We start from the raw sequence: 404,558 nt of genomic DNA on the forward strand, positions 1-404,558 counted from the left end.
GATGCGGGCCATATAGGCCTGCTTGACGAGGTCGGTGAAGGCGATCTCCTGGTTGCCGATGCGCACCCGGTTGGGCAGGAAAAGCACCTGCTCGCGCGGCACCTGGTATTTTTCGGCGGCGAAGTCGGTCAGCCGTTCCTTGATCTGGCGGGCGCCGTTCTGCGCCGCCATGCCGTTGAGGTCGGTGCCGGACGACGCCGCGGTGGCCGAAGTGTTGGGCACCTTGCCGGTGGTCGTCGCGGTGATCTTGACTTGGTCGAGGTCGATCTGGAACTCTTCCGCCACCACCTGCGCCACCTTGACGTAGAGGCCTTGCCCCATCTCGGTGCCGCCGTGATTCAGATGCACCGAACCGTCGGTATAGACATGCACCAGCGCGCCGGCCTGGTTGTAGTGGGTGGCCGTGAAAGAGATGCCGAATTTGACCGGCGTCAGCGCCAGGCCGCGCTTGATGAAGCGGCTGTTGGCGTTGAAGGCCTGGATGATGCGGCGGCGCCCCGCATAGTCGGCGCTCGCCTCCAGCTCGGCGACGATGCGGTGGATGATGTTGTCCTCGACCGTCTGGTGATACGGGGTGACGTTGCGGCCCCCGTCTTTATCACCACTGGTGCCATAAAAATTCTGCTTGCGGATTTCGAGCGGGTCCTTGCCGACGGCAAAGGCAACCTCGTCGATGACGCGTTCGGCGCCGACCATGCCTTGCGGGCCGCCGAAGCCGCGAAACGCCGTGTTCGACACGGTGTTGGTGTAAAGCGGCGCCGATTGCGCATGCACCGCCGGCCAGAAATAGGTGTTGTCGCAATGGAACAGCGCGCGGTCGGTGACCGGGCCGGACAGGTCCGATGAAAAGCCGCAACGCGCCGCGAACATGAAGTCGACGCCAAGAATGTTGCCGGCGTCGTCGAAACCTACTTCGTAGTCGACGAGGAAGTCATGGCGCTTGCCGGTGGCAATCATGTCGTCGTCACGGTCGGGCCGGATCTTGACCGCGCGATGGTGTTTCTTGGCGGCGATCGCAGCCAATGCCGCAAACTGGTTGCCTTGCGTCTCCTTCCCGCCGAAGCCGCCACCCATGCGGCGGATTTCCACTGTGATGGCGTTGCTCGGCACGCCCAGCGCATGGCTGACCATATGCTGCACTTCGCTCGGATGCTGGGTCGAGGAATAGATGGTGACGTCCTGGTCCTCGCCGGGAATGGCCACGGCGATATGGCCTTCCAGATAGAAATGCTCCTGGCCGCCAATGCGCATCTTGCCCTTCAGCCGGCGCGGCGCCGCCTTGATCGCGGCGGCGGCATCGCCGCGCTTCAAGGTCAGTGGCGGCGTGACCAGCTTGTCCTTGCGGGGGTCGAGGTCGCCAATGTCGGTGACGAAAGGCAATGGACTGTATTCTATCTTGGCCAGCCGGGTGGCGCGGCGCGCCTGTTCGCGCGTCTTGGCAATGACGCAGAAGATCGGCTGACCATAAAACTGCACCTTGTCGTCGGCCAGCACCGGCTCGTCGTGTCGACCGGTCGGCGAAATGTCATTTTCGCCCGGAACGTCCTTGGCCGTCAGCACATCGACGACGCCCGGCGCCGCGCGCACCGCCGACAGATCCATTTTGCTGATCGTCGCATGCGTCGCCGTGGACAGGCCGAGGCAGCCATGCAGCATGCCCGCCGGTTCCGGCATATCGTCGATATAGACCGCGCTGCCGCTGACATGCTTGTGCGCGGAATCGTGGCGCTGGTCGGCGGCGACGCCACCGGAAATCTTCTGCGCCTTGAGATCTGGAGAGGCGTGCTTGTTCATCAGGCCGCCTCGTTGCGTGACACCTGGAACGGCGCCTTGCTGCCGCTGGTTTCGGCAAAAAAGCGCAGCAGCAGGTTCCTGGCCGCCAGCGCCCGGTACTCGGCCGATGCCCGCATATCGGTCAGCGGGGTGAAATCGCCGGCATATTCAGCCATGGCCGCTTCCACCGTTGTCTCCGTCCACGGCTTGCCGAGCAGCGCTTTTTCGACACCGAAAGCCCGCTTCGGGGTGGCCGCCATGCCGCCATAGGCGATGCATATATCGGACACGGTTCCGTCCTTGGCCAAGTCGAGGAAAAAGGCGCCAAGGGCTGCGGTGATGTCCTCGTCGCGGCGCTTGGTGATCTTGTAGACGGCAAACTTCGTGCCCTTGGCCGGCACGGGAACGTGCACGGCCTCGACGAATTCGCCTGGCTGCCGGTCCTGCTTGCCATAGGCGATGAAGAAATCCTCGAGCGCGATGGTGCGCCGCTTCTTGCCGCGGCGCAGCGTCAGTTGCGCACCAAGCGCGATAAGGGGCGGCGGCGTGTCGCCGATCGGCGAGCCATTGGCGATGTTGCCGCCAATGGTGCCCATGTTTCGTACCTGTTCGCCGCCGATGCGGTCGAACAATGGCCCGAGCGCGGGGATGCGCTTGGCCAGTGTCGCGAAGGCGTCGGTGTAGGTAACGCCGGCGCCGATGGTGATGACGTCATTGTCTTCGGAGATCGCGCACAGCCCCTCGAGATTGCCGATGAAGACTACCGGTGAGATGTCGCGCATGTGCTTGGTGACCCACAGGCCGACGTCGGTCGAGCCGGCGACAACAGTGGCGTCGGGTTCCTTATCCAGTACAGCGGCGAAATCATCGGCGTTGGCCGGGACGATCAACCTCAGCTTGCCGGCGCCGATTTCGACGCGGGCACCGTCATGCATAGCCTCGAGCCTGGCGGTGATCGCCTTGCGCTCGGCCGCCAGCGGATCCTTCGCCGCCTTGCCGTAGCTGGAGATGGCACGCGCGGCGCGCATGATTGCCTCATAGCCGGTGCAGCGGCAAAGATTGCCTTGCAAGGCCTTCTCGATCGCCGCATTCGACGGGTCCGGCGACTTCATCCACAAGCCGTAGAGCGACATGACGAAGCCCGGCGTGCAGAAGCCGCATTGCGAAGCGTGGAAATCGACCATCGCCTGCTGCACCGGATGCAATTGGCCAGGCGCGCCGCGCAGATGCTCGACGGTGACGACATGGGTGCCGTCGAGCGAACCGAGGAAACGGATGCAGGCGTTGACGCTTTCATAAACCAGCTTGCCGGCGGACAATTTTCCGACCAGGACCGTGCAGGCGCCGCAATCGCCCTCGGCGCAGCCTTCCTTGGTGCCGCGCAGCGAGCGGTCGAGCCGCAGCCAGTCGAGCAAGGTCGCGTCGGGCGCCACCGACGACAGCGCGACATCCCTGCCATTGAGGATGAAGCGGATCTCGTTGCGTATGGTGATCTTGGCCATGCGTCAGCTCCCCCTGTAGGTCGAGTAGCCATAAGGAGAGATAAGCAACGGCACGTGATAATGCACGGATTCCGCCATGCCGAAGCGGATCGGCACACTGTCGAGGAAGGCCGGTTCCGGCAGTTTGGTGCCCTGGCCGCGTAGATAGTCACCGGCGGCGAACACCAGTTCGTATTCTCCAAGGCGGAATTCCGCTCCTGCCAGCAGCGGCGCATCGCAGCGGCCGTCGGCATTTGTGACGACGGTCTTCAAATGTATCCGCGCGTCGCTCTCAAGATGATAAAGCGCGATCGACAGGCCCGCCGCCGGCTTGCCGGTCGCGGTGTCGAGCACATGCGTCGTCAGACGTCCGCCATCGGCTTTCGACGTTTCTGCCACTGGCGCCTCCCATTTCCGATACAGCCGAACAAAGCAGTGAATTGTGCGCCAATTAAAGGCGATGCATAAGTCCCGGTCGAGCGGAGTGGCACAAAAACACTTTCAAAAATTTCGGGGGAATGCGCGAGCAACCCTTTCGACTATCCTGATCATAACTTCCGGCAGCGTCCGGCGGGGAGGGGCAATGCGTTACTCTAGAGACATGCGCGGCTACGGAGCCAATCCGCCGGATCCGAAATGGCCGGGCGGTGCGCATGTGGCCGTCCAATTCGTCGTCAACTACGAGGAAGGCGGCGAGAACTGCGTGCTGCACGGCGACAAGGCCTCGGAAGCCTTTCTGTCGGAAATCGTCGGCGCCGCGCCCTGGGTCGGCCAGCGCCACTGGAACATGGAATCGATCTACGAATATGGCGCGCGGGCAGGCTTCTGGCGGCTGCTGCGCCTGTTCAGCGAGGCGCAAGTGCCGGTGACCTGCTACGGGGTCGCCTCAGCATTAGCCCGGTCGCCCGACCAGGTGGCGGCGATGCAGGAGGCCGGCTGGGAAATGGCCTCGCACGGGCTGAAATGGATCGACTACCGCGACCACAGCGCCGAGGACGAGCGCCGCGACCTCGAAGCGGCGATCAAGCTGCACTACGAGGTGACAGGCCAACGGCCGACCGGCTGGTACACCGGCCGCACCTCGGTCAATACGGTGCGGTTGGTGGCCGAAGAGGGCGGCTTCGACTATGTGTCGGACACTTATGACGACGAACTGCCCTACTGGTTCGAGCACGGCGGCGGCGCGCAACTCGTCATCCCCTACACGCTCGATGCCAACGACATGCGTTTCGCCACGCCGCAGGGATTCAATTCCGGCGACCAGTTCTTCGCCTATTTGAAGGACAGTTTCGACACGCTCTATGCCGAGGGCAAAGCGGGCCGGCCGCGGATGATGAATATCGGCCTGCATTGCCGCCTCGTCGGACGTCCCGGGCGGGTGGCGGCGCTGAAGCGCTTCGTCGACTATGTCAGATCGCACGACAAGGTCTGGCTGGCACGGCGCATCGATATCGCCAGGCACTGGCAGGAGAACCACCCCTACCAGCCGGCGGCGCTCAAGCCGTCGAAGATGGCGTTCGAGACCTTCGTCGACACTTTCGGCGGCGTGTTCGAACATTCGCCCTGGATCGCCGAACGTGCCTATGAGCTGGAGCTTGGGCCGGCGCATGACAGCGCCGGCGGCCTGCACAATGCGCTCTGCCGCGTCTTCCGCGCCGCCAGCGAAACCGAGCGGATCGGTGTCCTCAACGCCCATCCCGATCTCGCTGGCAAACTGGCCGAAGCGAGACGCCTCACTGCGGAATCCACACGCGAGCAGGCCTCCGCCGGCCTCGACGCGCTGACCGACAAGGAGCGCGAGCTGTTTTCCAAGCTCAACGCCGCTTACGTCACCACCTTCGGCTTTCCCTTCATCATCGCGGTGCGGGGCAAGACCAAGGAGGAGATCCTCGCCGAGTTCGAGGCGCGCATCGGCAACAGCCGTGGCGTAGAACTCGATACCGCCTGCAAACAGGTCGAGCGCATCGCGCTGCTCCGCCTGAAAGACATGCTCCCGCTCTAATGAAATGACTGAGGGGTCAGGACCCAATGGATATGATCAAGACTGACCAGAAAACCTATTATGCACCGCATGGCGGCCATCCCGGCCAAAATGAGCTTTTGACCGGCCGCGCCGTCTTCACCGAGGCCTATGCCGTCATACCGAAGGGAGTGATGCAGGACATCGTCACCAGCCCACTGCCGTTCTGGGACGAGACCAGGGCCTGGATCATCGCCAGGCCGCTTTCGGGTTTCGCCGAGACATTTTCGCAGTACATCGTCGAGGTCCTGCCCGGCGGCGGCAGCGACCGGCCCGAGCCGGACGCCGGCGCCGAGGGCGTGCTGTTCGTGGTTGAGGGCGAGTTGACCGTTTCGCTGGCCGGCAAGAAGCACGTGCTGCAAGCCGGCGGTTTTGCCTTCCTGCCGCCGGACAGCGGCTGGACGGTGCGCAACGAAGGTCGCGACGCCGTACGCTTCCACTGGATCAGGAAGGCCTATGAGGCCGCCGACGGCATCGACGCGCCGGAAGTCCTGTTCAGCAGTGACCAGCAAATGACGCCGACGCCGATGCCCGGCACCGAGGGTCGCTGGGCGACGACCCGTTTCGTCGATCCAGCCGACATGCGCCACGACATGCATGTCACCATCGTTACGCTCGAGCCTGGCGCCGTCATCCCGTTTGCCGAGACGCATGTCATGGAGCACGGGCTCTATGTCTTGGAAGGCAAGGCGGTCTACCGCCTCAACCAGGACTGGGTCGAGGTCGAGGCCGGCGACTTCATGTGGCTGCGCGCCTTCTGCCCGCAGGCCTGCTACGCGGGCGGCCCAGGCAAATTCCGCTATCTCCTTTACAAGGACGTCAACCGGCACGCCAAGCTCGGCGGGGCGGGCATTGGCGGTCGCGCGCGGTGACCCGCATCACAGCGCGGCCGCTGACCCGCGAAAGCTTTGCCGGCTTCGGCGATGTCATCGACATGGGCGGCGGCAATCACTATCCGATCAATGGCGGCAAGACCGAGCGCTACCACAATCTCGCCACCGCTGAAGCCGCGGGACCGAATGCCTGCGTGCTGATCTCGATGGCGCGCGGCACGCCTTACGACCTGCCGCTGAAGCTGACCATGGTCGAGCGCCATCCCTTAGGCAGCCAGGCGTTCATCCCGCTGTCACCGCGGCCTTTCCTGGTCGTCGTCTGCCATGACGGCAAGGACGGTCCGCGCGAGCCGCATGCCTTCATCACCGCACCCGGGCAAGGCGTCAACTATCCGCGCAATCTCTGGCACGGCGTGCTGACACCACTCGGTGAAGCGCAGGATTTCGTCATCGTCGACCGCGGCGGTGACGGCTCCAACCTCGAAGAGTTCCATTTCTCGCACCCCTACGAAATCCATCTCCCCAACGAGACCTGAGAAATGACCGACATATCGCTGATCGACCGCCTGCTCGATGTCATCGAGCACGACATCGTGCCGAAAACGGCAGAGGGCGTGGCCCATGGGAACAAGCTGTTCGGCGCCGCCATCCTGCGGAAGGGCGACCGCTCGCTGGTGCTGGCCGAAACCAACAACGAGATGGAAAATCCGCTCTGGCATGGCGAGGTGCACTGCCTGAAGCGTTTCTATGAAATGCCGAAAGCCGAGCGCGTCGACACCAAGGACGCCATCTTCATCGCCACGCATGAGCCCTGCTCGCTCTGCCTGTCGGCGATCACCTGGACCGGCTTCGACAATTTCTACTACCTCTTCAGCCACGAGGATTCACGCGACAGCTTTGCGATCCCGCACGATCTGAAAATCCTGAAAGAGGTCTTCACTCTTGATCCCGGCGGCTACAATGCCGAGAACACTTATTGGAAGAGTTTTTCCATTCGCAGGCTGGTGCGGGCGCTGCCCGAGGCCGAGCGCGGCCGGCTTGAGGCAAGGATCGGCAATATTTCCACCCGCTACGACGAACTGTCCGGCGCTTATCAGGCGCGCAAGTCCGAAAACGACATTCCGCTGAACTGACGCGGATTGCCTAGCCTACCTTCGCGTTTTTCAGCACCTCGTTGATCCTGGCCTGCCAGCCCTTGCCGGTCGCCTTGAATTTACTGATGACATCCTGATCCAGACGGATGGACACGACTTGCTTAGGCTTCTCCACGGCTGGCCGGCCACGAGCACGCCTTATGCTCTCGAAAAGTTCTGGAAACACTTCCGCGAAAGGCCTGGCTTGCGCCAACTGTTCGTCTGTCGTCTCCGCATCGTCGGGATCATCAACAATTTGTCTTTGAATTTCCCCTTCCTCCGCATCGGTAAGCGGTCGAACACGCGATTTAGGATTGTTCATATACTGACCTTTCCTTTCGGCTGGCACGGCGCATCGAGATCACCGAAATCGCCTCCGAACCAAGCGGCTTGAAAATCACGGCCAGGATGATCTCTCCGAATTCGCCAATCGCCTTGAACCGGTCGGCCTTGGCTGGAAGGACGGTTGAAGTCGCAAAAAAACTCAATATCGAGTTCGGCAAAATCGAGACCCCGGCTGTCCAGGTTCGTCACGCGCTTTGGCTCATCCCAAACGATTTTCAGGCGAAATCCTCATCACGTTGGGTTCAGTTAATAAATGTAATACATTAATTATAATCCTGCAACATCAGGGCAAAACAATCGGGCTACATATCGTGGCGTCGTCGCGGCGACACCGGCCGTCGCCCGTTTGACTTCATGACATGCCCGCTCCATGCGTCACTGACATCCTGGAGCATCGCATGAAAACCATCACCGAATTTCCCCGCAAGGTCGTCGAATTCCCCGATATGGGCATCGTCATGCCGGATGGTTGCCGGCTGTCGGCGCGGGTTTGGATGCCGGAGGACGCCAGCAGCGATCCGGTGCCGGCGATCCTCGAGCACCTGCCCTACCGCAAGCGCGACGGCACCATCTTTCGCGATCAGCTGACGCATCCCTATTTTGCCGGCCACGGCTACGCCTCGATCCGCGTCGACATGCGCGGCAATGGCGATTCCGAAGGTCTGATGGACGACGAATATTCCGAGCAGGAATTGCAGGACGCCTGCGATGTGATTGCCTGGGCGGCAGCACAGCCCTGGTGCAACGGCAGTGTCGGCATGATGGGCATTTCCTGGGGTGGCTTCAACTGCCTGCAGGTGGCGGCCAAGCAGCCGACGGCGCTGAAGGCGGTGATCAGCCTGTGCTCGACCGTCGACCGCTACGCCGATGACATCCACTACAAGGGCGGCTGCCTTTTGACGGAAAATTTCGGCTGGGCCTCGACCATGTTGTCCTATTCGTCGCGACCGCCGGATCCGCTGATTGCGGGCGACAACCGCTGGCGCGACCTCTGGCTGACGCGGCTGGAGAACCAGTCTTTCCTTCTGCCGCTCTGGCTCAGCCATCAGCATCGCGACGCCTATTGGAAACGCGGTTCGATCTGCGAGGATTTCTCCGCGGTCAAAGCCGCCGTGCTGTCGATCGGCGGCTGGCATGACGGCTACCGCAACACGATTTCGCATCTGGTCACCAACATCCAGGCGCCGGTGAAGGGCATTGTCGGGCCATGGATCCACAAATACCCGCATTATGCCGAACCCAAACCCCCCATCGGCTTCCTGCAGGAGGCGTTGCGCTGGTGGGACAGCTGGTTGAAGGGCGTCGACACCGGCGTCGAGGCCGACCCGGACTACCGCGCCTATGTCATGGACAGTGTGCGGCCGGCGCGCTGGCACCCGGAGCGGCCGGGCCGTTGGGTGGCCGAACAGGAATGGCCGTCTCCCAACATCAAGGTCGGGGCGATCGAACTCATTGCTGACGGCGTCAGGCCGGCGATCGTGGCGACCCCGCAAAGCTGCGGGCTCGCCGGCGGCGAATATTTTCCCTTCACCTTTGGCCCGGAACTGCCGGGCGACCAGCGCCCGGACGATGCGCTGTCCGTCTGCTTCGATCAGCCTGTGCTTGCCGAGACACTCGACATCGTCGGCGCGCCGGAGCTTCTCATCCGGGTGTCGTCCGATCGCCCGCAGGCGAACATCGCGGTTCGACTGTGCGACGTGCACCCCGACGGCGCCTCGGAACTGATCTCCTACGGCGTGCTCAACCTGACGCATCGTTCTTCGCACGAACAGCCGCAAGCGCTGGTGCCGGGCGAAACGGTTTCGGCGCGCGTTATTCTCGACCAGTGCGCCTACCGCGTGCCGGCCGGACACCGCCTGCGCATCGCGGTTTCCAATGCTTACTGGCCGATGATCTGGCCGTCGCCGGAGCCGGTGCGGCTCGACCTTTCAGCGGCGACGCTGAGGCTGCCGCTGCGCCCGCTCGCAAAAGCCGACGAGACCTCGTTCCAGTCTCCCGAAGGCGCAACACCCTGGGCAACCGCGACAGTTCGTGCAGCGAATTCCGAGCGTCACGTCGATCGCGATGAGAAGACCGGCATCGTCACGCTGTCGATCACGGATGATTTCGGAGAAGTGCGCGATCTCGCGCATGGACTGGCCAATGGCAGCATTGCCCGCGAGAGCTGGACGATCCACCCCGACGACCCGCTGTCTGCCTCGGGCCGCACGCACTGGACGCAGACCTTGTCGCGAAACGGATGGTCGGTGCGCACCGAGACGTCGGCTGAAATGCGCTGCGATGCGCAAAACTTCATCGTCAGCGCCAGAATCGAAGCCTATGAGGGCGAAACGCTGGTTTTCGAACGCGATTTCGAAGAGACGATCCCGCGCGACCTGCTCTGAGCGTCGACCCGACTGGTCCAGTTGCGACGCACGATTTACGCCACGGCATGTCGCATTCCGTCTTGCTTACGGCTTTGCCTTCCGGTCAATATCCCTTTGGTAACAACAAGCAAAAAACGACCATAAGGTCGAACCAACAGAGTGAGGAACTCAAATGTCCAACGAACTCGAATATCTGAGCCGGCGCGTTGCGTCCGGCAAGCTGAGCCGTCGTGATTTCCTCGGCCGCGCCGCAGCACTCGGCGTCACAGCGCCCTTCGCCAATATGCTGCTTTCCAGTGCGGCTCGCGCGGAAGGCCCGGTCAAGGGCGGCACGCTGAAGGCCGGCCTCGTCGGCGGCGAATCCACGAACAGCCTGGACCCGGCTTTGTTCATGACGCAAGTGCCGTTCGCTTTTGGCAAGATGTGGGGCGAGCTGATCGTCGAGCTGTCCCCGGAAGGCAAACTCGAGAACCGCATCGCCGAAGAGATCGGCTCGTCGGACGACGCCAAGGTGTGGACGCTGAAAATCCGCGACGGCGTCGAATTCCACAACGGCAAGACGGTGACCGCTGAGGATGTGGCGGCAACCCTCGAGCGCCATTCCGATGAAAAATCGAAGTCCGGCGCGCTGGGCTACATGAAAGGCATCGACAGCATCAAGGCCAGTGGCAAGGAAGTCGTCCTGACGCTGAAGGAGGCCAACGCCGACCTTCCCTATCTCCTCAGCGACTACCACCTCATCGTCCAGCCCAACGGCGGCAAGGACAAGGCGGATGCCGGCATCTCGGCAGGACCCTACAAGGTCACTACCAACGAGCCCGGCGTGCGCCATGGCGGCGAGCGCTTCGCCAATTACTGGCAGGCCGACAAGATGGGCCATGCCGACCAGATCGAGATCATCGTCATCAACGACGCGACCGCGCGCACGGCGGCCCTGCAGGGCGGCCAGGTCAACATGATCAACCGCGTCGAGCCGAAGATCGTCGACCTCATCAAGCGCGTACCGGGCGTCACCATCCGCAACCATGCCGGCCCCGGCCACTACGTCTTCATCATGCATTGCAACACCGCGCCCTTCGACAACAGCGACCTGCGCATGGCGCTGAAGCTCGCGATCGACCGCGAAGAGATGCTGAACAAGGTGCTGCGCGGCTACGGCTCGCTCGGCAACGACTTCCCGATCAATTCGTCCTATCCGCTGTTTTCCGAGATCGAGCAGCGCAAATATGATCCCGACAAGGCCAAGTTCCACTATAAGAAGTCGGGCCATGACGGCACCGTGCTGCTGCGCACCTCCGACGTCGCCTTCCCGGGCGCGGTCGACGCCTCGCAGCTCTTCCAGCAGAGCGCGGCCAAGGCCGGCATCAAGATCGAGCTCAAGCGCGAGCCCGGCGACGGCTACTGGAACGAGGTCTGGAACAAGCAGCCCTTCTGCGCCTCCTATTGGGGCGGCCGCTCGACCCAGGACCAGATGTACTCGACCGCCTATCTGTCGACCGCCGACTGGAACGACACCCGTTTCAAGCGTCCGGACTTCGACAAGCTGGTGCTGGCCGCACGCGCCGAACTCGACGAGACCAAGCGCAAGCAGATGTACCACGACATGGCCGTGCTGGTGCGCGACGAGGGCGGCCTGATCCTGCCGATGTTCAATCAGTTCATCGATGCGACAGGCGCCAAGGTCGGCGGCTGGGTAGACGATCCGCATCAGGAGCTGATGAACGGCTACGCGCTGGCGAAGTGCTGGCTCGAAGCCTGAGCCCGGCTTTGCGGATATGTCCTCACCCGTCGTGAAACTTGTGGCCCAGCGCGTTGCGCTGGGCATCGTCCTCTTGCTGGCCGTTTCGGTCCTGATCTTCGCCGGCACCCAGATCCTGCCCGGCGACGTCGCGCAAGCCATTCTCGGACAGTCGGCGACGCCGGAATCGCTCGCCAATCTGCGCGAGCAGCTCGGCCTGAATCAGCCGGCTTACATCAGGTATTTCCATTGGCTAGGCGGTGTGCTCACCGGCGATCTTGGCACGGCGATGTCGAGCGGCCAGGATATTGCCACATCGATCAAGGGGCGGCTGTGGAACACGCTGTTCCTCGCCTTCTGGGCTGCGATCGTGGCCGTGCCGCTGGCCATCATCCTCGGCCTGATCGCCGTGCGTTACCGCAATGGCTGGGTCGACAAGCTGATCTCCGGCCTGGCGCTCGCCTCGACATCTTTCCCGGAATTCTTCATCGGCTATGTGCTCGTCTATTTCTTTGCCGTGAAGTATCAATGGTTCCCGGCCATTTCCACGGTCTATGACGGCATGCCGTTCGGTGAGCGCATGCAGGCGATCGCGTTGCCGGCCACCGCGCTGACGCTGGTTGTGCTGGCGCATATGATGCGCATGACCCGCGCGGCCATCCTCAACGTCATGCAGTCGGCCTATGTCGAGACGGCAGAACTGAAAGGCCTGTCGGCCTTCAACGTCATCCGCAAGCATGCTTTCCCCAATGCCATAGCGCCGATCATCAACGTCGTCATGCTCAACCTCGCCTACCTCATCGTCGGCGTCGTCGTGGTCGAGGTGATCTTCGTCTATCCCGGCATGGGACAATATCTGGTCGACCACGTCACCAAGCGCGACGTGCCGGTGGTGCAGGCGGTCGGCCTGGTCTTCGCCGCCGTCTATATCAGCCTGAACATCATTGCGGACATCGGGGCGATTGTCGCCAATCCGCGCCTCAGACATCCGAAATAGGCGGCGGGCATGCTCGACATCAAACGCATCCCCATCCCCGCACTGATCGGCATCGTGCTGACAGCTATGTTCGTGCTGGCGGCAGTTTTCGCACCGTTGATCGCACCGTACGGCAATGCCGAAATCGTCGGCGATGTCTGGGAACCGATGACGGCGGCACATTTGCTGGGCACCGACAATCTCGGTCGCGATCTTCTGTCGCGCATGATCTACGGCGCTCGCATCACGCTGTTCATTGCGGTGCTGGCCACCGCGCTGTCATTCTCGCTCGGCGCCATCCTCGGCTTTTCGGCGGCGGTGTTCGGCGGCTGGTTCGACACGCTGCTGTCGCGCCTTGTCGATCTGCTGATGTCGATCCCGACCTTGATCATGGCGCTCGTCGTGCTTTCGGTGCTGCCGACCAACCTGGTGACGCTGATCCTGGTGATGGGCGTCCTCGACTCGACCCGCGTCTACCGGCTGTCGCGCGCGGTGGCCGTCGACATCAACGTCATGGATTATGTCGAGGCCGCCAAGCTGCGGGGCGAAGGCAGCGGCTGGATCATCTTCCGCGAGATCCTGCCCAACGCGCTTTCGCCGCTGGTCTCGGAACTTGGCCTGCGCTTCATCTACGCGGTGCTGTTCTTGTCGACGCTGTCCTTTCTCGGGCTTGGCGTGCAACCGCCGGATGCCGACTGGGGCGGCATGGTCAAGGAGAACAAGGACGGCATCGTCTTCGGTATCGGGGCGGCACTCATTCCCGCCGCGGCGATCGCAGCACTGGCGATTTCGGTCAATCTGGTCGCCGACTGGGTGCTCAACCGCACGACAAGCCTGAAGGGAGGACGCGGGTGATGGCTGACACAAAAGCAAAGCCCGGCCTGCTGCTCGATATCCGCAATCTGCGCATCGAAGCGACAGTGTTTCCGCCCGGCGAGGCGCCGAAGAACATCGTTTTGGTCCACGATGTCTCGCTGACGCTGGAAAAGGGCAAGGTGCTCGGCCTGATCGGCGAGTCCGGCGCCGGCAAGTCGACCATCGGCCTGTCGTCGATGGGCTATGGCCGTGGCGGCGTGCGCATCACCGGCGGAGAGGTGCTGCTCAACGGCCGCGATATCCTCAAGGGCGGCAAGGAAGGTTTCCGCAAATTGCGCGGCCGCGAGGTCTGCTATGTCGCGCAGTCGGCGGCCGCCGCCTTCAACCCGGCGCACAAGCTGATGGACCAGGTGGTGGAAGCAACGCTGCTGCACGGCACGGCGACACGCGCCGAGGCAGAGAAACGTGCCGTGGCGTTGTTCAAGAAGCTCAGCCTGCCAAACCCCGAAATCATCGGCGAACGCTTCCCGCACCAGGTCTCCGGCGGCCAGTTGCAGCGCGTGATGACGGCGATGGCGCTGTGTTCGGAACCCGACCTGATCGTCTTCGACGAGCCGACCACGGCGCTCGACGTGACGACGCAGATCGACGTTCTGGCGGCGATCAAGGACGCCATCCGCGACACCCATGTCGCGGCGCTCTACATCACCCACGATCTTGCCGTCGTCGCCCAGGTCTCGGACGAGATCATGGTGCTGCGCCATGGCAGGTTGGTCGAATGGGGCGGCACTCGCCAGATCATCAAGGAGCCGCGCCAGGAATACACCAATGCGCTGGTCTCGGTGCATGAGATCGAGCATGCCGAGCAGAAGCCCGGCGCCGCGCCGTTCCTGTCGGTCAAGAACGTCACCGCCGCTTACGGCGGCAGCCACGTCAAGGTGCTGAAGAACGTCTCGGTCGACATCTATCCGGGACAGACGCTGGCGGTCGTCGGTGAATCCGGCTCTGGCAAGTCGACGCTGGCGCGCGCCATCACCGGGCTGTTGCCGCCCGAGGAAGGCACCGTCACCTTCGATGGCAGGCCGCTCGCCAACCGGCTTGCCGACCGGCCGAAGGAGGATCTGCGCCAGTTGCAGATGATCTATCAGATGGCCGACGTGGCGATGAACCCGCGCCAGACCGTCGGCACCATCATCGGCCGGCCGCTGGAATTCTACTTCGGCATACGCGGCCGCGAGCGCGACAAGCGCGTCGCCGAACTGCTCGACGAGATCGAGATGGGCAAGGGCTTTCTCGATCGTTATCCGGCCGAACTCTCCGGAGGCCAGAAACAGCGCGTCTGTATCGCCCGCTCGCTCGCCGCCAAGCCCAAGCTGATCATCTGCGACGAGGTGACATCGGCGCTCGACCCGCTGGTGGCCAACGGCATTCTCAAGCTGCTGCTCAACCTGCAGCAGCACGAGAAGGTCGCCTACCTCTTTATCACTCACGATCTGGCGACGGTGAAGTCGATCGCCGATTCGATCGCGGTGATGTACCGCGGCGAGGTGGTGCGCTACGGCGCCAAGAGCAAGGTGCTGACGCCGCCCTTCGACGCCTATACCGACCTGCTGCTGTCGTCCGTTCCCGAGATGGAGATCGGCTGGCTGGAAAAGGCGATCAAGGGACGGCGCATGGCGAGCGCGGGGAATTAGTAGGGAATTCGCGGCCTTTGTCGCGAAAACTTCCTTCAACGGCAAAAGCTTTCCGGAGCCGCCCATGGCGCTCAAGACCAAACTGCTGCTCATCATTCTCGATGGCGTGCCCTACCGGAACTGGCGCCGGCTGATGGGCAATCTCGAGGGCTGGGTGCAGTCGGGCGAGGCGCAGGTGTGGAAGATGCGCTCGGTGCTGCCGTCGACCTCGGCCTGCTGCTATGCCTCGATCCACACCGGGGTTTCGCCGCAGGAGCACGGCATCCTATCCAACGAGAACCGTTTTCTCGTCAACAAGCCGGATATTTTCTCCGAGGTCAGCAAGGCCGGCGGCAAGACCGGCGCAGTGACGCATTCCTACTGGTCCGAATTCTTCCGTTCCTATCCGTTCGATCTGGTCGAGGACATGGAGTATGACGAGCCCAACGGACCGATCGCGCATGGCCGCTTCCACACCATGACCGGCTACAATGCCCGCAACCAGATGACGCCGAGCGATGTCGACCTGTTTGCGACGCTGACCATGCTGACCCGGCGCCATGCCATCGACTACGGTATCCTGCACACCTGCACTCTGGATTCGATGGGCCACCGCTTCGGCCATGACTGCCACGAAATGGACCATGCCTGCTATGCGATGGACGGCATGCTGGCAGCCTTCCTGCCGGGCTGGCGGCAGGCCGGTTACGAGGTGATCGTAACCGCCGACCACGGCCAGACAGACCGCGGCCATCATGGCGGCCGTGACGATGAAATGCAGGATTTCGCGCTGTATTATTTCGGAGCCGGCAAAGGGCCGGATCCGGACACGCTGCTTGATCAACTGCAACTGGCGCCGACGGTGCTGAAGCGGCTGGGTGTGCCGGTGCCGGAGACCATGAAGGCTAAGCCGTTTTTGGGGTGACGGAGGTCGTCGCTGAGCCGCCGTTCGCTACCCCCTCTCCCCGTCACTATACGGGGAGAGGGTAAGGGTGAGGGGCAGCGCTAACATCAAAATAAATACCCCAACGCCGGCGCCGCCCCTCATCCGCCTGCCGCTGTCCAGCCGATAGATGGGTAACACTTTGAACCGGATACATAGGTGACACTTCTCTCCCCCTATGCGTCCGCCGCAGCGCCAAGCGGATTGGTTGGCGCGGCGCTGCGGCGGACAAGCTTCATGTGCCGTGTGTCGATGATGCCGAGCGGGTGGGCATGGAATGAGAGTGTCCATTGTCCGTCTTCGGTCTCCAACGCAGCGACCGGTTCGCCCGCCAGCGCTTGCGAGACATATATGAAGCCGCCATTCCATCGGATCTCGCCATTGTGGCGCACGCGGCGGACCGAGGCCTCGGCCGGATAGACGGGCTCGGGTGGTGTCCTGGGCATGGCGCGCTGTGAGGACCGGTAGTGCTGGGCGGGCGTATCCATGCCCAGCGCCTCATGGGGACGTTCCTCATTGTAGCTGTGGCGGAAGGTCTCGAAGGCCTGGCCCTGTGCCGTTCGGTCGGCTTCCGGTGCCTCGGCCATCGGCAGCATGGTCAGGTGAAAGCGCTCGTGACGTCCGTTCTGCTGTGGCCTGCCGGGTGCGATCCGCTCCAGGGTGATGCCGAGCTTGATGAAGCGCACGACAAGCGGCGTCAGCCCGGTGACGCCGGCCGATGCGAAGGGCGGGCCATTGTCGCTTCTGAAGCGATCCGGCAGGCCATGCTCTTCAAACAGCCGCTCAAACACCGGCCAGGCTTCGCTATCGGCCGTCGACCCCGTCGCTTCGAGCGCCAGAAGATAGCGGCTCGACGCATCCATCACCGTCAAGGGTTCGCAACGCCAGCCGTCGCGGGTCCGGAACCAGCCCTTGTGATCGCCAGTCCACACCGCGTTCGGTTCTTGCGGCTGTGGCCAGGGTCCATTGCCGCAGGCCCGCAGGCGGGGTCGCTTGCGGGCGCGGACAAGCCCATGCCGCGCAAGGATCGCGCCGACCGTCGAGGCTGAAGGCCACATGAACTCGGGAGCCGTGCGCCTGAGCCGTGCCACGATCTTCTTTGGACCCCAAAGCGGATGCAGCTCCTTGGCCGCCACAATCCGCTCAACCAGATCCTGAGCTGTCGCCCGGCCATGATTGAGCGGGGCTCGCGGCAGGTCGTGCAAACCCTCAGGCCCAAACGTCCGATAGCGTCCTAGCCATTTGTAGCCGTTCTTGCGTGAGATCCCGTAGGCCGAAGCGCAACCATCGTCTCATCCCCAGAAAGACACTCCACAACAAACCGTAGCCGCTCGTCCATGATGCCAGTCTCTCGCCAAACCATCGCCGGTCCTCCGGCGGACAAGAAAACTGTCACCCATGCTATCGGTCCATTCTGTTACCTATCTATCCGGTTCGGACACCGCCACCTTCTCCCCGTATAGTGACGGGGAGAAGGGAGACGCTCTGGCAACACTCCCTCTCTTCGGTTAGCTTCGCCAAAATTCCTTGGCGGAAGGATGAACCTTTTTGAACCTATCGGCGACAGAGCAGACAGGAGCCAGGCGGCTCGACCGGCCATGACGGCAGCGACCGAGACTGATCGCGCGCTTGTCGACCGGGTCGCGAAGGGCGACCGTGCCGCTGTTCGGCTGCTGTTCATGCGTCACCACGCGCGGGTCTACCGCTTCGTGGTGCGCCAGACGGGATCGGAAATGATGGCCGACGACATCGCAAACGAGGTCTTTCTCGAGCTGTGGCGCCAGGCGCCCGGTTTCGAAGGGCGCTCGGAAGTCTCGACATGGCTGCTCGGCATCGCCCGGTTCAAGGCGCTGTCGATGCTTCGCAAGAAAAAAGAAGACTGGATCGATGACGATGATGCGGCGCAGGTTCCCGACGGCGCCGACACGCCGGAAGTCGCCACCATGAAGGAAGACAAGGGCGCCGCTTTGCGGCGCTTCGTCGATGCCTTGCCGGAGGAACACCGCTCGGTGATCGACCTTGCCTATTACCACGGACAGTCGGTGACGGAGATCGGCGATGTGCTCGGCATCCCGGTCGCCACCGTCAAGACCCGAATGTTCTACGCCCGCAAGAAACTCGGCGAAGCCCTCAAGGCCGCCGGTTACGACAGGGGATGGCCATGAGCAATCCTGAAGATATGAGCGCCGCTGAAAAGATGTCGCGCCGTGACGAAATGGAAACGCTGCTGCCGTTCTACCTGAACGGCTCGCTGGAAGGCTCGGACCTCGAAGCCGTCGAGGAATGGCTGGCGAACGATCCGGCGGCGATGGCGGCGCTTGTCGAGGCTGAGGCGGAATTCTCGGGCGCCACCGCCGCCAACGAGGCGATCCGGCCGCCGGCCGATGCGCTCAGCCGCTTTGCCAGGGCGCTCGACGCCGAAGCCGGACCGGTCCGCGCTCCCGCGGGCCGTTCCTGGCTGGCGCAGGCACTCGGCCGTTTCATGGCGGTGCCGGTCGGTGTCGCCTGGGCGGCAGCGGCGGTGCTGCTGGCGTTGGTCGTGGTGCAGTCCTACGTGCAGACCGGCGGCAAGAGCCATGATTTCGAGATTGCCGGCGCCGAGGATGATCTGGCGAAACTGCCGTTCGCGCTGGTCAAGTTCAAGCCGGATGCGAAGATGTCCGACATCGCCGTCTTCCTCGACCAGAACGCGCTGAAGATCGCCGGCGGGCCGACCGCCTCGGGCGTCTTCCGCATTGCCATCCCGGTCAAGACCGGAGCAGACTACACCAGGCTCGTCGGCCTTATTGCCGCCCAGCCGTTCGCGGAGACTGTGATCGAGGGAAGGAAACCGGTTGATGGCAGCTAGGGCGGTCGTTCGATTTGCGGCGATCCTGGTGGCGGCGATGGAAATCGTCGCAGTGCCGGCGTCGGCGCAGACCAATGATCCCAATGCCGGCTGGGCCGACTGCACCGACGCAGCCGGAGCGGCGGCTGCCGACTGCCCGAAAGATGGCAATGAGGCCAACGTCGGCGGCGAACCAGGCGCAGTTACCCTTCCGGCCCTGATTGTCGACCTGTTTCCCAACCCACCGGCTCCCGAAGCGCCCGTGCCGACGCCACGGCCGTCAGCGCCGCCTGCCGACACGCAGGCCGGGCCACCCGCCGGCGGGGCGATCGTTTCGCCGACCGATCTTGTCGCGACCGCGCCGCGGCGTGCCATCGCCGGCGAGTTCGTGCCGGACGAGGTGCTGGTGACCGTCGGCGGCGATGCCGGCGCCGTCCAGCAGATCGCCGCCTCCTTCGGCCTTGAAGTGCGCTCGCAGCGCCTGTCGCGGCTGCTCGGCACCACACTGGTGCGCTTCGGCATTCCCGACGGCCGCCCGGTCGGCGCCGTGCTGGCGCAGCTGGCCGCCGATGGCCGCACCCTGCGGCGCGAGCCAAACCATATCTATTCGCTGCAGCAGGCGGCCGGCATCGTCAACTATGCCTTCGAGCGCATTCAGCTCGACAACAAGCAAGCCAGTGGCGAAAACGTGCGCATCGCCGTCATCGACACCGGCATAGACGACACCAATCCGGCGCTGTCCGGCGTCATTGCCGACCAGTTCGACGCCATGCCCAACGTGCCGGTCGAAAAGCGTGACCACGGTACCTCGGTCGACGGACTGATCGCCGGCGTCGGCGCGCTCGAAGGCATGGCGCCCGGCGCCAGGATCTATCACGCCCGCGCCTTCGAGGACGGCAGGTCGACCATGGATGTCATCCTGTCGGCGCTCGACTGGGCGGCGGACCAGAATGTCAGCATCATCAATATGAGTTTCGTCGGCCCCAAGAACGATCTGCTCGCCACCGCCTGCCGCAATGCGCGCGGGCTCGGCATCATCCTGGTCGCTGCTGCCGGCAACAACGGGCCGAAAGCGCCCTATGGCTACCCCGCCGCCTATGACGGCGTGATCGCGGTCACCGCCACCGACGCCAAGGACGGGCTGATGCAGCAGGCCAATCGCGGCGCTTATGTCTTCATCTCGGCGCCCGGCGTCGAGATGGTGGCGCCGAGCGGCGCCGGCTCGGACGTCGTCACCGGCACTTCGTTTGCCGCCGCGATTGTCTCCGGCGCCATCGCCAACCTGATCCACGCCTCGCCCGAGCGCTCGGCTGACGACATCGAAAAGGCGCTTGCCGCCACCGCCAGGGATCTTGGCCCGAAAGGCCGCGACAAGGATTTCGGCTATGGCCTGCTGGATACGAAGGCGGCGGCTGCGGCCCAGAAGTGAGCCTGAGAATTCAGAGCGCCGGACCTAACCGGACAGGGCTGCCATCATGGAAGCGTGACAGGCGGAAGCGGCTGAGGTCGTGTCCGGTCTCGTTTCCCTGAATCATGTCCGCAACGACGCGGCCTATGCCAGGCCCGATGCCGAAGCCGTGACCGCTCATCCCCGTCGCGACGAAAAGGCCGCCGACTGCCTCTACCCGATCCACGACGGGGACGACGTCGGGCATGGCATCGATCATGCCACCCCAGCTTGCCTTCAGGCGAACCGTCTCGAACTGCGGAAAGAGGTGCTTGAACTTGCGTTCTATCGAACGCAGACGGGCCGGTTCCGGGGCCGGGTCGAGCACCCGCATTCTCTCGAAAGGGCTGTGCGAATCCGGCGCCCAATCGCGCGGCGTCGACCAGGCATCGGGGTAACCTGACGGCGCGAACGGAAAGTAGCGTGTCCCCAGCGGATTGTCCCTCAGCGCAGGAAGGTATTTGGAGGCGTGCCGGAATGCATCAGGTCCCAGGTAATGCAGATGGCTGCCGCCCGCGGCGAGCGTGTAGCCGCCATCCTGCCGGCGCCGGAAAGCGATGTGTTCGTCAGTCGCCGCGCCTGCATAGATTTCAGCCAGGGGCTCGGTTGCGGCGACGGTTACCCTGACACTGAGCTGGGGGATGGAGACGCCGTGTCTTCTCAGGAACAGGGATGACCAGGCGCCTCCGGCGACCAATACGCTGGAGGCCTCGATATACCCCGCCTCGGTCCACACGCCCTTGACCTTGCCGCCTGAGATTTCGAGGGTTCGCGCCGCGCAGTTCTCCACGATTTTGACGCCTTTTCGCACGGCGAGCCGGGCAAGTGCAGGCACCGCCAGCCAAGGCTCCGCACGCATGTCGGAGGGCGTCGTCATCGCGCCCTTGAATTTGCGCGACATGCCTTTGATGAGTGTCGCGGTTTCGTTTCCGTCCAGGAGACGGGTGTCGAGCGCATGCATCGCGGCGATCTTCATGAACGCTTCGAAGCCGGCCATGTCCTTGTCGGTGTTCGCCAGGTAGGTCACACCTGTTTGGGTCAGGCCGATGTCTTCGCCGCATTCCTCAGCCAGTTGCCGCCACAGGCGAATAGCCTCGATGACGATGGGCAACTCGTCGGCGTCGCGTCCTTGCTTTCGAATCCAGCCCCAATTCCGGGACGACTGTTCAGCCGCTACACGCCCTTTTTCCAGCAGCGTCACCGGAATGTTGCGCTGCGCCAGGAAAAGCGCTGTCGTCACGCCGATAACGCCGCCGCCAACGATCACCACCTCCGAACTCTTCGGGGGTGGGCCAGAATGTTGGATTGTATCCGCTTCGGAAAACGGGAATGGGGGCAAGTGGCATACCTGTGGGCTGGTCGATGGCGCTGGCTAGGTGGTTGCCACCCTCCAGAAACCAAAGCAAGGGCAGGTGCAAGCAGACCGTTGTTCCACAAGACTTCAATCAATCTAGTCAACGTTCGCAAGGGTTCGAACTCGGCCCACGAAGTGACTGGATTGATCCCTACACCGGCGCGCCTGCCACCGAGCCCCTGACCACAAGGTCGACCGGCCAGACCTCGCCTCGCGCCCCTTCTTCCAAGCCTGATATCCGCGCCGCCAGGCGTTCGGCGACGCGGGCGCCGGCGAGGCGGATCGATGAGCGCGTCGTCGACAGCGGCACGGAAAAATTCTCCGGCTTCAGCCATGGAAAGACGTCGTCATGGGCAATCAACGACAGGTCGCCGGGAATGGTCAGGCCAAGGTCGCGCACCGCGCGCACGACGCCGAGCGACATGATCAGGCTGGAGCAGGCGATCGCCGTCGGCCGCTCGCTCTGTTCGAGCAGGCGCCTGGCGGCGCGGTAGCCGTTCTCCTCGGTCATGGTGAGTGAACAGACATGGCGCTCGCCGAGCGTCAGGCCGCTCGCGGCCAGCGCCCTGCGCATGCCGCGCTCGCGGTGGATGGCGAAGGTCTCGCGGTCGTCGCCATTGATCAGCGCCAGCCGCCGGTGGCCGAGCTGAACCAGCAGCCGGGCGGCGTCGTGGAAGCCGCCCTCATTGTCGATGTCGGTGAAGGGGTAGTCGAAATCGAAGCCTTCGCTGCGGCCATGGACGATGAAGGGAATGCCGAGCGTGTTGACCAGCGCCACCCGCCGGTCGGCCGGGCGCGGCGAGGAGATGTAGACGGCGTCGACCTGGCGGTTGGCGACGATGCGGCGATAGGTGGTTTCCTGGTCGTCGGCATCGGCCGGCGACAGCACCAGGTCGAGCTCGTGCGAGCGGGCATAGTCGCCGAGACCCGACAGGAACTCGACGAAATGCGGGTCGATGTCGACGGAGGCGCCCGTCGGCAGCACATACCCGATCATGCCCGTCTTGCCGGTCGCCAGCCGGCGCGCGCTCGGGTTGGGCCGGTAGCCGTGGCGCTTGGCGGCATCCACCACACGCCGGCGGGTTTCCTCGTTGACCTCGGGATAGCCGTTCAGCGCACGGCTTACCGTTGTCTGCGACAGGGCCAGCATATGAGAGAGCTGCTTCAGGTTCACTGGGAGGCCTCCAAGCCTCAAAGCGCTTTTAATTTGGAAGCCACGCGGCGCCACAACGGGCGCGGCCAAGCTGGTCGACCATACGCACTGGTCCGGCCAGTTTGAAGCTTAATACGCTGCTGCACCGCCGTAAAACTGTGCTGCAGTGCACTTACCAAGTCTTCCAGCTCGAAATTAAATCGATTAGCCCACCGCCCTCTTGACTTCCAGCCGATTCAATGGCGAGATCAAAAAGACCAAAGCGCTTTGGAAGACTCTTCGAAAGGTTGCGGTTCCTTTCTGAACGAGTCACAGTCCTGCAGCGTCGGCGGGCGGAATGGAGGTTCCGTCTGGGTGTATGTGTCCACACTGGGAGGAATACCGATGAAGAAGATGCTTCTGCTTGGCGCAGCGTTTGCCACGCTCGCCTTGTCCCTGCCGGCGCAAGCCGAACTGAAGTTCAAGCCCGGGGAAGACAAGCGCTTCAACTGGGCCAATTACGAAGAGCTGAAGAAGGTCGATCTCAAGGGCGAGACGCTGACCATCTTCGGGCCCTGGCGCGGCGAGGACGAAGGCCTCATCCGCACTGTTCTCGAATATTTTCAGGAAGCCACCGGCGCCGAGATCAAATACTCCTCGTCGGAAAATTACGAACAGCAGATCGTCATCGATACCCAGGCCGGCAGCCCGCCCAATATCGCCGTACTGCCGCAGCCGGGCCTGATCCAGGATCTGGCGTCCAAGGGCCTTTTGACGCCGCTGGGCGACGACACCGCCAAATGGATCAAGGACAATTACGGCGCCGGCCAGTCATGGGTCGATCTCGGCACCTTCAAGGACAAGGACGGCAAGCCGGGCTTCTTCGCCTTCCCCTACAAGGCCGACGTGAAATCGCTGGTCTGGTATTCGCCCGACAATTTCGAGGAAGCCGGCTACAAGGTTCCCAAGACCCAGGAAGAGCTCGCCGACCTCGAGAAGAAGATCATCGCCGACGGCGGCACGCCGTGGTGCATCGGCCTCGGCTCAGGCGGCGCTACCGGCTGGCCGGCGACCGACTGGGTCGAAGACATCATGCTGCGCACCCAGGCGCCCGACGTGTATGACAAGTGGGTAAAGAACGAGATCCCGTTCAACGATCCGGCGGTGGTCAACGCCATCGACATTTTCGGCAAGATCGCGACCGACGACAAGATGGTCGACGGTGGGGCCAAGGCGGTTGCCGCGACCGACTTCCGCGACAGCCCGAAGGGCCTCTTCTCGGTGCCGCCGAAATGCTACCTGCACCATCAGGCATCGTTCATCCCGACCTTCTTCCCGGAAGGCACAAAGGTTGGACAGGACGCCGACTTCTTCTACTTCCCGCCCTATGCATCCAAGCCCGAGCTGGGCACGCCTGTGCTCGGCGCCGGCACGCTGGCCATGATCACCAAGGATTCGAAGGGTGCACGCGCGTTCATCGAATTCCTGAAAATGCCGCTGGCACATGAAATCTGGATGGCCCAGGGCGGCTTCGTCACGCCGCTCAAGTCGGTCAACAAGGATGCCTATGCCAGCGACGCGCTGAAGAAGCAGGGCGATATCCTCGCCAATGCCTCGACCTTCCGCTTCGACGGTTCGGACCTGATGCCGGGCAAGATCGGCGCCGGCGCCTTCTGGACCGGCATGATCGATCTGGTCGGCGGCAAGTCGGCGCAGGATGTCGCCACCGACATCCAGAAGAGCTGGGACGCTATCAAGTAGTCAGCTGGCAAGTAACCACTGCCAAGTAATCAGCCGCTTTGGCGGCAAATCAGGACTTCCTCCACAGACTGGGTCCGGGCCGCTATGGCCCGGATCCGACCGGCGCCTTACGCCGGACCGATTTGCGTTCGTTCGTTTCAGAATAACTTAAATCGGCGCAGAGCCACATCGCCAGGGCTGTTCAAGGCCCGGCCGATCATGCGCAGGGAAGAGGGACCCATGGCTGCTCAGATCTTATCGGCCATTTTTGTCATCATCATCGGCGTCGGCGGCTGCGTCGCCTATTTCTGGGGCGCCAACAAGCTGGTCGACCTGATATTCCCGTCGCGCGGCGTGGCCGGGGCTGCGGCCATCGACAATCTGCGCCGGCAAGGACTGGTCCGTCCGTGGCTGTTCGTCGGCCCGGCGATGATCATCCTCACCGTCTACCTGATCTATCCGGTGGTGGCGACGCTCTGGCTGTCCTTCCTCGACCGCGGCGGCCAGCATTTTGTCGGCTTCGCCAACTATGAATGGGCGTTCGGCGACCGCGAGTTCCGCAACTCGATCCTGAATAACATCATCTGGCTGGCGGTGGTGCCCGCCGCCTGCACCTTTCTAGGGCTGATAATCGCCGTGCTCACTGACAAGATCTGGTGGGGCACGATCGCCAAGAGCCTGATCTTCCTGCCGCTGGCGATCTCCTTCGTCGGCGCCAGCGTGATCTGGAAATTCATCTACGAATATCGCGGCGAGGGCCAGACGCAGATCGGTCTGCTCAACGCCATCATCCAGTATTTCGGGGGTCAGCCGCAGGTCTGGATATCGCTGCCGTTCTGGAACAATTTCTTCCTGATGATCATCCTGATCTGGATCCAGACCGGCTTTGCCATGGTCATCCTGTCTTCGGCGTTGCGCGGCATCCCCGAAGAGACGCTTGAAGCCGCGGTCATCGACGGCGCCAATCCGTTCCAGATCTTCTGGAAGATCATGGTGCCGCAGATCTGGGGCACCATCGCCGTGGTCTGGACGACGATCACCATCCTGGTGCTGAAAGTGTTCGACATCGTGCTGACCATGACCAATGGCCAGTGGAACAGCCAGGTGCTGGCCAATCTGATGTTCGACTGGATGTTCCGCGGCGGCGGCGATTTCGGCCGCGGCGCCACCATCGCCATCATCATCATGATCGCGGTCATCCCGATCATGGTCTGGAACATCCGCCAGGCGAACAAAGAGACGGGAGGACATTGAGATGGCCGTCGCGACCGGGAAGTCCTTTGCCAGCCGCTTCGGCGTCCACATCGCCGTGCTCCTCTTCGTCGCCATCTGGACCGTGCCGACGCTCGGCATCCTGGTCTCGTCACTGCGCGACAAGGACCAGATCATCGCCTCGGGCTGGTGGAACTCATTCTCCAGCTCCAGCCAGACTGAAGCCGGCCGCCTGCCGCCGGCCTCGGCGCAGGTCGAGAAGGACGGCAAGTTCGTGCTTGCCGGCAACATCTTCGGCGACGGCGCTGCGCGCAACATCAGCGCCTTCGGCGTCAAGTCGGCGGCACCGACGCAATATCCGGCCGGCACCACTGCCGATCTCGGCGACGGCGTGACCTTGCAGCTCAATGCCGACGGCACGTTCGTCATGAGTTCGCCCAAGGCTTTCGAAGGCGACCGTGGCCAGCGCGTCTATTACGCCTCGTCGGCGCCACCGAAATTCACCACCGACAATTACAAGACCGTGCTGTTTTCGGAGGGCATCGGCCGCTCGTTCATAAACTCGCTGACCGTTACCATCCCGGCGACGGTCATCCCGATCCTGATCGCCGCCTTCGCCGCCTATGCATTGGCCTGGATGCGTTTTCCCGGCCGCGCCTTGCTGATCGCCACCATCATCGGCCTGCTGGTCGTGCCGCTGCAGATGTCCTTGATCCCGCTTTTGAAAATCTACAACGGCGTCGGCATCTTCTTCGGTGTGCCGTCGAAAACCTATCTCGGCATCTGGCTGGCGCATACCGGCTTCGGCCTGCCCTTCGCCATTTATCTCCTGCGCAGCTATATTGCCGGCCTGCCGCGCGAGATCATGGAATCGGCGCGCATCGACGGCGCCAGCGATTTCGAAATCTTCGTCAAGATCGTGCTGCCGCTGTCCTTCCCGGTGCTGGCGTCCTTTGCGATCTTCCAGTTCCTGTGGGTGTGGAACGACTTATTGGTGGCAATGGTTTTCCTCGGTACCGAAGGGGATCAGATCGTGCTGACCGCGAAGCTCAACGCACTGCTCGGCTCGCGCGGCGGCGACTGGGAAATCCTGACGACATCGGCCTTCGTCACCATTATCGTGCCGCTGATCGTGTTCTTCTCGCTGCAGCGCTATTTCGTCCGCGGGCTGCTGGCCGGCTCGGTCAAAGGAGGTTGAGACTTATGCAAGCCGCTTTGAAGGCGACCTCGAAGCCCGATCTCGCCGTCGGTCGCGACTGGTGGCGGGGCGCGGTGATCTACCAGATATATCCGCGCTCCTATCAGGACTCCAATGGCGACGGCATCGGCGACCTCAAGGGCATCATCCGCAGGCTGCCCTACATCGCCTCGCTCGGCGTCGACGCCATCTGGATTTCGCCCTTCTTCAAGTCGCCGATGAAGGATTTCGGCTACGATGTGTCGGACTATTGCGACGTCGACCCGATGTTCGGGACGCTCGCCGATTTCGACGCGCTGGTTGCGGAAGCCCATCACCTCGGCCTCAAGGTGATGATCGACGAGGTGCTGTCGCACACCGCCGACAACCATCCATGGTTCAAGGAGAGCCGCGCCAGCCGCGGCAATCCGAAGGCCGACTGGTATGTCTGGGCCGACGCCAGGCCGGACGGCACGCCGCCCAACAACTGGCTGTCGATCTTCGGCGGCTCGGCCTGGCAGTGGGACACCAGCCGCCAGCAATATTACCTGCATAATTTCCTGTCCGAGCAGCCCGATCTCAACTTCCACAATCTGGAAGTCCAGGACGCGCTGCTCGACGTCACCCGCTTCTGGCTGGAGCGCGGCGTCGACGGCTTCCGCCTCGACACCATCAATTTCTACTTCCACAGCCAGGGGCTGGAGAACAATCCGCCGCTGCCGCCCGAAGAGCGCAACGACCAGACAGCACCTGCGGTCAATCCCTACAACTACCAGGACCATATCTACGACAAGAGCCGGCCGGAAAACCTTGCCTTCCTCGAACGGTTCCGGGCGCTGCTCGACGAATATCCGGCAACCGCCGCAGTCGGCGAAGTCGGCGATTCGCAACGCGGGCTGGAAGTGGTCGCCGCCTACACCGCCGGCGGCAAACGCGTCCACATGTGCTATTCCTTCGATTTCCTGGCGCCGGAAAAGATCAGCGCCGCCAAGGTGCGCGAGGTGCTGGAAGCCTTCGGCAAAGTCGCCAGTGACGGCTGGTCGTGCTGGGCCTTTTCCAACCACGACGTGATGCGTCCGGCCTCGCGCTGGGCCGCCGACGAGGCCGACCCGGCCGCCTATCTGAAGGTTATCTCGGCGCTGCTGATGTCGCTGCGCGGTTCGGTCTGCCTCTATCAGGGAGAGGAGCTTGGGCTTGGCGAAGCCGAGTTGCAGTTCGAGGATCTGCAGGACCCCTACGGCATTCGCTTCTGGCCCGAATTCAAGGGCCGCGACGGCTGCCGCACGCCGATGGTGTGGGATGCAACCGCCAGCAATGCCGGCTTTTCGACGGCCAAGCCCTGGCTGCCGGTGCCGGGCAAGCATTTGTCACAAGCGGTCAATGTTCAGCAGGGCGACGCGGCCTCGCTGCTCGAGCACTACCGGCGCTTTCTCGGTTTCCGCCGCCAGCATCCGGCCCTGGCCAAAGGCGACATCGAGTTCATCGAAAGCGAGGGCGACACCGTCGCCTTCACCCGCCGTGAGGGCAATGAGCAGATCGTCTGCGTCTTCAATCTGGCCAGCAAGCCGGCCGAGGTCGATCTCGGTGGTCAGGCGCTGCTGCCCTTGGCCGGGCACGGTTTTTCGGGACAATCCGGCACAGGCTCCATCCGCCTCGGCGGCTACGGCGCCTGGTTCGGGCGCATCGACTGAGTTTTTGACGAAACTGGATTTTTTGAGAAAATCCAGTTTCTCTAGGGAAATCACTGGGAGGAAATTATGGCCGATGTCACGCTGAGACAAGTGAAGAAATCATACGGCAATCTGCACATTCTCCACGGCATCGACCTCGACATAAAGTCGGGCGAGTTCATCGTCTTCGTCGGCCCGTCGGGTTGCGGCAAGTCGACCTTGCTGCGGTCCATCGCCGGGCTTGAGGAGATCACCTCCGGCGAGCTGAAGATCGCCGGCGAGGTGGTGAACGACGTGCCGCCTTCCAAGCGCGGCATCGCCATGGTGTTCCAGTCCTATGCGCTCTATCCGCACATGACCGTCTACGACAACATGGCCTTCTCGATGAAGATCGGCAAGGAAAGCAAGGCCGAGATCGACAAGCGGGTGCGGCAGGCAGCGGAGATCCTGCAGCTGACCAAATATCTCGACCGTCTGCCCAAGGCCATGTCGGGCGGCCAGCGCCAGCGCGTCGCCATCGGCCGGGCCATCGTGCGCAACCCGAAAGTGTTCCTGTTCGACGAGCCGCTGTCGAACCTCGACGCGGCGCTGCGCGTCGCGACCCGCATCGAGATCGCCAAGCTCAAGGAATCGATGCCTGCCACGACCATGATCTACGTCACCCACGATCAGGTCGAAGCGATGACGCTCGCCGACCGCATCGTCGTGCTGAAGGATGGCCATATCGAGCAGGTCGGCACGCCGATGGACCTCTACAAGAAGCCCGGCAATCTGTTCGTTGCCCAGTTCATCGGCTCGCCGGCCATGAACATCCTGCCGGCGACAATCGACAGGACGGGCAACCCGACAATCGTCAGCCATGTCGGCGGCCGCAAGGCAACGGTGCCGATCGCAACGCCGGCGTCAGCAAAGGGTGCGGCAGTCAGCTTCGGCGTGCGGCCGGAGGATCTGTCGGCCGCCACCGGCGCGGAATATCTTTTCGAGGGCGTGGTGGACTATGTCGAGCAACTCGGCGAGGTGCAGCTTGTCTATGTCGATATCGGCCGCGCTGACCTGCCGTTGGTGACCAAGCTGCCCGGCAATGTCGAGGTCAAGCGCGGGGCAAAGCTGCGACTGACCGCGGATGCCGGGGACCTGCACATCTTCGACGCCGATGGGCACTCCTTCTCGCTCAAGCCGGTGGAAGTGAAGGCGGCTTGAGATAGCTGCGTCGTACAGGCATGAAAAAAGAGCGGCGGGCCAGGCCCGCCGCTCTTTTTTTTAAGCTTCGGCTGTTAGTTGTTGCCGAACCGATCCCTGTCGCTGCTCTGAGGAACGAACTTCTGTTGGTCGTTCGACGAGTTCAGCAGCTTGTAGACCGCCGAGTTGGTGCCGGTCGACGAAGTGCGGGTGGTGTCGACGGCAGCGGCCGGCTGGTTGGCGCCATTGGAGCCATAATTGTCGCTGCCGGCAAAGGCAGCGCTCGAAACAGCCAGAAGGGCTGCGGTGGCAAGAACGATCTTCTTCATTTTAGTCTCCTGAATTTTTCTGATGTCGCCAGCTGCAGCGGATAAGCCCGCCGCGTGCTGGGAAACCGGCTTTTAACGGCCGAAAAGGTTACGGTCGGCACCGTGGGCAGGCGCCTGCTCGGCTGGAGCCGACTTCTCAACCGAAGCGGTGTGGCCGCTGTCGGTCGGCGTAACCGCTGGCTGGTTGGCGCCGTTGGAACCGTAGTTGTCGCTGCCGGCGAAAGCGCTGCCGGAGATGGCCAAAACGGCGGCGGCAGCAAGGATGAGCTTTTTCATTTTCAAACACTCCTGAATTTTTTGGGATCCCGAGAGCGACGGGTTAGTCGCCCTTCTTTGGTCGGGATCAGCGATTGCCGTAGAGGTCGCGGTCGGCGCCCTGAACGACAGGCTGCTTGTCAGCGTGCGCCGGCTTCTGAATGGAAGCCGTATACGAGCTGTCGACCGAGACGGCTGGCTGGTTCGCACCATTGGAACCGTAATTGTCGCTACCGGCGAAGGCGCTGCCGGTGATCGCCAAAACGGCTGCGGCAGTGAGGAAGATCTTTTTCATTTTTAGTACTCCAGTTTGTCTGTCCGTCTAGCGGCGTGTCTTGGGAGGAATTCGCGTCGTTCGGACAGCCCCGATGTGGGAAAGCCATAGGCTGGTTTCCAATCACGAAGTTGTTCCGTGTGGACCACGGTCCTGCACCTTGAAATTGTGCCAGGAAGTTCCTCTATGGTCATTTATCGCATTGTTTTCAGTTGCTTATGTCGAACCGAGTGGTTCGCTCCGGTGTCGGTTTCCGGGCCGTCGTTCACACCGTCCTGCACGCATTGTCAACAGAAACGAACCGTTCGGTTCGATTAGAGATTGCTAATAGTAACTTTTCGATACCGTTGAGCCCTTTTTGCCCCCGATCGAACTGGATCCGCAGCGATTCGAAACGGCGATGATGGCGTCGCAAGAAACGTCTCAGCTCTTTGACCGGCGGCGGGGGGCGTATGCCGCGCGTGTCGCGCCGCATGGATATGATGTCGCTTTCATGCCGACGTCGCGATCGCTGCCGTGATTAGATGATCGCATCTCAGGTGCCGCTTCGTGACGACGCAGCGGAGAATTGGGAAGCCGGTCAGAATCCGGCGCTGCCCCCGCAACGGTGGTGGAGTTCAAGTCGCAACGGGAGACCACTGGGCAAGAGCCTGGGAAGGTGTCGCGATGGTCCGCAAGGACAACTCCAGAGCCCGGAAACCAGCCCGAGATGCCTAGACTCGACTGATCGCGGTGGGCGGTCAAGAGGTGGATAGTGCATGTCCGGAGCCGCGCCGGCCTGCGTCCGATCCTTCCTCCATCACCACCAAGTTCAGTCCTTAAACCACGAGGACAGAACTATGGATACGCGCAACGACATGCTGAGGCTCCTGAACGGCCGCAAGCAAGGCTTTTCGCTGGAACAGCCCTTCTACACCGACCCGGACTATTTCAAGCTCGACATGGAGCTCATCTGGTATCGCGACTGGCTGTTCATCGGCCATGATTGCGAACTGCCGAAGCCCGGCAGCTATATCACCGTGCAGATCGGCGATTATCCGGTGGTGCTGGTCCGCGACCAGAAGGGCAACATCAACGCCTTTCACAATTCCTGCCGCCATCGCGGCAGCCGTGTCTGCAACACTGAGAAGGGCATGGCGGCAAAGCTTGTCTGCCCCTATCACCAGTGGACCTACGAGCTTGACGGCCGGCTGCTGTTTGCCCGCCAGATGGCAGACGGTTTCGACAAGAGCCAGTTCGGCCTGAAGCCCGTCGCCTGCGAGAGCGTCGGCGGTTACATCTTCATCTGCCTGGCGAAAGAACCTGCCGACTTTGCGCCGATGCGCGCCATGATAGAGCCCTACCTCAAGCCGCACCAGCTGAATGAAGCCAAGGTCGCCTTCGAGAGCACCATCATCGAGAAGGGCAACTGGAAGCTGGTCTGGGAAAACAACCGCGAATGCTATCACTGCGCCGGCAATCATCCGGAGCTGTGCAAGACATTCCCCGAAGCGCCGACGGTGACCGGCGTGCAGGGCGCCGACAGCGATCCGGAGATGCTGGCGCACTGGGCGAAATGCGAGGCGGCGGGCCTGCCGAGCAAGTTCCGCATCGATCCGGCCGGGCAATACCGCGCCACCCGCGCGCCGCTGCTGCGCGATGCCGTCAGCTACACGATGTCCGGAAAGCGCGCGGTGACGAAGAACCTGTCCGACACTGTTGCCGCCGACCGCATCGGCACCTTGATGCACTACCACTATCCGACGACCTGGAACCACATCCTGATCGACCATGCGGTCACCTTCCGGGTGCTGCCGATCAGCGCCACGCAAACCGTGGTGACGACCAAGTGGCTGGTGCACAAGGATGCGGTCGAGGGGGTCGACTACAACCTTGAGGAGCTCACCCATGTCTGGACCGAGACCAACGACCAGGACCGCCGCATCGTCGAGGAAAACGCCTTTGGCATCCTGTCTCCGGCCTATGAGCCCGGCCCCTATTCGGAGCTGCACGAGGGCGGCGTGATCCAGTTCGTCGAATGGTACGCGGCCTTCATCGGCCCGCGCCTTGCCGAAGGCGGCCGGCCGGCGCTGCGCAGCGTCGCGTGAGCTGGAGCAGGCGAAGAGGGACCAGAGGATGAATGCGATGACGGATCTTGGGCTCTATCGCCATCTCGACCAGATGGCGCCGTGGAACGATAGGCTGCAGGTGCTGGAAGTGATCGGCGTCAGCGACGAGGCGCCCGACGTCAAGACCTTCACCTTCCGCTCCGACAACCAGACCTGGTTCCGCTACAAGCCGGGCCAGTTCCTGACGCTGGAACTGCCGACACCGGACGGGCCGCTGATGCGCACCTACACGCTGTCGTCGTCGCCATCGCGGCCGTTTTCGATCGCGGTGACGATCAAGGCGCAGGCCGGCAGCATCGGCACGCGCTGGATGTTCGACCATCTGGCACCCGGCTCGCACGTCAAGGCCTATGGACCGGCGGGCGACTTCTCGTTGCACAGCCACCCGGCGGCCAAATACCTGTTCATTTCGGCTGGCTCCGGCGTGACGCCGATGATGTCGATGCTGCGCTGGCTGAACGACTGCGCGCCATGGACCGATGTCGGTTTCGTCAACTGCGCGCGGCGTGCCGAAGAGATCATCTTCCGCAAGGAACTCGAACTGCTCGGCGGCCATATGCCCGGCCTGTCGCTCGGCTTCATGATCGAGGAACGTTCCAGCCGCGAGGGCTGGTACGGTCATATGGGGCGCATCGACGCGATCCGGCTGCCCCTGCTGGCTCCGGATTTCCGCGAGCGCGAAATCTTCTGCTGCGGCCCCGATCCGTTCATGCGCGCCGTGCGCGGCATGCTGGATGCCGCCGGCTTCGACATGACGAAATACCATCAGGAGAGCTTTGCCGCGCCTGTGGTGGAGGAAATTCCGGCGCCGTTTGCCTCCCCGGTCGAGGACGGCATCGCTGCACCTGTCGAAGCCGTGACGCCGATCCGCTTCTCGCTTTCGGAGGTCGATGCCGGCTGCGTCGCCGGCCAGACCGTGCTGCAGACCGCGCGCAGCTCGGGCGTGCGGATTCCCGCCGCCTGCGAGTTCGGCCTGTGCGGCACCTGCAAGGTGAAGAAGGTCTCCGGCGAAGTCGAGATGAGCCACAATGGCGGCATCCTCGACCACGAGATCGATCACGGTTTCATCCTTGCCTGCTGCTCGAAACCGTTGTCGGCGCTCGAAATCGAGGCTTGAGCCGGTCGACTTCGCCGCAACGGTCGCCGACGCAGGCGTTGTGTTCGCGGGTCTTTGTCTTGCCAAGCATAGGCCGAGTGATTTAGACGCACTTAGGAAGGGCTGGGCAGACCGTGAAACCGGCGCATCCCTTCAGGGCGCATGGAACGGGGGACAGAGCGATGCAACAGCGGGTCTACGCGGTCGCAAGCAAGGACATCGTTTTCGAATCATTCGATGGCGAAGCCGTCGTTCTCGATCTTTCGAACGGTAAGTATTTCGGCTTTTCCGATTCCGGCAGCCGGGTCTGGCAGGCTTTGTCGTCCGGCGTCGCCACTGAAGCGCTGGTCGGAGCTGCCGCAGGCGCCGCAAAAATAAGCCTGGCCGACCTCGAAAGCTTCGTTGCCCGACTGCTCGATTTCGGGTTGCTTGCGCCAGCCGAAACACCGGCACAACCGCTTTCGGGCGAGCTGTCGGCTGCGCTTGCTGCCAGCAATGAGCCGCTCAAGGTCGATGTCCATGACGACCTTGCCGATCTCATCATTGTCGACCCGATCCATGAGGTTGAGGAACCTCTCGGCTGGCCGGCGGTGAAACAGGCATAATCGTTTCCCTAAAGCGCGTCGCGTTTGAACGGACTCAGGCGACGCGGTTTAGATCTTTGATTTTATGCATGTCGTCGTCTCAAAACGGGGGCCACCCCGAGCGACATGCATCAGGCGACCCGGCGCAATTCTGGACGCTGAACAACCAACACATGCCTTTGATCACGCTGCAAACCCTGCCGGATTATGCCCGCCATGTGCTGGCGGCCGCGGAAAGCGCCGCCGCCTTCTATCCCGTTACCACCAGCGTGCGGTTGCCGGGACTGGAGCTGAGTGTCCACCTCGACCATGGCACGCTGGCGGAAGCCATGAGCCATGCCTTCATACCGGCCCCGGAAAATCCGTCTGCATCTGACGGCTGCCGCATTTTCGTCGCCCACCCGGGCATCGATGGCGTCCTCGCCCCGGCCACCTGGGGCCGAGGCGATTACAACCATCATGCCTTTGCCAACCGGCTGGAAGAGGCCGGATTGCGCGGCAGCTACTATCATGACCTCGATTTCTGGCAGTTCCATGATCCGCAACGCCATGTCGGGGCGCAGCTGATGATGGCGGCCGAGGCCTTTCCGCCATGGGAACAGGCGGCGCCGCTGCGCGCCTTCCTGCATTGGGAATATGCGGCGCGCGGCATGCGGCTTACCCATGCCGGCACGCTGGGCATCGATGGCAAGGGCGTGTTGCTGGCGGGCTCCGGGGGAGCCGGAAAATCGGGAACGGTCGTCGCCGGCCTGCTCAATGGGCTCGATAGCGTCGGCGACGACTATGTGCTGATCGACCGGACCGGGGGGGTGACGGCCTATCCGCTGTTTGCCACGCTCAAGCAGGATCCGGAGGGCTTCAAGCGGCTGAAGCTGGAGGAGCGGCTAAAGTCGTACCAACCGCTGAACTGGCAAGTCAAGCATGCCTTTCACATCAACGAGATCGCGCCTCGACCAACTCCTGCAAGTCTGGACATTATTGCTTTGATAGTGCCCCATATCAGGGTAGGTGCGAGAAGCTCGGTCATGCCCATATCGCGCAAGGATGCCATGATCGCCTTGGCCCCGTCAGGAATCGTGCAGATGCCGGGCGAGCGGGAAGCGGGCTTTCGCTTTTTCAGCGAGCTTACCCGCGATCTGCCATGCTACCGGCTGTCGCTGGGGACCGAGCCGCGCGAGATCGCCGGCACGATTGCGGATTTCGTCCTTCGGGGCTCCGCATGAAGTTGAGCGTCATCGTGCCGGTCTACAATCGGGAGATCTATGTCGTTTCGACGTTGCGGTCCCTGCTCAGGCAACGCGACGATGCCGATCTCGATATCATCGTTGTCGACGATGGCTCGACGGACAGCTCCGTTGAAGCAGTCCGCGCCATCATGCGGGAAGCGTCGCGCATCCGCCTGTTCCAGCAGGCCAACCAGGGCGTGGCCAACGCGCGCAACACAGGGCTGAAGCAGTTGCTGCCGCAAACCGAACTGGTGTCGTTCCTGGATTCGGACGACGTCTCGCCGGCTGGACGATTCAAGGCTGGCCTACCCCTGTTCGCGGCCGACCCTGCGCTCGAGCTGACCTACTCGCTGATGACGCGCGTCAATCTCATGGATGACGAAGCCCTGCAGCCGGCGCCGGGCGGCGCAGGTCCTACCGTGCGCGGCGTCAGCCTTAGCGCCGGGATATTCCGCAGGGCACTCATCGACCGTACCGGTGCTTTCGACGAGGAGTTCCGGCAGGGCGAAGACGCCGACTATCTGCTGCGCATTTTCGAAACCAGCCCGAAGCACATTTTTCCCGACACCGTCGCGGTATACTACCGGCGCCACCCCGGCAATTTGACCAAGCAAAGGGATGTGGCGGTGCGCGAATATCTGCGTGTGATTCAGAAATCCTTGCGGCGGCGCAAGGCCGATCCGTCGCGGCGCCCGGTCGAGGGGCTTTTCGAGATCAAGCGCCCGGCAGAGTGGTGAGAGAATGAACAGATCACAGCCTGGAATGCGTGCTTGAAGCTGAGCGTGATCATGCCGGTCTACAACCGCGAACGCCATGTCGGTTCGGCGCTGCGCTCGCTGCTGAGGCAGCGCGACGCCGCCGATCTCGACATCATCGTTATCGATGACGGTTCGACCGACAGTTCGGCGGCGGTCGTGCGCTCGCTGATCGCGGAGGCGCCGAGCATTCGCCTTTTCCAGCAGGAGAATGCGGGGGTGACGCGGGCGCGCAACGCGGGCTTGCGGCAATTGCTGCCGCAGACCGGGCTGGTATCGTTTCTCGATTCGGACGACATTTCCCCGCCGGGCCGCTTCAAGGCGGATCTGGCCTGTTTCGACGCAGACCCCACCCTCGAGCTCACCTATTCGCGCATGACGTTGGTCGACGACATAGATGACGATACGCTGGAGCCGACAGCCGACAGCCACTCGGTGACGGTTCGCGGCATTCACCTGTCTCCCGCTATCTTCGTCCGGCGGTTGGTCGAACGCATCGGCAGCTTCGACGAGGATTTCCACCAGGCCGAGGACACCGACTATCTGCTGCGCACTTTCGAAAGCGGGCCGAAATTCACGATGCCCGACACTGTTGCGCTCTATTACCGGCGCCATCCCGGCAACATGACCAGGCAGGCCGATGTTCCTTTTCGCGAATTCATGCGCGCCGTCTACAAGTCGATGAAACGGCGCGAGGCCGACCGCTCCTTGCACCCTGTCGACGGCATCTTCGATTTCAAGGAACTTGCGAATTGGCGTTTCCTGTGATGGCCAGCTACGGCGTCGTCATTCCGGCCTTCAACGCGACCGCCACCATCGCCGAGACGCTGCGATCGGTCGCGGCCCAGACGGTCCAGCCCGACGCTATAATCGTCGTCGATGACGGCTCGACCGACGATACGGTCGCGGTGGTCAATGCGCTGGGCATGCCGGTGCGGGTGTTGCGCCAGGACAATGCCGGACCAGGCAGCGCCACCACCAGGGGCATCGCCGCGCTGGCGACGCCCTTCGTCGCCACGCTCGATGCGGACGATCTGTGGCTGCCGACCAAGATCGAAAGGCAGCTGGAGCATTTCGAGCGGTTTCCCGCGACGGCAGGCGTCTTTGCCCACTGGCGGACGTTTCGCGATGACAAGCCCGATGTGCAAAAGGACGTGGCGGTGGCGGGCTGGTCGCGCACGACGATGATGATCCGCCGGGAGGTGGCCGAGGCCGTCGGTCCGATCATCGACCCGCAAGGCGGTCGCGGCGACATGGTCGACTGGATCGCCCGTGCCCGTGAGGCGGGCTTTGCGCTTGCCATGCTCGACGATGTCCTGACCTTGCGCCGCATCCGGCCCGACAGCATGTCCTATGGACGCGACCCCGTGCGCGACCGCGGTTATGTCGAAGTCGTAAGGCTGGCCATGCAAAGGCGAGCAGCGAAAAAGGCGAGCGCCGACTGATGGCCAATGCCATGCGCCGTATCGGCCGCCGCTTTCCGGACTATGGCTGGTCGTGGCCTACCGGCGGCCTCGACCAGTTGCTGAAGGCCGCATTGCTCCCCGATGAAGAGGCGGCCGGGGGCTATGCGGCGCGCTGGCTCGACGAGAACGATATCGACCATGCTGCTTTCCGCGAGCATCGGCTGCTGGCCGCGATCTCCGACAGGTTCGGCCGCAAGCTCGCTGGGCATCCGGCCTATCCACGTCTTGTCGGCCTGCAAAAGATGCTGTGGACCAAATCGCGACTGGCTGCGCGCGAGGCCGAGCCGGCGCTACAGGCCATGATCGACGCCGGCTGCGCGGTGATGCTTATCAAAGGCGCCAGCCGCATCGCCGTCAACGCGTCGGCGCAGCGCGGCCGGGTGGCGCATGACATCGACATACTGGTGCGCCCGCAGGACATGATTGCCGCCTTCGAGGTGCTTAGCGAACGCGACTGGCAGATCGCCACCGGCGTCAGTCCGCAATATCTGCGCACCAGGCTGGCGTCCTTGCGTTCGATGAATTTCTTCAAGGGCAGTTTCGGCGACATCGACCTGCACCAGCTCGCTTATGACGGGTCGCAGCAAAGCGCGAAAGATGATCTGGCGATCTGGCAGCGGGCGCTGTCAGCCGACTTCAATGGCGTCCGCGTGCTTGTTCCCTCTCCGGCCGACCGCATGGCGCTTGCCATCGCACATGGCGGCCTCGATGCCCACACCCACAGCGACTGGCTGGTCGACTGTGCGGTCGCCATCGAGAGTGGCGCAGTCGACTGGGGCGTGTTCGCCGACATCGTCGCCAGGCGCCACCTGGCCGTAGCCGCGGCGGTGGCGCTCTCCTATCTCTGCCTGGAGATCGGCATTGCGGTGCCGGAGGCTGAACTTGCAAAGACGATTGAGTTGGCCGACCGCGCCGGCCTGTCGCGCTGGTCCTCGGTGCTGCAGGCCAAGCCGCGCACCGATTTCGGCGGCCTCGTTTGGCTGTCGCGCGGCTTTGCCAAGCAGTTGCGCCTCAAACGCAAAAAGGGCCGCCTGCAGCAGCCGACGCCCGCCGTCTGGCGCGGCAGGCCGACATTGCGCAAGGCAAGAGCGACGTCGGCGCCGTTTGCACTTTCCCAGCCCCTGCCGCGTCCGGACAGGACTGGAGCGATGGTGCTGGACGTCACCGTCAGGATCGTCGTTCCACCAATCCGGCGCCGCATTGAGATGGAAATCAATGCCGGCGGCGGCCATGTCGCCCGCCTGCGTTCGATGGTGATCAGCCGCGCCGGCGGCGGACGTGTGCTGCGCTTTCGCGGCAAGGTAACGGTGGACGACACCGGCCGGCCTCTGGTGATCGAGGCACGGCCATCGCGCCAGTTCCGCAACTGGGACAATGAGGCCGAAGTCGCCGCCTATGGCGCGCTGCCGTTCCAATTGCTGTCGGCAAGGTTTTCACCCGCCTGAGAGCGGGTCGCTGTTTCCATGAAACATTGAACCACTGTGGCCCTCTCAGACGCCATAGCGCTCGGTGCGGATGATTTCCGCTGATATGCCGGCGTCGATCAGCGACCGGGCAGCCGCCGAGACGAAGGCGTTCGACCCGCAGACGAAGGCGAGCGCCGGCGGCCGCGGCAGCCGCGTGAGCGCCTGCATAACCATTGCCGTGTCGATGCGCCTCGAATAGGCGGACGGGCGCCGTACGGCCTCGCGCGTCAGCGTCAGCACCAGCTCGAACCCGTCGCGGCGGTCACCGAGACCGATCAGCTCGTCGCGGAAGATCACCTCGTCCCAGACCCGCACCGAAAACATCAGCGCCACCGGCACCGCCGATTTGCGCAAGGTCCGGTGACGCACCATCGCCATCAGCGGCACGACGCCGGAGCCGCCGCCGACCAGAAGCAGCGGACCGCCATCCCCATCGGACCAGACGAAATGGCCGCCGAGCGGCCCGCGCAGTTCGATCTCGTCACCCACCGCGGCGATGTCGTGGAAGAAGGGCGAGACTTCACCGTCGTCGAACTTCTCGATCGCCAGCTCGATCGTGGCGCCGCTCTCCGGCGCCGAGGCGATGGAATAGGAGCGGCGTGCCTGGTAGCCGTCAGGCGCAGTCAGCCTGACATCGACATGCTGTCCGGCGCGATAGGCGAATGGCCGTGACAGCGCGAAAAAGAAACTGGCAACGCGTGCCGTCCGCTTTTCGATCCGGGTGATTTTCGCCGTCTGCCAGGGAGATTGCGGCGCTTCGCTCATGGATCGCCGCTATAGCGCTGCTCGCGCCACGGGTCGCCATAGATGTGATAGCCGCGCAATTCCCAGAAGCCCGGCTCGTCGCGCTCGGTGAACTGCAGCCCGTTCAGCCATTTGGCCGATTTCCAGAAATAGAGATGCGGCACCAGGAGCCGCGCCGGGCCGCCATGGTCGGCAGTGATCGGCTTGCCTTCATAAAGGAGCGCCACCATCGCCTTCCCCGCTGTGAGATCCTTGGCCGGCACGTTGGTGGTGTAGCCGTCATAGCCATGCGCCAGCAGGAAGCCGGTCGGCGCTTCGATACCGGCATCGGCAAGGATGTCGTCGACCAGCACGCCTTGCCAGGCGGTATCGAACTTGGTCCAGGCGGTAACGCAATGGATGTCGCGCGTCATCTTGGTCAAGGGCAGCGCGTTGAACTCGGCCCAGTTCCACTTCTTGATCGGGCGTGGCCCGTGCCTGAGCGTGAACGACCAGTCCTCGGTGCGCACGCGCGGCGTCGGCCCCGCCGACAGCACCGGAAAGCCCTGTTCGAGATACTGACCGGGCGGAATGCGCGCATCGGTCTCCGTCGGAGGCTTTCGACCGGAGGAAAAACCGCGAGTGACCATTTGACTGTCCGTTTTTAGCAGGCCATTGCCGGCCTGCCGTAATGTTCTCGAAGATGTCGCGGCGGGCAACAGGAATTTCGGCGGCCGTGCGGCAGGCCTGTCGGTGGTCCGGCGAGCCTGCCATGATGTCTCAACCGGCGGCGAAGGATACGGCGACGAGGATTTGCGCGTCGCCGCGATCGATCAAAAGCAGCACCGACTTCCGGCCCGATCTGCCGGCCTCGGCGATCGCCTGGTTGGCTTGCCGCGCATTCCGCACCGGCGACTGGTCGACGGCGACGATGACGTCGCCCGGCTGCAGGCCGGCATTGGCGGCTGCCTTGTCCGGACGCTCGACCACGGCGCCACGCTGGTTCCGATCACAATGTCGTCAGCGGCCTTCGGTGCGCCTGAGATAGGTTGTGGCGATCTCGCGCATCCGGTTGCCGTCGAAGCTCGGCCCATGGCCGCCATGGCCGAGACGGACAGGCAGATCGAGGAGCCGCTGCATGGTACGGCGATAATCAGGCCGGCAGGAATCCGGCAGGTCGTCGATCAGCATGGAATCGTAGATGGCGTCGCCGGCAAAGAACAACCCGTCCGTCTCTTCGAACAAAGCGATCGAATCCGGCGAATGTCCGGGCAGATGCAGGACGCGGAACTGCCGGTCGCCGAGGTCGACGATGTCGCCCTCGTCCAGCGTGCGCGTCAGCGGCGCCGGCGGGATCTTGTAGTCGGCCGCCGTCCAGCCCGGCGCCGGCAATTTCGAAACGGCGCCGTCGAGATTGTTGAACATGTAGGCGTAGGTCACCTGATCGTTCATGGTCTCGAAATGCTCGGCACTGTGCCGCGGCCCGGCGCGCAGCGGAAACTCGTGCAGCGAGCCGACATGGTCGAGATGGATGTGGGTGGCGACAACGATGAGCGGCTTGCCCTCGGGCGTGTCGATTTCAGGCGCCAGCGGGCAGATGCCCATGCCGGTGTCGACCAGCAGGTCGGCGTCGCGTCCCCTGAAATGCCAGATGTTGGCGCGCACGAAATCATGCACGAACGGCTCGGTCAGCATCGTCGTGCGGTCGTCGATGATCGTCTTGCCGAACCAGTCGCCGACAACGCGCTCGCCACCAAAACGGGTGCCGCCAAAACGGCCGCCCATCAGACGAAGGGCTTTCCCACCTTGTATTTTTCCGGCACCAGCCGCTTCAGGTAAGCCATGCCCGCTTCCGACAGCTGGTTGACATCGGGCTTCATGAAATCGTCGGGCATATGGCGCGTCTTGCCGGCGACGTTCTTCAGCGGCACCTTCTTCAGCACGGTTTTCGTGCCGTCATATTGCAGCGCCACCGAGCCACCGCCTTCGCCGGCAACGGCAACCGCGAAGGCGCCGGCGTCGAAAGCCTCCCGCGCGTCGACGGCGCTGATCGCGCCGACATAGCCGCGCGGCATGTAGCCAAGCGCATCGACGCGGGCGCGCTTGCCCGGCAGGCCTTCGGCGAGCGCACGTTCCAGAGCTGACGGCAGGTCGCTGCCCGACAGTTTGACGTTGCCATGCGCGTCGCGCTCGAGCTTGTCCGGCGGCACCAGGCTTTCGACCAGCGCCTTGCCGTCGGCGGTGCTGACTCCTTCGGAGACGGCGACGATGCAACGCTTGTGGCGGTCGAGCGTGGCGCGCACGTCGTCGATGAAACCGGCGGCGGAGAACGGCCGTTCCGGCACGTAGACCAGATGCGGGCCGCTGTCGGGATCGAGCTGCCAGGCTGCAGCCGCCGCGGTGAGGAAGCCGGCATGCCGACCCATTACGATGCCGACATAGATGCCGGGCAATGCGCGGAAATCGAGATCGACGGACAGGAAGGCGCCGGCGACGAATTCGGCCGCCGAGATGAAGCCCGGCGTGTGGTCGTTTTCCTCGAGGTCGTTGTCGATGGTTTTTGGCGCATGGACGAAAGCAATGCTGCCGCCGGCGGCGTCGGTCAGAATCTGCTGCGTGCCCGACGTGTCGTTGCCACCGATGTAGATGAAAGCGTCGGCGCCGGCCTTCTTCAACCCGTTGAGGATGACTTCGCAATAGGCAGCGTCGGGCTTGTCGCGTGTCGAGCCGAGCGCGGCACTCGGCGTGCCGGCGATCAGCCGCAGCCGGTCCTCTGGGATGGCGGAGAGGTCGACATAGTTGCCGTCACGAATGCCGCGCACGCCGTGGAGCGAGCCCAGCACCTTGGCGCCGGGATGGCGCTTGCGGACTTCCAGCGTGGCCCCGACAACCGTCTGGTTGATGACGGCGGTCGGGCCGCCGCCCTGTGCGATGACAAACGTTCCAGCCATGCTCGATCTCTCCCGGCGCTGTGGTTTTCAAGGCACCTTGGCCTAGCTTGCCGCATCGCGCAACGGGAGTTTCCAGCGGCGCCAAACCGCCGCACAGGATCAGACGACCACGACCGGGTTCTTCTTGGAAACGCGGCTGTAGAGGTCGATGATATCCTGGTTGATCAGGCGCACGCAGCCCGACGACATCGCCTGGCCAATGCTCGCCCATTCCGGCGAACCGTGTATGCGGTAGCCGGTGTCCTTGCCGTCCTGGTAGATGTAGAGGGCGCGTGCGCCGAGCGGGTTGGTGAGGCCACCGGGCTGGCCGTTTTGCCATTTCACCAGTTCCGGCTTGCGCTGGATCATCTCCGGCGGCGGCGTCCAGGTCGGCCATTCCTTGCCGTACTGGATGTTGGCGCGGCCGGACCAGCGGAAGCCGTCCTTGCCGATGCCGACGCCGTAGCGGATGGCGTCGCCGCCCTCCTGCACCAGATAGAGCTTTCGCTCCTGCAGATGCACGACAATGGTGCCGGGCGCCTCGCCGGTCTCGTTGACGACGATCTGGCGGCGGAACTCCGGCTTGACCTTCTGATAGGGCACCGCCGGCACTTCGAAGCCGCCATCGTTGAGCGAGGCGTACATGACATCAGGGCCGGTGACGTTCTTGTCGACGCTGATCGCCGGACGGATCGGCCGCACCGAGCCGGTGACCGTGTCATCCAGCTGGAATTGCGGCAGCTCGAGCGTCGAAGTGCTGCAGCCGGCCATGCCGAGCAGCGTCATGGCGCCGGCCCCTGACAGGACGAAGCGGCGGGAATAGAGATGTTCGGTCTCGTTTGCGTCGCCATTTGCTGGCGGCGTCACATTCTGCGGCAACTCACGCATGCACCCAAACCCTACGCTGTCGGCGGGAAACACGGTCCGGCCGGATGGCAGGCAGTTTCGCCAAACATGGTTGAAAAAGGGTGAAGGCCCAACGACCGGTCTTAAGCCTGTGCCGCCAATAGCCGCAGCGATCTGGCGAAATGGTCCGCCGTGCATTTTTGGGAGAGGGCTCTTTACATTCCTCCGCACACGAGGATTTATCCTTTTCTTTGCGCTCAAGGAGACAAAGATGTCGTTCGAAAACTGGGCCGCCTTCGCCGCCGCCTCCACCGTTCTGCTCATCATTCCCGGCCCGACCATTCTTCTGGTCGTGTCCTATGCGCTGGGCCAGGGCTGGCGCACCGCCTTGCCGATGGCCGTCGGCGTGGCGCTGGGCGACTTCACCGCCATGACCCTGTCGATGCTGGGCATCGGCGCGCTGCTGGCCGCGTCGGCGACCGTGTTCACCATTCTGAAGCTGATCGGCGCCTGCTATCTGATCTATCTCGGGGTAAAACTGTTTCGCGCCGGCGGCGCGCTCAAAGCCGAACCACGCACAGATGCCGTCTCGGCCGCCAAGATGATGGCGCACGCCTGGCTGGTCACCGCACTCAACCCGAAGAGCATCACCTTCTTCGTCGCCTTCCTGCCGCAGTTCCTCAACCGGGAAGCCGATTTCTGGACACAGATGCTGATCTTCGAAGCGACCTTCCTGGCGCTCGCCTTCGCCAATGCCTTCGGCTACGCGCTGGTTGCGGCGCGCGCCCGCAACGTCGTACGCAACCCCAAGGCGATCCGCATCTTCAACCGCACCGGCGGCACGCTGCTGGTCGGCGCCGGGATCGCCACGGTGGCGATGCGCTCGGGCAATTAGGAACTGCGGAGCATCAGGGCCGATATGGCAGTAAGAGATCCATTCGGCCTAATGTTTTCGGGCGCGACCGAGGCCGGGTTTTCACCCTACAGCCAGGCCGTTCATGAATTGCAATGCTTCGTCGGCGACCCGGTCGGCTCCGTTGACCGCGCCATATCGGCGGATCCCGGTTTCGTCATGGCGCATGTCTTCAAGGGGTATCTGTTCGGCCTCGCCACCGAACGCGAGGCAATGGCGGTCACCCAGGCATGCCATGCTGCGGCACTGCCGCTTGCCGCGACGCCGCGCGAACAGGCGCATGTGGCGGCCCTTGGCCACCTTGCCGAGGGACGCTGGCATGACGCCGCGCGCCTGCTCGAAGATATCGCCATCGACAACCCGCTCGACGCGGTGGCGTTGCAGGTCGGCCACCAGATCGACTTCTTCACCGGCAATGCCCGCATGCTGCGCGACCGTATCAGCCGCGCGCTGCCGTCCTGGCAGAGCGGCATGCCAGGTTACCACGCCATTCTCGGTATGCAGGCCTTCGGTCTCGAGGAGATGGGCGACTATATCAGAGCCGAAAGTTTCGGCCGACAGGCGATCGAGATCGAGCCGCGAGACGGCTGGGCGCAGCATGCGGTCGCCCATGTCATGGAGATGCAGAGCCGGCAACGGGACGGCATCGCCTGGATGCGCGCCAACCCCGGGGCGTGGACGAAGGAAAGCTTCCTGCAGGTGCATAATTGGTGGCATCTGGCGCTGTTCCACTACGATCTCGGCGAGACCGACGAGGTGCTCAAGCTCTATGACGGGCCGATCTATGGCGAGCGTTCGACGCTGGCGCTGAACATGGTCGACGCCTCTGCGATCCTGTGGCGGCTTTATCTCGGCGGTGTCGATGTCGGCGACCGCTGGGCAGCGCTCGCTGCCAACTGGGCGCCGAAGGCTGGAGCCGGCAATTACGCCTTCAACGATGCGCATGCGATGATGGCATTCGTCGGCGCCGGTCTCGAAGCGCCGGTCAAGATCTTGCTCGAAGCCCAGCACGAGGCGATGCGCGGCAGCGACGACAACGCCGCCTTTACCCGGGATGTCGGCCAGCCACTGACGGAAGGCATCAAGGCATTCGGCGAGGGCAATTACAGCGAAGCGGTGCGCCTGATCCGACCGGTCCGCGCCATTGCCCATCGCTTTGGCGGCAGCCACGCCCAGCGCGATGTGATTGATCTCACGCTGATCGAGGCGGCGTTGCGCGCCGGCGACACGGCGCTTGCCTGGGCGTTGACGGCCGAGCGCGCACTGGTCCGGCCGGACAGTCCGCTGTCGGCGCTGTTTTCGCAACGCGCCGCCAATTTGTCAGAGAATTGACCCGCGGCGGATCTTGTTTTAAAAACTGGCAAGCCAGATTTTTTCGAGACCCGAAAAAATTAATGGCAATGGGAGGAATGCATGTATCTCGGCCTCGATCTCGGCACGTCGGGCGTCAAGGCGCTGTTGATCGATGCCGGGCAGAAGATCATCGGCTCCGGCCATGCTTCGCTTGACGTATCGCGGCCGCATCCCGGCTGGTCCGAACAAAACCCCGCCGACTGGATCCGCGCCTGCGAGACGGCCATCGCCGAGCTGAAAACGTCGCACCCGAAAGAGCTTGCCGCGGTCAAGGGCATCGGCCTTTCCGGCCATATGCATGGCGCCACCTTGCTCGATGCCGGCGACCAGGTGCTGCGCCCCTGCATCCTGTGGAACGATACGCGCAGCCACGCTGAGGCCGCCGCGCTGGATGCCGACCCGCGCTTTCGCCAACTCACCGGGAATATCGTCTTCCCCGGCTTCACGGCGCCGAAACTCGCCTGGGTGAAGAACAATGAGCCCTCCGTCTTCGCCAAAGTGGCGAAGGTGCTTTTGCCGAAGGATTTCCTGCGGCTGTGGCTGACCGGCGAGCATATCTCAGAAATGTCCGACTCGGCCGGCACCTCCTGGCTCGATGTCGGCAAACGGCGCTGGTCCCCCGAGTTGCTTGCGGCGACATCGCTCGACGAAAGGCAGATGCCGTCGCTGGTCGAAGGCACGGAGAAGGCCGGAGCCTTGCGCGCCGAACTGGCCGCCAGCTGGGGCATAGCATCGGGCACCCCGGTTGCCGGCGGCGCCGGCGACAATGCTGCTTCGGCCTGCGGCATGGGCACGGTCGGCGCCGGCCACGCTTTTGTGTCGCTGGGCACATCTGGCGTGCTGTTTGCTGCCAACGCTTCCTACCTGCCCAATCCGGCAAGCGCGGTGCACACCTTCTGCCATGCCCTGCCCAACACCTGGCACCAGATGGGGGTCATCCTGTCTGCGACCGATTCGCTGAACTGGCTGTCGGAGATTTCAGGCAAGAAGGCCGGTGAATTGACCGCCGAACTTGGCGATGTGCTGAAAGCGCCGAGCGGGGTGTCGTTCCTGCCCTATCTCTCGGGCGAGCGCACGCCGCACAATGATTCCGCCATTCGTGGGTCCTTCACCGGACTGGCGCATGAGTCGAGCCGCGCGGTGCTGACGCAGGCCGTGCTTGAAGGCGTCGCCTTCGCATTCCGCGACAGTCTCGAAGCCTTGAAGACCGCCGGCACGGATTTGACGCGGGTGACGGCAATCGGCGGCGGCTCGCGCTCGCGCTACTGGCTGAAGGCGATCGCTACGGCGCTGCAGGTGCCCGTGGACATTCCGGCCGACGGCGATTTCGGTGCTGCCTTTGGCGCGGCGAGGCTTGGTCTGATCGCGGCGACAGGGGCTGATCCGCTGGCGGTGTGCACGGCGCCGAGGACGGATGCGACGATCGAGCCGGATGCTGCGCTTGGCGGGGCGTATGCCGATGCGTACCAGCGCTACCGGGCGCTATACCCGGCGATCAAAGGCATGACCGCGTGAGTCGGCGCGAGGCACCCCCCTCTGCCCTGCCGGGCATCTCCCCCGCAAGGGGGGAGATCGGCAGCGTCGGCGGGTATGCCAGTCTTGTAAGGTGGGTGATTAGCGAAGGCGTGGATGCCAGCCAATCTCCCCCCTTGCGGGGGAGATGCCCGGCAGGGCAGAGGGGGGTGTCTCGCGCCACCCTTAATCGATCACTGCGCCGGCACCTTGTCCAGAAACCCGGTGACGCTCTTCAGGCGCCCATTTTCGACAACACCGATATCGGTGCCTTCGATAACCGACGGCACGCCTTCCGGCCCAAGATTCCACGAGAAGCGGATGCGGTCGCCAAACCCGTCCGGCGTACCCTTCAGCGAGAACCGGAAGCCGGCGAAGCGCTGCTGTACGCCGTCGATCAGCCCAGCAACGCCGGCGTGGCCGTCGCCCTGCATGAGCGGATCGCGGTAGCTGACGTCTTCGGTGAAGGTGGCCTTGAGCAGTTCGGCACGGCGATCCGCATCGGCCTCGTTCCAGGCGGTGATGTAGTTCTGGGCGATCGTATTGAGGTCGGTCATGGTCTGTCTCCTTCGTTGAGTGGCTTTGACACGAGGCTTTTCACCCCAAGCGAGAGCGAAACCAATTACGCCTGAGGTAATCAGGGTGAACTATTCGAGAGAGGACAGAAATCATGAGCAGCGGATTTTTCGGCGACATCAAAGCGATCAAGTATGAGGGGCCGGATTCCACCAATCCGCTGGCCTACCGCTTCTACAATCCCGACGAGGTGGTGGCCGGCAAACGGCTGGAAGACCATCTGCGCTTCGCCGTCGCCTACTGGCATTCTTTCGCCTGGCCGGGCGGCGATCCCTTTGGCGGCCAGACCTTCGACCGGCCCTGGTTTCCCAAGGCTGGCGGCGTCGACACGATGGAACTGGCCAAGCTGAAAGCCGACGTCGCCTTCGAGATGTTCTCGCTGCTCGGCGCGCCCTATTTCTGCTTCCACGACGCCGACGTGCGGCCGGAAGGCAAGGATTTCTCCGAAAGTGCCGCGCGGCTCGACGAGATCGCCGACTATTTTGCCGCCAAGATGAAGAAGACCGGCGTCAAACTGCTCTGGGGCACGGCCAACCTGTTCTCCAACCGCCGCTTCATGTCGGGCGCCGCCACCAATCCCGATCCGGATGTCTTCGCCTATGCGGCGGCGACGGTGAAAAGCTGCATCGACGTCACGAAGCGGCTGAAGGGCGAGAATTATGTACTGTGGGGCGGGCGCGAGGGCTATGAAACGCTGCTCAACACTGATCTTGCTCGCGAGCAGGAGCAGGCCGGGCGCTTCCTCAGTCTCGTCGTCGACTACAAGCACAAGATCGGCTTCAAAGGCACGATCCTGATCGAGCCGAAGCCGCAGGAGCCGACCAAGCATCAGTACGACTACGACGTTGCCACGGTCTACGGTTTCCTCAAGCGCTTCGGGCTGGAGAAGGAAGTGAAGCTGAACATCGAGCAGGGCCACGCGATTCTTGCCGGCCATTCCTTCGAGCACGAGCTGGCGCTGGCCAATGCGCTCGGCGTCTTCGGCTCGATCGACATGAACCGCAACGACTACCAGTCGGGCTGGGACACCGACCAGTTCCCCAACAATGTGCCGGAGATGGCGCTGGCCTATTACCAGGTGTTGCAGGCCGGCGGCTTCAAGACCGGCGGCACCAATTTCGACGCCAAGCTGCGCCGCCAGTCGCTCGACCCGCAGGACCTGCTGATCGGCCATATCGGCGGCATGGATTCCTGCGCACGAGGTCTCAAGGCAGCCGCCAAGATGGTCGAGGACAAGGCGCTGTCGGGTCCGCTGGCCGAGCGCTATGCCGGTTGGAACACGGCCGAGGGCAAGGCGATGCTGTCGGGCAAGCGCTCGCTGGAAGACATCGCCGAGCGCGTGGTGAAGAAGAAGATCGAGCCGCAGCCACGCTCCGGCCGCCAGGAGTTGCTGGAAAACATCGTCAACCGCTACGTCTGAGGGCGGAAAGCCGATTCGTTGTGCTCAAGGGTGGCTGGATAACATTCCGGCCGCCCCGGAATGGGGTTTGCGCAAGACCCTATCCGACGACAAGGGTTTGCCCTTTGGCGCCCCTCAATGACCTCGCTCTTGCCTTCAAACTGCCGTCACGTATCTCGTATAAGGATGCGGTTGTGGCGGGTGAAAAGGAAGGAGGCGAACCGATATGCAGCATGAACGCGAAATCAACGCCCTGCTCTCATCCGGCGAGACCGGATCGATCATCGACCGGCTGATGGCGCTGCCGCGGCCGACCGACAGCGTGAAAAACGAATGGGATCGTGCTGTCAGCAGCCGATTTGAAGTCCGTCTGGCGAGGCAGATGCGCTCGCAGATGGACGCCGGCAGCGATCGACAGAACGCAGCCTGATCTCCCTTTGTCTGTGCATGTCGTAATCCCAAAACCGCGACACACTTTTGGGCGACATGCATCAACCTCGGCGCAGCCTGACCGGGGCTTGGCCGAACGCTCTTGAAAACGCTCTGGAAAATGCCGCGGCGGACGAGAACCCCGTCCGCCCGGCAATATCCGCCATGGCGATCCGCGTGTCGACCACCAGCCGCCGCGCCGCGCCCAGCCGAAGCCTGAGATAATATGCGCCCGGCGTCTCGCCGATCGACTTGCGAAAAATGCTCTCCAATGTCCGCGCCGTCACCCCGGCGCGTTTTGCCACCGCGTCGATGGTCAGCGGCTGGTCGACATGCGATTCCATCAGCCGGATAGCCTGCGCCAGACGCGGGTCGTAGCCGTCGAGCCGGCCGAGCGAGACCAGCGGCTGCGCGTCGGTCGCGGCGCGCGCCTGGTCGTAGATGAAGACGCTGGCGACATCGAGCGCGACGGCCATGCCGAGCCGGGTGCGGATCAGATGCAGCATCAGGTCGAAGGTCGGCGACGCCCCGCCCGAGGTGAACACCGGTCCGTCGATGACGTAGCGGTCCGGACGCACGTCGACGCCGGGAAAGGCGGAGGAAAAATCCTCCATGTCTTCCCAATGGGTGGTGGCGCTGCGGCCTTCGAGGAGGCCGGCGCGCGCCACCAGCCATGTGCCGGCCTCGACGCCGCCGCAGGCGCGAGCCGCGCGGGCCGCTCGCCGTAATCCGGAAAGCAGAGCCGATGTCGCGTAATTCTGGGTGCCGAAGCCGGCGACGACGACAAGCACGTCGGTCGGCTCGGCCGCATCGAAGCGGCCCCTGACCGCCACCGGCAGGCCGCATGTGGTGACCGGCGCCTCGCCGGTGACCGAGACCAGTTTGAAATCGAACAGCGTCTCGCCTGAGATGCGGTTGGCGGCGCGCAGCGGGTCGACGGTCGACGCCACGCACATGATGGACGAGCCTGAAAACACCAGCAGCGTCACCTTGAGCGGCGATCGCTCAGCGCGAAAGATGGTCGGTTTTTCGCTTTTGATCACGAGAGCTTCGTAAATTGCAAAACAGTTTCCGGCAAGTCGGTCATTGTTAGGGTCTGTTTCTATGGGGAGGAGATGTCCATGCCGCTCGCGATGAACCGTGAGGTTTTCATTACCTGTGCCGTGACCGGGTCCGGCGGCTCGCAGGACCGCTCCCCGCATGTGCCACGCTCGCCCAAGCAGATCGCCGATTCGGCGATCGATGCGGCCAAGGCCGGTGCCGCCATCGTCCACTGCCATGTCCGCGACCCCGAGACCGGCAAGCCGCGCCGCGATGTCCATCTCTACCGCGAAGTGACGGACCGCATCCGCGCGGCAGAAGTCGATGTGATCCTGAACCTGACCGCCGGGATGGGCGGCGACATGGTGTTCGGCTCACCGGAAGCGCCGCTGCCGCTCAATGAAAAAGGCACCGACATGGGCGGCGCCACCAACCGCATGGAACATGTGCGCCAGTGCCTGCCGGAAATCTGCACGCTGGATTGCGGCACCATGAACTTCGCCGAGGCCGATTATGTCATGACCAACACGCCCGGCATGCTGCGCGCAATGGGCGGCATGATGACGGCGCTCGGCGTCAAGCCGGAGATCGAAGCCTTCGATACCGGCCACCTCTGGTTCGCCAAGCAGCTGGTCGAAGAAAAGGTCTTGAATCCCGACGCGCTGGTGCAGCTCTGCATGGGTGTGCCGTGGGGGGCGCCGGACGACCTCAACACCTTCATGGCCATGGTTAACAACGTGCCGTCGACCTGGAACTGGTCGGCCTTCGCCATCGGCCGCAACCAGATGGCCTATGCAGCCGCTGCAGTGCTCGCCGGCGGCAATGTCCGCGTCGGTCTCGAAGACAATCTCTGGCTCGACAAGGGCGTGCTGGCCACCAATGCGCAGCTCGTCGAGCGCGCGGCCAGCATCGTTACCAATCTCGGCGCCAGGATTTTGGGGCCGGAGGAAGTGCGCAGGAAGCTCAACCTCACCAAGCGGGCGCCGATCGCAGCGGCTGCTTAAGACGGGAGCGGATCATGGCTACCGTCAAATTCACTGCGATGAAGGATGGCGACAGGCAAGACTATGAGTTCCTGACCGCCCATGAGATCGACTATGCCGCCAGGACCGGCGAGCGGCTGCTCGACGCACTGGTGCAACTCGACGAAGGCCTGTCGGGCTACAAGATCACCAGGCTCGGCCATTCGCTGCAAGCGGCGACGCGGGCCTGGCGCGACGGCGCCGACACCGACTGGATCGCCTGCGCGCTGCTGCACGACATCGGCGACATCTACGCACCGTACAATCACGACGAATACGCCGCCTCGATCCTGAAACCTTTCGTGCGCGAGCAATGCACCTGGGTGGTGGAAAAGCATGGCGACTTCCAGCGGCTCTATTACGCGCATCATCTCGGCGGCAACCGCCATGCTCGCGACCGCTTCGCCGGCCATGCCTATTTCGACGATTGCGACCAGTTTTGCGAACGCTGGGACCAGTCGAGCTTCGACCCGGACTACGACACGCTGCCGATCGAATTCTTCCGGCCCTTCGTGCTCGAAGTCTTCGCCCGCAAGGCCTACGACCCCTCCGTGATCCGCGTTGGCGAGCGCGTGCCTCTCATCGACCCTCAAACCGCCAAGACAAAAACCGGAGCCTGACCATGAGCATCATCAACAAGGCAGCCGCCATTGGCGGCGGTGTCATCGGCGCCGGTTGGGTGGCGCGGTTGCTGCTCAACGGCATCGATGTGTCGATCTTCGATCCGGACCTGGAAGCGTCGCGCAAGGTCTCGGAAGTGATGAAGGGCGCGCGCCGCGCCTACAGGCAGATGGTTCCCGGCGGCCTGCCCAAGGAAGGCAGACTGACCTTTGCCAAGACCATCGCCGAGGCGGTGGCCGATGCCGATTTCATCCAGGAGAGCGTGCCGGAGCGGCTCGACCTCAAACACCGCGTACTGGCCGAGATCGATCTCTACGCGCCGGCCAACGCCATTGTCGGCTCGTCCACCTCGGGCATCAAGCCGACCGACATGCAGGTGGCGATGAAGAAGCATCCGGAGCGTCTGGTTGTCGGACATCCCTTCAACCCGGTCTACCTGCTGCCGCTGGTCGAGATCGTCGGCGGCGAGCAGACGTTCCCCGAAGCGATCGAGGTTGCCAAGGAAATCTATGCCTCGATCGGCATGAAGCCGGTGGTGATCCGCAAGGAGATCGAGGCCTTTGTCGGCGACCGCCTGCTGGAGGCGGCCTGGCGCGAGGCGCTGTGGCTGATCAAGGACGGCATCTGCACGGTCGAGGAACTCGACGACATCATGCGCTATGGCTTCGGCCTGCGCTGGGCGCAGATGGGCATGTTCCAGGTCTACCGCGTCGCCGGCGGCGAGGCAGGCATGCGCCACTTTATGGCGCAGTTCGGGCCGTGCCTGAAATGGCCGTGGACCAAGCTGATGGACGTGCCGGAGTTCAACGACGAGCTGGTCGATCTGATCGCCACCCAGTCGGACGACCAGGCGCATGGCCTGTCGATCCGTGAGCTGGAAAAGATCCGCGACGACAATCTGGTCGCGATCATGGATGCTCTGTCGAAACAGAACAAAGGCAAGGGCTGGGGCGCCGGCGCCTTGCACAAGGACTATACCAAGCAGTTGGCCAAGCTGGCGGCGAAGAAGCCGGCCGCATCCAGGGCCGCAGAAAAGGCCAAGGCATCGAAGCCGGTGAAGAAGGCGGAAAAGCCGAAGAAAAAGAAGAAGGGCTGAGGACCATGGATTTCGGTCTTTCGGAGGAACAGAAGCTCATTGTCGAGACGACGCGCGCGTTCGTCGAGAATGAGCTTTACCCGCATGAACGCGAGGTCGAGCGCACCGGCGTGCTGCGCCGCGAGTTGATCGAGGAGATCAAGGTCAAGGCAATCGAAGCCGGGCTCTATGCGGCCAACATGCCGGCCGATGTCGGTGGCGCCGGCCTCGATACGGTGACTTGGTTGCTCTACGAGAAGGAACTCGGCCGCGCCAACTATGCGCTGCACTGGACCTGCGTCGCGCGCCCCTCCAACATCCTGCTCGCCGGCACACCCGAGCAGCGCGAAAAATACCTGTTCCCGTGTATTCGTGGCGAGAAGTGGGACTGCCTGGCGATGACCGAGCCCGGCGCCGGCTCCGATTTGCGCGGCATGAAGGCGTCAGCCGTGCAGGACGGCGACGACTGGGTGCTCAATGGCACCAAGCATTTCATCAGCCACGCCGATCTTGCCGATTTCGCAATTAGTTTCATGGCTTCGGGCGAGGAAGAAACGCCGCGCGGCAAGCGCAAGAAGATCACCGCCTTCTTCGTCGACAAGGGCACCAAGGGGTTCACCGTGCGCGACGGCTACCGCAACGTCTCGCATCGCGGCTACACCAACGCCATCCTCGAATTCGACGATTGCCGCCTGCCGGCAAGCCAGGTGCTGGGTGAGGTCCACAAGGGCTTCGACGTCGCCAATTCCTGGCTCGGCGCCACGCGCCTGCAGGTCGGCGCCACCTGTCTCGGCCGCGCCGAGCGGGCACTCGGCCACGCCATCGAATACTCGGCGCAACGCCAGCAGTTCGGCCAGCAGATCGGCAAGTTCCAGGGCGTGTCGTTCAAGCTCGCCGACATGGCGACGGAACTGAAGGCGGCGGACCTGATGGTGTTCGAAGCCGGCTGGAAGTACGATCAGGGCACCGTCACCGATCAGGACATGGCCATGGCGAAGCTGAAGGCTACCGAAATGCTCGCCTTTGTTGCCGACGAAGCAATCCAGATCCATGGCGGCATGGGGCTGATGGATGACCTGCCGCTGGAGCGCATCTGGCGCGACGCCCGTGTCGAGCGCATCTGGGAAGGGACGTCGGAAATCCAGCGCCACATCATTTCGCGGGCGCTGCTGCGCCCGTTCGGGGCATAACCCATGCACAAGCTTGAGCGTCTGTTGCGCCCAAAATCCATCGCGGTGTTCGGCGGGGCCCAGGCCGCCGCCGTCGTCGCCCAATCGATCAAGATGGGCTTTGTCGGCGAAATCTGGCCGGTGCATCCGAACAAGGACGAGGTCGCCGGCCGCAAGGCCTATCGCTCGGTCGCCGAATTGCCCGGGGCGCCCGACGCCGCCTTTGTCGGCGTAAACCGGCATCTCACCATCGAGGTGATCAAGGCGCTGGCCAAGCGTGGCGCCGGCGGCGCCGTCTGTTTTGCCGCGGGCTTTCTTGAGACCGAGGCCTATGACGATGACGGCGAGCGGCTGCAGGCCGAACTGGTGGCTGCCGCGGGCCAGATGCCGATCATCGGGCCGAACTGCTACGGCCTGATCAACTATGCCGATGGCGCGCTGCTATGGCCCGACCAGCATGGCGGCATCAGGCTGCCCGAAGGCGCCAAGGGCGTCGCCATCATCACCCAGTCCTCCAACATCGCCATCAACATGACGATGCAGAAGCGCGGCCTGCCGATCGCCTTCCTGATGACCGCCGGCAACCAGGCGCAGACCGGCCTCTCCGAAATGGCGCTCGGCCTGATCGAGGACGAGCGCGTCACCTCGCTCGGCCTGCACATCGAAGCCTTCGATTCGGTAGCCGGCTTCGAGAAGCTGGCGGCGCGGGCGCGCGAACTGAAGAAGCCGATCATCGCCATGAAGGTCGGCCGGTCCGAACAGGCCAGGCAGGCGACCGTCTCGCACACAGCTTCGCTCGCCGGTTCGGATGCCGCTTCGGGCGCTTTCCTGCGGCGGCTCGGCATTGCGCGCGTCGATTCCATCCCCGCCTTTATCGAGGCGCTGAAGCTTCTGCACGTCACAGGACCACTGCCCGGCTATAGACTGTCATCGATGAGTTGCTCGGGCGGCGAAGCCTCTGTCATGGCCGACAGCGCCGAAGGCCGCTGGGTCAATTTCCCGGAGCTCACCAGCAAACACCGCGCCCATGTCAAATCGACGCTCGGGCCGCTGGTCGCGGTCGCCAACCCGTTGGACTATCACACCTTCATCTGGAACAATGAACCGGCGATGACCGCCACCTTCACCGCCATGGTGTCGGGCGGTTTCGACCTCAACATGCTGGTGCTCGATTTCCCGCGCCCCGACCGCTGCTCGGTCACCGACTGGTGGGCGACGCTGCGCGCCTTCGAGGCGGCGCTGAAGACCAACAAGGCGCATGGCGCGATTGTCTCGTCGCTGCCGGAGAACCTGCCGGAGGAATACACCGCCGAGCTGATGGCGCGCGGCATGGTGCCGTTGTTCGGCATTTCCGAGGCCATTGATGCCGCAGGCGCGGCGGCCTTCATCGGCTGGGCCTGGGCCGAGCCGCAGGCGCAGCCGATCGACACGTCGGCTGCAGGTGCTGCCGGCGGCGATCATGTCACCCCTGACGAGGCCGAAGCCAAGGCGCGGCTGATCGAGGCCGGCTTGCCGGTGCCGAAGGCCGAACGCGCCGCCAATGCCGTCGAAGCGGTGATTTCGTCGATGGCGCTCGGCTTCCCGGTGGCGTTGAAGGCGCTTGGCGTCACCCACAAGTCGGAAGTCGGCGCTGTCAGGCTTAACCTCAAGGACGCCGAATCCGTCAGCACCGCGGCGCACGATCTCTTGCCGCTCGGCACCGGGCTCTATGTCGAGCGCATGGTGCGCGACGGCGTTGCCGAACTGATTGTCGGCTTTACCCGCGACCCGATGTTCGGCGCCGTCATGACGCTGGGAACTGGCGGCGTGCTGGTCGAGCTGTTGCGCGACAGCGTGACCTTGATGCTGCCGGCAACGCGCGACGATATCGAGGCGGCGCTACGCGGCCTGAAACTGTTCCCTCTGCTTGAGGGCTATCGCGGCCGGCCGAAGGCCGATGTCGCCGCGGCCATCGACGCCATCGCGGGCATTGCCGGCTTCGTGCAGACGAATGCCGGAGAGATCGAGGAACTCGACATCAACCCGCTGATCGTCTGCGCCGAGGGCAAGGGCGCCTGGATCGCCGACGCGCTGCTGGTGCTGGGAGAGAAGAAGAATGTCTGACGTCATTTCAACTCGCCGCGAAGGCACCATCCTCGAGGTCACGCTCGACCGGCCCAAGGCCAACGCCATCGACCTGAAAACGTCGCGGCTGATGGGCGAGACCTTCAAGGCGTTCCGCGACGATCCGGAACTGCGCGTCGCCATCGTCAAGACCGCCGGCGACAAGTTCTTCTGCGCCGGCTGGGATTTGAAGGCAGCAGCCGGTGGCGATGCGGTCGACGGCGACTATGGCGTCGGCGGCTTTGCCGGCCTGCAGGAGCTGCGCGACATGAACAAGCCGGTGATCGCCTGCGTCAACGGCATGGCGGTGGGCGGCGGCTTCGAATTGGCGCTGTCCTGCGACCTCATCTTCGCCTCCGACCATTCCTCCTTCGCCCTGCCCGAAATCCGCGCCGGCACGCTGGCGGATGCCGCGACGATCAAGTTGCCGAAGCGCATTCCCTATCATGTCGCCATGGACCTCTTGCTCACCGGCCGCTGGATGGATGTGGCGGAAGCGCATCGCTGGGGCCTGGTCAACGAAGTGCTGCCCAAGGACAAGCTCGAGGAGCGCGTCTGGGAGATCGCAAGGCTGCTCGCCAGCGGCCCGCCGCTGGTGTTCGCCGCGATCAAGGAGACGGCGCGGGTGGCGGAGGCGCTGACCTTCCAGGATGCCATGAACCGCGTCACGCGCCGGCAACTGGCGACGGTCGATGCGCTGTATGGCTCGGAGGACAATATGGAAGGGTTCCGGGCGTTTGCGGAGAAGCGCGACCCGGTGTGGAAGGGGAAGTAGCCTCTTTACCCTCCCCTCGATGGGGAGGGTCGGACCGAAGGTCCGCGGTGGGGTGATGCGCCACCACCCCCACCCGCCGCTTCGCGGCGACCTCCCCCATCAAGGGGGAGGTAAAGGAGCTGCATGACCGACTACAAAACCCTCATCGATGCCGAGACCTGGGCCTTCATCGAGCGGACCAATTCCTATTACCCGCCCGATACGATCGACTACACCATCGCCCAGCAGCGTGCGATTTATGACCGGATGTGCCGCGAGTTCTTTGCCGGCTATCCCAATGGTGTGACGGCGGAAACGACTTTCATTGCCAACCGATCACACGACATCCCGATCCGCATCTATCGCAGCGCTACCCCGAACACGGCGGCGATGGTGCTCTACATCCATGGCGGGGGTTTCATCCTCGGCGGCCTAGACAGCCATGACGATGTCTGCGCCGAGCTCTGCGCCCGCACCGGTTACGAGGTGGGTTCCATCGATTACCGGCTGGCGCCGGAGCATCTGCACCCGGCCGCCTTCGACGATGCGCTGCATGCCTTTGAATGGGCGGCCTCAAACTACGACTGCCCTATTTTGCTCTGCGGCGACAGCGCCGGCGGCAATCTCTGCGCGGCTCTCGCCCACGCGACGCGCAGCCATGCCAAAAAGTCGATCGGCCAGGTGCTGATCTATCCCGGCCTCGGCGGCGACCGTTCGCAAGGCTCCTATTTGACGCATGCGGAAGCGCCGATGCTGACGGTGCGCGATCTCGACTTCTACAAGGATATCCGCACCGGCGGCCTCAATGGGACCGGCGACATCACTTTGTATCCACTGGCCGACGCAGATTTCATCGGCCTGCCACCGACAGTGCTGATCACCGCGCAATGCGACCCGCTGTCGTCGGACGGCGAGGCCTATCGCGACCGCGTCCTCGCTGCCGGCGGCCATGCCGCCTGGTTCGAGGAGCCGGGACTGGTGCACGGCTATCTCCGGGCCAGGCACACGGTCGGCCGGGCCCGCGCCAGCTTCAACCGTATCGTCGAAGCGGTGTCGGTGCTGGGCAAGGGCGACTGGATCTGGTGATCCGGCTCAACCGCGGACAAAGGCGATCAGTTCCTCAGCCATGCGATCGTTGAATTCCTGACGAAAGCGATTCTTCTTCAGCCATTCAGGGTTTGAGCCGACGGTCTTGTTGGCATCCACGACAGCGCCTTTGCCATCGACAATGAAATAGTCGATGGCGCCGAAGTCCAGGTTGAGCCGCTGCCGCACCGCCAGCACTTCCGGTGGCACGGCGCCGCCCACCTCATTGCTCAGGATTTTTGAGCCGGCGCACAACACATCGTCGTAGACCTGCCGCATGTTGACCTCGGCACCGAGCAGGAACATGTAGCGGTGCTTGACGATGGGCAGGTCGAGCGTATCGAAAGCGAACTTTTCCACCATCAGGCGATTGTTGCGCCATACATCCCGCGGAACCTCGCCGATCGTCTGGTAGACCTTATAGGGCGGGCACAGGCGGTCCTTGTAGCCGGGTTCGAAGAGCTTGCGGATGGCATGCGCGCTCCTGGTCAGGCCGTTGCGATGCTGCCACCAGCGCTGCTCTGGTCGGCCCCTGGAGTTGAGGACCGTCTTGACGACAACCGGCCCCTCGTGGCTGTCGCCTGCCTCCAGCTTCAGTGTCGAATAAAGGTGCCGGTGGATGGACAGCGCGCGGCCATTGATGGTGCGGTCGTAGAGGTGGCCGAGCCCGCGGTACGTTGGCGGCACGACTGTCAGGTCGACATGCAGAAAGGCCACCGGCGCCCGATCTCGGCCGGCTGGCCGGTCGAGCAGGCGCACTTTCAATCCAGCCTGTTCCAGGTAAGGCAGCAACTGCGCGATGCTATAGCTCCGCACCAGTCGGAAATTGCGCAGGCTCTCTACATAGACATCGAGATCGGCGGCAGACACCGAACGCTATTCCTTGATATCGACGCCCGAGAAATCGTGGTGATCAAAGGGGTCCATGACATAGCCCGTCACCTGTTCGCGCATCGGGATCGAGACCACGGAGTGGGCGATAGCGACCCACGGCATCTGCTCCCTGAAGATCGTTTGCGCCTGCGAATAGAGTTTTGCGCGGGCAGCGGGATCGACGATCCCGGCTGCCTGCTTGAGCAGATCGTCGAAGGCCGGAAAACACCAGTTGGCACGATTGGTGGTGCCGACGCCGGCACAGCCAAGCGGCACCGACAGGAAGTTATCGGGGTCGCCATTGTCGCCGGTGAAACCGAACAGCATGGCGCCGTCGCGATCGCGTGACTTCGAGCGGGCAAGGTATTCTGTCCACTCATACGTCACGATTTCCACGGTGACACCGATCTTTGCCAGGTCGGACTGGATCATTTCGGCCATGCGCTGCGCATTCGGGTTGTACGGACGCTGCACCGGCATCGCCCAGATCTTCATGTGCAGGTCCTTGATGCCTGCATCGGCGAGCCCCTGCCTGCCGGCAGCGGGATCGAAGACATGATCGGGGCTCGTCTTGTCATAGGCCCAGGACGTCGGCGGCAGCGGATTGCGTGCGACTTCACCGGTGCCGCGGAACACGACGTCGACCAGCGCCTGGGTGTCGATGGCCATGGCGATCGCCTTCCTCACCTTTGGATCGTCGAAGGGCTTCTGCAAAGTGTTGAAGGCGAGGTATCCTGTATTGAGGCCCTCCTGCCGCATGACCTTGATGCCGGGTGTCGCCTTGATCGCCTCCAGGTCGGCCGGATTTGGATAGGGCATCAGGTCGCATTCGCCGGCGCGCAGCTTTTCCATGCGAATGCTGGCATCGGCGGTGATGGCGAAGACGAGATCGTCGATCTTCGGCTTGCCGCGCCAGTAGTCCGGATTGGCCTTGTAACGGATGACCGCATCCTGCTGGTAGTCGACAAGCTGGAACGGACCCGTCCCGACCGGCTTCAGCGCCAGGTCGAGCAGCCGCTTCTCGGCGACGAGCTTATCGGCATATTCCCTGGAAACGACCGAAGCGAAATCCATCGCCAGGTCGGCAAGCATCGGCGAATGCGGCGCCTTCAGCGTCATCACGACGGTATGGTCGTCAAGCTTGCGCCAGCCGGCGACAAGATCCGGCATGCCGATGCCGTCGAAGTAAATGTACTGGCGTTTGGCATAATTGTTGAACGGGTTCTGAGCGTTGGCCTGACGGTCGAAGGTGAACAGCACGTCGTCGGCGTCGAAGTCGCGGCTCGGCGTAAAGCCCTCGACGCTGTGGAATTTCACACCGTGCCGCAGGTGGAATGTGTAGGTGAGGCCGTCGTCGGAAATCTCCCAGCTTTCGGCAAGGCCGGGGCGTACCTTCGTGGTGCCGGGCTCGAACTCGACCATGCGGTTGTAGAGAGCGGTGGCCGAGGCGTCGCGGGCGCCGGAGGCGAGTGCGGGATCAAACGTGTCCGGACTGACCTCGGTGCAGTAGATCAAGGTCTTGGCCACGGATTGATGGACCGGCAACGCACATGGAAAAAGCGCCGCCAGGAACAGAACGAAGTGCCTGCGTGTCATGATCCCCCCAGGGTTGGGAAGACGCTAGCAGAAGCCGGCACTGACGGTAAGTAAGCCGGCCGGTCTTTCGCGCGCCAAGACTGTTTTCCACCTGAGTTGACACAAGGAATTAGCCGCGCCTCTGTGAAATGGCGGACAGACCCGGCCGCCGTTTTGCATGAACCTTTCTGCTCCAGCCGGCGACTGACGACCAGGCGCCGCATGGTGCGGGCCGGAAAGGATGCCCCATGACCAGGACCCCAGAGGCTCCACGGTCTCCGGGACCAACGCAAGCTCAGCGCGACCACCGCCTTCGGGATGGAGTCGATGCGCTGGGCTTTCGGCTGATTCCGTTGACCCTGCGCAGGAGCAGGCGTATCGTGAAGATGAGGAAAGCAGACAATTCGATCAGGGACGAACGTGCCGGAACGCCGCGCCTTGCCCTGTTTCGCGCGGCCGGACCGGATGTTCCTCCCGAAAACTTCGGGGGGAGTTTTATGTCCTGCGATCGCGGCGCGTCCATGTCGTTTCCAAGCGGTTTCCGCCGTTCGCTCCATCTGGGCGGCGGTTTGCTTGCCCTGGCGCTGAGCGCCACCCTCTGGTTGGGCACAGCCGCCCAAGCGCAGGAAACCCAGATCGTCTATCCCGGCTCGATGGCGGTCACCGGATTTTCCGGCACCGTCATTCCCAATTTCGACTCTGCCGATTCCGAAAGGGGGGGGCTGCCGCCCGGCGTCGACCCGGTCGACGAAACCTTCATCGACACGACGCGCGCCACCTTGCGCGTCTTCGACGTTTCGGCGCTCGGCGGACCGGCTTCCGGCCAGCTCGTCTACACGCCGCCGCCTTTCGAGGTGACGGCCGAACAGATCGGCCAGGTGTTCGCCATCACCTATGATGACGGTGTGCGCGACGGCGTTCCCACGGGCGTCCCCAACCTCTATGCCGGCGCGACCTCGCTGCACGGCATCCGTATCGTCACCCCGGACGAAGATGCCGACGGTCGGCCCGAGCGACAGCGCCGCGGAACCGCAGGCGCCGTCTTCATGGACGGCCAGTTCGGCACCGAAAGCGGTGGCGGTCCGGGCACGATCTGGAAGATCGACGGCATCACCGGCGCGGTCTCCAAATTCGCCGACATTGACACCAACAGCGGTTCCGGCATCGGCGACATCAGCTTCGACAGCAATCACCGCGAGTTCTTCGCCAGCGACCTCGACACGGGCTTCATCCACCGCCTCGACGCCAACGGCACGCTGATCGACACATTCGATCATGGCGTTGCCGGGCGGCCGGCGCATGGGCTGGCTCCCGTCGCCGATGACGGTGCGGTGATGGACATACAGGGTGCTGCCTTCGACTCGGAAGACCCCGACACATGGGGCTACACGCAGGACGAACGCCGCGTCTGGTCCGTCGCCTATCATGGCGGCCGGCTCTATTATTCGGTCGGCGAAAAGGCCGAGATCTGGTCGGTTGGCATTGCCCGCGATGGCAGCTTTGCCGGTGATCCGCGCTGGGAGCTGACGGTCAAGGCCGACAAGGACTACGCCGTCACCGACATCGCCTTCGACAACCAGGGCTTCATGTATCTGGCGCAGCGCGGCCCGGTCGAGAATCGCTACGATTACAGCCAGTTCGCCGATTCCGGCAAGGGCGAGGTCATCCGCTACTGGCGCGAAAACCCGGACGATCCGGCGACGGAATCGGTCTGGGTGGAAGAGCCGCAGGAATATGCAGTCGGCTTCCCGCAAGGCAACCGGCAGTCGGCCGGTGGGCTCGACCTGCAATATGGCTATGACGCCGACGGCAATCTCGACACCGGCGTGTGCACCGACACGCTGGTCAACACCGGCGACAAGCTGCGCGACAACCCGACACTTGCCGACCAGCTCGCCGCCGGCGGGCCGCTTGCCGTGCACGGCGTGCAGATCACGCCGACGCCGTTGGTCAAGCCGGCCAACGTGCCGCCTTTCGGCTCGTGGTTCGTCGACTTCGACGGCTATTTCGAAGACCCAGAAGTGGAAGGCCATGTCGGCGACGTCGAGGTCTGGCACCCCTGCGACGGCCGTGCCGGCTATTATGAAGAGATCCCAGGCGGTTATCTGCCGCCGTTCTATCCGCCGGGCTTCCCACCGCCCGGCGATCTGCCTCCGTGCATCGATGTCGAGGATGTTCAGTTCTACTGCACGCCTCGCGGCCTCCAGGCCGACCTCTATCTCCATGACCATGCCGGCTTTGGCGGCGATTCGATCAAGGTCCAGTCCATGACACCAGGCGTCGGGGTGACATCACCCCAGTCGCATGCTCCCGGTAAGCCTTACACGGTCGACATCACCGGCCATTCTCCGGGCGACAGAGTCGATGTTGGACTTTGCTTCTACAGGCAGTCCGACAAGGACAAGGGTGGCTACTACCCTTGCTGCAAGATGACTTTGCCGCTCAGAACCCCAGCCGTCAGCTGCGAACGTTGAGGAGGGGAAGATGAAAAATCTCGCACTTTCCCCGACCGCGAAGAGCAGTCAATCCACCGGCAAGCAGCCAACCGTCATGGAGACCATCATGAAACCCCCGTCATATGCCAGGCGCGGCGCGCGCTGGCTGATGGCGGCCGGTATCGCGGTCGCCATGTTCACCCCTGTGGCAAGCCACGCCGAAGATGCAGTCCCGATCACTCCGGAACTGCGGCTCGACCTGGACAATTCAAAAATCGTCAATCCGAGGCCGGAACGGATCGTGCCGTTCTTCACCAAAACAGGCACACAGAGGAGCTGCGACTACGTCGTCTACTCTCTGAGCTTTGGCCTGCGCGGCGACCCGCAAGGCTTTGCCGACCCAAGCTTTTCGGCCAGGCTGAAGAAACTCCAACTCGACTTCAAGGATCAGCTTCCGCACGGTCTTGCGATCGTCAACGTCAACGTGTCCGGCGACGGCACGGATGCGTCCGGCGGACCGCTGCCGGGTGCGACAATCAGCACCTCGGCTAATCCGAACGATACGGCGACGGTTTCCGATTTCCGGATTTCCGCCACCGATCTCGACGGCGCTGGGGCTGGCAATGAACGCGTCATCAATTTCAAGATCACCGCCAAGATCGACCATGCGGCGTTTCCTTCGCCGACCATCGTCGACAACCAGGGCATGATCAAGGTGACGCCGGGCGTCGGCACGGGGGCCATCATCCCGTCGCAGGATCCGGGCAAGCCCGACGATGGAGACTACAAGACCGGGGCCAAGACCTCGATCAAGATCGACCTCACCAACTGTGACAAGCGGCCTCCGCCTCCCGACCGGGAATGTTTCAAGGTGGAGCGCGGCACGGTCGATTGCGTGCAAGGCGGCGGCGCGTTCATCTACCACATGCCTGTCGGCCCGGAGATGGGCGGCAAATGGGTGCAGGTATCGACGACGACCCCAGGCATCACCATCATCCCCGACACGCAATTGGTGCCGGCGGGCGGCGGTGTGCTGAACTGGAAGATCGTCGGTGCATCGCCCGGCGACGTCATCCACCTCATCGTCACCGGCATCGAGACCTATGCCGGCCCGAAGGAGGGTTGGGGACTATGCTGCACGCAGACCATCGACATCGTCATCCCGCGTGACTTGAGATGTCCTCCCAAGGACAAGGAACCGGACCTCAAGGTCGAGAAACGCGCCGACGTGACGCGTTGCACGATGGGGGGCGGCTGCGACTTCACCATCAAGGTCACCAATGTCGGCGACGGGCCGTATCACGGCAAGATCGTGCTCGACGAGGTGACGCTGCCGGCCGGCTCGACTCTGGATTCAGGGCCCAACCCGCCCTGGGTCTGCGTGCCCGGCGTGACCCCGATGACGTGCACCTATCCGGTGACCACGCTCAATCCGGGGGCCTCCATCAACCTCAAGCTCGGCTTCAAGCCGGCGGGTGGTTGGCAAGGCAGCGCGCTGCGCAACTGCGCCACCTATAATTACGGCGCCAGCGGCAAGCCGCTGTTCGGCAGCCAGCAGAACGATCGCGGCTGTGCCTCGATCCCGATCTGCCGGCGTGGCGACCGCGACCGCGATTGCCGGCCCCCGGTCGACAAGAAGGTCGACCTGATCTTGAAGAAGCGTGCCCGCATCCCGGTCTGCACGCCCGACGGCATCTGCTACTTCGTGATCGACATCATCAACAATGGCAGCGTCCCCTATAATGGGCCGCTGACGGTTGTCGACAATTACCCGGGCGGCGCGCCGGCCTCTTCGACCTTCGGCCCGTCTCCGCCTTGGACATGCGGACCGAACGGTCCCGGCCAGTTCCGCTGCGACAATGCCGGCATCGTGCTGATGCCGGGCGCATCGACGCCGATCGTCGTCAAGGCGGTCATGCCGGCCGGCTACCAGTCGGATTCGGTCGAGAACTGCGCGGCGCTGAAGCCCGTCCCCGGTGAGGTCGACCTCACCAACAACAAGGCCTGCGCCAAGGAACGCTTCCGTCATCCCAATGGCGGCAAGCCGACCCTACGCATCACCAAGGTCTGCAACGGCTCGCTCGCCGGTGCGGCGGTGGTTTCCTGCCGCATCACCGTCATCAGCCTTGGCACCTCTGCCCCCACCGGTCCGGTGCGGGTCAACGATGCTGCCACGCTGATATCGGGTGGCGCGCCGGTCCAGATCCAGACCGTCACACCCGACGGCGCGGAATGGGCCTGCGGAGCGGTTCCGGCCAATGCGCTGTCGTGCCAGATTCCCGGCGCCGTGATGACTCCCGGAACATCGAGGCACTTCGACGTGACGGTCTCGGCCAATGGCGCGTTCGAGAACTGCGCACGCGGCTCGTATGGCCCGGCCCCTGGAGACGATATCGTCTACCCTATCGGCCAGGCCTGCGCCAAGGGCGGCGGCACGTCCACCATCAGCGTCAAGAAGACCGGCGATGCCGAGTGCCAGCCCGGGCAACCCTGCTCGTTCGAGATCACCATCACCAATGATGGCCAGACCGCCTTCTCCGGTCCGGTCCGCATCGGCGATGCGATCGGGGTGGACGGGCTGGGGCGGCTGCAAGGCGTCGCGATCACCTCGATCGAGCCGCCCTTCGGCTGCTCGCCCGAACCGACGACCTTGCCGTTGACCTGCATTGCCAACCTGACGCTCGGCGCCGGGGAAAGCCATGTGCACAAGGTCACCGTGGTCCTTCCCGACGCTCCCCTGGCCAATCTGCGGGGCAACGTTAGCGGCCAGAACTGCGTCGGGGTCTTGTCTCCCGACACCAGGGTGCAAGGCGGCGGCGACGTACTGCCCGGCGACCTGACCAATATCCAGGGCGATCGCGGCAAGGCCTATGCCTGCCATCCCTTCACCATCAAGCGCGAGGTGAAGAAGGAATGCTCGCCGGGGTTCGTCATGAACGATGCCGGTCGGTGCGTGTGTCCGGAAGGCACGACGTTCCGCAACGGCCAGTGCTCGCCCGACGGCGGCGTCATCATCCAGCCAAAGGATCCAAGGCCCTGCGTGCTGCTCAAGGGCCAGATCCGCACCGAGGATGGACGCTGTGTCTGCCCCCGCGGAACCGAGCTTGAGAACGGCGCTTGCATCAAGACCGACAAGCCTGGCTGCACCATCCCCGGTTCGGTCCCGACGTCGGACGGCAATGGCTGCTACTGCCCGGAAGGTACGCATCTCGACCGACAGGCAAATGCCTGCGTGCGCGACAAGCAGAAGCCCGAGGAGTGCGGCATACGCGGCCAGGTTCATGACGCCGATGGCGATTGTGTCTGCCCGCGTGGGACAGAGGTGCGCAATGGAGCCTGCCGGCCGATCCGGCCAAAGCCTGAACAATGCTCGATCCGTGGTCAGATCCAAAACGCCAATGGCGATTGCGTCTGCCCGGACGGCACAGAAGTCAGGGGCAAGGTCTGCCGGCCGATCCGGCCGAAGCCCGAGCAGTGCTCGATCCGCGGCCAGGTCCACGACGCCAACGGCAATTGTGTCTGCCCGCGGGGTACCGAGGTGCAAGGCAATGCCTGCCGGCAGAAGAAGCCTGTGCTGGAACAGTGCGACATACGCGGCCAGGTGCACAACAAGCGCGGCGAGTGTGTTTGCCCGCGCGGCACCCAGGTGATCGACGGCGCATGCCGCAAGCCGAGGCCGCAGGTGGGAGACTGCGCCCCGGGCTCGCAGATGGTCGGCGGCCAGTGCGTGCCGATCATCAAGCGGCGCTGCCCCGAAGGCACGGTTGGTCGGTTCCCGAACTGCAGGGCGATCCGGCAGCAGCCGTCGCTCGATCCGACCCTGTTGCTCAATCCAGGTGTCCTTCAGCAGTTCATACCGAAGCGCACGCCGCAGACGCAGGTACAGCCGCAAAGGGATCCGGCGGCCAACTTCAAGCCATAGGATCTGGATACGAGTCAAAATTCAGAACCCCGCCGGAGCGATCCGGCGGGGTTTTTCCTTGGGCGCGCTGCGGCGATCGGGCGGCCAGGTATTCGCCGAACCCGCTGCCGGGCGCAGCATATACCGACTTTCCCTTTCCGGGATCATGGTCTAGAGCAGTTCATCGTTTGGTGGAAAAGCCGAACCGCTCTATCTCTTTGTTTTCACGCAATTCCGGACGGAAAGCCGTTCCCACTTTTCTTGGAATTGCTCTAGCAGTCGTCAAGGCCGCGCCCGCAAACAGGGCGCCCAAAGGGGCCGCATCATGAGCAGGAAGACCCTGATCGCGCCATCGGTGCTGGCGTCGAATTTCTCGAAGCTCGGCGACGAGGTCGAGGCGGTGACGGCGGCCGGCGCCGACTGGATCCATCTCGACGTGATGGACGGGCATTTCGTGCCCAACATCACCTTCGGCCCGCCGGTGATCAAGGCCATCCGCAACCGCACCAAGGCCTTTTTCGACTGCCATTTGATGATTGCGCCGGCCGATCCTTATCTGGCCGCCTTTGCCGATGCCGGCTGCGACGGCATGACCGTGCATGCCGAGGCCGGACCGCATCTCGACCGCTCGCTTCAGACCATCAAGGGTCTCGGCAAGAAGGCCGGCGTATCGCTCAATCCGGCGACGCCGGAAAGTGCGATCGAATATGTGCTCGACCGGCTCGACCTGATCCTGATCATGACCGTCAATCCGGGCTTTGGCGGCCAGGCCTTCATCCCGGCCATGGTCGACAAGGTCAAGCGGGTGAAAGCGCTGATCGGCAACCGGCCGATTCGCATCGAGGTCGACGGCGGCGTGTCGCCGGAAACCGCCCCCCTGGTCACATCAGCCGGCGCCGATGTGCTGGTGGCAGGCGCCGCCATCTTCAAGGGCGGCAGCGTCGAAGCCTACCGGGCCAATATAGAAGCCATCCGAACCGCGGCCGACCGGGCTGCCGGCTGACATCAGTTCCAGGGCAAGTTCCCGGCTGGTAGGTTCTCCTCGGCCTGATCTCCCTGCCTGATCCTTCGATCTCCCAAAAAGCCGTCAACGGGTGGCAGCCGCAAGGGCATCGCGGCAAGCGACAGGATCGCGGCATCCGGCACTAGTTTTGGCCCATAAATCTAGTGGATAACTGCCGAAGGGATCTGCATGCGGGGAGAGGTCAATCCGGCGGCATCACGCGCGTTAAGAAAAAATTATCCGTATTCGGGATCTCGAAGCTGTTTCTCGAGGGCACCTGCCATGCTGGCAGACAAACTTTCTTCAGAAGAACAAGTTTTTCACGTTTTTAGTTACTTCCGGCGGATAAGATGCGGTCAACCTTCCTCTTTAAGTCGAATATCGTGATCTTTCGCTTGAGGGGCGGATGCCTTAGGAGTTACAGTAAATTTACAGGGGAAATCGTTTGCTTCGCGAACGGGCTAGCGGAGCATGGGAGAGCTACAGGAGTCGTATTGACCTACGGATCTGCCGATGTGAGCGAAGGCGCGGGACCCAAGAGCACACTCGCTAGTACGGTCTATCAACAGCTTCGCGACGATCTCCTGCGCGGCGTGTTTGAAAGTGAAAGCAAGCTTCGTGTCGAATGGGTGGTTTCCCGTTACGGCGCCGGCGCCTCACCGGTTCGCGAGGCCCTCAACCGACTTGCTTCGGAAGGCCTGCTCGGCCGCCACGACCAGCGCGGTTTCTTCATCATGCCGGTCAGTGCCCCAGAACTCGAGGAATTGACGCGCACCCGCTGCTGGCTGGAAGAGCGGGCGCTGCGTGAATCCATTGCCAACCGCACCGGCGAATGGGAAGAGCAGCTCGTGCTGGCCTTGCATCGCCTGGCGCGTGCCCCGCGCCGCTTGCCGGAGGATCCGTCCTCGAACAATCCGGAATGGGAAAAGCTGCACCGCGCCTTCCATCGGGCACTGATCGCAGGCTGCCGCTCGCATTGGTTGACCGGCTTTTGCGAACAGCTTTCGGATCAGGCCTCCCGTTACCGGCTGATCTCCCAGGACGGCAGCGAGCGCGACGAAATCAGTGAACATCGGCTGATTGCGGAGCGCACGGTGGATGGCGATGCCGACGGCGCCGTTGAAGCCCTCCTCAACCATTACCGTCTGACGGCAGCCATGTGCATGGAGCGCTTCAACGACAGCGGCGATCCACGCGTGAGCGCCACCAAGGCGCTGCGCAGCCGCAGATAGAAGCGCTTCCGGTCCGCTATCCAAAATCCGCCAGCTATCCAAGTCCGCTTGCCTTCATCTGATCGGCGGCAAACCCGATTTCACGTTTTTGCCGGACGGAGGCGAAATCGTTTCCTTTGTTCCAAGGCCATGCGCTGGAGCCGGATGATTTCAGGCCGAATCGACCTGAAATCATCCGGCTAAATCAAAGGGTAGAGCATGTCCTCCGAAAACCGCTTCACACTTTTCGGCATCATCTCTAGGGAATGCGCATGACCAATCACCTGTTCGACGCGTTCCGCAGCCGGATTTCAGCCTCCGAGCGCATCCTGATGGCGACCGATGACGGACGCGCGATCGCCTATGGCGACATGCTGGCGCAATCGGCACAGCTGGCACATGCGCTGAGGCATTTCGGCGTCGAGCCGGGCGACCGCGTTGCCGTGCAGGTCGAAAAAAGCCCTGAATGCATTTTCCTTTACCTCGCCTGCCTGCGCGCCGGCGCGGTCTTCCTGCCTCTCAACACCGCCTACACGCTGGCCGAACTCGGCTATTTCTTCGGTGATGCCGAGCCGCGGCTGGTCGTCTGCGACCCGGCCCGCGCCGGCGCTATCGCGCCGTTGGCGCAGGCGTCGGGTGCTGCCACCTTCACGCTTGGCAGCAATGGTGAGGGCTCGCTGACCGAACTGGCGGCACAACAGCCCACGGATTTCGACGCCGTGGCGCGCGGGCCGGACGATCTGGCCGCAATCCTTTACACATCGGGCACCACCGGACGCTCCAAGGGCGCCATGCTCAGCCACGAAAACCTGGCCTCCAATGCGCGCGTGCTGGTCGAGCAATGGCGTTTCACCGGGGATGACGTGCTGATCCATGCCCTGCCGATCTTCCACACGCATGGCCTGTTCGTCGCCACCAACGTCACCCTGATGGCCGGCGCCTCGATGCTGTTCGAGCAGAAATTCGACGCCGGCCGCATCGTCTCGCTCTTGCCCCGCGCGACAGTGCTGATGGGGGTGCCGACCTTCTATACCAGGCTCCTGCAGCAGGACGGGCTGGATGCCCAGGCGGCGAAGAACATCCGCCTGTTCGTTTCCGGCTCGGCGCCGCTGCTCGCCGAAACGCACAAGGCCTGGCGCGAGCGCACCGGCCACGCCATTCTCGAGCGCTACGGCATGACCGAGACCAACATGAACACGTCGAACCCCTATGAGGGCGAGCGTCGGGCCGGCACGGTCGGCTTCCCGCTGCCCGGCGTTTCGCTGCGCATCGCCGACCCTGACAGCGGCGATGCGCTTGGCCAGGGTGAAGTCGGCATGATCGAGGTCAAAGGTCCGAATGTCTTTTCCGGCTATTGGCGCATGCCGGAAAAAACCAAGGCGGAGTTTCGCAAGGACGGCTTCTTCATCACCGGCGACCTCGGCATCATCGACGCGGACGGCTACGTCCACATCGTCGGCCGCGGCAAGGATCTCATTATCTCCGGCGGCTACAACATCTATCCCAAGGAGATCGAGAGCGAGATCGACGCCGTTGCCGGCGTCTTGGAAAGTGCCGTCATCGGAATTGCCCATCCCGATTTCGGCGAAGGCGTCACCGCTGTCGTGGTGCGGGCGCCGGCATCGCAGATCACCGGGGCCGAGATCGTTGGCGCCATTGCCGGCCAGCTGGCCAAATACAAGCACCCGAAGCAGGTGATCTTCGTCGATGAGCTGCCGCGCAACACGATGGGCAAGGTGCAGAAGAACCTGCTGCGCGAGACCTACAAGGGTCTCTACGGCTAATCCATAGCCGGCTAATGTCTTTGCCCAAGCGCTTCGCCTGGACATCTGTTCGCGGTTCGGCAGTGGCGCCTTTTACCTGCGCGGCTTTTTCACCCGAGTGCTGGAACCCCACAAAGCGCGGTTCAGCAGGCTGCGTTTGCGCTTGCGCGGGATGAGGTCGACGTCGCTGACGAGCTTGGCGCCGCCCTCCCGCCGCTCCAGGGTGATCTTGCGGCTGTGGAAGGCTTCGAGCTCCGCACGATGCGCCACGCTGATGATGGTGACGTCAGGCAGTTCGCGGATCACCGTCAACATCATCGTGTCCTGGCTCTTCTCGTCGAGCGCCGAAGTCGCTTCATCCAGCACCACGATATCGGGGCGATGCAGCAGCAGGCGCGCGAAGGCGAGGCGTTGCTTTTCGCCGCCCGACAGCGTCTGGTCCCATGGCGCCTCTTCCTTGATCCTGCCGGTGAGATAGCCAAGCCCCACCTTGTCGAGGGCAGCCTTGATTTGCTTGATGGTCCACTTGTCCGCCGCCGCGGGATAGGCGACCGCGCGGCGAAGCGTTCCGGAAGGGATGTAGGGGCGTTGCGGCAGCATGAACAGGCGCCTGTCGGTGTGGAAATTGACGCTGCCGCCGCCCCATGGCCACAGGCCCGCGACGGCCCGCACCAGCGTCGACTTGCCTGAACCGGATTCGCCTGAAACCAGCACCCGCTCGCCCGGCTCGATCACGACCTCGGTTTCCTTGACCACGGAGGTGCCGTCGTCGAGTGTCACGGAAAGATTGTCGAGGCTGAGGATGGCGCCGTCTTCCGCTTCGCCCCGGTTGATGCGTCCGAGCGCATCGCTCTGCTCGGCGCGCTCGAGCCCGTCGAGCGACATCATCAGCGAGGCAATGCGCCGCGCGGAGGCGTTCCAGTCGGCGAGGCGCGGATAGTTGTCGACCAGCCAGCCGAACGCGCCTTGCACGATGCCAAAGGCAGACGCCGCCTGCATCACCTCGCCAAGCGTCATCGAGCCTTCGAGGAATTTTGGCGCGCACAAAAGGATCGGCACGACCGGCGCAAACAGGCTCGATCCCTGCGACACCGCCGCCGTGCGCATGTGCTGTCCGGTCAGCAGAGCCCATTGCCTCAGCACGTGGCCGAAATTTCTGTCGATGCCGCTGCGCTCCTCGTCCTCGCCTCCCAGCAAGGCGATGCTCTCGCCGTTTTCGCGCACGCGCGTCAGCGTGTAACGCAGTTCGGCCTCCGCCTGGTTCTTCCGCTCGGAGAGCTGGACGAAATCGCGGCCGATGACCACCATCGAGGTCGAGGTGATGGCGGCATAGATGATCGCGGTGATGACCAGAAAGCCGGGAATGGTGATGCTCTCGCCGCCGATCGGCAGGGTGAGCGCGCCGCCGATGGTCCACAGCACGACGATAAAGGTAGAGGCCGACAGGAATGCGTTGAGGACGCCGGCAGTGAAATCGACCGGCGACTCGGTGGCGATGCGCAGATCCTCGGTCATGCGTGCCTCGGGGTTCTGGTGATCGCCGCCCACGAGGTTCAGCTGGTAGTAGCGGCCGTTTGCCAGCCAGCGCGCGACGACCCCGGTGGTCAGCCAGGAACGCCAGCGGCGCTGGATCGTCATGCGCAGATAGACCTGCGCGACGACAAGGCTGCCGCTGCAGATCACCAGCGGCACGAATACGGCGCTGAGGAGATAGACCGTGCTGGCGTTGCGCTGCTCGAGGGCATCGAACATCGAGCGGTTCCAGACGTTGATGCCATACTGGAAACCGATGTTGATGCAGATCAGCAGCAGCACTCCGATCGTCAAAGGCCAGGCGAGCTTGTCGCCATGCCTCCCCCAATAGCCGCGCCCGCTGATCCAGAAACGCCGCAGCAGATATTTTTTGCGCGCCTGCTCGGCCTGCTCGGGCGTCAGCTTGGGATCGGGTTCGACGGCATCCGGCGGCGGCGCAGCCTCGCCAACGGGCTCGGACGCGGCTTCGGCGGCCGATGCTTTTTTCTCGCGCGGCGTGTCCTCGCGCGGTCCATCTCCGCGCGTTTGCCGTGACGGCTTTTCCCGACGCGACTTCGGGGCATCGCGCGCTTCGATGCCGTCGGCCGGTTCCGATTTGGGTTTTGCCTCGGACATATGCCCCGACAACGACCTCCATATCAAAAGGTTTCATGGTATGCGCCTGCCCGACGTTTCAGGAACGCCCGTCATTGCGGATATAAAAGCCCAACGACATGTTCTGCGATGGCGAGGCTGGCGGTAAGGCCAGGGCTCTCGATGCCGAACAGATTGACGATCTGACCGCCCCCGTGGTCAGCCGGTCCCTGGATGACGAAGTCGGCGGGCGGCTGGCCCGGACCGGACAGTTTCGGCCTGACGCCGGCATAGGCCGGTTGCAGGGCGCCGTCCGCCAGGCCGGACCAGTAGCGCCTGATTTCGTCGTAGAAGGCAGCGCCTCGTGCGGGATCGACGGTATAGTCGACGCGATCGATCCATTCGACATCCGGGCCAAAGCGCGCGCTCCCCGACATGTCGAGGGTCAGATGCACGCCGAGGCCGCCATGGACCGGCACCGGATAGATCAGCCGCGAAAAGGGCGAGCGGCCGGAAAGCGCGAAATAATTGCCGCGCGCCAGCCACAGCGGCGGAACACGGTCTTGCGGGAGGCCTTCGATGCGGCCGGCGAGCGCCTGCGCGTCGAGGCCGGCGGCGTTGATGAAGGCGCCGGTCTTCAAGGTGAAACCCTCGCCATCGGCGTCGCGCGTGTCGATCCGGATGCCGTCGGCTTCGATGCTCGCGCCTGAGACAACGGTGAGCAAGGCGAAAGATGCGCCGGCCGCTTCCGCGTCTCCACGCAATGACAGCATCAGCGCCTGGCTGTCGACGATGCCGGTTGACGGCGACAGCAGCGCGCCGGCGCAGCTCAGCGCCGGTTCCAGGCTTTCGGCCTCTGCGCGCGTCAAAAGCTTGAGGTCACCGACTCCGCATTGCGCCGCGTTGATCTGGATCGCCTGCAGTTTGTCCAACTGGTCGGGTTCGACGGCAACGATCAGTTTGCCGGTGCGATGATGGGCGACGTCGTGCTCGCGGCAATAGGCATAGAGACGCTCGCGGCCGTTGACGCAGAGACGGGCCTTCAGGCTGCCCGGCGTATAATGAAGCCCGGCATGGATGACTTCCGAATTGCGCGAACTGGTGCCCGTGCCGATGGCTGCGGCCTTCTCGACCACCAGCACCTCGCGGCCCGACAGCGCCAGCGCGCGGGCAATGGCGAGGCCGACAACACCGGCTCCGGCGACAACGCAGTCGACATCATGCATGGGTGGACTTTAGCGCGGACTGTCCGCGCCTGCAAAAACCTTGTCGCCGCCGATCCAGACGCCGTTGACGTCGAGGGCGTCCGACAGAGCGACGATATCGGCAGCCGTGCCATTGGCGAAGCGGCCGAGCCGGTGGGCCTGGCCGACCGCCTGCGCCGGATAGAGCGAGGCCATGCGCAACGCTTCCGACAGGTCCAGCCCGACGATCCTGTGCATGTAGCGGACGGCCGAGATCATATCGAGATCGGCGCCGGCCAGCGTGCCGTCGGCCAGCCGCAGACTGCCATCCTTGCGATAGATGATGCGGCCGTTAAGGGTGAACGACGTCATGTCGGTGCCGATCGTCGCCATGGCGTCGGTGACCAGCACGATCCTGCCCGGCCCCTGCTTGGCGCGCAGCGCGATTGCCATGTTGGCGGGATCGACATGGATGCCGTCGGCAATGATCCCGGCCGACAGACTGCCTATGTCGATGGCCGCACCCGCCAGCCCCGGCTCACGGTTGCCGATCTGGCTCATGGCGTTGAACAGATGTGTGACCACGCTGGCGCCCGCGTCGGCAAAGGCTCTGGCCGTGGCATAGCCGGTATCGGAATGGCCGAGGCTGACGACGATGCCGGCCTTGGCCAAAGCCGCAACACGGGCGGGCTCGACGGATTCGGGCGCGATCGTCGTCAGCAGCACCGGCAGGTTTTTGCGTGCCGCGACCAGCGCCGCTTCATCCGCATCCGTCATCGGCCGGATCAGAGCCGGGTCATGCGCCCCCTTGCGGGCGACCGAGAGATGCGGTCCCTCGAGATGCAGGCCGAGAAACCCCGGCAGTTTTTGCCGTGCCGCCTCGGTGCCGGCGGCAATGGCCGCGCCGGTGATGTCAGGCGTATCTGTGATTAGCGTCGGCAGCAGTGCGGTCGTGCCGAACGGCGCATGCGCCCGGCAGATTGTTGCCAGCGAGGCGACATCGGGATGGTCGTTGAGCATGACGCCGCCGCCGCCATTGACCTGCAGGTCGACAAAACCCGGCACCAGCATGCCGCCCCCGGCGTCGATGCGGGCAACGCCCGACGGAATGGCGCCGACGGGATGAATGCCTTCGACCACATCGCCGTGCACGACAAGGGCGGCGTTATCATGCCAGTCGTCGCCATCGAAAATTCGGGCGCCAGTCAGGGCAAAACGGCCGCTCATACGGTTTCCGTCACCTTGCGCAGATTGCGCGGTACGTCCGGATCGAGGCCGCGATGGCGGGCGAAGGCTTCGACGAAGCCGTAGAAGGAGACGATCAGCATCAGCGGGTCGGTCAAGGGATGACCGGTGGCGACATGCGGCAGCCGCGCCGCGCTCTTGGCTTTGTCCGAGGTTACAAAAACTGCTGCACCCTTGCCGGCAAGGTTGTCGGCAGCCTCTGCCACGGACGGCTCGGAGGCATCGCGGGCGGCGAGCGCCAGCACCGGGAAGCCTGGCCCGACCAGCGCCAGCGGGCCGTGCATGACTTCGGCTGCACTGTAGGCCTCGGCATGCATGCCGCAGGTCTCCTTGAATTTCAGCGCCGCCTCGTCGGCCATCGCTGCCGACGGGCCACGGCCGAGGATGAACAGCGATTGCGGCGTCTCCAATGCGCCGGCCAGCGCCATCCAGTCGCAGGCGATCGCCTTGCTGAAATGCTCGGGCAGGCGGGCAAGGGCGGCCAGCAGTCTGTCGTCGCCGGTGCAATGCGCCATCAGCGCCAGGCCGGCGACCGCCGAATTGACGAATGTCTTGGTCGCCGCGACGCTGCGCTCGGGGCCGGCCAGAATGTCGATGGCAAAATCCGAAGCCCGCGCCAGCGGCGAATCGGCGGTGTTGGTGATGGCGACGGTGAGCGCACCGCCGGCCCGTGCCGTCTCGGCCATGGTGACGATGTCAGGGCTCTTGCCGGATTGCGAGATGGCGAGGCAAGCGGAACCGGCGAGCTTGAGCTTGGCGCCGTAGATCGAGGCGATCGACGGACCGACCGATGCCACGGCCAGGCCGGCGGTCAGTTCGACGGCATATTTCATGAAGGTGGCGGCATGGTCGGACGAACCGCGCGCGACGGTAACGACGAAGCTCGGATCGCGCTCGCGAATGCCGCGTCCGGCCTCGGTCAGCACCGCCGCCGAGCCATCGAGCAGACGCGCGACGGCTTGCGGAATTTCGTCGATCTCGCGCCGCATATGGGTGGTCTTGGGGATCATGGTCGGCCCTCTTCGCTCGGCCCTGTCAGGCGCAGTTCGGCGACGAAATCATAGGCGTCGCCGCGGTAGATGGAGCGGGTGAACTCGATCACCTTGCCGCTCGCGAGATAGGAAATGCGTTCGATGTGCAGGCCGGCAATGCCGGATGGCACTTCGAGCAGACGCGCATCGGCGTCGCCGAGATTGGCGGCGGAAATGCGCTGCACCGCCCGCACCGGCCGGTTGCCGGTCAGTTGCAGCGCCGCATAGAGTGACGAGCCTATCCCGGCCGGATCCGGCAGCACGCTGGCCGACAACGAGGCGCGCTCGATGGCCAGCGGCGTGTCGTTTGCGATGCGCAGGCGCGCCACGCGCGCCACCAGCTCGTTCGACGACAGGCCGAGCACCATCATCTCGTCGGGCGAGGGCGCGTAGAGGCCGCGATCGAGCCAGGCTGAACGCACCGCCATGCCGCGCCTTGCCATGTCTTCGGTGAATGAAGTGAGCCTGGACAGCGACTGCTCGACGCGCTCCATGCGCGGCGCGACGAAGGTGCCGGAGCCGTGGCGCTGCACGAGGATGCCGCCCTTGACTAGGTCCTGCACCGCCTTGCGGACGGTGACGCGCGAAATGTCGGCCTTGGTGGCGATGTCGCGCTCGGAAGGCAGCGCATCGCCCGGCCCGATCAGGCCGCGATTGACGGCGTCCTCGATGCTTTTCCTGAGCTGCAGGTAGAGCGGGGCGCCGCTCTGCGACGACTGCCTCAGCGTGGCGAAGATCTGGTCGGCGGCATCGCTCATCGCGTCGCCTCCGCTTTGACGAAGATGCGGGCCGCCATCTGCACGGCGCCGCCCAGGGCATCGTCGAGCGGCGCTTTCAGCAGCGCCTGGTAGCGCTGGGAAAGGCGCGGCCCATAGAGCGGCGCCAGCCCGCCGAGCAGGCAGAGCGGGGCGTCATCAGAGAGGTCGAGCGCGTGGAGCGACGCCTCGACATCGGCAACCGACTTGTCCACGATCCAGTTGGCGACGCTGTCGCCCTTCTCGGCATGCTCGAAAACCTTGGGCGCGAAGCCGCCGAAATCGCCGGGCTTGGCATTGGTGGTGAACTCGACCACGTCTTCGGGATTGTTGCGGAAAATGGCCATCATGCTGTCGGTCAGGGCTGAGCGCGGCCGGACGCCGTCATGGGCGAGCAGCGTCTGCTCCAGCAGGTCGCGGCCGATCCGGGCGCCGCTGCCTTGATCACCGACCTGAAAGCCCCAGCCGCCGATGGCGCGCGACGTGCCGCCCTTGCGCGCCATATAGGCGGTGCCGGTGCCGAGGATGGCCATGGCGCCGTCACCAGAGCCGACTGCCCCTTCGAGCGCGATCTCGGCGTCCGTCTCGACGCGGCTGATGCTGAACGGCAGGATTGCTTCAAGCTGCTGGCGGTAGGTGCCGACATTGGCGCCGGCAAGGCCGAGAATGGCTGGTGTCTGCGGGATCAGGTCCGGATCTTGCCCGGCGGCGATGAAGGCCTGACGAGCAGCCTCGACGATGTGGGTGCGAGCGCCGGTGAGATCGGTGCGGATGTTGGCGGCGCCGCTTTTGGCACGGCCAATGACAACGCCATCGCCTGTCGCAAGGGCTGCCCTGCAGCTGGTGCCGCCGCCGTCGATACCGAGCACGAATTTCACGCGATGTCTCCTCCGGGCGGATAATACCAATAAAATACCAATAGCCAAGGGATTAATTTCCGTTTCAAAAAGATTAAGGCGTATCAGGTTGAAAAACCCGGGAATTTTGCCGGCTCAACGCTTTCCAGTTCGCAATTTCGTTAATGCGTGTGGACAAGTGGTATTTTTTTGGTATTGTTCTTCCATCGGAGGGACAGGGATGGCCGAACCGCGCACCGAAGCGCTTCACAGCAATGCCGAGGGACTGGACATCCAGGCCCCGGACGCCATCCTTTCTTCTTTGGTCAATGCGCAGATCGAGGCCGCCAAGGCTGTGCGCGACGCCATTCCCGCCATCGCCGCCGCAGCCGAAATCATCGCCGGGCGGCTGAACGGCGGCGGCAAGCTCGCCTATGCTGCGGCCGGCAGCTCCGGCCTGATGGCGCTGGCCGACGCGCTGGAGTTGCCCGGCACCTTCGGCATCAAGCGCGAACGCATCGCCATCCTCATCGCCGGTGGCGACGACGCTTTCAAGACCCTGGCCGGCGGACCGGAAGACGACACCGACGAAGCCTCGACGGCAATTGCCGGCGCCGGCATCGGCAAGGGCGACTGCCTGATCACGATTTCGGCCAGCGGCTCGACGCCCTATGCGGTGCAGGCGCTGAAGGATGCGCGCAGCCGGGGCGCGGCAACCATCGCCATTGCCAACAACAAGGACACGCCCCTGCTCAGGCTGGCCGACGTCGCCATCCTGCTCGAGACGCCACCGGAGGTGATTGCCGGCTCGACGCGCATGGGCGCCGGCACTGCCCAGAAGATCGCGCTCAACATGCTGTCGACGCTTACCGCCATTCATCTCGGCCATGTCCATGACGGCTACATGGTCAATCTCACCGCCGACAACATCAAGCTGCGCGACCGCGCGGCTCGCATCGTCGCCGCTATCAGCGGCCGCGACCGGCAAGACGCCGTGCGGCTGCTCGAAGCGAGCGGCGGCGTCGTCAAGACAGCCATTCTGCTCGCCGCCGGCGCTGCCAACGCCGTTGCGGCCGAGAAGATACTGGAAGGGACCGGCCAGAAGCTGCGGCCAGCCCTTTCCGCGATCGAGGGGAACAAGGGCGCGAAGGCCCCTGTTCTCAAAACCGAACCTGAAAAAGGTCAACAGGGAGACTAGCATGACAACGAAATTACTGACGGCACTGCTTCTCGGCACCAGCATTCTCGGCACCGCCGGGTTGGCTCACGCCGATGACGTAACGCTCAATATCGAAAGCTGGCGCGGCGACGACCTTGCCATCTGGAAGGACAAGCTGATCCCGGCTTTTGAGGCCAAGAACCCGGGCATCAAAGTGGTGTTCGCACCGTCGGCGCCGACCGAGTATGACGCCGCACTCGGCGCCAAGCTCGCCGCCGGCTCGGCTGGCGACCTGATCACCTGCCGCCCGTTCGACAAGTCGCTCGAACTGTTCAAGAAGGGCAACCTTGCCGACCTGTCGGCGCTGCCCGGCATGGAAAACTTTTCGCCCGTTGCCAAGGCCGCCTGGCAGACCGACGACGGCAAGGCGAGCTTCTGCGTGCCGATGGCCTCGGTCATTCACGGCTTCATCTACAACAAGGACGCCTTCGACAAGCTCGGCCTCAAGGTGCCGACGACGCGTGACGAGTTCTTCGCCGCGCTCGACAAGATCAAGGCCGACGGCACCTACATCCCGATGGCCATGGGCACCAAGGACCTCTGGGAAGCCGCGACCATGGGCTATCAGAACATCGGTCCGAACTACTGGAAGGGCGAAGAGGGCCGCGCAGCGTTGATCAAGGGCGACCAGAAGCTGACCGACAAGGACTGGGTTGCTCCCTATGAGGAACTGGCCAAGTGGAAGCCTTATCTCGGCGACGGCTTCGAGGCCCAGACCTATCCGGACAGCCAGAACCTGTTCACGCTTGGCCGCGCCGCCATCTACCCGGCGGGATCGTGGGAGATCGGCCTGTTCAACACCCAGGCGCAGTTCAAGATGGGCGCCTTCCCGCCGCCGGTCGAGAAGGCCGGCGACACCTGCTACATCTCCGACCATACCGATATCGGCATGGGCCTGAATGCGGCGTCGAAGAATGCCGACGCGGCCAAGACCTTCCTGTCCTGGGTCGCCTCGCCGGACTTCGCCACCATCTACGCCAACGCACTGCCGGGCTTCTTCAGCCTAAATTCCACCCCGGTGAAGATGGAAGACCCGCTGGCGCAGGAATTCGTCTCCTGGCGCGACAAGTGCAAGTCGACGATCCGCTCGACCTACCAGATCCTGTCGCGCGGCACGCCGAACCTCGAGAACGAAACCTGGGTTGAATCGGCCAACGTGATCAATGGCACCGACACGCCGGAAGCTGCCGCCAAGAAGCTGCAGGACGGCCTCGACAGCTGGTACAAGCCGGGCAAATAAGAGCTCAGACAACAGACAGGGCCCCAAGTGGACGGCCCTGCGTTTTTCGACAGCATCATCGACTGCGAACGACGGCGCCGCCCCTCATCCGCCTGCCGGCACCTTCTCCCCGTATAGTGACGGGAGAAGGATTAGCCGAAACGCAGGCGCCCCCTCTCCCCGTCCTTCCCGGGGAGAGGGTAAGGGTGAGGGGGCAGCGCTGCCGTCGAAGGCATTGCTAAACCTGATCGGCGGGGACCGCACTCATGGCCGCACAAACACGACCGAAACGACCGTTCCGCTGGCATATCGGCGTCTTTCTGGCGCCGGCGCTGCTGGTCTATACGGCGATCATGATCCTGCCGCTGGCCGGCACGCTGCAGCTGTCGCTGTTCCGCAATGTCGATCAGCATCAGGTGTTCGTCGGTTTCACTAATTTCCGTACGTTGTTCGGCGACCCCAACTGGTCGGTCGGCTTCTGGAACGCGCTGCGGAACAATACCTGGTTCTTCATCATCCACATGGTGGTGCAGAACCCGATCGGTGTCATGCTGGCGGCATTGCTGTCCAGCCCGAGGCTGAGATTCGCCGCCTTCTATCGCACCGCGATCTTCGTGCCGACCATCCTCTCCTTCGTCATCGTCGGTTTCGCCTGGAAACTGATCCTGTCGCCGTTGTGGGGCGTGGCGCCGCATCTGATGGATCTGGTCGGCCTGAAAAGCCTGTTCACGCCGTGGCTCGGCAAAGAACGATATGCCCTGACCGCGCTCAGCCTGATCTCGGTCTGGCAGTTCGTCGGCATTCCGATGATGCTGATCTATGCGGCGCTGCTGTCGATCCCCGAAGAGGTGATCGAGGCGGCCGAGTGTGACGGCATCACCGGCATGTCGCAGTTCTGGAAGATCAAGCTGCCGCTGATCCTGCCCTCGATCGGCATCATCTCGATCCTGACCTTCGTTGGCAATTTCAACGCCTTCGACCTGATCTACACCGCGCAAGGGGCGCTGGCCGGCCCGAACTATTCGACCGATATTCTGGGCACTTTCCTCTACCGCGCCTTCTTCGGCTTCCAGCTGCAGACCGGCGATCCCAATATGGGTGCGGCGATCGCCACGATGATGTTCCTGATCATCCTCGGCGGCGTCTGCGTCTACCTGTTCCTCGTCCAGACGCGCCTGCGTCGCTACCAGTTTTAGAGGGGCAGACATGTTACGGCTAAACACCCCCCTCTGGCCTGCCGGCCATCTCCCCCTCAAGGGGGGAGATTGAATGGCACCATTGGCTTCGCAAATCTCCAGCGTTGGAGAAGAGGCGCCGAGCCTCAAGCTGCCAATCTTCCCCCTTGAGGGGGAGATGTCCGGCAGGACAGAGGGGGGTGCCTTGGTGCCGACCTCAACAGTCATCGCTCGTCAGGAGACCTTCCAATGAGCACCGCCACCCGTTCGCTGCCCCGCACCATCGGCGCCCACGCGATCCTTCTGACCTATACGGCGATCGCGCTGTTTCCGGTGATCCTGGTCATCATGAATTCGTTCAAGTCACGCGCCGGCATCTTCAGCGAACCGCTGACGCCGCCGACGCCAAAAACCTTCGACCTGATCGGCTATACCACCGTGATCGGGCAGGGCGACTTCATCCACTATTTCCAGAACAGCCTTGTCGTCACCGTCGCCTCGCTGTTCTTCGTGCTTCTGCTCGGCGCGATGGCGGCGTTCGCGCTCTCGGAATACCGCTTCCGCGGCAACACGCTAATGGGGCTTTACCTCGCGCTCGGCATCATGATCCCGATCCGGCTCGGCACCGTCGCCATCCTGCAATTGATGGTGGCGAGCGGGCTGGTCAACACGCTGACGGCGCTGATCCTGGTCTACACCGCGCAGGGGCTGCCGCTGGCCGTCTTCATCCTGTCGGAATTCATGAAGCAGGTGTCCGACGATCTGAAGAATGCCGGCCGCATCGACGGCCTGTCGGAATACACCATCTTCTTCCGGCTGGTGCTGCCGCTGGTGCGGCCCTCGATGGCGACGGTCGCCGTCTTCACCATGATCCCGATCTGGAACGATCTGTGGTTCCCACTGATCCTGGCGCCGTCGGAAGAGACCAAGACGGTGACGCTCGGCGCGCAGCTTTTCCTCGGCCAGTTCGTCACCAACTGGAACGCCATCCTGGCGGCACTCTCGCTGGCGATCATGCCTGTGCTGACCCTCTACGTCATCTTCTCGCGGCAGCTGATCCGCGGCATCACATCCGGAGCCGTCAAGTGAGCGGAGCCCTACAAATCTCTGCTGGAGCCTTCACCCCACCCGGCGCTGCGCGCCGACCTCCCCATCAAGGGGAGGTAAAAGGTCGTGGCTTCATTCACGACCGCCAATGGGCGACTTTCGGAGAAGCTTCTTTGGCAGCGAGGGTGTTCGCAACAAAGTCCTACCTCCCCTCGATGGGGAGGTCGGCGCGAAGCGCCGGGTGGGGTGACACCCTCTCAGAAGGAACAACTGGAACATCTGGAGTAGTTAGGTGACCTCTAAATCGCCCCTTAGCGTCGTCGTCGCAGGCCTCGGCAATATGGGCCGCAGCCATGCGCTGGCCTATCATAACAATCCGGGCTTCGAGATCGCAGCACTCATCAACCGCTCCGACGTGCCATTGCCGGAAGGACTGTCGGGCTATGACATCCGTCGTTCCTTCGACGATGCATTGCGCGATGAAAAGCCCGACGTTGCCTGCATCGCCACCTATTCCGACAGCCATGCCGACTATGCGGTGAAGGCATTCGAGGCCGGCTGCCACGTCTTCGTCGAGAAGCCGCTCGCAACGACGGTGGCGGACGCCAAGCGCGTCGTCGCCGCGGCCAAGGCCAACGGCCGAAAATTGGTGATCGGCTACATCCTGCGCCACCACCCCTCCTGGGTCAGGCTGATCGCCGAGGCGCGCAAGCTCGGCGGCCCTTACGTGTTTCGCATGAACCTCAACCAGCAATCGTCAGGCCCGACCTGGCAGACGCATAAGCAACTGATGCAGACGACCTCGCCAATCGTCGATTGCGGCGTGCACTATCTTGACGTCATGCTGCAGATCACCGACGCCAAGCCGGTTGAGGTGCGCGGCATGGGGCTGCGGCTGACCGAGGAAATCGCGCCGACCATGTACAATTACGGCCATCTGCAGGTGCTGTTCGACGACGGTTCGGTCGGCTGGTACGAAGCTGCCTGGGGACCGATGATCTCGGAAACAGCCTTCTTCGTGAAGGACGTGATTTCGCCCAATGGCTGCGTGTCGATTGTCATGAAGGAAGGTGTGAAGTCCGACGACATCGACACCCACACCAAGACCTCGACCATCCGCCTGCATAGCGCGGCGACCGGGGCGGACGGCAAATTCGCCAGGCCGGACGAGATGCTGTCGATGGAAGGCGAACCCGGCCACCAGGATCTCTGCGACCTCGAACAGGCCTTCGTGCTGAAGGCGATCCGCGAGGACATCGACCTGACCCGCCACATGGACGACGCAGTGAAATCGCTCGCCGTCTGCCTTGCCGCCGACGAGAGCGTCCGCAGCGGAAAGGCGGTGCGCCTGTGACATTGTCTTCTAGGGTCGCGGCCGGCACTGCCCCCCTCTGGCCTGCCGGCCATCTCCCCCTCCAGGGGGGAGATCAGCTGTCGCGTCTGCTTTCGCCAATCACCGACTTTGCAGGAAGAATGCCTTGGTCGAAGCCGCCAATCTCCCCCCTTGAGGGGGAGATGGCCGGCAGGCCAGAGGGGGGTGCCTTGGCGCCCACTCATCAATTTGGAGGACTGCCGTGGGCTCGCTGGTAATCGAGAATGTGAAGAAGGCTTTCGGGCCGGTCGAGGTGCTGAAGGGCATCAACCTCGAAGTGACCGACGGCGAATTCGTCGTCTTCGTCGGCCCGTCGGGCTGCGGCAAGTCGACCTTGCTCAGGGTCATTGCCGGACTGGAGGATTCGACCTCGGGCCGGGTGGTGATCGACGGCGCCGATGTTTCGGCGACGCCGCCGGCAAAACGCGGCATCGCCATGGTGTTCCAGACCTACGCGCTCTACCCGCATCTGACGGTAAAGAACAATATGGGCCTTGGCCTCAAGCAGGCCGGTACACCGGCGGCCGAGATAGACCGCCGGATCGGCGTCGCCTCGTCGATGCTGTCGCTGGAGCCTTATCTCGAGCGGCGGCCGGCCGAACTCTCCGGCGGCCAGCGCCAGCGCGTCGCCATCGGCCGCGCCGTGGTGCGCGAGCCAAAACTGTTCCTCTTCGATGAGCCCTTGTCGAACCTCGACGCAGCGCTTCGCGTCAACACGCGGCTGGAGATCGCGCAGCTGCATCGCCGGCTGAAGGCGACGATGATCTACGTCACCCACGACCAGGTCGAGGCGATGACGCTGGCCGACAAGATCGTCGTGCTCAACGCCGGCCAGATCGAGCAGATCGGCGGCCCGATGGAGCTCTACAATTCGCCGGCAAACGAGTTCGTCGCCGGCTTTATCGGCTCGCCGAAGATGAATTTCATCGACGGCGCCAGATTGGGCGAGACGGCCAAGACGATCGGCGTGCGGCCGGAGCATCTGACCGTGGATCCAAGGTCCGGCGCGTGGAAGGGAACGGTGGTGCATGCCGAACATCTCGGCGCCGACACCAACCTCTATCTCGACTGCGAAAAGGCCGGGCTGATCACGGTCCGCATTTTCGGTGTCTACGACGCCGAGCCAGGTGCGACGCTGTATGCAACGCCGGAGCCGGGTAAGACATACCGGTTTGGGGCGGACGGGAAGACGATCAAGTAATCCTTCGCCGACAGCAACCACGGCGATCACACCGCGCCGAGCAGCACCGCGCCATGGATCGCCGCCTGCCAGCCCAGGGCCGCCCAGCGTATGTCCAGAGGCTCTACAACAAGCGAATGCGGCAGGCTGTCCGCGATGCGCTGCTTGAGCGCCTGGCGGGGATAGGACTTCATGTCGACAATGCCGCCACCGATCAGGATCGTCTGCGGGGAAAACAAAGCGGCTGCCGTTGCGATGGTCACCGCCTGCTGCCAGACGATCTCATCGAGCCATTCGCGCAGCGACGGCGGCTGCCCGGTCGCCGAAAACAGCTCGGCAACCGGGATATCGTAGTCTGTCGCGAGTTCGACAAGCGTTGCCCCTGAGGCGTAGGTCTCGACGCGGTTTGGCGGTCCGCTTTCGTCAGGCCGGTAGATCGGCATATGGCCGATTTCCAGCGCCCAGCCGCCGCCCCTGAAAATGCCGTCCTTGCCGAGATAGGCCGCACCGATGCCGGTGCCGAGATAGACCGCCAGCACCTCCTTTTGCCGCTTCACCGCGCCGGCAACGCTTTCGCCCAGCAATTGCAGCACGACGTCGCGTTCGAGCCGCACGGGAACGCGGAGCCGCGATGCCAGTTCCGTACCCAGCCGGATGCCGTTCAGTTCGGGAATGTTGGCCGTGTGCAGCACCGTGTCGAAGTCGCGGTCGATGAACCCAGGCACCGTCGCAACGACCCGTGCAGGTTTGAGCCCGGCATCGCGGCAGGCTGCGGTGACCGCATCGGCCAACCCCGCCACCGGCGCGCCCTTGCGCAGTTGCGCGGTCGGGTAGGTGCGGGCAAAATCCACCGGGATGCCGTGGTCGGCAAAGCCAACCTTGACCGACGTGCCGCCGATCTCGACCACGGCGATCGTGTCGTCCATCGTTTGATGCGTCATGCCAGCGCTTCCAGGAACTCCGAAAGACAGGCGCGGAATTCCCGCCGGTAGGCGGCGCGATCCTGCGATTTGGCTGTGATGGTGCAAAGCCGGGCCGACGGGATGAGCCCGGCCAGCGTCTGTGCGTCGTCCAGTCGATGGACGAGGTCATGGTCATGGCCGATGACAAAGGTCGGAACCGCGATAGCGCGGATGTCCGCCTCGCTCACGCCGGGACCGTCGCCGGCGATCGCCGAAAGCAGCCTACCGAACAGAACCGGGTCCGGGCGATTGAAGAAGCCTTGCAGGCTGGCGAGATTGTCCGGCGCCAGCCTCGCTAGCTCTGCGGCAACTGCGCTGTCATCGAACAGACGCCTGGCGTCAGGCGAATGGCGCATCAGGAGATCGCCGACCACGGCATAGGGCCTCATATTGGCCGGTGCAGCCTGGGATACCCACGCAGGCCGGGCGAGCACCAGCGCCCGCACCCGCGCCGGCCTGTGCACCGCCAGGCGAAGCGCCAGCGCCGCGCCCATCGAGATGCCGCCGACGACGGCCGGGCCGAGGCCGAGATCGTCGGCCAGTGCATCGACGTCCTCGGCAAACGTCGCGATCGAAAGCTGCTCGACAGGCCCGTAGCCGGATCCGCCCTGGCCACGGCATTCGAGCGTCACGCGCCGCGTCACCGGCAGATCGGGAAACACGTCGGCCACCTGCGCCTCATCGCCGCCCAGTCCATGCTGGAAGATGACGGGAAGGCCCGTGCCGACCTCCCGGTAGGCAAGGTCGACGCCATCTCGGCTGAAGGTCTTTTTCACGTGTCGTCGCTCGCTTCCAGGACATTGCGCAGGAACGCGCCGACGCCGGGCGCCTCGGCCTCTGTCAGGCCATGCGTGATCAGGGGGCCGTCGAACCCGGCGGCTCTTAGGCAGCCGATGAAATGCGGGAAATCGACGACGCCCTGTCCGGCGGCGGCAAAACTGCCATCGGCATTGCGGTCCTTGGCATGGGCCATGCCGATCTCCGCAGCCAGCAGATCGACGGCCTCGTCGATCAGGCGGTGACGCTCCGCGCTGTCCGCCACTTCGAATAGATTGGCCGGGTCGAGCACAATGCGCAGCCGCGCGCTGTTCATCTCGTCGAGCAGCCGGCGAGCGGCCCGCGCGCTGGAGACGACATTGGCCAGTTCCGGTTCGATGCCGAGCTCGATGTCGAAGCGCTCGGCAATCGCGATCGCCGCTTCCATCTCCGTCCGCAGATCGCTCCATGCCGCCTCGCTTGCATTGTCGGGATGCCAGCGCCACGGATCCTGTGCATCCCTTGTGCCGGTGCACAGCGTGATCAGGCGCGTGCCCATGTCAGCGCATGACGCAGCCAGCACCTCCAGCCGAGCAAGACCTGACACACGAACCGAGCGATCCGGGTGGATCATATTGTAGGTTCCAGACACGGCCGCGATCGAAACGCCGGCCTCGCCGCTCGCCTTAGCGACGGACCGGGCCGCATCCGGCTCGATGCTGTCCGGCATCGACGGCAGTCCAAGGCACGCCATGTTGAACTGCGCCGCCGTGTAGCCGCCGTCCGCGACCGCGCGCAGCACCGGCAAGGCGCCGGTGGTGGCGAAGGTCTTGGCGAAAATCCCAAGCTGCATCACACGACCCCGTCGACATCGGCCAGACGGACGGCGCGGCCGCCGGCAGCGGCCGAGCGGGCTATGGCCGCCATGCCCCTGACCGAGGCGATGCCGTCCTCGATGCCGGCGCCGATCATCGGCGCGCCATTCAGCACGACATCGGCAAAGCCTTCGAGCTGCCGGCGATAGAAGTGGCCATCCGCGCCAAGCGTCCGGTGCCAACTGCCATCGGCCTCGCGGAAAATGTCGACCTCGCTGCTCTTGTAGTACCAGGGGTTATAGGTCTTCGCGAGAACGCTGCCGTTCTGGCCATAGATCTGGAACCCTTCGTGCCAGTCCATGCGCACGGCGACCGTCAGGTCGAGATGGCCGATCGTGCCGTCGGCGAAGATGGTGGTGACGAACCAGCAATAGGCACCATAGCGCTCGGTCAGCCGGGCCTCCACCGCTTCGATCGGCCTGTGCAGATGGCGCGCCGTATCGAGGAGATGGCTGCCATGCGCCAGCATGTAGTATTGGCGCAGATCCGCCTTGGGATTGACGGCAGGCTTGCGCGCCTTGGCGCTGGTGATGATCAGCGGTTGCACCGCATCGGTCATCGGGTAGCGGTGGGTGCTGTCGCAGTACCAGCCTTTGAACGCCAGCCGCTCGCCCATTTCGTCGTCGACGAAAGCCTTTGCCGCCTGGATGCCGGGATCGAAGCGCTTCATATGGCCGACCTGGAGCACCTTGCCGCTCTTGTCGAGCGTGGCCCGCAAGCCTTCGACCTCCTCGACCGAAACGCCCAGCGGCTTTTCGCAAAGCACATGCTTGCCGGCATCGAGCGCCAGTTCCGCGGCCTTGACGTGAAAAATGTCCGATGTCGCGATGATGACGGCATCGAGATCGGGATCGGCCAGCATCAGGCCGTAGTCGGCATAGGATTTTTCAGGCGCGTAGGTCGCCGCCATCCTGTCGCGCAGATCGTCGGCGACATCGCAGATGGCATAGAGATCGGTATTGCGTGCCTTGGTGCAGGATTCGAAATGCGCCGCCTGGGCAATCGGACCGCAGCCGAGCACGCCGACACGCAGCCGCTTTTCGTCTTTGCGAGGCATGGAATCTCTCCTGATTAGCGCGCGGCGAGGCCGCGAAGTTGAAATTGCGGATCGCCCGACAAAGCTGCCTGATGCAGCAGACAGGCAGCGCCCAATGCCGGACCGTCGGCCCCGACGCGCGACAGTTCGACCGTAGGAACGGGGTAACCTTCAGCCAGGAACTCCAGCAAAAAAGCTTCCACCTGCTCGGCGACAAAGGGATAGACAGCATTGACGGAGCCGGAGAGGATGATGCGCTCCGGCTGCAAGGTGCAGGCAAGTGTCGCCAGCCCGCGACCGAACCAGAGCGCCCAGTCGCGCGCCGTGGCAACGGCTGGCGGCTCGCCGTCGGCCAATGCCGCCACAAACTCATGCAGGCCGGCGCGCAGTCCGCTTATGTGCAAATAGCGAGCCAGCAACGCATCCTTGCCGACATAGGATTCCAGCCGCCCCGGGCGCTTCGCGTCGAAGACAAAACCTTCGTCGCCAATGCGAAGATGACCGATTTCGCCGGCGCCGCCGAGCCGGCCGCGATGCAGCCTGCCGGCATTGATGATGCCGCCGCCAACGCCGTTCTCGATCAGGATGACCAGAGCATCCTCGTCGTCTTTTCCTGGCCGCGACCGGTATGTCTCGGCCACCGCCACGGCATTGGCATCGTTTTCCAAGAGGATTGGAAAGTCCGCGCCAAAGGCAGTGCGCAAAAGCTCCGCCAGATTGACCCCGTGCCAGCCAAGAATGGTGGCATGGTATGAAATCCCGTCGGCGGCGGGGAAGCCGGGCACGGCGACATTGAGCCCGTAGGGGCGCGTGCCCGCAGGCAATTGCGAGCGGATCTCGGCGACGAGTTCCCCGATGATGGCAACCGCGGCTTCAGGCGTGCTGCCCGGGCCGGCAAATGCCCTAGAGGCGCTCGCACGCCGCGCGCCGGCAAGGTCGACAGCCACGGCTGCGATCCAGTTGACGCCGATATAAGCGCCAAGGAAGAAGCCGCCATTGCCTTCGATCTCGACCAGGATACCGGGACGGCCGACCCGACCCTCGCTATCCTGCTCGTCATCCGTTCCATCCGACCGCTCGCGCGCCAGACCGGCTTCGGTCAGCCCCAGCACCAGGGCGCCGGTGGTCGACCGGGTCAGGCCGAGATCGCGTGCGAGCGCCGCTCGGCTCAACGCGCCGGCACGAAACAGCGCCGCAAGTGCCCTCGTTTCGTTCGGCCGAAGATCGGTCGACACCAGCACGTCGTTCTCCACAATTTGTTTGATTTGCATACTAATAGAATTCTAGGCGGTTTGAAAGACCCAAAGTTGGGTGCATCGCAACAAAACATTCAGCATCCCCAAGCCCATTGACCCAAGTTTCAAACGATGATTTGTATCAGAAACTTACAAATTGGCATGGGAGGATGCGATGCCGGTTCTAGCGCGTCTCGAACATATCGTGAAGGATTTCGGTGCCGTCCGCGCGCTGGACAATGTCTCGCTCGACATCAATGAGGGCGAGGTTCTCGGCCTGATGGGCGACAATGGTGCCGGCAAATCGACGCTGGTCAAAACCATCGCCGGAAATTTCCAGCCGACGTCAGGCGCCTCCCAAGCCTGTCCTCCGGCCGCATCGGCCGGGGGACATCTCCTCGAAAGAAGGCTTGTCAGTTGCCCGCTTCGCAATCAGAGACTGCTTGCGTCTCTCCAGCAGGCGATCAGATGACCGTCGCCGGCCTGCCTGACGGGTGGTTGCGCCTTTCGGCAATCGGGCAGCGCGACAGGACAGCGGGCGGCAAAGGAGCATCCGGAGGTCTCGGCATCGTGTGCCGCGACGTGGAGCTGAGCCGGAGCCCTCGGCGCCGTCTCATCCGAGGACGCGGCCAGAAGCAGCTTCGTGTAGGGGTGGTTGAGGCCACGGAAAATCTGCTCGGATGATCCCGTCTCGACCAGCCGGCCGCGATAGAGCACGCCGATCCTGTCGGCCATATAGCGCACCACCCTGAGGTCGTGGCTGATGAACAGATAGGTGGTGTCCTTGTCGCGCTGCAGGTCGTTGAGCAAATTGAGCACGGTCGCCTGCACGGAAACGTCGAGCGCAGAGGTCGGCTCGTCCAACACCACGAGCTTCGGCACGCCGGCAAAGGCGCGCGCAATCGCCGCCCGTTGGCGCTGGCCACCAGACAGCGATCTCGGCTTCTGGTCGACGGTCGTAGCGGCAAGACGAACCGAGGCCAGGAGATCGCCGACACGCTGCTTCACCTCGCTGCGGCTAAAGCCGGCGAGCCGCCGCAGCGGACGGCCGAGGATCCTGCCGATCCGCTGGCGCGGATTGAGCGTGCGGTCGGGTGACTGGAACACCATCTGCACGTCGCGTCGTTCGCTCAGGCTTCTTTTCTCGACGCGCGGCGCGACAGTGCTGCCGAACAGCTCGACCGACCCAGCGTCCGGCGTCTGGAGGCCAGTCACGATCCTTGCCAATGTCGACTTGCCGGAGCCGGATTCGCCGATCAGCCCGAACGTCTCGCCCTGGGCTATCTCCAGGTCGATATCGTGCAGGACGGCCTGGGAGCCGAAGGCGCGGCTGATGCCTTTGCAGGCGACGGCGATCGGACGTGCGGCTTCCGGTTGATCGCTGCGGACAGGCTTCGACGGGCCGGTTGTGTGCATCTCGGCCAGCCTGCCGTCGCGCTTGGTGAAGTTGAGCGCCGGGATCGAGGCGATCAGCGCCTTGGTGTAGGCGTGAACAGGGTTCTCGAAGACATCGTTGGCGATGCCGCTTTCGACCACCGTCCCCGACTGCATCACGGCCACCCGATCGCAGGCCCGGCGGACCATGTTGATGTCATGGCTGATCAGCAGAACGCTGGTTTGGTGATCGCGGCGCAAGTCCTGCAGGATGGCGACGATCTCGGACTGGACGCTGGCGTCAAGCGCCGTCGTCGGCTCATCCAGCACCAGCAGCGACGGGTCGAGCGCAATGGCAATCGCGATGTTGGCGCGCTGCTGCATGCCGCCCGACAATTCGTGCGGATAGAGATCGAGCACCCGCTCCGGATTGCTCACCCTGACGCGGCCGAGCAGCTCGGCGGCGCGGGTGCGTGCTTCGTCCTGCCGAACCGGGCGATGCCGCATGATCGTCTCGGTGATCTGCCGGCCAATCGTCATGGCCGGATTGAGCGCCGCACCCGGATGCTGGTAGACGGCCGCGATGCGATCGCCCCTTAGCCGGCGCAGCTGTTCGCCGGAGAGATTGCGGATCTCGCGGCCCTGGAACTCGAGCGCCGACGCGGCGATCCGGGCGTTATTCGGCAGATAGCGCAGAATAGCGAGTGCCACCGAGCTTTTGCCCGAGCCGGACTCGCCGACAAGGCCGAGCGCTTCGCCTTCGCCGATGGTGAGCGACACGCCGTTGACGGCCGGATGCGATCCCCGGCGTTCATCATAGGCGACGGTGAGCTGCTCGACGTTCAGAACCGATGACGACATGTCTTGCTGAAACCACTTTCTTTCGGCGCGGTCTTCGAGGGCAATCGCTTCCGCTTTCGCGCCGCACAATCTCTATAAAATTACTCGAATTAAGCTGGAGCGCAATCTACCTTTCACCGCTCAGGAGAGATTGTCGCAGCCGGTCGAGGCATCGCGACGGTCGCCTGAAGCAGTTCTGCAAGGAGACCGGCATGGCACGCGACCACATGATCCTCAGCGCGTTTTTCTTCAATCCGCAGGGCGATCATCGCATGTCGTGGCGCCATCCGCGCGCGCCGGGCCGCGAAGTGCTCGACTTCGACTTCTACCGCGATCTCGTCCAGTCTGCCGAGCGCGCCAGGATCGATACGATCTTCGTCGCCGACCATGTCGCGATCTGGGATTCCGTACAGAGCGGCGTAGCCCATTACGCCAATGCCCGCCTGGAACCGCTGACGCTGTTGTCGGCGCTTGCCGGCGTGACCAGGCATATCGGCCTCATCACCACCGCCTCGAGCTCCTACAGCGAGCCCTATAATGTCGCCCGCATGTTTGCCTCGCTCGACCATATCAGCAAGGGCAGGGCGTCTTGGAATGTGGTGACGTCGGCCATGGACGAGGAGGCCCGCAATTTCGGCCGCGACGGCAATATCGAGCACGCCTTTCGCTATGAGCGCGCCACCGAATTCCTCGATATCGTCAAGGCACTGTGGGACAGCTGGGAAGACGAAGCCCTGCTTATCGACAAGGCATCGGGCTATTTCGCCGATCCCGACAAGGTCCATGCGATCAACCACAAGGGCCCGCACTTCAAGGTGCGCGGACCGCTCAATGTCTCGCGCCCGCCGCAGGGCCATCCGCTGATCGTCCAGGCCGGCTCGTCCGAAGACGGCAAGAATTTCGCTACCGCGCATGCCGATGCGCACTTTGCCATCTACAGCACCAAGGAAGACGGCATCAAATATAGGCAGGACATCAACGAGCGCCTCGCCCGTTACGGCCGCAAGCCCGAGAGCTTCAAGATCCTGCCGGGCATCCTGCCGATCGTCGCAGCTTCCGAAGCGGAGGGACGCGAGCGGCAGGAGTATCTGCAGAGCTTGCTTCCCGATCGGGTCGGCATCGACCTTCTCTCTAGCTGGAGCGGCGTCGATCTCTCCGTATATCCGCCGGACGGCCAGCTGCCGCCGCTGCCGGACGAGAGCACCTTCAATGGCGGCCGCACCTCGCTCAATCGAGTCAAGGAATGGTCGAAGCAGAACCTCACTCTGCGCGAGATCGCTCGCAAGCTCGCCAACAGCGGTTCGGTGCCGACCGTCGTCGGCACACCGAACCAGATCGCCGATCAGCTGCAGGACTGGTTCGAGGCAGGTGCCGCCGACGGCTTCAACCTGATGTTCCCGCTGCTGCCGGAGGATTGGGTGAATTTTGCCGAGCAGGTCGTGCCGGAACTGCAGCGCCGCGGCGTATTCCCCACCGAATATGCGCCGGGGACGCTGCGGGACCGTTTCGGCCTGGCGCGGCCGGCCAACCGCTTCACCGAACAGCGCGACAATGTGCGCGCCGTATCCTGACTTGGGGCAACTGATATGACCGCAGCGCCAAAACTTCAGCCCCGCGAAGCCACGGCTCCGCAGCTCATCAATGTTCTGCACAGCCCCAAGCGCATTCGGGTCAAATTCGCCGGCCGCACCATCGCCGACAGCCGCAACGTCCTGGTGCTGCGCTCCAACCATTTTCTGCCGATCTATTTCTTCCCGGCCTCCTCGGTGGACCGCTCGCTCTTGAAGCCGTCCGAGCATCGCCAGCCGCATCCAGTCGGCGGCGAAACCACCTATTGGGACCTGGAGACGGGATCGAAAGCTTCTCCCAATGCGGCCTGGTCGTTTGTCGCGCCGCCGGATGAAAGCCTGTCGCCACTGGCCGGCCGCATCGCCTTCACCTGGAAAGCGGTCGACCAATGGTTCGAGGAGGAAGAAGAAGTCTTCGTCCACGCCCGCGATCCATACGCACGCATCGATGTGCTGCAGAGTTCAAGTCACGTCCAGATCTGGTGCGACGGCGAACTGATCGCCGACAGCCATCGCCCGGTGCTGCTGTTCGAAACGCATCTACCGACGCGTTTCTACCTGCACCCGGACGATGTCAGGCTCGACCGGCTGACCGCTTCGGACAGCACGACGCGCTGTCCCTACAAGGGCATCGCCTCCTACTGGTCGGGCCGGCGCGCCGACGGCTCGGTAAGCCCCGATGTCGCCTGGAGCTACCGCGATCCCATTGCCGAAATGCCCAAGATCAGGGGCCTCATCGCCTTTTACCCGCAAGCCGTCGACCGCATCCATCTCGACGGCGAACCAGTCGCTTAAGCCATTCAACAGTCATTTCAGACAGGGGTTTCAAAATGACCAAACGCAACGACATCGATACGCTTCGCAATCTGTCCGGCGACATCTGGAACGTCGCCGTCGATGAGCACCAGGCCGGCTTCCTCAAGCGCCGCGATCTGCTGAAATACGCAGCCTTGATCGGCCTCACCGGCTTTGCCGCCTCGCAGGGACTTGCTGGTTTCGGCACGGCGCGCGCTGCCGGCGCCGGCGGCACGGTCCGCGTTGGGCTCGGACAGCCGACCAAGGCGATCGATCCCGTCTCGATCACCGATCCGGCCAGCATCGGCGTCATCAGCCAGGTCGGCGAATATCTCATCCTCGACGATCCCAAGGACGGTCTGCAGCCGAAGCTCGCTCTGTCCTGGGAGGCCGACGAGACGGCCAGCCGCTGGACCTTCAAATTGCGGCCGGGCGTGAAATTCCACGACGGCCGCACCGTCACAGCCAAGGATGTTGTGGCGAGCTTCGAGCGGCTGGTCGATCCGGCCAGCGGTTCGTCCGCTTTGTCTGCCTATAAGGGCATCCTGTCCAAGGGCGGCGCCAAGGTCGTCGACGACCAGACAGTCGCCTTTGATCTCGAGGGCCCCAACAGCAACTTCCCCTTCTATGTCTCCTCCGACGTCTACAACGCCGTAATACTGCCGGCCGACTATGCCGGCGATTTCGAGAAGAATTTCAACGGCACCGGCCCGTTCAAGCTCGAATCCTTCCGCCCCAAGCAGGGCGCCAGCTTCGTGCGCAACCCAGACTATTGGGGCGACAAGGCGCTGCCCGACCGCGTCGAGATCAAGTTCTTCGACGACGAGCAGGCGCAGGTGCTGGCGCTGCAGGCCGGCCAGCTCGACGTCATCCCGAGCACGACCCGGCTGGAATTGGCGATCGAGGGCAATCCCAACTTCAAGCTGCTCAGCGTGCAGGCAAGTTCGCATGACGAGGTGCATCTGCGGACCGACCAGGCGCCGTTCACCGACAAGCGCATTCGCCGCGCCTTGGCGCTCACCATCGACCGCGAGGCGGTGGTCAAGGGCTTGCTCAAGGGCCGCGCCATCGTCGGCAACGACACCCCGTTCGCGCCGATCTTCCCCTCGGCCGATCCGTCGGTGCCGCAGCGCAAGCAGGACATCGCCGAGGCCAAGCGCCTGCTTGGCGAAGCCGGCGTGCCGAACGGCTTCCCGGTGACGCTGACCACCGAGCGCGCCTATGACATTCCCGATTATGCCGTGCTGATCCAGAATTTTGCCAAGAAGGCCGGCATCGACATCAAGCTCAACGTGCTGCCGCAGGACGCCTATTATGGCTCGGCGAAGTTCGGCTCGTCGCCATGGCTCGATTCCAATCTCGGCATTACCGACTTTGGCCATCGCGGCACGCCCGACATCTTCCTCAATGCCACGCTGAAGAGCTCGGGCGCCTGGAACGCCGCGCATTTCAACAACCCGGCCTATGACGGGCTGCTGCTCGAATATGGCAAGGCCCGCGACCTTCAGGCGCAACGCCTTGCCGCGGGCAACATCCAGACCTTGCTGCTGGACGAGACGCCGCTGATCATCAGCTACTTCTCGCAATACAGCCGCATCGTCTCGTCCAAGGTCGAGGGCGTCCGCTTCACGGCAATCTCGCATCTGCTGCTCGATCGCGTGACGTTCGCCCAGGCATGATTGCGAGACGTCCAGCCACTCCGGGCACTAAAATCCGATGCTGACCGGCCGCACTGTGTCGGTGCGGGCAGCCTCGCTTCTGCTCACGCTGTGGCTGGTCAGCATGCTGGTGTTCTTCGCCGGGCAGGTTCTGCCCGGCGATGTCGGTCGCCTCATGCTCGGGCCGTTCGCCGATGCCGAGGCCGTCGCGGCGCTGAACAGGCAGCTCGGCGCCGACCAGCCGGTGCTCGTGCAATACTGGCACTGGTTCAGCAGCGTGCTGTCAGGCGACTTCGGCACCTCCCTGTCGCTGCGTTTGCCGGTGGCGCCCTTCGTTCTGGAAAGCCTCAAGCGCTCGGCGGCCCTTGCCGGAATTATCCTCGTCTTTCTGCTGCCGCTGGGCATCGGCGCCGGCATCGTCGCCGGTCTCAACCAGGGCCGCTTTATCGACCGCCTGATCGTACTCGCCGGCGTGTCCTTCGGCATCGTCCCGGACTTCGTCTCCGGCCTGCTGTTGCTCATCGTCTTCGGCCTGTGGCTGAACTGGTTCCCGATCACCGGCGCTGCTCCCGATGGCGCCGGGCTGTGGGTCAGTGGCTATTATCTGATCCTGCCGGCGCTGCCGCTGGTGCTGAACCTCGCCGGCTACATCGCCCGCATGACGCGGGCCGGCGTGATCGAGGCGCTGGCCGCCGACTATACGCGCACCGCCGTCCTGAAAGGCCTTGAGCGTCGCGAGATACTCATCCGGCACGTGCTGCGCAATGCGCTGACGCCGACCATCGCCGTGCTCGCGACCCAGACCGGTTACATGCTGGGTGGTCTGGTGGTCATCGAAGCCCTGTTCGGCATACAGGGCCTCGGCAACCTTGTCCTCAACGCCGCCAAGGCGCGAGATTTCCCGATGCTCGAAGCCGGCGTGCTGGTCATGGCGACCATCTTCGTGCTGTCGGCCGCGGCAGGCGATCTCGTGAATGCCTTGCTCGATCCGCGGCAGCGCCGCCGTGTCTCGCCATGATGGAACTGATGGAATTGCCGGAGCGCCGTACGCTGCGCTGGCGGGCAGCAAGTCGCATCCGCGAGACTGTTTCGCAGCTGCCGCCCTCGGTCATCATCGGCTCGCTGATCCTGCTGTTCTGGGTCGGCTGTGCCGTGTTCGGCAGCCTGTTTGTGCCCTACGATCCCTATGCCGAGGATTTCCTCGTCATGCTGGCGCCGCCCGACGCGGCGCACTGGTTCGGCACCGACCAACTTGGCCGCGACGTGCTGTCGCGCATCGCCGTCGGCTCGCGTGACATCCTGCTGGTCGCGCCGGCAGCAACACTGCTCGGCGTTGCCGCCGGCAGCGTGCTTGGCCTCGTGCTCGGCTATTTCGACGGGCTGATCGACGCCATCGGCGCCAGGCTGCTCGACACGCTGATGGCCTTTCCCTTCATCGTCCTCGTCACCATGGCGCTGGTCGCGCTTGGGCCATCGAACCTCACCGTCATCCTTGTGATCGGCATCGCCTATGCCCCGCTGGTGGCACGGACGGTGCGTGCCGCCGTGCGCGAGCAGCGCGAACGCGACTATGTCAGCGCCGCTCGTCTCGGCGGCGAGAGCGCTCTTTCCATCATGTTCCTCGAGATCCTGCCTAATGTCAGGGAAACCATCCTCATCGAGCTGGTCACAAGGCTTGGCTACGCCTTCTTTTCGATCGCCACGCTGAGCTTCCTCGGCCTCGGCATCCAGCCTCCCTCAGCCGATTGGGGACTGGCGGTCGCCGACGGCTACGGCTTCCTGACCGGCGGCAAATGGTGGGTGGTGATCTTCAACTCGGCGGCCATCGTCTCGCTGGTCATGGCCACTAATCTGATCGCGCAAGGCATGGGCGCCTTCGAAAACAGCGACCGGTGAAGATCGGCGCTCACCAAAGCTGACGCGCAATTCAGGACCGTGCGCTAAAATCGCTCCTTGTGATTCGGCCCGGATAGGGCATCAGAACAAGGAACGGCATGAGCAAGGCTCTCTCCACATTCGCACTGGTCGCGGTGTTCACCGCATTGCTCATGGCGCTCAGCCTGGCGGTTGCCCGGCACGGCTATCCCTATGGCGCGATCGGGGTCCGGCGGCTGGACGGCATCGCCGATGCTGGCTCGTTCCTGCCGCTCGCCGCCGTCTATTTCTTCAGCGCCATGCTGATGATGATCCTGCCGATCCGCGCCGCCGGCATCGTGCTCACCCATGCGGCGGACGCGCTGTTCTGGGCGGTAATCGCCTTGTTCGCGACCATTGTCGGCTGCCTCGTCGCCCGCTGGGCCTTCGGCCAGAGCAGTGTGTTATGGGCGCTGCTCAACTGGCGCTTTCTGTTTGCCGCGGCAATCGTCGGCTGTCATTTCACCATGAACGAGCTGCGCCGTAACATCCTGCTCAGAAGCCTGTTCTTCGTCATCTTCGCCGCGGCAACGCTGGCTTGCCTGTTCTGGACTTTTCCGAGCTGACAGCGGCCTGCTTCATATCGTCCGTTTTGAGGTCGCGGCTTTCACAGCAGCGCGCCATCGGCTATCCAGTCCGCAGCTAGACTTCAGGCCTCACAGTGTCGTCATTTGTCTGATAAATGATTCAGGCATACGGCACCGCCAGCGAACCATTACAAGGAAGACTGCGACATGACCCTGTTTCGTAAAAATCTGATCGACGGCGAGTGGGTGGGCGAAGCCGGCTCGCGCAACATCAATCCCTCGAACACGGGGGATGTCGTTGGCGAATATGCCTCGGCCGGTGCCGAACAGGCCAAGCAGGCCATCGCGGCGGCCAAGGCTGCTTTCCCGGCCTGGTCGCGTTCGGCGCCGCTGGTTCGCCATGCCGTGCTGAAAAAGGCGTCGGACGAGATCATGGCGCGCAAGGAAGAGATCGGCCGCGCCCTGTCGCGCGAAGAGGGCAAGACGCTGGCCGAGGGCATTGGCGAGACCATCCGCGCCGCCCAGATCTTCGACTTCTTCGCCGGCGAGACGCTGCGCCTGTCGGGTGAATTGGTGCCCAGCGTGCGCCCGGGCGTCGGCGTCGAGATCACCCGCGAAGCCGTCGGCGTGGTAGGCATCATCACCCCGTGGAATTTCCCGATCGCCATCCCCACCTGGAAGATCGCGCCGGCGTTGGCCCACGGCAACACCATCGTCTTCAAGCCGGCCGAATTGGTGCCGGAGAGCGCCTGGACCATTGTCGACATCCTGCACCGCGCCGGCCTGCCGAAAGGCGTGCTCAATTTGGTCATGGGCAAGGGCTCGGTGGTCGGCCAGGCCATGCTTGACAGCCCCGACCTCAACGCCATCACCTTCACCGGCTCGGTCGGCACCGGCAAACGCGTCGCCGCCGCAAGCGTCGAGCATATGCGCAAGTTCCAGCTCGAAATGGGCGGCAAGAACCCGATGGTCGTGCTTGATGACGCCGACCTCGCCACGGCGGTCGAATGCGCCATCAACGGCGCCTATTTCTCGACCGGCCAGCGTTGCACGGCCTCTTCTCGCCTGGTGGTGACCGAGGGCATTCACGACCGCTTCGTCGCCGCGCTCAAGGAGCGCCTGGAAAAGCTCGTCATCGGCGATGCGCTCGACACCAAGACCCAGATAGGACCGGTCGTCGATGCGAGCCAGCTCAAGCAGGACGAGGACTACATCGCCATCGGCAGCAAGGAAGGCGCCAACCTCGCTTTCGGCGGCGAGCGGCTCGATCGCGAAACGCCCGGCTTCTACCTCAGGCCGGCACTGTTCACCGAGAGCACCAACGCCATGCGCATTTCGCGCGAAGAAATCTTCGGGCCGGTCGCCAATGTCATCCGTGTCAAGGATTATGACGAGGCGCTGGCGGTTGCCAACGACACGCCCTTCGGCCTGACGTCCGGCATCTGCACCTCGAGCCTCAAGCATGCCACGCATTTCCGGCGCAACTCCGAAGCCGGCATGGTGATGGTCAATCTGCCGACGGCGGGCGTCGATTTCCACGTCCCGTTCGGTGGTCGCAAGGGATCGAGCTACGGCCCGCGCGAGCAGGGCCGCTATGCCGCGGAGTTCTACACCACGGTAAAGACAGCCTATACATTTGCCGGCTGATCGCGGGGGAACCGATGACGGCGGCGAAAGAGGACCTGACCTGGCTCAACCCACCGACGCATCATGTTGTCGGCGACGACACGGTGCATGTGCGCACCGGCAAGGAAACCGACTTCTGGCGCGAGACCTTCTACGGCTTCTGGCGTGACAATGGCCACTTCCTCTACCGGCCGGTCGAGGGTGATTTCAGCGCCGAGGTCACCGTCAAGGGCGACTACAAGGTGCTCTACGACCAGGCCGGGCTGATGCTGCGGCTGAGCGAAACGCACTGGATCAAGGCAGGCATCGAATACACCGACGGGCTGGCGCACTTTTCCGTCGTCGTCACCAACGACACCTCGGACTGGTCGCTGCTTAGCATCCCCAACGGCCCCGACGGCGTCCGCATCCGCCTGACTCGCCACGCGGAGGCGATCCGCATCCAGTATCTGGACTCCACGGATAGCCATTGGAAGCCGGTGCGGCTGGCCTATTTCCCGATCTCGAAATCCGTCGATGTCGGAATGATGTGCTGCTCGCCACAGCGCGAAGGGTTTGAGGTAACATTCTCCGGCTTTACTGTCGGCCCGCCGATTTCCAGGCAATTGCACGACTGACGACGATATCGATGGCGGACTAACCGTCTGCCCGATGCTGGAAGAACTGCAAAAACAGCTCCCGTTCGGTGGTGATGTCGAGCTTCTCGTAGATGCGGCGGCGGTGGTTCTTCACCGTGCCGACGGCGATGCCGAGCCGTTCCGCGATGTTGGCGGTCGGATGTCCCGCCAGGATCAACTGCACCAATTCCCGCTCGCGCAGCGACAGCTCCGGCCACAGGCTCGCAGGAATGGTCGGCTCCTGCCGGGGCGAGGCGCCGGGGCCGGTCGGCGCCGATGTGCGGGAGAATTCCGTCCCCCGCGCCTTGATGTCGAGTGCATGCAGCGCCTCGAACACCGGCAGCCGCTCGTCCAGCAGGGCGATCTCGCTGTCCTTGAAGGTGGAGGTCGAGCGGTCGAGGAAGATGCCGAGGCACCAGTCGCCGCCATCGGCCAGCATGATACCGACCTCGTCGCAGATTTCCGACTGCGCCAGGAAGCCCGCTATGTACTGGCCGCGTTTGGCTTCGTCGTCGGCAAGCCGCTTCAGCGACGTGATGCCCAGCCTCTGCTCACGCCGCCACGAGGCATAAAACGGGTCGAAGACATAGTAATTGTCGAGATAGCGCCGGACCATCTCGTCGGAGAAGCGCCGGTGCTTGATGAATTCCGGCGTCTGCGTCGCCGAATATCGGGTCACGGTGACGAGATCGTGCTCGATATCGGCGCCGATCAGGTCAATCAGGCAGTCGACATGCCTGTCCGTACCGTTGGCGGCAATCGCCCTGGCGAGCGGCCCCCAGATATTGCCCATGCGCATGCCCTTTTCTCGGCAATCCCGACGCGGCGGTCATTGTGTCTTTTGGCATATGGCGCCAGGCCGCCCAAGGAATCTAGCTTGAGCCATCCTAGAGCAAGCCTGAGGCGACCGTGACACAACCCAACCTCACCAGTCCCATTGTCGGCAATCCAATCGTCATCGGCATCGACGCCGGCGGCACCATGACCGACACGATCCTTGTCGACCAGGACGGCCACTTCAAGATCGGCAAGTCGGCAACCACGCCCAAGAACGAAGCCGAAGGCTTCCTTGCATCGGCCGAAGACGCGGCCGACGCCTGGGGTATCTCGCTGGAGCAGCTGTTCTCCGGCGTCAACGTCGTGCTCTATTCCGGCACCGGCATGCTCAACACACTGTTGTCGCGTACCGGGCGCCGGCTTGGCCTGATCACCACCAAGGGTCTGGAAGACATGATCCTGATGGGTCGCGGCCTGCAGGCCTGGGCCGACTATTCCTATGCCGACCGGCTGCATGCGGTGACCCACCATCATCCCGATCCGCTGGTGCCGCGCCGTCGCACCCATGGCGTCACCGAGCGCATCGACCAGTTCGGCGACATCGTGCTGCCGCTCTACGAGCATGAGGTCGCGACTGCAGCCAGGAAGCTGATCGCCGACAAGGTCGAGGCGATCTGCATCATGACCATCTTCTCGCACGTCAATCCGGTGCACGAAAAGCGCATCGCCGAGATATGCCGCGAGGAGGTGCTGAAAGCCGGCGCCGACATCCTCATCTACACCAGCCACGAGGTCCGCCCGGTCATCCGCGAACAGTCGCGGCTGAACTCGGTGCTGATCGAAGCCTACGCGACGTCGCGCGGCCGCAAGCAGCTTAGGGGTATCGAGGACGTTTCGAAAAAATACGGCTTCAAATACGGCGTGCAGACGCTGCTGTCCTTTGGCGGCCTGACCTCAATCAACCATCCGCGCCTGCACGAAACCATGATTTCCGGCCCGATCGGCGGTATTCTCGGCGCGGCCTATGTCGGCAAGCTCATCGGCAACGACTCCCTGATCTGCTCGGACATGGGCGGCACCTCCTTCGACATGGGCGTCATTTCGCGCGGCCAGACGCGGATCGAGAACGAGCCGCTGATGGACCGTTTCAAGCTCAACGTGCCGACGCTGCATCTCGACACGATCGGCGCCGGCGCCGGCATGATCCTCAAGGTCGACCCGCTGACCAAGAAAGTCTCGCTCGGGCCGGAAAGCGCCGGTTCCGACCCCGGCCCCATCTGCTTCGCCAAGGGCGGCACTGAACCCACCATCGCCGATTGCGACGCCATACTAGGCCGCCTCAACCCGTATTATTTCCTCGGCGGCAAGGTCGTCTTGCAGGTCGAGAAGGCGCGCAAAGCGTTTGAGGAAAAATGCTCCAGCATCCTTGGCGTCGGTGTCGAGGAGGCTGCCGAAGGCATGATCGACATGCTGGAAGCCGATGCCAACAACGCGCTGCGCCGGGTCATCTCCGGCCAGGGCATCCATCCCTCGGAATTCACGCTGCTGTCCTATGGCGGCTCGGGTCCGCTGCATCTGGCCGGCTGCTCCAGGGGCATCGGCTTCAAGGACATCATCACCTTCCAGTTTGCCGCCGCCTTCTCGGCCTTCGGCTGCACCACCGCCGATTTCATGCGTCGGCATTCGGTCTCGACGCAGCACGACATCGGCGCCCGCGCAAGCGATGACGAGCTGCTCGCTTTCGGCAAGAAGGTCACCGACGTCTGGAATGATCTCACCAAGGCGGCGGTCGACGAGATGATCAGCGACGGCCATATCAGAGACAAGATCAAGACCGTGCCGTTCCTGATGATGCGCTACACCGGCCAGCTCGAGGATGTCGAGGTCATGGCACCGCTTGCCGAGGTCAATTCGGCTGACGACATGCGTAGGGTCATCGACGAGTTCGAGGCGGTCTACGCCAAGGTCAACCATCGCGTTTCGCGCTATGGCGAAGCCGGCTTCACCATCACCGAGCTCGGATTGATCGCCACCGCCGACAAGGTCAAGCCGGTGCTCTTGAAGCGCCCGCTCGGCAAGTCGGCCCCGGCAGCAGCGCACAAGGGCGTGCGCGAGGCCTATATCGGGGGACGCTGGCACAAGGCCAATCTCTACGAGATGGACCTACTGCAGCCCGGCCATGAGGTGATCGGTCCGGCCATCATCGAACATCCCGCCACCACGCTCGTTGTTCATCCGCAGGACCGTGTCCACGTCGATGAGTGGACGCTGCTGCATTACACCCATTCTTGAAAGGGCACCGCCATGTTGGACAGACCTGCCTCGGCCCTGCGCCTTCGCGAACGGCTGCTCGATTCAGAACGGCTGATGGAAGAGACCGGCTGCTATGACGGCATCACCGAGCTCACGCTACGCAACCAGGACCCGCTGAAATTCGAGACGCTGCACACCAAGCTGCGCGCCTATTGCGTCTCGGCCCGCGAAATGGCCCGCCGCATCTCGGCCTCGCCCGGCGTGCGCGAAGTCGGCGAAATGGTGGTGGCGATCTATACGCCCGAGGGCGATGCGATCGCGCTGTCCAACGGCATCATGGTCCACGTCCACACGATGAGCCGCTTCATCAAATGGATGATCAAGAACAATTACGAGGAAAACCCGAAGATCCGCGAAGGCGACATCTTTGCCAACAACGATGCCTTCATCGGCACCGTGCAGGTGCCCGACGTCATGGACGTGGTGCCGATCTTCCATGAAGGCACGCTGGTCGGCTGGGCCGGTGCGGTCTGCCACGAGCTCGAAGCCGGCGGCATCACGCCCGGCGGCGACGTCTGCCTGGCGCAGGAGCGCTTCACCGAAGGCCTGTTCGTCTGCGCCGAGAAGATCGGCGAGAATGACGAGATCCGCCGCGACTACGTCATCCGCTGCGAGCGCAATCTACGCATGCCGATCTACTGGGTGCTCGACGAGAAGGCCAAGGTCGCCTCCTGCATCGACATGCGCGAAAGCGTCAAGCAGCTGATCTCCGAGATCGGCCTCGACTACTGGATGAAGGTGTCGAAGGAGTTCATCGAGGAGGGCCGTCGCGCCCAGCTCGCCCGCACCCGCCAGCTCACCGTGCCCGGCATTTATCGTGGCCACACCTTCTACGGCCATGTCACGACGGGCAAGCCCGGCTTCCAGCTGCTTGGCGATCCCGACTGGCTCTACAACATCCCGATCGAGATGGAGATCACCACCGACGGCAAGATCACCATGGACTTCGAGGGCACGCAGCCCTGGGGCTACCATTCGATGAACTGCACGCCGGCCGGCATGGATGGCGGCATGTTCGTCACCTTGACCCAGCACATGAATTTCGAGGGCCTGGTCAATGACGGCGCCTGGATGGCGACCGAGCTGAAGCTGCCGCACGGCACCTGGACCAACCCCGACAATGAGATGGTGGCGACCGCCACATCCTGGGCGCTGCTGCTGCCGGCCTATGGCGTGTTCCAGCGCCTTTTGTCGCGCGGCTTCGTCGCGCGCGGCTTCGTCGAGGAAGCCTTCGTTGGCCAGGTCAACAGCCCGATGATCGAGATGGGCGGCGAAAGCCAGTACGGTACGCCGTTCGGCATGGCGCATTTCGAATGCGCCGCCGCCGGCTCCGGCGCGCTGGCCATCGCCGACGGCCTCGACACCGCCTATGTCGGCTGGAATCCGGAATCCGACATGGGCAACATCGAGGTCTGGGAACAATCGATGCCGATGGTCTATATCGGCCGCTCGATCGTCCCCAATTCAGGGGGCGCCGGCAAATATCGCGGCGGCTGTTCCTTCGTCTCGACCTGGCTGATCAACAAGACCTCGCACCTGCGACTGCACACCTCGGAACACTCCTCGCGGGTATTCGACAATGGCGGCATGTGCGGCGGTTATCCCGCGCCGACCTGCCAGAAGCATCGCGCGGTGCGCAACTCCAACATCCACGAACTGGCGGCAAAAGGCGAACCGCTCGCGCATGCCCCAGGTATCGATCCGCATGTCTCCGACTACGAGAAGAACATCGGCGGCGACCATGCCGTGGTCGAAGGCCCCTACATCACCTCGCCGCACAAGTCGGGGGACATCTTCAGCCATTCCTACAATGGTGGCGGCGGCTACGGCGACGTGCTGGAGCGCGATCCGGTCAAGACCGCCTGGGATGCCGAGAACGGTTTTCTCACCCGCCAGGCGGCGATCCAGATTTTCGGCATCGTGCTGAAGGACGACGCCGAGGGTTATCCGGTTGCCGATATCGACGCCACCGTCGAACGTCGTGCCGCCATGCGCAGAGAGCGTCTGGCCAAGGCGATCCCGGTTTCGGACTGGATCGCTGCCGAACGCGGCCGTGTCGAGAAGGCCGACTTCGCGCCCGAGGTGAAGAAAATGTATGCCAGCGCGATCAAGCTATCGTCGCGCTTCACCAGGGATTTCAGTGATTTCTGGACCGTCGACGCCAGATCGATCTTCATGCCGGGAGCAAAGCCATGACCTCATACAGCAAGGAAGTCCTCGGCGATCTCTCAGCCGGCAAGCTGCCCTGGCCGCAGACAAAGCGCATCATGAGCGCCTACAAGGACGACGACCGCTTCTTCAAGATGCTCGCCGTCTATCAGGACCGTGTCGCATGGAAGGACCCGATCCTGCTGCCGGTCTCGGATCACCTCTTCATCTGCCAAAGCGGCGATGAACGGATCACCCGCTGCGAATGCGGCCACTCCTTCGGCGACTACCGCAAGAACTGGAAGCTCAAGGCTGCGATCAACGTGCGAAACACCGAGGAAGCGCTGCGCGAGATCTATCCCAACAGCGATATCCCCGATCCGCAATGGATGGAAATTCGCGAATTCATCTGTCCACAATGCGGCACCATGCACGAAGTGGAAGCGGCGGCGCCGGGCTACCCGATCGTCCATGATTTCGAGCCAGATCTCGAAGGCTTCTACCGCGAGTGGCTGGGCAAACCGCTTTAGCGAAACTCGATGTTACGGCCGCGTTGCCGGCAAGGTAGCGCTCCTAGCCGGCGACGGACTATGAATAAACGCATCGTACGTCGCATCGGAGACTGCCCACCATGACAGACCTTTCCGGCCGCAGCGCCATCGTCACCGGCGGGTTTTCCGGCATGGGTTTCGCCATTGCTACGGCCCTGGCGCAAGCCGGCGCCAATGTCGCCGTCGGCTCCTACATCGCGCCCGCCGGCGCCGACAGATCCGACGCCGCCTACTATCCCGGCGCCGATGAACTCGAGGGCGTGCGGTTGGCCCTGTCGGCACACGGCACCAGGGTTTGTGCCGCCCATCTCGATGTCCGCGACAGCGAGGTGACCAACCGGTTTGCAGCCGACGTGCAGGCCGCCATCGGCCCGGCCGACATACTGGTCAATGCCGCGGGCACCACCGCCGAACAGCCGGTCTGCGGCCATTCCGACGCGCTGTGGGACAAGATCGTCGACACCAATCTCAGCGGAGCGTTCCGCGTCACGCGAGCTGTGCTGCCCGGCATGATCGAGCGCGGCTGGGGCCGTATCGTCAACATCGGCTCGACGGCGGCTTCCGTCGGCTGGAAGGACAACCCGGCCTACTGCGCCTCGAAGGCCGGGCTGCTCGGCCTTACCCGCTGCGTGGCGCTGGAAGGCGCCGCGCACGGTGTCACCTGCGTCATGATCAGCCCGACCTGGGTCGAGACCGAACTGATGCGCCGCAACGTGGCGCAGGTCGTCGAGCGTGAGGGCAAGGGCAGAACCGCCGAGGAAGCGATGGCCGAGATCGCCAAGGGCAATCCCCAGCGGCGCATGCTGCAGCCGCAGGAAATCGCGGCTCTAGCCGTGTTCCTGTGCTCGGATCTGGCCAAGGGCATCACCATGGAAAACATCCAGATCACCGGCGGGGCGCTGTGGTAGCGGCCACAGTTTGAATTTTCGAACGAGCGAGCCGCATTAACGCCATTTGTCGGTTGCATGGTCGTTTTGGCCCTGCCTGCAGCAACTTTACCCCTCGCGGCAAATTTACCATTGAGTGACAGGCGATAGAGGTTATATTGTGCACTGCACAATGGATGCCCGCTGATCGGGGTCCGGCAAGGGCAGGTTCCGGCGATCGCGCATGACGCAGAAAAGCCGACCATGGGCGCTTCAGCCCAGCCGAAAGGCGGCAGCATGAGAAATCCGGTACGGATATGAAGATCCCGAAATCCATTCTGATCGATCCGGACAACAACAAGGCCTATGCCGCCTTCGCCGTTGCGGTGTCGGTCTTTGCCTTCGCCTACTCCACCAATTTCGGCCAGATCCTGATCCTCGCCTACTATCTGGTATGGCTGCCGCTGCTGTTCGTCGATTACCGGCGTTTCGCCCGCGATCTCTCCAGCGCCTGGCTGCCGCTGCTGTTTGCGGCCTATGTCTGCCTGTCGCTGTTCTGGTCGCAAGCGGCCGGCACCAGCGCGCGGGCGGGGCTGCAATATTTCTCCCACATGCTGTGCGCCTACATCGCGGCGCGCACCATCAGCACGCGCACGCTGGTGCTGGGCTCGCTGATCGGCATCTTCATCGTGCTGCTGTATTCGCTGAAGGTTGGCGCCTATGCGCTCGACACTATCGACGGCACCACCAATTTCGTCGGCGCCTTCGGCTCCAAGAACCAGATCGGCTTCTTCGCCTCGCTCGGCATCTTCTTCTGCTTCGCTTTTCTGGCCTTCTACCGGCGCAACTGGATGAGCTTCGTCTGGACCGCGCCGATCATCCTGCTGTCGGTCTATATGCTGGCGATCGCCCACTCGGCGACGTCAGTCGCTTCGCTTCCGGCGGTGATCGGTGTCGTTGCCTTGCTTGCCATGAGCAAGGTTCTGTCACGCCGCTACCGCCGCGTGCTGTTCGTCGTCGGCGCTACGGCGCTGGTCGGCGGTGTGATGGCTGCGCTGAACCTTGGCCTGCTCGATGTCGTGCTCGGCATCTTCGGCAAGGATTCGACGCTGACCGGCCGCACCTATCTCTGGGAACAGGGCTGGGCCGCCGCGCAGCAGCGTCCGGTGCTCGGTTATGGCTATGCCGCCTACTGGATCCAGGGTTTTGCCGATCCGGAACGGCTCTGGGCCGAGTTCTACATCTCCACCCGCACCGGCTTCCATTTCCACAACACCTATATCGAGACGCTGGTCGAGCTCGGCTTCATAGGCGTGACGATGCTGGCGCTGATCATCCTGCGCTCCTTCTGGGGCCATGTTTCGAAGGTGGTGTTCGGTGACTGGAGCGCCGATTCGGTGGTGCTCGCCGGCGCGGTCGGCATGATGCTGATCCGCTCCTTCTTCGAGGTCGAGATCCTCGGCCCCTATTTTATGGCCTCGTTCATCGTCTATTACGGCCTGTTCAAGCTGCGCCCGGTGCCGCTCGCCAGGGCAAGGCGGGCCTATGTTCCGGTGCCGGACGAGAACACCGCCAACGGCCGCATGCCGGCGCGCGTCTGACTTGCTTATCTCAGGCGACGGCGCGCTTGCGCAGCATCAGCCGCTGCAGGAAGCGGCGCAACGGCTCGTCATAGAGGCGCGTGGCGATGTCGGCGATGACGATGACGGAAACCGCCATGACGATGCCGAACCAGGGATGATGCGCGAACGGGTCGATCGCTGCGGCCTTGCCCGCCCCGGCGATGATCATCAGCAGCGGCGTGTGGATGATGTAGATCGGGTAGGAAATCCGCCCCAGCCAGCCATAGAGGCCTGACAGGCGCGGCGCCGTCTGCGCAATAGTGCCGACCACCACCAGCGCCGGGAAAACAAAGACGACGCAGGCGAGATCGTAGGCGACGCGCGCGCCGCCGGCCGGCGCGATGGCAAAGACGATGAGCGTCAGCGCGATCGCACCCTCGACCCACCAGCCGCGCCGCAGGAAGCCGAGCCCGCTTTGATAGCGTGTCATGGACCGGCAAAGCAGCACGCCCAGGAAGAACGAGAAACAGACGCGCGGCAGGCCGCTGATGATGGTCGAGCCGGTCATGCCGAAGTCGAGCGTGCCGGCAATGATAGAGACGACCACCAGCAACACCAGGCTGACGGCGATGAGCGTGCTCAGCACGCGTTTCGTCAGCAGGAAGAAGACGGCGACATAGGCTATGTTGACGATCAGCTCGAAGAACAGCGACCACGACGCGGGGTTGAGCGGAAAGATCGTGTGATAGGCATCGCTGACCAGCGGGATGAAGAACATGCCGGTCGTCAGCATGGTTCCGATCTCGGAGATCGGCATGTATTCCGCCGGAATCAGCCGGTTCTTGACGACGAGATAGAAGAAACCGAGCAGCGTGCCGGCGAGGTAGAGCGGGTAGAGGCGTATCAGGCGGATCGCCACGAAGGTGCCGACGCCCATGCCGTTTTCGATCTTGCGGTCATAGGCATGCGCGATGACGAAGCCGCTGAGCAGGAAGAACAGGTCGACGGCCAAATAGCTCGACGGCAGCACCTTGCCGGCGGCCAGGAACGGCGAGAAGTGGTAGAGCATGACGCTGATCGCCGCGACGCCGCGGATGGCATCGAGATTGAGGTAGACGTGGCGCGGTGCGGCGGGCTGCATGGAATGCCTTCAAGCGGTCGAAAAACGGAAGTTCCCGCCCGCACCCTGGCGCGAACGAGCCGAACTGGTTCCTCCCGCCTCCATCGCGCGGGCCTCGCCGAGCGAGCCCGAGCGCTAGAGCAATTCCGGGAAAAGTGGGAAACGGTTTTCCGTCCGGAATTGCTCCAAACAAACAGGTTACTGGCTGGCCGTCGGCGCCAGCTTCACCTTGATGACGTCGCCCGGCAGCACCGGCGTATCTTCCTTGGCGTCGATCTCGCTGGTCTTGCCGTCCGTCACGCGCACCAGCGAATAGATGAGCGCCGGCTCTTCATTGTGGTTTGTGATGGCGGCGGTCGTGGCCGGGTCCGATGCCTGGGCCATCAGGCCCTGTTGCATGTTGACCCTGAGTGCGGCTTCGTTGAGGTCTGCTTCGACCTGCTGCCGGTCGGCGGCAAGTCTCGAGTTCAACGTGTTCTGGGCATCGATGGCATCCTGCGTCGCCTTGCTGACCGACTGCTTGGCGGTGAGGATCGCCGTCTCATAGTCCAGGATCTTGCCCTGCAGATCGGTGACCGACTGTTGCGAGGAAAGCAGGCGTGCGTTGGCGACCAAGCCCTTTTGCGCCAGCGGACCGATACTGTCCGCCTGCTGCTGCGCCAGGTCGACCTGCTTTTGCTGGTTGACGATCTTTTTCTGCAGCGCCTCGATTTCGGACTGCAGGACCCCTTTCAGATCGTCAAGCGCCTGCAGCTTCAGCTTCAACGCTTTCTGGTCGGAGATCAGGATCTGCATTTCGTCGGCGACGATTGTCGCCAGGCGCGGGTCGCCCTCGACTTCCTTAGGCGCCTCGAAACTCTCCTTGCCGGCGAGATCGGCATCGATGCGGGCACGCTTGACGATCAATCGCACGCGCTGGTCGTCATAAATGTCGAAATTGCCCTTGGCGGTGATCAGATCCTTGCCGAGCTGGGTGCCGAAATCGGCGTTGCGCCGGATGCCGCCGGCGATGCTGATCGCCTTGAGCACGGTCAGCTCCGGCACATAGGGAAACTGGCCAGGCGTCTGGATCTCGCCCGAGATGTAGAACGGCCGGAACTGCACCATTTCCACCGAGGCTTCCGGCTTGTCCGACAAGGCAAGCTTGCGCTGCAGGGCGACGCTGATCGCGGTCGCAACCTCCGACGTGGTCTTGCCGGCGGCCGGCAGTTCGCCGACGAACGGCACCGACAAATTGCCGGCTGGACCGACCGAATATTCGCCGTTTACCGCCGACCAGTCACGGAACGTGCCTTCCACCGTCTGCCACTCGGCGACGCGGATGTTGAGCTTGTCTTGCGAGCCGAGCCGGTACTCGTCGGCCATGGCCGGAACCGCGAGCGACAGAGCGAGGCACGTGGCGACGAGCCGTGCCGGCCGCATCGGGCCGGCAAGGCGAAAATACGCTGATATGTCTGTTTTCAACTGAACGTTTCCGATCCGTTTTGGCCCCATCCGCCCGATAGGCCTGCTGCCGAGTGCCTCCTTCGGAACATGGCAGAATACTATGGCTGCAATGCGAGACCGGCCCATCGCCGAATAGCTTTGGACCGGATTGGCTTCGGGCCGTACCGGCCCGATTGCTGACCAGTTGCGGTCGGTCAGTAGGAACCGCGCGACATCCACACCGCAGGCACGGTCTTGAGGATGATGCGAACGTCTTCGAACAGCGACCAGTTCTCGACATAGTGACGGTCGAACGCGACGCGACTGTCATAGGAGACATCGTTGCGTCCGCTGACCTGCCAGAGCCCGGTCAGGCCCGGCCGCGACTTCAAATAATAGACCGCGGCGCTGCCGTAGATCTCAAGCTCGTCGCGCACCACCGGGCGAGGCCCGACAAGGCTCATGTCGCCCTGCAGGATGTTGATGATCTGCGGCAGCTCGTCGAGGCTGAGCTTGCGCAGAACGGCGCCGACGCGGGTGACGCGCGGATCGTTCTTCAGCTTGCGGGTCGCGATCCATTCGGCGTTGGCTTCCGGATTGGCCGCGAGATAGGCGGCCAGCACACGTTCGCCGTCTTCGACCATGGTGCGGAACTTGAGGCAGGGGAAAATCCGCCCACCGCGTCCGATGCGCTTGTGGCCGTAGAAGATCGAGCCGCCGTCGGAAAGCTTGACCAGAAGGGCCACCATCAGGAACAGCGGGCTAAGCGCCACCAGGCCGACAAGTGAACCGAAAATATCGAAACTGCGCTTCAGCAGCCCGCCGATGGGTGGCGGAAAATCTACGCCGACATGCGAAAATGCCGCATTAGCCGACTTGGCAACGTCCCTCATGCAAAAGCTCCATACGTTGAACGGATGGTTTATGCCACGATACCAAAAAAATGCTGCAGCGCAACACACAATTTCCCATATGGCGGAAATAGTCACGTCAGGAATTGACTAAATAATAAACCCTCCTTGCCCAAATTTTGCCCTTTATGGCGGGTTTGTGACGAATAATTAGCAACCGTAGGAAATGTAATGCCTTTTTTCGGCGGGTTTTGGGCAAATCGTCCTTTGCCGCAGAGGGAACGGCTTTAACTGATTTTCGAATCACTGGCTTTGCTAAATTAATCAAGTAAAATACTAATCAACATTGCAGATTCTACTGTAGTATAAAGCGCATGACGAGTTAGGCCACCACCCCTGCGTGTGCATCGCAGCATGGCGGAGTCCAAGCCGCCGCCAAGCCGAAAATTATTGCTGGTTGCCCTTGCCGTCAGTTTCGCGCCTTAATAGAGTCGCAAATTATTCCTGATAGAGTCTGGATGGGTTGGGAAGGCCGGAAGCAACCGGCCGAAAAAGAGCAGCTAAATAAGCTCGCATGGCGAATGGGGAGATACTCGGGTGGGTAAGTCGTCGCTTTTGCATGCTCGGGCCGGTTGACGGGCCGCCGAACATGTCATTACCAAAATTCGTCATTGGAATGGTTTTCGCCCTCGCGATCGTGGTCGCGTGGTCCTATGTCGACGGCGCGACGGTCACCACAACGGTGCTTCGCGTCATCGGCTGCGCTGTCCTCATCCAAATCGGTTATTTCCTGCTGGTGTATGTGATGATCGCCAGGAGCGCGCCGACATCGGCCGACAGGGCTCGCGACGCCGAAAGAAGCCTCGGCGCCGACAAGGCGGTTGAAGGCGAGAAGCTCTCGGCGAGGCGCAGCGTGCATTGAACAGTCTGAAGCCGCAAGGTCGGCCTCGGATCATCTTGCAGCCGGACTCAGCCTGCTTCGGCCGGCTCGGGTTCCGATTGCTCGCCTGAAAGCATTTTCGACAGGCGGCTGCCGGCCTTCGCTTTCAACCTCTGATATTGCCCGACTTCGACGATTCGTCCGTTTTCGACTGCAACCACCCAGTCGGCGAAGGCGATCATCGATGGCCTGTGCGCAATGGTCAGGATCGTCATCGATCCGCGCAAGCCGTCGATCGATTTGGCGATCAGGGACTGGTTCTGCCAGTCGAGCGCGCTGGTCGCCTCGTCGAGAATGAGCAGCGAAGGTTTGCGCAGCAGCGCGCGCGCCAGCGCGATGCGCTGGCGTTCGCCGCCCGAGAGCCGGACGCCGCGGTCGCCGACCACCGTGTCGAGCCGCAACTCCAGCCGCTCGACGAAGTCGGCGCCATGCGCAGCGCGCAGTGCAGTCCACAGCTCCGCGTCACTGGCTTGCGGCGCGGCAAGGCGCAGATTGGCGGCGATCGTATCGTGCAGCAGGAACACGTCTTGCGGCACATACGCCACCTGGTCGCGCCAGCGCCGGCGGTTGGCGGCGCCGATCTCGACGCCATCGGCCAGGATTTTGCCCTCGCTCGGTTCGAGCAGGCCAAGCAGCATGTCGGCAAGCGTGCTCTTGCCCGAGCCTGACGGACCGATCAGCGCCGTTACCTTGCCGGCGGGAAGGCCAAACGTCACATCGCTCACCACCGGCTTGCCGCCGGCCTCATAGGCAAAGGAGACGTTGCGGATGTTGAGCCCGACATCGAGCGACAGCTTGGCATCCGGTTCGAGGTTTGCCGGCTCGCTTTCGGCATCGAAACGCGCCTGCATGTCGCGCATCGAGGCATAGGCCGGCAGATTGATCAGCACCTGCTGCGCCTGCATCTGCATGTCCATGAAGCGCGGCGCGATGCGCATGAACACCAGAAGCAAGACTACGATCTCGGCCAGTGAGAGGTTGAAGCGGACCAGGGCGACATAGATGAACAGGCTCAGACCAATGACGCTGGCGACCTGGAACAGCGCGGTGCCGATGGTGCTGTTGCGCACATAGTTGATGTTGTCGGCCTTCATCTTCTCCAGCGTCGCGCGAAGCTGCGCGTAATAGGTCGCCTCGACATTCAGGCTCTTGGCCACCTTGATGCCGCCGAGGAACTCCGAGACCGTTCGGTACTGCTCCTGGCGATTGCTGGTCAAGACCCGGCCGAAGGCGCTGGCTCGTGCCCGAAACGGCTGCAGTGCCAGGAAGGTGACGATGCCGACGACAATGGCAAACGCCGTCATCACTGGCGAAATGAACAGCGAGACAACGAGATAACCCGCCAGAAGCACGGCGATCTGCACCAGCATCAGCAGCGAGAACGCCGCCGACTGCACGCGGTCGATATCGCCGGTCAGCGCATGGTCGAGATCGGAGCTGCGCATGCGCGCGAATATCCCCCACCGCGCCTTGCCGATGCTCTCGAACAGGTTCATGCGCAGGCGATTGATGAAGTCGAGCAGCAGTCGCGCCATGTAGACGGATTTATAGCGGTTGAACGCTGCCTGCAGCGCGACAAGCCCGACCAGCAGGCAAAGCACCGTGGTCAATTGCAGCGTTCCGTCCGGAGCCAGCCAGCGCACCCAGTCGCGGTCAGGCAACCTGACCGCGAAATTCTGCTCGGGTCGCCCGACCAGATGCAGCAGCGGCACCAGAAGCAGGATCGAGATGCCTTCGGTCAGGCTTCCCAGGATCAGGAACAGCAATGCCGTGAAGGTCCTGCGCCCGCCGATCCGGGCCATGGCGGCGCCGAAGCCGGCGACATCGCGGTAAAACGAAAAGCGCAGGATCTGCGATGCGGACATGTCAGTCACCGCGGCCCTTTGTCGGCCGCCAGATCGTTTTCGATCAGGGCGACGGCTTCGCCGATACGGTCGAGCCCGGTGGGCACTTCGAGGCGACAGACGCCGATCTGGCTGGCCAGGGCCGCGCATTGGCGAAGATGTGTCGTGGCAAAATCGCCGACCAGGGCTGGACGGCCGAAACGCGTCACATAGGAAAATTTGATGATGGCCGGCAGGGCGCCGATGCCTGGCAGCGGCGTGATCGCTGCCTTGTCGCCGCGCTCGAGGATATAGATCCGGGTCGCCGGCACCGCGTCTGCCGCAAATCCGGCGTGCAGGCGATGCTGCATCTTGTCGATCGCCGCATGCACCTGCGGGCGTATTTCTGCCTGGCGGATGGGAAACGCGGCGGCGGCATCGGCGGCGAGCTTCAACTGCGGAAAACCCGGAACGATCATCGGCCGGTCCGTGAGATCGAGCGCCACGACATCGTCGGTCAGCAATCGATGCCCGGCACGGATCATCGCGCTCGCCGTCGTCGATTTGCCGGCGCCCTTGTCGCCCATGAAGACAGCGCTCTTGCCGCCGACCGCAATGGCGCTGGCGTGCAGGATGAGCAGGCCGCGCTGGTGCAGGAGCAGTGCCATGACCGGACCGAGCAGCGGAAACGCCAGCAGCGCATCGTCGACATCGGGCGCCGGCTCCACCTCGATCCGGCAGGCATCGGTGATCAGGAAGGCGCCGACCGTCTGCCATGCCAAATATTGCTGCCGCGGCTCGAAACGGAAAGCGGTTCCGGTCTCGGGCGAGGGTTTTGGCAGGTCGATCGGGCCGACCGTGATCAGCACATCGACGCAAGCTGGTTCGCTCGGCTCTAGGTCAGGCAGTTCGACCTGCGAAGCGATCGTCAGCCCATAGGCTTTGTACAAGTGCTGTGCGCGAGCAGCAATTGCATGGCGGTCATCAGCGGCAAGAGGCATGTTGGCCGGCATCATCAGTGGCTCCCGCGCTGTTGCACCTGCCGCAGCCACAACGATAGCGAAATCGAACGCCATACATACTGGACATCGGGCAAGGTCGCGGCGTCGGGTTGGCTGGAAATGCGGCCATAGGCGGCGGTCACCTCAGGCAGGTTGACGTAAGGGGCAATCCGCGCCGCATCTTTCACCAGCACCTTGTCCAGGAGATCGCGGTGGTTGCCCAGCATGCCTTTGACCAAATTGGAGGTGAAATCGATCTTGTCGCGCCGCCACTGCACCGCCGGGGGCAAAATTCCTTCCATGGCACGGCGCAACACCGAGCGGCCAAAGCCCTGGTTCAGCTTTTCCGCGCCGGGCAGTGCCAGGCAGAACTCGACCAGAGGCTTGTCCCAGAAGGGGTAGCGCGGCTCGACGCCGAAATTCGCCGCCGCCTTGTCGAGTACCTCGAAGGCGTGCGGCACCATGCCGTTCGACAGCAGCCAGCGATGGGTCAAGGTCTCGCTGGCGCTGACCGCGGGCGACATGTAGCCGGCCCTGCGGAACCGTTCGACGAGGTCGGTACGCATCGCCAGGTCCGGATTGATCAGGGCGCGCCAGCTCGTCGCCGGCCGCCCAGTGGGATGGCGCCGCAATTTGCCAAGCACGCGGTTCGCGAACCGCTTGATTCTCGCGATGCGCCAGGCCGGCCCGTAAAGGGTAAGGAACTGGTAGTAGAGGCCGAGCATGCCATCGCCATAGGTGTTGGAGGCGCTGCGCAGCTCGCGCCACAGCTCCATCCATTTGCCGGCATAGGCGAGTTCGTGCAGATGGCCGTGGCCCTGCGAAACCACCTCGTCGCCGCCATGGCCGTCCAGCAGCACCCTCATGCCCTTGGCGCCGGCGGTCCTGTAGATGTCGCGGGTCAGCGACAGGCCGGGCGCAAGAAACGTTTCTTCCTGCTCCTCCAGAATGTGTTCGAATTCGGCGAAGGGCGCATAGTTGCCGACGGAAATCAAAGTGCCGTCGACCTTCTCCTGTCCAAGCACTGCCTCGATGAAAGGCCGCTCGTCCATCGGCGAACCCTTTTCGAACACCAGCGAGAAGGTCGGCAGCCTCGGCTTTCGCTGCGCGGCATTCTGCAGGCCCGCCACGCAGGCGATCGACGAGGAATCGAGCCCTCCGCTCAGCATTGCGCCGACCGCAGGCGTGCCGCGCATACGGTTGCGGACCGATTGCGAAAACAGATGCCGGAATTCCTCGGCCGTATCCGATCGCATCGGCCTTGGCGAGGGTTCGATCTGCCAGTAGCGGCGCAGCACCACCTGGTTGCCGGTCACTGTCAGACTGTGGCGCGCCGGCAGGCGGAAGATATCGGCATAGGCTGTCGACTGCGGATCGTCGGGCAGCCCGGCCAGGAATCCCGAAATCTGGTGTTCGCTGATGCGCATGTCGACGCCGCCGGCATCGAGGATCGGCCCGATCTCCGAGGCAAAGACGAAGCGCCGGTCGCTCGAATGATAGTAGAACGGTTTGACGCCGAAATGGTCGCGCACGCAAAACAGCTGCCGGCGCTCGCCATCCCAGATGGCAAAGGCGAAGTCGCCTTGCAGATGCTCGGGGCAGGCTTCGCCCCAGCGCAGATAGGCGCGCATCAACAGCACGGCGTCGGCAACCGAACTGTCCCTGATGCCAAGCCTGGCCAGCAATTCGTCGCGATTGTCCAGCCGGCAGTCCGCGGTGATCGCGAGCTTGCCGCCGGCCATGGTCAGCGGGCCGGGGCCGGCTTCATCGGTGGTGTTGAGCCAGGCGTGGCCAAGAACGACGCCCTCGTCCATCCACCACGAACTGCCGTCAGGCGCGCGATGTTGCATGCGGGTAAGCATGCGCTGGATGTCGGCCGCGGCGGCCTGCCTGCCTTCCTGCCTAAGCAGAATTCCGGCGACGCCGCTCATCGCTCACTGGCCGTGGTCGACGAGATGGTTAAACCTGCCAAGCGAGCCGCCGAGCACGATATGGTCGCCGCTGACCAGCCAGGCATGCGCCTTCAACTCGGTGCCGGTGTCGCGCTCGATGCCGATGCGGATTTTTGAGGCGTTGCCCTGGCGAGCAAGCAAATACTGGCCGGAAAGCGCTTGGGTCAGACAGCTTGCGCCAGGCACCAGGCGGGCAGCCGCAGCCACGCCCCAGGCGACACGCCTGAGATCGCCGATGTCGGCTGGTTCGCGCGCGTCGAGCCGGGTCACCATGCGGCGCACTTTGTTGTAGGAAAGCAGCGTCAGCCCCAGCCGCACCGCCACGACCACCGCAAGGCAGTGGGCGAGAAAGAGCATCTCCGGCCCGCTCAGTGAGAAAGCTCTAGACAAGTTCCTCATCATGGAGCCTCGCAAGCCCGGCGTCCGCCAAGCCCTTCAACAATCCATCGACATCGGCCTTGCAGCGTTCCGGATCGACATTGTAGCGATCCAGCACGGCGCTGCGGATTTCGGAAATCGGCCGCGGCTCCTGGATCAGCTCCCAGATATAGGCGCCGACGCTGTTCAGGCTGTAATAGATGTTGGACCTCATATCGAGCAGCGCCAGGCCGTTGCCGAATTCGCAGGCCACGGCATCCTTGCTCGCGCTCATCCGATCATGGTCCGTGGGGTTCCAGTCCATCCTAAACCTCGCTCACAACCAACGCTTCGACAATTCCGGACAAAGACGCGAGAGCCGGGGTTTGACCCCCGACTCTCCTTAGTGCGCTCTGTTTGCAGAGTCCGGACTTTGTCACCCCAACGAGAGAATACTCAGGAGAAGGTGAGTTCGCCGACCGGCGTATGTGCCGGAAACGAGGCGTCGAGTGCCGTAGTACCGCTACCGCCTTGCGTGATGGTCTCGATCGAGCCGTGGACCGTCAGGCTAGGGGTTTCGTACTCATGCTTTTCAACATTCTGTTCCAATTTACTCTCCACTTGTGGACTGGAAGCGGCCTGTCGATTGCCGGCAGCGAGCTATTGCTGCACCGCAATAGCTGCATGGCAGCATTTATGAGTCAAGCCTGATTTACCAGCCGTTAATCAATTCTCGGTTGCGACTCCCTTCAATGGTGATCAAAGCGCTTTGCATTTTCACATCCAGGAGAATTCAGCAGAGTGTCCGAGGCCATGAACTAAGTATCTGATTTAGTTACGTTAAATTTTCCTTCGAATGCTCCTCACTTGGGCGCTGGCGCATTCCCACAAAATTGTTGCTGACGTACCCGCCAAAAGCCCCGATCAGGCGGCGCCTTGCATCTCGTTGTAGGACTGTGTTGCGAAACGTTCAGGTTGCAGGAAAATTGGCGCCAAAGGAAAAACTGGACGCGGCGCATGAATTTGGCGATGCTTTGCTTCGCAGTTGCAATATAACGCGCCTGGCGAATTTTTTGCGGAGATGCTGCAGCAGATGGCCTTGCAGGAAGGGACCTTCGAAAGGTTGCGCGCCGCTGGCTGCGCCGACGAAGTGGCCTATGTGCAGGCGTGCCTGCGGCTGTTCTTCGCCTCCGGGGCGAGCCCCAGCACCGCGCCTGCACCGGCCATCTCCGTTGCCGATGTTTGCGACATCGCCAGGCTGAACAAGGTCGCCACCTTCATGCTGAAGGCGCTGTCGCGCCCACCGGCGGGCGAGACGCCGCCGGGATTGCTCGAGTGGCTCGACACTTATCGCCGGCGCACGATTGCGATGAACTCGTCCGGCATCATGGATTCGATGGCCATCGACAAGGCGCTGCGCTGCAGCGGCATCGATTTCGTGTTCCTGAAGGGGCCCCTCCAGCAGCAACTGCTCTATGGCGACCATTTCATGAAGCCGTCCGGAGATGTCGACATATTGGTGTCGCCGGCCGGCTTCTTTAGAGCTCGCGATGCGCTGCGCTCGATCGGCTACGAGGTCGCCGGCAAGTCCCGCTCCGTCTGGTGGGTGCGCTTTCTGGGCGAGCAGCACATGGTTCGCAGCCAGGGTCGGAAATTGTCCACAGTCGATCTCCATTACCGGCTCCAGCAGCCGGGATCGCCCAGCCCGCGCGATACGGAAGGGTTCCTGCGCCGCAAGCGCGCGCTTGCGATCGCCGGCTCCAGCGTGCCGTTCATCTCGGCCTCCGACACTTTGCTTCTGTCCTGCATCAGTGTCGCAAAGGCGCTGTTCAACCGCGAGCCATGCGCGGGCTATGTCTGCGATATCCGGGCCGCTGCCAGTCGGCTGAGCGAGGCCGAGCAGCAGACTGTGCTCGACTACGCGGCCGAGCAGGGGCTGGCTGACACCCTGCTGCTGGGCCTGCGCGCCGCCGATGTGCTGCTTGGTGGCGCCGGCACGCTGCTGTCGGATCGGGCCACCAGGATCCTGTCACGCATCGGCAATGAAGACCTGTTCCACATGGTCATCGCGCCGTGGGTGTCGTCGCTCAGATGGCCGCAACGGCGCACCGTTTTGTGGGAATTGTGCGGCCGCGAACCTGTCCGCTATCTGACCGAGGCCGGCTGGGCCGCGTCAGCCGACCTCAGCCGGCGGATTTTCGAGCGGGAAAGCCGGTGACGATGAGGGTCGTCATGCAGCAGGCAGATAACGTTCCGTCCCGATCCGCTGGGGATGGATCGGGGGATGGATCGGGGTCCGGCGCCGCGCGCCGGGAGGGCGAGGGGCCTCGCGACACTTTATGCAATCGAAAGGCCACCCTATGTCCATGACAGAATCCCGGGTCTGCGTGATCATCGCCGCGCGCAACGCGGCCCGGACCATTCCCGCAGCCATCGCCTCGGCGCTGCGCGAGCCGGAGGTGGCGGAAGTCGTCGTCGTCGACGACGCCTCCACCGATGACACCGCAAAGGTGGCCAGCGCTGCCGATGATGGCAGCGGCCGGCTTTCGGTCATCCGGCTCGACGCCAATCGCGGCCCGTCCTTCGCCCGCAATACCGCCATTGCCGGGTCGAAATCACCTTTCATCAGCATTCTCGACGCCGACGATTTCTTCCTTCAGGGACGGTTTCGCCAGCTGTTTGCCAGCGCCGACTGGGATTTCGCCGCCGACAACATCATGCTGATCCGTGACGATACGGCGACCGATGTCTCGAAGATCGTCGCCCCGTCCTTTTCGGCGGACCCGGAATTCCTCGACTTCGAGCGGTTCATCGAGGGCAACATCTCCAGACGGCGTGTCCAGCGCGGCGAACTCGGCTTTCTCAAGCCGGTGATATCAAGAGCTTTCCTCGACAGGCATGGGCTGCGTTACGACGAGAACCTGCGTCTCGGCGAAGATTACGAACTCTACGCCCGCGCCTTTGCCCTTGGCGCACGCTTCAAGGTCATCCGTTCCTGCGGCTATGGCGCGATCGTGCGCGCCGATTCGCTGAGCGGGCGCCACAAGACACAGGATCTGAAGCGCCTCGCCGATGCGGATCTGGCACTGCTCGAGATCGACAGCCTGCCGGAAGGCTCCAAGGCCCTGCTGCGCAAGCACGAGCGGCATGTGCGTGACAAATACCGGCTGCGCAATTTCCTCGATGTGAAGGCCGAGCGCGGCATGGCGTCTGCCGCCGCCTATGCGCTGGCCAGCCAATCGAACCTCATTCCCATCGTTGTCGGCGTGGCCGCCGACAAGCTCGATGCGTTGTTTCGCCACGCCGGTCTGTCCCCGCGGCAGCAGCCGGTGCCGCCCTTGCGCTTCCTCATGGCCGCTACCAACACGGCGGCGCAAAAGTAGGCTCCGCCAAGTCCGGGACGGCGGCCGCAAGGCTGAAAAAATTGCCTTTCTGAAACTCGGAGGTTGCCTACACGCCCCGACGATGGCACTGTATGTTGCGGTGCAGCAATTTTGGAAGGCCAACCGGATGGCTTCAATTTTCGGCTTCAGGTCCAGGGACCCAGCGCGCGACAAGCAGACCGATCTGGCGCGTTTCGACCGTCTGGCAAAGCTGTTGGATCAGATCACGGCCGAGATTGCGGCCGAGAAGACCGGGTTGGAGGCCCGCTACCGGTCGAAGTCCACCAACGCGGCCTTCCTGGTCGAGTCGATGGAGAACGGCTCGGCGTCGGCACGCAAGCTGTCGGAAGTCGGCGAGCTGACGAAGTCCATCCTGAACTGCGAACAGCGCATCGCCGAGCTGGTGCGCCAGACGAGCCGGATGAAGGAACTGCGTCATTCACTCGACGCGATCGTCGGCGAGGATGGCCAGAGTTCTGATTCGCACGGGGAATATGTCAAACCCGCAGGTCGCTTCGGCTGAACACGGTCACACGAGACACAGAAGAGAAAGTTCGGGGACGGAGGATCGGGATCGGCCCGTTAGCAATGTGGGCCAATCGGTGACTTTGGGTTGGGGCGGAACAGCACAAAGGTGAATTGATATGAACGCAGATCCGAAGACGACGCCCATGGCGGCAATCGATGCCATGATTTCGACGCGGCCAAATCGGCCAATGCGTCTTGTAAACCCAACGCGTCTTCTATCCGTTGGTGCGCTTCTGTTGGCGGCAGCCGCAGCTCTGCTCGGCGCCGCCCACCCCTCCCGCGCCCAGGACGCCTCCCCGGAGATGCAAAGCGCACCGTCCTTCGTCGACGATTTCAAGAGTTTCGATCGTTCGCGCTGGTATGTCTCCGACGGTTGGTCGAACGGCAATCACCAGAACTGCACCTGGTCGAAAAGCCTGGTAAAATTTTCCGACAACATGCTGACGCTCGGGTTCGAAAAGCGCAAACTGAAGGACCGCGAGTTCGCCTGCGCCGAGATCCAGACCAAGCAGCGCTTCGGCTATGGGACCTATGAAGCACGGATGAAGACCGACACCGGATCCGGTCTCAACGCCGCTTTCTTCACCTATATCGGCCCTGCCGACAAACAGCCCTGGTATGAGATCGACTTCGAGGTGCTGACCAAGGATACATCCAAGGTGCAGGTCAACAGCTACATCGCCGGCAAGCCCAAGAACGAGAAGCTGGCCGAGGTCGAAGGCGGCGCCGACAAGGGCTTCAACGACTATGCCTTTATCTGGGAAAAGGACCGGCTGCGCTGGTACGTCAACGGCAAGCTGGTCCAGGAAGTGACCAATCCCGAGCAATTGCCGACCCACTCGCAGAAGATATTCTTCAGCCTCTGGGGCAGCGACACGCTGAAAAACTGGATGGGCGCCTTTTCGGACCCCGGCCGCCAGGTGACGATGCAGGTGCAGCGCGTCGCCTTCACCGCGCTCGGCCAGCCGTGCCAGTTTCCGGAATCGCTGGCATGCAGTGTAAGCAGCATAAAGTAGATCTGAACCGGCCCGGCTATATAAGGCCAAAGGGCGTGAACAGGAATTAACCCGAATGAATTTGACGGTCTTTGGAATTGGCTATGTCGGTCTCGTGCAGGCCGCGGTGCTGGCGGAGGTCGGGCACCAGGTGGTGTGCGTCGATGTCGATGAAAAGAAGGTCGAGCGGCTCAACCAGGGCCTGGTGCCGATTTTCGAACCGGGACTGGAGGCCCTGGTCAAGGAGAACCACGCCGCCGGCCGCATCAAGTTCACCACCGATGCCGCCTGCGGCGTCAAGCATGGCGAGATCCAGATGATTGCGGTCGGCACGCCACCCGGCGAAGATGGTTCGGCCGACCTCAAATATGTGCTGGCGGTGGCCGAGACCATCGGCCGCGAAATGGACGGTCCCAAGATCGTCGTCGGCAAGTCGACCGTGCCGGTCGGCACCTGCGAAAAGGTGAAGGCCAAAATCGCCGCGACGCTGAAGGCGCGCGGGCGCCAGGACCTGGCTTTCGACGTCGCTTCCAATCCTGAGTTCCTCAAGGAGGGTTCCGCCGTCGCCGACTGCATGAAGCCTGACCGCATCATTGTCGGCACCAACAGCGAGGGCACCGAGGCGGTGATGCGGGAGCTCTACGCGCCGTTCAACCGCAACCACGAGAAGATGATCGTGATGGACGTGCGCAGCGCCGAATTCACGAAGTACGCCGCCAACTGCATGCTGGCGACCAAGATCTCCTTCATGAACGAAATGGCCAATCTGGCCGAGCAGCTCGGCGCCGACATCGAGGAGGTACGCAAGGGCATCGGCTCGGATCCGCGCATCGGCTACCACTTCATCTATCCCGGCCTCGGCTATGGCGGTTCGTGCTTTCCCAAGGATGTCCGCGCGCTGATCAAGACCGCCGAAGGTGTCAAGTTCGACGCCAAGCTGCTGCGCGCCGTGGAGGAGCGCAACAATGCCCAGAAGTCGGTGCTGTTCGACAAGGTGCACCGTTATTTCAAGGGCAGTCTCAAGGGCAAGACCTTCGCGCTCTGGGGCCTCGCCTTCAAGCCCAACACCGACGACATGCGCGAGGCGCCGGCGCGCGTCCTGATGGAGGCGCTGTGGCAGGCCGGCGCCAATGTGCAGGCCTACGACCCCGAGGCGATGCAGGAATGCCAGGCCATCTACGGCCTGCGCGACGACCTTTTGTTGTGCGGCACCAAGGAGGCGGCACTGCGCGGCGCCGACGCGTTGCTGATCGCCACCGAATGGAAGAGTTTCCGCGCCCCGTCCTTCGACGCGGTGAAGGATGCCCTGACCACGCCGGTCATCTTCGATGGCCGTAACCTCTATGATCCCAAGGTCATCGCCCGTCACGGCATCGAGTATTTCTCGATCGGCAGGATGGCGGCGTGAAGGCAGGGCGGCACAACGCGGAGCCAGGTTCATGAAAGTTCTGTTTGCAGGCGGCACCGGCTACACGCCGCAATTCAGCGGGGGCGTCCAGTCGAGCACCCACCACCTGGTCGAGCAATTGCGCGAAAACGGTCACGAGGCATCCGTTCTGGCAGCCCTGTTCGGCGACGGCATGTTCGGCTTCAGGGCGCGCGCCAAGATGAAGCTCCTTCGTCAGCGCGCGGTCATCGACAATTTCCCGGGCTATCCGGTTGTACGGGCGTGGTTCCCCTGGGAAGCGGCCGACTTCGCCGTCAAAAAGTTGAGGCCGGATGTCGCGGTCGTGCAGTGCCACAATTCGGTGCCGATCGGCAGAGAGCTGCAGAGGCTTGGCGTGCCGCTGACCGTCTATCTGAGGAATGTCGAATTCGACGAATTGGCCGGCGATCTGCGTGAGCTCCATTCGGCGGTCTATATCGCCAACTCCGAGTTCACCGCGCGCGCCTATAAGGCAAAATTCGATATCGATTCGACGGTTATTCCGCCGACCATCAATCCCGCGTTCTACAGCACACCGACGACCGGTGAATTTGTCACGCTCATCAATCCATATGAGGAAAAAGGCTTCGATCTTGCGGTGCGCATTGCCGCCGCCTGTCCCGAGATCCCGTTCCTGTTCGTCGAAAGCTGGAAGCTCGACGACGATCATCGAGCCCGGATCGAAGCAACAATCTCTCCCCTCCAGAACGTCAAGCTGGAAAGCCGCACCAGCGACATGAAGACGGTCTACGGCCGCACGAAAATCCTGCTTGCGCCCAGCAAATGGGAAGAAGCCTGGGGCCGGGTGGCCTCGGAAGCGCATTGTAGTGGCATTCCCGTGGTCGGCTCGCGGCGCGGCGGTCTGCCGGAAGCGATCGGCGCCGGCGGCGTGGTACTGGACTACGACGCCCCGCTCGCCGACTGGGTCGCAACGATCAGGCGGCTGTGGAGCGATGAGGCCGAGTACAAGCGGCTGTCAGCGACAGCACGTCAGTTTTCGGAGCGGCGGCAAATGAACCCCGACAGCCAGTTCGCAACGTTCATGGGCGTTCTCGACCGCGCAAGACGTGTCGGTTTGGAGCGCGCAGCCTAAACGCGTCGTGTTGCATTTCAGCTGAGACGCTGCACGACCGTGGTCGCGCAAAGTTCCCGTTAGCCAGGTCCAGGCGTCGTGCGCCCGTCCGGATCACTTTTAATTGCTGCAGTGCAATATTTTGTGGCACTGCAGCAATCAACGTGTATTCTGCCTGTCTACATTAGGGCTTGTGCGATATGGACCGCTTGGTCCGAGCAAGCCCCAACCTTATGGGCGGGTCATGCGCGTGGGCTTTGTCGTCGGCGAATTCCCTCTGCTTTCGGAAACCTTCGTCGTGGACCAGATGGCTGGGCTGCTGGCGCGGGGCTTTCAGGTCGAAGTGGTCTGCGAAAAGATGCAAGGTGACCACCGAATTGACCGGCAAAGCGAGCCGATGGCGACGCTGCTCGCCAGAACCCGACATTGGTGGCGATGGGCCGCTGTAATCAGCAAATTTGTACAGCGTCTGCCGCCGCGTCTGCGATACAAGGCCTCGACCGTTCTCGACATCGCCTTTGCACGCCGCCTGAACCGCTGCGACGTGATTGTCGCCCACTTCGGACAGAACGGCGAGAGAGCAGCCGCACTGAAGAAATGGAAGGTGCTCAAACCACCGATCATAACCATCTTTCACGGCGCGGACGTGGCGATCCCGGCGCGGCAGGCAGTGCTCGCGACACAATATGCCGGGCTGACCAAGCATGGGACCCTGAACCTGCCCGTCAACGATTACTTCCGCACGATGCTGCTGGAAGCCGGCCTGTCCCAGGCGAGCACGACGGTCCACCATATGGGAATTGACACCCGCGAAATCGGCTATCGCTGGGAATCGTGGGAAGGCACCCAACTGGTCGTGACGACGGTTTGCCGCCTGGTCGAAAAGAAAGGCGTCGAGTTCGCCTTGCGAGCCCTGGCCTCCCTCAAGGCCTCCCAGCCGCAGCTAGACTGGCGTTACGACATTGTTGGCGACGGTCCTCTGCGGATGAATCTGGAGAAGCTGGCCGTAGAGCTGGGCTTGGCTGGTCGCGTAACATTCCTCGGCAGCCTCCCTCACGCAGAGGTGAAAAGACGGCTTCGCATGGCGCATCTCTTTTTGCTGCCAAGTATCACTGCCAGCGACGGGGATATGGAAGGCATTCCGGTCGCGCTCATGGAGGCCATGGCCGCCGGATTGATTGCGGTCAGCACGTATCATTCGGGAATCCCGGAGCTCATCAAGGATGGGGAGACGGGGTTGCTTGCGCCCGAGCGAGATATTTCAGCGCTTGCCGGCAAGCTTACCTGGGCCGCGGAGCACCCGACCGAATGCGAGCGTATCGCGCTTGCCGCACGCCGCAAAGTCGAGGAGGACTTCAACGCAGATGTTCTGAATGAACGTTTTGCGCAGATCGTTACCCAACTGGCCACATCGAGCCCTGCGCATGCACCCACCGGTCATGTCGGCGTTTCCGAGGGCTTGGTGGATCCTTCATCTGCCGGCTGACACTGCTCCTCTGCGTTTGATCGGCAGGCACGCCAAGCTGAGGGAAATCTTGCTACACTGCACCAAAAATGTTGCAGTGCAGCAAGACCTGTACTAACGTTCCTGCGGGTGGGCCAACAGCGGTAGAGTTCCATGCTGCATGTCTTGTGCTTCCGCCACCCTGTCTTCGGCCCGGCTTTTGTCAAAGGGACACCGGCTCCCCGGACGAGCGCATCCTGCCGATGAAGATCTGCTTTGTAGTCGACAAGTTTCCCTCATTGTCCGAAACCTTTGTTCTCGACCAGATAGCCGGATGCCTTGAGCGCGGCATGGAAGTCGGCGTCGTCTGCAACGAGACGTCCTTCGGCAGGGACAGCAACATCGATGATCCGCGCTGGCAGGCGTTGCCAGGAAAGGTCGTATGCTGGTGGGGTGGCCTGGGTCGCTATCGCCCGCTGCTCAGGAAGTGGTCCGGCAGGTTCTGGGACAAGCTCTCGACCGCCATCGACATTGCTCATGCGCGAAAACTGCAGGGCGCCGACGTCATCGTTGCCCATTTCGGCAACAACGGCATGCGCGTGGCCCGCGCGATCAAGCGCGGGAGGATTTCCGCTCCCCTGGTGACGATATTTCACGGCCGTGATGTCGGCGAACCGCTGCATGACAATACGCTCGCGCGCTACAAGATTGTGTTCGAAAAGGGCGTTCTTCAACTGCCGGTGAATGCGTTTTTCCGCGATGCCTTGATTGAGGTCGGTGCATCGCCGGAGCAGGTTGTGGTTCACCATATGGGGGTGCGGCCGAGTGAGATCGACTATCGGTGGCGTTCATGGGAGCAGGCTACGCTCTCCTTCATCTCGGTCTGCCGCCTGACTGAAAAGAAGGGCATCGAATATGCGCTTCGCGCGCTTGCTGGCCTGCCGCGGCGAGACTGGATCTACTCGGTGATCGGCGGCGGAGAACTTCTCGAGCAGCTGAAGGGGATCGCCGCAGAGCTTGGCATTGCCGACAGGGTGAATTTTCTTGGGCCCCGGCCGCACAGCGAAGTCAAACAGCGTCTGCGCGATGCGCATGTGTTCCTGCTGCCCAGCGTCGGCGCCCGCGATGGCGATCTGGAAGGCATTCCGGTTTCCCTGATGGAAGCGATGGCCGCCGGCCTGACGGTGGTCAGCACATATCATTCCGGGATCCCTGAACTGATCGATGATCACAAGACGGGTTTTCTCGTGGCTGAGCGGGACGTTGCGGCGCTGACCGGAAAGCTTGCCTGGATCGCCGAGAATCCGAAGCCGTGTGAAGAGATCGCTCTCGCAGCGCGCAAGAAGATCGAGGCCGAGTTCAACTCCGATCTGCTGAACCAACATTTCGTGGAAATCGCCATGCGGCTTGGCGAAACGAGGTCGCTTGCATGAACGCCAATCCGCCCCCCCAGTTCGGTCGTGTCGCCCTGCGCGGCGGGCTGGTAACCATCGGCGCCCAGGGCTTCAAGATGGCGATCCAGTTTCTCTCCGTCATCGTGCTGGCCCGTCTGCTCGTCCCCGAGGATTTCGGTCTGGTGGCTTCCGTCGGGCCGATCGTCGCCTTCGTCGGGCTGCTTCAGAATCTGGGCCTGCAGCAGGCTGTGGTTCAGCGCAAGGACATCAGCAACCAGCAGCTCAACCAGGTGTTCTGGATCAGCGCGCTCGTCGGGCTGGGTAGTGCCGTGGTAGTGGCCGGCCTGGCGCCTGCCATCGCCGCGTTCTATGGCGATCAACGTATGTCCGGCATTACCCTTGGCTCCGCCCTGCCGCTGCTTCTCGGCAGTCTCGCCGCAGTGCCGCTGGCGTTGATGAACCGGCACCTGCAGTTCGGCCAGCTCGCACTGAACGACGTGATAAGCGCCGCCGCCGGACTTCTGGCCGCCGCGATCGCGGCCTATGCGGGGTTGGGCTACTGGTCGCTGGTCATCGGCCCGGCGGTTTCGGCAGCTATCGCCCTGGCTGCCGCCTGGCTGGTGGCGCGTTGGACGCCTTTGCGGCCGGACCTGAAGGTCGATGCCGATATATTGTCGTTCGGCGCCAACCTGACCGGCTTCAACCTCGCCAACTTCTTCTCGCGCAATCTCGACAACATTCTCATCGGAAAATATTCCGGGGCGATCGAACTCGGCTATTACGACCGCGCCTACAAGCTCCTGTTGTTCCCGCTTCAGAACATCAACCAGCCGCTTACACGGGTCATGGTGCCGCTGCTCAGCCGCATCCACGATGACAAGGCCCGCTTTCGCGATATCTATGTGCGCACCAACTGGATGCTGGCGGCCGTTACCATGCCGGGCATCGCGGCGCTGACGCTGACCTCCAATCAGATCGTCGGACTTCTCTTCGGCGCGGGCTGGGCACCGGTCGCACCGATCTTTGCCTGGCTGGGCATCGCCAGCCTGGTCCAGTCCGTTTCAAGCACGACGGGATGGATATTCATCTGTCAGGGCAAGACGAAGACCATGTTCCATTGGGGCATCTATTCGTCGCTGACGACCGTCGCTGCCTTCGTCGTTGGCCTGCACTGGGGCGCCGTCGGCGTTGCCGCGGCCTATGCCATCAGCGGTTACGTGCTGCGCGTTCCCGTGCTGGCGCTACTGGTCCATCGCGTCGGTCCGGTGACCGCCGCCGACTTCCTGCTCATGCAGGGGCTTTTCATCGCCTCGTCCCTGCTTGCCTGGTTCCTGTACCTGTGGTTGCCGGCGTCTCTAACGGGCCAGTCAGACCTGCTCGCGGTCTTTTTGGCGCTTGCCCTCAACTACGGCATCGGTCTCGTTTTCATGCTTGCCGTCCCGCAGTCGCGACGCGCTTTGTTCACCACCCTGTCCAACGCCGCGCGCAATATCCGCTGAGCGGCCGGCGATCAGCGGCGCCAGCAGGTTTGTGGCCGACATTGCCGAAGCATGTTCTTCGAGCACGGCCTGAAGGCTTGTCTTGCGATAGCGGTCGAGATTTCCCGCAAATCGGCCGAGCTTTTCGCGCGCCTCTTCGGGCGTCACGGTGTCGATGTCGAGCAGCACATCGTCGACACCGATTCGCTTGGCCACTTCCTTGGTTTTGAACTCGTAGGCGATCGGCAGCACCGGCGTGCCGACGCAAAGCGACATGATCATCATATGCATGCGCGTCGCGACGACGAAGTCGAAGCCCTTCACCAGCGCCATCAACTGGTCCGGCGTGTGGAACGAAGCGTCCACTGTCACGTGGCTGGCGATCTCAGGATCGAGCTCGGCAACGATGGCCTGTGCGGTCTTGGAATCGTCATGGGCATATTCCGGCACGCCCTGACACGTGGAGACGAAGGTCACCTCCTTGCCAAGGTCCCTGACAAGAATTGTAGCGATCTCGCGGACCGAATCCAGATAGCGGCGCATGCCGCCCTCACCGTCGCTGACGTAGTTCCAGTGGCGGACCGAAATAGCGACGCGGCCCGTCGACGCCGGCGGCTGGCTGGAAGCGAGACGCTTGCGGATCCTGTCGGTATCGGCCAAGGCGAATACGGCATCGGCCACCACGTGGCACTTGCCGAGATCCTTCACCAAGTCCCGGATATGGGTCCGCGACCGTTCGTCGCGCAACAGGATGAGCGGACTGCGGTCAAAGATCGGGCCAAGCTCCTGGCGGTTGTAACTTTTGTCGAACGGACCGAGGGATTGCGTGAAGAAGACCGGATCTTTGCCAAATACGGCATCGAGCCTGAACTGATTGAGGCGTCGTTCGAGATTGTAGTTCTCGACGAGATAGGTTCCCCCTGTGGTGACCACCATGTCCGCGTCGGCGTAGATATCGAGACCGCGCCGGTCGCAATGGCTGAAAAAATTGCCTAGCGCGCTGCTGCCAAACCAGCGCAGGGCCTGGAGAACGAGCCGATTGTAGATCGGCTTGAACCGGTCCCTCAGCCCGCTGCCATTCTTGTATCGGAACAGGGATTCCGACAGCAGCTTATGGAATTCGAGGTCGGGATAATCCGTCTTCGGATAGAGTCGTTCCGCAACCTCGGGCTGGCTGTCGAAGACGGCAAACCGCACGTCGCCTTGCACGATCGTCTTGAGAATGTGGCGGATCGCCAGCAGAATCGCCGCATCCCCGGTATTCAGGCAGACTGTGTTTTCAACGACGATCTTCATGGGATACCTCATTTCGTCAGCAGATTCCGCGGCGTGGCCTGCGGTGCCTAGGACGGGCATGGTGACCGAAAATACCCACGCCAGGACGATCCCGATGCGGCTCGCGTCACAATCCATCGCTGCATCGGGCTGGGTGACCAGCCAGAGCGGCGCTCAAGCCCGACGGAGGGTAACGCATCAATTTTGCAGTGCAACAAAAAACGTGCACTTATGCTACGGCGCACCAAAAATGTTGCGATGCAGCAAAAGCTGGGTTAGCATTCCCGCGGGTGGGCCAACAGCGGTCGAGTTTTCATGCTGCATGTCTTGTACCTTGTGCACGATGTTTCCGACCCGGCGGTGCGCCGGCGGATCATAATGCTCAAGGCAGGCGGCGCGCGGGTCACGTTGGCCGGCTTCCGTCGGACCACAAATGCTGTTCCCGACGTCGAGGGGCTGCAGCCGGTCGACCTCGGCGCGACGCGTGACGGCCGATTCGGCCAGCGTCTGGCGGCGGTCGCCAAGGCGGCGCTGTCGATAGGCTCGAAGCTTGCGGCGATGCCGAAGCCCGACCTCATCATCGCGCGCAATCTGGAAATGCTGGCGCTGGCCAGGCGCGCCAAGGCCGCCTTTCGCGGCGGCGTGCCGATCGTCTACGAATGCCTCGACATCCATCGCCTGGTGCTGCGCAATGACATGCTGGGCAAAGCACTGCGCACAGCGGAGCGTTATCTCGCCCGCGACGTGAAGCTTCTGGTGACGAGCTCACCGGCCTTCATCGCCAATTATTTCAAGCCGTTCGGGCAGGTCGCCGCACCGGTGGAACTGGTCGAAAACAAATACTTCGAAACCGCGCCGATCGCCTTGGATGACAGGTCAAAGGCCGAAAACCCTGCAGCACCCCCGTGGCGCATCGGCTGGTTCGGCGCGCTGCGCTGCCGCCGCTCGCTGGAGCTGCTGGCCGACTTCACGCGCCGTCAGGGCGGGCGCTTCGAGGTCGTCCTCCGGGGCCGTCCGGCACTCTCGGAATTCCCGGATTTCCATGCTTTTGTCGAGGCCGAACCCTATCTCTCCTTTCGTGGCCCCTACCGCAACCCGGAAGACATGGCCGCGATCTACGGCGAAGTGCATTTTTCCTGGGCGATCGATTTCTTCGAGGAAGGGCAGAATTCGGAATGGTTGCTGCCCAACCGCCTCTATGAGGGCTGCCGCTTCGGCGCCGTACCGATCTCGATGGGCACTACCGAGACCGGGCGCTTTCTCAACCAGCAGGACATTGGCATCCTGCTTTCTGCTGCCACGCCCGAAATCCTGGAAACCGCGCTCGGCCGCATGGACCAGGAGCACTTCGGCAAGGCCAAGGCGCGTGTGCTGGCCCGCAACCCACGAACCTGGAGTTACGACCGCAGCGACTGCCGCGCCTTTGTCGACAGGCTGCGCGGCCTTGCGGTTGCCCCTGGTTCGTTCGCCACCGAGGCACTGGCCTGAAGGATGACCAATGACAAAAGTGCAGTTCATGGAAAGGCGCCGATGACGCAGACCGAAGCGCTGCCGCCAAGCCTGATCGTCATTCCGTGCCTGAATGAGGCAGCCCATATCGGCGCGTTGCTCGAGCAGCTCAGGCCGGCAGCGCTAAGGCTCGGCGCCCGCATCGTCGTTGCCGATGGCGGCAGCACCGATGGTACTTTGGCCATTGTCGAAGAGGTTGCGGCCAAGGACCCTCAGGTCGTCCTCCTGCACAACCCAAAACGTATCCAGAGCGCGGCGATCAATCTCGCCGTCGCCAGCCTCGGTGACGGCGCCGAATACCTGATCCGCATCGATGCCCATGGCGGCTATCCCGCCGATTATTGCGACCGGCTGGTCGAGGAGGCGCTCGCCACTTCAGCCGATTCGGTCGTCGTCTCGATGCTGACCAGCGGCAGCGGCGCGGTGCAGAAAGCGGTCGCGGCGGCGCAGAATTCCAAGCTCGGCACCGGCGGCTCCAAGCACCGGCACCTTTCCGCCGGCGAATGGGTGGACCATGGCCATCACGCGCTGATCCGGATCTCGGCCTTCACCGCGGTCGGCGGCTATGACGAGACCTTCAGCCACAATGAGGATGCCGAACTCGACTACCGCCTGCGCCGGGCAGGCTACCGCATCTGGATGAGCGGCAAGACGCAGATGGTCTACTATCCGCGTTCGTCGCTGAAGGGCCTGTATTTCCAATATCTCGGCTATGGCCGCGGCCGCGCCAAGAATGTGCTCAAGCACCGCATGATCCCGAAAGTTCGGCAGATGATCCCGCTGCTGGTGGCGCCGGTCGTCCTTCTCGCGGTATTTTCCTTTATCCACTGGCTGGCGGCGGTGCCGCTGCTGGTCTGGGCTTCGGTCTGTCTGGGCTACGGCGCTGTGACCGCCATCAGCCAGCGCAATCCCAACAATGTGCTGGCGGGCATTTCGGCGATGGTCATGCATTTCGGCTGGTCGCTCGGGTTTTGGCTGCAACTGCTCGGCTCGCGATCGCAGCGCGGGGTGGCATGATGGTCGCCGACAGCCGCCGAATCGACATCTGCGTCTGCACGTTCCGGCGGCCGGAACTGGCCGACACGCTGCGGTCGCTCGCTGCCATGGATATGCCTGCCGGTTTCGGCATCGGCGTCATCGTCGCCGACAATGACGACGAGCCGACCGCCGAGCCGCTGGTGACCGCGCTGGCGAGCGAATTGAAGCTCGTGGTCCGCTACCGGCACGCCCCGGCGCGCAACATCTCGGTCGCCCGCAACGCCTGTCTTGATGCCAGCACGGCCGATTTTCTCGCCTTCATCGACGACGATGAAACCGCTTCCCGGCAATGGCTGGCCGAACTGATTGCTATCGCGGAGACAAGCGGCGCCGAGGCCGTGCTCGGTCCGGTGCGGGCGCTCTACCGCCCGGATGCGCCGGACTGGATGCGCAAGGGCGATTTCCATTCGACCTTGCCGGTCTGGGTGCAGGGCGAAATCCGCACCGGCTACACCTGCAACGTCCTTTTGAGGATGAGCGCCGACAGCTTGCGCGACCGTCGTTTCAGCCTGGCGCGCGGCCAGAGCGGCGGCGAAGACACCGAATTCTTCGACCGCATGGTCAAGGCAGGCGGTCGCATCGCCTTTGCGCCGGAGGCGTTGGTCGAGGAAGTCGTGCCGCGTTCGCGAGCCGCTTTCGACTGGCTGCGCCGCCGCCGCTTCCGCTTCGGTCAGACGCATGGCCACCTTGTTGGCCACAATGCGGGCGCAGTCCGTCGGGCGAAGGAGGTCGGCCTCGCCTCGGCCAAGGCCGCCTATTGCTTCGGCATGGCGGCGTTGACTGCGATTAGCCCGGTCCGCCGCAACCGCAGCGTGCTGCGCGGCATCATGCATGTCGGCGTCGTCAGCGGCCTGGTCGGTATCAGCGAAATTCGCCAATACGGACTGTCTTCCCCGCAGCAAGGAGGCAAGCGTGCAGCCTGACGTCTCCTTTGTCATCGCAGCCCACAATGCCGCGGCCACGCTCGACCGGGCGATCGCAAGCGCCATGGCCCAGCGCGATGTCAGCGTCGAAATCATCGTCGCCGATGACCAGTCGCGCGACAACACGCTCGACGTCGCAAGAGCCTATCCAAAAGATGTCGTCAAAGTGGTTGCGCTGCCGGTAAATCGTGGCCCTGGCGGCGCCAGGAATGCCGGCCTCGACCTCGCCACAGGCCGCTGGGTCGCGGTGCTCGATTCCGACGATGCCGTCCTGCCCGGGCGGCTCGCCGCCATGATCGCGCTAGCCGAAAGTGCGGGCGCTGTAATCGCCGTCGACAACCTCCAGGTGGTGCGCGAGGACGGCATTGCCGAAGCGACGATGTTTCCCGCCAAATATCTGGAGGGCCTGCGTGAAATCACGCTCGCCGACTACATCGCTGGCAACATCGTTTTCGAATCCACGTTCAACCTTGGCTATCTCAAGCCGATCTTCCAGCGCCGTTTCCTGATCGAAAACGGGCTTCGCTATGATGAAAGTCTGAGCATAGGCGAGGATTACATCCTGCTCGCCAACGCGCTGGCCAAGAGCGGAAAATGCGTCGTCGAGCCGACGACCGGCTATATCTACCACATCCGCACGGGCTCGATCTCGCGCGTGCTCGAGCTTCACCATATCGAGGCGATGCGCAAGGCCGACGCGGTCTTCGCCGAGACCAATTCCATGGACGCTGCTGCTGCGGCCGCCTTCGCCAAACGCGCCCGCAGCCTGCGCAAGGCGGCATCGTTCCTGTCGCTGGTCCAGCACATCAAGGCGCGTTCGCCGTTGAAAGCGATACGCACCGCGCTAAGTGATCCGGCGGCTGTCAGGCACATGTCGATGCCGATCGCCGTCCGCCTCAAAAGGGTGGCGGCGCAGTTTGCCGTCGGCGCGGAGAGGTAAGGAGGGCGAGTACATGAAGACGTTTGTTCGTGGCCTGCAACAGGCTGAAATCGATCTGCTCAGAAGGAATTTGCGATGAAGAAAATCAGGAAGGCAGTCATCCCTGTGGCGGGGCTTGGAACACGGTTCCTGCCGGCAACCAAGTCGATTCCGAAGGAGATGCTGCCCGTGGTCGACCGGCCGGTCGTCCAATATGCGGTGGACGAGGCCTTCGAAGCCGGCATCGAGCACATCGTGTTCGTCACCGGCCGCAACAAGGCTGTCATCGAGGACTACTTCGACCTGCACCCCGAACTGATTGGAACGCTCGAACAAACCGGCAAGAAGACCCAGCTGGAGGCGCTCGAAAGCATGCTGCCCGTGGCCGGCGCCACCAGCTTCATCCGCCAGCAGTCGCCACATGGTCTCGGCCATGCGGTGTGGTGCGCACGCGAAGTCATCGGCGACGAGCCCTTCGCGCTGCTGCTCCCCGACATGGTGTCGTTCGGCCGCCGAGGTTGCCTGGCTGAAACAGTCGATCTCTATCAGCAGACCGGCGGCAACGTGATCGCCGTCGAGCGCTGTGATCCCAGCGAGACCAGCAAATACGGCATCGTCGGGCGCGGCGCCGAGACAGGCAGCGGCTTCGAGGTGACGGCCATGGTCGAAAAGCCGGCGCCGGCCGATGCTCCGTCGAACTATTACATCAACGGCCGCTACATCCTGCAGCCCGAGATCTTCTCGCTGCTGGGCAACCAGCAACGCGGCGCCGGCAACGAAATCCAGCTTACCGATGCCATGGTGCGGCTGGCGAAAAGCCAGTCTTTCTTTGCCCAGCCTTTCAATGGCCGCATGTTCGACTGCGGCTCCAAGGAAGGCTTCATAGAGGCCACCATCGCCTTCGCGCTGGCGCGCGACGACATGAAGGGACCTGTGCTGGAAATGCTGCGGGCGTTCGTGCGGTCGCATGAGCGTCAGGAAGTGGCCGCATAATGCCCATCTTTCGAGGGCATATGCGTTTGGACGATGGCGCGGCTCATGCCTGCACGCCTGGCCGCTCAGGCCCGGCGCCGGATGGCATGAAGCTTGCGTTGCATATCTTGCCCCCGATCTCCGCAGCTTCGGACGAGGTGGGGCCTGACCCGTCTCGCTCCGGCGCCTGTAACCTAGAATTGGATCGAAGATGAATTATGCCAGCTTTCCTCTCGACAAGAGGATGCCGTTGCCCAACCCCGATCAGGAAAAGGGTGAAGACTTCATCGACGTCGAGCGCCTGCTTGGCATGGCGGCGCGTCAGGTCAAGGTGGTGGCGGTCTGCGCCATCATCGGCCTGTTCCTGGGGTTGCTCTATCTGCAGACCACGCCCAAGCAATACATGTCGGTCGCCAGCGTGCTGATCGACGAAGGCCTGAACAAGGTCATCGACGACATCTCGGCTGCATCCGTCACCATGCAGACCGACGCCGCCCTGCTCAGCCAGATCGAAATCATCACCTCGGCGCGGCTGGCCTCGGTGGTGGTCGACAAGCTGAAACTCGACCAGAACGCAGAGTTCATGAACCCGCCGCAATCGGCGCTGGTCAAGGGCATCGGCTTCGTGCGCGGCGTGATCGGCTATTTCCGCTCAAGTTCCGCCGAGCAGATTCCCGGCATGGAAAACGTCGATGAGGCGACACGCCAGGCCATGATGCAGACGGCGCGCCACGACTATGCCGTGCTGAAGCTGCAGAGCGAGGTGCTGGCGCAGCGCAACGGCCGCTCCTATGTGCTCGCCATCGGTTACCAGTCGACCAATCCGGCGCTCGCCACCGCCATCACCAAGGCCTATGCCGACGCCTATCTCGCCGACCAGCTCAACGCCAGTTTCGACGCCACCGAACGCGCTGCGGTCTGGCTGCAGGGCCGGCTGACCGAGCTTCGTCAGAACTCACAGGCGGCCGCTATGGCGGTCGAGAAATTCAGGGCCGAGCATGGTCTGGCCGCCAACAGCGACGGCCAGCTGATCAGCGACAAGCAGATTGCCGATCTCACCGCGCAACTGATCGTCGCGCAGGCCGATACGGCGCGCGCCAGCGCCCGCTATCAGCAATACAAGACCATCGTCGAAAGCGGCTCGGACAATGCCTTCAACGATTCCGCCATCTCAAGCGATCAGCCGGCAAGCTCCGTCATTGCAACGCTCAAGACCCGCTATCTCGCAGTGGCCAAGCGGCTGCAGGATGTGACGGCCAATTTCGGCGCCGACCATCCGCAGGCGGTGGCGCTGGCCAAGGAGAAGGCCGACCTGTCGACCCAGATTTTCGGCGAGTTGAAGCAGCTGACCGAAAGCTATCGCAATGAATATGAAGTCGCGCTTTCACGCGAGACCTCACTGAGGCAGAAGATCGCCGACGCGGCCGGCAAGAGCTCCATCGACAACCAGAGCCAGGTCAAACTGCGCGAACTCGACCAGCAGGCGCAGGCGCTGACCACGCTCTACCAGACCTTCCTTAGCCGCTACGAGGAGGCCTCGCAGCAGCAATCCTTCCCGGTCGGCAAGGTCCGCATCATCTCGGATGCCTCAACGCCGCTTTCCGCCTCAAGCCCGCGCACCTCCAGGGTGCTGGCGCTGTCGCTGGTGCTTGGCGTGCTGCTTGGCGCCGGCTTCGGTGGCCTGAATGAGTTCAACGAGCGCTTCTTCAGGACCGGCGAGGACATTCGCGATCGCGTCGGCCTCAAATTCCTCGGCTATTTGCCGATGATCGGCGGCAGGCTCGGCAAGGACGCCGACGGCGGTGCGGCGGATGCCAAAGGCGCCAACACATTGTCGGCGGCCGAGAAACGGGCGCGCATGCGGGTCAGCGTCGATGCGCCGGCATCGATGTTCTCCGAAACGCTGCGCAACGCCAAGATCGCCTTCGACGTCGTCATGGAAGGGCAAGGCAGCCGGGTCATAGGCGTGGTCTCGGTCCTGCCCGGCGAGGGCAAGTCTACGGTCGCCGCCAATCTCGCCGGATTGCTGGCCGCCAACGGCTCGAAGACGCTTTTGATCGACGCCGATCTGCGCAATCCTGGCCTCAGCCGCAACCTCGGCATGGAGGCCGAGCAGGGGCTGATGGAGGCCGTGGTCAACGGCCAGACCTGGCAGTCGGTCGGCAAGGTCGACCGCCAGACCAAGCTGGCGATCATCCCGGCCGTGCTGCGTGGCCAGTTCTCGCATACCAGCGAGCTGCTCTCGTCGGCCGGCATGCGGCGCTTCATCGACAACGCCAGGGAGACGTTCGAGTACATCGTCGTCGACCTGCCGCCGCTCGGCCCCGTGGTCGACGCCAAAGCGTTTGCGCCGCTGGTCGACGGCTTCGTGCTGGTTGCCGAATGGGGCCGCACGCCGCGCGCCATGGTGCGCTCGCTGCTGGAGCAGGAACCCTACGTCGCAAGCAAGGTCGTCGGCGCCGTGCTCAACAAGGTCGATCTGAAGAAGCTGCCGAAATACGGCTCGCTCGGCGGCTCGGAAAAGTTCTTCGACCGCTATTCGACCTACTATCTGGAGAAATCGGACGTGCGGGCCAAGACCGCCGCCTGAACGGAGCGCGATCCTGAAAAGGAGCGTGATCCGGAAAAGCAGATCCGGTTTTCGGAAAGGATCACGCTCAAACGAAGAAGCACGGCAGGTCAGGAAAAGATCAGCTTGCCGAATTTACCGGCGATCCTGAGCGCTGTCAGCCGGCCGCTTTGAAAGGCGCCGGTGTCGATGCCGAGCCTTCGCCCGTCAATCCTGGGGATATCGACCGGCGTGTGCCCATGCACCACAAAGCGGTCGAGCAGATAGGCGGCGTTGAAGAACTCGTCGCGGATGTTGAGCAGATCCTGCTCATCCTGTGCGACCAGGTCGATGCCCGGCCTGATGCCGGCATGGACGAAAACGAATTTATCCGAACAGAGCAGCACCGGCAGGCTGCGCAGGAAGTCGATATGGCTGGCCGGAATGACTTCCTTCACGCGCCGGTCGACCGCGTCGCTTGAGGCATAGAGGCTGGCAAGCCGCGCCGGATCGACCCCATAGGAAAACAGCGTCTCGAGGCCGCCGACCGCCAGCCAGCGGTCCCGCGACAGATAGCCGTCGAGATAGTTCAGCATCGCCACTTCGTGGTTTCCCGCCAGGCAGACGCGCAGGAACCCTGTTGGCGGCAGAGCCAAGAGGTGGTCGAGCACGCGCGCCGATTGCGGCCCGCGATCGATATAGTCGCCGAGCATGACGATAATCTTGCGGCCGCGAAATTGCAGCGCGTCGAGCTGGATCTTCTGCTCCAGCGACAGCAATTCCTTGTAGCAGCCATGCACGTCGCCGATCGCGTAGACGACGGTGTCGTCCATATCCATTTCCAGGCGCTCGCGCGGCGCCGGCCGGGGAGGTCTGGACCGCTGAAACAACGCCACTGGGGCCGTCAGACCCCGATGCCGCGGGCTTTGAGCGCCGCGGTGATCTCGTCAAGAATGGCGGGATCGTCGATGGTCGCCGGCATCGTCCATTCTTCCTTGTCGGCGATCTTCTGCATGGTGCCGCGCAGGATCTTGCCGGAGCGCGTCTTGGGCAGGCGCTTGATCGTCACCACGGTCTTGAAGGCCGCGACCGGGCCGATCCGTTCGCGCACCAGCCCCACCACTTCGCCTTCGATGGCAGCGGTATCGCGCGACACACCGGCATTGAGCACGACGAAGCCGAGCGGAACTTGGCCCTTCATCACATCGGCGACGCCGATGACGGCGCATTCGGCAACATCGGGATGCGCTGAAAGCACCTCCTCCATGGCCCCGGTCGACAGCCGGTGTCCGGCGACATTGATGATGTCGTCTGTGCGCGCCATGACATAGAGGTAGCCGTCCTCGTCGATCATGCCGGCATCGGCCGTCTTGTAGAAGCCGGGAAATTCCTCGAGATAGGCTTGCCGGAAACGCTCGTCGGCATTCCACAGCGTCGGCAGGCAGCCGGCCGGCAGCGGCAGTTTCACCACCACATTGCCAAGTGTGCCGCGCGGCACTTCATTGCCGGCATCGTCGAGCACGCGAATGTCGTAGCCCGGCATCGGCACGCCGGGCGAGCCGTATTTCACCGGCAGCAGGCCGAGGCCCGCCGGGTTGATGGTCATCGGCGAGCCGGTCTCGGTCTGCCACCAATGATCGACCACCGGCACGTTGAGTTTCTGCTCCGCCCATTTGATGGTTTCCGGGTCTGCGCGTTCACCGGCCAGGAACAGAGTGCGGAATTTCGACAGATCGTATTTCGGCACGAATTCGCCCTTGGGGTCCTGCCCCTTGATGGCGCGGAAGGCTGTCGGCGCGGTGAACAGCGCGACCACGCCGTGTTCGGCGATCACCCGCCAATAGGTGCCGGCGTCGGGTGTGCCGATCGGCTTGCCCTCGAACAGCACGCTTGTCGCACCATGCAGCAGCGGTCCGTAAACGATGTAGGAATGGCCGACCACCCAGCCGACATCGGAGGCCGCCCAGAACACTTCGCCCGGTCTGACGCCGAACTCGTTTTCCATCGTCCATTTGAGCGCGACCATGTGGCCGCCATTGTCGCGCACGATGCCCTTAGGCTGGCCGGTCGTGCCGGAGGTGTAGATGATGTAGAGCGGGTCGGTGGCGAGCACCGGAACGCAATCGACGTTGGCGCCCGCGGCGCGCTCGCGGGCAACGGCGTCGGCAAAATCGATATCGTAATGCTCCCTCAGATCGCAGCGCAGCTGGTCGCGCTGCAGGATCAGGCAGGCGTCCGGCTTGTGGCGGGACATTTCGATCGCCTTGTCGAGCAGCGGCTTGTAGGCCACGACACGTCCAGGCTCCAGGCCGCAGGACGCGGAGATGACCAGCTTCGGCTTGGCGTCGTCGATGCGGGTGGCGAGCTCGTGCGAGGCAAAGCCGCCGAACACCACCGAATGCACCGCGCCGATGCGGGCACAGGCAAGCATCGCGACCGCCGCTTCGGCCACCATCGGCATGTAGATGATGACGCGGTCGCCTTTGTGAATGCCGCGGTTCTTGAGCACCGAAGTCAGCGCTACCACTTCGCGCTTCAATTCGGCATAGGTGAATTTCTTGACCGTGCCGGTGATCGCGCTGTCGTAGATAAGTGCGATCTGGTCGGCGCGGCCGCTTGCGACATGGCGATCGAGAGCGTTGAAGCAGGTGTTGCAGCTGGCGCCGTTGAACCAGCGCCCGTAAACGCCCGCCTTGGCATCGAAGACGCTGGTCCACGGCGAATACCAGTCGATCGCCTCGGCGGCAGCGGCCCAGAATTGTTCCGGGTCGCGTTTCCAGCCGTCATAGACCTCGTGGTAGCGTGACGCCATTCATCCCTCCTCGGGAAAACTCTCTATCTTGCAATAGCCTATGCGGGTTTTCCCGGCCACGTCTTTCCCCAAATGCCATGTCTTTCCCGAAATTTGGGGCTTGGCCGATCTCGCCTTGGCCATAAATTGCAGGCACCATGGCCGGGTTTGAAATCGGGGCAGGGCGCGCAATGACGGTACGATACGGGGTTGGATCTGCCGTTGGAGCAGCGCTGCTGTTGACGATCGTTTCCGCCGCCCAGGCTGGCGATGCCGCCGCGCGGCGCATCATCGGCTTTTCCCCCGACGGCAAATATTTCGCCTTCGAGCAATATGGCGAGCTCGACGCTGCCGTTTCCGGCTGGTCGCAGATCGACATCATCGACACAAGCACAGACGAGTTCGTCGGCGGCAAGCCGATCCTTGTCCTCGATGAATCGGAAGAGGCGACCACGACGGTGGAGCAGGCACGGGCGCAGGCCGCAAAGCAGGCCGCGCCAATCCTGGCCAAATACGGCATCGCCGAGCGCGGCACGCGCACGGCCTCCGACAGGTTCACCTTCCCGGACGACACGGTCGAGTACAACGACATCCCCCGCCTCGAGCAGGCCGCGCAGAAATGGCTGTCGCCGTTCTATGGCGAAACACAGATTTCGACCATCCATCTCGATGAGATTTTGGCCGACAGCAAGACGGACTGCTCGGCAAGCTTTGATGACGCCAAGCCAAGCGACCAGGCTCTTCCGAGCGACAAGACACTTCAGGGCGAAAAGAAACTTCAAGGCACCAAGACGGGCAAGGCGCGCGGCTTCCGCCGGTCGCTGCAGGGGCAGGACGGCAAGCCGTTCAAGGTGCTGCACGAGGACAAGGCCGTGCCGGGCTCGCGCAACTGCCCGACTTCCTACAGCCTGTCGGAATCCTACGAATACACCCCGCCCGGCAGGCCGGCGGTAGTGGCGGTGCTGGTGCAGCGCTTCAGCCAGGGCTTCGAAGGACGCGACCGCCGCTTCATCGCCGTAACCGGCCATGCACGCTAAGCCGCGGCCCGTCTTGTGGCAGGCAGAAAAAGCTCATGCGCCCGGAGAAAGCAGGGCGTTCGTGTCGGATATCAGGTCTTAAAGCGGCAAGGCCGCCAGCATCAGCCCGACGCCACCCGCGATCAATATGGCGGCTGCCAATGCTTTTCGATGACGTTCGAACGCGGTCGGAGCCCGCTCCCAATTGTAACGCATACCCAATGCTCTCCCAAAACCCCGCGACTCCATAGCTTACTTTAGGTAAGAAAAGCAAGACCTTGACCCTGCGAGATAGCTGGCTTGACCGTTTGCGGCGGTGATTCCCAGCTGCAATCACCGACTATTTCTGGGGTGCTTCCCTGTTCTCAGGCTCTGAATGATGTGGAAGTTACCACAATCTGAAATTGGATGTCTCCATTAGGCTTCGGTTGCCTGTGTCGTGAGGATGGTGGCGTTGCCGGATTGCCACAGAACGGTCAGGCCGGCCTGTTCTCCCTCTCGTCCGCGCAATGGACAGACCCGCATCGCCGCGCTATCTGCTCTCCAGGAAAATGGTGGAGGGGCTCCATGGCCCAAATCGGTTCTGAAATGGTTCTGCGGCTGGCGGACGACGCCTCGGTCCAGCATGTCGGCGATGGCGCCGTCGTGCTCTTGGCGCGCAGCGGCCAGCTTTACACCTGCAACGGCACCACCGAAGCCTTTCTCGACAAGGTGGACGGCGCCCGCAGCCTTGACCAGATCGTCGTCCTGTTGTCTGACGAGTTCGAGGTCGACAAGGGCACGCTCGACCAGGACATGGCGGCGCTGGCCGCCGAACTGGTGAGCGAAGGCATTCTCGCCGACCCGGCTCCCTGATGGTGGACGGCGTTCTCCTGCGCGCTTTGTTTCGTGTCCATTTATGGGCAAGCGCGCGGCTGATGCCGATCCTGGTCGGCCGCCGCAGCTTCGAATCGGTGCTGAAATGGGCGCCGCTCAGCGCACCCACCCCTTATCGCGGCCTGTCGTCAGCCTACATTGTCGCTGCCGTCAACCGGACCGTTCGGCACCCCTGGCTGATGCGCGACCGCAGATGCCTGCGCGAGGGCCTGCTCGCCCACCGCTTCCTGCGCTTTGCCGGCTTCGATCCGGATCTGCGCTTCGGCGTCGATCCGAAGTCGATGCAGGCGCCGCGTATGTCTGCCCATTGCTGGGTCTGTCTCGATGGCCGCCCGGTGGTCTCGGACAGCCTCCCCGGCATGGTGCAGATCTATCGCCATCACGCCGATGCCGGAAAGGCGCACGCTGCTTGACCGGTCCGGCGACCACCTTCTGCTATGATCTCCAGGGCCAGGTCATCAGCATATCGGCCTCGCGGGCCGATCTCTGGCCGAGCTTCGACCTCTTGCTCGGCACGTTGCGCGTGAGCGGGCCGGTCGAGCCCGATTTCCGCGTCGACATCGTCGAGACGCGGGAGTTACCGGAATCGCCTGCCGGAAAACTCGCTTTCGACGGCGAGGTGCCGGAGGACGGCCATTGCCGGCTGATCGACGGTGGCGGCACCGTTCATCTGGTCTTTCCCGGCCTGCAGACCGTCTCGATCAATGCCGATGGAGGCTGGGCCGAGATACGAGTTCATCCCGATGCCAAGGTCAAATGGACGGTGCTGATGATGGTGCTGGATGCAGCACTTGATGCCGGCGACCAGCACATGCTGCACACCGCCGGCCTGACATTGCCCGGCCGCGAGGCGCTCGTGCTGATCTATGCGCCGAGCGGCACCGGCAAGTCGACGACGTCGCTGGCGCTGGCGTCGCAAGGTTTCGGCCTGTGCTCGGATGACGCCATGATCCTCAAGGTTTTGGCCGGTGGCGGCATCACGGCCTGGGGCTTGCCGCGCAAGGTGAAGGTCCACCGCCACACCGCGGCAATGCTGCCCTTCGTGGCCCCTTGCCTTGGCGACAAATGGGACGCCAATGGCGAGCAGGCCGTCTCGCTGGAACGTCTCGCCGAGATCATCCGCATCGAGGAAACTGTCGGCAGACCGGTTGCGGCACTGCTTCATCTCGCCCGCTCGGCGGACGCGCAAAGCCGGCTCGTCCCCATGACCAGGACAGACGCCATGGTGGCGCTTGCCACCGACAATGTCAGGACCGGCATGACCGGCCTTTTGCCGGCGCAGAAGCGCCGCATGGCAACCATCGCAACGCTGGTCAAAGCCGTCCCGACATTTACCCTGGAAGTCGGCGCGAACCCGGCCGAGGCGGCCCCGCTGATCCGCTCGGCGCTGGCGGCGCGGGACTAAAGCACACTTCAGGCAGAATGCGGCTTTGGCCTGGCGAGGCGCTGGATCCAGCGGAAGGCGTCGCGGCGCAGGCGCGAATGCATCTTGTCCCTGGAATTGACGCCGAGCAGCGTATCGCCGGTGATCAGCCATTTGGCCAAAAATATCGAGAGGTCGGGCTTGATGCGGTCGGCCAGTTCGATCGCGCGCGGTGCATCAAACAGCCGCCCCGTCACATTGAGAACCGTCGCCAGTTCGAGCTCGATGCCGCTGATGCGCGCCGCCTCGAAAAGCCGGTCTTCATCCGCGGGCGACCGCAGCGCGCGCACGCCCTGCAGCACATCGACGCAAAGCTGCAGCCGGTGGAACTTGTGCCCGCCGGCGGCGTGGACAATGGCGATGGTCAGCAGCGCGGCCGGCGTGTCGGCCTCGCTGCCGTCGATGATCTGCAATTCGCGAAAGCCCAGCGACAGCCGCCGCCGCATGCCGGAATCATGCACCAGGTTGCCGTGCAGTTCGATCAGCAGGCTGGTATTCTCCTTCTCCAGCCACTTGAACTCCTGCAGATCCTGCGACTGCGCCTCGCCGCTCCAGAGCTCGAAGCCGCATCCGGCAATCACCGTGTTGGCTTCAATGATGCTGGCCGGCTCGACCAGAATGTCGATGTCGGTGAACGGCCGGTCAGCGGCGTGGCGGTAAAGTTTGCGTGCGAAGACCGGACCCTTGACGATGCGGGCCGGAACATTTTTCGCCGCCAATGCCTTCATGATGCGGTCGCCATGATATTGCAGCAGCATCGATTGGCCGGTCGCCAGCGTCGAGCGATCACGCAGTTCCGACAGCTTTTGCCGCAAGGCTGCGTCCGCAGGCAGTTGGGCGTCGCCGATCTCGCTGAGCTTGCGCAGCATGATCGGCAGCACGCCGTGGAACTCGGCATTGGCGAGCAGTGCCAGCAAGATTTCGGCAGCAACGTCACGGCCAATGGCAACCGTCGCCTCCGGGTCGGCGAAGGTCAGCAGCAGTTTTTCATCGGCAGGCGCAAGAGATGGCAGCATCAAACCCGGATTGCGTTCGCCCACATCAGCAATTCCCGTCCGGAATTGCGTCAAACAACCAACTCAGAGGAGCGTATGTTGCAGAAAAGCATGCATGAAGCCAGCGTGTGGTGGCAGAACCAGCTCATGAATTGACTTTCCACGGTTTCGGTCCATTCTTTTGCACTTGACTGAAAAGGGTGTTTGGAATGGCCAAGAAAAAGTATGAAGCGCCCGTGCTGCGCAAGGCAGGAAAGTTGTCCAGCGTGGTGGCCGGGCCGTCGCTGCCGATACCGCGATAAGACTTCTACGGCTTCGGTTTGGATGAAGCCGGAGCGGTCGGCCGCAAGGCAAGCCGCGCTGCAGGCGGGCAATCTGTCGGCGTGACTGCGGGTAACGGTCCGTCCGGTCCCGCAGGCTAAGGCAAGTTCATAAGCCGCCTGTTCGGGATATGGGCAAGGCCCCTCCGTTACAGTCCCCAGCGCAGCGCGGCTGTGTGCACCGGCGCGTCCCACATTGACGTTGCCTCGTCATCCAGCATGGTCAGCGTGATCGAGCAGCCGGCCATGTCGAGCGATGTCACGTAGGACCCGACCAGCGAGCGGGTCACCGTCACGCCCTGTTTTTCGAAGATGTTTCGGGCGCTGTTGTACATCAGATAGAGCTCCATCAGCGGCGTGCCGCCAAAGCCGTTGATGAACAACAGTGCCGGGCCTTTCGCCCTGTCGCCGAGATCGCCCAGGATCGCGGCGCAAATCTCTTCGGCGATCGCATCGGCGCTTTTCAACGTGTCGCGACGCCGGCCGGGCTCGCCATGAATGCCGACGCCGAATTCCATCTCGCCATCACCAATCTCGAAGGTCGGCCTGCCGGCCGCCGGCACCGTGCAACTGGTCAGCGCCACGCCCATCGAACGCGTCGCGCTGTTGATGCGACCGCCGAGCGCCTTGAGATCCGCCAGCGCCATGCCTTGCTCGGCGGCGGCGCCGACGATCTTCTCCACCACCAGCGTGCCGGCGACGCCGCGCCGGCCGGTCGTAAAGGACGAATTCTCGACGGCGACGTCATCATTGATCACCACCTGCAGGACGCCGTCGGCCATTTCGCCGGCCATGTCGAAATTCATCACGTCGCCTTCATAGTTCTTGACGATGAACAGGCAGCCGGCGCCGGTATCGACGGCGGCGGCCGCCGCCAGTATCTGGTCCGGCGTTGGCGAGGTGAAGACCTGGCCGGGGCAGGCGGCGTCCAGCATGCCGTGACCGACAAAGCCGGCATGCAACGGCTCGTGGCCGGAACCGCCGCCCGAGATCAGCGCCACCTTCCCCGGCTTCATCACCTTGCGGCGAATGAATTTGTGCTCCTCGCCCAGCACCAGGATGTCGGCATGAGCTGCAACGAAGCCGTTGAGGCTTTCGGTCAGCACCGTGTCGACGGAATTCATAAACTTCTTCATGTGTCCTCCCGACACAACACGATCAGCCGCCACTCCTGCCGGTGATGCTGGTGATCTTCTGGATGAATTCGTTGATCGCCTTGTCGAGCGCTGCATTCTGCTTGTCGTCGCCGAAATCGGGCACGATCAGCGAGACATGCCGGGTCTTGCGCATGCCTGCCGCAACCGACATCTTGCCGGGATGCGCCAGATGATAGGCAGCCAGAAACTGATCGCGCTCGGCCGGACTGAAATGGCAGACCGAAAAAATAGCCGGCAGATGTTTTGACGGGATCGGGGTCGAATAGGCCGCGCTGGAAATCTGGGTGACGAAGCTGCGGTGCTTGCCAAGCGCGTCGGCAAGGCGTTGTCGCATACCCGACGGTCGCTGGTCGATGACCTGCGACAGGATCGTCTTGTAGGCGCGGATCGCCTCTTCCGAGCCGGCTTCTGGTGTCTTGTCGGCCATCTCAGTCATCCTAGACCGATGCATCCGAGATGGCCGCCTTGGCCATGGCGAGTTGGGCGGGAGCCACCGAGAGATCCCGCAGGCCGGCCTCGAGCAGTGCCGGGATCGATGCCGGATCGCCGCCGGCATCGCCGCACAGGCTGACTGGGATTTTCGCGCGCAGGCCAAAAGCGGCAACCGAGCCGATCAGCCGCAACACGGCGGGATGGCGGACAGAATTAAGGAGCGCCACGGCTGCGTTATCGCGGGCAGCCGCCATTACATATTGGGTCAGATCGTTCGAACCGATCGAGAAGAAGGCGACATCGGCGAACGCCTCCGGCGCGATCGCCACCGAAGGCACCTCGACCATGATGCCGAGCGGCGGCATTTTTTGCGCGATGCCGCGCGCGGCAAGCCCGGCCTGCTCCTCCACGAACAGAGCGGCGGCGCGTTGGTATTCCTCCGCGACGGCGATCATCGGAAACATCACCTTCAGATTGCCGTGCACCGCCGCGCGCAGCAGCGCCCGGATCTGTACGCGAAACACCTCCGGCCTTGCCAGCGACAGCCTGATGCCACGCAGCCCGAGGAACGGGTTGCTCTCCTCGACGGTGAAGCCCGGCACCGGCTTGTCGCCGCCGGCGTCGACGGTACGGATGGTCACCGGCTTGTCGCCTGCCCATTCCAGCACCTTGCGATAGGCCTGGTATTGCGTCTCCTCGTCCGGCGGCGCCTTGCCGAACAGGAATTCGGTGCGCATCAGCCCGACCCCGTCGCAGGTCGAAATGTCGATGCCGTCGACCTCGGACGGATCGGCGATGTTGACCTGCACGCGCACTGTCGTCCCGGCCCGGGTTACCGCCGGTTTCGCGAGATAGACTCCGGCCTTGTCTCGATGTGCCACAAACGAGGACGAGGACCGGTGGAACGCTTCGATCTCGGTCGTGGTCGGCGAAAGCACGACACCGCCATGCTCCGCATCGAGCAGAGCCAGACCGACGGGGTTAGCCGGCGAAGCGCCAAGCCCCACCACCATCGGCACGCCGCGCGAGCGCGCCAGCATGGCGACGTGGCTGGCGGCGCTGCCGGCCCTCAGCGCGATGCCGCCGCCGGTGCTCCAGTCGGTCTCGAGAAAGCGCGTCGGCGCGATGTCCTCGCCATAGAGAATGGCGCCCGCTGGTGGAGCGCTCTCCTGCTCCTCGGTAAGGGCGCGCAGCACGCGGTCGCGGATATCGCTGATATCGGCGGCGCGAGCCCGGAAATAGTCCTGGTCTGACGTTTCGTAGCCGGAGATCTCGGCGTCCAGCGCCTGTCGCCAGGCCATGTCAGCCGGCATGCCGGACGCGATCGCGGCAAAAGCCGGGCCGGTCAGTGCCTCGTCCCCAAGCATGGCGAGCTGGAATTCGAGAATGCCGGCGGCCTCGTCATCGGCGGTTTCGATCAGGGTCGCGAGCCGGTCCGTCGCGCTGGCGATAGCTGCTTCCAATGCGGCCTTCTCGTCCGCGGCGCTCGCCTTGCCCGTGTAGTGCGCGGTGCCGTTGTCGAGGTTGAACAACGGCCCCTCGGCATAGCCGGCCGAGGCCGAAATGCCTTGCAGCCTAAGCGGTTCGGGCATGGCCCGCATCCTCGTCGAAACCGCGTCGCACCAGCTCGGCCAGCGCTCTCACGGCATCATCGGCGCCGTCGCCTGTGGCCCGGATGTGCAGCATGGTGCCTTTCGGCGCCCTGGCCGCCATCACCTTGACGATGCTCTTGGCGTCGAACCATGGGCCGTTGGCGGCAAGCGCAATCTCCACCTCGGCGGCAAAGCTCTTGGCAAGCTTGGTGAACTTCACCGAAGGGCGCGCGTGCAGACCTACCTCGTGGGTGATCAGGACGGTGGCCTCGGCAAATGCGGACATCAGGTCAAAATTCCCGTTCGCTCACGACGGCGACAATTCATGCGCCGTCGCCACCACTTCCTTCAGCGAGGCCCCGCCGGACGCCTCCGTTGCAGCCATCACCGCGCCTTCGACGATCGGCGCGTTGCAGACGACGATCTTCTGCGCCCGCGGCTCGCCGATCATTTCCACCGCCATTTCCGAATTGGTCTCGGCGCCGCCGAGATCGACCAGTATGGCGACGCCCGCCTCCGACCACGCCTTGTCGATGGCGCCCATGATCGCTTCGACGCTGGTGCCGAGCCCGCCATGGCCGTTTCCGCCGCACCATGCAAGCGGCACTTCGTCGCCCACCATCTGCCGCACCATGTCGGCCGTGCCTTCGGCAACCAGCGGCGAATGCGAGACGATGACGATGCCGACATTGCTCATGCTTGGCCCTCGACGGTTTCGGCGACGGTCCGCACCAGCAGCGCCACAGAGCGTCCGCCGGCATCCATATGACCGATTGAGCGGTCGCCGAGGAATGAGGCGCGACCGCGTGTTGCCTTCATCGGCACGGTCGCTTCGGCAGCCGCGTCGGCAATATCAGCGATTTCCGAGCCTGTCTTTCCATTCGCGAGCGCGTCATGCACCGGATACAGCACATCCAGCATCGTCTTCTGGCCGACCTGCGATTTGCCTCTGGCGGCCACCGCCTCGATTGCCTTGCCGAAAGCAGCCGTCAGCTTGGGGCGATCCGGCTCTCCTGAAATCTCCTTGCCCAGCGCCAGGAACAATGTGCCGAACAGCGGCCCGGACGCGCCGCCGACCGTCATCACCAGCTTGGTGCCGATCGCCTTCAGCGCCTCGGGCAGCGGCTTTGCAGCGAACGCCCCGGCATCGGCGCGCACAGCCTCGAAGCCGCGCTTCATGTTCAGCCCATGGTCACCGTCGCCGATCGCCTGGTCGAGCGCGGTCAACTCTTCCGAGTGAGCGGCGATCGTGTCCGCGGCGGCGGTGATCAGCCTGGCAAGGTCGAACGCTGCCATGTCCAGATTCCCGGTTTCGATCCTGCCGGCAGTATCGCAAGAGTTTTCATTCGACAATCGAAGCATGCCGTCAGGCCGCTGCATGCAGCGCGGCGGCGGCCGCGAACACTTCGGCCACGGCATGGGCGCCAGGGTCGACTACGCCTTGCAATTTGGCGCCAACATAGGCGGAGCGTCCGGCCTTCGCCTTCTCCATGGCAGCGGTCGCCTCGGCGCCGTGCCGTGCCGCTGTAGCCGCGGCATCCAGCCCCTTGGCATCGAGCGCCTTCAGCGCCGGCTCCAAGGCATCGACCATGGTGCGGTCGCCGACCCTGGCGCCACCGTAAAAAGTAATGCGGTCAAGCCCGGCAAGCAGCGCCTTGGACAGGGTTGCTCCGCCGTTCGAAGCCTGAGCCGCTGCCGTGAAGAAGATCGACAGCAAGACGCCTGAGGAGCCGCCCATTGCGACGCCCAGACTATCGCCTATAGCCGCGAGCGTGGCGGCAGGGTCGGCCAGCGGCAGTGTATCGAGCTTCTCCAGCACGCTGCGCGCGCCGGTCGCCACCGTCGAACCGGTATCGCCGTCGCCCGCCTTGGCGTCGAGCCCGTTCAGTGTCTCTTCGAGCTCGATCAGCCGTTCGCAGACAGTGACGATCAAACGCCTGGTACCGGGATCCTGACTGGCCTTTTGGGCTGCGCTGTTTCCAGCCGCTTTCGCCATAGGCACGATAGCCGGCGCGACGACGGTTTTGGCCGGCATCCAGGCATGTGGGCCGACAGGCGCCAGCAAGGCTGCCTCGCGCGTCGCATCGAGCTTGATCAGCGACAGCGAAAAGCCGTTCATGTTGAGCGCCGTCATCAGCGGTCCGGGGCCGATCGCAAGTTTGACGGTTTTGGCCAGCGGCGAGGCCAGCACGGCATTGGCGACCAGCGACATCTCAAGCGGCGGCACCGAGCCGAGGTTGTTGATGAGCAACGCGTGGCTGGCGTTCGGGTCGAGCCGCGCGGCCAGCCGCTCCGCCATGATCGCCACCAGCTTGTCGGCGCTTTGCACCGCGATGCGCTCGACGCCCGGCTCGCCATGGATGCCGAGGCCGAGTTCGCCGTCATTTTCGCCGAACCGCTCTTCATGTGGCTGGCCGGGGATCGAGCAGGACGACAGCGACATGCCGAGCGAGACGATGTCCTTCGGCGCCGCGCGAGCGGCTGTAGCAACGGCTGCCAAGTCCTGACCGGTCTCCGACAAATGGCCGGCGATCTTGTGCACGAACAAGGTGCCGGCGACGCCGCGCGGCTGGTTGATACCCGGCAGGGCGATGTCGTCGGCAACGATCGCCATCTCGACGCGAAACCCCTCGGCGCGCGCCTTCTCGGCCGCCAGGCCGAAATTGAGCCGGTCGCCGGTGTAGTTCTTGACGATCAGCAGGCAGCCGGCGGGGCCGGTCACCGCGCGGATGGCCGCCAGCACCGCCTCGACGCTGGGCGAGGCAAAGATCTCGCCCGAAACCGCCGCCGTCAGCATGCCCTTGCCGACAAAGCCGGCATGGGACGGTTCGTGTCCGGCGCCGCCACCGGAGACGACGGCAACTTTCGCCTTGTCCCAGTCGGCGCGCAGCACGACCTTGATCTCGGGGTAACCGTCGAGGCGCGCGAGATCGCCGGAACCGATAGTCCGCAACAGCCCGTCCAGCGCCTCGGTGACGATCGTTTCCCTGCGGTTGAAAAAGTGCTTCATCGAATTCGTCCTGTATTCGTCAATCAGAAGCCGGTGCCGTGCCCTTGGCGAGACACCGAAAACCTCACATCAGTCTTTGTCCGTCGGCGCCGAAATAAAGTGGCCAGCGGTAGCGGATCACCACTTTGTCGCCCTCGGCCAGATCCGTATCGGGGTCGGTGAGCGTCACCAGTTTCTTCGGGCCGACCGTAACATGCAGATGGTTCTGGTCCCCGAGATGTTCGACCCAGTCGACGACGCCGTCGGCATGGCCGTTTGCGGTCTTCTCGATCGACAGATGCTCGGTGCGCGCGCCGATGGTCTTGGTTCCGGTCGGCGCCCCACCATCAGGCAGCAGTCCCGCTGGCAGCAGATTGATCGCCGGCTGGCCGAGCCGTGCGGCGACATGAAGGTTTGCCGGCTCGGAATAGATGGTGCGCGGCGTGCCGATCTGCACCAGCACGCCGTCATTGAGGATGCCGATGCGATCGGCCATGGTCATCGCCTCGATCTGGTCGTGCGTGACATAGAGCATGGTGGCGCCGAGTTCGGCCTGGATGCGCTTGAGTTCGAGCCTGAGATCGGCGCGCAATTTGGCATCCAGCGACGACAGCGGTTCGTCCATCAGATAGATCGACGGTTTGCGCACCAACGCTCGGCCGATGGCGACGCGCTGCATCTCGCCGCCCGACAGCTTGGTCGAGCGGTTGGCGAGCTTGTGGTGGATGCGCACCATCTTTGCCACCTCTTCGACGCGGCGGCGAATCTGGTCCTCCGGTACTTTCCGCGCCGGCGAGCGCAGCGGGAAGGCGAGGTTGTCGTAGACTGACAGATGCGGGTAGAGCGAATATTGCTGGAAGACGAAAGCGGTGTCGCGCTCGGCCGGCGACAGCGTCGTCGCATCGTGGCCGCCAATATCGATCCTGCCGCCATCCGGCCGCTCCAGTCCGGCGATCAATCTCAGCGTCGTCGTCTTGCCGGCGCCGGTCGGGCCGAGCAGCACGACGAATTCGCCATCGGCGATGTTGAGGTCGAGGCCATTGACGGCGACATGATCGCCAAAGCTTTTGGTCACGCCCTTGATGTGCACGTCAGCCATGCTGCGCTCTCCCTTGAGAGGCGGTATCGTGGATCGCGGTGCGCACCGCCCGACCCGAGCCCTTGTCGAACAGCGACAGCCGCGCGCTGTTCAACGTCAGCCCGACATGATCGCCGGCAGCGAGCCGGATTTCGGCCGGCACCCGCGCCTTGATGATGCCGTCCGCCGTCTCCACCGCCACGATCTGCGTCGTGCCGAGATATTCGGTGCCGTAGATGGTGCCGCGCAGTTTCGACGCATCGTCGAAACGGATGTGCTCGGGACGGATGCCGAGCGCCATGTCGGCGGGCGCAATTTCCTCGCGCACTTCCGGCACCGCCACCTTGGCGCCCTGGACGACGATTTCCTTCGCCCCCTTCGCCAGCCCGCCACCGAAGCCCAGGAAATTCATCGGCGGCGAGCCGATGAAGTCGGCGACGAACATGGTTGCCGGGCGGTCGTAGATTTCGCGCGGGCTGCCGAACTGTTCGATGACGCCATGGTTCATCACGGCAATCTTGTCGGCCATCGACATCGCTTCCATCTGGTCGTGCGTGACATAGACGGTGGTGGCGTGGATGCGGTTGTGCAGCTCGCGCAGCTCATGCACCATCAGATCGCGGAATTCGGTGTCGAGCGTGCCGAGCGGCTCGTCCATCAGGAAGCATTTTGGCCGTCGCACGATGGCGCGACCGAGCGCCACGCGCTGGCGGTCACCGCCGGCAAGGCCCGAGACCGATTTGTTGAGCAGATGGTCGATGCGCAGCAGCTTCGCCGTTTCCTCGACACGGCTTCGAATCTCGGCCGAGGGCATGCCTTGCGCGAGAAGCGGGAAGCCAATGTTCTTGCGCACATTCATATGCGGATAGAGCGCGAACAGCTGGAACACGAAGGCGATGTCCCGCTCCCGCGCCCGGCGCATGGTGACATCCTCGCCGCCGAGCAGGATCTGGCCGCCCGTAGGCAGTTCCAGCCCGGCGATCATGCGCAGCGTCGTGGTCTTGCCGCAGCCCGACGGGCCAAGCATGACGAAGAACTCGCCATCCTCGACGATGAAGCTGGAATCCTGCACGGCGACGAAATCGCCGAAGGCCTTTCTCAAATGTTGGACGCGGATTTCGGCCATGATTATTCCGGGAATTTCGAGACGATGATGAACATCACCGTGCCGGCGAGCATGGTGATGAAGGAATAGGTGTAGAGCGCCAGCGCGAAAGGCTGGAACAGCATCAGGAAGCCGACGGCGATGAGCGCCGTCGCAATGTTTTCCATGAGGCCGCGTCGAGCCCAGCGCGGCCAAGATGACTTTTTGGAGATGGCTGGGCGCGTCATGCGTAGCTCCCTTCCTTCTGCCCGGCAACGGGGCGAGACGGTTGCCAGGTGGTTCCCCCACTCCGTCGCTGCTTCGCAGCGCCACCTCTCCCCCCTCCGGAGGGAGAGGAAGGCAGCCTGCCTGAATGAAGTTCGCGTCCTTCCTCTACCCCGTCGATCGGGGGAGAGGTGTCGAGCGAAGCTCGACGGGGGGGGGGGGGCCTTGACACACCAATCATTTGCGTACCGCGCCGAAGGTGATGCCGCGCAGCAATTGTTTGCGAAGCAGGATGGTGAAGACCAGGATCGGCACCAGGAAGATCGTCGTGCCGGCCGCCACCGCCGGCCAGTCCTGGCCGCCTTCGCCGATGATAGTCGGGATGAAGGGCGGTGCGGTTTGCGCCGTGCCGGAGGTGAGTAGTGCCGCGAAGGCATATTCGTTCCAGGCGAAGATCAGGCAGAAGATGGCGGTCGCGGCGATGCCGGTGGTGGCTTGCGGCAGCACGGTGCGCCAGAAGGCCTGCAGCCTGGTGTAGCCGTCAATCATCGCCGCTTCCTCATACTCGCGCGGGATCTCGTCGATGAAGCCTTTCAGCAGCCACACCGCCAGCGACACGTTTACCGCCGTGTAGAGCAGGATCATGCCCAGCGCGGTGTCGGACAGGCCGAGCTCGCGGTACATCAGGTAGATGGGAATCGCGACCGCGATCGGCGGCATGAAGCGCGTCGACAGGATGAAGAACAGAAGGTCATCGGCCAGCGGCACCTTGAAGCGCGAGAAACCATAGGCAGACAGCGTGCCGAGGAAGACCGCGCAGAAGGTCGAGCCGAAGGCGATTATCAGCGAATTGACGAAGCGCGGCAGGAAATTGGACGGGCCGGCAATCACCATGTTGCGCTTGCGCGAGGTCTCGTCGCAGAAACCGGTCGCGGGTCCGAGCGAGTTGATGTAGTCGGGCGTTTGCCTGGTGCGCGTCGTGAACAGGTTGCAATAGCCCTCGATGCTCGGCTGGAACAGAATCTTGGGCGGATAGGCGATCGAATCCGGCGGCGTCTTGAAGCTGGTGGCGAAGATCCACAGCAGCGGCACGATCGAGATCAGCGCGTAGAGCACGATGATCGTGCCGGCGATCCGCTTCGAATTGGCCGAGGGGGCGACGACGGAGTGGGCGGTGGTCAGGCTCATCTCTGCTTCACCTTGTTCAGCGCCTTGACGTAGATGTTGGCCAGCCCAAACACCGCGACGAACAGGATGATGGCGAAGGCCGAGGAATATCCGGTGCGCCAGCTCTCGAAGGCCTGCCGCTTCAGCGTGATCGAGGCGACCTCGGTGGTCGAGCCCGGCCCGCCACCCGTCAGCAGGTTGACCATGTCGAACATCTTGAAGTTCTCGATGCCGCGAAACAGCACCGCCAGCATGATGAAGGGCAGCGCCATGGGCAGCGTGATCGACCAGAACTGCCGCCAGTTGGACGCGCGGTCGACCTCGGCGGCTTCATAGATGTATTCGGGGATGGAGCGCAGGCCGGCGAGACAGATCAGCATGACATAGGGCGTCCACATCCAGGTGTCGACGATGATGATCGACCACGGCGCCAGCGACACGTTGGACAGCATCTGGATGTCGGTCGGTGGTATCCGGGTGACGAACGAGATGGCGTAGGCGAACAGGCCGATCTGCGGCTCGTAGAGGAAACGCCAGAAATTGCCGACCACCGCCGGCGACAGCATCATCGGCACCAGGATGATGGTCGTCCAGAAGGCGTGGCCGCGAAACTTCCTGTCGATCAGCCATGCCAGCGTGAAACCGATCAGCGTCTGCAGCAGGATCGTCCAGAACACGAAATGCGCCGTCGTCTGCATGGCGATCCAGATGTCCTGGTCGCCGAGGATGCGCTGGTAGTTGGCGAAGCCGAGGTTTTTCACCACCTCGTTCGGGCGGTTCGCGCGGAAGTTGGTGAAGGACAGGTAGATCGCCCAGAACAGCGGGAAGATGTTGATGGCCAAGAGCAACAGGATCGTCGGCGAGATGAACAGCCAGGCGAGGCCCTTGTCGCTGATCCCCCGGACCTTGCGGGCCAACGGCTCCGGGGTCGCCCGGGCAACGTTCTCCGCAGTCCGATTGAGCATGGTGAGTCCTGCTTCGGTCACGTCAAGTCTCGACACTGGAATTTATCTGAACTGCGTCCCGTGCCAAGGGCAGCACGGGACCAAGAGCATGATGCCGAAAAGTGTGAAGCGGTTTTCGGACGACATCATGCTCTCTCTCTTTTTAGCCCTGAGGCGGATGATTTCTGATCGATTCGGCCTGAAAATCATCCGCCTCTGGGGTCAGGCTCGGGAGGAGCCGTTGGTCCGGTTACATCTTGCCGTCGTCCTGGAACACTTGCGTCCAGTCCTTGACCAGGCCGTCAAGCGCGTCCTTGGCCGAACCCTGGCCGGCAACGACATAGTCGTGGAAGCGCTTCTGCGACGCCTGCAGCAGCGGTGCGTAGCTCGGCTCGGCCCAGAAGTCCTTCACGATCGCCATCGAGTCGAGGAAGGTCTGTGCATAGGGCTGGCTGGACGGGAAGGCCGGGTCCTTGACCACCGCGTTCAGGCAGGAATAGCCGCCGAGCGACCACCATTTGGCCTGCACATCCTTGTTGGCGAACCACTTGATGTATTTCAGCGCCGATTCCTGCTTGTCTGAATAGGACACGACCGAAATGCCCTGGCCGCCAAGCTGCGCAAACTGGGCGCCGCCGGGACCCTTCGGATTGACGAAGTAGCCGATCTTGTCGCCGCCGACATTCTCGTCCTTCTGCAGGCCGGGCCAGGTGAAGGCGAAGTTCATGTGCATGGCCACCTGACCGGATTTGAAGGCGTCGACGCCTTCGCCCATATAGCTGTTCGAGGCACCCGGAGGCGTGCAGCAATCGTAGAGCGACTTGTAGAACTCCAGGCCTTTGACCGCGTCTGGCGAATTGACGAAGCCTTCCATCTCGTAGGGCTTCTTGGGGTTTTCATACTGGAAGCCGTAGCTGTAGAGCACGTCCATGGCGCCCATGGTGATGCCTTCCGAGCCACGCTCGGTGTAGATCGAAGCGCCATAGACGGTCTTGCCGTCGATCTCGCGCTTCTGGAAGAATTCGGCGACCTGCTTCAGTTGGTCGAAGGTGGTCGGCGGGCCGAGATCCCAGCCATATTTTTCCTTGAATTCCTTTTGCAGCTCCGGCTTGGAGAACCAATCCTTGCGGTAGGTCCAGCCGACGACGTCGCCCATGGCCGGCAGCGCCCAGTAATTCGGCGTGTTCTTCGGCCATTCGGAATAGCCGACGACTGTTGCCGGCACAAAGTCGTCCATGCTGATCTTCGCCTTGTCGAAGAAGTCGTTCAGCTTGACGTAGTGGCCGTTCTCGGCCGAGCCGCCGATCCACTGGCTGTCGCCGATGATCAGGTCGCACAGTTTGCCGTGCGAGTTGAGCTCGTTGAGGAAGCGGTCGGCATAGTTGGTCCACGGCACGAATTCGAATTTCATGCCGATGCCGGTTTCCTTGGTAAAATCCTTGGACAGTTCGACCAGCGCGTTTGCCGGATCCCAGGCGGCCCAGCAAAGCGTCAGGTCTTCAGCGTGCGCAACGTTCGAGACGGCTGTCGACGCGGTAATCGCCGAGGTCAGTCCGAACGCCAGTTTCAAGCTCGATTTCATGCCTTCCTCCCATTTGCGAAACGCGCCCGGATGGCCGTTTCAAGAACCCCTCAACCCTCGCTCCTCCGAGGGGCTAAACACGGCGCGCTATGCGTCGCCAGGGCGGCGCGGTGCGCCGCAGATGTTTAGTAATTTGTTTAGTGATGCAATTTTTACTAAACAAGGCAAGCGAATTCGTCGCTGCGCCGCAACATGGCGAAACGGCGATTGAAATCGTTGGGAAATGATTGCCGGACGGCTCGCCCGGAAGTTGCTTAGCCGGGGTCGCCTATAATTTTCGTCTGCGGCGTCACCGGCCGAACAGGGGGCGCGGGCGGCAGCAGCGCGCGGATATCGGCGAAGGGAAATGTCGGCTCGAATCGGAAGGCCTCGGCCAGGGAGCCGGGAACGCTGTTGCATTGCCCGGCGCGAAACTCATTCTGGACGCGCGCTCTGTCGACATACTGCTCCGGCCACTGCGACTGGTGCGCGCGGATCGCCTGCGTCTTGATATCGCCGTAGGCGGAAATGTCGACATAATGCGTCGGCGCAAAGCCGGTGCCGCCCATTGTGTCGGCATGCAGCACGGGGACGCCGAACGAGGCCGCGATGCGCACGCCGTCCGACAAAGCGCGATGGTCGGCGTGATAGTCGTTGGGGGCATGCGTGATCACCAGATCCGCCGCTGTCTCGCGTATCAGCGCTTTCAGCGAAGCGATCAGCGCCGCATCGGCCACCAGTTCGCTGTCGGGGAAGTCGAGAAAGCGAAGGGTTGCGCCGAGCAACGCCGCAGCGGTCGCCGCCTCGTCGCGGCGGACACGAGCCAGAACGCTCGGGTCGCCCATGCCGCCCCTGGCGCCATCCGTGGCCACGGCAAAAGTCAGTTCTGCGCCTTGCGTGGCATAGGCAGCCAGCGTACCGAACATGAATATCTCGATGTCGTCGGGATGCGCGCCGAGCGCCAATACCTTCACTGCACTCTCCCCGGAAATGGAAAAACGTGACGAACGGAATCCTGCTCGCCCTCATCGCCTATGCAAGCTATTCGTGCAGCGATGCCGTTATCAAGAGCCTTGGCGGACAGTTCACCGTCTTCGAGATCGGCTTCTTCATCACGCTGTTTGCCGGCTGCTTCCTGTTTTTCAGCCGCCCAGTCGATGAGCGCTGGCGCGACTTCTGGCCCACCGGGCGGCCATGGGCGGTGCAGGCCCGCGCCTGGGCCGGCATCGCCTCGGGCGTGCTCAGCGTCTACGCCTTCACCACCATTCCGCTGGCCGAGACCTATGCACTGATCTTCCTGGCGCCGCTTTGCGTTACCATTCTCTCGACCGTCATCCTGAAAGAAAAGGTCGGTCCATGGCGCTGGCTGGCGGTGGTTGCCGGCTTTGCAGGCGTCATGCTGGTGGTGCGGCCAGGTTTTCGCGAGTTGCATCTCGGACACCTTGCCGCGTTCACGGTGGCCTTCCTTGCCGCGGCCAGCGTCATCCTGATGCGGTCGCTCGCCCAGCAGGAAAAGCGCACCACCATGCTCGGCGTGCTCATCGGTTACGGGCTGCTGTTCAACGGGGCCGGCACCATCGCCACATCGTTCACCCTCCCCAACGCCATGCAACTGCTGTGGCTGGTGCTGGGCGGCGCCTTTACCGCCGGCGGCCAATTGCTGCAGCTGCTGGCCGCCAAATACGCACCGGCCAACCGCATCGCGCCGACGCATTATTCGCAGATCGTCTGGGCGGTGATCCTCGGTGCGTTGTTCTTCCAGGAGTATCCGGACTGGATATCGCTGGTCGGCTTGGCCGTCGTTGGCGCGTCCGGCCTGCTCACCATGGTGCGCGAGGAGGTGCGGCTGGGCACGGTGCGCTGGAACCCGTTTGCGCGCACGAGGCTTTGAACTGGCCGCAACGCGCGAGGTTGCGCGGCGGCATCCGCGGCTGATATGCGGTCACCTGGCTGCATACCGTTGAGACGATGAGCAAAAGAACCCTGCCGGAGCTTCCTGTTACCGCCGTGCTGCCGGCGCTTGGCGAAGCGCTGACTAGGCAGAACAGCGCCGTCCTGGTGGCGCCGCCCGGCGCCGGCAAGACGACGCTGGTGCCGCTGGCGCTGCTCGATGCGCCCTGGCTGGTCGCCGGCAAGATCGTCCTGCTCGAACCGCGCCGGCTCGCCGCCCGCGCCGCCGCCCGCCGCATGGCCGAATTGCTTGATGAAGAGCCCGGCGCCACTGTCGGCTATGCCATGCGCATGGAAAACCGCACATCGGCCCGGACAAAAATCCTGGTCGTCACCGAAGGCGTCCTGGCGCGCATGATCCTAGACGATCCCGAGCTGCCCGGCGTCTCGGCGGTGATTTTCGACGAATTCCACGAGCGCTCGCTCGACGGCGATTTCGGCCTGGCGCTGGCGCTCGACGTGCAGGGCGCGCTGCGGCCGGATTTGCGGCTGCTGGTGATGTCGGCAACGCTCGATGGCGCGCGCGTCGCGAAACTCCTGTCCGGCGCCCCGGTGATCGAAAGCCAAGGCCGTGCGTTCCCAGTAGATGTCAGATACGACGAGCGGCCAGCCGGCGTTCCCATCGAAGACGCCATGGCCAAGGCGATCCGCTCCGCTCTTGCCGGCGAGAGCGGCAGCGTGCTCGCCTTCCTGCCGGGACAGCGCGAGATCGAGCGCACCGCCGAGCGGCTGCAGGGCCGGCTCGGCGCCGACACCGACATCGTGCCGCTCTACGGCCAGCTCGACAACAGGGCGCAGGATGCCGCCATCAAACCGGCGCCGCCCGGCCGCCGCAAGGTGGTGCTTGCGACGTCGATCGCCGAGACCTCGATCACCATCGACGGCGTGCGCGTCGTCATCGATTCCGGCCTGTCGCGGCTGCCGCGCTACGAACCGGCGAGCGGCCTGACCCGGCTGGAGACGGTGCGCGTTTCCAGGGCGTCCGCCGACCAGCGCGCCGGCCGCGCCGGGCGCACGCAGCCAGGCGTCACCATCCGCCTCTGGCGGGCCGAGCAGACGGCGGCCCTTCCCGCGTTCACCCCGCCCGAGATTCTGGAAGCCGACCTGTCCGGCCTGCTGCTCGATTGCGCCGCCTTCGGCGTCGCCGATCCCGCAAGTCTCTCCTTCCTCGATCCGCCGCCCATTCCCGCGCTTAACGAGGCGCGGGCGCTGCTCACGGCGCTGCACGCCATCGACGCGGCCGGACGGCTGACGGAGGCAGGCGGCGCGATGCACAAGCTGGCGCTGCCCGTGCGGCTCGCACACATGGTCGCTGAAGCCGCTGGCGGCGGCCACGCGCTCGAAGCTGCGATGCTAGCCGTCCTGCTCACCGAGCGTGGCCTTGGCGGCGACCGCGCCGACCTCGAACGGCGCCTGATGCGCTTCCGCACGGAAAAGTCACCGCGCGCCGTTGCGGCAAGGCAGCTTGCCGGGCGATTGGCGAAGCAGGCGGGCGGCGCCAAGAGCAGCGAAACCGCTTCTGCCGGTCTTCTCCTCATCCACGCCTGGCCGGACCGTGTCGCCAGAGCGCGCGGCGAGCGCGGGCGTTTCGTGCTCGCCAACGGCTCCGGCGCCATGCTCGACGCCGCCGATCCGCTGGCCGGTGAGACCTGGCTGGTCGTCGCCGATCTGCAAGGCAAGGCGCAAAACGCCCGTATAACCGCCGCGGCCGCGGTCCACGAGACCGACATCCGTGCCGCTCTCGCCGACAGGATCGAGACGCGCCGCGAGACAAGCTTCGACCGCGAGCGGCGCGCGGTGCGCGTGCGCGAGACCGCTAGGCTCGGCGCCATCACTTTGTCGGAGCGCATGCTGCCCGCACCAACTGGAACAGACGCCGACCGCGCCATCCTGGATGCCTTGCGCGAGCACGGCCTGTCGCTGCTGGAATGGAGCAAGGACGGCGAGACGCTGCGCCAACGGCTTGGCTGGCTGCATCGCGGCCTAGGCGCGCCTTGGCCCGATGTTTCGGAAGCCGCCCTGCTCGAACGCCTCGACGACTGGCTGCTGCCGTTCCTGTCGGGCAAGGCGTCCTTCGCCGCCATCGACCCCGGCACGCTGTCGTCGGGCCTGATGGCGCTGGTGCCGCATGATTTGCAGCGCAAGATCGGCACACTGGCGCCGACCCATTTCGACGCGCCGTCCGGCAGCCATGTGCCGATCCGCTATGACGGCGAATGGCCGGTGCTGGCGATCCGCGTGCAGGAACTATTCGGCCTTGACCGCCATCCGGCAATCGCCAACGGCACCGTGCCGCTGACGCTCGAGCTGTTGTCGCCGGCGCACCGGCTGATCCAGACGACGCGCGACCTGCCCGGCTTCTGGCGCGGCTCCTGGGCCGATGTGCGCACCGACATGCGCGGCCGCTATCCCCGCCATGTCTGGCCCGAAAATCCGCTGCTCGCTGCAGCCACCGCCCGCGCCAAACCGCGAGGGACCTAGCGCTCGTCCTTTCCCGGCTATAATCCTTGGCCATGATCAACATCGTGCACGCGCCAGACTTCCAGCAAAGCCAGCGGCTGCGCCTCAACACGCTGATCCGGCTGCGCTGGCTGGCCATCGTGGGCCAGAGCCTGGCGGTGCTGGTCGTCGCCTATGGGCTCAAATTCCCGCTGCCGGTCAGCCTCTGCTTCGCGCTGGTCGCCTGCTCGGCCTGGCTTAACCTGGTGCTGACCTTCCGCTATCCGGCAGCGCACCGGCTGACCCCGTTCTCAGCCTTTTTCATCCTGACCTTCGACAGCCTGCAGCTTGCCGGCCTGCTCTTTTTGACTGGCGGCCTCACCAACCCGTTCTCGGTGCTGATGACCGTGCCCGTCGTCATCTCGGCGGCGTCGCTGCCGCTGCGGCTAACTGCGGTGCTCGGCGCGCTGGTCATGGCGGCGGCCACGTTGCTGGTCTTCTTCCACCAGCCGCTGCCATGGTATGAGGGCGCGCCGCTGCCCATGCCATTCATCTATGTCGCCGGCATATGGATGGCGGTGTTTTCCTCGATCGCCTTCACCGCCATCTATGCCTTCCGCGTCGCCGAGGAAGCCCGCCTGCTCGCCAATGCGCTTGCCGCCACCGAACTGGTGTTGCAGCGCGAGCAGCATCTGTCGGCTCTGGATGGGCTTGCCGCCGCCGCCGCGCACGAACTCGGCACGCCGCTCGCCACCATCGCCCTTGTCTCCAAGGAGATGGAAAAGGCACTTGGCGACGACCCAAAATACGGTGAGGACGTCAAACTTCTGCGGTCGCAGAGCGAGCGCTGCCGCGAGATCCTGAAGCGGCTGACCAGCCTGTCCTCCGAGGGCGAGGCGCATCTGTCGCGTCTGCCGCTGACCTCGCTGGTCGAGGAGGTGACCGCGCCGCACCGCGATTTCGGCATCTCGATCAAGCTTCGGCCGGGCGAGCGCGTCGGCCCCGAACCGGTGGGACGGCGCAACCCCGGCGTCATCTACGGCCTCGGCAATCTGGTCGAGAACGCCGTCGACTTCGCCCGCAACAGTGTGACGGTGCGATGGAGCTGGGACGAACTCGACGTCACCTTCTCGATCATCGATGACGGGCCGGGCTTTCCCCCCGAAATCATCGATCGCATCGGCGAGCCCTATATGTCGACACGCCAGGGCAACGAGGCTGGCGGTGGCCTGGGTCTCGGGCTGTTCATCGCCAAGACCTTGCTCGAACGCTCCGGCGCCACGCTCGATTTCCGCAATTCGAGCGGACTGGGCGAAGGCGCGATCGTGCAGATATCGTGGCCGCGCACGGTCTTCCTCAACCCGGAATCGGTGGGGATCTCGATGTTCGACACCGCGTAAAAGCCTTGGCGGAGGCGGCAAAATTGGACAATGGCGTTCAGGAACTATATCTGCGTAAAATTAAGGCAGCAGGATTTTTTGAGATAATGACTGGCGAAGAAGCAATTGGCGCAATGGTCGAAGGCGAGGACACCTCGCTGCTCATCGTCGACGACGACAAGCCGTTCCTGACGCGGCTGGCCCGCGCCATGGAAACCAGGGGTTTCGTGGTCGAGACGGCCGAGAGCGTCGAGGAGGCAGTGGCCAAGGCGCGCGCCCACCCGCCGGCCTATGCGGTGGTCGACATGCGGCTTGGCGACGGCAACGGCCTCGACGTCGTCGCCGCCATCCGCGAGAAGCGCGACGATGCCCGCACCGTCATCCTCACCGGCTACGGCAACATCGCCACCGCGGTGACCGCGGTGAAGCTCGGCGCCATCGACTATCTGTCGAAGCCGGCTGACGCCGACGACGTGTTTGCAGCGCTCACCCGCACCGCCGGCGAGCGCGCCGCCCCCCCGGAAAATCCGATGTCGGCCGACCGCGTGCGCTGGGAACACATCCAGCGCGTCTACGAAATGTGCGACCGCAACGTGTCGGAAACCGCGCGCCGGCTCAACATGCATCGCCGCACGCTGCAGCGCATACTCGCCAAGCGCGCACCACGCTGACGTTCACGCGCCGGTGGCGCCGGCCGCCAATTGCCGAACCTCAGCGCTGCCCCTCACCTGCCTGCCGGCATCCTCTCCCCGTATAGAGACGGGGGAGAGGGGCGCTCTCATCGCCGGTTTCGCCAATCGCCGGCGTTGCAGGAGACGACGGCGAGGCTGAAGCTGCCTCTTTCTCCCCGTCGCTATGTGGGGAGTTGAGGAATGGTCCGCGAAGTGGACGAAAAGCCAACTGCTTGGCTTTTCGAATGACGAACGTCCGGCAGGACAATGAGGGGCGGCGCCAACGCTGGAAACAGTTGCGGTTGCCGTGCCATCGACCTTTGCCCATCATCGGCAATAACGCCGCCGGAAAACCCGGCAACGGAGCACAGATGCGCGACAAGCAGCCGAAATCCATCCTTCGCGAATTCCTCGATGGCGAGGCGGCGGGCGGCATCATCCTGATGGTTGCGGCAGCCCTTGCGCTGATCGTCGCCAATTCACCATTGGCCGAAACCTATTTCGCCGCTCTCCACGCCTATCTCGGCCCGCTCAGCGTGTCGCACTGGATCAATGATGGGCTGATGGCGGTGTTCTTCCTGCTGGTCGGCCTCGAGATCAAGCGCGAGATGCTCGACGGTCAGCTCTCGACCTGGCCGCGCCGCGTGCTGCCGGGCGTCGCCGCCGCCGGCGGCATGCTGGTTCCCGCGCTGGTCTATGTCGCCATCAACCGCAACAACGCCGCCGCGCTCTCCGGCTGGGCGATCCCGACCGCCACCGATATCGCCTTTGCGCTCGGCGTACTGTCGCTGCTCGGCAACCGCGTGCCGGCGTCGCTCAAGATATTTCTCACCGCGCTCGCCATCATCGACGATCTCGGCGCCGTCATCATCATCGCCATCTTCTACACAAGCAGCCTGTCGCTGGCCTATCTCGGTGCGGCCTTCGCCGTCATCGCGGTGCTCATCGTGCTCAACCGCATGCGGGTGACGAGGCTGAAGCCTTACCTCGTGCTCGGCGCCGTGCTGTGGGTGCTCGTGCTGAAATCGGGTGTGCATGCGACGCTGGCCGGCGTGGCGCTGGCGCTCACCATTCCGCTGAAAACTTCTCCCGGCAGCGGGCACGATCTCGACCATTCGCCGCTGCACCGGTTGGAGCACGGCCTGCACAAGATCGTGCCGTTCTTCGTCATCCCGATTTTCGGCTTTGCCAATGCCGGCGTGTCGCTGGCCGGCCTCAGCGCCTCTGCCCTGGTCGAGCCGCTGACGCTCGGCGTTGCCGCCGGCCTGGTGCTGGGCAAGCTGGCCGGCGTCTTCGGCTCCTCGGCGCTGGCGATCCGGCTCGGCTTCGCCGACCTGCCGGTCAATGCCGGCTGGCTGCACATGATCGGCATTTCGCTGCTCTGCGGCATCGGCTTCACCATGAGCCTGTTCATCGGCCTGCTCGCCTTCGCCAACGACATGGCGCTGCAGGACGCCGTCAAGGTCGGCATCCTGGCGGGGTCCTTCGTTGCAGCGCTGCTGGGTGCCGCCGTGCTCCTGATGGCGTCGGCGGCAGGGGTGGAGGAGGTGGTGGAGTAGGTGTTCTTGGGTTCCTCGCCCCCGCAAAGCGGGGCGAGGAACTTGAGCTTCGTCTACTCGCTCTCTCCCGCCAGCGCCGGCACCGCCACACCCGCCAGTTCCGCCGCCAGCAGCCGCGCCGCACCCGCCCGTGCGATGCGCAGCATCAGCGCCTTGCGCGTTGCTGCGGCCATCCGGTGCTCGGGCGCATCGCGCAGAATCTCGGCGCCGTAGCCGTCGGAGAGGATGAAGCCGCATTCCTCGGGGAAGATCTCCGATGGCACGCCCGGATGGGTGGCGAAGAAGAAGCGGTCGGAGTGCAGCCGGTAGTCAGGCCATTTGCGGTCGACGCGGAAATCCTCGATCGAGGATTTGACCTCGATGATCCAGATATCGCCCTGCCGGGTCAGCGCCACAAGGTCGGCGCGCCGCCCGGTGGCCAGCGACAGTTCGGGCAGCACATGCATGCCCATTTGCATCAACAGCCTTTGCACGCCGCGCCGCACCAGCATGGCGCGTTCGGACTGGCGGCCGTCGATGAGGGGATTGAGGGGAATCGGCGAAATGATCGGCATGGCACCCACCATGCCAGATTTTGTTCACGGTTTGAACCCATGTTGGGCAAAATCCGATTGACAAATTCGGCCAGATAGGAATATAATCCTACTACGGTTGATGATCCGAGAGGCATGTCACGTCATGGGCCAGGCGCTACGGGAAGTACTGCGGACAATACTGCGTTGGATCGAATCTCTGATCGGTGTCATCTCCGCGTTTGTGAGAAGCGGGATGGCCGAAAAGGTCCTGAAGTCTCGGATGAGCGAGGTCCGGCCGCTTATGTCACTGCCCGAAGCGGCCTTGTCTTCGCCCGGCCTAAGCCCGCCATATCATCAAAAATCGAGGCAGTCAGGGCCTGTTATCGCCGCGGCAAGCGTGGGCCAGTTATGCAGAGGGCCCATGTCCCGCAACAGCCGTTGCACGCCACGCCGCACCAGCATAGCGCGTTCCGACTCGCGGCTATCAGGGCGGATGCATACGAAACCTTGTAAATGACCAAGCCCTATACGAAACGACGACTCGTAAGCGTTAGGCGGAATTTGGTTCCGAAATTGGTAACTTCCCTACGGCTGGGTAGCTCCTAGAGCCATTTGATGGCTCCCAGGATCAGCACGACAATAACTGCCATCACTAATTCCAGACCAGGCCTGACCTGCGCACGAAGTTGCGGTGAAAACCGGCATGCCAGCAGGACGCCAAGCCCGCCACCGAGCGGCGTTAGAACCTTGTCGATAAACTCAACGGCATTCATGTCTTGACCCCCAAACCCAAGCGCGAGACTAGCAGAGCCAAGGTCGTGAGCAATGGGTTTGTCAACCATACAATCGCCTTTCGCAGGGCGACTATATACTTTACAACGCGCCCTGCGGATTGATCCCCGCTATGCTTGAGATAAGCTACCGGGAGGCAAAGCATATGAAGCGTAGAACCGCACTCACCGCGCTGCTCGTATCGTTGGGCACGATAGGCCTAATCTTGCTGGGGATTGGCCTTCTTGCTAGCGCGGGAATCGTAGCTGAGAAGGGTACTTGGCCGCATATTGTCGGTGGCTTCACTGCGGTATTGATGATGCCGATAGCTTTTGTGGCGTTTCTGTCCTGTATGTTTTCAGTTCTGACCACCCTTCTTTTTGCGGCTCTGCCGCGAGAGAAGCTGATCCCCTATCTCAGAGCGTGGCCATTCAAGTTTTTGCTCTGGAAGGAAGTCAGAGAAGAGTTTGAACCTATCTCAAGCTAGGTCTGCTTCTTACTCGTTCGGTCTGAAGGTGGCGGTCGCTTTCGGATTTTGACCCCAGCATCCGCGCACCTCATCAGACGATTATTCGGTTGACAAACCTGGGTGACGGCTTGGTCCGAGCGTCTTCCGCGATCGCACCATATTCGTCTGGGTGCAGTCTGGTATTGATCCGCAGCGGCCCTATGTCGTGCCGATCGACTTCCGTTCTTAGCTATAAATCGGCCGGACTAAAGTCATACGTCGTGAGCGAAAAGGTCTGATGTAACCGCTTTGGTTCCGTTCTTGTCCATTGGACGTTCCGTAATTTTAGCCAAATGAGATATAGACCTTTGGAGGTTTTTCTTGCGCATCCGGCGCCCAGTCTATCCCGGCGCCCGTGCTTCAAACCGTGGCCCGCCTGTCTGCGGCCTGCGCAGCCCCCGCAATATCATCCAAAATCGGGCAATCCGGCCGGTCGTCACCATGGCAGGCCTGGATCAGCGTCTGCAAGGTCGTGCGCATCGACTGCAGCTCGCGCACTTTTTCGTCGATGGCGCTGACATGGGCGGCGGCGATCTCGCGCACATCGTGGCTGGCGCGGCTGCGGTCCCGGTAGAGCGCCATCAGCTGGCGGCAATCGTCGATTGAAAAGCCGAGGTTGCGGGCACGGCGCAGGAAGGCCAGCCGATGGATGTCGTCGCTGGAATAATCGCGATAGCCATTGCCGGCGCGCGCCGGCGCGATCAGGCCGATCTCTTCATAGTAGCGGATGGTCTTGGCCGGCAGGCCGGACCGCGCCGCGGCATCGCCTACATTCATTGTGATTCCTCGATGTGGTTCCCTGATTCTAGGCTATCCGACAGGGCCGCCCATTGTTTTTCCTTCACAATCCCGTGAGTCCTGTTGCCGAAATGCCATAGTTGACGGCTTACCGGCACGTAAGCTCCTGCATATAGGCATCGCGCGCTTGGCAAGCAAAGCAAATGCCAGCATGAATGATTTCAGGAAAAGCGGCCGTAACGTGTCGCGACATCTTGGCGGGGCATCGGACCATTTCATGCGCATGAAGTCATTTGCAATCGTCGCCGCACTTGCGTTGTCGGCCGCGATCTCGGGTTGCAGCACGATCGGCTCGCAACTGTTCACCAACAACTACGGTTCGGTGAACGATGCAGGCTACCAACTGCCGCGCATCCCGATCGAGAGGGTGCCGCTGAAGTACCACCGGCAAGAGGTGAACTACGACACATCGGAAAAGCCGGGCACCATCGTCGTCGATACCCAGAACAAGTTTCTCTACTTCGTCGAAGGCGACGGCCGGGCGATCCGCTACGGCATCGGCGTCGGCCGCGAAGGCTTTGAATGGCACGGCACCGCCCATATCGCGCTGAAGCGCGAATGGCCGACCTGGACGCCGCCGCGGCAGATGATCCAGCGCCAGCCGGAGCTAGCGAAGTTCGCGAGCGGCATGGAGCCGGGCTTGAAGAACCCGCTCGGCGCGCGCGCCATGTATCTGTTCAACAAGGGCGGTGATATGGGCTACCGCCTGCACGGCAGTCCGGAATGGAATTCGATCGGCAAGGCGATGTCGTCAGGCTGCATCCGGCTGATGAACCAGGACATCATCGACCTCTACGACCGCACGTCGGTCGGCGCCAAGGTCATCGTGATGTAGGACCATGATCCGGAACCGAGGTCCACGAAAGCGAAAAGTGGAACCGGTTTTCGGGAAGATCATGGTCAAAGTAGGCGTTACCCTTCGTACGCGGACCGTCTAGGCAACAACGGACGTCCAAAACAGAAAACCGGGCAATCTGGCCCGGTTTTTTGTTGCTCGCTCGAATGCGTGAAGGGGTCTTAGGAGACCTGCTCGACCTGCTGTACTTCCGGCACGAAGTGGCGGAGCAGGTTCTGGATGCCGTGCTTCAGCGTCGCCGTCGAGGACGGGCAGCCGGCGCAGGCGCCCTTCATGTGCAGGAACACGGTGCCGTTCTCGAAGCCGCGGAAGGTGATGTCGCCGCCATCCTGGGCAACCGCCGGGCGCACCCTGGTGTCGAGCAATTCCTTGATGGTGATGACCAGTTGCTCATCGGCCTTGTCGTAGAATTCGCCGGTCTGGCTGGTCTCGGCGGCGGGGCCGGCATTGACCATGACGGGCGCGCCCGACATGAAATGCTCCATGATGGCGCCCAGGATCGCCGGCTTCAGGTGCTGCCAGTCCGGGCCGTCCTTGGTCACGGTGATGAAGTCATAGCCGAAGAAGACGCCGGTCACGCCGGGGATCTCGAACAGCCGGCCGGCCAGCGGCGAGGCGCTGGCTGCACTGTCGGCGTCGCGGAAATCGGCGGTGCCTTCAACAAGGACTTCCTTGCCGGGCAGGAACTTCAGCGTTGCCGGGTTCGGCGTCGATTCGGTCTGGATGAACATGGCCGTCTCCGTGCCCCAGTCGGGCAGCTAGTTTGGAATAGTTCTAAATAGGCTCAATCGGCTGGACATTCAAGCGAAACGCGTCGCTCAAAACGGCTGGCTGGCGGAATGTTTTTGCTGGCTGGGAATGAATCCCGCGCGGGCTATAAATCCAGGATCGTGATGTTATCCAAAACCGCTTCCACACTTCCGGCATCACTCTCCTATGCGAGGCTGTCGATCTCCTCGTCAGACAGGTTCTGCGGCACCACTGTGACCGGAATAGGGAAGGCGGCGCCCTTGCCGGCAACAGCCCCGACCAGCGGCCCGGGTCCTTCCTTGCCGGCACCTGCCGCCAGCACCAGGATGGCGATGTCCTGGTCTTCCTCGATCAGCTTGTGGATCTCCTCGGTCGGCTTGCCTTCGCGCACCACCATCTCGGGCTCGATGCCGAGCTTCTGGCGCACCTTGTTGGCGTAGCCGTCGAGTGCCGCGCGTGCCGTGGCATTGGCTTCCTCGCGCATGATCTTCTCGACGCCCAGCCAGTGCTGAAAGTCGTCCGGGGTGATGATGTAGAGCAGCACCAGCGTGCCGCTGGTGCTCTGCGCCCGCTTGGAGGCGTAGGCGACGGCGCGCTCGCACTCCGGCGTGTCGTCGATGATCGTCAGGAATTTCCTGCGATGGCCGGCTTCGCGACTGAGGCGTTTGGAGACCATGTCTATCTACTCGATGTTTCGGCCGCAATCTGCCACCGCGACAGACCGGCGGCAAGCCGCCGGCCTTGGGCCAGAATGGTGCGGTGCACTGACGGTAGGATCAGCCCTGCAACAGGCCGATAATGTCGCGCACCGTCTTCATGGTGGTCCCAGCCAGCGCGCCGGCGCGTTCGCCGCCGTCTCTCAGCACCGCGTCGACATAGGCGCGGTCTCCCTCGATACGGCGCATCTCGCCGGCGATCGGCGCCAGTTTTTCCACGGCAAGGTCGGCGAGCGCCGGCTTGAACACGGAAAACTGCTGGCCGCCGAATTCCTTCAGCACGTCCGCCTTCGACATCTCGGCCAGCCCGGCATAGATGCCGACCAGGTTTTCCGCTTCCGGGCGGCTTTCCAGGCCGTCGGCTTCGCTTGGCAACGCTTCCGGGTCGGTCTTGGCCTTGCGGATCTTCTTCGAGATGGTGTCGGCATCGTCGGTCAAATTGATGCGCGACAGGTCGGACGGGTCCGACTTCGACATTTTCTTCGAACCGTCGCGCAGGCTCATGATGCGCGCCGCCGGCCCGCCGATCACCGGTTCGGTTATCGGGAAGAACCCGTTTACCGTCTCTTCGCCAACCTGCATCTCGACTCCGACGCCAAGACTGGCGATGCGGCTCGAAAAATCATTATTGAACTTTTGCGCGATGTCGCGAGTCAGCTCCAGATGCTGCTTTTGGTCCTCGCCCACCGGCACATGGGTCGCGCGGTAGAGCAGGATGTCGGCCGCCATCAGCGAGGGATAGGCAAGCAGGCCCAGCGAGGCGTTCTCGCGGTCCTTGCCGGCCTTGTCCTTGAACTGCGTCATCTTGTTCATCCAGCCGATGCGCGCCACGCAATTGAAGATCCAGGCAAGCTCGGCATGCTGCATCACCCGCGACTGGTTGAAGACGATGTGCTTCTTCGGGTCGATGCCCGAGGCGAGGAAGGCGGCGGTGATCGAGCGGGTCTGGTCTGCGAGGTCATCATGGACGAGTTGTGCCGTCAGCGAATGCAGGTCGACGACGCAATAGATGCAGTCTGACGTGTCCTGAAGCGCAACGAATTTCTTGATGGCGCCGAGATAGTTGCCGAGATGCAGATTGCCGGTCGGCTGTACCCCGGAAAAGACGAGCTGTTTGAAGGCGGTCATGGGTTCCTCATGGCTTGTGGAGGGCCGTATTAAGCGTGTTTCCGAAAAGTTGCAGACCTTTCGGAGCCAATCACGCGGCTGGAAACCACGCGCGGCGAAAGTCTTGCGACGGCGCGCTTATGGACGAAGGGGCGGAGAGGATCAAGACCGGTGTTGCTGTTAGCTCGCCCGGACTATTCGTCCAGATCGGCGTTTGGCGCTGGCGCCGCTGCCTTGCCCGAGCCGCGTTTCACATTGCGCCGGATCATTCCGAAATCGGCGCCGCCGGTGGCGAAAGCCGTGACGAAGTAGAGCAGCGCCCCGCCGGCCACCAATGAGAGAAGCGTCACGGCCTTGATCACCAGTGGCGAGCCGGGGCCGAGCCTGACGGCCAGCCAGTGCTCGGCGAAATAGAGCGCCACCGCCATCACCGCAGCCGACAGCACCAGGCGCGGAATGCGCTTCAGCAATGGCACGTCGCGGCCCCAATGGCCGCGTCGGATCAGCACGGCAAGCAGCATCACAGCGTTGACCCAGCCGGCCACGGCCGAGGCCACCGCAATGCCGGGCGCGCCCATGCTCGGGAACAGCGTCAGTGCCGTGATCACGTTCACGCCGACCGAAATGGCGGCGAACATCATCGGCGTGCGCGTGTCCTCGCGGGCGAAATAGCCGGGGGTGAAGGCCTTGATCAGCACGAAGGCCGGCAGGCCGAGGCCAAAGATCGCCAGGATCGCCGCCACCGTCGGCGTCGAGCCGGTGGCGGCGAAGGCGCCGCGCTCATAGACCAGCCGCACGATCGGCTCCGCCATTACCCAAAGGGCCGCCGCCGCCGGCAAGGTCATGAACAGCGTGAACTCGACCGAGCGGTTCTGCAGATTGGCCGCCTCGACCAGATTGCCCGATTTCAGCGCCCGCGACAGCTCCGGCAACAGCACGATGGCCACCGCGACGCCGACGACGCCGAGCGGCAGCTGGTAGATGCGGTCGGCGTAAGCAAGCGAGGACACGGCGCTGTCCTGCGCCGACGCGATCGCCGTGCCGATCAGCTGGTTGATCTGGGTGATGCCGCCGGTGATCGCCGCCGGCAGCGCCAGGATCAGCAGGCGCTTGACGTTGGGCGTCATCTTCGGCCGGCGAAAGCCGATGGCGATGCCGGCATTGCGCACCGCCACCCAGACGATGGCAAGCTGCACCAGCCCCGCCGCCAGCACGCCCCAGGACAGGCTGAAACCGACCTCACGGGCATCCATGCCGTGGTACCAGGCGTAGCCGAGCACGCTGATCAGGATGATGTTGAGGAAAGCCGGCGCCACGGCAGCCGCGAAATAGCGGCGCAGCGAATTCAGCATGCCGGCCATCATCGCTGCGAGCGACATGCAAATGAGATACGGGAACATGATCGTCGCCAGCAGGACGGTCGTCTCGAACTTGCCCGGCGTGTCGGCAAAGCCCGGCGCCACGAGATAGCGCACGATCAGCGGCATCGCCAATTCCATGACGATGGTCAGCGCCAGAAGTGCGGTGAACAGGACGCCGAACACTTCCTCCGAAAAGCGCTTGGCGCCGTCGGTGCCGTGGGTCTCGATCTCCTTGGCAAACAGCGGCACGAAGGCGGCGTTGAAGGCGCCTTCGGCAAACAGCCGGCGAAACGTGTTTGGAAACTGGAAGGCGGCGTTGAAGGCGTCCGCCACCGGCCCGGTGCCGAGTGCGGCAGCCATCAGCATCTCGCGGCCAAAGCCAAGGGCGCGGCTCATCAGCGTGCCGGACGCAACCGTGGCGAATTTCTTGACGAGGCTCATGCGCGGGGAGATTGCCTGGATGATTGGGACAAAGGGGATGATTGGGACAAAGGGGGTGATTGGGACAAAGTGATGGTCACTCGGCCGCCGCCTTGGCCTTGCCGCCGCGCTCTGGGACAACGCCTTCAAGCGCCGCGATCAGCCTGGCGTGGATGGTGGCGGTGCGTGCCGGGTTGTCGATCTTCTGCCCCGTAAGGTCGGTGACATAGAAAGTGTCGATCACCTTCTCGCCGAAGGTGGTGATGTGAGCCGAGGCGATGTCGAGCGAGAGATCGGACAACGCACTGGTGATTTCCGACAACAGCCCAGGCCGGTCCAGGCCCTCGACCTCGATCACCGAAAACCGGTTCGACAGCGTGTTGCGGATTTCGGCGCGCGGCGGAATCTTGAACACCTTGGCGCCGCGCCGCGGCCGGGTGCGCTTCTCGATCATCTCCGGCAGCCAGCTCTTGCCCGACAGCACGTCCTCGATCAGCCGGCCGACGCGCTGGGCGCGACGGCGCTCATCCTCATCGCGGTCGAATTCCCGTGAGATCAGGATGATGTCCAGCGCGCGGCCGTCGGACGTGGTGAAGATCTGCGCGTCGACGATGTTGCCGCCGGCGCCGGCACAGGCGCCGGCAATAACCGAAAGCAGGCGCGGATGATCCTGCGCCAGCACGGTGATCTCGGTCACCGCCTCGAATTGGTGCGTCCTGACCACGGTGGCGAGCTTCTTGCCTGCCGCGTCGGCTTCGCGGATGAATTCGGCATGACGCAGCTGATCGGGGAGGTCGACCGTCAGCAGATAGTTCTCGTAATGCAGGCCGACATAGCGCTTGCGGGCCTTGTCCGGCCAATCGGCTAGCGCCTCGGCTAGCCGCTCGCGCGCCGCCGCCGTCCGCTTGGCGCGCGACACTTCCGAGAAGCCGCCGGTCAAAAGCAGTTCGGTCTCGTAGTAGAGCGTGCGCAGGAGCTGGCCCTTCCAGCCGTTCCACACGCCCGGCCCGACACCCCTGATGTCGCAGACGGTCAGGATCAACAGCATTTTCAGCCGCTCGACCGATTGCACGATCGAGGCGAAATCCTCGATCGTCTTGCGGTCGTTGAGGTCGCGCGTCTGCGCCGTCATCGACATCACGAGATGGTTCTCGACCAGCCAGGCGACTGTCTCGGTGTCGGCCGCCGACAGCCCCATATGCGGGCAGATGCGGCGCGCGATCCGGGCGCCGGCCTCTGAGTGATCCTCCGGCCGGCCCTTGGCGATGTCGTGCAGCAGCACCGCGACATAGAGCGCCTCGCGGCTCTTCTCTAGCCCCGGCATCAGCGTGTGCGAGAGCGGATGCACCTTTTCGCCGTCGCCGCGCTCGATCTCGGCCAAGACGCCGATGCAGCGGATCAGGTGCTCGTCCACCGTATAGTGGTGGTACATCGAGAACTGCATCATGGCGACTATTCTGCCGAAATCGGGGATCAGCCTGCCGAGCAGGCCGGCCTCGTTCATGCGCCGCAAATTAAGCTCGGCATTGCGGTCCGAGGTCAGGATGTCGAGGAACAGCCGGTTGGCCTCCTCGTCGCGCCGCAGCGACTTGTTGACCAGACCGAGCGAGCGGGTGAGCAGCTTCAGCGCATCGGGATGGAACTCCAGCCCGTGCTTGTCGGCGAACCAGAACAGCCTGAGCAGATTGACCGGGTCGCGCTCGAACACGCTGTCGTCGGCGACGTTGATGCGGTGATTGTCGACAATGAAGTCCGACGTGCCTGCCAGCTTGCGCTTGCGGCGCTGGAAGGTGAGGAAGATGCGGTTGAAGCCGGGCACATGCTTGGCCTGCTCTTCCTCGAGCGCGGCGCAGAAGATGCGGGTGAGGTCGCCGACATCCTTGGCGACGAGGAAGTAATGCTTCATGAAGCGCTCGACCGCCGACAGACCGGGATGGGTGGTGTAGCCGAGACGTTCGGCAATCTCGCGCTGGATGTCGAAATGCAGCCGTTCCTCGGCCTTGCCGGTGAGGAAATGCATGTGGCAGCGCACCGCCCAGAGGAAATCCTCGGCCTTGAGGAATTCCCGGTATTCGGCCTCGGTGAACACAGCCTTGTCGACCAATTCCTCGCCGGTGCGCACGCGATAAAAATACTTGGCGATCCAGAACAGCGTCTGCAAATCGCGCAGGCCGCCCTTGCCGTCCTTGACGTTGGGCTCGACCAGATAGCGGCTTTCGCCGGCCTTGGCATGGCGATCGTCGCGTTCGGCGAGCTTGGCCTGCACATATTCCGGTCCGGTGGTGCGCACCACTTCATGGTCGAAGCGGGTGAGCAATTCGTCGAAGAGCTTCTGTTCGCCCCACAGGAACCGCGCTTCCAGGATCGTGGTGCGGATGGTGATATCGCTGCGCGACAGCCTGAGACACTCGTCGATGTTGCGGGTGGCGTGGCCAACCTTCAACCCGAGGTCCCACAGCATATAGAGCATATATTCGACGATCTGTTCGCCCCACGGCGTCTGCTTGTAGGGCAGCAGGAACAACAGGTCGGTGTCGGAGCCCGGCGCCAGCGTGCCGCGGCCATAGCCGCCGACGGCAACGACCGCCATGCGCTCTGCGGTCGAGGGGCTTTTCACCCGGTAGACGTGGGTCGCGGCGAACTCGTAGAGGGCGCGGATGATCTCGTCCATCAGATGCGACAGCCGGGCGGCGCAGGCCGTGCCGCTGCCATCGTCCATCAGCATGCGCTCGGCAACCTTGCGGCCCTCGGTCAGCCGATCCTTCAGCAGCCGGAGCGCACCGACGCGCGCGCCGGGCTCGATGCCGCTGGCCGCCGAGATCAGCGCCGTCATGTCGCGGCGCAAAGCCTCGCTGTCGATCAGCGCGTCGAGCTTGAGGGAGATTTTTGCCATGGATTGCCGGTGGGCCTCGCCTTTGCGCGGCGTCTATAGCGCGTTTTCACGGCGCTGTGTATGGGGCGGACGGACGCGTCGGCCGCGATACCAGAAAGGGATGATCATCTCGCGCCGAAGCCGGAAGAGATCGGCGATCTGCCGCGTCAACCGCCTGGCCTCGATCCTTACCTTGGCGGTGATTGGCTTCTGGCGGTGTTTACCTATCCCGCTTGCCACCCATTCCTCTGTTCGGTCCTGCTTGAGCAGGCTTGGCAATCTCACCGGACTGTCGCCGAGGAATTGTGCCTGCAGGCACAATGCCGGGACGAGTTGGTAAATGACCTTGTCGGATGAGGTCGCAAAACGCGGATTGAAGATGAGGTGATCGACGGGAATGCTGATCTCATTCGTTGCCGCAAGAAGGTCCTGCGCGGCCTGTCTGGACAGGATGTATCCCGCCGTACCGATATGGAGCCCGTGCAGTCTGCTCGCAGAAAAACCGTGGCCGCAGGCGACTTGCTTGCGTGAAATTACGGTCCGGTTGAAGAACGTTTCCAACTTGACGATGTCCGCATCGGCGGGAATCCAGCCCGCATCGGCAAGCAAAGCACCGGCTTTGTCCGGGAAAACGACATCGTCCTCGAAAATCGCCGCGTAAGCATCCTCACCTGTCGCGATCATCGACCAACACTGTTGGTGGCTGAGCAGGCAGGCAATCTCGGCGTCGGCCAGACGCAAATGCTTCTTGCCCTGCGGCATTTCGGCCAGATCCGGCCGATCTCGCGCATCGATGGCGGCGACCCGCTCGAAGGCGGTGCCGATGCGCGCGAACTCCGCCGTTACATGGGCGAGGCGATCGCGGGACCGATCGAGATTGATAATCAGGCATTTCATTTGGGTGGGATCGATGCAGTGGGACGCGCGTCCATAGCATGGGAACAAAGTCGCGTAAGCGATTTTCCCTTTGATGTGCGCGATGACGGCCATGATCGAAAAGTCGAAATCGCCCCTTGACCTTCCAGTTACTGGAAGCACTACCTCCTCACCCAGACAGATATAAGGCATTTTTCGATGGCGCATTCCGAGCATCACCACCACGCGGCCGATGGCAGCTGTTGTGCGGCAAAGGCTGCTGAGCCGGCCGCCGAAGCCGTGGTGCGCGATCCGGTGTGCGGCATGAGCGTCGATCCGGCCGCGGGCAAGCCGACGGCCGAGCATGGCGGCCGTCTCTTTCACTTCTGCAGCGAGGGTTGCCGTACGAAATTCGTCGCCGGGCCCGAAAAATACCTGACCGCCACCGACCCCGTCTGTGGCATGAGTGTCGACCGCGCTACCGCCAGGCATTTTTTCCGCCACGAAGGCCAGGGTTTCTATTTCTGCTCGGCCGGCTGCCGGGCGAAGTTCGAGGCCGAGCCGCAAAACTATCTCGGCGATAGGCCGACGCCGTCGCCAGTGCCGAAAGGCACTCAATACACCTGCCCGATGCACCCCGAAGTGATAAGAGACAAGCCCGGCTCCTGCCCGATCTGCGGCATGGCGCTTGAGCCGATGGGCGTTCCCACTGGCGATGAGGGCCCGAACCCCGAACTGGTAGACTTCACCAGACGGTTCTGGGTCAGCGCGGTGCTGTCCCTGCCGCTGCTGATCGTTGCCATGGCGCCGATGCTCGGCCTGACGTTCCAGGCGTTTGTCGACGGGCGAACGATGGTCTGGCTGGAATTGGCGCTGGCCAGCCCGGTGGTGCTGTGGGCGGCCTTCCCCTTCTTCCACCGCGGCTGGGAGTCGCTGGTCAACCGCAGCCCCAACATGTGGACGCTGATTTCGCTGGGTGTGGGTGCGGCCTACCTCTACAGCGTCGTCGCCGCACTGTTTCCGGACATCTTTCCGCATCAGTTCCGCGGTCATGGCGGCACAGTGCCGGTCTATTTCGAGGCAGCCGCCGTTATCGTCGCGCTGGTATTCCTCGGTCAGGTCCTCGAATTGCGGGCGCGCGAGAAGACCGGCTCGGCCATCCGTGCGCTGCTCGACCTGGCGCCGAAGACGGCACGGCTGATCGGGGAGGACGGCTCCGAGACCGACGTGCCGCTCGATGCGGTCAAGACCGGCGACCACCTGCGCCTCCGTCCGGGCGACGCCGTGCCGGTCGACGGCATTGTAACGGAAGGCCGTTCCTCCATCGACGAATCGATGATCTCGGGCGAGCCGCTGCCGGTCGAAAAAACGAAAGGCGATGCCTTGACCGGCGGCACGCTCAACAAGAACGGTTCGCTGATCATGCGCGCCGAAAAGGTCGGCTCCGAAACGACCCTTTCGCGCATCGTCGAGCTGGTCGCAAAGGCGCAGCGTTCGCGCGCGCCGATTCAAGGTCTGGCCGATCGCGTCTCCTTCTACTTCGTGCCGGCCGTCGTGCTGGTCGCGCTCGCGGCCTTTGCCGCCTGGGCGATCCTCGGTCCCGAACCCAGCTTGATCTTTGCCATCGTCTCGGCGGTCTCGGTGCTGATCATCGCCTGCCCCTGCGCGCTCGGCCTGGCGACGCCGATGTCGATCATGACCGCCACCGGGCGCGGGGCGCACGCGGGCGTGCTGATCAAGGACGCGGCCGCGCTCGAGCGCTTCGCTTCGGTCGACACGTTGATCGTCGACAAGACCGGCACCTTGACCGAAGGCAAGCCTCGCTTGACCGATGTCGTCGCTGCCGAAGGCCTGTCCGAGAATGAATTGCTGGCGCTCGCCGCCGGCCTGGAAAAAGGCTCGGAGCATCCGCTGGCCGAGGCCATTGTCGGCGGCGCCGACGTACGCGGCCTGACGCTCGTCGAGGCCAGCGGCTTCGACGCCGTCACCGGCAAGGGCGTATCCGGCACGGTGTCTGGCAGGAAGGTTTCGCTCGGCAACGCCGCCATGATGGCCGATGTCGGCATCGACACCGCTTCCCTGTCGGCCAGGGCCGAGGCGCTGCAGGCAGAAGGCAAGACGGCGATGTTCGTTGCGGTGGACAAAAAACTGGCCGGCATTGTCGCGGTCGCCGATCCGGTCAAGGCAACGACAGCCGAGGCGATCAGGGCGCTGCACGACAGAGGCTTGCGGATCATCATGGCGACCGGCGACAACGAGCGCACGGCGCGCGCCATCGCCAAAAGCCTTGGTATCGACGAGGTGCGCGCCGGCCTGCTGCCGGAACAAAAGGCAGCCCTTGTCGAGGAGTTGCGTGCGAAAGCCGGAATCGCCATGGCCGGCGACGGCGTCAACGATGCGCCGGCCCTGGCCAGCGCCGATGTCGGCATCGCCATGGGCACCGGCGCCGATGTCGCTGTCGAGAGCGCCGGCATTACGCTGGTCAAGGGCGATCTCAACGGCATCGTCAGGGCGCGAACGCTCGCGCAGGGGACGATCCGCAACATCCGCCAGAATCTGTTTTTCGCCTTCCTCTACAATGTGCTTGGCGTGCCGGTTGCTGCCGGCGTGCTATATCCGCTCACCGGCACGCTTTTGTCGCCGATGCTGGCGGCGGCGGCCATGAGCCTGTCTTCGGTTTCGGTGATCGCCAACGCATTGCGGCTGCGGACGTTGAAACTCTGAGCAAAGCCCCCAGATACGAATTTCAATCAACAGGAGATCATGGATGACCTTGGCTAAGAAAATCGTGCTTTTGATGATGGCGGCGGGAATGCTGCTTGCCGTTTTCCTCGAAAGCGTCCCGGCGCAATCCGAAGAGATGAAACACGACATGGGCGCGATGGGCGCGCAAGGTCCTTCGACCGACGGCTACAAGGCGGCGATGGACAAGATGCACACCGACATGATGATCGAATATTCCGGCAATGCCGATGTCGATTTCGTGCGCGGCATGATCCCGCATCATCGGGGCGCGATCGACATGGCCAAGGTGGAACTCGCCAATGGCAAGGATCCCGAAATCCGCAAGCTGGCCGAAGATGTCATCGCCGCGCAGGAAGCCGAGATCGCCAAGATGCAGGCCTGGCTCGCCGCCCATCCGGCGAAGTAAGGCAGCAACGGCCATGCCGGAGAGATCCATTCTGGATTTCTCTCCGTGGTTGTGATGCCATTCACATCGATTACACGGCGCCAGGAGCCCACATGCCATCGACGATAAGAGCCACCACGCTGCCTTCGGGCGAGGCCGTCCAGGTGCTGGGACAGGGCACATGGAAGATGGGCGAAGATTCCCGCCGCCGCGCCGGGGAGGTCAATGCCCTGAAGCTCGGGCTGGACCTCGGCATGACGTTGATCGACACCGCTGAAATGTATGCCAGCGGCGGCGCCGAGGAGGTGGTGGCGGAAGCCATTGCCGGGCGCCGCGACGAACTCTTTCTTGTCTCCAAGGTATTGCCGTCCAATGCCTCGCGCACCGGCGTGGCGCGGGCCTGCGAAAACAGCTTGAAGCGCCTGCGCACCGACCGCATCGATCTCTATCTCCTACATTGGCCGGGCAGTGTGCCTCTAGGCGAAACGGTCGACGCTTTCGAGGCGTTGAAGAAGGCCGGCAAGATCCGTCACTGGGGCGTCAGCAATTTCGACACCGACGAAATGGAGGAACTGACCGGTCTGTCGTCTGGCGATCATGTCCAGACCAACCAGGTACTCTACAATCTGTCGCGGCGCGGCCCCGAATTCGATCTCGTACCGTGGAGCCGGCAGCGCGGCATCCCGCTGATGGCCTATTCGCCGGTCGAGCAGGGCGCGCTGGCGCGCAATTCTAGGCTGGAAACCATCGCCGCCCGCCACAACGCCACGGCAGCACAGATCGCGCTCGCCTGGGTGATGGCGCAGCCCGGTGTCATCGCCATCCCGAAGGCCAGCAGCCAGGAGCACGTCCGCCAGAATGTCGCCGCGCACGATATCAGGCTGACGGCCGAAGACCTCGCCGAACTCGACCGCGCCTTTCCACCGCCGACGCGCAAGCGCGGGCTGGAGATGATCTGAATTGATTGCGGTTGGTCAGACTGGCCGTCTACTTGCTGCCCAGTCGTAGGTTTTCGATCTCGCGCGCTGCGTTTCGCACATCGCGGACACCGACAAAGCTCACTGTGGTTGTGGTTGGTTCGTCGCCCGTATCAACCGTTTCCCGGCGAAAGGTAATCGATCCTCTACCGTTCGAGCGTTCGTTTCGCTCAATGGTGTTTATGGCATTAGGGGCCACGGCAAGGACATGCCGCCACCACAAATCGCTGATGATAAGGATTCGACGGTCGGTCACGGCGTAGACCGTTCGCCATACAGCCAAAGTATTCCAGACGGCATTGCCGAGCAGGCATAGTCCAAAGCCAATAGCGACAAACCACGTGATCAGCGAGAGTGAATTCCACCCAATGTGCTTAAGGAATGGTTCGCTTAGAGCGCTGAGGAGGAGTGGAGTACAGAAACAGGTCAAGGCGATGGCAAAAATAATCGGAAATAACTGGGTCCGAAGCATACCCATAAAGGATGGAGATCCAGTCCAGCGCACGGTTTCTCCAGGTTGCAATTCAGTCTTGACGACCTCGTGCGGAGTCCAAATCATGTGGGGCAGTATCCTCACGGCAATGCTTCATGAGATCGCGCCATTTGCCTTCCCAATTTCGTTATGGATGGGCCTAGGAGGTGGCAATGAACAACTCGCATTCTGAATGCCAGACGCCCATGCAATTGGCTAGGTGGTTTCCAGCGCCGCCCGCGCTCGTTGCAGGGCGCGGGAAAACACTGCCGTGTCGTCGAAGGCGCGTGCCAGCGTGAGCGCGCCCTGGATGGCGCCGACCGCTTCTTCGGCGAGTTCGTCCGCCCTGCCAGCGCTGTGCCCGCTTCGGGTCAGCGCTTCGGCAAGATGCGCCACCCAGCGGCCGAAATAGCTTTTGATCGCAATGGCGAAGAGGTCGCGGGATTCGTCCAGCGCGAAGGCGCCGATCAGGCACACCCGGCGTCCCGAGCGGAAATAGCTGTCGGTCGCTTCGAACATCCGATCGATGCCCGTGCGAGGGTAGGCCCTGTCCTGCAACGGCACGAAGACATTCTCCTCGAACCAGCCATCTATATGGGCAATGACAGCCGCCGCCATCTCTTCCTTGCCGCCGGGGAAGAAGTGGTAAAGGCTGCCTTTGCCTAGGCCGGTCGCCGCACCGATCCGCGCCAGGCTCGCCCCTTCATAGCCGTGTTCGCGGAAAACCTCGCCGATGATGGAGAGCAAATCGGCGCGATCGGGCGCGATCCTGCGCATGCGCTAGTTTTTCCGCTTGAGCATGATCTTTGCCGAAAACCGCAACACAGCTCTAGGGATCATATTCTAAAATCCGAGTTCGGACAGGCCGGGATGGTCGTCCGGCCGGCGGCCGAGCGGCCAGTGATATTTGCGCTCACCCTCGGCGATCGGCAGGTCGTTGATGCTGGCGACGCGCCTACGCATCAGCCCGGCCGCGTCGAATTCCCAATTCTCATTGCCGTAGGAGCGGAACCAGTGGCCACTGTCGTCGCGCCATTCATAGGCAAAGCGCACCGCGATGCGGTTGTCGTTCCAGGTCCAGACCTCCTTGATCAGGCGGTAGTCGAGCTCGCGAGCCCATTTGCGCGTGAGGAAGGAGACGATCTCATTTCTGCCCGAGACGAACTCGGCGCGGTTGCGCCAGGTGCTGTCTTGTGTATAGGCGAGCGAAACCCGTTCGGGATCGCGGCTGTTCCAGGCGTCTTCGGCCATGCGCGCCTTCTGCGCGGCGGTCTCGGCGGTGAAGGGCGGCAGCGGCGGACGGCTCATGTCACTCTCCCATCGGCAAAGGCGATGGCGAGCATTGTACCAAACGGTACAATTGGTCAAGGCTGAAATCGGACTAGGTTTTCCCCGCCAGCCCCTTCAGCCGGTAGAGCGCTTCCAGCGCCTCGCGCGGCGTCATCTCGTCTGGATTGATCTCACCCAGCGCTGCGCCCAATGCGTCGCTCTTCGCAGGCTTTGCCGCTTCCCGCTTCATTGCCACCGAAAACAGCGGCAGATCGTCGACCAGCCGGTTGGCCTTGCCGGAGACATCGCCTTCCTCGAGCTGATGCAGCACCTCTTTGGCCCGGCCGACCACCGCTTCCGGCAGACCGGCAAGGCGAGCGACCTGAACGCCATAGGAGCGATCGGCGGCACCCTTGCCGACCTCGTGCAGGAAGACCACTTCGCCTTCCCACTCCTTAACCCGCATCGTGACATTGTGCAGTCGCGGCAGCTTGCCGGAGAGTGCCGTCATTTCGTGGAAATGAGTGGCGAAGATCGCCCGGCAGCGGTTCTTCTCGTGCAGATACTCGACTGCCGCCCAGGCGATCGACAGGCCATCGAACGTGGCGGTGCCGCGACCGATCTCGTCCAGGATCACCAGCGCCCGCTCGCCGGCCTGGTTGAGGATCGCCGCCGTCTCTACCATCTCGACCATGAAGGTCGAACGGCCGCGCGCCAGATCGTCCGAGGCGCCGACCCGCGAGAACAGCCGGTCGACAACGCCGATATGGGCCGACGTCGCCGGCACGAAGGAACCGGTTTGGGCGAGGATGGCGATCAGTGCGTTTTGCCGCAGGAAGGTCGACTTACCGCCCATATTCGGACCGGTGAGCAGCCAGATCGCGCCGGCCTTGGCACCGTCTTGCGGCGACAGATCGCAATCATTGGCGACGAACGGCCCTTCGCCCGAGCGCCGCAGCGCCTGTTCCACCACCGGATGGCGTCCGCCCGAGATATCGAAGGCGAGGCTGGAATCGACCAGCGGCCGACACCAGGCTTCACTCTCCGACAACAGCGCGAGCGCCGCCGACACGTCAAGTACGGCAAGCGCATCGGCGCCGGCGCGAATTTTTTGCGCCTCGGCGACCGCCTCTGTCGTCAGCGTGTCGAAAGCGGCAAGCTCGATGCTCAGCGCCCGGTCGGCGGCATTGGCGATTTTGGTCTCGAGTTCGGCAAGTTCGGTCGTGGTGAAACGCATGGCGTTGGCCATGGTCTGGCGGTGGATGAAGCGCGCCTTGGCGCCGTCGCTTCCGGTCATGATCGAATGATGGTTGGCGGTCACCTCGATGTAATAGCCCAGCACATTGTTGTGGCGGATCTTCAGCGAGCGGATGCCAGTCTCCTCGATCAGCGAGCGCTCCAGCCCGGCGATCACCTTGCGAGACTCATCGCGCAGCGCCCGCATCTCGTCGAGCTCGGCATGGTAGCCGCCGCGCACGAAGCCGCCGTCGCGCCTCAGCAGCGGCAGTTCCTCGCCAAGAGCCTGGGTCAGATGCCCGGCCAGCGCGCGCGGCAGCGCCTTTATCGCGGCAAGTGCCGCTGTCAGCTCCGCGGGCAGGACGGCCGTTCCGAACAGTTCGGCAATGGTGGCCGCCGCTTCGAAGCCGGCACGCAGCGCGCCGAGATCGCGCGGGCCGCCGCGGTTGAGCGCCAGCCGCGACAGCGCCCGCGGCATGTCGGCGACGCTCTTCAGGCCTGACCGCACCGCCTGGCAAAGCTGCGTCTCCGCACGGAAGAACGACACAGAATCGAGCCTGGCGCCGATCGCCGCCGGGTCAGTCAGCGGCGCCATCAGCCGGTCGGCGAGCAGCCTGGCGCCGCCGCCGGTGACCGTGCGGTCTATAGCCTTGAACAGCGAGCCGTCGCGGCTGCCCGACAGCGTGCGCAACAGTTCCAGATTGCCGCGTGTCGCAGGATCGATGAACAGCGTCGAGCCCTGCTCCTCGCGTTCGGGACGCGACAAAGGCGGCCGCTCGGCCTTCTGCGTCTTTTCGACATAGGCGATGGCGCCCGAGATCGCCGACAATTCGGCGCGCGAGAAGGCGCCGAAACTGTCCGGCGTCGCCACTTCGAAGAAACGCGCGATCCGCCCCGCTGCCGAAGCCGAATCGAAAAGCGACGGCGGCTGCGGGCTGGCAACGCGGCCAATGACGTCGAACACCGGCTTCAACTCGGGATCGTAAAACACCGGCTCGGCGACGATCAGCTCGCGCGGGTCGACGCGGAAGACATCGGCCAGCAGGCGGTCGGTCGTGGTTTCGGCGACGCGGAAGACGCCGGTCGAGATCTCGATCCAGGCCAGGGCGAAGGCGTCACCGCTGTTGCCGCCCTTCACCCGCCCTAGCGCCATCAGGAAGCTCGATTCCGACGGCGCCAGCAATTTATCCTCGGTGATGGTGCCTGGCGTCACCAGGCGCACCACGTCACGGCGTACGACCGATTTGCCGCCGCGCTTCCTGGCTTCCGCCGGGTCCTCGATCTGCTCGCAGACGGCAACGCGAAAACCTTGGCCGATCAGCTTTTGCAGATAGTCGTCGGCCGCATGCACCGGCACGCCGCACATCGGAATGTCGTTACCCTGGTGCTTGCCGCGCTTGGTCAGGACGATGCCCAGCGCCTTGCTCGCCTTTTCGGCGTCGTCGAAGAACAGCTCGTAAAAATCGCCCATGCGGTAGAACAGCAGAGAATCCGGGTTCGCCGCCTTGATCTCGATATATTGCTCCATCATCGGCGTGACGCTGCCGACGGGCGCAGGCGGTGTCACCTCGGGGGCGTCGGTTTCTGCTGAAGTGTGCATGTTCATGCCCGCACGCTAGCAGATGTGGGTGCGGGGTTTAATGCCGGCGGCCCGAAAAGCAGGGGACGACCGGCCTCGACGGCGGCTTGTGCTCCCTCTACGCCGGGTGAAGCCGTTGGTTGCTTCGGGCGCCAACCAGACCCTATGATCGCCATGGCGGGGATAAGCGGCATGGATCAGGACAAACAGGAGGCGTTCGAAGAGCTGGTCGGTCCGGCTGGATCGGCGCTTGAGCGCCTGCTGCTGTTGGCGGCGCGGCGCGTCCACCGCACCAAAGGCAAGCTCAGGGGGACACTGCGCAAGCGCGTCCCCTTCCTCCTGCCGACACGCGGGCCGCTGTCCGATGTCGATGGCGGCATCGACATGTCGCTGCATGTGCTCAGCCGCGACCCGCTGGTGCTCTATGTCCCGATTGGCGGGTCGCGGCCGCTCTATCCGCTGGCAGCGCTCGGCCGGCGCCTGGCGGCGCGCCGCGTCACCTTCCTGACGATGCAGACCTGGACCATGGAGCGGCCGGCTGTCATCGCCCGGATGGGCCGCGATCTCGCCTGGTATGCCGGCCGGTTTCCGCTGCACGAAATCATCTTCCTGTGCAACACCGAGGAAGAGCGCCGTCTCATCGCAGCTGCGGGCGGCAATGCCATCTTCTCCAACCACAATCTGATGGTGTCGGAGGATATATTCCGGCCACTGCCGGACGTGCCGGTCGAATTCGACGCGGTCTACAATGGCCGCATCTCGCCGATCAAACGCCATCACCTGGCCTTCGACATAGAGCGGCTGGCCCACATCACCTATTCGATCGGCGAATTGCCGCCGGTTGCCGCCCGCGCCTTTGTTCGGCGACTGCAGGCGCGTTCGCCGCTCCACCAGATCGCCAATCCGCTCGTCGACGGCTGGCCGGGCAAGCTGACGGCGCAACAGGTCAACCACGTCTACAACCAGGCCGCCGTCGGGCTGTGCCTGTCGGCCGTGGAAGGAGCGATGTACTCCTCGATGGAATATCTGATGGCCGGCCTGCCGATCGTCAGTACGCCGAGCCTTGGCGGTCGCGACGTCTATTTCGATCCGGATTATTGCATCGTCGCCGATCCGGAACCGGCTGCCATTCGCCGCGCCGTCGAGACGCTGCGAGATCGTGCCATACCGCGTCAGCACATCCGCCGCCGCACGCTGGAGAAGGTTCACGCCCAGCGCATCGAACTCATGGCGTTCCTGACTGCATTGCTGCGGCGCAAGGGAAGCCGTGCGCCACCCATCGAGACGTGGCCTTTCCCCGGCACAGACGGCATGATGCGTCGGGGAACGGTGCGCGAAATCGCTGCCTTCGTCAGCGAGCCAGAGCCGACGTGACGCCGTTCGACCTTGGGGGATTTCGCTGCGGGCGTGAAGATCGCTTGGCGGTTTACAGCGGTGGCGTGTAGCCTTAATTCGGAAGTTTCAAAAACACGCACCCGTCTCAAGGGGGCGACACCGGCGAGGAAATCAAAAGCATCATGGCCAAGAAAACCGAAAATAGCGGCCCCTCCGTCAGCGCCGAGGAGGCGCTGGAATTCCACGCCATGGGCCGCCCCGGCAAGCTGGAGATCGTCGCCACCAAGCCGATGGCGACGCAGCGCGATCTGAGCCTCGCCTATTCGCCGGGTGTCGCGGTTCCTGTGCTGGCCATTGCCGAAGACCCCAGCCGCGCTTTCGACTACACGACGCGCGGCAACATGGTCGCCGTCATCTCCAACGGCACCGCCATTCTCGGCCTCGGCAATCTCGGCGCGTTGGCCTCCAAGCCGGTGATGGAAGGCAAGGCGGTGCTGTTCAAGCGCTTCGCCGATGTCGATTCCATCGATCTCGAGGTCGACACCGAGGATGCCGACGAATTCATCAATTGCGTGCGCTTTCTCGGCCCGTCCTTCGGCGGCATCAACCTGGAAGACATCAAGGCGCCGGAATGCTTCATCATCGAGCAGCGGCTGCGCGAACTGATGGACATCCCGGTCTTCCATGACGACCAGCACGGCACCGCCATCATCTCGGCCGCCGGGCTGATCAACGCGCTGGAGATCACCGGCCGCGACATGAAGACCACGAAAATGGTCTGCAACGGCGCCGGCGCCGCCGGCATTGCCTGCATCGAACTGATGAAGGCGATGGGTTTCGCCCCGGAAAACATCATCTTGTGCGACACCAAGGGTGTCGTCTACCAGGGCCGCACCGAAGGCATGAACCAGTGGAAGTCGGCGCATGCGGTCAAGACCGCCACGCGCAGCCTGGCCGAGGCGCTGGATGGCGCCGACGTCTTCCTCGGCCTGTCGGCCAAGGGCGCATTGACCACCAGGATGGTGCAATCGATGGCCAAGAACCCGATCATCTTCGCCATGGCCAATCCCGACCCGGAGATCACGCCGGAGGAAGTGGCCGAAATCCGCACCGACGCCATCATGGCCACCGGGCGTTCCGACTACCCCAACCAGGTCAACAATGTGCTGGGCTTTCCCTACATCTTCCGCGGTGCGCTGGATGTCAGGGCCACCACCATCAATGACGACATGAAGATCGCCGCAGCGAGAGCGCTGGCCGACCTGGCGCGCAAGGACGTGCCCGACGATGTCGCCGCCGCCTATCAGGGCAACCGGCCGAAATTCGGCCCGAACTACATCATCCCGGTGCCGTTCGATCCGCGCCTGATCTCGGCCATCCCGCTCGCGGTGGCCAAGGCGGCGATGGAGTCGGGCGTCGCCCGCAAGCCTATCCTCGACCTCGACCGCTACGCGCAGGAGCTGTCGGCCCGCCGCGACCCGATCGCTTCGACCTTGCAGCGCATCTACGATCGCGTCCGCCGCCAGCCCAAGCGCATCGTCTTTGCCGAGGGCGAGGAAGAACAGGTGATGCGCGCCGCCGTCTCCTATGTGAACCAGAAGCTCGGCACCGCGATCCTGCTCGGCCGCGACGATGTAATCAAGGAAAACGCCAGGCACGCCGGCATCGACTTGAACAAGCAAGGCATCGAGATCATCAATGCCCGGCTGTCGCGCCGCAACGGCATCTACACCGACTTTCTCTACGAGCGCATGCAGCGCAAAGGCTTCCTGTTCCGCGACTGCCAGCGGCTGATCAACAACGACCGCAACCATTTCGCTGCCTGCATGGTGGCGCTGGGCGATGCCGACGGCATCGTCACCGGCGTCACCCGCAACTATTCCACGGCGCTTGACGATATCCGCCGCGTCATCGACGCCAAGCCCGGACACCGCGTCATCGGCGTCTCCATCGTGCTCGCGCGGGGCAAAACAGTCCTCGTCGCCGATACCGCCGTGCACGACATGCCCAATGCCGAACAGATCGCCGACATCGCCGAAGAGGCGGCGGGATTTGCCCGCCGCATGGGCTACGAGCCGAGGCTCGCCATGCTTGCCTATTCGACCTTCGGCCACCCGCAGGGCGAACGCTCCGAGCGGGTGCAGGAAGCGGTGCGTATCCTCGACAAGCGCCGCGTCGATTTCGAATATGACGGCGAGATGGCCGCCGACGTTGCGTTGAACGCCCGTGCCATGGCGCAGTATCCGTTCATCCGGCTGACCGGCCCGGCCAACGTGCTGATCATGCCGGCGTTCCACTCGGCCTCGATCTCGACCAAGATGCTGCAGGAACTCGGCGGCTCCACCGTCATCGGCCCGCTGCTGGTCGGCTTGAACAAACCGGTCCAGATCGTCTCGCTCAACGCCAAGGATTCGGACATCGTCAACATGGCTGCGATCGCGGCCTATAGCGCGGGAGCCTGATTGGCGGCAAAATCGCCAACGCATAAGAGATTGATAATATTCGGCTGCTATAGGGAACGTTCTCGCCCCCTATGGCCTTATGGCATTGGCGGCGCGCTCAGACCGCCAAAACGGGGGTGCGGCCATGAAGCATGACACGGCATCTGTGGTCGGCCAGGGGGGCTATCACGACGAGCGCCTGGATGCGCTGCTGAGCATCACCGGCCGCATGGACGGTTATCTCTACCGTTGCCGCAACGATGCGTCCTACACCATGCTCTACATCAGCGACGGCATTTTAACCGTCAGCGGTTATCGGCCGAGCGACTTCATTCAAAATGCCGTGCGCGACTATGTCTCGGCGATCCACCCGGATGATCTCGCTGCGGTCTATGCCGCCGTCGATACCGCGCTCGAGGCGCGCTGCAACTGGAACGTCGACTACCGCATCGTGCCACAGGTCGGCGAGCCGCTCTGGGTGCGCGAGATCGGAGGCGGGGTCTGGAATGGTGCCGGCGAACTCGAATTCCTCGAAGGTTTCGTCGTCGACATTAGCGACCGTAAGGTAGTCGAGGATCTCAATGCCGAACTGCTGCTCGAACTCAAGGCCGCCAATGAGGAACTCTCCGTACAAAAGCGCGAGATCGAGCTGGCCAAGCAGCGGAGCGATCATTCGGCCAACCACGATGCATTGACCGGCCTGCCCAACCGGCGCGCCTTTCACAACGAGCTGAGGTCGGTGATCGACCGCTGCGACAGCACCGGCCAGGCGGCCGGCCTGCTGTTCATCGACCTCGATAGGTTCAAGAAGGTCAACGACACGCTCGGCCACGAGGCCGGCGACGCGCTGCTGCAGGAGGTGGCGGGTCAGCTTCGCACCATCCTGCGCAGCGCTGATTTCGTGGCGCGGCTCGGTGGAGACGAGTTCGCATTCCTGTTTTCAGGAGAGGCTAGCCGGGCCCGACAGAAGGCCATGGGCGTCGCCGAACGTATCCTGGAAAAGCTGCGGATCAAGGTGCCGACGCCGAATGGAGCCATCCATGTTGGTTGCACCGTTGGCGTCGCCATCTACCCGGCGGAAGCGTCCGATTCGGAGGCGCTGATAACGCTCGCCGACCGACTGATGTACATCGGCAAAAAGAGCGGCCGCAACCGGCTGGTCACCGCCGGGGCTTTGGAACCCGGGCCTACGTCCGACGACCTTCGCCGCACCGCCTGAGCGGAGCGCCGGACAGCCTGATCCGGCGGGAACCCCTCATCTGGCTCGGCGCTGCGCGCCGAAAGACGGCCCTACAGCAACCCCGCCAATTGGGCCGCGCTGCGCAGGTTTTGCCGCGGCCGTGGCCCGAGCTGCTGGATCACCAGCCCGGCGGCCAGCGAGCCGAGATCGCCGCAATCCTTCAGGCTGCGCCCCGAGGTGTAGCCGTAGAGGAAACCGGCGGCATAGAGGTCGCCGGCGCCGGTGGTGTCGACCAGTTCGCGGATCGTCGTCGCCTGAATGGTGACGGTCTCGTCGCCGCGCACGATCACTGAGCCTTTTTCGGAGCGGGTGACGGCGGCAATCTTGCAGTCTTTGCGGATAGCCGCCAGCGCCTCGTCGAAGGATTTTGTCTGGTAGAGCGACTTGATCTCGTGGCTGTTGGCAAAGACGATGTCGACAGTGCCCGAGCGCATCAGCTCGAGGAACTCGTCCCGGTAGCGGTCGACGCAGAACGAATCCGACAACGTCATCGACACTTCGCGCCCGGCCTCGTGTGCGAGCTTCGCCGTCTGCCGGATCGCCTCCTTGGCGCGCGGCGGATCCCACAGATAGCCCTCGAAATAGGTAACCTTGGCGCCGGATGCCTTGTCGGCCTCGACGTCTTCCGGGCCGAGTTCGACGCAGGCGCCGAGATAGGTGTTCATCGAACGCTCGCCATCGGGGGTGACGAATATCATCGAGCGCGCCGTCGGCGGCTGTCCCTCAAGCGGCCTGGTGTCGAAGGCAACGCCCTGGGCATGGATGTCATGGGCGTAGATTTCGCCGAGCGGATCGTTCGACACCTTGCCGAAGAAGGCGGCGCGGCCGCCGAAGCTGGCGACGCCCGCCGCCGTGTTGCCGGCGCTGCCGCCCGAGGCCTCGATCGCCGGCCCCATGCGGCTGTAGAGCAGCTCGGCGCGCTTGGTGTCGATGAGGTTCATCGCACCCTTGATGATGCCGTTGGTCTCGAGAAAAGCGTCGTCGCACTGGGCGATGATGTCGACAATGGCATTGCCGATGCAAAGCACGTCAAAATCCGGCATCAATGTCTCCGCCTCGGAACCTGCCGGCTTTCTGCCGCGCCCGGGCGGGTCTACAGCATCACCCCGAAAAATGGCAACCGATTTCCATCCTTTGCCGGCCCAAGCCGGCGCGCGCGCCTGGGACGAGGCTCCATCACAGTTCGACCGTGGCCGAAGCATCTGACCGCCGGGTCGCCTACAAGCTTGGCCTCAAATCAAGCGCTGGAAGCACCCGCATGCAAGCAAAGACCGACATGACCACCGAACTGGCGCTGCTTGGCGTGCTGGCCGCCCTGTGGGGCGCGTCCTATACCTTCATCAAGATCGGTGTCGAGACGATCCCGCCGATATCCTTCATCGCTGCCCGCACCTTGATTGCCGGCGCCATCCTGCTCGCGCTGATCCGCTGGCGCGGCCTCGCCATGCCCAAGGACAGCGCGACCTTGTGGCGGTTCATGGTCCAGGCCTGCCTCAACAGCGTCGTGCCGTTCACGCTGATCGCCGCCGCCGAGCGCTCCATCGACGCCGGTCTGGCCACCATTCTCAACGCGACCTCGCCGATCTTCACCTTCCTGCTGACCGCGCTTATCACCCGCCATGAATCCGTGACCGCACGCAAGCTGTTCGGTGTCGGTGCCGGCATTGCCGGCATTTGCCTGATCGTCGGCACCCAGGCGCTTGGCGGGCTCGGCCATCAATTGTGGGCGCAGCTTGCCGTCATTGCCGCCACGGTCTGCTATGCCGGCGCCGCCATTTTCGGCCGCGGCTTTAGGGGACTCGACCCGATGCTGCCGGCCGCCGGCTCGATGCTGTGCGGCGCGGTCATCCTCGTCCCCTTGAGCCTGGCCTTCGACCGCCCGTGGACCCTGTCGCCTTCAATGGCGTCGATACTGGCCTTGTTGGCATTGTCGGTGTTCTCCACGGCGCTGGCCTTCTGCATCTTTTTCCGCCTCATCCACACGCTTGGTTCGGTCGGCACGACGTCGCAGGCCTATCTGCGCGTGCCGATCGGCGTCGGCATCGGCGTCGTGTTCCTCGGCGAGAGCCTTGGGCCGACAGCTTTCTGGGGCATGGGCTGCGTCGTCGCCGGCGTTGCGGCAATGACCATCCCAGCCCGCTCCCGGGCGCTGGCGCGCTAGATCGTGATGAGATTTGGTTGAAATCTCATCATGATCTAACCCTTTGTTGGAGCATGATCTTTTCCAAAAACCGGTACCCACTTTTTGGGATCATGCTCTAGTTCCCGTCCGGAATTGCGCCCGCTCCAGCAGGCTTGCGGCTGACAGGGTCTCAGCCTATGTCGGAGATATCCGTTCGTTCCTGGGGGTGAAACGCCGTGATCTTCAACGCTGCCCGCGCCGCCTTCAGCCGGCTGTTTTCTCCCGAATTCCGCGCGGTTTTCCTGAAGACGCTGGGCTTGACCGTCCTGGCGCTGGTCGCGTTGTGGTTCGTCTTGACCGGGCTTGTCGATTGGCTGGCCCTGCCATGGGTTCACTCCTTGCTGCCCGGCCTGCCGTCCTGGGCCGGATGGCTGAGCGGCATCATCGCTGCCATCGCGCTTGCCTTCGGGATGGCGCTGCTGATCGCGCCGGTGACGGCAATCGTGGCGGGCCTGTTTCTCGAAGACATCGCCGAAGTGGTCGAGCGCACCGACTATCCGGCCGATCCCGTCGGACGCGCCATGCCGGCGCTGCGCTCGCTCGTGTTGTCGGTGAAATTCTTCGGCGTTGTCATCCTGGGCAACATCGTCGCCCTGCTGCTTCTGTTGGTTCCGGGCGTCAACATCGCCGCCTTCTTCATCGTCAACGGCTATCTGCTGGGACGTGAATTCTTCGAATTCGCCGCCATGCGCTTCCGCCCGGAAGACGAGGCGAGGGCGTTGCGCCGGAAACATGCCGGCACCGTGTTTCTGGCCGGGCTGCTCATTGCCGCCTTTCTCGCCGTGCCCCTGCTCAACCTGCTGACGCCGCTCTTTGCCGCCGCCATGATGGTGCATCTGCACAAGGCGGTCGGCGCGCGGGAGAGCGCCGGGCGATAGGCCTATCAACGCAGAAGAAAACCGCGTCCCAATTCGTCATCCGGCTCGACGGTGAATTCCGCCCGGCCCGAATAGCAGGCGTGGCCGCCGACGCGGGCGATGATCGCATCATGCGGGCCGGCCATGGTCGTGCGCGCCACCGCTCCGGAAAAGCGCGAGCCGGCGATGCTTTCGAAGGACCGCTCCTGACCAGGGTTGATCTCACCCTTGGCATGCATTGCCGCCAGCCGCGCGGTGACGCCGGAGCCGGTCGGCGAGCGGTCGACCTCGGCATCGGCAAAGACGCAGATGTTTTTTGTTGCCTCGCCGGAGAACGCATCGTGTCCATCGGTGAGGATGGTGCCGTAGAGGAAAGCGAGATCGGCATGGTCGGGATGCGATAGAGGGAACGCCGCCTTCAGCCGTTCGGTCAGCGCGGTTGCCGCGTCGACGAAATCGCGCACCCGGCTGCGGCCGAACTCCAGGCCGAATTGATGGCAGTCGGCCAGCGCGTAGAAGGCGCCGCCATAGGCGATGTCGAACGCAATCTTGCCGTATCCCCCCAATTCGATTTGTTGGTCATGGGCAAACAGAAAGGCCGGCACGCTTTCGAACGACACCGATCCCGCTTTGCCGTCCCTGACCTCGACCGAGGCGACGACCATGCCGCACGGCGCCTCGATGTTGACGGTGGTGATTGGCTCCTGCTTGACCACCAGCCCTTCGTCGACGGCGTAGCGGCCAAGCGCAATGATGGCGTGGCCGCACATCGTCGAATAGCCCTCGTTGTGCATAAACAGCACGGCCAGCTCGGCGCCGGGCAGGTCGGGCTCCACCAGCAGCGCGCCATACATGTCGTAGTGGCCGCGCGGCTCGAAGATCAGCAGCTTGCGCAAATGGTCGAGGTGGTCGCGCACATAGGCACGCTTTTCCAGGATCGTGCCTTTGGGAATGTCTGGATAGCCGTCCGTGACGATCCTGAGCGGCTCACCGCCGGTGTGCATGTCGACGACGGTGAGCGTCATGCGCCGGGACCCCTACCCTGAGGATTTGGAAAACAGCGCCTGCAATTTGCCGAACGGCATGGCGGCGCGGGTGAAGCCGAACGTGCCGTCCTGCTGGATCTCTCGCGCCGCGGTTTCCAGCATGCCGAAGGCGAAATTGGTCAGCCACGGCCCAAGCGAGATGCGCTTGACCCCGGCCATGGCGAGGTCGGCGATGGTGAAGGCCGGGAGTGCCATGACATTGACCGGCCTGCTCACTGCCGAGCAGACGTTCCGGATGGTCTCGACATCTTTGAGGCCCGGCGCATAGAGCACGTCGGCGCCGGCCTTTTCGAAGGCCTGCAGCCGCTTGATCGTGTCGTCGAGATCCGGTTTGCCCCAAAGGAAATTCTCGGCCCGCGCGGTGAAGACGAAATCATGCTTGAGCGCCCGTGCGGCTTCAGCAGCAGCTGCAACGCGCTCGACGGCGTGTGAAAACTCATAGATGGGCTTGTCGGGATCGCCGGTATGGTCCTCGATCGAGCAGCCGGCGAGACCTGCCGCTTCGGCCGCAAAAACCGTCTCGGCGGCACTCGTCGCGCTGTCGCCCTTGCCTTTCTCGAGATCGGCCGACACCGGCAGGCTGGTTGCCGCCGTCAGCTCGCGGCAATGGTGGATCATCGCCTCGAAGGTCACTGCGCCATCGGGCAGGCCGCGCGAGAAGGCAAAACCGGCGCTGGTGGTCGCCAGCGCCTTGAAACCGAAGGACGCCAGGAGCTTGGTCGTGCCGACATCCCAGGGGTTGGGCATGACGAAGGTCGAGGCGTGCAGGTCGCGAAAGATCTTGCCCTTGTCCATGAGTGCTCCCTTCAGATGCGGAATATCGGCAGATTCTATCGTGCAGAAATGCACCGGGCAAACGAATGCGGTTGGCTCAGAAGCGTTTGGCGTTCTCTCCTGCCAATCTGTCCAGCGCGTCGGAATCCTTGACGTAGTGCAACGTCTTCTTGTCCCAATGATAGGTAACGGAAATTGCGTGGGCTTCAGGCTTGGGCGGCTGGCCGTCGCAGCTCTCGCCGTTGAGCACCGTGGCGTCGGTCACCGTCACTTTGACTGCGGCATAAGGCTGCCCGTCAGCGATCGTCTGGAAAGCAACGTCCTGCTTGCGGCTGTAGGCGCACAGGTTCTCATCGAAGGTGAAGATCATGTCGATCAATTGTAATTTGTCGTCGCGCACCATGATCAGCGGCGTGATCGCGTAGTTTTGGCTTGAATTGAAATGCGCGCTCATGGTGATCACGATGTCGTCGTTCGGCCCAACGGAAAGCTTGCCCGGTTCACGGAAATAGGTGCCGCGGTCGAGCGCGACATTGACGGCGTCGAGCAGCTTCGGCTTGTCTGTGATGTCGTAGAGCGCCAGCACGGCATAGCCTTCGGCGCTGTCGGGAGAGTCGCCGAGGTCGTAGAGCATCGCCAGCCGGTCCTTGCCCCCGGCCTTGATGGCGAGCACGCCGGCGTTGGAGAGGCCCGATGTCTCAGGCGGCGAACCGCCGCCATCCGGTCCCTCGATGTGGCGCATCTCGATCGGCAATCCACCCCGGTAGAAACCGTTGCTGTCACCTGCGAGGCCGGGAATGACCATCCTTGCGAGGTCCAGATAGGTCACATCCATGTGGCCGGGGATGGCGCTGCCGAATTCCGGGAAGCTGACGGCTTGCGCGCCGGCTGCGGTCCAAAGCCACGGCAGCAGCACAAGCGCTAGAGCAATTTCAGGAAAAGTGTGTGCGGTTTTCCGGCCGGAAATTGCAACAAAACAAAAAGATAGAGCGGTTCGCCGTTTCCATGAAACGGTGAAACGCTTTAGGATGGAGCGAAGCAGGTTCGTTGGCATGGGCGCCTCAGGCTGGCCGCGCGGAACCTAACACAGCTTCAGTGGATCGGCACCAGCCCGGCAAGTTCGCGCATGTCGTCGAACAGGACGCCGCCGGCGCTGGCCAGGCCATCGCGGTCGGAATAGGGATCGCCATGATAGGCATAGACACGCATGCCGGCGGCAATGCCGGCCTGCGTGCCGGCAACGCTGTCCTCGATGACGATGCAGTCGGCCGGCGCAAAACCCATGGTCTTTGCCGCATGCAGGAACAGGTCCGGGAACGGCTTGCCGCGGCTGACCATGGTCGAAGAGAACATGGCATGCTCGAACAGCGGCAGCAGCCCGGTCTGGCCGAGCGTGATGTGCATCTTCGAGATACGCGCAGAAGTGGCGACGCAATAGGGAATGCCGGCCGCGCGAACCGCCTCGATGAAGTCGCGCACATAGGGGATCGCCTCGACGCCATGCGCAAACAGATCGGGCAGGCCGGCATTCCAGCGATCGACGAAATCGGCGCCGAGCCGCACCGTGGTCGTCTCTTCGATTTCCTTCTGCACCGAAGCCATGCTGCGGCCGGAAAAATATTTGCGGCAATATTCGAATGTGGTGGGATAACCGGCGGCAACAAACCACTCGGCAAGCCGCCGGTTGGCAAGGTTCTCGGTGTCGACCAGGATTCCGTCGCAGTCGAAGATGACCAGTTTCGGTATGCTCATTCAGGCGGTGCCGGTCGATCCGAACCCGCCCGCGCCGCGCGTCGTGGCGCCGGCCAGCGAGCGCTCCTCAACCGTCACCTGCGTCACCGCGGCAAAGACGATCTGGGCAATGCGCATGCCGCGCGTCACCGCGAAATCCTCGTCGCCGAGGTTGACCAGCAGCACCTTAACCTCGCCGCGATAGTCGCTGTCGACCGTGCCTGGTGAATTGAGGACGGTCAGCCCATGCTTGAAGGCAAGGCCGGAGCGCGGCCGCACCTGGCCTTCCATTCCTTCGGGAATTTCCAGGATCAGACCGGTCGGCACCAAGGCGCGCTTGCCAGGCAGGATCAGCAGCGGCCGGTCTTCCGGCACCGCGGCGCGCAGATCCATGCCGGCGGCGCCGGTGCTTTCGTAAGCGGGAAGGGGAAGTCCATCGCCATGCGGCAACCTGACGAAGCCGACGGTTGGACCGATGACGGAGGAATTGTGGAGGGCTGCGCGCATAAAATCGATCCTATCGGCGCGAACGGCGATTCGGTCAACTCGTCCGCAGGCCTATCAACGGCTTTCTTTCGGGCGTCAGTGTGACCTAGCGCAATTCCACCGGAACGACCGTCGTCTCCTTGATCTCCTCCATGACGAAGGAGGCCGAAACGTCCGACAGCGCCACCTTGGCGATCAGCCGCTGATAGAGCCGGTCATAGGCCTTCATGTCAGCGACGCGGGCGCGCAGCACGTAGTCGAGATCGCCGGACATGCGATAGACTCCGGTGATCTCGGGAAAACCGGTCACCGCCGCCCGAAACTTCTGCAGCCAGTCCGGGTCATGATTGGACGTGCGGATCAGGATGAACACCGAAAGCCCGAGCCCGAGCTTGTCGGCATCGACCAGCGCCACCCGCCCGGTGATGGCGCCGTCCTCTTCCAGCCGCTTGACCCGGCGCCAGCAGGCGTTGCGCGACAGCGACACTTTTTCGGAGAGCTGATCGACCGACAGTGTGCCGTCGCGTTGCAGCTCGGCCAGCAATCTTCGGTCGATTTCATCAAATTCAAGCGCCATGTTGGGATGAATGTCCCGAACCACGGCGTTAGACAAGGACAAATTGAGACCGATGAACCTTTACCCCGTGGCAGGATACCCACATCGGGGCTTATCCCGGCAGGAGGGATCACCATGACGACGCTGTTTTCGAAGCTGTTCACCTCTCACCCGGCCAAGGTGGGCGAGACCTATTTCAGCCATATGGCCTTTGCCGCCTGGTTCTGCTCGCGCCTCCTGATGGCCGCTGGTGCGGCACTCGTTCACGCTTTCTTGCCGTTTCTCTTCGAAACTACGGCAAGCCGAATCGTTCGCGAACTCTATGAACGGACGCACAACAGAGGCTCGCACGCGGTCAAGGAGCCCCAGGCTCTCTTGGATCGCGCCTAGGATTGGTTAGAAGCGATGTGCCGATGGGCGGCCTATCTGGGTGAAGCGGTCTTCCTCGAAGACGTCGTCACCGCGCCTTGCCACTCGCTGATTGCCCAGAGCCATTGCGCCCAGGAAGCCAAGTCGCCGACCAATGGAGACGGTTTCGGCCTTGCCTGGTATGGCGACCGGCCCGAGCCCGGCCTCTACCGCGACATCCTGCCGGCCTGGTCGGATCCCAATCTGAAAAGCCTGTGCCGGCAGATCAAATCCGGCCTGTTCCTCGCCCATGTCAGGGCGTCGACCGGCGGCGCCACCAGCCGCATGAACTGCCATCCCTTCATCTCCGGCAGCTGGTCGTTCATGCACAATGGCCAGATCGGCGGCTTCGAAAAGATCCGCCGCGCGCTGGAGAACTCGCTCTGCGACGCCGTCTTCGACCAGCGTGAAGGCACCACCGATTCCGAGCTGCTTTTCCTGCTGATGATCGACGAGGGTCTTGCTGGCGACCCGCAAGGGGCAGTATCGCGCGCCACCACTCGGGTTCTAGAGGCGTCACGCCACGCCGGTCTGGAGCCAGCCTTGAAACTCACTGCGGCCCTTTCCGATGGGCGCGCGCTCTATGCCGTGCGCTACGCAAGCGATGCCCACGCACCGACGCTGTACACGTCGCTCCGCAACGGCGGTCGTTGCATCGTGTCCGAACCCTTCGACCGCGAAGGCGGCGACTGGCAGGCGATCCCGCCGGCGAGTTTTGTCACGATCACTGGCGATGGGATGAGCATTCGGCCGTTCGTGCCGGCTGTGGCAAGGCTGGCACTGGTCGTCTAGGCCCTAGTCTAAGCCGCATTCCTTCGCGCCCCCCTCTGTCCTGCCCTCCCCACGAGGGGGGAGATTGGAGGTCACGGCGGCCTTCGCCAATTTTCAACGCAGGAAAAGGGGCGCCGAAGCCAAAGCTGCCAATCTCCCCCCAAAGTGGGGGAGATGTCCGGCAGGACAGAGGGGGGCGCCGTAGAGCGCCAACCTCAACCGACCGGCAAGCGCAATTTTGATCAAGCGCCGATGATCTCCGAATGCTGAACTTGGTTTTAAACCGCGATACGTTTGGCAGCAGCCGGAGCAATCATGGACCTCGCCTTTTCCTCGACCATCGATCTCGCCGCCGCAATCGCGGCGCGAAAGATCTCCGCCGTCGAAGCTCTGGACGCCCATCTGGTCCAAATCGACCGACACAACGAGGCCGTCAACGCGGTCGTCAATCTCGAGCGGGAAGGCGCCCGCGAGCGCGCGAAACAGGCCGACGCGGTGCAGGCGCGCGGCGATGGGCTCGGACCGCTGCATGGCGTGCCTTTCACGTTGAAGGACATGCACCAAACCGCTGATATGAAGACCACGGTTGGTTTCGCACCATTCGCCGACTATGTGGCAAAGGCAGACAGTCCGGTCGTCGCCCGATTGAAAGCCGCAGGCGGCATCCTGATTGGAAAGACCAATGTCGCGACGATGCTGGGCGACTGGCAATCGGACAATCCGCTGTTCGGTCGCACCAGCAATCCGTGGAACCGCTCGCGCACGTCAGGCGGGTCCAGCGGTGGCGCAGCGGCAGCGGTGGCGGCCGGCATGACGCCGTTCGATGTCGGCACCGACATGCAGGATTCGATCCGCCTGCCGTCGGCTTTTTGCGGCGTCTACGGGTTGAAACCGACCGAGCACCGCGTGTCCCTGGCCGGCGCCTTCCCCGATCCGAACGGCGCGGCGCGTAGCGTGCGGCTGATGTCCTGCCTCGGCCCGCTGGCGCGCAGCGTGGAGGATCTTGCGCTGATCTACAAAATCATCGCCGGCCCGGACGGAGCAGACACGGACCTCGCGCCGGTGCCCGTAGAGGCCATGCTCAGGCTAGACCTCAAGACATTGCGCATCGCCGTGGCGCCGTCCATCACCGGCTTTCCGGTGGCTGGCGAAATCGCTGTCGCCGCCGAAAGCCTGGCCAAGCGGTTGCAATCAGCAGGGGTGATTGTGGAAGAAGCGAACTTGCCTGAGATCGATCTGCATCACGATCTGGGGCAGGGCGGCGATCTGATCGGCATGATGCTGGAGGCAGCGCAGCCCGAACCGCCGGAGCAGCCAACGCCGATCACCAATTGGTTCGAGGCGCTCGCTCGCCGCGACCGCTCGATCCTGGCCTGGGACAGGTTCTTCGAAACCTGCGATGCCTTGCTGTGCCCGGTCGCCATGACCACGGCCTTCGCGCATTGTGAGCCCGGCACGCCGATCGAAGTCGACGGCAAGGAGCAAAGCTATTGGATGCTACCGGCCTATGGCGCGGTCTTCAATTATTCCGGCCATCCGGCACTCTCGCTGCCCTGCGGGCAAGACCGCGACGGCCTGCCTATCGGCCTGCAACTGGTCGGCAAGCGCTGGTCGGAATCGCGGCTGCTCGGCATCGCCAAGGCGATCGAAGCGCTGACCGGCGGCTTCAAGCGTCCGCCGGGCTACTGAGCAAACCGACCCAACCAATAAGGCGTCAGCAGCGGATCACGCTCGCCGTCGAGAATTTCGCGCGTGGCGAACAGCCCGACCGCCGGCGCCAGCGTTATGCCGGAATGCATGACGGCGACATAGAGACCTTCCGTGCCCTCGGCGCGGCCGATGATCGGAAAGCCGTCGATCGGCGTCGGCCGGTAGCCAACCGTGTGGAAATCAAATTCCAGTTCGTCGGCGCCGCGCAAAGCCGCCTTCATTGCTGCAAACAGCTCGCGCGCCGTGGCGTCGGGATTCTCACCGGGATCGCTCCCCGCGAAATCCGAGCCGGCGATGATGCGGCCCTCCGCCGTCTGGCGCATATGCAGCTTTTCGGCATGCACCAGCCCGTTGAGGAGCTTCTTGTAGGGCTGCGAGTGGACGATCAGACCGGGCGGCGTCTCGATCGGCAGCTTGATGCCGACGGTAGCGGCAATATCGGGCGCCCCGACACCGGCTGCGATCACCACCTCTTCGGCTGGCATCAGCCCATGCGATGTATCGACACCGGCAATCCTGCCATCGGTCTGGACAAGTGCGGTTACAGAACTGGAGAGAACGCGCGCACCTTGCCGTTCTGCGTCGGCCAGCAGCGCCTTGGCCGCTGCGACCGGTTCGGCCACGCCTTCTTCCGCGACATAGACAGCGAATTCCGGCGGCTCGACGAGATTGGGCTCGATTTGCGCTGCGCGCCCGGCGTCGACGCGTTCGATGCCGTAACCCCAGGAAGCGTGCTCAGCCGCGTAGGCTTCGAGCCTGTCGGCCGGCAGATCCCAGCACAGCCCGCCGCACCAGGCGAGCGGCAGGCCGGGCAGCTCGTTTGCCAGCCGCTTCCATTCGGCCATCGCACGGATGCGCAGCCGGAAATAGATTTCGGGATTGCCCCAGCTGGCGTTGATCCAGGCAAAGGAGTTTGGCGTGGCGACGCCGCCGGCACCACTATCGGAAATCACAGTCACCCGCGCCCCGGCCTTGGTCAGGTGCCAGGCGATGGACGCCCCGATAATGCCGGCGCCGATGACGATGACTTCTTTAGCGCTGCTCATACCGGACCTCTCAGAATGGGCTCCTCTGATGCCACCGTAACGATTCAAGCTCAAGTGTGGTCGGCCTGCCGGCCCGAAACTGTCGACAGGCTGGCAATGCGCTGCTAGAAGCCCGCGCCACAGACAGGATTCCAGAAATTGGCTGAAGACATCGAACAGGCGGTATCGCGCCGCCGCACTTTCGCGATCATCGCCCACCCAGACGCCGGCAAGACGACGCTCACCGAAAAGCTGCTGCTGTTCGGCGGCGCCATCCAGCTTGCGGGCGAGGTCAAGGCCAAGAAGGACCGCATCCAGACGCGGTCCGACTGGATGAAGATCGAGCGCGAGCGCGGCATTTCGGTCGTCACCTCGGTGATGACCTTCGAATACGAGGACAATGTCTTCAACCTGCTCGATACGCCCGGCCACGAGGATTTTGCCGACGACACCTACCGCACGCTGTCGGCGGTGGACTCGGCCGTCATGGTCATCGACGCCGCCAAGGGCATCGAGCCGCGCACGCTGAAGCTGTTCGAGGTCTGCCGGCTGCGCGATATCCCCATCATCACCTTCATCAACAAGATGGACCGCGAAAGCCGCGACCCCTTCGAGATTTTGGACGAGATCGAGCAGAAGCTGGCGCTGGACACTGCCCCCATCACCTGGCCGATCGGCCGCGGCAAGACTTTTGCCGGCACCTACCACCTGGCGCTCAACGCTGTGCGCAGGGGCGATGCAGAGAAAGACCGCACGCCGGTCAACGGCCCCGACTCCAACCGCGTCGCCGGCCTGCTGCCGGAAAACGAGCGCGAAGCCTTCATCGAGGAGCTGGAACTCGCGCGCGAGGCCTGCCGACCTCTTGATATTGACGCGTTCCGTGAGGGCCATCTGACGCCGGTCTATTTCGGCTCGGCGCTGCGCAATTACGGCGTGCGCGACCTGATCGAGGCGCTCGGTGCCTTCGGCCCGCCGCCGCGTGCGCAGGACGCAGACACCCGCAAGGTCGAGGCGACGGAGGAGAAGATGACGTCCTTCGTGTTCAAGATCCAGGCCAATATGGACCCCAACCATCGCGACCGCATCGCCTTCGTGCGCGTCTGTTCGGGCAAGCTCGAGCGCGGCATGAAGGCGAAATTGGTGCGCACCGGCAAGCCGATGAGCCTGTCGGCGCCGCAATTCTTCTTTGCCCGCACCCGCGTCACCGCCGACGAAGCGTTTGCCGGCGATGTCGTCGGCATCCCCAACCACGGCACGCTGCGCATTGGCGACACGCTGACCGAAGGCGAGGAGATACTGTTCCGCGGCGTACCTAACTTCGCGCCGGAAATCCTGCGCCGTGTGCGCCTCGGCGACGCGATGAAGGCGAAAAAACTCAAGGAAGCGCTGCACCAGATGGCCGAGGAAGGCGTCGTGCAGCTGTTTTCGCCGGAAGACGGCTCGCCGGCCATCGTCGGCGTCGTCGGCGCGCTGCAGCTCGATGTGCTGAAGGAACGGCTGAACTTCGAATACACGCTGCCGGTCGAATTCGAGATGTCGCGCTTTTCAGTCTGCCGCTGGATCTCCGCCGACGACAAGGCCGAGACGCTTCGCTTCATTGAGGCGCATCGCGGCGATATCGCCCGCGACCTCGACAACGATCCGGTGTTTCTGGCCCAGCACGCCTTCTCGCTGAACTACGAAGCCGAACGCTGGAAGGCGATCCGCTTCGCTACCATCAAGGACTACCAGGTCCGCGACAAGGCGGCGTAAGGCGCCCCTTTTCCTTCTGCCCGTTTACGCGGAGAAGGTGCCCGAAGGGCGGATGAGGGGCAGCGCCGACGTTGAAGGGTCAATTGGCTCCAACGCGCGCCGGCCGTTCGCATGGCTCAGGGCGTTCGAAGCTCGAAAAGCCAAGCAATTGGCTTTTCGTCCGCTACGCGGCCGCTTCTCACCCCTTCGCAGCTTCCTCGATCTTGGCAATATCGATCTTGCTCATCTGCATCATCGCCGACATCACCCGCCCGGCCTTGGCCCGGTCCGGATCCAGAAGCAGGCGCGGCAGCTGCTCCGGCACGACTTGCCAGGAGACGCCGAACTTGTCCTTCAGCCAGCTGCATTGCGACGGTTCGCCGCCGCCTTCGATGAGCTTGTCCCAGAAATAATCGACCTCTTCCTGGGTCTTGCAGTCGATCGACTGTGACATCGCCTCGTTGAACTTGAATTGCGGTCCGCCGTTGAGTGCCTGGAACTGCACGCCGTCGAGTTCGAACGTGGTCACCAGCGCCTTGCCGGCATCGGCATGGCCTTCGGGCCAACGCAGCACGCTCAGCACCTTCGAATTCTTGAAGATGGAGACGTAGAAATTCATCGCCTCTTCGGCCTGGCCATCGAACCACAGGCAGGTGGTGATCTTTTGCATGTCATGCTCCTCGGGTGTTTGGTTGCGGTTACAGGTGAAGCTGCTGACTTATAGAAATGGTGCCATTCCCTTGCCGTCGTCCAAGGACGGATGCCGGGCTAGCGATCCGACACTGGCCGGCAATCTTTTTCGAAACCCTGATTTTCAGCGAGACTCTGGCGCATTGCAAAAAAGTGGCCAGACCATACTTGCCGGTCTATAAACCCTGCGATTCAAGTTCCGCGCCGCCACGCTCCGCACCGGGCGCAGCCAGCCAGCCAAGGAAAATTCATGCCTGCCTATCGCTCCCGCACCACCACCCACGGCCGCAACATGGCCGGCGCCCGCGGCCTGTGGCGCGCCACCGGCATGAAGGATTCGGATTTCGGCAAGCCGATCATCGCGGTGGTCAATTCCTTCACCCAGTTCGTGCCGGGTCATGTCCATCTGAAAGACCTTGGCCAGCTGGTGGCGCGCGAGATCGAGAAGGCCGGCGGCGTCGCCAAGGAATTCAACACCATCGCCGTCGATGACGGCATCGCCATGGGCCATGACGGCATGCTCTATTCGCTGCCGTCGCGCGAGCTGATCGCGGACTCGGTCGAATATATGGTCAACGCGCATTGCGCCGATGCCATGGTCTGCATCTCCAATTGCGACAAGATCACGCCCGGCATGCTGATGGCCTCCTTGCGCCTCAATATCCCAAGCGTCTTCGTCTCCGGGGGGCCGATGGAAGCCGGCAAGGTGGTGCTCGCCGGCAAGACACAAGCGCTCGACCTGGTCGACGCCATGGTTGCCGCCGCCGACGACAAGATCTCCGACGAGGACGTCAAGGTCATCGAACGCTCGGCCTGCCCGACCTGCGGCTCGTGCTCCGGCATGTTCACCGCCAATTCGATGAATTGCCTGACCGAGGCGCTCGGCCTGTCGCTACCCGGCAACGGCTCGACGCTGGCAACCCACGCCGACCGCAAGCGGCTGTTCGTCGAGGCGGGTCACCTTATCGTCGATCTCGCCCAGCGCTACTACGAGCAGGATGATGAGTCGGCGCTGCCGCGCAGCATCGCCTCGAAGGGCGCCTTCGAGAACGCCATGACGCTCGACATCGCCATGGGCGGCTCGACCAATACCGTGCTGCACATCCTTGCCGCCGCGCACGAGGGAGAAGTCGACTTCACCATGGAAGACATCGACCGGCTGTCACGGCGGGTTCCGGTGCTATGCAAGGTCGCACCGGCCAAGTCCGACGTGCATATGGAAGACGTCCACCGCGCCGGCGGCATCATGGCGATCCTCGGCCAGCTCGACAATGCCGGGCTGCTCAACCGCAACCTGCCCACGGTGCATACGGCGAGCCTCGGCGAAGCGCTCGACCATTGGGACATCTCCCGCACCTCGAGCCAGAGCGTCCGCGACTTCTTTCTCGCCGCTCCGGGTGGCGTGCCGACACAGGTCGCCTTCAGCCAGGACCGCCGCTGGGACGAGCTCGACCTCGACCGCGAGAAGGGCGTCATCCGCTCAGCCGAGACGCCGTTCTCGAAAGACGGCGGCCTTGCCGTGCTGAAAGGCAATCTGGCGCTCGACGGCTGCATCGTGAAGACGGCCGGCGTCGACGAGTCGATCCTGAAGTTCACCGGCCCGGCCCGCGTGTTCGAAAGCCAGGACGCTTCCGTGAAGGCGATCCTGTCCAACGAAATCAAGGCCGGCGATGTCGTCGTCATCCGCTATGAAGGACCGCGCGGCGGTCCCGGCATGCAGGAAATGCTCTACCCCACGAGCTATCTAAAGTCGAAAGGCCTCGGCAAGGCCTGCGCGCTGGTCACCGACGGCCGCTTCTCCGGCGGCACATCAGGCCTGTCGATCGGCCATGCCTCGCCCGAAGCAGCGGAAGGCGGCACGATCGGACTGGTGCAGGAAGGCGATACGATCGAGATCGACATCCCCAACCGCACGATCCGGCTTGCTGTCAGCGACGCTGAACTCGACGCGCGCCGCGCGGCCATGGAGGCGAAGGGCGCCATGGCCTGGAAGCCCGAGGAAAAGCGCAAGCGCAAGGTGACGACCGCGCTGCGCGCTTACGCCGCCTTCGCCACCAGCGCCGACAAGGGCGCGGTGCGGCACGTGCCGGAGTGAGGGTGCGGCGCCGACCCCCACCCCGCTGCTGCGCAGCGACCCTCCCCACAAGGGGGAGGGTAAAGCTCACGGCATCAGCTGATATTCGTAAAGCTTCTGATACAGCCCGCCCTGGTTGAGCAGCGTGCGATGCGCGCCGCTTTCCACCACCTTGCCGGCCTCCAGCACCACGATCGTGTCGGCCTGGTGCACGGTCGACAGGCGGTGGGCAATGACGATGGTGGTGCGCCCGACCGTCAGCTGCTGCAGCGCGTCGCGGAACAGCGCCTCGGATTCGGCGTCGAGTGCGCTGGTCGCCTCGTCCAGAAGCAGGATTTCGGCATTGCGTAGCATGGCGCGTGCGATCGAGATGCGCTGGCGCTGGCCGCCTGACAGCAGCGCGCCATTCTCGCCGACATCCGTGTCGTAGCCTTTCGCCTGGGCGCTGATGAAGTCATGTGCATTGGCGGCCCTTGCGGCGGCCATCACTTCCTCGTCCGTGGCGCCCTCGCGCCCGAGCCTGATGTTGTGCATGATCGTGCCGGCAAACAGGAACGTGTCCTGGCTGACATAGGCGATCTTTTCCCTGACCGAGGTGAGCGTGGCACAAGAAATGTCCTGCCCGTCGAACATCACCCTGCCGCTCTGCGGGTCGTACATGCGCATGATCAGGTTGAGGATGGTCGACTTGCCGCTGCCCGAGGGTCCGACCAGCGCCGTCATCTTGCCGGCGGCAAGCGTCAGGTCCAGTCCCTCGAACACCGGCGCGCTTTCGGGGTAGGCGAAGCTGACATTGTCGAAATGGATCTCGCCCGGCCCGGCCCGCAGCGGCTTTGCATCCGGCTTTTCGGCCAGCGTCAGCGGCCGGTCGGCGAGCTGGAACATCATGCGCACGCCGACAATGCCGGTTTCAAGCGAGATGCGTACGCGGGCCAGGCGCTTGGCCGGCTCATAGGCCAACAGCAGCGCCGCGATGAAGGCCATGATGTTGCCCGGCATCTGACCGCCGCCGCCCAGAACCAGGAAGCCGCTGACAAAAACGGCGCCAGCGATGGCCAGCCCCGCAAGCGTTTCCATCACCGGGCTGGTGGCGGCCTCCAGCGTGGCGATGTTGTTGGCGCGGCTCTCCACGTCCGACACGGCCTTGTACATGCGCTTGCGCATGGCGCCTTCGAGGCCGAAGGATTTGACGACGCGCACGCCGATCGCAGTTTCCTGCATCACCTGCACGATCTGGCCGAGCGAACGGAATTCTTGCGAGGCAATTTTTCGGACGCGCTTCAGGATACGATTGACGCCGTAAATGGCGATCGGCCCGATCACCAGACAGATGAGGGACAGCGCCGGCTGCTGCCAGACCATCACACCCACCAGCGCAGCCAGCGTCACCAGATCGCGAACATAGGACGTGACGATTTGGTCGAGCACGCTGCGCGCGGCCTGGGCATTGTTCGTCATGCGCGAAATCAGTTCGGACGAAGAGGTCGAATGATAGAATTCGATGCCTTGCGCGAGAATGCTGTCATAGATCTTGCGCTGCCGGTCGGCGATGATGGCATTGCCGACCCTGCTCATGAAGTAGGCCTGGATGAAGTTTGCGAAGCCCTTGAGAATGAAGATCGCTCCGGTCGCCGCCGCGATCAGATTGACCTGCCCAATCCGCTTGTAAACCACGAATTCATTGGTGATTTCGCGCAGCATATAGGCGCTGGCTGCTGTCGTTGCCGCCACCACCAGCATCGACAGAATGGCCGCAGCGTAGCCAAATCTATGCGCGTGAAAGGATTCCCGCAAAAGCCTTGCGATAAGGCGCTGGTTTTCCGTCGAACGGAAGAAGCGAAACAAATGGCAGATCCCATGCCTGACTGACGAATTTCGGATTCGCCAACGGGGCGAAAGGCGGCTTATAGAGCGAGTTGTGGCTGGATGGAACCTTTCGCTTCGGCGAAGGCAAACGGCTGCGGCAAGGTGTCTTTTACGCCACGATTACGGCGTTCGAGCTTCAGGGAGATGACGGCAGATGGATTTCGACCTTGTTGTGCGCGGCGGAACGCTGCCCGACGGCACCGTCGCCGATCTCGGCATCATCGGCGAGACGATCGTCGCCATAGAGCCCGAACTGCATGTCAGCGCCGGCACGTCGATCGACGCCCGTGGCAATCTGATCTCGCCGCCCTTCGTCGATCCGCATTTCCATATGGATGCGACGCTGTCCTACGGCATTCCACGCATCAACGCTTCGGGTACGCTGCTGGAGGGCATTTCGCTATGGGGCGAGCTGAAGCCGCTCCTGACGCATGACGCGGTTCACGAGCGGGCGCTCGCCTATTGCGACTGGGCGGTCTCGATGGGCCTGCTCGCCATCCGTACCCATGTCGATGTCTGCGACGACCGGCTGCTGGCGGTCGAGGCGCTGCTCGACGTCAAGAAGATTGTCGCGCCCTATATCGATCTGCAACTGGTCGCCTTCCCGCAGGATGGCTTCTACCGTTCGCCGACGGCGCGCCAGAACACGATCCGTGCGCTCGACATGGGCGTCGATATCGTCGGCGGCATCCCGCATTTCGAACGCACCATGGCCGACGGCACGCGCTCGGTGACCGAATTGTGCGAAATCGCGTCGAAGCGCGGGCTGATGGTCGACCTGCATTGCGACGAGACCGACGATCCGCTGTCGCGCCACATCGAGCAGCTTGCCTATGAGACCCACCGCCTTGGCCTTCAGGGCAAGGTGGCCGGCTCGCACCTGACTTCCATGCACTCGATGGACAATTATTACGTCTCCAAGCTCCTGCCGCTGATTGCCGAGGCCGGTGTGTCGGCGATCCCCAATCCGTTGATCAACATCATGCTGCAGGGCCGCCATGACACGTTTCCCAAACGCCGCGGGATGACCCGGGTGAAGGAGATGCTGGCGCTCGGCATCCGCGTCGGTTGGGGCCAGGATTGCGTTCTCGACCCCTGGTATTCGCTGGGCACCGCCGACATGCTCGACGTCGCCTTCATGGGGCTTCACGTCGCTCAGATGTCGAGCCCTGCCGACATGGCACGCTGCTTCGACATGGTCACCAATGTCAACGCCGCCATCATGGGCCTCGATCATCTCGGCCTTGCCGTGGGCAAGCGCGCCAGCTTCGTCATTCTCGATGCCGGCAACCCGATCGAGGCCTTGAGGTTACGTGCCGAACGGCTGTGCGTCGTCGCCAGGGGCAAGGTGGTGGCCGAGCGCACGAAACAGGAGACACGGCTGTCGATCGCCGGCCGTCCCGGACAGGTAAACCGGCGGCACAAAACTGCGTAGAAACAGCCGATTTCCGCCGCTGGTCTTACCGATTTGCCTCGTCAAAGCGGCCGCTTGCAGCTAGGGAGCCGCATGGCCCAGTCGCTCGTCCGCACCTTCACCATCAGGAACGCGCTCCTGGCCGGCATCCTGTTGATGCTGGCCGGCGACTTCATGTTCGCGCTGAACGACGCGATGGGCAAATGGCTGGTCGCCAGCTTCTCGGTCGGTCAGGTGGTGCTGATCCGATCGATCGGCGCCTTCATCGTGCTCGGCCCGATGATCGCCAACCAGGGCGCCGGCAGACTGTTCCGGATGGAGCGGCCGGTCCTCCAGATTCTGCGCGTGCTGGCGACCACGGCGGACACGGCGCTGTTCTATGCCGCCGTCGTCTATCTTCCGCTTGCCGACGTGATGAGCTTCTACATGGCCGGGCCGATCTATGTGGCGGCGCTGTCGCATTTCCTGCTCGGCGAAAAGGTCGGCTGGCGCCGCTGGGCCGCCATCCTGGTCGGCTTCTGCGGCGTGCTGATCATCTTGAAGCCGTCTTCGGCGGCGTTCTCGCAGTCCTCGCTGTTCGCACTGGTCGGCAGCATTGCCTTCGCCTTCGCCATCATCCTCAGCCGCCGCCTGCGCGGCACCAGCGACACAACGCTGGTCACCTGGCAGACTATCGGCACGCTGCTGGTCGGCGGCGTGATGACCATAGGCGCCTGGCAGACGCCCTCGGCACTCGATTTCGGCGCCATGCTCCTGCTCGGCATCGTCTCCTGCAGCGCGCATCTGATGATTACCAGGGCGCTGAAACTGGCCCCTGCCTCGACGCTGGCGCCGCTGCACTACAGCCTGCTTCTATGGGCGGTGATCTTCGGCCTGGCCTTCTTCGGCGACGTGCCGGGACCGCGCATCCTGATCGGCTCGGCCATCGTCGTGCTCGCCGGCCTGTTCATCTTCCACCGCCAGAAGGTGGTCGAAACAGGCGTGCCGCCGGAGAACGTGCCGAAAGGCGTGAATTGACCTAACCTTGGCGCACCGCCGCCAGATGCCGTGAAAACTCAGGCGTTTCCATCAGCGCCTTGCAACGGGCGAAGCGGCCGTCGGCATAGGCGCGGAAATCCTCGACCGGGTTGTTGTTGGCAAGCTGGATAAGGCCCCAGAGCGTCCACAACAGGTCGCACATCGCCTTGTAGGTGACGACGCGGCCGCGCTCGGCCGGTTTTGCCTCGCCGCCGAAATAGGCGCGCATCATCACTTCCTCCTGCGCGGTGTCGAACCGGCCTTCGACCGAGAGGTCGCCGAGATCCCAGAGCGGGTCATTCATCCCCGAATATTCCCAGTCGACGATCCACATCCGCTCGCCCGTATCGAGCAAATTCTCGCACAGCGGATCGCAATGGCAGGCGGCAAGCGGCAGTCTATGCGCGGCAAGGGACGCACGCACGGTGGCGGATTCGCGCACCACGTCGTGGTAGCCCGGCGGCAAGGCGACGTCCTTGGTCGACAAGACCTTGAGATAGTCGTCGATCATCGCAAACAGCTCGAAGCGGAACGGGAACACCGCGCCTGACGAGTGCAGCTTGCGGAAGGCCTCGCCGGCGCGGGCCGGGCTGCCGTCGCGCAGCTTGAACTTCTCCGGCGACATTGTCTCGGCGCCGGCAACGAAGCGGCTCGCCATCACGCCTGTCGCAGGGTCGACATGCAGCACCTCGGGACTGACGCCGGCCTTGGCCGCCTCACGCGCCGCCACCGCTTCATTGGCGCGGTTGATATACTCCTCCGTGCCTTTGCCGGGGATACGCAGGCAGATATCGCCGGCCCGAAAGACGAGATTGGTCATCCCGCCCAGCCGCTCAAGCGGTCCGTCATAGCCCGCTAATGCCGGAATCGCTGCAAGTGTTGCGCGTGCCTCGTCGGTCCCCATGCCTGTTGCCCCTGGCGTGTTATTTCTTGCGACAACGGTTCCACAGTTTTCGCCGTTTGGCTATCATCCCGATCGAGGGTGAGCAGCGAGCTGGCGGAGAAACAGCCATGGCGGGCAACAAGGATCATGGCGGGCTTGGCGCCGCCTATTCAGCGCAACGGCCCGAGGACGTCGCCGCGATCTATGACAATTGGTCGGAAACCTACGATGCCGATATGTCGGCCGCCGGCTACTGCCATCCGACGATCTGCCTGGCCCTGCTCGCACGGCATCTGCCGCGCGGCGCGGCCCCGCTTCTCGACGCCGGGGCCGGCACCGGGCTGATCAGCGAGTGGCTGGCCATTACCGGCTATCCCCAGGTCGAAGCGCTCGATATTTCGCAAGGCATGCTGGCCAAGGCGGCGGCAAAGGGCGTCTATTCGGCACTGCATTGCCTGGCGCTCGGCGGGCCGCTCCCCTTTGCCGACAATGCCTATGCCGGCATCGTCTCGGCCGGCGTTTTCACCTCCGGGCATGTCGGCGCCGAGGGACTGGACGAACTGATCCGCATCTGCCGGCCGGACGGCATCATCGTGCTGACGGTCAAGAACACGCTGTGGAACGCCGGCTTCGCCGAACGCATCGCTGCGCTCGAGGCTGAGGGCAGGGTTGTCCGCGCCGAGGAGACGGCGCCCTATGTCTCGATGCCGGGCGAGTCGGATACCGTGCCCAGCCGCGGCCTCGTGCTTCGTGTGAGCTAATCCAGGTTTCGTCTACGCTTTGATCTTGCTCATCGCCGGATCGTACATCGGCTCGAGATGGATCTTGGCCGGCGTCCGTTCCATCGCCACCACCAGCTCATAGTCGCCTGAGCTGAGAAAATCGTCGCTGACGCCATCGGCGTTGCGGACATAGCCATAGCCGATGTTCTTAGCCAGCGTGTAGCCATAACCGCCGCTGGTGAGATAGCCGACCGGTTCGCCATTGCGCAAAATCGTCTCGCGCCCGACCAGCACGATATCGGGATCGTCGACCGTGAAGCCGGCAAAGCGTTTCTTCAGGTCGGCGCCGCTGATCTTTTCGAGCGCCCGCCGGCCGACGAAATCGGTGTTCTTCCTCAGCTTCACCGCCCAGCCGAGGCCGGCCTCCTGAGGCGTGTCGTTGGGGGTGATGTCGGAGCCCCAGGCGCGGTAGCCTTTCTCCAGCCGAAGTGATTCCAGCGCCCGATAGCCGATCGGCCGGATGCCGTGCGGCTTGCCTGCCGCCATCAGCGTGTCGAAGATTTCGCCGGTGGCGGCGATTGGCACATGCAATTCCCAGCCGAGCTCGCCGACATAGGTGACGCGCAGCGCCCGCACCGTGTGACCGGCAATAGCGATCTCGCTGACATGGCCGAATGGGAAGGCGGCATTTGAGACATCCGCGTCGGTGACGGCCGAAAGCACATCGCGGGCGCGCGGTCCCATCAGCGACAGCGTGCCGAAATCCTCGGTGACATCTTTCAACGTCACGTCGAGGCCCTTGCCGACATGGTCGCCGATCCAGGAGAGATCATGCGTGCGGAAGCCGGTGCCGGTGACGATGTAGAATTTGTCTTCGGCGAGCCTGGCCACCGTCAAATCGGCCTCGATGCCGCCGCGCGTGTTGAGAAGCTGCGTGTAGGTCAGCCGTCCCACCGGCTTGGCGACATCGTTGGCGCAGATCCAGTCCAGCGCCTTAGCCGCATCCGAACCCGTCATTTCGTATTTGGCGAAGGACGACTGGTCGAAGATGCCGACCTTTTCGCGCACATGCCGGTGCTCGTCGCCGACGGCTGAGAACCAGTTCTGCCGGCCCATCGAATAGACGTCTTCGGGCTTGGTGCCCTGCGGTGCGAACCAGTTCGGCCGTTCCCAGCCGAGCTTGGAGCCGAACACCGCGCGGTGCTCTTTCAGCCGGTCATAGAGCGGCGAGACGATGCGCGGCCGGCCCGACAAATACTCCTCATGTGGAAAGCCGATCGTGTAATGCTTGCCATAGGCTTCCAGCGTGCGATCGCTGACCCATTGCCGATCGCGATGCAGGCCGGAAAAGCGCCTGATGTCGACCACCCAAAGGTCGAGCGGCGCTTCACCATCGACAACCCATTGCGCCAGCACCCAGCCGGCGCCGCCGCCGGAAGCGATGCCGAAGGCGTTGAAGCCGGCGCCGACGAACATGTTGGCGCATTCGGGCGCGACACCGAGGATGAAATTGCCGTCCGGCGTAAAACTCTCCGGCCCGTTGATCATCTGCTTGACGCCGACCGTCTCCAGCGCCGGCACGCGCGCGATCGCCTGGCTCATATGCTGCTCGAAATGATCGTAGTCGTCGTCGAACAGCCGGAACTCCCAGTCAACGGGGACATCGCCGCCCGGCAGGCCGGTCGTCCAGGCCTGCGGGTTCGGCTCATAGCCGCCCATCACCAGCCCGCCGACCTCTTCCTTGAAATAGGTGCGGCGGTCGGGATCGCGGATTGTCGGCGCGTCGGTCGCCAGCCCGTCGATCTTCTCGGTGATGATGTACTGGTGCTTGACCGGTTGCAGCGGCACGCAAATGCCGGCCATCGCGCCGACCTGGCGTGACCATTGCCCGGCGCAGTTCACCACCTTGTCGCAAGCAATGTCGCCCTTGTTGGTCTTCACCGCGGTGATGTGCCCGTCCGTCATGTCAAAGCCGGTAACGCGGACGTCCTCGAACAGCTTGGCGCCATGCATGCGCGCGCCCTTGGCCAGCGACTGCGTGATGTCGGAGGGGCTGGCCTGCCCATCGGTCGGCAGCCAGGAGGCGCCGACGAGGTCGCCGGTCTCCAGCAGCGGCCACATCTTTTTGACCTCCCCCGGCGACAGCAACTGCATGTCCATGCCGAAGCTCCTGGCCGTCGTCGCCAGCCGTTTATATTCGGTCCAGCGGTCGGCATTGGTCGCAAGCCTGAGGCACCCGGTCATCTTCCAGCCGGTAGCGAGCCCGGTTTCGGCTTCCAGCCCCTTGTAGAGCTCGACCGAATATTTGAGCACGCGGGTGATCGAGGCGGACGAGCGCAGCTGGCCGACCAGCCCGGCCGCGTGCCAGGTCGAACCCGAGGTTAGCTTGCCCTGTTCCAGCAGCACGACATCGGCCTTGTGGTCGCGCGCCAGGTGGTAGGCCGTCGAACAGCCGATAATGCCGCCGCCGATGACGACGATGCCGGCATGTGTGGGCAAGCTCATGACTGTGTCCCGTATTTCGTGCGGTAATTGTCCAGCGCCGCGTCAAGCCGCGTCAGGTTCTCCGCGGTGTAGGCGACGTAGTCGATGCCGGGCGCGTCGAGGTAAAGTTCGGAAACCATGCTCCACATCGCCTCGCGCAGCAGCGAGGCGCATTGCATGGCCGCGTGCGAGCGGCGGATCGCCTCATCCGGCTCGCGCATGAAATACGCCGTGAGGAAAGTGAAGGACTCCGCGTCGCTCATCTCGGCGTTGGAGGCAACGCCGGCAAGATCGAACATCGCGGTGTTGAAACCGGCATATTCGAAATCGATGAGCCACAACCTGTCGCCATCGTCGAGAATATTTGCCGGCAAAAGATCATTGTGGCCGAAGACGATCGGCAGCAGTTTCTGGGCCCGCTCCAACTCGTCGGCCAGAGCCAGCAGCCTGGGCAGCTCGTCGCGCTTGCGGCTGCCGCCTTCGCTCAGCGTTCGCGCATAGTCGCGGATGACATGGAAGACCCAGAACATGAAGCCGGCGCCGGAGATGTGATTGGGCATCTCGCGATGGAACCCGCGCATAAGGGCTGCGACGCGGCCGATATTGGCGCGCACGTCCTCGGCAACATAGGTTTTCGCGCCGAGAAATTCCGTGACCATGATGCCGGGTTCGGAATGGCGGACCGCCGGCGCGAAGCCTGCGGCGTGCGCCGCACGGGCCGTCATCACCTCGCGGTCGCGAAAGACGTGGTGAAATGGATAGTCCTGGCCGAAGCGCACGACATGCCGCCCGGCCGCGTCCTTGACCAGATAGTTGGCGTTGCTGAGGCCGCCCGGCAGCGGCGCAATGTCGATGCTGCCATTCCAGCAAGGCAAGGCCCGGATGCGGTCTTCAGCAGTCACGGGGCCATCCCTGACTTTTGCGGAGCTTCGATAGGCGCCAAGCGCCGCGCAACGAGGGTTCGGGGAAGCGCAAAAATCTCGTCGGTGCGGGACACAGGAACTCCTATCCCGCACCGCACCGACGAGCCCCTCTGGCCAGGTTTTGATACCCGGTCTCCGCCCCCGCGGATTTGAAAAACTTTGTGCCAGTTCAATCCCAGACGGTCTGGCCAGACGGTCGGGTCCGTGAAATGCGGCTCTGCCATCACCCTCCCGTGGCAGTTCCGAAGCCCTGTCACGCCATCAATGTCACGCTAGTGCTGCTTATCTGTCAATGAAATGTTGTGACTTTTTTTGGGTGTTTTGCCCGAAACCACGAGCAATTCCTTTAAAAACGTCTGCATTGCCCTAAAACCGGGCAGGCCGCAAATCAGGAAGCCACATGATCCATTCGAAACGGCATGGCGAAATCCTCCGCCTCCTCAAGGAAGAGGGCACCGTCACCATTGCCAGCCTCGCCGACCGGCTGGGGGTTTCGCTTGAAACGGTGCGCCGGGATGTCAAGCCACTGACCGGCAACGGATCCGTCTTGAAGATGCATGGCGCTATCGGCCTGCCGTCGATGGCGGGCGAAGCGCCGTTCGAGCGGCGCATGCGCGACAACGCCGAGGCCAAGCGGCTGATCGCCCGCATGGTCGCTGCCACCATTCGCGACGGTGAATCGGTCATGCTGGACACCGGCACCACGACCTCGTTCCTGGCCCGCGAACTGCTCGGCCACCGGCGGCTGACGGTGGTCACCAACTCGTCCGATATCGCCCGCACGCTGGCCACCGTCAACGGCAACAAGGTCTATATGGCCGGGGGCGAATTGCGCAGCGATTCCGGGGCCGCCTTCGGCGCCTCGGCGATCGATTTCGTCAGCCGCTTCTCGGTCAGCCACGCGGTGATTTCGATAGGCGCCGTCGATGCCGCCGCAGGCCTTGCCGACTACGATCTGGAAGAGGCGGAGTTCGCCCGCATGGTGCTGTCGCGCGGCCAGCGCTCGCTGGTCGTTACCGATCATACCAAATTCGGCCGCCAGGGGCTGGTCCAGGTCTGCGGCTTCGACGGGTTTTCCGAACTCGCCACCGACCAGCCGCCGCCGCGCGACATTGCCTCGGCACTTGCCGAGGCTGGAGCGCGCCTTAGCATTGCTGCCGCCTAGCCAAACACCAGCGACTGGCGCGCCGCGATCCCGGCCATGCCGCCACCCGATACCACGAAGGCGATGTTGTGCATCATGCGCGCCGCGTCGCCGGCCGCAGAAGATGTCGTTCTGGTGAAAAATTGTTTTTCAATCATCCGCTCTTCGCAATGTCCACGCAACTTGGCAGCCGCAAACAGCGCCTCGTCGAAATGCGGGCCGGGCGAATCGCCCGCATCAGCAATGAGGCCACCATGCTGCAAACGATGCCTTGTCTTTCCTCATGGCCTGGACGCTTGCGCGCTCCGACCTGGAAGCGGACCCGGCTTGGCCGGACATTCCGCAACTTTCCGCTGGCGACGGTGTATGACGGTGTACAAGGTGTCCAGGATCAAGAACCTCAAAACCTATGACTGGCGCTTCGCATGACTGATCCACTGTCGGCGATCCTGGGCTTCGGCCTGCTCGGCGTCGGCTGCCTCGCCTTCACCGAAAAGATCCTGCCGCTGCCGCCCTCGCATGTGCTGCTGCTGTTCCTCGGCATGACGGCAGCCCCCGATCTCCCGGCGCTGGCGATCCTGCTCCTGGTGACGACGCTGTCCGCCATCACAGGCTGCCTTGTCTGGTATAGTTTGGGTCGTCGGATTGGCTTGGATCGTGCCGACAGGCTGGTCGAGCGTTTCGGCAAATATGTCTGCTTGCGCTATGCGACCTACAGCAAGCTTGGTCAGGCCTATCGCCGCCATCATGTCCGGGTCTCCTTGCTGGCGCAGTTCATCCCGACGGTTCGCAACTATCTGCCGATCGCGGCCGGCGCGCTCCGTCTTCCACTCTTGCCCTTCGCGGCGGCGACGCTGCTCGGCGCCACTTTGTGGAACACCGGCTTCCTCGTCACCGGCTACCTTATGCGCGGCAGCGGCCGGGATTCCTATGCCATCGGCTTTCGCATCATCGTCATCGTTTTGGCGCTGGAGACGGCGTTCATGCTCGCGCTTCGCTACGGTCCTGCCTGCCGGCGGCGCCTCGGGTTCGGCTGACCAGGAGGCGCCTGAAGCCGTATGGGTATAAGCTCCGCCTTCGGCTTTCCTTCCCCGGCGCGCCGGTGTTTAGTCCGGCCATGGCTTTCACCATCCGCCAGCTGCAGTTCTTCATTGCCGTCGCCGAGCAAGGCACGGTGTCGGGCGCCGCACAAAACCTCTCCATCTCGCAATCCTCGGTCACCGAGGCGATCAAGGAGCTGGAGAGCGATCTCGGCGTCGAATTGTTCGAGCGCCATCCACGTGGCCTCAACATTACTCACAAAGGCCACCAGTTCCTGCGCCATGCGACCAAGATCCTGGCCGACGTCTCCGATGCGCGCCGCGCTTTCTCCGACGACCAGGTGGTGGCCGGCGGGCGCCTGCAGCTCGGCGTCACCTCGCTGGTCGCCGGCTATGTGCTGTCCGATCTGCTGGCGCGCTACCGCCGCGCCTATCCCGGCGTCGATGTCTCGGCCATCGAGGACAATGGGGACTATCTCGAACATCTGCTGATCGGCGGCAAGCTCGACATTGCCGTCATGGTCACCTCCAATTTGCGCGACCGCACCGCGCTGCAGTCGGAAATCCTCGAGGTCTCGGCCTACCGGCTGTGGGTCCCGCTCGGCCACAAGCTGGCCAGCGCCGACATTATCGGCATAGGCGACATTGCCGGCGAGCCGCTGATCATGCTGACCGTCGACGAGATCGAGGAGAACACCGGCAAGCTTCTGGCGGCGATCGGCGCCAGGCCGCATGTCGCCTTTCGCACCCGCTCGGTCGAAGCCGTTCGCAGCCTCGTCGCCACAGGTGCGGGCGTGGCGTTGCTGCCCGACCTAGTCTACCGGCCGTGGTCGCTGGAAGGCGACCGCATCGAATCGCGCGACATTTCGGGTTCCCTGCCGGTCGTCCAGGTCGGCATGGTCTGGCGCCGCGGCTCCGGTCTGCCGCAGGCGTCGCGCGACTTCATCGGCCTTGCCCAGTCGCAGCGTATGGTACGCCAGCAGCGTTGATAGGGTACGTGGTTATCTATCGGAAAAACCGATATCGCGTTTCTGATAAATGAATTTGCGAAACCGGAATTTTCCGAGCACTTTTCATGTCAGGGACGAAAGCCGCCATCAGAGCGGCAACGTGCCATCGGATGAACTGACGCTTTTCAGCCTGCGGCTGACCGCGGCGGCGACTCGCTTCGCAGTCAGGCGCCAAATGGGAGATTGACGATGTACTCATTTCTGAAGACGTGCACCGCCTTGACGGTCGCGCTAACCTTTTCCGGTCAGGCTGTCGCCCAGGTCAAGGAGCTCGGCAAGGGCGAAGGCGAGGTCAGCATCGTTGCCTGGCCGGGCTACATCGAGCGCGGCGAAACCGACAAGGGCTATGACTGGGTGACCTCCTTCGAGAAGGAGAGCGGCTGCAAGGTCAACGTCAAGACCGCCAACACCTCCGACGAGATGGTCTCGCTCATGAATGAGGGCGGCTTCGATCTGGTCACCGCTTCGGGTGATGCCTCGCTGCGCCTCGTCGCCGGCAAGCGCGTGCAGCCGATCAACACCGATCTCATCCCGAGCTGGAAGGCGGTAGACGACCGTCTGAAGGATGCGCCCTGGTTCACCGTCGACAAGGTGCATTACGGCGTTCCCTATCAGTGGGGCCCGAACATCCTGATGTACAACACCGATGTCTTCAAGGAAGCGCCCAAGAGCTGGAACGTCGTCTTCGAGGAAATGAACCTGCCGGACGGCAAGTCCAACAAGGGCCGCGTCCAGGCCTATGACGGCCCGATCCACATCGCCGACGCCGCCAACTATTTGATGTTCCACAAGCCGGAACTCGGCATCAAGGACCCGTACGAACTGAACGAAGACCAGTACAAGGCAGCGCTCGAGCTGCTGCGTGTTCAGCGGACGCTGGTCGGCCGCTACTGGCATGACGCCGCCATCCAGGTCGACGACTTCCAGAACGAAGGCGTCGTCGCTTCCGGTTCGTGGCCTTACCAGGTCAACACGCTGGTTGCCGCCAAGAAGCCGGTCGCCTCGACCGTGCCGGAAGAAGGCGTCACCGGCTGGGCCGACACCACCATGATGGAGGCCGACGCCGCGCATCCCAACTGCGCCTATATGTGGCTTGAGCATTCGCTGTCGCCCAAGGTGCAAGGCGATGTCTCGGCCTGGTTCGGCTCGCTCCCCGTGGTGCCCGCTGCCTGCAAGGCCAACGAGCTGCTCGGCGAGGAAGGCTGCAAGACCAACGGCTACGAGAACTTCGACAAGATCAAGTTCTGGAAGACGCCGGTCTCGAAGTGCGCCACCCAGAACGACCACTGCGTGCCCTACTACCGCTGGGTGTCCGACTATATCGGCGTCATCGGCGGGCGGTGAGCTCCCTTAACCCTCCCCCTTGTGGGGAGGGTCGACGCGCAGCGTCGGGGTGGGGGCAACGCTGACGTCCGGTGCTAGTCACCCCACCCGCGGCTTCGCCGCGACCTCCCCCATCGAGGGGGAGGTGAAGTGCCGTGCCCGCTGGCCTGATTGGTGGCGGCAAGAGCTATTTCGACGAACACAAACCGGCAACAGACGGACAGCCCATGACATCGGCCGTTTCCTTCCAGAAAGTCTCTCGCCATTTCGGCAGCGTGCGCGCCGTCGATGCGGTCGATCTCGATATCGTGCCGGGCGAGTTCTTCGCCATGCTCGGTCCGTCGGGGTCCGGCAAGACGACCTGCCTGCGCCTCATCGCCGGCTTCGAGCAGCCGACCTCGGGCTCGATCTCGATCTTCGGCGACCGCGCCGAGGGCGTGCCGCCCTATCGCCGCAACGTCAACACGGTGTTCCAGGACTACGCGCTGTTCCCGCATTTGAACGTGCTGGACAATGTCGCCTACGGGCTGATGGTCAAGGGCATCGCCAAGCCGCAGCGGCAGAAGGCGGCGGAAGAGGCATTGTCACTGGTGCGGCTTCCCGGCTATGGCGCCCGCCGTCCCGGCCAGCTCTCCGGCGGCCAACGCCAGCGCGTGGCGCTGGCCCGTGCGCTGGTCAACCAGCCCAAGGTGCTTCTGCTCGACGAGCCGCTCGGCGCGCTCGATCTCAAACTGCGCGAGAACATGCAGGAAGAGCTGAAGTCGCTGCAGAAGGCGCTCGGCATCACCTTCGTCTTCGTCACCCACGACCAGGGCGAAGCGCTGTCGATGGCCGACCGCGTCGCCGTCTTCAATGACGGCAAGATCATGCAGATCGGCACGCCGGAAGACATCTACCAGCGGCCCAGGACACGCTTCGTCGCCGATTTCGTCGGCTCCTCCAACGTACTGCCGCCGGACTTCGTCCAGCGCTATTCCGGCCAGCACCGCTGGGGCAGCCTGCGTCCCGAATCCATCCGCATCGGCCGCGCCGCCAAAGGCGAGGGCGTTGCCGCGCGCCTGGTCGGAACCAACTATCTCGGCGCTACGACCAAGCTGGCGCTCGACGCCGACGGGTTGAGGCTGCACGCCATCGTGCCGGCCGGGACAAAGCTGCCGGCGGAAGGCGAAGCGGTGGTGCTGACGTTCAACCGCGAGCATTTGCATTTGATGGACGAGCCGGCATGATTGAGGTTTGCGCCAAGCACCCCCCTCTGTCCTGCCGGACATCTCCCCCTCAAGCGGGGAGATTGGCTGTTCCTCCCGGTTTCGCCAATCTTCAACGTTGGGGATTTGGCGAGGCAGCGAAACTGCTGATCTCCCCCCTTGAGGGGGAGATGTCCGGCAGGACAGAGGGGGGTGTGAAGGAACGCGGCTTCTCAGGGTTCCTTCAGCACGCGGTCGCCCCATGACCATCGCCGCGCTCAACTCAACCTCCGCCCCCGCCATCCTGCCCGGCAGCGGTGGCATGCGCGGCGCACTGTCGGACCTTTTCTGGCGCAAGCCGCAACTGCTGCTGTTCCTCATGCTGGCGCCGCCGGTGCTGTGGTTGGGCGTCGTCTATATCGGTTCGCTGTTCGCGCTCTTGGCGCAGAGCTTTTTCTCGATCGACGAGTTCTCCGGCCTCATCAACCACGAATTCACGCTGAAGACCTATGGCGACCTGTTCCAGCCCGCCAATCTCGACATCATCCTGCGCACGGTGACGATGGCGGTGCTGGTCACGCTGGCCTCGGCCGTCATCGCCTTCCCGATCGCCTATTATGCGGCGCGCTATGCCCGCGGCCGCTGGAAGGCGCTGTTCTATCTCGGAATCATGCTGCCGCTATGGTCGAGTTACCTCGTCAAGATCTACGCCTGGAAGCTGATCCTCGCCAAGGAAGGCATTTTGACCTGGCTGCTCGCCAAATTGCATCTGCTCTGGGTGCTCGATGGCTGGCTGTCGCTGCCGGTCGTCGGCGGCAACTCTTTGTCGGTCTCCGCCACCGGCACCTTCATCGCTTTCGTCTATGTCTGGCTGCCGTTCATGATCCTGCCGGTGCAGGCGGCATTGGAGCGCGTGCCCGGCAATCTGGTCGAGGCGTCCTCCGATCTCGGCGCATCGCCGGGCCAGACCTTCCGCAACGTGCTGTTCCCGCTGGCGCTGCCCGGCATCGTCGCCGGCTCGATCTTCACCTTCTCGCTGACGCTGGGCGACTACATCATCCCACAGATCATCGGCACATCGCGGCTGTTCATCGGGCAGGCCGTCTATTCGCAGCAAGGCACAGCCGGCAACATCCCGCTCGCCGCAGCCTTCACCGTCGTGCCCATCGTCATCATGGGTTTCTATCTCTGGGGCGCCAAGCGCATGGGGGCCTTCGATGCGCTCTGACGGTTCGCAATCCGCTCCGCTCGGCCTCAAGATCGCTGCCGCCTGCGGCCTGCTGTTCCTGCATCTGCCGATCTTGTTGATCTTCGTCTACGCCTTCACCACGGAAGAGAAGAGCTTCGTCTGGCCGCCGCCGGGGCTGACCACACAATGGTTCGCCGTCACCTGGAACCGGCCGGATGTCTGGCAGGCGCTGTCGCTTTCGGTCCGTGTCGCCGCCATCTCGACCGCGATTGCCTTGATACTGGGCACGCTGTGCGCCGCCGCCGTGTCACGGACGAAATTCTTCGGCCGCGAGACGATCTCGCTGCTCGTCATCCTGCCGATCGCGCTGCCCGGCATCATCACCGGCATCGCGTTGCGCTCGGCCTTCTCGCTAGCCGACATCCCGTTCTCGTTCTGGACGATCGTGCTCGGCCACGCCACCTTCTGCGTTGTCGTCGTCTACAACAATGCGGTCGCCCGTTTCCGCCGCACTTCCGGCTCAATGATCGAGGCCTCGATGGATCTCGGCGCCGACGGCTTCCAGACCTTCCGGCACGTCGTGCTGCCCAACATCGCCACCGCTCTGCTTGCCGGGGGGATGCTCGCCTTCGCGCTCTCCTTCGACGAGGTCATCGTCACCACCTTCACCGCCGGCCAGCAGCAGACCGTGCCGATCTGGATGCTGGAAGAGCTGATCCGCCCACGCCAGCGTCCGGTCACCAATGTCGTCGCCATGGTCGTGGTGCTGGTGACGCTGCTGCCCATCCTTGCCGCCTATTACCTGACCCGCGACGGCGACCAGATCGCCGGTTCGGGCAAATGAAGAACAGCGAATAGGGAGTAGCGAATAGCGAATAGGGAGATTGCACGACCAGCCCTATTCGCTACTCGCTATTCGCTACTCGCTCCTGACCAAGGAGAACCCGCATGGACACCCAGATGCTGATCGGCTCGAAGTTCGAGAACGGCACCGACACCGAGGAGCCGATTCTGAATCCAAAGACCGGGGCGACCATTCTCAACCTGCCTGAAGCCAGCCAGGCGCAGATCGAGGCGGCTGTTACTGCCGCCGGGCGAGCGTTCGTCTTGTGGTCACGCACAACGCCGGCGCAGCGCTCCGGCTATCTCCTCAAGATCGCCGACCGCATCGAGGCCAACGCGCGGGAGTTCGCGGCGCTCGAGGCGCTGAATTGCGGCAAGCCGATCAACGCCGTGCTCAATGACGAAATCCCGGCGATCGTCGACTGCTATCGCTTCTTTGCCGGCGCGGTACGTTCGATGCCGGGCGTGGTCGCCGGCGAATATCTGCCCGGCCACACCTCGATGGTGCGGCGCGACCCGATCGGCATCGTCGCTTCCATCGCGCCGTGGAACTATCCACTGATGATGATGGCCTGGAAGCTGGCGCCGGCCATTGCCGGCGGCAACACCGTCGTCTTCAAGCCGTCGGAGCAGACGCCGCTGACGGCGCTGAAGCTGGCCAGGATCCTGGCCGAGGTGCTGCCCGAGGGCGTCGTCAATGTCGTGCTCGGCCGCGGCGACAGCGTCGGCAACACGCTGATTAATCACGCCAAGGTCAACATGATTTCGATCACCGGCGACGTCGCCACGGGCAAGAAGGTGCTGCAGGCCGCCGCCAAGTCGGTCAAGCGCACGCATCTGGAACTCGGCGGCAAGGCGCCGGTCATCGTTTTCGACGACGCCGACCTCGGCGCCGTGGTCAACGGCCTGCGCGCTTTCGGCTACTACAATGCCGGGCAGGATTGTACAGCCGCTTGCCGCATCTATGCCGGCAAGAAGATCTACGACAAGCTCGTCGCCGATCTCTCTTCTGCCGTCTCGACCATCAAATACAACCAGCCCGACGACACCGAAAATGAGATCGGGCCGCTGATCTCGCGCCGCCAGCGCGATCGCGTCTCGAGCTTCGTCGAGCGCGCTTCGGAACTGAAGCACATCGAGATCACCACCGGCGGCAGGCCGGGCGAAGGCTCCGGCTTCTATTACCAGCCGACGGTGGTTGCCGGCGCGCTGCAGGAAGACGAGATCGTGCGCCGCGAAGTGTTCGGTCCGGTCGTCTCCATCACCCGCTTCTCCGAAGTCGATGAAGCCGTGAACTGGGCCAATGACAGCGACTACGGCCTGGCATCCTCGGTGTGGACCAAGAACGTCTCGCGCGCCATGGCGACGGCCGCCCGTCTGCAATATGGCTGCACCTGGATCAACACCCATTTCATGCTGACCAACGAGATGCCGCATGGCGGGCTGAAGCAGTCTGGCTATGGCAAGGACATGTCTCTCTATGCGCTGGAGGATTATACCGCCGTTCGTCATGTGATGGTGGCGCATGGGTAGAGGCCGCCACTATCTCTAAAATATTCGCCAACCCGTTTTCTGTACATTAAGCGAGAGTTACTTTTGCGGTACGGCGGGAGTTCACGATTTACTGAATATTCAACCTGAACGAGCAGCCTCTTGCCGGGAAACCGCGCGGCGAGGGGTTTGCGCATGAACACGACCAAGATCAAGCTGGTACTCATTGGCGGCTTCTGTCTGCTGATCGCTGTGTTCGGCGGCAAGGACATGATCAAGAAGAGCGGCTGGCCCGAGGCGCCTGCTGAAATCCTCGCGGTCAATGTCGAATGCGACATGGAATCGACCGCCCACAAGATTGTCTACAAGACCGTCAGCACCGCCACGATCCCGTGCGAACTGGTGGATGCGTTCAAGACGGTTCATGCTGACAAAGAGTGGAAGGTGACCCAGAAATTCACCGGCACCTTGCGCGTCGGCACCGGCGCCGACGCCGTCGAGGCCACGATGGAGCTGAACAAGAACGGTGCCCGCGAACCGCAGGTCGGCGACAAGCTCACCGTCGTCCAGAACCCCGCCAACCCCACCCAGATCGAACGCACCGGCATGACCGGCACGCGTTTGACGATCGTCATTGGCGCTGGACTGCTCGGCGCGTTGCTTCTCTATCTTGCTTTCAAACCCCGCCGGCGGATGTCGACCTCCGCCGTGGCGGGCAACCCTGCCGGAGATGCCGGCGCGGACCAGCGCGCGCGCCAGGCCGACGCCTTGATAGCGGCGGCCCTGGCCAAGCAGGCCACATTGCCCAATCAGCCGGCACGTGTCGCGGCTGCCGGATCGGCCAGGGAAGGGCGGTTTTCCGGGCAGCGGACGAGTTTCGGCCGCCGCAACTGATGGCCGAAAACTGCTGCACCTGCACGGCTACTCCACGATGCGGTAGATGTTCCAAAGGCTGGTGCCTGAAACGACGTAGGGCTCCATCTCCTTGCCCCATTTGGCGTGCGCGTCGATCTTGCCGATCCTGGCGAAGAATCCCTCCAGCTGGGCAAGGCTTTCGACCTGATGATGCGATTCGACCGTCGCTTCCCGAGCTCCGACCGAACCGGTCATGATCTGGAACTCGAGATCGGCAATGCCGACCTGAGAGCCGATCTCGCGTTCCCATTTCTTCAACAGGTCGAGCACGGTCTGCTTGTGCCCGAACTTGGCGTCGATCTGCCATCTGGCGCTGAACATTTTTGTCTCCTCCAGTTTTGCGGCCCAAACCGCGGTTGATCTTTCCGCGGTGGAACTACTCGTCCCAGGCCTGCACGACGGTCTGTCGTGCGATCCGCCCATTCTTCAGCTCCAGCATCGCCGCGCAGAACACTTTCGTTCCGTCCGGATAGGCGCAGGCCTGGGTGAAGGCGAGATTGTCGCCATCGGCGATGGTGGTGTCGACCTTGTGGGTCATCGCCCGGCTGCAGATGTCGTCCCAGAAGGTGCTGATCGCCGCCCGGCCGCGGATCTCGCGCGGCTTGCTCGGCGGATTGTTGCGGTCGATCACCCGCACCAGTGCGTCGTCGGCATAGAAGCTAGCGAGCATCCTGCCGTCCCGTCCTTCGATCGCTTTCTTGATCGCCGCGCCGTCCACGCTCTGCGTCTTGGTCAGCATCTTCTCCTCCATGGCCCGTTGATCGGGCGGTTGAATGATCACAAGCAATGCCCGGCGCACCGCCCGGCAGTTTCTTTCACTGCGACTTGGCTTTGACGGCTGCGAACACGCCGTCGGTCTGTTGTTTGAAGGTCGCGAAATCGACCTGGCTGCCGTTGAGCATCGTCGACCAGTGGCGCACGATGGCCGCCATCGCGATCGCCTCCTTGATCTCCTCATCGGTCGCGCCATTGAGCTTGGCGGCCTCGGTGTGGAAATAAATGCAGTACTGGCAGGGGATCTGCGAGGCGACGGCCAGCCCCAGCAGTTCCTTGGTCTTGCCGTCGAGCGCGGTCTTGGGGTTGAGCTGCACACCCTTGATCTCGGCCCAGGCGCCGGCAACCGCGACATCGGGCAGCGTCTTGAACATGTCCGGCACTGAGCCGAGCGTCGCCTCGATGTCCTTGTAGGCGGCGGCCGCCGAGGCATCCTCGGCTCTGGCGGGAGCGATCGTGAACAGCGCGCCAACGCCTGCCGCTATCACCAGCGATTTGATCGACCTGTTTGACTTCAGCATTGCATCCTCCATCCGCAGTGCCTTTCCCGGCGACATCCGCCTGGCCTGCATGGAGAGAATTGGTACGCCTCGACCCCACCTGGCCGCTTCGCCCGAAAGCGCCATGGTCCCTATGGCCCGTCCGGGCCAGCCTGCCTGGCGGAAAATGCCGCTGCCGCCGCCCGTGACGGCAAATCGAGCTTCAGCAATATGTTGGCGACATGACGCTTGACCGTATGCTCGCTGAGCCTCAGCTCGGCGGCGATCGCGGCATTGCTCTTGCCGTCGGCGATCAGGATCACCACCTCGCTTTCGCGCGCCGTCAGTTGAGCCGGCTCGGCGGGTTTCGCCTTGGGGCGGCAGGCCGGCTCCAGGTGCTGTTCCGACGTTGCCTGGACCAGCGCCAGCGGCTCGTCCAGCTCATCCACCGTGACACGCCCGGCATCGATGAAATGCAGGCCGGACCCCGCCGCCAGATCGGCGGCCAGCCGCGACGCCAGAATATCGCCGCGCCCGGCATGGGCGGCGATCTGCATCGTCACCCGTGCCATCAGCCCCACCGGCGGCCCGCGCATTTCGACCTCACCGACATGGGCGCCCTGGGCGCTTGCAATGCCCATATGTTGCGCCGCATCGCGCAGTGCCGCCGCGCAGCGTATGGCCCGCGCCGGCCCGTCGAAGCGCGAGATCATCAATTCGCCATGGATGCCGGCGACGCGTCCGCCATGACGGCCGACCAGCTGCCGCCAGCTCTCCTGGAAGCGCTCGCTACGTTCGCTCCACATGCGGTCGCCAACCCGCGCCGTGTCGTAGATGCGTGTCGCCAGAAGAGCGGCAAGCACGCGCTCCGCTTCGGCCACGGCACGCTCGCCGGTCAGGAATTCCTCGATCAGGTCCGCCACCCGGTCGACATCGCCGGTCCAGATCGGGTGGTCGCGCCCGGGGACCTCGACCAATCGCGCATTGGCGATCTCTTTCGCCAGGAAGCGGCTGGCGTCCGGGTCGACCCGCGCGTCGTTGCGGCGATGAATGAGCAGTGTCGGTGCGCCGATCGCCGAAAGCACGCCGCGCACATCGATTCCGGCATTCATCCGGGCAAGGGCTGCCGCTGCCGTCGGACTGGCCGACAGCCGCTCGAAGCGGGCCCACCACTGGGTGAAATGCGCATCATCTACCCGGCCGGGAGCGAAGTTGGGCAGTGTGGCGCCCGTGCCCCATTCCGTGCCGGCCGTCGCGATGAAGGCCTCGAGGCGCTCCGGCGACATCACCCATTTGTGGAAATGCGCATAACCGCCATAGAGCGCCAGCGCTCGTGTCCGTTCCGGATAGGTGGCGGCAAACAACATTGCCATCGGCGCGCCTTCCGAAGCGCCGAGCAAGGCCGCGCGGCCGCTGCCGGTGGCATCCATCACCGCGCGCACATCGTCCATGCGGGTTTCGAGGCTGGGCAGGTGGCGTGGGTCGACGCGGTCGGACAGGCCGGTGCCGCGCTTGTCGAACAGGATCAGCCGCGAGAACGCCGAGAGCCGTTTCAAGAGCCTGGCGTAGCCCTCGTCTTCCCAATGCAGGTCGAGATTGGAGATGAAGCCGGGCACGAAAACCAGGTCGAACGATCCCTGGCCGACCACCTGATAGGCGATCCGCACGTCGCCGCTGAGGGCATATCGCGTCTCGATCGGCCTCACGTTGCTATCCCGCCCGGCCAGACGATTTCTGATCGCCGACCATAGCAGACGCCTGGCGGATGCGGCAGCCAAACTTTAGAAGACAGGAATATAGCCCGCGGCGAACCGTGTGCGCCCGCCATTTCTGGGGGAGGCTATTTCTGGGGAGCGGCGCTCTCTGCGCCCGTGGGTTGGACGTAGCCGATGCTCACATCGGCCTGCTCCTCGGTCTTCGGCCGCTTGATCCTGGCCGAGGCCACGACGACGAGTTCGTCAAAACCTTCGCCGCCACTGTCCAGCATCTCGAAGAACTGCCGGCGCATCCTGGGCTCCCAGAACTTGTTGATGTGCTCGGCCACGCCCGCCACACCTTCCTCGCGGGGCCTTGAATGGAAGAAGGCGGCGATCTGGTTGGCCATGCGCACCAGCTTTTCCCCGGTGCTCGTGATGTGTTCTTCGTCATGCGACATGCTGGGCAACTCCCAAGACCACCCGTTCCGGGTGGGTGAAAACATCGAAATCGTCGCCGCGCACCAGCGCCACCAGCGTCATGCCGGCCTCTTCGGCGGTGCGGATGGCAAGGGCTGTCGGCGCCGACACGGCGATGATGAAGGCGGAGCCGATCGCCGCCGTTTTCTGCACCATCTCCACCGAGACGCGTGATGTCACCACCACCGCGCCCGATGCACTGTCAATGCCGGCCTTGGCCAGCGCGCCGGCCAGTTTGTCCAGCGCATTGTGCCGGCCGACATCCTCGCGCGCCATGACGATGCCTTTGCCGGGAATGTAGAAGCCCGCTGCATGCACGGCGCCGGTTTCTGAATGCAGAGGCTGCACCTTGGACAAAAGCTTTACCGAACGGGTGATATCGTCGGCTTCAAGCGTAAGCTTGGACGCACCGACCTTGTCGACCGAGCGCATCGCTTCCTCAATCGATTCGATGCCGCACAGCCCGCAGCCAACCGGCCCGGCCAAGCGCCGGCGCCGCGTCTCGAAGCGCGTATTGGCCTGGTCCTTCAGCCGGATCTGGATATCGATGCCGGCGCCATGGTCCTCGACCTCGATCGCATCGATTTCGTCAGGCAAGGCTATGATGCCTTCGGTCAGAGAGAAGCCGAGCGCGAAATCCTCGAAATCGGCCGGGCTCGCCATCATCACCGCATGGGTGGTGCCGGCAAAGGAGAACGCCACCGGCGTCTCCTCCGGCACCATGCGGTTGGCCGATGTCGTGCCGCTGGCGCGGTGGGCAAGGCGAGAGATTTGGGTGGTGGCTTGGCGTTTTCGGGTCACGAGGCGCGCCCCTCTGCCCTGTCCGTCCTTAGCAGTAGCTGTGGAGGCTCGCGCCTTTCCTCTCCCCCGTCGACCGGGGGAGAGGTGTCAAGCGAAGCTTGACGGAGTGGGGGTCGACTGCTCGCCAGATAGGCCGGTTTGCCTGCTCTTTGGGTTGTGCGCGACTTTCGACGGCTGCGTGTTGCGGGGCCGGCTTCCCCCACTCCGTCGCCGCTTCGCGGCGCCACCTCTCCCCCCTCCGGAGGGAGAAGAAAGGCGCCATTCGGCATAAGCTCGCGTCCTTCCTGACGGAGTAGGGGTCGACCAACCGTCAAGATTGAAGCTCTTATTGTCGAACGCCGTGGCAAGACTACTCCGCCGCTTCCAGCTTTGCGATGCGGCGGCTCTGCTCGGCCTGCTCGTTATAATCGCGCTGCCAGTCCGAAGGCCCGTTGGAGGCGCCGACCTGCACCGCGGTCACCTTGTACTCCGGGCAGTTGGTCGCCCAGTCGGAGAAGTCGGTGGTGATGACGTTGGCCTGCGTGTCCGGATGGTGGAAGGTGGTGTAGACCACGCCCGGCGACACCCGGTCGGTGATCAGCGCACGCAGCGTCGTCTCGCCCGAACGGCTGGTCAGCCGCACCCAGTCGCCATCGCGCAGGCCGCGGTTCTCGGCGTCGTGCGGATGGATCTCCAACCGATCTTCCGAGTGCCACATGACGTTTTCGGTGCGCCTTGTCTGTGCACCGACATTGTACTGGCTGAGAATGCGGCCGGTGGTCAGCAGCAACGGGAAACGCGGCCCGGTCCGCTCGTCGGTCGCGACATATTCAGTGCGGATGAACTTGCCCTTGCCACGCACGAAGCCATCCATATGCATGATCGGTGTGCCGAGCGGCGCCTTCTCGTTGCAGGGCCATTGCACGGATCCGACACGGTCGAGCAGCTCGAAGGACACGCCGGCGAAGCTCGGCGTCGTTTTTGCAACCTCGTCCATGATCTCGGAGGGATGCTGATAGTTCCAGTCCAGCCCGATCGCACGGGCAAGCTCCTGTGTCGCTTCCCAGTCGGCGTAGCGCGCCTTCGGCTCCAGAACCTTGCGCACCATGTTGATGCGGCGCTCGGCATTGGTGAAAGTGCCGTCCTTCTCCAGGAAGGTCGAGCCCGGCAGGAAGACATGCGCGTAGTTGGCGGTCTCGTTGAGGAACAGGTCGTGCACGACCACGCATTCCATCGCCGCCAGGCCGGCCGCGACATGCTTGGTATCAGGGTCCGACTGCAGAATGTCCTCGCCCTGGATGTAGATGCCCTTGAACGAGCCGTCGACGGCGGCATCCAGCATGTTGGGGATGCGCAGGCCGGGTTCGTCGTCGAGCTTCACCCCCCAAAGGCTCTCATAGATGTCACGCACCGCCTCGCCCGAGATGTGGCGGTAGCCTGGCAGTTCGTGCGGGAATGAGCCCATGTCGCAGGAACCCTGCACGTTGTTCTGGCCGCGCAGCGGGTTCACGCCGACGCCGGGACGGCCGATATTGCCGGTCGCCATGGCAAGGTTGGCGATAGCCATAACCGTGGTCGAACCCTGGCTGTGTTCGGTGACGCCAAGGCCATAATAAATCGCGCCATTGCCGCCCTTGGCATAGAGGCGCGCAGCACCCCGGATCAGTTCGGGGTCGACGCCGGACAGCTTGCCGACGATTTCGGGGCTGTTTTCCGGCAAGGCGACGAAAGAAGCCCAATCCTGGAACTCCGCCCAGTCGCAGCGATCGCGGATGAAGGCTTCCTCGAAAAGCCCTTCGGTAACGATGACATGCGCCAGCGCCGTCAGCACCGCCACGTTGGTGCCGGGCTTCAGCGGCAGGTGATAGTCGGCCTCGATATGCGCTGACTTGACCATTTCGGTGCGGCGCGGATCGAGCACGATCAGCTTGGCGCCCTGGCGCAGCCGCTTTTTCAGCCGCGAGGCGAACACCGGGTGCGCGGAAGCCGGATTGGCGCCGATGATGACGGCGACATCGGTGAAGTCGACGGAATCGAAATCCTGCGTGCCGGCCGAGGTGCCATAGGTCTGGCCGAGGCCGTAGCCGGTCGGCGAGTGGCAGACGCGGGCGCAGGTGTCGACATTGTTGTTGCGGAAGCCTTGGCGCACAAGCTTCTGCACCAGATAGGTCTCTTCATTCGTGCATCGCGAGGACGTGATGCCGCCGATCGAGGTGCGGCCGTATTGATACTGGATACGGCGGAATTCCTTGGCCGTATGGGCGATGGCCTCTTCCCAACTCACTTCGCGCCAGGGATCGCTGACCTTTTCCCGGATCATAGGCGACAGGATGCGGTCCTTGTGGGTGGCATAGCCATAGGCGAAACGGCCCTTCACGCAGGAGTGGCCGTGGTTGGCCTTGCCGTCCTTGTAGGGCATCATGCGAATGACTTCGTCGTCCTTCACTTCTGCCTTGAACGAGCAGCCGACGCCGCAATAGGCGCAGGTGGTGACGGCGGAGCGCTCGGGCATGCCTTTCTCAAGCACGGTCTTTTCACGCAGCGCATCGGTCGGACAGGCCTGCACGCAGGCGCCGCAGGATACGCATTCGGAGGCGATGAAATCCTCGTGCATGCCGGCGACCATGCGCGATTCGAAACCGCGGCCCTCGATCGTCAGCGCGAAGGTGCCCTGCACCTCCTCGCAGGCCCGCACGCAGCGCGAGCAGACGATACATTGCGCCGGATCATAGGTGAAATATGGGTTGGACTCGTCGCGGGCGATGTAGTCGACCGCCAGCGAGCCATGGCCGGGCGCGACGCCGTTTTCCTGCTTGACGTGGTTGCGGCCCTCGATGCCGAAGCGGTTCTCGGTCAGGCCGACCGATTTCGCCACAACGTCGAACTCGCTGGCGCCGGTGCCGGCCTTCTCGTCCCAGCCGGTCGGGTGGTCGGAGACGTAAAGCTCCATGACACCGCGGCGGATGGCGTCGAGCCGCTCGGATTGCGTGCGCACCACCATGCCTTCGCCGACGGGCGTCGTGCAGGATGCCGGCGTGCCGCCGCGCCCGTCGATCTCGACCAGGCAGACGCGGCAGGAGCCGAACGAGTCCAGCATGTCGGTAGCGCAGAGTTTTGGGATCTCGACCCCGCCTTCCATCGCCGCGCGCATGATCGACGTACCCTCCGGCACGCTGATGCTGCGGCCGTCGACGATCAGCGTAACCTGCTTTTGCGCCTTCGATTCCGGGGTTCCGTAATCGAGTTCTTCGATGAGTGTCGGGAAGTCGGCCTTGATATTCATCTGCCAGCTCCTATTCAGCAGCCACGCGCGCCGGCGCGGGCTTGAAATCTTCGGGGAAATGGGTGATCGAGCTCATCACCGGATAGGGCGTGAAGCCGCCCAGCGCGCAGAGCGATCCGAACTTCATCGTGTTGCAGAGATCGGTGACCAGTGCCAGGTTCTTCTCCGGCTCGATGCCGGCGGCAAGCCGGTCGATGGTCTCCACCCCGCGTATCGAGCCGATGCGGCAGGGCGTGCACTTGCCGCAGCTTTCGATGGCGCAGAACTCCATGGCAAAGCGCGCCTGCTTCAGCATGTCGGCCGTGTCGTCGAACACGGTGATGCCGGCATGACCGATCAGTCCGTCGCGCTTCGCGAACTCTTCGTAGTCGAACGGCGTGTCGAACAGGCCGCGCGGGAAATAGGCGCCGAGCGGGCCGCCGACCTGCACCGCCTTCACCGGGCGACCAGTGGCCGTACCGCCGCCGATATCGTCGACGATCTCGCCCAGCGTCATGCCGAACGCCGCTTCGAACAGGCCGCCGAACTTGACGTTGCCGGCGATCTGTATCGGGATCGTGCCGCGCGAGCGGCCCATGCCGAAATCCTTGTAGAAGGCAGCACCCTTGTCCATGATGATGGGCACGGAGGCTAGGCTGATGACGTTGTTGATCACCGTCGGCTTGCCGAACAGACCCTGGATTGCCGGCAGCGGTGGCTTGGCTCGCACCACGCCGCGCTTGCCTTCAAGGCTGTTCAGCAGCGACGTTTCCTCGCCGCAGACATAGGCGCCGGCGCCGACGCGGATTTCCATGTCGAAGGCGTTGGGCGAACCCAGCACGCTGACGCCGAGCACGCCTGCCTTGCGGGCGACCTCGACAGCCTTGTTCATGACAGCCACCGCATGCGGATATTCCGAGCGGATATAGACGAACCCCTTGGTCGCCCCGGTGGCGATGCCGGCAATCGCCATGCCTTCGATGAGCACGAAGGGGTCGCCCTCCATGATCATGCGGTCGGCAAAGGTAGCGCTGTCGCCCTCGTCGGCATTGCACACGATGTATTTACGATCGGATGCCGTATCGAGCACCGTCTTCCACTTGATGCCGGTCGGGAAGCCGGCGCCGCCACGGCCGCGCAAGCCCGATTCCGTGACCTGTTTGACGATGTCGACCGGCGCCATGGCCACCGCGTTCTGCAGGCCCTTCAGCCCGCCCAGTGACTTGTAGGCGTCGAGCGATAGCGGGTCGTTGATGCCGCAACGCGCGAACGTCAGGCGCGTCTGCTTGGCCAGGAACGGGATTTTGTCGGGCGCGCCCAGCCAGCGCTTGTGATGCCCGCCGGTGAGAAAGCCGCTGTCGAACAGGCTCTTGACGTCCGAGGGCTTGACCGGCCCGTAAGCGACCCGGCCCTTTTCGGTCGCGACCTCGACCATCGGTTCGAGGAAATAGGCGCCGCGCGAACCGTTGCGGACGATCTTGGCCTCGACGCCCCGTTCGGCCAGTTCCGCACGAATAGCCTTGGCGACCTTTTCGGCGCCGAGCGCCAGCGCGCCGGAGTCACCTGGAATGTAGATGCGCGGGATCATGAGCGTACCTCCGCGACGATCTCTTCGATCTTCTCGTCATCGAGCCGCCCGATCACCTCACCATCCAGCATCGCCGACGGTGAACAGGCGCACAGCCCGAGGCAATAGACAGGCTCAAGCGTAACCGATCCGTCGCGGGTGGTCTCATGGAAATCGATGCCGAGCAACTGCTTGACCTTTGCGGCGATCGCATCCGAACCCATCGACTGGCAGGCTTCCGCCTGGCAGAGCTTGAGCACGTGCCGGCCGGCCGGCCGGGCACGGAAATCATGATAGAAGGTCACAACGCCGTGCACCTCGGCCCTCGACAGGTTCAGCCCATCGGCGATGACGGGCACGGCGTCCTGCGGCACGTGGCCAAATTCTTCCTGGATCTCGTGCAGGATCGGCAGCAGCGGGCCTTCGAGGCCCTTCAACTGCTGGATGATCGCCGCCGTGCGCGACCGTATCTCGGTGCTTGCTGGCTGCATCGTCACGCAGCGCCCTCCCTATCGTAGCGATCGATGCATATAATCGTCCAAAAGCATGACGCGGTTTTGGAACAACGACATGCCTACGCCGCTTAATCGCTAAGTGCTTAAGAAATCAGAGAAAACCTCTGAAATCAATAAAGCGGTTTCGTTGCACGATAGAAAATTTCTATCGCGCCGATTGACCAGTTATGACTAGCTCAGCGATTGGCGCGGAAATCGTCTGCCAGCGCCATCGCCTCGTCCAGCAGCGCCTGCACCAGCGGCGTGTGCGGTTCGCGCGGCGCGGCGACCAGCCCGACAGTGTGGCTGGCATCCGGTTCGACGATCGGAATGGCCCGGATCGGTTCGGAAAAACCGAATGTTTCCGCCAGGTTGAGCGGCATGATCGACGACCATTTGCCTGTCCGTATGTGGGAGAACAGCACGATCATCGAGTTGGATTCCAGTGTCGGCCGCACCTGCACGCCGGCCTCGGCCAGATGCTGGTCGATGATGCGGCGGTTCTGCATGTCCGGCGTCAACAAGCAGAGCGGCAGCTGGCTGATTTCGGCCCATGTCACTTTGTCGCGATCCGAATAGGGATTTCCGACCGCCGTGATCAGCTGGTAGCGCTCGTCATAGAGCGGCACGCTGGTCACCCGTCCGAGAGGCTCGTTGTCGAGATAGGTGATGCCGGCATCGACGTCGAAATTGCCGAGCAGCGACAACACCTCGATCGAGGTGCGCGACAGGATAGAGAAGGTGACGCCCGGATGCTTCTCGCGAAATGGCGTCGTAAGCCGCGCCACCATGGCGAGGGCGGTTGGGATGGCGGCAATACGGATACGCCCGGACAGGCCATGTCGCGCCGCCCGCATCTCTTCGCGCATGGTCCTGGAATCGCCGACGATGCGACGCGCCCACACCAGCACCTGCTTGCCTTCCGGCGTCAGCCCCTGAAAGCGCGAACCGCGATTGACCAGCATGACGCCGAGCTGGCCCTCCAGCTGCTTGATCCCGGCCGACAAGGTCGGCTGCGTGACGCCGCACGCTTCCGCCGCCCGGCCGAAATGCTCCTCCTTGGCCAGCGCGATGAAGAATTCGAGCTTGTCGATCATACCATCCGTCCGTTCGTTGCGCGCAAGGTCGGAGAAATTGCCTTTCGCCGCAAGCTCTACCCGCAATTGGCCATGCATCCACATCTTTGGGCCGGCTGGCTGTTTCCCCCGGCCGAACACGGCGCTATGTGGTTGGATGGAATACGAGGAGATCGGACATGCTGGGCTGGTTCCGCAAGCTTTTGCCGCGCGAAGATCGCTTCTTCGACCTCTTTGAACGGCATTCCCGCACCGTGGTCGGCGGCGCCGAGGCGCTGGAGCAGCTCCTGCAGGGCAAGGACATCGATCGTTGGTGCCAGAAGATCATCGATCTCGAGGACGAGGCCGATCATATCACGGCCGAAGTGCTGCTGGCGGTGCGGCGTTCCTTCATCACGCCCTTCGATCGCGGCGACATCAAGGACCTGATCCAGTCGATGGATGACGCCATCGACATGATGCACAAGACCGTCAAGACGGTGAAGCTGTTCGAAAAGAAGGAATTCGACCCGCTGATGCAGGAGATGGGGGGCGTCATCGTTGCCGCCTCCAGGCTGGTTGCCGAAGCGATCCCGCTGCTCAGCAAGGTCGGCACGCACACGGTACGCCTCAACGCCATCGCCGAAGAGGTGATGCGCGTCGAAAGCCGCGCCGACGATCTGCATGAGCAGGGATTGAAGGACCTGTTCAAGCGGCATGGCCGCAGCGATCCGATGGCCTACCTGATCGGCTCGGAGATCTACGGCCAGCTGGAGAAGGTGGTCGACCGCTTTGAGGACGTCGCCAACGAGATCAGCGGCATCGTCATCGAGAACGTTTAGGCAATGGAAGCCACCATCGCCTTTCCCGTGCTGATCGGCCTTGTCGCCGTCGCGCTGTTTTTCGATTTCCTAAACGGCTTGCACGATGCGGCGAACTCCATCGCCACCATCGTCTCCACCCGCGTGCTGAGACCGCAGTATGCGGTCCTGTGGGCGGCTTTCTTCAATTTCATCGCCTTCATGTTCTTCGGCCTTCACGTGGCTGAAACCGTGGGAAAAGGTATCGTCGACGTCAGCATCGTCACGCCGGCGGTGATCTTCTCGGCGCTCGTCGGCGCCATCGTCTGGAACATCGTCACCTGGATTGCCGGCATCCCGTCCAGCAGTTCGCATGCGCTGATCGGCGGGCTCGTCGGCGCCGGCGTTGCAAAGGCTGGGCCCGGCGCCATCGTCTGGACCGGGCTTGGCAAGACGGTCGCCGCAATCGTCGTGTCGCCGGCGACAGGGTTTGTTCTGGCGCTGGTCCTGATCCTGGCCGTTTCCTGGCTGTTCGTGCGCCAGACACCGTTCGCCGTCGACAGCACCTTCCGCGTCATGCAGTTCTTTTCGGCCTCGCTTTATTCGCTAGGGCACGGCGGCAACGACGCCCAGAAAACCATGGGCATCATCGCCGTGCTGCTCTATTCGCAAGGTATGCTCGGCGGGACGTTCTACGTGCCGCTGTGGGTCGTCCTCACCTGTCAGACAGCACTGGCGCTCGGCACTTTGTTCGGCGGCTGGCGCATCGTTCACACGATGGGCTCGAAGATCACCCGGCTGAATCCGATGCAGGGCTTCTGCGCCGAGACCGGCGGCGCCATCACCCTGTTTGCCGCCACCTGGCTCGGCGTCCCCGTGTCGACCACCCATACCATCACCGGGGCCATCATCGGTGTCGGCGCCGCCCGCCGCGTCTCGGCCGTGCGCTGGGGCATTGCCGGCAACATCGTCATCGCCTGGATCGTCACCTTGCCGGCCACGGCTGCAATTTCGGCGCTCACCTACCTTGCGGTTGGCCTGGCAAGGTGAGGCGGACACCGTGGTGCTTGGAGTCGCTGCCAATCTGCACTATCTGAGCCGCAGCCAAACGCCTAGGGAACAATGCATGTCCGTCACCAAGGAAATCGTCACCGAGCGTCTGAAGACGGTCAACGGGCCGGACTTCACCGGCAACATCGTCGACCTCGGCATGGTTTCGGAGATTTTCATCGCCGATTCGAAAGTGTTTTTCTCGATCACCGTTCCCGCCGCCCGCGCACAGGAGATGGAGCCGCTGCGCGCCGCAGCCGAGCGTGTCGTCAAGGCGATCCCTGGTGTCGCCGGCGCCGTCGTCGCGCTGACGGCGGAGAAGAAGGGCGGCGGCATGGAGGCTCCGGTTGCGTCGCGTCCCGCGCCCAGGCCCGCACCGCCGGCTGCGCCAGGCGGGCCGCGCCCAACTCCACACACTCCAGCCCCGCACGCCTCGGCCTCGCAAAGCTCGGGCAAGCGCGGCGTGCCCGGAATCGAGGCGATCATCGCGGTGGCGTCCGGCAAGGGCGGCGTCGGCAAGTCGACCACCGCTGTCAACATCGCGCTTGGCCTCGCCGCCAACGGTTTGCGTGTCGGCGTGCTCGATGCCGATATTTATGGCCCGTCCATGCCCAGGCTGCTCAACATCCATGGCCGGCCGCAGACCGTCGACGGCAAGATCCTGAAACCGATGGAGAATTACGGCCTTAAGGTGATGTCGATGGGCTTCCTCGTCGACGAGGAGACGCCGATGATCTGGCGCGGTCCGATGGTGATGTCGGCGCTGACGCAGATGCTGCGTGAGGTCGAATGGGGCCGCCTCGACGTGCTCGTCGTCGACATGCCGCCCGGCACCGGCGACGCCCAGCTGACCATGGCCCAGCAGGTGCCGCTGGCCGGCGCGGTCATCGTCTCGACGCCGCAGGACCTGGCGCTGATCGACGCCCGCAAAGGATTGAATATGTTCAAGAAGGTCGACGTGCCGCTGCTCGGCATCGTCGAGAACATGAGCTATTTCATCGCCCCCGATACCGGCAAGCGCTACGACATCTTTGGCCATGGCGGGGCGCGGCGCGAGGCCGAGCGCCTCGGCGTGACCTTCCTCGGCGAAGTGCCGTTGGAAATGGGCATTCGCGAAAGTTCTGATGAAGGTGCTCCGGTGGTGGCGTCGAAGCCAGACAGCGCCGAGGCGAAGATCTATCGCGGCATTGCTTCGAAGGTCTGGGACCGGGTCAACGAAGAACGCGGCGCGGCCGAAGCGGCGGTGCCGAACATCGTGTTCGAGTAGCTCGGATATCCCTCCCCTCAAGGGGGAGGGGAACCCACCTTCTCGCCAAAGCTTGAAAAGAACTGCAAGGCCAGCTTCTTCGAAGTCGATTCGATGAGCCGGCTGCCGAGTTGGGCGATCTTGCCGCCGACTTCGGCTTTGGCCGCGTATTTGAGGACCGTCGCATCCGGCCCGTCCGCCGTCAGCGTCACGTCGGCGCCACCCTTGGCGAAGCCGGCAATACCGCCCTTGCCCTCGCCCTGGATGGTGTAGGAGTGCGGCGGCTTCAGGTTCTTCAACGTCACCTCGCCGTTGAATGTCGCCTTGATCGGACCGATCTTCAACACCACCGTCGCCGCCATTTCGGTCGGCGATTTCATCTCCAGGTGCTGGCAGCCGGGAATGGTCGCCTGCAAAACCTTCGGGTCGTTCAGCGCGTCCCACACTTTCTGCAGGGGGGCGGCAATGCGTTCCTCGCCTTCGATCACCAAAGCCATCGACACCTCCCGGACAGACTTCGAAGGCCTAACGCACGGTCTGGTCTGTGTCTATCGCACCAAAGTCCGGTTGCGACGGTGCGCCCTCTTGCCTGCTTCCGCGCGTTGCCATATCGATTTGTCTTACAAATACGGAGACCATGATGGCAGGCGCCCCCACCGGAAAGAAGAAGTTTCGCTCGCAGGAGTGGTTCGACAATCCCGACAATCCAGGCATGACCGCGCTCTACCTCGAGCGCTACCTGAACTACGGCCTGACGCGGGCCGAGCTGATGTCGGGCAAGCCGCTGATCGGCATCGCCCAGACCGGCTCGGATCTGTCGCCATGCAACCGCCACCATATCGAACTGGCCAAGCGCGTGCGCGAAGGCATCGTCTCGATGGGCGGCATCCCCTTCGAATTCCCGTGCCATCCGATCCAGGAGACCGGCAAGCGCCCGACCGCGGCACTCGACCGCAACCTTGCCTATCTCGGCCTGGTCGAAGTGCTTTACGGCTATCCGCTCGACGGCGTCGTGCTGACCATCGGCTGCGACAAAACCACGCCGGCGCTGCTGATGGCGGCGGCCACCGTCAATATTCCGGCCATAGCACTTTCGGTCGGACCGATGCTCAATGGCTGGCACAAAGGCAAGCGCACGGGATCCGGCACCATCGTCTGGGAATCGCGCCAGCGGCTCTCCGCCGGCGAGATCGACTATGACGAGTTCATGGACATCGTCGCCTCATCGGCGCCGTCGACCGGCTATTGCAACACCATGGGCACCGCCACCACGATGAACTCGCTGGCCGAGGCGCTCGGCATGCAATTGCCGGGTTCGGCCGCCATTCCCGCACCCTACCGCGAGCGCGGCCAGATCTCCTATGAGACCGGCAAGCGCATCGTCGAGATGGTGCATGAGGATCTGAAGCCGTCCGACATCATGACGCGCAAGGCCTTCGAGAACGCCATTGTCGTCAATTCGGCGATTGGTGGCTCGACCAATGCGCCGATCCACCTCAACGCGATTGCCCGTCATCTCGGCGTGCCGCTCACCAATGACGACTGGCAGACGGTCGGCCTCCATGTGCCGCTCATCGTCAATCTGCAGCCATCGGGCGAATATCTCGGCGAAGACTATCACCATGCCGGCGGCGTGCCGGCTGTGGTGGCCGAGTTGATGAAGGCCAAGCTGCTGCCTTATCCCGCAGCGATGACCGTCAATGGCAAGACTATCGGTGACAATTGCAAGGGTGTCGCCAACGAGAACACCGACGTCATCCGCACCGTCGCCGAGCCGCTGAAGGCCAATGCCGGCTTCATCAATCTCTGCGGCAATCTGTTCGATTCCGCAATCATGAAGATGAGCGGCATCTCGCCGGAATTCCGCGAGCGCTATCTCTCCAACCCGAACGACCCGGAAGCCTTCGAAGGCAACGCCATGGTCTTTGACGGGCCGGAGGACTACCACGCCCGCATCGACGATCCGGCGCAAGGCATCGACGAGCACACCATCCTGTTCATGCGCGGCGCCGGCCCGATCGGCTATCCCGGTGGCGCCGAGGTGGTCAACATGCAGCCGCCCGCTTATCTCATCAAGAAGGGCATTCACGCGCTGGCCTGCATCGGCGATGGCCGCCAGTCGGGCACATCGGGCTCGCCCTCTATCCTCAACGCTTCCCCGGAAGCCGCCATTGGCGGCGGCCTGGCGCTGCTCAAGACCGGCGACCGTGTGCGCATCGACTTACGCAAAGGCACTGCCAACATCCTCGTCACCGACGAGGAAATCACGCGCCGCCGTGCCGAACTGCAGGACGATGGCGGCTACCACTATCCCAAGCACCAGACGCCATGGCAGGAAATCCAGCGCTCCATGGTCGACCAGTTCTCGGAGGGCATGGTGCTGAAGCCGGCGGTGAAATACCAGGACGTCGCGCACACCAGCGGCGTGCCGAGGGACAACCACTGAGCATTGCAAGTTTGGTGAAATCGAAGGCGGCTTGCCATCGGGCAGGCCGCCTTTTCTCATGGCAACGCTCTTGTATCGATTGGGCCAAGTCTACAGATACTCGTGTCGATAGGTCCTGCACAAGGGATAACACCCATCAATGACGAAGCGGCGCTCTTCCCTCGGTTTCCTCGGCATGTTCGGCCGCTCGGGTGATTTGCGGGAACTGGACAACGCGCTGCGCGGCGCCGATCTTCATCCTGCGCTTGTTCCCGAGGGGGTAAAGCTCACCATCGTCAATTTGATGAAGGATCATTGGCCGGAAGAGCCGCCGCCCGACGCCTACCGGTCCGTGGCGCAGCTGTTCGGCTTTTGCATCGCGGGCCCACAAACCTTCGAGCAGGCCAATGGGCCGGAGCGGCGGCTGGAGGCTGAGCGCCGCATCGAGGCTGCGCTTGAAACCGGCGACAGCCTGGATGCCCAGATCGTGTTGATGGCGCTGCATGGCAAGCTGATCAGCGCCGAAGTCGTCGAGCGCTTTGGGCTAAGCGCGGACTGACCTTCGTAAGGTGAAGCTTACCCGCCCATGCCGCTGCGTGGCAGCTTGATCATCTCGCCGAAGCGGGCACGCAATTTGTCGTCGAGCAGCTTCGGCACATGGCGCGGGAAGCGCTCGGCCAGCACGCGCTTCTTTTCGATGATCGCCCGCTGCAAGATGTCGGGCCGGCCCTTCTCGTTCCATTCCTTGGGCGAAAAGCGGTCGCCGACGGCAGGATAGAAATACTCCGTCTGCATTAGGCGCAGCGTCTGCTCATTGCCGAGATAGTGGCCTGGGCCATTCATGCAGACTTCGGTGATGGTGTCGATCGACAGCGCTTCGTCGGTCACTTCGATGCCGCGCACGCAGCGCAGGCAGTGGCCCAGCATGTCATTGTCGATGATCAGGCTCTCCAGGCAAAAGCCGAGCAACGAGGCATGCATACCCGCCGATTCATAGACCAAGTTGAGGCCGGCAAGACCGGCCATCACATCGGTGATGCCCTTTTCATAGCCGGACTGGATGTCGGGCAGTTTCGAATCCGTCATGCCGGCGGCCGAACCGCCCGGCAGATCGTAGAACTGCGCCATCTGCGCACAGGCCGAAGTCAACACTGCCTGCTCGGCCGAGCCGCCCGACATGGCGCCGGTCCTGAGGTCGGATACGAACGGCCAGGTGCCGAAGATCGCCGGATGCCCGGGCTTGATGGCGTTGACGTAGATGAGGCCGACCAGCACTTCGGCCACCGCTTGCACCACAGCGCCGGCAATTGCCGCCGGAGCGGTGGCGCCGGCCTGGCCGGCCGATAGAAGCAGGATCGGAATGCCGCCTTCGACGCAGGCTTCGAGCACGCCGCAGGCGTCCTCAGCGAATTTCATCGGCGGCACGACGAAGCAGTTGGAATTGGATACGAACGGCCGGGCGCGAAAGTTCTCCTCGCCGCCGGCGATCGCATAAAGCATTTCCAGCGCCGGCTGCACGTTCTCGCGCACCGTGAACGAGGTGCCGACATGCTTAGACGTGCCCATCACGCAGGCGTAGAGCGTGTTGAAGTCCATTTCGAGCGGATCGGGAATGTCGCGCGGCACCATCGGCCGCTGGAAGAAATGGATGTTGTCGAGCCCTTCGACGAGGCGAGCGGCATCATAAATGTCCTGCACCAGCGACTCGCGGTATTCGCGCTTTTCGACATCGACCAGATGCACCGCCGCACCCGCCGTGCCGTAATGCACGCGCTTGCCCTGGATCAGCATGTCATGCCTGGGGTCCTGGCCGTGCAGCGTAAAATTCCTCGCCGCTTTCTTGATCGTGTCCATCACAAGCCCACGTGGGAAACGGATGCGGCCGTCATCGCCATAGACGGCGCCGACCCCGGTCAGCGCCTCGATGCAGGAGGGAATGGCATTGGCGAAGCCGACGGTCTCCAGCAGCGTCAGCACCGCTTCATGGATGCGCTCCTGGTCGTTCTGGTTGAGCGGCCCGTAGCTGCCGCCTTCGAGGCCGGCGCGCACCGGCCGGATATCGTCGGCAAGCGGTGCGGCGCGCATGGCGCGGCGCGCTTCGCGCCCGCCGGATCGTCGCGAACGCTGGTCGGCTGATGTATCTTTAGGAGCCGCATCCTTAAGAGCCGCATCCTGCTGCTCAACAGCCACTGACATGGGGGGCACTCCACCTTTAGCTTGCGAAACACGGCGCGGTGATTGGTCCACCGTCGGCTTGCTTCGTCCCTCTGTCAGCCGACTATGCCGTTGCCATTGGCCCAGCCTATGGGCCAGTCAACGCAGCCGAGTATGCCAGAGAGCTAATGCAGAATGTTGGTGATCATGCCAAGGGCCGGGGCTGTTCAAAGCTCCGGCACAGGCAAATCAGGCTGCCGCGGGCCTGCGTCCGGCCGCAGTCGCGAGCTCGCGAATACCCGGCTCGATGTGCTGCAGCGCGATCGAGGAAATGCCCAAGCGCATGAAACGCGAGGGCTTTTCGGTGCGATCGAAGAAGCGGTCGCCCGGCTCGATGATGACGCTGCGCGACGCCGCGGCCTCGGCCAGTCCACGTGAATCGGTGCCGCGCGGGCCTTCCAGCCAGAGCGATGTGCCGCCGGCCGAATCGGTCGAGCGCCATTCCGGCAGGAATGCGGAAATCGCATGGACCAGACGCTTGCGCCGCTCATCGAAGGCCGACGACAGCCGCCGCACCAGGGCCTCGTGATGGCCGAGCGACAGGAACAGCGCGACCGCGCGCTGGTTGTTGGCCGGCGGGTGCCTGAGCATGAAGCGACGCAGCGCCCTGAGCTCGGAGATTAGTCCAGCCGAAGCGACGATGTAGCCAAGCCGCAGGCCCGGAGCCAGCGTCTTCGACATCGAGCCGACATAGACGACGCGACCCGAGCGATCGAGGCTCTTCAGCGCCTGCTGCGGCGCCTCGTCGAGAAGCTGGCTGTCATAGCCGTCCTCGATGATGATCTGGTTGTGGCGGTTGGCGCGCGCCAGAAGGTCCTGCCGCCGCTCCGCCGACAGCGGCACCATGGTCGGGCAGTGGTGGCTGGGGGTGACGAAGACAAAGCCGGAATCGTTGGGAATGGACGAGGTGACGATGCCGGACTGATCGACCGGAACCGGCTGGATTTCGGCGCCTGCCAAGCGGAAGATCGAGCGCGCGTCGGGGTATCCCGGGTCTTCCATCGCGACCTTGGAGCCCTTTGTCATCAGCAGTGTCGCCAGCATATAGAGCGCGTTCTGGGCGCCCAGCGTGACGATGATCTCGTCCGGATTGGCGAAGATGCCGCGCCGCGGCAACAGCCGCGCCTGGATCTGCTCGATCAAGAGCGGATCGTCACGATCGACCATGTCGGAGGCCCAGTTGCGGATTTCGAGCACGGCCAGCGCCATGCGGTTGCACTCACGCCATTCGGCGGTCGGGAACAGCGCCGGGTCGAACTGGCCATAGACGAAGGGGTAGGACGACTTGATCCAGTTGTCGTGCTTGGCCGGCGGCGGCATGTCGCTGGCGGCGATCTGCCGGCGTGCCTTCCAGTCGATCTCGTTCTGCTGGTCGGGCGCCTTCTGGTGCGGCTTGGCCGGGGTGGCCAGCACATCCGGATTGACGAAATGGCCGCGCCGTTCACGCGCCACCAGGAAACCCTGATCGACCAATTGCTGGAACGCCAGCACCACAGTGCCGCGCGCGACGCCGAGTTTTTCAGCCAGGATGCGGCAGGACGGAAGCGGCATCGAAGCGGCAATCTGCCGGTCGAGAATGGCGGCGACGATCGCCTGACGGATCTGCGCCTGCAGGGTCTGGCCCGATTCCGCCGAAATCCGGAACAGGCCGGACCATATGGCCGTGTCGTTACGCTGTGGCATGGAAGGTGTTCCTCGATGGCCAGTCTTTTTTGCTTGGCTGGACCAGCGGAAGGTAACCGTGGCACAAGGGGTTGCGCCAATCAATTTTTCTGATCGCTGGGATTTATGCCAGTGATCTATGCGCGACGCGCAGCGTCGTCGCATCCCCGGGTGACGCTTGCGTCATCCCGCAGCGCGGACGCCCGCGCGACGCGCAGCGTCGTCGCGCCTCATTATCCCCAGCGCGATGCGAAGCGTCGTCGCTACTCCCATCACATCATCCAGCGCGACGCGCAGCGTCGTAGCTCCATCACATCGCACTATGCTGCACTGCGTCATCCCCACGCATTGAAACATGCGGAATTCGGCTCGATAACGTCACCCCGACGACACGCGCCGGAAACATCCGGTCTGATAAGATGTCGTGAAAAAACGATCAGGAGCCGGCAGTGGATCATTCCTCCTTCGACAAACAGCTTGTCGCCTTGCGTGCTGCGCGCGCGGCGGCATCGGGCACGATGCGCGAGGCTTTTGCCGCCGACCCCAAGCGCTTCGAGACATTTTCGGCCAGCGACGGCGACCTTTTGCTCGACTGGTCGAAATGCGCGGTCGACCAGCGCACGATGGAACTGCTCGAGAAGCTCGCCGCCGCCGCCGATCTCGAAGGTCGCCGGGCCGCAATGTTTTCCGGCAAGAAGATCAACATCACCGAGGATCGCGCCGTGCTGCACACGGCGCTACGGAACCTCTCGGGCAAGGGCGTCACGGTCGATGGCCAGGACGTCAAGGCGGATGTGCTGTCCGTGCTCGACGCCATGGGCGCCTTCGCCGATGCCATTCGCTCCGGCAAGGCCGCCGGCGCCACCGGCAAGAAAATCACCGACATCGTCAACATCGGCATTGGCGGCTCCGATCTCGGCCCGGCCATGGCGACGTTGGCGCTGGCGCCCTATCACGACGGCCCGCGCGCGCACTACGTCTCCAACATCGACGGCGCCCATATCCACGACACGCTGAAGGGCCTGTCGGCCGAAACCACCCTGTTCATCATCGCCTCGAAGACCTTCACCACGGTTGAGACGATGACCAATGCCGAGACGGCACGCGAATGGGTGCAGAAGGCGCTCGGCAAGGAAGCAGTCGGCAAGCATTTCGCCGCCGTCTCGACCGCGCTCGACCTGGTTTCCAAGTTCGGCATCGAAGCGGATCGCGTGTTCGGCTTCTGGGACTGGGTCGGCGGCCGCTATTCGCTGTGGGGCGCCATCGGCCTGCCGGTGATGATCGCCATCGGCCCGCGCAACTTCCGCGCCTTCCTCGATGGCGCGCATGAGATGGACGAGCACTTCCGCACCGCACCCCTGCAGAAGAACCTGCCGGCGCTGCTGGGGCTGGTCGGCTGGTGGCATCGCGTGATCTGCGGTTATCCGGCGCGTGCGGTCATCCCTTATGACCAGCGCCTTTCCAGGCTGCCGGCCTATCTGCAGCAGCTCGACATGGAATCGAACGGCAAGGGCGTCACCCTCGACGGCAGGCCGGTGCCGACGCCGACGGGGCCGCTGGTCTGGGGCGAGCCCGGCACCAATGGCCAGCACGCCTTCTTCCAGCTGCTGCACCAGGGCACCGATTTCATCCCGGTCGAGTTCCTTGCCGCTGCCGTCGGCCATGAGCCTGATCTCAAGCACCAGCACGATCTACTGCTTGCCAATTGCCTGGCGCAGTCGGAAGCGTTGATGAAGGGCCGCACGCTGGACGAGGCGCGCGCGCAGATGCTGGCCAAGGGCATGAAGCCGGCCGATGTCGACAGAATAGCCCCGCACCGCGTCTTCTCCGGCAACCGCCCATCGGTGACGATCCTCTACCGCAAGCTCGACCCGCGCACCTTCGGCCGGCTGATCGCGCTTTACGAGCACCGCGTCTTCGTCGAAGGCACTCTGTTCAACATCAATTCCTTCGACCAATGGGGCGTCGAGCTCGGCAAGGAGCTGGCGACCGGCCTGTTGCCAGTCGTGGAAGGCAAGGAGAGCGCCGCCAAGCGCGACGCATCGACGGCCGGGCTGGTGGCGCGCATCCAGCAACTGCGGGGGGCGCAATGAAAAATCCGGCCGACATCAAGGGCATATTGTTCGACAAGGACGGCACGCTTGTCGATTTCAACGCGACCTGGCTCGGCATCGCCGATTTCATGGCCATGGATGCTGCCGAGGGCGATCGCTGGAAAGCCGACAGGCTGCTTTCAGCGGCGGGCTTCGATTTTGTCGCCAAGCGTTTCAAGCCGGATTCCATCTTCGCCTCGGGCACCAACATGGATGTCGTCGAACTATGGTTCCCGCGCCTGTCCGACGAGGACCAGATGCTGGCCGTCGCCCGTTTCAACGAGATCACCTCGGTGCAAGGCTCATCGATGGCGGTGGCCTTGCCCGGCATCGTCGCGGCGCTGACGGCTCTGCACAAGCGATCCTACCGGCTCGGCGTCGCCACCAATGATTCGACTGCCGGTGCCGAAAAGACTATGGTCACGCTCGGCGTCGCGCAGCTGTTCACCGCCGCCTATGGCTATGACGCGGTCGCCAATCCGAAACCGGCGCCGGACACGATCGTCGCCTTTTGCGACCTGACCGGGTTGAAGGCGTCCGAGATCGCCATGGTCGGCGACAACCGCCACGACCTGGAGATGGCGCGTGCCGGCGGCTGCGGCCTGGCGGTCGGCGTGCTCTCCGGCACCGGCACGCGGGAATCGCTGGCGTCGATCGCCGATGTCGTTCTGGATTCGGTTGCCGACTTGCCGGACTTTCTGTCGGCGCGGGTCAAGGAGACGGTCTGACGGGGGCCTGGGGCAAACTCAATTCGGCTCGGGATTTCCCCGCCAATGGCCGAGTTGGGGAAGCAGCCATGAAACTATGGAGCTTCTGGTTTGTTTTCGGACATAGTGGGCTACTCATCAGCAGAGCAAACGTACCCGCATTTGCCGCACCTGATCTTGGCGCTTGCGTTATCGATGTCTTCGCCAGGCTGAAGCTCGAAGCCGCGATTTTCGCACTTTGGGCAAACTATGAAGCCGATACGTTGAACAACTTTAATCCACGCCATTCGACTTCTCCTATCAACGGCTAATCCAATCTATTTTCTGCCCCTTGAGGTTTGTCCACAATGAGTAGAATCCGGCCATTCAGAGCGACTGGGCTTTGCCGCGTCGCGCTAGCAATCTTCCGGCTCGAACCAAAACACACCGCTCGGCTTGGTCACATCACCCTTTGCGTCGCCGAAATCCGGCACCTGATATTCGGCGAGCAATCGTAGCCGCGACAGCGGCAGATCGGCGCGGCGGGGATCGCCGACCAGCACCTCGATGCCGGCTGCCAGGCAGCGGTCGAGGAACGGGATCACCCGCAGAGCAACCTCGCGGCCGTAGAACACGTCGCCGGCAAGCACGAGATCGACCGCTGGCGGCGGGCCCGTGGTGATATCCTGGTCGACAATGGTGATCTCGACGCCGTTGGCCAACGCGTTGAGGCCGATCGCGGCGACGCCGTTGCGATCGATCTCGGCGGCGATCACCGCGCTGGCGCCGGCCTTGGCGGCGGCGATGCCGACGAGGCCCGAGCCGGCGCCGAGGTCGAGCACGCGGCGGCCGGCCACGATTTGCGGATGGTCGAGTATATAGCGCGCCAGCACGGCGCCGCCGGCCCAGGCATAGGCCCAGTAGGGCGGCTGCGGCTCAGCTTCGTGCTCCTCGGTTTGGCTGCCGTCTTCCGGTCCATGAGCTCGCCACTCGACAAGCCGCCTCAGGCCGCTGCCGGGATGAGCCGTATAGAGCTGGATTTCAGGGAGCGCGGGAACGGGCGCAAGCCGCAGGTTCGCCCTGATGAACACTACTGTATCGGGACGCCGACTATCGTCCGCCATCCCGCCGTCGCCAGGCTCGCCGTTCAAATTTATTCCCGCAGCGCCCGGCGCAAAATCTTGCCCACCGGCGTCTTCGGCAGTTCGGTTCGGAACTCGATGTATTTCGGCCGTTTGTAGCCGGTCAGGTTCTCGCGGCAATAGGCGGTCAGTGCCTCGACGGTCAGCGCCGGGTCCTTCTTGACCACGAACAGCTTCGGCACCTCGCCCGAATGCTCGTCCGGCACGCCGATCGCCGCCACTTCGAGCACGCCCGGATGCTGGGCGACGACTTCCTCGAGTTCGTTCGGATAGACGTTGAAGCCGGAGACCAGGATCATGTCCTTCTTGCGGTCGACGATCTTGGTGTAGCCGCGCTCGTCCATGAAGCCCATGTCGCCGGATTTGAAAAAACCGTCCTTGGTCATCACCCTGGCGGTCTCGTCCGGCCGGTTCCAGTAACCGGCCATGACTTGCGGCCCGCGGATGCAGATCTCGCCGACCTCGCCGAGCGGCAGGTTGTTGCCGTCATCGTCGCGGATGACGATCTCGGTCGACGGCAGCGGCAGGCCGATCGTGCCGGTGAAATTGCTGTCGCTGAACTTGTTGGCGGTGGCTACCGGCGAGGTCTCCGACAGCCCGTAGCCCTCGGTGATCGAATTGCCGGTCAGCGCCTTCCAGCGCTCGGCAACCCCCTTCTGCACCGCCATGCCACCACCCAGCGTCATGATCAGCGGCTTGAAGTCGATCTTGCGGAAATCCTCGTTGTTGAGCAGCGCGTTGAACAGCGTGTTGAGGCCGGGGAAAATGTGCATCGGGTATTTCTGCAGCTCCTTGACGAAGCCGGGAATGTCGCGCGGGTTGGGAACGAGCACGTTCTGGGCGCCCTGCTGCATGCCCATCAGCGCGTTCACCGTCAGCGCGAAGATATGGTAGAGCGGCAGTGCGCAGATGAAGTTGAGATGCGCCGGTTTCGGCTTGATCGCATAGGCGTCCTGCAGCCACAGCGTGTTCTGCGCGACATTGGACAGCACATTGGAGTGCAGCAGCACAGCACCTTTGGAAATCCCCGTGGTTCCGCCGGTATATTGCAGGAAGGCAACGTCGCCGGCCTCCATCTTGGCCGGTTTGAAGGCGATGCCGGCGCCGGCTTTCACCGCCGCATTGAATTTGACATGGCCGGGCAGCGACCAGGCCGGCACCATCTTCTTCACCCGGCGCACGACGAGGTTGACGATCGTGCCCTTGAGGGCGCCGAGCATGTCGCCCATCGCCGCGACCACCACATGCTTGACCGCCGTCCTGGCAATCACCGCGTCCAGGGTGCTGGCGAAATTCTCCAGAATGACGATCGCCTGCGCGCCGGAATCCTTGAGCTGATGTTCGAGCTCGCGCGGCGTGTAGAGCGGATTGATGTTCACCACGACATAGCCGGCGCGAAGCACGGCCATCATCGCCACCGGATATTGCAGCACATTCGGCATCATCAGCGCCACGCGTGCGCCTTTCTGCAGGCCCTTCGATTGCAGATAAGCGCCGAAGGCGGCCGATTGCCGCTCGAGTTCGGCATAGGAGATCGACTTGCCCATGCAGACGTATGCCGGCTGGCCGGAAAACTGCTTACAGGCGCCGACGAGGAAGTCGCCGATCGAACTGTAGGGCAGGGCGCCGATCTCCGCCGGCACGACTTTCGAATAGCTTTTTAGCCATGGCTTTTCCGGCAAGCCCGCGGCAAGCGCCGTCAGCGTATTCGGCAGTTTTTTGGCCGCGCCCGGCGACGGCTTCGAGGCGGGCTTCGCCGCGGCTGTCTTGGCGGCTGGCGGCTGGGCGGGCTTTGCAGCGGGTGCTGTCTTCGCCGCGCGCTTGACCACAGGTTTCGCTGCCGGCTTGGCGCTTGCCTTCGCCGGCGTCGAGGTTGCCGTTGGCTTGACAGCGGGAGTGGCTTTGGCCGGTGGCGCTTTCGACTTGACGGCAGCGGCGGCCGGTTTTGAAGCTTTTGCCGCTTTTGCTTTCGCCGGGGCCGTTGTCTTTGTTGCTTTCGCCACCTCTAGCCTCCCTCGGTCGTTCTGTTGCCTGCTCCTGCTGCGCCGCCTCGATGTGGTGAGGCGTCCTCCGCTGCAGCGATGTCGCGGATTTCCGGAAAATCCAGCGTGTCATCTATCTATTGCGACTATCGGCGGCCGTGCAAGTCTTGCCCCCGCGGCAGGACGGCAAAGATTTGCCGTCGAAATCCTTCCCGCGATGCCAGCTCAGGCAATGCCGTCCTGTCATCTCGGTGGCGAAACCCAGGCTTGTGGACTTTTGGCTTACGATTGCTGCGATCAATGAAAAAATGCGGTCGTTAACAATCCCGTGATTAGCAGATTTTGCTATTTGTTTCTGCAGTTCGTCAAAGACCGAGAAATATTTTCTGCTTACGGCGGGGTAGGCAAACAGGGTGTTCCAAAGCCGGAAAAACGGTGCTTATATGCGCGCTTCGCGAGCCTATAGAGGGGCTTGGAAGAACATCAGGGAGTGCTCAATGAAAAAGAAACTGACTTTTGCAGCCGCGTTGCTGGCTGCAAGCGTCCTCGGCGGTGTGGCCAATGCCAAGACGCTGGTCTATTGCTCGGAGGCCTCGCCGGCCAACTTCGACCCGGGTACCACGACGGGCGGCAACGACTTCGACGCCTCGTCGCGCACCGTCTATTCGCGCCTGGTCGAGTTCAAGCATGGCGGCACCGAAGTTGTGCCCGGTCTCGCCGACAAATGGGAGATTTCGGACGACGGTCTGGTCTATACTTTCCACCTGCATCCGGGCGTGAAGTTCCAGACGACGGATTTCTTCAAGCCGACGCGTGATTTCAATGCCGACGACGTCGTCTTTTCGTTCGATCGCCAGTTCAACAAGGAAAACCCCTGGAACGGCGAGAAGTACCTGCCGAACCTGACCTGGGACTACTACACCGGCATGGACATGCCGAAATACGTCGCCAAGTGGGAAAAGGTCGATGACCTGACCGTGAAGCTGACGCTGACCGAGCCGAACGCGCCGATGCTGGCCAATCTCGGCATGGACTTCGCCTCGATCGTTTCGAAGGAATATGCCGACCAGCTGGAAAAAGACGGCAAGATGGCCGACTTCTCGACCAAGCCGGTCGGTACAGGTCCGTTCCAGTTCGTCGACTACCAGCTGGATTCGGTCATCCGCTATGCGGCCAACCCGGACTACTTCAAGGGCAAGGAAAAGATCGACGATCTCGTCTTCGCGATCACGCCTGACGCCACCGCCCGCATCCAGAAGGTGCTCGCCGGCGAATGCGATATCGCGCCCTATCCGAATCCTGCCGACATCGGCACGATCAAGGCCAACGCCGACGTGACCCTGATGGATCAGGCTGGCCTCAACATCGGCTATATGAGCTACAACACCACCATCCCGCCGCTCGACAAGCCTGAAGTGCGCCATGCGCTCAACCAGGCGATCGATCGGGAATCGCTCATCAAGTCGCTGTTCCAGGACGCCGGCGCCACGCCGGCCGTAAACCTGATCCCGCCGACCATGTGGTCGTGGAACAAGGACGTGAAGTCCGACGCCTATGATCCGGAAGCCGCCAAGAAGGTGCTGGCCGATGCCGGATTGAAGGAGATCCAGCTTTGGGCCTCCGACCGCGTCCGTCCCTACAACCCGAACTTCCAGCGCGCCGCCGAACTGATCCAGGCTGACTGGGCCAAGGTCGGCGTCAAGGCGGAGATCGTCAGCTACGAGTGGACGAAGTACCGCGAAGAAGGCAAGAAGAAGGAGCGTCCGGGCGCCTTCCAGATCGGCTGGACCGGTGACAATGGCGATCCGGACAATTTCTTCGCTACGCTGTTCGCCTGCTCGGCCATCGGCGTGTCGAACTACTCCAGTTGGTGCGACAAGGACTTCGAGGATCTGATCCAGAAGGCCAAGAAGACCAGCGACCAGGCCGAACGCACCAAGCTCTATGAAGAGGCGCAGGTTGTCTTCCAGAAGCAGGCTCCGGCCTTCCTCATGGCACATAGCCAAGTCTACGCAGTCGTGCGCAAGAATGTCAGCGGCTTCATGATGGACCCGCTCGGCATTCATCGCTTCGACGGCGTCGACAAGGCCGAATAGAACTGTTAGGCGGGCGGCGCGCAATCAGGCGCCGCCCGCTTTTCAAGATGCTCCGATATCTCCTAAACAAAATCGTCTTGGTGCTGCCGACGCTGATCGGCATCACCATCTGCGCCTTCGCTTTTGTCAGGCTGCTGCCCGGCGATCCCATTCTTGCCATGGCCGGCGAGCATGGCGTGTCGCCCGAGCGTTACGCGGAACTGAAGGAACAGTTCGGCTACAATTTGCCGATCTGGCAGCAATACGCGCATTATGTTCGCGATGCCGCGACCGGTAATTTCGGCGTGTCGATTTCGTCCAAGCGGCCGGTCATCGAAGATTTCATGACGCTCTTCCCGGCAACCATCGAGCTCTCAGTCTTCGCCATGATCTTCGCCATGGTGCTGGCCATCCCGGCCGGCATCATTGCTGCGGTCAAACGCGGCTCCTGGTTCGACCAGGGGCTTATGGGCACCGCCCTCGTCGGCTATTCCATGCCGATCTTCTGGTGGGGCCTGCTGCTGATCATCTTTTTCTCCGGCTATCTCGGCTGGACCCCGGTTTCAGGGCGCATCGGCCTTCAGTTCTTTATCAAGCCGATCACCGGCTTCTTGACCCTCGACAGCCTGCTCTACGGCAAGTGGGATGCTTTCCGCTCGGCATTGAGTCACCTGGTGCTGCCGACAATTGTGCTCGGCACCATCCCGCTGGCGGTGATCGCGCGCCAGACGCGCTCGGCCATGCTCGAAGTGCTGGGCGAAGACTATGTGCGGACCGCCCGCGCCAAGGGCCTGTCGTCGTCCCGCGTCATCGGCGTGCATGCGCTGCGCAATGCGCTGATCCCGGTGGTCACCACCATCGGCCTGCAGGTCAGTACCCTGCTCGCCGGCGCCATTCTCACAGAAACCATCTTCGCCTGGCCGGGCATCGGCAAGTGGATGGTCGAATCCATATCCAAGCGAGACTATGTCGTCGTGCAGTCAGGCTTGCTGTTGATCGCCCTTATCGTCATGGCGGTGAACCTGATTGTCGACGTGCTTTATGCCGTCATCAACCCGCGCATCAGGGCGGCGTGATGAGCCAGTCGACCGAAATCGCCCCGATGGCCGCCGGCAACCCTGACCGTCTGACCGGCTTCAGGACCTTCTGGCACTATTTCTCGGTAAACCGCGGCGCCGTCATCGGCCTGTTCGTCTTCATCCTTTTGGTGCTGGCCGCGCTCTTTGCACCGCTGCTGGCACCCTATGCGCCCGACATCCAGGACAAGACAGCTTTCCTGCGTCCGCCGGCCTGGCAGGCAGGCGGCAGCATGGAATATCTGCTTGGCACCGACGCCGTCGGCCGCGACATGCTCTCGCGCCTGCTCTATGGCGCGCGTTTCTCGCTGCTCATCGGCGCCGTCGTGGTCACGCTGGCGCTTGTCGGCGGCATCACGCTGGGCCTTTTGGCCGGCTATTTCCGGGGCTGGGTCGACGTGGCGATCATGCGGGTCATGGATCTGATCCTGTCCTTCCCGTCGCTGCTCTTGGCGCTGGTTCTGGTCACCATCCTCGGCCCCGGCCTGTTCAACGCCATGCTGGCCATCGCGCTTGTCCTGCAACCCCACTTTGCCCGTCTGGTGCGCGCTGCCGTCATGGCCGAAAAGAGCCGCGAATATGTGGTCGCCGCCAAGGTCGCCGGCGCCGGCCATATAAGGCTTATGCTGCGCACCATCCTGCCCAACTGCCTGGCGCCGCTGATCGTCCAGGGCACGCTGTCCTTCTCCAACGCCATCCTGGAGGCGGCCGCTCTCGGCTTTCTCGGCCTTGGCGCCCAGCCGCCGACACCGGAATGGGGAACCATGCTCGCCTCGGCGCGTGAATTCATCCTGCGCGCCTGGTGGGTGGTGACCTTCCCCGGTCTGGCCATCCTCATCACCGTGCTTGCCATCAACCTGATCGGCGACGGTCTGCGCGATGCGCTCGATCCGAAGCTGAGGAGGTCGTAATGGCGCTGCTCGACATCCGCAATCTCGTCGTCGAGTTCCAGACCGCATCCGGCCCGTTCCGCGCGGTCGATGGCGTCTCGCTCCATGTGAACGAACGTGAAGTGCTGGCCATCGTCGGCGAATCCGGCTCCGGCAAGTCGGTGTCGATGTTGGCTGTGATGGGGCTGTTGCCGTGGACGGCGACGGTCACTGCCGACGAGATGAGCTTCAACGGCCGCGATCTCCTGAAGATGAGCCCGGCCGACCGGCGCAAGATCGTCGGCAAGGACATGTCGATGATCTTCCAGGAGCCGATGGCCAGTCTCAATCCGTGCTTCACCGTCGGCTTTCAGATCGAGGAGGTGCTGCGCTTCCATATGGGCATGGACAAGGCCCAGCGTCGCGAGCGCGCCATCGAATTGCTGACGCAGGTCGGCATTGCCGAGCCGGCCGAACGGCTGAACTCGTTTCCGCACCAGATGTCGGGCGGCCAGTGCCAGCGCGTGATGATCGCCATCGCCATCGCCTGCAATCCGAAGCTTCTGATCGCCGACGAGCCGACCACCGCGCTCGACGTCACCATCCAGAAGCAGATCCTCGACCTGCTCGTGTCGCTGCAGGTTAAATACGGCATGGGCCTGATCATGATCACCCACAATATGGGCGTGGTCGCCGAGACGGCCGACCGCGTCATCGTCCAGTACAAGGGCCGCAAGATGGAAGAGGCCGACGTGCTGTCGCTGTTTGAATCGCCGAAGAGCAATTACACCCGCGCGCTGTTGTCGGCGCTGCCGGATAATGCCGTCGGCGACCGGCTGCCGACCGTCTCGGACATGCTGTTCGAACCAGCTGCCGGGGGCGTCTGATGAGCATCAAGGTCGTCGAAGGCAAGGACATCGTGCGCGACTATCACGTCGGCGGCGGCCTGTTTCGCGGCGCGCGCACCGTGCATGCGGTCAAGGGCGTCTCGTTCAGCGTCGACAAGGGCAAGACTCTGGCCATCGTCGGTGAATCGGGCTGCGGCAAGTCAACGCTGGCGCGCATCATCACGCTGATCGATCCGGCAACGTCGGGCGAACTGTTCATCGACGGCAACAAGGTCGACATCGCAAGGAACGGCCTGACCAGGGAGATGCGCCGCAAGGTGCAGATCGTCTTCCAGAACCCTTACGGATCGCTCAATCCGCGCCAAAAGATCGGCGATGTGCTGGGCGAGCCGCTGCTCATCAACACCGACAAGCCGGCCGAAGAGCGGCGCGACCTCGCCATGAGGATGCTGAAGAAAGTCGGCCTCGGAACCGAGCACTACAATCGCTATCCTCACATGTTCTCGGGCGGCCAGCGCCAGCGCATCGCCATTGCCCGCGCGCTGATGCTGAACCCGAGCCTGCTGGTGCTTGACGAACCGGTCTCCGCGCTCGATCTTTCGGTGCAGGCGCAGGTGCTCAACCTGCTCGCCGACCTGCAGGACGAATTCCAGCTGACCTATGTCTTCATCAGCCACGATCTGTCGGTCGTGCGCTACATCGCCGACGATGTGATGGTGATGTATTTCGGCGCAGCCGTCGAATACGGCTCGCGCGAGGAGGTCTTCGCCGACCCCAAGCACAACTACACCAGGACGCTGTTCGCCGCGACGCCGCGCGCCGACGTCGCCTCGATCAAGGCGCGGCTGGCGAAGAAGAAGGCCGCCTGACCTCTCACCGAGAATTGTTTTTGAACAATCGGAAATACGTCGCGGCGGTGGTTTGCCGGCAGGATTGATCGCGATCTGCGAGCTGCCGGGCGCAAGCCGCGTCGCAGGTTGGGGTGCGCCCCATCACTCACCCGCTCCGTGCTGGTAAAGCTCGTCCATGCTGAGCATTGCCAGGGTTGCGAAGGGGGCCTGTTTTTTCACCCGACCGCGGCTCAAGATCACCACGTCGTCGCAGAACGATATGGTGCTGTAATGATGACTGATGACAATGGTGGTGCGGCGGCCGGCCCGCGATTTCAGCGTCTCGACAATAGCGGCTTCTGACAACCCATCCACCGCACTGGTGGCTTCGTCGAGGATGAGAATATCGGGATCGCGCACCAGCGCCCGCGCCAGGGCGATCCTTTGCCTTTGTCCGGCTGACAGGTTGATGCCCCGGTATCCGACCAGTGTCGCGTAGCCCTGCGGCAGGTGCTCGATGAATTGATGTGCCTCGGCCAGCCTTGCGGCGCGCATGGCGTCGCTGGCCGACGCCGTGTCGTAGCCGTAGATAATGTTTTCAAAAATGGTGCCATCGACCAGTTCCAGCTCCTGACTGGCCAGGGCAATGTTCCGCCGCCACTGGCTTGGGTCCACTTCATCGAGCGGTGCCCCATCGACGAGGATCCTGCCGCTGTCGGGTTTGACGAAGCGGCACAGGAGATTGACGATCGTCGTCTTGCCGGCGCCCGAGCGGCCGATCAGCGCCGTCGAGCGGCCGCTGCGGATATCGAACACCGCCTTATGCAGCACCGCCTCGCGCGCGTCGGGGCCAGACAGGGGACCGGAATAGGCGAAGCTCACATCATCGAAGCTGATCCCTTGGCGCAAGCCGTCGAACGGCAGGCTGCCCTGCGGCGCCTCGGGCTTGTCGGAAGGATCGAGCAGCCATTGTACCTCCTCCAGCGAGCCGCTCATGCCTTGCAACTGACTCCAGGACATCTGCAAGGCCCGCATATGCGGCTGCAGTCGGTAGAGCAGGATGAGGAAGGCGACGGTCAGCGGGAAGCTTACATTCGCCAGCCAGGCTCCGATCACCACCGCCAGGAACAGCATTGCGTGCAATACCTCGGTCAGTGGCGGCAAGACGCCCTGGCGGATTGAAAGCACGAAAGCCGCCCGCCGCACCCCGTCGGACGCTTTGGCGAAGACCGCCTTTTCGCGGTTCTCCTGCCCGAAGATGCGAATCAGGCGCCCGGCATGCACCAGATGCAGCATCTGCGACGCCAGTGCGCTGTTGCGCGAGACGACGCTGCGGCTCGGCGCCTTCAGATTGGACGACAAAACCCCGTGCGCCAGCTGGACAAGCGCCAGCCCTAGAGTCACCAGCAGCGTCATCTGCCAAGAGAGGAGCAGGAGGAAGGCGAGCAGGATGACGGCGGCCGAGGCACTGACGATCGCGCCGAGCAGGGCCTGGATAGCGTCGGATGCTCGCCAGGATTCGTTGGAGATGATGTTGAGCAGCCGCCCGGGGCTTTGCTGCAGGAAAAAGGGGTAGCCGACCCTGAGCAACTGCTCCGACAGTGCGCTACGGATCGAATAACCTGCCTTGCCGTAGATGTAGCTGGTCAGCAGAGTGTTGGCGAAGGCAAAGACATTTTTCAGTACGATCGAACCGAGGATCGCGGCCGAAATGGCGATCAGCCGCTGGCGCTCGCCGAGGTCCGCTCCAACCTGCTGGAGGAGGGCGGAGAAACCGGCCATGCCTGATGTTTCGCCACGTCCCATAATGATGCCGAGCAGCGGAATGATGAGACCGATGCCGAGGCCTTCCAGCGCGGCGCCCGCAAGCCCGAGCCCCACCACGACGGGAACGAGCCGCAACAGCCTGCCACCAAGCGCGCGGCGCAGCATTGGCAGGGCTGACGGAATCAGTGACATTATCGCGCTCTGGCCTCCGCATTGGCTTCGCTGGCTTCTCGGTCGTGGCGCAGCGGCAGCCGTTTTGGCCATCCCATCATGACGAGCAGCGCAAATCTGGCGGCACCTGCCAGATTCATAACGACAATAGGCCAGTGCGACAGATCGAGGTCGCGGTCAAAGCGAGGACGGCCCGCCAGTTCCCTTAACGCGGCCCGCGCGGACCAATAGACATGGCGAAGCAGCCAAGGGGCGTGGCGGACATGTTTCAGGCACAGCGCACCATTACCGAGGCTATAGTCGCGGTGCAGCCTGTCGATCGATTTGCGGTCTCGCCGGCCGTGATGATGCAAGACCGTCATGTCGGGCACATACTCGACCGGCATGCCGAGCAGCATCGCCCGCACGAGATAATCAGTATCTTCAGCCGAGCGTAGCGGGCCGCCAGCGCCGAAGCGTTCGTCGAACGAGCCGATGCGGGCCGCGACGTCGCGGTGCATGGTCATGTTGCAGCCGAGCACGAAGCCGCCGGGGTGGACCGCCGGGGTCAGCCGCTCGCTTGCCTCGCGGAGCTTTATGGTGAAGGGCAGGTCCCGGGCATCACCGAGCTCGACCCGGCCGCCGCGGATCAGCCACTTCTCGCCACTCCGGTAGTGCCGCTCCAGGTCGCGGAGATAGTCGCGGTCGAGCTTGCAGTCGTCGTCGACGAAGACCAGCACGCGGCCTCGCGCTCGCGCCAATCCGGCATTGCGGGCAGCGGCTAGTCCGGGGCGAGTCTCCGAGACGGCTGTGACTGGGATGTCGGAAGTTTCGGCGATAGCGGCCAGCCGCTTTGACGTGCCGTCCCGTGAACCATTATCGACCACCACCAACTCTGCCGCGAAGGTGGCGTGCACCCGGCATGCGGCCTGGATCGAGGCTATGCAAGCCTCCAGCACAGCGGCGCGGTCGCGCGTGCAGACGATGAAACTGACCTCGAGCGACGGCCGCTCCGATCGGGGAGATGTCGGGACAGGCGCACTCGCAAACTGGTGATCGCGCAGGAGCGGGTGGGGCCTGTCGGTCATACCAGTCCCCGCTGATAACGCGCAAGCACCGCTTCGGCCGGCGTGGTTTTGAAGAAGTAGGCCACCGCGTCCGCCCGCTTTCCGGCCCTTATCGAGAGCAGGCTGAGCCAAGGCGCCCAGACGCCGGGACGCAGCGCATATTGTTCGCGGCGCCGGATGAAATTCCATCTCGCCGTCCGCGTGAGCAATTCGTGGGTCAGCGGCGGTTCTCCTTCGTCGCCGACGAGTTGGTAGAGGAAATAGAACAGGTTCAGCGCGCCTGCCTCGAAGCTTGGCCGTGTGTCGGTCGGCAGCTCGGAAATCCGCTCTTCGAGCGCACGGATGAAATCGGCTGCGCGCGAAACCGTGTCGAAAGAGACGGCCTCGCCGATGTCGCGCAGATCCGCTGTGGTTTCCGCAAGCCCCTCACGCTCGAGATTTTCGGCCACGATCCGCAAATGCGTCCTGCGCATTTCCTTGGCATGCCGCATGGTCACGCTTCCCGCATGGATGCGATAGACGAGCAGGCTATCGGGCAATATGGTCGCCGGGAAACGGCCGGCAAGCCGTCTGAAGAGATCGAAATCCTCGGCATGCCTATATTTTGGATCGTAATAGAGATCGTTGTTCCCAATTACCTTCCTGTTATAGATAACCGTCGGATGTAAGAATATCGTAAAGAACATCGACAATATGTCGAGCCGGCCGAGCCGGAACACCGGGTCTAGCCTGCCTTTGGCGATACGGCCGTGAAGCAAGGTATCAACGCAGGCGCCGCAGAAGCCGAGATCGGGCCGCCGCTCGAACAGTGCGACCTGGCGCGAGAGGCGCCGGGGATAGGCGACATCGTCCGCATCCATTCGCGCAACAAGCTCGCCCTGGGCCAGTCGTAGCCCTTCATTGAGGGTGGCGACGAGGCCGCGGTTCTCACGCGAGATGACAGAAACGCGATTGTCTGCCCGGCGGTATCGTTCGAGAATCTCGAGCGAGTTGTCGGTCGATCCGTCATCGATAGCGATGACCTCCAGGCGATCGTAGTCTTGCCGCAGAATGCTCTCCAGCGCAGCGGTGAGATAAGGCCCGGCATTGTAGACCGGCAGCAGGACGGAGACGAGCGGCGCCGTGGTCATCTCTGCGCATCCGTTCGCCGGAGTTCGAGTGCGGCGCGGCCATCGGGGGATCCGCCGGGATAGGCGTCCGCCGCCCTGCCGAGCCAGCCGGCATCGCCAGAGCGTGCCTGGGAGCGGCGGCGCGCTACATAGGGGAAGCGGCGCTTGAGGCCGTTGAGCGGCTTTTCGAAAGCCGTCCACGAGATCGAAGCGACGGCGATCGTGGCGGCGCTCGCGACCAGGAAACGCCCTGGCCCCTGCTCCGAGACATTGAGCGGGATCCAGGGCTGTGACTTGACGGCGAGCGAAAGAAGGATCGGATGGTAAAGATAGACGCCGTAGCTGATGCGGCCCAGTGACAGCAGCGGTGGCAGTTCGAAAACCCTGCCGAGGACGCCGCCAAGGCCGGCTGAACAGGCGGCGACAACGGCCACCAGCGGCACCAGGGGCAGGATCTGCAGCAACGCCCAGCGGGCCCATTCCAGCATAGGATCGGCCGGCGCAGGGATAAACCACTCAATCGCCAGGAAGACAGCCGCGAGGGCTGGCCAGCCTAGCCGCATCCATTGCGGCAGGCCAGCGCCTCTGGTCCGCCGGCAGGCAAGCAAAGCACCGAACGCCAGCGCATCCATCGATGCTGGCGGCAGCAGGTCGCGCGCTAGCGCCGGGGTGGCGGTGATCGGCCAGTAGAAGCGATAGGCAAGCGACAACAGGATGACGCCGATAGTGATCGCTTCCACCCGCCGGCGGGGTGCGAGAAGCACGACCAGCGGCCAGGCGATATAGAACTGCTCCTCGATGCTCAGGCTCCAGAAATGGCAGAGTAGCCAGGGCGTCCATTCGTTGCGCAGCGCGTACCAGAAATTCGACAGGTAAAGCGCCTGCCAGACGAGCGATCCACTGGACTGCTCCAGATCGGTCAGCCAGACGAACCCAAGCACGGCGAAATAGGGCGGGAATATGCGCAGCGCGCGCCTGATGTAGAAGGAACTCAATGCAGGGCCGGCTTTGAATTCGGCCGCGGCGCGCGCTTCGAGCAGCAGTCGTGTGATCAGGAAGCCGCTCAGCACAAAAAAAAGCCGCACCCCGATGTGGCCCCAAAAGGAGGACCCGTTGGGTGCAAGGAAATGGGAATAGAGAACCATCGTGACAGCGATGGCGCGCAGAGCGTCCAACTGATTGTCACGCGCGACCGCCATCAGCCATTTCCGCCGGTCTGAAATCTCCGATGAAGCCAGCGGCCCTGCATTCCGGGCCTCAGGTCGAGGCCTGCCAGCGTCGAGAGTGCGCCGACAACATCAAACCCGCGCCTTGTGCGCGGGGCAGCCTCGAAATCGGTGCTGGCCAGCGAAAAATTCAAGCTGATCAACTTGGCGGAATCCTCCACGGCGCACTTCCCAGTACCAATCCCCCAAGAAATGGTGCAACCGGGCAATGGTGCAGTGCAACACAAAATATCTATCGAGCTGTAATATTTGTGTGAGTTAGTGCTAAAAATGGGTATGATTTGCGAGTGCGTTGCGTCGCTGAGGGTTTTTCACGTCCGCAATGCTGTATGAGCAGTAGTACCATGTCAGAAAAGACACGGTTAATTACACAACTATAATCCGGAGTGTCTGATATAGGTCAAAATTGACGAAGATTATTCTAAGATAGTGGTTTGGTATCTTATAAATTATGTTTGTATTGTCGGGTTGTCCAGGCTGTCGATCTTGCGCGATGCAGCATAGTCGATGGTCAAGCGTCTGACGACGCAATCCTGTGGCGGCGGCCATATGGCGCATGTCGACGAGGCAGACAGGAAGTGCCGGTGTTGGCGTAGGGAGTGACGTGCATTAGCCTTGCACCTGCCGTCACGCTTGCGTCGGATGGAGAACTGGTGCCGCTTAGGTGACTCGAACACCTGACCCCATCATTACGAATGATGTGCTCTACCAACTGAGCTAAAGCGGCCCGGGAAGCGCGAGGTTCCAGGATCGGCTGGGTGATAGACTCAACCGGCCGCTAATTCAAGATGGGCAACCGCGATTTCGAGCCGGCATCCGGCAATTCGTCCCGGCATTTTCCATTGGCGCGCAATGAGCCACCGCCTCATTTGCTTTTTCGGCTACGCGGAGACGTCGCGGCGGACTGCGCACAAACTGCCCGGCAAGGCGGCAAAACCGACTGATTTTATTGCCAAAACGCATCGAAATGGGCCTTGAACAGGCCTGTAAGGCAGAATGCGGGCGCTCGCCCGTTGATTGATTGGTCGCCTGCGGCTAACGATCATGGCAATGTAAGCGAACGGACAGGGGAAATTCGCTTGGACGCGATCGAAAAAGCGATCCGCAACGCCTTCGAGAAAGGCAACGCCGAGGACCGGGCATTTCGCGAGAGGGTCTATCGGTCGGCTTTCGCGGCGCTCGACCGCGTGCTCCAGGCCAATCCCGGCGTGACGGTGGAAGCCGCCATCAAGCGCCGTAAGGCGGTGCAGGAAAAGATCGCCGAGATCGAATCCGAATTCCTGCCCGCGGTCCCCGATGTCGCCGCGCAGACGCAGAGCGCTGCGCAGACACAAGATACCGCGCTGACGCAACGCGTTGCGCAGCCGCAAGACGCCGTACAGGGCGCCGCCGAAGCGCCCGCGGTCGATGCCCCGACAGGTGTCGCGGCCGGACCGTCGCCGGCGATCGTCGTTGATGAACCGGTTCAGCCCGAGGCATCCGACGCGCCGCGTTCGCGCGTGCTGCCGGTCGTCCCCGACATCATGCCTGACGCCACGCTGCCCGGCGCCCCGGCGATCGATATGGCCGATTCCGCGTTGGCCGAGGCCGCGGCGGAAGTGGCGCCTGACCGTGATGAAAGGCGGATAAGGGGCCGCCGCCTGCCGCTGACGGCGATCTTCTTTGGCGTGACGTTGCTCGCCGCCGCCGGCATCGGCCTCTATTTCGCCGTGCAGACCGGGGTCTTCAAGACGCCGGCGCAGCTCGACACGGCGCCGCCCGAAGCGCCGCCGACCGTCGACGATGACGACTTCACGCCGCCTGCCGATACAACTGAGCCGCAGCAGCCTGGCGCGCCGCAGCAGCCTGGTGTCGCCGAACAGACGCGCGACTGGATCAACGTGTTTACACCCACCGATCCAACGCATGTGGCGACCCCGTCCGACGCCAAGGCCGATGTCGTGCAGGACGACACCGGCTCCTTCCTGCGCATCCGCTCCGGTGCTTCCGGCTCGGCCATCAGCTTCGATGTCGGGCAGGGCGTGCTGGAGAAGCTTGCCGGCAAACATGCCGTGTTCGACATCGTCGCCCGCGCCGAGGACGGCAAGGACACGCAGATCTCCGTCGACTGCAATTTCGGCGATCTCGGCGACTGCGGCCGCAAGCGCTATGCGGTCGGCCAGCAGCGTAACGAATATCTGTTCGACGTGAAATTCCCCGACAAGCCCCCGGGCGCGGCCGGCAGCATCGCCATCAACTCCGACTTCGACAAGCAGGGCAAGGCGGTCGACATCTACGAGATCCGCGTTTCGATCGAACCGTAAGCGCCGCCTAGCGATCAAGCAGCGCCTGCAGCGTCTCGATGCGGTCGGCTTCGGCGGTCGGCTTGTCCCAGCGCAGCCGTGAGATGCGGGGAAATCGCATCGCAACGCCGGATTTGTGGCGGGTCGAACGGTTGAGACCTTCGAACGCCACCTCCAGCACCAGGCCTTGGCTGCGGTCGGCGCGCACCGAGCGCACCGGGCCGAAACGCTCGACCGTATTGTCGCGGACAAATTTGTCGATCTGCTTCAACTCCTCGTCGGTGAAGCCGAAATAGGCCTTGCCGACCGGCACCAATTCCTCCGCGCCTTCCGGCCCCGACCAGACGCCGAACGTATAGTCGGAATAAAAGCTCGACCGCTTGCCATGGCCGCGCTGCGCATACATCAGCACAGCATCGACCGTGTGCGGATCGCGCTTCCACTTGAACCACGGCCCTTTCGGCCGTCCCGCGAGATAGGGCGAATCCCAGCGCTTCAGCATCACGCCTTCGATAATCGGGTGCGGCGGCGCGCGGCGCAGTTCCTCCAGCGTTTGCCAATCCCGGAATTCGACGAATGGCGACAGATCGAAACGGTGCGGGTCCAGCGTTGTGATGAAGGCCTCAAGACGGGCCCGCCGCTCGCGGAAAGGTAGCGCGCGCAAATCTTCGCCGTTGATCTGCAGCGCATCGTAGCAGCGCATGAAGGCCGGGTATTGCTGCTGTATCTTCGGGGCCACGCTCTTGCGATTGAGCCGCTGTTGCAGGTCCGAAAACGTGCCGGTCGCCGCGGGCTCGCCGACCAGCAATTCGCCGTCGAGCGCGGCGGAAAAATTCATCGCCTGGGCGAGATCGGGGAATGCGCCGGACACATCGTCGCCGGTGCGCGAATAGAGCCGGCGCACGCCGCCCTCGCACACCGCCTGAACGCGGATGCCGTCCCATTTCCATTCCGCGGCATAGGCGGCCGGATCGAGCTTTTCGAGGTCGCCGTCGCCGACTGGGTTCGACAGCATCACCGGACTGAACAGGGCAAGTGCGGTCCGCTTCGGCTTCTCGGCCTTGCCTTCCAGCCACGCGAACAGCGAGATATAGGGCGGCGTCAGCCCGTGCCACAGCTCCTCGATCTCGGCGACATCGACCTTGCCGAAATCGGCCAGCGCCTGTTTGGCCAGCCGCGCCGAAACGCCGATGCGCAAGCCGCCGGTGACCAGCTTGATGATGGCAAAGCGCGCCGAAATGCCGGCGCTGTCGAGCAGCCCGGCCAGCACCTTGGGTCCGTCCGAGCGGCTCGCCGCCTGCAGCTTTGTCACGACGTCGCCAAGCGTCGGCTCCCGGTTGGGGATATGTCCCGGCGTTTGCGGCCAGACCAGCGACACGGTTTCAGCGAGGTCGCCGACATAGTCGTAGGAATAGCCGAACAGCACCGGATCCATGCGCTCGGTGACCAGCGTGCGCAGCATCGCCGGCTTGACCGCCGCAATGTTGAGGTCGCCGGTGATCGCCGCCAGCGCCAGCCCGCGGTCGGGGTCCTCGACGCTGCGGAAATAGTCGACGAGCAGCGTCAGCTTGCCATTGCGCGACGGCGTCAGCACCAAGCGGTCGAGGAGTTCGGCAAAGCGGTTCATGGATGCAAGGACCGCGTTGACGGCAGAGGTTTGCGCTCTGGCACACCCCCCTCTGTCCTGCTGGACATCTCCCCCGCAAGGGGGGAGATTGGCAGCCTTGATCTTGCCGCCCATCTTGCGAGGTTGGCGATTGGCGAAAGCGGAGGTGACATCTGATCTCCCCCCTTGCGGGGGAGATGGCCGGCAGGCCAGAGGGGGGTGGGAAGGATCGCCGCGCCGGCGATTTCTGGATCAAAAATCACCATCAATCGCCCTCGTCCTCATAGCCCACAAGGTGCAGTGGCCTGGCGGCGATGCCTTCCAGCTCGCACCAGCGCACCAGCGCTTCCTCGCGGCCGTGCGTCACCCAGATTTCGCCGGCGCCCGTCTCCTTGACGGTAGCGGTCAGTTCATCCCAGTCGGCATGGTCGGAAATGATCAGCGGCAGTTCGACGCCGCCTTGCTTGGCGCGCTGGCGGATGCGCATCCAGCCCGAGGCGAAGCATGAGATCGGGTCGGGAAAGCGCCGCGCCCAGCGGTCGGCGAAGGCCGATGGAGGGCCGACAACGATGGCCCCGGTGAAATCCTGCTTGCCGCCGCTGTCGACGGTTGCCGGCTCCAGCGTGCCGAGGTCGATGCCCTGGCTCTGGTAATATTCGCTGAGCTTGGCCAGCGCGCCGTGGATATAGATCGGTCTGTCATAACCGGCATCGCGCAGCAGCCGCATCACCCGCTGTGCCTTGCCCAGCGCATAGGCGCCGACCAGATGCGATCGCTCGGGAAACTGCGCCGCCGATTTGAGCAGCCGGGCGATCTCCTCCGTGTCGGGCGGATGGTGAAACACCGGCAGGCCGAAGGTCGCCTCGGTGATGAACACATCGCATTGGACCGGTTCGAACGGTGCGCAGGTCGCGTCCTTCTGGCGCTTGTAGTCGCCGGAGGCGACGATGCGCCTGCCCTTGTGCTCGACCGCGATCTGCGCCGAGCCCAGCACATGGCCGGCCGGATGGAAGGTGACGCTGACATCGTTCAGCGCCATAGCTTCGCCAAGCACGGCCGCTTGCGTTGTCCCGGCAAAATCCTCGCCATAACGCAACCCCATAATGTCGAGCGTCTGCTGCGTCGCCAGCACCGAACGATGGCCGGAGCGGGCATGGTCGGAATGGCCATGCGTGATCAACGCCCGGTCGACTGGCCGCACCGGGTCGATGAAGAAATCGCCGGATGGGCAATAAAGGCCTTCAGGCCGGGGATGAAGCAGTTCGCTGGCGCGCATCCACTCAAGATAGTGGCTAATTCCAGCGCGGGAAGCCTGTTGCAAGAGACTGCTGACTCGGCCTACAGCCAGCCACCGGCCGCATCAGCCGGCGGGGCCATCGCCATGCAACCGCTGAAAATCTCGTCCGGCGACCTGACCGCCGACCGTCGCGCCGACTATGCCGAGATGCTTTTCGGGTCGGGCGAGCACGCGGCAGCGACGGAGCTGCTGCTCGGCGCGCTGGAACTGGCGCCGCAATGGGCGGCGGGCTGGTTCCGCCTGGGCGAGATGCAGGAGGCAACGGGGCTGCTCGACCTGGCGACGCAGGCCTGGGCGACGGTGCTGAAACTGGACCCGGCGGATCGCCTGGGTGCTGCGCTGAAGCTGCAGCTGATCGGCAAGGCGCCGGCTGCCGCAGCGCCACCCAGCGCCTTCGTCGAGACGCTGTTCGACCACTATGCCGAGACTTTCGAGGACTCGCTGGTCGACAAGCTCGGCTACCGGCTGCCGGAGTTTCTCGATCGCGCCATTCGCGCGGCAAGACCGGGCCGCTTTTCGCTGGCGCTCGATCTCGGTTGCGGCACCGGTCTGATGGGCGAGAAACTGCGGCCGGTCGCCGAACGGCTGGAGGGCTACGACATCTCCGCCGCCATGCTGAAAAAGGCCCGCGCCAAGGGCGTCTACGACCTGCTCGCCAAGGCCGATCTGCAGCATTTCGCCTATGCCGGGCCGAAAGCCGATCTGGTGGCGGCGGCCGACGTGTTCATCTATGTCGGCGCGCTCGATCGCGTGGTGAAGACCGTCGCCGGCATTCTGGCCACCAATGGCCTGTTTGCCTTTTCCGTCGAAACGCCAGCCAAGGGCGGGGCGGGCGGCGACGCCGGTTTTGCGCTGCAGCCGTCTCGTCGCTACGCCCATTCTCAAGCCTATGTCGAGCGGGTGCTTGCCGCAAACGGCCTGTCGGTGCTGTCGATGCAGCCGACCGTCATCCGCTGGGATCGCCGCCAGCCGGTCGGCGGGCTTGCCGCGCTGGCGGTGCCCTCGTCCAAGGGTTGATGTCTCGTCTTGTTCGAAAACGTGAATAGGATTTTTGCGGCTGGCGCGGCATCAGGTAGGATACAAGCCGAGAAAAGCCCTCGGCAGGCATTGAGGAGGAACACATGCGCTGGAACATGATGGTCTTGGTGTCTTGCCTGGCAATGACCGGCTGCATGGGCAGTTCGATGTCGGAGCGGCAGGACCAGGACGTGCAATCGTCGCTGCAATATGACAACGTGGCTTGCGACCAGTTGCTGGCGCAGCGCAACGAACTGGCGCAGCAATACCATCTGTCGACGGACGCCAAGCCGAGCTTCTCCAATCCGGCGATGGGCTTCGGCCCGTTCACGCCGGATATGCGCTCCAAAAGCAAGCGCGATACTGATCTGGCAAGTGGCAAGATCGACGCCATGAACCGCTCGATCGTCCGCCGCGACTGCGGCACGCCCAACAAGCAGAAGAAGTTCAGTCTGCCGAGCTGAACCTGGACTTCCTCAGTACCCCGCCTTGCGGTCGACCACGTTATCAAGCTTTTCGCCGCGCTCGAAGGCATCCATCTGCCGCAACATGCTCGGCGCCAGGTGGACAGGGTCGGAGGTCGCCGCCGCGTGCGGCGTCACGAACACTTTCGGGTGACTCCATAGCGGACTGGTCTTCGGCAGCGGCTCGACCTCGAACACGTCGAGGCTCGCCTCCTTCAGCGTGCCGTCGCCCAGCGCGCGCAATATGTCGGCGTCCTTCTGCAGCCGGCCGCGCCCGGCATTGATCAGCACCGAGCCGCCGAGGCCGTTGCGCTTGCGCAATTCCTTCAGCACGCCGTAATTGATGATGCCGTGCGTATCCGGCGTCAGCGGCAGCAGCACCACCAGTATGTCGGTGGCGTTGAGGAAGGGGATCAGCCCGGCCTCTCCGGCATAGGTCGCAACGCCTTTCATGGCCTTGTCGCTGCGCGACCAGCCATTGACGGCAAAGCCGAGCGACAACAGCACCGACGCCGCGGCGCGGCCGAGATTGCCGAGCCCCATAATGCCGACCGAGATGTCGCCGGCCGGCCGCTGCGGCGGTTCGTGCCAGGTCTTCTTCGGCTGCTGGGCACGATAGAGCATGCCCTGGCGATGATGGTCGAGCACCCGCCAGACGACATATTCGGTCATGTATTGGGTGAGGTTGTCGGCTACCACTTTGACGATCGGCACATCGGGCAGGCCGGGATCGGCGAAGATATGGTCGACGCCGGCGCCGATCGAGAAGATTGCGCGTAGATTGGGCAGCGATTTCAAGAGGTTCGGCTTCTGCTTCCACACCACCGCATAGGTGATCGACGGATCCGAAGCGCCGTCCGGCTCCAGCACCACTTCGCGCTCGGCCGACAGCAGCTCGCGCCAGCGCTGCGGATGAAAGCCGGTGACGGCAAGCAGGATTTTGCCTTTTTCCATTTGCGGATTGTATTCCCTGTTATTCGCTGACGATACCGACCGGCGCCGTCTCGATCTTGAACGCGGCCGAGATCAGCGCCTTCGTATAGTCGGTCTGCGGCCGCTCGAAAATCTGTTCGGAAGGGCCGGCTTCGACGATCTTGCCATTGCGCATGACGATGACGTCATTGGCAAGGGCGCGAATGACTTTCAGATCGTGGCTGATGAACAGATAGGCAAGGTCGTGCCTGGCCTGCAGATTGCGTAAGAGGTCGACCACTTGCGCCTGCACGCTCATGTCGAGCGCCGAGGTCGGTTCGTCCAGCATGACGAAGCGTGGATTGAGCACCATGGCGCGCGCAATGGCGACGCGCTGGCGCTGACCGCCGGAGAATTCATGCGGATAGCGGTTCCTGGTCGCCGGATCGAGCCCGACCTCCTTCAGCACGGCGACGACCTTGTCGTCGCGTTGGTCGGGCGACAGCTTCGGCTCGTGGATCTTCAAGCCTTCCTCGATGATCTCCGAGACCGACATGCGCGGGCTGAGCGACCCGAACGGGTCCTGGAAAACGATCTGCAACTCGCGGCGCAGCGGCCGCATGGCGTTGAAGGAAAGCTGGTTGATGTCGCTGCCATTGAACTGGATGGTGCCGGTCGATGAGATCATCCGCGCCAGCGCCAGGCCGAGCGTCGTCTTGCCGGAGCCGGATTCGCCGACGACGCCGAGCGTCTGGCCGGCGCGTACGGTGACGTCGATTCCGTCAACTGCCTTCACATTGTCGACGGTGGTGCGAAAGAAACCCTTCTTGATCGGGAACCAAACCTTGATGTCCTTGCCGGTCATCACAGGCTTGGCGGCGTCGTTGGCGGCCGGCGGCTTGCCTTTCGGCTCGGCGGCCAACAGGTGCTTGGTATAGGCGTGTTGCGGGTTGGCGAAGATGTCCCTGGTCGGCCCGGTCTCGACGATCTTGCCTTTGGTCATCACGCAGACGCGGTCGGCGATCTTTCTGACAATGCCGAGATCATGGGTGATGAACAGCATTGACATGCCCTTGCGGCTCTTCAGCCCCGCCAGCAATTCGAGGATCTGCGCCTGCACGGTGACGTCGAGCGCCGTCGTCGGTTCGTCGGCGATCAGCAGTTCCGGTTCGTTGGCCAGCGCCATGGCGATCATGACGCGCTGCCGCTGGCCGCCGGACAATTGGTGCGGATAGGCGTCGAGCCGCTTTTCCGGTTCGCGAATGCCGACCTCGTTGAGCAGCGCCAGCGTGCGCGCCTTGGCCTGGCGGTCGCCCATGCCCTGATGCAGCGCCAGGATCTCGACGATCTGCTGCTCGATCGTGTGCAGAGGATTGAGCGAGGTCATCGGCTCCTGGAAGATCATGGTGATCTTGTTGCCGCGCACGCTGCGCAACTGCTTTTCGTTCATCGCCAAAAGGTCGGCGCCCTGGAACAGGATCTTGCCCGAGGGATGGCTGGCCGTCGGGTAGGGCAGCAGCTTCAGAACCGACAGCGCCGAGACCGATTTGCCGGAACCGGATTCGCCCACAAGCGCCACCGTCTCGCCCTTGGCGAGATCGAAGGAGATGTGGTCGACGGCTATCGACTGGTTGCCGCCTTGCGTGAAGGCAACGCTGAGATCGCGGACCGAGAGCAGGGGCTCGCTCATCGGAACGCCTTGCGCGGATCGAACGCATCGCGCGTCGCCTCGCCGATGAACACCAGCAGCGACAGCATCAGCGAGATGACGATGAAGCCCGATATACCGAGCCAGGGGGCATTGAGGTTACTCTGCGCCTGTTTTAGCAGTTCACCGAGCGACGCGGTGCCGGGCGGCAGGCCGAAGCCGAGATAGTCGAGCGAGGTCAGTGTCGAGATCGAGGCGCTGACCAGGAAAGGCATGAAGGTCAGCGTCGCCACCATGGCATTAGGCAGAAGATGGCGCAGCATGATGGTGCGGTTGGACACACCAAGCGCGCGGGCCGCGTTGACATATTCGAAGTTGCGTGCGCGCAGGAATTCGGCGCGCACCACGCTGACAAGCGACGTCCAGGAGAACAGCAGCATCAGCCCGAGCAGGATGAAGAAGCCCGGCGGCAGGATGGCGGCGACGATCAGCAGCAGATACAGCAGCGGTATCGCCGACCAGATTTCTATGAAGCGTTGAAAGAGAAGGTCGGTCCAGCCGCCGAAATACCCTTGCAGCGCGCCGGCGGCGACGCCGATAACCGACGAACCCGCAGTCAGGATCAACCCGAACAGCACGGAAATCCTAAACCCGTAGATGATGCGCGCCAGCACGTCGCGCGCCTGGTCATCGGTACCCAGCCAGTTCCAGTTGCCGACAATGCAGTCAGGATCGGCAGCGCCTTGCGGATATTGGCTGCATCGCCTCTGCGCGTCGTATTCCCATGACGGTTTTGCGGGAGCGGCGTCGGGGATCGCATTGTTGACGGTGCGGTAGGAATAGCGGATTGGCGGCCAGATCATCCAGCCATTGGCGTTGATCTCGTCGCGGATGACCGGGTCGCGATAGTCGGTGACGGCGTAGAAGCCGCCGAATTTTTCCTCGGGGTAGGCGACCGCCACCGGGAACAGGATCTCGCCTTTGTAGTAGGCGACGATCGGCCTGTCGTTGGCGATCAGTTCGGCAAACAGCGACAGCACGAACAGAGCGAGGAATATCCACAACGACCAGTAGCCGCGCCGGTTGGCCTTGAAGTTCTGCCAGCGCCGCTTGTTGAGCGGCGACAGCCAGGGGCGGGCGATCCTTGTCGGTGTGATCTCGGCTGCAGCCTGCGTCATCAGACGTCTCTCCGCTCGAAATCGATGCGCGGATCGACCCATGTGTAGATCAGGTCGGACAACAGCGTCACGAACAAACCAAGCAGCGAAAATATATAGAGGTTGGCGAACACGACCGGATAGTCGCGCGCCAACACGGACCTGAAACCGAGCAGCCCGAGACCGTCGAGGGAAAAGATGTTCTCGATCAAAAGCGAGCCGGTGAAGAAGGCCGAGATGAAGGCCGCTGGAAAGCCGGCAATGACGATCAGCATTGCGTTGCGGAACACATGTCCGTAAAGCACCCGCCGCTCCGACAGGCCCTTGGCACGGGCCGTCACCACATACTGTTTGCGTATCTCTTCCAGGAAGGAGTTCTTGGTCAGCAGCGTCGTCGTCGCGAAGGCCGACAGCACCAGCGCCGTCAGCGGCAAGGTCATGTGCCAGAAATAATCGACGATCTTGTCGGGCCACGACAATTGGTCCCAATTGTCGGAGACGATGCCGCGCAGTGGGAACCAGTCCCAGAAGGAGCCGCCCGCGAACAGCACCATCAGCAATATGCCGAACAGGAAGGCCGGTATGGCATAGCCGACGATGATCACGCCGCTGGTCCAGACGTCGAAGGCGGAGCCGTCCTTGACCGCTTTGCGGATGCCAAGGGGGATCGAGATCAGATAGGACAACAGCGTGATCCACAGCCCAAGCGAGATCGACACCGGCATCTTCTCCAGGATCAGGTCAAGAACCGAGATGTCACGGAAATAGCTGTCGCCGAAATCGAAGCGGGCATAGTTCCACAGCATCATGCCGAAGCGTTCGAGCGGTGGTTTGTCGAAGCCGAATTGCTTTTCCAGCTTCTTGATGAATTCCGGATCGAGCCCTTGCGCGCCGCGATACTTCGAGCCGACGTCACCGGCCACATCGAAATTGCCGCCGCCTCCTGCATCGCCGCCGCCGCTGCCGAGGCGGTCGCTGCCGCCCTGGTTGGTCAGGCTGGCGATGACCTGCTCGACCGGTCCACCCGGTGCGAATTGAGTGACGACGAAAGCAACCGCCATGATGCCGAACAGGGTCGGTATCATCAGCAGGATACGGCGCAGTATGTAGGCGCCCATCAGCTTTCACCCTCCCCCTTGTGGGGAGGGTCGATCCGCGAAGCGGAGCGGGGTGGGGGTAGTCTCGATCCGGCGTACGCCGTCACACCCCCACCCCGGTTCGCCATTCGCGCTGCGCACGAAGTGCTCACCGACCCTCCCCACGAGGGGGAGGGTAAAGTGCCGCGCAACAGCCTACCCTTTGCCAATTTTTGCCGCCTTGCCCTTGTCGACCCACCACAGCGCTTCGACCGGGAAGTCGAAATCGGGTTTCCGCTCGGGAAAACCGAACATGTCCCAATAGGCGCTTCGATGATTCGCCAGGAACCAACTTGGAATCCAATCCCTCCGTGCACGCAAGACCCGGTCGAGCGCGCGCATGGCAATTGTCAGGCTTTCGCGACCCTCGGCGGCACCTGCGGCGTCAACCAGGGCGTCGATGGCCGGGCTCGACGTTCCCGGCAGATTGCGAGAGCCCGATACGGTAGCTGCTCGCGAATGGAAAATGGTTTCGAGGTCGTCACGGGTTGGCGTCGCCGGAAACGAGGCCGCGACCGAGACGAGGTCGTAGTCGAACGAATTCTGCCGCAGCTGATATTGCGCGGCATCCACCAGCCGGATCGAGGCATCGATGCCGACCGCCTTCATGTTTTCGACCCAGGGCGAGTAGACCTGTTCGAAGACTTCGTCGTCGACAAGAAACTCTGCGGACAACCGACCACCCTTGTCGTTCACGACGAAATTGCCGGACCGTTTCCAGCCGGCCTCGGCCAGAAGCTTGGCCGCCTTGCCAAGCAACTGCCGGTCGCGGCCGGAGCCGTTCGACGCGTCCTGGATCACGGCTTCGCCAAAAGCCTCGGCGGGAATCTGCTCACGCAGCGGCTCAAGAAGAGCCAATTCTTGTGGCGACGGTCTGCCCTCGGCGCGAAATTCGGATTTCTCGAAGCAGGATTGCGAGCGCTCATAGGAACCGTAGAAGAAATTGCGCCGCGTCCATTCGAAGTCGAAGCAGAGCCCGATCGCCTGCCGCACGCGCGAGTCGCGAAACTGCTCGCGCCGCTGGTTGACGGCGGTGCCCTGCATCGAAGGCACCGTTTCGGCCGGGAATTCGTGCTTCACCACCTTGCCGGCAGTGAACGCTGGGAAGTCGTAGCCGGTCGCCCAGACGCGCGAGGTGAATTCCTCCCTGTAGAGGATTTCTCCCTTCTTGAACGCTTCGAAGGCAACGCTACGGTCCTGATAGAACTCAACGCGGATCCGCTGAAAATTGTTCTGGCCGCGATTGACCGGCAGGTCGTTGCCCCAATAATCAGCCACACGCTCATATTCGATCCAGGCCCCTGCCGACCAGCGACCGACCTTGTAGGCGGCTGACCCCAACGGCGGGTTCATCTGCGAGGAATCGAACGGGTTGGCCGTGTAGAACGCCTTCGACAGGACCGGGAACTCGACGACGTTGAGGATGGTGCGGCTTGTCTGCTTGCCGGAAAACCTAAGCTGCAGCGTGTGGGCATCCACGGCAATCGCGTCATCCAGATGCGTTAGCGGCAGGGAATAGTACGGGTGCCCCTTGTCCTTGAGCAGCTTGAAGGTGAAGGCGGCATCCTCTGCCGTCAATGGCGTGCTGTCATGGAAGCGGGCCTGCGGGCGCAGCGAGAAGGTGAAGTCGTTGCGGTCGTCGGAAATCGTCACGCTGTCAGCGATCAGCCCGTAAACGGCGTCAGGTTCGTCGTACGCTCTCACCATCAGTGAATCGAAGCACATCTCCGTGCGCTGGGGCGAATCGCCTTTGGGAACGAACGAATTCAGCGTGTTGAAGGTCAGCGGCGTCTGGTTGGCAAGCCAGTTGCGCGGCAGGAAGTTGAAGACGCCACCTTGCGGCGCATCGACATTGACATAGTCGAAATGAGTGAAGTCCGGCTTGTATTTGAGGTCGCCGAAAGCCGACAGTCCATGCAGTTTCACGCCGGTTGGGCTGGCGGCGAAAGCCTTGCCCGGCAGCAGCGCAGCAACGGCCGCGGCGCCACTGAGGGCCAGGAAATCGCGGCGAGGGAGCCCCGCCATCAATTGCTGCCCTTGTACTTGGCGGCCAGGGCCTTTTCCTTGTCCGCATCGATCCACCAGGAATCGATATCGGCGCCACGGTAGCCGGGCTGCTTTTCCGGGATGCCGAACTTGTTCCAGTAAGCCAGCCACACAACGGCGCGATAGTATTGCGGCACCACATAGTAATTCCACAGCAGCACGCGATCGAGCGCATGGGTGGTGGCGACGAGGTCATCGCGATCCGTGGCAAAAATGATGCGGTCGACAAGGGCGTCAACGACCGGGTTCTTGATGCCGGAATAATTGCGCGATGCCGGTGTGTCGGCGGCCTTGGAGCTCCAGAAATCGCGCTGCTCGTTGCCGGGCGATTCCGACTGTTGGAGCTGTCCTGTGATGACGTCGTAATCGAAGTTTCTGACGCGGTTGGTGTACTGGCTCGGGTCGACGATGCGCAGTGTTGCATCGACGCCGATCTTGCGCAGATTGGCGATCCAGGGGCTGGAAATGACCTGGTCGGTTTCATTCGAGCCTAGGATTTCAAACTTGAATGGCTCGCCGGTCTTGGCGTTGACCATCTTGCCGCCCTTGATCACCCAGCCGGCCTGGGCGAACAGGTCGACCGCCTGCTTCAGATATTTGCGCTCCGCCTGCGGCGAATCGTAGACCGGCAACTTGAATTCCTGGGTGAATACTTCCGGCGGCAGCTTGTCGCGGTACTTCTCCAGGATCTCCAATTCCTTGCCTTGCGGCAAGCCGCTGGAGGCTAGGTCCGTGCCCTGGAAATAGCTGTGGGTGCGAGTGTTGAAACCGAAGAACAGCGTGCGGTTCATCGATTCGAAATCGAACGGGTAGGTGAGCGCGGCCCTGACCAGACGATCGGCAAACAACCTATGTCTCTGGTTGAGCATGAAAGCCTGCATCGGCTCGGGCGAGGTGGTCTTGAACTCCTGCTTGATCACATCGCCGGCCTTGATCGCCGCGAAATCATAAAATGTCGCCCAGCGCTTCGAGCTGTTTTCCGGCTTGATATCGTCGAGGCCACCTTTCTTGAACGCCTCCCAGGAGGCGTTGTCGTCAAGAATGTAGGTGAAGTGCTGCGTGTCGAAATTCTCCCGGCCGATCTTCACAGCCAGCTTGGCGCCCCAATAGTCGGGGACGCGCTGCCAGACGATTTCCGACCCCGCCTTGAAGCTGGCGATCTTGTATGCAGCCGAGCCCAGCGGCGGCTCCAGCGTCCCCTTGGTGATGTCGCGCTTCTTGCCATTGTCGTCGGTGCCTTCCCACCAATGCTTGGGCAGCACGACAAGGTCGCCGAGGATCTTGGGCAGTTCGCGATTGCCCTTCTGGTCGAAGTGGAACTCGACCTCACGGTCCGAGACAGCGACGGCGTCGGTGACGTTTTCGAAATAGCGGCTGTACATCGGGCTGTTGGCCTTCAGCACCTGGAACGACCAGATCACGTCGTCAGTGGTGATCGGCTGTCCGTCATGCCATTTCGCCCGTGGGTCGAGCCGGTAGGTGGCCGAGGAATAGTCGGTAGGGTACTTGTAGGCATCGGCGATGAGCGGGTGGCTGACGCTGCCTTCGTCAGTCGCTTGATCCATGAGCGTGTCGTAGAGCAGGCCGCCGCCAAATGGCTGCAGGCCGGCCGCCGGCGAGCCCTGCACGACGTAGGGATTGAAGCTGTCGAACGTGCCGGAAACGACCGAATTGTAGGTACCGCCCTTCGGTGCATCCGGATTCACATAATCGTAGCGCTGGAAGTTCTCGCCATATTTGGAGGGGCCGATCAGCGAAGAGGTGGTGTGCCATTCCTGGGGGAAGGATGCCTGCAGGCCGCCTGCGAGGGCGCCCACAACCAGAAAGGACCTCAGAAGCGTTCGGCCAACCGTCATGCGTTCTCCTCGTCGCGATGCCCGGCAATCCTAAATGATTTGACGCCGGTGAAAACCGCCATGCGGCGGCTTTGTCGCCGCATATGCGATTTTCCTAACAAAAAGCCGGGCTGAACCCGGCTTTTTTGAGGTCATGGAGATGACAATTCGGTTATTTGGCGGGCGCCGGTGCCGGCGTCGCAGGGGCTGGAGCTGCACCTTCAGCCGGCTTGGCCGGAGCGGCACCCTCGGCCGGCTTGGCCGGCGCCGTTGCATCGGCGGCGGCACCTGGCGTCGGCAGCGGCTTCGGGCTATCCGACAGCGTGCGCAGATAGGCAATGACGTTGGCGCGGTCCTCGTCCTTCGGCAGGCCGGCAAAGCCCATCGCCGTGCCCTTCACGAATTTCTTCGGCGAGGTGATGAAGTGGTTGAGATTGTCATAGGTCCACTTCTCGGCGCCGCCCTTGGAAAACTCCTTCATGCCGGCCGAATAGGCAAAGCCCTCATGCTCGGCGACGGGGCGGTCGACGATGTCCCAGAGATCCGGGCCGACCTTGTTGGGGCCGCCTTTTTCGCCGGAATGGCAGGCCTGGCATTTCTTAAAGACGGCCGCACCTTGCTCGACATTGGCGGTGGCCAAAAGGTCGGCGATCGGCTTCGCCTCTGCTGCGGGTCCGGCGGCGCCGCCTTCGGCAGGCTCCGTCGCCTCGATGGCAAAGCCGGGTTTTTCCGGCGCCGGCGAGGCAAACAGGGCGTCGGACACCAAACCGACCGAGAAGACGACGAAACAGGTTCCAAGCAACCCGGCGAGCAGTTTGTTGACTTCGTTGGAATCCATACGCCCCAGGGCTCCCTTTTCCGGCGGACCTCTCCGTCCACTCCGTCCGTCGGTATCGTGACCCACCCCGTCGAGCCGGTCAAATCGGGCGGAAACTAGGTCTTTTGCTTGGGCGTTGCAACACCTATAAGGGCGCTTCCAGTGAGACCTTTTGCCACTTTCCCCATCCTCTTTCGAACGCCTTGCAACCTCGATGTCCACGCTCATCCTGATCCCGGCCCGCATGGCCTCGACGCGCCTGCCGGGCAAGCCGCTGGCCGACATAGCCGGCGCGCCGATGATCGTCCATGTCGCCCGCCGCGCCGCTGAGGCTGGGCTTGGCCGGGTAGTGGTGGCAACCGACACGCGCAACGTGGCCGAAGCGGTGCGCGCGCACGGTTTCGAGGCGGTGATGACGCGCACCGACCACGAATCCGGTTCCGACCGTATCTTCGAGGCGCTGACCGCCCTCGACCCCGATCGCAAGGTCGAAACCATCGTCAATGTGCAGGGCGACCTGCCGACCATCGATCCCAAGATCATCGGTGCGGCGCTGAAACCGTTCGAGGACGCTGCGGTCGACATCGCCACGCTCGGCGTCGAGATCGTCCGCGACGAGGAAAAGGCCAACCCCAACGTCGTCAAGATCGTCGGTTCGCCGTTGTCGGCGACGCGGCTGAAGGCGCTCTATTTCACCCGCGCCACCGCGCCCTGGGGCGAGGGGCCGCTCTATCACCATGTCGGCCTCTACGCCTATCGGCGCTCAGCCCTCGAACGCTTCGTCGCGCTAAAACCTTCGCCGCTCGAACGGCGCGAGCGGCTGGAGCAGTTGCGGGCGGTGGAGGCCGGTATGCGCATCGATGCCGAGATCGTGCAATCGCTGCCGCTGGGCGTCGACACGCCGGAAGACCTCGAACGCGCCCGACAAATTCTTTCCTGAGACCTTCAACCTGAGATATCGGCATGCCTGACAAGACCAACAGAATAGCCTTCCAAGGCGAACCGGGCGCCAATTCCGACACCGCCAGCCGCAACATGTTCCCTTCGATGGAGCCGTTGCCGTGCCCCACCTTCGAGGATGCCTTCAACGCGGTCGAGACCAACAAGGCCGACCTCGCCATGATCCCGATCGAAAACACCATCGCCGGCCGCGTCGCCGACATTCATCATCTCTTGCCGGAATCGAAACTCCACATCGTCGGCGAGTATTTTCTGCCGATCCACTTCCAGCTGATGGTGCTGCCAGGCGTCAAACGCGAAGAGATCAAGACCGTGCACAGCCATATCCATGCGCTGGGACAGTGCCGCAAATACATCCGCAAGAACGGTTGGAAGCCGGTGATCGCCGGCGACACGGCGGGCTCTGCGAAGCTGGTCTCGGAGCTCAAGGACCGCACCATGGCCTCGCTCGCCCCGGCGCTAGCCGCAGAACTCTACGGCCTCGACATCATCGAGAAGAACGTCGAGGACACGGATTCGAATGTCACCCGCTTTGTCGTGCTGACCAAGGACAAGCGATTGGCCGAACGGCCCTCGGCCGACACCAAGATGATGACGACCTTCATGTTCCGTGTCCGCAACGTGCCGGCTGCGCTCTACAAGGCAATGGGCGGTTTCGCCACCAACGGCGTCAACATGACGAAGCTGGAGAGCTATCAGTTGGGCGCCTTCACCGCGACGCTGTTCTACGCCGATATCGAGGGCCATCCCGACGATCCACTGGTCAAGCTGGCGCTGGACGAACTGCGCTTCTTCTCGCGCGAAGTGCGCATTCTGGGTGTCTATCCCGCCAGCGAGTCGCGCGAGCAGTGGAAGGTCGCGGACTAAGGTTCCCCTAAACCAGCAGGGTCAGCGGCACATAGTCGATTTCCATGAAGGTTTCGACTTCCGGGATCCAGCGGTCGCGCACGAAGGCAACGTGGTCGGGATGCTCGTTATATCTGGTGTAGGCGGCCTGATCGACGAACTCCATCGAGAAGCCGAAGTGATAGTCGTTCTTCGGGCTGACTTGCCGCAGCGGCTCGAAATGGGTGACGCCCTTGATTGCGCTGAGAATGCGCTTGGCATCGGAGAGGAACCGCTTTTCCTCCAGCGAGTACTGCGGGTGCTTCAGGGTGAAAACCACGGTGTGACGGATCATTTTTTGCTCCCGTTAAGCAATTCCAGGAAAAGTGTGAAGCGGTTTTCCGTCCGGAATTGCGTAAAATAACAAGTCTTATTCGCTGTCGACCCAGGCGCGGATCAGATGATGCGCGATCGCGCCTTTCGGCGGCGTGACCAGATTGTCCTTGTGCGTCCTCTCCAGCATGGAACGCACCTCGTCGCGAAAAAACCAGCGGCAATCTTCCAACTCGTTGAGATCGGCCTGGATGTCGTCACTGAGCGGTTCGCCGAAACAGCCGATCATCAGCGAATAGGGGAACGGCCAGGGTTGGCTGGCATGGTAGACAACGCGGCCGAGCCGGATGCCGGCTTCCTCCAGCGTTTCGCGGCGCACCGCCGCCTCGATCGTCTCGCCCGGCTCGATGAAGCCGGCAAGCGCCGAGTACATGCCGGGCCCGAAATGCCGGCCGCGGCCGAGCAGGCATTTTTCCCGCGTCGCCGTCAGCATAATCGCCACCGGATCGGTGCGTGGAAAGTGCTCGGTGCCGCAATTTGGGCAATGGCGCTTGTAGCCGCCGGCCCGCATTTGCGATTCATGGCCGCATTTGCTGCAGAAGCGATGGGTGGCATGCCAGGCAAGCAGGGCGGCGCCTTGCGCCAGCGCGCCCGCTGCCGCCTCGTCGATCAGCCCCTGCATATAGACCGAGCGATAATCGATCGCCTTCATGGTCTCCGGCAGCTGTTCGGGATCGAGGCCGACCGGCACGGCAAGTACCGGGCCGCTCTCGGCAAAGCCAAGCAGCACGCCTTGTGCGAGTGATGGCTGCAGCTTCTGGCTCTCAGCCAGATCGAACCAAGGGTCGAAGCTGCCATCGTGCAATTTCAGATACAGCCGTCCGCCATGCATCGGCAGAAGACGTGCCGAGGGATCGGCCAACGCCCTTTCGACGGAATCGTCGGCGCGGTTCTCGGATTGCCGATCAATCGTGTTTCCGGCGAAGCCGACGAACTGGCTCGGTTCGCGCAAGGGCGCGTCAAAAAGGCGAAGGGTCATGGAAGCTCGAACGTCTAGGGATGGACACAGGCGGCTTATAGCGCCGCCTTGATCTGTTGCGCAAACTGGCGGATGCCTGAACGCTCATAGGGCTCGCGCATGCCGTGCCCCCACACCGGCCCCGGCCAGCCCGGATCGCCTTCCGAGCGGGCGATGACGTGGACATGCAATTGCCGAACGATGTTGCCGAGCGCGCCGGTGTTGATCTTGGTGCAGCTCGTGGTTCTTTTCAGCGCCTGCGCCACCATGTTGGTTTCGAAGGTCAACATCGCCTGGTCGAGCGGCGTCATGTCGTGGATTTCTTCGGCCCCCGGCCGCTGCGGCACCAGGACTAGCCATGGCCAGCGGCTATCGTTCATCACCCTGAGCTCGCACAGGCCGAGCCACATCAGCTGCTCGCTATCCGCCTCCAGCCTGGAGTCGAGCGTGAATCCGGCCTTGAGGCCCGGTAGCATTGGCGTTTCCCTTGCGCTTCTCGCATTATTCCCAAACTCATCACGCTAGAGCGGCTGCACGGGGGCTGCAAGCGATTCATTGAGCGGCGGAGTTCACGGGCATCCGATTCTCAATGCACCCTTGCATTTGATCGCTGAATTGCCGATATGGAACGCGGGAGGTTGGTGGTGGACGATCCACTCGCCAACCGGGTCAGGTCCGGAAGGAAGCAGCCCTAACGAGCCCGGAACGGGTCATTGTTCCAGCCTCCCACCTCATCGGCCCCTCTCGCGACATTGACGACGCATTGCAGCGCGGGCGAGACTATTGGAGCAATTCCAGGGAAAGTGTGAGCGGTTTCCCGTCCGGAATTGCGTTAAAGCAAAGGGTAGAGCGGTTTGCCGTTTCAGAAAACGGTGAAACGATCTAGCAGGAATCGGCTACGCTGAGACGCGGCCTTTTGGAGCTTTACGGGCGAATGAGCGAAGCCGGAAATTCGGACCCCGAAAACCTGGAGAAGCAAAAGGCCGTCGCCTATCGCGTGCTGGCGCGCAAATATCGTCCGTCGAATTTCTCCGAACTGATCGGCCAGGAGCCGATGGTCCGCACTTTGACCAACGCTTTCTCCACAGGCCGCATCGCCCAGGCCTGGATGCTGACCGGCGTGCGCGGCGTCGGTAAGACCACGACGGCGCGCATCCTGGCGCGGGCGCTCAACTACAAGACGCCGACGGTCGACCATCCCTCGGTCGACCTCGCCCTCCTGGGCGAGCACTGCCAGGCGATCATGGAAGGCCGCCATGTCGACGTCATCGAGATGGACGCCGCGTCGCATACCGGCATCGACGACATCAGGGACATTATCGAGCGCGTGCGCTATGCCCCGGTGTCGGCGCGCTACAAAGTCTACATCATCGACGAAGTGCACATGCTCTCCACCCAGGCCTTCAACGGCCTGTTGAAGACGCTGGAAGAGCCGCCGCCGCACGTCAAATTCATCTTTGCCACCACCGAAATCCGCAAAGTGCCGATCACCGTGCTGTCGCGCTGCCAGCGTTTCGACCTGAGACGCATCGATGCTGGCGCACTGGTCGCGCACCTCTCCTCGATTGCCGGCAAGGAAGGCATATCGGTCGACGACGACGCGCTGGCGATGATCGCGCGCGCCGCCGAAGGCTCGGCCCGCGATTCGCTCTCCATCCTCGACCAGGCGATCGCCCATGGCGGCGGCGCCGTCAGCGCCGAAGCGGTGCGCGCCATGCTGGGTCTCGCCGACCGCGCCCGCATCGTCGACCTGTTCGAACATGTCATGAAGGGCGATGTGGCGGCCGCCCTTGCCGAATTCCGCAACCAGTACGACACCGGCGCCGATCCGGCTGCCGTGCTGACCGATCTGGCCGAATTCAACCACCTCGTCACCCGGCTGCGCTTCGTGCCGACGGCTGCCGACGACGCTTCCCTGTCCGAGGATGAGCGCCGCCGCGGCGCCGACTTCGCCAGCACGCTGTCGGTCAAGGTTCTGTCGCGGACCTGGCAGATGCTCTTGAAAGGCATTCCCGAGGTGCAGTCGTCCAACCGCCCGGTCAGCGCCGGCGAGATGGTGCTGATCCGCCTGGCGCATGCCGCCGACCTGCCGACGCTGGACGAGGCGCTGAAATCTCTAGAGAGCGGCGCTCCGGCGTCCGGTGGTGTGTCACGCCCGAATGGTGCGCCGGTAAATGCCGGCAATGGCGGCGGCGCCAGCGCGGTAGCGCAGACCCGGATGCCGTCCGGGCCAGCCGGTGCGCAAACCATGCGATTGGTCGACGCGCCCCCGGTCGCCTTTGTCGCGCCTCCGCAGCCGGTCGTCGAGCCGCAATCGCCGCCGCTGAAATCGCTGGCCGATATTGTCGCTCTTGCCGACGCGCAGCGTGACATCGCCTTCAAGGTGCTGGTCAAGAGCTGTATTCGCCTGGTGCGCATCGAGCCCGGCCGTATCGACGTCGGCCTGACCGCCGATGCGCCCAAGATGCTGCTCAACGACTTGACGACGAAGCTGCGCGCCTGGACCGGCCGCAACTGGCTGGTGTCATTGTCGAAGGAAGAGGGCGGCCAAACGCTGGCCGAGATGGAATCGACCAGGCGCGAGACTGCTTTCTCCGACGCGAAAAGCGATCCGGCTGTGGCCGCCATCCTGGCGCGCTTTCCCGGCGCCAAGATTATCGACGTGCGCATTCCCGACGCGCCGGAAGTCGACACCGACAAGGCCGAAGCGCCGGTCGAGCCGCCATCCGACGACGACGAAACCTGACCATAGCCACGAATCCGCAAAGGACCCGACCATGAAAGATCTTCTCGGCCTGATGGGCAAGGCGAAGGAAATGCAGGCCAAGTTCCAGGCCATGCAGGACGAGATCGCGACGATTGAAGCAAGCGGGCAGGCGGGCGGCGGGCTGGTCAATGTCACGCTGACCGGCAAGTTCGAAATGAAGTCGCTGAAGATCGATCCGTCGCTGTTCAAGGAGGACGAGGTCGAGATTCTCGAAGACCTGCTGCTGGCCGCTCACAATGACGCCAAAAATAAGGTCGAGCAGATTATGCAGGAGAAGACCAAGGCGCTGACGGCAGGCTTGCCGATCCCGCCCGGAATGAAATTGCCGTTCTGAGCCGGCTCCAACCAGTTAATTGATTATGAAGGGAAATCGGCTGCGGAGGCTGTTGTTAAGACTTTCTCCGGCTTTGCTCACGCGGACATATCCGGGCATTTATAAAGTTTTACCTATGCTGCACGAAAGCTAATCCTTTAGCCATCTTTTTGCCTTTAAGAGTCTCATTCTTGCCACATCTCGTGGCGGGCTGGCATCTGGACAATGAGGCATTTTTGTTGATCGCGACGCGATGGAAGACGCCGCTTCTGCTCGGCATCATCTTCTCCCCTATGTTCCTGGCCGGTTGCAGCCAGACCACGTCTTCGCACGGCCTGTCGGTCGCCAGCCTGACCGACGCCATCACGCCCAGCTTCCTTTCGACGCGCGCCTACCGCAACACGCCGAAGGAGAAGGAATGCCTGGAGCGGGCGATGTTCTTCGAGTCCAACCGCTCGAGCCGTGACGGCATGATCGCCGTCGGCACGGTGGTGATGAACCGGCTGCGCTCCGGCAATCATGGCAGCACCATTTGCCAAGTGGTTGGCGAACCGGGCCAGTTCGCGCCCGGCGTGATGACGCGGGCGATGAATTCGAAAGCGATGCCCGATGTCGAGGAGGCCGCCGATGCGGTGCTGAAGGGCGAGCGCAAGGCCAAGCTGAAGAACACGATGTACTTCCACACCGCCGGCCTGAGGTTCCCCTACAAGAACATGCATTACACCATGGTTGCCGGCGGCAACGCCTTCTACGAGAAGCGCGGCCGCAACTGGCAGCCGCTGCCGGATGAATCCACGACCATGGTTGCCTCGGGGACGCCGCGCGCGCCTGTGCCTGAAGCGCCGGTGCAGGTTGCCTACGCCGAGCCGGTGGTGAAGACCATTGTCCGTCCAGATCCTGCCAAGCAGGCCGCGGCGGTTCGCGCAGCCAAGGCGACACGTGCCCCGGCCGAGCAGACCTATGTGACGGCTTTCGCGGCGCCCGCCAAGAGCGCCCGCGTCGCCGCCAAGCAGACGGAGGTGGCGATGCAGGAGCCGATGGCCGAGCCGGATGCCTCGCGTTTCGGCGGCACGCTGAACGCCCGCTACATCACCTCGGTTCCATCGGCGACGCAGGAAGCGTCGATGGGCTTCCAGTCGACGCCTGAGAACACCGACGCTATCGGCGCAATGATCGTCGATCAAACCCGGCCGCTCTCAGCCTACTGACGCCCAGAACATTTTCCGAGCCCGCCATGGCAGCATGGCGGGCTCGGTGCGTATGCGGCATGTTTCAAAGCGCGCGGAAAAATCCTAGATCAGTGCGATGTCGAAGCGAATCGCCGGTCCCGAGATCGAACGCCTGATCCAGCTCCTGGCCAAGGTGCCGGGGCTAGGGCCTCGTTCGGCCAGACGTGCGGCACTGCACCTCATCAAGAAGAAGGAGCAGCTTTTGTCGCCGCTCGCCGCCGCCATGGCTGAAGCCGCCGACAAGGTGCGCATCTGCACGACCTGCGGCAATGTCGATACCTCCGACCCTTGCATGATCTGCACCGATCCGCGCCGCGATGCCTCGACGCTGATCGTCGTCGAGGATGTCTCCGATCTCTGGGCGCTGGAGCGGGCGGCGGCCATGAATGTGCGCTACCACGTGCTCGGCGGCACGCTGTCGCCGCTCGACGGCATCGGTCCCGAACAGCTCAACGTGCGCTCGCTGGTCGACCGCGTTGCCGGCGGCGAGGTGAAGGAGGTGATCCTTGCCGTCAATGCCACCGTCGAGGGCCAGACGACGGCGCACTATCTCACCGACCAGTTGTCGGGCTTCGAGGTCAAGGTGACACGACTTGCCCATGGCGTGCCGGTTGGCGGCGAGCTTGATTATCTGGATGAGGGTACGCTGGCAGCCGCGTTGCGATCGCGGACGGCGTTTTGACGCAATTGGCGGGGATGCTCCGGAGATGACAGCATTCCTTCGGGCCCCCCTCTGTCCTGCCGGACATCTCCCCCTCAAGGGGGGAGATTGGCTGTCGCTTCGGTTTTCGCCTACCACCTGCGTTGAAAGAAGAATGCCGTCCGAGAAGCTGCTGATCTCCCCCCTTGAGGGGGAGATGTCCGGCAGGACAGAGGGGGGTGTGAGGGAACGCAAGCCTCCAAGGCTGCTACTATTTTCATTCCTTGCAGCCCTGCTCGCCCTCCTCCTCATCTCCCCCGCCTCCGCCGCCAAAATCGATGACCAGTTCCGCGCCTGGCTGCAAACCGATCTCTGGCCGCAAGCCCAGACCAAAGGCATCTCCAAATCCACTTTCGACGCCGCTTTCGACGGCGTGAAGCCGAACCTCAAATTGCCCGACCTCGTCCTGCCCGGCGAGAAACCCAAAACCCCGCAAAAACAGCATCAGGCCGAGTTCGGTTCGCCCGGCGCCTATTTCGCCGAAAAGACGGTGCGCGCCGTCACGTCAGGTGCGCGCACGCGCGAGGCGGCCAACGCCAGGACGCTGGCTGCGATCGAAAAGCGCTACGGTGTCCCGGGCGAGATACTGTTGGCGATCTGGGGCCGCGAGACCGGCTTCGGCGCGGCGAAAATGCCCTACGACGCCTTCGAGGTGCTCGGCACCAAGGCATTCATGTCGACCAAGAAGGACTTCTTCCGCACCGAGGTGCTGGCGGCGCTCGAGATCGTCGAGCATGGGTTGGCGCCGGTCGGCGCCATGAAATCGTCCTGGGCCGGCGCGCTCGGCCAGCCGCAATTCATGCCGACCTCGTTCCTGAAGCACGCCGTCGACTACGACGGTGATGGGCACCCGGACATCTGGAATTCGACGCCGGACGTGCTGGCCTCGATCGCCAACTATCTCGTCCACTATGGCTGGGTGAAGGGGCGTGGCTGGGGTTTCGAGGTGACGGTGCCGGAAAGCGTTTCCTGCTCGCTCGAAGGTCCCGACCAGGGCAAGAAAATCTCAGCCTGGGCGGCGATGGGAATCATCCGCGTCGGCGGCAAAGCCTTTCCGGCCAACGAACTGAAGGCGGAAGGGTTCCTTTTGATGCCGGCCGGACGCAGCGGTCCGGCCTTCATCGCCACGCCCAATTTCTACGTGCTGAAACAGTACAACACCAGCGACCTGTACGCCCTGTTCATCGGCCATGGCGCTGACCGCATCGCCCATGGCGATGCTGATTTCGTCGGCATCTGGGGTGCGGTCGGCGGCCTGCATCGTTCCGACATCGCCGCGCTGCAACGGGCGCTGGAGGCCAAGGGCTACGATGTCGGCAGCGCCGACGGCCTGCCCGGCTTCAAGACCCGCCGCTCGATCGGCAGCTGGCAGGAAAAGAACGGCCGCCCCGCCACCTGCTTCCCCGACGCCGATCTGGTTGCTGCCATCAAGTAACACCGAAAAGAGCAGATTTTTCCCCATCGGCGGCTGCAATTGGGTCGCCCATGCTTCGACGCGCACAGCATATTCCGGTCCAGTATGCCGGCTCGCGAAAATGCCCGTTGCCGGTTGGAGGGCTGCCGGATAGGGTGTTGACCAACTGGAAAAAAATCAACACGGTATGGGGTCTAACGGTCGTCCTCCGGCCGCGAAAAAGATTACTGCAGCCCTGAGCCGGGAACTCGGGGTCAACAATCAACAAAACAGGGAACAATCATCATGATGATGGAAAAGTTTGCTCTACGTTCGCGCGTCTGGCTCGCAGGTGCTGCCATGTCCGCTCTGCTCATTGGCGTCGCGCCGGCCTTTGCCGTGACCCCCGCCGACACGCTGGTCGAAGGTTTTGCCATCGACGACATCATCTCCATGGATCCGGGCGAGGCGTTCGAACTGTCGACCGCAGAGGTCACCGGCAACACCTATGATCTGCTGGTCCGCCTCGACCTCAGCGACACCTCCAAGGTCAAGGGCGACCTTGCCGAGAGCTGGACCGTTTCCGACGACGGCCTGGTCTATACGTTCAAGCTCAAGCCCGGCCTAAAGTTCGCTTCGGGCAATCCACTGACCGCCGCCGATGTCGCCTATTCCTTCGAGCGCGCCATCAAGCTGGACAAGCCGCCGGCATTCATCATCAACCAGTTCGGCATCAGCGGCGACAATGTTGCCGACAAGGCCAAGGCCGTCGACGATACCACCTTCCAATTCACCGTCGACAAAGCCTATGCGCCGAGCTTCGTGTTAAACTGCCTGTCGGCAACGGTCGCTTCGGTCGTCGACGCAAAGCTGGTCAAGGAACATGTCGCCGCGGTGACGCCGAGTGCCGACTACAAATGGGACAACGATTTCGGCAACGCCTTCCTGAAGACCGGTTATGCCGGCTCCGGCGCCTACAAGCTGCGCGAATGGCGGGCCAATGAGGTCGTCGTGCTCGAGCGCAACGACAATTACAATGGCGAGAAGGCCAAGCTCGCCCGCGTCATCTACCGCAACATGAAGGAAAGCTCGGCGCAGCGCCTGGCGCTCGAAGCAGGCGACATCGACGTTGCCCGCAACCTCGAGCCGAACGATCTCGACGCCATCGCCAAGAATGCCGATCTCACCACGACCAGCGCGCCGAAGGGCACGGTCTATTACATCAGTCTCAACCAGAAGAATCCGAACCTCGCCAAGCCCGAGGTTCGCCAGGCGTTCAAATATCTGGTCGACTACGATGCGCTGAGCACGACCATCCTCAAGGGCATTGGCGAAATCCACCAGACCTTCCTGCCCAAGGGCGTGCTGGGCGAACTGGACGAAAATCCGTTCAAGTTCGACGTCGCCAAGGCCAAGGAACTGCTGACCAAGGCCGGCCTGGCCGACGGCTTCAGCGTAACCATGGATGTACGCACGGGACAGCCGACCACCGGCATGGCGGAATCGATCCAGCAGACGCTTGGCCAGGCCGGCATCAAGCTGGAAATTATCCCCGGCGACGGCAAGCAGACGCTGACCAAATATCGCGCCCGCAATCATGACATCTATATCGGCCAGTGGGGCCAGGACTATTTCGATCCGAACTCCAACGCCCAGACCTTTGCCTCAAACCCGGACAATTCGGATGAAGGCAAGACCAAGACGCTGGCCTGGCGCAATGCCTGGGACATCCCGGACCTGACAAAGCAGACCGAAGCAGCCTTGCTGGAGAAGGATGCCGGCAAGCGCGCCGATATGTACAAGAGCCTTGAAAAGACGATCCTCGACACCAGCCCCTTCGTCATCATCCACCAGCAATTGGAAGTGGCAGGCCTGCGCAAAAACCTGAAAGGCTTTGCGCTCGGTCCGAGCTTCGACACCAACTTCGTCGGCCCGGTCTCCAAGGAATAGCGCCGGCGGACGCGCCCTGATGAGCGCGATTGAAAACCAGGCGACGGCGGGGCAGGGAAGCGCCCGCGCCGTCGCTATCTTGTTGGCGATCGGCCGCTTCCTGGTCATCGCGGTCACCACCTATCTCGGCCTGCTCGCGGTGACCTTTTTCATCGGCCGCGTCATCCCGATCGATCCGGTGCTGGCGGTGCTCGGCGACCGCGCACCGGCCAATGTCGTCGAGCGCACCCGCCGCGAGATGGGGCTCGATCTTCCGTTGATCGAGCAATTCTATATCTATCTCAAGCATGCGCTGAACGGTGATTTCGGCACCTCGGTGCTGACCACCAATCCGGTGATGACCGACATCCGCCGTGCCTTTCCGGCAACGATCGAACTGGCGACTTTGGGCACTCTGATAGGCTCGTTGCTCGGCGTGCCGCTCGGCGTGCTGGCGGCGGTAAAACGCGGCAGTCTCATCGACCAGATCGTTCGCATTGTCGGCCTGATCGGCTATTCCGTGCCTATCTTCTGGATCGGGCTTTTGGGGCTTGTCCTGTTCTACGCCAAGCTCCAATGGGTGGCTTTTCCCGGCCGCCTCGACATCGTCTACGAGTACACATTCACACCGATCACCGGCTTCTACCTGCTCGACGCCGCGCTGCAGGGCCAGTGGGATGTCTTCTACGACGCTTACCGCCACATCATCCTGCCGGCAGGGCTGCTGGGCTATTTCTCGCTCGCCTATATCAGCCGAATGACGCGCTCCTTCATGCTGAACGAGCTGTCGCAGGAATACATCGTCGCCGCGCGCGCCAAGGGCCTGTCTGAAACGCGAATCATCTGGGGCCATGCGCTGCGCAACGCCGCGGTGCCGATGGTCACGGTGATCGCGCTGTCCTATGCCGGGCTGCTCGAAGGTTCGGTGCTGACCGAGACGGTGTTCTCCTGGCCCGGCATCGGCCTCTACATCACCAATTCGCTGCAGAACGCCGACATGAACGCCGTGCTCGGCGGCACCATCGTCATCGGTTCGGTGTTCATCGGCATCAATCTCCTGTCCGACGTTCTCTACAAGGTGCTCGATCCGAGGACGAAGACAGGATGAGCGCCGAAGCAATCCAAACGCGCCGCGATTGGCTGCTCAGCGATCGGCCGGCCTCGCGCATGCAGGCACGGCTCGGCCGCGCCTACGTCGCTTGGCGGCGCTTTTCCGCCAACCGGCTGGCGTTTCTCGGCCTGCTCATCATCATCGCGCTGCTGCTGGTCGCCGCCTTTGCCGATGTGCTGGCGCCCTATTCGCCGACTATCGGCGATCTCAAGAATGCCCGGCTTTTGGCGCCGAGTGCGGCGCATTGGTTCGGCACCGACGATCTCGGCCGCGATATCTATTCGCGCATTCTTTTTGGCTCACGCTGGACCCTCTATGTCGTCATTCTCGTCGCTGTCATAGCGGCCCCCATCGGCCTTTTGGTCGGCACCGTCGCCGGCTATGCCGGCGGCTGGACCGATGCCATTCTGATGCGCATTACCGATATCTTCCTCGCCTTCCCCAAGCTGATCCTGGCACTGGCCTTTGTCGCCGCCCTTGGCCCCGGGATCGAAAACGCGGTGCTGGCCATCGCCATCACCTCGTGGCCGCCTTACGCCCGAATTGCGCGGGCCGAGACGATGACCGTGCGCAATTCGGATTACATCAAGGCGGTGCAATTGATGGGCGCCTCTCCGTTCCGCATCGTGCTGCGCCACATCATGCCGCTCTGCATCTCTTCGCTCATCATCCGGGTGACGCTCGATATGGCCGGCATCATCCTCACCGCCGCCGGCCTCGGCTTCCTCGGCCTGGGCGCCCAGCCGCCGCTGCCGGAATGGGGCACGATGATCGCGTCCGGCCGCCGCTTCGTGCTCGACCAATGGTGGGTGGCCGGCGCGCCGGGCTTCGCCATCCTCATCGTCAGCCTCGGCTTTAACCTGCTTGGCGACGGCCTGCGCGATGCGCTCGATCCCCGGAGTGGCGACCAATGAGTGGTGACCAATGAGCGGTGCACTTCTCGATGTCGACGACCTGCGCGTCACCTTCCCGACTCGGACCGGCCTCATCCAGGCGGTGCGCGGCGTCACTTTTTCGCTTGGCCGAGAGCGGCTGGGCATTGTCGGTGAAAGCGGCTCCGGCAAGTCGCAGACCGGCCGCGCCATCATGGGCCTGACACCGCCGCAGGCTCTGGTGTCGGCCAAGAAGCTCGCCCTCGACGGCATCGACCTTCTGGCCATACCGGCCCGTCAGCGCCGGGCGCTGCGCGGCAAACGCATCGCCATGATCCTGCAGGATCCGAAATATTCGCTCGACCCCGTGATGAGCATCGGCCGCCAGATCGTCGAGACGCTGCGCACGCATGAAAAGGTCTCCAAGGCCGAAGCGCGCGAGCGGGCGCTGGCCATGCTGGAAGCTGTGCAGATCCGCGATCCCTCGCGTGTCTTCGACCTGCATCCGCACGAGGTGTCCGGCGGGATGGGCCAGCGCGCCATGATCGCAATGATGCTGATCGCCGGACCGGAACTGATGATCGCCGACGAGCCGACCTCGGCGCTCGACGTCACCGTGCAACTCGATGTGCTCGGCATCCTCGACCGCTTGGTCAGTGAGCGCGGCATGGGCCTGATCTTCATCTCGCACGACCTGCGGCTGGTCGCCTCCTTCTGCGACCGCGTCATCGTCATGTATGCCGGCAAGGTGGTCGAGCAGCTCAAGGCGTCGGAGCTGCGCGACGCCCAGCATCCCTACACGCGCGGCCTGCTCAACTGCATGCCCAGGATCGGTTACGAACGCCACCCGCTGCCGGTGCTCGACCGCAAGCCGGAGTGGGCGGCATGACGCCAGCCATTTCGATTGAAGGGCTGGAGGTGGTGTTCGACCGTTTTCGCGCGCTGAAAGGGGCGAACCTCGAGGTGAAGTCCGGCGAATCCTTCGGCCTGGTCGGCGAGAGCGGTTCCGGCAAGTCGACGCTGCTCAAAGCCATTGCCGGCCTGGTGCCTGTCGCATCCGGTACTATCACGGTCAATGGCAAGACGCTGGGAGCGCGCCGCGACAAGGCTTTTTATCGCGAAGTGCAGATGGTCTTCCAGGACCCCTATGGTTCGCTGCACCCGCGTCAGACCGTCGACCGCCTGCTACAGGAACCGCTCGCCATTCACGGCTTTGCCGATGGCGAGCAACGCATCCAGCGCGCCCTCGACGAGGTCGGATTAGGCAACGGTTTCCGTTTCCGCTACGCGCACCAGCTCTCCGGCGGTCAGCGTCAGCGCGTGGCGATCGCGCGGGCGCTCATCCTCGAACCGTCGATCCTGCTGCTCGACGAACCAACCTCGGCGCTCGACGCTTCGGTGCAGGCGGAAGTGCTCAACCTGCTGGAAGAGGTTCGCCGTCGGCGCAAGCTGACCTTCCTGATGGTCAGCCACGACCTCGCCATCATCACCCATATGTGCGAGCGCCTAATGGTGATGCAGAACGGCGAAGCGGTGGAAAATCTCACCGCGAGCCAGCTGATCGGGCATCGCGTAGAGAAGGATTATACGCGCAATCTGTTGAGGGCGAGCGAGGGGTTTGTGCGGACCGCTTGAATCTGGGGTTTCCTATGGCGGAATGGACGTTCGAAGACCCACCCAATGTCGCGGTGTTGTCGGACAGAAGCATATTTAAACGTGGTGACTGGATCGCATACGTTGTGCACGAAGCTGATGACGACGATAACCACAACGATGAGGGTGGCAGTTGGCAATTTCATAGCAACGACAAGCAAAATCGAGATGAACCCGAGCTAATGCTCGTCAGCCTCCAGAATGTGGTTCAGCGGGATGAGAGCATCCTGGAATTGGCTGATTTGCCAAAAGGCTGGCATGCTTGGCGCAGTTCAAAATTGTCGCCCTGGCAGCGCGCTAAATCACTCCCTGTACCCTCCAACGACAACGAGTGATGCAGCAGGGCTAAGTCGAGCTTTGCGCCAGTTCGCCGTTCTCCGGAACAGATGGTTCGTCCCCCTGCTTAGGCTCCTTGATCCTGAACCACGTCACATAAAGCGCCGGCAGGAACAGCAGCGTGATCGCCGTGCCGGCGATGATGCCGCCCATCATGGCGTAGGCCATCGGGCCCCAGAACACTTCGCGCTCGATCGGGATCAGCGCAAGGCTGGCGGCCGCGGCCGTCAGCGCGACCGGCCGCATGCGGTGCTCGGTCGCTTCGATCACGGCTTCCCAGCGGTCTTGGCCCTCGGCCATCAGATCCTCGATCTGCACGATCAGGATCACCGAGTTGCGGATCAGGATGCCGATCAGCGCCAGGACGCCCAGAATGGCGACGAAGCCGAGCGGCGCCACCACCACGACCAGGAACAGGTGCTGAAAACTTTGCAAACTGGATCATCAGGATGGTCGCCATCACGAACAGCATCAGCGGCACCACCGCTGCGATCGGTCTCTGGCTTTTGGCGCTTTCCTCGACCGAGCCGGCGGTTGCAACGGAATAGCCGGGCGGCAGTTTGGCGATGAAGGCGTCGACCGACGGCTTCAATTCGTTGACGAGGGTTGCCGGCAGCACGCCGCCGACCAGGCCGGCGCGCACGGTGATCGTCGGGATGCGGTTGCGCCGCCACACCGTGGGCTGTTCGAGGTCGTAGCGGAAGTTCGCGACCGCAGCGAGCGGGATCGCTTCGCCGTTCCCGGTGACGGGTGAGCTGTCACGGACTGCCCCGTACGTGTATCGGTCGGCTGGTTAAGACCGGTCTGTCGAAGTGGCCCGCATCGACGACAGGCCCAATCGCCCGCCGGCGGTGCCAACTTGAGGAAAACGTGAAATAAGGTCAGAAGAGGCCTTGGCATTCATCTAACGAGAACGGGCGTCGGCCCGATGAGGGACGAAATGAAGAACGCAGCCATTTCCGAGCGCAAGAACCAGTCGATCTCGCGCGGCGTCGGTATGACGACGCAGATCTATGCCGACCGCGCCGAGAATTCGGAGATCTGGGATGTAGAAGGCCGCCGATACATCGATTTCTCCTCGGGCATCGCCGTCGTCAACACCGGCCACCGCCATCCCAGGGTGATCGAGGCGGTCAAGGTACAGCTCGACCGCTTCACCCATACCTGCCACCAGGTGGTGCCCTATGAGAGCTATGTGCGGCTGGCCGAACGGCTGAACGGCATGCTGCCCGGCAAGTTCGAGAAGAAGACCATCTTCGTCACCACGGGCGCTGAAGCCGTCGAGAACGCCATCAAGATCGCCCGCAACGCCACTGGCCGCCAAGCCGTCATCGCCTTTGCCGGCGGCTTCCACGGCCGCACCTTCATGGGCATGGCGCTGACCGGCAAGGTCGTGCCCTACAAGGTCGGCTTCGGCGCCATGCCGGGCGACGTCTACCATGCACCGTTCCCGGTGCCGCTGCACGGCGTGTCTACAGCCGATTCGCTGGCTGCACTCGACAAACTGTTCAAGGCCGATGTCGATCCGGCCCGCGTTGCCGCCATCATCATCGAGCCGGTCCAAGGCGAGGGCGGCTTCTACGACGCGCCGCGCGAATTCCTGACGGCGCTGCGCAAACTCTGCGACCAGCACGGCATGCTGCTGATCGCCGACGAGGTGCAGACCGGTTTTGCCCGCACCGGCAAGATGTTCGCCATGGATCATCATGAGGTCGCGGCCGACATTACCACCTTGGCGAAAAGCCTGGCCGGCGGCTTCCCGCTGGCGGCGGTCACCGGCCGCGCCGAGATCATGGATGCGCCCGGTCCTGGCGGGCTCGGCGGCACCTATGGCGGCAGCCCGATCGGTGTCGCCGCAGCACACGCCGTGCTCGACGTAATCGAGGACGAAAAGCTGTGCGACCGCGCCAATACGCTGGGCGCCCGGCTGAAACAGCGGCTGCAGTCGATCCGCGACGATGTGCCCGAGATTGTCGACATCAGGGGTCTCGGCTTCATGAACGCGGTCGAGTTCAACAACGTCAAGAAGGGCCTGCCGTCGGCCGAGATCGCCAATGCGATCCGGCTGAAGGCGCTCGACAAGGGGCTGATCCTGCTGACCTGCGGCGTCTACGGCAACGTCATCCGTTTCCTGGCTCCGATCACCATCCAGGACAATGTCATGAACGAGGCGCTCGACATTCTGGAAAGCTCGATCCGCGAAGTCTGCGCTGCCTAGCGCAAACCCTACCTCCCCCTTGTGGGGAGGTCGGACCGCAGGTCCGGGTGGGGGGCCTCGCGCCGACCCCAACCCCGCTGCTTCGCAGCGACCCTCCCCACAAGGGGGAGGGTAAGTGCGTCTAGCCCGCAGCCCGTGCCGGCTCATCCTGCTGGAACGCTGCCAGTGCAGCCTTCAGCCCGTCAGGTCCCTCAGCAATCGTCTGCGCCATCGGCGAAAACCCGGCCCCGAGCATCTTGCGGCCCAGCATATGGTCGCCCGGCCTGTTGACGGATTCGATGCCGAGCAGCCGGCTTCCAGCATAGTGGTAGATCGAGAACTTGTTCTCAGCGAGGTCGCCCAGCACGACATGGCTGTCGCCGCCCGAGGTCAGCCCGACCATCTGCAGTTTCATGTCGCCGATGTCAGACCAGAACCACGGCACCGCCGCATAGGCGTCCGTATGGCCGGTGATCGTGCGTGCGGCAAGCCGCGCCTGGTCGGTGGCGTTCTGCACTGATTCCAGCCGCACGTCGCCGCCGGTCGACCAGTGGCGGTAGGAAGCGGCGTCGCCGATGGCCAGAATATCAGGCACTGAGGTGCGCATCTGTTGGTCGACGCGGATGCCACTGGCGACAGTCAGTCCGGCAGCCTGAGCAAGTTCGACATTCGGCACGGCGCCGATGCCGACGATGACCATGCGCGCGGGCAGCCTTTCGCCGGTGGAGGTGATGGCGGCGCAGACATGGCCGTTTTCGCCTTCCAACCTGGCAATGGTGGTGCCGGTGAGGATACGCACGCCGATCGCCTCCAGCCGTTGACGGACATGGCTCGCCACCACCGGCGCCACGGCGCGGCCAAGCAGCCGGTCGACAGCCTCGACCAGGGTGACGTTGCGGCCGGCGGCCCTCAGCGTAGCCGCGATCTCCAGCCCGATGAAGCCGCCGCCGAGGATGACCACGTCTTCGCTTTGGGCGCTGAGCTGGCGGATCAGCCGCGCATCGGCGATCGAGCGCAGCGACAGCACGCCCGAGAGGTCGGCGCCCGGCAGCGGCAGGAGCCGCGGCCGCGAACCGGTGGCCAGGATGAGCCGGTCGAACGGCAGCACGCCGCCGCCTGCTATGTCCAGCTTGCGGCCTGCCGTATCGATGCTGTCGATTCGGACGCCCGGCCTGAAGTCGATGGCGCTGCCGGTGTAAAAGGCCTCGCCGCGCAAGGGTTGCGGCTTGGCATCGGCGTCCTTGATGAAGGTCTTCGACAGCGGTGGCTTGTGATAGGGCAGATCGGTTTCGTCGCCGATCAGGATGACAGGCCCGTCATAGCCTTCCTCGCGCAGGCTGGCGGCCGCTTGCACGCCCGCATGACCCGCACCGACAATGACGACCCCGTTCTTCATCGCAACCCGAATTCCTGTTTCAAATCTGGAGCATGATGCCGAAAAGTGTGAAGCGGTTTTCGGACGACATCATGTTTTGATTGTGAGCCGTTCCGCCAGATGGCGATTGTCTGCCGCCGTCGCAAGAGCCCCGGTCCGGGTCGCACCCGGAACGGTCGCTTGTCAATCGCGGCGTCTCTCACCTTGGCTGCTGGCTATACGATTGAAAGTTGACAGTCCCAGTTTAGAATAATTCTAAACTTTTGTTTCAATTGAATTTTCTAGGGTTGACCAGTTGACTTCCGGCCTCGCCATCGTTTTATGGAGGCTCGCGCGTCAGCGCACCCCTTTGATGTTTGGGCCTTGAACCCGTTCGATTGGAGGCATTTGGTGTCTTTCTTCCGTGAGCCGCGCAACGGCGCGGCATCTGTGGTGTCCTACGGCATGCCTATGTCCCGGCACCGTTTGGCACGCGCGCCTTTTACCGAATCCCCTTTGAACTGGAGACTGATGATGACAGCGCGATATGGCGGCAGACTGGCTGCGATCGGTGCCACGGCTATGTTGACGGCGGCGGTTTTCATCCTGCCGGCCAAGGCGGCGGAGATCGATGCCAAGGCGGTCATCAAGACCTATTCCGACATCGCGCTGGCCAAGTACGAGGATTCGCTGACCACGGCGCAGGCGCTCGACAAGGCTGTCGACGCGCTGCTTGCCAACCCGTCGGCGGACACGCTGAATGCCGCCCGCGATGCCTGGAAGGCGTCGCGCGTGCCCTACCAGCAGACCGAGGTCTACCGCTTCGGCAACAAGATCGTCGACGACTGGGAAGGCAAGGTGAACTCCTGGCCGCTCGACGAAGGCCTGATCGACTACGTCGCCAAGAGCTACGGCACCGAGTCCGACGCCAACGCGCTCTACACCGCCAATGTCATCGCCAACAAGGACATCGAGATCGACGGCAAGAAGGTCGACGCCTCGAAGCTTTCGCCGGAGTTCCTCGCCGGCACGCTGCAGGAGGCCGGCGGCATCGAGGCCAATGTCGCCACCGGTTATCACGCCATCGAATTCCTGCTCTGGGGCCAGGATTTGCACGGCACCGGCCCGGGCGCCGGCGAGCGTCCGTACACCGACTACGACCTCAAGAACTGCACCGGCGGCAATTGCGATCGCCGGGCCGAGTATCTGAAGTCGGCCAGCGATCTTCTGGTCTCCGACCTGCAGGAGATGGTCGGCAACTGGAAGGAAGACGGCGCCGCCCGCAAGAACCTCGTCGATGGCCAGCCGAACACCGCTATCTCGGTGATCTTCACCGGCATGGGCTCGCTGTCCTACGGCGAACTGGCCGGGGAGCGCATGAAACTCGGCCTGCTGCTGCACGATCCCGAAGAGGAGCACGACTGCTTCTCGGATAATACCTACAACTCGCATCTCTATGACGCCATCGGCATCCGCGCCGCCTATCTCGCCAGCTACACGCGCATCGACGGCACCGTCGTTTCAGGCCCGTCGGTGCACGATATGGTCAAGGCGGCCGATCCGGCGATCGACAAGGAACTGTCCGACAAGCTCGATGTCTCGGTTGCAAAGATGGAGGCGATCAAGGCGCGGGAAGTGGCCGGCGAGGCCTACGACCAGCAGATCGCCGAGGGCAACACCGAAGGCAATGCTACCGTGCAGGCGGCAATCGACGCGCTGGTCGACCAGACCAAGTCGATCGAACGCGCCGTCGGCGCGCTGAAGCTGAACAACATAGCCTTCGAGGGGTCCGACAGCCTCGACGCACCGGACAAGGTGTTCAAGTAGCACCCCAACCAACTACCAGCCAAACGGCGCGGAGGGGCGCCGTCAGCCAGAGCCAATCCATGCTGATCTGCCATTGCAACATCATCACCGAAAAGGAGATTGAGCAGACGATCGTCGATCTGCTGGATCAGGACCCCTGGCAGCTGATCGTGCCGGCGAAGGTCTATCACACGATGCAAAAGCGCGGTCGCTGTTGCGGCTGCTTCCCAAATGTGGTCGAAACGATCATTCGGGTCACGGAAAATTACCACACCCGTTCGGAGGCGAGCGGCGTGGACATCGTTTCACACCTGGATCGCGTCAGAGGCCTGCGCGTCCAATATGGGAGCAGAATCCATGAAAGGCGAACCGCAGATCATCGAGCGGCTTAACGAGGCTCTGTTCCTGGAGCTTGGCGCCGTCAATCAATACTGGGTGCATTTCCGCCTGCTCGAAGATTGGGGATATGCCAAGCTGGCAAAGAAGGAACGCGCCGAATCGATCGAGGAGATGCACCATGCCGACCGGCTGGTGGCCCGTATCATCTTCCTCGAAGGGCATCCCAATTTGCAGTCCGTGGCGCCGTTGCGCATCGGCCAGAACGTCAAGGAAGTGCTCGAATCCGATCTCGCCGGCGAATATGACGCACGCACCGCCTACAAGCGTTCGCGCGAGATCTGCAACGAAGCCGGCGACTACGTGACGATGAAGCTGTTCGAGGAATTGCTGGCGGATGAGGAAGGTCACATCGACTTCCTCGAGACGCAGCTCGACCTCCTTGCCTCGATCGGCGAGGAAAAATACGGCCAGCTCAACGCCGCATCGGCGGACGAGGCGGAATAGGACCATGCAGGAATGCGGCGCCCCCTAGATGTTCTGCGCCGCGTGCGGCGGGCTAACGGCCCGCTGCTCCTCAAAAACCCGCAATGCCAGGCGTTTCGTGGGCTTTCGGTTGTAATCCTGGCGGCAATTTTGGCCCCGGCCCTGGCCGGATCGTCGGAACCGGTCGGCCTCGCCACGAGCCGCACCGACCTGACGCCGAAGGACCGGTCCCGCGTCCTTGCCGTTACCAGGCCAACCCAGGATTTCTCCAAGCCCGAATCCTTCGAAACGATGCAAGGCGGCGCCGGCACGTCGCGCAAGCAGGTCGACCGCGACGCCTTCTCGCAACCGTCTGAAAACATCACCTTCGAGGAACAGGGCAATTTCAAGCTCGGCAATGCGCTTTTCCGCAAGAACTGGGTGTCGTCGCCATCCTCGACCCAGGCCTCGGACGGTCTCGGACCCCTGTTCAACGAGCGCGCCTGCCAGAATTGCCATTTGAAGGATGGCCGCGGCCGCCCGCCGGCCGCCGACAGCCGCACCACGTCGATGTTCCTGCGGCTGGCGCGCGATGCGAGCACGGCCGAGGAAAAGGCCGAGATCGCCGCGCACAAGGTGCTGAACTTCCCCGATCCGGTCTACGGCACGCAGTTGCAGGAACTGGCGGTGCCCGGCCTCAAGGGCGAAGGCCGCATGTATGTCCATTATCGCGAGGAAAAGGTCACGCTCGGCGACGGCAGCGTGGTTTGGCTGCGCAAGCCGAGCTATTCGGTCGACGGGCTTGGCTACGGCCCGCTTGACTCGCGCACCACGCTGTCGCCGCGCCTGACGCCGCCAATGATCGGCCTTGGCCTGATCGAACAGATCGCGCCGGCCGACATCCTTGCCCATGCCGATCCCGGCGACCGCGACGGCATTTCCGGCAAGCCCAACATGGTGCGTGACCTCAGCAGTGGGCAACTGACGCTTGGCCGCTTCGGTTGGAAGGCCCAGACCGCGTCGATCCGCCAGCAGGCGGCGGACGCCTTTGCCGGCGATATCGGCATTTCGACGCCGGAAGAGCCCAGTCACTGGGGCGATTGCACTGCGGCTGAAAAGGCCTGCCTCGACATGCCGAACGGCGTGCAGAAGCGGCTTGGCCCGATCGAGGCGCCACCACCGGTGATGGACCTCGTCACCTTCTATTCGCAGAACCTTGCGGTGCCGGCGCGGCGCGATGTCGGCGCACCCGCCGTGCTCGCCGGCAAGAAGCTGTTCTACGAGATGGGCTGCATTGCCTGCCATACGCCGAAATTCGTAACCATGCGCGGGAACAAGGCGCAGGCGTTCCAACTGATCTGGCCCTATTCCGACTTTCTGCTGCACGACATGGGGCCTGGCCTTGCCGACGGCCAGGCGGTGGGCGATGCCACGGGCAGTGAATGGCGCACCCCGCCGCTATGGGGCATCGGCCTGACAAAGACCGTCAACGGCAACGCTTTCTTCCTGCATGACGGGCGTGCGCGCACGCTTACCGAAGCGATCCTGTGGCATGGCGGCGAGGGGCAGAAGGCGCGCGATCGCTTTGCCGCCGCCAATACGGCCGACCGCGATGCTCTCATCAAATTCCTGGAGTCATTCTGATGCTCAAGCGGGTTTTGCCTGTTCTACTCCTCCCATTGGCTCTGTTCGGTGCGTCCCCGGCATCGGCCTCGGTGAAAGCCTCCGATGTCATTCAAAGAGCGATCGACGGATTTGTCCGCCCCGCCTATGCCAGCCTGCATGGCCATGCCGGCACCTTGGCGAAGGCCATGGACGCGCTCTGCCAGGCGCCGTCGCAGGGCAACCTCGATGCCGCGCATGCCGGATTCTCGGCCACGGTCGCAGCCTGGTCGTCGGCTGAAATCATCGGCTTCGGGCCAATCAAGGAGAACAACCGGCTGGAGCGCATGCTCTACTGGCCGGACCGAAAGAGCATCGGCCTGAAGCAGGTGCAGGCGGCGCTGGCCGGCAAGGATCCGACCGCCACCGATCCGGCGCAGCTGGCGGGCAAGAGTGTCGCGATGCAGGGATTAGGGGCGCTTGAGTTCGTGCTTTACGGCGACGGCGCCGAGACGCTCGTCGGCAAGGACGAGCCCTATCGCTGCGCCTATGGCGCGGCAGTCGCCAAGAACATCGAGACCATGGCGGCCGATGTAGACGCGGCCTGGAAAAAACCGGACGGTTTTGCAGCCTTGTGGGCCAATCCCGGACCCGACAATGCGCTTTACCGAGACGGCACCGAAGCGGTGACCGAACTGGTCGGCGTCTTCATCAACGAGCTGGAAATGGTCCGCGACGTGCGCCTCAAAGGTTTTTTCGGCGCCAAGCCGGAGGCTGACAAGCCAAGGCAGGCGATCTACTGGCGGTCGCAAAACACCGGCCTGTCATTAGCCGGCAACCTCTCCGGCATTGATGCGCTGTTCCAGGCCTCGAAGCTCGGCGACGCGCTGCCCGAGGATAGCAGATGGATGGCGGAATCCATCCATATCCAGCTCATCAATGGCGTTGCCACTGCCAAATCCATCCAGGGTTCGATCGACAAGACGCTGGCCGATCCCGCGGAGCGCGGAAAACTCGAGCATTTCGCGCTGATCACCTCCAGCCTGTCGGGCCTGATCGGCACCAGGCTGACCGCCGAGTTCGGCCTGACCGCCGGCTTCTCCTCGCTCGACGGAGACTGATCATGAGGACGCCGCTGATCGACCGCCGCGATTTTCTCAGGGCTGCCGGCGCCGGCTTCGTCGCGGCAATGGCGCCGCGGGCCTGGGCGGACACGCTCGCCGCCGATGCCGTCTTTGCCACCGCCTTCGTCAAGCGTGACGGCAGCTTTGGCGCCGCTGTGTTGTCGGACGACGGCAAAGTACTGCATGCGATCGATCTGCCCGACCGTGGCCACGATGTCACCTTCGATCCGGTATCGAAGCGCTCCGTGGTCTTCGCCAGGCAGCCCGGCACCTTCGCCGTGGTCTTCGACCACACCGGCCGCGAGGCGCCGCAGACCATCGCCAGCATCACCGGCCGGCATTTCTTCGGCCATGGCGTGTTTTCCGCAGACGGCGCGCTGCTCTACGCCACCGAGAATGACTTCGACAATGCCGCCGGCGTCGTCGGGATCTACGACGCACGGGCCAAGTTCAGCCGCATCGGCGAGTTTCCGACCTATGGCATGGGGCCGCACGAGCTCTTGCTGCTCGGAGACGGCCGGACGATCGCCATCGCCAATGGCGGCATCGAGACCCATCCCGACTATGGCCGCGCCGAACTCAACATCGCGACGATGAAGCCGTCCTATGTACTGGTCGATCGCACAACCGGCGATCTCATCGAAAAGCACGAACTGCCGCCGGCTCTGCACCAGCTGTCGATTCGCCACATGGATGCCGACCCCACAGGCACCGTCTGGTTCGGCTGCCAGTATCGCGGGCCAGGCACCGATCGCCCGCTGCTAATCGGCCGCGCCACGCGCGGCAAGGGGCTGCAGCTGCTCGACATGCCGCAGGACGTGCTATCCGGCTTCCGGAACTACATCGGCTCGGTCGCCACCAACCCGATTGCCGGCACGGTCGCGGTGTCTTCGCCGGAAGGCAATTCGCTGGCCGTGATCGACGCCGCCAGCGGCAAGATCGTCGCCACCAAGGCGCTGGTCGAGGTCTGCGGCCTGGCGCCCGACGGCCCGGGCTTCATGGCAACCACGGGTGCCGGCGAAATCATCGAAGGCAGCGGCGCGACGCGCTCCGAGCCCGACTATGTCTGGGACAACCACATGCTGCGCATCGCGCCGGCGGCGTAAGTCGTCCGGCCTGCACCGAGCGAAGCCGCTTAACAATTTACGCGCTGGCTCTTGCGGCGGCGCGCCGTGGCGGGCAGAGGGAGACTGTTTTTCGAACCGGTCGCCCATGAAACTGCTCGCCATCGACTGTGCCGCCAATCTCTGCGCCGCTTGCGTCTATGACGCATCGGGCGGCAGAGAGCTCGGCCGCTCGGTACTCGATCTCGGCAAAGGCCACGCCGAACACCTGATGGCTGTCATTGACGAAGCGTTGAAAGCGGACGGCACCGATTATGCCGGCCTTGGCGCCGTTGCGGTCTCCATCGGTCCGGGTTCCTTCACCGGCCTGCGGGTGGGCGTCTCGGCGGCGCGCGGCCTGGCGCTGGCGCTGAAGATCCCGGCGATCGGGGTAACGACACTGGAGGCGCTGGCGGCCGAGGCGAGGGCGGCATTTCCGGGCCGCCCGATCCTGGCCGCTCTCGATGCAGGCCGCGAGGAGATCCATGCCGCGTTTTACGATGCGGAAGCGATTTTGCGCTATGGTCCGGCTGTGACCACACTTGCCCAAGCCGCGGGAATGGCGGCGGACAATCGTCCGGTGCTTGCCGGCACGGCCGCCGTGCAGATCGCAGCCGCGGCCGGTCGCGATTTCGATATCGGCCCGACGGCTGCCACCGCCGACATTGCCGTCTACGCCCGGCTCGCCGCTGCAAAAGGTGAGGGCGACAAGCCGAAGCCACTCTATCTGCGCGGCGCCGATGCCAAGGCGCAGGCCGGGTTCATCCTGTTGAGGCAGGAAAAGTGATGCGCATCCCTTTCCTCCAGCCGCGCCGCAGGGACTATGCGCTCGAGCCGCTGACCATCGCCGACAGCCCGGCAGCGTCGGTGCTGCATCGCGAGGATTTCGTCCGGTCCTGGACCGATGGCGAGTTCGCCGCGTTGCTCGAACAGGAAACCGTGTTCGGCTATGCCGCGCGCGAAATCGGCCAGGGCGCCAAGCCGCCGGTCGGCTTCGTGCTGGCCAGGCTTGCAGCCGGCGAGGGCGAGATTCTGACCGTGGCGGTGGCGCGCTCGCATCGCCGCCAGGGGCTCGGCTGGCAATTGATGGACGCCGTGCTGCGCGAACTGCATGCGCAGCGCGCCGAGGCGCTGTTCCTTGAGGTCGACGAGACCAATGTCGCTGCCATCGCCCTCTACCGGCGGCTGGGCTTCCGCCAGGTCGGCCACCGCGCCAATTATTACCGCTCGACCGAACATGGTCCTACCGGCGCGCTTGTCATGCGCCGCGATCTTCGCTAGCCAAAGTTTTGGGGCAGGGCCAAGCTGCATGATCGGAAAAATCAGGATTTTCCTGGCGCTGAGCCTCGTTGTCGTCGGTTCGCTGGTCCTTGTGCCTTTGCAGCTGCTGTCGATGAAGACCGGAATCTGGCGCGAGACGGTCATTCTGAAGGTCTGGCACAGCCTCATCGTCCGGACGCTCGGCCTGCGCATCCATGTCAAAGGCGCACTGTCCAGCCAGCGCCCGCTGCTGGTCGCCTCGAACCATATCTCCTGGACCGACATCATGGTGCTGGGCTCCTTTGCCGATGTGACATTCATCGCCCGGGCGGACATGGAGGGATGGCCGCTGATCGGCTGGCTGTCGAAACTGCAGCGTACGGTCTTCATCGAACGCGAGCGCAAGCGGACAGCTGGCGACCAGGCCAGCGAGATCGCCAGCCGCATGGCCAAGGGGGACGCCATGGTGCTGTTTGCCGAGGGCTCTACCGGCGACGGCAACACCATCCTGCCGTTCAAGAGCACCTTGTTCGGCGCCGCCTCGATGGCGATTTCGGAAGGCGCGGCCGAGCAGGTCTTCATCCAGCCGCTGTCGATTGCCTACACGCGGGTGCACGGCGTGCCTCTCGGCCGCCGCCACCGGCCGCTCGCTGCCTGGATCGGCGATCAGGACCTGATGCCGCATCTTAAGGTGCTGATGGCCGAAGGCGCCATTGACGTCGAGGTGCATTTCGGCGAGCCTATCGCCTTTTCCAAGGGCTCGAACCGCAAGGAAACGTCGAGGATGATGGAAAGCCAGGTGCGCGCCATGATGCAGGCCGCGCTCGCCGATCCCCGACCGAGCCGCTAGCGCAGGCCGAGCGCCTACAGGCCGATGCCCGAGAATCGTCTGTTTTTTGTCACGGAAAGGCGTTAGAAGCCGCCAGATGGATTTGAACACGATAGAGCGGAACGACCCCGACAGCGTCGCGCAAAACGCGGCTGTGGCGTCCGCCCCGGCCAAAAAGGTCTTCGTCAAGACCTATGGCTGCCAGATGAATGTCTATGACTCACAGCGCATGACCGATGCGCTGGCCGCCGACGGCTACACCGCGACCGACGCCATCGCCGAGGCCGATCTGGTGTTGCTCAACACCTGCCATATCAGGGAGAAGGCGGCGGAAAAGGTCTATTCCGAGCTTGGCCGCATCCGCGACATGAAGGCTGAACGCGCAGCAGTTGGGCGCAAAATGCTGATCGGCGTCGCCGGTTGCGTCGCGCAGGCCGAAGGCGCGGAAATCATCCGCCGTTCGCCTGCTGTCGATCTGGTCATCGGTCCGCAGACCTATCACCGGCTGCCCGATGTCCTGGCCCGGGTGCGTGGCGGCGAGAAGATCGTCGAGACCGAATACGCCATCGAGGACAAGTTCGAGCATCTGCCGCAGCCGCAGCGCGCCGAAATGATCAAGCGCGGCGTCACCGCCTTCCTCACCGTGCAGGAAGGCTGCGACAAATTCTGCACCTTCTGCGTCGTGCCCTATACCAGGGGCTCGGAAGTGTCGCGGCCGGTGGCGCAGATCGTCGCCGAAGCCGAGCGGCTGGCCGATGCCGGTGTGCGCGAGGTGACGCTGCTGGGGCAGAACGTCAATGCATGGCACGGCAAGGGTGAGGATGGCATGGAATGGGGGCTTGGCCGTCTGCTGTTCCGGCTAGCCGAAATTCCCGGCCTGGCGCGGCTGCGCTACACCACCAGCCATCCGCGCGACATGGACGACGAATTGATCGCTGCCCATCGCGACCTCCCGGCTTTGATGCCTTATCTGCACCTGCCGGTGCAATCCGGGTCAGACCGCATCCTCAAGGCGATGAACCGCAGGCACACGGCCAAGGACTATCTGGCGCTGCTCGAGCGCATCCGCGCTGCACGCGGCGACATCGCGCTGTCCGGTGACTTCATCGTCGGCTTCCCCGGCGAAACCGACGCCGATTTCGAGGCGACGATGGATCTGGTGGGCCAGGTGAACTACGCCTCGGCCTTCTCGTTCAAATATTCGCCGCGTCCCGGCACGCCGGGCGCCGATATGCCCGATCACGTGCCGGAAGCGGTCAAGGACGAGCGCCTGCAACGCCTGCAGGCGCTGCTGCTGAAACAACAGCAGGATTTCGGCCTGGGCCTGGTCGGCAGCACCATCGACACGCTGATCGAGAAGCCCGGCCGTCAGGCCGGCCAGAAGGTCGGCCGCTCGCCCTGGCTGCAGCCGGTTATTGTTGATGAAAAGGCCGGCGAAATCGGTGACATTATCCGGGTGCGAATCACGAAGACGGGCTACAATAGCCTGTTCGCCGAGTTGGCTTGATGGCCTCGGCAGATGAGGAGAGACGGTTGAGCGCTGCTGAAGTGAAGACTCTGCCCCAGAACCAGACATCCGGGGCCTCTGACATGGCGCACATCGTTCTGACTTTCGACAACAACAAGCTTGCCAGCGCCCTGTACGGTCAGTTCGACGAGAATTTGGCCCGGCTTGAGCAGAAGCTCGGCGTCGACATCCGCTCGCGCGGCAACCAGTTGACCATCAAGGGCTCGGCCTCGGCGGCCGAACAGGCGCGCCGCGCACTCGACAATCTCTACGGCATTCTCCAGAAGGGCACCGACATTGGCCAGTCCGACGTCGATGGCGCCGTGCGCATGGCCATTGCCGCCGACGACCAGCTGACGCTGCCGACGCTGGAACGCAAGGGCAAGGTTTCGGCCGCCCAGATCTCCACCCGCAAGAAGACGATCTATGCCCGTTCGCTCAACCAGGACGCCTATATGCGGGCGCTGGAGCGTTCGGAACTTGTCTTCGGCATTGGCCCCGCCGGCACCGGCAAGACCTATCTGGCGGTGGCGCATGCGGCGATGCTGCTCGAACGCGGCATGGTCGAGCGCATCATCCTGTCACGCCCAGCGGTCGAGGCCGGCGAGCGGCTGGGTTTTCTGCCCGGCGATATGAAGGAAAAGGTCGATCCGTACCTGCGGCCCCTCTATGACGCGCTCTACGACATGATGCCGGCCGACAAGGTCGAACGTGCTATCGCTGCCGAGGTCATCGAAATCGCGCCGCTGGCCTTCATGCGCGGCCGCACGCTGGCGCATGCCGCCGTCATCCTCGACGAGGCGCAGAACACCACGCCGATGCAGATGAAGATGTTTTTGACCCGCCTCGGCGAGAATTCGCGCATGATCGTCACCGGCGATCCGACGCAGATCGATCTGCCTCCAAGCACCAAGTCGGGCCTCGTCGAAGCCTTGCGTGTCCTTGACGGCGTGGCCGGCGCGGTAACCGTGCGCTTCAACGATGTCGACGTTGTGCGCCACCCGCTGGTGGCCGAAATCGTCAGGGCCTATGACCGCGACGCCAAGCTGGCACGCGGCCTCGGCGCCGAGAGCTGATGTGACGATGCGGGCTCATGCCTGAAGACATAAGACCTGGCGGCGGGGACAGTTCGGTTCCCGTCGAGATCGATATGTCGGTCGAGGCCGGCGACTGGCCCGATGAGGCGGCGCTGACGCGTCTGGTCGATCGCGCCGTGTCGGCTGCCTTTGCCGAAACCGCTGCTGCCGGTCCTTCCGAACTCAGCATCGTCTTTTCCGACGATGCCCATATCCGTACCCTCAATGTCGGCTGGCGCGGCAAGGACAAGGCGACCAACGTCTTGTCTTTCCCGGCTTTTCCGTTCCCCAGGGGTGGCAAGCTGCCGCCCATGCTGGGTGACATCGTGCTGGCCGCCGAGACGGTGGCGCGCGAAGCCGCCCTGGAAGACAAGCCCTTCGAGAACCATATCACCCATCTCGTCGTCCACGGCCTGCTGCATTTGCTGGGCTACGATCACGAGACCGATGCAGAGGCCGAGGAGATGGAAGCCATCGAGCGCTCGGCGCTCGCAAGGCTTGCCATTCCCGATCCCTACACGTAATGACAAAAGACCAATTGACCGGACGACGATGAACGACAAACCAGAAACTGCCGCCCGCCCCGAGGCTGGCAGTGCGACAAAGCCTTCCGATACGACGGAAGAGGGATCGAGTCCGAGTCCCAGTTCCGGCAGCCCTGCTTCTGGTAGCATTGCCAGCGAGCCATCGCCTGCCGGTCCGTCCCTGTTCGACCGCGTCTTGGGCCTTTTCAGGCAGCGGAACGGCACCAGCCTGCGCGAGGAAATCGCCGGCGCGCTTGCCGAAACGACCAGCGATGCCGGGTCTTTCTCGCCTGGCGAACGCGCCATGCTCAACAACATATTGCGCCTGCGCGAGGTACGCGTCGAGGACGTCATGGTGCCGCGCGCCGATATTGAGGCCGTCGAGATCACCACGACGTTGGGCGATCTGCTCGGTCTGTTCGAGCAGTCCGGCCATTCCCGCATGCCGGTCTATTCCGAGACGCTCGACGATCCGCGCGGCATGGTTCACATCCGCGACGTGCTGGCCCACATCACCAAGGTTGCCCGCGTCAAGAAGGGCAGAACATCCAGGAAGACGCCGGCAACGACGCTTCTCGACCTCGCCCAGGTCGATCTCGGCCGCACCATCGGCGACCTCAATCTGATCCGCCCGGTGCTTTTCGTGCCGCCATCGATGCTTGCCTCCGACCTGATGGGCCATATGCAGACGACGCGAACCCAGATGGCGCTGGTCATCGACGAATATGGCGGCACCGATGGTCTCGCCTCGCTGGAAGACATCGTCGAGATGGTCGTCGGCGATATCGAGGACGAGCATGACGAGGACGAGCCGCTGATCACCCAGACCGGCGAGGGCGTATTCGTCGTCGACGGCAAGGCCGAGATCGACGAGGTCGCCAAGATGATCGGCGAGGACTTTACCGCCGGCGAGCATGGCGAGTATGTCGACACGATCGGCGGCATGATCTTCAACACGCTGGGCCGCGTGCCCGCGCGTGGTGAGGTTGTGCAAGCCATCCCCGGCTTCGAATTCCACGTGCTCGACGCCGATCCGCGCCGCGTCAAGCGGGTGCGCATCGTCCAGAACCAGAAGGGCGAGCGTCGCCGCCGCGTGACCGCCCCCCGCACCGAGCAGGCCTAGGACAGAACGTTGCCCGGCCGATGACGATCGACGATCCCTTCAAGCACTCAACCTTTGGCTCGGGTGTCTTCTACAAGGACCCGCCAGCCGCATTGAAATGGCTCGAAACGGCCTTCGGCTTCGAGCCGAGCATGGTGGTCAGCGACGCCGACGGACGGCTGGTCCATGCCGAAATGCGCTTTGGCGACGGCTACATCATCGTCGATTCCGAATGGGCCGATCATATTGCCAGTCCGGTAAGCGTCGGCGGCAAGAACACTCAGTCGGTCTGTGTGCGTCTGAAAGACGGCCTGGACGTGCATTGTGAGCGGGCAATGGCGGCTGGAGCCCAAATCGTCGAGGAGCCTGCCGACCATTTCTACGGCGAACGGCAGTATCGGGCGCGCGACCCCGAAGGCCATGTCTGGACCTTCACCCAGACCTTGCGCACCGTGCCGCGCGAGGAGGCCGAGCACCTGAGCGGGCTCACCATCGAGGGATGGCACCGATAGCGCAGCGATCGGCCGGTTCGCGTTTCAATAAATCTGATAAATCTTGGCTCCTGATTCGCGCGACCTGGGAAGTCTGTATGGAGCGCCTTGCCGGCCGGATAATTCTGCTTTGGGGCTGGCGGCGCGCGCTGGTGGCGTTTCTTGCCGGGGCGCTGGCGGTGCTCGCCCAGGCGCCTTACGATTTCTTCGCCGTCTGTTTCGTCTCGTTTCCACTGCTGGTCTGGCTGCTCGACGGCGCCACCGGCCAGGCTTCCGACGGCTGGCTCAGGCGCCTGCGGCCGACTTTTGCCATCGGCTGGTGGTTCGGCTTCGGCTATTTCCTCGCCGGCCTGTGGTGGATCGGTGAGGCGCTTCTGGTCGAGGCCGACAGTTTCGCCTGGGCCTTACCCTTCGCGGTCGTCGGCATTCCTTTGGCGCTGGCATTTTTCTACGGCTTCGCCACCGTCGTCGCGCGGCTGTTATGGACCAACGACATTGGCCGCATTGCCGCCCTTGCCTTTGCTTTTGGCCTGACGGAATGGCTGCGCGGCTTCCTGTTCACCGGCTTTCCCTGGAATGCCGTCGGTTATGCGGCGATGCCCGTGCCGCTGTTGATGCAAAGCGTGTCGGTGACCGGCATGGTCGGCATGAACGCGCTGGCGGTCTTTGTCTTCGCCATGCCGGCCTTGCTTGCAGCACGCCGGCATGTCCGTCTCGGTGTGGTCCTGCTTGCCATTCTCGTCGCCGCCCATGCCGGCTTCGGCTATGTCAGGCTCGCGACCCCCGACAAGCCGGCAACCCGCACTCTCGATGTCCGTATCGTGCAACCGGATGTCGACCTCAGCGAAAAATGGGACGCCTCGGTGCGCGACCGCATCTTCGCCACGATGATGGGCCTGTCGGCCGCAGCGCCCGACCCCGGTCATGACAAACCGCAGTTGATCCTGTGGCCGGAGACCTCGGTACCGTTCCTGTTCACCGAGCGTCCGGACGCGCTGACCGCGCTCGGCGACATGCTGCAGCCTGGTCAGATGCTGATTGCCGGCGTCGTGCGCGAGGAGCGCGGATCGGGGGCGGATGCCGACAGCCGCTACTACAATTCGGTGGTGGCGATCGATGACAAGGGCGAAATCGCTGATGCCGTCGACAAGGTCCATCTGGTGCCGTTCGGCGAGTATCTGCCGTTTTCCGGTCTGCTCAGCCGCTTCGGCATCGGACAGCTCGTCGCCGGGCCGATGAATTTCGCCGCCGGCAACGAGCGCCATCCGATCGCTTTGCCCGGCGGCATCAGCGCCTTGCCGTTTATTTGCTACGAGGTGATCTTTCCTGATCTTGTGGCTGTTGACGCAACGTCATCCCAGCTTATTGTGAACGTCACCAACGACGCATGGTTCGGCGACACGCCCGGGCCGTACCAGCATTTCAGGCAGGCTCAGATTCGCGCGGTGGAAAACGGATTGCCGCTGTTGCGCGCCGCCAACAACGGCATTTCCGCCGTTGTCGATACGCGGGGACGCATCGTCGACGCATTGGCGGTCGATGCACGTGGCGCCATCGACGTGCGGGTGCCGATCTCCGGCCAAGCCTTCATCTCCGCCGCGGGGCGGCGCATTAACGGAATGCTGATCATGTTGGTGTTTGCCGCAATCGCCCTCAGCTTGAACGTAAGGCAACGGCTACGGGTGAATTGACAGTCGACACATTAGAAACTCATACTGTTACCGCCTAATTTTCTCGAAGTCGGTTGGTGTTTCTGTTGGGGCAGTTGGCTCCGGCTTCGTTTGGGCGAGAAAAATAGAAAAGGCCGGAAAAATTCGGCGAGGAAAAAATGACAGAAGAAAACAAGAAGAAACCGAATCCGATCGACATCCATGTCGGAAGTCGCGTCCGCCTTCGGCGCAATATGCTTGGAATGAGCCAGGAAAAGCTTGGTGAAAATCTCGGTATTACGTTTCAGCAGATCCAAAAATATGAAAAAGGAACGAACCGCGTCGGCGCCAGCCGTCTGCAGGCAATAGCCTCGATACTCAGCGTGCCTGTCGCCTTCTTTTTCGAGGATGCGCCAGGGCAGGAGCCGGTGGGTAATAGAGGATTTGCCGAGGACACTTCGATGGCTTTCGCCGTCGAATTCTGCGGCAGTCCGGAAGGGCTTCAGCTCAACCGCGCGTTCGTCAAGATCGCGGATGTGAAGGTGCGCCGCCGGATTATCGACCTTGTGAAGTCCCTTTCTGCCGAAGATGCCGAGTGATTCGGTGGGTCGATTGACCCATTGGCCCCAGTAATCCCCCGGGCCCGAGTAGCCCAGAGGCTCGACTGCCGGCGGCGCCAAGCCGCCGGTGGTACAAGATATATTGCTGCGGCACTCATGCCAGAACCGCGGCACCGCTTGACGAGCGGCGCCCGGCACCGTTAACACGTGGCGCGCCAAAATCGGCAGCCCTGCCGATCGTTTTTTCAAGAGGGGACACCCGTGACGCGGCAGAACTACTTCTTCACCTCGGAATCCGTGGCCGAGGGTCATCCCGATAAAGTCTGTGACCGCATCTCGGACGAGATCGTCGATCTGGTCTATCGCGAGGCCAAGAAGACCGGCATGGACCCATGGAAAGTCCGCGTCGCCTGCGAGACGCTCGCAACCACCAACCGCGTCGTCATCGCCGGCGAAGTAAGGGTTCCCGATACTCTGCTGAAGCGGGACAAAGCCGGCAACATCCTCAAGGACGCCGCCGGGCATTCGGTCGTCAACCCGGCCAAGTTCAAGTCGGTCGCCCGCAAGGCGATCCGCGAAATCGGCTACGAGCAGGCCGGCTTCCACTGGAAGACGGCAAAGATCGAGGTTCTGCTGCACGGCCAGTCGCCCGACATCGGCCAGGGCGTCGACAACGCCGCCGACCGCCAGGGCGAAGAGGGTGCCGGCGACCAGGGCATCATGTTCGGCTATGCATGCCGCGAGACCCCGGACCTGATGCCGGCGCCGATCTATTACAGCCACAAGATTCTCGAACTGCTCGCCGCTGCCCGTCACGAAAACAACGGCGAAGCCGGCAAGCTCGGGCCTGACGCCAAGAGCCAGGTCACCGTTCGCTATGTCGATGGCAAGGCCGCCGAAGCGACTCAGATCGTGCTATCGACGCAGCATCTCGACGCGACCTGGGATTCCAAGAAGGTCCGCAAGGTCGTTGAGCCTTACATCCGTGAGGCGCTCGGCGACCTCAAGATCGCCGACGATTGCATGTGGTACATCAACCCGACCGGCAAGTTCGTCATCGGTGGGCCGGACGGCGACGCCGGCCTGACCGGCCGCAAGATCATCGTCGACACCTACGGTGGTGCTGCCCCGCACGGCGGCGGCGCCTTCTCCGGCAAGGACACCACCAAGGTCGACCGCTCCGCCGCCTACGCGGCGCGCTATCTCGCCAAAAATGTGGTGGCGGCCAAGCTCGCCGACCGCTGCACCATCCAGCTGTCCTACGCCATCGGCGTTGCTCAGCCGCTGTCGGTCTATGTCGACCTGCACGGCACCGGCAAGGTCGACGAGGCCAAGCTCGAGGAAGCGCTGCGCACGGTGATGGATTTGTCGCCATCCGGCATCCGCAGGCATCTCGACCTCAACAAGCCGATCTACGCAAAGACCTCGTCCTACGGCCATTTCGGCCGCAAGGCCGGCCGAGACGGGTCCTTCTCCTGGGAAAAGACCGATCTGGCCAAGGCGCTCAAGGACGCGATCGCTGCTTAGGCATGATTCCAAAAAGTGGGTACCGGTTTTTTGGAAAAGATCATGCTCCAACAAAGGATTAGATTGAGATGAGATTTCAGCCAAATCTCATCTCAATCCCAAATCTCATCTCAATCTAAGCGCGGCGCGCGACCAGGCCATGGATCCACAGGACAGGCGGAGCCGGGCGACCGAAGGGTTCTTCGGCCGCCGGCACGGCAAGACCATTCGCCCGCAGCAGGCGGCGGCGCTGGAAAGCGGTCTTGGGGCCTATGGCCTCGACCTCTCCGTCCAGGCACCGGCAGAATTGCGCGCGCTATTCTCAGCGGATGTTTCAACGGTTCGGCTGGAAATCGGCTTCGGCGGCGGTGAGCATCTGCTGCACCGTGCCACGGAGGCACCGGCGACCGGCTTCATCGGTGTCGAGCCGTTCGTCAACGGCATGGCCAAGCTGATGATGGCGGTGCGGGAAAAGCCGCTTGCCAATCTTCGCGTTTATGACGACGACGCCACGCGCCTGCTCGATTGGTTGCCGCAGGCGTCGCTCGACGGCATCGACCTGCTCTACCCCGATCCCTGGCCGAAGAAAAAGCACTGGAAGCGGCGTTTTGTCAGCCCGCTCAACCTCGATCGGTTCGCGCGCGTGCTGAAGCCGGGCGGAAAATTCCGCTTCGCATCCGACATCGACACCTATGTGAACTGGACCTTGTTGCACTGCCGGGCGCATGGCGCGCTCCTCTGGCAGGCGCAAGATGGGGCCGACTGGCATCGGCCCTATGAAGGCTGGCCGGGCACACGCTACGAGGCGAAAGCCATTCGCGAGGGCCGACGGCCGGCCTATCTCACCTTCATCAGAAAATAGTTCGATGCGGGAAAGTGTCCCGCATCGACAGCCGGTCTGGCTTCAGAAACGGCCGATCTTGCCGAAAGCGGTCGGGTCCATGCCAAGCCGGCGCAGATCGTTGGCGCGCGGCTTGCGGCCGGCTTCGACGGCCCGCGAGGCGGCAACGGCGCTGCCGAACAGGGCAAAGGCGTCGCCTATGGCGGAAAACACGGTACGGTTGCTCATTGTCTTGACCTTTCGCGCGCCACCGCGCGCTCATCTTTGATTTGTGCAGTGCACCATAGATAGCGATGTGACATCCGGGATCACAGGGCCGTTACCGCATAGCCGGCATGCGCCCCGCGCAATCCTGCCAGCCGTCGCCGGCTGCACTCTGCCCGGCCCCTCAACAGACTTGAAACACTGGCCGGGATCGTCTATATCAGCCTCAAATTCTTGGTCGGTATGACGAAGAGTGGGTCCACCCGGTCCCGCTCTTTTTTATTACCTGCCGGTCAGCCATCAGCAAAGAGATGGTTCGGGACGACGATCATCCTGACCCATAGAACGACAGGAAACGCATGACTGCAACGGCAAGCGAAGCCGACGACCGCATCATCCGCGAAAGCGGTATCGATGCGCGCATCGCGCTGATCGTTCAGCCGGTGTTGCGAGGCATTGGCTTCCGTCTCGTGCGGGTGCATCTGTCGGGCCAGAACGGCCTGACGCTGCAGATCATGGCCGAACGCGAGGACGGCATCATGACCGTCGAGGATTGCGAAGAGGTCAGCCGCGCTGTGTCGCCGGCGCTCGACGTCGATGACCCGATCGAGAAGGCCTATCATCTCGAAGTGTCGTCGCCGGGCATCGACCGGCCGCTGGTACGCAAGTCGGATTTCGTCACCTGGACCGGCCATCTGGTGAAGATGGAAACCTCGGTGCCGGTCGCCGACCGCAAGCGCTTCAAGGGCAAGATCGCCGAAGCCGGCGAAGACGACATGCTGCTCGAGCGCGACAAGGCCGCCTACGGCGAAGAGCCGACGGTTCGCATTCCTTATGACGCGATCGCCGATGTGCGGCTGATCCTCACCGACGACCTTATTCGCGATGCCCTTTCGAAGGACAACCGGGAACGCAAGGAAGCCAAGAAACGCCGCGGCGAAGCTGATGATGCACCCGAAGGTGCTGAAGGCGGCGCGGAAGACGAAATCGAACAGGAACTATGATGAGCGGCCGGGCCTAAAAGCTCGGCAACAAGCTCGGGAGAAATAAGATGGTTGTAAGCGCCAACAGACTTGAACTGCTGCAGATCGCCGACGCGGTGGCGCGTGAAAAGTCGATCGACAAGTCGATCGTCATTGCCGCCATGGCTGATGCGATCCAGAAGGCGGCGCGCTCGCGCTACGGCCAGGAAACCAACATCCGCGCCGACATCAACGCCAACACCGGCGAGATGAAGCTGCAGCGGCTGATGGAAGTGGTCGAGAAGGTCGACGACTACGCCACCCAGATCGCCATTTCCTCGGCCCGCGAGCGCAATCCGGACGCCCAGCTTGGCGACTTCATCGCCGAACAGCTGCCGCCAATGGATTTCGGCCGCATCGCCGCCCAGTCAGCCAAGCAGGTCATCGTGCAGAAAGTGCGCGAGGCCGAGCGCGACCGCCAGTATGACGAATACAAGGACCGCATCGGCGAGATCGTCAACGGCACCGTCAAGCGCGTCGAATATGGCAACGTCATCGTCGATCTCGGCCGTGGCGAGGCGATTATCCGCCGCGACGAGCTGATCCCGCGTGAAAACTACAAGTACGGCGACCGCGTCCGCGCCTATGTCTACGACGTGCGCCGCGAACAGCGCGGCCCGCAGATATTCCTGTCGCGCACCCATCCGCAGTTCATGGCCAAGCTCTTCACCATGGAAGTGCCGGAAATCTATGACGGCATCATCGAGATCAAGTCGGTCGCCCGCGACCCAGGCTCGCGCGCTAAGATCGCCGTCATTTCGCGTGACTCGTCGATCGATCCGGTCGGCGCCTGCGTCGGTATGCGCGGCAGCCGCGTCCAGGCCGTGGTCGGCGAATTGCAGGGCGAAAAGATCGACATCATCCCGTGGTCGCCTTCGGCTGCCTCCTTCATCGTCAACGCGCTGCAGCCGGCGGAAGTCGCCAAGGTCGTGCTCGACGAGGATGCCGAGCGCATCGAAGTGGTGGTTCCCGATGACCAGCTGTCGCTTGCCATCGGTCGTCGTGGCCAGAACGTGCGTCTTGCCTCGCAGCTCACCGGCTGGGACATCGACATCCTGACCGAGGCCGAGGAGTCTGAGCGCCGCCAGAAGGAATTCGTCGAACGCTCGTCGCTGTTCATGGAAGCCCTTGATGTCGACGAGATGGTCGGCCAGGTGTTGGCCTCCGAAGGCTTCACCAGCGTCGAGGAAGTTGCCTACGTCGATTCGGGCGAGATCGCCTCGATCGACGGTTTCGACGAAGACACCGCTTCGGAGATCCAGACCCGCGCCCGCGAATATCTGGAGAAGATCGAAGCCGAGCATGACGACAAGCGCAAGGCGCTGGGCGTCACCGACGAACTGCGCGAGATCCCTGGCGTCACCACCGCCATGATGGTGACGCTCGGCGAGGATGGCGTGAAGACGATCGAGGATTTCGCCGGCTATGCCGCCGACGACCTGACCGGCTGGAAGGAACGCAAGGACGGCGAGACCAAGGTATTCCCGGGTGTGCTCGCCAATCACGGCGTGTCGCGCGCCGACGCCGAGCAGATGGTTCTGGCAGCCCGCCTCAAGGCCGGCTGGATCACCGAAGACGAGCTTGCAGCCGAACAGGTCCCGGCTGACGAAGCCGTTGGTGCGTGAGGTGAAACCGCATCGCACACAACCCGCCCCAGGACGAGATGAACGATCGCACCTGCATCGTCACGCGCAAGCAAGCCGAGCCGGATGAGCTGATCCGTTTCGTGGTCGGCCCGGATTCGGCCGTCGTTCCTGACCTGAAGAGAAATCTGCCCGGCCGTGGTTGTTGGGTGAGCGCCGACCGCCTACATATCGACAAGGCGGCGGCGAAGAACCTGTTTGCCCGCGCCTTCAAGGCGCAGGTCGTCGTGCCGCCCGATCTCGGCGGCATGGTCGACGGACTGCTTGCACGATCCGCTTTGGGTATGCTTGGCCTTGCCCGCAAGGCTGGCTCGATCGCACTCGGCGCAACCAAGGTCGAGAGCGCGGTGCGCTCGGGGTCGGCGCTTTTCGTGCTCCACGCGACCGAGGCATCCGACGATGGCGTGCGCAAGATCAGTCAGGCGCGGCGGGCAACTGTCCACCTCGGCGGGCCGGCAGTCCTTGCCTACAAACTTTTCTCCGAGGCCGAGTTGAGCTTGGCATTGGGGGGTACAAATGTGATACATGCTGCCGTTCTCGCGGGAGACGCGGGCAAGGCGGTTGAGAGGCGCATGGTTGCGCTCGACCGATATCGGGGCGGAACCCCCGACGATCTGGCAATGCTTGCGGCCGTTGCTGACGAAGATGATGCTGCAGAGGATATGGAATGAGCGATACGAAATCGGGCGACGATAAGACGTTGAGTGTTACACCGAAGAAGACCTTGACGCTGAAGCGCCCCGGTACAGAGCAGAGCGTCGTGCGACAGAATTTCTCGCATGGCCGCACCAAGCAGGTCCAGGTCGAGATCAAGAAGCGCAAATTCTCCATGCCCGGCGACAAGCCGGAGCCGGTGGCTGCACCCGTATTTACGCCCAAGCCCGCGGTAGTGGCAGCCCCCGTCGTGCAGGAAGCGCCTAAGGCGCCGCCTCCGCCGCCGCCGGCCGAACGCGGCGGCATGGTGCTGAACGAACTGTCGCGCAATGAAATGGAAGCGCGCCGCAGGGCGCTCGAAGGCTCCAAGGTTCGCGACGTCGAGGACCGCCAACGCGCCATCGAAGAGGCCAAGCGCCGCAACGAGGATGAGGAACGCCGCAAGCGCGAGCGCGAGGAATCCGCGCGCCGTCAGGCCGAGGAAGAAGCCCGCCTGCAGACCGAGGCCGAGTCCCGCCGCCGCGCCGAGGAAGAAGCGCGCCGCCGCGCGCCGCAGGCTGCCGAGCTTGTGGCATCGGACGACGAGGAAGAGGTCAAGCCGAAGCGCACCGCCGCCGGCGCCCCGGTACGCCGTCCGGTTACGCCCGAAGTGGCGCGCCCGGCCAAGCCGACCAAGGCCGAGGAAGACCGTCGTCGCGGCAAGCTGACCCTCAACACGGCGCTTTCCGACGAGGACGCGCGCGCCCGCTCGCTGTCGTCGATGCGTCGCCGCCAGGAAAAATTCAAGCGCGCGATGCATAATGAGCCGCGCGAGAAGGTTATGCGCGAAGTGATCCTGCCTGAAACCATCACCATCCAGGAACTGGCGCAGCGCATGTCCGAGCGCGCTGTCGATGTGGTCAAGTACTTCATGAAGCAGGGCCAGATCCTGAAGCCGGGCGACATCATCGACGCCGACACGGCCGAGCTGGTCGCCACCGAATTCGGCCACACGGTCCGCCGCGTCGCCGAGTCCGACATCGAGGAAGGCCTGTTCAACATTGCCGACAATGCCGAGGACCTGGTGTCGCGGCCGCCTGTCGTGACCATCATGGGCCATGTCGACCACGGCAAGACCTCGCTGCTCGACGCCATCCGCAATGCCAATGTCGTCTCCGGCGAAGCCGGCGGCATCACCCAGCATATCGGCGCCTACCAGGTCGAGAAGAACGGTCAGAAGATCACCTTCATCGACACGCCCGGTCACGCCGCCTTCACGGCGATGCGCGCCCGCGGCGCTCAGGCGACCGACATCGCTATCCTGGTGGTGGCGGCCGACGACAGCGTCATGCCGCAGACCATCGAATCGATCAGCCATGCCAAGGCGGCCGGCGTTCCGATCATCGTGGCGATCAACAAGATCGACAAGCATGATGCCGATCCGCAGAAGGTGCGGTCGGAACTGCTGCGCCATGAGGTGTTCGTCGAATCGATGGGCGGTGAAGTGCTGGACGTCGAAGTGTCGGCGACCAAGGGCACCAACCTCGACAAGCTGCTCGAGGCGATCCTGCTGCAGGCCGAAATCCTCGACCTCAAGGCCAATCCGGACCGTACCGCCGAGGGCGTGGTCATCGAAGCCCAGCTCGACAAGGGCCGTGGCCCCGTCGCCACCGTACTGGTGCAGACCGGCACTTTGATGCCGGGCGACATCCTCGTCGCCGGCAACGAATGGGGCCGGGTGCGCGCGCTGGTCAACGACCGTGGCGAGCAGATCAAGGAGGCGCCGCCGGCAATGCCGGTCGAGGTGCTTGGCCTGCAGGGCACGCCGCAAGCCGGCGACCGCTTCGCTGTCGTCAACAACGAGGCCCGCGCCCGCGAGATCACCGAATATCGCCAGCGTCTGGCGCGCGAGAAGGCAGTGGCTCGCCATGCCGGCCAGCGCGGCTCGCTCGAACAGATGATGTCGCAGCTGCAGACGAGCGGGTTGAAGGAATTCCCGCTGGTCATCAAGGGCGACGTGCAGGGTTCGATCGAGGCGATCAACGCCGCTCTCGACAAGCTTGGCACCGACGAGGTGCGTGCGCGCATCGTTCATGCCGGCGCCGGCGCCATCACCGAAAGCGACGTGTCGCTGGCGGAGACCTCGGGGGCCGCGATCATCGGCTTCAACGTCCGTGCCAACGTGCAGGCACGTGCGGCCGCGGCGGCCGCGGGCATCGAAATCCGCTACTACTCGATCATCTACAACCTCGTCGACGATGTGAAGGCAGCACTTTCCGGCTTGCTGTCGCCGGAACGCCGCGAGACCTTCATCGGCAATGCCGAGATCCTCGAGATCTTCGACATCACCAAGGTCGGCAAGATCGCCGGCTGCCGTGTCACCGAAGGCAAGGTCGAGCGTGGAGCGGGCGTGCGCCTGATCCGCGACAACGTCGTCATCCATGAAGGCACGCTGAAGACCCTCAAGCGCTTCAAGGACGAAGTCGCGGAAGTTCCGGGCGGCCAGGAGTGCGGCATGGCCTTCCAGAACTACGAGGACATGCGCGTTGGCGACATCATCGAGTGCTTCCGCGTCGAGATGGTGACCCGGACGCTCTGAGTTCGTATACTGTCGATACGACCGGGCGGTGGTCGAAAGACCGCCGCCCTAACTTTAATGCCTGTCGCCCAAAAGTGCGGGATAAACGACATGCATAGAAACAAGTATGAGACATGCGGCACGGTCCCATCCCGCGCCTCACGCTTTCCGGATTGAGAAAAATGCCCCGTCCAACCGCCTCCAGCCCATCCCAGCGCATGCTTCGCGTCGCCGAACAGGTGCGCCATGCGCTGTCGGAAACCTTGCAGCGCGGCGAGATTATCGACCCGCTGATCGAGAACACCGTGGTTTCGGTCTCGGAAGTGCGCATGTCGACTGATCTGAGGGTCGCAACGGCCTTCGTTTCGCCGCTCGGCGCCAAGGACACGGGTGCGGTCATCGACGCGCTCAACAAGCATGCGAAGTTCGTCCGTGGCCGCGTCTCCGGCGCGCTCCGCCAGATGAAGTTCATGCCGGAGTTCCGCTTCAAGCTCGATACGTCCTTCGACAATTTCGCCAGGATCAACGATTTGCTGAAATCGCCCGAAGTCGCGCGAGACTTGGGTGCCGATGGCGAAGACAACGACAAGGACGAGAAATAGTGGGGCGCCGCGGCAAGAAGAAGGGCCGGCCGATCTCCGGCTGGGTGGTGCTGGACAAGCCGGTTGGCATGGGTTCGACCGAAGCCGTCTCCAAGATCAAATGGCTTTTCCAGGCCGAAAAGGCCGGCCATGCCGGCACACTCGACCCGCTGGCCTCTGGCATGCTGCCGATCGCGCTCGGCGAGGCAACCAAGACCGTGCCTTATGTACAGGACGGCGCCAAGATCTACCGGTTCACCGTCGCTTGGGGCGAGGAGCGTTCGACCGACGATCTCGAAGGCCCGGTGACGCAAAGTTCCGACCGCCGTCCGGCGGAAAACGACGTCAGGGCGCTGCTGCCGAACTACACCGGCGTCATCATGCAGACACCGCCGCAATTCTCGGCCATCAAGATATCAGGCGAACGCGCCTACGATCTCGCCCGTGGGGGCGAGGCGGTCGACATCCCCGCGCGCGAGATCGAGATCGGCCGTCTGGACATCGTCGAGCACGCTGCCGACCACACTTTGTTCGAGGTCGAATGCGGCAAGGGCACCTATGTGCGCTCGCTGGCCCGCGACATGGGCCGCGACCTCGGCTGCTTCGGTCATATCGCCGAATTGCGCCGGGTCGAGGTCGAGCCGTTCACCCAGGAGGATTTCGTCACCCTCGCCGAACTGGAAGTCGCCCGTTTCGGCGAACAGCGCGAAGCTGACGGAGAGGGCGACGCCGATGTTGCCGATGCGCCGATCGACTTTGGCGCCATCGATGCGCTGCTTGTCGACACGGCCGCCGCGCTCGACTGCCTGCCCCAGATCGCCATCAGCGACGAAGCGGCGACCAAGATCCGCCTTGGCAATCCCGTCATCATCCGCGGCCGCGACGCGCCCGTGGAAGCCGAGGAAGCCTGCGCCACCGCGCGCGGCAAGCTTGTCGCCATCGGCGCCATCGAGCAGGGCATGTTCAAGCCGAAGCGGGTCTTTGCCGGCTGACCACTCTCGTCTAGTCTTACGTCGACGTCACATCCGAGGGGCACATGGCAAAGGCTGAGGCGGTGAAGAAGCGGGCGCCGGTGACAACGCGCCGGCCGCCGGTTGGCGCCTCGCCTGGCACGCTGATCGCCGATCCGGCGGCGCGACGGTCCGAGCTGCGGCTGACGCTGATTTCGCCTGAAAAATTCAAGACCATCAACGATGCCAGTATCGACGATCTCAACACCCATTGCGACAACTGGCCGGTCGTCTGGTTGGACTGCACCGGTCTCGCCAACATCCAGCTGATCGAGGAGATCGGCCGGATCTTCAACCTGCATCCACTGGCTCTGGAAGATGTCGTCAACACCGGCCAGCGGCCGAAGGTCGACTTCTTCGAGGACCACGCCTTCGTCGTCATGCGCATGATCGACGACGTCAAGGTGCATCGCTATGAGCAGATCGCGGTGTTCTTCGGCAAGAAATTCGTCGTCACCTTCCAGGAGCGCGAAGGCGATCCGTTCGACCCCGTACGCAAGCGCATCGCGGCAGCGTTGCCCAACCGCTTGCGGATGCGCGGCGCCGACTATCTGGCCTATGCGCTCATCGACTCCATCGTCGACAGCTATTTCCCGCCGATTGAGGCCGCTAGCGAGGAGGTCGATGGCATCGAGGACGAGATGCTCAACACGCCTCACAAGCATCAGATGCGCCAGCTGCACGAATTGCGGCGCGACGCCAATGTGCTCAAGGGCGTGCTGTGGCCGATGCGCGACGCGCTGGCGACGCTGATCCGCAACGACGTGCCCTATGTGAAGCCGGAGACGAAAATCTTCTTCAACGACACGCTCGACCACGCATTGCGGCTGATCGAGCTGGTCGAGAACCAGCGTGATATGCTGACCGGCTTGATCGAAATGCATTTGTCGCTGAGCCAGGCACGCACCAACGATGTGATCTCTTATCTCACCATCGTCTCGGTGATTTTCATGCCGCTAACCTTCCTGGTCGGTATCTGGGGGATGAATTTCGATCCCGAGAGCTCGCCGTGGAACATGCCGGAACTGAAAGCCTACTATGGCTACCCGGCTTCGCTGCTGTTCATGCTGGCCGTTGCTGTCGGGCTGATCGTCTTCTTCAAAAGCAAGAAGTGGCTGTAAGGTTTCGGTGTCAGGGGAATCCTGGATTCCCGAGCAAAGGGCTGCGACAAGCCGGCTTTATGAATGGGCTGGTGTTTTCCGGGGAATTGCCCTATATGCGCCGCAGCATCGCGCCATGTCGCTTTGCTTGCACCGGCCCCTGCTGGACGACATCCCGGCTGAGGGCGACCCGTTTCCTCAAACAGATAAGGAAAAACACGATGTCGATTACTGCCGAGCGCAAACAGGAATTGATGGGTGAATTCGCAACCGCCAAGGGCGATACCGGGTCTCCGGAAGTCCAGGTGGCCATCCTTTCCGAGCGCATCAAGAACCTGACCGACCACTTCAAGGACCACAAGAAGGATAACCATTCCCGCCGTGGTCTGCTCGCTCTCGTCTCCCAGCGCCGCAGCCTGCTTGATTATCTCAAGCGCAAGGATGACGCGCGCTATCAGACGTTGATCGAGAAGCTCGGTCTGCGCCGTTGACGAATTGACCGGCGGGCTTTCGAAGGAGAGCCCGCCGGTCGCGCATTCTGCCAGTCGCATCGATTGGCTAGACCCGGTTTCGAGCGCGCAGAGGCCACTCGAAACCGCCCATGGACGGTCATGGGGCAGGATTGCAGGACGCTCGTGCGCTAACCAGTGCCGAAATCTACCCGAGCTTCCCGTTGTCTTGCCCGTGGCTGCCCGAGAAAGGAAGCCAGGGAAAGGGCATCCGCGCACCGTGAAACGGCGCGGCCCTTTCCGCTTATCAAGGACAAGATATGTTCAACTACCACAAAGTGGAAATCGAATGGGGCGGCCGTCCGCTCATCCTGGAAACCGGCAAGATCGCACGTCAGGCTGACGGCGCGGTGCTTGCGACCTACGGCGAAACCAAGGTTCTCGCCACCGTCGTTTCGATGAAGGAGCCGAAGCCAGGCCTCGATTTCTTCCCGCTGACCGTCAACTACCAGGAAAAGACCTACGCCGCCGGCAAGATCCCCGGCGGCTACTTCAAGCGCGAGGGACGTCCGAGCGAAAAGGAAACGCTGGTTTCCCGCCTGATCGACCGCCCGATCCGCCCGCTCTTCGCCGACGGCTACAAGAACGACACCCAGATCGTCGTCACCGTCGTCCAGCATGACCTCGAGAACGATCCCGATATCGTGTCGATCGTCGCCACCTCGGCCGCTTTGACGCTGTCGGGCGTTCCCTTCATGGGCCCGATCGGCGGCGCCCGAGTCGGCTACATCAACGGCGAATACGTGCTCAACCCGCATGTCGATGAGATGCAGGAATCCAGGCTCGACCTCATTGTCGCCGGCACCGCCGACGCCGTGCTGATGGTCGAGTCCGAAGCCAAGGAACTCGGCGAAGAGCTGATGCTCGGCGCCGTCATGTTCGGCCACAGGGGCTTCCAGCCGGTGATCGACGCCATTATCAAGCTGGCCGAAGTTGCCGCCAAGGAGCCGCGCGATTTCACGGCGCCGGACTACTCCGCGCTTGGAGCCGAAATGCTGAAGATCGTCGGCGACGAGCTCAGCAATGCCTACAAGAACGTCGACAAGCAGAAGCGCTACGCTGCCGTCGACGCCGTCAAGGCGAAGGTCAAGGCAGCGTTCGCTCCGGCCGAAGGCGAAGACGCCAAGTACACCTCCGAGCAGATCGGTTCGGTGTTCAAGGAACTCCAGGCCAAGGTCGTGCGCTGGAACATTCTCGACACCGGTTCGCGCATCGATGGCCGTGACCTCAAGACTGTCCGCAAGATCGTCTCGGAAGTCGGCGTCCTGCCGCGCACGCACGGTTCGGCGCTGTTCACCCGCGGCGAGACCCAGGCGCTGGTCGTTGCCACGCTGGGCACCGGCGAGGACGAGCAGTATGTCGATTCGCTGACCGGCATGTACAAGGAGAAGTTCCTCCTTCACTACAACTTCCCTCCCTACTCCGTCGGCGAGACCGGCCGCATGGGTTCGCCGGGCCGCCGCGAAATCGGCCACGGCAAGCTCGCCTGGCGCGCCATCCGTCCGATGCTGCCGAGCGCGGACCAGTTCCCCTACACGCTGCGCGTCGTCTCGGAGATCACCGAGTCCAACGGTTCGTCGTCGATGGCCACCGTCTGCGGCACATCGCTGGCGCTGATGGATGCCGGCGTTCCGCTGGCCAAGCCGGTTGCTGGTATCGCGATGGGCCTGATCAAGGAAGGCGAGCGCTTCGCGGTTCTGTCCGACATCCTGGGTGACGAAGATCACCTCGGCGACATGGACTTCAAGGTCGCCGGTACCGAAGGCGGCATCACCTCGCTGCAGATGGACATCAAGATCGAGGGCATCACCGAGGAGATCATGAAGATCGCGCTGGACCAGGCCAAGGACGGCCGCCAGCATATCCTCAGCGAGATGGCGCATGCTCTGACCGGCGCCCGCCCCGAACTCGGTGAGTTCGCACCGCGCATCGAGGTCATGCACATCCCGACCGACAAGATCCGCGACGTGATCGGCTCCGGCGGCAAGGTTATCCGTGAGATCGTCGAGAAGACCGGCGCAAAGATCAACATCGAGGACGACGGCACGGTCAAGATCGCTTCGTCGAACGCCAAGGAGATCGAGGCGGCCAAGAAGTGGATCCATACCATCGTCGCCGAGCCGGAAGTCGGCGAAATCTACGAAGGCACGGTCGTCAAGACCGCCGACTTCGGCGCTTTCGTCAACTTCTTCGGTCCGCGTGACGGTCTCGTCCATATCTCGCAGCTTGCCAACGACCGGGTCGCCAAGACCTCGGACGTCGTCAAGGAAGGCGACAAGGTCTGGGTCAAGCTGATGGGCTTCGACGAGCGCGGCAAGGTCCGCCTGTCGATGAAGGTCGTCGACCAGGCCACCGGCAAGGAAATCGCCCGCGACAAGAAGGCCGAAGGCGAAGAAAACGCCGCCTGAGTGGTCTGACAATAGAGTTGAACGGGCGCGGCTTATGTCGCGCCCGTTTTCGTTTAATACCCGTCTACGACATGAGAATCGAAGAATGGCCGCTGAGCCGCTGAAGACACTGTTCCATCCCTTCGAGGCCGAGGGGCTCCCTCTGCCGCAAAAGGGCGAGCGTGTGTTGTTCCTGGGTGCGGAGCCCGGCTTCCGCTTGCCGGAAGGCTTCGAGGCAGAGCTCCATCTTGCACAGGGTTTCCGGCCGCATCTCCGAGCGCTGGAGCGTGCCGGTCACAAGGTAACGCCGCGCGCGGAGGGCGATGCATTCGATGCAGCGCTCGTGCTTGCCGGCCGCCATCGTGGGCTAAACGAGATGCGTATTGCCGAGGCGATCGAACGTGTCACGCCGGGCGGTCTGATCATTGTCGCCGGCGGTAACGACGAAGGCATCGCCAGCCTGCGCAAGCGCATCGACGAGCTTGTCCCCATCGAAGGGCATCTGCCGAAATATCACGGCATCGCCTTCTGGCTTCGCCGTCCGGCCGATCTGGCGCCTGCGGAAAAACTGCGCGTCGCCAATCCCGCCTTGGTCGTAGAGGACCGCTTCCGTACCGCGCCTGGCATGTTCTCCTTCGACCGGATCGACGCCGGCTCGAAACTTCTGGTCGACAACCTGCCCAAAGACCTGCGCGGCAACATTGCTGATTTCTGCGCCGGCTGGGGTTATGTCGCCGCCGAGGTCGCGGCACGTTCATCCGGCATAACGGGGCTCGACCTTTACGAAGCGGATTTCGACGCGCTTGAGGCGGCCAAGGGCAATATCGGCCAGACAGGCTTCGAGCCCGGCTTCTTTTGGACCGATCTGCTGAGCGAGCCGGTCGAGCGGCGCTATGATGCCATCGTCATGAACCCGCCCTTCCATCGCAGCCGGGCGGCCGAGCCGGAAATCGGCGCCGGCATGATCCAGGCGGCGGGCAAGGCGCTGAAGCCGGGCGGGCGGCTGTTCATGGTGGCGAACCGTCAGCTGCCTTACGAACCGGTTCTGAAGGCCGTCTTCTCCAGCCATGCCGAGCTCGCCCGCGACGGCATGTTCAAGGTTTTCTCCGCGCGCCGATAGGACGGTGCCGGTCGCCTCAATGCATGCTGACGATGCGCGCCGGCTCGTGGACGGGAATGGTCGGTCTGATATCGCCAGGCTTGATCTTGAGCGGCGCCGGCCTGCCGAACAGATAGCCCTGCACCATCTCGCAACCAGCTGCTCGCAAAAGCGTCGCCTGGTTCTCGGTCTCGACGCCTTCGGCGATGATGCCGACGCCGAGCGCCCGCGACAGGCCGACGATGGTAGAGACGACGGCGCCCGAATTCGAATCGGTGTCGATGCGGCTGACGAAGGAGCGGTCGATCTTCAGCTTGCCGAAGGCGAAGTCGATCAGGTAGCTGAGATTGGAATAGCCGGTGCCGAAATCGTCGACGGCCACCGAAATGCCCATGTCGGCAAGCTGCTGCAGGATGGTGGCGGCGCGGTCGCGGTCCTGCATCATCGCCGTCTCGGTCACTTCGAGCTCCAGCCGCGACGGCTTGATGCCGGTGCTGGCCATCGTATCGCGCACGATGCCGACGAAATCCTTGGTCATGAACTGGACCGGCGAGATGTTGACGGCAACGAAGCAGTCCTCGGGCAAATGACGGGCATCGCTGCAGGCCTTGTTCAGCACCCAATTGCCGATCGGGTGGATCATGCCGGTCTCTTCGGCGATCGGAATGAATTCCATCGGCGGGATCATGCCGCGTTCCGGGTGCTTCCAGCGGATCAGCGCCTCGTAGCCGACGATACGGCCGGTCGGCAGGTCGAGCTGCGGCTGGTAGTGAAGGTCGAAATCGCCACGGACGAAGGCGATGTGCAGTTCGGATTCGATCCAGTGGCGGTAGTCGGCGACCTGGCCCATGTCGGAATGGAAGACCGACCAGTTGCCCACGCCGCCGGCGCGGGCATTCTGCAGCGCCAGGTTGGAGCGGCGCAGGATGAGGACCGGATCGACGCCATCCTTTGGCATCGCCACGATGCCGACCGACAGGCCGACCGACTGCAGGTGGGAATCGAGCTGGTACGGCTTCAGCATCTCCTCGATCATGGTTTCGACGGTGCTTTCCATGGACCTTTGGAGTTGGTGTTCCCAGACAAGGATAGCGAACTCGCCGGCGCCGATGCGCCCCATCACCGCGCCTTCGGGCATGCAGGCCTTCAACCGCTTGGTGAAGCCGCGGATCAGTTCGTCGCCATGGCTGTAGCCGATGGCGTCGTTGATCTGCTTGAAGCGGTCGATGTCGATGTCGATGAGGAACACCGGCTCACCGGTCCTGATCGTCGCGGACGCCGCGTCGGCAATCCTGCCGACCATCGCCGGCCGCGCAAAAAGCCCGGTCAGCTTGTCAAAATGGGTTTCGTTGAAAACGTAGTCCACCGATTCATCGACGCCGGCGAAGAAGGACAAGGCAGCACCGGCGGCGGCCAGCGCGCATAGCGCCGACGCGATGCCGATCATGGTTTCCGCCTGCATGCCGGCAAAGCCGTCCCCGAAACCATGCCGGAGGCCCCAAAGCCCAAGGATGAAACTGCCAAGGCCCGAACTGGCGACGGTGAGCAGCCGGAACACAGGTGTTCGCTTCGGGTTGCTGACAGCAGGCATTGCTCAGTCCCTGTCGCATGATCCCGAAATCAACTCGACTTTCGGAAATATCAAGCGCAAATTCATAAAGGCTAAAGCATCCTTTGCGCCCAGCAAGAACGCGCAGAGCCCAAGCCCATAAGACTTCTAGCGGATATCTCCTTAAAATGAGTTTCCGCCGATGCATCTAATTTTACTGGTGAGTTAATCGCGTACGCTGTCGGTCTGCTTCAACTCATCCAGGGTTGGCATCGACACGATGTGATAGCCGGAATCCACATAATGGATTTCGCCGGTGACGCCTGACGAGAGGTCGGACAAAAGATAGAGCGCCGAGCCGCCGACCTCGTCGATGGTCACCGTGCGGCGCAGCGGCGAGTTGCGCTGCTGGTAGGAGTACATGTGGCGGGCGTCCGAGATTCCGGCGCCGGCCAAAGTACGCACCGGTCCCGCCGATATGCCGTTCACCCGGATGCCGCGCGGGCCATAATCGTTGGCGAGATAGCGCACGCTGGCTTCCAGCCCGGCCTTGGCGACGCCCATGACGTTGTAGTTCGGCATGACGCGGACAGAGCCGGCATAGGTCAGCGTGATCATCGCGCCGCCTTCGCTCATCAGCGGGGCGGCATGGCGGGCGACCTCGGTGAAGGAGTAGCAGGAGATGACCATGGTGCGGACGAAATTGTCGCGGCTGGTGTCGGCGTAGAGCCCTTTGAGCTCGTTCTTGTCGGAAAAGCCGATGGCGTGGACGACGAAGTCGAGCCCGCCCCATTCCTTGCCGAGCGTCTCGAAGGTGGCGGCGACCGATGCGCTGTCCTCGACGTCGCACGGCACCACCAGTGACGCCCCAAGTTTCTCGGCAAGCGGCTTGACGCGGCGCCCGAAGGCGTCGCCCTGATAGGTGAAGGCAAGCTCCGCCCCGTGTTCGGACAATTTCCTGGCGATGCCCCAGGCGATCGAATGATCGTTGGCGACGCCCATGACAAGCCCGCGCTTGCCCTTCATCAGTCCGTCCATGGCCGGCAATCCCCCTACAATAAAACGCTGGCCTTATGCGGAATAGCGCTGGAAAATCAGCGTTGCGTTGGTGCCACCGAAGCCGAACGAGTTGGACAAAACCGTGTCGATCCTGGCGTCGTCGATGCGCTTGCGCACGATCGGCATGCCCTCGAATTCGGGATCGAGGTTTTCGATATGGGCGCTCTCGCCGATGAAGCCGCCTTGCATCATCAGGATCGAGTAGATCGATTCCTGTACGCCGGCGGCACCCAGCGAATGGCCGGTCAGCGACTTTGTCGAGGTGATGAACGGCATCTTGTCGCCGAACACCTCTCGGATGGCGCCCATTTCCCGGGAATCGCCGACCGGCGTCGAGGTGCCGTGGGTGTTGATGTAGTCGACCGGCCTGGACACCGTCGCCAGAGCCTGGCGCATGCAGCGCACCGCGCCTTCGCCCGACGGCGCCACCATGTCGTAGCCGTCCGACGTCGCGCCATAGCCGACGATCTCAGCGTAGATCTTGGCGCCGCGCGCCTTGGCGTGTTCGAGCTCCTCCAGGATGAGGACGCCCGCGCCGCCCGCGATGACGAAGCCATCGCGATTGGCGTCATACGCGCGGGAAGCTGTCGGCGCACGATCGTTATACTTCGACGACATCGCGCCCATGGCATCGAACAGGTCCGACATCGTCCAGTCGAGGTCTTCATGGCCGCCGGCAAACATCACATCCTGCTTGCCCCACTGGATCAGTTCGTAGGCGTTGCCGATGCAATGCGCCGAGGTCGAGCAGGCCGACGAGATCGAATAGTTGACGCCGTGGATCTTGAACCAGGTGGCGAGCGTCGCCGACGCGGTCGACGACATCGCCTTCGGCACCGCGAACGGACCGATGCGCTTGGGGCTGTTGTTCTTGAGCGTGGTCTCGGCCGCCTCGACGATGGTGCGGGTCGAGGGGCCGCCCGAGCCCATGACGATGCCGGTGCGCTCATTGGTGATGTCGCTTTCGCCAAGCCCGGCGTCGGCGATGGCCTGGTCCATCGCGACATGGTTCCAGGCCGCGCCCTGGCTCAGGAAGCGCATGGCGCGCCGGTCGATCATAGGGGTCGGGTCGAGCGTCGGCGCGCCCCAGACCTGGCAGCGGAAGCCGTGTTCGGCGAAGGAATCGGAGAAGCTGATGCCTGATTTGGCATCGTGGAGCGAGGATTGCACCTCGTTGGCGTTGTTGCCGATCGACGATACGATGCCGAGGCCTGTGACGACGACCCTTCTCATTCGCAACTCCTTCCAGCGGATGATCCCGAAACCCTAGTCGGTTTTCGCCGGCGATCATACGCAAAATCAAAATGCCGCAGCGTCGTTGCGCGTCCGGGAACGCCCTGCTGCAGTGGCGCCGGTCAGGCGGCCGATTGCTTGGACAGCCCCACCTTGAGGTCCGTCGCAGCGTATATGGGTTCGCCGTCGGCCTTAAGCCAGCCATCGGCGATACCGAGCACCAGGCGTCCACGCATGACGCGCTTGAAATCGATGCCGTATTCCACCTTCTTGACCGAAGGCGTCACCATGCCCTTGAACTTGACCTCGCCGGTCGACAGCGCCATGCCCTTGCCCGGTTCGCCGAGCCAGCCGAGGTAAAAACCCGTCAATTGCCACATGGCGTCAAGGCCCAGGCACCCCGGCATGATCGGATTGCCGATGAAATGGCAGGCGAAGAACCACAGGTCCGGCTTGATGTCGAATTCGGCGCGGATGAAGCCCTTGTCGTGGGCGCCGCCGGTCTCGCTGATCTCGGTGATGCGGTCGAACATCAGCATGGGCGGGTAGGGTAGCTGGGCGTTGCCGGGCCCGAACAGCTCGCCGCGGGCGCAGGCAAGCAATTCCTCATAACCGTAGCTGGATTTCGAACCCGCCATATGTCTCGTCCCCATAATGTCCCGGGCGGTGGGGCGCCCTTGTCGTTGGTTTCCTAACACAATCCCTTTCGGGCCGGAAACCGGCGTTTGCGCTTAACCCGCCCGTCTGCCCGGGTCAATGCGCGCTCTCGCATCGGCCCGAAATCGATTTCGATTCCGGAAAGCACGATGCGACGCCAAAAAAGCGATAGAGCGCACTTAGTGCGTCCAACTGGACGCACGTCGCTCTATTGATCGTATTCCGCCAACAGAATATATGTCGGGAGGTATCCAGTTTCGGTTGATGACGTTTTTTCGCCACTCTGGGCGTGTCTTGAGGCAGAACTGTGGGCTTGGACGGATAGATGGATCTGGGCTGCCGGAAGGAAAATGTCGCTGTGGACAAGCGGGTTCGCGAAGCCGGCCTTAGGCCGACACGCCAACGCATTGCGCTGGCCGATCTGCTGTTTGCCAAGGGCGACCGCCACCTTTCGGCCGAGGAACTGCATGAAGAGGCGGTCGCCGCCGGCGTGCCGGTCTCGCTCGCCACCGTCTACAACGCGCTTCACCAGTTCACCCAGGCCGGCCTGCTGCGCATCCTGGCGGTCGAGGGGTCCAAGACCTATTTCGACACCAACACCTCCGATCACCATCATTTTTACATCGAAGGCGAAAACAGGATCTTCGATATAGAAAGCGGTCCGGTGACCGTCTCCAACCTGCCGGAGCCACCCGCAGGCATGGAGATCGCCAATGTCGACATCGTGGTGAGGCTGCGCCCGAAGCGCAACGTTTAAGCCCCACCCCATGAAGCCTGTCGATTTTGCAATCCGGCTCGAATGGGTTGCGGTCGCGCTCGTGGCTATAGTCGCCTATGCCGCGTCAGGCGTTTCCTGGTGGCTGTTCGCCCTGCTTATTCTGGCGCCCGACCTGTCGATGCTGGGCTATCTCGCCGGGGCACGGATCGGCGCTGTCGCTTACAACGCGTTGCACATCCTGATCGTCCCGCTGTTGCTGGCCCTCGCCGGATATGTTCTGGCCAATTCGACGGCGACCGCGATTGGTCTGATCTGGATCATCCACATCGCCGTCGACCGCGCGCTCGGCTACGGTCTCAAACTGTCGACCGGTTTTCAGGACACCCATCTCGGCCGTATCGGCCGTTAGGCCTCCAGCAATCTCAATTCTTGACGTGCTCGCCGGGATAGGCGCCCCACACCTGCGACTGGGCGATCCAGCCGGTGTGGCCGTCGAAGGTCATTTCGCACCACTGGCCATCGCAGGTTTTGATCGTGCCCGTAACGCCCGGCTCGATGATGGCGATGACGCTGGCGTCCTTATCGGCATCGTCGAGCAGATTGATTCGGCCACCTTTGGTGCGTTGCCAAGGGGCGACGATCGCGGTCCGGCGGCCCGACAGCAGCGACTGGTTGATCCAACCCTCCGAGCCATCGGCATCGCGCACGCGCCGCCAGGTATCGAATTCCTGGATGATTTCCATCGGCAGGCCGGCCTTTGTGTACATCCAGTCGACGGAATAGTTGGCGCCGGGGCCAACGCGCGAGTTGACGCGAGCCGATTTCAGGCTGACGAAACGCGGCAGCGGCAGGCCGCTCGGCCCGAGCGTGACCGTCTGCACAGGTGCGGCGGCACCTTGCGCCGCGGCTTGCGGGGAATGCAGGAGAGCGCCGAGAAGCGCTGCGCTGAGGATCAGGCGAAGCGACGCGAAACCAGACACTTTCATTCCTTTCGGCGCGTGCCCTTTGGTCCGGGCGCCCCTTTTTCTTTGTCTTCGGCGGCACCGCTTGTTACAGGAGTGGCAGGCACCGCGACCGGTATTCAGTTTCGCCTGTCTTGGTTAAAGAGGTCTCAACGAGATCGGGTTCGAGGAAACAATGGCAGGCAAAAAACGGCCTCTCGTCGTCATCACGCGCAAGCTGCCCGATCCGGTCGAGACCCGCATGCGCGAACTCTTCGACGCCAGGCTGAATGTCGAGGACAGGCCGATGACGCAGCCGGAGCTGGTCGCGGCGATCAAGGAAGCCGATGTGCTGGTGCCGACCATCACCGACCAGATCGATGCGGCGCTGATTGCCCAGGCCGGCGACAATCTCAAGCTGATCGCCAATTTCGGCAATGGCGTCGACAAGATCGATGTCGCTGCGGCGGCCAGGAAAGGCATTACCGTCACCAACACGCCGAACGTGCTGACCGAGGATACGGCCGACATGACCATGGCGCTGATGCTGGCCGGCCCGCGGCGGCTGGCCGAAGGCGCCAATGTGCTCACCAGCGACAAGAAATGGGCCGGTTGGTCGCCGACCTGGATGCTCGGCCGGCGCATCTGGGGCAAGCGCCTCGGCATTGTCGGCATGGGCCGCATCGGCACCGCTGTTGCCAGGCGCGCAAAGGCTTTCGGCCTGTCCATCCACTACCATAACCGCCATCGCGTGCTGCCGGCGGTCGAGGAAGGGCTGGAGGCGACCTATTGGGAAAGCCTCGACCAGATGCTTGCCCGCATGGACATCATCTCGATCAACTGCCCGTCGACGCCGGCGACCTTTCATCTGCTTTCGGCGCGGCGCCTGGCTCTGCTTCAGCCCACCGCCTATGTGGTCAACACCGCGCGCGGCGACATCATCGACGAGGAAGCGCTGGTCAAGCTGATCCAGGACGGCAAGATCGCCGGCGCCGGCCTCGACGTCTATGAGCACGAACCGGCGCTGAACTCGAAACTGCTGAAGCTTGCCGCCAAGAACAAGGTCGTGCTTTTGCCGCATATGGGTTCGGCGACGATCGAGGGCCGCATCGACATGGGCGAGAAGGTGATCATCAACATCCGCGCCTTCTTCGACGGGCACCGGCCGCCGGACCGCGTGCTGCCGCTACGGACTTGAAGCGGGCCGCGTTCAGGATGCGGTTGTGAGGGCGCCATCCGCCGCGACACTCACACGCTTGCCGCGATAGGCCTCAAAATCGTCGCGCTCGAGCCTGAGCGCTACCGGCGTCCGCCAGCCCATTTCCCTGGCCACGATCAAGCCAAGCAGCAGGATCGCGTCCGGCTCGTGCAGCACGAGTGCCGTCGGCGCATGGCCATTGTGGACGAGTTCCATCAGCACGGCTGACGCTGAGGACGAGCCGATCGTGCCGGGCAGGAACAGCACACGCCCGGAAATGGTCTCGCCATGCTGCGGGTGACGGACATCGGCGATGCGGCCGCTCTTCGGATCGACGCCGCCCCAGAAGCTGATCGGCGCCGTCAGCACCAAGGCCAGCCCTTCGCCTCCGCTGCCCGGCACCAGGATTTCAGCGACGGCGCTCATGCGGCGATATCCGTAAACCTGGGCTTACCGGCAACCGCGCTTTCCACGCAGTCGGCCAGCGAGCCGTAAAGCACGGCGTAACCGGTATTGCCCGGCGCGTAGTGCGCGAATTTTCCCGAATTGGTCATCAGCACGCCGCCGGCCAGATTCGGCAGGATCGGCGTCACCACCACGCAGGTGTCGGCGACGATGATGACGCCGCTGGCTTCGAGCATCTTGCGCTTGCCGTTCTGCTCCAGCCTGGTGAGCACGTGGCGGCCGGTGCAGGCGTAAATCGGCACGCTGAGCCGCCGCCCGCCAATCAGCCGCTCAAGTGCATCGAATTCGGCCAAAGACAGATGCGGACTGCCGATCGCCACGGCATCGATGGCGGTCTGCGTGGCTGCGGTGGACAGGCCGGCGCGGGCCTTCATGGCCATCTCCGGCGTTACGCGGATCATCGTTTCCGGCCTGCCGCCCACCAGGATGGTCTCGGCGTCGGGCGCTTCTGGCGTTACCCCAGCGATATGGAACAGGCCGACGGCGCCCGACGATGCCGCCGCCGCGCCGAAGGCCTTCAGCGCATCCTCGCCGGGATGGCTGGATATGCCGGTGACGACGCCGACCGCGTTGCCGACCTCACGGCCGTAGAGGTTGCCCAGCACCGGCCAGGCGATCTCCGAACCAAGGAACGAGGCGGAGAGGCCGGACACATCGAACACCAGCCGTGCCTGCCGGTTCTCGGGGCGATGCAGGCCGTAATCCGGCGCGCGGCCCGATATGGCGCAGGCGATGTCGAGGAAGTCGCCATAGCGGTTGGTGCGTGCCCCCAGCACCGAATTGCAGAACACCACCGCGTTGGATTCACCCCAGGCGACATCGCTGCCAAGCGCTGGCCTGTGGCCGGCTTGATAGGGCGCGCAGGTCCAGCTCTGCTCGCAGCCAAGTTTGCGGTAGGCCTCCATCATTCGTCGCGCCATGCCGCGCGCCGGCTCTTCGAGGCGCACGCGCGAGCAGCCCATCAGATCGAGCGCGCCGACATTGAGCGTCGAGCGCACCGCGACCCTGGCGCCGCCATCGACCAGCCTTTCGGCAAACAGCGTGCCGGAATCGCCGTGATAGAGCGCGCCGTCTATATGCGTCGAGGCGATCGGGATCAGTCGCGGCGCGCCGAGCAGCGCAGCGCTTTCGGCAACGATGCGCATCGCCATCGCCGCCCCGTCATGGCCGGAGGCGATTGTCTGCTCCTGTGCGCTGAGGGCGAGGCTCACGCGAACTCCTTGCGCATGGTGATCGAGGTCGGCCGGTCATAGCCGTCATGCGCGGTGCGTTCAGTCTCGCGAAAGCCGAGACCGGCAAAGGTTGCATGATTTACGGTCAGTTCGATTCGCGTCTGCAGTTCGATGGCCGGTTTGTTCCGGCTGCGGGCGAGAAATTCGACAGCCTGCATCAGCCGCCTGCCGATGCCTTGCCCTTGAAGCTCAGGTTCGACGGCGAGCTTGCCGATGTAGAAATCATCGGCTCTCTCCAGCGCGAAAACGCAGCCGGCGATCCTGTCATCCTGCAGGGCCAGCAACACGGTCTCGCGGCCAGCCTTGTCCCTGAGGTTTCCGGCGTTCAGCAGATGTGCCGAGGAGGGCGGGTCGATGACGCCGTCCATCGGTGCAAAGGCGCGCATGATCAGGCTGAGCAGTTCGTCCCAGCGGTCGAAGCCGGGGGCGAGCTGCGTGACCAAAACACTGGCAGGCTGATCCATGCGGTCAGCTTCTCTTGTAGCGGATCGTGTCGAAGCGCGCCGACAGCGCATCGTAGAGCAGCAGCCGGCCGACCAGCGGTTCGCCGATGCCGGTGATCAGCTTGATCGTTTCCATCGCCTGCAGCGTGCCGACGACGCCGGTCAGCGCACCGACGACCCCGGCCACCGCGCAGGATGGCACCAGCCCCTCTGGCGGCGCTTCGGGAAAGAGGTCGCGATATCCAGGGTTCGGTCTGCCGTCGGTGCCGGTGCCGAACGGCATCAACACCGTAACCGAGCCGTCGAAGCGGCCGACGGCGGCATGCACGAGCGGCCGCTTTTCCGCCGCGCAGGCATCCGCCACCACATAGCGCGTCTCGAAATTGTCGGAGCCGTCGACGACCACGTCGTAGCGCGCCACGAGAACGGCAGCATTGTCGGCCGTCAGCCTGAAATCGTGCAATTCCACCGCGACATGGGGATTGATCCGGGCGATCGCTGCTTTGGCGCTCTCGGTCTTCGCCGTTCCGACCGTATCGGTGGCGTGGATCACTTGCCGCTGCAGATTGGACAGCGAGACAATGTCGTCATCAACGATGCCAAGTGTGCCGACGCCCGCGGCAGCGAGATATTCCAGCACCGGTGCGCCGAGGCCGCCGGCGCCGATCACCAGCACCCGTGCGCGCTTCAGCCGCTGCTGGCCGGCGCCGCCGATCTCGGGCAGCACGATGTGGCGGGCATAGCGTTCGAGTTCTTCGTCGGTGAGGGCGGCAGGGGTCATTGCCCGACCATATAGCGGAGCAAAAACCTTGTCAGGTCTCTTCGGTTGGCCCAACCGTGCCGTGGTCGACGGTGAGGAACTGCGCGCGTCCCCTCAGGCTGGAAAACAGCGCGGCGTCGGTTCCGGTCATGAAGGCCTGGCAGTTCAGCTCCTCCAGGATCGAGAACAGCGCGGCGCGCCGGCCGGCATCGAGATGCGCGGCAATCTCGTCGAGCAACAGGATCGGCGTCATCGCCGACATCTCGCCGGTCAGCCTTGCGTGCGACAACACGATGCCGACCAGCAGCGCCTTCTGCTCTCCGGTCGAGCAGAGTTCGGCCGGCATCGCCTTGGGGCGGTGGCGCACCAGTAGATCCGAACGGTGCGGGCCGTCGAGCGTGCGTCCGGCGGCGCGGTCGCGCTCGCGGCCGTCGGCAAGGGCGTCGCGATAGCGTTGCTCGACATCCACAGCGGGTGCTGAGGCGACATGGCTTTCAAGGTCGCCGAAGAGGCTGATGTCGGCTTGCGGAAACGGCCCGCTGGACGGCAACCTGTCGATCATGGCGGCCAGCAGGCGTACCAGTTCGGCGCGCGCAGCCGCGATCGCCACGCCGGTTTCGGCCATCTGCATCTCGATGGCGTCGAACCAGGCGCCGTCGCGCGAGCCTTCCGTAAGCAAGCGGTTACGTCCGCGCATCGCCTTCTCGTAATCGAGCGCACGCTGGCCGTGGCCGGGATCGACAGCCAAAACCAGCCGGTCGAGAAAGCGCCGCCGGTCGGCGGCAGGTCCGGGGAACAGGCCGTCCATGGCCGGCGTCAGCCAGACGACGCGCAGCCATTCCAGCATGGCGTCTGCCGACCGTGCCGGCGCGCCATTGATGCGCACCTTGCGACCGCCCTCGCCGGCCGCTTCACCCCCGGTGATGCCGGTGCCGATCTCGACCTGTCCCTCCGGCCCGTCGAGCCTTGCGTGGAGCGCAAAGCCGCCATCGCCGCCTTCGCGGGCCACGTCGACATAGGGCGCACGGCGCAGGCCGCGGCCCGGCGTCAGCAGGGAGATGGCTTCCAGAAGATTGGTCTTGCCGGCGCCATTGTCGCCGGAAAACACCACCGCGCCGGGTGAAAAGCCGATCGACAACGCCGCATAATTGCGGAAATTCGTAAGTGTGAGCTTACTTATGTGATTTTGTTCCGGCAACCGCTATCCGCCTATAGAAGTCGCCGCAATCACTATGCTGCAGTGTGCCGCAGTGCGGCTACACCCGCATCGGCATCAGCACGTAGAGCGCGGTCTCATCGGCCATGTCATGGATCAGCGTCGGCGAGCCGGCATCGGCCAGCATGAACTTGGCTTCCGTGCCGGTGAGTTGAGCAGCGACGTCGAGCAGATATTTGGCGTTGAAGCCAATCTCGATCGGGTCGGACGAATAGTCGGCCGCCAGTTCCTCGGTGGCGCTGCCCGAATCCGGATTGTTGACGGCAAGCGTCACCTGGCCTTCGGTGATCGAAAGCTTCACCGCGCGGCCGCGCTCGGAGGAAATGGTCGAGACGCGATCGACGGCGGCGGCGAAGCTCTGGCGGTCGATGATCAGCTTCTTGTCGTTGCCGGTCGGAATGACGCGCTGGTAGTCCGGGAAAGTGCCGTCGATCAGCTTCGAGGTCAGAACCACGCTGCCGATGGTGAAGCGGATCTTGGTGTCGGACAATTCGGTGGTCACCGCGACATCGGGATCGTCGACCAGCTTCTGCAATTCGCTGACCGTCTTGCGCGGAATGATGATGCCCGGCATGCCTTCGGACCCGGCCGGAGCGTCGATCTCGGCGCGCGCCAGGCGGTGACCGTCGGTCGCCACCGAACGCAGCTTCAGCTTGCCGCCAGTTTCATGCGTGTGCAGGTAGATGCCGTTGAGATAGTAGCGCGTCTCTTCGGTGGAGATGGCGAACTGGGTCTTTTCGATAAGGCCTCTCAGGGCGACGGAATCGAGCCGGAAGATGTGTGAGAAGGATCCCGCCGAAAGCTCCGGGAAATCGGACTGCGGCAGGCATTGCAGGCGAAAGCTCGAGCGGCCCGACGTTACCGTCATGGCGTTGCCGTCCTCGTCGGTCTTCAGCATCACTTCGGCGCCGTCGGCCAGCTTGCGCACGATGTCGTAGAGCAGGTGCGCCGGAACCGTCGTCGCCCCGCCGCGCTCGACCTTTGCCGGCGTCGCTTCGGTCACTTCGAGGTCGAGGTCGGTGGCTTTCATTTCAAGGCTGGCGCCCTCGGCGCTGAGCAGCACGTTCGACAGGATCGGTATGGTATTGCGCCGCTCGACCACGCGATGAACGTGGTTGAGCGACTTTAGGAGATTGGACCGTTCCAGGATAACACGCATGACGAAACAGGCTCGCTTGAATGAATGGACGGGTCACCAGTGGGCGGCGCCCCGCGAAAGGTCTGAACAGGCTCAGAATCTATGCAAACTGACAGGAAAAAGCCAGCAAACGCAAGTCCGGGCCACCGGTTCGCGCCGGTTAAGCGGGCTTTCTGGGGATAAAGCGGACGTTGGCCGGCAACCGATGCATGTCGCCGAAAACTGCGCAGCGGTTTTGGGACAACGACATGCATCAAAACAAGAAAATTTAAAGCGCGACGACCGAATACTCTAACCCTGCGCGCTCCGTTTGCCGCGCCGATCAGGCTTGGTCGTTGATCAGCCTGCGCAACAGTTCCAGTTCCTGCGCCAGCGTGTTGTCGACGCCGGAAAGGTCCTCGATCTTGCGCACCGCATGCAGCACCGTGGTGTGGTCGCGCCCGCCGAACCGCCGGCCGATCTCCGGCAGCGAGCGCGGCGTCAATACCTTCGACAGGTACATGGCGACCTGCCTGGGCTTCACGATGGTGCGCGTGCGCCGGTTGGACAGCAACTCGGTCTTAGACACATTGTAGTGGCGCGCCACGATGCGCTGGATGTCCTCGATGCGCACCCGCTTCGGCTCGCCAGAGCGATAGATGTGCCCCAGGATCTCGTCGATGCGGTCGATGGTGATCGCCGGCTCGAACGACTGACGAAACAGCAGCTGGTTGAACGCGCCCTCCAGCTCACGACCGCTGCCGGTCACCGTGCGGGCGACATGGTTGAGGATCTCCTCCGAAATATTGAGCGATGCATCGTCAACCTTGGCGGTGGCAAGCCGAAGTTTGAGCATGCCTATGCGCATGGCGAAGTCCGGCGCCGACATTTCCAGCGCGACACCGCCATTGAGGCGCGAGCGCACCCGCGGTTCCAGCGATTCCAGTTCCGACGGCGGCCTGTCGGCGGCAACCACCACTTGCTTGGCGCTGTCGAGCAGCATGTTGATGAGATGGCAGAATTCGTGCTGGATCGACTTGCCCTGCAGGAACTGCATGTCGTCGATGATCAAGAGGTCGATGTCGCGCAGCTGTTCCTTCAGCGTCAGCGCATTGTTGTCGCGGATCGCGGTGGCGAAGCGCCACATGAAATATTCGGCCGTCAGATAGACGACGCGCGATTTCGGGTTCTGTTTCAGGGATTCGGCCGCAATCGCCTGCAAAAGGTGCGTCTTGCCGAGCCCGACGGTCGCATGAAGGAACAGCGGGTTGAAGCGCACCGCGCTCGACTGCGATTCCGCCACGGCTTTGGCTGCGGCGAAAGCCACCCGGTTCGACGGGCCTTCGATGAAGGAGCCGAACGTGTAGCGCGGGTCGAGCGGCGACCCCAGCACATTGTGCCGGAATTCGCTCTCGATGGGCGTGCCGGGACGAGGGGCGGGCGCCCGCTCCACCCTGCCGGGGCCGACCGTGCCGGCCGCCAATGCGGTCTGCGTATGCTTGGTCATCTTGCGCGCCGGCACGGCCTCGGGTTCGACGCCATTGCGGGCAGGACGGGTCGCGGTGCGCACGACCATCTCGATCTTGAGGATTTCGGGATCCTCGTGCTTCCACAGATCGGCGATGAGATCGAGATAATGGCCATTGATCCACGAGCGCAGGAAGGCCGTGGGCACCGAGATGCGTACAATGCCCCGGGAAGCCTCAGCCACCTTCATACGGCCGAACCAGCTCGAATAGACCTCGGTTCCCAGGCGCGCCTTCAACTGGGCCTTGACCCGGTCGAACTTCTGTTCCGCGTCGCTGGAAGCCGCCATATCGTGCGCTCCGACCAATGTTCCGGGAAATGGCAGGTCGCCCGTAAGCTCCCGCTCGATGCCGCTCTGCATGATTGTGCGTCCCTTTTCCTTTGTACCTTTTTTCCGCCGGGAGTGCGCCTCCTGCACCCATGTTTCCGGCGACCGTATCTTCGCTACAACACCACCGCCGCCGCCGGCGGATGACGTTGCCTCGTCAAAAAGGGATGGGTCCCGGCTGCTTAAAGCCAGTCCGTCTGACATGTTCGGGCAAAGCGGTGCTACCCGGCGAAAACGCCGGTGCGCCATCAAGCTGCCATGTACAATTACGCCAGTCCCCTATCGTATCGAAAAGGCAAGCCATACCCGTTCGCGGAATTGATCCACGTCATGAATTCTGCCACTGTTAGCTGGCCGATTCAGGCTGGGTTAAGGGCTAATGGCCCGTCCCTTTCGATAGACCGACATTACCGAAATCGCTGTGGATAGGGCAAGGCCACCTCTAACGGATTTTTAAGGAATCTGGTTAGTGAACAACGGTTCGGGCTCCGTGCTGGAAGCGCATATTTTGACAAAGCCATTGGGATTCAAACCCTTTTGCCGCGAATATGAAAATGGCTGTGCGGTTTGAAATTTTCTGAAATAATTCGCTTGACACCAACTTGCTGCCTGTCGCCCACAGGCTATGTGAACAAGCTGTGGATCACTTCCAGCAAGTCACTGAAAAATATCAGCAATTTGTGACAGCCAAATTTATTGGCGTGGGCCGTTTCGGCGGATTGGAACATCAGTGGGAGTGTATGTGCCGGCAAAGCATTCCGGACTCTGGAATGCGGCTCGGGCGTGCTTTGCGGCCGTTCTTTTTAAGTGCTTGCCGGCAAACGAAAAAACCCGGCGCGATTGGCCGGGTTTGAAAGAACGACAGTTCAGGAACGGTCGATCAGGCCGACAGCACCTTGAGGCGGTGAGCAAGACGCGACACCTTGCGCGATGCCGTATTCTTATGGATCACGCCCTTGGTCGCGGCGCGCATCAATTCCGGCTCTGCGGTCTTGAAGGCTTCCAGCGCGGCTGCCTTGTCGCCGGCAGCCAGTGCCTCTTCGACCTGGCGGACATATGTACGCACGCGCGAGCGGCGGTTCTTGTTGATCGCTGCGCGGCGGGCGATCTTGCGCGTTGCCTTTTTGGCCGAGGAGGTATTGGCCATGATGCCTCTCTTCTGATCTGGTGGGCGCATGCGGGATGCCGCAGGGCGCAAAAAACAAACGGGCAGCCAACGGCCGCCTCGGTTGGAGCGGCTTATAGTTCAGCTTTTCCGGCGCGTCAACGCCGCTTTGGCTTCTTTTTGGTCCTCGCCGCCGCCACTCTAGCGATTGGTGAAATTCGGCTTCCGCTTCTCGGCAAAGGCGGCCATCCCTTCCTTCTGGTCGTCGAGCGCAAACAGCGAGTGGAACAGCCGGCGTTCGAAGCGCAGTCCCTCCGCCAGCGTCGTCTCGTAGGCGCGGTTGACTGCCTCCTTGGCCATCATCACCGATGGCAGTGAAAACTCTGATATCCTGGCCGCGGCCTTCATCGCCTCCTCGATCAACTCGCCGGCCGGCACGACGCGCGAGGCCAGGCCGCTGCGCTCGGCTTCGGCGGCATCCATCATCCGACCGGTCAGGCACATGTCCATGGCCTTCGACTTGCCGACAAAGCGGGTCAGCCGTTGCGACCCGCCCATGCCGGGAATGACGCCGAGCGTGATTTCGGGCTGGCCGAATTTCGCCGTGTCGGCGGCAATGATGAAATCGCACATCATCGCCAGTTCGCAGCCGCCGCCCAGTGCATAGCCGGCGACCGCCGCGATCATCGGCTTGCGCGCACGGGTAAACTCTTCCCAGCCGACGAAGAAATCCTGCACATAGGCCTCCGCGTAGGTGACGGCCTGCATTTCCTTGATGTCGGCGCCCGCCGCAAAAGCCTTCTCGGAACCGGTGATGACCATGGCGCCGATGCCGGGATCGGCGTCGAACCCCTTTGCCGCCGTCAGCAAATCCGCCAGCACCTGCGCGTTCAGCGCGTTCAGCGCCTTGGGCCGGTTCAGCGTGATCAGGCCGACCTTGCCGCGCGTCTCGACGATGATGGTTTCATAGCTCATGGGCTGGCCTCCTGGTTGCGGCACTGAAGGACCGTCTAGCTTACCGCTGGCAGGTCCGGCAATAAAAGGTCGAGCGGCCGCTTTGCACGATGCGCTCGATGTGGCCGCGACAGCCGGGCGTCGGACAGGGCTCGCCTTCGCGATCGTAGACCGCGAAGGAATGCTGGAAATAGCCCGGCGACCCGTCTGTGTGCACATAGTCGCGCAGCGAAGACCCGCCGGCGGCGATCGCATCGGCGATCACCGAACGGATTGCCTCGGCCAGTCGTTCGCTCTGTTCCTTGGCCTTCTTGCCGGTCCCGGCGATGGTGCCTGCCTCGCGCAATGGCGAAAGGCCGGCGCGCCACAGCGCTTCCGACACATAGATATTGCCGAGCCCGGCAATCAGCTTCTGGTCGAGCAGCGCCGCCTTCAACGGCGATCTGCGGCCCTTCAGCAGAGAGGCGAGCAGGGCGCCTTCCAGCGCATTGCCGGTCGGCTCGACGCCCAGTCCCGCGAGCATCGGATGCGCGTCGGCCAGGCCTTCCGCAAACAGCATGAAGCCGAAGCGACGCGGGTCGTTGAAGACCACGCGAGACTGGACGCCGACAGGCGACACGACATGGAACACCACATGGTCGTGCTTGGCATCCTTCGAGCGCTCTTGATGGAACGTGCCGGGCGTCTCTTTGTCATCAGCGGCCTCGATGCGGAACGAGCCCGACATGCCGAGATGGCAGATCAGCACCGGGCCACCGTCCAGGTGTATGGTGAGATATTTGGCGCGGCGGCCAAGCGCGATGACCGTCTTGCCGGTCAGCCGCTGCGCAAATTTCGCCGGAAACGGAAATCTGAGATCGGGCCGGCGCGCCTCGACGCGCACGATCCGCGCGCATTCCAGAACCGGCTGCAGGCCGCGCCGGACCGTTTCGACCTCGGGCAGTTCAGGCATGGCCGCCTATCGCCGAATGGAAGGAAGCGCCGTGGCGGCCGCGCGCCAGCTTGAGGTGTTCGGCGACCGTCTCGCCGATATCGGCGAAGGTGGTCCTGAGCCCGATGTCGCCGCCCGTGAGACCCGGTGCGGTGCCGATGACCGGGACGCGTTCGCGCGTGTGGTCGGTGCCACGCCATGTCGGATCGTTGCCATGGTCGGCGGTGAGGATGAGCAGATCGCCCGGCTTCAGCTTTGCCAGTGCCTCGGGCAGCCGGCGGTCGAAGGCTTCGAGCGCCGCAGCATAGCCGGCGACGTCGCGGCGATGGCCGAACTCGGTGTCGAAGTCGACGAAATTGGCGAACACCAGGTCGCCGTCGCCGGCATCGTCCATCGCGCCCAGCGCCTTGTCGAACATTGCCATGTTGCCGGGCGCCTTGCGTACTTCCGAGATACCGCGGTGGGCGAAGATGTCGTCGATCTTGCCGACCGCGATCACCCGGCTGCCGCGCCCGGTCAAGCGGTCGAGCAGCGTCGGCTCAGGCGGCGGCACGGCGTAGTCATGGCGGTTGTAGGTGCGCTCGAAGGTGGCTGATGTTTCGCCCAGGAAAGGCCGTGCGATCACCCGTCCGATCTTCAGCGGATCGACCAGCCGGCGTACCGTCTTGCAGAACTCGTAGAGCCGCTCCAGGCCGAAATGAACTTCGTGCGCTGCTATCTGCAGGACGGAATCGACCGAGGTGTAGCAGATCGGCTGGCCGGTGCGGATATGCTCCTCGCCGAAGCGCTCGATGATCTCCGTGCCGGGCGCATGGCAGTTGCCGAGAATGCCCGGCACCTTGCCCTCGCGGATCATCGCTTCGGTCAGTTCGGCAGGGAAGGCGGGCACCTTATCGGGGAAATAGCCCCAGTCGAACCGCACGGGCAGCCCGGCGATTTCCCAGTGACCCGACGGCGTATCCTTGCCGCTCGAAATCTCCTGCGCGGCGCCGTGGAAGGCGGAGGCTGAAACGGCGGCTTTGCTGTCGAATTGGAAGCCGGTTGCGGTTTCTGCTGCGCGGCCGAGACCGAGCGAAACCATGGTGGGCACCTTCAGCGGTCCCTCGCGCAGGCCCTCGCGATCGGCGCGGGCTTCCGCGCAGGCCAGCGCGATATGTCCGAACGTGTTCGAGCCGGCGTCGCCATAGCGTTCGGCATCGGCGGCGCCGCCAATGCCGAAAGAATCGAGAACGAAGAGGAAAGCGCGTGACATCGGTGCCGTCATTGCCAGTCTGGTTGACCAGACATAAGGTCCCGTCGCGGCATTGGCAAATCGTAAACCAGGCGGCAGCGGCCTGGCGCAATAGTCGCGAGGTCGGGCAGGCGCGCTGTACGCATCCTTGAGACATGCGATGCGCTTCAAGGAAACGGTGTGCGGGGCATGGATCGATGAGACGGGCTGACCTCGGTTGGAGTGCACTAGCGACCACTGTAGCGCTCCTGGCCTCGCAGCTCGCCGCGCACGCCGACTGGCGCGACCAGATCGGCACGTTTCGCATCGGCATCGTTGCCGACCCGGGCGCCGGCAACACGGTTCCGGGTCTGGCCTTGCTGACTGACGCCTACGGCAAGGCGCTCGGCATGAAGGTGGAATTCGTCGTCGCGCATGACTATGCGGCGCTGATAGAGGCACAGGCCAATGGCCGGATTCAGTACGCGGTCTATTCGGCGACCGCCTACGCCACCGCCTCGGAGCGCTGCGCCTGCGTCGAACCTCTTGTGGCGCCGGTCGATGCCGACGGTGCCACGGGCATCCGCTCCGTGCTTTTGACGCGCGACGGCAGGCTTTCCGATCTCGCGGCCCTGGAAACGCACCTCATCGCCATGGCGCCTTCCGACAATGTCGGCGGTTCGCTTCTACCGCTCGCCGGGCTGGCGGCCGACGGCATCAAGATCAGCCAGAATGCGCCATTCCTCGCTCATGCCGGCTCGGCTGCCGCCGCAGAAGCGATGCTGGTCGATGGCCAGGCCGATGCCGTATTCGGCTGGGAGCGGGCCACGGCGGAAAACCGGACGGGGATTGCTGGCGATCAGCCGGCTGATCCGGACGGCACGGCGGCGCGACTGGAGGCGGCGGGCATTCCAGAAGCCGCGCTCCAGATCATCTGGACCTCCGGCGTGCTCAGATACGGCCCTCACGCCGTCCGCAGCGATCTCGATCCCGAAGCCAAACGCCGACTGACCGTCTTCCTCACCAATCTCAGATCGCAGTCGCCGGAAGTTTACGATTTCGTGGAATCGAAACATTCGGGAGGGTTCACGCTCGCCGCTGCGAGTGACTATGCGATGGCCGCTTCCATCGTGCGCCTGGTGTCAGCCAGCACCGACAGCAGCGCGCAATGAACCGGGTTGAATGGGTAGAACTGCTTCAGCAATCGCTGCAGGGGATCGACGTGGCCCGGCGCGGCCTGAGATAGTAGGTTTCGCTCATCGTTATTTTGCCTTCGTTGAAGGCCGAGATAAATCCGAGCGGCTTTTCGGCGCCTTCCGACCAGGAGATGATCGGTTGGTATTTGAGAGTGGTTTGGACACGAATGAGGAAAGTCCCAGCAATATTGAGCGTTGCCGGAACGGTGGTGGCGGTTGTCGGGTCGGAGTCGCGGCTAGTGATCCCATTCAGCACGCGCCAGGACCACGCCACCTTTGCTTGCGGTGTCGCATTACCCGGATCGGCTTCGATGTCGATTGCTGTAATGAAGATATCGGCGACTGAGCGGTTATAAGGCTGAAGGCTGGAGTTTCCAATCTTCATGATGTCGGTGAGATCTGCGTTGACCACTGACGTTTGCTGCGTGACGAGGTCGGCAACCATGGAACTGATGCGGCTGACCTTCTTGCTGGCCTCGATGGCTTGCGAGGCCTCCATGGTAACGAAATACATGATCAGCAAGACAGGCACGATGAGGGCAAATTCGACCGCCGCTATGCCGCGCCGATCGGCAAAAAACCGCGCCGCTCTCTTCCAGATAACCGACATCCCCGGATGTGCCCCCGCACAAAACATGCACTTTTCCTTTTGCTTACACGTGCAATTTCAGTTGTCGAATGGCTCGTTTTGCCACGTTGTCGTCGCGTAATGCAGAGTCTTGCCGCCATCCATATTCGACATGTATTGAGCCATGAAATCGGTCATGACCGGCCAAGGGTAAAAGACCCGCAGCATGTTCTTTGATTCTGCCGGGCCTATTGTGGGGGTCCCGAAAACCGGCTCCTTGCCTGTATCCGGATCCTTGCCCGTCAGCGTGATGGTCGAGCCGGAAATCGTGAAACCCGCACTGGCTGCCCCGGCAAAGGTCTTGAACGGGCGCAGATCCACCAGCAAACCGGGGCAACCCTTGGCGACAATAATCTCCAGTCTGGCGCAGACCAAGCCCTTCAGCTCCTCGTCCGTTACATCGGCTTGCCTCAACTGGCCAGTACGCAACTGACGGGCGATATCATCGGTGATGTTGGCCATCACCTCCTGTCCGGCGAATGAAACGCAGCTCTCAAGGATGGCGAAGACGAGAGCCGCAAACGGTAACGCAAGCATGGCGAATTCTATCGCGGTGCTGCCGCGCCGATCGCCAAGGAAACGAGGGATAAACTTTCCTCGTCCTGCGCTGGCCTTGCCGATTCCGGGTCTTGAATCCTCGCAATAATCCTCGCCCATATCCGTCCCTGCCGATCCTGATGCGGTACCAGAGACAACATTAGCCAGAACCCATTGAGGTCCGGTTTGGATGACCGTTAAATTTGCCGAGACTGCATTAACCCGCCGCTAACCGAGGCGGCGTTGTCGAGGCCATGAAGCGTCGGGCGCTTACTGCCCAGCGCTCATCTCGGCTTCGGACGACTTTTCCGAGTCGCTCTTGTACGAGCTTTCGCAATAGGGCGTGCAGGACATGGTCTGTACCGAGGCGCGCCTGTAGATACGCACGGACGACGCGTCCTGGCGCACCACGGTCACTTGCTCGTCGACGATCGGGCTGCCATCGTGGTCGAGGACAACCAGGTTGGTGACGCCGAACCCCTTGCCCGTCAGCACGATCGTCGATGCATCCTGGACGGAAGCGTCGGCAATCGCCGGATTGCCGACGACTATGGTGTCGGCGGGGCGTGTCAGTTTGACGATCTTGGCCTGGTTCATCGTCACTTCGATGCCGGCTCCGGCCTTGGCCGGCAGCACAAAAGCCGGGACGGCGAGAAGCGCGACAAGCAGGAATGACGATTTCATGGCAGTCATCAAGGCGCTCCACGGCGGCAAAACTTGTTCAACGGAACATGAAGGAGATTGGTGAACCAACGGTTAAACCGATCGGCGCAGGGATATTCGCACCAATCTTGCTACCAGCTAATATAATAATGCGTCCTGCCGATGGCCGTGAATTTGCAGCTTTCGCGGCCTTTTCACAGGCAGGCGAGCTAGTGTCCAGCGTTTAGTTTACGGTTAACCACACAGGCTGTTCGAAGCGGGAAAGGAATCGGTAAGGCTGTTTATTAAGCCGATTGAAAGAGCTTCTCCGTAGATTGGCAGCATCCGATCAACCACCACAGAAGTTGACGGAAGTGCTGTAACACGTGGAGTAGGAGCTCTCGAATGTCTAATCTCATCGCACGTTTCGCGAAGGACGAATCCGGCGCGACCGCTATCGAATACGGTCTGATCGCCGCTCTCATCGCGCTTGCCATCATGGTTGGCGCTGGTTCGCTCGGCAATGCCCTGAACAACAAGTTCACCACGATCGCCGGCAAGGTGACTAATTCGTAATACCCTTGGTTGCTTTAGAGATAGGGGCCGCCTGATTGGCGGCCCCTATTTCATCGCGTCGAGCGATTTTGAGTACCCAGTCTCATCGATCGTTAATCGTATATGTCTAGGCTGAGGCTGGATACAGTTGGCAACAGGGTGCCGCGCCCATGCTCGAAGCGTTGATCTTCGTCGTCTTTCCTTTTTGCATGCTCTTCGCCGCGACCTCCGACATGCTGTCGATGACGATCGCCAACCGCGTACCGGTGCTGCTACTGGCGGTGTTTGTCCTGGTTGCGCCGCTGACGGGCATGGACTGGGCAACCTATGGCTGGCATTTCGCCGCCGGCGCCTTGGTGCTGGCAGTGACGTTCGGTCTGTTTGCACTGGGCGGCATGGGCGGCGGCGACGCCAAGCTGCTCGCCGGCACCGCCGTCTGGATGGGGTTCAACACTCACCTTGTCGAGTATCTCGTGATCTCAGCGTTTATCGGGGGACTGCTGACGCTCGCCATCCTCCTCTACCGGAAATCGCCGCTGGCGATCTACACCAGCCACAGTCCATTCCTGCGCCATTTCGCCGACGACACGACCGGCGTTCCCTACGGCATTGCACTCGGCATTGGCGGGCTGCTAACCTATCCGGACTCACCCCTGATGGCATGGGCGCTGGCAAGGCTGGCGATCTGAGACAGCAAGCCTTCCTTGCCGCTCCTGCATCGATCTGAAAAGAGGCGGCTTGGCCGCCTCTTTTGTTGGTCGGAGCACGGGTCCATCCAATTTATGTAAACCTTAAATTAATCACGATCGTAAGCATTGTATTAACCTTGTTTTGACGATTGCCGCTGCAAAGTCCGGCCTGGCTAGGTGGTTGCCTAAAGGCGAGGGTTCGGACAGATGCCAGCATCCCGACTGATCATTCTGGGCGTGGCGGTGGCCGCGGCGGGTGGTGCAGGTTATGTTGCCAAGAATATGGTGGCGGTCCCGCCCCAGCAGGTCGTCGTCGATGCCCCGCAGGCGCCGGCCATCGCCTTGCAGGATGTGCTCGTGCTTTCCGGCGACGTGCCTATGGGAAGCCCGCTTGAAAACAATCTCAGCTGGGAGTCCTGGCCGTCCGATGGCATCAATGCGAATTTCATCACCCGTGCCGCCGAACCCGAAGCGCGGGAGAAGCTGAAGGGCTCCGTCGCCCGCATGGCGATGTACACCGGTGAGCCGCTGCGGCGCTCCAAGCTGATCGGCGAGGGGCAGAGCTTCATGTCTTCTATCCTGCCCACCGGCATGCGTGCCGTCGCCACCGCGATCTCGGCGGACACGTCGGCAGGCGGCTTTATCCTGCCTAACGATTTTGTCGACGTCATCATGACCCGCAGATCCGACACCGGCAACGGCGGTAGCGGATTCACCACTGAGACCATCCTCAAGAACATCCGCGTCCTGGCGATCGATCAAACCATCCAGGAGGACGAGGAAGGCAAGAAGACCAGGGTCGGACAGACGGCGACGCTGGAGCTGACGCCGCAGCAGGCCGAGATCATCACCGTCGCCCAGCAAATGGCCGATCGCCTGACGCTGGCGCTGCGCTCAATCACCGACAACCAGGAAAAGGGTACCGATGAAGCCGACTACCTCGTTTCCGGCAATGGGCGGCGCGGAACGGTGCGGTTGATCAAATCGGGCGAAGTTTCCGAAGTAGGGGCAAGGAAATGAGGTTAGTCGCTAGACTGCCGGTCACCACGGCTGCGGCCATCGGCCTGCTTTTTCTCGGAGCCCATGCAAGTGGCCTTGTCGACGCCAAGGCCGCCGGAAAGAGCGTCGGGGTCACGGCCTCGTCGGCCACGCAACGTGTCAAGCTTGGCCTCAACAAATCGGTGGTCATCGATCTGCCGAGCGACGCCTACGACATCCTGGTCGCCAACCCCGCGGTCGCCGATGCGGTGACCCGCACCGCAAGGCGGATCTATCTGTTCGGCAAGTCGGTGGGCGAAACCAACATCTTCGTCTTCGGTCCCAATGGCGAGCAGATTGCCAGCCTGGATCTGGCCGTCGAACGCGACGTCGCCGGATTGGAAGACTACCTCAAGCGCTTCCTTCCGAATGCCGAGATCAAGGTCGAATTGCTGAACGACAACGTCGTCCTGACCGGGGTGGTGGACACGCCGCTCGATGCCAAGCGCGCCGTTGACCTGGCAACCATCTTTGTGTCCGGCGGTGAAGCGACGACCGGCCAGTATTCGCAGACCGCGGCCGGCGGCAATGCTAATGGCGGCGTCGACATCAACAATCCGGATACCGAACGCCGGGTCTCGAAGATCGTCAACCTGCTGCAGATCATCGGCGACGACCAGGTGACGCTGAAGGTGACCGTGGCCGAAGTCAGCCGCTCGGTGATGAAGCAGCTCGGCGTCAACATGGTCGGCAGTGGCGGCAGCAACGGTATCAGCTACGGCGCAATCAGCGACAATTTCACCGGCCTCGGCAAGCAGCTGTCGAATTCGGGCTTCAATATCGGCTCCTCGGGGCTGCAGGCCTATATCAACGCCATGGAGCAGTCCGGGGTCATGAAGACCCTGGCCGAGCCGACCTTGACCGCCGTATCAGGCGAGAAGGCGACCTTCAAGGTCGGTGGTGAATACAACATGGTGAGCAGCGTCAGCGCGAACGTATCCACCGACAACCAGACTGGCCTGAAGACCTATACTCTCGACAAGATCGAGTACGGCATCGGCCTGGAATTCCAGCCGGTGGTGTTGTCTCCCGGTCGCATCAGCCTGAAAGTCAGAACCTCGGTTTCCGAGCCGACAACGGAGGGATCTGTGTCGCTCTCCTCAGGCGTAACGAGTCCCGGCACGAACGTCCTGTCGCTGCGCAAGCGTCTTGCCGATACGACGGTGGAATTGCCCTCTGGGGGCTCCATGATGATCGCCGGCCTGGTTCGCGACGATGTCAGGCAAGCCGTCAACGGCTTGCCTGGACTGACAAAGATTCCCGTGCTCGGGGCGCTCTTCCGCAGCAGGGATTTTGTGCGCAACGAGACCGAACTCGTCATCATCATCACCCCCTATCTGGTGAAGCCGGTGGCACGCAACGACCTCGCCAAGCCGGACGACAATTTCAACGCCCCGAGCGATGGGGCCGGCATGTTCCTTGGCCGGGTCAATCGCGTCTACGGCACCATGCAGACCGACAAGCCCAACGGCCGTTATCACGGTGTTGTCGGCTTCATCTATAAGTGAGCGGGGAAGTGGACATGTCTCAGTCAGCATTGAAGGCAAGCACGTTCGCTACAACGATGCGTGCCGGGCGTTCGCGGATCTGCCGGCGAGCCGTCCCAGTCCTGGCGGTTGTGGCGGCAGCGCTGCTGGCCGGCTGCGCCCATCGTGACAGCATCACGGTAGGCGCCATTCCGGACGATTATCGCACCACGCATCCGATCGTGATCGCGGAGAAGAACCAGAAGATCGACCTGCCGGTCGGCGCTGGCGACCGCGGTATGACCGGCTCCCAACGCGATACGCTTCTGGGTTTTCTGGATGGCTATGACAGAAGTGCCGCCCCGACGCTGACGATCCAGATACCGAGCGGATCGGCCAACGAGGTCGCCGCGACGGCCGCCGGTCGCGATTTCGCCAGGCTGGCGGTTGCCAGCGGCATCAAGCGAAACCGGATCGTCGTGACCTCCTACCAGTCGGTTTCCCCCGAAGCCTCGGCGCCTATCCGGGTCTCCTATATTTCGGTGAGAGCCCAGACCGACAAATGCGGGCGCTGGCCCGCAGACATTCTCGAGTCTTCGGAAAACAAGCACTACGCCGATTACGGCTGCTCGTCTCAGAACAACCTCGCCGCCCAGCTTGCCAATCCGGCCGATCTGCTCGGGCCGAGAAAGTCGTCCGATATCGACGCCGAGAACCGCGGCGCGGTGATCGACGTCTATCGCGGCAGAGGTATTTCGGACGAGTTCCTCGGCAATTCGGAAGTGACGTACTAGGAGCGCCAGTCCCGCGTAGAGACTGGAAAGAGAAGTCACGGAAAAGAGCATGACGATGAGCAATCTTGCCTACGACACGCCCGGAGACGGCGGCGACAGCTCGCAATCGGATATTGCCGCGATGCAGGCGCTGCGGCCGGTGCCGCGTATTTCTATCCAGGCATTTTGCGAGACGGAAGGTGTCGCGCATCCGGTGGAGCGGGCCGGCGAGGATCGCCGCATGGCCAAGGCGCATCTGAAAGTGCATATGGGCGGCATCGCCACGGCGATCGAATTCTACCAGTCGGCGCCGACGCCGAACCTGATCCTGCTGGAATCGCGCAGCGAACCGAAGCAGTTGCTGGAGCAGCTTGCCCAGCTTTCCGAATATTGCGATCCCTCCTCGAAAGTCGTGGTGATCGGCCACTACAACGATGTCGGTCTTTACCGCGAACTCATCCGCTTCGGTATTTCCGAATATGTCATCGCGCCGGTGTCGATGGCCGATATCGTCTCCGTGGTGTCATCGATCTTCGTCGATCCGGAAGCCGAGCCGATCGGCCGCTCGATCGCCTTCATCGGCGCCAAGGGCGGCGTCGGCTCCTCGACCATCGCCCACAATGTAGCGTGGGCGATGTCATCGCTGTTCAAGTCGGAAGTGGTCGTCGCCGATCTCGACCTGGCTTTCGGGACGGCCAACATAAATTTCGACCAGGACCCTGCGCAAGGCATCGCCGAAGCCGTATTTTCGCCCGAACGCGTCGACGAGGTCTATCTCGACCGTCTGCTTGCCCAGTGCGCCGAACATCTGTCGCTGCTCGCCGCGCCCTCCACACTGGAACGTGTCTATGATTTCGATCCCGATGCCTTCACGCAACTCATCGATACCGCCCAGCGCAGCGTGCCGCTGCTGGTGCTCGACGTCCCCCATATCTGGACGGGCTGGACCAAGAACACACTGATCAAGGCCGACGAGATCGTCATCACGGCGACGCCGGAACTGGCCAATCTGCGCAACACCAAGAACCTGGTCGATATGCTGACGAGGCTTCGCCCGAACGATCCGCCGCCGAAGCTGATCATCAACCAGGCCGGCGTGCCGAAACGGCCCGAGATTTCCGCTTCCGACTTCGCCGAGCCGCTCAGCCTCACGCCGATGTCGGTCATCGCCTTCGACCCGTTGTTGTTTGGAAATGCCGCCAACAACGGCCGCATGCTGGGCGAGATGGATGCCAGGAGCCCGGTCGTCGGCATGATCAACGAAATCGCGCATGTCCTGACCGGTCGCAGCGAAATCAAGGCCAGGAAGAAGGCAGGCCTTGGCGGCCTGCTCGGCAAGCTCTCGCGTAACAAGAAATGACGCTCCCCTCCAAATCAAGAAGTAGAGCATGATGTCGTTCGAAAACCGCTTCGGCATCATGTTCTGGACGGAATTGGTAGTCGATCATGTTTGGTAAAAGAGGCTCCGACGACGGCGGCCGGTTCACCCCGGAGTTCCGTCAGCCAGCACCGGCGCCATCGGCGCCGGCCACTGCAACGCCTGCGGACATGGCGGTTCTTGCCCGGCCCGCGGCAGCGCCGCCGGTCGGAGCGCCGGCAACGCCGCCAACTCGCCGTGCCGTTGAGGCGCCGTCGATGGCGCCGGAGCCGACAAAAAAGATCCAGCGCGAAAAAAGTGAAACCTACTACGACACCAAAAGCCAGGTCTTCTCCGCGCTCATCGACACCATTGACCTGTCGCAACTCGCCAAGCTCGACCCCGAGAGCGCGCGCGAGGAAATCCGGGATATCGTCAACGACATCATCGCCATCAAAAATTTCGCAATGTCGATCGCCGAGCAGGAAGAGTTGCTCGAGGACATCTGCAACGATGTGCTGGGCTACGGCCCGCTGGAGCCGCTGCTGGCCCGCGACGATATCGCCGACATCATGGTCAACGGCTCCAAAAACGTCTACATCGAAGTCAATGGCAAGGTCGAACAGACCGGCATCCGCTTCCGCGACAATCAGCAGCTGCTCAACATCTGCCAGCGCATCGTCAGCCAGGTTGGCCGCCGCGTCGACGAATCGAGTCCGATCTGCGACGCCCGCCTACCCGACGGCTCCCGCGTCAACGTCATCGCCCCGCCGCTCTCCATCGACGGCACCGCGCTCACCATCCGCAAGTTCAAGAAGGACAAGCTGACGCTCGATCAGCTGGTCAAGTTCGGCGCCATCTCGCCGCAGGGCGCCGAGATCCTCAAGATCATCGGCCGCGTCCGCTGCAACATCGTCATCTCCGGCGGTACCGGCTCCGGCAAGACGACGCTGCTCAACTGCCTGACCAACTATATCGACCGCGAGGAACGCGTCATCACCTGCGAAGACTCGGCCGAACTGCAACTGCAGCAGCCGCACGTGGTGCGTCTCGAAACCCGCCCGCCCAATCTCGAGGGCGAAGGCGAGGTGACCATGCGCGACCTGGTCAAGAACTGCCTGCGCATGCGGCCCGAACGCATTATCGTCGGCGAAGTGCGCGGACCGGAGGTTTTCGACCTGCTGCAGGCGATGAACACCGGCCATGACGGGTCGATGGGAACGATCCACTCCAACAGCCCGCGCGAATGCCTGAACCGTATCGAATCGATGATCGCCATGGGCGGCTATTCGCTGCCGCAGAAGACCGTGCGTGAAATCGTCGTCGGCTCCATCGATGTCATCATCCAGGCAGCACGCCTTCGCGACGGCTCGCGCCGCATCACCCACATCACCGAGGTGATCGGCATGGAAGGCGACGTCATCATCACGCAGGATATCGTGCTCTACAACATCAAGGGCGAGGACTCGAATGGAAGGCTGCTTGGCGAGCACGTGTCGACCGGCATCGGCCGTCCGCACTTCTGGGATCGCGCCCGCTACTATGGCGAGGAACAGCGCCTCGCCAATGCGCTGGAATCGATGGAGAAACGCGCTGACTGACGCATATCGAGGTTGGAAGCAATTCCAGGAGAAGTGTGAAGCGGTTTTCCCGGGAAAAGCGCGTAGCGCTTTCCCTTGGGAATTGCGTCAAAACAAAGCGATAGCGCATATCGCCGTTTCCTTGAAACGGCGATATGCGCTGGGGACCGAGGTCGATGTTCGGAATTGACACCACCGTACTGGCGTTCATCGTGCTCGCCGGCTTCAGCGCCGGTGCGGTCGCCTATGCCTTCCTGTTCACGAAGATGAGCAACGAGAAGCAGGCCGGCAAACGGCTCGAGACGATCAAGGCGGCCGAGACCGATCGTTCGGTCGTCAAGGCTTCGCGCGACCGTGTCGCGGAGGCGGTCAAGCGGCGTAAATCTGTCCAGGATACGCTGAAACAGCTCGACGAAAAGCAGAAAACCAACGAACTCGCCGTCAAGAAGCCGCCGTTGAAGGCCCAGATTCGTCAGGCCGGCATGCAGGTCTCGATCGAGCGTTTCTATATCTACTCCGTCATTTGCGGGATCGCGCTGACGGTGCTTGCCCATCTCGCCGGCGCGCCGCTTCTGGTCCTGCCGGGCGCGCTGCTGGCGGGGGCGCTCGGCCTGCCGCGCTGGTTCGTCTCGTTTCGCCGCGCGCGCCGGGTCAAGGCGTTCCTCAACGAATTTCCCAACGCCCTCGACATCATCGTGCGCGCCGTCAAATCCGGCCTGCCGCTCAACGACGCCATTCGCCTGATCGCCAGTGAATCGCCGGAGCCGGTCAAGACCGAGTTCCGCCGGATTGTCGATTCACAGCAGATTGGCATGTCCATCCCCGATGCCACCTTGCGCATGGCTGAAACCATGCCGTGCAGCGAGGCAAGCTTCTTCGGCATCGTTATCCAGATCCAGTCACAGGCCGGCGGTAATCTCTCCGAGGCGCTTGGCAACCTGTCGCGCGTGCTTCGCGATCGCAAGAAGATGAAGGCCAAGGTCCAGGCGCTTTCCATGGAAGCCAAGGCGTCGGCCGTCATCATCGGCGCGCTGCCTTTTGTCGTCGCCCTTCTCGTCTATCTGTCGAGCCCGAACTACATCATGCCGCTGTTCACCACCAGCACCGGCAATCTGATCCTCGGCTGTTCCGGCGTCTGGATGTCGATCGGCATTCTGGTGATGCGCAAGATGATGAACTTTGAAGTTTAGGCCGACCTTGGAAAGCTCGAAACGAAAAGACTGAAAACGAATGACCGACCAAGTCGTAAAATCGCTCACCGATCCTGCCTTCCTGATAGCGTTGCTGGTTGGCATTGCGGTGTTCGCGACCGTCTTCACGGTGCTGCCGGCCCTTGGTGGCAATCAGCTCAAGACGCGCATGAGATCGGTGGCGCTGGAGCGTGACGAATTGCGCGCCAAGCAGCGCGCGCGGCTTGCCAATGAAGCCGATCGTCGCCGCAAGGGGCTGCGCGAAGAGCAGTCGATCGGCATGCGCAACATCGTCGACAGGCTGGACCTGCGGCGTGCGTTGGCCGATGAAGGCACGTTGCAGAAGCTCAAGGTGGCGGGCTTTCGTGGCCAGAACCCGCTGACGCGCTTCCTGTTCTTCCGCCTGATCCTGCCTTTTGTCGGTTTCGCGCTGGCAGGGATCTATCTGTTCGTGCTCGGCGGACTGCCGGACCGGCCGGCCTTCGTGAAACTGTTCGTCTGCATCCTTGTCGCCTACGCGGGTTTCTACGCGCCGATCCTTTACGTCAACAATCGTGCCGCCAAGCGCAAGCAGTCGATCCAGGCGGCGTGGCCGGATGCGCTGGACCTGATGCTGATCTGCGTCGAATCGGGCATGTCGGTCGAGGCTGCCTTGCGCAAGGTCTCCGAGGAGATCGGTTCGCAGTCGGTGGCGCTGGCGGAGGAATTCGTGCTGACCAACGCCGAACTCTCTTATCTGCAGGAGCGCAGGCAGGCTTATGAAAACCTCTCGGCTCGTACCGGCCTGGAATCGGTGAAGTCAGTGTCCCAGGCGCTGGTCCAGGCCGAACGCTACGGCACCCCCGTGGCGCACGCATTGCGCGTGCTGGCCTCGGAAAGCCGCGACATGCGCATGAATGCCGCCGAGAAGAAGGCCGCCGCCCTGCCGCCGAAGCTTACCGTGCCGATGATCCTGTTCTTCCTGCCGGTTTTGTTCGCCATCATTCTGGGCCCAGCCGGCATTCAGGTCAGTCAGCGCGGCATCTTCGGCGACCAGCACAATTCCTCAAGCCAGTAGGCCTCGTTTGCAGCCGTACAAAAGAGCCGCACTGCCAATGCAGTGCGGCTCTTGGTTTTCAGCGTTGATGCGTGGACGGATTTGCGCTGTGCGGAGCCGGCGCCCATGCGGCGCTCAGTTGGTCGCCGGCTTTGCCTTGTCCTGATCCTTGAGTTGGCTCCAGGCGTTCTGCTGGGCAAGCATCTGGCGAAGATAGGCTACATTGGCTTGCGCCTGTTCGGGCGAAAGCTCCTGCGAGGCGATCTTCTCGGCCTCGTCGAAGCGGCCCTGCAGTCCCACGACCAGCGCAAGGTTCTGGCGCACCCGGCTGTCGGCATTCGGTTGCCGGGCTGCCGAGCGCATATAGGTCTCGGCGGTGCGCAGATCGCCTTCCAGCACATAGGACATGCCGAGATTGGAAAGGATCGAGGGTTCGTTCGGCTTGAGGTCCAGCGCCTTGCGGTAGTTCTGGCGCGCTTCATCCTTCTGCCCGAGCTGGTCGAGGATGGCGGCCTCGGCGGACATCAGCCGCCAGTCCGGATATTCCGGTGTCTGCGCCCGGCGCACGGCGTCGAGCGCAGGCTCGAACTGGCCGTTGGCGGCCAGCGCCTTGCCGTAGGCGGCAAGCACGTCGCGGTCCTTGGGGTAGGCGATCGCCAGCTTGCGCATCACGGCAAGCGACTGGTCGGCATCGCCGTCCATCTGGAGCGCCGCCGCAAAATTTGTCGCCAGCCGCTTGTCGTTGGGGTTCTTTGCGTAGGATTCGCCCAGCCGCCCGGTCGCCCCGTGCAACTCGCTGGCCGACATGGTTTCCAGCGGTTTGCCGCTGGTGCGCCCGATCGAGCCGGTCGTGAGCTTGCTGGTTCCGCACCCCGCAGCACCGGCCGCCAGCGCCATCAGCAGTGCCGTGGTGACCAACCGTTTGCCCGTGACGTTCATCCTGCGGTTGGTGGGCATCGGCACGGGGCTCTCCATTCCTGCGCGTGGCCATTCACGTGGCCATCTTCATCCCCGCAGAAATATTCTGTTAACCCTAACGGACAGTTAAAAAGTGAGCCGTCGGATCGGTGAACGGCCCGCCGGAAGCCTTTGGCCTGGCATGTCCAATGTCCGGCTCTGTGCATAGGTGTTGAAATCATTCGACGTCCCTGTCACTTGACTGAGGACGATCTGCAAGCCTCCCGGAGACCATCGAATGCCTGTCGAACTCATCGAGACACTAAGCACTGCCTTGCCGGTCCATCTGGTCGCGAGGGATGGACTGGAGGCTTTGGCGCTTTCGCCTTCCACGATCGCATGGGCGGCCGCCAACGGCTTTTCCGGCGAAGCCGGCAGGACGCTGGCCCTGCCCGGCGACAACGGTTCCCTTGCCGGCGCCTTGTTCGGCGTCGGTGATGGCGAGGGGGCGCTGGCCGTCGGCATGCTGGCGAGAGCCTTGCCGGAAGGCGACTGGCATTTTGCCGCCGCTCCAGCCGAGCCGGAACTCGCGGCCATAGGCTTGGTGCTCGGCGGCTATGTCTTCACTCGCTACGGCAAGAAATCAGGCAAGGCGTTGCGTTTTGCGCTGCCGTCCGGCGCCGATGCGGGTCGTGTCCGGCGCATCGCCGACGGCGTCTTCCTGGCGCGCGACCTCGTCAACACGCCGACCAGCGACATGGGACCGGACGAGTTGGAGAAGGCCGTGCGGACCCTGGCGGCCACTCACAAGGCCGAGGTGTCGGTGATCAAGGGGGATGATCTCCTGAAGCAGAATTTCCCGATGATCCATGCGGTCGGCCGGGCCTCGGTCGGAGCGCCGCGCCTGATCGACATGGTTTGGGGACCGGAAGGCGCGCCGAAGGTGACGCTGGTCGGCAAGGGTGTCTGTTTCGACACTGGCGGCCTCGACATCAAGCCTTCGTCGGGCATGCTCTTGATGAAGAAGGATATGGGCGGCGCCGCCAATGTGCTTGGCCTGGCCTCTATGATCATGGCTGCCGGGCTGAAGGTCCGGCTGCGCGTCCTGATCCCGGCGGTCGAGAATTCGATTGCCGGCAACGCCTTCCGGCCTGGAGATGTGCTGACCAGCCGCAAGGGCATTACCGTCGAGATCGGCAACACCGACGCCGAAGGGCGGTTGGTGCTGGCCGATGCGCTGGCGCTGGCCGATGACGAGGAGCCGGAACTGCTGATCGACATGGCGACGCTGACCGGGGCAGCGCGTGTCGCGCTCGGCCCCGATCTGCCGCCTTTCTACACTGGCGACGAAACGCTGGCGTCCGAACTGGCTGCGGCCTCCATGGCCGTCGAGGATCCGTTGTGGCGCATGCCGTTGTGGCGGCCCTATGACGCCAGGCTGGCGTCGAAGATCGCCGACATCAACAATGTCACCACCGACGGCTTCGCCGGTTCGGTCACCGCGGCGCTGTTCCTCAAGCGCTTTGTCGAACGGACAACGGGCTGGGCGCACTTCGACATCTTCGCCTGGAACCCGTCCGATCGCCCCTATGGACCCGCCGGCGGCGAGGCGCAAGGCATCCGTGCACTGGAGCGGGTCATTTCGAGGCGCTATGCCTGACGCCCTGAGACCGCCACCAAAACTGAAACGGAACCGAAACAATTTGCCGTCATGCTCGGGCGATGTCGATTTCGATGCGTCCGAGCCAGGCGATGCGGCTGTGGCAGCAGGTGATGCTGTCGCAGGTGCGCGCCGGCGCGCCAGATCTCACCATGCGCCAGACGGCGATCCTGTTCACCATCTATCTCGACCCGCCGCCGCACACGGTGCGCGGTCTAGCCGCCCGCCTCAATGTCACCAAGCCGGTTATCACCCGCGCGCTCGACACGATGGGTGCGCTGAAACTGGTGTCACGCCATCGCGACGAGCTCGACAAGCGCAATGTGCTGATCCGGCGCACGGTCGAAGGCGCGCTCTTTGTCGAGCGCTTCGGGGATGGTATCGTTGCCAGGGCTCATGAACTGCCCATCTGATCAATCCATGAATTAGAACGAGTACCGATTTGACTGCCAGGGATGCCCGCCTCCACGCCTTCCGTTCCGACCTCGCCGATGCAAGGCTGAAAGGGGAGGTTTCGGCCGATCGCTTCGTCACCGGCCGTCCGGCTCGGATCACGGCCTCCGTGGCTGACGTGCGCAAGGCACCGCGCCCGGATGCCGGCGTCAACACGCAGGTACTGTTCGGCGACGATGTGCTTGTCTTCGAGGAAGCCGAAGGCTGGGCCTGGGTCCAGGCCGAACGCGACGGCTATGTCGGCTACGTCGGCGCCACCATGCTGGGCGCACGCGAGCATGCGCCAACCCACATCGTCACGGCGCCGCGCACTTTTCTCTATCCAGGCCCGGATCTGCGCTTTCCGATCAGCGGGCAATTGTCGATGGGCTCGACGGTGACGGTGACGGGCGCTGCCGAAACGCGCGGCACGCACTATGCGCTGTTGCCTTCCGGCGAGGCGCTGATCGCCGGCCATGTGCGCCCGGTCAGCGATATCGCCGCCGACTGTGTCTCGGTCGCCGAGATGTTTATCGGCACGCCCTATCTCTGGGGCGGCACCTCCGGCTTCGGCATCGACTGTTCTGGCCTCGTGCAACTGGCCATGCGCATGGCCGGCCGCAATGTGCTGCGTGATTCCGACATGCAAGCGGCAGGCCTCGGCGAGCCGCTCGATCCGGGACCCGATTATGCCGGGCTGAAACGCGGTGACCTCGTGTTCTGGAAGGGGCATGTCGCGGTGATGACCGACGCCGAGACCATGATCCACGCCAACGGCCACACCATGCTGGTCTCGCGCGAAGGGCTGAAGGAGGCGATCGGCCGGATTGGGTATCTCTATGGCGGGCCGACGGGCTTTCGGCGGCCGTAGCGCCTCTTCCTTCGGCCCGTTCACGGGGAGAAGGTGCCCGAAGGGCGGATGAGGGGCGGCGCCAGCGATTGAAAGCTCGCGCTGTCCCTCACCTGCCTGCCGGCATCCTCTCCCCGTACGGGGTGAGGACAACTCACCCGATCACCTTTTGTTCCGATTTTGCTTGGCGATCGCGCGCCGTCGCGCTACCTCTTTCGCGTGACCGAGCAGCCGCGCCTTGCCAAACAAAATGCCGCCGTCCTTCTGCCCGAGCCATTCATCAGATGGTTTGGCGAAAAAGGCTGGTCGCCGCGCGCTCACCAGATCGAGCTGCTGGCGAAGGCTCAAGCCGGGCAATCGGTGCTCTTGATCGCACCGACCGGCGCCGGCAAGACACTGGCCGGCTTCTTGCCATCGTTGACCGAACTGGCCAACCGTCCCAGGCGTAAACCCGGTCAGGCGCGGCGCGGCATCCATACGCTCTACATTTCGCCGCTGAAGGCGCTGGCCGTCGACATCGAGCGCAATCTCGGCAAACCGGTCGCGGAGATCGGCCTGCCCGTTACCATCGAGACGCGCACCGGCGACACGCCTTCCCACAAGCGGCAGCGCCAGAAGCTGGCGCCGCCCGATATCCTGCTCACCACGCCCGAGCAATTGGCGCTGCTGATTGCGGCCGGCGATGCCGGGCGCTTCTTCGAGGATCTGCGCTATGTCGTGCTCGACGAGTTGCATTCGCTGGTGACATCGAAACGCGGCCATCTGCTGGCGCTCGGGCTGGCGCGGCTGCGCAGCATCGTGCCCGGCCTGCAGACGATCGGTCTGTCGGCAACGGTGGCCGACCCCGACGAGTTGCGGCGCTGGCTGGTGAGCCAGAATCCGCCCAAAGGCCTGGCAAGTCCCGATATGTCTGAACTCATCGTCGTAACCGGCGGCGCGAAGCCCGAAATCTCGATCCTCGATTCGGAAGAGCGCGTGCCATGGGCCGGCCATTCGGCGCGCTATGCGACGCCGGAAATCTATCGCGAGATCAAGCGCCACAAGACCACCCTGCTGTTCGTCAACACCCGCAGCCAGGCCGAGCTGCTGTTTCAGGAATTGTGGCGGGTCAACGAGGATACCTTGCCGATCGCGCTGCATCACGGCTCGCTCGATGTCGCCCAGCGCCGACGCGTCGAGAAGGCGATGGGGGAAAACGCGCTCCGTGCCATCGTCGCCACCTCGACGCTCGACCTTGGCATCGATTGGGGCGATGTCGATCTGGTCGTCCATGTCGGCGCGCCCAAGGGCGCCAGCCGGCTGGCGCAGCGCATCGGCCGCGCCAATCACCGCATGGACGAGCCGTCGAAGGCGATCCTGATCCCGGCCAATCGTTTCGAAGTGCTGGAGTGCCGGGCAGCGCTGGACGCCAACTATCTGGGCGCCCAGGATACGCCGCCGCTGGTCAATGGCGGGCTCGATGTGCTGGCCCAGCATGTGCTGGGCTGCGCCTGCGGAGCGCCGTTTCGCGCCGACGATCTCTACGAGGAAGTGCTGACAGCAGCGCCCTATGCCAGCCTCGACCGGCCGACATTCGACCGCGTCATTGATTTCGTCGCCACCGGCGGCTACGCACTGAAGAACTACGAGCGCTACGCCCGCATCCGCCTCAACAAGGACGGCATGTGGCGGGTCTCCAATCCCCGCGTCGCGCAGCAATATCGGCTGAACGTCGGCACCATCATCGAGGTGCCGGCGCTCAATGTGCGTTACATCAAGGCCGGCAGCAAAGGCTCGGCTTCGCACGGCGGCCGGGCTCTGGGCAAGATCGAGGAGGCCTTCCTCGAAACGCTGACGCATGGCGACACCTTCATGTTTGCCGGCAAAGTGCTGCGCTTCGAAGGCATCCGCGAGAACGAATGCTTCGTCTCGAATGCGCCGGGAAGCGACGCCAAGGTTCCTTATTATGGCGGCGGCAAATTTCCGCTTTCGACTTACCTCGCCGAGCAGGTGCGCGCCATGCTGGACGACCCGCAGCGCTGGAAGAAGCTGCCCGAGCAGGTATCGGACTGGCTGCGGTTCCAGGCCAACAAATCGGTATTGCCCAAACGCGACGACCTCTTGATCGAGACCTTTCCGCGCGGCAACCGTCACTATCTCGTCGCTTATCCTTTCGAGGGCAGGCTGGCGCACCAGACGCTCGGCATGCTGCTCACCCGCCGGCTGGACAGGGCCGGCGCCAGGCCGCTTGGCTTCGTCGCCACCGACTACGCATTGGCCATCTGGTCGCTGGGCGATATGGGCGCGATGTTCAAATCGCGGAAACCTTCGCTTGGCGCTCTGTTCGACCAGGACATGCTGGGCGACGACCTCGAGGCTTGGCTGGCCGACAGCTGGCTGCTCAAGCGCACCTTCCGCAACTGCGCGCTGATTTCAGGCCTGATCGAGAAACGTCACCCCGGCCAGGAGAAAAGCGGCCGCCAGGTCACCGTCTCGACCGATCTGATCTATGACGTGCTGCGCAGCCATGAGCCCGACCACATCCTGCTGCAGGCGACGCGCGCCGACGCGGCGACCGGTCTGCTCGATGTCAGCAGACTTGCCGACATGCTCTCGCGTATCCAGGGTCGAATCGTGCATAAGGCACTCGAACAGATATCGCCGCTGGCCGTGCCGATCATGCTCGAAATCGGCAAGATGCCGGTGAACGGCGAGGCCGACGAAACGCTGCTGATGGATGCCGCGACTTTGGTCGAGGAAGCCATGGGTCCTGGGATGGTTGAGGAATGAATTTTTCGCTGGCGCGGGCATCGCTGATCGCCGAGGCCGACTTTGTCGGCATCGCGGGCGAGCGCGCGGTCTGTGATTCGCGCGGCGTGCTCTATTTCCCCGATCTGAGGCTGCTCGCGGTCTCCGACCTGCATCTGGAAAAGGGCTCGTCCTTCGCCAGGCGCGGCGCACTGATCCCGCCCTACGATACCGGCGCCACTCTGCTCCGGCTGCAGGCGGTAATCGCGGACTATCAGCCGGCCATCGTCATCAGCCTGGGCGACTCCTTCCACGACGGCGGCGGCGCCGAGCGCATGCATCAAACCTTCCGCGATCGGCTGGAAGCATTGATGGCCGGCCGCGACTGGTTCTGGGTCGCCGGCAACCATGACCCGGAAGCGCCGGCGGATTTGCCCGGCGAGACGGTGCGCGAACTCGCCATCGGCTCGCTGCTGTTCCGCCACGAGCCGTCGAAGATAAGAACCGAGGGCGAAGTTGCCGGCCATCTTCACCCTTGCGCCCGCATCGTCCAGCAGGGCCGCTCGGTGCGGCGGCGCTGCTTTGCCGGCGATGGCGGCCGCATGATCATGCCGGCCTTCGGCGCTTATACCGGCTCGCTCAACGTGCTCGACCGCGCCTATGCCGGCCTGTTCCGCCGCGAGACGTTGATAGCTTATATGATGGGCGCCGCGCGCATCTTCGCCATTTCCGGTTCGATGCTGCGGCCGGGCTGAGTTTCTACGGTATAAGCACGGTTGCGCCTGTCGTCTGCCGTGCTTCGAGCCGGCGGTGCGCCTCCGCCACTTCGGCAAGCGGCATGCTTGTGTGCACCGGGATTTTCACTGCGCCGCTGAGGACGACGCTGAACAGATCCTCGCTCATGGCGACGACGTCCTCACGCCTGGCGAGATGATGGAACAGCAACTGCCAGGTGGCGAACAGCGAACCCTTTTGCATCAAAAGCATGATGTCGAATGGCGGGATCGACCCCGACGCTGTGCCGTAGCTGACGAAGGTGCCGAACGGCCGCAGGCAGTCGAGCGAGGCGGGGAAGGTCGCGTTGCCGACGCCGTCATAGACGACGTGGCAGCCTTCGCCGTTGGTGACCTCTTTCACCCGTGCGGCGAAATTCTCTTTGCTGTAGTCGATGACATGGTCGCAGCCATTGGCGCGCGCAAGTTCGGCCTTTTCGGGTGAACCGACCGTGCCGATGACGGTCGCGCCGAGATGTTTGGCCCATTGCGTCAGGATGAGGCCGACGCCGCCCGCCGCGGCATGCACCAGGATGGTATGGCCCGCCTCGACGCGAAACGTGCGGCGCAGCAGATATTGCGCCGTCAGCCCTTTCAGCATCATCGCCGCACCTGTCTCGAAATCGATGGCGTCGGGCAGATGCACGACGAAATGCGCGGGCACGATGCGTTCTTCGGCATAGGCGCCGAGCGTCTCGACATAGGCGACTCGGTCGCCAGGCGCGAAGCCGCTGACGCCTTCACCGACGGCGACGATTTCGCCGGCGCCTTCATTGCCGGGAATGAATGGCAGAGCGGGCGGCGCGTATTCGCCGGTGCGAAAATAGATGTCGACGAAGTTGAGGCCGACCGCCCGGTTGCGCACGCGCACGTCGCCCGGTCCGGGCTGGCCGATGTCGACATCTTCGTAGGCGAGCATATCTGGCCCGCCATGGCGGTGAACACGGATCGCTTTCATGGTTTCTTCCCTGCGCTGTTCTCTTGAGTGTGAGATAGCGCGTGGCGAGATATCATTGTAGACTGATACCTATGACATCAGAGTTCAAACAAAATGATATCTGAGCAGATCGGCCTCGACCTTCTCCGCACCTATGTCGCGGTCTGCCGGCAAGGTAGCCTGAGCAGGGTCGCCGCGCAGACCGGCAAGACCCAATCGGCGATGAGCATGCAGATGCGCCGGCTGGAGGGCCTGCTCCAACGGCACTTGTTCCAGCGCACCGGCCGCGGTGTCGTACCGACTGCGGCGGGAGAGCTCTTTCTGGGATACGCGACCCGCATCCTCGCTCTCGGCGACGAAGCGGTGGCGCGTCTGCAGCAGGCTAGCATTGGCGGCGGCGTGCGTATTGGTCTTGCCGAAGAGGTCACCACGGCCGCGCTTTCGGCCGCGCTTGGGCGGCTGCATCGCACCTATCCCGACATCAGCCTCGACGCGATGGTCGAGCACAGCGTTGCGCTGGGACGGCTGTGGAGCGAGGATGCGCTGGATGTCATGATTGCCCCGACATCCGTCGTCGCGGCCGATGCCGTGACGACATGGAACGTCGAACTGCAGTGGGTCTGCGCCCAGGACTATGTGCTGGACCATGACCGGCCACTCGATCTCGCCGCCTTCGGCGCAACCTGCCCTTGGCGCAGGCGGATGATCGAGGCGCTGGTCGCCGCCGGCCGGGAGCACCGGATCGTCCTGTCGTGCCAGAGCGTCACCGGCCTTCAGGCCGCGATCGAGAACGGACTGGGCGTTGGACTGCTTCCGCCCGAATCCGTGCGCACTGCTTCGATGCGGGTGCTGAAGACGTCAGCCGGCCTGCCCGAGCCGCTCACGGTCCAATACGGCCTTTACGCGCACGACCGCAGGACAGCTGTAATCGATGCCGCGATCGAAATCCTGCTTAAGGATTTGCCGGCGGCGCCACGAGCACGGGCCGCCTGACGGCGGGACGCTCTACCGGCCGTAATAGAGGGTGACGGTGTGCTTGGCCTCGGCGAAGAACAGCCAGCGCTCGACCAGCATGCCGGCGAACTGGACGGTTGCCGCAAGCACCGACAGCACCGCTGCGAATGGCCAGGGCAAAGCGAATAAGACAGAAAGCAGCAGCAGGGCAGGCAAGGCGAAAGCCAGCAACTGCGTGATCAGCCGCAGCTTTGCACCGTGCTTGCGGGCGATGCGAAAGCCCATTTCCTTGAGCAGGTAGTTCTCCTCGGTGTGCGGCCATTCCAGCGAGCGCACCGTCCCTCCGGCGAGGCCTGTCGCCGTGTTGGCGGTGGTCGCGATCTCCAGCGCGTCATTGTATCGCCACGTCGCCAGCTTCCAGCCCCAGCCGAGCAAGGTCAGCAGCAGGGCGGCTACCGCAACGGCGGTCGGGCTGATGGCGAAAGCCTGCAGCAGCGCGTTCAACAGCACGCTGCCGGTCATCGCCGAAAAGATGAGATAGCCCGGCAGCGTATACGGGCTATGCCACTGCGCGATCGGCTTCAGCGAGGCATAGATCATGCCGGTGGTGCAGACGGTGACGATTGCGCCGATAGTTGCGAGAAACCCGGCGATGGCCATCCAGCCTCCGGTGCGGCCAAAAAACACCCAGCCGATGCCGAACAGCCCGGCGGGAATGAAGGTCGCGACCGACGATACACCCTCGCGTGACAGCCAGGAGCTACGCCATTGCGAAAAGGCGCGCCAGGCGCGTTCGGGCCGGCCAAGATGGCCGGTCGACGACAAAAGGCCGGCAGCAATCAGGCCAAGCGCCAGCCCCATGCCGATAAGGCCGGGCCAGAAATGGGCCGGGATAAAACCCAGTCCGCCAAGCACGCCAAGCAGCGCCAGCAGTCCGTAGCCCGCTCCTGTGGCAGTTGTGAAGAAGACGACGGAAAAGGCTGGATGCATTGGTCAGTTCGAAAGCATGCGGTCGATCCAGCCGAGAAAACCGCCTTCGGCCGTGACTGGCTCGAGCCTTGGCGCCGGCACCGATGCGGCGCGCTGGGCGCGCGGCGGCAGATATTTGTTGGTCGGTTTGTAGCCCATCTCCGGCATCAGGTCGACGCCGCGACGCTCCGCCACCAGTTGCGAGACAGCCGACGAGGGATCGCCGAGATCGCCGAAATGCCGGGCGCTGGTCGGGCAGGCGGCAACGCAGGCCGGCACGCGGTCTTCCTCGGCCAGATTGTCATTGTAGATGCGATCGACGCAAAGCGTGCATTTCTTCATCACGCCGACATCGGTGTCGAATTCGCGCGCGCCATAGGGGCACGCCCAGCTGCACAGTTTGCAGCCGATGCATTTGCTTTCGTCGATCAGCACGATGCCGTCCGACGCCCGCTTGTAGGACGCGCCGGTCGGGCAGACAGTGACGCAGGCAGGCGTCTCGCAATGCAGACAGGAGCGCGGAAAGTTGACCGTGCGCCCGCCCGCCTCGGTCGTGTGCTCGTAGCTGTGCACGCGGTTGAACCAGACGCCGTCGACACGGCCGCCATAGGGGTCGATGTCGGTCAGTGGCGCCATGTGGCCGCCGGTGTTCCACTCCTTGCAGGCGGTGACGCAGGCCTGGCAGCCGACGCAGGTGTCGAGGTCGATGACTAGGCCAAGCTTCTTGTCTGTATGGGCGGGAAGGCAGGTCATTCCACGGCTTCCCTATGGACGCGGAACTCGGCGCCGAAGCGAAGGATGTCGGGCGAAGGCTCGACATTTGGCGGCTGGCTGAAACGCTCGAATTGCGGTTCGGTGAAGCCGGCTTCCTCATCAGAGCATTTGACAATGCGTACCCTGAGGTCGAACCACGCCGCCTGGCCGGTCACCGGATCGGAATTCGAATAGCGTTTGCCTTTCGCGTCAGCCGATGTCTGGTCGCCGATAATGTGGTTGAGCAGGAAGCCGCGGTTGGTCTCGGCAGCGTTGTCCTTCAGACCCCAGGCGCCGCGCCTTTTGCCGATGGCGTTCCAGGTCCAGACCGTATCCGCATTGACGCCGTCGACCAGCTTGATCTGCCCCTTAACCCTACCGTTGATGCTCTCGATCCACACCCAGTCGTCGTCGACAAGACTGAGATCTGCCGCGGTCTTGTGGTGCACGAACAGGCGGTTCTGACTGGTGATTTGCCGCAGCCACGCATTCTGCGAGCCCCAGGAATGATACATGTGCATAGGCCGCTGCGTCAGCGCATGCAGCGGGTATTTATGCGGATCGACGGCGGCCTCTTCGAACGGGGTAAACCAGAACGGCAGCGGATCCATATAGGTCTCGATGCGCCGGCGTTCGCTCTCGGGCGGCTGGACGCGACCATGACCGCGCGCGGCGAGGCGAAAGCGCTGCATCGGTTCGCAATAGAGCTGGAACACGATCGGCTCGGCCTTGGGGATGAACCCCATCTGCTCTGCGAAGTCGAGATAGGAGCGGTTGGCCATCTTGTAATAGCGCTGGTCCTCAGCAAAATCCTGGTGCCAGAAGCCGCCATTGCCGATGTAGCGCTGCAACTGGTCGGGATTGACTTCGCCCTTGCCGACGGAAGTGCCGTCCTTGCCGCGCCAGCCGGCCAGCGGGCCGATGCCCGGCGTGCGTTCGTGATTGACGATGTAGTCGGCATAGTCGGCATATCTGGCCGAGCCATCGTCCTCGACGAAGCCGGGCAGGCCAAGCCGAGCGCCAAGTTCGATCAGCACCGATTGGAACGGCCTGACATCTCGGTCCGGTTCGACCACCGGATGGCGGATCGCGTCGCCCGGCCCGTCGGCATGGCTGATCGGCCGGTCGAGCAGGCTGATGCAGTCGTGACGTTCGAGATAGGTGGTGTCGGGCAGCACCAGGTCGGCGAACGGCACCGTCTCGGAATAATAGGCGTCGGAATAGATGATGAAGGGGATCTTGTAGTTACCCGCTTCGTCATGGTCGGTGAGCATGGCAATGGTCTCGACGGTGTTCATCGAGGAATTCCAAGCCATGTTCGACATGTACATCATCAGCGTGTCGATCGGGTACGGGTCACCGGCCCACGCATTTCGGATGACCGTATGCATCAGCCCATGCGCGGCGAGCGGCGCATCCCAGGAGTAAGCCTTGTCGATGCGCAAAGGCGTGCCGGCCTCGTCGACCAGGAGATCGTCCGGCCCGCAGACGAAGCCGAGCGGCATGCCGTCGAGCGGCGTCATCGGCCTGACCACCTTGCCGGCCGGCTTCGGTCCCGGCGGCGCCGAGCGCGGGTAGGGGGGCTTGAAACGGAAGCCACCGGGCACGTCCACCGTGCCGAGCAGCACCTGCAGCAGGTGGATGGCACGGCAGGAGTGAAAGCCGTTGGAGTGGGCCGAGATGCCGCGCATGGCATGCATCGACACCGGCCGTCCCTTGATCGTCTCGTGCCGCCGTCCGGCCCAGTCGGTCCACGCAACCGGCAGTTCGATCGTCTGTTCGAAGGCGACGTGGGCGAGTTCGGCAGCGATCCGGCGGATGGTGTCGGCCGGAATGCCGCATCGTGCCGCGACCGCATCGGGTGCGTAGCTGTCGTCCATGTAGCGGTCGGCGATAAGCCGGAACACCGGCACGCAACGGCGGCCGGCGAACGTGAAGCTGCCGGTCAGCGCCGGTTTCGCATCCGCATCGGCTGCGTTGACGGTTGTCTTCGCCACTCTGTCCCAGGCGAGAAGATTGTTGTCGCTGTCGCGCAGGAACAGCCCGTCGTCCGCCGCACCCGGCTCCTGGACGACCAGCACATGGGCGTTGGTGTAGCGCAGCAAATAATCGAGATCGACGCGGCCTGCCTTCAGCAGTTCATGGATTAGGGCGAAGACGAAGAGGCCGTCGGTGCCGGGCCGGATCCCGATCCAGTCGTCGGCAATGGCGTTGTAGCCGGTGCGACAGGGGTTGATCGACACCACCTTGGCGCCGCGCGCCTTGAGTTTACCCAAGCCGATCTTGATCGGGTTGGAATCATGGTCCTCGGCGACGCCGAACAGCATGAAGTATTTCGTATTGTCCCAGTCCGGCTCGCCGAACTCCCAGAACGAGCCGCCGATCGTGTAGAGCCCGCCGGCCGCCATGTTGACCGAGCAGAAGCCGCCATGGGCGGCGAAGTTCGGCGTGCCGAACTGGCTCGCCCACCAGCCGGTCAGCGACTGCGACTGGTCGCGCCCGGTGAAGAAGGCGAGCTTTTTCGGATCGGTCCGGCGGATATGCGATAGCCGCCCGGTCGCAATCGAAAACGCTTCCTCCCACTCGATCTCGCGGAATTCGCCCGAGCCGCGCAGGCCGCTGCGCAACAGCGGCTTCTTCAGCCGCGCCGGGCTGTAGTGCTGCATGATGCCGGAGCTGCCCTTGCCGCAGATTACGCCGCGGTTAACCGGATGGGCCTTGTTGCCGTTGATGTAGCGCACCTTGCCGTCCTTGATGTGGACGTCGATGCCGCACCGGCAGGCGCACATATAACAGGTGGTCTTGGCGATGCTGTCGGAGATAGCGGGCGAGGTGTCGACGCCGTCGCCTTCATCAGGCGCGCGTGTATCGCCAAGCGGCCGTTGCGACGGTGCGGAATTGGCTCCGCGCGGCGCAGCTGGGTTCATGATGCCGGCGTGCTTTTGCTACCTGCGAATTTGGCCCGCGTCTTCGGTCCGGGGCCACGCATATAGTGTTCTTCAGGATGATATCGATCGCCGGCCAGCCGCCGCCTGAGGCCACGGGTCCAATGCGCAAACAGGGATCTGAACCGCCCGATCATTTTGTTGGCCGCGATTTGTTGGCGAATTCTTTCTAATTTCGACTGAAAAAGTAGAATAAAGCTATCGATCCGTCTAATCAGTTGTTCTTGTAAATTCGATCGGAATTGGTTCTTAATGCACACATGACGCTGGACCAGTTGCGCATTTTCGTTGCCGTTGCCGAACGCGGCCATATGACCAAGGCGGCGGAGCTTTTGGGCATCTCCCAGTCGGCGGCGTCGGCGGCTATCCGCGCTTTGGAAGAGCAGCATGGCGTTCATCTGTTCAACCGTGTCGGCCGCAACATCGAGCTGGCTCAGACCGGCCACCGTTTCCTGCCCGAGGCCAAGGCGGTGCTGGAACGCGCCGCCGCCGCCCGAAATGTGCTGGAGCATGTCTCGCAGACGGTCGCCGGCAGCCTGTCGATCGCCGCCAGCCTGACCATCGCCAGCTACTGGCTGCCGCGCAGGCTGGCCTCTTTCCATGAAGCCTACCCGGCGGTGCGCTTAAGCGTCAGCATCGGCAACACCAGGCAGGTCGAGGCCAATGTGCTCGACGGCACCGCCGATCTCGGTCTGGTCGAGGGGCGCACCGAGTCAGACATCCTCCGCCGCACCAAGGTCGACGTCGACAGGTTGATGCTGGTCGTCGCCGCCTCGCATCCCGAAATCGCCGAGATTGCGCCGGGCCGCCCGGATATCAGAGGGCTGCGCTGGATCATCCGTGAGGGTGGTTCGGGCACGCGCGAGGTGCTGGAGGACCTGGCCCGCCGCGAGGGGATATCGCTTGGCGACCTGCAGATATTTCTGGTGCTGCCGAGCAACGAGGCGGTTCGCCAGGCGGTCGAGGCCGGCGCCGGCGCCACCATCATCTCGGACCTCGTCGTCGGACGCGCCGTCGCCGAGGGCAGTCTCCGGTCGGTGCCGCTCGAACTGCCGAAGCGCGACTTCGCCATGATCACCCATCGCGACCGCCAGGCAAGCCTCGCCCAGATGGCGCTCAAGGCGCATCTCGGCGCTGAGGCCGTCAGCAATCCGGCGTAAGCGATCAGGCGAACTTCCGCTGTGCATCCAGCGCCAGGCCAAGGCCGACCGAACCGAACATGTCGCCCTCGATAACGGCGGCTTGCGGCACCAGCGACAGGATTTCGCGCCGTGCCAGCGGGATGGCGGTCGAGCCGCCGGTGAGGAACACGGCGGTGATGTCGGACGCTTTCACGCCAGCATCGGCAATCGTCTGCCGCACCGTAGCGGACACCCGCTCGATGTCGGCGGCGATGGTCTCTTCCAGGCCGGTCCGCGAGATCTCGGCGGCGAAATGCGCGCTAGGCAGCGCCACCGTTACATCGGCCGAAGCCTGATCCGTCAGCGCGATCTTGGCTCGTTCGACGAGGCCGGCCAGCGCATGGCCGTAACGGTGCTCGACAATATGGATGAAGCGGTCGACAAGGTCGGCGCGGACGGCCTCGAAGCGGATTTGCCTCAGATGCGTCATCGCCTTGGCAGTATAGACGAGGTTGATGCGCTGCCACGTCGCGAGATCAATGAAATAGCTCGCCGGCAGGTTGCGCTTGCCGTCTTTTGTGGGCGAGAGATAGCCGAGCTTGGGCATGACATGGGCGATGCTGAGCAGCCGGTCGAAATCGGTGCCGCCAATATGAATGCCTCGGTTGGCGAGGATGTCGTCCTTGCGGTCGCGTGAGCGGGCGCGTTGCGGCGAAACGCGCACGATCGAGAAGTCGGACGTGCCGCCGCCCATGTCGACGATCAACGCCAGTTCCTCGCGCTTCACGTCCTGCTCATAGTCGAGTGCTGCCGCAATCGGTTCGAACTGGAAGGCGATGTGCTTGAAGCCTTGCGCGCGCGCCGCTTTTTCAAGCTCGCTTTGCGCCTTGGCATCGGCTTCCACATCGTCGTCGACAAATTGCACCGGCCGGCCGAGCACAACGTTCTCCACCGGAGCGCCGGCATCTTCCTCAAGCCGCTTCTTCAAATGGCCGACGAACATGCCGACAATGTCGATGAAACCGATCTGCCGGGCCTTGATCCGCGTCTTCTCATGCGCCAGCGAACTGCCGAGCACGCTCTTCAGCGACCGCATCAGCCGGCCTTCGATGGCATCGGTGTAGTCGGCAATGGCGCGGCGGCCGAAATAGGTGTGACCGTCCTCGAAGTTGAAGAAAACCGCGCTTGGCAATGTCGGCTGTCCGCCTTCCAGCGCCACCAGCCGTGCCTGGCCGTTGCGGATCCCGCCCACCGTAGAATTGGACGTGCCGAAATCGATGCCGCCAAATGCCTGGTGCATTGCAGCCTCCTGTCATTGGGTCGTCGCTGTGGCAGGCGTCCGCAAGGCGCGCGCCGTCCAGCGGCCTGACCGTTCTGCCGAATGATTGTGCGTGTAACCCGAGGGTTGGGAGGCGGCGGTCTATCGCAAGACTGAGAAAAGGGGAACCCCCTTTCCCCGGAAATGGGTCGTGCGCGTCAATCCCTGCGGAAGATCAGCCTGCCCAGCCAGCCGGTGATCATGGCCAGCGACACGGAGAAGACGCCGTAGAGGAAGGAGTAATCATGCGCGACGCGGAAGATCGACTGTTCGAAACCCGATTTGCGGATTTCGAGCTGGGCCGAGCTTTCCTTGAGGAACAGGCCGCTCTTGAACAGGAACGCGCGGGCTTTATGCGTTCCAACCGGGACATTGGGCGCCAGCCGCACCGTGGCGCGAAACAGGTTCTGCGACAGGAACTGCACGCCGCCGACATTCTCGCTATAGAGGCCGGTCGCCGCCTTGCGCTCGCGCAGCGCCACGGTGAATTCCTCGATCGTCGCCGGACTGTCGGTTACGTCGGCCGGTTGCATGTAAAGGTTGGAGGCGCCGAGCGACAGCTGCTTGTAGCTGTTGGGTTCGGTGATGTCCTGCAGCGGCCGTGTCGTGGCGACGGAGTAGGAGACCGGCACGTTCTCGAAGGTCTCGGATTCCAGGTTGACCCAGACGCCGAGCACCCGGTCCTTGCGGCGCACCACAACCGGCCGCGGCGGCCCTTCGAGCACGACGATGACGTCATAGCGCCCCTGCCGCGCGACCAGCGGGTCGGGGTTTTCCAGCGAACCGAAAATGGTCAGGTCGGCGCCGGAAAAGCCGGCGGTGATCGACACCGCGTCGGTGGAGAGACCGATCTGGATGCCTTCCGGCAAGGGGTTCGGCGATTGCGCTGCGGCCGGCAGAGCGACGGCGATAAGCAAAGCGGCGGCCGAAAAAATCCCCCACCGCGGCATCAGTTCAGGCCCGCGGCGGTCAGCGAATAGAGGTTTGGCGGCGTGACGAAGAGATCGATGGCAAGCCGGATGGCAACCGCCAGCACCAGCAGCGCCAGCAGTGCCCTGAGCTGTTCGCCGCGCAGCTTCTGTCCTGCCTTGGCGCCATATTGCGCGCCGGCAACGCCGCCCGCCATCAGCAGGAAGGCAAGCATGACGTCGACCGTCTGGTTGGTGGTGGCGTGGACAAGCGTGGTGTAGGCCGAGGTGAAAATGATCTGGAACAGCGAGGTGCCGATGACGACGTTGGTCGGCACTTTCAAGAGATAGATCAGCGCCGGCACCATGATGAAGCCGCCGCCGACACCCATGATCGACGACAGGAAGCCGATGCCGGCGCCGAGCCCCAGCACCGGAATGACGCTGACGAACAGCTTCGAGGCCCTGAAGCGCATCTTCAGCGGCAGCCGGTGGATCCAGTTGTGCTGGCCGGATTTCTTCAAGACCGGCGCCGCACCGCTGCGCGTCGCGCGCAGCGCATTGACGCTCTCGACCAGCATCAGCCCGCCGACGGTGCCGAGCAGCACGACGTAGAGCAGCGAAATGAACAAATCAAGTTGGCCGAGCCGGCGCAGGAAGGCAAAGACAAAGATACCACCGGTCGAGCCGACGATGCCGCCGGCCAGCAGCACCCCGCCGAGCTTGAAGTCGAGCGTGCCGCGATTCATGTGCGACAGCGCGCCGGAGAAGGAGGAGGCGATAACCTGGTTGGCGCCAGTGGCAACGGCGATTGCCGGCGGGATGTTGTAGAAGATCAAGAGCGGCGTGATCAGAAAGCCGCCACCGACCCCGAACATGCCCGACAGGAAACCCACCGCCGCGCCCATTGCCAGCAGCACGAAGACGTTGACGGAAATTTCCGCGATCGGGAGATAGATGCCCACCCGTCAGTCTCGATCAGTTTGCCTGTCGGCGATTGCAGCCATTCCAGGGCATTGTCGCACCGAAAAGCCAATTCTTTCTTGCACCGCCGGGGCAGTGGGATCAAACCCCGCCGCCCTACCGAAACAAAAAACATCTCAAGCAGTTAACAGGCAAATGTATGGCAAGGGCGTCGCGTTAGCGACGCATCTGCCGTTATTTGTGCGCCAGCAGCGCCTTCACCAGCTTTTCGTCGATTTCGCCGGTCGCCTGCATCTTGTTGTCGGTCTGGAAAGCCATGATTGCGGTCTTGGTCTTGCCGCCCATCACGCCATCGGCGCCGCCGGCATCGTAGCCGTTCTTGTTGAGGATGAGCTGGATGTTCTTGACCGCCTTCTTCATGTCGACGCTGGCGGTGGTCTGCGGCGTGCCTTCCTGCCAGGATTCAGGAATGTCGGCCGAGTTGGACGCCGGGTCGAGCGGCTTCGGCTTCCACAGTTCCGTGGCGGCGCGCGCCCGCTCCAGCTGTTCGGGGCGCAGCGCAGTGGCGACTTCGTCGCGCTTTGCAGCCGCATCCTTGTCGCCGGTCTTGGCGACGAGCGCGAACCATTTGTAGGATTCCTCCAGGCTCTGCTTCATGCCGACGCCCTTTGCCGCCAGGATGCCGAGATTGAACTGGCTGTCCTTGACGCCGACATCGGCCGCCGCCTGAAACCAGTGCGCGGCCGATTCATTGTCGGTCACGCCGTCGGCGGCCATGGCAAACAGAACGGCCAGATTGTGCATGGCGCTGGCATTACCCTGCGCGGCGGCGAGCTGGTAGAAGGTCTTTGCTTTCTTGACGTCGCGCGTGACGCCGATGCCCTTCTCGTAGAAATTGCCGATGCGGTATTCCGCCGGTGCGAAGCCGAGCTCGGCCGACTTTTCGTACCATTTGGCCGCTGCCGCCATGTCTTCCTTGACGCCGCGCGATTCAGCATAGCGCGAACCGAGCTCGAACAGCGCCTTGGCGTCACCGCCGGCAGCCGCGTCGCGCAAGGCTTGCGGTCCGGCATCGGCCGGAACGTCTATCTTGGCCATGACAGGTGCTACCGCGGCATCAGCCGGCGGAACGGCGCCGGTAGTATCCGAGGCCGTCGTATCCGAGGCCGAGGGCGCCATGACGGCGGCCGCAGGCTGCGCGTCGGCAGCCGCCGGTTCCGCAGTGGCGGTGGTCGGCAGCATTGCATTTGGCGTGGGGGCCGGATCGGCCAAAGCCATCGGCGCTGGCGCGGGCTCCACCGCCGGCACTTCGGGCTCGGCGACCGAGGCCGCATTCATTGGCGCATCGTTGCCAGCTGCCGGTTCCGTGGGCTCCGCCTGCCTGACGATCCGGGCCGGCACGTCCTGCACGGCCACCTGCTGTTCTGCCTTGGGTTGGCTGGCAGCGTTGACCGAGGCAGTCTCGACCGGCTGCGAGGCGACGATCGGCGCTGTATCGTTGCTTGCGACCTCGACCGGGTCGGCGAAGAAGGCCTTGCCCAACTGGAGGCCGGCAAGCGCCAGCATGATCGCGACCGCTCCCATCAGGATCGGCTTGCGCCGCGCCTTGAGCAGGTCGCCGATACGAAGCGCCTTGACCGGGCCCTTCATGGTGGACTGGCGTTTCAGTGCGTCGGCCTCGGCGGCCGCGGCTTGCGCCGCGCGCCTGGCCGCGGCAATGAAGTCGGATTTCGATGCATCGCCGGAGTTTTGGCGCACCGGTGGGCCACGCTCGTCGCGGACGCGCTTCATGATGGCGTTGAGGTCGGGCGCGCCGGAGCCCGGCTCCAACGGCCGGTTGGCGAGCTTCGGATCGAGCGGCTCGTCGAGATCGACGCTCGGCATGTCGACATTGGGCCCCGAGCCGGCAAGCGGCGGCATGTCAGCCGGCTTCTTGCCCCTGAAGGCGCGCGCCAATCCTCCGAACAGCGACTTCTTGGCCGTGCCTTCGCCTTTCTCGGCAATCCTGTCGGAACCGAGCGCTGCCTGGGCAGCGGCCGCGGCAGCTTCGGCTGGCGAGCGCCGCACTGGTTCGCTGCCCATGACCGGGTCGCTACGCGTACCCGGGTCGCTGCGCATATCCGGCTCGCTGCGCATGATGGCGGCGGCGCGGCCGTCCAGGTCGGCCATGTCTCCGGTCAGCGGCAGCGGCTGGTCGATATCCATCGACGGCGCGTCCTGCACCGAAATCTTGGAGGCGCGTGCAGCGCGGGCCCGCCGCGCCGGCTCGGCCTGGGCATCCAGAAGCTCGCTCACCGCCTCGGCCGGTTCGCTGGTCTCCAGCGAGCCCAGACGATCGACGATCTTGAGCAACGTGTCGTGGATAGCCTCGAATGTCCGTGAATTGCGCTCGTCCGAACGGCGCGTCAGCGCTTCCAGCGTCTTCAGATCCTGGGCAAGGCCGGTAACGGCCGCGGTGTTGGCGTTGGAATCTGCCAGCGAGCGCACGGCGCTCTCGGCCGCTTCCCGTGCCGCGCCCATGATGGATTCGCGGGTTCCGGCCAGCGACTTCTCGATTTCGTTGAGACGCGGGCTGATGTCCTCGAATTCCGGCAGCGGCGTGCCGGGCTTCGACAGGTGAGCCGATAGGCCGGAGACCTGCGCCTCGAGGCTGCGGATCAGTGCCGGATCGATGCCGGCGACCTGCGCGGCCGACGATTCCAGCCGGCTTGAAATGTCTTCGAGCCGGCTTTCCAGGCCGCGGATCGCCGCCTCGTTGGCAGGATCGGGAATGCGCGTCTCCATGCGTTGGGCGAGCGCGGTGAAGCGTGCATCGATGGCGTCCATGATGCCGGCGCTGTCAGCCTGCGGCTGGCGCTGGTCCAGCCGGTCGGCAACCTCGTCCAGCCGCCGCTCGAGATCGCGAAACAGCATGTTGCCCTGTTCGATGGCGTCGCCCTGCCGACGTTCCATCATGCCCGACAGCACGTCGAAGCGCTGTTCCAGACCCTGGAAGATATAGTCGGCGTCGGGCATGGCCGGGGCGCGATCGATCTTGTCGGCGATCATCGCGATCTGCTTGCCGAGGCGCTCCATCGCCTGTTCCGGCAGATTGGCGCGGCCGGCAAGCTCGTCGACCCTGTTCGACAGCGTGCTGAGACGGTCGAGAACCTCGCCGCTCGGACGAACCTGCACGACTTCCTCGATCTGCTGCGCCAGCGAGGCGATCCGCTTCTCGATGCGCTCGAACGGTTCGGGGTCGAAGGAATTGGCCTGTGCGGCGACGGTCGAGGCGACGATGGCGCGCGAAATCTCATCGAGCCGTTCGTCGATCAGGCCAAGCGTGTCGCCGCCGCGGTTGCTCTGCTGGCTGACGAAATGATCGACGGCGCCGGCAAGCGTGCGGACCTTTTCTTCCATCGAGCGCAGCGACAACGATTCCGGCAGATTGTGGACCGCATTGCTGATCTGTTCGAGCCGGTCGGTCAGGGCCGAAAATCCGGGGCCGTCGGCGCGGTTGCGCTGGTCGGCGTCGACACGGTCCTCGAACGCGCTCCAGCGGCGGTCGAAATCGTCCCAGCGGCGGTCGACCTTCAGCACGCTTTCCTCGCGCGCCAATGTGTCGAGCGCCGTCTTTACCTGCTCGAGCTCGAGCCGCAGCATGTTGACGCTTCGGTCGTCGCTCTTCTCGGCCAGCGTCTGGATGGCGCCGGACAGCCGCTCGAATTCGACGCCGAGTTCGGCGCTGCCCTTGCCGGGCAAGCCGCCTGCCTGACCACCCGATTGGTTGCTCGCCTGGAAGGCCCGTTCGATGTCCTTGCGCAACGCGGCGAATTCGCGCTGCAGGCCGGCCGTCATCTGATGGCGCAGTTCCTCGCGCAGGCCACGCAATTCGCCGGCGATCTTGCCGACCACGGCGACGCTGTCTTCCTGGCCGCGCACGCGGTCGATGTCGCGCGCGATGGCCTGATAGTTCTGGTCGAAGGCGGCCGTCACAGGGCTTTTCGGCCGCGGCGCGGGCTGCGGGTCCTCGTACCAGCGCGGCGGCGGGGCGTAGGGCTGGGCACTTGCGTAGCGCGGCTCCGGGGCGGGCCGGCGCGGATCGAAGCGCTCGGCGGCGTCCTCGCGCTTGCGCTCCAGCCGCTGCTCCAGCGTTTCCAGCGAGCGGTTCAATTCATCAAGCGTGGTGTTCGGCCTGCGCGGCCTGCCGGCGTTGAGTGTATCGAGATAGGACCGCTTGCTGTTCATCGATGCGTCCGTTTTCAGAATGGCTGGCTTGCTGCCAGTTTCCCAAGTCCTTGTCGGGAACGAAGGCGGCCGCGCGGCACTGCTGCGGCGAAAGACGAGCTTCCCGGGCCAGGCCCGCTCTCCGAAAAACCGTGAAAAATTCGCTACAGGATAAACACGGGTGACCAACATCCGCACATTTCACCCATCGTGGTAAACAAGGCGTTAACCAAGCTTAAGAAGTTACGGCATTGCTGAAATACAGGCGGTGCCCGTTCGGACCCGGCGCCGGGGGTGCGGCATAAGGTTTCGCAATCCCAGAACGCCCTTGCGTCATGCGGCGGCTATCGATATAGAATTGACGTAAACGTAAGAGGGGCGCCGTTCGTGCCTTTTGCGATGCATTAGTTGAAACCACGACTGGAAGCATGCCCCCGCTTCCACTCAGGCGTTGCAAGGTCCGAGACCGCGATGCCACGACAGGGGAAAGCCAGTGACTATGAAACTTGTTTCGCCCGGCGAAGCCGCGGCCAACACCAACAATATGTCTGCCGAAGCCGGTGAGGAGCTGGTGCGCATCGGCGAGATGGCCAAGAAATACGGCGTGACGCTGCGCACGCTGCGGTTCTATGAAGACAAGGGCCTGCTCAATCCAAAGCGCGATGGGGCGACGCGGCTCTACACGCGTCGCGACAAGGCGCGGCTGAAGCTGATCCTGCTCGGCCGCAAAGTCGGGTTCTCGTTACGCGACGTCAAGCAGATGATGGATCTCTACGATCCGACGGGATCCAACACCAAGCAGCTGCGGCTGGCTCTCGACAAGTCGGAGAAGCAGCTTGCCCGCCTGCAGAAGCAGCGCGCGCTGATCGACGACGCCATCAACGAGTTGAGCGGCTCGATGTCGGCCGTGCGCCAGATGCTGTCCGAGCGTTCGGCCCCGGCCAGCGCCGCCAGCTGATTTTGCTCCGCAGCTCCCGGCGAAAGCTTTGAACGGAAGAGCCGCGCGGCCGCCCGCGCGGCTCTTTTTGTTTGACCCCCCTCGCTTTGCGCAAAGCATGCACCGCTCGTGCCGATAGGCTGGCATAGGTAAATTTTGTCCCGGCGATAAAATTGACGTTTACGCAAACGTCAATTTTTGCTATTCCGCTTTCAACATTGGCCCGCATGCCGCCCCCAACCTCATGTTCGGGGCCCGATCTCGCGGCCAAGACCCGCATGGTGGAGGAAACACATGCCGATCTACAGGGCGCCGGTCCAGGACACGCTGTTCGTGCTCAACGAGGTGCTGGGTTATCAGCGCTACTCCAACCTTCCCGGATTTGCCGAAGCGACGCCCGACGTTGTCGAGGCGATCCTCGCCGAAGGCGCCAAGCTCGCCGAAAACGTTATGCATCCTCTGAACCGCGTCGGTGACATGGAAGGCTGCGTGCGCCATGAGGACGGCTCGGTGACGACGCCGAAGGGCTTCAAGGAAGCCTACGACCAGTATCGCGAAGGCGGCTGGATGGGACTGGCGGCGCCCGTCGAGTTCGGCGGCCAGGGGCTGCCCTATGCCGTGCACACCGCGGTTGCCGAATACATGGTTTCGGCCAACATGGCGCTGATGATGTATCCCGGCCTGACGCAAGGCGCGATCGCGGCGATCATCACCCACGGCACCGACGAGCAGAAGGCGACATGGCTTCCGAAGCTGGTCGAGGGGTCCTGGACCGGCACCATGAACCTGACCGAGCCGCATTGCGGCACCGATCTCGGCCTGCTGCGCACCAAGGCGGTGCCGAACGGCAACAGCACCTACAAGATTTCAGGCCAGAAGATCTTCATCTCGGCCGGCGAGCACGACATGTCGGAAAACATCGTCCATCTCGTGTTGGCCCGCATCGAAGGTGCGCCGGCAGGCGTGAAGGGCATCTCGCTGTTCATCGTGCCAAAGCTGAAGCTCGATGCCTCGGGCAATCCGGGCGAGAAGAACACGCTCTCCTGCGGTTCGATCGAGGAGAAGATGGGCATCCACGGCAATTCGACTTGCGTCATGAATTATGACGAGGCCGAAGGCACGCTGCTCGGTGAGGCCAATGGCGGCCTGAAGGCGATGTTCACGATGATGAACGAAGCCCGCCTCGGCGTCGGCCTGCAGGGCCTGTCGCTGTCCGAGATCGCCTACCAGAACGCGGTCTCCTACGCCAAGGACCGGCTGCAGGGCCGCTCGCTGTCTGGCGCCAAGGCGCCGGACAGACAAGCCGATCCGATCATCGTCCATCCCGACATCCGCCGCTCGCTGATGACCATGAAGGCCTTCAATGAGGCCGGCCGCGCGCTGGCGCTGTGGACGGCGATCAAGTCCGACATCGCCCACCGCTCCGCCGACGACAAGGATCGCCAGGCGGCCGACGACTATACCGGCCTGCTGACGCCGGTGATCAAGGGCGTGCTCACCGACAAGGGTTTTGACCATGCAGTCATGGCGCAGCAGGTGTTCGGGGGCCACGGCTACATCGAAGAGCACGGCATGAGCCAGTTCGTGCGCGATGCCCGCATCGCCATGATCTATGAAGGCGCCAACGGCATCCAGGCGCTCGACCTCGTCGGCCGCAAGCTTGGGCTGAATGGCGGCCGCGCCGTGCAGGCCTTCTTCAAGGACGTCGGCGAGTTCTGCGAGGAGAACCGCGCCGACGAGAAGCTGGCGCCTTTCACCAAGGCGCTGAAGAAGGGCCTCAACGATCTGCAGGCGGCGACCATGTGGCTGGTGCAGAACGGCATGGCCAAGCCCGACAATGCCGGCGCCGCGTCGACCGATTACATGCATCTCTTCGGCCTGGTCGCGCTGGGCTATATGTGGGCGCAGATGGCCAAGGCCGCGCTCGGTAAGACCGGGGCCAATGGCTCCCAATCTGTCCACGAAAATGGGGCTTTTTACGATAACAAGGTGGTGACGGCGCGCTTCTTCATGGAGCGGATCATGCCCGAGACATCGGCACATCTCGCCCGCATTTCCAGTGGTGCGGACACGCTAATGGCGCTGCCTGCGGAAGCGTTCTAGAAATGGCTGGCGTCCCCCTCCCCCTTGAGGGGAGGGTGGCCCGAAGGGCCGGGAGGGGTCCTTGCGTGCAGTGCGCCGGCTGGTTGGCGCTTTCGTAGGAGATGATCGCAATGCCCCAAACCCGCGTCAATTCCGAAGATAAGGTCGAGCACGTCATCGGCGACCCCACCCGACCGCTTCGCGGCCACCCTCCCCTCGAGGGGGAGGGGGACGTTGGCGCGGGAGAAACGGCATGACAAATCCAGCCGAAGTGCTCTCCTTGCCGAAGCCCGCCTGGGCGGCGGACGAGGTCGGCATGCTCTACGACATGGCGCACCGCTTCATGTCGGAAGAGATCGCGCCGCGCTACGACGAGTTCGAGAAGAACGAGATGGTCGACCGCGAGAGCTGGCGCAAGGCGGGTGCCGCCGGCCTGCTCTGCGCCTCTATGCCGGAGGAATATGGCGGCTCCGGCGGCACCTTCGCGCATGAGAGCGCCATCATCGAGGCGATCGGCCATGTCGGCGTCGACGGTTTCGGCATCGGTCTCCACAACGCGATCGTTGCTCCTTACATCCTTCACTACGGCTCGGAAGAGCAGAAGAAGAAATGGCTGCCGAAACTGGCGACCGGCGAACTGATCGGCGCCATCGCAATGACCGAGCCGGGCGCCGGCTCCGACCTGCAAGGCGTCAAGACGCGCGCCGAGAAGGACGGCAACCAGTACAAGATCAACGGTTCGAAAACCTTCATCACCAATGGCCAACTGGCCAATTTCATCATCGTCGTCACCAAGACCGATCCGGCCAAAGGCGCCAAGGGCACCTCGCTGATCGTCGTCGAGGCCGACGAGGCCGAAGGCTTCGAACGCGGCCGCAACCTCGACAAGATCGGCCTGAAGGCCAACGACACGTCGGAGCTGTTCTTCAATGATCTGCGCGTGCCGACCTCGAACCTGCTTGGCCACGAAGAGGGACAGGGCTTCATCCAGCTGATGCAGCAATTGCCGCAGGAGCGCCTGCAGATCGGCACCGGCGCGATCGCCATGATCGAACGCGCCCTGGCGCTGACCATCGACTACGTCAAGGGTCGCAAGGCCTTCGGCAAAGCGATCATCGAGTTCCAGAACACCCAGTTCAAGCTCGCCGAACTGAAGACCGAGGCCACCATCGGCCGCGTCTTCTACAATGATTGCGTCACCCGCCACATCAATGGCGGGCTGGATCCGGTGACGGCGTCGATGGCGAAATACTGGCTCTCGGACCTGCAGGGAAAAGTCGTCGACGAATGCCTTCAATTGCATGGCGGCTATGGCTACATGAATGAATATCCGATCGCCCGCATGTTCCGCGACGCCCGCGTCCAGCGCATCTACGGCGGCACCAACGAGATCATGAAATTGCTGATCGGCCGCTCTCTCTGAGAGCAACGTCGGCAAAGCAAGGAGCAAGCAAATGGCTGAAGCTTATGTCTATGACGCCGTGCGCACACCGCGCGGCAAGGGCAAGAAGGATGGCTCGCTGCACGAAGTGCCGGCGGTGCGGCTCGCCGCCAGGACGCTTGAGGCGCTGCGCGACCGCAACGGCCTCGACACCGCAAACGTCGACGACATCATCTTCGGCTGCGTGGACCCAGTGGGCGAGGCCGGCTCCGTCATCCCGCGCGCCGCCGCCTTCGAGGCCGGCTACGACAACAAGGCGCCGGGCATGCAGATATCGCGCTTCTGCGCTTCGGGTCTCGACGCCATCAATTTCGGCGCCGCCAAGATCGCTCAAGGCGCCGACGAGATCGTCATTGCAGGCGGCGTGGAATCGATGTCGCGCGTCGGCATGGGCGCCTCGGGCGGCGCCTGGTTCATGGACCCGTCCGTCGGCCTGCCCGGCTGGTTCGTGCCGCAAGGCATATCGGCCGATTTGATCGCCACCAAATATGGTTTTTCGCGCGACGACGTCGATGCCTATGCGGTCGAGAGCCAGAAGCGCGCCGGCAAGGCCTGGGCCGATGGCCGTTTCAAGAACTCCGTCATACCGATCAAGGACCAGAACGGCCTCACCATCCTCGATCATGACGAGCATATGCGGCCGTCGACCGACATGCAGTCGCTGGCCTCGCTCAACCCGTCCTTCGTCATGCCTGGTGAAATGGGCGGCTTCGACGCGGTCGCCGTGCAGAAGCACCCTGAGGTGGAAGAGGTCAACCACGTCCACCATGCCGGCAACTCGTCCGGCATCGTCGATGGCGCGGCCGCCGTACTGCTCGGCTCGAAGAAGGCCGGCAAGACGATGGGCCTGAAGCCACGCGCCCGCATCCGCGCCTTTGCCAACATCGGCTCCGAGCCGGTGCTGATGCTTACCGGTCCGGTCGACGTCACCGAGAAGCTTCTGAAGCGCGCCAAGATGAAGCTGTCGGATATCGACCTGTTCGAGCTTAACGAGGCCTTCGCCTCGGTGGTGCTGCGCTACATGCAGGCATTCGAAATCCCGCACGACAAGATCAACGTCAATGGCGGCGCCATCGCCATGGGCCATCCGCTCGGTGCCACCGGCGCGATGATCCTGGGCACGGTGCTGGACGAGCTCGAGCGCCGCGATTTGAACACCGCTCTGGTGACGCTCTGCATCGGCGCCGGCATGGGCACCGCAACGATTATCGAACGCGTCTGATTTTCGGCCGGAAGGAGAGAGACATGACTTATACAAACTTCACGGTCGACACGGACGCAGACGGCATCGCGATGGTCACCTGGAACATGCCGGACCGCTCGATGAACGTCTTCACCGAAGAGGTGATGAACGAGCTCGACAAGATCATCGACCAGGTGGTGGCCGACGCCGCCATCAAGGGCGCGGTGATCACCTCGGGAAAGGACAGCTTCTCCGGCGGCGCCGACCTGACCATGCTGCAGAAGATGCTGGCCGTATTTGCCAAGGAGAAGACCAAGGACCCGGAGAAGGCGGCACAGCTTTTGTTCGACAATGCCGGCCGCATGGGTGGCTTGTGGCGCAAGCTCGAAACGTCGGGCAAACCTTGGGTCTCGGCGATCAACGGTACCTGCATGGGCGGCGCGTTCGAGCTGTCGCTGGCCTGTCATGGCCGCGTTGCCGCTGACTCCGAAAAGGTCAAGATGGCCTTGCCGGAAGTCAAGGTCGGCATCTTCCCCGGCGCCGGTGGCACCCAACGCGTGCCGCGCCTGACCGACCAGCAGCAGGCGTTGCAGATGCTGACCACCGGCCAGACGCTGTCGCCGCAGAAAGCCAAGGCGATGGGGCTGATCCACGAGATCGCCGAACCCGGCAAGCTGATCGAGACCGCCAAGGCGATGATCAGGAACGGCCTGAAAGCCGTCCAGCCCTGGGACGAGAAGGGCTTCAAGCTGCCCGGCGGCCTGATCTATTCGCCCGCCGGCTTCAATCTGTGGCCGCCGGCCATCGCCATCCTGCGCCGCGAGACCTACGGCAATTATCCGGCCGCCGCGGCCGTCCTGAAATGCGTCTATGAGGGCCTGCTAGTGCCGTTCGACACCGGTCTGCGGATCGAACAGCGCTATTTCACCGAAATCATGCAGTCGAAGGAAGCAGCAGCGATGATCCGCTCGCTGTTCGTCTCGCTGCAGGAGCTCAACAAGGGCGCCCGCCGCCCGGCCGGCGTGCCGGAGACCAAGTTCAAGAAGATCGGTATTCTCGGCGCCGGCTTCATGGGTGCCGGCATCGCCTTTGTCACCGCCAAGGCCGGCATCCCGGTCGTCCTGCTCGACCGCGACATGGCGTCGGCCGAAAAGGGCAAGACGCATTCCGACAGCCTGATCTCCGATCAGGTCAAGAAGGGCCGCGTCAAGCCCGAGGAGAAGGACAGACTTCTGTCGCTGATCACGCCGTCGGCCGACTATGCCGATCTCGCCGGCTGCGATCTGGTGGTCGAGGCGGTGTTCGAGGATTCGGCCGTCAAGAAGGCTGCCACCGAGCAGGCCGAAGCCGTGCTGAAATCGTCGGCGATCTTCGCCTCCAACACCTCGACCATCCCGATCACCGCACTGGCCAAGAATTCGGCGCGGCCGAAGAATTTCGTCGGCATCCACTTCTTCTCGCCGGTCGACAAGATGATGCTGGTCGAGATCATCCTGGGCAAGAAGACCGGCGACAAGGCGCTGGCCACCGCGATCGATTTCGTGCGCGCCATCAAGAAGACGCCGATCGTCGTCAACGACACGCGCGGCTTCTACGTCAACCGCTGCGTGCTGCGCTACATGTCGGAAGCCTACAAGATGCTGATCGAAGGCGTTCCGGCGCCGATGATCGAGAACGCCGCCAAGGCCGCCGGCATGCCGGTCGGCCCGCTGGCGCTGACCGACGAGACGGCGATCGACCTTGCCCAGAAGATTATGAAGCAGACCATCAGGGACCTCGGCGACAAGGCCGTCGACCCCAGGCAGATGGCGTTGATCAACACGCTGGTCGACACCCATGGCCGCTTCGGCCGCAAGAACGGCAAGGGTTTTTACGACTATCCCGCCAAGCCTGCCAAGAAGAAGCTGTGGCCGGGCCTGAAGGATCTCTATCCGCAGCTGGAGGCCGAGAAGGTCGACTATGAGGAACTGCAGCAGCGCCTGCTGGTAACCATTGCGCTGGAAGCCGCGCGGGTGATGGAAGAGGGCATCGTCACCGATCCGCGCGAGGCCGATGTCGGCTCGATCCTCGCCTTCGGTTTCGCGCCATTCACCGGCGGCGCGCTGTCCTATATCGACGGCATCGGCGCGGGGGAGTTCGTCAGAATAGCCAAGGGCCTGCAGAAGAAATACGGCGCCGAGTTCAAGGCGCCCAAGCTGCTGCTCGACCTGGCCGAGAAGGGCGAGACCTTCTACCAGCGCTTCGACCCCTATGCGAAAGGCGAGGTGAAGAAGGCCGCTTGAGCGAGGGCGCCTTGCGCGCATGATGGCCACGGCAAGGCGCCGTGGCCCTTACGCGGTCGGCAGCGAAAGTCGGCTGGCTTTTCGCTGCCTGCCGACATCGACTTCAACCTCCATCTCAACAACGCCCGCTACGTGATGCTCGCCGACCTCGCGCTGACCCCGAAAATCGGAATCGATTTTCGGAAAGGATCATGCGCCAAATCAAATGCTACTGCGTCCTTGGCGCGTCCAATAGGACGCTTGCCCGCTCCGTTCAACCGCGGCCGCCGACCGAGGCCGAGCGGGTTTGCATGACCTCCCATCAAGGATTGCGCAGCCTGCCCAAGGCAGTTTGAGGCATCCATGACGACTTCGCCGCACGCAGCTTTTTGAGAGATCGGGCCGCGCGCCGGTGGACAATCGGATGACCGCGCGTTAGAAGGAAAAGGTATTTTTTCCTGTTTTGAGGAGAGCGAATTGCTCTCGCATGACCGAGTTTGGGCAGCCATCGACGCTCTCGCCGAGCGCTATTCGCTGTCGGCCTCCGGCCTGGCCCGGCGAGCCGGTCTGGACTCCACCGCTTTCAACAAGTCGAAGCGGCTGTCCTCGGATGGGCGGCCGCGCTGGCCCTCGACCGAATCGCTGGCCAAGATCATCGAGGCGACCGGCGCTTCGCTCGACGAATTCACCGGACTGGTCGAAGGTCGCGCCAAGACAGCTTCGGGCTCGTTAGGCCCGCAGCGTTCGGCGGTGCCGCTGCTCGGCTTCGCCCAGGCCGGCGCCGGCGGCTTCTTCGATGATGCCGGCTATCCCTCCGGCCAGGGCTGGGACCTTGTCGAGCTTCCGGCGCGGGCAACCGAAACCTCTTATGCGTTGAAGGTGCAGGGTGATTCCATGCTGCCGCTGTACCGCAATGGCGATGTGCTGATCGTCGAGCCGGGGGCCGCTACCCGAAAGGGCGACCGCGTCGTCGTCAAGACCAATGCCGGCGAAGTCATGGCCAAGGTGCTCGACCGCCAGACGACGAAATCGATCGTGCTGATCTCGCTCAACCCCGACCACCCGGACCGCGACATCGCGATGCGCGATGTCGAATGGGTGGCGCGGATCGTCTGGGCAAGCCAGTAGGTCTCGCGGTGCGTCTGCTTCAAATCCTCATAGCCCTCCTGGCGATCCCGGTGATGGTCGCCATTGTCGTCGCCGGCGGTCGCGCGCTGCATCGCGAAAGCACCGCCATCACCGTCGACCAGATCGACCCGGACACCGAGGCCGTGCCCGAGGAGCCGGCGACGTCGGCGATCCCCGAGGTCCAGCCCGTCAAGCCTCCGATGCACTCGCCTCAGGTGCATTCGAGGGCGATCGATCCCGAGGCCATCGCTCCGCCGCCGCTGCCGGTAGAAGAACTTGAACGGGTTGAGCCACGCGCGCCGCTGAGCGACCTGGCGCTGGCCGGGCCGCCCAAGCCGCGTGGGCGCAGAGCGGTCGACGACTGGGGAGGAACAAAACTGTTCCAGCCGGTCGCGGCCGCCGCCGGCCTGATCGAAGCCAATGGTTATTCCGTGACGGTCTCCGGCATCGACATCGTCAGGCAAGACGAGACCTGCACCGAGGGCGGCAAGTCCTGGGCTTGCGGTATCAGGGCGCGCACCGCGTTCCGGTCTTTCCTGCGCGGCCGGGCCGTTGCCTGCAAGGTGCCGCCGGAGGCCGACCGTGCGCTGATCGCCGCCGAATGCCGCATCGGCAAGCTGGATGTCGGCCAGTGGCTGGTCGAAAACGGCTGGGCGCGCGCCACGGCAGGCGGCCCCTATGTCGAAGCGGGCGACAAGGCGCGCGCCGCCAAGAAGGGCGTCTTCGGCGCCGCGCCCGATCTTGGCGGCCTGCCACCGGCGCCAACGCCTGTTGCGGCACCGACGGCGTCGCAACCGATCCTCGATGCCCCGGCGATAGACACGCCGCCGGCCGGGACGGAAATTACGCCGCCAGCTGACCAGCCAGCGCCCGCTCAATGAGCGCGCGGGTTTCGGCGATGCCGTAGAGGGCTGCGAACGAACCGAAGCGCGGTCCGCGTTCCTGGCCGATCAGCACCTGGTAGATCATCTGGAAGAAAGCGCCCGAGACACCAGGGCCGCCGTCCGGGCTCTTCTTCGAATGGTCCTGATAGCGTTCGATCTTGCGCGCGACGTTGAGCGAAGCGTTCTGGATCGCTTCGCCGTCGGCGCCGGCCGGCAGGCCAGCAAGCGCGTTGCCAAGAGCCTCCAGCGCCAGGCGTTCGACATCGTCGGCCGGCCGGAAGGTCTTCGTCGGCTTCACGAAATCGTCGAAGTAGCGGATGGCGAAACCGACCAGCTGGTCGAGTTCGGGATGCGTCGCCGGCGTCACGCCAGATGCATGGCGCGAGATGAAGCCCCACAGCACATCCTTGTTTTGCGCGTTGGAGGCGCTGACCAGGTTGAGCAGCAGCGAGAACGGCACCGGCATGTCGATGGAAGGCGGCTTGCCGTCATGCATGTGCCAGACCGGATTGCCCAGCCGCTCCTTCCAGTCCTGGCGCGGATAGGCGTTGAGGAAGGTGTAGTACTCGTCGACGGCGCGTGGGATGACGTCGAAATAGAGCTTTTTCGCCTGCCTTGGCCGCTGGTACATATAGAGGCCGAGGCTTTCGGTCGGCGCGTAGCGCAGCCATTCGTCGATGGTCAGCCCGTTGCCCTTCGACTTCGAGATCTTCTGGCCGTTCTCGTCCAGGAACAGTTCGTAGACGAAATGCTCGGGCGCGCGCCCGCCGAGAATGTTGCAGATGCGGTCGTAGATCACCGCGTTCGTCTGGTGGTCCTTGCCGAACATTTCGAAATCGACGCCGAGCGCTGCCCAGCGCATGCCGAAATCCGGCTTCCACTGCAGCTTGACCTTCCCGCCGGTCACCGAAAGCGTGGTCTCGGTGCCCTCATCGTCGAAGGTGATGTTGCCGGCCTTGGCGTCGACATGCTTCATCGGCACGTAGAGCACGCGCCCGCTCTTCGGCGAGATCGGCAGGAACGGGCTGTAGGTTGCCTGCCGCTCCGGCCCCAGCGTCGGCAGCATCACCGCCATGATCTGCTCATAGCGCTCGGCGGCGCGCACCAGCATCGCATCGAAGCGGCCGGCCTTGTAGTACTGCGTGGCGCTGGCGAATTCGTAGTCGAAGCCGAACGTGTCGAGGAAGCGGCACAGCATCGCGTTGTTGTGGTCGCCAAAGCTCGGATAGTCGCCGCCGAACGGATTGGGCACCGCCGACAGCGGCATATGCAGATAGGGCTCGAGCGCTGCGCGATCCGGCACATTGTCGGGGATTTTGCGCATGCCGTCCATATCGTCGGAGAAGCAGAGCAGCTTGGTCTTGACCTTGTTCCCGGTCAGCACGTGAAAGGCATGGCGCACCATCGAGGTGCGCGCGACCTCGCCGAACGTGCCGATATGCGGCAGGCCCGACGGGCCGTAGCCGGTCTCGAACAGGACGATCTCCGGGATGTCGCCGCCCTTGTAGCGCTCGATGATCTTTTTGGCTTCCTCGAACGGCCAGGCCTTGCTTTCGGCGGCTGCCGCAAGCATTTCGGGGTTGAGATCGGCGATGTTTGATCCCGTCATGTCAAAGTTCCAGTCATGGCCGGCTTTCGCGGCTGGTAAGATTTTCAACCGGGTCTCTAGGCGCGACAGGGCGGAGCGTCAACGATATCAGGCGTTTTCGTTGCGACGGCGCCGTGGCGTCCCTACCTTCGACCCTCACTATCAAGGAGTTTTGAATGCCGTTGCCGTCCACCCATGAAGCCCTGATCTACCTGATGGTCATCACCTCGGCTTCCGATCGCGACATGACCGATATCGAACTGGCGCGCATCGGCGACGTCGTCCGCAGCTGGCCGGTGTTCGAGGATTTCAAGCAGGACAGGCTGATCGCCATTGCGCAGGACTGCCAGAAGATGCTGCATGAAAAGGATGGGTTGGAAGGCGTGCTCGAGCGTGTCGCCGAGACTTTGCCCGAACGGCTGCACGACACCGCCTATGCCGCGGCCTTCGAGGTTGCCGCCGTCGATCTAGAAATGCGCATGGAGGAATTGCGGGTGCTGCAGTTGATCCGGCGTGAGCTCGATCTCGACACGCTGACCGCCGCAGCCATCGCGCGCGGGGCGAAGGCCCGCCTGCGCACGCTGACCTGATCCAGCCCCTAAAGGAAGCTGACCGGGACCGGATCAGAAAAAGCTGACCGGGAACCGGATCAGAAGAAACTGACCGGGAAATAGCGCAGGTAGAATTCGGCGAAGGTGCCTTTCACCGATATCTCCTGCAGCGCGTAGTCCATGGCTGCGGCCAGCGCTGGGTCGCTGGCCCGGGTGGCAATGGTCATGCCGGACCCCAGATATTCCGGCGCCAGGTAGGGTCCACCGGCGAAGCGGCAGCAACCGGCGGCGTCCGTGCCGCCCAGCCAGAAGGAAAAGCGCATGCCGTCGCCGAAGGCGGCATCGATCTTGGCGCTCTTCAAGTCGCTGTAGAGGTCTTCCGGCCGTTGAAAGCGGATGATCTGCACGGTGCCGAAATAATCGCGCAGCATCTTTTCATGCGCCGAGCCGGCCAGCACGCCGACCCGCTTCGAGCGCAATTTGTCGAGGATCGGCTCGGCGAAGGCCTTGGTCTTCGGCATGATGAAGCGCGCCGGAAACTGTAGATAGGAGCGCGAAAAGCTGTACTTCGCCCGCGTCTCCGGCGTTGCGGCGATGCCGGCGATGATCGCCTCGCCTTCGCCCTTCTGCAACGCGTCGTCGAGTTCGGCCCAGGGCAGCGCCTGGATCTGGCATTTGTCGGCGATGTCGAGTTCGGCGCAAATCGCCCGCGCCAGGTCGATGTGGAAGCCGGACAGTCGGCCCGTGCCGTCGAGAAAATTGAAGGGCGGGAAATCGGTTGTGGTGAGGAACCTGAGCCTTGGCAGCGCCGAAAGGTCCGGTTTCGGCAGCCGCTCCTTGGCATCCCAAAGCACCGGTACCTGCGGTTCCGCGGCTCGCGCAGCGCCGGCAAACGGCTGCACTCCCATCAGCATCGACAGTAAGGCGATGGCTATCCAGCGAGGTGTCACGAAAAAACTCCGCCCGTCTTGGCCGTTGGCTTGTGATACGAAAACGGCGCAGGCACAATTGTTTTTGATTTCAACGGGCAAATTTCGGGTTATGCTTTGGTGAGGTTGCAAATAGCCGCACAGAGTCGGCCCGAGGTTGGCGGTCGCTGGCGTTAGAAAAGCTAAGGATGTGGCTATGCAATCCGGGGTTGATGGCGAAGTGCGGGTCAGGCACGTAGCATCGGTCTCAAGAGCGGTAGGCAACATGGGGTAGATGTTGCGATGGGTTATTTTGACCGGACACTTGAATATATTGACCGGGTGCAGCGTGCCGACACGTCGGCTGCGGTGTGCGAGCAGCTACTTAGTGTCACCTCGAATTTCGGATTGACGGCCCTGATAGCCGCAACGGTGCCGCAGCCCGGTACACCAAGCAGCCAGACGAAGGACCATGTGCTGCTCTGCGATTGGCCTAGCGAATGGCTGGAGCGTTACTTATCGCGCAACTACGTCGACCACGATCCGGTCGTCAGCCATTTGAAGCAGTTTCGGGCGCCATTCCAATGGCGCGATGCCGTTCAAAGCATGCCCGCCGACAAGAGCAGCGCCGAGGTAATGCGCGACGCCCGCCAGTTCAAGCTGCGTGACGGCCTCGCCTTCCCGCTGATCACGCTCGAAGGCCAGATCGCGCTGGTCTCGCTGGGCGGTGAGGCGGTCGAACTGTCCGAAGCCGAATTCGCAATGGTCTCGCTGGCCTCCACCTATGCCATCGGCCGCGCCATGCAGCTTCAAACGACGGCCGGCAAATCTATCGATCACATTGAATTGACGCCGCGCGAGCGCGAATGCCTGCAATGGGCGGCGGTCGGAAAATCCGAGTGGGAGATTTCGCAGATCCTCGGCATCTCGGAGCATACCTCTGAGAAACACCTTCTCAACGCCAAGAGCAAACTAGGCGCCGCCAACCGTGTGCAGGCAGTCGCCGAAGCAGTCAGGCACGGCTATATCAGCTAGGCCGGTTCTGGCGGCCCGAAATTTATGGCCGCATTGTTGGCGTCATATCTTCAGAAAAGACCGGCCCCTGTCGTCCTCTTGAGACGGCTAATGCTTTCTTAACGCCAAAAGCAGACTCGGCGTCGCCAACAGGGTGCACGCCATCGCGGAGGCGTTTAGACGCAGCTATATTAGCCATGTCGGCTGTGGCAGCCTGGAAATCCTTGCCAACACCTTCGCGCAATTTTTTCGGGAAAGCCCGGCCGTATCTTCCTCTTAAGCCCAGGAGACGGCTAATGCTATTTTCCCTTACCACTCAACAACTGATGGAACGTCCCGACCTATGGGAGGCCGTCCATCGCCTGCGTTACAAGGTCTTCGTCGATGAGATGCGGTGGACCGATCTCGATCGCCCGGACGGCCTCGAAATCGATCAATTCGACCATGATGAGGCCGAACACCACCTTGTCATACGCAATGGCGAGCTTGCAGGCTATCATCGGATGCTGCCGACCACACGGCCGCATCTCCTTAGCGATGTGATGCCGGAACTCTGCGAGGGAAAGCGCCCTTCGGGACCGAATGTCTGGGAGCTAACCCGTTACGCGGTGGCGCCAGGCTTTCGCGATGGCAAGCGCGGCGTGTCTACGGTCGGCACCGAACTGATCGCCGGCTTCGTCGAATGGGGCCTTGCTCGCAATGTCGATCAGGTCATTATCGAGGTCGAGCCGGTGTGGGTGCTGCGGACGCTGCAGTTGCACTTCCTGGCGACGCCGCTCGGTTACCAGCGCACCTATGGCAACCAGCAGGTCGTCGCCACACTGCTGACCTTCAACGAGCATACGCTGGATGTCGTGCGTTCGCGCCGCAACCATCACGCCCCGGTGTTGGCCAGGGGCACCCCCCACATGCTCGGCATGCGGCAGGCGTCGTGAGACTGTCTTCACCCGACGCGCTTTAATGCATGTCGCTCAAAGTGGCCCCGGTTTTGAGAGAACGACATGCATGAAACAAAGACCTAAAGCGCGTCGCGTGAATCCGTTCAAATGCGACGCGCTTTAGACAATGGCCACAGAGCCCACCTCCATGTGCGGGTGGGCTCTGTAATTTCAGCCTCTGCCTATCGAGGCCAGTCTCTACTTCTCGAGAAACGACGGCCCTTCGCCGACGATCTTCTTATCTTCCTTGCCGATGGCGTCGAGATCGCGCCCATCATAGGGCAGTGACAACAGGATGCGCCGCATGACGGCCAGCCGCGAGCGTCGCTTGTCATTGGCCCGCACGATGATCCAGGGCGCGAACTGTTTGTGCGTGCGCTCGACCATCTGGTCGCGCGCCTTGGTGTAGTCGTCCCATTTGGTGATGCCGGCAATATCGATCGGCGAGAACTTCCAGTTCTTCAGCGGCGACCAGCGGCGGTCGTGAAACCGTTCGAGCTGGGTCTCGCGGCCGATGTTGAGCCAGAATTTGAAGAAATAGATGCCCTCATTGGAGATCATCCGCTCGAAATGCGGCGTCTCGTCGAGGAATTTTGCATGCTGTTCCGGTGTGCAGAAGCCCATCACCGGCTCGACGCCGCCGCGGTTGTACCAGGAACGGTCGAAGGTGACGAATTCGCCCGATGTCGGGAAATGGGCGACGTAGCGCTGGTAGTACCATTGCCCGACTTCGGTTGGGGTCGGCTTGGTCAGCGCCACGTTGCGCGCGGTTCGAGGATTGAGATACTGGCGCAGCACCGAGATGGTGCCGCCCTTGCCGGCGGCATCGCGCCCCTCGAACAGCGACATCACTCTGCTGCCGGTCGCCTGCAGCCATGCCTGCGCCTTGACCAGTTCGATCTGCAGCCGCTCCAGCGTCTCGTCATACTCCTCGGTCTTCATTTTCTTGTCGTAGGGGTAGTCGCCTGCCGTCAGTTTGTGGTCCTCGATCCAGCTGGGAAGCTCGGGGTTTTCGATGTCGAACTCCCGCTCCTTGCCGTCCACCTTGATCTTCAGCGGCCCCTTTGCCGGCTCTGCGGCGGGACTTTCCTTGGCTTTTTTCATCGAGAGGAACCTTTCCAGCTTGCGGACTCATGCTATGGGGGGCCTCAAACCCGGTCCAGCGGAAGTTTCGGCGGGACCGGCGCAGAAGCACGGAAAGCACGAATGGCTGACACCGGCGCAGAGCGGACAACCACGGGGCAGGCCGTCGCCGGCCGGCTGTGGAACAGCCGATGGCTGCTTGCCGCCGGTGCGATCGCCACCCTGGCCGTTTATGGTTTTGCCGGTATCTCCGCCTATGTCGTCCTGGCTGCGTTGACGGTGCTGCTGGCCGCCGCGCTTCTGCCAACCGGAGGCGCCAGCCGGTCCGCTGAGACCATTGCCACGATCGAGGCGAGTGGGCTGCAGCGGCTTTCCGGCGAATATCTTGCGGCTGCCGTTGCCGATCCGCTGATCATCTTCGACCGCACCGCCACCATCGTCCACGCCAATGCCGCCGCCTTTGCCGCCTTTGTCGGTATCGCGCCCGGCCTGTCGCTGTCGCTAAAATTCCGCGCGCCGGAAATGCAGGCCTTGCTGGACGGCGTGCTGTCGGGAACCGTCGCCTCCGATGCCGTCGACTACACCGAGAAGCTGCCGGTGGAACGGGCCTACCGGGTCAGCGCGTCCTCGGTCGGCCACGCCACCGATCTCTATGTGCTGGTATTCAAGGACCAGAGTGAGACGCGCCGCATCGACCGCATGCGCGCTGACTTCATAGCCAATGCCAGCCACGAGTTGCGCACCCCGCTTGCTTCAATCTCGGGCTTCATCGAGACGTTGCGCGGCCCGGCCCGCAACGATCCGGCGGCGCGCGAGCAGTTCCTGCAGATCATGCAGAACCAGACCGGCCGCATGGCGCGCCTCATCGACGATCTCCTGTCGCTGTCGAGGCTTGAAATGAAGCCTTACCTGAGGCCGGGAACCGAGGTCGATCTGCGCCAGACCATCGACAGCGTCATCGATTCACTAGGTCCGCTCGCCAGCGAGAACGGCGTCGTCATCGAACGCGACTACGCCGAGGGGCCGCTCGACGTGCCCGGAGACCGCGACGAGCTGTTCCAGGTGTTCGAGAATCTCTTGGAAAACGCCTGCAAATACGGCCAGCCTGGCGGACGCGTCACGGTGTCGATCGCGCGGGGCGAGGCCGGCCCGGAACCGGGCATCGATGTAACCATCAGGGACTACGGCCCGGGCATCCCGGAAGAGCACATACCGCGCATTACCGAGCGCTTCTATCGCGTCGACGTGGAGAGCAGCCGCACGCAGAAAGGAACCGGTCTTGGCCTGTCCATCGTCAAGCATATTCTGACGCGCCACAACGCCCGGCTTTCGATCAAGTCGGAGGTTGGCAAGGGCGCGGCGTTCACGGTCCATTTGCCGGCAGGCTGAGGCGGTACTATCTGCTAACTGCCTGTTTCTTCTTTCTGTCATCCGGCTAGCGTATCAGCACAGGGGTCGAGGAAACGACGCAAAAGGCCAAAGATTTAAGGAAGGCATTTCGCCCATGCAGTCCGTACACATTGTCAGCGCCTATGACGAAGAGCTGAAATACCTGGCGAAGCGCATCGCTGCGATGGGCGGCCATGCCGAGCGCATGGTCGAGCAGGCGATCCAGGCGCTGGTCAATGCCGATCCCGGCCTCGCCCAGAAGGTCATCCGCGACGACATCGTGCTTGACGATGGCCAGCGCGAAATCGACGACAAAGCCATCGTCATCATCGCCAAGCGCCAGCCCATGGCGACGGATCTGCGCGAGATCGTCGGCGCCATCCGCATTTCGGCCGACCTCGAACGGGTCGGTGACCTCGCCAAGAACGTCGCCAAGCGTGTGGTCAGCGTCATTGACGGCCGCCAGCCGACCAGCCTGTTTCGCGGCCTCGAGGCGCTGGCCGAACTCGCTTTGACCCAGCTCAAGGAAGTGCTCGACGTCTATGCCTCGCGCTCGGTCGAGAAAATAGGCTTCGTTCGCGACCGCGACGACCAGATCGACGCCATGTACACCTCGCTGTTTCGCGAGCTTTTGACCTACATGATGGAAGATCCGCGCAACATCACGCCGTGCACGCATCTGCTGTTTTGCGCCAAGAACATCGAGCGCATCGGCGACCACGCCACCAACATTGCCGAGACGATCTACTACATCGTCACCGGCGAGCAGTTGCCGGCCGAGCGTCCAAAGGGCGACAAGACCGACAAGGTTGCCCTGCCGGCGCTGCCGGTGAAGTGATCGCGCGCCCCTCGAACGCTTAATCATATTGCGCTAAACTGCCCGGATGTTAGCGTCTCGGTTCCTGGCCAAGGCCAGGCGCTCAGGAGGCTGCGATGGAATATGTCCGAGAGTTCAAGCCGGCGCCGGCATCGTCCGGCATCATCGCGTCGAGCGTCTACACCGCCGGCAAGCGGATCGCCGACATTCCGATCGAGGAAGCCGGTGAATGGGCCAAGAAGTCGGGCCATGTCGTCTGGATCGGGCTGCTCGAACCCGACCGCGAGCTTCTGCTGCGCGTCAAGGCGCAATTCCATTTGCATGAGCTGGCGATTGAAGACGCCGAACATCCGCACCAGCGGCCGAAGATCGAGCAATATGGCGATGCGCTGTTCATCGTTGCCCGCACTGCACAGCTGATCGACGGACGCGTCACCTTCGGCGAGACGCATCTGTTCGTCGGCTCAGGCTATATCGTCAGCGTCAGGCATGGTCCCTCGACCTCATACGCCGCCGTGCGCCAGCACTGGGAAAGCTGTCCGCACTCACTGGCCAAGGGCGAGGATTTCGTCCTCTACGCCATTCTCGACTTCATCGTCGACAACTACATGCCGGTGCTCGAGCAGATCGAGGACGAGGTCGAGGCGATCGAGGACAGGGTGCTGCTGAAGCCGATGACCGGTCCCGACATCGAGCGGCTCTACATGCTGCGCCGCGATCTGTTGCGCCTGCGCAATGCGGCGCTGCCGCTGGTCGAGGTCTGCCGCCGGCTGACCAGCGCCGACCTGCCGCAGATCCATACCGCCATGCATCCGCTGTTTCGCGATGTCACCGACCATATCCGCACCGTGCAGGAAAAGATCGACAGCCTGCGCGAGGTTCTGGCGTTCGCTTTCGAAGCCAGCCTGCTGGTCGGCCAGAGCCAGGAAACCGCGAACACCAAGAAGCTGGCCTCATGGGCGGCGATCCTGGCGGTGCCGACGGCGCTCGCCGGCATTTACGGCATGAATTTCGACGACATGCCGGAACTGAAGATGCAATACGGCTATCCCGTCGTATTGGTCTCGATCGCGCTGATCTGCTCGTTTTTGTATTGGCGATTTCGGAAGAGTGGGTGGCTGTGAGGGGGCAGGCAGCAGTAGGCAGTAGGCAGTAGGCAGTAGGCAGTAGGCAGTAGGCAGTAGGCAGTAGGCAGTAGGC

At 63.3% G+C, this 404,558-nt stretch carries 357 protein-coding genes, 1 tRNA gene, 1 other RNA gene, 5 pseudogenes and 1 riboswitch (1 of these 365 only partly in view); of the genes and pseudogenes, 209 read left to right on the top strand and 155 right to left on the bottom strand.

Features of this window, described 5'->3' with window-relative positions; genetic code table 11:
* The 3 genes in view from xdhB to uraH are tightly spaced (at most 3 nt apart) and all read right to left on the bottom strand, a layout consistent with a single transcriptional unit that may run on beyond the window.
* Positions 1 to 1,794 carry the 5' portion of a xanthine dehydrogenase molybdopterin binding subunit gene (gene xdhB, locus NKH54_RS05055; protein WP_353027804.1) on the bottom strand. It extends 573 nt beyond the left edge of the window, so the window shows 1,794 of its 2,367 coding nt (coding positions 1-1,794); its start codon is at positions 1,792 to 1,794; its stop codon lies off the left edge, out of view.
* The gene (gene xdhA / locus NKH54_RS05060) at positions 1,794 to 3,275 is read right to left on the bottom strand and encodes a xanthine dehydrogenase small subunit (protein ID WP_353027805.1); all 1,482 of its coding nucleotides are present in this window, start codon (positions 3,273 to 3,275) and stop codon (positions 1,794 to 1,796) included. The genes xdhB and xdhA overlap by 1 nt, the downstream gene beginning before the upstream one ends.
* Positions 3,276 to 3,278: 3 nt before the next feature.
* Positions 3,279 to 3,653: a hydroxyisourate hydrolase gene (gene uraH / locus NKH54_RS05065; protein ID WP_023694734.1), complete on the bottom strand. Its 375-nt coding sequence runs from the start codon at positions 3,651 to 3,653 to the stop codon at positions 3,279 to 3,281.
* Between the two features lie 184 nt (positions 3,654 to 3,837).
* Here uraH and puuE point away from each other — a divergent pair, with 184 nt between their 5' ends.
* The 4 genes from puuE to NKH54_RS05085 are packed head-to-tail and all read left to right on the top strand — an operon-like array spanning position 3,838 to position 7,240.
* Positions 3,838 to 5,256 (top strand): allantoinase PuuE, encoded by a 1,419-nt coding sequence (gene puuE, locus NKH54_RS05070; protein ID WP_352627384.1) that lies wholly within the window; start codon positions 3,838 to 3,840, stop codon positions 5,254 to 5,256.
* Between the two features lie 32 nt (positions 5,257 to 5,288).
* Positions 5,289 to 6,146, top strand: coding sequence for a bifunctional allantoicase/(S)-ureidoglycine aminohydrolase (locus NKH54_RS05075; protein ID WP_502895707.1), 858 nt, complete (start codon positions 5,289 to 5,291; stop codon positions 6,144 to 6,146).
* On the top strand, positions 6,143 to 6,643 hold the full coding sequence (locus tag NKH54_RS05080; RefSeq protein WP_023732614.1) for an ureidoglycolate lyase: 501 nt from the start codon (positions 6,143 to 6,145) through the stop codon (positions 6,641 to 6,643). Before NKH54_RS05075 ends, NKH54_RS05080 begins: the two co-directional genes overlap by 4 nt.
* 3 nt (positions 6,644 to 6,646) lie before the next feature.
* On the top strand, positions 6,647 to 7,240 hold the full coding sequence (locus tag NKH54_RS05085) for a nucleoside deaminase (RefSeq protein ID WP_352461199.1): 594 nt from the start codon (positions 6,647 to 6,649) through the stop codon (positions 7,238 to 7,240).
* Between the two features lie 10 nt (positions 7,241 to 7,250).
* Here NKH54_RS05085 and NKH54_RS05090 read toward each other — a convergent pair whose 3' ends face one another.
* Together NKH54_RS05090 and NKH54_RS05095 are read right to left on the bottom strand one after the other, a co-directional pair.
* Positions 7,251 to 7,562, bottom strand: coding sequence for a BrnA antitoxin family protein (locus NKH54_RS05090; RefSeq protein WP_023683487.1), 312 nt, complete (start codon positions 7,560 to 7,562; stop codon positions 7,251 to 7,253).
* A pseudogene (locus tag NKH54_RS05095) lies at positions 7,549 to 7,804 on the bottom strand (BrnT family toxin). The gene NKH54_RS05090 and the pseudogene NKH54_RS05095 overlap by 14 nt, the downstream one beginning before the upstream one ends.
* A gap of 179 nt (positions 7,805 to 7,983) precedes the next feature.
* On the opposite strand from NKH54_RS05095, the gene NKH54_RS05100 reads away from it, so the two are divergent.
* The 6 genes from NKH54_RS05100 (at position 7,984) to NKH54_RS05125 (ending at position 16,079) form a co-directional block, all read left to right on the top strand.
* The gene (locus NKH54_RS05100; protein ID WP_353027806.1) at positions 7,984 to 9,969 is read left to right on the top strand and encodes a CocE/NonD family hydrolase; all 1,986 of its coding nucleotides are present in this window, start codon (positions 7,984 to 7,986) and stop codon (positions 9,967 to 9,969) included.
* A 154-nt stretch (positions 9,970 to 10,123) separates the two neighbouring features.
* Entirely contained in the window at positions 10,124 to 11,710 is a 1,587-nt protein-coding gene (locus tag NKH54_RS05105; protein ID WP_023671387.1) for an ABC transporter substrate-binding protein, read from the top strand.
* A 16-nt stretch (positions 11,711 to 11,726) separates the two neighbouring features.
* Complete coding sequence (locus tag NKH54_RS05110) at positions 11,727 to 12,686, top strand: ABC transporter permease (RefSeq protein WP_023671388.1); 960 nt, start codon at positions 11,727 to 11,729, stop codon at positions 12,684 to 12,686.
* A 9-nt stretch (positions 12,687 to 12,695) separates the two neighbouring features.
* Positions 12,696 to 13,520 (top strand): ABC transporter permease, encoded by an 825-nt coding sequence (locus NKH54_RS05115; RefSeq protein ID WP_023671389.1) that lies wholly within the window; start codon positions 12,696 to 12,698, stop codon positions 13,518 to 13,520.
* Positions 13,520 to 15,175 carry an ABC transporter ATP-binding protein gene (locus NKH54_RS05120; protein ID WP_023671390.1) on the top strand — a complete coding sequence of 552 codons (1,656 nt, stop codon included), beginning with the start codon at positions 13,520 to 13,522 and terminating at the stop codon, positions 15,173 to 15,175. Before NKH54_RS05115 ends, NKH54_RS05120 begins: the two co-directional genes overlap by 1 nt.
* 64 nt (positions 15,176 to 15,239) lie before the next feature.
* Positions 15,240 to 16,079, top strand: coding sequence for an alkaline phosphatase family protein (locus NKH54_RS05125; protein WP_023683484.1), 840 nt, complete (start codon positions 15,240 to 15,242; stop codon positions 16,077 to 16,079).
* Positions 16,080 to 16,273: 194 nt separating this feature from the next.
* On the opposite strand, the pseudogene NKH54_RS05130 reads toward NKH54_RS05125, so the two are convergent.
* Positions 16,274 to 17,460, bottom strand: a pseudogene (locus NKH54_RS05130) (integrase core domain-containing protein).
* A 235-nt stretch (positions 17,461 to 17,695) separates the two neighbouring features.
* Between NKH54_RS05130 and NKH54_RS05135 the strand changes: the two are divergent.
* From NKH54_RS05135 to NKH54_RS05145, 3 genes are read left to right on the top strand one after another with little or no spacing between them, the layout of a single operon-like run.
* Positions 17,696 to 18,262, top strand: coding sequence for a sigma-70 family RNA polymerase sigma factor (locus NKH54_RS05135; protein WP_353027807.1), 567 nt, complete (start codon positions 17,696 to 17,698; stop codon positions 18,260 to 18,262).
* Positions 18,263 to 18,276: 14 nt separating this feature from the next.
* Positions 18,277 to 18,945, top strand: coding sequence for an anti-sigma factor (locus NKH54_RS05140; RefSeq protein WP_353027921.1), 669 nt, complete (start codon positions 18,277 to 18,279; stop codon positions 18,943 to 18,945).
* Positions 18,935 to 20,353, top strand: a complete 1,419-nt coding sequence (locus tag NKH54_RS05145) for a S8 family serine peptidase (RefSeq protein ID WP_353027808.1) — start codon at positions 18,935 to 18,937, stop codon at positions 20,351 to 20,353. The genes NKH54_RS05140 and NKH54_RS05145 overlap by 11 nt, the downstream gene beginning before the upstream one ends.
* Before the next feature lie 10 nt (positions 20,354 to 20,363).
* Here NKH54_RS05145 and NKH54_RS05150 read toward each other — a convergent pair whose 3' ends face one another.
* The gene (locus NKH54_RS05150) at positions 20,364 to 21,710 is read right to left on the bottom strand and encodes an NAD(P)/FAD-dependent oxidoreductase (RefSeq protein WP_353027809.1); all 1,347 of its coding nucleotides are present in this window, start codon (positions 21,708 to 21,710) and stop codon (positions 20,364 to 20,366) included.
* A 166-nt stretch (positions 21,711 to 21,876) separates the two neighbouring features.
* Positions 21,877 to 22,899: a substrate-binding domain-containing protein gene (locus NKH54_RS05155; RefSeq protein WP_352762765.1), complete on the bottom strand. Its 1,023-nt coding sequence runs from the start codon at positions 22,897 to 22,899 to the stop codon at positions 21,877 to 21,879.
* Between the two features lie 363 nt (positions 22,900 to 23,262).
* Between NKH54_RS05155 and NKH54_RS05160 the strand changes: the two genes are divergently transcribed.
* The 5 genes from NKH54_RS05160 (at position 23,263) to NKH54_RS05180 (ending at position 29,856) form a co-directional block, all read left to right on the top strand.
* Positions 23,263 to 24,618 (top strand): ABC transporter substrate-binding protein, encoded by a 1,356-nt coding sequence (locus NKH54_RS05160; protein WP_023668892.1) that lies wholly within the window; start codon positions 23,263 to 23,265, stop codon positions 24,616 to 24,618.
* A 219-nt stretch (positions 24,619 to 24,837) separates the two neighbouring features.
* Entirely contained in the window at positions 24,838 to 25,851 is a 1,014-nt protein-coding gene (locus NKH54_RS05165) for a carbohydrate ABC transporter permease (protein WP_023668891.1), read from the top strand.
* Position 25,852: 1 nt separating this feature from the next.
* The gene (locus NKH54_RS05170) at positions 25,853 to 27,007 is read left to right on the top strand and encodes a carbohydrate ABC transporter permease (RefSeq protein ID WP_023823864.1); all 1,155 of its coding nucleotides are present in this window, start codon (positions 25,853 to 25,855) and stop codon (positions 27,005 to 27,007) included.
* A gap of 5 nt (positions 27,008 to 27,012) precedes the next feature.
* Positions 27,013 to 28,677, top strand: coding sequence for a beta-galactosidase BglA (gene bglA / locus NKH54_RS05175; protein ID WP_353027810.1), 1,665 nt, complete (start codon positions 27,013 to 27,015; stop codon positions 28,675 to 28,677).
* A gap of 66 nt (positions 28,678 to 28,743) precedes the next feature.
* A complete protein-coding gene (locus NKH54_RS05180) occupies positions 28,744 to 29,856 on the top strand; it encodes an ABC transporter ATP-binding protein (protein WP_023668888.1) in 1,113 nt (370 codons plus the stop codon).
* 74 nt (positions 29,857 to 29,930) lie between these two features.
* On the opposite strand, the gene NKH54_RS05185 is transcribed toward NKH54_RS05180, so the two are convergent.
* The 3 genes from NKH54_RS05185 to NKH54_RS05195 all read right to left on the bottom strand — a co-directional run bounded on the left by NKH54_RS05185 (position 29,931) and on the right by NKH54_RS05195 (position 30,714).
* Positions 29,931 to 30,164 carry a DUF680 domain-containing protein gene (locus NKH54_RS05185; RefSeq protein WP_352813283.1) on the bottom strand — a complete coding sequence of 78 codons (234 nt, stop codon included), beginning with the start codon at positions 30,162 to 30,164 and terminating at the stop codon, positions 29,931 to 29,933.
* Between the two features lie 72 nt (positions 30,165 to 30,236).
* Positions 30,237 to 30,440, bottom strand: coding sequence for a DUF680 domain-containing protein (locus NKH54_RS05190; RefSeq protein WP_353027812.1), 204 nt, complete (start codon positions 30,438 to 30,440; stop codon positions 30,237 to 30,239).
* A 67-nt stretch (positions 30,441 to 30,507) separates the two neighbouring features.
* Entirely contained in the window at positions 30,508 to 30,714 is a 207-nt protein-coding gene (locus NKH54_RS05195; RefSeq protein ID WP_353027813.1) for a DUF680 domain-containing protein, read from the bottom strand.
* Positions 30,715 to 31,213: 499 nt separating this feature from the next.
* Positions 31,214 to 31,415, top strand: a riboswitch (cobalamin riboswitch).
* A 117-nt stretch (positions 31,416 to 31,532) separates the two neighbouring features.
* Between NKH54_RS05195 and NKH54_RS05200 the strand changes: the two genes are divergently transcribed.
* From NKH54_RS05200 to NKH54_RS05235, 8 genes are all read left to right on the top strand, one after another.
* Complete coding sequence (locus tag NKH54_RS05200; protein WP_353027814.1) at positions 31,533 to 32,780, top strand: aromatic ring-hydroxylating oxygenase subunit alpha; 1,248 nt, start codon at positions 31,533 to 31,535, stop codon at positions 32,778 to 32,780.
* A gap of 37 nt (positions 32,781 to 32,817) precedes the next feature.
* The gene (locus NKH54_RS05205) at positions 32,818 to 33,918 is read left to right on the top strand and encodes an FAD-binding oxidoreductase (RefSeq protein WP_353027815.1); all 1,101 of its coding nucleotides are present in this window, start codon (positions 32,818 to 32,820) and stop codon (positions 33,916 to 33,918) included.
* A 161-nt stretch (positions 33,919 to 34,079) separates the two neighbouring features.
* Entirely contained in the window at positions 34,080 to 34,502 is a 423-nt protein-coding gene (locus NKH54_RS05210; RefSeq protein WP_023668882.1) for a PqqD family protein, read from the top strand.
* Positions 34,503 to 34,654: 152 nt separating this feature from the next.
* Positions 34,655 to 35,704: a serine kinase gene (locus NKH54_RS05215; protein WP_353027816.1), complete on the top strand. Its 1,050-nt coding sequence runs from the start codon at positions 34,655 to 34,657 to the stop codon at positions 35,702 to 35,704.
* Positions 35,701 to 36,444: a glycosyltransferase family 2 protein gene (locus NKH54_RS05220; RefSeq protein ID WP_353027817.1), complete on the top strand. Its 744-nt coding sequence runs from the start codon at positions 35,701 to 35,703 to the stop codon at positions 36,442 to 36,444. Before NKH54_RS05215 ends, NKH54_RS05220 begins: the two co-directional genes overlap by 4 nt.
* Positions 36,445 to 36,477: 33 nt before the next feature.
* The gene (locus NKH54_RS05225; RefSeq protein ID WP_023729689.1) at positions 36,478 to 37,230 is read left to right on the top strand and encodes a glycosyltransferase family 2 protein; all 753 of its coding nucleotides are present in this window, start codon (positions 36,478 to 36,480) and stop codon (positions 37,228 to 37,230) included.
* The gene (locus NKH54_RS05230; RefSeq protein WP_245259934.1) at positions 37,215 to 37,907 is read left to right on the top strand and encodes a glycosyltransferase family 2 protein; all 693 of its coding nucleotides are present in this window, start codon (positions 37,215 to 37,217) and stop codon (positions 37,905 to 37,907) included. The genes NKH54_RS05225 and NKH54_RS05230 overlap by 16 nt, the downstream gene beginning before the upstream one ends.
* Positions 37,907 to 39,373 (top strand): nucleotidyltransferase family protein, encoded by a 1,467-nt coding sequence (locus NKH54_RS05235; RefSeq protein WP_353027818.1) that lies wholly within the window; start codon positions 37,907 to 37,909, stop codon positions 39,371 to 39,373. The genes NKH54_RS05230 and NKH54_RS05235 overlap by 1 nt, the downstream gene beginning before the upstream one ends.
* 45 nt (positions 39,374 to 39,418) lie before the next feature.
* Here NKH54_RS05235 and NKH54_RS05240 read toward each other — a convergent pair whose 3' ends face one another.
* The 6 genes from NKH54_RS05240 to NKH54_RS05265 form a co-directional block, all read right to left on the bottom strand.
* Positions 39,419 to 40,159 carry an FAD-binding oxidoreductase gene (locus tag NKH54_RS05240; RefSeq protein ID WP_353027819.1) on the bottom strand — a complete coding sequence of 247 codons (741 nt, stop codon included), beginning with the start codon at positions 40,157 to 40,159 and terminating at the stop codon, positions 39,419 to 39,421.
* A complete protein-coding gene (locus NKH54_RS05245) occupies positions 40,156 to 40,767 on the bottom strand; it encodes a sulfite oxidase-like oxidoreductase (protein ID WP_023745161.1) in 612 nt (203 codons plus the stop codon). The genes NKH54_RS05240 and NKH54_RS05245 overlap by 4 nt, the downstream gene beginning before the upstream one ends.
* A 130-nt stretch (positions 40,768 to 40,897) precedes the next feature.
* Positions 40,898 to 41,107: a PDZ domain-containing protein gene (locus tag NKH54_RS05250; RefSeq protein WP_352597323.1), complete on the bottom strand. Its 210-nt coding sequence runs from the start codon at positions 41,105 to 41,107 to the stop codon at positions 40,898 to 40,900.
* A 30-nt stretch (positions 41,108 to 41,137) separates the two neighbouring features.
* Positions 41,138 to 41,902, bottom strand: coding sequence for an MBL fold metallo-hydrolase (locus NKH54_RS05255; protein ID WP_050588119.1), 765 nt, complete (start codon positions 41,900 to 41,902; stop codon positions 41,138 to 41,140).
* Entirely contained in the window at positions 41,902 to 43,068 is a 1,167-nt protein-coding gene (locus NKH54_RS05260; protein WP_023756519.1) for a diphosphate--fructose-6-phosphate 1-phosphotransferase, read from the bottom strand. Before NKH54_RS05260 ends, NKH54_RS05255 begins: the two co-directional genes overlap by 1 nt.
* Before the next feature lie 99 nt (positions 43,069 to 43,167).
* Positions 43,168 to 43,935 (bottom strand): L,D-transpeptidase, encoded by a 768-nt coding sequence (locus NKH54_RS05265; RefSeq protein WP_023668871.1) that lies wholly within the window; start codon positions 43,933 to 43,935, stop codon positions 43,168 to 43,170.
* Positions 43,936 to 44,164: 229 nt separating this feature from the next.
* On the opposite strand from NKH54_RS05265, the gene NKH54_RS05270 reads away from it, so the two are divergent.
* The 3 genes from NKH54_RS05270 (at position 44,165) to xylB (ending at position 47,674) form a co-directional block, all read left to right on the top strand.
* Complete coding sequence (locus NKH54_RS05270) at positions 44,165 to 44,788, top strand: LysE family translocator (RefSeq protein ID WP_023745165.1); 624 nt, start codon at positions 44,165 to 44,167, stop codon at positions 44,786 to 44,788.
* A gap of 24 nt (positions 44,789 to 44,812) precedes the next feature.
* On the top strand, positions 44,813 to 46,138 hold the full coding sequence (locus NKH54_RS05275; RefSeq protein ID WP_023755578.1) for a tetratricopeptide repeat protein: 1,326 nt from the start codon (positions 44,813 to 44,815) through the stop codon (positions 46,136 to 46,138).
* Between the two features lie 81 nt (positions 46,139 to 46,219).
* A complete protein-coding gene (xylB, locus tag NKH54_RS05280) occupies positions 46,220 to 47,674 on the top strand; it encodes a xylulokinase (protein ID WP_023745167.1) in 1,455 nt (484 codons plus the stop codon).
* A 191-nt stretch (positions 47,675 to 47,865) separates the two neighbouring features.
* Here xylB and NKH54_RS05285 read toward each other — a convergent pair whose 3' ends face one another.
* Positions 47,866 to 48,228 carry a nuclear transport factor 2 family protein gene (locus NKH54_RS05285; protein ID WP_023745168.1) on the bottom strand — a complete coding sequence of 121 codons (363 nt, stop codon included), beginning with the start codon at positions 48,226 to 48,228 and terminating at the stop codon, positions 47,866 to 47,868.
* Between the two features lie 113 nt (positions 48,229 to 48,341).
* Between NKH54_RS05285 and xylA the strand changes: the two genes are divergently transcribed.
* Both xylA and NKH54_RS05295 read left to right on the top strand, forming a co-directional pair.
* Positions 48,342 to 49,667, top strand: coding sequence for a xylose isomerase (gene xylA, locus NKH54_RS05290; protein WP_023684279.1), 1,326 nt, complete (start codon positions 48,342 to 48,344; stop codon positions 49,665 to 49,667).
* A gap of 205 nt (positions 49,668 to 49,872) precedes the next feature.
* The gene (locus NKH54_RS05295) at positions 49,873 to 50,076 is read left to right on the top strand and encodes a hypothetical protein (RefSeq protein WP_023684278.1); all 204 of its coding nucleotides are present in this window, start codon (positions 49,873 to 49,875) and stop codon (positions 50,074 to 50,076) included.
* A 61-nt stretch (positions 50,077 to 50,137) separates the two neighbouring features.
* On the opposite strand, the gene NKH54_RS05300 is transcribed toward NKH54_RS05295, so the two are convergent.
* Positions 50,138 to 51,118 carry a GlxA family transcriptional regulator gene (locus tag NKH54_RS05300; protein ID WP_023755579.1) on the bottom strand — a complete coding sequence of 327 codons (981 nt, stop codon included), beginning with the start codon at positions 51,116 to 51,118 and terminating at the stop codon, positions 50,138 to 50,140.
* Positions 51,119 to 51,196: 78 nt separating this feature from the next.
* Here NKH54_RS05300 and bcoG point away from each other — a divergent pair, with 78 nt between their 5' ends.
* From bcoG to NKH54_RS05335, 7 genes are all read left to right on the top strand, one after another.
* The gene (gene bcoG / locus NKH54_RS05305) at positions 51,197 to 52,120 is read left to right on the top strand and encodes a 3-dehydrocarnitine:acetyl-CoA trimethylamine transferase BcoG (RefSeq protein WP_023668863.1); all 924 of its coding nucleotides are present in this window, start codon (positions 51,197 to 51,199) and stop codon (positions 52,118 to 52,120) included.
* A 14-nt stretch (positions 52,121 to 52,134) separates the two neighbouring features.
* Positions 52,135 to 52,758 carry an HD domain-containing protein gene (locus tag NKH54_RS05310; protein WP_023702512.1) on the top strand — a complete coding sequence of 208 codons (624 nt, stop codon included), beginning with the start codon at positions 52,135 to 52,137 and terminating at the stop codon, positions 52,756 to 52,758.
* Positions 52,759 to 52,760: 2 nt separating this feature from the next.
* Complete coding sequence (locus NKH54_RS05315; protein ID WP_023702511.1) at positions 52,761 to 53,855, top strand: 3-hydroxyacyl-CoA dehydrogenase NAD-binding domain-containing protein; 1,095 nt, start codon at positions 52,761 to 52,763, stop codon at positions 53,853 to 53,855.
* A gap of 5 nt (positions 53,856 to 53,860) precedes the next feature.
* Positions 53,861 to 55,024: an acyl-CoA dehydrogenase family protein gene (locus NKH54_RS05320; protein WP_023668860.1), complete on the top strand. Its 1,164-nt coding sequence runs from the start codon at positions 53,861 to 53,863 to the stop codon at positions 55,022 to 55,024.
* Positions 55,025 to 55,027: 3 nt separating this feature from the next.
* Positions 55,028 to 57,106, top strand: coding sequence for an acetate--CoA ligase family protein (locus NKH54_RS05325; RefSeq protein ID WP_023702509.1), 2,079 nt, complete (start codon positions 55,028 to 55,030; stop codon positions 57,104 to 57,106).
* The gene (locus NKH54_RS05330; RefSeq protein WP_023819477.1) at positions 57,099 to 57,881 is read left to right on the top strand and encodes a carnitinyl-CoA dehydratase; all 783 of its coding nucleotides are present in this window, start codon (positions 57,099 to 57,101) and stop codon (positions 57,879 to 57,881) included. The genes NKH54_RS05325 and NKH54_RS05330 overlap by 8 nt, the downstream gene beginning before the upstream one ends.
* A 123-nt stretch (positions 57,882 to 58,004) precedes the next feature.
* Positions 58,005 to 58,946, top strand: a complete 942-nt coding sequence (locus NKH54_RS05335; protein ID WP_353027820.1) for an alpha/beta hydrolase — start codon at positions 58,005 to 58,007, stop codon at positions 58,944 to 58,946.
* A gap of 6 nt (positions 58,947 to 58,952) precedes the next feature.
* Here NKH54_RS05335 and NKH54_RS05340 read toward each other — a convergent pair whose 3' ends face one another.
* Together NKH54_RS05340 and NKH54_RS05345 are read right to left on the bottom strand one after the other, a co-directional pair.
* On the bottom strand, positions 58,953 to 59,816 hold the full coding sequence (locus NKH54_RS05340; RefSeq protein ID WP_353027821.1) for a hypothetical protein: 864 nt from the start codon (positions 59,814 to 59,816) through the stop codon (positions 58,953 to 58,955).
* A gap of 6 nt (positions 59,817 to 59,822) precedes the next feature.
* Complete coding sequence (locus NKH54_RS05345) at positions 59,823 to 61,415, bottom strand: ABC transporter substrate-binding protein (protein WP_353027822.1); 1,593 nt, start codon at positions 61,413 to 61,415, stop codon at positions 59,823 to 59,825.
* Positions 61,416 to 61,891: 476 nt separating this feature from the next.
* On the opposite strand from NKH54_RS05345, the gene NKH54_RS05350 reads away from it, so the two are divergent.
* From NKH54_RS05350 to NKH54_RS05370, 5 genes are all read left to right on the top strand, one after another.
* Positions 61,892 to 63,868, top strand: coding sequence for a hypothetical protein (locus NKH54_RS05350; protein ID WP_502907478.1), 1,977 nt, complete (start codon positions 61,892 to 61,894; stop codon positions 63,866 to 63,868).
* A 10-nt stretch (positions 63,869 to 63,878) separates the two neighbouring features.
* Positions 63,879 to 67,751, top strand: coding sequence for a DUF7929 domain-containing protein (locus tag NKH54_RS05355; protein WP_353027823.1), 3,873 nt, complete (start codon positions 63,879 to 63,881; stop codon positions 67,749 to 67,751).
* A gap of 304 nt (positions 67,752 to 68,055) precedes the next feature.
* Positions 68,056 to 68,733, top strand: a complete 678-nt coding sequence (gene rpe / locus NKH54_RS05360; protein WP_023823849.1) for a ribulose-phosphate 3-epimerase — start codon at positions 68,056 to 68,058, stop codon at positions 68,731 to 68,733.
* 494 nt (positions 68,734 to 69,227) lie between these two features.
* Positions 69,228 to 69,965, top strand: a complete 738-nt coding sequence (locus tag NKH54_RS05365) for a GntR family transcriptional regulator (RefSeq protein WP_023696930.1) — start codon at positions 69,228 to 69,230, stop codon at positions 69,963 to 69,965.
* A gap of 251 nt (positions 69,966 to 70,216) precedes the next feature.
* A complete protein-coding gene (locus tag NKH54_RS05370) occupies positions 70,217 to 71,728 on the top strand; it encodes a malonate--CoA ligase (RefSeq protein WP_353027825.1) in 1,512 nt (503 codons plus the stop codon).
* A gap of 72 nt (positions 71,729 to 71,800) precedes the next feature.
* Here the strand turns inward: NKH54_RS05370 and NKH54_RS05375 are convergent, their stop codons facing one another.
* The 6 genes from NKH54_RS05375 to NKH54_RS05400 form a co-directional block, all read right to left on the bottom strand.
* Positions 71,801 to 73,855 (bottom strand): ABC transporter ATP-binding protein/permease, encoded by a 2,055-nt coding sequence (locus NKH54_RS05375; protein WP_353027826.1) that lies wholly within the window; start codon positions 73,853 to 73,855, stop codon positions 71,801 to 71,803.
* A 71-nt stretch (positions 73,856 to 73,926) separates the two neighbouring features.
* Positions 73,927 to 75,039, bottom strand: coding sequence for an NAD(P)/FAD-dependent oxidoreductase (locus NKH54_RS05380; protein ID WP_353027827.1), 1,113 nt, complete (start codon positions 75,037 to 75,039; stop codon positions 73,927 to 73,929).
* Between the two features lie 9 nt (positions 75,040 to 75,048).
* Positions 75,049 to 76,224, bottom strand: coding sequence for an N-acetylglucosamine-6-phosphate deacetylase (gene nagA / locus NKH54_RS05385; RefSeq protein ID WP_353027828.1), 1,176 nt, complete (start codon positions 76,222 to 76,224; stop codon positions 75,049 to 75,051).
* Positions 76,221 to 77,252, bottom strand: coding sequence for an SIS domain-containing protein (locus NKH54_RS05390; protein ID WP_353027829.1), 1,032 nt, complete (start codon positions 77,250 to 77,252; stop codon positions 76,221 to 76,223). The genes nagA and NKH54_RS05390 overlap by 4 nt, the downstream gene beginning before the upstream one ends.
* A complete protein-coding gene (locus NKH54_RS05395; RefSeq protein ID WP_023732576.1) occupies positions 77,249 to 78,031 on the bottom strand; it encodes a GntR family transcriptional regulator in 783 nt (260 codons plus the stop codon). The genes NKH54_RS05390 and NKH54_RS05395 overlap by 4 nt, the downstream gene beginning before the upstream one ends.
* A complete protein-coding gene (locus NKH54_RS05400; protein ID WP_023668846.1) occupies positions 78,028 to 78,906 on the bottom strand; it encodes a glucosamine kinase nucleotide-binding domain-containing protein in 879 nt (292 codons plus the stop codon). The genes NKH54_RS05395 and NKH54_RS05400 overlap by 4 nt, the downstream gene beginning before the upstream one ends.
* Before the next feature lie 199 nt (positions 78,907 to 79,105).
* Here NKH54_RS05400 and NKH54_RS05405 point away from each other — a divergent pair, with 199 nt between their 5' ends.
* The 6 genes from NKH54_RS05405 (at position 79,106) to NKH54_RS05430 (ending at position 86,097) form a co-directional block, all read left to right on the top strand.
* A complete protein-coding gene (locus NKH54_RS05405) occupies positions 79,106 to 80,062 on the top strand; it encodes an N-acetylmuramic acid 6-phosphate etherase (protein WP_023694233.1) in 957 nt (318 codons plus the stop codon).
* Position 80,063: 1 nt separating this feature from the next.
* The gene (locus NKH54_RS05410; RefSeq protein ID WP_023668844.1) at positions 80,064 to 81,323 is read left to right on the top strand and encodes an ABC transporter substrate-binding protein; all 1,260 of its coding nucleotides are present in this window, start codon (positions 80,064 to 80,066) and stop codon (positions 81,321 to 81,323) included.
* 245 nt (positions 81,324 to 81,568) lie between these two features.
* Positions 81,569 to 82,498 carry a carbohydrate ABC transporter permease gene (locus NKH54_RS05415; protein WP_023668843.1) on the top strand — a complete coding sequence of 310 codons (930 nt, stop codon included), beginning with the start codon at positions 81,569 to 81,571 and terminating at the stop codon, positions 82,496 to 82,498.
* A gap of 228 nt (positions 82,499 to 82,726) precedes the next feature.
* Positions 82,727 to 83,566 (top strand): carbohydrate ABC transporter permease, encoded by an 840-nt coding sequence (locus tag NKH54_RS05420; protein WP_353027830.1) that lies wholly within the window; start codon positions 82,727 to 82,729, stop codon positions 83,564 to 83,566.
* A 250-nt stretch (positions 83,567 to 83,816) separates the two neighbouring features.
* Positions 83,817 to 84,878: a Gfo/Idh/MocA family protein gene (locus tag NKH54_RS05425; protein ID WP_353027831.1), complete on the top strand. Its 1,062-nt coding sequence runs from the start codon at positions 83,817 to 83,819 to the stop codon at positions 84,876 to 84,878.
* A 220-nt stretch (positions 84,879 to 85,098) separates the two neighbouring features.
* Positions 85,099 to 86,097 (top strand): ABC transporter ATP-binding protein, encoded by a 999-nt coding sequence (locus NKH54_RS05430; RefSeq protein WP_353027832.1) that lies wholly within the window; start codon positions 85,099 to 85,101, stop codon positions 86,095 to 86,097.
* A gap of 26 nt (positions 86,098 to 86,123) precedes the next feature.
* Here NKH54_RS05430 and NKH54_RS05435 read toward each other — a convergent pair whose 3' ends face one another.
* The 5 genes from NKH54_RS05435 to NKH54_RS05455 are packed head-to-tail and all read right to left on the bottom strand — an operon-like array spanning position 86,124 to position 90,976.
* The gene (locus tag NKH54_RS05435; RefSeq protein WP_353027833.1) at positions 86,124 to 87,017 is read right to left on the bottom strand and encodes an ROK family protein; all 894 of its coding nucleotides are present in this window, start codon (positions 87,015 to 87,017) and stop codon (positions 86,124 to 86,126) included.
* On the bottom strand, positions 87,014 to 87,814 hold the full coding sequence (locus NKH54_RS05440; RefSeq protein WP_353027834.1) for an alpha/beta fold hydrolase: 801 nt from the start codon (positions 87,812 to 87,814) through the stop codon (positions 87,014 to 87,016). Before NKH54_RS05440 ends, NKH54_RS05435 begins: the two co-directional genes overlap by 4 nt.
* Positions 87,811 to 88,647, bottom strand: a complete 837-nt coding sequence (locus NKH54_RS05445; protein WP_023702361.1) for a sugar phosphate isomerase/epimerase family protein — start codon at positions 88,645 to 88,647, stop codon at positions 87,811 to 87,813. The genes NKH54_RS05440 and NKH54_RS05445 overlap by 4 nt, the downstream gene beginning before the upstream one ends.
* Positions 88,647 to 89,726 carry a Gfo/Idh/MocA family protein gene (locus tag NKH54_RS05450; RefSeq protein WP_353027835.1) on the bottom strand — a complete coding sequence of 360 codons (1,080 nt, stop codon included), beginning with the start codon at positions 89,724 to 89,726 and terminating at the stop codon, positions 88,647 to 88,649. Before NKH54_RS05450 ends, NKH54_RS05445 begins: the two co-directional genes overlap by 1 nt.
* A 14-nt stretch (positions 89,727 to 89,740) precedes the next feature.
* A complete protein-coding gene (locus NKH54_RS05455; protein WP_353027836.1) occupies positions 89,741 to 90,976 on the bottom strand; it encodes an ROK family transcriptional regulator in 1,236 nt (411 codons plus the stop codon).
* Positions 90,977 to 91,115: 139 nt separating this feature from the next.
* On the opposite strand from NKH54_RS05455, the pseudogene NKH54_RS05460 reads away from it, so the two are divergent.
* A pseudogene (locus NKH54_RS05460) lies at positions 91,116 to 91,295 on the top strand (ATP-binding cassette domain-containing protein); the annotation flags it as partial.
* 77 nt (positions 91,296 to 91,372) lie between these two features.
* On the opposite strand, the gene NKH54_RS05465 reads toward NKH54_RS05460, so the two are convergent.
* Positions 91,373 to 93,175, bottom strand: a complete 1,803-nt coding sequence (locus tag NKH54_RS05465) for a dipeptide ABC transporter ATP-binding protein (RefSeq protein WP_023806179.1) — start codon at positions 93,173 to 93,175, stop codon at positions 91,373 to 91,375.
* A gap of 191 nt (positions 93,176 to 93,366) precedes the next feature.
* Between NKH54_RS05465 and NKH54_RS05470 the strand changes: the two genes are divergently transcribed.
* The 8 genes from NKH54_RS05470 (at position 93,367) to NKH54_RS05505 (ending at position 101,859) form a co-directional block, all read left to right on the top strand.
* Positions 93,367 to 94,725 (top strand): LLM class flavin-dependent oxidoreductase, encoded by a 1,359-nt coding sequence (locus NKH54_RS05470; RefSeq protein WP_353027837.1) that lies wholly within the window; start codon positions 93,367 to 93,369, stop codon positions 94,723 to 94,725.
* A gap of 15 nt (positions 94,726 to 94,740) precedes the next feature.
* Positions 94,741 to 95,517 (top strand): DUF427 domain-containing protein, encoded by a 777-nt coding sequence (locus NKH54_RS05475; protein ID WP_352887377.1) that lies wholly within the window; start codon positions 94,741 to 94,743, stop codon positions 95,515 to 95,517.
* A 35-nt stretch (positions 95,518 to 95,552) separates the two neighbouring features.
* A complete protein-coding gene (locus tag NKH54_RS05480; RefSeq protein ID WP_352887375.1) occupies positions 95,553 to 97,196 on the top strand; it encodes an ABC transporter substrate-binding protein in 1,644 nt (547 codons plus the stop codon).
* Between the two features lie 37 nt (positions 97,197 to 97,233).
* A complete protein-coding gene (locus NKH54_RS05485) occupies positions 97,234 to 98,193 on the top strand; it encodes an ABC transporter permease (protein WP_031201805.1) in 960 nt (319 codons plus the stop codon).
* On the top strand, positions 98,190 to 99,071 hold the full coding sequence (locus tag NKH54_RS05490) for an ABC transporter permease (RefSeq protein ID WP_023668828.1): 882 nt from the start codon (positions 98,190 to 98,192) through the stop codon (positions 99,069 to 99,071). Before NKH54_RS05485 ends, NKH54_RS05490 begins: the two co-directional genes overlap by 4 nt.
* Before the next feature lie 98 nt (positions 99,072 to 99,169).
* Positions 99,170 to 99,655, top strand: coding sequence for a hypothetical protein (locus NKH54_RS05495; protein WP_023668827.1), 486 nt, complete (start codon positions 99,170 to 99,172; stop codon positions 99,653 to 99,655).
* Between the two features lie 168 nt (positions 99,656 to 99,823).
* Complete coding sequence (locus NKH54_RS05500) at positions 99,824 to 101,263, top strand: aldehyde dehydrogenase family protein (protein ID WP_023828600.1); 1,440 nt, start codon at positions 99,824 to 99,826, stop codon at positions 101,261 to 101,263.
* Between the two features lie 14 nt (positions 101,264 to 101,277).
* On the top strand, positions 101,278 to 101,859 hold the full coding sequence (locus NKH54_RS05505; protein WP_353027838.1) for a DUF1349 domain-containing protein: 582 nt from the start codon (positions 101,278 to 101,280) through the stop codon (positions 101,857 to 101,859).
* Positions 101,860 to 101,878: 19 nt separating this feature from the next.
* On the opposite strand, the gene NKH54_RS05510 is transcribed toward NKH54_RS05505, so the two are convergent.
* Entirely contained in the window at positions 101,879 to 102,658 is a 780-nt protein-coding gene (locus NKH54_RS05510; RefSeq protein WP_023736221.1) for a helix-turn-helix transcriptional regulator, read from the bottom strand.
* Between the two features lie 110 nt (positions 102,659 to 102,768).
* On the opposite strand from NKH54_RS05510, the gene NKH54_RS05515 reads away from it, so the two are divergent.
* The 5 genes from NKH54_RS05515 (at position 102,769) to NKH54_RS05535 (ending at position 110,115) form a co-directional block, all read left to right on the top strand.
* On the top strand, positions 102,769 to 104,928 hold the full coding sequence (locus tag NKH54_RS05515; protein ID WP_353027839.1) for a hydantoinase/oxoprolinase family protein: 2,160 nt from the start codon (positions 102,769 to 102,771) through the stop codon (positions 104,926 to 104,928).
* A gap of 12 nt (positions 104,929 to 104,940) precedes the next feature.
* Positions 104,941 to 107,145: a hydantoinase B/oxoprolinase family protein gene (locus NKH54_RS05520; RefSeq protein WP_353027840.1), complete on the top strand. Its 2,205-nt coding sequence runs from the start codon at positions 104,941 to 104,943 to the stop codon at positions 107,143 to 107,145.
* A complete protein-coding gene (locus NKH54_RS05525) occupies positions 107,142 to 107,627 on the top strand; it encodes an acetone carboxylase subunit gamma (RefSeq protein ID WP_023668821.1) in 486 nt (161 codons plus the stop codon). Before NKH54_RS05520 ends, NKH54_RS05525 begins: the two co-directional genes overlap by 4 nt.
* 101 nt (positions 107,628 to 107,728) lie before the next feature.
* Positions 107,729 to 108,556, top strand: coding sequence for an SDR family NAD(P)-dependent oxidoreductase (locus NKH54_RS05530; protein WP_353027841.1), 828 nt, complete (start codon positions 107,729 to 107,731; stop codon positions 108,554 to 108,556).
* A 275-nt stretch (positions 108,557 to 108,831) separates the two neighbouring features.
* A complete protein-coding gene (locus NKH54_RS05535; protein WP_023689977.1) occupies positions 108,832 to 110,115 on the top strand; it encodes an O-antigen ligase family protein in 1,284 nt (427 codons plus the stop codon).
* Between the two features lie 10 nt (positions 110,116 to 110,125).
* Here the strand turns inward: NKH54_RS05535 and NKH54_RS05540 are convergent, their stop codons facing one another.
* From NKH54_RS05540 to NKH54_RS05550, 3 genes are all read right to left on the bottom strand, one after another.
* Positions 110,126 to 111,217 (bottom strand): acyltransferase family protein, encoded by a 1,092-nt coding sequence (locus NKH54_RS05540; RefSeq protein WP_353027843.1) that lies wholly within the window; start codon positions 111,215 to 111,217, stop codon positions 110,126 to 110,128.
* Positions 111,218 to 111,394: 177 nt separating this feature from the next.
* Entirely contained in the window at positions 111,395 to 112,618 is a 1,224-nt protein-coding gene (locus tag NKH54_RS05545; protein WP_032894632.1) for a polysaccharide biosynthesis/export family protein, read from the bottom strand.
* 218 nt (positions 112,619 to 112,836) lie between these two features.
* Positions 112,837 to 113,514 (bottom strand): sugar transferase, encoded by a 678-nt coding sequence (locus NKH54_RS05550; RefSeq protein ID WP_023668816.1) that lies wholly within the window; start codon positions 113,512 to 113,514, stop codon positions 112,837 to 112,839.
* 607 nt (positions 113,515 to 114,121) lie between these two features.
* On the opposite strand from NKH54_RS05550, the gene NKH54_RS05555 reads away from it, so the two are divergent.
* Positions 114,122 to 114,394, top strand: a complete 273-nt coding sequence (locus NKH54_RS05555) for an exopolysaccharide production repressor protein (protein WP_023668815.1) — start codon at positions 114,122 to 114,124, stop codon at positions 114,392 to 114,394.
* A 47-nt stretch (positions 114,395 to 114,441) separates the two neighbouring features.
* Here the strand turns inward: NKH54_RS05555 and NKH54_RS05560 are convergent, their stop codons facing one another.
* The 6 genes from NKH54_RS05560 to NKH54_RS05585 all read right to left on the bottom strand — a co-directional run bounded on the left by NKH54_RS05560 (position 114,442) and on the right by NKH54_RS05585 (position 120,154).
* Positions 114,442 to 116,277, bottom strand: coding sequence for an ABC transporter ATP-binding protein (locus NKH54_RS05560; RefSeq protein WP_353027844.1), 1,836 nt, complete (start codon positions 116,275 to 116,277; stop codon positions 114,442 to 114,444).
* A 5-nt stretch (positions 116,278 to 116,282) separates the two neighbouring features.
* Complete coding sequence (locus NKH54_RS05565; RefSeq protein WP_353027845.1) at positions 116,283 to 117,251, bottom strand: phosphoenolpyruvate carboxykinase (ATP); 969 nt, start codon at positions 117,249 to 117,251, stop codon at positions 116,283 to 116,285.
* A complete protein-coding gene (locus NKH54_RS05570; RefSeq protein WP_353027846.1) occupies positions 117,251 to 119,167 on the bottom strand; it encodes a lasso peptide isopeptide bond-forming cyclase in 1,917 nt (638 codons plus the stop codon). The genes NKH54_RS05565 and NKH54_RS05570 overlap by 1 nt, the downstream gene beginning before the upstream one ends.
* A gap of 3 nt (positions 119,168 to 119,170) precedes the next feature.
* Positions 119,171 to 119,545: a lasso peptide biosynthesis B2 protein gene (locus tag NKH54_RS05575; RefSeq protein ID WP_245261015.1), complete on the bottom strand. Its 375-nt coding sequence runs from the start codon at positions 119,543 to 119,545 to the stop codon at positions 119,171 to 119,173.
* Positions 119,546 to 119,570: 25 nt separating this feature from the next.
* Entirely contained in the window at positions 119,571 to 119,840 is a 270-nt protein-coding gene (locus NKH54_RS05580; RefSeq protein ID WP_245259933.1) for a PqqD family protein, read from the bottom strand.
* A 161-nt stretch (positions 119,841 to 120,001) separates the two neighbouring features.
* Complete coding sequence (locus NKH54_RS05585) at positions 120,002 to 120,154, bottom strand: lasso RiPP family leader peptide-containing protein (protein ID WP_023684233.1); 153 nt, start codon at positions 120,152 to 120,154, stop codon at positions 120,002 to 120,004.
* A 484-nt stretch (positions 120,155 to 120,638) separates the two neighbouring features.
* On the opposite strand from NKH54_RS05585, the gene NKH54_RS05590 reads away from it, so the two are divergent.
* From NKH54_RS05590 to NKH54_RS05630, 9 genes are all read left to right on the top strand, one after another.
* Positions 120,639 to 121,763 carry a nucleotidyltransferase family protein gene (locus tag NKH54_RS05590; protein ID WP_353027847.1) on the top strand — a complete coding sequence of 375 codons (1,125 nt, stop codon included), beginning with the start codon at positions 120,639 to 120,641 and terminating at the stop codon, positions 121,761 to 121,763.
* A gap of 142 nt (positions 121,764 to 121,905) precedes the next feature.
* Entirely contained in the window at positions 121,906 to 122,928 is a 1,023-nt protein-coding gene (locus tag NKH54_RS05595) for a glycosyltransferase family 2 protein (protein ID WP_353027848.1), read from the top strand.
* Positions 122,929 to 123,055: 127 nt separating this feature from the next.
* On the top strand, positions 123,056 to 123,451 hold the full coding sequence (locus NKH54_RS05600; protein WP_023668807.1) for a cytochrome P450 family protein: 396 nt from the start codon (positions 123,056 to 123,058) through the stop codon (positions 123,449 to 123,451).
* Between the two features lie 121 nt (positions 123,452 to 123,572).
* The gene (exoK, locus tag NKH54_RS05605) at positions 123,573 to 124,472 is read left to right on the top strand and encodes an endo-1,3-1,4-beta-glycanase ExoK (RefSeq protein ID WP_023668806.1); all 900 of its coding nucleotides are present in this window, start codon (positions 123,573 to 123,575) and stop codon (positions 124,470 to 124,472) included.
* A gap of 55 nt (positions 124,473 to 124,527) precedes the next feature.
* Positions 124,528 to 125,859 carry a UDP-glucose dehydrogenase family protein gene (locus NKH54_RS05610; protein WP_353027849.1) on the top strand — a complete coding sequence of 444 codons (1,332 nt, stop codon included), beginning with the start codon at positions 124,528 to 124,530 and terminating at the stop codon, positions 125,857 to 125,859.
* 31 nt (positions 125,860 to 125,890) lie between these two features.
* The gene (locus NKH54_RS05615; protein WP_023668804.1) at positions 125,891 to 126,970 is read left to right on the top strand and encodes a glycosyltransferase; all 1,080 of its coding nucleotides are present in this window, start codon (positions 125,891 to 125,893) and stop codon (positions 126,968 to 126,970) included.
* A gap of 223 nt (positions 126,971 to 127,193) precedes the next feature.
* The gene (locus tag NKH54_RS05620; RefSeq protein ID WP_353027850.1) at positions 127,194 to 128,435 is read left to right on the top strand and encodes a glycosyltransferase; all 1,242 of its coding nucleotides are present in this window, start codon (positions 127,194 to 127,196) and stop codon (positions 128,433 to 128,435) included.
* 221 nt (positions 128,436 to 128,656) lie between these two features.
* Entirely contained in the window at positions 128,657 to 129,826 is a 1,170-nt protein-coding gene (locus NKH54_RS05625; RefSeq protein WP_352710280.1) for a glycosyltransferase, read from the top strand.
* Positions 129,823 to 131,286, top strand: coding sequence for a lipopolysaccharide biosynthesis protein (locus NKH54_RS05630; protein ID WP_023684224.1), 1,464 nt, complete (start codon positions 129,823 to 129,825; stop codon positions 131,284 to 131,286). The genes NKH54_RS05625 and NKH54_RS05630 overlap by 4 nt, the downstream gene beginning before the upstream one ends.
* 225 nt (positions 131,287 to 131,511) lie before the next feature.
* Here NKH54_RS05630 and NKH54_RS05635 read toward each other — a convergent pair.
* Positions 131,512 to 132,678: pseudogene (locus tag NKH54_RS05635) on the bottom strand (polysaccharide pyruvyl transferase family protein); the annotation flags it as partial.
* A gap of 177 nt (positions 132,679 to 132,855) precedes the next feature.
* Between NKH54_RS05635 and NKH54_RS05640 the strand changes: the two are divergent.
* The 6 genes from NKH54_RS05640 (at position 132,856) to NKH54_RS05665 (ending at position 140,491) form a co-directional block, all read left to right on the top strand.
* Complete coding sequence (locus NKH54_RS05640; RefSeq protein ID WP_023689991.1) at positions 132,856 to 134,028, top strand: glycosyltransferase; 1,173 nt, start codon at positions 132,856 to 132,858, stop codon at positions 134,026 to 134,028.
* A 42-nt stretch (positions 134,029 to 134,070) separates the two neighbouring features.
* Complete coding sequence (locus tag NKH54_RS05645; RefSeq protein WP_352597307.1) at positions 134,071 to 135,066, top strand: glycosyltransferase family 2 protein; 996 nt, start codon at positions 134,071 to 134,073, stop codon at positions 135,064 to 135,066.
* Positions 135,066 to 136,010 carry a glycosyltransferase family 2 protein gene (locus NKH54_RS05650; RefSeq protein WP_198020960.1) on the top strand — a complete coding sequence of 315 codons (945 nt, stop codon included), beginning with the start codon at positions 135,066 to 135,068 and terminating at the stop codon, positions 136,008 to 136,010. The genes NKH54_RS05645 and NKH54_RS05650 overlap by 1 nt, the downstream gene beginning before the upstream one ends.
* Positions 136,000 to 136,950 (top strand): glycosyltransferase family 2 protein, encoded by a 951-nt coding sequence (locus NKH54_RS05655; RefSeq protein WP_352597306.1) that lies wholly within the window; start codon positions 136,000 to 136,002, stop codon positions 136,948 to 136,950. The genes NKH54_RS05650 and NKH54_RS05655 overlap by 11 nt, the downstream gene beginning before the upstream one ends.
* Before the next feature lie 75 nt (positions 136,951 to 137,025).
* Positions 137,026 to 137,922 carry a UTP--glucose-1-phosphate uridylyltransferase GalU gene (gene galU / locus NKH54_RS05660; protein WP_352597305.1) on the top strand — a complete coding sequence of 299 codons (897 nt, stop codon included), beginning with the start codon at positions 137,026 to 137,028 and terminating at the stop codon, positions 137,920 to 137,922.
* A gap of 190 nt (positions 137,923 to 138,112) precedes the next feature.
* Positions 138,113 to 140,491, top strand: a complete 2,379-nt coding sequence (locus tag NKH54_RS05665) for a polysaccharide biosynthesis tyrosine autokinase (protein ID WP_353027851.1) — start codon at positions 138,113 to 138,115, stop codon at positions 140,489 to 140,491.
* 89 nt (positions 140,492 to 140,580) lie between these two features.
* Here NKH54_RS05665 and NKH54_RS05670 read toward each other — a convergent pair whose 3' ends face one another.
* Positions 140,581 to 141,282, bottom strand: a complete 702-nt coding sequence (locus tag NKH54_RS05670; protein ID WP_348524264.1) for a metallophosphoesterase family protein — start codon at positions 141,280 to 141,282, stop codon at positions 140,581 to 140,583.
* A gap of 71 nt (positions 141,283 to 141,353) precedes the next feature.
* Positions 141,354 to 143,261: a propionyl-CoA synthetase gene (locus NKH54_RS05675; protein ID WP_352790811.1), complete on the bottom strand. Its 1,908-nt coding sequence runs from the start codon at positions 143,259 to 143,261 to the stop codon at positions 141,354 to 141,356.
* Positions 143,262 to 143,479: 218 nt separating this feature from the next.
* Here NKH54_RS05675 and NKH54_RS05680 point away from each other — a divergent pair, with 218 nt between their 5' ends.
* The 4 genes from NKH54_RS05680 (at position 143,480) to NKH54_RS05695 (ending at position 146,537) form a co-directional block, all read left to right on the top strand.
* Complete coding sequence (locus tag NKH54_RS05680; RefSeq protein WP_245261948.1) at positions 143,480 to 144,277, top strand: DUF2259 domain-containing protein; 798 nt, start codon at positions 143,480 to 143,482, stop codon at positions 144,275 to 144,277.
* A 546-nt stretch (positions 144,278 to 144,823) separates the two neighbouring features.
* Entirely contained in the window at positions 144,824 to 145,111 is a 288-nt protein-coding gene (locus NKH54_RS05685) for a PqqD family protein (protein ID WP_023684213.1), read from the top strand.
* A complete protein-coding gene (locus NKH54_RS05690) occupies positions 145,111 to 145,545 on the top strand; it encodes a lasso peptide biosynthesis B2 protein (RefSeq protein WP_023745211.1) in 435 nt (144 codons plus the stop codon). Before NKH54_RS05685 ends, NKH54_RS05690 begins: the two co-directional genes overlap by 1 nt.
* Positions 145,542 to 146,537, top strand: a complete 996-nt coding sequence (locus NKH54_RS05695; protein WP_353027852.1) for a serine kinase — start codon at positions 145,542 to 145,544, stop codon at positions 146,535 to 146,537. The genes NKH54_RS05690 and NKH54_RS05695 overlap by 4 nt, the downstream gene beginning before the upstream one ends.
* An 8-nt stretch (positions 146,538 to 146,545) precedes the next feature.
* On the opposite strand, the gene NKH54_RS05700 is transcribed toward NKH54_RS05695, so the two are convergent.
* From NKH54_RS05700 to NKH54_RS05770, 15 genes are all read right to left on the bottom strand, one after another.
* The gene (locus NKH54_RS05700; protein ID WP_353027853.1) at positions 146,546 to 147,571 is read right to left on the bottom strand and encodes a nucleotidyltransferase family protein; all 1,026 of its coding nucleotides are present in this window, start codon (positions 147,569 to 147,571) and stop codon (positions 146,546 to 146,548) included.
* 448 nt (positions 147,572 to 148,019) lie between these two features.
* Positions 148,020 to 149,006: a dihydroxyacetone kinase subunit DhaK gene (gene dhaK, locus NKH54_RS05705; RefSeq protein WP_023668785.1), complete on the bottom strand. Its 987-nt coding sequence runs from the start codon at positions 149,004 to 149,006 to the stop codon at positions 148,020 to 148,022.
* A 22-nt stretch (positions 149,007 to 149,028) separates the two neighbouring features.
* Complete coding sequence (locus NKH54_RS05710) at positions 149,029 to 149,454, bottom strand: hypothetical protein (protein ID WP_023668784.1); 426 nt, start codon at positions 149,452 to 149,454, stop codon at positions 149,029 to 149,031.
* 10 nt (positions 149,455 to 149,464) lie between these two features.
* Positions 149,465 to 151,051 (bottom strand): phosphoenolpyruvate--protein phosphotransferase, encoded by a 1,587-nt coding sequence (gene ptsP, locus NKH54_RS05715; RefSeq protein WP_023732534.1) that lies wholly within the window; start codon positions 151,049 to 151,051, stop codon positions 149,465 to 149,467.
* Positions 151,035 to 151,337 carry an HPr family phosphocarrier protein gene (locus NKH54_RS05720; RefSeq protein ID WP_023684207.1) on the bottom strand — a complete coding sequence of 101 codons (303 nt, stop codon included), beginning with the start codon at positions 151,335 to 151,337 and terminating at the stop codon, positions 151,035 to 151,037. Before NKH54_RS05720 ends, ptsP begins: the two co-directional genes overlap by 17 nt.
* A gap of 21 nt (positions 151,338 to 151,358) precedes the next feature.
* Complete coding sequence (dhaM, locus tag NKH54_RS05725) at positions 151,359 to 151,748, bottom strand: dihydroxyacetone kinase phosphoryl donor subunit DhaM (RefSeq protein WP_023690004.1); 390 nt, start codon at positions 151,746 to 151,748, stop codon at positions 151,359 to 151,361.
* Positions 151,745 to 152,347 (bottom strand): dihydroxyacetone kinase subunit DhaL, encoded by a 603-nt coding sequence (gene dhaL, locus NKH54_RS05730; RefSeq protein WP_023732533.1) that lies wholly within the window; start codon positions 152,345 to 152,347, stop codon positions 151,745 to 151,747. Before dhaL ends, dhaM begins: the two co-directional genes overlap by 4 nt.
* Before the next feature lie 70 nt (positions 152,348 to 152,417).
* Complete coding sequence (locus tag NKH54_RS05735; RefSeq protein WP_353027854.1) at positions 152,418 to 154,061, bottom strand: dihydroxyacetone kinase subunit DhaK; 1,644 nt, start codon at positions 154,059 to 154,061, stop codon at positions 152,418 to 152,420.
* Positions 154,062 to 154,125: 64 nt separating this feature from the next.
* On the bottom strand, positions 154,126 to 155,139 hold the full coding sequence (locus NKH54_RS05740) for an ABC transporter ATP-binding protein (RefSeq protein WP_353027855.1): 1,014 nt from the start codon (positions 155,137 to 155,139) through the stop codon (positions 154,126 to 154,128).
* Entirely contained in the window at positions 155,132 to 156,244 is a 1,113-nt protein-coding gene (locus NKH54_RS05745) for an ABC transporter ATP-binding protein (protein ID WP_353027856.1), read from the bottom strand. The genes NKH54_RS05740 and NKH54_RS05745 overlap by 8 nt, the downstream gene beginning before the upstream one ends.
* Before the next feature lie 2 nt (positions 156,245 to 156,246).
* Positions 156,247 to 156,450, bottom strand: a complete 204-nt coding sequence (locus NKH54_RS05750; protein WP_023694181.1) for a hypothetical protein — start codon at positions 156,448 to 156,450, stop codon at positions 156,247 to 156,249.
* A gap of 214 nt (positions 156,451 to 156,664) precedes the next feature.
* On the bottom strand, positions 156,665 to 157,615 hold the full coding sequence (locus NKH54_RS05755) for a carbohydrate ABC transporter permease (RefSeq protein ID WP_023694180.1): 951 nt from the start codon (positions 157,613 to 157,615) through the stop codon (positions 156,665 to 156,667).
* Positions 157,612 to 158,559 carry a carbohydrate ABC transporter permease gene (locus NKH54_RS05760; protein ID WP_031198535.1) on the bottom strand — a complete coding sequence of 316 codons (948 nt, stop codon included), beginning with the start codon at positions 158,557 to 158,559 and terminating at the stop codon, positions 157,612 to 157,614. The genes NKH54_RS05755 and NKH54_RS05760 overlap by 4 nt, the downstream gene beginning before the upstream one ends.
* A 229-nt stretch (positions 158,560 to 158,788) precedes the next feature.
* On the bottom strand, positions 158,789 to 160,120 hold the full coding sequence (locus NKH54_RS05765) for an ABC transporter substrate-binding protein (protein ID WP_353027857.1): 1,332 nt from the start codon (positions 160,118 to 160,120) through the stop codon (positions 158,789 to 158,791).
* A gap of 254 nt (positions 160,121 to 160,374) precedes the next feature.
* Positions 160,375 to 161,073, bottom strand: a complete 699-nt coding sequence (locus tag NKH54_RS05770) for a PIG-L deacetylase family protein (RefSeq protein WP_023711244.1) — start codon at positions 161,071 to 161,073, stop codon at positions 160,375 to 160,377.
* Positions 161,074 to 161,099: 26 nt separating this feature from the next.
* Here NKH54_RS05770 and NKH54_RS05775 point away from each other — a divergent pair, with 26 nt between their 5' ends.
* The 5 genes from NKH54_RS05775 (at position 161,100) to nhaA (ending at position 168,097) form a co-directional block, all read left to right on the top strand.
* The gene (locus tag NKH54_RS05775) at positions 161,100 to 161,990 is read left to right on the top strand and encodes a DMT family transporter (RefSeq protein ID WP_353027858.1); all 891 of its coding nucleotides are present in this window, start codon (positions 161,100 to 161,102) and stop codon (positions 161,988 to 161,990) included.
* 77 nt (positions 161,991 to 162,067) lie between these two features.
* Entirely contained in the window at positions 162,068 to 164,530 is a 2,463-nt protein-coding gene (hrpB, locus tag NKH54_RS05780; RefSeq protein WP_353027859.1) for an ATP-dependent helicase HrpB, read from the top strand.
* Between the two features lie 32 nt (positions 164,531 to 164,562).
* A complete protein-coding gene (locus NKH54_RS05785) occupies positions 164,563 to 165,888 on the top strand; it encodes an ActS/PrrB/RegB family redox-sensitive histidine kinase (RefSeq protein ID WP_023692667.1) in 1,326 nt (441 codons plus the stop codon).
* A gap of 86 nt (positions 165,889 to 165,974) precedes the next feature.
* On the top strand, positions 165,975 to 166,538 hold the full coding sequence (locus NKH54_RS05790; RefSeq protein ID WP_023672848.1) for an ActR/PrrA/RegA family redox response regulator transcription factor: 564 nt from the start codon (positions 165,975 to 165,977) through the stop codon (positions 166,536 to 166,538).
* 371 nt (positions 166,539 to 166,909) lie between these two features.
* Entirely contained in the window at positions 166,910 to 168,097 is a 1,188-nt protein-coding gene (gene nhaA, locus NKH54_RS05795; protein ID WP_353027860.1) for a Na+/H+ antiporter NhaA, read from the top strand.
* Between the two features lie 53 nt (positions 168,098 to 168,150).
* Here nhaA and NKH54_RS05800 read toward each other — a convergent pair whose 3' ends face one another.
* Positions 168,151 to 168,651 carry an MmcB family DNA repair protein gene (locus tag NKH54_RS05800; protein WP_023692665.1) on the bottom strand — a complete coding sequence of 167 codons (501 nt, stop codon included), beginning with the start codon at positions 168,649 to 168,651 and terminating at the stop codon, positions 168,151 to 168,153.
* Positions 168,652 to 169,214: 563 nt separating this feature from the next.
* Positions 169,215 to 169,454, bottom strand: coding sequence for a hypothetical protein (locus NKH54_RS05805; protein WP_353027861.1), 240 nt, complete (start codon positions 169,452 to 169,454; stop codon positions 169,215 to 169,217).
* Between the two features lie 95 nt (positions 169,455 to 169,549).
* Between NKH54_RS05805 and NKH54_RS05810 the strand changes: the two genes are divergently transcribed.
* Complete coding sequence (locus NKH54_RS05810; protein WP_353027862.1) at positions 169,550 to 169,870, top strand: hypothetical protein; 321 nt, start codon at positions 169,550 to 169,552, stop codon at positions 169,868 to 169,870.
* A 381-nt stretch (positions 169,871 to 170,251) separates the two neighbouring features.
* On the opposite strand, the gene cueR is transcribed toward NKH54_RS05810, so the two are convergent.
* Positions 170,252 to 170,668 carry a Cu(I)-responsive transcriptional regulator gene (gene cueR, locus NKH54_RS05815; protein ID WP_353027863.1) on the bottom strand — a complete coding sequence of 139 codons (417 nt, stop codon included), beginning with the start codon at positions 170,666 to 170,668 and terminating at the stop codon, positions 170,252 to 170,254.
* Positions 170,669 to 170,906: 238 nt separating this feature from the next.
* Here cueR and NKH54_RS05820 point away from each other — a divergent pair, with 238 nt between their 5' ends.
* Positions 170,907 to 171,524: a L,D-transpeptidase gene (locus NKH54_RS05820; RefSeq protein WP_023692663.1), complete on the top strand. Its 618-nt coding sequence runs from the start codon at positions 170,907 to 170,909 to the stop codon at positions 171,522 to 171,524.
* A gap of 182 nt (positions 171,525 to 171,706) precedes the next feature.
* Here the strand turns inward: NKH54_RS05820 and NKH54_RS05825 are convergent, their stop codons facing one another.
* The 6 genes from NKH54_RS05825 to NKH54_RS05850 form a co-directional block, all read right to left on the bottom strand.
* Positions 171,707 to 172,276, bottom strand: coding sequence for a NifU family protein (locus tag NKH54_RS05825; RefSeq protein WP_023685140.1), 570 nt, complete (start codon positions 172,274 to 172,276; stop codon positions 171,707 to 171,709).
* Positions 172,277 to 172,479: 203 nt separating this feature from the next.
* Positions 172,480 to 172,971, bottom strand: a complete 492-nt coding sequence (locus NKH54_RS05830) for a universal stress protein (RefSeq protein ID WP_023672856.1) — start codon at positions 172,969 to 172,971, stop codon at positions 172,480 to 172,482.
* A 100-nt stretch (positions 172,972 to 173,071) separates the two neighbouring features.
* A complete protein-coding gene (gene trpS / locus NKH54_RS05835; protein WP_023738118.1) occupies positions 173,072 to 174,139 on the bottom strand; it encodes a tryptophan--tRNA ligase in 1,068 nt (355 codons plus the stop codon).
* 173 nt (positions 174,140 to 174,312) lie between these two features.
* Positions 174,313 to 175,920 carry a murein biosynthesis integral membrane protein MurJ gene (murJ, locus tag NKH54_RS05840; protein WP_353027864.1) on the bottom strand — a complete coding sequence of 536 codons (1,608 nt, stop codon included), beginning with the start codon at positions 175,918 to 175,920 and terminating at the stop codon, positions 174,313 to 174,315.
* 76 nt (positions 175,921 to 175,996) lie between these two features.
* Positions 175,997 to 178,792: a [protein-PII] uridylyltransferase gene (locus NKH54_RS05845; protein ID WP_352909052.1), complete on the bottom strand. Its 2,796-nt coding sequence runs from the start codon at positions 178,790 to 178,792 to the stop codon at positions 175,997 to 175,999.
* 33 nt (positions 178,793 to 178,825) lie between these two features.
* Positions 178,826 to 179,668 (bottom strand): glycosyltransferase family 25 protein, encoded by an 843-nt coding sequence (locus NKH54_RS05850; protein ID WP_502907480.1) that lies wholly within the window; start codon positions 179,666 to 179,668, stop codon positions 178,826 to 178,828.
* A gap of 177 nt (positions 179,669 to 179,845) precedes the next feature.
* Between NKH54_RS05850 and NKH54_RS05855 the strand changes: the two genes are divergently transcribed.
* The 3 genes from NKH54_RS05855 (at position 179,846) to NKH54_RS05865 (ending at position 183,715) form a co-directional block, all read left to right on the top strand.
* Positions 179,846 to 182,350, top strand: coding sequence for a heavy metal translocating P-type ATPase (locus NKH54_RS05855; protein WP_023703107.1), 2,505 nt, complete (start codon positions 179,846 to 179,848; stop codon positions 182,348 to 182,350).
* Positions 182,351 to 182,393: 43 nt separating this feature from the next.
* Positions 182,394 to 182,777, top strand: coding sequence for a CopM family metallochaperone (gene copM / locus NKH54_RS05860; RefSeq protein WP_023685134.1), 384 nt, complete (start codon positions 182,394 to 182,396; stop codon positions 182,775 to 182,777).
* A gap of 92 nt (positions 182,778 to 182,869) precedes the next feature.
* Complete coding sequence (locus NKH54_RS05865; RefSeq protein WP_023703106.1) at positions 182,870 to 183,715, top strand: aldo/keto reductase; 846 nt, start codon at positions 182,870 to 182,872, stop codon at positions 183,713 to 183,715.
* Between the two features lie 28 nt (positions 183,716 to 183,743).
* Here NKH54_RS05865 and NKH54_RS05870 read toward each other — a convergent pair whose 3' ends face one another.
* The 4 genes from NKH54_RS05870 to mutS form a co-directional block, all read right to left on the bottom strand.
* Positions 183,744 to 184,292 (bottom strand): hypothetical protein, encoded by a 549-nt coding sequence (locus tag NKH54_RS05870; RefSeq protein ID WP_023703105.1) that lies wholly within the window; start codon positions 184,290 to 184,292, stop codon positions 183,744 to 183,746.
* A gap of 129 nt (positions 184,293 to 184,421) precedes the next feature.
* A complete protein-coding gene (locus NKH54_RS05875; RefSeq protein WP_023690028.1) occupies positions 184,422 to 184,982 on the bottom strand; it encodes a TetR/AcrR family transcriptional regulator in 561 nt (186 codons plus the stop codon).
* Positions 184,983 to 185,048: 66 nt separating this feature from the next.
* The gene (locus NKH54_RS05880) at positions 185,049 to 185,513 is read right to left on the bottom strand and encodes a nuclear transport factor 2 family protein (RefSeq protein ID WP_023703104.1); all 465 of its coding nucleotides are present in this window, start codon (positions 185,511 to 185,513) and stop codon (positions 185,049 to 185,051) included.
* Between the two features lie 73 nt (positions 185,514 to 185,586).
* The gene (gene mutS, locus NKH54_RS05885; protein WP_353027866.1) at positions 185,587 to 188,316 is read right to left on the bottom strand and encodes a DNA mismatch repair protein MutS; all 2,730 of its coding nucleotides are present in this window, start codon (positions 188,314 to 188,316) and stop codon (positions 185,587 to 185,589) included.
* A gap of 165 nt (positions 188,317 to 188,481) precedes the next feature.
* Here mutS and NKH54_RS05890 point away from each other — a divergent pair, with 165 nt between their 5' ends.
* From NKH54_RS05890 to NKH54_RS05900, 3 genes are all read left to right on the top strand, one after another.
* Positions 188,482 to 189,663, top strand: a complete 1,182-nt coding sequence (locus NKH54_RS05890; RefSeq protein WP_032934763.1) for a glycosyltransferase family protein — start codon at positions 188,482 to 188,484, stop codon at positions 189,661 to 189,663.
* Positions 189,664 to 189,806: 143 nt separating this feature from the next.
* Positions 189,807 to 192,086: an NADP-dependent malic enzyme gene (locus NKH54_RS05895; RefSeq protein WP_353027867.1), complete on the top strand. Its 2,280-nt coding sequence runs from the start codon at positions 189,807 to 189,809 to the stop codon at positions 192,084 to 192,086.
* 124 nt (positions 192,087 to 192,210) lie between these two features.
* Positions 192,211 to 193,284 (top strand): GGDEF domain-containing protein, encoded by a 1,074-nt coding sequence (locus NKH54_RS05900; RefSeq protein ID WP_353027868.1) that lies wholly within the window; start codon positions 192,211 to 192,213, stop codon positions 193,282 to 193,284.
* A gap of 71 nt (positions 193,285 to 193,355) precedes the next feature.
* On the opposite strand, the gene NKH54_RS05905 is transcribed toward NKH54_RS05900, so the two are convergent.
* On the bottom strand, positions 193,356 to 194,348 hold the full coding sequence (locus tag NKH54_RS05905; protein ID WP_023692653.1) for an adenosine kinase: 993 nt from the start codon (positions 194,346 to 194,348) through the stop codon (positions 193,356 to 193,358).
* Positions 194,349 to 194,563: 215 nt separating this feature from the next.
* On the opposite strand from NKH54_RS05905, the gene NKH54_RS05910 reads away from it, so the two are divergent.
* Positions 194,564 to 195,466: a DMT family transporter gene (locus NKH54_RS05910; protein WP_023690035.1), complete on the top strand. Its 903-nt coding sequence runs from the start codon at positions 194,564 to 194,566 to the stop codon at positions 195,464 to 195,466.
* A 197-nt stretch (positions 195,467 to 195,663) separates the two neighbouring features.
* Complete coding sequence (locus tag NKH54_RS05915; RefSeq protein ID WP_023690036.1) at positions 195,664 to 196,365, top strand: sulfate transporter family protein; 702 nt, start codon at positions 195,664 to 195,666, stop codon at positions 196,363 to 196,365.
* 5 nt (positions 196,366 to 196,370) lie between these two features.
* Here the strand turns inward: NKH54_RS05915 and NKH54_RS05920 are convergent, their stop codons facing one another.
* From NKH54_RS05920 to NKH54_RS05945, 6 genes are all read right to left on the bottom strand, one after another.
* Positions 196,371 to 197,369 (bottom strand): proline racemase family protein, encoded by a 999-nt coding sequence (locus NKH54_RS05920; protein ID WP_353027869.1) that lies wholly within the window; start codon positions 197,367 to 197,369, stop codon positions 196,371 to 196,373.
* A gap of 12 nt (positions 197,370 to 197,381) precedes the next feature.
* Positions 197,382 to 198,185: an isocitrate lyase/PEP mutase family protein gene (locus NKH54_RS05925; protein ID WP_023672876.1), complete on the bottom strand. Its 804-nt coding sequence runs from the start codon at positions 198,183 to 198,185 to the stop codon at positions 197,382 to 197,384.
* A 76-nt stretch (positions 198,186 to 198,261) separates the two neighbouring features.
* The gene (locus tag NKH54_RS05930) at positions 198,262 to 199,080 is read right to left on the bottom strand and encodes a hypothetical protein (RefSeq protein WP_353027870.1); all 819 of its coding nucleotides are present in this window, start codon (positions 199,078 to 199,080) and stop codon (positions 198,262 to 198,264) included.
* Positions 199,081 to 199,256: 176 nt separating this feature from the next.
* Entirely contained in the window at positions 199,257 to 199,916 is a 660-nt protein-coding gene (locus NKH54_RS05935) for an HAD family hydrolase (RefSeq protein ID WP_023685119.1), read from the bottom strand.
* Complete coding sequence (dut, locus tag NKH54_RS05940; protein ID WP_023690041.1) at positions 199,917 to 200,402, bottom strand: dUTP diphosphatase; 486 nt, start codon at positions 200,400 to 200,402, stop codon at positions 199,917 to 199,919.
* An 85-nt stretch (positions 200,403 to 200,487) separates the two neighbouring features.
* Entirely contained in the window at positions 200,488 to 200,958 is a 471-nt protein-coding gene (locus NKH54_RS05945; RefSeq protein ID WP_353027871.1) for an Lrp/AsnC family transcriptional regulator, read from the bottom strand.
* Between the two features lie 114 nt (positions 200,959 to 201,072).
* Between NKH54_RS05945 and NKH54_RS05950 the strand changes: the two genes are divergently transcribed.
* The 3 genes from NKH54_RS05950 to NKH54_RS05960 all read left to right on the top strand — a co-directional run bounded on the left by NKH54_RS05950 (position 201,073) and on the right by NKH54_RS05960 (position 203,805).
* Positions 201,073 to 201,327 carry a DUF6356 family protein gene (locus NKH54_RS05950; protein WP_023685117.1) on the top strand — a complete coding sequence of 85 codons (255 nt, stop codon included), beginning with the start codon at positions 201,073 to 201,075 and terminating at the stop codon, positions 201,325 to 201,327.
* A gap of 15 nt (positions 201,328 to 201,342) precedes the next feature.
* Complete coding sequence (locus NKH54_RS05955; RefSeq protein WP_353027872.1) at positions 201,343 to 202,137, top strand: class II glutamine amidotransferase; 795 nt, start codon at positions 201,343 to 201,345, stop codon at positions 202,135 to 202,137.
* A 294-nt stretch (positions 202,138 to 202,431) separates the two neighbouring features.
* On the top strand, positions 202,432 to 203,805 hold the full coding sequence (locus tag NKH54_RS05960) for an amidase (protein WP_353027873.1): 1,374 nt from the start codon (positions 202,432 to 202,434) through the stop codon (positions 203,803 to 203,805).
* Here the strand turns inward: NKH54_RS05960 and NKH54_RS05965 are convergent.
* The gene (locus NKH54_RS05965; protein ID WP_353027874.1) at positions 203,799 to 204,872 is read right to left on the bottom strand and encodes an NAD(P)/FAD-dependent oxidoreductase; all 1,074 of its coding nucleotides are present in this window, start codon (positions 204,870 to 204,872) and stop codon (positions 203,799 to 203,801) included. The genes NKH54_RS05960 and NKH54_RS05965 overlap by 7 nt on opposite strands.
* A gap of 138 nt (positions 204,873 to 205,010) precedes the next feature.
* On the opposite strand from NKH54_RS05965, the gene NKH54_RS05970 reads away from it, so the two are divergent.
* Positions 205,011 to 206,603 carry a peptide chain release factor 3 gene (locus NKH54_RS05970; RefSeq protein ID WP_353027875.1) on the top strand — a complete coding sequence of 531 codons (1,593 nt, stop codon included), beginning with the start codon at positions 205,011 to 205,013 and terminating at the stop codon, positions 206,601 to 206,603.
* A 178-nt stretch (positions 206,604 to 206,781) separates the two neighbouring features.
* Here NKH54_RS05970 and NKH54_RS05975 read toward each other — a convergent pair whose 3' ends face one another.
* Positions 206,782 to 207,252, bottom strand: coding sequence for a VOC family protein (locus tag NKH54_RS05975; RefSeq protein ID WP_023823794.1), 471 nt, complete (start codon positions 207,250 to 207,252; stop codon positions 206,782 to 206,784).
* 270 nt (positions 207,253 to 207,522) lie between these two features.
* On the opposite strand from NKH54_RS05975, the gene ilvD reads away from it, so the two are divergent.
* Positions 207,523 to 209,367: a dihydroxy-acid dehydratase gene (gene ilvD, locus NKH54_RS05980; protein ID WP_023692643.1), complete on the top strand. Its 1,845-nt coding sequence runs from the start codon at positions 207,523 to 207,525 to the stop codon at positions 209,365 to 209,367.
* Positions 209,368 to 209,433: 66 nt separating this feature from the next.
* On the opposite strand, the gene NKH54_RS05985 is transcribed toward ilvD, so the two are convergent.
* The gene (locus NKH54_RS05985; protein WP_023685110.1) at positions 209,434 to 211,191 is read right to left on the bottom strand and encodes an ABC transporter ATP-binding protein; all 1,758 of its coding nucleotides are present in this window, start codon (positions 211,189 to 211,191) and stop codon (positions 209,434 to 209,436) included.
* Between the two features lie 175 nt (positions 211,192 to 211,366).
* Between NKH54_RS05985 and NKH54_RS05990 the strand changes: the two genes are divergently transcribed.
* Together NKH54_RS05990 and NKH54_RS05995 are read left to right on the top strand one after the other, a co-directional pair.
* Positions 211,367 to 212,647 (top strand): amidohydrolase family protein, encoded by a 1,281-nt coding sequence (locus NKH54_RS05990; protein WP_353027876.1) that lies wholly within the window; start codon positions 211,367 to 211,369, stop codon positions 212,645 to 212,647.
* A 72-nt stretch (positions 212,648 to 212,719) separates the two neighbouring features.
* On the top strand, positions 212,720 to 213,643 hold the full coding sequence (locus NKH54_RS05995) for a DMT family transporter (protein ID WP_023816925.1): 924 nt from the start codon (positions 212,720 to 212,722) through the stop codon (positions 213,641 to 213,643).
* Between the two features lies 1 nt (position 213,644).
* Here NKH54_RS05995 and NKH54_RS06000 read toward each other — a convergent pair whose 3' ends face one another.
* A complete protein-coding gene (locus NKH54_RS06000; protein WP_023823791.1) occupies positions 213,645 to 214,547 on the bottom strand; it encodes a phosphotransferase family protein in 903 nt (300 codons plus the stop codon).
* 107 nt (positions 214,548 to 214,654) lie between these two features.
* On the opposite strand from NKH54_RS06000, the gene NKH54_RS06005 reads away from it, so the two are divergent.
* The gene (locus NKH54_RS06005) at positions 214,655 to 215,287 is read left to right on the top strand and encodes a class I SAM-dependent DNA methyltransferase (protein ID WP_353027877.1); all 633 of its coding nucleotides are present in this window, start codon (positions 214,655 to 214,657) and stop codon (positions 215,285 to 215,287) included.
* 12 nt (positions 215,288 to 215,299) lie between these two features.
* Here NKH54_RS06005 and NKH54_RS06010 read toward each other — a convergent pair whose 3' ends face one another.
* Positions 215,300 to 217,753 carry a GcvT family protein gene (locus tag NKH54_RS06010; protein WP_352537266.1) on the bottom strand — a complete coding sequence of 818 codons (2,454 nt, stop codon included), beginning with the start codon at positions 217,751 to 217,753 and terminating at the stop codon, positions 215,300 to 215,302.
* Positions 217,750 to 218,634: a phosphotransferase family protein gene (locus NKH54_RS06015; RefSeq protein WP_023703531.1), complete on the bottom strand. Its 885-nt coding sequence runs from the start codon at positions 218,632 to 218,634 to the stop codon at positions 217,750 to 217,752. The genes NKH54_RS06010 and NKH54_RS06015 overlap by 4 nt, the downstream gene beginning before the upstream one ends.
* 421 nt (positions 218,635 to 219,055) lie before the next feature.
* Here NKH54_RS06015 and NKH54_RS06020 point away from each other — a divergent pair, with 421 nt between their 5' ends.
* Positions 219,056 to 219,820 (top strand): DeoR/GlpR family DNA-binding transcription regulator, encoded by a 765-nt coding sequence (locus tag NKH54_RS06020; protein WP_023692636.1) that lies wholly within the window; start codon positions 219,056 to 219,058, stop codon positions 219,818 to 219,820.
* On the opposite strand, the gene NKH54_RS06025 is transcribed toward NKH54_RS06020, so the two are convergent.
* Entirely contained in the window at positions 219,817 to 220,062 is a 246-nt protein-coding gene (locus tag NKH54_RS06025) for a hypothetical protein (protein ID WP_352521700.1), read from the bottom strand. The two genes, NKH54_RS06020 and NKH54_RS06025, sit on opposite strands and share 4 nt — an antisense overlap.
* Before the next feature lie 162 nt (positions 220,063 to 220,224).
* Here NKH54_RS06025 and NKH54_RS06030 point away from each other — a divergent pair, with 162 nt between their 5' ends.
* The 8 genes from NKH54_RS06030 (at position 220,225) to NKH54_RS06065 (ending at position 228,773) form a co-directional block, all read left to right on the top strand.
* Positions 220,225 to 220,836, top strand: a complete 612-nt coding sequence (locus NKH54_RS06030; protein ID WP_352521699.1) for a DedA family protein — start codon at positions 220,225 to 220,227, stop codon at positions 220,834 to 220,836.
* A gap of 80 nt (positions 220,837 to 220,916) precedes the next feature.
* Positions 220,917 to 221,828, top strand: coding sequence for a LysR family transcriptional regulator (locus NKH54_RS06035; protein WP_023673412.1), 912 nt, complete (start codon positions 220,917 to 220,919; stop codon positions 221,826 to 221,828).
* 210 nt (positions 221,829 to 222,038) lie between these two features.
* Complete coding sequence (locus tag NKH54_RS06040; protein WP_352521698.1) at positions 222,039 to 223,193, top strand: ABC transporter substrate-binding protein; 1,155 nt, start codon at positions 222,039 to 222,041, stop codon at positions 223,191 to 223,193.
* Positions 223,194 to 223,399: 206 nt separating this feature from the next.
* Entirely contained in the window at positions 223,400 to 224,398 is a 999-nt protein-coding gene (locus NKH54_RS06045) for an ABC transporter ATP-binding protein (protein WP_023712605.1), read from the top strand.
* Positions 224,399 to 224,618: 220 nt separating this feature from the next.
* Positions 224,619 to 225,584: an ABC transporter permease gene (locus NKH54_RS06050; RefSeq protein WP_023732489.1), complete on the top strand. Its 966-nt coding sequence runs from the start codon at positions 224,619 to 224,621 to the stop codon at positions 225,582 to 225,584.
* Entirely contained in the window at positions 225,574 to 226,389 is an 816-nt protein-coding gene (locus NKH54_RS06055; RefSeq protein ID WP_023673416.1) for an ABC transporter permease, read from the top strand. Before NKH54_RS06050 ends, NKH54_RS06055 begins: the two co-directional genes overlap by 11 nt.
* Before the next feature lie 104 nt (positions 226,390 to 226,493).
* On the top strand, positions 226,494 to 227,921 hold the full coding sequence (locus NKH54_RS06060) for a gamma-aminobutyraldehyde dehydrogenase (RefSeq protein ID WP_353027879.1): 1,428 nt from the start codon (positions 226,494 to 226,496) through the stop codon (positions 227,919 to 227,921).
* 153 nt (positions 227,922 to 228,074) lie between these two features.
* Positions 228,075 to 228,773 carry a DUF3592 domain-containing protein gene (locus NKH54_RS06065; RefSeq protein ID WP_023673418.1) on the top strand — a complete coding sequence of 233 codons (699 nt, stop codon included), beginning with the start codon at positions 228,075 to 228,077 and terminating at the stop codon, positions 228,771 to 228,773.
* Between the two features lie 27 nt (positions 228,774 to 228,800).
* Here NKH54_RS06065 and NKH54_RS06070 read toward each other — a convergent pair whose 3' ends face one another.
* The 10 genes from NKH54_RS06070 to NKH54_RS06115 all read right to left on the bottom strand — a co-directional run bounded on the left by NKH54_RS06070 (position 228,801) and on the right by NKH54_RS06115 (position 239,421).
* The gene (locus NKH54_RS06070; protein WP_023738143.1) at positions 228,801 to 229,115 is read right to left on the bottom strand and encodes a hypothetical protein; all 315 of its coding nucleotides are present in this window, start codon (positions 229,113 to 229,115) and stop codon (positions 228,801 to 228,803) included.
* Positions 229,116 to 229,170: 55 nt separating this feature from the next.
* On the bottom strand, positions 229,171 to 229,533 hold the full coding sequence (locus tag NKH54_RS06075) for a nuclear transport factor 2 family protein (protein ID WP_023688799.1): 363 nt from the start codon (positions 229,531 to 229,533) through the stop codon (positions 229,171 to 229,173).
* 76 nt (positions 229,534 to 229,609) lie between these two features.
* Entirely contained in the window at positions 229,610 to 230,089 is a 480-nt protein-coding gene (locus tag NKH54_RS06080) for a carboxymuconolactone decarboxylase family protein (RefSeq protein WP_023688798.1), read from the bottom strand.
* Positions 230,090 to 230,199: 110 nt separating this feature from the next.
* A complete protein-coding gene (locus tag NKH54_RS06085) occupies positions 230,200 to 231,753 on the bottom strand; it encodes an alpha/beta fold hydrolase (RefSeq protein WP_352966527.1) in 1,554 nt (517 codons plus the stop codon).
* A gap of 134 nt (positions 231,754 to 231,887) precedes the next feature.
* A complete protein-coding gene (locus NKH54_RS06090) occupies positions 231,888 to 232,202 on the bottom strand; it encodes a formate dehydrogenase subunit delta (protein ID WP_023688796.1) in 315 nt (104 codons plus the stop codon).
* Positions 232,192 to 233,022 carry a formate dehydrogenase accessory sulfurtransferase FdhD gene (fdhD, locus tag NKH54_RS06095; RefSeq protein ID WP_353027880.1) on the bottom strand — a complete coding sequence of 277 codons (831 nt, stop codon included), beginning with the start codon at positions 233,020 to 233,022 and terminating at the stop codon, positions 232,192 to 232,194. Before fdhD ends, NKH54_RS06090 begins: the two co-directional genes overlap by 11 nt.
* A gap of 349 nt (positions 233,023 to 233,371) precedes the next feature.
* On the bottom strand, positions 233,372 to 236,284 hold the full coding sequence (gene fdhF / locus NKH54_RS06100) for a formate dehydrogenase subunit alpha (protein ID WP_023692626.1): 2,913 nt from the start codon (positions 236,282 to 236,284) through the stop codon (positions 233,372 to 233,374).
* Positions 236,285 to 236,294: 10 nt separating this feature from the next.
* On the bottom strand, positions 236,295 to 237,851 hold the full coding sequence (locus NKH54_RS06105) for a formate dehydrogenase beta subunit (RefSeq protein ID WP_352758393.1): 1,557 nt from the start codon (positions 237,849 to 237,851) through the stop codon (positions 236,295 to 236,297).
* Positions 237,848 to 238,327 carry a formate dehydrogenase subunit gamma gene (locus NKH54_RS06110; protein ID WP_353027881.1) on the bottom strand — a complete coding sequence of 160 codons (480 nt, stop codon included), beginning with the start codon at positions 238,325 to 238,327 and terminating at the stop codon, positions 237,848 to 237,850. Before NKH54_RS06110 ends, NKH54_RS06105 begins: the two co-directional genes overlap by 4 nt.
* 194 nt (positions 238,328 to 238,521) lie before the next feature.
* The gene (locus NKH54_RS06115; RefSeq protein WP_023688790.1) at positions 238,522 to 239,421 is read right to left on the bottom strand and encodes a LysR family transcriptional regulator; all 900 of its coding nucleotides are present in this window, start codon (positions 239,419 to 239,421) and stop codon (positions 238,522 to 238,524) included.
* A gap of 158 nt (positions 239,422 to 239,579) precedes the next feature.
* On the opposite strand from NKH54_RS06115, the gene NKH54_RS06120 reads away from it, so the two are divergent.
* From NKH54_RS06120 to NKH54_RS06130, 3 genes are all read left to right on the top strand, one after another.
* Positions 239,580 to 240,221: a DUF47 domain-containing protein gene (locus NKH54_RS06120; protein WP_023673429.1), complete on the top strand. Its 642-nt coding sequence runs from the start codon at positions 239,580 to 239,582 to the stop codon at positions 240,219 to 240,221.
* 3 nt (positions 240,222 to 240,224) lie between these two features.
* Positions 240,225 to 241,229, top strand: coding sequence for an inorganic phosphate transporter (locus NKH54_RS06125; RefSeq protein WP_023688789.1), 1,005 nt, complete (start codon positions 240,225 to 240,227; stop codon positions 241,227 to 241,229).
* A gap of 76 nt (positions 241,230 to 241,305) precedes the next feature.
* Positions 241,306 to 242,496 carry an Mrp/NBP35 family ATP-binding protein gene (locus tag NKH54_RS06130; RefSeq protein ID WP_352724380.1) on the top strand — a complete coding sequence of 397 codons (1,191 nt, stop codon included), beginning with the start codon at positions 241,306 to 241,308 and terminating at the stop codon, positions 242,494 to 242,496.
* Positions 242,497 to 242,513: 17 nt separating this feature from the next.
* Here the strand turns inward: NKH54_RS06130 and NKH54_RS06135 are convergent, their stop codons facing one another.
* On the bottom strand, positions 242,514 to 242,972 hold the full coding sequence (locus NKH54_RS06135) for an SRPBCC family protein (RefSeq protein WP_023688787.1): 459 nt from the start codon (positions 242,970 to 242,972) through the stop codon (positions 242,514 to 242,516).
* A gap of 143 nt (positions 242,973 to 243,115) precedes the next feature.
* Here NKH54_RS06135 and NKH54_RS06140 point away from each other — a divergent pair, with 143 nt between their 5' ends.
* A complete protein-coding gene (locus tag NKH54_RS06140) occupies positions 243,116 to 244,921 on the top strand; it encodes an IlvD/Edd family dehydratase (protein ID WP_353027882.1) in 1,806 nt (601 codons plus the stop codon).
* A gap of 139 nt (positions 244,922 to 245,060) precedes the next feature.
* The gene (locus NKH54_RS06145; RefSeq protein ID WP_353027883.1) at positions 245,061 to 245,459 is read left to right on the top strand and encodes a hypothetical protein; all 399 of its coding nucleotides are present in this window, start codon (positions 245,061 to 245,063) and stop codon (positions 245,457 to 245,459) included.
* Between the two features lie 17 nt (positions 245,460 to 245,476).
* Here the strand turns inward: NKH54_RS06145 and NKH54_RS06150 are convergent, their stop codons facing one another.
* Positions 245,477 to 247,096 (bottom strand): trimethylamine methyltransferase family protein, encoded by a 1,620-nt coding sequence (locus NKH54_RS06150; RefSeq protein ID WP_352805259.1) that lies wholly within the window; start codon positions 247,094 to 247,096, stop codon positions 245,477 to 245,479.
* A 207-nt stretch (positions 247,097 to 247,303) separates the two neighbouring features.
* A complete protein-coding gene (gene pdxR, locus NKH54_RS06155) occupies positions 247,304 to 248,797 on the bottom strand; it encodes a MocR-like pyridoxine biosynthesis transcription factor PdxR (RefSeq protein WP_023669484.1) in 1,494 nt (497 codons plus the stop codon).
* A 428-nt stretch (positions 248,798 to 249,225) separates the two neighbouring features.
* Between pdxR and pgi the strand changes: the two genes are divergently transcribed.
* From pgi to NKH54_RS06170, 3 genes are all read left to right on the top strand, one after another.
* Positions 249,226 to 250,869, top strand: coding sequence for a glucose-6-phosphate isomerase (gene pgi, locus NKH54_RS06160; RefSeq protein ID WP_502907473.1), 1,644 nt, complete (start codon positions 249,226 to 249,228; stop codon positions 250,867 to 250,869).
* Positions 250,866 to 251,597, top strand: coding sequence for an HAD family hydrolase (locus tag NKH54_RS06165; RefSeq protein ID WP_023688783.1), 732 nt, complete (start codon positions 250,866 to 250,868; stop codon positions 251,595 to 251,597). The genes pgi and NKH54_RS06165 overlap by 4 nt, the downstream gene beginning before the upstream one ends.
* 68 nt (positions 251,598 to 251,665) lie before the next feature.
* Positions 251,666 to 251,887 (top strand): hypothetical protein, encoded by a 222-nt coding sequence (locus tag NKH54_RS06170; RefSeq protein ID WP_155923253.1) that lies wholly within the window; start codon positions 251,666 to 251,668, stop codon positions 251,885 to 251,887.
* An 84-nt stretch (positions 251,888 to 251,971) separates the two neighbouring features.
* On the opposite strand, the gene NKH54_RS06175 is transcribed toward NKH54_RS06170, so the two are convergent.
* Together NKH54_RS06175 and NKH54_RS06180 are read right to left on the bottom strand one after the other, a co-directional pair.
* On the bottom strand, positions 251,972 to 252,679 hold the full coding sequence (locus tag NKH54_RS06175) for a class I SAM-dependent methyltransferase (RefSeq protein WP_353027884.1): 708 nt from the start codon (positions 252,677 to 252,679) through the stop codon (positions 251,972 to 251,974).
* A gap of 29 nt (positions 252,680 to 252,708) precedes the next feature.
* Positions 252,709 to 254,700 (bottom strand): long-chain fatty acid--CoA ligase, encoded by a 1,992-nt coding sequence (locus NKH54_RS06180; protein WP_353027885.1) that lies wholly within the window; start codon positions 254,698 to 254,700, stop codon positions 252,709 to 252,711.
* Positions 254,701 to 255,176: 476 nt separating this feature from the next.
* Between NKH54_RS06180 and NKH54_RS06185 the strand changes: the two genes are divergently transcribed.
* The 5 genes from NKH54_RS06185 to NKH54_RS06205 are packed head-to-tail and all read left to right on the top strand — an operon-like array spanning position 255,177 to position 260,416.
* Positions 255,177 to 256,775, top strand: a complete 1,599-nt coding sequence (locus tag NKH54_RS06185) for an ABC transporter substrate-binding protein (RefSeq protein ID WP_023669491.1) — start codon at positions 255,177 to 255,179, stop codon at positions 256,773 to 256,775.
* A 47-nt stretch (positions 256,776 to 256,822) separates the two neighbouring features.
* Positions 256,823 to 257,830, top strand: coding sequence for an ABC transporter permease subunit (locus NKH54_RS06190; protein ID WP_023669492.1), 1,008 nt, complete (start codon positions 256,823 to 256,825; stop codon positions 257,828 to 257,830).
* 26 nt (positions 257,831 to 257,856) lie between these two features.
* Entirely contained in the window at positions 257,857 to 258,741 is an 885-nt protein-coding gene (locus NKH54_RS06195; RefSeq protein ID WP_050485757.1) for an ABC transporter permease subunit, read from the top strand.
* On the top strand, positions 258,741 to 259,586 hold the full coding sequence (locus tag NKH54_RS06200) for an ABC transporter ATP-binding protein (protein WP_023696764.1): 846 nt from the start codon (positions 258,741 to 258,743) through the stop codon (positions 259,584 to 259,586). The genes NKH54_RS06195 and NKH54_RS06200 overlap by 1 nt, the downstream gene beginning before the upstream one ends.
* Positions 259,586 to 260,416: a dipeptide ABC transporter ATP-binding protein gene (locus tag NKH54_RS06205; RefSeq protein ID WP_353027886.1), complete on the top strand. Its 831-nt coding sequence runs from the start codon at positions 259,586 to 259,588 to the stop codon at positions 260,414 to 260,416. Before NKH54_RS06200 ends, NKH54_RS06205 begins: the two co-directional genes overlap by 1 nt.
* A gap of 123 nt (positions 260,417 to 260,539) precedes the next feature.
* Here the strand turns inward: NKH54_RS06205 and NKH54_RS06210 are convergent, their stop codons facing one another.
* The 5 genes from NKH54_RS06210 to NKH54_RS06230 all read right to left on the bottom strand — a co-directional run bounded on the left by NKH54_RS06210 (position 260,540) and on the right by NKH54_RS06230 (position 266,423).
* Entirely contained in the window at positions 260,540 to 262,336 is a 1,797-nt protein-coding gene (locus tag NKH54_RS06210; protein ID WP_027049321.1) for an ABC transporter ATP-binding protein, read from the bottom strand.
* Positions 262,336 to 263,382, bottom strand: a complete 1,047-nt coding sequence (locus NKH54_RS06215; protein ID WP_353027887.1) for a glycosyltransferase family 2 protein — start codon at positions 263,380 to 263,382, stop codon at positions 262,336 to 262,338. Before NKH54_RS06215 ends, NKH54_RS06210 begins: the two co-directional genes overlap by 1 nt.
* Positions 263,379 to 264,491 carry a glycosyltransferase family 2 protein gene (locus NKH54_RS06220; RefSeq protein WP_023682047.1) on the bottom strand — a complete coding sequence of 371 codons (1,113 nt, stop codon included), beginning with the start codon at positions 264,489 to 264,491 and terminating at the stop codon, positions 263,379 to 263,381. Before NKH54_RS06220 ends, NKH54_RS06215 begins: the two co-directional genes overlap by 4 nt.
* Positions 264,488 to 265,669 (bottom strand): acyltransferase family protein, encoded by a 1,182-nt coding sequence (locus tag NKH54_RS06225; RefSeq protein WP_353027888.1) that lies wholly within the window; start codon positions 265,667 to 265,669, stop codon positions 264,488 to 264,490. The genes NKH54_RS06220 and NKH54_RS06225 overlap by 4 nt, the downstream gene beginning before the upstream one ends.
* Positions 265,670 to 266,347: 678 nt before the next feature.
* Positions 266,348 to 266,423, bottom strand: a tRNA-Thr gene (locus tag NKH54_RS06230).
* Positions 266,424 to 266,775: 352 nt separating this feature from the next.
* Between NKH54_RS06230 and NKH54_RS06235 the strand changes: the two genes are divergently transcribed.
* Positions 266,776 to 267,999 carry a hypothetical protein gene (locus NKH54_RS06235; RefSeq protein WP_353027889.1) on the top strand — a complete coding sequence of 408 codons (1,224 nt, stop codon included), beginning with the start codon at positions 266,776 to 266,778 and terminating at the stop codon, positions 267,997 to 267,999.
* A 7-nt stretch (positions 268,000 to 268,006) separates the two neighbouring features.
* Here the strand turns inward: NKH54_RS06235 and NKH54_RS06240 are convergent, their stop codons facing one another.
* Together NKH54_RS06240 and NKH54_RS06245 are read right to left on the bottom strand one after the other, a co-directional pair.
* Complete coding sequence (locus NKH54_RS06240; protein WP_023738162.1) at positions 268,007 to 269,605, bottom strand: cisplatin damage response ATP-dependent DNA ligase; 1,599 nt, start codon at positions 269,603 to 269,605, stop codon at positions 268,007 to 268,009.
* A gap of 244 nt (positions 269,606 to 269,849) precedes the next feature.
* A complete protein-coding gene (locus NKH54_RS06245; protein ID WP_023816164.1) occupies positions 269,850 to 270,860 on the bottom strand; it encodes a ligase-associated DNA damage response exonuclease in 1,011 nt (336 codons plus the stop codon).
* A 105-nt stretch (positions 270,861 to 270,965) separates the two neighbouring features.
* Between NKH54_RS06245 and NKH54_RS06250 the strand changes: the two genes are divergently transcribed.
* Complete coding sequence (locus NKH54_RS06250; protein ID WP_023682041.1) at positions 270,966 to 271,898, top strand: methyltransferase domain-containing protein; 933 nt, start codon at positions 270,966 to 270,968, stop codon at positions 271,896 to 271,898.
* Positions 271,899 to 272,002: 104 nt separating this feature from the next.
* Complete coding sequence (locus NKH54_RS06255) at positions 272,003 to 272,362, top strand: hypothetical protein (protein WP_023682040.1); 360 nt, start codon at positions 272,003 to 272,005, stop codon at positions 272,360 to 272,362.
* A 12-nt stretch (positions 272,363 to 272,374) separates the two neighbouring features.
* Here NKH54_RS06255 and NKH54_RS06260 read toward each other — a convergent pair whose 3' ends face one another.
* The 7 genes from NKH54_RS06260 to NKH54_RS06290 form a co-directional block, all read right to left on the bottom strand.
* Entirely contained in the window at positions 272,375 to 273,316 is a 942-nt protein-coding gene (locus NKH54_RS06260) for a 2-hydroxyacid dehydrogenase (RefSeq protein WP_023682039.1), read from the bottom strand.
* Between the two features lie 19 nt (positions 273,317 to 273,335).
* Positions 273,336 to 274,964, bottom strand: coding sequence for an ABC transporter ATP-binding protein (locus tag NKH54_RS06265; RefSeq protein ID WP_023682038.1), 1,629 nt, complete (start codon positions 274,962 to 274,964; stop codon positions 273,336 to 273,338).
* Positions 274,961 to 276,100 (bottom strand): ABC transporter permease, encoded by a 1,140-nt coding sequence (locus NKH54_RS06270; RefSeq protein ID WP_023682037.1) that lies wholly within the window; start codon positions 276,098 to 276,100, stop codon positions 274,961 to 274,963. The genes NKH54_RS06265 and NKH54_RS06270 overlap by 4 nt, the downstream gene beginning before the upstream one ends.
* On the bottom strand, positions 276,100 to 277,197 hold the full coding sequence (locus tag NKH54_RS06275; protein WP_023669509.1) for a microcin C ABC transporter permease YejB: 1,098 nt from the start codon (positions 277,195 to 277,197) through the stop codon (positions 276,100 to 276,102). Before NKH54_RS06275 ends, NKH54_RS06270 begins: the two co-directional genes overlap by 1 nt.
* 174 nt (positions 277,198 to 277,371) lie before the next feature.
* Positions 277,372 to 279,240, bottom strand: coding sequence for an extracellular solute-binding protein (locus NKH54_RS06280; RefSeq protein WP_023682036.1), 1,869 nt, complete (start codon positions 279,238 to 279,240; stop codon positions 277,372 to 277,374).
* A complete protein-coding gene (locus NKH54_RS06285) occupies positions 279,240 to 281,117 on the bottom strand; it encodes an extracellular solute-binding protein (RefSeq protein WP_023682035.1) in 1,878 nt (625 codons plus the stop codon). Before NKH54_RS06285 ends, NKH54_RS06280 begins: the two co-directional genes overlap by 1 nt.
* Before the next feature lie 151 nt (positions 281,118 to 281,268).
* Positions 281,269 to 281,934 (bottom strand): c-type cytochrome, encoded by a 666-nt coding sequence (locus NKH54_RS06290; protein WP_023669512.1) that lies wholly within the window; start codon positions 281,932 to 281,934, stop codon positions 281,269 to 281,271.
* A 193-nt stretch (positions 281,935 to 282,127) separates the two neighbouring features.
* Here NKH54_RS06290 and NKH54_RS06295 point away from each other — a divergent pair, with 193 nt between their 5' ends.
* Complete coding sequence (locus NKH54_RS06295; protein WP_023669513.1) at positions 282,128 to 282,853, top strand: 3-deoxy-manno-octulosonate cytidylyltransferase; 726 nt, start codon at positions 282,128 to 282,130, stop codon at positions 282,851 to 282,853.
* A gap of 23 nt (positions 282,854 to 282,876) precedes the next feature.
* A complete protein-coding gene (locus NKH54_RS06300) occupies positions 282,877 to 283,740 on the top strand; it encodes a prephenate dehydratase (protein ID WP_023682034.1) in 864 nt (287 codons plus the stop codon).
* A gap of 7 nt (positions 283,741 to 283,747) precedes the next feature.
* Here the strand turns inward: NKH54_RS06300 and NKH54_RS06305 are convergent, their stop codons facing one another.
* The 3 genes from NKH54_RS06305 to NKH54_RS06315 all read right to left on the bottom strand — a co-directional run bounded on the left by NKH54_RS06305 (position 283,748) and on the right by NKH54_RS06315 (position 285,525).
* A complete protein-coding gene (locus NKH54_RS06305) occupies positions 283,748 to 284,053 on the bottom strand; it encodes a Dabb family protein (RefSeq protein WP_023669515.1) in 306 nt (101 codons plus the stop codon).
* Positions 284,054 to 284,128: 75 nt separating this feature from the next.
* The gene (gene nudC, locus NKH54_RS06310; RefSeq protein WP_023751922.1) at positions 284,129 to 285,070 is read right to left on the bottom strand and encodes an NAD(+) diphosphatase; all 942 of its coding nucleotides are present in this window, start codon (positions 285,068 to 285,070) and stop codon (positions 284,129 to 284,131) included.
* 35 nt (positions 285,071 to 285,105) lie between these two features.
* Positions 285,106 to 285,525, bottom strand: coding sequence for an HIT domain-containing protein (locus NKH54_RS06315; protein WP_023669517.1), 420 nt, complete (start codon positions 285,523 to 285,525; stop codon positions 285,106 to 285,108).
* 157 nt (positions 285,526 to 285,682) lie between these two features.
* Here NKH54_RS06315 and ffs point away from each other — a divergent pair.
* The 12 genes from ffs (at position 285,683) to NKH54_RS06375 (ending at position 297,351) form a co-directional block, all read left to right on the top strand.
* Positions 285,683 to 285,779, top strand: an RNA gene (ffs, locus tag NKH54_RS06320) — signal recognition particle sRNA small type.
* Positions 285,780 to 285,983: 204 nt separating this feature from the next.
* On the top strand, positions 285,984 to 287,795 hold the full coding sequence (locus NKH54_RS06325) for a DNA polymerase III subunit gamma/tau (RefSeq protein WP_023669518.1): 1,812 nt from the start codon (positions 285,984 to 285,986) through the stop codon (positions 287,793 to 287,795).
* Positions 287,796 to 287,826: 31 nt separating this feature from the next.
* Positions 287,827 to 288,150 (top strand): YbaB/EbfC family nucleoid-associated protein, encoded by a 324-nt coding sequence (locus tag NKH54_RS06330; RefSeq protein ID WP_023669519.1) that lies wholly within the window; start codon positions 287,827 to 287,829, stop codon positions 288,148 to 288,150.
* Between the two features lie 218 nt (positions 288,151 to 288,368).
* On the top strand, positions 288,369 to 289,337 hold the full coding sequence (locus tag NKH54_RS06335) for a cell wall hydrolase (protein ID WP_023688761.1): 969 nt from the start codon (positions 288,369 to 288,371) through the stop codon (positions 289,335 to 289,337).
* A 97-nt stretch (positions 289,338 to 289,434) separates the two neighbouring features.
* A complete protein-coding gene (recR, locus tag NKH54_RS06340; RefSeq protein ID WP_023688760.1) occupies positions 289,435 to 290,040 on the top strand; it encodes a recombination mediator RecR in 606 nt (201 codons plus the stop codon).
* 175 nt (positions 290,041 to 290,215) lie between these two features.
* A complete protein-coding gene (locus tag NKH54_RS06345) occupies positions 290,216 to 291,493 on the top strand; it encodes a lytic murein transglycosylase (protein WP_353027924.1) in 1,278 nt (425 codons plus the stop codon).
* A gap of 264 nt (positions 291,494 to 291,757) precedes the next feature.
* A complete protein-coding gene (locus NKH54_RS06350) occupies positions 291,758 to 293,401 on the top strand; it encodes an ABC transporter substrate-binding protein (RefSeq protein WP_023725785.1) in 1,644 nt (547 codons plus the stop codon).
* Between the two features lie 19 nt (positions 293,402 to 293,420).
* Positions 293,421 to 294,488, top strand: coding sequence for an ABC transporter permease (locus NKH54_RS06355; RefSeq protein ID WP_023738172.1), 1,068 nt, complete (start codon positions 293,421 to 293,423; stop codon positions 294,486 to 294,488).
* Positions 294,485 to 295,405 carry a nickel transporter permease gene (nikC, locus tag NKH54_RS06360; protein ID WP_023682024.1) on the top strand — a complete coding sequence of 307 codons (921 nt, stop codon included), beginning with the start codon at positions 294,485 to 294,487 and terminating at the stop codon, positions 295,403 to 295,405. Before NKH54_RS06355 ends, nikC begins: the two co-directional genes overlap by 4 nt.
* 10 nt (positions 295,406 to 295,415) lie before the next feature.
* A complete protein-coding gene (locus NKH54_RS06365; protein ID WP_023682023.1) occupies positions 295,416 to 296,252 on the top strand; it encodes an ABC transporter ATP-binding protein in 837 nt (278 codons plus the stop codon).
* Positions 296,249 to 296,998, top strand: a complete 750-nt coding sequence (locus NKH54_RS06370) for an ABC transporter ATP-binding protein (RefSeq protein ID WP_023682022.1) — start codon at positions 296,249 to 296,251, stop codon at positions 296,996 to 296,998. Before NKH54_RS06365 ends, NKH54_RS06370 begins: the two co-directional genes overlap by 4 nt.
* 14 nt (positions 296,999 to 297,012) lie before the next feature.
* Positions 297,013 to 297,351, top strand: a complete 339-nt coding sequence (locus NKH54_RS06375; protein ID WP_023682021.1) for a hypothetical protein — start codon at positions 297,013 to 297,015, stop codon at positions 297,349 to 297,351.
* Positions 297,352 to 297,361: 10 nt separating this feature from the next.
* Here NKH54_RS06375 and NKH54_RS06380 read toward each other — a convergent pair.
* Positions 297,362 to 298,097 (bottom strand): annotated as a pseudogene (locus tag NKH54_RS06380) (efflux RND transporter permease subunit); the annotation flags it as partial.
* Positions 298,098 to 298,292: 195 nt separating this feature from the next.
* Between NKH54_RS06380 and NKH54_RS06385 the strand changes: the two are divergent.
* The gene (locus NKH54_RS06385) at positions 298,293 to 299,570 is read left to right on the top strand and encodes a 4-aminobutyrate--2-oxoglutarate transaminase (protein ID WP_353027890.1); all 1,278 of its coding nucleotides are present in this window, start codon (positions 298,293 to 298,295) and stop codon (positions 299,568 to 299,570) included.
* Between the two features lie 121 nt (positions 299,571 to 299,691).
* Here NKH54_RS06385 and NKH54_RS06390 read toward each other — a convergent pair whose 3' ends face one another.
* Complete coding sequence (locus NKH54_RS06390; protein WP_023711442.1) at positions 299,692 to 300,945, bottom strand: NAD(P)/FAD-dependent oxidoreductase; 1,254 nt, start codon at positions 300,943 to 300,945, stop codon at positions 299,692 to 299,694.
* A 492-nt stretch (positions 300,946 to 301,437) separates the two neighbouring features.
* Between NKH54_RS06390 and NKH54_RS06395 the strand changes: the two genes are divergently transcribed.
* From NKH54_RS06395 to trmB, 18 genes are all read left to right on the top strand, one after another.
* Entirely contained in the window at positions 301,438 to 302,730 is a 1,293-nt protein-coding gene (locus NKH54_RS06395) for an imelysin family protein (protein ID WP_023669535.1), read from the top strand.
* Positions 302,731 to 302,789: 59 nt separating this feature from the next.
* The gene (locus NKH54_RS06400) at positions 302,790 to 303,101 is read left to right on the top strand and encodes a (2Fe-2S)-binding protein (RefSeq protein ID WP_023669536.1); all 312 of its coding nucleotides are present in this window, start codon (positions 302,790 to 302,792) and stop codon (positions 303,099 to 303,101) included.
* The gene (gene bfr, locus NKH54_RS06405) at positions 303,067 to 303,552 is read left to right on the top strand and encodes a bacterioferritin (RefSeq protein ID WP_023669537.1); all 486 of its coding nucleotides are present in this window, start codon (positions 303,067 to 303,069) and stop codon (positions 303,550 to 303,552) included. Before NKH54_RS06400 ends, bfr begins: the two co-directional genes overlap by 35 nt.
* Before the next feature lie 12 nt (positions 303,553 to 303,564).
* Complete coding sequence (locus tag NKH54_RS06410; RefSeq protein ID WP_353027891.1) at positions 303,565 to 305,154, top strand: di-heme oxidoreductase family protein; 1,590 nt, start codon at positions 303,565 to 303,567, stop codon at positions 305,152 to 305,154.
* Entirely contained in the window at positions 305,154 to 306,233 is a 1,080-nt protein-coding gene (locus NKH54_RS06415; protein ID WP_353027892.1) for an imelysin family protein, read from the top strand. The genes NKH54_RS06410 and NKH54_RS06415 overlap by 1 nt, the downstream gene beginning before the upstream one ends.
* A gap of 2 nt (positions 306,234 to 306,235) precedes the next feature.
* Positions 306,236 to 307,342 carry a DUF1513 domain-containing protein gene (locus NKH54_RS06420; RefSeq protein ID WP_353027893.1) on the top strand — a complete coding sequence of 369 codons (1,107 nt, stop codon included), beginning with the start codon at positions 306,236 to 306,238 and terminating at the stop codon, positions 307,340 to 307,342.
* Positions 307,343 to 307,448: 106 nt separating this feature from the next.
* Positions 307,449 to 308,126 (top strand): tRNA (adenosine(37)-N6)-threonylcarbamoyltransferase complex dimerization subunit type 1 TsaB, encoded by a 678-nt coding sequence (gene tsaB / locus NKH54_RS06425; RefSeq protein WP_023682015.1) that lies wholly within the window; start codon positions 307,449 to 307,451, stop codon positions 308,124 to 308,126.
* The gene (locus NKH54_RS06430) at positions 308,126 to 308,620 is read left to right on the top strand and encodes a GNAT family N-acetyltransferase (RefSeq protein WP_023732446.1); all 495 of its coding nucleotides are present in this window, start codon (positions 308,126 to 308,128) and stop codon (positions 308,618 to 308,620) included. The genes tsaB and NKH54_RS06430 overlap by 1 nt, the downstream gene beginning before the upstream one ends.
* A gap of 28 nt (positions 308,621 to 308,648) precedes the next feature.
* Positions 308,649 to 309,449 (top strand): lyso-ornithine lipid O-acyltransferase, encoded by an 801-nt coding sequence (olsA, locus tag NKH54_RS06435; RefSeq protein WP_353027894.1) that lies wholly within the window; start codon positions 308,649 to 308,651, stop codon positions 309,447 to 309,449.
* Positions 309,450 to 309,525: 76 nt separating this feature from the next.
* The gene (gene miaB, locus NKH54_RS06440; RefSeq protein ID WP_353027895.1) at positions 309,526 to 310,935 is read left to right on the top strand and encodes a tRNA (N6-isopentenyl adenosine(37)-C2)-methylthiotransferase MiaB; all 1,410 of its coding nucleotides are present in this window, start codon (positions 309,526 to 309,528) and stop codon (positions 310,933 to 310,935) included.
* A gap of 83 nt (positions 310,936 to 311,018) precedes the next feature.
* On the top strand, positions 311,019 to 312,011 hold the full coding sequence (locus NKH54_RS06445) for a PhoH family protein (RefSeq protein ID WP_027049340.1): 993 nt from the start codon (positions 311,019 to 311,021) through the stop codon (positions 312,009 to 312,011).
* A 17-nt stretch (positions 312,012 to 312,028) separates the two neighbouring features.
* The gene (ybeY, locus tag NKH54_RS06450) at positions 312,029 to 312,535 is read left to right on the top strand and encodes an rRNA maturation RNase YbeY (RefSeq protein ID WP_353027896.1); all 507 of its coding nucleotides are present in this window, start codon (positions 312,029 to 312,031) and stop codon (positions 312,533 to 312,535) included.
* Between the two features lie 28 nt (positions 312,536 to 312,563).
* Positions 312,564 to 313,658 (top strand): hemolysin family protein, encoded by a 1,095-nt coding sequence (locus tag NKH54_RS06455; protein WP_023682011.1) that lies wholly within the window; start codon positions 312,564 to 312,566, stop codon positions 313,656 to 313,658.
* Positions 313,659 to 313,678: 20 nt separating this feature from the next.
* Positions 313,679 to 314,149: a VOC family protein gene (locus NKH54_RS06460; protein WP_023746679.1), complete on the top strand. Its 471-nt coding sequence runs from the start codon at positions 313,679 to 313,681 to the stop codon at positions 314,147 to 314,149.
* Between the two features lie 77 nt (positions 314,150 to 314,226).
* Complete coding sequence (gene lnt, locus NKH54_RS06465; RefSeq protein WP_023746680.1) at positions 314,227 to 315,819, top strand: apolipoprotein N-acyltransferase; 1,593 nt, start codon at positions 314,227 to 314,229, stop codon at positions 315,817 to 315,819.
* A gap of 137 nt (positions 315,820 to 315,956) precedes the next feature.
* Positions 315,957 to 316,376: a helix-turn-helix domain-containing protein gene (locus NKH54_RS06470; RefSeq protein WP_023669550.1), complete on the top strand. Its 420-nt coding sequence runs from the start codon at positions 315,957 to 315,959 to the stop codon at positions 316,374 to 316,376.
* A 222-nt stretch (positions 316,377 to 316,598) separates the two neighbouring features.
* A complete protein-coding gene (gene metK / locus NKH54_RS06475; RefSeq protein WP_023669551.1) occupies positions 316,599 to 317,864 on the top strand; it encodes a methionine adenosyltransferase in 1,266 nt (421 codons plus the stop codon).
* Between the two features lie 139 nt (positions 317,865 to 318,003).
* A complete protein-coding gene (trmB, locus tag NKH54_RS06480; protein WP_023823757.1) occupies positions 318,004 to 318,705 on the top strand; it encodes a tRNA (guanine(46)-N(7))-methyltransferase TrmB in 702 nt (233 codons plus the stop codon).
* Between the two features lie 42 nt (positions 318,706 to 318,747).
* Here the strand turns inward: trmB and NKH54_RS06485 are convergent, their stop codons facing one another.
* Complete coding sequence (locus NKH54_RS06485; RefSeq protein WP_023669553.1) at positions 318,748 to 318,912, bottom strand: hypothetical protein; 165 nt, start codon at positions 318,910 to 318,912, stop codon at positions 318,748 to 318,750.
* 335 nt (positions 318,913 to 319,247) lie between these two features.
* On the opposite strand from NKH54_RS06485, the gene rimP reads away from it, so the two are divergent.
* The 10 genes from rimP to NKH54_RS06535 all read left to right on the top strand — a co-directional run bounded on the left by rimP (position 319,248) and on the right by NKH54_RS06535 (position 331,471).
* On the top strand, positions 319,248 to 319,892 hold the full coding sequence (rimP, locus tag NKH54_RS06490) for a ribosome maturation factor RimP (RefSeq protein ID WP_352746437.1): 645 nt from the start codon (positions 319,248 to 319,250) through the stop codon (positions 319,890 to 319,892).
* 47 nt (positions 319,893 to 319,939) lie between these two features.
* On the top strand, positions 319,940 to 321,535 hold the full coding sequence (gene nusA / locus NKH54_RS06495; RefSeq protein ID WP_023669555.1) for a transcription termination factor NusA: 1,596 nt from the start codon (positions 319,940 to 319,942) through the stop codon (positions 321,533 to 321,535).
* Positions 321,536 to 321,573: 38 nt separating this feature from the next.
* A complete protein-coding gene (locus tag NKH54_RS06500; RefSeq protein ID WP_023726862.1) occupies positions 321,574 to 322,224 on the top strand; it encodes an RNA-binding protein in 651 nt (216 codons plus the stop codon).
* On the top strand, positions 322,221 to 324,785 hold the full coding sequence (gene infB, locus NKH54_RS06505; RefSeq protein WP_023669557.1) for a translation initiation factor IF-2: 2,565 nt from the start codon (positions 322,221 to 322,223) through the stop codon (positions 324,783 to 324,785). Before NKH54_RS06500 ends, infB begins: the two co-directional genes overlap by 4 nt.
* 161 nt (positions 324,786 to 324,946) lie before the next feature.
* The gene (gene rbfA / locus NKH54_RS06510; protein ID WP_023669558.1) at positions 324,947 to 325,366 is read left to right on the top strand and encodes a 30S ribosome-binding factor RbfA; all 420 of its coding nucleotides are present in this window, start codon (positions 324,947 to 324,949) and stop codon (positions 325,364 to 325,366) included.
* Entirely contained in the window at positions 325,366 to 326,337 is a 972-nt protein-coding gene (gene truB, locus NKH54_RS06515; RefSeq protein WP_023821531.1) for a tRNA pseudouridine(55) synthase TruB, read from the top strand. The genes rbfA and truB overlap by 1 nt, the downstream gene beginning before the upstream one ends.
* A gap of 44 nt (positions 326,338 to 326,381) precedes the next feature.
* Positions 326,382 to 327,476, top strand: a complete 1,095-nt coding sequence (gene corA, locus NKH54_RS06520) for a magnesium/cobalt transporter CorA (protein ID WP_023682006.1) — start codon at positions 326,382 to 326,384, stop codon at positions 327,474 to 327,476.
* Positions 327,477 to 327,571: 95 nt separating this feature from the next.
* A complete protein-coding gene (gene rpsO / locus NKH54_RS06525) occupies positions 327,572 to 327,946 on the top strand; it encodes a 30S ribosomal protein S15 (RefSeq protein WP_280790898.1) in 375 nt (124 codons plus the stop codon).
* 278 nt (positions 327,947 to 328,224) lie between these two features.
* Positions 328,225 to 330,372, top strand: coding sequence for a polyribonucleotide nucleotidyltransferase (gene pnp, locus NKH54_RS06530; RefSeq protein ID WP_023669561.1), 2,148 nt, complete (start codon positions 328,225 to 328,227; stop codon positions 330,370 to 330,372).
* 85 nt (positions 330,373 to 330,457) lie between these two features.
* Entirely contained in the window at positions 330,458 to 331,471 is a 1,014-nt protein-coding gene (locus tag NKH54_RS06535) for a class I SAM-dependent methyltransferase (RefSeq protein ID WP_353027897.1), read from the top strand.
* 16 nt (positions 331,472 to 331,487) lie between these two features.
* On the opposite strand, the gene NKH54_RS06540 is transcribed toward NKH54_RS06535, so the two are convergent.
* From NKH54_RS06540 to fabA, 4 genes are all read right to left on the bottom strand, one after another.
* On the bottom strand, positions 331,488 to 333,041 hold the full coding sequence (locus tag NKH54_RS06540) for a putative bifunctional diguanylate cyclase/phosphodiesterase (protein WP_023669563.1): 1,554 nt from the start codon (positions 333,039 to 333,041) through the stop codon (positions 331,488 to 331,490).
* 183 nt (positions 333,042 to 333,224) lie between these two features.
* Entirely contained in the window at positions 333,225 to 334,037 is an 813-nt protein-coding gene (gene fabI / locus NKH54_RS06545; protein WP_023669564.1) for an enoyl-ACP reductase FabI, read from the bottom strand.
* Between the two features lie 33 nt (positions 334,038 to 334,070).
* Positions 334,071 to 335,291: a beta-ketoacyl-ACP synthase I gene (gene fabB, locus NKH54_RS06550; RefSeq protein WP_353027898.1), complete on the bottom strand. Its 1,221-nt coding sequence runs from the start codon at positions 335,289 to 335,291 to the stop codon at positions 334,071 to 334,073.
* A gap of 122 nt (positions 335,292 to 335,413) precedes the next feature.
* A complete protein-coding gene (gene fabA, locus NKH54_RS06555; RefSeq protein WP_023669566.1) occupies positions 335,414 to 335,929 on the bottom strand; it encodes a 3-hydroxyacyl-[acyl-carrier-protein] dehydratase FabA in 516 nt (171 codons plus the stop codon).
* A gap of 344 nt (positions 335,930 to 336,273) precedes the next feature.
* On the opposite strand from fabA, the gene irrA reads away from it, so the two are divergent.
* Both irrA and NKH54_RS06565 read left to right on the top strand, forming a co-directional pair.
* Positions 336,274 to 336,705, top strand: a complete 432-nt coding sequence (irrA, locus tag NKH54_RS06560; protein ID WP_023699466.1) for an iron response transcriptional regulator IrrA — start codon at positions 336,274 to 336,276, stop codon at positions 336,703 to 336,705.
* Positions 336,706 to 336,715: 10 nt separating this feature from the next.
* Complete coding sequence (locus NKH54_RS06565; protein ID WP_023746682.1) at positions 336,716 to 337,075, top strand: DUF4260 domain-containing protein; 360 nt, start codon at positions 336,716 to 336,718, stop codon at positions 337,073 to 337,075.
* A 13-nt stretch (positions 337,076 to 337,088) separates the two neighbouring features.
* Here the strand turns inward: NKH54_RS06565 and NKH54_RS06570 are convergent, their stop codons facing one another.
* The gene (locus tag NKH54_RS06570; RefSeq protein WP_023669569.1) at positions 337,089 to 337,646 is read right to left on the bottom strand and encodes an SH3 domain-containing protein; all 558 of its coding nucleotides are present in this window, start codon (positions 337,644 to 337,646) and stop codon (positions 337,089 to 337,091) included.
* Positions 337,647 to 337,803: 157 nt separating this feature from the next.
* Between NKH54_RS06570 and NKH54_RS06575 the strand changes: the two genes are divergently transcribed.
* Positions 337,804 to 338,805 (top strand): 2-hydroxyacid dehydrogenase, encoded by a 1,002-nt coding sequence (locus tag NKH54_RS06575; RefSeq protein WP_023696726.1) that lies wholly within the window; start codon positions 337,804 to 337,806, stop codon positions 338,803 to 338,805.
* 12 nt (positions 338,806 to 338,817) lie between these two features.
* Here the strand turns inward: NKH54_RS06575 and NKH54_RS06580 are convergent, their stop codons facing one another.
* From NKH54_RS06580 to dnaN, 6 genes are read right to left on the bottom strand one after another with little or no spacing between them, the layout of a single operon-like run.
* Entirely contained in the window at positions 338,818 to 339,231 is a 414-nt protein-coding gene (locus NKH54_RS06580; RefSeq protein WP_023696725.1) for an aconitase X swivel domain-containing protein, read from the bottom strand.
* Positions 339,228 to 340,481 (bottom strand): aconitase X, encoded by a 1,254-nt coding sequence (locus NKH54_RS06585; RefSeq protein ID WP_023682000.1) that lies wholly within the window; start codon positions 340,479 to 340,481, stop codon positions 339,228 to 339,230. Before NKH54_RS06585 ends, NKH54_RS06580 begins: the two co-directional genes overlap by 4 nt.
* The gene (locus NKH54_RS06590) at positions 340,478 to 340,966 is read right to left on the bottom strand and encodes a GNAT family N-acetyltransferase (RefSeq protein WP_352623919.1); all 489 of its coding nucleotides are present in this window, start codon (positions 340,964 to 340,966) and stop codon (positions 340,478 to 340,480) included. The genes NKH54_RS06585 and NKH54_RS06590 overlap by 4 nt, the downstream gene beginning before the upstream one ends.
* 4 nt (positions 340,967 to 340,970) lie before the next feature.
* Entirely contained in the window at positions 340,971 to 341,726 is a 756-nt protein-coding gene (locus tag NKH54_RS06595) for a molybdopterin-synthase adenylyltransferase MoeB (protein WP_023703473.1), read from the bottom strand.
* A 31-nt stretch (positions 341,727 to 341,757) separates the two neighbouring features.
* Complete coding sequence (recF, locus tag NKH54_RS06600) at positions 341,758 to 342,903, bottom strand: DNA replication/repair protein RecF (RefSeq protein ID WP_353027899.1); 1,146 nt, start codon at positions 342,901 to 342,903, stop codon at positions 341,758 to 341,760.
* A 58-nt stretch (positions 342,904 to 342,961) separates the two neighbouring features.
* The gene (gene dnaN, locus NKH54_RS06605; RefSeq protein WP_023669575.1) at positions 342,962 to 344,080 is read right to left on the bottom strand and encodes a DNA polymerase III subunit beta; all 1,119 of its coding nucleotides are present in this window, start codon (positions 344,078 to 344,080) and stop codon (positions 342,962 to 342,964) included.
* Here dnaN and NKH54_RS06610 point away from each other — a divergent pair.
* Positions 344,079 to 344,354, top strand: coding sequence for a hypothetical protein (locus tag NKH54_RS06610; protein WP_155922476.1), 276 nt, complete (start codon positions 344,079 to 344,081; stop codon positions 344,352 to 344,354). The genes dnaN and NKH54_RS06610 overlap by 2 nt on opposite strands.
* A 27-nt stretch (positions 344,355 to 344,381) precedes the next feature.
* Here the strand turns inward: NKH54_RS06610 and dnaA are convergent, their stop codons facing one another.
* Complete coding sequence (gene dnaA / locus NKH54_RS06615; RefSeq protein WP_031195619.1) at positions 344,382 to 345,926, bottom strand: chromosomal replication initiator protein DnaA; 1,545 nt, start codon at positions 345,924 to 345,926, stop codon at positions 344,382 to 344,384.
* Positions 345,927 to 346,495: 569 nt separating this feature from the next.
* Here dnaA and NKH54_RS06620 point away from each other — a divergent pair.
* The gene (locus NKH54_RS06620; protein WP_353027900.1) at positions 346,496 to 346,747 is read left to right on the top strand and encodes a hypothetical protein; all 252 of its coding nucleotides are present in this window, start codon (positions 346,496 to 346,498) and stop codon (positions 346,745 to 346,747) included.
* 26 nt (positions 346,748 to 346,773) lie between these two features.
* On the opposite strand, the gene rpsT is transcribed toward NKH54_RS06620, so the two are convergent.
* From rpsT to NKH54_RS06640, 4 genes are all read right to left on the bottom strand, one after another.
* Positions 346,774 to 347,040, bottom strand: coding sequence for a 30S ribosomal protein S20 (gene rpsT, locus NKH54_RS06625; protein ID WP_023681995.1), 267 nt, complete (start codon positions 347,038 to 347,040; stop codon positions 346,774 to 346,776).
* 159 nt (positions 347,041 to 347,199) lie between these two features.
* Positions 347,200 to 347,973: an enoyl-CoA hydratase gene (locus NKH54_RS06630; RefSeq protein WP_023681994.1), complete on the bottom strand. Its 774-nt coding sequence runs from the start codon at positions 347,971 to 347,973 to the stop codon at positions 347,200 to 347,202.
* A gap of 40 nt (positions 347,974 to 348,013) precedes the next feature.
* The gene (mutM, locus tag NKH54_RS06635) at positions 348,014 to 348,904 is read right to left on the bottom strand and encodes a bifunctional DNA-formamidopyrimidine glycosylase/DNA-(apurinic or apyrimidinic site) lyase (protein ID WP_023711432.1); all 891 of its coding nucleotides are present in this window, start codon (positions 348,902 to 348,904) and stop codon (positions 348,014 to 348,016) included.
* On the bottom strand, positions 348,897 to 350,135 hold the full coding sequence (locus tag NKH54_RS06640) for a phosphopentomutase (protein WP_353027901.1): 1,239 nt from the start codon (positions 350,133 to 350,135) through the stop codon (positions 348,897 to 348,899). Before NKH54_RS06640 ends, mutM begins: the two co-directional genes overlap by 8 nt.
* Positions 350,136 to 350,311: 176 nt before the next feature.
* Here NKH54_RS06640 and NKH54_RS06645 point away from each other — a divergent pair, with 176 nt between their 5' ends.
* The gene (locus NKH54_RS06645) at positions 350,312 to 351,265 is read left to right on the top strand and encodes a PhnD/SsuA/transferrin family substrate-binding protein (RefSeq protein WP_353027902.1); all 954 of its coding nucleotides are present in this window, start codon (positions 350,312 to 350,314) and stop codon (positions 351,263 to 351,265) included.
* Between the two features lie 25 nt (positions 351,266 to 351,290).
* Here the strand turns inward: NKH54_RS06645 and NKH54_RS06650 are convergent, their stop codons facing one another.
* The 3 genes from NKH54_RS06650 to NKH54_RS06660 form a co-directional block, all read right to left on the bottom strand.
* Positions 351,291 to 351,899 carry a TadE/TadG family type IV pilus assembly protein gene (locus NKH54_RS06650; RefSeq protein WP_245264030.1) on the bottom strand — a complete coding sequence of 203 codons (609 nt, stop codon included), beginning with the start codon at positions 351,897 to 351,899 and terminating at the stop codon, positions 351,291 to 351,293.
* A gap of 57 nt (positions 351,900 to 351,956) precedes the next feature.
* Positions 351,957 to 352,574 carry a TadE/TadG family type IV pilus assembly protein gene (locus NKH54_RS06655; protein WP_353027903.1) on the bottom strand — a complete coding sequence of 206 codons (618 nt, stop codon included), beginning with the start codon at positions 352,572 to 352,574 and terminating at the stop codon, positions 351,957 to 351,959.
* A gap of 150 nt (positions 352,575 to 352,724) precedes the next feature.
* Positions 352,725 to 353,147: a pilus assembly protein N-terminal domain-containing protein gene (locus tag NKH54_RS06660; RefSeq protein ID WP_023681988.1), complete on the bottom strand. Its 423-nt coding sequence runs from the start codon at positions 353,145 to 353,147 to the stop codon at positions 352,725 to 352,727.
* Between the two features lie 354 nt (positions 353,148 to 353,501).
* On the opposite strand from NKH54_RS06660, the gene NKH54_RS06665 reads away from it, so the two are divergent.
* The 9 genes from NKH54_RS06665 to NKH54_RS06705 all read left to right on the top strand — a co-directional run bounded on the left by NKH54_RS06665 (position 353,502) and on the right by NKH54_RS06705 (position 362,801).
* Positions 353,502 to 353,672, top strand: coding sequence for a Flp family type IVb pilin (locus NKH54_RS06665; RefSeq protein WP_023669585.1), 171 nt, complete (start codon positions 353,502 to 353,504; stop codon positions 353,670 to 353,672).
* A 149-nt stretch (positions 353,673 to 353,821) separates the two neighbouring features.
* Entirely contained in the window at positions 353,822 to 354,340 is a 519-nt protein-coding gene (locus NKH54_RS06670) for an A24 family peptidase (RefSeq protein ID WP_353027904.1), read from the top strand.
* Positions 354,341 to 354,547: 207 nt separating this feature from the next.
* Positions 354,548 to 355,360, top strand: a complete 813-nt coding sequence (cpaB, locus tag NKH54_RS06675) for a Flp pilus assembly protein CpaB (protein ID WP_353027905.1) — start codon at positions 354,548 to 354,550, stop codon at positions 355,358 to 355,360.
* The gene (locus tag NKH54_RS06680) at positions 355,357 to 356,886 is read left to right on the top strand and encodes a type II and III secretion system protein family protein (RefSeq protein WP_353027906.1); all 1,530 of its coding nucleotides are present in this window, start codon (positions 355,357 to 355,359) and stop codon (positions 356,884 to 356,886) included. Before cpaB ends, NKH54_RS06680 begins: the two co-directional genes overlap by 4 nt.
* A 14-nt stretch (positions 356,887 to 356,900) precedes the next feature.
* Entirely contained in the window at positions 356,901 to 357,638 is a 738-nt protein-coding gene (locus tag NKH54_RS06685; RefSeq protein ID WP_023711428.1) for a CpaD family pilus assembly protein, read from the top strand.
* A gap of 55 nt (positions 357,639 to 357,693) precedes the next feature.
* A complete protein-coding gene (locus NKH54_RS06690) occupies positions 357,694 to 358,977 on the top strand; it encodes a CpaE/TadZ family protein (protein WP_023696715.1) in 1,284 nt (427 codons plus the stop codon).
* Between the two features lie 86 nt (positions 358,978 to 359,063).
* The gene (locus tag NKH54_RS06695; RefSeq protein ID WP_353027907.1) at positions 359,064 to 360,575 is read left to right on the top strand and encodes a TadA family conjugal transfer-associated ATPase; all 1,512 of its coding nucleotides are present in this window, start codon (positions 359,064 to 359,066) and stop codon (positions 360,573 to 360,575) included.
* Positions 360,576 to 360,730: 155 nt separating this feature from the next.
* Positions 360,731 to 361,744 (top strand): type II secretion system F family protein, encoded by a 1,014-nt coding sequence (locus tag NKH54_RS06700; RefSeq protein WP_353027908.1) that lies wholly within the window; start codon positions 360,731 to 360,733, stop codon positions 361,742 to 361,744.
* 40 nt (positions 361,745 to 361,784) lie between these two features.
* Positions 361,785 to 362,801 carry a type II secretion system F family protein gene (locus NKH54_RS06705; RefSeq protein WP_023826811.1) on the top strand — a complete coding sequence of 339 codons (1,017 nt, stop codon included), beginning with the start codon at positions 361,785 to 361,787 and terminating at the stop codon, positions 362,799 to 362,801.
* A 114-nt stretch (positions 362,802 to 362,915) separates the two neighbouring features.
* Here NKH54_RS06705 and NKH54_RS06710 read toward each other — a convergent pair whose 3' ends face one another.
* A complete protein-coding gene (locus NKH54_RS06710; protein WP_023826810.1) occupies positions 362,916 to 363,737 on the bottom strand; it encodes a tetratricopeptide repeat protein in 822 nt (273 codons plus the stop codon).
* 238 nt (positions 363,738 to 363,975) lie between these two features.
* Between NKH54_RS06710 and NKH54_RS06715 the strand changes: the two genes are divergently transcribed.
* The 3 genes from NKH54_RS06715 (at position 363,976) to NKH54_RS06725 (ending at position 366,640) form a co-directional block, all read left to right on the top strand.
* On the top strand, positions 363,976 to 365,337 hold the full coding sequence (locus NKH54_RS06715; protein WP_023751937.1) for a leucyl aminopeptidase family protein: 1,362 nt from the start codon (positions 363,976 to 363,978) through the stop codon (positions 365,335 to 365,337).
* A gap of 62 nt (positions 365,338 to 365,399) precedes the next feature.
* Positions 365,400 to 365,750, top strand: a complete 351-nt coding sequence (locus NKH54_RS06720; protein WP_023669596.1) for a MarR family winged helix-turn-helix transcriptional regulator — start codon at positions 365,400 to 365,402, stop codon at positions 365,748 to 365,750.
* Positions 365,751 to 365,779: 29 nt separating this feature from the next.
* Positions 365,780 to 366,640, top strand: a complete 861-nt coding sequence (locus NKH54_RS06725; RefSeq protein ID WP_023826809.1) for a C40 family peptidase — start codon at positions 365,780 to 365,782, stop codon at positions 366,638 to 366,640.
* A gap of 141 nt (positions 366,641 to 366,781) precedes the next feature.
* On the opposite strand, the gene NKH54_RS06730 is transcribed toward NKH54_RS06725, so the two are convergent.
* Complete coding sequence (locus tag NKH54_RS06730; protein WP_245261392.1) at positions 366,782 to 366,976, bottom strand: hypothetical protein; 195 nt, start codon at positions 366,974 to 366,976, stop codon at positions 366,782 to 366,784.
* Here NKH54_RS06730 and NKH54_RS06735 point away from each other — a divergent pair.
* Both NKH54_RS06735 and pdeM read left to right on the top strand, forming a co-directional pair.
* Complete coding sequence (locus NKH54_RS06735) at positions 366,884 to 369,388, top strand: ligase-associated DNA damage response DEXH box helicase (RefSeq protein WP_353027925.1); 2,505 nt, start codon at positions 366,884 to 366,886, stop codon at positions 369,386 to 369,388. The genes NKH54_RS06730 and NKH54_RS06735 overlap by 93 nt on opposite strands.
* Entirely contained in the window at positions 369,385 to 370,101 is a 717-nt protein-coding gene (pdeM, locus tag NKH54_RS06740; protein WP_023669598.1) for a ligase-associated DNA damage response endonuclease PdeM, read from the top strand. The genes NKH54_RS06735 and pdeM overlap by 4 nt, the downstream gene beginning before the upstream one ends.
* Before the next feature lie 4 nt (positions 370,102 to 370,105).
* Here the strand turns inward: pdeM and NKH54_RS06745 are convergent, their stop codons facing one another.
* Positions 370,106 to 371,077: a quinone oxidoreductase family protein gene (locus NKH54_RS06745; RefSeq protein ID WP_023688710.1), complete on the bottom strand. Its 972-nt coding sequence runs from the start codon at positions 371,075 to 371,077 to the stop codon at positions 370,106 to 370,108.
* 93 nt (positions 371,078 to 371,170) lie between these two features.
* Between NKH54_RS06745 and NKH54_RS06750 the strand changes: the two genes are divergently transcribed.
* Positions 371,171 to 372,049 (top strand): LysR substrate-binding domain-containing protein, encoded by an 879-nt coding sequence (locus NKH54_RS06750; RefSeq protein WP_023688709.1) that lies wholly within the window; start codon positions 371,171 to 371,173, stop codon positions 372,047 to 372,049.
* Positions 372,050 to 372,061: 12 nt separating this feature from the next.
* On the opposite strand, the gene NKH54_RS06755 is transcribed toward NKH54_RS06750, so the two are convergent.
* From NKH54_RS06755 to NKH54_RS06765, 3 genes are read right to left on the bottom strand one after another with little or no spacing between them, the layout of a single operon-like run.
* The gene (locus tag NKH54_RS06755; protein WP_023692554.1) at positions 372,062 to 373,000 is read right to left on the bottom strand and encodes a dimethyl sulfoxide reductase anchor subunit family protein; all 939 of its coding nucleotides are present in this window, start codon (positions 372,998 to 373,000) and stop codon (positions 372,062 to 372,064) included.
* Between the two features lie 3 nt (positions 373,001 to 373,003).
* Entirely contained in the window at positions 373,004 to 373,732 is a 729-nt protein-coding gene (locus NKH54_RS06760; protein ID WP_353027909.1) for a 4Fe-4S dicluster domain-containing protein, read from the bottom strand.
* A complete protein-coding gene (locus tag NKH54_RS06765; protein ID WP_352444011.1) occupies positions 373,729 to 376,659 on the bottom strand; it encodes a molybdopterin oxidoreductase family protein in 2,931 nt (976 codons plus the stop codon). The genes NKH54_RS06760 and NKH54_RS06765 overlap by 4 nt, the downstream gene beginning before the upstream one ends.
* Before the next feature lie 278 nt (positions 376,660 to 376,937).
* Between NKH54_RS06765 and NKH54_RS06770 the strand changes: the two genes are divergently transcribed.
* On the top strand, positions 376,938 to 377,837 hold the full coding sequence (locus NKH54_RS06770) for a LysR substrate-binding domain-containing protein (RefSeq protein ID WP_023699495.1): 900 nt from the start codon (positions 376,938 to 376,940) through the stop codon (positions 377,835 to 377,837).
* Positions 377,838 to 377,841: 4 nt separating this feature from the next.
* On the opposite strand, the gene NKH54_RS06775 is transcribed toward NKH54_RS06770, so the two are convergent.
* The 4 genes from NKH54_RS06775 to NKH54_RS06790 all read right to left on the bottom strand — a co-directional run bounded on the left by NKH54_RS06775 (position 377,842) and on the right by NKH54_RS06790 (position 385,175).
* Entirely contained in the window at positions 377,842 to 379,098 is a 1,257-nt protein-coding gene (locus NKH54_RS06775; protein WP_353027910.1) for an Hsp70 family protein, read from the bottom strand.
* A 176-nt stretch (positions 379,099 to 379,274) separates the two neighbouring features.
* The gene (locus NKH54_RS06780; RefSeq protein ID WP_023736135.1) at positions 379,275 to 380,066 is read right to left on the bottom strand and encodes a TIGR02186 family protein; all 792 of its coding nucleotides are present in this window, start codon (positions 380,064 to 380,066) and stop codon (positions 379,275 to 379,277) included.
* A complete protein-coding gene (locus tag NKH54_RS06785) occupies positions 380,066 to 380,989 on the bottom strand; it encodes a sulfite exporter TauE/SafE family protein (protein ID WP_353027911.1) in 924 nt (307 codons plus the stop codon). Before NKH54_RS06785 ends, NKH54_RS06780 begins: the two co-directional genes overlap by 1 nt.
* Positions 380,990 to 381,182: 193 nt before the next feature.
* The gene (locus NKH54_RS06790) at positions 381,183 to 385,175 is read right to left on the bottom strand and encodes a peptidoglycan-binding protein (protein WP_353027912.1); all 3,993 of its coding nucleotides are present in this window, start codon (positions 385,173 to 385,175) and stop codon (positions 381,183 to 381,185) included.
* Between the two features lie 478 nt (positions 385,176 to 385,653).
* Here NKH54_RS06790 and NKH54_RS06795 point away from each other — a divergent pair, with 478 nt between their 5' ends.
* From NKH54_RS06795 to NKH54_RS06825, 7 genes are all read left to right on the top strand, one after another.
* On the top strand, positions 385,654 to 386,112 hold the full coding sequence (locus NKH54_RS06795) for a MerR family transcriptional regulator (RefSeq protein ID WP_023755140.1): 459 nt from the start codon (positions 385,654 to 385,656) through the stop codon (positions 386,110 to 386,112).
* A gap of 273 nt (positions 386,113 to 386,385) precedes the next feature.
* Positions 386,386 to 388,194, top strand: a complete 1,809-nt coding sequence (locus NKH54_RS06800; RefSeq protein ID WP_353027913.1) for an acyl-CoA dehydrogenase — start codon at positions 386,386 to 386,388, stop codon at positions 388,192 to 388,194.
* Between the two features lie 232 nt (positions 388,195 to 388,426).
* The gene (locus NKH54_RS06805; RefSeq protein ID WP_023730961.1) at positions 388,427 to 389,596 is read left to right on the top strand and encodes an acyl-CoA dehydrogenase family protein; all 1,170 of its coding nucleotides are present in this window, start codon (positions 388,427 to 388,429) and stop codon (positions 389,594 to 389,596) included.
* Between the two features lie 31 nt (positions 389,597 to 389,627).
* Entirely contained in the window at positions 389,628 to 390,836 is a 1,209-nt protein-coding gene (locus NKH54_RS06810) for an acetyl-CoA C-acetyltransferase (RefSeq protein WP_023669613.1), read from the top strand.
* Between the two features lie 23 nt (positions 390,837 to 390,859).
* Positions 390,860 to 393,079 carry a 3-hydroxyacyl-CoA dehydrogenase NAD-binding domain-containing protein gene (locus NKH54_RS06815; protein ID WP_353027914.1) on the top strand — a complete coding sequence of 740 codons (2,220 nt, stop codon included), beginning with the start codon at positions 390,860 to 390,862 and terminating at the stop codon, positions 393,077 to 393,079.
* A gap of 456 nt (positions 393,080 to 393,535) precedes the next feature.
* On the top strand, positions 393,536 to 394,186 hold the full coding sequence (locus NKH54_RS06820; RefSeq protein WP_353027915.1) for a S24 family peptidase: 651 nt from the start codon (positions 393,536 to 393,538) through the stop codon (positions 394,184 to 394,186).
* An 8-nt stretch (positions 394,187 to 394,194) separates the two neighbouring features.
* On the top strand, positions 394,195 to 395,067 hold the full coding sequence (locus NKH54_RS06825) for a thermonuclease family protein (RefSeq protein ID WP_023699505.1): 873 nt from the start codon (positions 394,195 to 394,197) through the stop codon (positions 395,065 to 395,067).
* Here the strand turns inward: NKH54_RS06825 and NKH54_RS06830 are convergent.
* The gene (locus NKH54_RS06830) at positions 395,030 to 396,679 is read right to left on the bottom strand and encodes a lysine--tRNA ligase (protein ID WP_353027916.1); all 1,650 of its coding nucleotides are present in this window, start codon (positions 396,677 to 396,679) and stop codon (positions 395,030 to 395,032) included. The two genes, NKH54_RS06825 and NKH54_RS06830, sit on opposite strands and share 38 nt — an antisense overlap.
* A 155-nt stretch (positions 396,680 to 396,834) precedes the next feature.
* Between NKH54_RS06830 and NKH54_RS06835 the strand changes: the two genes are divergently transcribed.
* Positions 396,835 to 397,248: a tellurite resistance TerB family protein gene (locus NKH54_RS06835; RefSeq protein ID WP_023688697.1), complete on the top strand. Its 414-nt coding sequence runs from the start codon at positions 396,835 to 396,837 to the stop codon at positions 397,246 to 397,248.
* A 59-nt stretch (positions 397,249 to 397,307) separates the two neighbouring features.
* Here the strand turns inward: NKH54_RS06835 and NKH54_RS06840 are convergent, their stop codons facing one another.
* Entirely contained in the window at positions 397,308 to 398,117 is an 810-nt protein-coding gene (locus tag NKH54_RS06840) for an ABC transporter substrate-binding protein (RefSeq protein ID WP_502907481.1), read from the bottom strand.
* Between the two features lie 303 nt (positions 398,118 to 398,420).
* On the opposite strand from NKH54_RS06840, the gene NKH54_RS06845 reads away from it, so the two are divergent.
* Together NKH54_RS06845 and NKH54_RS06850 are read left to right on the top strand one after the other, a co-directional pair.
* Positions 398,421 to 399,152, top strand: a complete 732-nt coding sequence (locus NKH54_RS06845) for a helix-turn-helix transcriptional regulator (RefSeq protein WP_023669621.1) — start codon at positions 398,421 to 398,423, stop codon at positions 399,150 to 399,152.
* 275 nt (positions 399,153 to 399,427) lie between these two features.
* Complete coding sequence (locus NKH54_RS06850; protein ID WP_023681954.1) at positions 399,428 to 400,066, top strand: acyl-homoserine-lactone synthase; 639 nt, start codon at positions 399,428 to 399,430, stop codon at positions 400,064 to 400,066.
* 201 nt (positions 400,067 to 400,267) lie between these two features.
* On the opposite strand, the gene ppk2 is transcribed toward NKH54_RS06850, so the two are convergent.
* Positions 400,268 to 401,173: a polyphosphate kinase 2 gene (gene ppk2 / locus NKH54_RS06855; RefSeq protein WP_353027918.1), complete on the bottom strand. Its 906-nt coding sequence runs from the start codon at positions 401,171 to 401,173 to the stop codon at positions 400,268 to 400,270.
* A gap of 102 nt (positions 401,174 to 401,275) precedes the next feature.
* Between ppk2 and NKH54_RS06860 the strand changes: the two genes are divergently transcribed.
* The 3 genes from NKH54_RS06860 (at position 401,276) to NKH54_RS06870 (ending at position 404,482) form a co-directional block, all read left to right on the top strand.
* Positions 401,276 to 402,541, top strand: coding sequence for an ATP-binding protein (locus NKH54_RS06860; protein ID WP_023732410.1), 1,266 nt, complete (start codon positions 401,276 to 401,278; stop codon positions 402,539 to 402,541).
* A 115-nt stretch (positions 402,542 to 402,656) separates the two neighbouring features.
* A complete protein-coding gene (phoU, locus tag NKH54_RS06865; protein ID WP_023692535.1) occupies positions 402,657 to 403,379 on the top strand; it encodes a phosphate signaling complex protein PhoU in 723 nt (240 codons plus the stop codon).
* 95 nt (positions 403,380 to 403,474) lie between these two features.
* A complete protein-coding gene (locus NKH54_RS06870; protein ID WP_023669626.1) occupies positions 403,475 to 404,482 on the top strand; it encodes a magnesium and cobalt transport protein CorA in 1,008 nt (335 codons plus the stop codon).
* Positions 404,483 to 404,558 lie beyond the last annotated feature (76 nt).

Source organism: Mesorhizobium sp. M1004, assembly GCF_040318795.1.
GTDB lineage: Bacteria > Pseudomonadota > Alphaproteobacteria > Rhizobiales > Rhizobiaceae > Mesorhizobium.

Excerpts from the sequence above, each read along its gene's own strand:
- xdhA (WP_353027805.1), bottom strand. The coding sequence starts at position 3,275 with ATGGCCAAGATCACCATACGCAACGAGATCCGCTTCATCCTCAATGGC.
- puuE (WP_352627384.1), top strand. The coding sequence starts at position 3,838 with ATGCGTTACTCTAGAGACATGCGCGGCTACGGAGCCAATCCGCCGGAT.
- NKH54_RS05075 (WP_502895707.1), top strand. The coding sequence starts at position 5,289 with ATGATCAAGACTGACCAGAAAACCTATTATGCACCGCATGGCGGCCAT.
- NKH54_RS05085 (WP_352461199.1), top strand. The coding sequence starts at position 6,647 with ATGACCGACATATCGCTGATCGACCGCCTGCTCGATGTCATCGAGCAC.
- NKH54_RS05090 (WP_023683487.1), bottom strand. The coding sequence starts at position 7,562 with ATGAACAATCCTAAATCGCGTGTTCGACCGCTTACCGATGCGGAGGAA.
- NKH54_RS05100 (WP_353027806.1), top strand. The coding sequence starts at position 7,984 with ATGAAAACCATCACCGAATTTCCCCGCAAGGTCGTCGAATTCCCCGAT.
- NKH54_RS05105 (WP_023671387.1), top strand. The coding sequence starts at position 10,124 with ATGTCCAACGAACTCGAATATCTGAGCCGGCGCGTTGCGTCCGGCAAG.
- NKH54_RS05110 (WP_023671388.1), top strand. The coding sequence starts at position 11,727 with ATGTCCTCACCCGTCGTGAAACTTGTGGCCCAGCGCGTTGCGCTGGGC.
- NKH54_RS05115 (WP_023671389.1), top strand. The coding sequence starts at position 12,696 with ATGCTCGACATCAAACGCATCCCCATCCCCGCACTGATCGGCATCGTG.
- NKH54_RS05120 (WP_023671390.1), top strand. The coding sequence starts at position 13,520 with ATGGCTGACACAAAAGCAAAGCCCGGCCTGCTGCTCGATATCCGCAAT.
- NKH54_RS05125 (WP_023683484.1), top strand. The coding sequence starts at position 15,240 with ATGGCGCTCAAGACCAAACTGCTGCTCATCATTCTCGATGGCGTGCCC.
- NKH54_RS05135 (WP_353027807.1), top strand. The coding sequence starts at position 17,696 with ATGACGGCAGCGACCGAGACTGATCGCGCGCTTGTCGACCGGGTCGCG.
- NKH54_RS05140 (WP_353027921.1), top strand. The coding sequence starts at position 18,277 with ATGAGCGCCGCTGAAAAGATGTCGCGCCGTGACGAAATGGAAACGCTG.
- NKH54_RS05145 (WP_353027808.1), top strand. The coding sequence starts at position 18,935 with ATGGCAGCTAGGGCGGTCGTTCGATTTGCGGCGATCCTGGTGGCGGCG.
- NKH54_RS05160 (WP_023668892.1), top strand. The coding sequence starts at position 23,263 with ATGAAGAAGATGCTTCTGCTTGGCGCAGCGTTTGCCACGCTCGCCTTG.
- NKH54_RS05165 (WP_023668891.1), top strand. The coding sequence starts at position 24,838 with ATGGCTGCTCAGATCTTATCGGCCATTTTTGTCATCATCATCGGCGTC.
- NKH54_RS05170 (WP_023823864.1), top strand. The coding sequence starts at position 25,853 with ATGGCCGTCGCGACCGGGAAGTCCTTTGCCAGCCGCTTCGGCGTCCAC.
- bglA (WP_353027810.1), top strand. The coding sequence starts at position 27,013 with ATGCAAGCCGCTTTGAAGGCGACCTCGAAGCCCGATCTCGCCGTCGGT.
- NKH54_RS05180 (WP_023668888.1), top strand. The coding sequence starts at position 28,744 with ATGGCCGATGTCACGCTGAGACAAGTGAAGAAATCATACGGCAATCTG.
- NKH54_RS05185 (WP_352813283.1), bottom strand. The coding sequence starts at position 30,164 with ATGAAGAAGATCGTTCTTGCCACCGCAGCCCTTCTGGCTGTTTCGAGC.
- NKH54_RS05190 (WP_353027812.1), bottom strand. The coding sequence starts at position 30,440 with ATGAAAAAGCTCATCCTTGCTGCCGCCGCCGTTTTGGCCATCTCCGGC.
- NKH54_RS05195 (WP_353027813.1), bottom strand. The coding sequence starts at position 30,714 with ATGAAAAAGATCTTCCTCACTGCCGCAGCCGTTTTGGCGATCACCGGC.
- NKH54_RS05200 (WP_353027814.1), top strand. The coding sequence starts at position 31,533 with ATGGATACGCGCAACGACATGCTGAGGCTCCTGAACGGCCGCAAGCAA.
- NKH54_RS05205 (WP_353027815.1), top strand. The coding sequence starts at position 32,818 with ATGACGGATCTTGGGCTCTATCGCCATCTCGACCAGATGGCGCCGTGG.
- NKH54_RS05210 (WP_023668882.1), top strand. The coding sequence starts at position 34,080 with ATGCAACAGCGGGTCTACGCGGTCGCAAGCAAGGACATCGTTTTCGAA.
- NKH54_RS05215 (WP_353027816.1), top strand. The coding sequence starts at position 34,655 with ATGCCTTTGATCACGCTGCAAACCCTGCCGGATTATGCCCGCCATGTG.
- NKH54_RS05220 (WP_353027817.1), top strand. The coding sequence starts at position 35,701 with ATGAAGTTGAGCGTCATCGTGCCGGTCTACAATCGGGAGATCTATGTC.
- NKH54_RS05235 (WP_353027818.1), top strand. The coding sequence starts at position 37,907 with ATGGCCAATGCCATGCGCCGTATCGGCCGCCGCTTTCCGGACTATGGC.
- NKH54_RS05240 (WP_353027819.1), bottom strand. The coding sequence starts at position 40,159 with ATGAGCGAAGCGCCGCAATCTCCCTGGCAGACGGCGAAAATCACCCGG.
- NKH54_RS05245 (WP_023745161.1), bottom strand. The coding sequence starts at position 40,767 with ATGGTCACTCGCGGTTTTTCCTCCGGTCGAAAGCCTCCGACGGAGACC.
- NKH54_RS05255 (WP_050588119.1), bottom strand. The coding sequence starts at position 41,902 with ATGGGCGGCCGTTTTGGCGGCACCCGTTTTGGTGGCGAGCGCGTTGTC.
- NKH54_RS05260 (WP_023756519.1), bottom strand. The coding sequence starts at position 43,068 with ATGGCTGGAACGTTTGTCATCGCACAGGGCGGCGGCCCGACCGCCGTC.
- NKH54_RS05265 (WP_023668871.1), bottom strand. The coding sequence starts at position 43,935 with ATGCGTGAGTTGCCGCAGAATGTGACGCCGCCAGCAAATGGCGACGCA.
- NKH54_RS05270 (WP_023745165.1), top strand. The coding sequence starts at position 44,165 with ATGTCGTTCGAAAACTGGGCCGCCTTCGCCGCCGCCTCCACCGTTCTG.
- NKH54_RS05275 (WP_023755578.1), top strand. The coding sequence starts at position 44,813 with ATGGCAGTAAGAGATCCATTCGGCCTAATGTTTTCGGGCGCGACCGAG.
- xylB (WP_023745167.1), top strand. The coding sequence starts at position 46,220 with ATGTATCTCGGCCTCGATCTCGGCACGTCGGGCGTCAAGGCGCTGTTG.
- NKH54_RS05285 (WP_023745168.1), bottom strand. The coding sequence starts at position 48,228 with ATGACCGACCTCAATACGATCGCCCAGAACTACATCACCGCCTGGAAC.
- xylA (WP_023684279.1), top strand. The coding sequence starts at position 48,342 with ATGAGCAGCGGATTTTTCGGCGACATCAAAGCGATCAAGTATGAGGGG.
- NKH54_RS05295 (WP_023684278.1), top strand. The coding sequence starts at position 49,873 with ATGCAGCATGAACGCGAAATCAACGCCCTGCTCTCATCCGGCGAGACC.
- bcoG (WP_023668863.1), top strand. The coding sequence starts at position 51,197 with ATGCCGCTCGCGATGAACCGTGAGGTTTTCATTACCTGTGCCGTGACC.
- NKH54_RS05310 (WP_023702512.1), top strand. The coding sequence starts at position 52,135 with ATGGCTACCGTCAAATTCACTGCGATGAAGGATGGCGACAGGCAAGAC.
- NKH54_RS05315 (WP_023702511.1), top strand. The coding sequence starts at position 52,761 with ATGAGCATCATCAACAAGGCAGCCGCCATTGGCGGCGGTGTCATCGGC.
- NKH54_RS05320 (WP_023668860.1), top strand. The coding sequence starts at position 53,861 with ATGGATTTCGGTCTTTCGGAGGAACAGAAGCTCATTGTCGAGACGACG.
- NKH54_RS05325 (WP_023702509.1), top strand. The coding sequence starts at position 55,028 with ATGCACAAGCTTGAGCGTCTGTTGCGCCCAAAATCCATCGCGGTGTTC.
- NKH54_RS05330 (WP_023819477.1), top strand. The coding sequence starts at position 57,099 with ATGTCTGACGTCATTTCAACTCGCCGCGAAGGCACCATCCTCGAGGTC.
- NKH54_RS05335 (WP_353027820.1), top strand. The coding sequence starts at position 58,005 with ATGACCGACTACAAAACCCTCATCGATGCCGAGACCTGGGCCTTCATC.
- NKH54_RS05345 (WP_353027822.1), bottom strand. The coding sequence starts at position 61,415 with ATGACACGCAGGCACTTCGTTCTGTTCCTGGCGGCGCTTTTTCCATGT.
- NKH54_RS05350 (WP_502907478.1), top strand. The coding sequence starts at position 61,892 with ATGTCCTGCGATCGCGGCGCGTCCATGTCGTTTCCAAGCGGTTTCCGC.
- NKH54_RS05355 (WP_353027823.1), top strand. The coding sequence starts at position 63,879 with ATGAAAAATCTCGCACTTTCCCCGACCGCGAAGAGCAGTCAATCCACC.
- rpe (WP_023823849.1), top strand. The coding sequence starts at position 68,056 with ATGAGCAGGAAGACCCTGATCGCGCCATCGGTGCTGGCGTCGAATTTC.
- NKH54_RS05370 (WP_353027825.1), top strand. The coding sequence starts at position 70,217 with ATGACCAATCACCTGTTCGACGCGTTCCGCAGCCGGATTTCAGCCTCC.
- NKH54_RS05375 (WP_353027826.1), bottom strand. The coding sequence starts at position 73,855 with ATGTCCGAGGCAAAACCCAAATCGGAACCGGCCGACGGCATCGAAGCG.
- NKH54_RS05380 (WP_353027827.1), bottom strand. The coding sequence starts at position 75,039 with ATGCATGATGTCGACTGCGTTGTCGCCGGAGCCGGTGTTGTCGGCCTC.
- nagA (WP_353027828.1), bottom strand. The coding sequence starts at position 76,224 with ATGAGCGGCCGTTTTGCCCTGACTGGCGCCCGAATTTTCGATGGCGAC.
- NKH54_RS05390 (WP_353027829.1), bottom strand. The coding sequence starts at position 77,252 with ATGATCCCCAAGACCACCCATATGCGGCGCGAGATCGACGAAATTCCG.
- NKH54_RS05395 (WP_023732576.1), bottom strand. The coding sequence starts at position 78,031 with ATGAGCGATGCCGCCGACCAGATCTTCGCCACGCTGAGGCAGTCGTCG.
- NKH54_RS05405 (WP_023694233.1), top strand. The coding sequence starts at position 79,106 with ATGGCCGAACCGCGCACCGAAGCGCTTCACAGCAATGCCGAGGGACTG.
- NKH54_RS05410 (WP_023668844.1), top strand. The coding sequence starts at position 80,064 with ATGACAACGAAATTACTGACGGCACTGCTTCTCGGCACCAGCATTCTC.
- NKH54_RS05415 (WP_023668843.1), top strand. The coding sequence starts at position 81,569 with ATGGCCGCACAAACACGACCGAAACGACCGTTCCGCTGGCATATCGGC.
- NKH54_RS05420 (WP_353027830.1), top strand. The coding sequence starts at position 82,727 with ATGAGCACCGCCACCCGTTCGCTGCCCCGCACCATCGGCGCCCACGCG.
- NKH54_RS05435 (WP_353027833.1), bottom strand. The coding sequence starts at position 87,017 with ATGACGCATCAAACGATGGACGACACGATCGCCGTGGTCGAGATCGGC.
- NKH54_RS05445 (WP_023702361.1), bottom strand. The coding sequence starts at position 88,647 with ATGCAGCTTGGGATTTTCGCCAAGACCTTCGCCACCACCGGCGCCTTG.
- NKH54_RS05450 (WP_353027835.1), bottom strand. The coding sequence starts at position 89,726 with ATGCCTCGCAAAGACGAAAAGCGGCTGCGTGTCGGCGTGCTCGGCTGC.
- NKH54_RS05455 (WP_353027836.1), bottom strand. The coding sequence starts at position 90,976 with ATGCAAATCAAACAAATTGTGGAGAACGACGTGCTGGTGTCGACCGAT.
- NKH54_RS05465 (WP_023806179.1), bottom strand. The coding sequence starts at position 93,175 with ATGTCGTCATCGGTTCTGAACGTCGAGCAGCTCACCGTCGCCTATGAT.
- NKH54_RS05470 (WP_353027837.1), top strand. The coding sequence starts at position 93,367 with ATGGCACGCGACCACATGATCCTCAGCGCGTTTTTCTTCAATCCGCAG.
- NKH54_RS05475 (WP_352887377.1), top strand. The coding sequence starts at position 94,741 with ATGACCGCAGCGCCAAAACTTCAGCCCCGCGAAGCCACGGCTCCGCAG.
- NKH54_RS05480 (WP_352887375.1), top strand. The coding sequence starts at position 95,553 with ATGACCAAACGCAACGACATCGATACGCTTCGCAATCTGTCCGGCGAC.
- NKH54_RS05485 (WP_031201805.1), top strand. The coding sequence starts at position 97,234 with ATGCTGACCGGCCGCACTGTGTCGGTGCGGGCAGCCTCGCTTCTGCTC.
- NKH54_RS05490 (WP_023668828.1), top strand. The coding sequence starts at position 98,190 with ATGATGGAACTGATGGAATTGCCGGAGCGCCGTACGCTGCGCTGGCGG.
- NKH54_RS05495 (WP_023668827.1), top strand. The coding sequence starts at position 99,170 with ATGAGCAAGGCTCTCTCCACATTCGCACTGGTCGCGGTGTTCACCGCA.
- NKH54_RS05500 (WP_023828600.1), top strand. The coding sequence starts at position 99,824 with ATGACCCTGTTTCGTAAAAATCTGATCGACGGCGAGTGGGTGGGCGAA.
- NKH54_RS05505 (WP_353027838.1), top strand. The coding sequence starts at position 101,278 with ATGACGGCGGCGAAAGAGGACCTGACCTGGCTCAACCCACCGACGCAT.
- NKH54_RS05510 (WP_023736221.1), bottom strand. The coding sequence starts at position 102,658 with ATGCGCATGGGCAATATCTGGGGGCCGCTCGCCAGGGCGATTGCCGCC.
- NKH54_RS05520 (WP_353027840.1), top strand. The coding sequence starts at position 104,941 with ATGTTGGACAGACCTGCCTCGGCCCTGCGCCTTCGCGAACGGCTGCTC.
- NKH54_RS05525 (WP_023668821.1), top strand. The coding sequence starts at position 107,142 with ATGACCTCATACAGCAAGGAAGTCCTCGGCGATCTCTCAGCCGGCAAG.
- NKH54_RS05530 (WP_353027841.1), top strand. The coding sequence starts at position 107,729 with ATGACAGACCTTTCCGGCCGCAGCGCCATCGTCACCGGCGGGTTTTCC.
- NKH54_RS05535 (WP_023689977.1), top strand. The coding sequence starts at position 108,832 with ATGAAGATCCCGAAATCCATTCTGATCGATCCGGACAACAACAAGGCC.
- NKH54_RS05540 (WP_353027843.1), bottom strand. The coding sequence starts at position 111,217 with ATGCAGCCCGCCGCACCGCGCCACGTCTACCTCAATCTCGATGCCATC.
- NKH54_RS05545 (WP_032894632.1), bottom strand. The coding sequence starts at position 112,618 with ATGCGGCCGGCACGGCTCGTCGCCACGTGCCTCGCTCTGTCGCTCGCG.
- NKH54_RS05550 (WP_023668816.1), bottom strand. The coding sequence starts at position 113,514 with ATGAGGGACGTTGCCAAGTCGGCTAATGCGGCATTTTCGCATGTCGGC.
- NKH54_RS05555 (WP_023668815.1), top strand. The coding sequence starts at position 114,122 with ATGTCATTACCAAAATTCGTCATTGGAATGGTTTTCGCCCTCGCGATC.
- NKH54_RS05560 (WP_353027844.1), bottom strand. The coding sequence starts at position 116,277 with ATGTCCGCATCGCAGATCCTGCGCTTTTCGTTTTACCGCGATGTCGCC.
- NKH54_RS05565 (WP_353027845.1), bottom strand. The coding sequence starts at position 117,251 with ATGATGCCGGCCAACATGCCTCTTGCCGCTGATGACCGCCATGCAATT.
- NKH54_RS05570 (WP_353027846.1), bottom strand. The coding sequence starts at position 119,167 with ATGAGCGGCGTCGCCGGAATTCTGCTTAGGCAGGAAGGCAGGCAGGCC.
- NKH54_RS05575 (WP_245261015.1), bottom strand. The coding sequence starts at position 119,545 with ATGCTCTTTCTCGCCCACTGCCTTGCGGTGGTCGTGGCGGTGCGGCTG.
- NKH54_RS05580 (WP_245259933.1), bottom strand. The coding sequence starts at position 119,840 with ATGAGCGCGAGCAAGGATGCCGTGGCCTGCGAATTCGGCAACGGCCTG.
- NKH54_RS05590 (WP_353027847.1), top strand. The coding sequence starts at position 120,639 with ATGGCCTTGCAGGAAGGGACCTTCGAAAGGTTGCGCGCCGCTGGCTGC.
- NKH54_RS05595 (WP_353027848.1), top strand. The coding sequence starts at position 121,906 with ATGTCCATGACAGAATCCCGGGTCTGCGTGATCATCGCCGCGCGCAAC.
- NKH54_RS05600 (WP_023668807.1), top strand. The coding sequence starts at position 123,056 with ATGGCTTCAATTTTCGGCTTCAGGTCCAGGGACCCAGCGCGCGACAAG.
- exoK (WP_023668806.1), top strand. The coding sequence starts at position 123,573 with ATGAACGCAGATCCGAAGACGACGCCCATGGCGGCAATCGATGCCATG.
- NKH54_RS05610 (WP_353027849.1), top strand. The coding sequence starts at position 124,528 with ATGAATTTGACGGTCTTTGGAATTGGCTATGTCGGTCTCGTGCAGGCC.
- NKH54_RS05615 (WP_023668804.1), top strand. The coding sequence starts at position 125,891 with ATGAAAGTTCTGTTTGCAGGCGGCACCGGCTACACGCCGCAATTCAGC.
- NKH54_RS05620 (WP_353027850.1), top strand. The coding sequence starts at position 127,194 with ATGCGCGTGGGCTTTGTCGTCGGCGAATTCCCTCTGCTTTCGGAAACC.
- NKH54_RS05625 (WP_352710280.1), top strand. The coding sequence starts at position 128,657 with ATGAAGATCTGCTTTGTAGTCGACAAGTTTCCCTCATTGTCCGAAACC.
- NKH54_RS05630 (WP_023684224.1), top strand. The coding sequence starts at position 129,823 with ATGAACGCCAATCCGCCCCCCCAGTTCGGTCGTGTCGCCCTGCGCGGC.
- NKH54_RS05640 (WP_023689991.1), top strand. The coding sequence starts at position 132,856 with ATGCTGCATGTCTTGTACCTTGTGCACGATGTTTCCGACCCGGCGGTG.
- NKH54_RS05645 (WP_352597307.1), top strand. The coding sequence starts at position 134,071 with ATGACGCAGACCGAAGCGCTGCCGCCAAGCCTGATCGTCATTCCGTGC.
- NKH54_RS05650 (WP_198020960.1), top strand. The coding sequence starts at position 135,066 with ATGGTCGCCGACAGCCGCCGAATCGACATCTGCGTCTGCACGTTCCGG.
- galU (WP_352597305.1), top strand. The coding sequence starts at position 137,026 with ATGAAGAAAATCAGGAAGGCAGTCATCCCTGTGGCGGGGCTTGGAACA.
- NKH54_RS05665 (WP_353027851.1), top strand. The coding sequence starts at position 138,113 with ATGAATTATGCCAGCTTTCCTCTCGACAAGAGGATGCCGTTGCCCAAC.
- NKH54_RS05670 (WP_348524264.1), bottom strand. The coding sequence starts at position 141,282 with ATGGACGACACCGTCGTCTACGCGATCGGCGACGTGCATGGCTGCTAC.
- NKH54_RS05675 (WP_352790811.1), bottom strand. The coding sequence starts at position 143,261 with ATGGCGTCACGCTACCACGAGGTCTATGACGGCTGGAAACGCGACCCG.
- NKH54_RS05685 (WP_023684213.1), top strand. The coding sequence starts at position 144,824 with ATGGCCCAAATCGGTTCTGAAATGGTTCTGCGGCTGGCGGACGACGCC.
- NKH54_RS05690 (WP_023745211.1), top strand. The coding sequence starts at position 145,111 with ATGGTGGACGGCGTTCTCCTGCGCGCTTTGTTTCGTGTCCATTTATGG.
- NKH54_RS05700 (WP_353027853.1), bottom strand. The coding sequence starts at position 147,571 with ATGCTGCCATCTCTTGCGCCTGCCGATGAAAAACTGCTGCTGACCTTC.
- dhaK (WP_023668785.1), bottom strand. The coding sequence starts at position 149,006 with ATGAAGAAGTTTATGAATTCCGTCGACACGGTGCTGACCGAAAGCCTC.
- NKH54_RS05710 (WP_023668784.1), bottom strand. The coding sequence starts at position 149,454 with ATGGCCGACAAGACACCAGAAGCCGGCTCGGAAGAGGCGATCCGCGCC.
- ptsP (WP_023732534.1), bottom strand. The coding sequence starts at position 151,051 with ATGCCCGAACCGCTTAGGCTGCAAGGCATTTCGGCCTCGGCCGGCTAT.
- NKH54_RS05720 (WP_023684207.1), bottom strand. The coding sequence starts at position 151,337 with ATGTCCGCATTTGCCGAGGCCACCGTCCTGATCACCCACGAGGTAGGT.
- dhaM (WP_023690004.1), bottom strand. The coding sequence starts at position 151,748 with ATGAGCAATGTCGGCATCGTCATCGTCTCGCATTCGCCGCTGGTTGCC.
- dhaL (WP_023732533.1), bottom strand. The coding sequence starts at position 152,347 with ATGGCAGCGTTCGACCTTGCCAGGCTGATCACCGCCGCCGCGGACACG.
- NKH54_RS05735 (WP_353027854.1), bottom strand. The coding sequence starts at position 154,061 with ATGAAGCACTTTTTCAACCGCAGGGAAACGATCGTCACCGAGGCGCTG.
- NKH54_RS05740 (WP_353027855.1), bottom strand. The coding sequence starts at position 155,139 with ATGGCTGACGTGCACATCAAGGGCGTGACCAAAAGCTTTGGCGATCAT.
- NKH54_RS05745 (WP_353027856.1), bottom strand. The coding sequence starts at position 156,244 with ATGGCCGAAATCCGCGTCCAACATTTGAGAAAGGCCTTCGGCGATTTC.
- NKH54_RS05750 (WP_023694181.1), bottom strand. The coding sequence starts at position 156,450 with ATGACGCGCCCAGCCATCTCCAAAAAGTCATCTTGGCCGCGCTGGGCT.
- NKH54_RS05755 (WP_023694180.1), bottom strand. The coding sequence starts at position 157,615 with ATGAGCCTGACCACCGCCCACTCCGTCGTCGCCCCCTCGGCCAATTCG.
- NKH54_RS05760 (WP_031198535.1), bottom strand. The coding sequence starts at position 158,559 with ATGCTCAATCGGACTGCGGAGAACGTTGCCCGGGCGACCCCGGAGCCG.
- NKH54_RS05765 (WP_353027857.1), bottom strand. The coding sequence starts at position 160,120 with ATGAAATCGAGCTTGAAACTGGCGTTCGGACTGACCTCGGCGATTACC.
- hrpB (WP_353027859.1), top strand. The coding sequence starts at position 162,068 with ATGAGCAAAAGAACCCTGCCGGAGCTTCCTGTTACCGCCGTGCTGCCG.
- NKH54_RS05785 (WP_023692667.1), top strand. The coding sequence starts at position 164,563 with ATGATCAACATCGTGCACGCGCCAGACTTCCAGCAAAGCCAGCGGCTG.
- NKH54_RS05790 (WP_023672848.1), top strand. The coding sequence starts at position 165,975 with ATGACTGGCGAAGAAGCAATTGGCGCAATGGTCGAAGGCGAGGACACC.
- nhaA (WP_353027860.1), top strand. The coding sequence starts at position 166,910 with ATGCGCGACAAGCAGCCGAAATCCATCCTTCGCGAATTCCTCGATGGC.
- NKH54_RS05800 (WP_023692665.1), bottom strand. The coding sequence starts at position 168,651 with ATGCCGATCATTTCGCCGATTCCCCTCAATCCCCTCATCGACGGCCGC.
- NKH54_RS05805 (WP_353027861.1), bottom strand. The coding sequence starts at position 169,454 with ATGGTTGACAAACCCATTGCTCACGACCTTGGCTCTGCTAGTCTCGCG.
- NKH54_RS05810 (WP_353027862.1), top strand. The coding sequence starts at position 169,550 with ATGAAGCGTAGAACCGCACTCACCGCGCTGCTCGTATCGTTGGGCACG.
- cueR (WP_353027863.1), bottom strand. The coding sequence starts at position 170,668 with ATGAATGTAGGCGATGCCGCGGCGCGGTCCGGCCTGCCGGCCAAGACC.
- NKH54_RS05820 (WP_023692663.1), top strand. The coding sequence starts at position 170,907 with ATGCGCATGAAGTCATTTGCAATCGTCGCCGCACTTGCGTTGTCGGCC.
- NKH54_RS05825 (WP_023685140.1), bottom strand. The coding sequence starts at position 172,276 with ATGTTCATCCAGACCGAATCGACGCCGAACCCGGCAACGCTGAAGTTC.
- NKH54_RS05830 (WP_023672856.1), bottom strand. The coding sequence starts at position 172,971 with ATGGTCTCCAAACGCCTCAGTCGCGAAGCCGGCCATCGCAGGAAATTC.
- trpS (WP_023738118.1), bottom strand. The coding sequence starts at position 174,139 with ATGACCGCCTTCAAACAGCTCGTCTTTTCCGGGGTACAGCCGACCGGC.
- murJ (WP_353027864.1), bottom strand. The coding sequence starts at position 175,920 with ATGAGCCTCGTCAAGAAATTCGCCACGGTTGCGTCCGGCACGCTGATG.
- NKH54_RS05845 (WP_352909052.1), bottom strand. The coding sequence starts at position 178,792 with ATGGCAAAAATCTCCCTCAAGCTCGACGCGCTGATCGACAGCGAGGCT.
- NKH54_RS05850 (WP_502907480.1), bottom strand. The coding sequence starts at position 179,668 with ATGAAATGCCTGATTATCAATCTCGATCGGTCCCGCGATCGCCTCGCC.
- NKH54_RS05855 (WP_023703107.1), top strand. The coding sequence starts at position 179,846 with ATGGCGCATTCCGAGCATCACCACCACGCGGCCGATGGCAGCTGTTGT.
- copM (WP_023685134.1), top strand. The coding sequence starts at position 182,394 with ATGACCTTGGCTAAGAAAATCGTGCTTTTGATGATGGCGGCGGGAATG.
- NKH54_RS05865 (WP_023703106.1), top strand. The coding sequence starts at position 182,870 with ATGCCATCGACGATAAGAGCCACCACGCTGCCTTCGGGCGAGGCCGTC.
- NKH54_RS05870 (WP_023703105.1), bottom strand. The coding sequence starts at position 184,292 with ATGATTTGGACTCCGCACGAGGTCGTCAAGACTGAATTGCAACCTGGA.
- NKH54_RS05875 (WP_023690028.1), bottom strand. The coding sequence starts at position 184,982 with ATGCGCAGGATCGCGCCCGATCGCGCCGATTTGCTCTCCATCATCGGC.
- NKH54_RS05880 (WP_023703104.1), bottom strand. The coding sequence starts at position 185,513 with ATGAGCCGTCCGCCGCTGCCGCCCTTCACCGCCGAGACCGCCGCGCAG.
- mutS (WP_353027866.1), bottom strand. The coding sequence starts at position 188,316 with ATGAACATGCACACTTCAGCAGAAACCGACGCCCCCGAGGTGACACCG.
- NKH54_RS05890 (WP_032934763.1), top strand. The coding sequence starts at position 188,482 with ATGGATCAGGACAAACAGGAGGCGTTCGAAGAGCTGGTCGGTCCGGCT.
- NKH54_RS05895 (WP_353027867.1), top strand. The coding sequence starts at position 189,807 with ATGGCCAAGAAAACCGAAAATAGCGGCCCCTCCGTCAGCGCCGAGGAG.
- NKH54_RS05900 (WP_353027868.1), top strand. The coding sequence starts at position 192,211 with ATGAAGCATGACACGGCATCTGTGGTCGGCCAGGGGGGCTATCACGAC.
- NKH54_RS05905 (WP_023692653.1), bottom strand. The coding sequence starts at position 194,348 with ATGCCGGATTTTGACGTGCTTTGCATCGGCAATGCCATTGTCGACATC.
- NKH54_RS05910 (WP_023690035.1), top strand. The coding sequence starts at position 194,564 with ATGCAAGCAAAGACCGACATGACCACCGAACTGGCGCTGCTTGGCGTG.
- NKH54_RS05920 (WP_353027869.1), bottom strand. The coding sequence starts at position 197,369 with ATGACGCTCACCGTCGTCGACATGCACACCGGCGGTGAGCCGCTCAGG.
- NKH54_RS05925 (WP_023672876.1), bottom strand. The coding sequence starts at position 198,185 with ATGGACAAGGGCAAGATCTTTCGCGACCTGCACGCCTCGACCTTCGTC.
- NKH54_RS05935 (WP_023685119.1), bottom strand. The coding sequence starts at position 199,916 with ATGAGCATACCGAAACTGGTCATCTTCGACTGCGACGGAATCCTGGTC.
- dut (WP_023690041.1), bottom strand. The coding sequence starts at position 200,402 with ATGCGCGCAGCCCTCCACAATTCCTCCGTCATCGGTCCAACCGTCGGC.
- NKH54_RS05945 (WP_353027871.1), bottom strand. The coding sequence starts at position 200,958 with ATGGCGCTTGAATTTGATGAAATCGACCGAAGATTGCTGGCCGAGCTG.
- NKH54_RS05950 (WP_023685117.1), top strand. The coding sequence starts at position 201,073 with ATGACGACGCTGTTTTCGAAGCTGTTCACCTCTCACCCGGCCAAGGTG.
- NKH54_RS05955 (WP_353027872.1), top strand. The coding sequence starts at position 201,343 with ATGTGCCGATGGGCGGCCTATCTGGGTGAAGCGGTCTTCCTCGAAGAC.
- NKH54_RS05960 (WP_353027873.1), top strand. The coding sequence starts at position 202,432 with ATGGACCTCGCCTTTTCCTCGACCATCGATCTCGCCGCCGCAATCGCG.
- NKH54_RS05965 (WP_353027874.1), bottom strand. The coding sequence starts at position 204,872 with ATGAGCAGCGCTAAAGAAGTCATCGTCATCGGCGCCGGCATTATCGGG.
- NKH54_RS05975 (WP_023823794.1), bottom strand. The coding sequence starts at position 207,252 with ATGCAAAAGATCACCACCTGCCTGTGGTTCGATGGCCAGGCCGAAGAG.
- ilvD (WP_023692643.1), top strand. The coding sequence starts at position 207,523 with ATGCCTGCCTATCGCTCCCGCACCACCACCCACGGCCGCAACATGGCC.
- NKH54_RS05990 (WP_353027876.1), top strand. The coding sequence starts at position 211,367 with ATGGATTTCGACCTTGTTGTGCGCGGCGGAACGCTGCCCGACGGCACC.
- NKH54_RS05995 (WP_023816925.1), top strand. The coding sequence starts at position 212,720 with ATGGCCCAGTCGCTCGTCCGCACCTTCACCATCAGGAACGCGCTCCTG.
- NKH54_RS06000 (WP_023823791.1), bottom strand. The coding sequence starts at position 214,547 with ATGGGGACCGACGAGGCACGCGCAACACTTGCAGCGATTCCGGCATTA.
- NKH54_RS06005 (WP_353027877.1), top strand. The coding sequence starts at position 214,655 with ATGGCGGGCAACAAGGATCATGGCGGGCTTGGCGCCGCCTATTCAGCG.
- NKH54_RS06010 (WP_352537266.1), bottom strand. The coding sequence starts at position 217,753 with ATGAGCTTGCCCACACATGCCGGCATCGTCGTCATCGGCGGCGGCATT.
- NKH54_RS06020 (WP_023692636.1), top strand. The coding sequence starts at position 219,056 with ATGATCCATTCGAAACGGCATGGCGAAATCCTCCGCCTCCTCAAGGAA.
- NKH54_RS06030 (WP_352521699.1), top strand. The coding sequence starts at position 220,225 with ATGACTGATCCACTGTCGGCGATCCTGGGCTTCGGCCTGCTCGGCGTC.
- NKH54_RS06035 (WP_023673412.1), top strand. The coding sequence starts at position 220,917 with ATGGCTTTCACCATCCGCCAGCTGCAGTTCTTCATTGCCGTCGCCGAG.
- NKH54_RS06040 (WP_352521698.1), top strand. The coding sequence starts at position 222,039 with ATGTACTCATTTCTGAAGACGTGCACCGCCTTGACGGTCGCGCTAACC.
- NKH54_RS06045 (WP_023712605.1), top strand. The coding sequence starts at position 223,400 with ATGACATCGGCCGTTTCCTTCCAGAAAGTCTCTCGCCATTTCGGCAGC.
- NKH54_RS06050 (WP_023732489.1), top strand. The coding sequence starts at position 224,619 with ATGACCATCGCCGCGCTCAACTCAACCTCCGCCCCCGCCATCCTGCCC.
- NKH54_RS06055 (WP_023673416.1), top strand. The coding sequence starts at position 225,574 with ATGCGCTCTGACGGTTCGCAATCCGCTCCGCTCGGCCTCAAGATCGCT.
- NKH54_RS06060 (WP_353027879.1), top strand. The coding sequence starts at position 226,494 with ATGGACACCCAGATGCTGATCGGCTCGAAGTTCGAGAACGGCACCGAC.
- NKH54_RS06065 (WP_023673418.1), top strand. The coding sequence starts at position 228,075 with ATGAACACGACCAAGATCAAGCTGGTACTCATTGGCGGCTTCTGTCTG.
- NKH54_RS06070 (WP_023738143.1), bottom strand. The coding sequence starts at position 229,115 with ATGTTCAGCGCCAGATGGCAGATCGACGCCAAGTTCGGGCACAAGCAG.
- NKH54_RS06075 (WP_023688799.1), bottom strand. The coding sequence starts at position 229,533 with ATGCTGACCAAGACGCAGAGCGTGGACGGCGCGGCGATCAAGAAAGCG.
- NKH54_RS06080 (WP_023688798.1), bottom strand. The coding sequence starts at position 230,089 with ATGCTGAAGTCAAACAGGTCGATCAAATCGCTGGTGATAGCGGCAGGC.
- NKH54_RS06090 (WP_023688796.1), bottom strand. The coding sequence starts at position 232,202 with ATGTCGCATGACGAAGAACACATCACGAGCACCGGGGAAAAGCTGGTG.
- fdhF (WP_023692626.1), bottom strand. The coding sequence starts at position 236,284 with ATGAATATCAAGGCCGACTTCCCGACACTCATCGAAGAACTCGATTAC.
- NKH54_RS06105 (WP_352758393.1), bottom strand. The coding sequence starts at position 237,851 with ATGATCCCGCGCATCTACATTCCAGGTGACTCCGGCGCGCTGGCGCTC.
- NKH54_RS06115 (WP_023688790.1), bottom strand. The coding sequence starts at position 239,421 with ATGATCGACAAGCTCGAATTCTTCATCGCGCTGGCCAAGGAGGAGCAT.
- NKH54_RS06120 (WP_023673429.1), top strand. The coding sequence starts at position 239,580 with ATGCTGGGCTGGTTCCGCAAGCTTTTGCCGCGCGAAGATCGCTTCTTC.
- NKH54_RS06125 (WP_023688789.1), top strand. The coding sequence starts at position 240,225 with ATGGAAGCCACCATCGCCTTTCCCGTGCTGATCGGCCTTGTCGCCGTC.
- NKH54_RS06130 (WP_352724380.1), top strand. The coding sequence starts at position 241,306 with ATGTCCGTCACCAAGGAAATCGTCACCGAGCGTCTGAAGACGGTCAAC.
- NKH54_RS06135 (WP_023688787.1), bottom strand. The coding sequence starts at position 242,972 with ATGGCTTTGGTGATCGAAGGCGAGGAACGCATTGCCGCCCCCCTGCAG.
- NKH54_RS06140 (WP_353027882.1), top strand. The coding sequence starts at position 243,116 with ATGGCAGGCGCCCCCACCGGAAAGAAGAAGTTTCGCTCGCAGGAGTGG.
- NKH54_RS06145 (WP_353027883.1), top strand. The coding sequence starts at position 245,061 with ATGACGAAGCGGCGCTCTTCCCTCGGTTTCCTCGGCATGTTCGGCCGC.
- NKH54_RS06150 (WP_352805259.1), bottom strand. The coding sequence starts at position 247,096 with ATGTCAGTGGCTGTTGAGCAGCAGGATGCGGCTCTTAAGGATGCGGCT.
- pdxR (WP_023669484.1), bottom strand. The coding sequence starts at position 248,797 with ATGCCACAGCGTAACGACACGGCCATATGGTCCGGCCTGTTCCGGATT.
- NKH54_RS06165 (WP_023688783.1), top strand. The coding sequence starts at position 250,866 with ATGAAAAATCCGGCCGACATCAAGGGCATATTGTTCGACAAGGACGGC.
- NKH54_RS06170 (WP_155923253.1), top strand. The coding sequence starts at position 251,666 with ATGAAACTATGGAGCTTCTGGTTTGTTTTCGGACATAGTGGGCTACTC.
- NKH54_RS06175 (WP_353027884.1), bottom strand. The coding sequence starts at position 252,679 with ATGGCGGACGATAGTCGGCGTCCCGATACAGTAGTGTTCATCAGGGCG.
- NKH54_RS06185 (WP_023669491.1), top strand. The coding sequence starts at position 255,177 with ATGAAAAAGAAACTGACTTTTGCAGCCGCGTTGCTGGCTGCAAGCGTC.
- NKH54_RS06190 (WP_023669492.1), top strand. The coding sequence starts at position 256,823 with ATGCTCCGATATCTCCTAAACAAAATCGTCTTGGTGCTGCCGACGCTG.
- NKH54_RS06195 (WP_050485757.1), top strand. The coding sequence starts at position 257,857 with ATGGCCGCCGGCAACCCTGACCGTCTGACCGGCTTCAGGACCTTCTGG.
- NKH54_RS06200 (WP_023696764.1), top strand. The coding sequence starts at position 258,741 with ATGGCGCTGCTCGACATCCGCAATCTCGTCGTCGAGTTCCAGACCGCA.
- NKH54_RS06205 (WP_353027886.1), top strand. The coding sequence starts at position 259,586 with ATGAGCATCAAGGTCGTCGAAGGCAAGGACATCGTGCGCGACTATCAC.
- NKH54_RS06210 (WP_027049321.1), bottom strand. The coding sequence starts at position 262,336 with ATGTCACTGATTCCGTCAGCCCTGCCAATGCTGCGCCGCGCGCTTGGT.
- NKH54_RS06215 (WP_353027887.1), bottom strand. The coding sequence starts at position 263,382 with ATGACCGACAGGCCCCACCCGCTCCTGCGCGATCACCAGTTTGCGAGT.
- NKH54_RS06220 (WP_023682047.1), bottom strand. The coding sequence starts at position 264,491 with ATGACCACGGCGCCGCTCGTCTCCGTCCTGCTGCCGGTCTACAATGCC.
- NKH54_RS06225 (WP_353027888.1), bottom strand. The coding sequence starts at position 265,669 with ATGGCGGTCGCGCGTGACAATCAGTTGGACGCTCTGCGCGCCATCGCT.
- NKH54_RS06240 (WP_023738162.1), bottom strand. The coding sequence starts at position 269,605 with ATGAACCGCTTTGCCGAACTCCTCGACCGCTTGGTGCTGACGCCGTCG.
- NKH54_RS06245 (WP_023816164.1), bottom strand. The coding sequence starts at position 270,860 with ATGCGCGCCAGCGAACTGCTTCATCCCCGGCCTGAAGGCCTTTATTGC.
- NKH54_RS06250 (WP_023682041.1), top strand. The coding sequence starts at position 270,966 with ATGCAACCGCTGAAAATCTCGTCCGGCGACCTGACCGCCGACCGTCGC.
- NKH54_RS06255 (WP_023682040.1), top strand. The coding sequence starts at position 272,003 with ATGCGCTGGAACATGATGGTCTTGGTGTCTTGCCTGGCAATGACCGGC.
- NKH54_RS06260 (WP_023682039.1), bottom strand. The coding sequence starts at position 273,316 with ATGGAAAAAGGCAAAATCCTGCTTGCCGTCACCGGCTTTCATCCGCAG.
- NKH54_RS06265 (WP_023682038.1), bottom strand. The coding sequence starts at position 274,964 with ATGAGCGAGCCCCTGCTCTCGGTCCGCGATCTCAGCGTTGCCTTCACG.
- NKH54_RS06270 (WP_023682037.1), bottom strand. The coding sequence starts at position 276,100 with ATGACGCAGGCTGCAGCCGAGATCACACCGACAAGGATCGCCCGCCCC.
- NKH54_RS06275 (WP_023669509.1), bottom strand. The coding sequence starts at position 277,197 with ATGGGCGCCTACATACTGCGCCGTATCCTGCTGATGATACCGACCCTG.
- NKH54_RS06280 (WP_023682036.1), bottom strand. The coding sequence starts at position 279,240 with ATGGCGGGGCTCCCTCGCCGCGATTTCCTGGCCCTCAGTGGCGCCGCG.
- NKH54_RS06285 (WP_023682035.1), bottom strand. The coding sequence starts at position 281,117 with ATGACGGTTGGCCGAACGCTTCTGAGGTCCTTTCTGGTTGTGGGCGCC.
- NKH54_RS06290 (WP_023669512.1), bottom strand. The coding sequence starts at position 281,934 with ATGGATTCCAACGAAGTCAACAAACTGCTCGCCGGGTTGCTTGGAACC.
- NKH54_RS06295 (WP_023669513.1), top strand. The coding sequence starts at position 282,128 with ATGTCCACGCTCATCCTGATCCCGGCCCGCATGGCCTCGACGCGCCTG.
- NKH54_RS06300 (WP_023682034.1), top strand. The coding sequence starts at position 282,877 with ATGCCTGACAAGACCAACAGAATAGCCTTCCAAGGCGAACCGGGCGCC.
- NKH54_RS06305 (WP_023669515.1), bottom strand. The coding sequence starts at position 284,053 with ATGATCCGTCACACCGTGGTTTTCACCCTGAAGCACCCGCAGTACTCG.
- nudC (WP_023751922.1), bottom strand. The coding sequence starts at position 285,070 with ATGACCCTTCGCCTTTTTGACGCGCCCTTGCGCGAACCGAGCCAGTTC.
- NKH54_RS06315 (WP_023669517.1), bottom strand. The coding sequence starts at position 285,525 with ATGCTACCGGGCCTCAAGGCCGGATTCACGCTCGACTCCAGGCTGGAG.
- NKH54_RS06325 (WP_023669518.1), top strand. The coding sequence starts at position 285,984 with ATGAGCGAAGCCGGAAATTCGGACCCCGAAAACCTGGAGAAGCAAAAG.
- NKH54_RS06330 (WP_023669519.1), top strand. The coding sequence starts at position 287,827 with ATGAAAGATCTTCTCGGCCTGATGGGCAAGGCGAAGGAAATGCAGGCC.
- recR (WP_023688760.1), top strand. The coding sequence starts at position 289,435 with ATGTCGAAGCGAATCGCCGGTCCCGAGATCGAACGCCTGATCCAGCTC.
- NKH54_RS06345 (WP_353027924.1), top strand. The coding sequence starts at position 290,216 with ATGTCCGGCAGGACAGAGGGGGGTGTGAGGGAACGCAAGCCTCCAAGG.
- NKH54_RS06350 (WP_023725785.1), top strand. The coding sequence starts at position 291,758 with ATGATGATGGAAAAGTTTGCTCTACGTTCGCGCGTCTGGCTCGCAGGT.
- NKH54_RS06355 (WP_023738172.1), top strand. The coding sequence starts at position 293,421 with ATGAGCGCGATTGAAAACCAGGCGACGGCGGGGCAGGGAAGCGCCCGC.
- nikC (WP_023682024.1), top strand. The coding sequence starts at position 294,485 with ATGAGCGCCGAAGCAATCCAAACGCGCCGCGATTGGCTGCTCAGCGAT.
- NKH54_RS06365 (WP_023682023.1), top strand. The coding sequence starts at position 295,416 with ATGAGCGGTGCACTTCTCGATGTCGACGACCTGCGCGTCACCTTCCCG.
- NKH54_RS06370 (WP_023682022.1), top strand. The coding sequence starts at position 296,249 with ATGACGCCAGCCATTTCGATTGAAGGGCTGGAGGTGGTGTTCGACCGT.
- NKH54_RS06375 (WP_023682021.1), top strand. The coding sequence starts at position 297,013 with ATGGCGGAATGGACGTTCGAAGACCCACCCAATGTCGCGGTGTTGTCG.
- NKH54_RS06385 (WP_353027890.1), top strand. The coding sequence starts at position 298,293 with ATGAAGAACGCAGCCATTTCCGAGCGCAAGAACCAGTCGATCTCGCGC.
- NKH54_RS06390 (WP_023711442.1), bottom strand. The coding sequence starts at position 300,945 with ATGAAGAACGGGGTCGTCATTGTCGGTGCGGGTCATGCGGGCGTGCAA.
- NKH54_RS06395 (WP_023669535.1), top strand. The coding sequence starts at position 301,438 with ATGACAGCGCGATATGGCGGCAGACTGGCTGCGATCGGTGCCACGGCT.
- NKH54_RS06400 (WP_023669536.1), top strand. The coding sequence starts at position 302,790 with ATGCTGATCTGCCATTGCAACATCATCACCGAAAAGGAGATTGAGCAG.
- bfr (WP_023669537.1), top strand. The coding sequence starts at position 303,067 with ATGAAAGGCGAACCGCAGATCATCGAGCGGCTTAACGAGGCTCTGTTC.
- NKH54_RS06410 (WP_353027891.1), top strand. The coding sequence starts at position 303,565 with ATGCGGCGCCCCCTAGATGTTCTGCGCCGCGTGCGGCGGGCTAACGGC.
- NKH54_RS06415 (WP_353027892.1), top strand. The coding sequence starts at position 305,154 with ATGCTCAAGCGGGTTTTGCCTGTTCTACTCCTCCCATTGGCTCTGTTC.
- NKH54_RS06420 (WP_353027893.1), top strand. The coding sequence starts at position 306,236 with ATGAGGACGCCGCTGATCGACCGCCGCGATTTTCTCAGGGCTGCCGGC.
- tsaB (WP_023682015.1), top strand. The coding sequence starts at position 307,449 with ATGAAACTGCTCGCCATCGACTGTGCCGCCAATCTCTGCGCCGCTTGC.
- NKH54_RS06430 (WP_023732446.1), top strand. The coding sequence starts at position 308,126 with ATGCGCATCCCTTTCCTCCAGCCGCGCCGCAGGGACTATGCGCTCGAG.
- olsA (WP_353027894.1), top strand. The coding sequence starts at position 308,649 with ATGATCGGAAAAATCAGGATTTTCCTGGCGCTGAGCCTCGTTGTCGTC.
- miaB (WP_353027895.1), top strand. The coding sequence starts at position 309,526 with ATGGATTTGAACACGATAGAGCGGAACGACCCCGACAGCGTCGCGCAA.
- NKH54_RS06445 (WP_027049340.1), top strand. The coding sequence starts at position 311,019 with ATGGCGCACATCGTTCTGACTTTCGACAACAACAAGCTTGCCAGCGCC.
- ybeY (WP_353027896.1), top strand. The coding sequence starts at position 312,029 with ATGCCTGAAGACATAAGACCTGGCGGCGGGGACAGTTCGGTTCCCGTC.
- NKH54_RS06455 (WP_023682011.1), top strand. The coding sequence starts at position 312,564 with ATGAACGACAAACCAGAAACTGCCGCCCGCCCCGAGGCTGGCAGTGCG.
- NKH54_RS06460 (WP_023746679.1), top strand. The coding sequence starts at position 313,679 with ATGACGATCGACGATCCCTTCAAGCACTCAACCTTTGGCTCGGGTGTC.
- lnt (WP_023746680.1), top strand. The coding sequence starts at position 314,227 with ATGGAGCGCCTTGCCGGCCGGATAATTCTGCTTTGGGGCTGGCGGCGC.
- NKH54_RS06470 (WP_023669550.1), top strand. The coding sequence starts at position 315,957 with ATGACAGAAGAAAACAAGAAGAAACCGAATCCGATCGACATCCATGTC.
- trmB (WP_023823757.1), top strand. The coding sequence starts at position 318,004 with ATGGATCCACAGGACAGGCGGAGCCGGGCGACCGAAGGGTTCTTCGGC.
- NKH54_RS06485 (WP_023669553.1), bottom strand. The coding sequence starts at position 318,912 with ATGAGCAACCGTACCGTGTTTTCCGCCATAGGCGACGCCTTTGCCCTG.
- rimP (WP_352746437.1), top strand. The coding sequence starts at position 319,248 with ATGACTGCAACGGCAAGCGAAGCCGACGACCGCATCATCCGCGAAAGC.
- nusA (WP_023669555.1), top strand. The coding sequence starts at position 319,940 with ATGGTTGTAAGCGCCAACAGACTTGAACTGCTGCAGATCGCCGACGCG.
- NKH54_RS06500 (WP_023726862.1), top strand. The coding sequence starts at position 321,574 with ATGAACGATCGCACCTGCATCGTCACGCGCAAGCAAGCCGAGCCGGAT.
- infB (WP_023669557.1), top strand. The coding sequence starts at position 322,221 with ATGAGCGATACGAAATCGGGCGACGATAAGACGTTGAGTGTTACACCG.
- rbfA (WP_023669558.1), top strand. The coding sequence starts at position 324,947 with ATGCCCCGTCCAACCGCCTCCAGCCCATCCCAGCGCATGCTTCGCGTC.
- corA (WP_023682006.1), top strand. The coding sequence starts at position 326,382 with ATGGCAAAGGCTGAGGCGGTGAAGAAGCGGGCGCCGGTGACAACGCGC.
- rpsO (WP_280790898.1), top strand. The coding sequence starts at position 327,572 with ATGCGCCGCAGCATCGCGCCATGTCGCTTTGCTTGCACCGGCCCCTGC.
- pnp (WP_023669561.1), top strand. The coding sequence starts at position 328,225 with ATGTTCAACTACCACAAAGTGGAAATCGAATGGGGCGGCCGTCCGCTC.
- NKH54_RS06535 (WP_353027897.1), top strand. The coding sequence starts at position 330,458 with ATGGCCGCTGAGCCGCTGAAGACACTGTTCCATCCCTTCGAGGCCGAG.
- NKH54_RS06540 (WP_023669563.1), bottom strand. The coding sequence starts at position 333,041 with ATGCCTGCTGTCAGCAACCCGAAGCGAACACCTGTGTTCCGGCTGCTC.
- fabI (WP_023669564.1), bottom strand. The coding sequence starts at position 334,037 with ATGGACGGACTGATGAAGGGCAAGCGCGGGCTTGTCATGGGCGTCGCC.
- fabB (WP_353027898.1), bottom strand. The coding sequence starts at position 335,291 with ATGAGAAGGGTCGTCGTCACAGGCCTCGGCATCGTATCGTCGATCGGC.
- fabA (WP_023669566.1), bottom strand. The coding sequence starts at position 335,929 with ATGGCGGGTTCGAAATCCAGCTACGGTTATGAGGAATTGCTTGCCTGC.
- irrA (WP_023699466.1), top strand. The coding sequence starts at position 336,274 with ATGGATCTGGGCTGCCGGAAGGAAAATGTCGCTGTGGACAAGCGGGTT.
- NKH54_RS06565 (WP_023746682.1), top strand. The coding sequence starts at position 336,716 with ATGAAGCCTGTCGATTTTGCAATCCGGCTCGAATGGGTTGCGGTCGCG.
- NKH54_RS06575 (WP_023696726.1), top strand. The coding sequence starts at position 337,804 with ATGGCAGGCAAAAAACGGCCTCTCGTCGTCATCACGCGCAAGCTGCCC.
- NKH54_RS06580 (WP_023696725.1), bottom strand. The coding sequence starts at position 339,231 with ATGAGCGCCGTCGCTGAAATCCTGGTGCCGGGCAGCGGAGGCGAAGGG.
- NKH54_RS06590 (WP_352623919.1), bottom strand. The coding sequence starts at position 340,966 with ATGGATCAGCCTGCCAGTGTTTTGGTCACGCAGCTCGCCCCCGGCTTC.
- NKH54_RS06595 (WP_023703473.1), bottom strand. The coding sequence starts at position 341,726 with ATGACCCCTGCCGCCCTCACCGACGAAGAACTCGAACGCTATGCCCGC.
- NKH54_RS06610 (WP_155922476.1), top strand. The coding sequence starts at position 344,079 with ATGACGAAACAGGCTCGCTTGAATGAATGGACGGGTCACCAGTGGGCG.
- dnaN (WP_023669575.1), bottom strand. The coding sequence starts at position 344,080 with ATGCGTGTTATCCTGGAACGGTCCAATCTCCTAAAGTCGCTCAACCAC.
- dnaA (WP_031195619.1), bottom strand. The coding sequence starts at position 345,926 with ATGCAGAGCGGCATCGAGCGGGAGCTTACGGGCGACCTGCCATTTCCC.
- rpsT (WP_023681995.1), bottom strand. The coding sequence starts at position 347,040 with ATGGCCAATACCTCCTCGGCCAAAAAGGCAACGCGCAAGATCGCCCGC.
- NKH54_RS06630 (WP_023681994.1), bottom strand. The coding sequence starts at position 347,973 with ATGAGCTATGAAACCATCATCGTCGAGACGCGCGGCAAGGTCGGCCTG.
- mutM (WP_023711432.1), bottom strand. The coding sequence starts at position 348,904 with ATGCCTGAACTGCCCGAGGTCGAAACGGTCCGGCGCGGCCTGCAGCCG.
- NKH54_RS06640 (WP_353027901.1), bottom strand. The coding sequence starts at position 350,135 with ATGTCACGCGCTTTCCTCTTCGTTCTCGATTCTTTCGGCATTGGCGGC.
- NKH54_RS06645 (WP_353027902.1), top strand. The coding sequence starts at position 350,312 with ATGAGACGGGCTGACCTCGGTTGGAGTGCACTAGCGACCACTGTAGCG.
- NKH54_RS06650 (WP_245264030.1), bottom strand. The coding sequence starts at position 351,899 with ATGTCGGTTATCTGGAAGAGAGCGGCGCGGTTTTTTGCCGATCGGCGC.
- NKH54_RS06655 (WP_353027903.1), bottom strand. The coding sequence starts at position 352,574 with ATGGGCGAGGATTATTGCGAGGATTCAAGACCCGGAATCGGCAAGGCC.
- NKH54_RS06660 (WP_023681988.1), bottom strand. The coding sequence starts at position 353,147 with ATGACTGCCATGAAATCGTCATTCCTGCTTGTCGCGCTTCTCGCCGTC.
- NKH54_RS06665 (WP_023669585.1), top strand. The coding sequence starts at position 353,502 with ATGTCTAATCTCATCGCACGTTTCGCGAAGGACGAATCCGGCGCGACC.
- NKH54_RS06670 (WP_353027904.1), top strand. The coding sequence starts at position 353,822 with ATGCTCGAAGCGTTGATCTTCGTCGTCTTTCCTTTTTGCATGCTCTTC.
- cpaB (WP_353027905.1), top strand. The coding sequence starts at position 354,548 with ATGCCAGCATCCCGACTGATCATTCTGGGCGTGGCGGTGGCCGCGGCG.
- NKH54_RS06680 (WP_353027906.1), top strand. The coding sequence starts at position 355,357 with ATGAGGTTAGTCGCTAGACTGCCGGTCACCACGGCTGCGGCCATCGGC.
- NKH54_RS06685 (WP_023711428.1), top strand. The coding sequence starts at position 356,901 with ATGTCTCAGTCAGCATTGAAGGCAAGCACGTTCGCTACAACGATGCGT.
- NKH54_RS06690 (WP_023696715.1), top strand. The coding sequence starts at position 357,694 with ATGAGCAATCTTGCCTACGACACGCCCGGAGACGGCGGCGACAGCTCG.
- NKH54_RS06695 (WP_353027907.1), top strand. The coding sequence starts at position 359,064 with ATGTTTGGTAAAAGAGGCTCCGACGACGGCGGCCGGTTCACCCCGGAG.
- NKH54_RS06700 (WP_353027908.1), top strand. The coding sequence starts at position 360,731 with ATGTTCGGAATTGACACCACCGTACTGGCGTTCATCGTGCTCGCCGGC.
- NKH54_RS06705 (WP_023826811.1), top strand. The coding sequence starts at position 361,785 with ATGACCGACCAAGTCGTAAAATCGCTCACCGATCCTGCCTTCCTGATA.
- NKH54_RS06710 (WP_023826810.1), bottom strand. The coding sequence starts at position 363,737 with ATGCCCACCAACCGCAGGATGAACGTCACGGGCAAACGGTTGGTCACC.
- NKH54_RS06715 (WP_023751937.1), top strand. The coding sequence starts at position 363,976 with ATGCCTGTCGAACTCATCGAGACACTAAGCACTGCCTTGCCGGTCCAT.
- NKH54_RS06720 (WP_023669596.1), top strand. The coding sequence starts at position 365,400 with ATGTCGATTTCGATGCGTCCGAGCCAGGCGATGCGGCTGTGGCAGCAG.
- pdeM (WP_023669598.1), top strand. The coding sequence starts at position 369,385 with ATGAATTTTTCGCTGGCGCGGGCATCGCTGATCGCCGAGGCCGACTTT.
- NKH54_RS06745 (WP_023688710.1), bottom strand. The coding sequence starts at position 371,077 with ATGAAAGCGATCCGTGTTCACCGCCATGGCGGGCCAGATATGCTCGCC.
- NKH54_RS06750 (WP_023688709.1), top strand. The coding sequence starts at position 371,171 with ATGATATCTGAGCAGATCGGCCTCGACCTTCTCCGCACCTATGTCGCG.
- NKH54_RS06755 (WP_023692554.1), bottom strand. The coding sequence starts at position 373,000 with ATGCATCCAGCCTTTTCCGTCGTCTTCTTCACAACTGCCACAGGAGCG.
- NKH54_RS06760 (WP_353027909.1), bottom strand. The coding sequence starts at position 373,732 with ATGACCTGCCTTCCCGCCCATACAGACAAGAAGCTTGGCCTAGTCATC.
- NKH54_RS06765 (WP_352444011.1), bottom strand. The coding sequence starts at position 376,659 with ATGAACCCAGCTGCGCCGCGCGGAGCCAATTCCGCACCGTCGCAACGG.
- NKH54_RS06770 (WP_023699495.1), top strand. The coding sequence starts at position 376,938 with ATGACGCTGGACCAGTTGCGCATTTTCGTTGCCGTTGCCGAACGCGGC.
- NKH54_RS06775 (WP_353027910.1), bottom strand. The coding sequence starts at position 379,098 with ATGCACCAGGCATTTGGCGGCATCGATTTCGGCACGTCCAATTCTACG.
- NKH54_RS06780 (WP_023736135.1), bottom strand. The coding sequence starts at position 380,066 with ATGCCGCGGTGGGGGATTTTTTCGGCCGCCGCTTTGCTTATCGCCGTC.
- NKH54_RS06790 (WP_353027912.1), bottom strand. The coding sequence starts at position 385,175 with ATGAACAGCAAGCGGTCCTATCTCGATACACTCAACGCCGGCAGGCCG.
- NKH54_RS06795 (WP_023755140.1), top strand. The coding sequence starts at position 385,654 with ATGAAACTTGTTTCGCCCGGCGAAGCCGCGGCCAACACCAACAATATG.
- NKH54_RS06800 (WP_353027913.1), top strand. The coding sequence starts at position 386,386 with ATGCCGATCTACAGGGCGCCGGTCCAGGACACGCTGTTCGTGCTCAAC.
- NKH54_RS06805 (WP_023730961.1), top strand. The coding sequence starts at position 388,427 with ATGACAAATCCAGCCGAAGTGCTCTCCTTGCCGAAGCCCGCCTGGGCG.
- NKH54_RS06810 (WP_023669613.1), top strand. The coding sequence starts at position 389,628 with ATGGCTGAAGCTTATGTCTATGACGCCGTGCGCACACCGCGCGGCAAG.
- NKH54_RS06815 (WP_353027914.1), top strand. The coding sequence starts at position 390,860 with ATGACTTATACAAACTTCACGGTCGACACGGACGCAGACGGCATCGCG.
- NKH54_RS06830 (WP_353027916.1), bottom strand. The coding sequence starts at position 396,679 with ATGACGGGATCAAACATCGCCGATCTCAACCCCGAAATGCTTGCGGCA.
- NKH54_RS06835 (WP_023688697.1), top strand. The coding sequence starts at position 396,835 with ATGCCGTTGCCGTCCACCCATGAAGCCCTGATCTACCTGATGGTCATC.
- NKH54_RS06840 (WP_502907481.1), bottom strand. The coding sequence starts at position 398,117 with ATGGGAGTGCAGCCGTTTGCCGGCGCTGCGCGAGCCGCGGAACCGCAG.
- NKH54_RS06845 (WP_023669621.1), top strand. The coding sequence starts at position 398,421 with ATGGGTTATTTTGACCGGACACTTGAATATATTGACCGGGTGCAGCGT.
- NKH54_RS06850 (WP_023681954.1), top strand. The coding sequence starts at position 399,428 with ATGCTATTTTCCCTTACCACTCAACAACTGATGGAACGTCCCGACCTA.
- ppk2 (WP_353027918.1), bottom strand. The coding sequence starts at position 401,173 with ATGAAAAAAGCCAAGGAAAGTCCCGCCGCAGAGCCGGCAAAGGGGCCG.
- NKH54_RS06860 (WP_023732410.1), top strand. The coding sequence starts at position 401,276 with ATGGCTGACACCGGCGCAGAGCGGACAACCACGGGGCAGGCCGTCGCC.
- phoU (WP_023692535.1), top strand. The coding sequence starts at position 402,657 with ATGCAGTCCGTACACATTGTCAGCGCCTATGACGAAGAGCTGAAATAC.
- NKH54_RS06870 (WP_023669626.1), top strand. The coding sequence starts at position 403,475 with ATGGAATATGTCCGAGAGTTCAAGCCGGCGCCGGCATCGTCCGGCATC.